Raw genomic sequence first — 443,629 nt, forward strand, 5'->3', positions numbered from 1 at the left:
GTACCAGCGAGGATGACAAACTCGGCGCCGTGGCGTGCGGCCATGCTGGCGGCGGCGCCGATGTCACCGAGGACGGGCGCGGGCAGGCCCGCCGCGTCGCGCGAGGGGACGCATGCCCCGACCACGTCGAAGCGTGCGGCGTCGGAGGACTTCATGCGCCGGACGAGCCTCGGCGACGGCGGCACCTGGTCCCGCCACGATCACCGGCGAACGCCACGCGCCGTGGCGTCGGCGTTCCTTGAGCCAACCCCGCCACGCCGCCCGATAGCCGAGGATGACGAGGGTGCCGACCGGGAGGGCGAGGAAGAGGTACACGCGGGAGATATCGAGCCCGGTGAAGAACCCGAAGAGCACCACCACCACGAAGGTGAGCCACGACGCGGTGCCGACCCGCTGGAACTCCTCCGACCCCTCGCCGAGCACCAGCGGGTCACGTGAGCGGGTCCAGCCGAGTTGGAAGACCCAGAGCGCGGCGATGGCGGCCGAGAGCCACAGGTACGGCGGCCCGGTGGGCCCCTCGACGGGAGCCGAGGGGTCCCAGCCGAACCGCACCGCGTGCGCTCCCGTCATCACTGCGGCGACGACGAAGATGTCGCTGAGTAGGAGCCACCTGGTGAGTGGCATGACGACGCGGCGGGCGGCCGAGCGGGTCAGCGCAGCGGCTGGAATGGTGGTCGACACGCGTGGATCCCCCATCTCACGTCACGACTCAGGCGATGACCGCGGTGGCGGCCCCCTACGGGCCAGGCCACCGCGGAGTGCGCAGGCTACGGCGCGAGTGGCGTCGAGTCCTGCCGAGCCTTGCGGCCCGCATAGACCACGGCACCGCCGCCCGCGGCGAGCAGGAGACCGACACCGACCAGCAACGGCATGTTGGTGAATCCGGTCTGGCTCAGGTCCTCCGCGTCAACAGCAACGGGGACCGCGGCACCGTCCACGACCGCGAGCGTCATGGAGTCGACCGCCTCACCATCCAGGTAGGTGGTGAGACTGAGCGTGCCGTCCGACTCGGGGACCGAGATGGAGAAGTCGGCACTGCCTCCGGAGACGGCCTTGGTGACGGTCGCCGTGGCGCCCGCGATTCCCACCTCGTCTCCGGTCGAGAAGGTCCCGGACATGCCTGCCTCTTGGCCGTCGGCGCCGGTGACCGAGCACGGGAAGGTGCCACCCGGCACCGCCCCGCTTACGTCGCATGTGGTGGGGTTGTCCCCACCGGTGTAGTCGTTATCGGCCAACGCGGCGGTCGGGACGAGCGTCACCGCACCTGTTGCCGCAACGACGAGCAGCGTTCTACGCATATTCATGGTTGCCCCCTCAGGAACCTCGAGTTGAATGCCCGTGATTCAGGACGATAGTCCCAAAGTGTGACATTTGTCACTCGCTCAGGAAAAGTTCTTCCGGATTGTTGGGCGCGGCGCCGAGACCGCCCCGTATGGACGGTGATAAGCGGGGCCTCGCGTCTGTCCATGCCAGCGGAGGGTGCGGTGGATCCAGTGGCCTGCCTCATCGACGCGCCGCCTGGTCGCGATGATGTGGCGCAGATCACACCTCGGCGACGTTCCCGCTGCCGGGAGCATCACGCTTTCCGCGCGAGACGGGGGTGTGAAATATGTCACTTTCGTCTCGCTTTGTCACATCAGTCACATCAGTCACACGTTCCCGTTGACAGTGTGAGAAATCTCACTAACGTCAAAAGCATGTCGAGGCGCTGAGGGGCGGCATCGAAGCCGCCAGCCCCGACCCCTGGGGAGGGAATCATGAGGCTGAGCACCCGCATCGGAGCGGCTGTCGCCGGACTCGCACTCGCGATCGTCGGCTGGGCTGCACCCGCTGCATACGCAGACAACGCCGGAGGCACCCGCACCGCCTCCTACTACGAGGACCTGTACGAGTCGAAGTATCCCGACCGCTCCTACTTCTGCCAGAAGTTCGAGCCCTCGGAGGGGTCGACCTACGGCACCCTCGTCGATGGCGGCAAGGCCATCTCGCTCAAGCCCTTCCAGTCGTCATGGGAAGGTGACCAGTGGGGCCTGCTCATGGTCAAGGGCGGTTCCGTCGAGGGCGGCGAGGCGATCTACGAGCCTCCCCAATGCCAACGAGGCGTACTACCCGCCTCTCAACAACGGTGGGAAGAAGCCAGACGTCTCCCACTGGATCGTGTGCGGCATGTCCGCCGGGTGGGACTACGACGTGACCTGTGAGGCGGTCGACGTGGACTACCCCAAGGGCATCTCGGGCATCGAGATCAACGTGCGCTTCCGCAACCTCGACACCAACGAGGAGAAGACGCTCACCTACAAGCCTGGCGGCACACTGCCCGACCCGGCGACGTTCACCTACGCCGACCACGCCGGCTGGCCCGGCTGGACGTATTACGCGGTCGAATGGGTCCAAGTGGACGGCAACAACTACCACTGGGACGACGGTGTGGAGTGTGGCGAGCCGGAGCCCGAGCCGGTGCTCGTGGACTACTGCGTCTGGGACGCGGACAAGCAGAAGGCCACCCACGTCACACTCGAAGAAGGCGCGACAGTGCCCGAGGGCCACATGCTGTGGACCGGCTATACCCGCGATGCCCAGCCTCCAGTCGGCTGTGTGCCCGACCCCGAGCCCGTCCTCGTGGACTACTGCGTCTGGGATGGCGATAGCGCCGAACACGTGACACTCGAAGAAGGCGAGGCCGTGCCAGCGGGCTACGTCCTGTGGCCGAACTACAACCCGCAGGCACCGGCACCCGAGGGTTGCGAGCCCCCGCCCGTCGTAGACCTGTGCCGCAACATCGAGGGCAACCAGGACCAGGCATGGCTCGATGAGGGCGGCTGGACCGTGTCCTCCGGCAAGTGCGAACGCACCGTCTACGTGTGCTGGGAGATGCCAAGCGACGGCATGGGCCTGACCGCGGCGAACTACCGTCTGCTGAGCGGCGGCGACAAGCAGCCCGTCATCAACAGCAAGGCGTTCCCGCAGGCATACCTCGCACAAGGCGACTCCTTCGACGATCTCGCCGCCAACGACTGCGGTGAGGAAACACCCGTCTGCGAGACCGACACGTGGCTTCACTCGACAAGTACACGGTCAAGTCGGAGGCCGCCTCCGACCGTCTCGACGCACTGCTCGACAGCGGCACGCTGACCTGGAAGGGCGGTCCGTCCGACTCTGAGTTCTACGTCGACCACCGCTTCATCCAGGCTCGACGGCGGCGACTGCCCCGAGCCCGCCAAAGTGCAGATCTGCAAGTTGGTGGGCGACACCTGGACCGGCGCCTGGATCCTTCAGTCCGAGCGGGACGCCGCCCCAGCCGGGACCTACCGCGCGTGGACGGGAGACCCCCAGGACTGCTTCGGCTTCTCGGGCGACGTGGACCTGTGCCACGCGGATGGCGACGGAGGCTACACCCTCATGACGGTGGGCTGGACCGCCGAATGGGACGGTTCGGCCTGGGTGTTCGACATCGAGGGCGACCACCAGGGCGACTCCGCCGACATCATCGACAAGATCGAGCGCTGGGAGGGCCCCTACCGCGCGGCGTACGACGGCCAGAACATCGGCCCCGACACCGATGGCTGGGCGGTGCTGCACGACAACCGTTGTGAGGATGTCGTGGGCGTCTGTGTCCAGGAGGAGGGCCAGAAGCACTGGGAGACCATCTGGGTCAGGGAGTCCGAGGCTGAGACCACGTACGCCGACAACCCGCGTCCGTCACACCACTCGTGCGAGACAGTGCGCGACAGCGTCGAGATCTGCCACGCACTGGGCGAGGGCCAGTATGAACTCCTGTCCCTGCCGTGGACGGTCATCGGCTCCACGATCACGGGCTTCGATCCCGAGGAGTTCGAGGAGTCTGGTCACGGCGCGCACACTGGCGACGTGATCCCCGGCTTTGCGATCACGGACGTCAACGACAACGTCCTGTACGAATTCGCGGGACTCAACACGGACCTCGGGCCGCTGATCGACATGTTCGGATGCGACCCCGTCGAAGGCACGGGATCGGCAACCTCATCGTCGTCCGAGATCTGCACCGCCCCCGGCGGAACCTACGGGTTCGACGTCACCGTCTCGTCTGAGCACGCAGCGGTGGTGTTCTCCCTGCAGCGCTCCAACGGCGACGGAACGTGGGAGGACCTCGGGCCTATCGGACAGGCGGTGGGCCGCGGCGAAACGGCGAACTTCACCGGCTTCGTCGACCGAGCCGGCGACTACCGGATCATCGGCACCGCGGCGCCTGCACCGCTGCTCGCGGTCACGTCCGTCGCACAAAGCGAGGGAGTCGAGGTGCTTCCCGCACCCCTCGACCTCTACACGGCGCTGTTCACCGTGACGTCGCCGAGCGACTGCGCCACCATCGACGGCACCGTTGTCACGGGGGTCTGCTCCGACGGCGTTCCGTTCCTCGACTACACCGTGGTCTTGGATGACCCGCAGGGCGAGGTCACCATTCCGGACGTGGCGACGCTCACCTTCGTCAACGACACCACGGCCGATGGTGGTTCCGACTATGTCTACGAGGTTCCCCTCGAGACCCCGGCGGGTGGTGGCACGTACACCGACCCGCAGGGTGAGGCGGGCATGGACACCATCACCTACTCCTACGCCGACGGCGTCCACACGTGGACCGGCCACGCGCTGTGGCCGGGAGGATCGGTGGATGCGACTGGGACCGCCACGGGCTGGCCGGGCTGGGAGCTCCAGGCGGACGGCACGTACATCGAAGTGACTCCCGAGAACTACGGGTGGACTCGCGACGCGGACGGCGTCGAGATCATGGTCGCGGTCAACCCCGAGACCACGGTTTCGGCGACCTACCCCGCAGCGAACCCCGAGTGCGACGGCCCGCCTCCCGTTGAGATCTGCGTGGCGACCGACGACGGTGGCTGGGAAGGCGGCGAGATCAGCGCCGCCGAGTACGCAGCCAACAAGGACTCCTACACCGTGTGGGACGAGGAAGCCGCCAACAACGGATGCCCCGAACCGCCGCAGGAAGCCACGCTCGAGGGCTCGGTGATCAGGCTCCGTTTGTGTGGCGGACTCCCCGTGGGTGCGCTACTCGCTGACGCTGACGGACCCGGACAACACCGCGGACTACGACCGCGATGACCCGACCCCGGTCACCATCACGTGGGTCCACCCGACCGATCCGTCCAAGAACTACACGGTCGACGTGGCACTCGGATCGGGCTACGTGCTGTGGCCCGGGGCCGCGGTGGAGCCCGCCGAAGGTTACACCGAGGACCAGATCGATCCCACCAACCCCGACACCTTCGTTCCGACCGACTGGCCGGGCTGGGGCGTCGACGAGAACGGCGACTGGTTCGAATACGACGACCCGGAGGTCGACTACGGCTGGACTCGTGATGGAGTGGAGGTGACGGCAGAGATCAACCCGACCTTCTCGGTATCGCTCACCTACCCGCCGCCCACCGCCACCTGCACGGCCGAGCCGCCGACCACCACGACTGTGGTGCTCGACGCCCCGCCGCCCACGGCGGCCAGGGTGGAGGACATCACCTACACCGGCTAAGTCCCCCCAACTCGTAGCCGGTGTCACCCAGGGCGCCCGCCCCGCGAACCTCAGCGTCGCGGGGCGGGCGTTCCGCTGTGTCTTCCCCTCCTACCGGTGAAATGGATCCCATTGGTTCGTGTAAGCGCTTAGGCGAGTCAAATGGATCCATTTGGCCGGTCGACGCCACAGAGTGTGTGGCAGCGCAGGCTGGGCGACCATTCAGATCAGGCGCTGGCCGGCTCGGCCGAACCCGTGATGGTCACGGGCGTGCCAAGCGGGATCCCCACCTCGGTGACCAGCTGCGTGATCACGTCGTTGGGTAGCCGGATGCAGCCAGACGAGACGTAACTGCCGATCGAGTCAGGGTCGTTGGTGCCGTGAATCCCGATGATCGGATCACCACCATTGAACTCGTCAAGCACGGGCTGATATCCCGAGAGCCCGTACGCGTACGGGCCGTACGGGCCGTCATCGGTCGGGGGCTGCAGCAGTTCGCGCACGTAATAGACGCCACCGGGCGTGGGCCGGTCATCGCGACCCACACCCACATCGCTGGTGAGCACCACCTCGGCCCCCTGATACACGGTGAGCGTGAAGTCGTCGAGAGAGACCTCGATACGGAAGGACGTGCTGCCCACCTCAACCGCGTCGGCCGGAACCCAGCCCGTGGAGCCATTCGGGACGATCGGTAGGTAGACCTCGATCCAGTCGCCCTCACGCTCCTTCACCAGGAAGACCAAGGGCGTCTGGTCGGGGGCCGTGAGCACGTCGGCGGCATGAATGGTGGTCGTCACGGTGCCGTCTGGGGCGTCATAGACGTCGATCTCGCCGTCGGGAGCGGTCGCGATCTCGCTGACGGGGTTCACGGTGGCCACCTCACCGCCGGGCGAGGGCGACACCGCAGGCGCACTCACGCTGGGCACGGCGCTGTCGCTCGGCGGTGCGGGCTCAGGGTCCGTGTCGCCCGCGCAGGAGGCGAGCACCACCGCGGACAGGCCCGCGAACATCAGCGCGGAAAGCTCGCGTCGCCACTGTCGCATGCCGTCTCCTCAGCGTGCGTCAGGCCCTCACCGACACACCTCTTCACCTTAGTGACGAATGTCACACTCGACTAGTCCCCGGGTGCGCGTGAGGAAGGGGTGCGCGCCGCCGGGTCGCAGTGGCCCCGACGCTAAAATGCGCTAGCAGTCCTGTCCCACGGCCCTTCCGCGCGGACGGCCCAGCAACCCGGAGGCGCAACGTGGCGACGAGCAAAGCGGACCAGGCGTACGGCATCCTTCGCTCACGCATCACCCGAGGCACCTACGGTGCGGGGCATCGGCTCGTGGTCGATCAGCCTGGTCCGCGAACACGCCATCTCCTCCGTGCCATGGCGCGAAGCCCTCAGGCGTCTGGAGGCCGAGGGGTGGGTGCAAATCGTTCCTAACGTGGGGGCGCTGGTGCGCGCGCATGACGCCGATGACTGGGAGCGATCGATGCACCTGCTGGCCAGGCTTGAGGGCCTTGGCACTGCACTGTCCTCGGCGCACCTCACCCCCGACGACCTCGATGAGGCGCGCGACCTCAACGCACGGATGCGCGCGGCACTCGAGACCTACGACGGTCCCGCCTACGGCGAGCCTGCATCGGCGCCTCCACGCCCACCTATGCTCCCGTAGCGGCGACGCGCGGCTCACCTCGCTGCTGGAACACGAGTGGATTCGCGCGGAGCCTCATCCGCAACTCGGCGTCGTTCCACGCCCCGGGCCGTGCGGTCGCGGTCTTGGAGGAGCATGACGCGCTGATCGACCTCATCGCGGCGGGCACGGACGCGGATGCCGTCGAGAGCGCCACGCGGGCACACATTCTCGGGACGCTCGAGGCGGTAATCGATCACGAGGCCGGCCAGACTGCGCCCTAGGAGTCACTGAGTGCGCATATAGGCGCGGAACCGTGCACTCAGCGACTCCCAGGGCGCCGGCGGCGATCGCCTAGAGTGGTGGCGCACGTTTTCCTGATGGACCGAGGAGGTCCCCACCGATGACCGGCCACGACGCCGTCCTCGCGGACCTCTCGTTGGAGATCTCCGCCGCCGACCTGCCCCGCGTGGCACAATCCACCTCTCGGCTACCTCGCGGCGCCCGCGTGCACGTGACGGCACTCGCGACCGAGTCCCCCGCGGACCGCGTCGCGACGGCGTCGGAACTCGTGACCCACGGCCTCACCCCGGTGCCTCACCTGGCCGCGCGACGGCTCACGACCGCAGATGAACTCGAGAGCACGGTCGCGGCCCTGGCCCACGCCACGGCACAGGAGTCGCTGTTCGTCATCGGCGGCGACCCGCGTACACCGGCAGGGCCCTACTCGAGCGCCCTCGAGGTCATCGAGTCGGGAGTCCTCGCGCGGCACGGCGTGCGGCAGGTCGGCATCGGCGCATACCCCGAGGGCCACCCGAACATCGCCACCGACGTGTTGTGGGAGGCGCTGGCCGCAAAGGCCGATGCGCTCGCCGCGCAAGGCATCTCCGGCTCGATCATCACACAGGTCTCGTTCGACGCCGATGCGGTGCTCGCCTGGATCGCCGCCGCCCGCGAGCGTGGCATCCACCTGCCGGTGCGCGTCGGTGTCCCCGGCCCGATGGGGGTGGCACGTCTCCTTGCCTTCGCGCGCAGGCTCGGCATGGGTTCAGCAGCGGTGCTCGCGCGCAAGTACGGCGCGCAGTTGGGCGGCATGCTCGGCTCGGCCGGGCCCGACGACCTGCTCGACGAGGTGCTCGCGGGCCTCACGCCCGGCCACGGCGACGTCAGCACCCACCTCTACACGTTCGGCGGCCTGGACGCGACGCTCGACTGGCTCGCGGCACGCTAGCCGCGCCTGGCATCGGCCACGGGACCGCGCTGGGCGGATGGATCCGCGGACGTCTGTCGTTGACACCGTCATGAACCGCGAGAGCATCCTGCTGGAGTCCGTTCCGACCGACTTGTTCGTTGGCGGCCGATGGCGCGGCGCGTCCGACGGCGGAACCCTCAACGTCGCGGACCCGGCGACGGGCACGACACTGTCGACCATTGCATCGGCCACCGCGGACGACGCACGCGCCGCCATGGATGCTGCGGCCGACGCCTTCCCCACCTGGTCCCGCACCCCTGCCAGACAGCGCGGCGAGATTCTGCGTCGCGCCTTCGACCTCCTCACGGAACGGGCGGACGACTTTGCGCTCCTCATGACCCTGGAGATGGGCAAGCCGCTCGCGGAGAGTCGCGGCGAGGTGAAGTACGGCGGCGAGTTCCTCCGATGGTTCTCCGAGGAAGCCGCCCGCATCCGAGGCGCCTACGGCGCCAACCCCGAGGGCACCGGGCGCACCATCGTGTCGCAGCACGCCGTGGGACCGTGTTACCTGATCACGCCGTGGAACTTCCCCCTCGCGATGGCCACCCGCAAAATCGCTCCAGCGCTCGCAGGCTGGGTGCACCGTCGTCATCAAGCCGGCCTCGCGCACCCCGCTCACCACGCTCGCCTTCGCCGCGTTGCTGGAGGAGGCCGGGGTGCCGGCGGGAGTCGTGAACGTGCTGACCACGGCATCGTCCGGTGAGGTATCCGAACCGATCCTCGCCGACCCACGCCTGCGCAAACTGTCGTTCACCGGCTCCACGTCCGTGGGCTCGTCACTCCTGGAGAAGGCAGCCGGCGGAGTGCTGCGGACGTCGATGGAACTGGGCGGCAACGCGCCCTTCGTGGTGTTTGACGACGCCTCGCTGGACGATGCCGTGGACGGCGCGATCGCGGCCAAGTTCCGCAACATCGGCCAGGCTTGCACGGCGGCCAACAGGTTCATCGTGCACTCATCTGTGGTGGAGGACTTCGCAGCGCGGGTGACAGCGCGGGTGCGAGAGATGAAGGTTGGGCGCGGCACGGAGGACGGAGTGAGCATCGGCCCCCTCATCGACGCGAACGCGGTCGACAAGGCTGCCGCCCTCGTCGCCGATGCCGTGAAACGGGGCGCCACGCTGCTGACGGGCGGCTCGCGCGTCGACGGGCCAGGCACGTTCTTCGAGCCAACCGTCCTGACGGAGGTGCCCGCGGACGCGGACCTCATGCGTGAGGAGATCTTCGGCCCCGTGCTCGCGATCACCACCTTTGACACGGAGGACGAAGGCGTGGCGCTGGCGAACCGCACTGAGTACGGCCTGGTGTCCTACGTCTACACGGACTCCTTGGCGCGCGGCCAGCGCATGATCGAGACGCTCGAGACGGGGATGATGGGCCTCAACGTCGGCGTCGTGTCGAACGCGTCGGCTCCGTTCGGCGGCTGGAAGATGTCCGGGCTGGGCCGCGAGGGCGGCGCCGAGGGCGTCCACGAGTATCTGGAGACCAAGTACACGATGACGGCGGACCCGTTCAGCGCGTGACCCGTGCACGTGCCTCCGCCCTCCCGCCCTTCCACCGGCCCAACCTTCCACCCTCCCAGCCGCCCGCCCGACAGTTTGAACCAGATCTGAGCCCGACACGCCGGGCCAGCCACGGCATCGGGCCTATGACACCGCGTGTCGCTGGCAAGAGTGGTTCAAAGTGAGGGCGCGGAGGCGGGTTCAGGCGGAGGCGGGTTCAGGCGGAGGCGGGTTCAGGCGGCGGCGTCGCCCTCGGGCAGGCCCGATGCCGGCAGCACGTCCGTCGCCGTCGGCGCCGGCCGCTGAAGCGGCGCGGGCGTTCCCCATTGGGGCTCGCCGTCAACGAAGGGAAGCACCTGCGCGCACGCCTGGCGGTTGGGCTCCCACAGCGGGTCGCCCACGATGGTCGTGTAGGTGCGAGCGTGGTAGACGAGCACGGTGTTGCCGTCGGCGTCCTCGGTGAACGAGTTGTGGCCCGGACCATAGATCCCCGCCGAGGGATCCGAGGTGAAGACGGGCTGAGGAGACTTCTCCCAGGACGCGGGGTCGAGCAGGTCTGCATCGGCCGATGCCGTGAGCAGGCCCATCGCGTACTCGATCCCCGTGCCGGAGGCCGAGTAGGTCAGGAAGATGCGACCGTCACGGACAAGCACGGATGCGCCCTCGTTGACCGAGAACACCTGGCACTCCCAGTCAAACTCGGGGCGGGTGAGGAGAACCGCGGGGGTGCCGAGCGTCCAGGGATTCTCCATGCGCGCGATGTACAGGTTGGAGTTGCCCTCGATCGCGAGGTCCTGCTGCGCCCACACCAGGTACTGCTCACCGCCGTGCACAAAGCCTGGTGGCGTCCAGCGCGAACGACTCCCAGCCGGTGTCGACCTGGCCGCGCTCGACCCAGGTGCCGGCGAGCGGGTTGGCATCCGTGCACTCGAGGCAGTAGACGCGGTGGTTGAAGGTCTCGGCGGTGCCAGGCTCGTCGGCACTCGGGGCGCCGTTGGGGGCCGCGGCGTAGTAGATGTACCAGGCGCCATTCACACGGTGGATCTCCGGGGCCCAGATGAGGTTCGACTGCGGGCCGGCCTCGTGCTTGGTCCAGATGGTCACCTCGTCGGCGGACTGCAGATCCTCGAGGGACGAGGCGCGACGGAGGACGATGCGGTCATACAGCGGGTACGAGCCCGTGAAGTAGTACTGGCCGTCCACGCGCAGCACGCACGGGTCGGCGCGCTGCAGCACGATGGGGCTGGGGATGCTGGTGTCGATCGTCATGCGGGCCTCAGTCTCACGGGTGGGCGCGCGGTCGAGATGGCCGGTAGCGCCTGCTTTCTAACGTTGTAAATCGTAGCGGACGCGAGCCAGGGGTCCAAGTGCCGCACATCCTGGACCAGGCGGTGAGTGCGGACTGGGCCTCGCTCTGGGCCTCGCTCTGCGTCTGCCCACCCTCACCGCCCACTGGGCGACACCCAGGTGCACGAGGACGCCCTCAAGGTCCACCAGAACGCCCACCTCACGGCGTGCGCCCTAGTGGACCGCCACGGCGCGCCCGCGCACGTTGGTGCACCCCAGTGGGCAATCCGGGTGCCGCGCCCGGCACGTCGCTCGCCATCGATGCGACCTACCGGGCACGGACGAGTGAGTACCTACGGTCGAACCCGTTCTCCAGCGCGTCGCGATCGACGATGCCCGCCGTCACAGTGCTGTCAGCAGGAACGAGCGCCGCGACCGCCGGGTCGAGGTCAAGGTCAAGTTCCTCGTCCTCGCCAGGCGCGCGCAGGCTCCTGTCGTCTCGCATGAGGAAGCTCGCGATGACGGTGACGGTGACGATCACACCGGTCATCACCAGGTAGGTGTTGGCGAATCCGATCGAGTCGTACGCCGCCCCGAACGGCAGCGAGAACGCCGCCACGCCGAGCGACTTGGCGACGCCGAAGCCCAGCATGTAGGCGGTCGCCGAGATTCGGACGTCAAACACCCTGGTGATGTACTTCATGACCGACACCAGCATGAGTGGCATCTCGATGGCGGCCAGCAGCCTCCACGCGATGAGCGCCTCGGTGGTCGTCACGAGCGCCGACCCCAGGACGCGCACCACGAGGATCGCGGCGAACATCTGCAGACCGCGCTTGGCGCCAATCTTGTTGATGAACCATGGCGCCACGAGCATCACGGCCGCCTCGCAGAAGATCTGGATGGTCACCACGTAGGAAAACAGCCTGCTCGGGGTTGCCATGCGAGACGTGCTGCGCGAAGTAGATCGAGTACTGCTGATCGAACACGTCGTAGAGCGCCGCGGTGCCAAACATCAGCACCACGAATCCGACGAAGCCTACGGTCCGTCACCAGCCGCTTGAGGGTCTCCTTGGTGATCGCGGTGCCGCGCGTGGCATCGGCCGATGCGGCGGCACCCTTGGCGGCATCGGGCACCTTGGCGACAAACAGCAAGGCGCCGAGCACGATGGCGCAGAACGAGGCCGCCCACCAGATGCTGTCGGGGTTGACGTTGGCCCACATCCAGCCGGAGACCAGGGTGATCGTTCCTCCGGCGATGGAGCCGAACAGGCGGGCGTGCCCGTACTCGAAGTGGTTGGCGCGGGATGCGCGCTCGTTGTAGGCCTCGACGACGGAGACGCCCGCGAGGAGCACGAGTGCCATGAACATGCCGCCGACCACTGCGGCGCCGGTCATGCTCCATTCCATGAGGGGCGGGAAGGCAAAGGCGAAGAACGGACCCACCATCGCACCGCACAACACCACAAACGAGAACAGGTGCTTCTTCAGTCCGAGGCGGTCTTGGAGGTAGCCGTAGAGGGGTTGCAGGCACAGCGCGGTGACGGCCATGACGGTGTTGATGAGGCCGATGTCACCGCCGTCCATTCCCTTGGCGTGGAACCACAGTCCATGGAACGAAAAGAAGATCTGCCAGATAGCGAAGTAGAAGAAGTACAGGCCGCCGTAGTTCCAGAACACGGCGCGCTTCAGCGACGAGCCGAGGGTCGATGACGATGGGGCGGTGGAGGCGGGCAATGAGGTCGGGACGCTCACGGGTGCCCTCCTTTCTTGCGAGGGCGCACAACGGGCGTCCGGAGTTCGGGGTGCCGGGCGCGAGACGGACCCGTGAGGGCGGCCCCGCGCGGGGGCGGGCCCTCCTTCGGGTCCGACATGTCATTCCACCATGCCATTGTGACCGGTCCCAACAAAGTGGCCTTGGTCCCACGTCGTGTCCGAAATGTGACTCAACCGCAACCCCACCGAAGCCGAAACCGCCCTGGCACGCGCGACCGCCATGTGACGATGGATGACCGCACGCGCATCGAGGCGCACCACGTCATGACACCCCAACGTAAGGACCTCGATGCCCCGCCTCCTCCTCACCTCCGTGATCGCCGCAGCACTGGCCTGCGCCGGTTGCGCGTCATCTGCGGACGTCACGATGGCCGCGGCAAGTACCGCCGCTGGCGACACCACGACGCTGAGCGCTGAGCGGTCGGGCACCTCCGCGACGGCCGATCCCGCCGTGCAGTTCTGGAGCACCGTCACCGCCGTCGAAGAGCAGATCGGGACGATCATCGCGGAGGACATCGGCCGCACGTTCCACGAGCGCATCGGCGGCCAGGACACGGCGGTTGCCCTCTCGACCGTGGCTGAGACCGAGTTGGGCTGGGCGCTGGACGAGCATTTCGCGGTACTGCCCGATGCCTCGGAAACCGAGGACATCCTGGTGCGCACGCTAAACAACCCGTCGATCCTTGGTGCGGAGTCCGACGTGGACGTGCGCAAGAACGCGTTCGTCCGTTACGGATCAGACGATGCCGGCGACTACGCCCGCGACATGTGCCGCACCCTCACCGACGGCTCGCGTGCGGAACTTGTCGCTGCGATCGCGGACGCCTCGGACACCTCGCGGACCGATCCAGGGTCACCCTCGACCGCGGGCGCCGCACTTGCCGTGGTGGTGTGCCCCGAGATGACGGACGAGTATCTCGCGGCACTAAACGAGCCTCGCCAGCACGGCCTAGCAAGCCTTACTCAGCAGCGCCTCCGGCGCCTATCTGGTGCCCCGCATCTCGACAAGTCGCTCTGCTCACCATGAACTTCCAGCCCGGCCGCGTGCCCGGTGTCCTCGACGATCACCTTTCCCGCCGCATCGGCCAGCCGCACATGGACGCGAGCGTCGAGCGTTTCTTCCACGCGACGGTGCATCTCGGTGCGAATGGGGGCATGGAGGAGCCCCCGCGCCGACGTTCGGCGACCAGTTCGAGGCTCTCACCCTGAGGTGAGGTGAGGCGCCATTTCACCTCGGCGTCGTCGATCTCGAGCATGGTGACCTGCGCGCCGGTGTAGGTCGCGAATCGGTGGAGACCCTCGGGCGTGCGCAGACCGACGATGAAGCCCCGGAAGCGGGTACGCCCCCACGGGACGATGGCGATCGATGCGGACAGGCTGAGGCCGAGCACGGAGAAATGGTTGCTCTGCATCCACACATACGCCGCGGGGAAGGCCCGACCCCAGTCCTTCTCGAGATAGCCGCGTCCGCCGGAGAAGTCCAGGTGGCGACCGCCGAGGGTGAGGGTCCCCGAGAGATCGTGGCCGAAGGAGAGCAGCCCGTGGTAACACTCCATGACAGGCACCCACGCGTAGCGGCCCATGACCCCGGGCGCAGTGGGGGTGACGGGCCAGGGATCGAGTGGGCTGGTGAAGTCCACCCGCCCCGCCAGGCCCGAGCCCTCGAGGCCCACATCGATGCCGCGTTCTCCGAAGCGGTTGCGGGCGATCGCGACATCAAAGCGGCGAGGGTCGGCGAGGAAGTCCTGTGCAGGAAAAGCCTCGTACCACGAGTCCCCTGTCACGCCGTCGAGCACCTGGACGAACGCCTCGTCGCTGCCTCCCTTTCCTCCGTTTCCTCCCAGAAAGATGCCCGGAATAACGGCGATTCTGGCGCTGAGGTCTGCGGAGACCAGCCTTGACGTACCAGCCCTCAAAGAACCCTCGTCCACCCTGGTAGTCGCCGTGGTAGCCAGCGGGGTGCCATGTCGAGGCAAGCGTTTTTACCGTGCGGACCACTGGGCGCGACACGGACCTCATGGCCGATTGCGCCGCCATAGAGACACTCGCGGACAGCCGGCGGCCGTCACCCATGGCTGTTAGCCGCGCAGTTCCGTCTGAGCCCGCGCGAGCCACCCGAGCGCGCGAATGCTCTCCCAGGTGCCGGCGCGCAGTCCCGAGGCCGCACCCGACGCCCGTTCAAGAAGCACCGCAGCATCGGGCGTGCCCTTGGCCGCGATGGCCAGCACGGCGAGCGCCTCGACGCTTTCCCACGTTCCTGCCTTGAGCCTGCTCCGCCGCGCTCACAGCGGATGCTCGAGTCAAGGCGCCAGGATCGTAACGCGTGTCCATGCTGACCTCCATGTGGGCACGATGCCCTGGACGCATCGTGGCATGGCAGGCATGCGCGGTGGAAGACCGCGAGCCCAGTTAGCATGCGACCATGACTCAGCGCGACCAGATTGACGAGGTCTCCACCGGCGGCGGGACCATCCGCCTCGGCCAGTTCCTCCAGGCTCGCGGGGCTTGTGGACTCGGGCGGCATCGCCAAGGAGCGAATCCGCGACGGCGAGGTCACCGTCAACGGCGAAGAAGACCTGCGCCGGGGACGCCGGCCCAGGTGGGCGACGTGGTCGCGTTCGGCGGACGGCGGGCGCGCGTCGTCGAGTAGCGCGCGAGGAGAGCGAACCGGCCCTAGCCGCCTTCCTCGGAGAGCGCCCAACTGTCCTCGAACAGGCGCCGCAGTTCCGCGTCATTGATGGGCCGAAGCCCCTCCACGACGGCCGCGACATCGTCCGCAGTTCCGGCACGAGTGGCCACCGGAGGAGCCGCGGTGCCGTCGTCGTCGCTCACGACCCGGTCCGCCTCCCCCGACGTGACGATGACGTATCCGAGACCCTCACGGCGGCTGTACCCCAGGCCGTCGAGGCGGTGCGCACCGTCCTCGTCGACGGCACAGGCGTCCGAACAGTCCGCGGCAGTCAACGTGTTGCTGCCGCGCTCGGGCTCCACGACGCCGGGATTGGGGTCCGCAATCATCCAACAGGCGAAGCGATCGGCGTTATCAGCCGAGGGGCTGTCAAGGGTCTGCCGCACCAGCACCACCCCGCCAGCGTCCGTGACGATGGCGGAGGAAGGCCCGCCGTAGGACGAGGCATACGCCAGGGTCGCCCCAGGCGCATCCGAGGACCAGTTGCCCGACTCCGCCTCGCGGTACCGAACCCAAGCCTCATCCTTCGTGGGCGCAACCGCATCGGGATTGACCTCCTCCGGTACGTCGAAGGCGGCGCTTGCCACGACAGCCATGGCGATCGCTGCCGCGATGCCTGCTGCCCGCATCGGCCATCCGCCGACGCACGCGCCCCACACGAGCGCTCCACCTGCGGCGGCTAACGGATAGACCAGGTCGATGCCTCCCGACGCCCACCACAGCATCGGGATCTCGCCGAAGTGCGCGGCCCCGCGGCAAGCATCACCGCCACCGCGCCGACAGCGAGAACACTCGCGCCGATGCGCGGCTTGCCCGTCAACACCACGCCCACCGCGCCGAGCAGCGCTGCAGCGCCCACGAGGGTACCCACGATCACGGCGAGCCCGAGGATTCCCCCGAACCCCCACAGGACGAGGCCGCCGGACGCCAGGGAGGCAGCACGCCACAGGATCACGAACGTCACCGTGACGGCCGCCGGCACGCGCCACCACTGCCGACGTGTCCGGTCCTCATGTCGCGGCTGCGCCTGCGCGGTCGTCGGCTCGGTCATCGCGTCCCCCCGGAGCACCGGCGACGCTCGCCCGCCGCTATCGCGAGCGTACCGAAGGCGATCGCGTTCTGGGAGTCACTGAGTGCCCGCTTTCGCGTCACACCGGGCACTCAGTGACTCCCAGGGCGCCAAGAGTCGTCCGCGAGACGACGAAGCCCCCGGCCACCTGACGGTGACCGGGGGCTTTCTCGAGCCGCCTAAGGGAATCGAACCCTTGACCTATTCATTACGAGTGAATCGCTCTGCCGACTGGTAAGGCGGCCAGCACCCGAGGGGTGCGAGTAGCCATGATAGCGGGTCAGCAGCGAGTTCCCGAATCCGGGAGTTCGCCGTCCACCATGAAGCCGTCGACGTTGTCCACGATGCAGGCGTTGGAACGCCCATACGCCGTGTGACCCTCGCCGTCGTAGGTCAGCAACGGGGCTCCCAACTGGTCCGCCATCGCCTCAGCCCACGCGTAGGGCGTGGCCGGGTCGTTAGTGGTGCCGACCACGACGATCTTGTCCGCGCCTCCGGCCGCGGCCTCGTCGAGACTCGTCACTGTCTCGGCATCCGACTCAGGCCAGCCGTCACAGCCGGTGCCCGAGGCGAACCACCAGCCGAACGTGGGAGAGACCTCCTCGGCCTCCACGGTGAAGTCCTCGATGTCCGCGAACGTGGTCGCCTCGCGGTCCGTCGAGTCGGCACAGTTGATGGCCGTAAAAGCCCACGTGGAGTTCGACGTATACGTATCGGTGGACGGGTCACGGTCGAAGTAGAAGTTCGCCAACTGGTACATGACGGCGCCCGTGCCGGTGGTCTCGATCTCCTCGAAGGCCTGCGTGAGGTACCCCCAGGAAGCCTCGTCGTACAGCGTGACGATGATCCCGTACAGCAGAAGATTGCGGTTGAGGTCGTGTGTCGACGCGGTGAAGAGCGGCTCCTCGAGCGCCATGTCCAGCAGCGCCGTCGTCTCCGCGAGCCCCTCCTCGACCGTGGATCCGAGCGGGCAGTCGCCCTGGTCGACGCACCAGGCGAGGTAGTTGCGGTACGAGTTCTCGAAGCCGCCCGCCTGGCCCAGCGTGAGGTCCTGATCCGTCAGCGTGAGGTCGAGGGCACCATCGAGCACCATGCGCCCCACGTTCTCGGGGAACAGTTCGGCGTAGGTGGCGCCCAACTGGGTGCCGTAGGAGAAGCCCATGTAGTGCAGTGCGTTATCGCCGAGCAGGCTCCGGAGGAGGTCCATGTCACGCGCCGCGCTGACGGTGTCGACCTCGGTGAGGAAGTCTCCCGTCGCCTGCTCGCATCCCGCGGCGAACGCTGCGGTGCGTTGCACCTCCGCGTCGACGTCTGCTTGGCTCTCGATGACCACATCGGCCATGTAGTAGTCGTCGATCGTGGAGTCAGCGCCACATGCCACGGGGGTCGACTCCCCCACGCCGCGCGGGTCGAAGCCCACCACGTCATAGGCATCCAGCAGGTCCGTGCCTGCAGAGGACACGAAGGCCTCGGTGTAGCCCAGGCCGGAGCCACCGGGGCCACCAGGGTTGATGAGCAGCGAGCCGATGCGCGCGTCCTGATCCGCGGCCGGGTACCGGTTGATCGCGAGGTCGACCGTCTCGCCCTCGGGCTCGTCCCAGTCGAGCGGCACCTGGATGGTGGCGCAGTCGAGATCGCCGCAGGTATTCCACTCAATCTGCTGGCCGTACACCCCGTCCCCCGTCGAGCCCGATGCCGTGGGCGAGCCACCATCGGAGGCACCATCGGAAGGGCTCACCTGGGTCTTGTCGGGAACGCACGCGGACAGCAACAGGACGCCCGCCGCGAGCAGTGCGGCGGCACGAAGAGGGAGGTCATGGCGGCCAGCCTACGCGGCGCCACCGACTTCGCTTAGGCCGCCGTGCGAGGACGCAGGGCGAGGGCCATGGCCTCCATGGTGAGCACCGGGGACACGTTGCCCGCCAGGCGCTTGCGCGCCTGCCCTAACGCGTCGAGGCACCGCAGGGAGTCCGCGAGCGCCGTCCGGTCGGCGAGCCTGCGACACGTGACCGCGGTGAGACTCATTGACTAGGGGCTGGTCCGCGCCTACCTGCAACACCACCACGTCGCGGTAGAGGCTCATCAGATCCAACAGCGCACGGTCGAGCACGTCCCGCTTGTGGCGCGTGGCGCGGCGCTTCTGGTCCTCCTCCAGTTGCTTCACCTGACTGCGCAGGGCCGGAGGCAGGCGTCCGCCATCATCGGCTCCGAGCGTGCGCAACAGGCTCGTTGCGTTCCGCCACGTCACGCTCCTCTGTCGCCGCCTTCGCGTCCTCCTCGGCCACGGCCACCAGATCCGCGGCGGCGAGGACCGCGTCGCCCACGCCCCTGATCTCCGTCGCCAAGGCCAGAATCTGCTCACGGCGCGCTCTGGCATCGGGGTCGCGGGCCAGGCGTCGCGCGACGCCGATGTGGCTCTGCGCCGCGTACGCGCACTCCCGCGCGAGCCCCGGCTCGATGCCGTCGCGGTCCACCAGCAGCCGTGCCACGTCCTCGGGGTCGGGCACGCGCAACCCCACATGGCGCGACCGCGACCGGATGGTGACCAGAACGTCGTTGGCCGATGGCGCACACAGCACCCACACCGTGCGCGCAGGCGGTTCCTCGATGGACTTGAGCAGCAGGTTGGTGGTGCGCTCGGCCATCCGGTCCGCGTCCTCGACGATCAGCACCCGCCAGCGGCCCTCGGACGGGCTGGTCTGGGCGGTGGCAACGAGGTCGCGCACCTCGTCGATGCCGATGACGACCTTCTCGGTTGCGAGCACCGTGACATCGGCGTGTGTGCCCGAAAGCGCCGTGGTGCACGCGCGGCAGGTTCCACAGCCCTGGTCGAGGCACTGGAGCGCGGCTGCGAAGGCGCGCGCCGCCACCGACCGCCCCGATCCCGGAGGCCCCGTCACCAGCCATGCATGCGTCATGGCCTCGGGCCGCTCGGCCGCCGCCTTCAGCGGCGCGATGGCGTCCTGCTGACCGACCAGGCTCGTCCCACACACTCATGGCGTTCCCCACGGCTCGATGCCCTGAGGCTCGGATGGCACCGGCGCCAACCCCGCCAAGGCGAGGGCCGATGCCGCGGCCGCCACCACATCGGCCGTCACCTCGGGGATGGAACGGGCTGCGTCGATCACCGCGTAGCGTCCCGGATCGAGGGCGGCGCGATCGAGGAAGGCCTGCCGAATCAGCGCGTGGTGCGCGGTCGTCTCCCGCTCGACGCGGTCAAGTTCGCGGTCGAGGCGCTGCGCGCGAGGCTCCATGTCGAGGACCACGGTGAGGTGCGGCAGGAGCCCCTCGGTGGCCCACCGCGAGATGTGCTCCACCTCGTCACCCAAACCCCGCGCACCGCCCTGGTACACCACCGACGAGTCGAGATAGCGGTCCTGAATCACGATGCCGCCCGCCTCCAGCGCGGGCCTCACCTTGGTCGCGATGTGGTGCGCCCGGTCTGCCGCGTACAGCAGCGCCTCCGCGCGCGGGGCCACGTGCCCGCCATGCATGATCGCCTGGCGCAACTCGACCCCAAGGTCAGTGCCGCCGGGCTCGCGCGTCACCGTCACCGTGCGGCCAGCGGCACGCAGATGCGCGGCAAGAAGGTCGATCTGCGTGGTCTTGCCCACGCCGTCGCCACCCTCAAACACCACGAAGAACCCGGTCATGCGGACCAACCTACCCGCGGCCTCAGACAGGTACGGACGGCGACCGAAACATCGGCCACAAAAAACTGCGGCGTGCCCCTTCCCCTGCCGATAGGTACAGGGAGAGACTGGTCACTGAGGGGTGACATGAGACGCGTGGCGATTCTTGTTGCGGCGATGATGGCATCGCCTTTGGTGGCGTGCTCACCGGAGCCGCCCACCGCCGTGTTCCTGGGCGACTCCGCCACCGCGACGGCGCCCACCGACGCCCCATCATGGGTCGACTCGGTATCCCAGGACCAAGGCTGGATCGAGGTCAACGCGGGCTGCGAGGGGTCGGGATACACCCAGCGTGGCGTCTGCATGGCGACCTATCGCGAGCAGTTGCCCGTCCTCGCAGCGGATGAGCCCGATGTGGTAGTCGTCTCGGGTGGCATCGACGACCTGGGCGCGACGCCGGGAGAGATTCGCGCGGCCGTGCGCGCCACGTACCTTGAGGCGCGCGAGACGTTCCCCGAGGCCACCATCTACGCCGTCACGGGCCTCGCGATTGGCACCGACGACGCCGTCGACGTGCTCGACAACGCCGTCGAAGAGGCGGCAGCATCCGTGGGCGCGATCTACGTGGACCTCGGCGAGGGTCTCGACGACACTCCTGGGCTCGTGAGCGCGGACGGCGACCTCACCGCCGCCGGCCACGCCGCCGTCGCGGAACTGACGACGAACGTGATCGGCGGCGAGTAGGCCTACCGCTCGTTCGGGTACACCACGCCAATCTGCGCACGGACCTCGTCCATGATGCGCATGATCTCCAAGGAGTGCTCCAGCGTGTGAAGCGGTGACTCCGTGAGGCCGGCGGCGACACCGCGGGCCACCTCGGCCGCCTCGAACTGGAAGCCGTTGGGAGCATCGCCGTCGTACGTCCAGCCTGGTGCCGTCCAGGCGGCGCACGGTGAAGCGCGTCGGGTTGTAGAAGGTGCCCTCGATCTCGATCGCGCCCTCCGTACCGCCAATGTGTGCCTGGCACGGCGTGCGACCGTTCATCGTGGTGGTCAGGCTCGCCTGTGCTCCCTCGTACTGGAAGACCATCGACACCTGACTGTCCACACCCGTCTCGGTGAGGTCGCCGACCGCGGTGATGGCGGTGGGGACGCCGAGAATGTCGTGCGCGAAGGCGATGGGGTAGACGCCGAGATCGAGCAGGGCACCACCCGCGAGGTCGGCGCGCGCCATACGCTCCACGTGGGCAATCGGCTGACCGTGATCGGCCTGGACCGAGATGACGCGGCCAATCTCGCCGCGAGCGATGGCGGCGCGCAGGGCGTACATGTGAGGCAGGTGACGCGCCCACATCGCCTCCATGACGAACACCCCTTGGCGCGGGCGGCGTCGACGATCTGCTGGGCCTGGGCCTCGTTCTGGGTGAACGCCTTCTCCACCAGCACGTGCTTGCCGGCGTTGATGGCGAGGATGGCGGGCTCGTGGTGGTTGTTGTGGGTGGTCGCCACGTAGACGATGTCGACGTCGGGGTCCGCGACGAGCTCCTCGTAGGACCCGTAGGCCTTGGCAATGCCCTTCTCGTCGGCGAACGCCTGGGCGCGTTCCTGGCTCGATGCGGCGGCCACGGCCACCACCTCGGACTGCGTCGCCTCGTTCACGGCGTCCGCAAGCCTTCCTGGCGATGCCGCCGGCTCCGAGGATTCCCCACTTGAAGGCGGGAGCGTGCATGGGGTGCGGGGCGGTGAAGGGCGTCGTTGCAGTCATGCCGCGAGCCTAGCCGCGCGGGTGGGTGGTCCCGCAAGGGGCAGGTGGCGCTTGGGTGCGCCTACTCGACGATCGTCACCTCTCCGGCGTCGATCCACGTGCTGAAGGTGCCGTCATCCCCGACGCCGTACTGGTCCATCGCCACCGGTGGAATCCCCTTCTGTGCGACTATCACGAGGCCGTAGTTGCCCGGGGTGAGCCTGAGAGATGTCGCTGCACTCGGAGTCGACGCCGGAGTACCACGCCGCCCGTGTCCCCGCCCCGACTCCTTCGACCTCGTCACCCGCGACGTCCTCAATCGCCAGCGACGCACTCACATTCGCCACCACCTCGCCGTCCCGGACGAACATCCACTGGTACACGGAGTTTGCGTACCACGCGTCTGCCGAGTAGTCGCCGTCCATGACCATGGGCGCACCGGATTCGAGGGCCGTCAACGTCACCTCCCCCGGCAGCGGCGGCATCGCGGGCTCGACGGGGACCACGAGCGGATCGACCGCCGAGTCAACCTCAGCCTCGCAGGTCTGTGCCAGCGCCAAGCCAGCCCCCGCCTCAGCGAGCGGCACACCGGCCGAAGCCACGAGGTCACGAGCGACTGCCGCGGAGGGAGGCGACGCTGTGAAGCCGGCGCGTTCCTCGCGCACCGTCGTCGTTTCGGCCTCGGTGACCGGCTGCACCTCCTGGACAGCGCCTCGGTCCACCAGCGCCGAGAACGTCACGGTCGTGCCCTCCAGTCCGAGCGCGTCGACGAAGGTCACGAGCGGCTGCCCGTCTTCGTCACGTACCTGGACGAGCGTGTGCACGGTCGCCTCGCCTGATGCCGGTGCCACCCACCCGTGCTCCAACTCGACCTCGGTCAGGCATGTCGAGTCGAGCAGCGACAAGGAAGCCGTGGCGGTCCGGTTCGCGACGTCATCGTACTGAGGCCACGTCTGCGCTATCGAAAAGCCCTCGGGCGCAAACACGTCCATGGACCACATCGTCGGCGTATTGACGAGCCGCCCATCGGACTCGAGCACCGCTACCGCGGTCACGCCGTAGGACGCGTCGCCGTCCCATGACACCCGGAACTGGGCGCCCACGTTGTGTTCCCCCAGTACCTCCGAGTCACCAGTGTCCTTGGCAGGCTCGGTCGAGTGTCCCGCCGGGCTCCGCGATCTGCCATCCCCCGACCTCGTCCTCGTCCACCAGGAGGTCGGCGGTCACCTCGATGCCCAGGTCACGCACCGACTCATCGGCGATCCACACGCCCTGCTCGTCCCACGGCACGTAAGGCGTGGTGACACCGACTCCCTGGGGAGAGCACAAGACCGTCGACCCGTCCTCGGGGACCGGGGCGACCGACCTGACGACAGCATCGTCCACTGTGGCCGGCTCCACCTGGCGCGGCGCGAAGATCCACGCGCCCATGCCGATGGCGCCGATGCCCACCACGGCGGCAGAGGCCTGAGCGCCCGTCCGGAGCAGCCGGCCTCGTCGGATGGCCGATGCGGTCGCCTCCACACGCGCGTCCTCACCAAGCACGGCGGCGACCGACTTGCTCGTCGAGGCAGTAGCGCGACGCAGCGCGTCTCCCATGTCCATCATCGCGCCCTCCCCTCGGTCACGGTGGCGTGTTCCGGTTCCTCGGTGCTGAGCCCCAGCAAGGGGGCGAGCCGAGTCCTGCCGTCCTGCAGGTACTTCTTCACGGTGCCCTGGGACAGCCTTCATCCGGTGGGCGATGTCGGCAACCGTCAGGTCGTCGTAATAGCGCAGTGCCACTGCGGTCCGCACCTGGCGGGGAAGGCTCTGCGAGCGCCCGCGCCACGTGATCGTGGCCAGCGAGTTCGGCACTCGAGTCGGGAAGGTGGGATGTGCGCACCATCGAGGGGATGAGCCTGCCCCAGGTCCGCTCGCGACGGACTCCGTCGATGTAGAGCGTCCGCATCGTGGCGCGGACATAGGCCTCAGCGGCGACCGGATCACGTAGCCGGCGGCGTTTGACAAAGGTCTTCACGATGGCGGCTTGCACCAGTTCTTCCGCGTCGTGCGGCGACCCGGTCAGCACCAGCCCATACGACGCGAGCCGTGCACCACCATCGCGAAGCACCTGAGCCACCAGGTCTGAGTCGTCAGCCACTTTTCCCCCTGTTCACATCTTAGAGACGGACAGGAGGCGCTCCGGGGTGGGGTCGTTCGCGACATCCGCACCACAGTTCTGCGTAGTCGCGCGGTCACCCACCCGCTTCCAGGCTCGCACCAGGGATCGCGACCGGCCTCGCCAACGAAACTGTGGTGCGGAGCGCGCCTACTCGCCCGCCAACTCGGGAATGGACGGGACGCCGCTGACCACCGTGACGTCGGTGAGCGTGGCGGTGCCCACCTCGTCACCGTCGGCACCCGAGTAGATCAGCCGGGCCTCGTAGTCGCCCGGCTCGATGAGATCGGGTGATCCGCAGTCCCACACCTGGCTCAGCGCCACGAACCACCCGGCGTCGTCGTACGGCAGGTCGTCCCGCTCGCTCCAGGTCGCATCGAACACCCACCGGTCCTCGCCCGCTGACAGCACTAGTCGCGCGGGCTCGCCGCCGAACTCCTCCACCGCGGGCCCTGCATCGGGGCCCAGCGGCGCCGGATAGCCTCCCACCAGGGCGTCGTCGCCGTACCCGTAGAGGCGTCCGGTCTCGATCTGGTCCGGGATCGGCGCGGCGGCACCCACGCCAGCCACATCGCCCAAGTTGTCACCTGCGGTCACCTCGGCGGCATCAAGCGTCGCGTCGCAGGCGAAGCCGCCGACCAGGGTGACCACCTCGACGCTCGCGAGGCCCTCGGGAATCTCGACCGGGTTGAGCCCCTGCGCACCCGTGTACTCGACATCGCCAGCGCTCACGACGATGGTAGCGAGAGCGTCCTGCAGCGAGGCCGACCACACCTGGATCACCAGTACCGGTTGATAGTGACCATCGAGCAAGAAACCAGGCTCCGTACCCTCGGGGCAGTCCCGTGGCAGGGGAGTCCAGAACTGAGTGGCCTCCACGTCACCGCCCGCACCGCCGCCCGCGGAACCCTCGGCAACACCGACGCCCACGACCTCTCCGGAGCGCAGGAGTAGCGGCACCGTCGTTGTCGTGATGCCGTCGCCGTCCTGCCAGCCCACCGCCGCCTCAAAGTAGGGCGCCTCGTACCCCACCCACACCGACTCGGGGTTGTCCACGACCGAGCCGTCATCGATCTGCATTCGCGACGCGGCCGACACCACCACCCCGGCTGAGAGCACCGACTCGTCATGCACGGTGACGCCCTCCTCGAGCCTCGACGTCGACGCCGCATGCGAGGTCACGGGGAACTCGCAGGTCGATGGGCACCTCCGCAGAGACACGCGCCGACGCATCGACCTCGTACTGGACGGCGCCCGAGATCGCCGGCGGCGAATAGGCTCGCGGCCGGCTCCACGTCCCGCGCGGATCCGCCCAGAGGCAGCCAAGCCCACAGCCCCACGGCGGCCACGCCGACCCCGGCGACCACCCCCGCACCTCCCAGCGCGCGCTGCCTGCGGCCACGCCGCACCCGCGCACCGAGGCTCTCGACCACGGACCCGGACACCAGTCGCTCGGCCGATCCGCCCGTCGCCTCGGCGCCTGCCCGCCCCAACTCGTCGTGAAGATTCATCGCCGTGCCTCCTTGTCCTGAGTCGTCGTCGACACCACCTCGGTGCGTTCGGGGTCCGCTCCGAGCACACCACCCATCCGCTCAAGCGCCTCAGAGAGATACCTCTTGACCGTCCCGGTCGCGAGCCGCATCTCATGCGCCACCTCCACCACAGGAAGATCGTCGAAGTACCGCAGCACCACCGCGGTACGTTGCCGCGGGCTGAGCGCGTCGAGTCCGCGGGCCACCGCATCGGCCACCGCCACGGCGTCCGCATGATCGGGCAGTTCGGTTCGCTCCACCAAGCCGGGCGCCACGCGTCGCCATCGCGACTCGCGGCGCATGCGGTCGAGGTGGAGGGTCCGCATCGCGGCGCGCACGTAGCCCTCCGCGGCGGCAGCATTCGCCAGCCGCCTGCGGCGCACGAACACCTTCACGATCGCGTCCTGCACCAGGTCCTCGCCCGCGTGCTGCGTACCCGTCAGCAGGTAGCCGTACGCAGCGAGCCTTCCACCGGCACGTGCCAGCAGTTCTCGCATCAGGTCATCGTCGGCGCTCACCGCTCCCCCTTCGTCGGCATATGAACGCCCGATGCGCGGATTCGGTTGGGGTCACTCCGTCAGGGTGACGTCGCCGACGTCGACCCACGACGCCACGTAGCCATAGAGGTTGCCCCCCACGGCGGTGTCCAGCACGTCGACGGGGTGCCCGCCGTACTCCGTGGCCATGAGCACCCGGTACGTCCCCGGATCAACGTCGGGAGCGGGGCCGCAGTCGACAGCCGTGTCCCGACTCACTCCCGCGGCGTCCGTGATCCAACCCGTATTGTCGTCGGTGGCGAAGTCGACGGTCGCCCCGAACACCGTGGCGACCTCGCCCGTGACTGTGTCCAGGAATACCATCTGAGCGCTCTGGGTCCAGTACGACCCTTCCTCAGGAAACTCGGCGTCCTCATCCGCGATGCCCCACTGCTCGTCTCCCACCACGACCTCGAGCGGGAGCTCGCCAGGAAAACCGAGGGGCTCGGCGTCGGTCCGTACCACGGTCAGTACGCCACCGCTGGCCCTGAGTGCCTCGGCGGTCGCGGCGCACGGGGCAAGCAGTCTGACCCCGGTCCCTACCTCGGTGAGCGGCTCACCCACCCGGGCCGTCTCGTCGCGCACCTTCGCCGCCAGCGACGCGTGCGGGACCTGCGGGATCGCGGCGGCAGCCTCCTCTTCGGCCGCCAGCAGGCTCCTCCGGCGTCAGCGGCGTCACTGTCGCCACCTTGCCCGCCTCCTCGTAGCCGGGGAACTCGACCGGGGTCTCGGCCCACCCGAGCGCATCCTGATTCGTCACGAGCGGCTCACCTGACTCGTCCCGCACCTGAACGAAGGTGTGCAACGAGGTGGGGATGTCGGGAGCCGAGTACGGCCACTCGCCGCTCGAGTCGAGCAAGATATCGAGGGAGCCCAGGCACATAGGGTCCAGGTACGACATGTGCGAGATCGAGGTACGGTCTGTCACGCGATCGTAGGCAGGCACCGCGCTGTAACCCATCCACTCCAACGTGCTCGTGTCGGTGAGGACCATGGGCCACCCCGAGATGTCGCTGACGAGCCGGTCTCCCGCCACCAGGTACCCGGCGGCGGAGACGTCGTACAGAGCGTCCCCGCGCCAACTGACGGTAATCACCACGGCCGTCATGGGCTCGTTCGCCCCAGGGACACCCTCGACCACGACCGCGCCGTCCGTGCGCACGTCGGTGAATTCCACCGAGTCGCCCACGGCGACCCGCACCACGCGCGCGTCCATCTCGATACCAAGGTCGCGTACATCCTCCGAAGCGATCGCCACGCCGGGGCCCGCGAGGGGCACGTGTGGGGTGGGCTCTAGCCCCATGTCGCACATGCCGCGCAACTGATCGTCCAGCCGCATGATGGCCGCGTCACCCACCACGCCATCGGCCGCCTGAATCAGGGGCATCGGTGGCGGTGGTCTGAGGGTAAGGAACGATGCGGCGACGGCCACCACCGCGATGCTCGCCGCACCGCCGCGCAGCCAGGACCGGCGTCGCCGCCCGACCCGCGCAGACCTAGCGTCGGCCTCCAGAGCGTCCGTGTCGCTGAGGAGCGCGAGGACCTCGGCCGCACGGCTGTGTCCCGCCTGCCGCATGGCGTCCTGAGCATCTCTCATCGCGAGCCCTGCCCCACCATCACACGCTCCACGTCATGCATGCTCACGCCGAGCGTGACGGCAAGGTGCTCGCGCCCGGCGGCCACGATGGTGTCGACGTCGTCTCGTGAGACACGCAGGAGCCGTGCGATGCGCCGCTCATCGAGATCCAGTCGGTAGCGCAGCACCAACGTCACCCGCTCGAGCGGCGGCAGCGTCGCCACCACGCGGTCCACGGCTGAGGGCTCGGACTCGGCCGATGCGTCAGTCACCCGAGCCGCGTCCGTCACCGACGCATCGGCGAGCGCGGGCCGTGGTGCCGGACGTTCGGGCGAGGCCGCCACGGCAGGCGAGCCGGGCAGGGGAGGTGAGGCAGGCGGCGCGAATGCCGGGTCCGCGGCGGCGACCACGTGCTCACCAGGTGGGGCGTAGGGGTTCACACCGCTCGCAAGGGCGGTGCCGGCAGATGCCTCGGCGACGTCCGGAGCGTGCGCCGTGTCGCCTTCTGCCGGGGCATGCGCGGCATCCGGGGCAGGCTGGTGCCGTATCGGCCGCGCTCAGTTCAGCGCAGGCCAGCCGCACCATCGCATGGCGCACCCGGGCCTGGAGACCCCTGCGAAGCCACCAGCCGCGCGCCACGGCACGGGCCACGGATGCACGGACCAGAGTCTCGGCACCGGCCACAGAGCCTGTGAGGGAGAACGCCAGGCTGGCAATCTCCTCGTCGCGGTACAACTCCGTGACCGCTTCGTCCACTGCTGACATGTGTCCCCCCTGGGCAGTCACCCTAGGGGAGAGCGTGACGGTCCGGCTAGCACCCCAGTGCGGCGCGTTGCGGACCGCGCACGCCTACTTCTTCTTGGGCGCAGCCTTCTTCGCGGGCGCCTTCTTGGCGGCAGGCTTGCGGGCCGCCGTGCGCTTCTTCGCGGGGCCCTTCGCACGCTTGTCGGCAATCAACTCGAACGCGCGCGCCTCATCCACGCCGTCCACGTCCTCGCCGCGAGGGATGGTCGCGTTCGTCTCGCCGTCCGTCACGTAGGGCCCAAACCGGCCGTCCTTGATGACCACGGGCTTGCCCGAGACGGGGTCGTTGCCGAACGCCTTCATGGGCGGTGCCGCGGTCCTGCCCCGGCCACGCTTGGGCTGCGCGTAGATGGCCAGCGCCTCCTCGAGCGTGATGTCGAGCAGCCTGCTGCTCCGACTCGATGGTGCGCGAGTCGGTGCCCTTCTTCAGGTACGGGCCGTAGCGGCCGTTCTGCGCGGTGATCTCCTCGCCGTCCTCGGCGACGCCCACCACGCGCGGCAGGCTCATGAGCCTTGAGCGCGTCCTCCAGGGACACAGTCTCGAGGTGCATGTCCTTGAACAGCGATGCCGTCTTGGGCTTGCCCTTGGCGTCCTCGGGGAGCACCTCGGTGACGTAGGGGCCGTAGCGGCCACCCTTGGCGACCACCTCGAAGCCGGACTCGGGATGCGTGCCGAGCGAGCGCTCGTCGCCCCCTGGTTCGCGAACAGTTCCTCGGCCTTGGCGACCGTCAGTTCGTCGGGAGCCAACTCCTCGGGGATGGAGGCGCGCTGCTGCTCGCCGTCCCTTTCCCGCTCGATGTATGCGCCATAGCGGCCGTTGCGCGCCGCGATGCCGTCACCGATCTCGAAGGTGTTGACGGCCTTCGCGTCAATCTCCCCCATGTTGTCGAGCAGGCTCACGCAGACCGTCCTGGGCCGCGCCGTCGCCACCGAAGTAGAACTCACGCAGCCAGTCCTTCATCGACCGCTCCCCCGCGGCGATCCGGTCAAGCCCGGCCTCCATGTCCGCGGTGAAGCCGTAGTCGACGAGCGACGGGAAGTGCTCCTCCAGCAGGCCCACGATCGAGAAGGCGAGCCACGTGGGCACCAGCGCGCGCTTGTCGATGCGCACGTAGCCACGGTTGATAATGACGTCCACGGTCGAGGCGTAGGTCGAGGGGCGCCCCGGCCTTGCGGTCCTCGAGGCTCCTTGATCATGGCGCCCTGGGTGTAGCGCGGCGGCGGGTTCGTGGCGTGCGTGAGCGCCTCGAGGTCCGATGCGTCGAGCGGGTCACCGCTGGCCACCTGCGGCAGGCGCGAGTCGCCGTCGGAGGGCTGCTTGCCGTCCTCGTCCTCGTAGCGGGCAACCTCGGTCGACTCGATGTACAGGGCACGGAAGCCGGGCGACGTCAGAATCGTGCCGGACTTCGTGAACTCGACGGCGTGACCGCCTGCGCTGGTGGCGCCCACGGTAATGGTCGAGGTGGTGCCCACGGCATCGGCCATCTGGGAGGCGAGCGTGCGCTTCCAGATCATCTCGTACATGCGGAACTCGTCGCCGCGCAGGCGGGTCCGGAGCGAGTCGGGGGTGCGGAACTTGTCGCCCGCGGGACGGATCGCCTCGTGCGCCTCCTGGGCGTTCGAGTCCTGCGACGCGTACACCCGAGCGGCGGGCGGCACCGCGTCAGGACCGAACAGGTCGATGGCCTGGCTGCGCGCCGCCTTGATCGCCTCACCCGAGAGCACGGGCGAGTCGGAACGCATATAGGTGATGTAACCCTGCTGGTACAGCGCCTGCGCCACACCCATGGCCTGACGAGCACCGAGGCCCAGCCTTGCGCGACGCCTCCTGGATCAGCGACGACGTAATGAACGGTGCGGCGGGACGCTTCTTGTAGGGCTTGGAGGCGACGTCCACCACGGAGAACGCGGCGTTCGCTAGCCCTGCGGCGATGGCTCCAGCCTCGCCTGCGGTGACGTGGTGAGCCTTGTCCGAGGTGAGCACACCGCGGTCGTCGAAGTCCTTGCCCGAGGCGACGCGTTTGCCGTCGACCTTGGACAGGCGCCCCACAAAGGCGACCCCGGCATCGGCCCCTCGGGTGGCCGTGAAACGGGCGGTCAGGTCCCAATACTCGGCGGACTGGAACGCCATGCGTTCCCGCTCCCGGTCCACGACGAGCCGCAGCGCCACCGACTGGACGCGGCCCGCGGAGGAACCCTGGCCCACCTTGCGACGCATCACGTCGGACATGTCCCAGCCGTACAGGCGGTCGAGGATGCGGCGCGTCTCCTGCGCCTCCACCATCTCCATGTCGATCTCGCGGGGCGCGGCCAGCGCGCGATCGATGCCCTCACGGGTGATCTCGTGGAAGGCGAGACGCTTCACGGGAACCTTGGGCTTGAGCACCTCGAGCAGGTGCCAGGCGATGGCCTCTCCCTCGCGGTCCTCATCAGTCGCGAGGTAGAGCCTCGTCGGCGTCCTTCAGCCTTCTTCTTGATGTCCGCGACGATCTTCTTGGAGCGCACCGACACCTGGTAGTACGGCTCGAATCCGTTGTCGACGTCCACGCCGTACTTACCGAACGGACCCTTCTTGACCTCCGCAGGCATCTCCTTCGGCTCGGGGATGTCGCGGATGTGACCCACAGACGACACGACCTCATAGTCGGAGCCGAGGTAGCCACCGATCGTGCCGGCCTTGGTGGGCGACTCGACGATGACGAGCCTTGTGGGCCATGGATTCCTGCCTTCGGTGGGTGCGGCGTCCTGACATGCCACCGAGATCCGGGGCGCTGGACGCTCACAGAATACATATGGGTGAACGGCTGTCTATCGGGACCTGCTCCCGCGGGGTCTGTCTCGTTCACCTTGCCGCCACCGGAGCGTGACACGATGGGGTCGTGAGTTACGAGAGTGTCGAGACCGTCATGCGTCGGGTGGCCGATGAGTTGATCCGCCCCCGCTTCCGCGCCCTCTCCGAGGGCGATATCGACACGAAGTCCGGTCCGCACGACCTGGTGACAATCGCCGACGTCGAGTCCGAGAAGGCCCTCACCCCCTGCTGCGCGAGATTGATGACATCGCCGTGGTGGGCGAGGAGGCAACCGAGCACGACCCCTCGCTGACCGACCTGCTCGCCACCGAGCCGGCCGCGTGGACCGTCGACCCAGTGGACGGCACGTGGAACTTCGCTCACGGCAAGGTCGACTACGCGGTGATGGTGGCGCGCGTGGTGGGCGGCGAGGCCGCCGACGGCTGGATTCTTCACCCCGAGACCGGTGACCTGTTCGGCGCACAGCGCGGTCAGGGTGCCTGGGTGGTGCGGGGGCCGATGCCGCCCGTGAGCCGCTCGCGCCTCTCACCGGGGCCGCACGGCCGCTGGCACAGCCTACGTGGCGTCGCGATCGCACGCTTCTTGCCGGATGGCCTTGCCGAGGAGTGGCCGGCCTTGGTGACGACGTAGCCGAGGTGCTCCCGCCGCGCATGTGCGCCGGCTGGGATTACTGGGACCTCGCGACGGGCGTCACCGACTTCCTGCTGTGGTCCCGCGCGAAGCCCTGGGACCACGCCCCGGGCGTGGCTGTGGCGCGTGAGCTCGGCTACGCGGCGCGTTACCTCGACGGCAGTGACTACCGCCCCGACCTTCCCGGTGCACCCTTCCTCGTGGCGCGCGAAGGCGAATGGCAGGCCGTCGCGGACAGCATCGCCGCGCACACCGAGGCCTCCGGCGGGGCCTGAGGATCCTGGGGCGAGGAGCCAGCCGCGAGCGGTGGCGCCGCCGCTCACCTATCTGACGGCGAAGCGCCCCAGGTCGGCTGGCTCCAGGACGGCGCCGATGCCGCGTCCCGCTAGCCTCGCCGCGTAGTCGGGGTTGGCGAGCGTCGCCTCCGCCTCCTGCAGCACCACGCGTGACACACCGCGGGCATCGAGGTGGTCGGCCAGGTCGAGGATCTCGTCGCGCGAATGAACGGTGGGGTCCACCGTGACCGTCACCTCGAACGGCACCCGGGCAGCCTGCACGTGCCGCAGCGATTGGAAGGCGGCCTCGCCCGCCATCGCGAGCCCGGTGATCCGCCCGTAGGACCCCGGCGACGCCTTGATATCAAGTGACACCCAGTTCACCAGCGGAAGCACCCGTTCGAGCCGCGCGGGGTACGCGCCGCCCGTGTGGAGCCCCACGGCGATTCCGAGCTCACGCATCAGCGCCATCGCGCGGCCGAGTGCTGGCTGGCGCGTCGGCTCCCCGCCCGTGAACACGACGCCGTCGAGCTCGCCGCGGCGCGCCGACACGCTCGCGACCACGTCCTCCCAGCGCCAGGCCGCCGCGGGGTCGTCGGACTGCATGGAAGGGTCGAAGCAGTAGGCGCAGCGCCACGGGCAGCCCTGGACGTAGACGACCGCGACGGTCCGGCCCGGCCAGTGACTCGTGGAGTTGGCCATGAAGCGGCCGATGCTCAGCGGCGTGGAGCCATGCCAGTCGGCGCGCATCAGCGTGGGTCCGCGGTCGCGTGCGCCAGGGTGCAGCGTGGGCCCTGGGAGCGCCGTAGCGTGCGGAACTGCCAAGTGTGCGGATAGTGCGGATAGTGCGGGCGCGGCGGGGTCCGGCATCGCATCCTCCTGACGGGATGAGCCGCGCGGGCGCGAGGCTTCTTCCAGTGTCAGGCGCGCGGAACCGTCGCCGCGGCGACGTTGGTCCCACCGATACCGTGAAAATCCTCACGTCGCTGGAGGTGGGCGCGCGTCGCCCGCACCGCAAGTTTGCGGGCCACCGGTCCCACGCGGCAGCGTCGCCGCACAGTTTCACCCTCAAGGGCGGCTGCCACGCCGGCAATTGTGGTGCGGAGGACGCCGCAGGCTCAGCGAATCAGGAACCCGTCCCTGACGAGCTCCCGGATCGCGGGCGCGAGTCCCGCGAGCATCGTCTCGGTGGGCACGTCGAGCAATACGGCGAGGGCACGGGCAATCTGCCCGGCGGTGAGTTCGCCGTCGCAGGCTCCCACGAGGCCTGCGAGCGCCGTGTCCGCCTTGATGGAGCGGCCGAGCGCGCCTCCCTGGCGCAACAGGAGGTGTTCGGGGTCGGCGAGCAGTGGCCGGCCATACGTCTCCTTGGTGACGTCCGGAGCCACCACCAGCGCCGTGTCAAGAAGTGCGGCGTCGTCCGTCACCGCGAGCCAGTCATGTGCGGCGAGGCTCGCGGCCAGGTGCGGGCCGAGCGGCGTCGGGAGCCTGCCCCTCGTGCTCCTCCAGCCTCTTCAGCGTGGGCGACCCGTGCATCGGCCGCCTGAGCAGGACCGCACCGAAGCCGATGGCCTCGATCCCTGCCGCGTCAAACGCCCGCAGGTACTGCTCGTAGGCGGCCCGGAAGCGGGCGGCGTCGCGCTCGGGGGTGATGCCGGCGTCACGCAACCAGGTCTCGGCGTACTCGGCTGCATCGAGGGCGTCGCGCTGAATGACCCAGGCGTCCAGCGGCACGGGGCTTTCCGAGAGCCACTGCTCGAGCCGCTCGGTCCAGGCGCCGCGAATCTCCCAGTTGCCCAGGAACTGCGCCACGCCACCGGGGTTGAGGTGAGCTCCCACCTCCCGCACCAGCGTCCCCACGACCTCGTCACCCTCGAGGCCACCGTCGCGGTACTCGAAGCGCGGGGCCCCGGGCGGGGTGATGACGAAGGGAGGGTTGGAGACGATGAGGTCGAAGGCCTCGCCCTCGACCGGCTCGAGAAGGCTTCCTTCTCGCAGGTCCCAGCGGGCGTCCGGGACGCTCAGCGCGTGGGTCAGTCTCGCGTAGGCGAGCGCACGCTGCGAAATGTCGGTCGCGACCACCTCGCCCGCGTGCAGCGAAGCGTGAAGCGCCTGAATCCCGCAGCCCGTCCCGAGGTCGAGCACGCGCCCCACCGGGGTGCGCAGGGTGATGGAGGCGAGCATCGTGGACGCACCGCCGACGCCGAGCACGTGGTCCTCGGCGACGGCGCGGCCCGTGAGCGCCTCGCGCGGGTCGGAGGCGACCCACCAGTCGGCCTGGGCGTCGCCGTTCGCCGCCGCGTGAGGGCTCAGGCTCGACGACGGACCGCGCGGAGTCGCCATCGATGTTCAGGAGGCCGATGCCCGCGGCGGCGTCCGCACCCAGGTGCGGCAGTGCGGCACTCACCTCGTCCCGGGTCAGGGTGTCGCCGAGGAGGAAGATCCGGCTGAGCAGCGCGGCGCGGTCGCCGCCAGCGTCACGCGCGGCCATGCGCGCGGGCGTGACCTGCTCGCGGTGTAGCGCGCGAGCCGCGCGGTCGCCCAGGAGGTCGTCGACAGCATCGACCGTCCAGCCTTCGAGGTCGGCCCGCAGGGAAGACGCCTGCGAATCGGTCACTGCGGGACGGTGATACTCATGCGGTCAGGCTAGACGCTTGGGCCGAGGGCTGACCCCGTCAGGAGAGCCCGGTAGAAGGCCACGCCGCGGCCAAGCGAGTCGATGGACACCTTCTCGTTGGGCCCGTGGATGGCCTCGCGCTGCGCCTTAACCATGAGCAGCGGCGAGAACCGGTACACGGCGGGGGCGATGCGCGCGACGTGGCGGGCGTCCGAGGCGGCCATCATCACGTACGGCACTGCCACGGCCTCGGGGTAGGAGACCCCCACGGCAGCGACCAGGGCGTCCCAGCGCTCGTCTCCCGCGGTGGGAGACACCGGGGACGGTTCCGTTGCCTCGATCACGTCGACCCGCACCCGCTCATCGCCGATGACGGAGACGAGATGCGTCACCGTTTCCTCCACCGAGGACCCGACGGCGATGCGGCAGTTCAGCGTCGCCTTGGCCCGCGTGGCGAGGACGTTCTGTGCGGGCGATCCCTCCAGCATCGTGATGGCTGCGGTGGTGCGCACCATCGCCGCGAGTTCGGGCCCCAGCCGCGGCATGACCGACGCCAGGGGTCCCCGCAGCGAGCGGGCCCGCCGCAGCAGCGGCTTCATGAGTCCCCGCAGGTGCGGAGCGAGTCCCTCGAACATCTCCACCGAAAGGTCGTGCAGCGACGAGGGGAAGGGCGAGGACTCGACGGCTACCAGCGCGCCCCCGAGGATTCCCGGCGCCGACTCACGCGGCGGGGTCGAGGCGTGTCCGCCCAGCGACTCCACGACCAACTCCAGTGTGACGATGCCCTTCTCCGAGGCGCCGATCACCGCCGCCGGGCCCTTGAGGCCGGGAAACGCATCGAGGGCGACGGCGCCGCCCTCGTCGAGCACCAGCCACGGCTCGATGCCGCGCTCCTCGAGCACGTTGACCGCCGCCACTGCGGATGCCCCGTGCTGCTCCTCGTCGGCACCAAAGAGCAGATAAAGGTCGCGCGCTGGCGTCCATCCCTCGCCGAGCAGACCCTCGAGGGCGTCGAGCAACACCACGAGCGCACCCTTGTCGTCGAGCGTGCCGCGGCCGTGAACGAAGCCGTCCGCGATGGCGCCGTCGAAGGGCGGGAACTCCCAGCCTTCGGCCTCCCAGTCGTCCGGAACCGGGACCACGTCTTGGTGGGCCATGAGGATCACGGGCCGCTCGGCGGTGGCGCCCTCGACGCGCAGCAGGAGCCCCGCCCTGCCGACGGTCTCGACGGTGGCGGTGGCGAAGACCTGCGGGTAGCACTCCTCGAGCGCGGCGCGGTGGCTCGCGAAGATCGCGGCCACCTCCGGGGTCAGCGGCGCGTCACCCGGCGGCACGACGGTGGGGATCCGCACCAAGGTCTGAAGATGCTGGGCGGCGGCGAGCCCGAACGGGTGCGCATCGGCGGCGGACGATGCTCGCTTGCGCCTCATGACTTGTCCTCCTGCTCGGCGGCGGCACTGGGGAGCGCGGCGTCGCTCGAAAGCGCCACCGCGTCGGGCACCGCGCTGGCCGCGGGGAGGCCGTCGCCTTCCGCGCGTGACGGGTCGTTGGCCTGGAAGGCCACCTTCGGGACCGTGAACAGCACCACCATGGCGACGATGGCCGTGACGCCGCAGATGGCCCAGACGGTCATGTAGCCCGAGAGCGATCCCGCCGTGGATTCCTCCCCCGACGCGGTGGCAGTCACGCCGGAGGCGAGCGCAATCGCGAACGCGGACGAGGCGAAGGATCCGCCGATGGTCTTGGTGGTGTTGGTCAGGCCCGTGGCGATCCCGGTGTGCTGGGCGGGCGCCGCCGCGGCGGCCGCCGCGGGAAGGGCTGCCACGAGCGCACCCGATCCGGCTCCTGCGACCATCATGCACGCGAGGACCTGGACGAAGTTGTGGTGCAGCGGGATCAGCGAGAGATAGCCGCCTGCCACCAGGGCCGATGCCCCAATGAGAACCAGGCGTGGCGTCCAGACCGTCGAGGCCTTCGAGAACACCGCGGCACCGATCAGGAGTGAGACCACGTAGGCGCCGATGAGATACGACGCATTCGCGGAGTCGAGACCGAGCCCGTACCCCACTTCCGCAGGGTCGGTGCGGGCGAACGTGGACAGCGGCCCCTGGGCGCCGAGGACCGAGACGCCGAAGAGCGCGGAGGTGAGGAACACCGGCCACGGCTCGGGGCGGCGCACCATCGAGATGTCGATGAGGGGGTCGTCGGAGCGCTGCTCGACCTTGATGAATAGCCACAGCAGCGCGGCACCGATGGCGACCATGGCCACCACCCACGCGTTGATGCCGTTGTAGCGCAGCAGCGACAGGCCGCCGGTGATCGCGAGCAGTGCGAGAGTCAGCACCATGGTGCCGCGGGTGTCGATCGAGCCGCCGCCGCGCACGCCGGGGTCGGGGACCTTGAAGATCACCACCACCAGCGCGATAGTGACAAGGACGGCGGGGACCAGCAGCGTCACCCACAGCGGTGCCATCACGCCGAGTTGACCGCCCGCGAGTGCACCGAGGATGGCGCCCGCCTGCAGCGCAACCACGATGATGCCCGCGCCGCGTCTGGTCAGTGCCGCACCGTTGGGCAGGTTGCGTGCCCGCGAGTGAATGATGGACACATTCATGGGCAGCCACACCACGTAGAAGCCCTGGATGGCCCACGCGATGAGGAACACGGGAAAACTCGTGGAGAACGCGAGGGCGTAGGACGCGAGCGCGGTCACGATCAGCGAGCCGATGAGCACCTTGCGGTGTCCGAACATGTCGCCCAGGCGCGCGAGCACCGGAAGCACGATGGCGCTCAGCAACAACTGAGTGGCCTCGAGCCAGTTGATGTCAGCGTCGTGAATCGCGAGTTTGTCAGCGATGTCGCTGAACAGCGGGGTGTAGAAGCCCTGGAGGACACCCGAGGAGGCTTCCACCACCACGAGCGCTCCCACGATTCCGCCCGCGAGCCTGGGTCCGTCTTGCCATCATGACGGGATCATCCCACCGCCGTGTGTCCGCAACGTGTCAGGCCGCGCCCACCTCGGCATCGGCCTCCTCCTCGATGCCTGCCGCATGCGCGCGTCGCGACGCCCGCGCCACGGCGGCCACGGCGATCAGCGCGGCGATGCCCGCGATGACCCAGCGCAGCCAGCCCGCGGTGTCACCGTAGGTCAGCATGACCACGGCGGGAGCGATGAGCAGCGCCACCAGGTTCATCACCTTGATGAGCGGGTTGATGGCGGGGCCTGCGGTGTCCTTGAACGGATCGCCGATGGTGTCGCCGATGACCGTCGCCTCGTGGGCGGGCGAGTTCTTACCGCCGTGGTGCCCGTCTTCGACGATCTTCTTGGCGTTGTCCCAACTACCGCCGGAGTTGGCGAGGAACACGGCCATCAGCACGCCGGTGCCGATCGCGCCGCCCAGGAATCCCGCGAGCGCTCCAGGGCCAAGCGCGAAGCCCACGAAGATGGGTGCCATGGCCGCCAGCAGACCCGGCGTGGCGAGTTCGCGCAGCGAGTCCCGCGTGCAGATGTCGACCACGCGCCCGTACTCGGGGCGCTGCTCACCGGTCATGATGCCGGGCATCTCCCGGAACTGGCGGCGCACCTCAAGCACAATCGCGCCTGCGGCCCGCGTGACGGCATCGATCGCGAGCCCCGCGAACAGGAACACCGTGGCTCCACCGATGATGACGCCCACCAGCGTGAGCGGGTGAATGATTGCGTAGGCGAAGTCCGCGACGGTCACGCCGGCATCGGCCAACGCATGGGTGACGGCCTCGCTGTACGAGCCGAACAGCGCGGTCGCGGCGAGGACCGCCGTCGCAATCGCGATGCCCTTCGTCACGGCCTTGGTGGTGTTACCGACCGCGTCGAGGTCGGTCAGAATCTGCGCCGCCTCGTCGCTGACCTCGCCGCTCATCTCCGCGATGCCCTGGGCGTTGTCGCTGACGGGCCCGAAGGTATCCATCGCCACGATGACACCGACTGTCGTCAGCAGCCCACAGCCCGCGAGCGCCACGAGGAACAACGCGAGTGCCACCGAGCCCCCTGCCACGAAGAACAGGATGACTACGGCGCCAGCGATGACGGTGGCCGTGTAGACGGCCGACTCGAGACCCACGCCGATGCCGGACAGCACTACCGTGGCGGCGCCGGTCCGCGAGGTCGCGGCCACGCGCCGGGTGGGCTTTGCGGCAACATCGGTGAAGAAGCCGGTGATCCGCAGGATCAGGCCCGCGAGGCCGATGCCCACGAAGACCGCGACCGTCGCCATGATCCGCGGGTCGCCGCTTTCGCCCTCGATCGAGGCGCCGGAGAACTCCGCGAAGGATCCCGGGAGGTACAGGAACGCGGCGATGGCGGACAGGACCGCGCCAATCGCTGCGGCCGTGTAGAAGCCACGGTTGATCGCGGCGAGGCCCGATTCGCCCTTGCGCACCTTGGTGATGAACACGCCGATCGCGGCCACCACCGCACCCACCGCCGTGACGATGAGGGGGAACACCAAGCCCTGCTCCCCCATCGCCGCCTTGCCGAGAATGAGGGCCGCCACCAGCGTGACCGCGTAGGACTCGAACAGGTCCGCCGCCATGCCCGCGCAGTCACCGACGTTGTCGCCCACGTTGTCCGCGATGGTTGCGGCGTTGCGCGGGTCGTCCTCGGGGATGTGCTGCTCAACCTTGCCCACCAGGTCGGCCCCCACATCGGCCGCCTTGGTGAAAATGCCGCCGCCCACGCGCATGAACATCGCGAGCAGCGCGGCACCGAAGCCGAACCCTTCCAGCACCGCGGCGGCGTCGCCGCGGAACAGCAGCACCACGGCCGAGGCCCCCACGAGCCCGAGCCCCACCACCGACATACCCACGGCACCGCCGGTCCTGAACGCGATTCGGGCGCCCTCGGCGCGTCCGTCCTCGCCGTTGGCGGCGGCCGCAACGCGCACATTGGCGCGCACCGCCAGCCACATCCCCATGTAGCCAATGGCCGCCGAGAAACCCGCCCCGAGCAGGAAGAACAACGACCGGCCGACCCTCACGCCCGCGTCGCCTGGCAACAAGAAGAGCAGGCAGAACACGATCGCGGCGAACAGCACGAGCGTGCGCATCTGGCGGCGGAGGTACGCGGACGCGCCCTCTTGGACCGCGCCGGCGATGTCGCGCATTTTTTCGGTGCCGTCCCCGGCCCGCAGCACCTGTTGACGCAGGACATACGAGAAAACCAGGGACACGACGGCAATGGCGGCGATGACCGCCACGATGGTGAGATTCGAGGTCCCCACCTCAACCTCAGTGCCTGTCAGGGTGCGCATACGTCCTCCTTGACGAAAGCCCACGGAGCCCACCACGCTGTGGACCCACCGGCTGTTTGTCACTCTAGGGGAAGGCGGTGACGGAGGTCGGGAAGCCGACCACAGCATCGGCCACCCCAACGTTTTACGGGGCATACGCGTCGATACTGCGAAGAACCGTGAAGAGGGCGGCGAGCGGAGGACCTGATGGCCCAGTGGCGGGACACCATGGAGCAGTTGGTGCGCGATCGTGAACGCGCCCTGCTGTCCTATGCGTACCTGGTGTGTGGCGACGCCGTCCAGGCGCAGGACCTTGTCCAGGATGCGCTGGTGCGCACCTTTTCTCGTGAGCGCCCCGGCCTCACGTCACTCAAGGCCGAGGGCTACGTGCGCCGCGCCATCACCTCGTCCTACGTGGACGGCTATCGACGCCAACAGCGCTGGCAAAGGGTGCAGCACCTCTTCAAGCCCGATGCGGTGGCGCCGGACCGATTCGGCCAGGTGGAGGCGGGGTCCGACGTGACCGATGCCTTGGCCACCCTGCCACCGCGGGTGAGGGCGTGCGTGGTGCTGAGGTTCTTCGACGACCTGACGGTGCCCCAGATCGGGCGTCACCGGCATCGCGCCGGGCACTGTGAAGCGCTACCTCAGCGATGGGCTGGGGCAGGGAGTTGGCCCTGGGGCCGCTCGAGGACGCGACCGTCGAGGACCGGCGAGCCGCCGATGAAAGGACAGGGCTGTGAGGCTGAACGATGCACTCAGGGGCGCCGCCGACCAGGCGCCCATCGATGGGGTGACGGTCTCGACCGCGGATGCCAGGCGGAGGGTGTCGCGGCGGCGTGCGCTGCGGCTGGGCTCCAACGGACTCGTGGGGGCGGGCGCCGTGGCGATCCTCGGCGTGGGCGCGCTGTCCCCGGTGTTCGCCGCCTCCGGGGCCTACGACTCGCTGGAGCCCGCCATGGCCTCCGGCGGGGCTCGTGAGGAGTTGGGCTCGATGGCGGACAGCGGCGGTGACATGGCCGGCTCCGCAGAGGGCTTCGCGGCCGATGGCATGCTCGCGTCGCCGTGGGCGTGCGGCAGCGAATTCTCTGCCGACGACCCCGCGTGGGCCTACGGCGACACCTCCGGAGTCACGTTCGAGGTGGGCGAGGCCGTGGCGTCCGACGGCGCCTACGAGATCGAGCGCAACCTCACCGCGAACCGCCCTGTGGATCTCCTTACCGGCGGCGACTACGTCATCACGTGGAACGGCATCATCGTGGGCTCGTATCTGGAGGCCGACCCGCTGGTCTACGGTCCCGCAGACGAGCCGTCCCTGCCCGAGGGTGCGGTGTACGAGCGCCTTGACCCCGCGACCGACTTCTCCTCGCTCCAGTCGTGGCAGATTGTCGAGCCGGTGAACTGCTGGGACGGCACCGCGCTGCCCGCGGGCGACTACGAGGTCCACCTGGCCCAGACGCTGGCGTATCCCGGTGACGCAGACGGCGATGTTCCTGCCAGCACCCCGACGCCCTCTGACGTCGCCACGGACGTGCCGAGCGAAGACTCGAGCACTACGGACAATGCGGATGCCGGCGCTCACGCAGGCATGGACGCCGAGATCTTCCGCGTCGCGGCGGAGCCCGTGACGTTCACGGTCGACGGCGAGCCCGTGGATGACCCGTTCGGTGCCTACCTCGGCGGCACGGAGCCCGAGCCGCTGCCCGAGCCGACGACTTCTGCGTCACCGGGCGAGCCCGAGCCGCTGCCGAGCGAGACCACCGAGCCGTCTCTTCCGGAGCCCCAGAAGCCGCTGACGGACGGGGCGTTGACGCCGGACATCGCGCAGCAACTGTTCGAGTCCTCCGCCGTCGACGGCGGCTGGGACATGGCCGCAGGCTCGCACCGGTGGCTGATGAGCAACGCGACGGGCCAGGCCTACTGGGGCTGCGCATGGGATGACACCGACGCCAAGTTCCCCGGCCGGAGCCTCCACCATGGATCTGCTCGACCTTGAGGTGACGGCGCCGTCCTCGCTGTCGGTGAGTTACGGCTTCGTGGTGGACGGCAACCCCGAGGTCACGTCGCGCGTCACCAACGTGTCCGCCTATGACATCGTCAACTTCTGGGGGCACCAGCCGCAGCCTGTACCTGGCGCGTGACGGCAAGATCGTGGCGGAGGCCTACCCCGAGACCACGGACCGTGCGAGTGAGTACGGGATCATGCGGGCCGAGGAACTGGCGGCCGACGGCGCCGACCTCCTCATCGCTCCCGACTCCGAGACGGGGCTGCTCGCCTCGGGCGACAGCGTGGGCGGCACGTACCTGTGGCGTGACGTGACCCGGTGCGACGGCCTGGGTGCGAACGTCGAGCCGGGCACGTACACCCTGGTGACGTCGACCAACCTGTACCTCTCGAGCCTACGACCTCACCGCGTACGAGGACACCGCCTACGAGGACACCGCGGGAGACGCGATCCTGCCCGAGGTGATGCCACTGGTGCCGGAGACGCCCGTGCTCGAGTCGGGTGTCGCTCGCTCCGACAGCGAGGCCGCGACGGACGCCGCGGTGGCGCCGGTGGACGAGTCCTGGGTGGACCTCACTCTGTGGAAGTCGCTGGGATCTGTGACGGTGCGGTGACACCTTCGGGAAACGCCCACACGCCCAACTCGTTGCCGCTGACGTCCATGAAGTGCAGACGGAAGCCACCGGGGAACTCGAAGATGTCACGGGTGAGCGTGCCACCGGCGGCGAGAATCGCCTCACGCGTGGAGAAGAGGTCGCGTGTGAACAGCACCACCAAAAGAGTGCCGCGGGCGACCTCTCCCACCTGGGTGAGGCCGCCGGCCTCGCGCCCGTCGGCCGTGACGATGCCCCGATAGCCGGGGCCGTACTCGGTGAAACGCCACCCGAGGGCGTCGCGGTAGAAGCGCTCTGCCGCGTCGATGTCGAGGGCAGGGATCTCGATGTAGTCGAAGGTGTGGTGGGAATGGATGGAGTCGCGGTCCGCCATGATCCGCATCGTGGCGGCGGCCTCCGCCACCGTCAATAACCGCGTGACGAAGCCGTCACCTCACCGCGCGTAGGCGGGACCCGCCGTGGCCGATGCCGAGGCCGCCGTGGGTCCCGCTCCCGCTGTCACGGTGACGGTCACCACGGCGCCGATGGCGCTGCACGAGGCCAGGCCGATGCCGTTGCGGCTCGCGGCCTCGCTCGCCTGAGCGCATCCCACGGCCTCGGCATCGCCGCCCTTGGCTTCCGCCTCGCGTGCGGCGAGTGCTCCCGCGAGAGCGGCGGCATCCGCCACGTGACGGGCGCGGGAGGCATCCACGAGTGCGCTGGCCACCCCGAGTCCGAGGGCGACGAGGGCGACCATCGCCACGAGCACCGCGACCATGACGACGGTGGCGGAGCCCGCGTCACGGGCGGGTCGTCTCCGCGCTGGCGGCGTCGTCACCGTTGCTCCTTCACTGTTGTTCCTTCACTGCTGCTCCTGCGCGACGGCGCTCGCCGTGACCGCGGGAAGCCAGGCGGGCCCGTCGAGGCTCGACGGTCGCCGTCACCCAGCCGCCGCCGGAACTGAAGCCGACCGTCGCATCGGCCGCCCGAGAGGCGACGACGGCGCGCGCCTCCTCGTGGCCGTCCACGGCTGCCTCCCGCGCCGCGACTCCGGCGAGGTCCGTGGCCGTGAGGTGGGTGAGAGCCCAGGTCAGGGTGGCCAACATGAGGGCGAGGACGAGCACGGCGGCCGGGATCACCAGGGCCATCTCGGCCGTGACGGAGCCCCGGTCGCCGTGCCCGCGGCTCATCCGAACGCCGACCGGATCACGCCGAGCAACAGGCTCGCGCACCTCGTCCGAACGGATGATGGCGATGAGCAGCCCCGCGAACGCCGCGGCGGCCACCGTGACGAGCGCGTACTCCGTGGTCGCCATGCCGTCGTCCTCGCGCAACATCTGTGCGATGCGCCTCATGGTCCTCCCTTCCGCGAGGGACCTTCCCTCGCGGGCTCCAGCCTCCGGCCGGCACGAGCCCGCCTGCGCGGGGGCCCACGATCCTGGGGAGGACGCGCCCTAGGACGCCTGGCCTGGGGACAACGCCGCTCACAGGACACCGCCGAGGTCCGCCGACGCGATGACGGCAGCGATCAGCGGCACCACCCCCACCACGATGAACGCAGGCAGCAGGCACAAGGTGAGCGGCAGCGCGAGCGTGACGGACAGTTCTGCCGCCGCACGCTGGGACTGGCGACGCTCCTCACGCAGTTCGGCGTCGATCGCGACCGCGAGGGCAGGCGCTGCCGAGGCGCCAGCAAGCCGAGCCGCACGAAGCGCACGCCTTACCGCCGCGGCGAGCGCGGAGGGCTTCTCCCGCGAGCCCTGTTCCCAGGCCTCGTCAAACGGAGCGCCGGCGGCGAGCCGTTCGCCCGCGATCCGCAGGCTCTCCCCATCACGTCCCACCGCCGCTCCCACACGCACGAGCGCACCCGCGACGTCCACGCCGGACGCGAGGACGGCATCGGTCAGGGCGAGCGTGATCGCTGTCGGGACCGCCTGCCGCGGAGGGTCGGCGCGTGCGAGAAGCGCACGGGTCCAGCGCCTTCCTATCCATGTGAGCACGGCGCCGATGGTCAGCAGCACCCAGCCCACCGGCTCCGTCGCCACGAGCCGGAGCGCGCCCGGATCGAGCAGGGCCGCCAGCCCCAGCCCAGCAAGCGGCAGCCAGGCAAGGACGCGCGCGCTCATGCGCGGTCCCGCGAGGGCCGCCTCACACGCATCGGCCGCCTCCCTCCGGGCGTGCACCACCACCAAGACACGGCGCAGCACACCCGCGAGCGGCATTCCCCCTCGCCCGCGAGGCGCACCGCCGCAGCGACCGCGTCGCCGAGGCCAGGGTCCTCGCGGAAGGCGGACGCCGCGGGGGCGCCGTCCGCGTCGACCTCCACCCCCGCCATGGCCCACGCGCGTTCGGGCGGCAGGCCGGCGTCGAGCATGGCCACCGCATCGGCGAGGGCGCGCGCGGGATCGTTGGCGACAGGCGCCGCTTGGCCCTCCGCGCTCGGGCCACGCCGCCGCCATCTACGCCACACGAAGACCCACCTCGATCTCGACGCCGAGCCGGGCCCCCAGGGCCTCCCACGCGGGCCCGGTGACCCACCTGCCCCGGTCCCACACGAGAGCGTCAACGGCGGTGAGGGAGGCATCGGCGGCCCGAGCGAGCGTGGCCACCCGTGTGACGCGCCGGGCATCACCGATCCGCTCCACGTGGACCACCGCATCGAACGCGATCGCCGCCTGCAACTCCACCGTGCGCTGGTCGAGTCCCGCGAGCGAGCCGAGCGCGACCAGGCGAGCGGGCGCATCGGCAGGCGAATTCGCATGCAAAGTCGCGAACCCTCCGCGGTGACCCGTATTGAACACGGAGAGCACCTCGCGGACCTCGGCTCCTCGGCACTCGCCGAGCACCACCCGGTCGGGCCGCATGCGCATCGCCTCCCGCACCAGGGTGGACAGCCCCACCGCCCCCGAGCCCTCGATATTGGCGCGCCGTTCCACGAGCCGCACCACATGCGGATGCGCGGGCGAGAGTTCCCCGCCTCCTCGATGATGAGAATTCTCTCGCCCGGATCGACGAGTGACAGGAGCGACGCCAGCAGGGTGGTCTTGCCGGAGCCCGTCGCGCCCGTGACCAGCACGGACAGGCGCCGCGCCACCATCGCGCGCAGCACCTGCCCGAGCGGGCCGGTCACCATTCCCGAGGCGACCAGGTCCTCCATGTCGAGCGCCCGCGCGCGCACCGATCTGAGCGAGATGGCAGCGCAGTCGGGGGCGAGGGGTGGCAGGACGGCATGCAGGCGGGTGCCGTCGGGCAGGCGCGCGTCCACCAAGGGAGCCGCGTCGTCAAGTCTGCGCCCGCCCGCCCCCGCCATCCTCACCGCGAGCGCACGGACAGCGTCGGCATCGGACAGGTCGACGGCCTCCCGCGCGAGGGCGCCACCGCTGTCGACCCAGGCATACCCGGGCTCTTGAACCAGTACATCGGTCACTCCGGGGCGCGCGAGCAGCGGCCCAAGCGGCCCCGCCCACGGCCGCTCGGCCTCCTCGTTGACTTCCATGCCGTGAGGCTGACACGGGCGCCGGAGGCGGCGCCCGCACGTGGCGACGGCGGTGGAGGACGGCCGATGCCGGGCAGACCTGGGGACGACGCACGGGCTCCGCGGCGCTCGCTCGGCGGCCCGGCCTGGCCCACGTCACAGCGTCCCGTTAGGCTGGTCCGATCAAGGAGGTGCCATGCCGCGCACGACCCGTCGCCCCTCGGCGGCGTTCTTCGATCTGGACAAGACGATCATTGCCACGAGTTCCTCGATGGCGTTCTCGCGGTCCTTCTACCAGGGAGGACTGATCACGAGGGCCGATGCGCTGCGCACCGCGTACGCGCAGTTCCTCTTCCTGGTGGGCGCGGCAGACGAACGCCAGACCAACCGGCTGCGCGACTCCCTGTCCGACCTCATCAAGGGGTGGGAGGTCGCCAAGGTCAAGCAGATCGTGAACGAGACCGTCCACGAGCACATCGATCCGGTGGTGTACGCCGAGGCCCTCGAACTGATCCAGCGCCATCACGCCAACGGCCGCGACGTGGTGATCGTCTCCGCCTCGGTGCGCGACATCGTCGAGCCCATCGCGCAGATCCTGGGAGCCGACCACGTCATCGCGTCGGAGCTCAAGGTCAAGAAGGGCTTCTACACCGGCGAGGTGAGCCTTCTACGCCTACGGCGAGGCCAAGGCCGATGCGATTCGCGCCCTCGCGGAGGAGCGCGGTTACGACCTGCGCCGCAGCCTACGCGTACTCCGATTCCATCACCGATGCCCCCATGCTCGATGCCGTCGGCCATGGCTTCACCGTCAACGCGGACCGCAACCTCCGCCGCGCTGCCATCCAGAACGGCTGGGGAAACCTGCGCTTCAAGCGGCCCGTGGAACTACGCGGCAAGCCCACGCCGCGCTCGACCGCCCTGGTCGTCGTGGCCGTTGCGGCGATCGCCGTGGGGCTCGCAATGCTGGGGCGTCGCAGCCGCCCGCGCGACGACGCCTGACGCCTGACGCATCGGCCCGCTGACGCCTCCGAAACGGTCCGCGCGCCCCTGACGGCGAGCGGACCTCGCGCGTGGTCAAGATCACCCCAACGTTTTGCACCGCTCGTACGTTGGGAAGGTCAAGAGCACAGGAACTTCACCGTGCGCCGGGCACCTGCCAGGGGTGGCGCGCGGGCGGGGAGAAAAGCGCCGAAAATCGGTGCGCGGCCACGTATCCTTGTGCCTCAACCCCACGATGGAGCAGCGGGCGCACGCATGCGCCGGGAGGAATGGGAGCCCCATGCATAAGGGCCTGATGGTCGTCGGCGCGATCGCGGTGGCGGGCGCGTCCGCAGCAGTGGGGTGGTACGGAGTCAAGTGGCTCGTCTCCTCCGATGGCGAGCCCGCTCCTGGCACCTCCGCCGTCGAGGCCTCGACCGTGTCGCTGTCCTACGACCTCGATGCCATCGAGTCCCAGGCGGCCGGCCTCTTCGAGCCCCCGCCTGCGGCGACACGTGGACCGGCGATGCCGCAGCGGCCAACGGCGTGAGCCCCGTGGTGGAGGTCGCGACGGCCGACGGTGCCGCGAGCGCCACCATGTCCTTCACGGTGGAGTCCTCGACCATCACCGCCTTCCTCGCCCAGCAGGGACAGGCTCATCGTCACCCGTGACGATGTGGTGGTCACGCCCGACTGGGGTAGTGAGTTTGTGCCGCAGGCTCTTCATGGCGACGTCCGAGGTACCTGCCGCGGGCAGCGGCTCGTACGACATCACCGGTGCGTCCCTGTGCGACGTCGCGGGCGAGCTCTCGGCCCTGTGGGATGACTTCGACTGGGACGGTGCCACTGACGAGGAGATCGCGGAACGCTACGAGGAGGTGGCCGCGTTCGAGGACGAGCACGCCACTCTCCCTGCTGGCGAGTACAAGGTCTACGCGTGGAGCCCCATCATCCAGGGGGAGCCCGCTGCGATCGCCCGCGCGCTGACCGAGGAGGGCCTCACGGACCTCTCGCTGCTGCAGTACACGGCGGGCTACTCCGGCATCGCCGATGACGAGCGCATCGCCCCGTACTGCGAGGAGTCGGAGACGCCCGATGGCGGCACCGAGAAGGCTCTGCGACGTTCCGCAGGACGTCCTGACCACAGTCCTTACGCGAGACGTGCCGGAGTCCTACGTGGTTGACGCCGCCCCGACGGTCGCGATTTCCGAGGCGTTCATTCACCGTCGAGTAGGCACGAGCGCCCTGGTAGTCACTGGGTGCCCGGTTTCCGCGGTTTCCGAGCACTCAACGACTCGCAGGAGCCAGCGTCACACGCTCTTGCGGCGGAACTCCGTGTGGCCGTGGGCGGCGCCGTTGTTGCGCATGCCGCCGGAGGACTCGGAGTGCGAGCCCGGGTGCTCGACCTGGCCGTCGTTGCCGACAGCGTTCGCCATCGCTGACTGAGGGTCACCGGCCTCGACGGCACTGGCGAAAGTCTCGGCCTCGTCCCCCTTGAGGGTCTTGACGAGCCTTGCCGTGGTGGAAGATCACCACCTCGCCTGTCGAGCGGGTGCGGTAGTCATATCCTTCAGCACTCATTTGGCCATCGTCACACGCTTAGGGCTTGAGCGCGCGGCGGAGGGCCGATGCCCGGCGTGGCGCGAGAACGTCAGGCCGGGTCTTCCTGCCCATCAGTCTCACGGGGCTCACCGTCACCGTGCGGCACGTCCTTACCGAGCGCATCGGTGTCCGTGGGGGGCGACGACGGGTCGTGGCGCTCGGCATCGCTGTCCACGGCCTTGTCGGTCAGGTCCTTGGCCTTGTCCTGGGTGGAATCGCTCATAGGTCCGATGCTCGCACCGCAGGGCCGGTCGCGCCACGCCAGTTCGCGGACCGCTGACGCGGGAATGCCCCGCACACACCCTCACTTTGAACCGGATCCGCCCGCGACACGCCGCGCGAGGCGCCCGCGGCGACACCCCCGCCCGGCGCGTCGCCGCGAATTTGGTTCAAAGTGGGGTCGGGGGAGGTGGTGACGGGGCGCAGCGAGAGGCCCCACGACACGGCATCAGGGGTTTTAGCAGGCATCCTTACAAACGTTTGGCGTAGGCGTGACCCGCGCCTACTCTGACGGCATGGTCAACGATGCCCAGACAAAGTCCCCTGCCCTCGAGAACCTGCACACCGAGAGCCGCTCCTTCCCCCCGTCGCTGGACTTCGCCTCGCAGGCGAACGCCCGCTCGGAGATGTACACGCGCGCAGCCGCGGACCGCCTGGGCTTTTGGCGCGACGAGGCTCAACGCCTCGCGTGGGACACGCCCTTCACCGAGACCCTCGACTGGTCCGACGCCCCCGTCGCCAGGTGGTTTGCCGACGGCACCCTGAACGCGTGCGACAACGCCGTGGACCGTCACGTACGCGAGGGCCGCGGCGATCGCGTCGCCTTCCACTTCGAGGGCGAGCCGGGCGACGCCCGCACACTGACCTATGCGGACATGCAGCGTGAGGTGTCGAAGGCTGCGAATGCCCTGGAGGGCATGGGCCTCACCAAGGGCGATCGGGTCGCCATCTACCTGCCCCAGATCCCCGAGGCAGTGATCTCGATGCTCGCGTGCGCACGCATCGGCGCCATCCACTCCGTGGTGTTCGGCGGCTTCTCCGCCGACTCGCTGCGCCAGCGCATCGACGACGCCGAGGCCAAGGCGGTGATCACGGCCGATGGCGGCAACCGCCGTGGCGCCCACCTCGCCCTCAAGCCGCTCGTCGACGCCGCCCTCGCCCCGAGCGAGGCCAACCCCACCGAGGCCGCCTCCGTGGAACACGTGCTAGTCGTGAAGCGCACCGGCCAGGACACTGCGTGGACCGAGGGACGCGACCTGTGGTGGCACGACGTGGTGGAGCCGGCATCGGCCACCCACACCCCCGTCATGGTGGAGGCCGAGCACCCGCTGTTCATCCTGTACACCTCGGGCACCACCGGAAAGCCGAAGGGGCTGTTCCACACCACCGGCGGCTACCTCACGGGCGCGGCGTACACGCATCGCGTGGTGTTCGACCTCAAGCCCGAGACGGACGTCTACTGGTGCTCGGCGGACGTGGGCTGGATCACCGGCCACAGCCTACATCGTCTACGGCCCGATGATTAACGGCGCCACCCAGGTGCTCTACGAGGGCGTGCCGAACGCGCCTCACGAGGGCCGCTGGTGGGAGATCATCGAGAAGTACAAGGTGTCAATCTTCTACACCGCCCCCACCGCCATCCGTACCTTCATGAAGTGGGGCGAGGCGATCCCCGCGAAGTTCGACCTGTCGAGCCTGCGCCTGCTGGGGTCGGTGGGCGAGCCCATCAACCCCGAGGCATGGATGTGGTTCCGTCGCGTCATCGGCGGCGACCGCTGCCCCATCGTCGACACGTGGTGGCAGACCGAAACCGGCTCCATCATGATCTCCCCGCTGCCGGGCGTGACGTCCACGAAGCCCGGCTCGGCGCAGGTGCCCCTGCCCGGCGTCAGCGCTGCCGTGGTGGACGACGACGCTCACGAGGTGGGGCCAGGGCGCGGCGGTTACCTGGTGCTGGACCAGCCGTGGCCGTCGATGCTGCGCGGCATCTGGGGTGACCGGGAGCGCTACGAGGACACGTACTGGAGCCGGTTTCGCGGCCTGTATTTCGCGGGAGACGGCGCCAAGCGCGATGCCGACGGGGACATCTGGCTCATGGGCCGCGTCGACGACGTGATGAACGTCTCCGGCCATCGGCTATCCACCACGGAGATCGAGCACGCGCTCGTGTCCCACCCGTGGGTGGCGGAGGCGGCCGTGGTGGGCGCCGCGGATGAGACTACGGGCCAGGCGGTCGTGGCGTTCGTGGTCGTGAAGTCCGATGGTGATGGCGCCCACGCCAGCGGCCACGAGGTCGCGGTCGCCCTGCGCGAGCAGGTGAAGAACCAGATCGGCGCGCTCGCGAAGCCGCGGACCATCCTGGTGGTCTCGGAGGTCCCGAAGACCCGCTCGGGCAAGATCATGCGTCGCCTGCTGCGCGACGTCGCCGAGCATCGGACGGTAGGCGACGTGACCACGCTCGCCGATTCCTCGGTGATGGACGCGATCCGCGACGGGTTGGAGACGGGCAAGGCCGATCAGGACTGACCCCTGATCACGCCCGGCCGATGCCGGCGCACCCCTTCGTGCGGAGGGTGCGCCGGCATCGGCGCTCGTGGGCCGGGACTTCGGTCGGGCTCGCACCGTGACGCGGCCCGTGTACGATGCTCCGAATACCCAGGCCGGACGCCGTCCGGCCTTTTGCTTTACCCCGAGAGAAAAGGAACGATGCCCCGTGTCCGAGGACGCGATGTGGATGACCCCGACGGCGCGCCAGCGCCTCCAAGACGAGCCTCGACGGTCTTGAGACCGCCTCCCGCGACGACGCGACCACGCGTGCACGCGTGGTCGAGCCTGCGTGACCTTCTCGCGAACGTGACGGTCAGCGAGATGCCCGATGACGGCCTCGTGGAGCCCGGAATGGCTGTGACCGTCACGTTCGACGACGACGGCTCGACCCTTGCCTTTGTGCTGGGCGACCGCACCATGCTTGCTGGAGACGCGGACATTGACCTGCCCGTCTACTCCCCCGCCTCGCCGCTGGGCACCGCCATCGCGGGCCTGTCTGTGGGCGACACTGCCGAGCCTCGCCGCACCCCAGGGCGCGCGCACCCTCACCATTACCCAGGCGCGACCCGTCGCCTGATCCCGCAGCCAGGGTCAGGCCCCGGCTCACACCCGGCGCCTCCCGGCTCACCACCGGAAAGGTTTGCCATGACCGACCTGCACCCCGAGCGAGCCCATCCTCGCCGAGGTCACCCACCGCAATCCCGCGGAGCCCGAGTTTCACCAGGCCGTCCACGAAGTTCTCGAGACGCTCGGCCCGGTGGTGAGCAAGCACCCCCAATACGCCGATGCCGAGGTGATCCGGCGCCTGTGCGAGCCGGAACGCCAGATCATCTTCCGGGTGCCGTGGGTGGACGATGCCGGCCAGATTCAGGTCAACCGTGGCTTCCGTGTGGAGTTCAGGCTCGGTCCTTGGCCCGTACAAGGGCGGCCTGCGCTTCCACCCGAGCGTCAGCCTCGGCACGGTGAAGTTCCTGGGGTTCGAACAGATCTTCAAGAACTCGCTCACCGGCATGCCGCTGGGTGGCGGCAAGGGCGGCTCTGACTTCAACCCGCGCGGCCGCTCGGACGCGGAGATCATGCGCTTCTGCCAGTCGTTCATGACGGAACTGCACCGGCACCTGGGCGAGTACACGGACGTGCCAGCCGGCGACATCGGCGTGGGCGGCCGCGAGCCTGGGCTACCTGTTTGGCCAGTACAAGCGCATCACGAACCGCTACGAGTCCGGCGTCCTGACCGGCAAGGGCCTGACCTGGGGCGGCTCGCAGGTGCGTACCGAGGCGACGGGCTTTGGTGCCGTGTACTTCGCGGACCGCATGCTGCGCAACGCGGGTCACGAGCCTGGAGGGCCAGCGCGTGGTGGTCTCGGGTTCGGGCAACGTCGCGATTCACGCCGTGCAGAAGGCGCAGGAGTTGGGCGCCGTGGTGGTTGCGGTGTCGGATTCCGATGGCTACGTGGTGCACGAGGGCGGGCTTGACCTCGGCGTTCTCAAGGACGTGAAGGCTCACCGAGCGGGAGCGGCTCGACGAGTACGCCCGTCGCACGGGTGCCCAGCACGTCTCGGGCGGGTCGGTCTGGGACGTGCCCGCGACGGTGGCGCTGCCGTGTGCCACGCAGAATGAGATCTCCGGCACTGCCGCGGCGACGATGGTGCGGCACGGCCTCATCGCCGTGGCGGAGGGCGCGAACATGCCGTCGACGCCCGAGGCGGTGGCGGTGTTCCGTGGCGCGGGAGTGTTGTTCGCGCCGGGCAAGGCCGCGAACGCCGGCGGCGTGGTCACCAGTTCGCTGGAGATGCAGCAGAACGCGTCGCGGGACTCGTGGACCTTCGAGCACACGGATGCACGACTGCGCGAGACGATGGCCACCATCCACGACACGTGCGTGGCGACGGCGGACGAGTACGACGCCCCCGGCGACTACGTGGTGGGCGCGAACATCGCGGGCTTCACCCGGGTGGCCGATGCGATGATCGCCTTCGGCGTCATCTAGGCATCGCAGGTGGGGGCCGCCTTCATGCCGATGGCGGCCCTCACCTCGTCAGTCCTCCGCGGCCACCCATTCGAACGCGGCGATGCCGTCGGCACCCCACTTGACCGCGAACAGCAGCGCGAAGACTCCGAGGCCCACGAAGACGGCCTGGGGCCAGCGGTCGCGGTAGCGGCGCAAGTACAGCGCGATCACCGCGGCGGTGGCGATCGCGAGTATCACCAGCCAGGCATTGATTCCCATGCGTGAGAGGGTAGTGCCGCCGCGGGCGGGAGCCGTGCAGGCGGGCCGGTGGCACACTGGCGGCGTGATCATCGAGATCGACGACCTCTCGCGCCCCGCGGTCCACGCCCTCCTCGCCGCACACCTCGCGGCCATGCACGCGGGGTCCCCCGCCTGCTCCGTCCACGCACTCCCCCTCGACGCGCTGCGCGACCCCGCGTGACGGTCTGGACCGCGTGGGACCAGGGCGAACTGCTCGGCATCGGCGCGCTGAAGGAACTAGATGCGGAGCACGGCGAGGTCAAGTCCATGCGCACGGCCGATGCGGCACTCGGCCGCGGCGTCGCCACCGCCATCCTGGGCGCGATTCTTGGGGCCGCGCGCACGCGCGGCTACGCCAGGGTGAGCCTCGAGACGGGCACCGACGCACCCTTCGCGCCGGCGCATCGGCTCTACGAGCGCCACGGTTTTGTGGACTGTGAGCCGTTCGCCGACTACCGCCCCGACCCCCTCAGCCGGTACCTGACGCTCGGGCTGTGAGCGGACCGCTGGCGAGCCTCAGCCCGAGGCGAGGCGGCCCGCGCGCAGGTCGAGCCATCGGTCGACCATGACCACCAGCCCCAGCGTGAAGACGCCCACACACGCGCCCGCGAGTACGTCTGAGAGGAAGTGGTAGCCCAGGTACATGCGGGTGAGGGCCACGGCACCGACGACCACGACGGCGGCCACCGCCCACCAGGCGAGGAGGCGGCGCGTGCGACGCCGTCGCCACAACAGGTAGCCGGTCACGAGCACCAGCGTGGCGGCTCCGGTGGTGTGCCCCGAGGGGAAGGAGAACGATTCCTCCAGGCCAGGCACCACCTGCACATCCTCGGGAGGGCGTGCACGCCCCACCACCAACTTCGCGGCCGAGGTCACGCCGGTCGCGACCAGCATGGCGCCTACGAGCAGGAGCGGGTCGCGCCAGCCGCGGGAGCGCCACCCCCACACGCCCGCGCCGATCGCCACCAGCACGGGCAGCACCACCGGCCCAAAGACCGTGGTGATCGCCGTCATCACGGTGGTCACCCACGCGGTCCGATGCTCGGCGAACCACTGGATCAGCGGCTCGTCGACCCCGGTGAACTTGTCCTGCTCGATGACCTCATCGAGGATCTGCACGAAGCCGAAAGCACCGGCGGCCGCGATCAGTAGCCCTGGCGCGAGCGCCCGCACCCAAGGCGGCAGGCGGTACCAGGCATCACGCATCGGTCCAGACTACGTGGCGACAGATGGCGTCGGACAGAGTCTGTCGGTCCGTCGCGCCCCAAGCACCGACGGCGACCTCCAGGCAGACGGTGGGTGAATTCGGGACCCAGGGCTGGTGACACGCGCGCGAGCCGTGCCACGATGGCCTCTATGTCCGACACCTCGCTCCCGTCCACCGCCACGTCCACGCCCCAGGATGTCGCCGTGAAGCCGGAGATGGAGGAGACGCGCACCGCCACGACCGTCGATCTTGAGGTGGCGGAGCCGGAGCCTGCGGACCTTCCCGACGACCGCTTCCTGGACCGCGAGCCTGTCGTGGCTGGCGTTCAACCAGCGTGTGCTCGAGTTGGCGGAGGACTCGGCCACGCCGCTGCTGGAGCGGGCCAGGTTCCTCGCGATCTTCGCGTCCAACCTCGACGAGTTCTTCATGGTCCGTGTGGCGGGCCTGAAGCGCCGTATCGCGGCCGGTTTCGCCCTTCCCAGCGCCACCGGCATGAGCGCCACGCGCCTCGTCGAGATCCTCACGGACCGCGCCCACCACCATGGACCGTCACGCCGCGGTCTTCGAGGAGCAGGTGCTGCCCGCCCTCAATGACCAGGGCATTCACATCGTGCGCTTCGACGAGCCTCGGGGCAGGTGAGCAGGACCGGCTGCGCAAATTGTTCCGCTCGGACATCTTCCCGGTGTTGACGCCGCTCGCGGTGGACCCCGCCCACCCATTCCCGTACATCTCGGGCCTGTCGCTGAACCTTGCGATTGAACTCCAGGACCCTGACACGGGCAAGAACCTGTTCGCGCGCGTGAAGATCCCCGAGACGCTGCCCCGCTTCCTCTCGGTCGACTCCGCCGGGCATGCGACCGCGGTCACCGACGCCACGACGCTCGACGACGAGCCGCGCTCGTTCGTTCCCCTCGAGGACGTCATCGCGGCGCAGGCTCGACTACCTGTTCCCCGGCATGGTCGTCACCGACCATCACGCGTTCCGCGTGACCCGCAACGAGGACGTGGAGGTCGAGGAGGACGACGCGGAGAACCTCCTGAAGGCGATGGAGAAGGAGCCTGCTGCGCAGGCGCTTTGGCCCCGCCGTCCGCCTCGAGGTCGCTCAGGACCTGCCCACGCACATTCACGACCTGTTGGTGCGTGAGGGGCATCACCGAGCGCGACGTGTTCCTCCTGCCCGAACCGCTGGACCTCACGGGCCTGCACGTCATCGCCGACCTTGACCGTCCGCGCCTGCAGTTCGAGGCGTTCCGTCCCACCACGCACCACCAGGCTCGCGCCGGTCGAGACTGCGGACGAGCAGAACATCTTCGAGGCGATCCGTCGCGGTGACGTGCTGCTGCACCACCCGTATGACTCGTTCTCGACGTCGGTGCAGGCGTTCCTCGCGCAGGCCGCGGTGGATCCCAAGGTGCTCGCGATCAAGCAGACGCTCTACCGCACGTCGGGCGACTCGCCCATCGTGGACTCCCTCATCGAGGCCGCCCGCAACGGCAAGCAGGTGGTGGCGCTCGTCGAGATCAAGGCGCGGTTCGACGAGCAGCAGAACATCTCGTGGGCTCGCAAGCCTGGAGAAGGCCGGCGTGCACGTGGTGTACGGCCTGGTGGGCCTCAAGACGCACTGCAAGGCTCTCGCTGGTGGTGCGCCAGGAGGACACGGGCCTGGTGCGCTACTGCCACGTGGGCACCGGCAACTATCACCCCAAGACGGCGCGCCTGTACGAGGACTACGGCCTGCTGACCAAGGACCCCGAGGTGGGCGCCGACCTCACCAAGCCTGTTCAACCAGCCTGTCCGGCTACGCACCCAAGGCTCGCTTCCGTCGCCTCATCGTGTCCCCCATCGGGGTGCGTGCCGGGCTCATCCAGCGCATCGACGCCCAGGCCGACCGCGCCCGCGCAGGCAAGGAAGCGTGGGTCAAGATCAAGGTCAACTCGGTGGTTGACGAGAAGACCATCGACGCGATGTACCGCGCGTCGCAGGCCGGCGTGAAGGTGGACCTGGTGGTGCGCGGCATCTGCGCGTTGCGCCCCGGCGTGCCCGGCCTCAGCGAGAACATCCGAGTGCGCTCGATCCTTGGTCGCTTCCTTGAGCACTCGCGCGTCTACGCGTTTGCGGGCGACGACGAGCCTGAGGTGTTCATCGGCTCGGCCGACCTCATGCACCGCAACCTGGACCGCCGCATCGAGGCCCTGATCACCATCGTGACTCCCTCCCAGAAGGAGTTCCTGCTGGAGAACATCGACCTCGCCATGTCCGACCAGGTCTCGGCGTGGGAGCTCGGCGAGGACGGCACCTACGTGCGCGAGGTGACCGATGCCGAGGGCAACCGTCTGCATGACCTGCAGGCCGCCTACATCCGCCGCCAGCCCAAGCGCAGGGCCAAGCGCAAGTGACAGGCCACCCTCCCGGCACCGTGATCGCGGCGGGCGCCTTGGTCTGGCGCGTCCGGGATGGGGAACTGCAGGTCATGGCGGTGCATCGGCCGCGCTACAACGACTGGTCATGGCCCAAGGGCAAGGCTCGACGAGGGCGAGACGCTTCCCGCCTGCGCCATCCGCGAGGTGGCCGAGGAGACGGGCAAGCAGGTGGTGCTTGGCCAGCCGCTGCCCACCCTGCGCTACCCCACCGGAGGCAAGACCAAGGTGGTGAAGTACTGGGCGGCGCAGGTCGCATCGGCCGGTGCCGCGGCGGCCGTCGCGGCACGGCCGCCGGTGAAGAGCGCCTCCAAGAACGAGATCGACAAGGTGCTGTGGCTCGGGGTGAACGAGGCGCGCGAGCGCATCACGTTTCCCGAGGACCTGCGCCCGCTCGAGGTCCTCGTGGACGCCTGGGAGAACGATCGCCTCCTGACGCGCGCCTTCGTCCTGGTCAGGCATGCGCGCGCCAAGCGTCGCAAGGCCTGGAAGGGGCCCGATGCACGCCGCCCCATCACGAAGCGCGGCACCTTGCGCGCGCACGAGTTGGTGTCGCTGTTTGCCGCCTTTGGCGCGCGACGCATCGACTCCTCTCCCGCGCGCCGATGCGTGGCGACGGTCGAGCCCTATGCCGCGGCATCGGGCATCGAGATCAAGACCCACGAGTCGCTCACCGAGCCCGGTCACGCCGAGGCGCCGCTCGCGACCGCTAAGACGTTCGTGGGGCTGCTCGGGAAGTCCGGATCTCGGGTGGTGTGTGCGCATCGGCCCACGCTGCCCACCATCATCGAGATGATGCGGGCGGCGACGCGGCCCTACACGCGCGGCGCGCTTCCCCGGAAGAACCCGTACCTGCCTGCCGGCGGCGTGCTGGTGGCACACGTGGTGGACACGGAGTCGGGCCCGCGCGTGACCGCGATCGAGACGCATCTGCTGCACGTCCACCCATAGCGCGGGCACATCGCGGCGGCGGCTCAATCCCGCGCTCCGTCCCGCGCTCGGAGACGCCGCGACGCGGCGGCACGAGGAAGAGTGGGAGAGGCGGACACCGGGGCGGGAGCGCCAGTCGGCGCGAAGGCCGCTCGAGGCGGCTGATGTTGGAGCCCGGGGCTACCGCGCCCCGATGTCCTGTTCCTACTCTACGTCTCCACGGGCGTCCGTGTTCCCGGCGGCGGGCATGCGGGCCTCAGTCGAGGCGTCCCTCGTTCCACATGGCTGCGCAGCGCTCGAGGTCCTCGCCCGTGCGCAGGAGTTGGGATGCGCGCAGCGCGGTCTGGTGGGCGCGTCGGTCGTGGTGGCCGTCGTCAGACTCGGCCTCGAAGGCGGCGCCCGTCGCCACCACGCGGCAGAACGCGCCCGCGCGCTGGAGCGCGACCGCGAGGTCACCGGAGAACACGCCGGAGAGGACCGAGTCGGCGAGCGTCTGGACCTCGCGCGGGCCGGGCGGGTCCTCGACGCCGGCGATGGCGTGACGGACGTGAGCGGCATTGACGCCGTGGTGATACGACCGAGCCACGGCATCGGCGTCGTGCTTGACCCATTCGCGCAGCATGTAGATGCGCCATAGGGCGCCCGGCAGCGTGTGCGCTCCGGCCTTCGACCACATCATGGCGACGGTGTCGATGCCTTCCTCGTCCACGAGTCGTACGAGGCGCTGGGTGAGTTCGGGGTCGCCCGATTCGCGCGCCTGCGACACCAGCGCGAGCGCGGTCTCGTGGGCGATGAGGCCGCGGTCGGCGGGGTCGATGTCCCCTTCAAGTTGGTCGGCCATCTCCATGTCGAGCATGGCCGGCTTGTGAAAGCGCGGGACCGCCAAGGTCAGGACTCCTCGGTGGGCGCCGCGGCGTCCTCGAAGGTCAGCGAGACGGAGTTGATGCAGAAGCGGTCGCCGGTAGGTGTCTGCGGCGCATCGGGGAACACGTGGCCCAGGTGGGACTCGCACGTGGCGCACCGCACCTCGGTGCGAATCATGCCGAGCGACGCGTCTTCGCTGAGCACCACGGCGTCGTTCTCCGCGGTGAAGAAGGACGGCCATCCGCAGTGGGAGTCGAACTTGGTGTCGGAGCGGAACAGGCTCGGCGCCGCAGGCACGGCATCGGTAGACGCCGTCACGCGTGTTGTCGAGGAGTTCGCCGGTCCAGGGGCGCTCCGTGCCTGCCTCTCGGAGTACCTGGTACTCCGCGTCGGACAGCTCTGCACGCCACTCGGCCTCGGACTTGGTGATCTTGGCAGTCATTGCGCTCTCCTTCTCAAGGGAAATGAAGGGAACCCGCCCCGGCGGGCGCTCCCGCGGGGCTCGCGCGTTGCGCGGGGCTCCCACAGGGTACGCGACCCTGGTCATCACGCGGCGCCCGGCCGGCTGAGGGGGATCGGCCGGGCGCCGCGCGAGTCTTTGACCTGAGTCGCCCATGCGGCTCGCGCCGTGACGGGTTCACCCAGTCAGACGCGCCCGCGGCGGTATTTGTTCCCGCTCGCCCCAGATTGGCGCTCGCGAGCGGCCGATGCCGTGGTCGCGAAGGCGGTCAGGTTCGCTTTGGTGGGGCCGCGAGTGTCGCACCGAAAGAATGTCGCAAAAAGAAACGTGTCGCGCACCTAAATCTGGCGGAGTGCACCACGAACCGCCAAAGTTGCTGGTAGATGGCGGCTAAGGGATACCTAATGTCAACAATGGAGTTTCGTAATTCATTTGGCGACATCATTAGATCTTTATTCAGAAATGTAGCGCAGTGCCATTTTTCGACGTAGCGTGGACACATCAGACCACTACGTCAGGAGTCACCATGGCCACCATGATCAGCCTTCCCATCGTCTCGTCCTGTTCGGTCGCGACGTGCGGCTTCAACCACGACGGCTGCCGCGCAGGCGCCATCAACGTCTCGGGCGACCACGCCCAGTGCTCCACGTTCGTCGCGACCGACGACAAGGGCGGCCACGCCGACCAGACCGGTGTGGGCGCCTGCATGCGCACCTCCTGCATCCACAACGAGGACATGGCCTGCACCGCGGAGGCCATCGAGGTGGGTGCATCCTTCGACACCGCCGACTGCCTCACGTTCGAGGCGCGCGCCTAACTCCAGCCTGCTGAGGGCGACAGGGCCCGGCCCACCTCGATGGTGGGGCCGGGCCCTGTCATGTCCTCGCCACCCCTGCGGGCGCCTCGCATCCAGGCGCCACCCGTGGCGGCACCGGCACCTCAGACCCGTGACACACTGACGCGCATGTCCCCCCGCCCCCGCCGTCGCATCGGCCCCGAGCAACGGCGCGACTTCTGGGCCGGCGCCAGGGCCATCGCGCCGCTCATGCCGGGCTCGGTGGTGTTCGGCCTCGCCGTGGGCGCCCTCATCAACCTGGCCGGCTGGCCCGCATGGATGGGCCCCTACGCCTCGGCCACCGTCTCCGCCGGCGCCAGCCAGATCGCCATCATCGATGCCCTGACCCAGGGCGCGCCCGCCGTCATCGCGATCCTCACCGCGCTCGTCATCAACGCGCGCCTCGCGCTGTACTCCGCGTCTCTCGCCCCCGTGTTCGCCGCCTTCCCCACCCGTTGGAAGCCTGGTGCTGTCCTACCTGATGACCGATCAGTCGGCGGCGGTGTCGGTGCTCACCCAGGACGCGTGGCCCGACCCGGTACGGCGCCGCTGGTTCATCCTGGGAGTCTCGGGTCCGTTCACCGGCGTGTGGATTCTCGGCACCGCGGCGGGGGCGATCCTCGGCCCCGTCATCCCGGCCGCGTGGCAAATCGGATTCATCGTGCCGCTGATGTTCATCGCGGTGCTCGTGCCTGCCCTGCGCACCCTTCCCGCGGTCGCCGCCACCGGCATCTCGATCGCCGTGGTGCTGCTGCTGAAGGACCTGCCGTACGGGCTGAACGTGCTCGCGGGTGCCATCGCGGGCATCGGCCTCGCGTCGTTCATCCCCGAACGACGCACCCCTCGGCGCAGGAGGCGGACGCATGATCACGGCCTTCGTAGTGTTCACCGTGGCAGCCGTCGGCACCTACCTCATCCGGCTGTCAGGCGTGTTCCTGCTGGGCGGCGACCGCGAGTTGCCGCCGCGCGTGCGCAAGGCGCTGTCGCTGGTGGCTCCGGCCGCGATGGGCGCGATCGTCGCCAACTCCCTGCTGCTGGACGAGGGCCAGTGGCGAGAGTTCGGCGCGTGGCACCTGGCCGCGATCGTCGCCGTCGGGGTGGCGCTATGGAAGCGCTCGATGGGCTGGACGCTCTCCGCGGGCGCCGTCGCGTTTGCGGCGCTGCTGCTCGCGGGCGTCTAGTGGAGTGACGCGTCCGCGGCGGTGCGGCGCACCCCGGTGAACGTCACCGTGAGGCCGCCATGCGTGGGCGAGCAGCAGAACGGTCCGGCCGCCGCTGCGGCTCCCTCCGGGAACGGCGCGACCCGAACCAGGCGCCACGGCTCGTCGTCGACTCGCGCACGGATGGTCACCGCGTCGCCCTCGCGCGATGCCCGCACGGTCACCTCGCGCCCCACCCACTCGGGAACCGGCGCGACGGACCAGTCCGACTTGCCCAGCGTCACCACGGCACCCACCTGCGGCAGGCCATCGGAGACCTCCACGCCCGCCTTGATCCACGTCTCGGCGTCGGCGCGCACCATCACGCCCGCCTGGTCAAACTGCTCGGCGTAGTCGAGCAGGAAGGACACCTCGACGGCCTCACCAAGGCCCAGCGGGGCAAGGAGAGCGTGAGCGCTGTCATGCACGAACCCATAGGACGTGTGCCGCCACGCATCGGACTGAGCCTGAGGCCGCACCGCCATGCGGTCGCCGTCGATGTCCCATGACTGCGGTTCGTGGTCCCATTCACCCTCGTACATTCCCCCAACCTACCCGCCGCGCGGGAGGGCGGGAACAGACGTAATCTGAGGCAGCATCGGCCCTAGCCACCGGAGGCACACATGCCCGAGTTCCTGCTGTCTGTCCTGCACGACTACGCGCACCTCGAGATGCCCGAGGGCGCCGAGCCGAGGCCATGTACGCCTCCGTGGGTGCCTTCAACGAGGAGCTCCAGGCGGCAGGCGGCTGGGTGTTCGCCGGCGGGCTCGAGGGTCCTGAGTCGGCGGCCGTCGTGGATGCCACCGGAGACACCGCCGTCATCACCGAGGGTTGCGCCAACCCGTCCGCGCCACAGATGGGCGGCATGTGGGTCATCGACGTCGCCGACCGTGAGGCCGCGCTCGACTGGGCACGCCGCGGCTCCCACGCGTGCGGGGCGCAGGTCGAGGTGCGCCCCTTCCAGGGCGTGTGACCGTCGCGGTCCGCCGTCCACGGGACCGAGGCCCGCGACTGCTAGCGTCGCGGCTATGAGTGCTCACCGCCCGCTCGACTCGGGGCCACCGCAGGCGCACGGGTCCATCAGCGAGGACACGGTGCGCGCGCTCCTCGCCGCCCAGCATCCGGACCTCGCCGGCCTGCCGCTCGGAGAGAGGTTCGACGGCTGGGACATGGCGGTGTTCCGCCTGGGTGACGACTACTCGGTGCGGCTCCCCCGCGTCGAGGCCGCCGTGGGTCCGCTCGAGACAGAGACGCGCCTGCTGGCGGAACTCGGGCCTGGGTGGGACTTCCCTCACCCCGAGGTGGTGCGCACGGGTGAGCCCGGCGAGGGCTACCCATGGCCGTGGCGGATCGTGAACTGGATGCCCGGCGACACCACCGACCTGCTGCCGTTGCCTGACGATGCCGGGGCGGCGCTCGGACGCGCCATCGCCGACCTCCACCAGATCGCGCCCGCCGATGCTCCGTACAACCCCGAGCAGTCGCTGCCGCTGTCCGAGCGGCAGGCCGACTACGACTACGCGCTCGCACGGCTGGCCGATGCCCGTGGCCCCTATGGAGAGCGGCTGCTCCTGGACGTGGTGGAGCGGATCTGGGCGGAGGCGCTGGCGGCGCCGGGACCCGGCGAGCCGGTCTGGTCCCACGCCGACCTGCACGGGTCGAACGTGCTGGCGATCGACGGCACCTTCGCGGGCATCATCGACTGGGGAAAGATGGCCGCCTGCGACCGCGCCGTCGACCTGGGCTTCCTGTACACGGTGCTGCCACAGGATGGGGTCATCACGGCGGTCAACACCTACCTGGAGATCACCGGCGTCGACGATGCCGGGCTCGAGGCTCGCCTGCACGGCGTCGCTCTGACAAAGGCCCTGCTGTGGGCCACCCTCGACAGGCCGCTCAACGTGGGCATGGCGTGGCGGGCGCTTGCGGAACTGGGCGCCAGCACGCCCGCGTAGGATGGCCCGCGGGCCTCTACCAGTTGGTAGAGCAGCGGACTTTTAATCCGTAGGTCGTGGGTTCGAGCCCCACGGGGCCCACTTCTTGACGCCACTCACGCTGTCGCTCCCACCGCGCACAGTGATCGCCTCTGCAAGCATTGCTCCATGGCCACGCCCGCATCACACGACGAGTACATCGCCGCCGCACCGGAGTCCTTCCGACCGGTCCTGACCCGACTGCGCACCGACCTGGCCGCCGCGCTGCCCGGCGCCGAAGAGATCGTCGCCTACGGCATGCCAGGATTCCGGCTCGCGGGCGGCACCGTCATCGGCTACGCAGCCTTCACCAAGCAGTGCGGGCTCTACCTTCCCGCAGACGCGATCACCGCGAACGCGGAGGCCATCAAGGCGGCGGGCCTCGCCCACACCAAGACCGGCGTGACTTTCACTGCTTCCCGCCCCCTCCCGAGTGACCTTCTCACCGCGCTCGTCGACGCGGCGCGGCGTGGGGACTCCGACTGACAGGGCGCTAGCGTGAGCGCGGGGATGCCGGGTACCGCGCCCGCACCCGCCTGAGGGGGCCACCGATGTATCAGACACGTTCGCTCATGGGGTCGGCCGACGCCGTCGCCGCCCATCTCGACGAGGTCATCACGCGAGGCAGCGTGTCCGCGACAGTCGAGAACCGAGACGAATTGGCCATCGGCGACGCGCGCCTGATCCTGCGCACCTACGAGCGGTACTCCATGACCGGCGGCAACCGCCTCACCCTCTCGGCGAGCATCCTTGCCGTGGGCAATCAGATGGAGGTGGCGCTGACCACCTCGGGCGGCAGCCAGGCGCTGTTCTGGAAGGTGAACACCTTCGGCGAGGAAGCCTTCATGACCCACGGGCTGCGCGCTCTGGACGCCTTCGCCACCCACCGGTAGCCACGCAGCGCTGGCGCCCGTCGTCGTCCGCACCACAATTGGCGCGCGGCCAACCACTCCGGCCCCGTACTCCCGTGGGACCGTCGCGACAGTCAAGAAAACTGTGGTGCGCGCGACGGCGCCACCGAGCCAGCATCACGCGGCGACATAGGATGACTGATCCCGCCTGACCCCAGGCCCATCCCCAGGAGCCCTCATGCCGAGCATCGCGATCGACGGAGTGACGCTGTCATTCCCGATCCTGCTGATCGCTCTCGGTGCCGTCGTCACCGCCGTCGTGGTTGCTCGCGGAGGCCGCAGCCGTCGCACTGCTCTGTGGGGCGGACTACTGCTGAGCCTTGCCCTGATCGGCCTGCTCACCCTCGCCTCCCTGGTGGGAGACGACTTCGATGGCGCCCAGGGCGTCAACCTGGTGCCCTTCCAGGAGATTCAGCGCGGGCTCGACTCACGCGGCTCCACGCCGTGGTTCAACCTCGTGGGCAACGTGCTGTTGTTCATCCCGTTCGGCGCGGCGGTTGCGAGCCTCGCGCGCTCCGGCTTCATCGGACGCGTCGTCTACGGCACCCTCCTGGGCGGCCTCCTGTCGACGGCGATCGAGCCTCACCCAGTATTGGGGCGGCCGCGTCGCGGACATCGACGACATCATCCTCAACACCGCGGGAGCGCTGCTCGGCGCACTCTTCGCCGCCACGGTCGCGGGCCTTGCCGCCTCGCACCGCCGCGCCACCCCCACCGCGCCGCCCGGCACGCAGGCGTAGCCTGACAGGTATGAGTAGCACCACCGCACAGACGGACCTCAACGGCTGGACGGACCCGCGCGAGCAGATTGAGTTCAGTGTGCTCATGGCCAATGGCCGGCTCGCCCCGCGATCCTTCGCGAACGAGGAGGAGGCGCGCGCCTGGGCCCGTCCCGAGGACGGCGACGAGGTGGTCTCCTTTAACTACGTGTGCGCCTGCGACCGCTAGCGCGACTCGATCTCCTGGCCGCGCGAGTTCCACTTGGAGCGCAGCACCCAGAACGCGATGGTGCCGACGAACAGGACGATGCCGATGAAAGCGAGCCACAGCGCAGCCTTGATGAGGAACCCGAGGATGCCGAGCGCGATCGCGGCAACAAGTAGGACAATGAGCAAGATCTTCATGGTTCGATCCTAAGCACCGAGCCTGCGCGGCGAGCCCCGCTCGGTCGATCTGGATCCAGTACTCGACGATCTTTCCGCCCTCGACGCGGTACACGGCCGAGGCGATCTCAGTGACCGGCCGCCGCGTGGGTTCGCGCCCCTCGGAGGAGTCCTGGTCGGTGCCCACCTGGGTCCAGCGCGCGTACACGCGGTCGCCGTCCGCCAGCAACTCGTCGAGACTGAACGAGAACCGGCCATACGCGTCAAGCATCTCGCCCACATGGTCGGTGTAGTTCGCGGGCGAGCGCTCGACCGTCATAGGAGCCTCCGACACCACCTGGTGCGCGAGCACCGTGGCCGCCATGTACTCAGCGGCCCGCTCGGGGTGAACGCCGGAGCGCACCTCAAGGAGGAACCGCCTGACAAGATCCTTCGCTGCGCTCACCCGACGAAGTGTGGCACGTCCGCCCATACTGGAAAGCGCAGATCCCCCGCGCGCACCCTCGACGAAGGAGACGACCATGGCCCACGGCGACATCACCCACATCGACATCCCGGTGTCCGATCTGGACCGCGCCAAGCACTTCTACGGCCTCCTGTTCGGTTGGCAGATCGCGGCTCCGCCCGGCTTCGAGGACTATCCGATGTGGCAGGCGCCCAACAAGATCAGCGGCGGCGGCCTCGCCCCCGCAGCGAGGACTTCAGCCAGCCGCGCAGTTACGTGGAGGTGGACTCGATCGAGGCCACGGTGTCGCTCGCCAAGAGCCAGGGCGCCACAGTCCTGATGGACAAGTCGCCCATCACCGAGACCAGGCTGGTGGGCCGTCATCGAGGACCCCGACGGCAACGTCATCGGCCTCTACGAAGGAACCACCGAGGTGGAGGGTGAAGCCGTCCAGTAGCCCCGCGGCGCGCATGTGGCGGTAACTGTGCACCGGCTCTCAGCGGACTCTCAGCATCACGCGATGTGATGGAGTCATGAACCTCACACGACCGCTCCGCATGACGGCGATCATCGCCGCGATGGGACTGGTCGCGGCCGTGGGCAGCGGCTCTACCGACGTTGCTGCCGCGGACCAAGGCTTGGCGGACGCCGCCCTTCCTTCCGGCGTCGCCACTACCGCCGTGCACCGCACGGATACGCAGACGGACGTGACCTCCGCGAGCGCATCCGGCACGACGGACCTCGCATCGGCCGCACTCACAGGCACGGCCGATGCCTCGGGAACCCCTCAGGGTCCCGCCGCAGGAATCTGGATGCCGCACCGCGCCGCCGCGTACCTCACCGACCCCCTCACGGTGACGACGCAGGCGAACGTGCGAGAGCGCGTGCGCACCTAGATCCGCGACGCGACGGCCGGGCCCGGATGGTACGGGCCCGGCCGTCGCGCTTCCCGCGCACGCGTGACGAAGTCCCGCCTGAGCGCCGATACCCTGGGCCTACCGCGATCGCCTGGAGGCCCGATGCCCGACACCCCTGTGCCCGCGGTCGCGACGACGGGACCGGCACGGGCGTCCCGCCTTGCCTGGATCATCATGTCCATCGCGGCCCTCGCCTACTTCATGGCGGTGGTGCACCGCACGTCGTTCGGCATCGCCGGCATCGAAGCCTCGGACCGCTTCGGGATCGAGGCCACGGCGCTGTCCGTGCTCGCGATGGTCCAGATCGCCGTCTACGCGTCCATGCAGGCTTCCCGCCGGCGCGCTCATCGACCGCCTGGGTTCGCGCACCGTCCTGGTCGCAGGGTCGCTCATCATGGCGGCAGGCCAGGTGCTCCTCGCCTTCGCGCCTGGCCTCGGCGGGGCCGTCGTGGCGCGCGTCCTCATCGGCGCGGGCGACGCCCCCATCTTCATTGCGGGCAACCACATCGCGGCCCGCTACTTCCCGCCGCGCCAGGTGCCGATCATCGTCCAGGGCCTCGGACTCATCGGCCAACTGGGCCAGATCGCCTCCGCCATCCCCGTCGCCTACCTCCTTCACGAGCAGGGCTGGTCCACCACCTTCGCCGTTCTCGGCGGCCTCGGCGTCGCGGTCGCGGCCGCCGCATTCTTCGGCATCCGCACGCCACCGACGGCCGATGCCTCCTCACCCTCCGCAGCGCCGTCGCCCGAGCCGCGGGTCTCGCTGCGCGAGGCCATCTGGCCCGCGGGCGTGCGCCTGGGCTTCTGGACGCACTGGCTGGGGCTCATCGGCCCCAACACGGTGGCTCTGCTGTGGGGAGTGCCGTTCCTGGTCCAGGGGCAGGGCCTCGAGCCGACCACCGCATCGGCCCTCCTGACGGTCATGGTGATCGCCAACATCGTCGCCGGACCCGTGTTGGGCGTCCTCACGGGACGGCACCCACTGCGTCGCTCGTGGCTCGCCCTCGCCATTGCAGTGGTGGCGGCGGTGACGTGGGCGAGCGTCCTGCTTCCTGACACCCCGCGGCCGATGTGGCGGCTCGTGGTCTGGATGGCCGTCACCGGAGCCTGCGGCCCGGCCTCGCTCATCGGCCTCGACTTCGCACGCACCCACGGCGTGCGGGGGCGTGCCGCCTCCGCCGTGGGCTTCGCGAACATCGGCGGATTCGCCGCGACCGTCGTCTCGGTGCTCCTGGTGGGAGCCACCCTGCAGGTCATCTCCCCCGCCGGCACCAGCGAGTACTCGCTCGACCACTACCGCGTGGCACTGTCCACGCTGGTCCTGCCGTGGACCATCGGCATCGTGGCGGTCATCCATGCGCGGCGCCGCACGCGACGCGAGATGGCCGCCGCCGGGGTGATCGTGCCGCCGCTGCGCGACGTGCTGGCGCGGCGCCGTGCGGGACGGCGGGCGTAGGTTGGGAGGTATGAGCATCCCCACCCACACCCTGAACGACGGCCACGCCATCCCCGCGATCGGGTTTGGCACCTACCCGATGAAGGAGCAGGAGTGCGTCGACGGCGTGCGCTCCGCTCTTGAGACGGGCTACCGCCTCATCGACTCCGCGGTGAACTACGGCAACGAGCCTTGAGGTGGGCCGCGGCATCCGCGAGTTCCTTGACGCCACCGGTACAGCCCGCGAGGACGTCACGGTGCAGACCAAGTTGCCGGGCCGCCACCACGACTTCGACGCCGCGGTCGCCTCCATCCAGGAGTCGTACGACCGCCTCCAGGTGGGCACCATCGACGTGGTCCTCATCCACTGGCCCAACCCCATCACCGGTAAGTACCGGGACGCGTGGAAGGGGCTGATCGAGGCGCGTGAGCGCGGACTGGTGCGCAGCATCGGCGTCTCCAACTTCACCGCGGAGCACCTTGATGCGATCGTGGGCGACACCGGCGTCACTCCGGTCATCAACCAGATCGAGCCTGCACCCGTACTTCAACCAGGAGGAGATGCGCGCCGTGCACTCCGAGCGCGGCATCCTCACGCAGTCGTGGAGCCCGCTGGGCAAGCGCCAGGCGCCCTACGCGGAACCCGCGGTGGCCGATGCCGCCGCGGCACACGCCGTCACCCCCGCCCAGGTGATCCTGCGCTGGCAGGTCCAGGCTCGGCAACGTGCCGCTTCCCAAGTCCGCGACGCCGTCGCGCCAGGCCGAGAACCTCGACGTGTTCGGGTTCGCGCTGACGGGCGAGGAGATGGCCGCGATCTCGGCGCTCACCAAGGCCGACGGCCGCCTGTTCGACGGCGACCCGAACACCCACGAGGAGATGTAGCGGGTCAGCCGCCCGCGGTGAACTCCAGGGTGCCGGAGTCGTCGCGGCTCAGCGTGCCCATCATGGCGGTGCCGTCCTGGTCGACCTCGGCGCTCCACTGGGCGCCGTCGTCGGTCCACACGCGCGTGAGCGTGCCTGCGGTGCCGGAGGCGGTGAGGTCGGCCTGCACGGTGGCGAGGCGCTCGCCGCCCAACGGGTCCCCGAGGTCCCAGGCCTCGTCCCCCGCGCCGGTGACGTGGATGATCTGCTGAGCGTCGTTGCCATAGTCGACGACGCCGGTGGGGTCGATGATCGTCGCGTTGTAGGAACCGGGGAAGGCGGGGAGCACCGCCACGCCATCCCGGACAGCGGCACCGCACTCGCCAGCCTCGGTCCCGGCGTCAACCAATTCGAGGCGCGCCACCGCTGGCTCCGAGAAGGCCGCCTCGATCGCGAAGGTCTCCGGAAGCACCACCGCCCACGTATCGCCGGTCCAGGTCAGGTCGAGAGTGGTCGACACCTCGCCGCCGGAGCGGTAGGTGACCTCGGCCGTGGCCCGGTCGCCGTCCTCGGTGACATCCTCGACCGCGGGGCCGACCACGCTGCCACCGGTACGGGTGTCCGATGCCATCCACGGGCACGTCGCGAAGGTCTCGGCGCCGTCCACGGTCCACGCCGCGGCGCCCGCGAAGTCGCCCTCGGCCAGCGCGTCGAGGAACCCCTGTGCGGCGGCCGTGGCGTCGCCGCCGCCCAGCGAGGCGTCGGGATCGGCGTCGCCACCCGTGCAGGCCGCCAGGGCGAGGGTGGCAAGCGCCGTCATTCCCACCGCGGCAGGGCGCATCAGGACACGCATCCTCCCGGCAGTTTGGCGGGCGTGGGCCAGGCCTCCGGGCGCTTCTCCAGGATGAGTCGTCATGGCTCACTCACCCTAGACGGAAGTGGCGGGACAGCGCAGAGATACCGGGCACGTCACCCGAACGTGAACGAGTACGCCTCGACTCCACTGGACACCTCGATGTCCAGGAGGTGCTGTCCATCGCCCACGTCCTCAGCGACCGCGTAGGACCGCGGGGTGCCCGACACCTCGATGACGCGCTCGTCACCGTCATCGAGGCGGACGGTCACCGTGCCCTCACCCGCGAGCACCATCCGCACCTGCGTGGCATGGAAGTCGAGCCGGAGGGCCGCGGACTCTTCGCCGGCCGGCGTCGCGTACTGCGTCTCCAGCCGCCAGGAGCCGGACAGCGCAAACGAGTCGTCCGGCTGTGCCTCGGGCAGCGTGTACGTTCCCTCCCCCGGTGCGTAGCGGTCGCCACCCCCGTAGTTGACGTCCTTCGACGTGCCGAGGAACGTCTCCCGTGTGGTCGAGCCGACGTCGGGCGTCACATCCTCCACATCAGTCTCTCCGGGCAGGTTCACGCTCGGGTCGGCATCGACCAACAGGCTCCCGGATCATCTTCTCGGTGTCGGCATAGTTGCCCTCCCCGAACGAGATGTGCCGCACGGTGCCGTCGGCATCGATGAGGTAGTGCGCAGGCCAATAGCGATTGCGGTAGTTGGTCCACGTGGCGAGGTCATTGTCGAGGGCGACGGGATACGTGATGCCGAAGTCCTCCGCGCCAGCACGCACGTTGGCCTCGTCCTTCTCGAAGGAGTACTCCGGGGAGTGGATGCCGATGACGTTGAGCCCCAGGTCACCGTAGGTCTCGTCCCACGCCACCGAGTGAGGGATGGAACGCTGGCAGTTGATGCAGGAGTACGCCCAGAAGTCGACGAGCACCACCTCCCCGCGCAGGTCCGCCAGGTCGATCCCCTGGTCGTCGGGGGTGTTGAACCACGCCTCGATGCCCTTGATCGACGGCGCCGTGCCACACGACTCGAGTTCGGAGGCGCCGTTGGTGCACTGGTCGAGGTCCTTGTTCTCGTCGTTCACCAGCCCGCCGAGTGCGAGGGCGTCCTGCGCGGCGTCGTTGTCGGTCAGTTGTTCCTGAATGCCCGCGGTGTAGTCCGGCAGGGCACGCTGCAACACGGCAGGGAGGTTGAAGGCAAGGCCCACCGCGAGGGCAATCATCGCGACGCCTGCAGCAATACGTAGCCCCCGCTCACGCCGCCGGAATGCCTTGACCCGTTCCGCAAGGCCCCGCCCCGCAAGTGCGAAGAACAGCAGCGGCACGGCCACGCCGATCGCGAACGAGACGGTGAGGGCCACGGTGCCTGCGCCGATGTTCCCGGTCGACCCGGCGACGATAATCGCCGCGAGGACGGGACCCGCACACGGAACAAAGACGGCTCCGAGGGCGAGGCCCACGCCGAAGCCGCCGCGGCTCTGGTCAACGCGACGGCGCGGCACAAACGCGAACGGGCGCTCGAGAAGGTGCTCGAAGCGCGGCACGATGAGGCCGATGCCGATGAGCACCAGCACTCCCATGGCGACCCACCGGATCACATCCTGGGGCAGGTGAAGCGCGCTGAGGATCAGCGAGCCCACCAGCGTCACGAGTGTGAAGGCGGTGACGAGTCCCGCGATGACGAGGTAGGGGCGCCAGCGAGACACCTCCGGCGTCGCCGGGGCAGCGGTCGCGACGGACGTGGCAGCGCCGGGAGTCGCACCCACACCACCCATCGTGCCGAGCGCGTCGTATCGCGGCACGCGTGCCGACTGCGCCCCACCCGTCAAGAAGATGACGGGCAGCACCGGAAGGATGCAGGGCGAGATGCCGGTGATGAGCCCACCGAGGAGGCCGATGATCACGAGTTCCATGGGAGGGGTTCGCTGCGGACGGCAACGCGGATGGGGCAGGCGTGGTCATCGGTGCCGAAACTGACCGCAGATCGGCCTTCGAAGAAAAAACTTCAGAAACTTCCCATCCGCCGGCCCGAGTGCGGCGAATGACTGGTGACGCCGTAGCCACGGCAGGCGTCCGCACCGCGGACGCTCTCATCAGGGCATTTCCGTGCCCGGAGACTGGAGGAATCATGCTCAACGGCACCAAGAAGTACTCCGCTGGACTCGCCCTCGCGGTGGCGGGTGTGTTCACCCTCGCCGCCTGTAGCACTGACGCGGACGAAGAGTCGATGGAGTCGACCGCACCCGCGATGTCCGAGGAGGCCATGCCTTCCGAGGAGGCCATGCCCGACGAGTCCGCGACCGACGACGCCACGGACGACGGCGCCATGGAGATGGACCCCGCCGCGAACCTGGTGGGCCCGGGCTGCGCGGCCTACGCCGAGGAGGTCCCCGACGGTGCGGGCTCCATCCAGGGCATGTCGCAGGACCCGGTCGCGGTCGCCGCGTCCAACAACCCGATGCTGACCACGCTGGTCGCAGCGGTGAGCGGCCAGGCTCAACCCCGACGTGGACCTCGTCGACACCCTCAACGGTGACGAGTTCACGGTCTTCGCGCCGGTCGATGATGCCTTTGCTCAGATCGACCAGGAGACCATCGACACTCTGTCGACCGATGCGGACCTGCTGACGCAGATCCTGACGTACCACGTGGTCCCCGGCCAGATCGAGCCCGCGGACATCGCCGGCACCCACACCACCGTCGAGGGAACCGACCTCGAGGTGACCGGTGAGGGCGACGAGCCATGGTGGACGGCGCCAACGTCATCTGCGGTGGCGTCCAGACCGCCAACGCCACCGTCTACCTCATCGATGGCGTGCTGATGCCGTAAGGCTCCTTCACAGACGGGCGGCCGTCGGGGCGGGGAATCCCGCGTCGGCGGCCGTTGCTGTGTCCTGGGGCGCCGTCGCCGGCTCCGCCGTCTAGTTGGCCCCGGACTCTCGCATCATCTGCCACATGCGCACGATCATGTCCTCGTCGAAGTCGGCGGGGACATCGGGCTCGTCGGCACGATGCTCGCCGTGGACCTCGCGGTGCAGGTCCTCCATGCGGTGGTCGAGCCTGCTCGGCGATCATCGCCGCATCGGACAGGCTCTCCGCCAGGTGGTCCGGCACGTCTCCGTCGAACTTGTAGTGAATCTTGTGCTCGAGCGACGCCCAGAAGTCCATCGCGATGGTGCGGATCTGGATCTCGACGACCACCGGGACGGCGCCGGTCGAGAGAAACACCGGAACCTCGACGATGGCGTGGATGGACTTGTAGCCGTTGGGCTTGGGGTTGGCGATGTAGTCCTTCACCTGGATGACGCGGACATCGTCCTGGCTGACCAGGGCCTCGAGCACGCGGTAGGTGTCGTCGATGAAGGCGCAGGTGATCCGCACGCCCGCGATGTCGGTGATGTGCTCGCGGATGGCGTCCACGCTGGGAGCGACGTTGCGGCGCACCATCTTGCGTACCAGACTCTCGGGGCTCTTGACGCGGCTGGTGACGTGTTCGATGGGGTTGTACCTGCGCAGATGCAGGAACTCCTCGCGCAGGATCGTGACCTTGGTGAGGATCTCGTCGACACCGAACTGGTGCTCCATCAGGAGCCGCGAGAGGTCGGCGCGCGTGCGGCGCGCGAACTCCATCACCTCGGGATCGGGCTGAGGCTCCACCCTGGCGGCGATCGCGCCTGCGCGCGGGAGGGTGAGGGGCGCGATCGTCGGTCAACGGAAGGTCGTCATGTGACACACGTGTGCAACGGTTACGGGGGCGTGCCGGTTCCGCGGTGGCGGCCGATGCCCCGGTTGACTTTACCTAGCACTGCTATGCATCATGGCGCTAGGTAAAAGGCAAGGAGCCGTCATGGACATTCCCAAGGACCTGGTGGCCGCGAGCGCGGCCCCCATGGTGCTCAGCATCCTCGCGGAGTCGGACTCGTACGGCTACGCGATCCTGGGCCGGGTGCGCGAGCCTGTCCGCGGGCGAGCTCGACTGGACGGAGGGGCTGCTCTACCCCTCCTCCACCGCCTCGAACGTCAGGGGCACATCGAGGCCACGTGGGGCTCCTCGGAGACCGGGCGCAGGCGCAAGTACTACGCCCTGACCGGCGAGGGACGCGAGGCGCTCGCCACGCACGTCAGCCAGTGGCGCACCGTCGCGGCGGCCCTCGAAAGCGCCTGGGGGCGCATGGACTTCGGCGGGCAGGTGAGCCTCGCATGAGCGACTCCCTGGAAACCCAGATCGACCTGTGGCGCGTCCACCTCGAACGCCGCGCGGGCATCGGCGCCGACGACGTTGACGAGCCTCGAGGACCACCTGCGCGGCCACCTCGACACCCTGATCGCCGCGGGGCTCAGCGACGACGAGGCCTTCCTCGTCGCCGTCAAGCGCCTGGGTAGCCAGCAGGAGATCGCTCGTGAATTCGCCCGCGAGAACTCGAAGCGGCTGTGGAAGCAACTCGTGCTCGGCGACGAGTCACCTGCTCGGGCCAGGACGGCGCGAGACAGCGTATGGGCGGCGATCGTGTTCGGCATCCTCGGCGGTCTCCTGGTCAGGCTTCCGGTGTGGCTCGCACCGGAGTCCGTCGACTCCGCCTACTTCCTGAATCTTGGCCCGCTGCTGTTCACCGCGGTGGTGGGGTACCTGCTGTGGCGTCACCGCCCTTCGACCGCCGTCACGGTCGCGGCGCTCGCGGGGCTTGCCGCCGTCACGGCGCTCGCGCACCTCTACCCCCTGTCGTCGGACGGCGACGCCTTCGTCACCACCGCGCTGCATCTTCCCGTGCTCGCATGGCTCACCGTCATGCTGGCCTACGCAGGCGACCGGTGGCGCACCACCGACGGCCGCATGGACGCCGTACGCTTCACCGGCGAGTACGTGATCTACCTGGTCCTGCTCGGCATCGGCGGCGGCATCCTCATGGCCATCGTGGGCCTCGCCTGCGGTGCCGCAGGCCTGGACCCCGAGGCATTCCTCGTCCAGTGGATGTTGCCGCTCGGCGCGGGCGGCGCGGCCGTGATCGCCGCATGGCTTGTGGAGGCCAAGCAATCGGTCATCGAGAACATGGCGCCCGTCCTGGCGAAGGTCTTCACGCCCCTGTTCGCGCTCGCCTTCGCCATCCTGCTCGTGGTCGTCCTGGCCTCAGGAGACCTCGCTGGCCTGGAGCGCGACCTCCTGCTGGTGTGCAACGCGATCCTGATCATCGCCATCGGCCTGGTGCTCTACAGCCTCACGGCCCGGGGGCCGATGCCTCACCCACGTGGTTCGACAGGCTCCAGGCTCGCGCTCGTGACTGGCGCCCTCGCGCTCGACGCGATCGCGCTCGTCAACGTCGCCATCCGCATTGGCGACGACGGCTGGACCCTCAACAGGGTGGTGATCCTGGGGCTGAACCTGCTCCTGCTCGCGAATCTCGCGGTCACGGCCTGGCTGCTGGTGCGAATCAACCGGGGTGCCCCCGGTGCGGCGTATCGCCTGGAGAGGTGGCAGACGGGGATGCTGCCCGCCTACGGCGCCTGGGCACTCGTCGTGATCGTGGCGCTGCCGCCCTTGCTGGGCGCCGTCGAGTAGCGGCGCCCGCGGCGTGGGGTGGGCGCGCATCGCCACCCACCCCACCGCGAGTGATCAGTCCTCGAAGAGCTCCCACCAGGCTTCTTCTTCGTCGTCGCGACCCCAATCGGAGAGCACTCCGGCACCCCGCTCGGCCGCGTACCCGCGCACGTCGGCGTCGGCTCCGCGGCTCGGTCGCGCACCGCGGCAAGGGCCGCGTCCGCACCAGCCGTGTCCTCGAGTTCGAACAGGACACCCGCGAGCCGCGCCTGAACCTCGACCCAGATGAAATCTTCCTCGAGACCCCTCGCCAGAGGCGCCGCGTCGGCGAGCACCCCGGCCGCCACCGCGTACTCGTCGATGAGGCGCAGCCAGTCGCTCACCCGCAGCAGGAACCGCAACTCCGGGTCACGGTCGTCGAGGCTCGCGCCGTGCGCCCGAGCGGCCTGCAACACCTCCCGCCACGCGGCATCGTCGGCATCCGCCATGCACTCGGCGCGAAGGTCCAGCAGCGCCAGCGTGAGGAACTGCTCGGGCTCACGCTCCAGCAGACTCTCCATGTAGACGAGCCCGGCAACGCCAAGTCCGCTTGATAGCGCCCGCACCAGAACTGCGCGGCCCGCAACGATGCTTCCGCTCCGGCGTGGACCGCACCGTCCTCCACGAACAGGCGCGCCGCGGCGGCATACTGCTCGCCCGCGCCCTGGTCACCGGACTCGGCCATGCACTGAGCGAGGAACACGCGGGTCTGGGCGAGCGATCCGGGCGAGGTCTGCGGCTGCGCGAGTTCGTGCTCCAGCACGGACTCCGCCAACTCCCTGGCACGATCGGCCTCGCCCGTCGCGAGAAGTGCCTGAGCGTAGTCCCAGCGCACCGCGAACGGCAGCGGCTCGCTTGTACCCCACAGGCCTGCGCCGTAGTCGAAGCGCGCGGCGGCACGCTCCGCGTCTCCCGCCACAATCGCGCACCGGCCGGACTCGAAGGCGGCGAAGGCCGCTGTCCCGCCGAATCCCGCGGCCGCGAACTCGGTGGCCGCACGGTCATGCTCCGCGCCTGCCCCCACCGGATCCTGCGCGGCTTCACGCACCTTGGCCCGCATCCCCGCCACCGACGCCGTGACGGCGCGTCCGGGAAGTGCCGCCTCGGCTGCAGCGAACACCGCGATGGCATCCTCGTGGGCACCGATACGACCGAGCAGCGTGCCTCGCGTCGCGAGAACCGCGTACCGTGCGAAGGCGGCGTCTTGGCCGATCTCCTCGTCGAGGCCCGCGACCGCATCGGGCGCGACGATCACATCTGCCTCATCGAGGCGCTCCATCGCCCACGCGAACGCCTCCTCCGTCATGCCCTCCTCGGAGCGCAACTGCAGGTCGATGCTCTCGCTCGCGGAGCGGACCAGCGCCCTGGCGCGGGTCGACGGCACCGCGTCGGCGTGTTCGGTCGCGGCCGCAGCCGGCTCGGCGGGGCCGGCCTCCGACGCGACGATCGCGGCGAGCCGCACGGTTGCCTCACCCAGAACGTTCGCCGACTCCATGTACGCCTCGTGGCTCGCCTCCACGGTGGCCATGTCGCCCATCGCTCCTGCGTGCTGAGCGCGGATGGCGGCGGCGCGCAGGCGCTGCACGGGGTGCGCATCGGCCGAGGCCAGCACGTGCGTCGCGGCCTCGATCGCGTCGATGCCCGCGTACGCCACGTTGGCGGCCACCGCCGCCGCGAACCACTCCTGCGTGGTCGTCGGAGCGGCGCGCCTGATCGAGACAGGAGCGAACACCTCCTGCGTCAGCGGCACCTCCCACGAGCGCTCTACGAGGGCTCGCGCGGCGGCGACCTCACGGGCGTACAGGTCGTTGCCGCCGCGCTCGTCGAAGCGCTGGGCGAGGCCATCGCCGAGAGCCCAGAGTTCGCGTCCAAGGTCGGCCACCGTGCGGGGCTCGTCAACGGCGGGTAGCACCGCGGCGAGCGCGGGATCGGCCGAGGCGCGAACCACGGCATCGGCCGAGCCGCCGCAGGCGACGTAGCGCTCCAGCACCACCGCGAAGGCGAGCGCGGCGGTAAAGTGAGCGCGCTCGTGAAGGGCGTCGTGCGCCAGCCAGCCGACGTGCCGCTCCACGAGGTCGAGGGCAAGGTCATGGTGACCCGTCAGCGAAGCGAACTGCGCCGCCAGCGCCATGTTCAGCAACTTGTCCGGCTCCGTGCGCGACGAGCGGCACACGAAGTCGAAGGCCTCGGCCGCATCCTCGAGGCGGCCGGACTCCAGCATCGCCACGAGCGTGCGCGCCAGCATGGTTTCCGGCTCGTGTGCGCAGACCTGGTGCTCACGCCACGCGGAGATCGCGATCTGCGCCGCCGCGGCGCCGTCGCGTCGCAGCAACTCGAGGTCAACGTAGCCCGCCGGGATGCACGCCTCGCACGAGGAGTAGTTGTCGCGCGGCAGGCTCTCGAGGTCCTCGCCGAGCCGCTCGGCGTCCGCGAGGTCACCCAGCGACGTCGCCGTCTCGAACCGGGCCGACGCCACCGCCGAGAGTCCAAGGCCCGCGTCACGGAACGTGGCCTCCATGTCGTTCAGCACGGCATCAATCTGGGTGCGGTCAAACGCGGGCGAACCCGTGAGGATGCCGGGCATCCACTTGTGCTGCCAGAAGAAGGCTCTGGGCGCGCGAGGCGTCTCCAGTCACCAGACTCGCATCGTCCTTGTACGCCGCCGCGCACCAGGCGAAGTTCGCGAGCGCCAGGTCCGCCACACCTCGCATGGCTCCCTCATCCGTGAGGCGCATGCGGGCGTCGAACTCGAGCCCCTTGTCCCCCGCTCCTGCGCGATAGCGACCACCTGAGCGGCGCGCTCGCGGTGTGCGGGCCCGTAGGGCATCAGCGTCAGTTCGTCGAGAAGATCGGCGGCTGCGGCGGTGTCAGTCATGCGGGGTCTCCTGGGGTGGTGAGGCCGACGCTCAGGGTGATGAGATCGTCGAGGGATTGGGTCATGAGCGCGCGGTCGCGCTCGGTCAAGGGACGGCGCCCGTCAAGCAGGGCCTGGACGTAGAGCAATCGGATGGCGCGCGCGGCCACCTCGCCGTCCGCGATCGCGGCGAGGTGCTGCACCACGGGGCTGGCCCAATTCAGACAGACCTGCGCCCTCGTAACGACCTCCCCGGTGCGCGACCGCACCTGGTCCACGCGGGCGCCGGCGGCGCGCAGCGTCGCGGCCCACGGGCCGCTCGCGATCTCGCTCGCACGCTGGAGGTCGGCGCGGGTCAGGACGTCCGCATCGGCCACATACAGCGAGGCAACCGAGGCATCGGGAAGCACCTTGACCACCGCGTCCACGTCCACCGACGCGAGCGCCGCGGTGGCCTTCGCCGCGAGCGCGTCGGTGCGCGGGACATCGTCCGCATGGGGTGCGGCGAGCTCGGCGAGGCGGGCCATCACGTCTGCGGGCCTCACCTCGAGGTCACTGTAGAGATGCTGGGCGGCGCGCAGCACCTCCTCGTGGTGCGTGTAGACGGCGTTGACCAGGATGCCGGGGGCACGCATGCCTGCCAGCATGCGGAACTCGTCGAGGCCCGAGGCGTAGCGCACGGGTTCGCCCGCAGACGCGATCGACTCGAGGGTGCGCTCCCCCGCCGTCGTCTCGAACGTGAGGAAGGGGCCGAGCACGCGAAGGAGCCTGCTCGTCGTCCACACAGGCGGCGCGAATGGCCTGGTCGTGGGCGCGCAGGAAGGCATCGAGGAGCGGACGGTTGGTGGTGGCGACGCGCTTGACCCAGGCGCGGAAGGCGGCCGCAATCCCGTCGCGAGTGGTGTCGACCGCGTCGTCCTTGACCAGTTGTTCGCGGCTCGCGGTGGGCGTGAGGTGATCCGAGGTCACCACCGGCAGCAGGAAGAACCCCCACTCCGGGACGATCGCCTGCTCGTCTGCGTTCAGCAACATGCGGCCCAGATACACGCGCGCTCCGCGGTGCCCACGCCCCGCGAGCGGCTTGGCAAGTACGTAGGCGACACCGGTGGTCCCGGTGGCGCGGATGGTCAGGTCGATGACATCGAGCGGCCGATGCCCCAGGAGGGTCTCGCCGTACGCGAGAGCGGCCTCGCGGTCGCCGCCGGGAAGGAAGGGCGGCGCCGTGGTCAGCGACGTGATCGGCCCGTCGTGGGCGCCGACCGACACGGGCAGCGGAAGGAACTCGCCGTACTCCGTGGCGAGCTCGCGCACGCGCCGTTCGCCCAGGAGCGCGATGCGCTCGGCGGACGGCGCGAGGGTGACGCGGGTGCCGATGTCGATGGCCTCGGTTTGGACATCGCTCAGGCTCCTCGACGGCGTAGGTGCCGTCGGCGCGCCCGGTCCACACCACGGCGCGGTGACCGGCCTTGTGGCTGAGGATGCGAATCTCATCGGCCACCATGAAGCAGGCTCAGCAGGCCGATGCCGAAATGGCCCAGATAGTCGCCGTGGGGCAGGTCGAGCATGTCGCGCTTGGAGCCTGCGGCCCACCGTCGCCAGCAGGTCCTCGATCTCCCCCGCGGCCAGGCCGATGCCGTCGTCGGCGAGCACGAAGGGCGCCTCAGCCGTGGCCGGATGGATGCGCACACCCCACGCGGGGTCGGGGTCTCCGCCCGCGGCGCGAGCCACGATGGCGTCGCGAGAGTTCTGCAGGAGGCTCCCGCAGATACACCTCGGGACCCGAATAAATGTGACGGCTGAGGAGGTCGATGACGCCCCTCAGGTCTACGCCGAACTGCGACACTGCGTGGTCTCCCCACCTCGGTCTGTGCTCTCAGCCGCGGATCAACCTAGCGCGGCCGTCTGACATCGTCCACCGGAGCATCGACACGCGAGTGAACGATCGTTGATCCTGGTAGATCAGGAATCCTGCTCGGCTTCCATCTGGGCCACGAACTCGCGCTTGGACGACTGCCAGCCGTCCTCGTTCATGCCGGTGCGCCAGTAGCCGGAGATCGAGACGTTCTCGCGCGGCACGCCCAGGACGTTGAAGAGGTGATGGCGCAGGGGCTTGATCATGTCCGCATTGCCATGCACAAAAGCCTCCACGTCCCCCGTTGGCAGGGCGGCGGTCTCGACCGCGTAGGTGAGCGCCTCGCCGTAGCCCATGCCGTGCTCGTCGCGGTGAATCCAGTGGACCGCAACATCATCGCTGAGGGTGAGGGGCTGGCGATCGGTGGCAGTGCCCACCTCGAGGAACACCTCGGCGCGCGCACCCGCGGGAAGCACGTCGAGGGCGGCCGCGACCGCAGGCAGCGCGGACTCGTCGCCCACGAGCAGGTGGAGGTCGGCACCCGCGCGGGGCGCCCAGCCGCCTCCCGGTCCCATGAAGGCGATCTCTTCGCCCGGCTGCGCCGTGGCTGCCCAGGGACCGGCGAGGCCCTCGTCGCCGTGGATGACGAAGTCGAGCGCCATCTCGCCCGTCTCGGCGTCGAACCATCGCACCGTGTAGGTGCGGGTCACGTCACCGAACTTGATCTTGATGTAGTGGTCGGTGAGCGGCAACGGTCCGATGTCCTTGAGGGCAGCGGATCCGACGATCACGCGCACCATCGAGGGGCTGAGCCGCTCGGTGCGCAGCACGGTGGCGGTACGGACAGGACGCGGGGGGCGATTTGGGGCATTCATCGCTCGTCAGTATATGTGCGCGCGGCGTTGCGTAAATAGCCTCGCGGAGACGCGCCGCCTAGCGGCGCGGAGCCACCAACGACTCGACCCTGACCGCGAGCGTCGTCTCGCGCGCACCAAGCGACGCCAAGTCATCCGCCGCCACATGATGCGCGTTGGGGCCCATCGCGAGCACGTCCCTCGCCGCATCGGCGGTCAGGGCGAGCGTGGCGACCACGTCCTCACTCACCGCCCGCTCGAGCCTGCGGGTACTGCGCCGCGAGGCGCTCAGACTTGCCCTCATGCACGTGCACACCGTCCACGGCCTCGACGAGCCTCACGCAGGTGTTGAGGCAGCGGCGTCACCACCACCAGCGCCCCGCCGGGCGCGAGGACCCGCATCACCTCGGACGGCACCCGAGGGCCAAAGACCGACAGCACGATGTCGACGGAGGCGTCGGCGAGCGGAAGGGTGCGCAGGGCGTCGCCGCCCACCGCCACGCAGCGCGGATGAGCCCGGGCCGCACGCTTGAGCGCCGGCGTGGCCAGGTCCATGGCGATCCCGTCCCAGCCAGGCAGGGCGTCAAGCGCCGCCGCCGCGTAGTACCCGGTGCCGCCGGCGAGGTCGAGCAGAAGCCCACGGCCGTCGCGCGCGACTTGAGCGACGGCCCTCGCCGCAGCATCGGCCACCGGGGCGTACCAACCGCCGGACTGCAACCGCTCGCGGGCGACCACCATCTCGGCGGTGTCGGCGTTCAGTGTCTTGCCGTGGCCCGCGCGGAGTGTGACGTAGCCCTGGCGCGCGCGATCGAACGTGTGCCCCGCCCCACAACGCAGGCCCGATGCCGTCTCGGCGACCGGCCCCGCACAGACGGGGCAGCGCAGCGCGGAGAGGATGCGCGCGGGCCAGGTCATGCACGCCCCGACTGAAGGCGGAGCCCGGACAGGATCAGTTCGAGCCCCGCGAGAAACTGCGCGCGGTCATCGTGAAGAAGGAACTGATCCCGCATGGCAAACAGGAACGGATACTCGGCAGCCTCGAGCCCCTCCCACGGCGGGGTTCCGCCGTCGGCGCGCTCGGCGTCCTGGCCGCGATCCGAGGCGACCCCAATCACGAACCCCATGACGGCCGTCACACCATCGAGCATCTGCGACGGCGTCAGGCTCCATGCGCATGAGTTGCTGGCCCACACGCTCGAAAAGGCGGAGACCGTTGGGTTGGACGTCCGTGTCGCGCAGAAAGAATGCGCCGAGCCACGGGCGGTCCACGATCTCCTCATAGAGCGTCACCGCGATCTCACGCAGCGCCGCGATCGCGTCACCGCTCCCGGCTGCGACAGCGTCGGTGCGGAGCAGGACTCCCTCCAGCACCTGATCGGCAGCGCGAGCCATGAGCCTCGTCCTTGCTGGAGACGTACCAGTAGATGCTTCCCACGCCACCGCCAAGGCGGGCCGCGAGCGCGCGAAACGTCAGCGCGTCCTCGCCAGACTCGTCGAGGATCGCCACAGATGCCGCCACGACGGCCTCGAGGGAGTGCGACGCGCGACGGCGGCGAGGCGCACGGGCACCTCGAGCGTCGGCGCCATGGGGCGCGGTTTCCATGCCCCCATCCCACCACAACTTGCGGTGTATCGAACGTCGTTCTATAGTTTCGAACGTTGTTCGAGAACCGAACGTCGTTCGATATGGAGGTCGCCATGACCACAGTCGCCGCCGCGCGCACCTACCCCTCACTGCGCGCCGCCTGGATTCCCCTCGCCGCGTTGTGCGCCGCCTTCTTTGTCGAGATGGTCGACAACACGCTGCTCACCATTGCGTTGCCCACCATCGGCCGTGACCTCGGGAGCGACACCACGCAGGCTCCAGTGGGTGACCGGCGCCTACTCGCTGACCTTCGGCGGCCTGCTCCTCACCGCGGGCGCCCTTGCGGATCGGCTCGGCAGGCGCCGCGTGCTCCTGTGGGGCCTCGCAGCCTTCGGCCTCATCAGCCTAGGAGTGCTCGCCGTACACACCACCGGCGACCTCATCGTCCTGCGCGCCTGCCTTGGGCTCGCCGCTGCGGCCATGGCGCCCATCACCAACTCCCTGGTGTTCCGGCTCTTTGACGACGAGGCACTCAAGCGCCGCGCCATGACGCTCATGATCACCGTGGGCATGAGCGGCTTCATCCTCGGCCCGCTGCTGGGCGGGACCCTCATCACTCATCTCGACTGGCGCTGGCTGCTCCTCATCAACGCGCCCATCGCGGTGATCGCGTGGCTCGGGGTGCGGGCGGGAGTTTCGCGCGACGACGCCGCGGGGCTCACGCAGGACCGCCTCGACGTGGTGGGCTCCGCCCTCAGCATCGCCGGCATCGGCCTGGCGTGCTACACCCTCACCAGCGGAGTCGACCACGGATGGGGAGCGCCCCTCACGGTGGCGTGCGCCCTCGGCGCGGTCGCCGCGGTCGTCGCCTTCATCCGGCACGAGCGCCGCACCGCAGAGCCGATGCTGGACCTCACCCTGTTCCGCTCCGGCACGTTCCGCGGCGCCACCATCGCTCAGATGGGCACCTCCATCGCCATGGCGGGCCTCATGTTTAGCCTCATCTTCCAGTTCCAGTACGCGTACGGCTGGAGCCCCTTGGTCGCGGGCCTTGCCAACCTGCCCCTCATCCTCACCATGCTGCTCGCGACGCCGCTGACGGAGGCGCTTGGGTCTCGCGTGGGCCACCGGCGCGCCACCCTGATCGGCGGCACCGTCCTCGCCGGGTCACTGCTCGGCATGGGCTGGGCGGTCAGCCATGGCTACCTCGCCGTCGCCCTCCTCATGGTCACCTTCACCTTCGGACTGCGCACCGTCATGACCATCTGCGCCGTCGCCCTCGTCGAGGCCATGCCCGCCAATCGCACGTCGCTCGGCACGGCCATGAATGACACGGCGCAGGAGGTGGGCACGAGCATCGGCACGGCCGTCACCGGAACACTGATCGCCGTCCTCGTAACCGTTTCGCTTCCCACCGGAACGTGGAGCCCCGCTCTCGTCGCCTCGTTCTTCCACGGGGAAGCCGTGACGTTCGTGGTGGTCGCGGTCGTGGCGGGAGTGCTCGCTATCGGAGGTGCGCTCGCGCTGACCGATTCGACGTCCGTCGACGAGCACGCCGAGCCGGCGTCAGCGACACTCTCCCAGTAGCGCATCGGCCGTCGCGGCCCACTGGGCGACCAGGTCGAAGCCCTCGGGGTCGCGCAGGTAATGCAACTGGAGGCCATCCATGGCGGCGAAAAGTCGCCGCGCGACGCCCTCCGCGTCCGGGCCGGAGAGCATCGAGGCGAGGCCGCTGGCGAGTCGGTCGGCGCGCTCGCGGAAGTAGTCGTGCCCCGGGTGCGTCGGGTCGAGCGCCTCGGCCTCGACGGCAGCGAACAGCGCCGCGGCGCGCGGCCGGGCGACGATGTTGGCGACCGTCGCGTCGAGGAGCAACCTGACCCGCTCGGGGGTCATCGCCTCCCAGTCGAGTCCGGCGTCGTCGCGCTCGTCGCGGCGCTGAACGAGCGCCACGAGCAGCGTGGGCATGTCGGGGAAGTAGTGCAGCACGCCCGGCGTCGACATGTCGCAGCGGCGGGCCAGCGCGGCCATGGTGAGGCCGCGATGCCCCTCGGCGTCCGTGATCGCCATGGCCGTGTCGAGGATGCGCGCACGACGCTCCGCGGGCGCGAGTCGGATCGCCATGCAGACCTCTTTCGCTGACGGGGACGGCCTTGTGAGCACCTTATCTAATTTGCTTAGATAGAGCGCAGGCATCGATGCCCTCGCATAAGGAGAAGCCATGACCGACCTCGCCCCCGGAGTCACCCAGCAGGCGCTCGACATCACCGCTCGCCTGACGCGCGCCGAGAAGATCCGCCTCACCTCAGGCCATGACTTCTGGCACTCCGAGTCACTCGAGCGCGAGGGGGTCACCTCGTTCATGCTCACCGATGGTCCACATGGGCTGCGCAAGCAGACCGGAGAAACGGACCATGTGGGCCTCAACTCGTCCGTGCCCGCCACCTGCTTCCCCACGGCATCGGCCCTGGGTGCCACCTGGGACGTCGCACTCCTGGAGGAGGTGGGCCACGCGCTCGGTCGCGAGTGCCGCGCCGAGGAGGTGGGGGTGCTCCTTGGCCCCGGTCTCAACATCAAGCGCCATCCCGCGGGCGGGCGCTCCTTCGAGTACTTCTCCGAGGATCCCCTCATCTCGGGCAAGGCCGCGGCCGCCCTGGTGCGCGGCATTCAGGCCGAGGGCGTGGGCGCATGTCTCAAGCACTTCGCCGCCAACAACCAGGAATCGAACCGCATGCGGGTCGACACCATCGTGGACGAACGCACCCTGCGCGAGATCTACCTCACCGGGTTCGAGATCGCCGTGACCGAGGCGCAGCCCTGGACGGTCATGTGCGCTTACAACCTCGTCAACGGCGTTCACGCGGGCGAGCACCGTGAACTCCTCACGACGATCCTGCGCGAGGAATGGGGTTTCGATGGCCTCGTCATGACCGACTGGATCGCGACCCACGACCGCCCGGCGGGCATCCGGGCCGGCCTTGACCTCGAGATGCCGTCAAGCCATGGCGCCTGGGACAAGTCCGTCGACACCGCCGTGGGGGCCGGCACCCTCGCGGGCCGCGACCTCGACATCGCCTGTGCGCGCGTCATCACCCTGGCATTGAAGGTCGCGGCGGAGCGCGCCTCACGGACGGCCGTCAACGTCGACACCGCGCACGACGAGCACCATGCCCTCGCGCGCCGCGTGGCCGCCGCCGGCGCCACCCTGCTCACCAACGACGGCACGCTCCCCCTTGCCCCCACCGGACGCCTCGCGCTCATCGGCGCCTTCGCCGAGACCCCCGGTTCCAGGGAGGCGGCTCTGCGCTCGTCAACCCCACCCGCCTCGACACCGTGCTCGCCACACTGACCGATCGCGTGGGAGCCGCCGGGGAAATCGCGTACGCGCCGGGGTACGACCCGGCCACCGGCGAGGCCACCGACGCTCAGGCTCGCCGAGGCCGTCGGCGCCGCCGAGGGAGCCGACGCCGTCATCCTCATGGTAGGCCTGCCGCTGTCCTACGAATCCGAGGGCTACGACCGCGACCACCTGCAGATCCCGCCCGCGCACACCCGCCTCATCCAGGCGCTCACCGCCCGCCACGCTCGCGTGGTCGTGGTCAACGTGGGAGGCGCACCCGTAGAAATGCCATGGGCCGATGCCCCCAACGCGATCCTCCAGGCCTACCTCGGCGGCCAGGCAGGCGGCGGTGCGATCACCGACATCCTCGTGGGCGACGTCGAACCGGGTGGGCGCCTGGCCGAGTCGTTCCCCGTCTCCGTCACCGACCTCGCGAGCCACGCGAACTTCGCGTCACACCCCACGCAGGTCCAGTACCGCGAGACTCAATACGTGGGCTACCGCTTCCACGACACCTTCCGCGTGCCCGCGCGCTTCCCGTTTGGTCACGGGCTGTCGTACACCTCCTTCGAGGTGGGAGCCGCGAAGATCACCGGCCGCGGCCACGACCGCAAGGTCACCGTCCCCGTGACCAACACCGGCGCGCGTGCAGGTTCCACCGTGATCCAGGTCTACGTGCACGACGTCGCCTCAACGCTGCACCGTCCCGAGCAGGAGTTGCGCGGCTTCGCGAAGCTCGAACTCGAGCCAGGACAGACGGCCGATGCCGTGGTCGCCCTTGGTGAACGCGCGTGGGCCGTGTGGGACACGGCCTCGCACGGCTGGGTGGTCGAGGCCGGAGAGTTCGAGGTGCGCGTGGGGCTGTCCTCGACCGACATCCGTGCGCGCGCCACGGTGCGCCTCACCACGGGCGGCGAGGTGACCGCGCGGGTGAACCCGGCATCGGCCATCGCGACCGACACCGAGTTCGCCACACTGCTGGGCCGCCCGCTTCCCGCACCGCGCCCCCTGTTCCCCTTCCACTACGACTCGACGATCGCCGACCTTTCCCAGACCGCGGGCGGTCGCGTGCTGGAGAAGGTGCTGATTGGGCAGGTGATGAAGGCGATGGGCGGTGACGAGAATGACACGGCGGAGACCCGCCAGATGATGGAGGCGTTCATGCGCCACATGCCGCTGCGCGCCCTCGCGATGTCCTCTGAGGGCAAGGTCTCCTTCGCCAACCTCGACCGCCTGCTCAAGGCTCCTCAACGCGACGGCGGTAAGGGCCCGTCGCAGATCTCGATGACCACTACGCGCGCGCCATGAATACGCCCGTGCGCGCCTGGCGCGTCGCTACCCCTGTCGCCATGCTCATCGCCATCGCGAGCCTGGTGGCTGACGGCATCCGCCACGGCGACTTCGTGTTCTGGAACTTCTTCGGCTACTTCACGATCCAGAGCAACATCATCGGCATCGTGGCACTCGCCGTCGCGCTGCGTTTCACCGGCCGCGAGCGCCCCACCTGGCTCGAATGGCTGCGGGTCAGCGCCGCCACCTACATGGTCATCGTGGTCGTGGTGTTCTGGTGGCTGCTGTACCCCACCATGAGCGGCGGGCCGTCGTGGGAGGACCTGGTGTTGCACCTCGCCTCCGGCGTCATCCTGGTCGCCGACTGGCTGCTGGAGGGACCGCGTGCGCGGCTCGCCCTTCGCCACCTCGGCGTGTGCATGATCTACCCGGCGGTGTGGCTGGCGGTCGTGTTGGTGCGCGGCGCCACGGACGGCTGGGTGCCCTACTTCTTCCTTGACCCGGACAACGGCTATGCGTCCGTGGCCGTCATGATCGTCATCATCGTGGGCGCGGGCCTCGGCATCTGCGCCGCTGTTACCAGAATGACGTCCTGGCGCGTCGTGACGGCATCACACGACGCGCGGGGGACGGTCGGCTAGTTTGGGCCTCAGGTAAGGAGGCCGCCGCATCGGCGCAACCCCCGCTGCGGCACCGAGCATGAGCGAGTCTGCAGCACAGGTGCCCGGAGACGTCGAGGGCCGCGCGCCCATGTCGCGCAAGGCGCTCGCCACCTGGGTGTTCTACCCCTCGGCGATCATCATTCTTGGCTTCGTGGTCTTCGCGATCATCGCACCGGGCGTCGCGGAGAACCTGTTCGACGCCATCCAGGACACGATCATCAACGCCTTCGGCTGGTACTACGTGCTGATCGCCGCGGTGTTCGTGGCGTTCGCGCTCGTCATCGGCTTCTCCCGTTTCGGCAACATCGTGCTCGGCAAGGACACCGACAAGCCGCAGTTCTCGATGTTCTCCTGGTTTGCGCTGCTGTTTGCCGCAGGTATGGGCATCGGCCTGGTGTTTTACGGAGTCTCCGAGCCGCTCACCCACTTCGCCACGCCGCGTCCCGGCGTGACCGGAACCTCCGAGCAGGCTCGCCCAGCAGGCGATGAGCCAGACCTTCCTCCACTGGGGCATCCACGCCTGGGCCATCTACATCGTGGTGGGCCTCGGCATCGCCTACGCGGTTCACCGCCGCGGGCGCCCCGTGTCCATTCGCTACGCGCTCGAGCCGCTCCTTGGCAAGCACATCAAGGGCGGCTGGGGCAACGCGATCGACGTCACAGCCGTGGTGGGCACGCTGTTCGGTGTCGCCACGTCGCTGGGCCTCGGTGTCCTGCAGATCTCCTCCGGTCTGGAGTCGGTCGGGATCGCGGAACCGTCGACCACCACACAGATCGTGCTGATCGTCATCATCACGATCATCACGATCTTTTCGCTTGTCACCGGACTCCAGCGCGGCATGAAGTGGCTGTCGAACATCAACCTCGCGCTCGCCCTGTTCCTCCTGATGTTCGTGCTGTTCGCCGGACCCACCGAGTTCCTCATGCGGGAGTTCGTCCAGGACATCGGCGCCTACATCCAGAACTTCATTGGCCTCGGCTTTAACGTCTCCGCCTTCCAGGGCGAGGCTGGCGAGCAGTGGCAGGCGGCCTGGACCACGTTCTACTGGGGCTGGTGGATCTCGTGGGCACCGTTCGTGGGCGTGTTCATTGCCCGCGTGTCCAAGGGCCGCACCGTGCGCGAGTTCATCTGGGGCGTGCTCCTGGTGCCGTCCCTCGTGACGTTCTTCTGGTTCGCCGTCATGGGCGGCACCGCGCTGTACGAGGAGCTCTACGCAGGCGGCGGGCTCGTGGGCCCCAACGGCGAGGTGGACCTCAACGGCTCCCTCTTCGCGATGCTCGACACCCTGCCGGGCGGCACGGTCCTGACCATCGGCGCCATGATCCTGATCGCGGTGTTCTTCGTCACCAGCTCCGACTCCGGATCCCTGGTGCTGTCGATGCTCACCACGGGCGGCGACGAGTCGCCCAAGCGGTGGATTCGCGTGTTCTGGGCCTGCACCACCGCGCTGGTCGCGATCGCGCTGCTGCTGTCCGGGGGCCTGTCCGCGCTCCAGACGGCCGCCATCATCACGGCCCTGCCGTTCTCGATCGTCATGATCGGCATCGCGATGTCCACGGTCAAGGCGTTCAGACGCGAGCACGCGCTGTATCTCGCCGCGAACCGCAGCGAGTTCATGGACCACATTCGCGACACCATCTCCGGCGAGTACGGCCTGGAGCCCACGGAGGCGGACATCGACATCGAAGCCTCACGCACTCCGTTGCCCAAGCCTACGTCGATGGTCGCTTGGTGCGCCCACGCCGAAGCGGCACAAGGCGGCCGATGCTGCCGTAGGCTGCTGGCGGCACTGCGGTGGCCACCGCATCGGCTCCCGTGACGGCGCGCGATGGTGCGGCGGACCTGGCCGCGGCGGCGCCCCCGGGTGCCGAGCCGCATCCCGGCGAGGCGGTGCTGCCGGGGTCCGGGACGGCGCCCACGGCGCAGTCGGCGCCTGCCTCGGCCACGACCGATGAGCCGGCCGAGGACGCGGAGCCCCCGGCGTTCGAGAAGCACCCGACGGATCAGATCATCATGCCGATCGATCACCTTCCGGAGGATCACGACAAGCAGTAAGTCTGCTGGCGGGACATGGGGGTCACTTTCCGACCGGAAGTGACCCCCATGTCCCGCTGCGATCCTCTCGGACGGCGCGCTAGGAGGCGAGCCCCGTGATCATCGCGACGAGCCTCGTTGTGAGTGGTGTCCGCGACGGCCTTGGTCCCCACCTGCGTGCCGCGCCTCAGCACGGTCACACGGTCGGCGATCCGGAAGACCTGCTCCATGTTGTGGCTCACGATGAGCACGGCGGCGCCGCGCTCCTTGAGGCGCAGAATGGTCTCTTCGACCTTGGCGGTCTCGGCGACTCCGAGGGCTGCGGTGGGCTCGTCCATCAGCACCAAGCCGCTCGCCCAGTGCGTTGCCCTGGCGATCGCGATTCCCTGACGCTGACCGCCGGACAGGTCCGAGAGCCTGCGCCTTGGCCGAGGGGATTCTGATGTCAAGGTCGTCCACAAGCGACTGAGTCTCGCGCGCCATCCGCGCCCGATCGAGCACCTTGAGCGGGCCGCGCGTCAGTTCGCGCCCCAGGAACAGGTTCATGTACACCGGCTGCAAGTCCACGAGCGCGAGGTCCTGGTAGACCACCTCGACGCCCTTGTCGCGCGCATCCGAGGGGTCGGAGAACTCGGCTCGCTCGCCGCTCAGCCAGATCTCCCCCTCGGTGGGCTGGTAGACCCCCGAGATGATCTTGACCAGCGTCGACTTGCCCGCGCCGTTGTCACCGACCAGCGCGACGATCTCGCCTGGCCCGACCTCGAGATCGAACCGCTGGATAGCGGTCACGGCGCCAAAGCGCTTGGAGATCCCCTCGAGTCGCAGAGGGCTGGTCACGGCGGGCGCGGCACTCATCGCGCACCCACCGCGAGGGCGTCGGCGACGGTGAGGGGAGCCGAGCCGTCGGCCGACCACACCCCTTCCACGCGCGGGGCTCCCGTGCCGATGCCGGACACGGCGGCCGTGAGGCCTCGCGTCACGAACACCTGCGGACGGAAGCCGAACACCACGGTGTCTCCAGACGCCACCGGCCCCTGGTCGGCGCGCAGGGTCGCGTAATAGTCGATGGCCGTCGGGGCTGGCATGTCGACGTCACGGAGCGTTGCAGCGTCAGGGTCGTCGCCGTCACCGACCACGAGGGCACGCGTGGGTACGTCGCCGAGCACGGGGTCTACGTACAGGCCGCCCCCGAAGACATAGGCATCTGATCCCCACAGGTGGGACACCTCGCTGACGTAGACGATCGCCGGGTCCTCGACCAAGTCGGTCACCACGTGAAGCGGCGTGGTGCCCGTGAGCCCGTGCCCGGGCTCGACCTGCGTGGCACCCGCTGCGGCAAGCGTGGCGAGAATCGACGTGGAGGTGGTGCCGGGGGCATTGAGCCTCGACGTGATCGCGGCCCGAGGCCAGCAGCGCCTCCTTGGCACGGGTGAGCGTCGCCAGATTGGGCGTGGAGACGGCGGCGCCGGCCGCGGCGTCGAACAGTGTCGCAGGAAAGCTCGTAATGCCGGCAAAGCGGACGCCGTCGATCGCGTCGATCTGGTCGGCGACCTCGACGATGCTGGCGGCATCGAACCCGCCCTCGTGTCCTCGATAGAAGCGATCGCCCTCCGCGTGAATGCGGGCGAGGACGGGCTGCTCACGGCCCGCCGCGACCGAGGCCGCTCCCGCCTCGCGGGCCTTCTCCAGCGAAAAGACGGTCCAGTAGGCAGGCTCGAGCGCGGCGGCGGCGGCCGCACTGTGGCGAGGGATCTGCACCAGGTGCCCGAGATGCCCCGTCGCAAGACCGCCCGCCCTCGCAGCGATCGCGCATTCGAGGTCCACACCGACGGCGTGCGTGATCCCGTGTCGTACGAGCGCCGCCGAGACGTCGGGGTTGCGGCCAATCTGCTTGGTCATCGCGAACGGCGTGAGCCCGTGGGCGGCAGCCTCAGCGACGCAGGCATCGGCATTGCGACCCACCGCATCGAGGTCGATGACGGAGGTATTGGGCGGAATGAGGCCCGCGCGGTGGAGGGCGACGGCGTCACGGATCAGTGCCGGATTCCGGCGACGGGTGAGTTCGAGGAACACGGGGGCCTCCTACTGGGACTTCCTGGCGCGCAGCGACAGGGAGACGGCGATGAGGATGATCGCGCCACGCACGATCATCTGCTGAGACACGGACAGGCCCGCAAGGATGAGGCCGTTGTTGATCATGGACATGAGCAGGGAACCCACGAGTGCGCCGGCGATGGAGGCCTTGCCTCCGGTGAGCGCTGTGCCGCCGACGATGACCGCGGCGAGCACCGTCATCAGGTCGGCCTCGCCGAGGGTGTAGCGGGCGCCTCCCAACCGACCGTCGTAGAGGATTCCCGCGAGCGCCGCGGTCATTCCTGACGCGATGAACACCGCCATCTTCACGCGGCCCACGCGGATGCCGGCGACCTGGGCGGCACGCTCGTTGTTCCCGACCGCGAGAACGTGCGCACCGAACCGCCGCTGGCGCACCACATGCCACCCCGCGAGTACCGCGGCCGCTGTCCACCACACGAGGATGGGGATGCCAAGAAGTGACCCCGAGCCGAACAGCCACACGAAGGTCGCATCGAGCACGGGCACCGACTGTAGGTCTGTGGTGGCGCGCGAGGCCAGCGACGAGCCCCATGCTCGCAAGTGTGACGAGGAACGAGGGCAGTCGCACCACCGTGACGAAGAATCCGTTCACGGCACCCACGGCGGCACCGATCGCCAGCCCCACGACCGCGCCCACCCACCACTGTCCGCTTGCTTCGAGCGCGACGGCCGCGCTGAGTGCTCCCAGCGCGACGGTGGAACCGATCGACAGGTCGATGGCGCCGATTCCGAGCACCAGCACAGCGCCGATGGCCATCACGGTGATGGGGGCGGACTGCACCACGATGTTGGACAGATTTGTCCAGGTGAGGAAGTACTCCCCCTGTGTCACGGCGAAAAACGCGAACACCAAGACGAAGCCGATGTAGACGACGCAGCGCGACCAGGGGAATGCCCGGACGCGCTGGGCGAGATCGGGGGACGCCTGTGCGTCCACAGTCGTGGAGGTCATGCGGGGACTCCTTGCGAGTGGGCGGCTTCAAGAGCGAGGCGAACGGCACCTACGAGGGGGGCGCGGTCGCCGAGGACCGACGTGAGGACGGGAACATGCGAATGGCCGATGCGGTCGAGCCAGGTCTGGACGCGAGGCAGGAGCTCGGGCCTCAGCCCGATGCCGCCTCCGAGGACAATCTGGCCGGGGTCGACCACGGCGATCACGGCCCCGAGGGCGGTAGCCACCCAGCGGGCATAGCCGTCGATCACAGCGGAGGCTCCCTGGTCTCCCCGCGCTGCCCGAGCGAACACTTCGCGGGTCGAGACCTCCAGCCCGGTGAGGTCCTCATAGCGATGCGAGATCGTCTCGCCTGCCACCATTTCCTCGAGCGCTCCCCGGCGATGGTTGTCCGGGTCGAGGGGGTCGGCGCCGAGCGGAAGGTAGCCGATCTCGCCGGCCGCGCCACGCGCGCCACGGATGAGCCGTCCGCCGAGGACCAGACCCATGCCGATTCCCGTGCCAAGAGAGACGAATGCGAAGTCCTTCCCCGCGGTGCCCGAATGGAGTTCGCCGAGTGCGGCGACGTTCACGTCGTTCTCCAGCACCACCGTGTGACCGAGTGCCGTCTCGAGCGCGCTCCGGACGTCGGTGCCGTCGAGGTGGGCGAGGTTCGGGGCGAGGGTGAAACCGTCCGCGCTCGCCACTCCCGCACCACCCACCGCGGTGGCGCGCACCGCCGGCGGGTCGACCCCGGCAGCGGTGGCGAGCCTGCCCAGGAGCGCGGCGAGCCTGACGGTCAAGCCTCGCCCCAGCATCGGCCGTGGGCGCCTCCGCGACGGCCAGCAAGGCACCGCTGGCGTCGCCGATGGCGCCGCGCACCTTGGTGCCACCAAGGTCGACTCCCATGACGAGCGGCAAGGCGGTCATCGCGCTCCCCCAGTTGCCAGCAGGCGTAGCGGGTTGTCACGTAGCAGCACATCGGCGGCCCCGGCGGGAAGGCCGAGCGACATGGCGAGCGGCAAGAAGACCTCGGGCAGGTAGGCGTAGCCCCACTGACCATGGGTGGCGGGGTTGAGGTACACCTCGGCGCCGGTGAGGTCATGGGCCAAGAGGATCTGTTCTCCATAGCCCCGGCGCCACAGGCTCGACAAGCATGCGTGCGCGCGACTCGTCCGAGCGGAAGTAGGCGCGCTTCATACGTTCGCCGTCGGCGGTCGGGGTCACCTGCGGCTCGAGGAAGAAATCCCAGTGCTGCTTGCCGATGGTGTCGAAGGCGACGCAGGCGCCGGTATCGAGCACCTGTGCAACGACGTCGACGTCTGGGTGAATATCCATGTGGCCGATGACGACACGGGCAAGGTCCACGCCTTCCTCGCGAAGCAGCATGGTCTGCTCGAGCGCCATAGTGCCGTGGGTGGTGTGGGTCATGAGGGCCACACCAGTGCGGACCTGGGCCCGCGCGGCGGCACGTAGGCACTTCTCCTCGTGCACGGTGATCTCATCGAGACCTGTCGCCTGCTCACCCAGCACTCCGGCGCGCACACCAGAGGCTCCGATGCCATGCTCAAGGTCCGCGGCGAGTCGTTCCGTCATGGTGTCGAGATCCGCCGCAACTGTCCATGCGGGGCTGAACGCCTCGAGGTAGACGGAGGTGCCAGCCACGAGGTGGAGACCACTGCGACGCGAGATCTCCGCCAACGCGGCGGTGTTATCTCCGCGCTCATCCCGACCCACCACTCCGTAGGGGCTGAGGTCGACGACGACCTCAATCCCGTGTCGGCGCAGAGGCGCGAGGGCGGCCGCGGCGACGGCGATCATCTCGTCGCCGGCTTCGGTGGGCCCGCCTGTGAGCCACGGTCCGGGGATGAGCGAGAGCGGGTGCTCGTGGATCATCACGCGTCCGAGCCCGGCCGTCTCGACGGGACCCAAGACTGTCTGCACGGTTGCCATGGTGCGGGATCTCCTTAGATGCGGGGGAGGGCGCGGGACGCCCTCCCCTTGGGTGGTGGTGTCAGCCTGCCTGGACACTCGCGGGGGGTTCGACGCCGTAATCGGCGAGCCAGCCCTCCGAGAGGTTGTCGGCGGTGACCTTCACGGGCGGCGAGGCGACCAGCGCGGGAGCCTCCTTGTCGAGCAATCCGTATGCTCCCGCAATGGCGAGACCACGGCCGATGTCGAGCGAGCCGTTACCGACGAGGCCGACGATGTTGCCGCCGGCCGCCATGTCGGCCGCGAGCGTGGTGTCGAGGTCGTTGGTGACGATCGCGACGTCGGTGCGTCCGGCAGCCTTGACTGCGGCGAGGACACCCTGGGCCGCGGTGGCCCACGGCACGTAGATTCCCGTGATGTCCGGGTTCTTCAGCAGCAGCGCTGCGGCAATCTCCTCGGTGCGGGCCTCATCCGTGAAGCCCTCCTCGGCCACGATCTCCAGGTCCGGATAGGAGTGGGCAAGCCAATCCTTGAAGGCCTGGTCGCGCTGGTTGGTGAACCAGAAGTCGGCATCGTGGAAGAGGTAGGCGACCTTGCCCTCACCGCCTACGGCGTCCCCCAGCAACTCGGCGTTCGCGCGACCTGCATCGGTGAGGGACTCCGTCACGATCGACACGAACTGGTCGCCTGCGCTGTATCCGGCCGGCGGCGTCGTCATGATGACGAGTTGCTTGCCCGCATCCACGATGGGCTGGAACGACTGCGCGGCCGAGGTCGGGTCGGCGGCGATACCGATCACAATGTCCGGATCCAGCGCCATGACGGACTCGACGTTGTTGGCCTGTGTTGCGGCGTCGAAGGCAGCCTCCGTGGACGCGACAACCTCGACGCCGAGTTCGGCGAGTTGGTCGGTAGCGCCCTTTTCCACGGCGTCGACGAACTCCGAGGACGTGTGCCACACGAAGGCTGCCGTGTAGCCGCCGTCCGCGATCGAGGCCGCCTCGTTTTCCGTCAGGGTGAGTTCCTCGAGCGTGCCGGGCACCTCGCCGTTGGGGCCTGCGAACTCGAGGCTGGGCTCATCCACAGACTGGGCGACTGATGACGAGTCGGCTCCGGATGACGACGACGCGCCCGCGGCGGGCTCTTCGGCATCGGTACTGCATCCGGCGACGGTCAGGGAAAGTGCGAGGGCGCCTGCGATCATGGCTCCTGCGCGGCGAACGGTGGGGTGCTGCATGGGGGACCTCGGATCTGGAAGGAGACGATGACGACGGTTGGCCCGTCGCGAGAGTTAGTTTGCGTTCACGATGCAATCAATGTCAATGGATCGATTGTCACGTTCTTGTAAACTCTCTCCAGGGCCATCGCGTCACAGTCCGCGCGGCACACCGGTTTTGTTTTCATGGAGTGCGTTTTCGGGAGGTCAGATGCGGGAGTCGACACGCGGCCAGATCCTCGCCGCCCTCTTGCGTCAGCGCCCGGCAAGTCGCAAGCAGTTAGCCAAGGCGACAGGCATCTCCCCCGCCACCGTGTCCCGCACCGTCGATCAGGCTCATCGCAGAGGACCTCGTGGTCGAGGGAGAATCCCTCGTCGAGGAGCGCCGCGGGCGCCGGCAGGTGCTGCTCGACATCGTCGCCGAGGACCGCCTCGCCCTCGGGATCGACCTCGGAGGGTCACGGACCCGCTGCGTCCTGGTGGACCTCACCGGGTCGCCGCTGGCGAGCATCGAGCAGTCGACCCCCGTCGACCTACCCGCGGTCGACCTTGCACGCTGGATCGCGGGCCTGGCCCGCCACAGCGCCGGTGAGCGCTGGGCGGCGGTCCGCGCCGTCGGCATCGGCCTACCTGGCGCCGTGAGCGAGAACCCTCGCACCGTCTCCAACGCCCCCAACCTGCCGCAGATCGAGGACCCGGCGTTCCTGCGCACGTGCGTGGAGGCCGTAGGCAGGCCGCTGGTGGTCGACAACGATGCGAACGATGCGCTGCTTGGCGAGCAACGCTTCGGCGCGGCGGCTGGCCACGCCAGCGCGGCAATGGTGACGCTGGGCGCAGGCCTCGGCGTGGGCCTCGCGGTCGACGGTCGCGTGGTGCGCGGACGGCGAGGGCTGGTGGGCGAGTTCGGCCAACTTCCGTTCGGGCCCGGCGGCGAGCGCCTCGAAACTCGCGTGACGGGCCCCGCTATTGCGGCACGCGGTCACGAGGCAGGGATCGACCTCGACGACCCTGCCGCGCTGTTCCGTCCCGGCGTATCCGCGCGGGCCGCTGTGATCCGCCGGGACTTCGACGACGCACTGGTGACCGCGCTCGCCGCCGTGGCGGTCGCCTGCGACCCTGACACGATCGTGCTGGGCGGCGGGATCGCGAAGTCCCTACGCGACGATCTCCCGATGTACCAGGAACGACTCACCGCCACGCTCCACGTCGCCCCCACCCTGGTACATACGGCGCTCGGTGACTTCGCCGGCGCAGCGGGGGCCGCGGTGGGCGCCCTCCACGTGGCCTACGGGGAACTCGACATCCCGGACGGCGAGCCTCGTCGACCTGCCCGCGGCAGGCTCCCTCACGCGCCAGGCGCTCGACGCGACGCAGTAGTCCTGCTGGCGGGACATGGGGGTCACTTTCCGACCGGAAGTGACTCCCATGTCCCGCTGCGGAGCGTCAGATCCCAGGCGCCGCCTACCGCGACGAGACCAGCCGCACGGGCTGCCCCGGCCGCACCTGAGCGGCGGCGGCAAGAGACGCACTGTCCAGCACGCCGATGACCGGATAGCCCCCGGTGGTCGGGTGATCCGCGAGGAAGATCACCGGCTTGCCCGACGGCGGAAGCCTGTACCGCGCCGGGGATCACACCCTCGCTTGGCAGTTCGCCGTCGCGGGCACGCTCCACCACTGCGCCGGTCAGCCGTAGTCCCACGCGGTTGGAGCGCTCCGAGGCCACGAAGGGCGTCTGCGCGAGGTCCCGCAACGCGTCCGGCGCCGCCCAGTCCCCCCGCGGCCCGGCGAGCATCCTGAGCGTCACCACGTCGCGCGGACCGGGCGGAGGCTCGGGTACGGCCGATGCGGCGAAGAGTTCCTGCCCCGGCGCTGCGGCGGGTCCCACGCCAAGGGTGTCCCCAGCGGCCAGGGGCGCGGGCCCGAGCCCCGAGAGCACGTCCGTGGAGCGCGAGCCCAACACCAGGGGCACATCGATCCCGCCGCGCACCGCGATGTAGGTGCGCGCTCCCGCCGTCGCCTCGCCCACGTCCAGGATCTGGCCCGGTGCGAGGCGCATCGGCCGACCCACCGGGGCGGGAACGTCACCCACAAAAACAGGGGCCGATGCCCCCGCCACTCCCACCACGAGGGGCACCCGGGCCCGAAGAACGGCACCGGTCAGCGTCGCCTCCAGCGCGGCGTCGCCCGGGGCGTTGCCCACCAGGGCGTTGGCCCGCCGGAGGGCACGGACGTCGGCGGCCCCCGACCGTGACACCCCCAGGTGCGCCAGCCCGGCCCGGCCGAGGTCCTGGACCGTGAGCAACGTGCCCGGGGCCACCACCTCGATCATGCGAGGAACCTCACCCGCGTACCGGGCACGAGCAGTGTGGGGGGCGTGCGCTCCACATCCCACAACGGTTCCCCGAACGCGGTGCCCACAATCTGCCAGCCCCCGGTGAGGAGCGCGGATACACGCCCGCGTAGGGTCCGGCGAGTCCCACCGAGCCTGCGGGCACACTCGTCCGGGGCTCCGCTCTGCGGGGCACCGCACGCCCGGGTGGCAGCCCGGTGAGGTAGGCGAAGCCGGGCGCAAAGCCGCAGAACGCCACCGTGAACTCGGTGGCGGCGATCAGGCCGACCGCCTGGTCGACGGTCACGGCCCAGCCCGCGGCAACATCGGCAAGATCGGGGCCGTCGAAGGCGACGGGGATCTCCACCCACGCCGCCTCGCTGTCGCCCAGGGCGGGCGGTTCCCACAGGGCCACGAGGTCCTCGAGTACGGCTCTGTCCACGCGCGAGAGCCCACTGACCAGCACCGTCGTGGCGGCAGGCACCACGTCGCGCGCGGCGATCTCTCCGGCATCGCGAGCGGCCGTCACGGCGGCCGCGAGCGCAGGCACATGGGCCGCGTCATCGAGCCTCGAGCAGGACGGCGGTGGCCCCCATGGGCAGGATCGTGACGCGGCTCACCGCGGCGCCGTCGCGAAGGGCGCCACCGTCACGCCTGCGTCCTCCAGGGCGGCGCGCACCCGCCTCGCCAGGTCCACGGCGCCAGGGGTGTCGCCGTGGACACACAGCGAACGTGCCGCGATGGCGAGGGGAGCACCATCGGCATCGGCCACCCCCTCACCGGTGGCGATCGCGACAGACCTGGCGACCACGGCGTCGGCGTCGGTCACCACCGCGCCGGTGACACTGCGCGGCACCAGTGTCGCCGAGGCGGTGTAGGCGCGGTCGGCGAAGGCCTCTTCGACGGCCTCGAGCCCGGCCTCGCGGGCACACTCGAGGAGCACCGACTCCGGCAGGCCGAGCACCGGGAGGCGTCCGCCGAGGATGGCTCCGGAGACGATGGCGCGTGCCTGCTCCTCGTCGTGGACGGCGCGGTTGTACAGGGCACCGTGTGGCTTCACGTAGGCGACGCGGGTGCCCGCCGCGCGTGCGAACACCTCCAGGGCGCCCACTTGGTACGCCACCTCCGCGGCGAGGCTCGTGGGCAGGGACGTCCATGGCGCGGCGGCCGAAGCCGGCAAGGTCGCGGTAGGACACCTGAGCGCCGATCACCACACCACGTTCGGCGGCAAGATCGCACACGCGACGCATGGTCGCCGGGTCACCCGCGTGAAAGCCGCAGGCCACGTTGGCGCTCGTGACCACGTCGAGCAGACCGGCATCGTCCGTCGCTCCCAGCGGCCAAAGCCCTCCCCCAGGTCCGCGTTCAGATCGATCTGCCACCCCATGGCCCCAACCTAGCGCCGCCGCCGTCCCGAGGGCTGGTTGATTCTGGTCGAATTTCGCGCAACGATGGTGCGAAATCCACCAGTCGGAGGCACACGGGCATGTCAGGACATCATCACGGGCCGTCCCAGCACGCCGGTGGGAAGCATCGCTGGCGCCTTGCGGTGTCTTTCGGGATGGTCGCGACCTTCTTCGTGGTGGAGCTCGTGGCCGCCCTCACCTCGGGCTCGCTCGCGCTGCTGACCGATGCCGGTCACATGGCCGCCGACGTGGTGGCGCTCGGAGCGGCACTGATCGCGACGCGCATGGCCACACGCCCTGATCGCACCGGGGAACGCACCTATGGCTCGTACCGTGCGGAGGTGTTCGCGTCGGGGATCGCGGTCCTCGTGATGCTCGCCGTCTCCGCCTACGTGGTGATCGAAGCGATCGGCCGGATCGGCGCCGAAGCAGAGGTGGCATCGGGAACGATGCTCGTGGTCGGCGCCATCGGGCTCGCGGTCAACGTGGTCTCGCTGATCCTGCTGCGCTCGGGCTCCAAGGAGTCGATCAACGTCAAGGGCGCCTACCTTGAGGTGATGGCCGATGCCCTCGGCTCGGTCGCAGTGATCGTGGCCGCTGTGCTCGTGGCCGCCACGGGTGCCGCGTGGTGGGACACGGTGGTCGCGCTGGGCATTGGCGTCTTCGTTGCCGTGCGAGCGGTGATGCTGGGCCGGGAAGTGATCCGGGTGCTCGCGCAGCACGCCCCACAGGACGTCTCGGCCGAGTGTGTGGCCAACGACCTGGCCGCGGTGCCGGGAGTGGCCGAGGTGCACGACCTACACGTGTGGACCCTCACCTCGGGCATGGACGTCGCCACCGCGCATCTGGTGACCCGCGAGGATGCCGATGGCCAGCGGGTCCTCGCCGAGGCGCGGGCCGTTCTCGTGTCGCACCACGGCCTCGCGCACGCGACACTCCAGGTGGAGAAGACGCGCTCGGAGGAGTGCCACGAGGCTGACTGGTGAGGCAGATCACACCACCAACCCCTGCTGAGGGCCCCATCTCGGACGATGGTCCCTGGTATTCAGGCAGTGCGCTCCTTACCGTAGAAGGAGATTCTCAACCGCACCTATCCCCGGGGGACCTGATGGACATGCTTGCGCCCACGCGCCCACGGCCTCTCGTCACGGCCATCACAGCGCCCGATCGCCTACCGACGGAGCGAGACATTCGCTTCGCTCGGACCCTCGCGTGCCACCTTCAGGACACCATCGCCGGCCTCATCTCTATTGTCCGCAACGCGCGCATCCATCACGAGGTGCGTGACCTTGCGCATCAACTGGGCCGGGTCCTGGCCTCGTACTCTTCCCCGCTCGTGGACCGGCTCCACCAGGCGGGGGCCGATGCCCGCGAGACTCAGTGGCTGCGGCCCTGGACCCTGCGCGACTGCCTGCAGTTGGGCGCCCCCTGCCCTGGCCGGACGGGACGCTGCGGACCGAGCGCACTCGCGTACTGGGACACGAATCTGCGGGATGCGCTCGCGCTGTGCCTCGAGCAGGCCACCGCGCGTCCCGGCGGCGAGGCGGGCCGGTTCGCCACGCGACTGTCACGTGAACTCGGACGCCAGTTGGACAGCGTCAGGAGCCTGCGCGCCAGGTTCTAGGCGTCAGGGACGCAACAGCAGGCACACCTCGACGGGCCCCTCGGGCCCCTGGTCGCCGAGCGTCGGCGGCGCCGGATACCACTCGTACCAGGCATCCCAGGTGTCGCCGTCGCCGCTGTCCCCCTCGGGCCCGATCTCGAGGGCGTACGCCACCCCCGCTCGTCTCCCCAGGACATCGTCCGTTCCGTCAAGGACCCGATGCTCGCGTACGGACCGTCCTGGCGGCCCACGACGTACATCCCTGCGGGGAGACGATCGGCCACATACGGTGTATCGACCCACGGCTGGTGGTCCACGACGAGGCCGATCTGCAGCGTGAACGGCGCGCTCATCATGACTCGCCCATACCGGAGTATCGAGGGCCCCGCCGGCGCGATGCCCTTGGCGGCCAGATAACTCTCGAGTTCCGCGAAGGCGGGCTCGACCCGCTCGGGCAACGTCTCCATGGTCACATCGACCGAGAGCCCCACATAGGCGATGGCAGGACGGGACTCGACGGCAAACTCAGGCATGGCCTCAACCTACGCCGGGGGCGCGCGACGCGCCTGGGGACTGCGGCATCGGCCGGGTCACACGTCCACGACGTGAGGACTGGTCCCGACGCTCGCCTCCCAGGCGCTCTTCTCGCGGCTCAGCAGCATGAGCGTGACGCCCCACAGGCCGAAGTCATCGACCAGGCCGACGATGGGAAAGACGAGTTCGGGGATGAGGTCGATGGGCGAGATCGTGTAGATCAGGGCGGCGATGCCCGTGAACCAGGTCATGCCGCCGATCTTGTGCTCGCCGCGGCGCACCGCCTGGAAGAACTTCCACCATGTCATGTCGCTCGCCTCCCCTGGCACCACCACAGCGGGCCGATGCCCCTGCCACCACGGTAACGCCGCGCACCCGCGCGGCGCTTCCCGCGTGGCCGGTGGTCTAGCGCTAGACGACCTCGCGCAGCAGGCCCGTGTGGACGTCGAAGACGAATCCGCGGACCTGGCCGGTCTCCACCAGGAACGGGCTGCGACGCACGCGCTCCATCGACTGGCGAAGGTCGGCGTCGAGGTCCTTGAAGGACTCGGGGCTCCAGGCCGGCTTGAGGCCGGTCTCGTCGAGCAACTGGTTGCGCAGGCTCGTCGTCGGTGAAGGTGAGGGCACCACAGTCGGTGTGGTGGATGAGGATGATCTCGCGCGTGCCGAGCCTTGCGCTGCGAGATGACGAGCGAGCGGATCATGTCATCGGTGATGACGCCGCCGGCGTTCCTCATGATGTGCGCGTCACCCACGTCGAGGCCGAGCATCGCGAACGTGTCGAGGCGGGAGTCCATGCAGGCGACTACGGCGAGCCTTGCGACGCGGGGGAAGCGGGCGATCGGCAACGTAGGCCTCGGCGTACTCGGCGTTGTTGGCGACGAGCTCGTCAGCGATAGGCATAGGAACCTCCAGGGGGACGTAGGGACCGGTGCATTCACCCTACCGGCGGGGTACGGTGGCCTTGGCCGAGGTCGTACCTCTCTGGGCGTTGTGTGCCGTTCCGGTGGAGTGCGACCTCGGTCTTCGCGCGTCCGGGACCCAGCCCCGGCATCGGCCGCACGCCATCCCATCCGCCTCTCGCCCCCGCCGCAAATGGCCGCATTTGCGGCTCTCCAGGGCACTTAGTGCCGCAAATGGCCCCATTAGCGGCCGGCGGGGAAGGGCATCCGGGCGGGGCATCCGGGCTGAGAGTCCGGCGGGGTCGAGCCCGGACACGACGACGGCCGCCCATCCCCCTCCGGGTGAGCGGCCGTCGAGCCTTGCAGCGCAGCGCTGCTAGCGAGCCCCCGCGCGGCGCTTGTTCCACACGTCGAAGGCGACCGCGAGGAGCAGCACCAAGCCCTTGACGATGTACTGCACGGACTGGTCGTAGCCCAACAGCCTGCATGCCGTTGGTCATGATCGCCATGATGAGACCACCGACGATGGCGCCGGTCACGCGGCCCACGCCACCGGTGACGGCAGCACCACCGATGAACGATGCCGCGATCGCGTCCAGCTCGAACATGTTGCCCGCGCCGGGCTGGGCACCGTTGGAGCGCGCCGAGAACAGCACGCCGGCCACACCGGCCAGCATGCCCATGTTGAGCATGATGCCGAAGTTGACCCACTTGACCTTGACGCCCGACAACGTCGCCGCCGTGAGGTTGCCACCGATGGCGTACACGTGGCGACCGAACACCGTGCGCGTCGTCACGACGGAGTACGCAATGACCAACACCGCCAGGATGATGAGCACGTTCGGAAGGCCGCGGTAGTTAGCGAGCCGCCAGGCGAACCACATGACGACTGCGGCAACCACCACGAGCCTGGTGATGAACAGCGGCGTGGCGGCGACGGCCTGCTTGTAGGCGATCGCAGCACGGCGCTTGCGGATCTCCATCACGACGTACCCGGCGACCGCGACGGCGAAGATCACCAGCGTGAAGACGTCGTAGCCGTTGCCACCCAGCAGACCGTTCTGGAATCCCGTCGCGATCCGCGCGTACTCGCCGGGAACCGGTGAGAGGGAGGTGTTGTCGAGGACCTCATAGGTCACGCCACGGAACAGCAGCATGCCCGCCAGAGTGGTGATGAACGCGGGGATTCCCACGAACGCCACCCAGAAGCCCTGCCACGCACCGACAGCGATACCCACACCGATGGCGGCGAGCACGCCCACCCACCACGGCTGGTCCTGCTTGATCATCAGCGTCGCGGCGACCGCGCCGGACACCGCCACCACGGAACCGACCGAGAGGTCGATGTGGCCGCCGATGATGACGATCACCATGCCGACCGCCAGCACCAGGATGTACGAGTACTGGAGGACGATGTTGGTGAGGTTGTTGGGGCTCAGCAGGCTTGCCATCGGTGAGGATGGCAAAGAGGGCGATGATGGCGACGAAGGCGATGTAGATACCGCTGGTGCGGACGTTGCGCGTCAGCAGGCTCGCGCACGTTGGCGATGCCGGTCATGAAAGGTTCTCCTCAGCGTCCGCGTCCGCGCGGGACGCCACGTCTCGTTCTTGGGTCATGAGGGTCATGAGGGCCTCGGGGGTCGCATCGGCCACGTCGAGGCAGCCGGTCATGCGCCCAAAGGCGAGGGTGTAGATGCGGTCGCACGTGCCCAGCAGTTCGGGCAGGCTCCGACGAGATGATCACGACCGCCTTGCCCTGGGCAGCCAGAGCGTTCACGATCGTGTAGATCTCGTACTTGGCGCCCACGTCGATGCCGCGGGTGGGCTCGTCAAGGATGAGCACATCGGCATCGGTGAACATCCACTTCGACAGCACTACCTTCTGCTGGTTGCCGCCGGAGAGGTTGCCCGCCAGTTGCAGCACCGACGGCGTCTTGATGTTCATCGACTCGCGGTATTTCTCCGCGACGGCGAGTTCCTCATTGCCGTTGACGAAGCCACCGCTCGAGAGCTTGCCGAGCGCCGCGGCCGAGATGTTGCGGCGGATGTCCTCGATGAGGTTGAGGCCGTACTTCTTACGGTCCTCCGTCGCGTACGCGATGCCGTGAGAGATCGCCTCGGCCACCGTCTTGGTGCGGATCGGTTGGCCGTTCTTGTAGATCTCACCGGAGATGTCGCGCCCGTACGTACCGCCGAAGATGCTCATCGCAAGCTCGGTGCGACCGGCGCCCATGAGGCCCGCGATGCCTACTACTTCACCCGCGCGGACGTTGAAGGCGGCGCCGTCGACAACCACGCGCCCTGGCTGAGTGGGGTGGTGAACCGTCCAGTTCTCGACCCGGAACAGTTCCTCGCCGATGCTGTGGTCCACCCGCTCGGGGTAGCGGTGCTCCAGGTCACGTCCCACCATGCCGCGGATGATGCGGTCCTGAGTGGACTCGGGCTCGGTCATGTCGATGGTCTCGATGGTGCGGCCGTCGCGGATGACGGTGGTCGTGTCCGCGATCTCCTCGATCTCACCGAGCCTTGTGGGAGATCATGATCGAGGTGATGCCACGCTCCTTGAGGTCGCGCAGCAACTGCAGCAGGTGCTCGGAGTCCGAGTCGTTGAGCGCCGCCGTGGGCTCATCGAGGATCAGCAACCGGACGTCCTTCGACAGTGCCTTCGCGATCTCGATGAGCCTGCTGCTTGCCGACGCCGAGCCGACCGACCGGGGTCACAGGGTTCTCATGCAGACCTACCTGCGCCATGAGTTCCGCTGCCTGCTGGTTGGCCCGGTTCCAGTCGATGAGTCCGAGCCGGTTCTTGGTCTCGTTTCCCAGGAAGATGTTCTCGGCCACCGTGAGGTGGGGCACCAAGGCCAGTTCCTGGTGAATGATGACGATGCCGGCGGCCTCCGAGTCGTTGATGGACCCGAACTGCGCCTCCTCGCCGTCGTAGACGATCTCGCCGGTGTAGGTGCCGTGCGGGTAGACCCCCGAGAGCACCTTCATGAGCGTGGACTTGCCTGCGCCGTTCTCGCCGCAGATGGCGTGGATCTCTCCCTCGCTGACGTGGAGTTCCACGTCGGAGAGCGCCTTCACGCCGGGGAATTCTTTGGAGATGCCGCGCATCTCCAGGATGTTGCCTGCCATCGTTCCTCTCCAAAGGATGACGGGGTTGCCCTGCGGCGCCGACTCCGCGTGGAGCCGGCGCCGCAGGGCGTGATCCGGGGTGCTACCAATTACTCGGCAACGCCCGAGGCGACCTCCTCGGCCGTCCAGTAGCCCGAGTCAACGAGCAGTGCCTCGATGTTGTCCGCGTAGACGATGTCCGACTCGAGGAGGTACGACGGCACCACCTTCACGCCGTTGTCGTAGTCCTCGGTGTTGTTCGCCTCGGGCTCGGTGCCCTCGAGGTAGGCCTCGGTGGCCGTGATGGCCTGGGCGGCGAGCCTTGCGGGTGTCCTTGAAGATCGTCGCGAACTGAACGTCGTCGGCGATGAGCCTTCACGGAGGCGATCTCGGCGTCCTGACCGGAGACGATCGGGAAGCCGTCGGCCGTGGTGCCGGAGTAACCGTTGTTCTGCAGCGCGGTGATGATGCCTCGCGACAGGCCGTCGTACGGCGAGAGCACACCGTTGACCGTCAGGTCGGTACCCACGTAGGTGGAGGTCAGGATGTCCTCCATGCGCTTCTGGGCGGTCTCCTGCTGCCAGCGCAGGATGGCGGCCTGGTCGAAGTCGGTCTGGCCCGAGGGAACCGTGAGGACGCCCGAGTCGATGAACGGCTGGAGCGTGTCCATGGCGCCGTTCCAGAAGAACGTGGCGTTGTTGTCGTCGGGCGAACCGGCGAAGAGCCTCCACGTTGAAGGGGCCGGCTTCGCCAGTCTCCGCGCCGTCCTTGTCGAGGACGCCGAGGCCCACGAGCAGGGAGGTCGCCTGCTGGACGCCCACCTGGTAGTTGTCGAAGGTGACGTAGAAGTCGACGTTCTCCGAGTCACGGATCAGGCGGTCGTAGGCGATGACGGGGATGCCCGCCGCGGCAGCCGCGTCCAGCCTGCGAGGCCAGCGCGGTGCCGTCGATCGCCGCGATGATCAGCGCCTCGGCGCCGTTGGTGATCATCTGGTCGATCTGCTGCGACTGGGTGGGGATGTCGTCGTTCGCGAACTGCAGGCTCCACCTCGTAGCCAGCGTCGATGAGGCCCTGCTCGACGGCGTCACCGTCGGCGATCCAGCGCTCCGAGGTCTGGGTGGGCATCGAGACGCCCACCAGGCCGCCCTCGGCGGGTGCAGCGGACTCGCTCGAGTCGGTCGAACCGGTGGCTCCGGTGGTGGGCTCCTCTTCGGTGCCAGCGCCGGAACCGGCGCACGCCGCGAGGCTGAACGCCATGGCGGCGCCTGCAGCGGCGGCAAAATACTTCTTTGCCTTCATGAGATCTCCTCCTTGAGATTCGACCGCGCTCCGTCGCGCGGCCGTCGTGCAGGAGTCAGTATGTTCACGTTCACACCGGCGCGTCAATTTGCGTTCGGTCACGATTCCGTGATTTTTGGCACCGCATCGAAACGTGCAGGAATCGCGGGCCTAGCAGGCAACACGGTCATTATCAGGACTGGGACCGGTCACAGCAGTGACGCGACGGCCGCCAAAGGTCCTAGATCCGTGGCGGCGCGGTCGTGTATCGCACCACCAACTCGGGCTCGAGGGTCTGCGCGGAAGGCGCCTCGGCCCTGCCCAGCCGCGCGGCAAGCAGGTCCACCGCGAGCCTGGCCCACCGCCGCGAAATCCTGACGCACGGTGGTCAGTGGCGGCACCGAATGCCGCGCCTCGGACGTGTCGTCGAAGCCCACCAGGGACATGTCGCCGGGAACCGAGACCCCGTTCTCCGTGAGGTAGTGCAGCAGACCAAAGGCCATCTGATCGTTGCCGCAGAACACCGCGGTGGCGTCGGCCTCCAACACGACCGCAGCCTCGAACCCCGAGTCCGCGGTCCAGTCGCCCTCGATGATCGGCAGGGTAGCCAGCCCGCGCTCGGCCATGATCTGACTGTAGGTGTCGGCGCGCAGACGGGCCTCGGTATACGACTGCGGCCCCGCGACGTGCTGAATCCTGGTGTGCCCCAGGTCGAGCAGGTGCTCCATCGCCAGGCGGGCACCAGCCACCTGGTCGATCGACGCGCTCTGGCCCGCGGGGCTTCCGCCGGTGAGCAGGTGCACCACCGGGATCCCGGGGTCCGCCGCGGACACCGCGTCGATGATCTCGCGGTGCTGTGCCGCGAGCGCGAGCGCGTCGATGCCGCGTCCCAGGAGGAACTCCAGGGCGGCCCGCACCGCTCCCGGCGAGGGCTCCGTACTGGTCATGATGGTGTGGAGCCCCACGGCACGAGCGGAACGCTCGATCGCGTGAAGGGTGGACAGCGGGCCGATGTCCGGGACCACGGGGCCGATCATCCCGATGGTCTGAGTCTGGCCCGTGACGAGCGCGCGGGCGGCGAGGTTGCGGCGATAGCCGAGGCTCCTCGATCGCGGCCTGCACGCGCTCGCGCGTCTCAGGGCGGATGCCCTCGAAGTCGTTGAGCACTCGCGAGACGGTCTGGTGAGACACGCCCGCGAGCGCGGCAACGTCATGCATACTCGGTCCGCGTGCGCCTCGTGCCACCTGTGCCTCCTTGCGGGCCACTGTAGCGCCGCGCCCAACGGCGATAGGGTGAACGTTCACGCTAGGTCGCTGACGCGGCGTCGGTCTAGGACCGTCGACCGTGGCGGCGACGGTGCCCGATGCTAGGCTGGGACCGGTCCCAGTCGAGCCCCGAGCACCCCTGGCACACACGCATGAAACGATGGGTTGCGGCGCAGCAGCAGGCGGCGCCCACCCGCACGAGGGTCGGCCGAAGGCCGACGAGAACTGGAGTCATCGATGACCGACATCCGCGCCGCCTTCGAGGCCGCCTACGGACGCCCCGCCGACGGCGTGTGGTCGTCCCCCGGACGCGTGAATCTCATCGGCGAACACACCGACTACAACAACGGCTTCGTGCTGCCGTTCGGCATCGACCGCCGCACCTGGGCGGCTGTGGCCGTCCGCGACGACCGCGAGATCCACCTCCGGTCCACCTTCGCCGACGGCGAGGTCGTGGGCGACCTCGACGCCCTCACCCTCGACAGCATGTCGGGCTGGTCCGCCTACGTCCTCGGCGTCGCCTGGGCCATGGCCGATGCAGGCATCGACCTGTCCGGCGCACGCGGCCTCGACGTCCTGATCGACTCGGACGTCCCCGTGGGCGCTGGCCTCGGCTCGTCGGCCGCCCTCGAGTGCGCCGCAGGCGCCGCGTTTAACGAGCCTGTGGGGCCTGGGACTGGGCAAGATTGAGCTCGCCCGCTTTGGCCGCGTGGCCGAGAACAAGGCCGTGGGCGCGCCCACCGGGCTGCTCGACCAGGCCGCCTCGATGCTGGCCGAGGACGACCACGTGGTGTTCCTCGACTGCGACACCGAGGAGGCCCGTCCCGTGGCGCTGCACCTGCGCGACAAGAACCTGGGCATCCTCGTCATCAACTCGAACGTCGACCACGAGCACGCCACCGGCGGCTACGGCGACCGTTTCGCCTCGTGCGCCAAGGGTGCCGAGGTCCTCGGCGTCACCACGCTGCGCGAGATCGGCGCGGACGACCTCCCCCGCGCCAAGGAACTCCTTGACGACGAAACCTACCGCCGCGTGCGCCACGTCGTGACCGAGAACCAGCGCGTGCTCGACACCGTTGCCACGCTCGGCGAGGCGGGCCCCACCGCGATCGGCGCCCTCATGGACGCGTCGCAGGCCTCCATGCGCGACGACTTCGAGATCACCGTGCCGGAGATCGACCTCGCGTGCGACACCGCCGTCAAGGCCGGCGCCATCGGCGCACGCATGACGGGCGGCGGTTTCGGCGGCTCCTCGATCGCGCTCGTGCCGCTCGACAAGGCCGACGCCATCGCCGATGCCGTGCGCGGCGCCCTCGCCGCCGCGGGAATGCGCGAGGCGACCATCTTCCAGGTGACGCCCTCCCAGGGCGCGCGCCGCGACCACTGACCCCACGGCATCGGCCGCGTCCGATGCCCCCACAAGACAGAGGTAGAGACATGAGCCTGGATGGTCACCGGCGGCGCCGGATACATCGGGTCGCACGTGGTGCGCGCCCTCACCGACGGCGGTATCGACGCCGTGGTGCTTGACGACCTCTCGAGCGGCTTCGAGTCCTTCATCCCCGAGGGCGTGCCGTTTGTGAAGGCGTCGATCCTCGAGACCGAGAAGGTCCGCGCGGCGCTCGTCGAGCACGGCGTGCAGGGGGTCATCCACTGCGCCGGCTACAAGTACGCGGGCGAGTCGGTGAAGCTGCCGATCCACACGTATCGCCAGAACGTCGAGGGCACCGCCTGCCTTCTCGAGGCGATGGCCGATGCGGGCGTCACCCAGGCTCGTGTTCTCCTCGTCCGCTGGCGTCTACGGCACCCCGGACGTCGAGGTCGTCAACGAGACCACCCGCACCACGCCGGAGTCGCCCTACGGCGAGTCCAAGGCTCATCGGCGAGTGGCTCATCCGCGACCAGGTGAAGGCGACCGCCGAGTCCGACGCTCCGCTGCGCGCCACCTCCCTGCGCTACTTCAACGTCGTCGGCTCCGGCACCCCCGAGGTGTACGACGCCTCGCCGCACAACCTCTTCCCCAAGGTGATCCGCGCCATCAAGGCCGGCCAGGCGCCGCTGATCTTCGGCGACGACTACGACACCCCCGACGGCACCTGCGTGCGCGACTACGTGCACGTCCAGGACCTCGCACACTCGCACGTGGCAGCCGCTCGCATGCTGGACGCAGGCCGCCCGCTCGCGCCCGTGTACAACCTGGGCTCGGGTGACGGCACGTCGGTGCGGGAGATCGTCGGCTCGCTCCTGGAGGCCGCAGGCAGCGGCCTGGAGCCGGTCGTGAAGGACCGCCGCCCCGGTGACCCCGCCCGCATCGTCGCCCGCGGCGAGCCTGGCGGCGGATGACATCGAGTGGAAGATGGCGCACACCATCGAGGAGATGGCCTCCTCCGCGTGGGAGGCAACGCCCGACGAGGCGTAACCCCATGCGCACGAAGGTCCCGGACACCCTGAGGTGTCCGGGACCTTCGTGCGTCGGCAGCGACCGAGGGTGAGCGCTACGGCTGCTCGATCACCGCATCGGCCTGGAACTCGACCAGGTACTTGGGGTCTGCGAGGCGCGAGACCTCGACGATGGTGGCCGCGGGGCGAATGTCCTGGAAGACCTCGCGGTGTGCCGCGGCGATCTTCTCCATGTCGCGGATGTCCGTGACGAACGCGACGGTGCGCACCACGTCACCGAGTTGCGCGCCAGCCTCCGCAAGGGTGCGGCCGATGGTGTGGAGCGCGTCGAGCGCCTGGGCATAGGCATCGGGCACCACCGCGTCGGCACGGGCACAGGTGCCGGACACGCTGACGTGGTTGCCCACGCGCACCGCGCGCGAGTAGCCATACATGTCCTCGAAGGGGCCGCCTGAAGAGAAGGTCTGTCTCATGGGCACAACCTAACGCGCGTCAGCCCCAACCGAGGGCATGAAGGCGCTCATCGTCGATACCGAAGTGATGCGCAATCTCGTGGACCACCGTGATGGCGACCTCCTCGCGCACGTGATCCGCGTCCTCGCAATAGCGCAGGGTGGGCCCGCGATAGATAAAGATCCTGTCGGGCAGGTCCACCATGCCCCACTCCGAGCCGCGCTCGGTGAGCGCGACGCCGTCGTACAGGCCCAGGAGGTCCTTGTCGTCCCCCTCGGGCTCGTCCTCGATGAGAATCACCACGTTGTCCACGAGGTTCAACAGATCCTCCGGAATCGCGTCGATCGCATCGTCAACGGCCGACTCAAACTCCTCGGGACTCATCTCCACCATGGCGCCCATTGTGGCCCACGTCCTCAGCACTGCTCGGATACCCCTAGAATGGTCACGTCCACGGGGACGCTTTGGCGGCCTCAAGGACGGCGCCCTCATCGTCTAGCGGCCTAGGACGCCGCCCTTTCACGGCGGTAGCACGGGTTCGAATCCCGTTGGGGGTACAACGTAGGTCCAAAAGTGGTCTACACTATTCCTCGGCCCTCCTCACGGAGAGTCGAAACAGCAAGGCCCTGTAGCGCAGTTGGTTAGCGCGCCGCCCTGTCACGGCGGAGGTCGCGGGTTCAAGTCCCGTCAGGGTCGCGGTGCGACTGCCCCTTCTCATGGAGGGGCTTTCGCGCAAGCAAGGGGTTCACCCCGCGCGACCAGGCTCTGTAGGCTCAGTTGGTAGAGCGTTCGACTGAAAATCGAAAGGTCACCGGATCGACGCCGGTCGGAGCCACCACAGCAAGGCCCTCGGGAAACCGGGGGCCTTTCGCTTTGCCCTGGCGTCGCGGCGGGTGTAAGCGCGAGCATGCGTCAACGAAGCGTTTGCGCTGGCAGGGCAGGAGACGGTTCACTAGGAGGAACGTCGTCTTCAAGGAGATCCCATGGCCAGCCTCGGCAAGACCGTCCTCAACACCCTGCTCGGAGCGATCGCCGGTCAGTGGATCGCGACGATCCGCGCCGAGAGCGAGGTCATCAAGGTCGAGCTCAAGGTCAAGGGCCGCCAGCCTGGGCATCGGCATCGGCCTCATGGCCGCCGCGGCCGCGCTCGGCTTCTTCCTGTTCTTCGTGCTGATTGTCGCCGCCATCGCCGGCCTGTCCGTGGTGTGGCCCGTGTGGCTGTCCGCACTCGTGGTCGCCGGCGGCATGCTGCTGATCATGCTGATCTTCATTGGCATCGGTGCCCGCAAGATCAAGAAGAACAAGGACCTCTACCCCGCCGCCTCGATCGAGCGCATCAAGAACTCGATCCTCTAAGCGGCGCGGCCCTACGTGGCCGAGCCCTTGAGTTCCTGCATCACCTCGGGCCGCGGCCGTGGCTTGCGCTGAGCGAGCCACACGCCACCGAACACCACCACGGCGCCCGCGACCTCGTACCAGGCGAGCCTCCTCGCCCAGCACGACGATGCCCAAGAACGTGGCGACCACGGGCACCACATACGTCACCGATGCCGCCGTGGTGGCGCCTGCAGCCTTCACGATCTTCCAGAACCACACGTACGCGAACGACGTCCCCGTCACTCCGAGCGCAAAAATCGCCCACAGCGAGACGGAATCGAGCGCGAGTGCTCCCGGAGCGGGCGAGGGCGCTGCGAGCGCGAACGGCGCCAGCATGAGCGCGGAGACCGTGATCTGCATGCAGGACAGCGCCGTGGGTGAGTCCTGGACTCGGCTCAGCATGACTCGCGACAGCGTGGAGCCGATGCCGTAGCACGCCGTGGCGCCCAGCATCAGTCCCGCTCCCAGCACTGGGAAGTCGTCGACGTTCCACGCGCCCAGCAGGATCGCGATGCCCATGGCGCCGATGACGAGGCCCAACAACTGGGCTCGCGTCACCCTCTCGGCGGGGATGAGGAGCGCCACGAACAGCGCCGTCCACAGCGGCGTCGTGGCGTTGAGCAGACTCGCGAGGATGGAGGAGATGTGCTGCTGGGCGGCCGGGATCAGCACTAGCGGGATGCCGGACATGAACGCCGCCACCGCGGTGATCGCCCCCACCTTGCGCCACGTGAGGCGCGGGACCGCTCGGGTCACCAGCACCAGGACAATGAGCGTGAGGGCCCCGAAGAACACGCGGCCGAACGCCACCTGGGTGGGCGCGAAGGCCCGCAACCCTACGGAGATGAACAGGAAGGCTCGCGCCCCACGCCGCGGAGACGCCAAGGAAGTACGGCAGCCACGCGCGCAGCGGCGCGTCGGTGACGCTCACAAGGCCTTCTCGATCAGGCGTGCGGATGGCGTCGCATCGGACACTTTCACTCCCTCGTGGCGCAACAAGGCGGCCTTGTTCTCGATCCCGCCGAACCCATAGGACCCGAGCCTGCCTCCGGCCTGGACCACGCGATGACACGGCACGAACAGCGCGATCGAGTTCGATGCGCACGCCGTGCCGACCGCGCGGGACGCTCGCGGCCTTCCCGCCATCTCCGCCAGGCTCGCCGTACGAGACGGCGCGACCACCGGGCACGGTGCGCATCTGCGCCCACACCTCTTGGAAGAACGGTCCCCCATCCTGCTCGACCGGCACCGTCATGAGTGCGGTGTCGTCGCCGTCGAGCCAGGCCGTCACGGCATCGGCCACATGGGCGAGTTCGCCCTCCACCCAGTCGCGCCGCCCCACGGCTGTGCCGACCTGGCGCGCCACCTGGGCGAGCGGGCGAAAGCCCGCCGCGCGCACCACACCGTCGTCGGGGCTCGCGATCACGCCAAAGCCCCCGAAAGGGGTGGCATAGGACTGCGCGATGAGGGGACTACTCATGCGGGCAAGGCTACGCCCGGCCGCCACCATCTGCGGCCGAGCGTTTGCCCCGGTAACGCGCCGGTTCAGGCGTCCTGTTGCTGCGCCTTCAGGAGCAGCGCGTGAACCTCGGCCTCGCGGAAGCGGCGGTGACCCCCCAGCGTGCGGATCGAGGACAACTTGCCCACCTTTGCCCACCGCGTGACCGTCTTGGGGTCAACACGGAAGATCGCGGCCACCTCGGCCGGGGTGAGCAACTTCTCCTGGTCCTTGACCATGTCTGCCATCATTCGGATTCCCTCAGTCTCGATTGATCAGCGAGGGTCCCCTCGTCGGGACCCTTGTGCACCGTGAGAGGGCGCACGTTCTCGATTATGACGACGTTTTGGGCAAGAAGTACGTTTTTTGGTGCGGGCGATTCAGATCATGCTCGACGACGCGGGAGGTCGGGAGTCGCAATCACGCCCCCGCGCGTTGTAAAGTTCTACTCAGCACTCATCACGCAGGGCCCGCGAAAGCCGCGCGCCCGCGACGAGCGGAAGGGGCGGCGACATGGGGCGCGGCCGTCAGAAGGCTAAGGACGCGAAGATTGCGCGTCACTCAAGTACTCGAACCATGGCAGCGACATTCGCGACCTCGAGCGAGAGCCTGTGGGCCACTCCGCCGAGGAGCCCGATGAGACCGACGACAAGTACGACCGCTGGGCGGACGACGACGAGCGCTAGGCGCTCGCTCCGTCACACCTCCTGAACACCCGCTGAGCGCACTGGCCTTCGGGTCGGTGCGCTTTCGGCGTCTACCGGTGCGTCCTACGAGTCACTGAGTGTCCGGTTTCGCGCGAAGGCGAGCACTGGACGACCCGTAGGAGATGCGGGACCTACGCCCGGTACGCGCCGCTCAGGTACACCGCACCGCCGTCGACGCCCTTGGCGCCGCGGATGGTGTCGGGAGAGGCGATGCGGCCGTCGTCCTCGGTGATATCACCCAGCACCCACGCGTCCACGCCCGCGACGCGCGAGGCCGCCATGAGCGCCTCGGCATCCTCGGGGGCCACCACGGCGACCATGCCGACGCCCATGTTCAGCGTCGACTCGAGGTCGTTCCACGGCACGTTGCCTGCGGCCTGCACCACGGAGAACACGGCGGGCAGATCCCACGCATCGCGCGCCACATTGGCGGCGAGGCCCTGAGGAAGAACGCGGGCCACATTCGCGGCGAGGCCGCCGCCGGTGACATGCGAGAAGGCGCGCAGGCCGGGCACGGAGGCCGCGAGCGAGACGCACAGCCTGCGAGTAGATGCGGGTGGGCTCGAGGAGCTCCTCGCCCACGGTGCGGCCCAGGTCGTCGAGGTGGGTCTCGAGCCTGCCAGCCGGCGTGAGAGACCACGCGGCGCACCAGGGAGTAGCCGTTCGAGTGCAGGCCGGACGAGGCCATGGCGACCACCACGTCGCCGGTGCGGACGCGCTCGGCGCCCAGCACATCGGCCGCCTCGACGACGCCGACGGCGGCGCCAGCCACGTCGTAATCGTCCTCGTCCATGACGCCCGGGTGCTCGGCGGTCTCGCCGCCCACGAGCGCCACGCCCGCGATCTCGCAACCCTCCGCGATGCCGCGGACGATGTCGGCGATGCGCTCGGGCACCACCTTGCCGCAGGCGATGTAGTCGGTCATGACGAGCGGCTTGGCGCCGCACACCACGATGTCATCCACCACCATCGCGACCAGGTCCTGGCCGATGGTGTGGTGCACATCGAGCGCACGCGCGATCACGATCTTGGTGCCCACGCCGTCGGTCGACGAGGCGAGCAGCGGGCGGTCGTACGCCTTGAGCGCGGACGCGTCGAAGAGACCCGCGAAGGCGCCCACCCCGCCGAGCACCTCGGGGCCATGCGTGCGAGCCACTGCGGACTTCATCGGCTCGACGGCCTTGTCGCCCGCCTCGGTGTCGACGCCGGCGCCGGCGTAGGTGATGGGCTCGGTCACGAAGAGACCTCCACGGCCTGGTTGAGGAGCAGGTGACGGGCGTTCACGGGCGGCTCGATGGGGTACTCGCCGGTGAAGCAGGCGGTGCAGAGGCGTTCGCGCGGCTGTTCGGTGGCCGCAATCATGCCCTCGACGGAGATGTAGCCCAGGGAGTCAGCGCCCAGGTGCTCACGGACCTCGTCGACGGAGTACTCGACGGCGATGAGTTCGTCGCGGGTCGCGAAGTCGATGCCGTAGAAGCACGGCCACTCGATGGGCGGCGACGAGATCCGCAGGTGGACCTCGGCGGCGCCGGCTTCGCGCAGCATCGCGACCACGGCGCGTTGGGTGTTGCCGCGCACGATCGAGTCGTCCACCACCACGAGGCGCTTGCCCTCGATCTGCTCGCGCAGCGGGTTGAGCCTTGAGGCGGATGCCGAGCCTGGCGCAGCGTCTGGGAGGGCTGGATGAAGGTACGTCCCACGTAGGCGTTCTTCACGAGGCCCAGCCCGAACGGGATCCCGGACTCCTGGGCGTAGCCCACGGCCGCAGGGGTGCCTGACTCGGGGGTCGGCATCACCATGTCGGCGTCCACGGGGTACTCGCGCGCCAACTGGCGGCCCATCTCGAGGCGGCTGGCGTGGACCGAGCGACCCGCGATCTTGGTGTCGGGGCGAGCGAGGTACACGTACTCGAAGACGCAACCCTTGGGGGCGGCATCGGCGAACCGCTGCGAGTGCACGCCGTCGGCGTTGATGGTGAGGAACTCGCCGGGCTCGACCTCGCGCTCCTGAACGGCGCCCACGATGTCGAGCGCGGCCGTCTCGGAGGCGACCACCCAGCCGCCCGACGGCATCTTGCCCAGCACCAGCGGGCGCACGCCCTGGGGGTCGCGCGCCGCGTACAGCGTGTTCTCATCCATGAAGACCAGGGAGAACGCGCCCTCCACATGGGGCAGCAGTTCCAGTGCGGTCTCGGTGATGGTGTCGTGGCGATCCCAGCCCAACAGGGCGGTGAGGATCATCGTGTCGGTCGAGCCGCCCGCGTGCATCTCCGCACGGCGCTCGACGCCCAGGCGATCCTCGACAAGTTCAAGGAGCCGATGCGTGTTGGTCAGGTTGCCGTTGTGCCCCAGCGCGACGGTGCCGTTCTTGGTGGGGCCAAGGGTGGGCTGGGCGTTGGCCCAGGTGGACGCGCCGGCGGTCGAGTAGCGCGCGTGACCGACGGCCATGTGGCCGGTCAGCGCCTCGAGCGCGGCCTCGTCAAACACTTGCGAGACGAGGCCCATGTCCTTGTAGACCAGGATCTTGTCGCCGTCCGAGGTGGCGATGCCAGCGGACTCCTGGCCGCGGTGCTGCAGCGCGTAGAGGCCGAAGTAGGTGAGCCTTCGCCACCTCCTCGCCGGGAGCGTAGACACCGAAGACGCCACAGGCGTCCTGCGGCCCCTTTTCGCCGGGAAGCAGGTCGTGAGAGAGTCGGCCATCGCCGCGGGCCATCAGCAGTCCTCCTGGGGGCGGGAGATCACCGGATAAGTGTCCCACATGGCCAATGCGCCCCTGCCCCGCTCAGGAGCCGCTGGCGTCGCCGTCGGAGGCACGAGACGCCTCGGCCTCCTTCATGGCTTTGAGCTCACGAGGCGTGCCCCGGTCCTGCATCACAGCGATCACGCCGCCGATGACGACGCCGAGGACCGCGAAGCCGCTCGCCACGAGCAGCGCGACGGTGCCGCGGCCCACTCCCGTCGAGTTGGGCAGCAGGAACCCGCACAGCAGGCCCGCGACGACGCCGATGATCGCGCCGGTCGCGATGAACGGCGCAAACTTGGGCGCACGCCGCACGGATGCAGGAATGACCTGGCGGTCCGCGGCATCAAAGTCGGCCGGCGCGGCCTGCTCGTCAGGCTCGGGGGAAGGCTGCTGCTCGCTCACGCGGACCAGTGTAGGCGTCGCCGGCTGCAGGGCCGATGCCGGGGTGAGGGCCGTACGGCGCCCCGCCCCGGCATCGGCCGCATGTCAGCCCTTGGTCGAGCCCGCCAGGAGGCCGCGCACGAAGTAGCGCTGCAGCGAGAAGAACACGATGAGCGGAATGATCATCGAGATGAATGCCGCGGGCGGCACCAGGTACGCGTACTGGCCGTAGTCACCCGCGAGGTTCGAGATCGGGTACGTCAGCGGGTACGTGTTGGCGGAGCCGAAGACCGCGGACACCAGCAGGTCGTTCCACACCCACAGGAACTGGAAGATCGCGAGCGATGCGACCGCCGGCAGCGACAGCGGGATGATGATCCGGAAGAACATCTGCGTGTGGCTCGCGCCGTCGACTCGGGCCGCCTCCAGCACTTCGCGCGGGATGTGCGCCACGAAGTTATGGAGCAGGAACACCGACAGCGGCAGGGCGAAGATGGTGTGAGCGATCCACACCCCGGAGAACTCCCCCGCCAGTCCCAGGTTCTCGGGGCCGAGGATGCGCAGCAGCGGGATGAGGGCCGCCTGCAGCGGCACCACCTGGAGCGCGAAGATGAGCACGAACAGGAAGTTCGAGCCCTTGAACGGGATCCACGCGAACGCGTACGCGGCCATGAGGCCCAGCACCACGGGGAACACCACGGCGGGCACGGTGACCACGATCGAGTTGAAGACGTACTCGAGCAGCGGCGGTGCCGTCGAGTTGTCTCCAAACGAGTCGAACAGCACCTGGTTGAAGTTCGCGAACGTGAGACCACCGTCGGCCATGACCGTCCACCAGGCGTCGGTGCGATACCGGTCGCCAGGAATGAGCGATGTCATGAACAGCGCGACCGTGGGGATGGTCCACACCACCGCGATGATGATCGCGGCGGCGGTGGCCCACGGGCTGGACAGCCGCTCCTTGGCCTTGGCGGCGCGGTCGGGCTTGGGCGCGGGGTCAACGACCGCGGGCTCGAGTGACTCGGTGGCGCTCATCAGTGGGTCTCCTTCACCTTGTTGAGCGATCGCACGTTGTAGATGACGACCGGGATGACGAAGATGAACAGGATCACGGCGAGCGCCGCACCGAGCGCCTCACGGCCCTCCACGAAGGCTCAGCACGTACATGCGGTTGGCGACCACGTCCGTGGAATCACGGCCCTGGGTGACCGTGCGGACAATGTCGTAAACCTTGAGCGCCATGATCGTGATCGTGGTGAGGACCACCACAATCGTGGAGCGGATCGACGGCATGGTGATCTTCCAGAACTGCTGCCACGCGTTGGCGCCGTCGAGAGACGCCGCCTCGTTCATCTCCGGCGGGACACCCTTGATGGCTGCCGAGAGAATCACCATCGCGAAACCGGTCTGAATCCACACCAGGATGACGATGAGCCAGAAGGTGTTCCACGGGTTGTCGCGCAGGAAGTTGTAGGGGTCCATGCCGAACAGGCTCGCGCAGGGCGTTCAGCATTCCCGTCTGCTCGCCCACCTGGTTGTAGTCGTACATGATGTTGCCCCAGATGACCGAGGCACCCACCAGCGAGATCGCCATGGGCATGAACACCAGCGACTTCAGCACCTTCTCGCCCTTGGCCTTGTCGATGAAGACGGCATAGGCGAGACCGAAGCCGGTCGAGAGCAGCGGCACCAGGATCATCCACACGAACGTGTTGAGGATGGTGCGCAGCGTGCCGGGATCGGTGAACGCGAAGCGATAGTTATCGAGCCCCACGAAGGACATCGCGGTGGTGTAGATGCCCGTGTCGGGATCCGGCTCCTGGCTGATCTCGTTGAACGACAGCCATGCGGTGTCGATCGCGGGGTACACGAGGCCAATGCCCAGCAGGATGAGCACGGGGGCGACCAGCACCACCAGTTGCACCCTGTCGCGGGCCCTGCCCTTGATGAGATCCGCACCAAACATGATCAGCGCCACGATCGCGATGAACGCCACGATCGCGACGGCACCGAACAGCAGGTTCTTTCCCTGGTCCGCCCAGAAGTCCGCGCCCAGGTCGGCAGCGGGCACCCTCAGCCCCGCCGCCAGCAGTTCCGTCGACCCCATCGTCGACTCCTTCCGTCAAGTGGACGAGCCCGGTGGGGCCCCGCGATGCGCGAGGCCCCACCGGGCAGGTCAGCGTGGACTTACGGCCAGGCGTTGTCGATGTCCGTGAGCACCGTGTCGAGCGCGGTACCTCCCACGAAATCGTTCATGCCCGTCCAGAAGGCGGACGAGCCGACCTCGGCAGGCATGAGGTCAGAGGCGTCGAAGCGGAACGTGGTGTCCTCTCCCTGCAGGATCTCGATCGACGCCTGTCCAATGGGGCTGGACGCGTTGGCGGGGTCGAGGCCCTTGTTGGCGGAGATCACGCCGCCGATGGAGACGCGCTCGTTGGCCCACGTGTCCGAGGACAGGAAGGTCTGGAGCGCCTGGGTCTCCTCCTTGTCGTTGAACGCGGCGACGAACTCGCCACCACCGGTGACGGCGGCACCGTCATCGGCGTTCACGTTCGGAGTGAGGAAGGCCCAGATGTCGCCGTCCTCGGCAACCGTGGTGCCCTCGGGCCACTGGGCCTCGTAGAACGATGCCTGGTGGTGCAGCGAGCAGTTGCCCTCGAGGATCTGGAGTCCGGCCTCCTGGAAGGCCGTGTCCACGATCGATGCCGCGTCACCAAGACCACCGTTGATGAAGTCGGGGTTGGTGGCGATCTCACCGAACGACTCGAAAGCCGCCTTGATCTCGGGGTCCGAGAACTTCACGTCACCAGCGACCCACTGGTCGTAGACCTCGGGACCCTGCTGGCGTAGGACCAGGTCCTCGATCCAGTCGGTGCCCGGCCAACCGGTGGCGGTGCCGGACTCGAAGCCGATGCACCAGGGCTTGTAGGCGTCACCGGAGCCGCCGTTGTCCGCCATGGTCTGGGTGAGCGTCATGAGCCTCGTCCCAGGTGGTGGGGACCTCGTAGCCGTTCTCGGAGAACTCGGTGGGCGAGTACCAGACCCAACCCTTGACCGATGCCATGAGCGGCGCCGCGTAGAACGTGGTGCCCACGGTGCCGTAGTTCTTCCAGTCCTCGGACCAGAACTCGTCAACGTTGGCGGAGACCGATTCGGGGGCCGCGACCACGGCGCCGGTGCCGACCACGCGCTGAAGCAGACCGGGCTGCGGGATGATCGCGAGGTCGGGCGGGTTGCCGCCCTCGACGCGGACGTTGATCTCGGTCTCGAACTCGTCCGAGCCGTTGTAGGTCACATCGATGCCGGTGCACTCCTCGAACGTCGCGAGCGACTCGGTGAGCCTGCTCGGCCTCCACGCCCGAGATGGTGCCGTAGAGCCTCGACGGCCGAGCCGTCGAACGTGCCATACGTGGCGTAGTCCTCACAACCAGCGACCACCTCGCCGCCATCGGTGGACCCACCTGCGGTACCGCTGGTCTCCGGGTCGCTGTCGGACGAACAGCCCGCCAGCACGAGCCCCGAGGCCGCGACGGCGGCGAGCGGGGCAATAAAACGTCGCTTCATGGGAAGCACCCTCCTCCTCATTGAGTGGGCTTCGGCATCGCGTGCGACAACACCGAAGCGGCGTTCACGAAACGAGTTACTCTGCTCCTTCGCAAGCGCTTGCATGCCACATTAGGGGCGCGGACGGTGTCCTGCCAAGAGGCAAGCGGTAAGTCACCGAATCGTGACTTTCCTCACGGCCGATGCCCCGGTCGGTTGGCGTTGGTCCTGGTCACTCGGCGATGAGCGGCAGGAGAGCCGACAGGTCCGAGCGCTCGCCCGACGCGTCGACGTCGCCCACGGCCACCGCATCGGCCCACGCGAGGCGGCCCGTCGCCAGGGCGAGCCACACCTCGGACGTCATCTCCACCACGGCCGGCGGGGTGCCACGGCGATGCACGGGGCCCTCGATGCACTGCGTGGCGCCGAACGGCGGCACCCGCACCTCGAGCGAGTTGCCCGGCGCCCGCGAGGCCAACTCTTCGAGCGTGAAGCGCACGGCCGTGGCGAGGGTGGCGCGGTCGATGGCGGGGGCCGCGTCACGGGCCGTCGCGGCCTCCGGGGCGTGCAGGTCGGGCTCCCTGGCGGAGCCCCGCCAGGCGTGGACGGCGGCACGGCCCGCATCGATGTCGATCCGGCGGCGGGGCGTCCTGGGAGCGGGCATGCTTCCTAGCGTGTCACAGCGCTGGGGCTACTGGAGCAGCGCGAGATGGGCCTCGCGGTCCAGCAACACCACCGTGGGGATGTCGTCGGCGTCGACCGTCACGGTGACGCGAGCCTCGCCGGGCTCGGTTCCCTCGACCGGCTCGAGGAACACCATCGATTCGATGGTCTCGTAGGCGACCAGCAGTTCGGCGGGCACGCGTCCGTCCGTCACCTGAGGTGGGTAGACGAACGTGACCTCGGTGGCGTCCTCCGCAACGTCCACAAAGGCGGGCCCGGTCAGCATCGAGGGGACATCCACCCACCCCACGTGGCCGTTGTCCGGTCCGCCGCGGGTCTGAGGTACGGCCTTGGCGTCCACGTCGGCGGTGATGCTGACCTCGTCCTCGCCGCCGTCGTAGATGAGCACCTGCCCGTCGAGCGTCGCCGGGCCAGGGTTGTCGGTGTCCACCGGGTCGGTTCCAGCCGCCACCTCGGCGCCGTCGTCGATACCGTCACCGTCCGTGTCCGGGGACGTGGGGTCGGTGCCGAGTTCCACCTCCTCGAGGTAGCCCAGGCCGTCGTTGTCCAGGTCGCTCTCGGTGTCCGGCACGCCGTCATAGGTGGCGGAAAGGGCGGGGTCCGTGAATGACAGCATGACCTCATCGAAGTCGGTGAGCCCGTCACCGTCCGTGTCCGGGGACGTGGGGTCGGTGCCAAGGTCGCGCTCGAGATCGTCGGCGATGCCATCCCCGTCGGAGTCGATCACGTCGGCTCCGGCGCCGGGTCCCTGCGCATGGAGCTCGATGACCGCTGGAAGTGGAGACGGGACCGCGCTACCCTCGGGCGTCGCCACGACAGAGGCCTCCACCGGCGCGGCGGGGGCCGACGGCTCACCTGCACTGTCCACGGGCGCGGCACAGGCGGCGAGGACAAGTACCCCCGTCATGGCACACGTCATCACCCTCAGCATGGTTCCCCCTCGTCGGCGCCAAGCGGCGCCTGCGACGAAATCTAGGGAGCGGCCTGCCCGCGGTCAAGGGTCGGCGCTTACTCCGACGTGTTGCTGGAAGCGTCCCCCGCCTGAAGGGCGCTCAACACGTAGTGCGCCTCGCGCGGCTCCGTCGCATTCACCGAATAGCCGGGCACCGGGTTCTCGCCCCACGTGAATCCCACCCCGGCCTGCGCGGCGTCGATCGCGAGGTGGGTGGCGCCATCGCGCTCGACCTCGTGCTGGTGACGGGCGGCAGAAATCGCGTCATCCGTGGCGGGCAATGCCGCCGCCTCGACGGACTGGCCGAGCGCGGTCACCAGCAGCCCCGCGCCGTCGGCGTCCGTCACCGCGAACCATCGGACGTCGGTGTGGTTGCCGTCCGCCTGCGGCACCACGTGCGCGAACAGGGAGTCGTCGACGGTCGAACTCCAGCGTCCCAGGGCGGTGCCCTCGGTGCGGTCACGGTACGAGGCGCCTGGGCCGTCGCCGAACCAGGTCAGCGTGGCGAGGTCGCCGGGCAAAGTCAGCGCGGTGCCGACGGCCGGAATCTCGCGGGTCTGCTCCGACCCGGCATAGGCCATCGCGACCTCGATGGTGCCGTCCGCGCGCACCGTCGTCGTCATCCGGGCACCGGGCTTGCCTGCGACGCTCAGGGTGTACGCGGTGTCGATCACCACGGTCGCATCGTCTGGCCGCGTGACCTCGACCGCGTCGGGCTCCTCACCGCGTCGTGCCAGGTGTAGGCGCCGTCGGCCAGCCCGTTCATCAGGTCGTTCTGGGTAGGCGCGCGCCAGAAGTCGGGGCCGATGCCGCCCTGGACCACCAAGACTCCGTCGAGCACCGCCGAGGTCACCGCGCCGGCCGCCTCGTCGATCTCCACGCTGACGCGCTCGCCCGTCACGGTGAGGGTTCCGCCGGCGCTTGCCACGTCGAGCACACCGTCAGCCGCGGACGTCGCGGGAGTCGCCGCGACCGGCACCCCGGCGTCCCGCAGGACCGCCTGCTGCGAGGCAACCAGGTGGCCGGCCTCGGCCCACGTGGTGTCCTCCGCGAGCGCTACTGCAAGCGTGAGCGCGACGGTGGTACCGGCATCGGCGCTCGCCACCGAGGTTGCCTCGGCAGGAAGCGCCAGCGTGCCGCACTCCCCCGCCGCGAGGTCCCAGTCGAGGCCGCCGGAGGCCACGACCGCGCCATCCACCTCGCGCGTCCAGGTCACCGCGTACTCGTCCAGGTCGGTGACAAGGTTCTCGTTGCAGACGCCAACCGCGCCGAGCGCGGCATCGGCCACATCCATCTCGAACGGGGCATACACGGCGGCGACGGCCGCAGGCTCGGCTGCGCCACGCGGTCGGGATTGACCAGGCCGTTGAGCGAAAAGCCGCCGTCGGTAGCGCCATCGCCCCAGTCGCCGCCGTACGAGAGGTAGGTGTCGACATCGGCCGTCTCCCCCAGCGGCAACGCGGCAAAGCCGCCGTCCAGCGGCACCCTGATCGCCTGGTCGGCCCAGTCCCAGATGAAGCCGCCCTGCATCTCCGGGTTCGAATCGATCGCGTCCCAGTACTCGGTCATCCCAGCCACGGCGTTACCCATGACCATCTGATACTCAGTCATGATCCAGGGGCGACCGGTGGTCTGCTCAGCGCGCTCGCGCACGTCGCTCACGGACGGGTAGAAGACGCCATCGATGTCCGCCACCGAGGAGTCGTCCTGGTAATGCACCAGACGCGTGGGGTCGGCGTCGCGCAGCCAGTCGGCGGCATCCTGGAACACCTGCCCGCTACCCGCCTCGTTGCCGAGCGACCACCACAGCACCGAGGCGTGGTTCTTGTCGCGCTCGTACATGCTGGTGACGCGATCGAGGACCGCCGCAGACCACGCAGGAGAGTCACCGGGGAACGGGCGCTGATCGTGGCTCTCGACGTTCGCCTCGTCCATGACGTACAGGCCGATCTCGTCGGCGAGGGCGTACAGCAGTGGGTGCGCGGGGTAGTGGGAGGTGCGCACGGCGGTGATGTTGGCGCGCTTCATCGCGGTGAGATCGGCGCGCATGATCTCCTCCGTCATGGCCTGCCCCACGTCCGGGTGCATCTCCCCTCGGTTGACGCCCTTGATGTCCAGCGGGCGGCCGTTGAGCGTCATGACGCCGTCGACGATCGCGAACTCGCGGATGCCCACGCGCGTGCCCAGCGTCTCCGTCACGGTGCCGTCTGCGTCGGCGAGTTCGTAGACCAGGGAGTACAGCGACGGGGTCTCCGCGGTCCACAGGCTCGGGGAGCGGACCTCGAGCACGCCGGTCGGGGTTGCGCCGCTCGTGGTGGTCGACACAACCTCGACCCCGTCGGGGTCGTACAGCGTCGCCGTCAGAGTCGCGCCGGCGGCCGATGCCCCCGCCACCTCGGCGGCGAACGTCACGGTGGCGGTGGCGCCGCCGTCGGCCACCTCCGTGGTCACCGTGTGATCGTCGAGGTACGTGGAGGGGGTGGAGTAGAGCTCGACGTCGCGGAAGATGCCCGAGAGGTCAATCTGGTCCTGGTTCTCGAGCCACGAGCCGTCCGACCAGCGGTGCACGCGCACCGCCACCACGTTGGCGCCGGGCACCACCGCGTCCGTGACGTCGAACTCGGCCGGCGCGTACTGTCCTCGCTGTAGCCCACCTCGACGCCGTTGACCCACACGGTGAACGCCGACTTGACCCCCTGGAAGGCGAGGACCGTGCGGCGGCCGTCCCAGGCATCGGGCACCTGAACCTCGCGCCGGTAAGAGCCGATCGAGGCGCCGTCGACGGGGATCTGGGGCGGGTCGATGCGTTCCTCACCCTGCCAGGGGTGCGCCTCGTTGAGGTAGACGATGTCGCCATCGGACGCGTTGCCGTACCCGTCGAGCCTGCCACTGATGCGGCACCTCCACGGTGCCCCAATCGCTCGTGTCGACGGACGGCTCCCAGAAGTCCGCGGGAGCGTCCTCAAGGCTCGGCGACCAGGTGAAGTCCCAGGTGCCGTTGAGCGACAGGAGCCAAGGCGAATCGGAATCGTCGGCCGCCAGCGCGGCCTCGAGCCCCGACTGCGGCACCGTCCGCGCCGTCGCAGCGAGGCGGTGGACCTCAAACGTGCCCGGATCGGCGTCCCACGGTCCCGCGGAACGGCCCGACCATGCGAGCACGAGGGCCACGGCCGCAACGGCGGCCGCAGCGGCTCCCCACAGCGCGGCCCGGCGCCGTCGCAGCGGACGCGCCGGATCGGTCACGGTGGAGACTTAGGCGAAGCGGGACGGAATGGTCTCCGACCAGGCCGAACGCAGGCTCCTCGAGCGGCAGGTCGAACTGACCCTGGACCTCCAGCGACGCCTCCGGCACCGAGTAGCCGATGCGCACGGCGGGGACGCCGCGGGCCTCCAGCATCGCAGTGAAGCGGGGCTCGTCCTCGCGGATCACGCCCACGAGCACCCGGCCCTGCGTCTCCGAGAACAGCGCCTGCGCGGCGGACACGCCATCGCGCTCGCACAGGCTCGTCGAGCACGATGCGCGCACCCACGCCGTAGCGCAGCGACGCCTGGGCCAGCGCGGCGGCGAGGCCACCCTCGCCGATCTCGCGAGCCGCGTCGGCCAGGCCATCACGGGACGAGGCGACCATGACCTCGGCCAACGTCTTCTCCGCGGCGATGTCCACCGCGGGGGCCGCGCCACCAAGGTGACCGTTCAGGCTCCGCGAAGCGCGAGCCATCGAGGTCGGCCCCGGTGGTGCCCAGCACGTAGAGGATGAGGCCGTCCTGGCGCCAGCCGGACGGGGTGACGCGGTCCACGTCGTCGAGGATGCCGAGCATGCCGACGATGGCCGTGGGGTTGATCGACGAGTCGATGCGGCCGGGCTCACCGGTGCCGTTGTAGAGCGACACGTTGCCGCCCGTGACGGGCACGCCGAGATCCTGGCACACGTCCGCGAGGCCGCGGATGGCCTCCACGAACTGCCACATCGCATCGGGGTCCTCGGGCGAGCCGAAGTTCAGGCCGTCGGTGATGGCGGTGGGCGTCGCGCCCGCGATGGCGACCGCGCGGTAGGCAGCGACCACGGACTGGCGGGCACCGTCGTAAGGGTTGAGCCTTCGTGTAGCGGTCGTTCGAGCGCGTGGCGATCGCGACGCCGCGGCCGGTTTCTTCATCGACGCGCACCACGCCGACGGTGTCGGGACGGGCCGAGGCCGTGTTGCCCTGCACGTAGCGGTCGTACTGGTTCGTGATCCAGGAGCGGTCCGCGAGGTTGGGGCTCGCCATAAGGTCGACGACCGCCTTGCGGAGGTCGTCGCCGGTGGCCGGGAGCTCGGCCGCAAAGGCATCGGCCTGCAGTGCGTCCATCCACGCGGGGCGAGCGTACGGACGGTCGTAGGTGGGGCCCTCGTGGGCGACGGTGCGCGGGTCAACGTCGACGATGCGCTGGCCGTGGTGGTCGATGGTGAGGCGGCCCGAGTCGTTGACCTCGCCGACCACGGAGGACTCGACGTCCCACTTCGCGGTGATGGCCATGAACTCATCGAGCTTCTCGGGCGTGACGACCGCCATCATGCGCTCCTGCGACTCCGACATGAGGATCTCGCCCGCGTTCAGGGTGGGGTCACGCAGCAGGACGTCGTCGAGCCACACGTGCATGCCACCCGAGCCGTTGGAGGCGAGCCTCGCTCGTGGCGCAGGAAATACCGGCGGCACCGAGGTCCTGGATGCCCTGGACCACGTCGGCGTGGAACAGTTCGAGGCAGCACTCGATGAGGACCTTCTCCATGAAGGGGTCGCCCACCTGGACCGACGGGCGCTTGGCGGGGACGCCGTCCTCGAAGGTCTCGGAGGCAAGGATCGAGGCTCCGCCGATGCCGTCGCCGCCCGTACGGGCGCCGAACAGGACCACCTTGTTGCCCACGCCCTCGGCGGACGCGAGGTGGATGTCCTCGTGCTTCATCTTGCCCACGCACAGGGCGTTGACCAGCGGGTTGCCCTGGAAGGCTCTTGTCGAACAGCGAGCCGCCACCGATGTTGGGCAGGCCCAGCGAGTTGCCGTAGCCACCGACGCCGCCCACGACTCCGTGCACCACGCGTGCCGTGTCGGGGTGGTCGATGTCGCCGAAACGCAGGCTCGTCCATGCCTGCGATCGGGCGCGCACCCATCGCGAGGATGTCGCGCACGATGCCGCCCACGCCCGTCGCGGCACCCTGGTAGGGCTCCACGTAGGACGGGTGGTTGTGGGACTCGACCTTGAAGGTGACGGCCCAGCCGTCGCCGATGTCCACCACGCCAGCGTTCTCGCCCATGCCGACCATGAGGCGTTCTTTCATCTCCGGCGTGGTCTTCTCGCCGAACTGCTTGAGATGAATCTTGGACGACTTGTACGAGCAGTGCTCGGACCACATCACGGAGTACATCGCGAGGCTCCGCGGCGGTGGGACGGCGGCCAAGAAGGCCGACGATCTGCTGGTACTCGTCGGGCTTGAGGCCCAACTCCGCGAACGGCATCTCCTGGTCCGGGGTGGCCGCGGCGTTGTCCACGGTGTCGAGGTGCTGGTCACGAGCGTCGGTCATGTCATCCCTTAGGGCGGCGCGGTCGGATACGGGTCAAGAGTACCGGCGGCCGGGCGCACGCAGGGCCGATGCTGGGGCGAGGGGCTGCGGCTCAGCGACGTGCGACGGAGCGCGCCTCGGCGAGGAGGTCGGCGTGCGTGGCGCCGTGCGCCTCCAGGTGCAGCAATTCGGTGCCCTCCCACTCGATGCGGGCCACGCCGGGGAGGCCCGCCACGCGTTCGGCGAGGTCTCCTGGGACCGCGCCGCGGTCCACCCACAGCACGTGCGTGAAGCCATCGCGGCGTGAGGTGCCGCAGTCCAGGAGTCCGGCGTCGTCGATGGGCACCGGCGGCCACTCGCCGACCACACCGCGCCCCGGTAGCGACGACGGCGCCTTGGCGACGGCAGGCTCGAAGGCCGCGGTGTCGCCGAAGTCGTCCGCGAGACGCGAGAGTGCCTCGAGGCGCCTGTCTCCATCGCCGGATGCCATAACGGCACTATCGGCACTTTCCCAGGGATTCGCAAGAGCCTGCGCGAGAACGAGGAGTTCATCGGCGGTCGCGAAGGGAGCGACCACGTACAAGCGGTCGGTTCCTACGGCGACGGCCTTCTCGACGCCGTCGGCGGCCTCGAGCATGCGGGGGAAGGTCGCCGGCAGCGAGGTGAGGTCACCGGTCAGGAGGTGAGTGAACCCTGGCTCGTTCGCGGGCCCGCACGTCGCGAAGGCCTCGTGCGATGCGTGCCGCGCGTCGGCAGGGGCCTCAGGCTCGTCAGGGATCCAGGCCGGGCTCTGCGGGTGGAACATCATCACTACTTCCTTCGTGTCCGCTCCCCTCACCGGTATCAACGCATGGACGGCCGTCGATGTGCCCGCGCGGCCTAGGGTGGGGCCATGGTGTGGCTCCTCACGGGCGCTTTGCTGGCAGCGCTGCTCGGCCTCGCGTTGGTGGCGGTACGCCTTCAGGCGGCGCGCCGCCACGCCTACCGGCTCGAGCGCCAACTGGTGCGGGACACGGAGGCCGAGCGTGCGCTCGCCGCCGCGGACGAGCGCGCCCGCATCGCCCGCGAGATGCATGACGTGGTGGCACATACGCTGTCCGTGGTGGTGGCGCAGGCCGACGGCGGCCGTTTCGCCGCCCGCACCGACCCCGCCAAGGCTGCCCACACACTCGAGACGATCGCCGACGTGTCCCGCGCTGCCCTGACGGAGATGCGTGCCCTGCTGGGTCTGTTGCGCATCGGAGACGAGGACGCGGCGCTCGGCCCGCAGCCCAGCATCGACGACATCCCTGCCCTGGTGGCTGCCACGCGCGACGGCGGCCTGGACTGCTCGTTTGTGACGACGGGGGCTCCCCGCACGCTGCCGATCGGCGCGGGCCTGGCGCTGTACCGGATCGCGCAGGAGGGCCTCACGAACGTGTTGAAGCACGGTGGTCCCGCCGCGAAGGCGTTCGTGCAACTCACCTGGGAGGCCGACGCCGTCACCCTCATCGTGTCCGACGACGGCCGCGGCGCTGGCGCCCGCGACGACGGCGACGGCCAAGGCCTCGCCGGCATGCGGGAGCGTGCGACCGTGTTCGGCGGCACCCTCAGCGCCGGGCCGCGCGCCGGTGGCGGGTTCGTGGTGAAGGCGAGGCTGCCGCTGACCTCTCGCGAGGCATCGGCCATACTTGCGCCATGACTGACTCCCCCGAGCGCGAGGTGCTCACCTGGCAGGGCTATGGCGACGCGTCGCGCGAACTCGCGCAGATGGTCGTCGATGACGGCTACGAACCCGACGTGGTGGTCGCCATCGCGCGCGGCGGCCTCCCCGTGGGCGGCGCGCTCTCGTACGCGCTGGGCACCAAGGGCGTGGGCACGCTCAACGTCGAGTTCTACACGGGCGTCGACGAGCGTCTCCCCGAGCCTGTGGTGCTGCCTCCTCTGCTCGACACCGACGCGATGCAGGGCCTGAAGGTGCTCGTCGCCGATGACGTGGCGGACACGGGCGAGACGCTTGCCCTCGTGAAGCGGCTCATGGAGGCTCACGCCGCCGAGGTCCGCACCGTGGTCCTCTACGCGAAGTCACGCTCCGTCATCGACCCGGATTACGTGTGGAAGCGCACGGACCTGTGGATCACGTTCCCCTGGTCTGCGCTGCCGCCCGTGACCCCCGGCAAGGCGCACCCGGAGCCTCGGCATCCAGGCATGATCCGCGTCGCCCTGGTCGACGACCAGCAGCCTCATCCGTGCCGGATTCCGCATGGTGGTCGAGTCCCAGGACGACATGGAAGTAGTGGCCGAGGCGGGCGATGGTGCGGCTGCCGTGGCCGCGCTCTCCGCTCTTGAGCCACCCGCCGACGTCGTCCTCATGGATGTCCGCATGCCGGGGATGGATGGCATCGAGGCGTGCTCCCGGGTTGCGGACGCGTCATGCACCCGCGTCGTCATGCTCACCACATTCGATCTCGACGAGTACGTGGTCGCCGCGATCAAGGCGGGAGCCAGTGGATTCCTGCTCAAGGACGCGCCGCCCGAGGACCTGCTCGCCGCGATCCGTACCGTGCACGCGGGCGACGCCGTTATCGCGCCCTCGTCGACCAAGCGGCTCCTGGCGACCGTCGCCGCCTCGGTGCCCGACCCGGGCGAGCCCGCCGCGGCATCGGCCGTCGACAGCCTCACCGACCGCGAGCGCGAGGTGCTGGTACTCATGGCGCGTGGCCGGTCGAACGCCGAGATCTGCGCGGAACTGTTCCTCGCGGAGCCCACGGTCAAGACCCATGTGGGGCGCGTGCTCGCCAAGTTGGGCGCGCGCGACCGTGTGCAGGCCGTGGTGACCGCCTACGAGGTCGGCCTGGTCCGGGCCGGCTCCTAGTCGCTAGGAACGTCAGCGCTCATTTTGGGCACCGACGAGCTCCTGTAGGAACGTCAGCGCTCTTTCGGCGTCGAAAGGTGCGCGCCCGCGCCCATCGCTCCGTCATACCTGGGTATGACGCGAATCGATGCCCCGGGCTGACGCGAGCGCACGCCCCGTCCGCGTAGCGTGACCGCCATGGGGGATGCAACGACGCCCGTCGCGCTGACGGCACGAGGGCTCACGAAGACGTATGGGGCCGGCGAGGGTGCCGTCACCGCCGTCGATCATGTCGACCTCGACATTCCCGGAGGCGTGCTCACCGCCGTGATGGGGCCGAGCGGCTCCGGCAAGACCACGCTGGTGCATCTGCTGGCCGGACTTGACCGGCCCGACAGCGGCGAGGTGTGGGTCGGCGACGACGAACTCACCGGGTTGTCAGACAAAAAACTTGCCCAGGTACGCGGCCGCGTGGTCGGCTTCGTGTTCCAGGGCTTCAACCTCATCCAGACCATGAGCGGGCGCGACAACATCGTGCTTCCGCTGAGGCTGAACCGGCTCCCGCAGGACGAGGCATGGCTTGCCACCCTCGTCGAGATGCTGGGGATCGAGCGCGAACTCGACCGGCGGCCCTATGAGATGTCGGGTGGTCAGCAGCAGCGGGTTGCCATCGCCCGCGCGCTGATCACCCGGCCGCGCGTGGTGCTCGCAGACGAGCCCACCGGCAACCTCGACACCCACGCGAGCGCGCAGATCCTCTCGCACCTGAGGACGTCGTGCCGCGAACTGGGGCAGTCCGTGGTGATGGTGACCCACGATCCCACCGCTGCGTCCTACGCGGGCCGCGTGCTGCTGTTCGCGAACGGCCGGGTCGAGGGCCACATCACGGACCCCACGCCGGAGTCGGTGCTGGCTGGGTTGGACGCGCTGGCCGGGGTCGAACGTTGAGGTGGGTACCGCCGGTCATCATCCTGGTCGCCACCCTGCTCATGACGGCGGCGGGGCCGCCACTGTGGGTGGTCTGGGACAGCGGCATCGATGACGGCATCTACTCCATCTTCTGGTCGTACCTGGCTGTCATTCTGTACGCGCCGTTCCTCATCGCGCTGATGGGAGGTACCGCCGCCGCATTCCGAGGCATGTGGATCTCGACGCGGCGGACGGACCTCGCCGCGGAGCTCGCGCTCGGAAGCACCCGCAGGCAGCTTGTCAGGGCGCACGTGCGCGCGGGAGCGCGCGAAGGCCTTGCCGCCACGGGCATCGGCCTTGGCCTGGGGGCCGTCGTCGCGCAACTGGGGGAAGGGTTCGGCCCCGGATACTGGGATGCCAACGCGCTGTGGCTGTGGCTCACGGTGTTCGCCGTGGGAGCGATCTCCCTGGTAGGCGCCTACACGCTCGTGGCCTCGTGGGCCACCCGAGGATCGGTGGCGCACGTCGCATCGGGGGCACCGCTGCCCCGAGCCGAGGCGCGACGCGGGAGGCGGCGCACGCTCACCAAGGTCGCCGTGTGGTGCGTCGCGCTCGCTGTGGCAGCCGGCGTCGCACTGTGGGCCGTGGGCGGCGACACGGACCTCGAGGTGTCTGGCTGGCGTATGGCCGTGACGTGGGTCGCGTCGTCAGTTCTGTTCGCGCTCCTCTACCTCGCCGTCCCGGGTGTGCTCGCGTATGGCGGCGCGCGGCTCGGCATCGTCTCGGCACGCGGACTCAGTCGTGCGGTCGCGGCCGGTGCACAGCCGGGCGGCGCCCGCGCCTTGGCGCACGATGCCCTCTCGCGCCCCACGCCGATGCGCACCGCCGCGATGCTGACGGTGGTGGTCGTGATGGGCTTCTCCACGGCAATGACCGTGCTCTCGTCCGGCACGTGGGGGCGCGACGCGGTGGCCTCGGATTTGTCGCCACACGCCACGGTCTCGAGCGTGCGGCTCGACACCCTGGCCTGGGCGGATGGCCTCCAGACGCCCGGGTGGGCCGCCTCGCTACCCGGCGACCTCATCGCTGATCTTCGCAGCGACGAACGCCTCACCGTCCTCAGCGCCGGGGTCCTCACTACTGACCCACGCGAGGTCCCCATCGACGCCGAGTCTTCGGAGACTGAGACGCATCAGGACGTGCTCCTCGCCGTGCACGGCTCGGCCATCAGCGCACTGCAGCCCGATGCTCGGGTGGCTCTGGGCATGGGTCCGGCCACCGAGTGGGAGTCGTGGACGGTGGGCAGCGTCGGCGCCTTTGCGGCCGATGATTCCTACGTGCAGATGGACGGCGAGCGGCGCGAGACCACGATGTACGGGTCCACCGGACCGTGGTCGGGAGTCGACCGGGACTGGGCGGAATCGACCTGGGGCGCCGCTCCCACCGCGGCGCTCCTGCTGTATCCCGCAGGGGACGTGCCGGTCAGCGACGTCCTCGCCGACTACGACCTCGCCGCGGTCGAGACCGTCACGTTCAACCCTGACGACCTTGCGGTGTACTCGCAGAGCCTTGCGCAGACGGCTCTCGTGACGGGCTGCTTCCTCCTGGTCGCCATCGCCATGGTGATCGCGCTCGCATGGTCGTCACAGCGCCTGCGCGCCAAGGACCACGCGACACTCCTCGCGCTTGGGGCAACACCCGGAGCCTTGAGGGGCGCGACCGCTCTCGAGGCGGGCATCGGTGTGCTGACGGCCGGTGCCGCGGGGGTCGTGGGAGGCGCCGCGGTGGGAGTTCTCCTCGACGCCTTCTTCGGCACGGCTCCTCACGGCGCTGGCGAGGTGTTGGCCGCGGTGGGCTTCACTCTCTCGGTGGTGCCGTGGGGCATGCTCGCGGCGCTCGTGGTGGGCGCGGCCGCGCTCGCGGCCATCGGCGCCAGCGTCATCCGCATTCGACTCGACAGGCTCAGCCCCGCGGCCCAATTGGTGGAGGCGCAGAAGGCGGGTCTGCCGTGATCACCGGGCCGATGCGCTGGGCGGCAGGCGTGGTCCTCGCCCTGGGTGCAGGGTTTGGGGCGTGGATGGCCGGCCCCGTGTGGGCCCCGCTGGGGACCTTTGACGACGGCACGGGGCCGGCATGGCTTCCGTGGCTGATGGCGCTGTTCTTCTATGGCATTCCCGGGCTCGTGATCGTCGGCATCCTTGCGACGTTGTTCCTGCGCCTGGGGTTGGTGAGCGCGCGCGATGGTCTGGCAACACGGATGGCGCTCGGCGCGACGCGGCGCGACATCCTGCGCACCGCTGCGGTCGCGAGCGCCCGTGACGGGGCAATCGCCGCAGCGGTGGGTGTCCCCGTGGGGCTTGCACTCGCGCAGGCCGCCTCTGATTTCTCGCCGATGTCCTCCCAAGAACTCCCGGGCGACCCCTCGCTCCAGTGGGGAGCCGTGGCGTGGGCTGTCGCCGTGTTCGCCGGGTTCGCGGCACTCGCAGGGCTATGTGGCGTCCTGGCGTACGCGGCGCTCACCAAGGGCGCGCCCGATGCGATGGCGCGCGCCGTCGCAGGCGATACCGACGTGGCCGCGCCGTCACTGCCACCGCGGGCATGGCACCGCGTTGCACGCGCGGTGCCGGTCGTCGCGAGTGTCCTTGGCTTCGCGCTCGTCATTCTCAACCGGACGGTGCCGCTCGACGCGTGGGCGTCGGAGAATCTCGAATCGCCCGGTGACCTCGTGTGGGCGAAGAACATAGGCCTGATGGTTGCCGCCGTGGCGGCGGTCTGGTGTGCCTTTCGCCTGCTGAGGTGGGCCTCCGAGCGAGCGGTGAGGACGGCATCGGCCGTTCTGGGCCGTGGCGACACCACCGGCGGACGGGCGTTTGCCGCGGACGGCCTCGCGCGCCCCTCGGCGACGCGGCGGCGCGTCCTCACGGTGACGGCGATCGTCGCCACCCTGTGGGCGTGGAGTTGGGGCGCAAGTGGCGCCTCAGAGGCAGACATCGATGCTGCGCTCAGCGTGGATGCCGTCGCCATCGTGACCTCCGTGGACCCGTGGGCGGAGTCGGGACTTCCCACGGGGCTCAGCCGCATCGGCCTCGACCAGGACGTGATCGCCACCCTCGCGGATGATCCTCGCCTACGCGTGATCCCCGCGCGGGTCCTAGTCGGCGCTCCACAGACGGTGACGCTCAGTGACGGGACCCGCGACCTCGGCGAGGTGGCGACAGCGGAACTGGTGTTGGCGGTGGACCAGGCCGATGCCGACGCCGTCGCGCCCCACGCGTACCGCACCATGGGGCTCGCTTCCGGAGTCCTGCTCGGCGGCCGCGACGAGGAATACCTGCCCGGGGAGGATTTCGTTCCACGAGCCCCCACCGGCGTGGGGACCATCACCACGTGGGCGGGCCACACTCCCGTCTTCGGGTTGGACTCTGAGGCTCCCATCACGACTGTCGACGGCGAGTGGGCGCGCGACATCTGGGGCGAGGCCCCCGTCTCGGCGCTCGTGGTGCTGAGCGCCGGGGCCCCCGACCAGGAGTTCGGCATGCCGTCGCCGGACGTGATCGCGGCGATCGACGCCGCCGTCCCCGACGGACGGGGGTTCGTCCTCTCGACCGCCACTGACAGCGGATGGCTGGTCCTGCCGAGCCATGGGTTCGCCGTCGTTCTTGGGGGCATCGGCGCCGCCGTGGTGGTGTTGTTGGCCGCCGGCGTGGCACACGCATCGGCCACAAGTCGACGACGCGACCTGGCGACTTTCGCCGCGCTCGGGGCGACCCCGCGGTCTCTGCGTGCCGCGCCCAGGTGGGAGGCGGTCGTGACTGTCGGCTCTGCGGCAGGGGTAGGGACGCTCCTGGGGGTGGGGTTGGCGCTGGCATTCAGCAACCCTTTCCTGCTCGCTCCGGGCGCTCCGTTCGACGCGGGCGAGATCGGCTGGCACCTGGCGCACGGGCTGACGACTGTCCCGTGGCTGGTCGTCATCGGCGGGTGCGTGGTCGCGGTCACGGCGGCTGCCCTCGTCGCCGGATGGGCGGGTCGCTCCATGGCGACGGGCACGCCGGTGGATGAGTTGCGCGAAGCGCAGAGGGAGGGGGCACGATGATCGGCACGCTGCTGCGGGAACAGCTTCGGGCGCAGCGCGGGGCGCTCGTGTGGATGACGGTGCTCATCGCGGGCGCAGCAGGGTTTGCCGCCTATGCGTGGACGGCGAACCTCACCGACGAGGCGCTCGCGCAGCAGGCGGCGGTACTGCAGGGCCATGGGGACTTCGCGGGTACAGCAGCCGTGGTCGAGGACCACAGCAACGACCTGATCGCTTCCGACTGGGGCACGCCCATGACGCGTGATGAGATCGCGGACTTCGTGGCGCAAGCGAACGCAGAGGGTGCCCGGTTGGTAGGCTTCCGAACGCGCGGACTCCGTGCGGATCGCACCCCTTGTTGACACCGACCAGGCCTACGGCGTGGCCGACGTGCGGACATACGCGGGCGCCGTCCCGTGGGATGTGGGACTCTCCGAGGGTGCAGCGCCCGGCGACGGCGAGATCGCGATTCCCTCCACGGTCGCATCCGCCTGGGGAGTCGGCATCGGCGACCTCGTCGAGGTGGGCTACTCGGTGTGGCACGACGACGACACGTATGAGGAGGTCGGCGCGGGCACCCGCGAGATCTCGGGGCTCGTTGTCGATGCCGTCGGCTGGAACGAGGAATGGGCGCGGGACGCGACCACCGCCCTCGCCACCGACGATCCGGTCCTCGCCGCAAGCGTCGCAGCACAAACCGTGTACGGGTGGGAGGGCTACTCGTTCCCCCAGGTGGAGTTCACGTGGGAGACCTCCACCGTCACGACCGAAGCGTGGTTCCCCTTCCCCCACCCGCGATGGTCTCTGGGCGACTCACAGGCCGGCCCCGCCATCATGCTTGCCGCCGTTCTCGCTCTCGGCACCGTCGTGGCCGCGGTCGCTGTTGGGCGTAGCCAGGCGGAGCGTCGTGCACGCTGGACTGCCACCGCACGGGCACTCGGCGCGTCTCGCTCTTCGATCGCGGTCGCGACCCTCGGCGAGGGCGCAGTCGTCGGTCTCACAGGCGGCCTTGCCGGGCTCGGGGTCGGGCTCGGCGTCGCGTCGGTGAATCTCGACAGGGTGCTGAGTTCACACACCGCACCGCCCGATGTGTCGCTGATCGTTCCTCCGGCCACCCTTATTACGGCACTCGTCGGGGGCCTCGCGCTCGGCCTCGTCGTCACCGCGATTCCTGCTGCGCTCGCCGCCAGGGTGAGCCCCGCATCGGCACTGAAGGATGCGGCCGCTGTCGACGAGGCGGAACTCACACGGCACGTCCGCGTGTGGCCCGTCGTGGCGTTCACCGTGACGGCGTATAGCGCCGCGATCGTGTTGATGGCACTCGACGACGGACGAGGTTCATGGTGGCCTGGCTTGTGCGGTGCAGCCGCGGCCGTCGCAGGCTTCGCGTGCATGATCGAGGCGTCCCGCCGAACGGCTGCGGCACTTGGGCGCTGGCTCTCGCGACGGGGCGCCCCCTCAGCGGTGCGCGCAGGGCTCGACCTCCTCGCGCACCCTCGCCAAGCGGCTTCGCTGCTGCTGGTGCAACTCCTCACCACAGGCGTGCTCGTCGCCATCACGGCCACGATGTCTGGACCGGGTTCCGCGGATTTCGGGTGGTCTGCGTACGCGACATCGGACGTCACATGGTCGACTCTTGTTGATGTCGCCGGGTGGTGGCTTGTGGCCGCTCCGGTTTCATGGCGAACGGCATTGGCGGTGATGGTGGCGCTGCAGGTCCTCGCGGGCGCGATCATCGCGGGCAGTAGAGGGCTCGCCTCGGGCGAGGAAGCCACCACTCGCGCTCTCGGCATTGACGCACGCGACGCGCAACGCGCGGAGTTCCTTCGCACCGCACTCCCCCAGTGCCTCGGCGTGGTCGCAGGCGCCGTGATGGCATTCTCCGCGACCCTCCCCATCGTCCTGATCCGCACCTCGCAGGAAGATTGGCCACTTTTCCCCGACCCCTCCACGAGCGCGCTCTATACGGTGCTGCTGGTGGGCTTGGGACTCGTCGTGATCGCCGCGGGCGCCGCACTGGCCTGGGCCGTGCGCGCCGCCGGGGAGCGCACGCACCGTCGGCCGGCCCCCGCTCAGCAGTCCCGATGAGCGCTGGCGTTCCTGCGGGAGCCCCCGCACGCCAGAAATGAGGGCTGACGTTCCTAGGGCGGGGGTGGGTAGGGTGGCGCGCATGACCGGATACGCAGGCGACCTCACTCCCACCGAGGCCTGGGAGTTGCTCACCAGCAACCCCGACGCCCGCCTCGTCGACGTCCGCACCGAGGCCGAGTGGCGCTTTGTGGGCCTGCCCGACACGTCCGCGACCGGCAAGGACCCCATCCTCGTCGAGTGGGCCTCGTACCCCGCCATGCAGCGCAACGAGGCCTTCGTGGACCAACTCCTCGCCGCGGGACTCACGCCTGGCTCGGACGCACCCGTGGTGTTCCTGTGCCGCTCGGGCCAGCGCAGCATCGGCGGTGCCACCGCCGCCACGGCCGCCGGAATCGGCCCTACCTACAACATCCTCGACGGCTTCGAGGGCGCCACCGACGCCGTGGGCCACCGCGGCGCACAGGGCTGGAAAGCGGAAGGTCTGCCCTGGCACCAGGGCTAATGGCCGATGCCACGGCGGGCTTCACCCGTCCGTCACCTCGCGTTCAGGATCCCTTTTCCTGACCCCCATAGATTCCCCTCGTCCGTAGACACCCACATCCCTACGAGGGGAACCACGCATGCCTTCAGTGAAGAGGGGTGCCGCGTACGCGGTCACCGCCACTCTCGCCGTCGCGCCACTCGCGGTCGCGACACCGGCACTCGCCGCACCGTCCGCCACCGAGGACGCGCTCGTCATCAACGAGGTGCAGTCCAGCGCGCCCACCACCGAGTTCGGCGGCCAGGACTGGATTGAGATCGCCAACCCGTCGGGCGACGCCATTGACGCCTCCGGCGTCGTCATGTCCGATGCCGACGCTGACCACGCCTACGTCCTGCCCGAGGGCACCGAGATCGCGGCCGGCGGCTACCTCGTCGTCACCGAGACGGAGTTCGGGTTCGGCCTGGGCAAGGGCGACTCGGTGCGGCTATTCGCGGCCGGCACCGTCATCACCGACGGCGTGATCGACGCGGCGGCGCAGCCGTTCGACGCGACCACGTGGGCAGCGGGTCAGCACACCAACGCCGCGGGCGCCTCCTGGGGACGCCTGCCCGACGGCACCGGCGCCTTCGCCTCCACCGCCGTCTCGACTCCCGGCACCGCGAACCTCGCCGAGGTCCCCCCGGCGACCGTCGAGGACTCGGTAGTCGTTAACGAGGTCCAGTCGGCCGCGCCCGACACGGAACTGAATGGCCAGGACTGGATCGAGCTCGCCTCGACTGCGGACGAGGCTCTGGACCTCGGCGGCGTCGTCGTGTCCGATGCCGACGCCGACCACGCCTACGTGATCCCCGAAGGCACCGAGATCGCGGCCGGAGGCCACCTGGTCATCACCGGCGATGTCTTTGGCTTCGGCCTCGGCAAGGGCGACTCCGTGCGCCTCTTCTCCGCCGGCACCACCATCACAGAGGGCGTCATCGACGCGGCCGCCGAGCCCTTCGACTCGACCACGTGGCCCGATGGACAGCACACCGTGCCTTCGTGGGGCCGCTGCTCCGATGCGACCGGCGACTTCCGCATGACGGGTGCCACCACTCCTGGCGCCGTCAACGACTGTACCGGCGACGTCGAGGTGCCTGTCGAGGAGCCCGCCGAGTACTCGGGTGCCCTCACCATCAACGAGGTGGAGTCCAACGGCGACGACACCGACTGGGTCGAGGTCATGAACCTCACCGACGCGGACATCGACATCTCCGGTTGGGCCATCAAGGATGACGGCGATGCACGCACCGACGTGGTGCCCGCCGGATCGGTGGTCCCCGCCGGTGGCCTGCTGGTCATCGATCAGGAGTCGGCGACGTACCCCGAGGGCTTCACGTTCGGCCTCGGCGACGGAGACATGTTCCGCCTGTATGACGCGCAGGGAAACCTGGCGGCGAAGTACACGTGGCCCGGCCACGCCCTCGTCTCGTGGGCGCGCTGCCCCGATGGCACCGGCGACTGGCGCGACTCGACCGCCTCGACCAAGGGCGAGCCGAACGAGTGCTCGACGCCGCTGAGGATCAACGAGGTGTCCTCGCAGGGCACCGACTTCGCCGAGATCATCAACATCGGCGCCACCGATGTGGACGCCTCGGGACTCATCGTCAAGGACTCCGATGACGGCCACGTCTTCACCATTCCCGCAGGCACCGTGCTCGCGCCGGGCGCGCTGGTGGCGTTCGACAACCTGGGCTACGGCTTGGGCAGCGGCGACGCCGTGCGCCTTTTCGAGGCCGACGGCACCACGCTGATCGACTCCTACGAGTGGGCCGAGCACGGCACCCCCGGCTGGGGCCGCTGCCCCGATGGCCGGGGAGACTGGGCGGCCACCGCATCGGCCACCCCTGGTGACCTCAACGACTGCGATGGCTTTGTCCGCGCCGAGGCGTGGCCCGGCGGCGCATCCGTGAGCGTTCTCGACGGCGAGGACTGGTTCTCGGGAGACATGTCCGGCATCGACTACGACACCGCGACGGGCTCGCTGTGGGCCGTCCAGAACGGCGACGGTCTGCTGTACCGACTCACGGCCGATGCCGAGGGCACCTGGTCACTTGCCGACGGCTACGCGTCGGGTCGCGTCCTCGCCTACCCGGGCGGCGAGTCCGGCGTGGTCGACGCCGAGGGCGTGACGGTTCGCGAGGGCGAGCCCGGCGTCGTCTACGTGTCCACCGAGCGCAACAACGACGCCGGCTCCGTGAGCCGTCCGTCGGTGCTGCGCTACGAGGTCACCGGTTCGGGCGCGCTGGTGGCGACCGACGAGTGGAACCTTGCGCAGGCTCGCACCGCTGGCGAACCTGTCCGCCAATGGTGGCCTCGAGGGCATCACTTACCTGCCCGCACTCGACGCCTTCGCGGTGGGCGTGGAGAGCACGGCTTCGGTGTACATCGTGACGTTGGACGCGAACAGTGAGGTGACGCTGCTCGACACCTTGTCCACCGAAGCGGCGGGCTTCTCGCTCGTGGCCGACGTGCAGTGGGACGCCGAGCGTGACCAGGCTCTGGGTGGTTTGCGACGAGGCGTGCGACGGCCGCATCGCGGTCTACGAGCAGGTGGACGGCGCGTGGGAGATGACCTCCCTGTACGAGCGTCCCGCTGGCATGGGCAACCTCGCCAACGAGGGCTTCGCGATCGCGCCGTCGACGACGGCCGTGAACGGCACCGTCGCCACGTTCTACGTCGACGATGCCGACACCGATGGGTTCTCGCTGCGTTCGGGCACGCTGCCCGCGGTGTCGGTGGACCCGGTTGACCCCGTCGATCCGGTTGACCCGGTGGACCCGGTTGACCCGGTTGACCCGGGCGATGGCGACGGCGGTACCGACCAGCCTGGGGACACCGACGGCGGTGACACGGACGGCAACACGGAGCAGCCTGGCGATACCGGTGGCGACACCACGATCACGGACCTGGGCTGCACGGTCGAGGCACCGGCATCGGCCGCTCCCGGCGACGCGATCACCGTGGTGATCGACCGCGACTGCGCCGGGGCCGACGTCGACTCGGTCGAGGTGTGGATGCACTCCGAGCCCACCTTCCTCGGCACCTTCGCGGTCGCCGCGGACGGCTCCGTGGACATCGAGGTCCCCTCCTCGATCCCGGCGGGCGAGCACACGATCATCGTGCGCCTGGCCGATGGCACCATCGTCGGTACCGCCGCCATCACCGTGGCAGCCGACGGCTCGGCCTCGCTCTCGGGCACCGGCCCGGCCGATGCCGCCGCGCTCACCTGGGCGGCGCTCGCGCTCGCACTCGGCGGAGCCGTCGTCCTCGGCGCCCGCCGCCGCGTGCGCTGACGCCCATCCGGCCACAACCCGGGTGAGCCACCCGCTCACCGCTTGACCCGCAGGGGCGGGGATCCCACCGGATCCCCGCCCCTGCGGCGTGTGGCGACCACGGCATCGGCCGCCTGCCATGACCAGGCGCGGCCACGCATCGGCCCTCGCTAATGTGGACCCATGGACACTCCGAATCTCAGCCCCGAGACCCTTGCCCTTCACACCGGCATTCACCGCTCCGAGGCCAACGAGATGTCGGAGGGCATGTACCTGACCCAGGGGTATGCCTACGAGTCCGCGGAGCAGGCGCGCGATGCGTTCGCAGGCGCCATCGACATCTACATGTACTCGCGGTACGCGAACCCCACCGTGACGGCCTTCGAGGAGCGCCTCGCCGCCATCGAGGGTGCCGAGCGATGTTTCGCGACCTCGACCGGCATGTCCGCGGTGTTCGTGGCGCTCGGCTCGATCCTCGGCTCCGGCGACCGGCTCGTGGCGGCAAAGGCGCTCTTCGGGTCCACCCTCCAGACCTTCACCAACTTCTTCGAGAAGTGGGGCATCCAGATCGACTACGTCGACGGCAATGACGCCGACGCGTGGGAGACCGCACTCGCAACCCCTGCCAAGGTGGTCTTCATCGAGTCGCCCACCAACCCGATGCAGGACGTCCTCGACATCCCGTTCATCGCCGAGAAGGCTCACGCGGCCGGCGCCATGCTGATCGTCGACAACGTCTTCGCGACGCCGCTGGGCCAGAAGCCGCTCGAGCTCGGCGCCGATGCCGTGGTGTACTCCGCGACCAAGCACATCGACGGCCAGGGCCGCGTGCTCGGTGGCGCCATCCTGGGGTCCGACGAGTACGTCTACGGGCCCGTGCGCCAGATGGTCCGCAACATGGGCGCGACCATCTCGCCGTTCAACGCGTGGGTGCTGCTCAAGGGTCTGGAGACGCTCGGTGTGCGGGTGCGTGCCCAGGCGGCCGCGGCCCTCGACCTTGCGTCGTGGATGGAGCAGCACCCCAAGATCGACTCGCTCCGCTACCCCCTGCTGCCCTCGCACCCGCACTACGAGCGGGCCGTGAAGCAGATGACGCTCGGGGGACGCTCGTGACCGTCGACCTGTTTGTGGGCGAGGGCGTGGACCGCGCGGGCGCCGAGGCGCAGGCCGCCGCGTTCCGCTTCATGAACGGGCTGAAGGCTGTTCACCATCTCGAACAACCTGGGTGACGCGAAGTCGATCTCGACCCATCCCGCGACGTCGACGCACAACAAGTTGTCGGTGGAGGAGCGGGCCGCCGTGGACATCTACGAGACGACCGTGCGTTTGTCGATCGGCCTCGAGAACGTCGAGGACCTGCGCAGGGATCTGGATCAGGCGCTGTCTCTGGTCTAATGCGGTGGTCTGACTTGGTGGTCTAGTTCGCTGGTTCGCTTCGTCCCCAGGCCGGGGTGGGGCGGGGCGCTGTCCCCAGGAAGTGCTGGTTTACCAGGAATGTCAGTGGTAGCCGGCATGCTGGTGTCATGACCTTTTCCACGTCCGCGCTTGCCGCCAGCGTTGCCGCTGCCGGCATCTTTGAGGGCGCGGACCTGGCCTCAACACCGGCGGCTCAACTGGTGGAAGTCAAGGACGTCGTGGCACGCATTCGACGCATGGCCGATGCGTTGTTGATGGAAGTGGCAGGCGAGATCGCCCGACGCTCGACCAAGGACGACGGACCACATGGATTGGCCCGCTCACGCGGGTTTGTCTCACCGAGCCGGCTCCTGGCCGATGCGTTGGGAAGCCCGAGGCCGAGGCTCACCGCCTGTTGACGGTTACCCAGGCGACACAGCCCACGCTGGACAGTGACCGTTCGGGCGGCGCGGCTGGCGATGGTGCGGGCGGTGACGGCGCTGCTGGTGATGGTGTGGTGGGTGCGGGGCCGAGGTTTCCTGTGATCGCGTCCGCGGTGCGCGGCGGCGACCTCTCGATCGACATCGCCGCAGTACTCACGCGCTCACTGGAGCGGATCTCGGCCGTGGCCCCGGACGCGGTGGCCGATCTCGAGGCCCGCATGGTCGCCAAGGCCGCGACCTTGTCACTCGCCGACGTGCGCCGCATGGTCGCCGCCCATGAAGCAAAGCATCGTCCGTTAGAGGTGAAGGAACGCGACGAGAAGGCGTTTGAGAACCGTTACGTACAAATCAAGGACGAGGCCGACGGATCCGTCGCGATCCACGCCCGCCTCGACGTCGCCACCGCCGCCCCCATCGTGACCGTCCTCAAAGCCGCCGTGAAGAAAGTCATGCAATCCCGACGCGACCACACCACAGGCCACAGCACGGCCGACGGTCCGGGCGTGGTGGATAGTTCGGGCGTGGATGAGCGCACCCCGGGCCAGATCCATGCCGACGCCCTGTCCGCGATCGCCCGCCACGCCCTGGGCTGTGAGTCGGTACCCACCGGGGTGACGACCACCATCGTGGTGCGCGTCAACCAAGCCGACCTCAACACCGGCACAGGCTGCGCAAGCGTGGACGGCATCGACTCCTTCATCCCCATCTCCACCGCCCAACACATGGGCGTCGACGCCGAAATCCAGCCCCTGATCTTCGGCGAGGGCATCCTGCCTCTTGGTCGCGGCCCGAAACGTCGCCTGTTCACCGACGACCAAAAACTTGCCCTCCTGGAACGCGACGGAGGCTGCGCCTGGTGCCGCGCCCCACCCTCGTACTGCGAAGCCCACCACATCCGCTGGTGGCAACACGGCGGCAAAACCACCCTCGACAACGGCGTCATGCTCTGCGTGTCCTGCCACCACCGCATCCACACCCACCACTGGACCATCACCGTGCGCAACCAACACGTCTGGTTCACCCCACCAGTCACCATCGACCCCACCCGCACCCCACGCATCGGCGGCAAACCCCACTACCAACTCGACAGTTAGAGCAGCACCCCAGAGAGAGCCCGTCCGCACACCGAGCACGAGTCGGCGGCCATCGGCGCGCGTCACGTTTGCACCGTTTTCGCATGCTACGTTCCGAGCCATGACCGCTCCCGCGCCCCCGGCAGCGGTTCCGGCATGCCGCTGTCGATCCGAATCATCGGACGCAGGCTCCGCCCCAGGCGCCCTCTTCGTGATCGCAGTCGCGGCCGCCTTCGTCGTCGGCCTCCCCTTCCTCGCCCGCACCGTCGCACCCACCGACCCCCCGGTCGCCGCCGAGGCGACCACCGTCACCATCGGCACCCCCACCGACGGCACCGTCACCATCACCGCCGCCGGCGACTGGATTCAGGACACCACCACCGACGCCTACGTCGAGTTCACCAACGCCGGCGCCGTCCTCTCCATCGCCGCACCCCAGCCCGTCGCCGCCACCGGCACCCCCGAGCAGGTGATCCAGGGCACCATCGCCTCCCTTGCCGCGGACGTCTCCGCCGCCTGGGTCGCCTCCGACCCCATCGAGATCTCCACCGACAACGGCGACCCCGGCCTCTGCGTCACCGGCACCACCGTCACCGACATCGCGATGACCTGCGCCATCCAGCACCACGACGAAGTCTCGACCCTCACCGCCACCGCCTCCACGCAGGTCTGGCCCTCTCTCCAGCCCAGCGTCGACGCCATCCTGCGCTCCATCACCTTCACGGACCCGGCCCCATGACCACCGCCGAGCCGCCCCCCACCACTGTCGCGATCGCGACCCTGCGTAGACCCCTCCCCCGCACCGCAACCTTCGTCGACGTCCGCTCCCTCGTCTTCTGGGCAGGGGCCGCCGTCACCCTCTACGGACTCGTCACCTGGCTTCCCCTCGTCGCCGCGAGCCTCCGCATCCAGCCCGCCACCGGAGTCCTGTCCGGCATCGTCTGGCTTCTCTACGGATGCGCCTTCCTCCTGGTCCTGTACCGGATGGAGCTCTTCGAGCGCCGCTCCCCCATGACCGTCGCCGGCGCCCTCGCATGGGGCGCCTTCGCCGCCCCGGGCCTCGCTGCCGTATCTGCGCCCGCCATGCACGACCTGGTCGCCGCCGTCCTTCCCGTCGACGAGGCCTGGATCTCCTCCTTCGCCGCCCCACTCGTCGAGGAGCCCCTCAAGTGGCTCGGCATCGTCGCCCTCGCCCTCATCCCCGGCGCCCGCCTCCGCTCGGCAGCCGACGGCCTCTTCTACGGCGCCGTAGTCGGCCTGGGATTCCAGGTCTCCGAGAGCCTTCATGTACTCCGCCGTCCTCGGCTCCGACGGCACCGCCGCGACGGTCTGGGCGATGCTCATCCTGCGCGGCGTCATCGGCGGCCTCTGGAACCACCCGACCTTCTCGGCCATGTCAGGCGCAGGCGTCGGCTACTTCTTCAACGCCTCCGCGGCACCCTGGCGGCGCTGGGGTGTCCTCCTCGGCACCCTCGCCCTCGCCATCGTGGTGCACGGCTTCTTCAACACCCCCATCGTCAACGCCAACGCCTTCGTCTCCTCCATCATCAAGGGCGTCCCGGTGCTCCTGCTGTTCCTGTGGGTGCTGCGCTGGGCTCACCTGCGCGAGCGCCGTACCTTCGCCGGGCTCGCCGCCGACGTAGTGCCCGATGACCTCGTCAGCCCCGCCGACTTCCGACTCCTCGCCACGCGACGCGTGCGCCAGGGCTGCGCCGCGAAGCCACCAGGCGAGCCGGACGCGAGGCCGCCCGCACCCTGAAGTACCTCCAGGGCGCACAGTTGAGCCTGCTCACCGCCACCCACGAGGACGGCTGGGATACGCCCCGCACCATCGAGCCTGTCCGAGGACGTCCGCACCATCCAGGCCGACCTGCGCGCCCTCTACGCAGCGGCCGGAGTGGTCAACGGCCCCGGCCTCACCCCCGAGCCGGCTCCGGTGTCCTCGCGTCGCATCCGCGTCCAGCGTTGGGCGGAGACCACCCGCGGTCGCCTCGAAACCGAGGGCGCGCGCCAGATGGTCCGCGACGCGGCTACCGGCGCGACCGAGAAGGTCGCCACCGGCGCCATCCGCATCGTCAGGCGGCGGCCCGTCGCCCAGGCGCCGGCCCTACCCCCGGGACATCTCGACGATCAGGCACCCGTCACCGAGACGCTCACGCTCCGCAGGCCACTGGAAAATGCGCCCGCGGCTACACCCGTCGTGGCGCCGGCGAGCGACCCGCAGCGCACCCACGACCCTCGGCGCACCCACGAGCCGCAGCGCGCCGACGACGCAGGGGACCCGCCCGCGAGCCTAAGCCCGGTGCAACTAGGCCCGCGAGCGGTAGCCCGCGAAGGACCGCAGCCGCAGCGAGTTGCCCACCACAAACAGCGACGATCCGCCCATCGCGGCCGCCGCGATCATCGGGTTGAGGATGCCAAGCGCCGCCAGCGGAATGGCCGCCGTGTTGTAGGCGAACGCCCAGAAGAGGTTGCCCCGAATCGTGCCGAGCGTGCGCCGGGACAGCGCGATCGCATCGGCCGCCGCACGGAGGTCACCCGAGACAATGGTGAGGTCCGATGCCTCCCGCGCCACGTCGGTACCGGTACCGACCGCGAGCCCCAGGTCCGCCTGGGCGAGCGCGGGCGCGTCGTTCACGCCGTCGCCCACCATCGCTACCCTTGCGCCGCCCTCCTGGAGCGACCGAATCGTCTCGGCCTTGTCGCCTGGCAGCACCTCGGCGATCACCCGGGTGATCCCCACCTGGTCGGCGACCGCCTGAGCCGCCCGCGCGTTGTCGCCCGTGAGCAGCACCACGTCGAGCCCCAGGCTCGCGGAAGGCTCGAATCGCCTCCGCGCTCGTGGCCTTGACGGTGTCGGACACCGTCAGCACTGCCTCCGCCACGGGCTGTTCGGTGCCGCGGCCCGCGAACACCGCAGTCTCGCCGCGTGCCTCGGCCGCCGACGCGAACGCCTCGACCTCGTCGGGCACACTCGAGAACAGGCGACGCGACCCGACCCACACCTCGGCGTTGCCGCCATCGGCCCCCGCGCCTTGAACAGTCGCGACCACGCCGTGGCCCGCGACCGAACGGAAGCCCTTGACGCGCGGCAGGGCGCGCGACCCGGCCTCGGCATCGGCATCGGCCACCCTGGCCTCGTGAATGGCACGTGCGATGGGGTGCTCCGAGCGACCCTCGACCGCGGCGGCCGCGTCAAGCAGGCCTGCGGCGGCCTGAGCAACGGCCCCCGGCACGTCCGCGTCGACGAGCGTCATGCGCGCCTCCGTCACGGTGCCCGTCTTGTCGAGCACGATAGTGGTGACGTCGCGCGTGTCTTCCAGCGCCTCGGGGCCGCGTACGAGGACGCCGAGCCTGGGCGCCGCGACCCGTGCCCACCATGATCGCGAGCGGCGTCGCGAGGCCAAGCGCGCACGGGCAGGCGATGATCAGCACCGCCACCGCGGCGGTGAACGCGGCGTTGGCGTCACCCGTCGCGAGCAGCCACACCACCAGGGTGAGCGCGGACACCGCGATCACGACCGGGACAAAGACGCGAGAGATGCGGTCCGCGAGGCGCTGAACACGCGCACGACCGGACTGCGCCTCGTCGACCATGCGGGCAATCTGCGAGAGCATCGTCTCCGCGCCCACCCGCGTCGCCTCGACGGTGAGCGCCCCGTCGGTCGCGATGGTGCCGCCCACGACCTCCGCGCCCTCGGCGGCTCGCACGGGCACCGACTCGCCGGTCACGAGCGAGGCGTCGATGGACGCCTCTCCCTCGATCACACGCCCGTCGGTCGCGATGGTCTCGCCGGGGCGCACCACAAAGCGCATGCCCACCTCGAGCGCGTCGCGCGGGATCTCGGTGCCGTCCTCGAGGCGCGCCGTCGACGACTGCCGCTTGGACAGCGCCCTGATGGCGTCTCCGGCTCGCGCCGTGGAGCGGACCTCCATCCACTTGCCCAGCAGGATGAGCGCCACGATCACTGCGCCCGTCTCGTAGTAGACGTGACCGCCGTCAAACCCCCAAACAGCCCGCTCACCAGGACGACCGTCGACCAGGTCCACGCCGCGACGGTGCCCAGCGTGACGAGGGTGTCCATGTTGGTCGCGCCGTGGCGAGCGGAGGCGACCGTCGAACGATGGAACGGTAGCGCCGACCACCAGATCACGGGCGTCGCGAGGACCGCGACGACCCACTCCCAGCCGTTGAACTGCAACGCGTGCACCATGGACAGCAGCACCGTGGGCACCGCGAGGACCGCGGCGACCAGGAAGCGGCGCTTGTAGTCGGCGATGCGCGCGGCGTCCGCGCTCATGTGGGCCGCGTGCTCTGCGGCGTGGGCATCGCCACCGTGCTCGTGGTGAATCTCCGGCACGGAGTAACCGAGCCCGGCGACGGTGTCGCGCATCGCGGCGCGCAGGTCGTCATCGGTGACCGAGCCGTCGGGCCGTACCGTAGCGCGGCGGGTCGCATAGTTCACCACGGCGTCCTCGACTCCGGGGAGTCGGGACAGCCCGCCCTGGATGGTGGCGGCGCAACTCGAGCACGTCATCCCCTCGACGGGGAGCGTGACGGCGTCGCGGGCCACGGGGATAGCCATGGCGGACCCCTTAGGAAACGACGCGGTAGCCGACGCCCTCGACGGCCTCATCGAGCGCGAACTCGAGGTCGTCGGCGGGCACGGTGCCGTCGGGCGTGACGCGGGTGAGGCCGGACTCGTGGTCCACCTCCACGGCGGCGACGCCGTCAAGCGCGCCGATGGCGCCCCGCACCTTGTTCGCGCAGCCGTTGCAGGTCATGCCCTCGACGGTGATGTCGATGATCGGGGATGCGGTGCTCATGGTGGTGCTCCTTCCGGGGCCGCGTAGGCCCTCTGTGTGAACGTCTGGCACCACCGTAAACCTTCCAGTCGAGTGGAAGGTCAAGCGCTCAGGCTGCCACCGCATCGGCCGCGTCAACGGCCGCCAGAATCGCCTCCACCTGCTGCTTCGCATCTCCGAACAGCATCTCCGCGTTCTCCTTAAAGAACAGAGGGTTCTGCACGCCCGCGTAGCCGGTGGCCATCGAACGCTTGAACACCACCACGGAACCCGCCTCCCACACGTGGAGCACCGGCATGCCGGCGATGGGCGAGCCCGGGTCGTCGAGCGCCGCGGGGTTCACCGTGTCGTTCGCACCGATGACGAGCACCACATCCGTGGACGCGAAGTCGTCGTTGATCTCGTCGAGCTCGAGCACGATGTCGTAGGGCACCCGCGCCTCCGCGAGCAGCACGTTCATGTGGCCGGGCAGACGCCCCGCGACCGGGTGCACCGCGAAGCGCACCTCCACGCCGCGATCCCGCAGGCGCTGCACCAACTGCGCCACCGGGTACTGGGCCTTCGCCACCGCCATCCCGTAGCCGGGAGCGATGACCACGGAACGCGCGGACGCGAGCCGCTCCGCCACGTCCTCCGCGGACGTCGCACGGTGCTCGCCCGTCACCTCGGCCGCCCCCGACGATGCCGCGGGAGCCTCACCACCGAAGCCGCCAAGGATGACCGACAGGAACTTGCGGTTCATGGCCTTGCACATGAGGTAGGACAGGATCGCACCCGAGGCACCCACCAGCGCGCCGGTGACGATGAGGAGATCGTTGCCCAGCATGAAGCCCGCCGCGGCCGCGGCCCATCCCGAGTACGAGTTGAGCATCGACACCACCACGGGCATGTCGCCGCCGCCGATGGCCGCCACGAGGTGCCAGCCCACCGCGAGCGCGATGACCGTCATGAGCGCCAGGGGCCAGATGGACGGCGCCGCGAGGAACCAGGCCAGGAGTCCGCCGCAGGCCACGAGCGCGCCAAGGTTGAGGGCGTGGCGTCCGGGCAGCGTCAGCGGCGCACCAGAGATGCGCGCCGAGAGCCTTCAGGTAGGCGACGATGGACCCGGTGAAGGTCACCGCACCGATCAGCACGCCGAGGAACACCTCGATGAGGTGCATCGCGTCGTGGCCTTCGGTGAGGTACGAGTTGAAGCCGATCAGCACGGCAGCCGCGCCCACGAACGAGTGCAGCAGTGCGATGAGTTCCGGCATCTGAGTCATCTCGACCGTGCGTGCCCGCCAGGTCCCGACGGCCGCGCCGATCGCGAGGACCGCCACGATGAGGCCAAGCGTCACGCCCCACGGACGCTGCGACGTGTCGAGCGCGAGCGCGATGGTCGCGACGATGGCGATGCCCATGCCCGCCATGCCCAGCAGGTTGCCGCGCCTCGCGGTCTCCTGCTTGGACAGGCCCGCAAGCGACAGAATGAACAGGATGGCCGCGGCCAGGTACGCGACGGCGGACAGCGATGCGATCGTCATGTCAGGCCCCCTTCGAGAACATGCCGAGCATGCGGTAGGTGACCAGGAAGCCACCGAAGACGTTGATGGATGCGATGGCGGCCGCGAGGAACGCGAGCGTGGTCACCACGGGATCCGTGGACCCTAACTGCAGCAGGGCGCCGATGAGGATGATCCCGCTGATCGCGTTGGTCTGGCTCATCAGCGGCGTGTGAAGCGAGTGGCTCACGTTGCTGATGACGTAGTAGCCGATGACGACTGCGAGCGCGAACACCGTGAACGCAGCGAGGAACGCCGCGTCGGCAAAGGCCAGGGCGAGGGCGAGCGCGACGGCCGAGGCGAGCATCGGCCAGGAGCGCTTCTTTGGCTCAGGCTTCGCCTGCGCCTCACTGGCGGCCGATGCCGTGGCCGGGGTCTCGGCCCGCTCCGCCGGAGTAGCGGCACTCGGCGCGGCAGACACCGTGATGGGCGGCGGAGGCCACAGGAGATCGCTGGCATGGGACGTCGTCATGCCTCGCACCACGTCATCCTCGAGGTCGAGGACCAGCGCGCCGTCCTTGGCGGGCGTCATGAGCTTCAGCAGGTTGACGATGTTGGTGCCGAGCAGGCTGCGACGTATGGCGCGGCATGCGGCCCGGCAGGTCGGTGTAGCCGATGACCGTGACGCCGCCGTCGGTCACGATGCTCTCGCCGGGGACGGTGGCCTCGCAGTTCCCTCCGCCCGAGGCGGCGAGGTCCACGATGACCGAACCGGCGCGCATGGCGGCCACGGTGGCGGCGGTCAGGGTGGTGGGGGCGGCGCCGCGGACCAGCGCGGTGGTGATGACCACGTCGGCGTTGGCCGCCTCACGCGCGTAGAGGTCCATCGCGGCGGCCTGCTGGGCCTGCGTCAGCGGGCTCGCATAGCCATCGGGCGACACCTCCTGCTGAGCCTCGGGGGCGTTCACAAAGGTGGCGCCCATGGACTCGATCTGCTCGGCGGCCTCTGGCCTGACGTCGAAGGCACGCACCTGCGCTCCGAGCGCCACGGCCGCGCCGATGGCGGCCAGTCCCGCCACGCCGCCGCCGATGATGAACACCGTCGCCGGGGCGGTCTTGCCCGCGGCGGTGACCTGGCCCGCGAACATGCCGCCGTACGCCTCCGCGGCCTCGATGACGGCGCGGTAGCCGGAGACGTTGGACTTGGTGGACAGCACGTCGAGTGCCTGGGCGCGGGACAGGCGCGGCACGGCGTCGAGGGCGAGGGCCGTGACGCCCGCGGCGCGGAGGTCCTCGAGGAGGTCGGGGTTCGCGTGCGGCGCGAGGGGGCGATCAGGGTCGCGCCCTCGGAGAGCAGGCCAATGTCGGCGGGGCTGGGCGCCTCGACGGCGGTCACCACGTCTCCCGACCACGCCTCCTCGCGCGTCCCGATGACGGCGCCCGCGGCCTCGTAGGCCGCATCGGCAAAGGTCGCGCGCTCGCCCGCGCCGGCCTCGACCGTGACCTCGTAGCCGAGCGATGAGCCTTGGCGACGGTCTTGGGAGTCGCGGCGACGAGTCGCTGCTGCGGCGGGGCCGCGGGGACTGAGATGCGCATGCGGGGCGCCTCCTGGGTGCCTGGACGGTCGATCTTCACCATGAGGCTACGGCGGCGCGCCGCCGAACGCGCGGGACGAGAGTCCCGACTGCGGCCCTGGTAGATGCCGGGGTGGGCGGCGGCATCGGCCCTAGTGGGAGCCGACCACCTGGCAGCGGTGAGGGTCGGTGCAGTCGGCGGGGTTGAGGATGTCGGCGCGCGCACGCAGGGCAAGGAGCTCGGCCCGCGCGGCCTCGAGGGACGCAATCTGCGCATCGATGTCGCTGAGATGCCTGTCCAGGAGAGCGCGCGTGTGTTCGCAGGTGCCGTGGCCAGCGGCCTTCATGTCGAGGATCTGGCCGGACTCCTTGAGGCTGAGGCCGGCGGCCTGGGCGTCACGGACGAACGTGAGGCGCTCGAGTGCATCGGCCCCGTAGTCGCGGTAGCCGGAGGCGGTGCGGCCGGGGTCGGGCAGCAGGCCGATGGACTCGTAGTAGCGCACCGTCTTCGCGGTGACTCCCACGTGGGACGCAAGTTCGGAGATCCTCATGCCCTCCACGCTACGTCAACCTTCCACCTCACTGGAACCGTCAAATGGATCCATTTGGGTCGTCTAAGGCCTTAGGCGAACCAAATGGATCCATTTGACGGAATAAGGGGTGGGGGTAGCGTCGGGGCATGACTCGCACCGCACCCCGACGCCTCGGCCTCCTGGGAGGCATCACCTGGCACTCCTCGATCGAGTTCGAGCGCTTGCTGAACGAGGGCGTCAACGCCCGCCTGGGAGGATCGAGCGCCGCCGACCTGGTGGTGCGGTCCTACAACTTCCAGCAGATCGCCGATGCCCAGGCGGCAGGCGACTGGGACGGCCTTGGCGCCACCTTCGCCGCCGATGCCCGCGCCCTTGAGGCTGCCGGCGCCGAGGCGATCCTCATCTGCGCCAACACCATGCACAAGGTCGCCCCCGCCGTCGCCGGCGGCATCGGCATTCCGCTCGTCCACATGCTTGACGCGACCGCCGACGCGATCGAGGCGGCAGGCCTCGACACCGTGGCCCTTCTCGGTACCGGCTACACGATGCGCGACCCGTTCTACCGCGACCACATGGCGGCGCGCGGTATCACCACCATCGTGCCCGCCGAGCCCGAGCCTGACCGAGGTCCACGACCTCATCTACGGCTCCCTCGCTCGCGGCGTGGTCCCCGACGGTGCACGCGCCTGGATCCGTGGCGTCTATGACCGGCTCCGGGAGCGCGGCGCCCAGGGCGTCATCTCCGGCTGCACCGAAATCCCCATGGTGCTGACGGCCGCGGACGTCGACGAGCCCTACTTCGACTCCATGGGCCTCCACGTCGAGGCCGCCCTGGAGTTCGCACTGCGCGACTGACATGGCTCTGCCCCCGGGAACCTCCAGAGTCCCGGGGGCAGAGCCATGTGCGAGAGGGTGAGGCTGGATCAGCCCTCGGTGAGCGGGCCGAGCGTCGGGTCGTTGGCGTAGACCTCGGCGGCGTTCTCCTGGGTCACGATCTTCGGCTCCAGCAGGAACGCGGGCACCACCTTGACGCCGTTGTCGTACTGCTCGGTGTCGTTGATCGGGATGTCGCCGCACTCCTGCAGCGCCACCACGGACGCGATCGTCTGCGCGACGAGCCTCGCGGGTGTCCTTGTAGATCGTCGAGTACTGCTCGCCGGCGACGATCGACTTCACGGACTCCACCTCGGAGTCCTGACCGGTGATGACAGGGGTGTCGAGCCCTGCCTGCGACACCGACGTCAGCGCCGCACGGGCAAGCGTGTCGTTGGGCGACAGGACGCCGTCCAACTCGGTGCCGTCCGAGTAGTAGCCGGAGACGATGGTGTCCATGCGCTTCTGAGCGTTCTCCGCCTTCCAGCCGGCCGTCGCCGCCTGTTCGAACGTGGTCTGCCCGGACGTGACCACCAGGTTGCCGCCGTCGATCTCAGGCTGCAGGCTTGCTCATCGCGCCCTCGAAGAACGGGATGGAGTTGGCGTCATCCGAGGAGCCGGCAATGAGGCTCGATGTTGTACGGAGCCTCACCCTTGCGCTCGCCGAGGCCCTGCAGCAGCGCCTCACCCTGCAGGCTCGCCCACCCGGAAGTTGTCGAACGCGATGTACGCGTCAACCGCATCCGTGTTCTTCACGAGACGGTCGTAGGCGATGACGGTGGCGCCCTGGTCCTTGGCGGTCTCGAGCCTGGCTGCCCAGCCTGCGATCCGTCGACGGCACCCACGACGACCACCTGAGCGTCCTGCTCCACCATCGCGAGGATCTGGTTCTGCTGCTCGGTAACTCCGGCGTTGGCGAACTGGACGATGGGGCTGAACCCAGCCTCGGTGAGTCCGTCGTTGAACAGGCTGCTCCGCGAGCACCCAGTTCTCGGACGTCTTCTGCGGGAGAGCGACGCCGATGGTCGCGCCCTCGTCGATGCACGTGCCGCCCTCGGCGGAAGCCGTGCTCTCAGTGCTGGCGGTCGCGGAGGAGGTCGACTCCTCGTCGCCGGACCGCTCGGACGAACAGCCGGCCAGCGCGAACGCCCCGACCGCGGCGAACGCCACGATTCCCTTCAGTGACCTGCTCATGTGTTTTCTACCTTTCCTCTTCCGCATTCCCCATTGGATGCGAAGTCTGTGTGATGTCGTCGACCACTGGCGGCGCCTCGGTCGCGGTGGACGTGGCCGATGCCGGCAGGGTTGCCGTGGAACCGGTCTCGTGAGCGCCGATGGTGCTGGCGGCGGCGGAGCCGCCCGCCGGGGCGACCACGGGTTCGTGTGAGCCGAGGCGGCTGTTCTGGAAGGCTCGTCCCATCGCGCCGATGAGCGACGGGCGCCCCTGGGTCTTGTTATAGACGTCGAACGCGACGGCGGCGAGCAGCACGAGTCCCTTGATGATCTGGGTCATGTCCGAGCCGACGCCCATGAGTTGCAGCCCGTTGTTGAGCGTCGCCATCACCAGGCCACCGATGATGGAGCCGGTGACAGTGCCGATGCCGCCCGAGACGGCCGCACCGCCGATGAAGACGGCCGCGATTGCGTCGAGTTCCCACAGGCTGGCCGTCGAAGGGTCCGGAGGCGGTCGAGCGGCCGATGAAGATCATGCCCGCGAGCGCCGCGAGTACCGACATGTTCGCCATCACCAGGAAGTACGTCTTCCTGGTCGAGACACCGGACAGCGCGGCCGCGGCCCGGTTTCCACCGACGGCATAGATGTGGCGGCCGAACTTCGTGCGCTGCGTGATGACGTGGTAGATGATCACGAGCACCACGAGGATGACGCCAGGAACCGGGAAGGACGTGCCTTCGCGGCCGGTACCGAACAGGTAAGTCATGTACGCGATGACGGCGAGCAGGAGCGCGACGCGCACCGTGGCGATGGTCACGGAGTCGGGCTCGAGGCCCACCTTGACCGCGCGCTGGCGCTTGCGCAGTTCGTGCCAGATGACAAACACGCCAGCCGCGATACCGAGCAACAGCGTCGAGTTGTTGAACCCCGTATTGGGACCCCATTCGGGAAGATATCCGCCGCCCATGACCTGGAACTCCTCGGGGACGGGCACCGAGTTGGAGTCACCGATGTACTGGTTGAGGCCGCGGAAGATCATCATGCCCGCGAGGGTGGTGATGAAGCCTGGGATTCCCACGTACGCGACCCAGTACCCCTGCCAGGCGCCGATCGCGGCACCGACGGCGAGGCCGAGGAGCAGGCCCACCCACCAGGGGATGCCCCAGTCACGTAGCGCGAGGGCGACGATGATGCCGGTGACGGCCGCGACCGATCCGACCGAGAGGTCGATGTGGCCCACGACGATGACCATCACCATGCCGATCGCGAGGATCAGCACGTAGGAGTTGCCATTAACGAGATTCATCATGTTCGACGGCGTGAGGACTTTGCCCCCGGTCGCGATCTGGAAGTACATGACGAGCACGACCAGCGCGAACAGCATGGAGAACTGCCGCAGGTCCCCTCCGAAGAGTTGTCTGAGTGACTGCATTGTCGCTTTCCCTCTCGTGGGTTTCTCGCCGCTTAGGCGGCGGACGTGGTGGTGGTCATGAGGCGCATGAGCGTCTCTTGGTCTGTGGAGGCGGCCGGCAGGTCACCCGTGATGCGCCCCTCGCACACCGTGTAGATGCGGTCGCACATGCCCAGGAGTTCGGGCAGGCTCGGAGGAGATGACGATGACGCAGCGGCCAGCATCGGCGAGCCGGTTGATGATCGTGTAGATCTCGTACTTGGCTCCCACGTCGATGCCGCGGGTGGGCTCGTCGAGGATGAGCACCTCCGGCTCGGTGAAGAGCCACTTACCGAGGACGACCTTCTGCTGGTTGCCGCCCGAGAGGGTGGCGACGCCGCGGTTGACGTCCGGGGTCTTGACGCGCAGGTCGGTGCGGTAGCGCTCGGCGGCGCGGAACTCCGCGAGGCTCGTCGATGAGCAGGCGCGGGATGACGCGATCGAGGTCCGCGGCGACGATGGTGTCGCGGATCGAGTCGAGCAGGTTGAGCCCGAGGGTCTTGCGGTCCTCCGGGACGTACGCGAGGCCGTGCTCGATGGCCTTCTCGACGGTGGTGAGGTGGACCTCCTTGCCGCCGATGCGCACCGTGCCCGAGCGGTAGGTGCCGAACGAGCGTCCGAAGATGGACCGCGCGAGTTCCGTGCGACCCGCGCCCATGACGCCGGCGAAGCCGACGATCTCTCCGCGGCGCACGTGGAAGGACGATGCCTTGGACAGGAGGCGTCCGGGGATCGCGGGGTCCTCCACGGTCCACCCCTCGACCTCGAAGTACACCTCGCCGGGGCGGGGCTCGCGGGACGGGTAGCGCGCCTCGAGAGAGCGACCCACCATGCCGCGGATGATGCGGTCCTCGTCGAGCGGTTCGTCCTGAACGTCGAGCCGTTCGATGGACTTGCCGTCGCGGATGATGGTGACGGCGTCCGCGATGGCCTCGATCTCGTTGAGTTTGTGGCTGATCATGATCGATGTCAGGCCCTTGCCGCGCAGTCCTCGCAGCAGGTCGAGCAGGTTCTCCGAGTCGGATTCGTTGAGCGCGGAGGTGGGCTCGTCGAGGATGAGGAGGCGGACGTCCTTGGACAGCGCCTTGGCGATCTCCACAAGCTGCTGCTGACCGACGCCGAGGCTCTTGACCGGGGTGCGCGGGTCAACCTCGAGCCCCACCCTGGCGAGCAGGCTCGATGGTCCGCAGGCGCGCCTGGTCCCAGTCGATGAGGCCGCGGTGCGAGATCTCGTTACCCAGGAAGATGTTCTCGATGACCGAGAGCTCGGGGATCAGCGCGAGGCTCCTGGTGGATGATGACGATGCCGGAGCCCTCGGACGCCTTCAGGTCCTTGAACTCCACGACCTCGCCGTCGAGCACGATGTCGCCCTCGTAGGTGCCGTGCGGGTAGACGCCGGAGAGCACCTTCATGAGGGTCGATTTCCCGGCGCCGTTCTCGCCGCAGATCGCATGGATCTCACCGGCGCGGACCTTGAGGTCGACCCGATCGAGGGCCTTGACGCCGGGGAACTCCTTGGTGATCTGCCGCATCTCGAGCCTTGACGTGCGACGTGGCCACAGCCGTCCTCCACTTCGTTGTGTGTCGCCATGAAGCGGAGCACCACCCGGTGGAGCGGTCGCCGTCCTTGGCGCTTTCGACGCTAGAGCCGATCGCGGCTTGTCGTCAAGCCTCAAACTCAATGTTGCCAATTCGTGACCGAAGGCTCAGAAACGGCCGCGCGGACACCGACCAAAGACCCAGGACGCGGCGAGATCGGCGCGCAAACCCACGCATCGGCCGCGAAAAAGCCTGAATTCAACCGCCGAGTCGCTCGCGCTTGGGTTCTTTTTGCAAACTCAAGGGGACTACCGCCGCACGCCCGCCACTCGCTACTATCCACGCATGGCGACGACGCGTGATGGCTCCGGTTCGCAGTCCTCGCTGCGCCGCGCCAACACCGAACGCATCGTGGACGTGGTCCGCCAGTTCGGCTCCCTCACCCAGGTGGAGTTGGCACAGGCCACCGGGCTGTCTCCCGCGACGGTCTCCACCATCGTCAAGGACCTCCAGGCCGAGGGCGTGGTCGAGACCCGGCACACCATCCGCTCCGGCAGGCGGGCGCAACTCGTCACCCTCGCGCACCGCGCGGGACTCCTCGTGGGCGTGGTGGTGGGCGAGCGTTCCCTGAGGATCGCGATCGCCGATTCCGGCTACGACATCCTGACGCGCCAGGACCTTCCGCTGCCTGCCGACCACCGGCACGACACCACCTTGGATCGCGCCGCCCTGCTCATCGCCGACCTGGTGGAGTCGCTCGGCTCGACGCTCGACGAGGTGTTGGCCATCGGCATCGCCGTCCCGGCGCCCGTCGATCCGGCCACCGGGTCCGTTCCGGTCTCCGGGATTCTCCGAGGCTGGGAGGACCTCCCCATCGCCGAGGTCCTTGGCCGTCGCCTTGGCGCCCCCGCGGTGGTGGGCAACGATGCGGACCTCGGCGCACTCGGAGAGCCTCCGGTTCGGAGCGGGCCGGGGACACGAGAGCCTCCTGTACGTGCGCGCCTCCTACGGAGTCGGCGCGGGCATCATCCTTGGCGGGCAGGTCCACCACGGGCACCTGGGCACGGCGGGCGAGATTGGCCACATGCTGCTCGACAGCCAGGGAGCCATCTGCCGCTGCGGGAGCCGCGGCTGCCTCAACACGGTCTGCGGGGCTCAGGCGCTCATCGACTCGCTTCGCCATTCGCGCGGCCCCGTCACCCTCACCGACGTCCTCGACCTCGCCATCGAGGGGGATCTCGGCTGCCAGCGGGTCCTCTACGACGCGGGCACGGCCATCGGCACCGTCGCCGCGAACACCGCTCTCGCCCTCAACCCGGAGGCTCATTATCGTGGGCGGAGAGTTGTCGCGAGCGGGCTCCCTCCTGCTCGACCCGATGCGGGACGCCATCCGCCAGCGCGTCCCACTGCTCCAGCCCATTCCGCTCGAACTCGTCCCCGCCGAGGCTCGGAGACGAGGCTGAGGTGCGCGGCGCCTTCGCCCTGGCCTCCGCACACGCACACGTCACCACGGGAGAGAGGGTCGCATGACAGCCTCACCTGACCTCACACCTACCGCCGGGCGCGGCGAGCCACTGCTGCGCCTGCGCGGCATCTCCAAGTTCTTTGGCGCCGTGCAGGCACTCACCGACGTGAACCTCACCGTCGACACGCATCAGGTGGTGGCGCTCGTGGGTGACAACGCCGCGGGCAAGTCGACGCTGGCTCGCGTGGTGGCGGGCGTCCATATGCCCGATGCGGGCACCATCGAGTTGGGCGGCGTCCCCGCCCCGCCGCTGACGAGCGCCGTCGCACGCAACCTCGGCATCGCGACCGTGTTCCAGGACCTCGCCCTGTCCCCCAACCTCGACGTCACGGCGAACATCTTCATGGGCCAGGAGGTGCGCCGCCGCGGCCTGCTCGACGAGGACTACATGGAGGGCAAGGCCCGCGAGTTCCTCCAGATGCTCAACTCGCGCATCCCCTCGCCGCGCACGCCCCTGGGCACCCTTTCGGCGGGACAACGCCAATGCGTCGCGATCGCGCGCACGCTCGTGGGCAACCCTCGCCTCATCGTGCTCGACGAGCCCACCTCGTCGCTGTCCATCTCCCAGACGGCCGAGGTGCTCAATCACATCGCGAGCCTCAGGTCGCTGGGGCTCGGCGTCATCTTCATCAGTCACTCGCTGACGGACATCAGGGCCGTGGCTGACCGCATCGAGGTGCTGCGCCACGGCCACAACAACGGCGCTTCGATGCAGTCGAGACCGCCTACGAGGACGTGGTGGCCGCCATCACCGGAGCGCCGACGCCCTCGCGTCGTCAGCGCTGACCTCCCGCGGCGCTTCTGCGGCGCTGCTGCCCCGCTGACATCGCGCCTCTGCGGCGCATCGCCAACCGTCACAAACCTCGCAAACCGGCATCTACCAGGAGAGAAAGTTCTCACTTTCGGTAGCGATGCCCTTCCCAGACGCGGGTCAGGCGATCTAGCCTGGACCTCCACCCGGGGCTCGATGGCTCGACCGTCCCGGCTGACGAGGGGCGGCTGAGGGGCCGGATGAGCCAGGAGGCAATCCTGGGCGACGCGTCGATGCGCCCAGGTCAGCGGCAGAGCGACGCGTGCCACGCGCACGGCGACGCCTGCCACGAGCGCGTGCGGATTGCCGCCGCCCGCCTCGTCGCCTACGACACCCCGGAACGCACTCCCGTCCAGCGGGCCAGGATGCTTCACCGCATGGGCCTGACGGGCATCGTCTGGGACTGGCGCGAGGAGCACACGCTCGCGCTTCACGAGGAACTCGACGTGCTGGCCGCCCACGACATCGAGGTGAGGGGCCTGTGGTGCCCCCTGCCTCTTCCCGCCACGGACGCGCACCTGGGCGAGATCGACCCGCACGTGCGCGTCCACCTCGACGAGATGACGCGCCGGGGCCTCACCCCCGACCTGTGGACCTGCGTCGAGTTCGGCGACGAGGGCCGGCCGGAGCGGCTGGGGACCTGGGTGCATCGGGCCCGCGTCATCAGGGTCGCGGACCACCTGGAGCCGCTCACGCGGCGTGCGGCCGATGCTGGGATGAGGGTGGCGCTCACGAACCACCTGGGGTGGTTCGGTGAGCCGGAGCACCAGATCGAGGTGATCCACGAACTCGCTGGACGTGGGCTCACCAACGTGGGCCTGGCCTATCAGATGCAGCACGGCCACACCCATGTGGATCGGTTCGACGCCCTCATGGAGACGATGGCGCCGCACCTCCTGGCGCTCGCGCTGTCCGGCATCGACGCCGATGGCGTGGACACCGGGCGCAAGATCCTGCCGTGGGGAGCGGGACGCCTCGACAGGCGCCTCGCGCACGCCGTGATGCGCTCAGGTTGGCACGGACAGCCTGGCTGTGCAGGGGCACTCGGCGGACGATGCCCGCGACCGCCTGCTGGACTCGATCGAAGGCATCGAATGGATGATCGACCGATGGCAGGGCATCCGGCACGCGCGCCCCATTCCGCGCATCGCCACCCCTGCATGGCCCCAGCCCGCGGGTGCCGCCACTCCCTACATGGGCACGGCGCCGCTCGGGAAGCATGCGAGGCGCGCGCTGGTCGCCACCGGGGAGATCGCTCCGACGCTCACGCGCGTGCGCACCTCTCCCCCGGTCGCACCGCCCGCCCCCCTGCCGCCCCGGGACTCGTCGCCGCTGCCCCCACCGCCGTCCGAGGAGGCCGCAAACACCTCGCCGGCCACCCCCGTCCCGTCGCCTCCCGCGCCTCGCCATCCCGAGCGACGCCAGCCCGAGCGCGCGGCGGTGCTGGGAGGCGCGTTCGGGGCGCTTGCCGCGATGCGTTCCGCGCGCTCGTGGATCACGGTCGATACGCCTGTGACAGGCATGCCCCTGGCAGGCATGCCCCTGGCGGCCTCACGCATCGCCGCCGACTTCCCCCTGGCGGGGCTGCACTCCGAGCCCGCCGCCCCCGCATACGCACCCGAGACGCCATCGGCCGCGGTGGACGAGTCCGACGCCGCACCCGCGCCGCTGCCGCTGCGCATCGCCAAGCGGGACGTCTCCGCGGACGCCCCCGACCCATACACGGGCGCCCTCCACGCGCTCCTGACACACCTCGAACGCGTCGGCTTTCGCGGCGCGCCCAGGAGCCTTTGGCTGGGATGCCGAGGGACGTCACCTCGTCGAGTGGGTCGGAGGCGTGCGGGCCGACCACCCCGATGCCCCCGCGTCCGCGCTCGACCCCGTGCGCATCGGCCGCTTCCTACGTGAACTGCACGACGCCCTCGCCTCCTTCGTGCCCCCACCGGACGCCATGTGGTTCGACGGGCTTCCCGGGCCGGGAGGGAACATCGTGATCCACCAGGACATCGCGCCCTCGAACCTGGTGGTCACCGATGACGGCAGGCTCGTGGCGATCGACTGGGACGCGGCGGCACCGGGCAGCCGCTTGTGGGATCTCGCCCACGCCGTCCACGCCTTCGCGCCCTTGCACGGCGCGGGCTTCGACGTGGTCACCTCGGCGATCAGGATGCGCGACCTCGTCGACGGCTACGGGCTCACCGCCGCCGAGCGGGAACGGCTCATCCCCCTGTTGGGGCTGCGCTCGGAGCGCATGTACGAGTACCTCGACTCGATGCGCGCCACGGGCCAGTCACCGTGGATCGAGCCTGTGGGACATGGGCGTGGGCACCGTGTGGGAGCGTGACGCGGAGTGGATCCGCGCGAACACCCTGCACTGGCGTACGGCGCTGCTCAGTTAAGAGTCAGCGCAGGCGCCCGCAGCGCGTCACTGCCAGTCGGCCGCCCCCATGACCTCGGCAGCCACCTCGAGCCGGTCGCGGCCCTCGGTGGTCACCACGGCATCGTCCAGCCGAAGGTCGTCAAGGATGCCCTCGAGTTCCACGGTGCGCGCGAGGGCCATGTCCCGCCAGTAGCCCTCGGGCTCGCGCTCGGTCAGGCGCGCCAGGCGCGTGGCCTCCGACGCGGTCACCCGTACCACCGCGACGGAGGCGAGGCCCGCATCGGCCGCCGAGAGTGCCGCCGCGTAGCGGGCGCGATCATCGCCGTCCTCAACTACGCGAGGCAGCACCACGAACCCGTAGCCGCTCTCGCGCCACAGCGGCGCGAGGGCCGCGAGCGAGGCGAACATGAGGCGCTGGTGGTGCGGATCGGTGGGGTCGGCGGGGGTTGCCTGGCACAGGTAGTCGCCGTCGACGAACACGGAGCGGGCGCCGCGCTCGGCCAGCAGGTCGTGCACCGCGGCCGCCGTGGTGGTCTTGCCCGCGCCCATCGTGCCGTTCAGGACCAGCACCCGCGTGGGCAGGTCCTTCGCGTAGCAGACCGATTCGGGCTCGTCGGCGTACTCGCCGTAGTTGGTCATGCGCCGGTAGCCCAGACGCTCGTAGAGCGCCATGGCCTCGGGCTGACGCAGTCCGGTCTCGAGGATGAGCCTCGTGGCACCCGCGCGCCTGCCTGCCTCCTCCGCGACCCGCATGATCACCTTCGAGTGGCCACGGCCGCGATGCGTGGGCTCGACCCACAGGCGCTTGAGCTCGAGATCTCCCGGCCGCGTGCCCTCGTACGGTGACCAGCGGGCCACGAGCGTCGCCACGGGAACGCCGTCGTCGTCCCCCACCCAGGAGCCTACGAGCGTGGGGAAGGTGGTCTCCAGGCTCGAGTTCGGGGTCCTCGTAGCGCTCGGCGAGGTCGCGCTCCTGCGCCTTCCACAGGCGGTGAGCGGCGGCATCGTCCGGCTCCACCTCGCGGACAGTGAGGGTGGCCGATGCCGTGGCCGGGTTCTCGCCGGGGGTCGCGGGCGCCTCCGGGTTGGCGGGGACCTCGTGGGCGGCGCTCACAGCCCCTGCCCCGCGTCCCACAGGCGCTCGGTGCGGCCGGCGAGCATGGCGTCGAGGCCCGTCGCCTGGGCGTCCGTCAGCGCGGCGACGTAGTCGACGATGCCCCGTCCGGCCGCGCGGCGGCGCAGTTCCGTCTCGTCGACGGTCGGGAGCAGTTGAGGCTCTTCGTGAAGCACGCGCATGTAGTCCTCGGTGGCCATGTCGACCAGGTCCAGCAGGCGGCGCGGGGCTCGCCTGGCGTCGTAGGGATCGTCCAGCCAGTCCGCGAAGCCGTCGACCAAGCGCTCGATGAGGCTGGCCTGTCCGCGCTGGTAGACGGCCAGGTCGGGCCGGTCAAGGATGAAGCGCTCGTGGAGGAACTTGAGGACAGCGACCTCGTGCCATGCGGTCGCGTCGAGCATGACGTGTCCCGAGCGGTGGGCGGGGTCGCGGTGCACCTCCACCGAGGACTGGAGGTGGCGAATCCAGTCAGTCGTGAAGGAGGCGAGGGAGCGGTCGGCGGCGAGCGAGCCGTCGAACGGCACGGTCAGCAGCCCCTCCACCACCTCGTCGGTGACCTTGGCCACGGCCGCGTCGAACGCATCGGCATTGGCGATCCAAGGATCGCGCTCGGACAGGCGCCTCCAGAGCAGTTCGAGCGAGTGACCGGGCGAGCGGTTCGTGTCGCGCAGCGTCGCCGTGTCGAGCGTGCGCAGGTCCGCAAGGTCGCGGCGCCACTCGCGGAACTCGCCCGCGATCGTCGCCTGGTTGAGCAGACCGGCACGGTAGAAGTCGTCGAGGTCGTGAAGGGAGTACGCGATGTCGTCGGCGATGTCCATGACGGAGCATTCGAGCGTCTGCTGCCCCTGCGCGATGCGCGGGTAGGCGCTCAGCGCATCCCTGGCATCGTCCACATCCACCACGTACATCGAGAACTTGTGGCTGGCGGCGCCCCTGCGCTCGCCGCCCTCGCCGCGCAGCCAGGGGTACTTCAGCACCGCGGCGCGCACCGCACGGGTGAGGTTGAGACCCACGCCTTGGGTATCGTGCTCGTCGAGGCGAGTGAGGATGCGGAAGGTCTGGGCGTTGCCCTCGAACCCCTCGCGCAGGCGGAAGCGGTCGCGCGCGAGGCGATCCAGCGCCCGCTCGCCCAGGTGGCCAAACGGCGGATGGCCCACGTCGTGTGCGCTCGCCGCGGCCTGCACCACCACGGGATCACAGCCGCCCAGGCTCTTCGACCAGGGCGCCCACCGGCCCGCTATCGCGGTGGAGGTGCATCGCGATGGCGCGCGCCACGGCCGCGACCTTGACCGAGTGCGTGAGGCGGTTGTGCACCGCGAGGCCCGCGCCGGTCTGGGAGATCACCTGCGTGACGGCGGACAGACGTGAGAAGTAGGGCGAGAAGCGGATGCGCTCGATGTCGACGCGGTAGTCGGGGCGGGTCTCGGCGCGCTGGAACTCATCGAGGTCCTCGGGCTCACGGCGGCTCACGCGGGGATCGGCGGCGGTCATGCGCTCCATCCTCGCGCATCTTCGCTACGGTGAGGTGAGCCCCAGCACTCGGAGGTGCGGGCCGGATCGGGGGATCGGACGATGCACGAGCGCGGACTCTCCACGCGTCAGTTGTGGTGGACCATGCGGCCCGAAGGATGGTGGCGCGCGGCCATCATGGCGGTCGGTTGCCTCAGCGTGGCGTGGCTCATCGTCCTCTTCGTGACGCTCGACAGCCCTCCACCATGGCTGCAGGACCTAGTCAAGCCCCTGGTGATGCTGACCGGAGCGGTCATCGTCGCCTGGCTGGCGGCGTCATGGCGCGAGGCCAAACGCCGGACCACGTCTTCCTGATGCCGGCCGCCACAGGCTCCCGCGTCCCCTCGTCAGGCCACGACGCCGGCACGTCGCCTGCTCACGATCGCCTCGACAGCGAGCGCGAGGAACACCCCGCGGAACCCGCTGCGCCGACCCCGAGCACCAGGCCGATGCCGCGGGCCGTCGGGTGGCCGTCAGCCGCGAGGTGCGCGGACAGGATCGCCGCCGAAATCGCCGAGCCGAACGAGCCGCCCACCGTGCGCAGCACCTGATTGAAGCTCACGGCGCTGCCGAGTTCTTCGGTGGCGACCGAGCGGGCAATGAGCCCCGGCATCGCGGCGTACGTGGTGCCGATGCCCACGCCGAACACGAACATTCCGATGAGCACCTCCCACAGCGAGTCGTGGGCAATGAACAACAGCACCGTCGACAGGGTGACCACGGACGCGCCGATGGGCAGCAATGCCGCCATGGAGGTCCTGCGCGCGATGACGTGGACCAGGCGGTTGGCGCCGAAGCGCCCGCCGAGAGCGGGGCCATCACGAAGCCCGCCCAGAACACCGGGAGCGACAGCCCATAGCCGGTCTCGCTCGGCGCCTGTGCCACGAGGCTCACCACCGATAGCCCCAGGTACATCGCCGTTCCGAGGCCGATGGCCGTGGCATTGGCGAGCAGGACGTCGCCGCTGCGCAGCACGCGCAGATTGATGAGCGGGTGGGCCTGACGCAACTCGATCACCACCCAGATGGCGAGCACCACGACGGCCGCCCCCAGCAGCACGAGGGTGCGCGCTGACGCCCAGCCCCACGAAGGCCCCTCACTGACCCCGAGCAGCAGGGCGCCGAGGCCCGTCGCGAGCAGCGCCGCACCCTGGGTGTCGAAGCGGTGGCGGGCGGCCTGGGCATCGGGCCCCTGTGGCACTGCCCTCGCGACCACGAGCATTGCGCTGACCACAAAGAGAGCCGCAAACCAGAAGGCGAGGCGGTAGGACAGGTCGCCTGCAATGATGCCGGTGAGCGGATAGCCGATGCCGATGCCTGTCGCGACCGTCACGGACAGGCTCGAGATGCCACGGCCCACGCGGTCGGCGGGGAGGTAGCGGCGGGCCAGGGCGATCGTGATGGGCACGATGCCGTAGGTGAGGCCCTGCAGCGCGCGGCCCACCAGGAACACCGAGAACGTGGTCGCGAGCGCCGCGATGACGGAGCCGATGAGGATGATGGCGAGCGACCCGACAAGCAGGCGCTTCTTGTGCGGGCCGTCGCTGAGGCGTCCCATCACGGGAGTCGCAACGGCACCGACCAGGAGGTTCACGGTCAGCATCCACTGCGCGGTACTGACGGAGACATCGAACTCGCGCGAGACGGTCGGCACCAGCAGCATGCCGAGCGAACTCACGATCGCGGTCGAGAGCGCGGCGTAGACGAGGACCGGGAGCAGTCGGGGCTCGCGGGCGTGGGTCATCCAGGGGATCCCTTCGGGGACGGACACGGGCTCCTTGTCACTGTACCTCTGTTTTGTCAGTCAATGACATAAACGTCGGTCACGCTAGGCTGGACGCATGAGCGAGCAGGCCGAGACCTTCCGCGAGCGCAAGCGGCGCATGGTGCAGGCGGACCTGGTGGCCGTCGCCAAGGAGCCTCTTTGTGAGCGACGGCTACGAGGCGACCACCGTCGAACAGATCGCCGCGGGCGTCGGCATGTCGGAGCGGACCTTCTTCCGCTACTTCCCGTCCAAGGAGGCGCTGGTCCTGGGACGCTACGAGGACCTTGCCGCGTCACTGAGCGCGGCACTGGCGGCGCGCCCCGCGGACGAGGCGGCGTGGGTCTCGCTGCGTCGCACCTTCGACGACCTCGTCACCGAGTCCGATGCCGAGGCCGAGGCGGGCCGCACGCGCGGCATGCGCGCCGTCGTCGAGTCCACCGACGCCCTGCGCGCCGGCTACCTGGCCCGCATGGAGCGCGTGCGCGAGTCCGTCGCCGAGGTGCTGGCGGAGCGCCTGGCATCGCCCGCCACCGCATCGGCCGATGCCCCTGGCCTTCATCCCGCGACCGCACCCGCCGTGGTGGGCGCCGCATTCTCCTGCCTGTCCGTGGCCTACTCCGCCGTCACCCGTGACGGCGGTTCCTCGCGGCCGCGCTCGACGCGGCGATGGGCGCGGTGGCGAGTGCCGCATCGGCCGGAATCACGGACGGCGCGCGCACGTTGCCTCACTCGTGATCAACGTCGGCTTCCTCGCCTTCGGCTGGTTCTCCGCTGCACCCGGCTCGCGGGTGCGCACCGCATCGGACCTCATGCAGGACACCATCGCACTCGCCGAGGCGGCCGAGGATGCAGGCATGGACGGCGCGTGGATTCGCATCCACCACTTCGAGCAGAACACCTCCTCGCCGTTCCCGTTGCTCGCCGCCATGGGCGCGCGGACCCAGCGCGTCGAGCCTCGGGACAGGCGTCATCAACATGCGCTACGAGAACCCGCTGTACATGGCGGAGGCCGCCGCGACCGCGGACCTCATCGCTGGCGGGCGGCTTCAGGCTGGGCGTCTCGCGCGGCTCACCCGAGCCTGCGGCCGATGGCCCCGGCGAGTTCGGGTACCCGCTGCCGGTCGGGATGAGTCCCGCCGACGACGCCGCGGAGCGCATCGCGCGGTTCCGGCGCGCCATCTCGGGCGAGGGTCTGGCGCTGCCGGGACCGCGCGCACACGTGCGGGCGGGCGAGCGTCTGCCGATTCAGCCCCACTCCCCGGCCTCGCGGACCGCATCTGGTACGGCGCAGGCGGCGAGGAGTCCGCGCGGCGGGTGGGAACGCTCGGCATGAACCTCATGTCCTCAACGCTCGTCGAGGGAGGCTCGGGCGAGCCGCTCGGCGTGATCCAGTCACGCCAGATCGACGCGTACCGGGAGGCATGGGCCGAGGCCGGGCATCCCGGAACCCCGCGCGTGTCCATCTCGCGTTCCATCATGCCGATCATCGACGACACCACCGCCGCCTACTTCGGCACCACCATGGAGCGCGACCGCATGGGCGCCAACCGCGACCAGGTGGGCCAGATCGACAACTTCGTCGCGACCTTCGGCAAGACCTACGTGGGCGACCTCGACAAGATCGAGGCCGAGCCTACGCAAGGACGAGGCTGTCCAGTCGGCCGACACGGTCCTCGTGACGATCCCCAATCAACTGGGAGCCGACTTCAACCGCACCACGTTCGACGCCTTCACCGAACTGCGGTCGCGCCTGGCCGGGGCTCATACGGGACCCGCGCCGGCATCGGCCATCCGTCACTAGGGCCGGGCCTCGAGCGATAGCGGCTACCGCTCGACGCGGTAGCGCAGTAGCACAGTTCCGCCGTCGAAGGCCCGATGCTCGACGAGGGTCAGGCGCTCGTGCCTGCCGTCGTGGGCAAAGTACGGAACGCCCCCACCCGCGACGGCCGGGTTGACGAGCACCTGGTACTCGTCGATGAGGTCGAGCGCCGCGATCTGGTGAGCGAGGTCCGCGCCGCCGATGGCGAGGTCACCGTCGCCTGGCAGGCTCTTGAGACGTGCGATCTCGGTCGCGAGGTCCTCGGTGGCGAGCGTGGCGGCGCCCGTGACCTCGGTCAGCGTGCGGGAGAACACGAGTTTGGGCAGGGCGTTCCAGAGATCGGCCCACTCGCGCTCGGCGGCGTCGAAGCTCGCGGCGTTGGCGGGATCCTCCCAGTACGTCATGGTCTCGTACAGGCGTCTGCCCATGAGGTGTACGGCGATGCTTCCCAGGCTCCTCGATGTGGAAGCGGAACTGATCGGGGCTCGGCTCCGACCAGTCGAAGCGCCATCGGCGTCGACGATGTACCCATCCGCCGACATGCCCATCTGATAGGTGACCCGATGCATCGGTCCCGTCCCTTCATCGCGGCGCGGCGCGCTGGCGAGTAAGCGCCACCACTGCCGAGCGTATGTCGGATGCCGGTGGCATGCTGAGCGAAGACCTGCGCCACCGCTACGGAAGGAGCACCATGTCTCGCGTCCGCGTGGACCTCAACATCTCGCTCGACGGCTTCGCCACCACCACCGATCAGACTCCGGAGAACCCCTTCGGAGACGACTGGGGGCGGCTGACCGGCGACTACGTGGCGACGCGCACCTTTCGCGAGCGGGTCCTGGGGATGTCCGATGGCTCCGGCACCACCGGCGTGGATGACACCTACGCGGCGGGCTACTTCGAGGACGTGCGGGCGGAGATCATGGGGGCCGCGATGTTCGGCCTGCACCTGCACGGCGACGACCCCGACTGGCGCGGCTGGTGGGGCGAGGAGCCTCCGTTCCGCTGCCCCGTATTCGTCCTGACGCACTCCGAGCGCGAGCCCATCGCGTTCGCCAATGGCACGCGGTTCGAGTTCGTGTCGATGGCGCCGCGCGAGGCGCTCAAGGCCGCGCGGGCGGTGGCCACGGGAGGCGACGTGCGCATCGGCGGCGGGCCCACCACGGTGCGCGACTTCCTGCGCGAAGGGCTCGTCGACTCGCTTCATGTGGCCGTGGTGCCCATCCTGCTGGGGCGCGGCGTGCGACTGTGGGACGACCTGCGCGGGCTCGAGGCGGGCTACCGGGTGACGGCTGAGGCCGCTGAAAGTGGCGTCACGCACCTCACGTTCGAGCGCGAGGATGGCAGGTAGCGGCGGCGTGACCTCCGTCATCGCGTTCGCCGACGCCACACTCGCGGCTCGCGCCGCACTCGGCGACGTGTTCCGTCGCGCCTCGGAGGACTCACCTGCGGGCGCGCTGTGGGGGGATGCGGCCTCGGAGGCGGCGGTGTACCTAGACCCTTATGTGGAGCACGAGCCCGAATCGCTCCTGCTCGCCCTGGTCGACGACCGCGTGGTCGGCTACCTCGCCGGTTCCCTGGGCCCGGCATCTTTTCCTTCGGAGAGCGCGCTCATCGACGCGGCGATCCGCGAGCATCGGCTCATGCGGCGCCGAGACACGCGACGGTTCTTTATCCGCGCGCTTCGCGACTCCGCGGCTGCCGCGGTGCGCCGTCGTCCCACGGCGCGCGCCCTGGAGGACCCTCGCTGGCCGGCACACCTCCACATCGACCTCGTGCCGGAGGCCCGCGGGAGGGGCGTCGGGGATGCCCTCATGCGGGCGTGGGCGGCACGGCTCGAAGAAGCCGGAGTGGGCTGCTACCTACAGACGCAGGTGGAGAACGCCCGCGCCCGCCGGTTCTTTGCACGTCACGGCTACGTCGAGTTCGGACCCCCGGCCCTCATCCCAGGGCTCAGAGTGGATGGCGCAGTGTCGTGGCAGGTGACGATGGTGAACCCGGCACCCCGGGCGTGACGGTCGGACTCTAGTTCGCCGGGAACAGCAGGCTCGAAGCGCTCGCAGATGATCGGCATGTCCGACTCGAAGCCGCGCGGGCTCTCGGAGTGCTCGCGCCAGTACCGTTCGTGCGAGGCACGCCAGTAGGAGAGGGTCTGGTCGCCCTCCCCCTCGGAATGAGCGTGCTCCGCGGTGACCTCGTTAAACGGAACGACATCGATAGCGGTGGTCCTCAGGAGCGCGTGCGGCTCTCCGGCACCATCGAGAATGATGCTGAAGTCGCCGACGGCCGGGATGGGGTCGCCTGTGTGCTCGTAGTCCCACAGGGACGACGCCGTCCCGGTCTTGGTGCCCGCCAGGACCAGGGCGAGTAGTGCGTCCGCGTGCTCGGCGGTGGCCCCGAAGGCCCAGACCTCCGGCATCGGCTCGGGGAGCGAGGGGTCCTCGGCACGGCGTGCCGCCCAGAACTCGGCGACGGCGGGAGTGACGGGATCGCTCAGGCTCATGCGAGTAGGTCCTCTCCGTAGTGCAACACCGTGGGGAAGGGATCGTAGAAGCGGTGCAGGAGGCGCTTCCACTCCTGGTAGTCCTCGGACCCGCGGAAGCCCACTTCGTGAGCGTCGACGTCGGTCCAGGTCACGGTCAGCAGGTAGGTGCTGGGGTGCTCGACTCCTCGGCGCAGGGTGTGACCCAGGTAGCCGGTCTGGCGGGCGATGATCTCGGAGGCCTCACGAAACGCTGCCTCGAACTCGTCCTCGAGCCCGGGGCGCACCGGCAGCACGACCGACTCAACAATCCCCTGCCCCACGTCAATTGGATCCATTTGACGGAAAGGGGGGTGGGTTAGGCGGAGGCGAGGAGGGCGTTCAGGGCCGAGGTGAAGAAGCCCAGCCCGTCCGTGCCACCGCGACCGGCCTCACGCGAGTCGGGGCCGAAGCCCGCCTCGACGGCGTGCTCGGGGTGAGGCATGAGGCCCACCACGTTGCCGCGCGCGTTGGTCACGCCCGCGATGTCGCGGCGCGAGCCGTTGGGGTTCACGCCCACGTAGCGGAACGCGACGCGGCCCTCGGCCTCGAGGCTCGTCGAGCGTGTGCTCGTCGGCGACGTACTGGCCGTCCTGGTTCTTCAGCGGGATCGTGATTTCCTCGCCCGCCTCGTACGCATTGGTCCACGCGGTGTCGTTGTTCTCGACGCGCAGGACCTGGTCGCGGCACACGAAGTGCAGGTGGTCGTTCTTGATCATCGACCCGGGCAGCAGGTGGACCTCGGTCAGCACCTGGAAGCCGTTGCAGATGCCGAGCACCGGCATGCCGCCGTTCGCAGCGTCCACGACGCGCTCCATGATGGGCGAGAAGCGCGAGATGGCGCCGGCGCGCAGGTAGTCGCCGTAGGAGAAGCCGCCAGGAAGCACCACGGCGTCGACGTCCTGCAGCGAGGAGTCGGCGTGGAAAAGGTTGACGGACTCGGCGCCGGCCAGGCGCACCGCGCGGGCAGCGTCCCGGTCGTCGAGCGTGCCGGGGAACGTGACGACGCCGATGCGGGCCATCAGGCCACAACCTCCACGGCCACGACGTCCTCGATGACGGGGTTGGACAGCATGGTCTCGGCGGCCTCGCGGGCCTTGCCGAGCAGGCTCCTCCGTCACCTCGCCATCGACGGTCAGGCTCGAACCGCTTGCCCTGGCGGACGGCCGCAAAACCGTCAAAACCCAGGCGCGGGAGGGCGTTGCCGACGGCCTTACCCTGAGGGTCGAGGATCTCGGGCTTGGGCATCACGTGAACGACGATGGTGGCCATGGGCGTGAGTCTACCGGCACGCACGCGCCCGCACGGGCGCGCCTGTGTCACCCGCGTTTAGCACGCCCACCGATACTGGATCTCGGTGTCTGTGAGCCAGGTGTCGAGGTCCCCGAAGGCCGATGCCCAATGCGCCAACCCACCCTCGTAGACTGTGAGGACGCCCTTGTCTTGCCCCGGTTCCGGCGCCGCCACCGCGGGCAGCACCCTGACCGCGGCATCGGCGGTCAGGACAGCATCGGCCATCCCCACCCGCCCCGAGACGGCCTCCCACACGCCCGATGTCCCCGCACCCTCCGCGTCCGCGCCGTCCAGGTCCGGATCGGAGGCTGGGGAAGACGGCCGCGTTGGTGGGAGTGAACGGATACCAGGTGGTGCCCTCGTACGTGAGCGGCTCGTTGTCACATGCCGGGTAGTAGGTGAGGTTGGCGTCCTGCGCGATCGCTTCACCGGGTTCCCCCATGTCGAAGCGGCCGTCGGAGGTCACGAGCGGCTCCTCGGCAGCCGTCGACCCCCTGGCGCACACGCCGACAGCACCACGGCAAGCGTCACGAGCGCCACCACATAGGCCCCCGCCAGCGGCAGCGTCACCGCCGCCACAGCCCCCAGTGCCGCGCGGAATCTCTCCTGCATCGTCGCCATGACCTTTCAACGCACCCCGACGGCGAAACGTTGGGTCACCGGCCGCGGATACGCTTGCCGCCATGGATACGTGGGTGGTGGCTGCGACGACGCCCGACATCGTCGAATCCGCCCTCGGCACCCTCCGCACCGTCCTGGAGTACATCGGCACCCTGGCGTTTGCCATCTCGGGTGCCGTAGCGGCGGGCCGCAAACGGATGGACCTGGTGGGAGCGATCGTCCTCGCGTGCATCGTCGCCGTGGGCGGCGGAACCATGCGTGACCTGATGCTTGACCAGCCGGTCTTCTGGATGGAGAGCCCGTCGTACCTGCTGGTCGCCGCGGCGACCGGCCTGGTGGTCGCGATCCTCGCCCGCTGGCACCCGCCGGACCGGCTCGACCGCTACCGCATCGTCCAGTTGTCGGACACCGCTGGCCTCGCCGTCTTCGTGGTGGTCGGCACCGGCATCGCACTCGACGCGGGCGCCTCGGCCGTGGTGGCCGCCGTCATGGGCGTCGTCACCGGCGTGGGCGGCGGCGTGATCCGCGACATGCTCGCCAATGACGTGCCCGACGTGTTCCGCAACGGCCAGTTCTACGCGACGGCCGCGCTCGCAGGCGCCTCCGTGTATGCACTGCTGCTGTGGATGGACGTGCCGCGCCTGGTGGCGTTCTGGGTGCCGATCGCGGTGGTGCTCGCCGTGCGGCTCGGATCGCTGAAGTTTGGCTGGGGTGTGCCGACCATCGGCGGTAAGCGCGTCGACCTCGACTGGCACGAGACTCACCCGGACGACGACGCGCGCTAAGCCACCGCATCGGCCGGGGCGTATGTCATCCGGCCGATGCGCGCGCCGCCTTAGTGCCTGGCGAGCCTGTCGTACGCCTCGAGGTAGCGCTGCCTGGTGCGCTCGACCACGTCCGCGGGAAGCGCGGGCGGCGGGGCATCGGACGCCTTGTCCCAGCCCGACTCGTCCGACGTGAGCCAGTCGCGCACAAACTGCTTGTCGAAGCCTGGGCTGGGCGCGGCCGGGCTCCCACTCGTCGGCGGGCCAGAAGCGGCTCGAATCGGGGGTGAGCACCTCGTCGGCCAGCAGGATGGCGCCGTCGCCGTCGCGACCAAACTCGAACTTGGTGTCCGCGAGGATCACGCCTCGCGCGGCGGCGAGCCTCGTGGGCGCGCGAGTAGACCGCGAGCGTCAGGTCGCGCAGCGCGGTGGCGTCCTCGAGGCCGATGCGCTCGACCACCTGCTCGAAGGCGATGTTCTCGTCGTGCTCACCCACCTCGGCCTTGGCCGCGGGCGTGAAGATGGGCTCCGGCAGGCGGGAGCCGTCCACCAGTCCCTCGGGAAGCGGGATGCCGCACACGGTGCCAGACTCGCGGTACTCGGCGAGGCCCGAACCGGTGAGGTAGCCGCGGGCCACGCACTCGATAGGGAACATGTCGAGGCGCTTGCACACCATGGCGCGGCCCTCGACCTCGGCGGGCACGGGGGCCTCGACGGTGTGGTTCGCCACGATGGGCGCCACCTGGTCGAACCACCACAGGCTCAGTCCCGTCAGGACGCCGCCCTTGCCGGGGATCTCAGTGGGCAGCACCCAGTCGTAGGCGCTGATGCGGTCGGAGGCGACCACCAGCACCACGTCGCCGCGCGGGTGCGGCTCGGTGGGCTCGTAGAGGTCGCGAATCTTGCCGGAATAGACGTGGCGCCAGCCCGGGAGCTCGGGCGCGGTGGGAGGCGTGACGTGGCCGGGCATCAGGCGGCTCCGCCGGGGATGGCACCGGTAGGGGTGCGGCCTTCGGAGGCGGCGAGCGCGATGTCGCTACGGTGGTGGGATCCCTCGAGACCGATGCGACCGAGAGCCTCGTACGCCACCTCCCTGGCGGCGGCGAGGGTCGCGCCGCGGCCGACCACGGACAGGACGCGGCCGCCTGCGGAGACCACCTCGCCTGCGTCGTTGAAGGCGGTGCCGGCGTGGAGCACGTGCGCTCCTCGACAGCCTCGGCCTCGTCGATGCCGGTGATGACGTCACCCGAGCGGGCTGACTCCGGGTAGCCGTGCGACGCGAGCACCACGGTGACCGACGCATCGTCCGACCACTCGAGGTCGGGAAGCTCGTGAAGGCGACCCTCGGCCGCGGCGAGCAGGACTGACGCGAGCGGGGTCTCGAGGCGGCTGAGCACCGACTGGGTCTCGGGGTCGCCGAAACGGGCGTTGAACTCCACCACGCGCACGCCGCGCGAGGTCAGAGCAAGGCCGCAGTACAGGACGCCCACGAACGGGGTGCCGCGGCGGCCCATCTCGTCGACCGTGGGCTGGGCGACGGTGCGCACGACCTCGTCGACGAGTCCCTCGGGCGCCCACGGCAGCGGCGTGTACGCACCCATGCCGCCGGTGTTGAGGCCCGCGTCACCGTCGTAGGCGCGCTTGAAGTCCTGGGCGGGCTGGAGCGGCTTGACGGTGCGGCCGTCGCAGATGCAGAACAGGGAGACCTCGGGTCCGTCGAGGAATTCCTCGATCACGACGGTGCCGCCGGCGTCCAAGATGGCGGCGCCGTGCGTGGTGGCCTCGGTCAGGTCGGTGGTGACCACCACTCCCTTGCCCGCCGCGAGGCCGTCGTCCTTCACCACGTAGGGGGCGCCGAACTCGGCGAGCGCCGCGGCAAGGCTGGCGGCGTCGCGGCACACGCGCGGGGCGGCGGTGGGAACCTGGGCGGCCTCCATGACCTCCTTGGCGAACGCCTTGGAGCCCTCAAGCATCGCGGCGGCACCCGAGGGGCCGAACACCGGGATGCCGATCTCCCGCACCGCATCGGCCACACCCGCCACCAGCGGAGCCTCGGGTCCCACGATGACGAGGTCGGCCTTCACGTTGGCCGCGAGGGCGGCGACGGAGGCGCCGTCGTTCTGGTCCACGGTGTGCAGGGTCGCCAGGCGGCCGATGCCGGGGTTGCCGTTGGCGGCGTGCAGGCTCGGTCACGGCCGGGTCGAGGTGGAGGGAGCGGGCGAGAGCGTGCTCGCGCGCACCATTGCCGACGAGGAGGATCTTCACGCAGGCGAGTCTAGCGAGACGGCGCCACTGCCTCCTGCGAGTCGTTGAGTGCGCAGATCCGGACGAATCCGCGCACTCAACGACTCCTGGCGTGCAGGGCAGCGGCGTTACGCGCCGCGGACGTGCAGCAGGTCGTGGTTGACGATGATCTCTTCGCGGCCGGGGCCCACGCCAATGGCGGAGATCCGGCAGTTCGAGATCTTCTCAAGCGCCATGACGTAATCCTGCGCCGTCTGGGGCAGGTCGGAGAAATCACGGGCGCCCGAGATGTCCTCTGTCCAGCCCGGCAGGTACTCGTACACCGGCGTCGCAGCGGCGAAGGCGGCCTGGTCCTGCGGCAGGCTCCTCGTAGCGGACGCCGTCGACGTCGTACGCGACGCACACGGGGATCTGGTCGAGCCCGGTGAGGACGTCGAGCCTTGGTCAGCACCAGGTCGGTGAGGCCGTTGATGCGCGCCGCGTAGCGGGCGATGACCGCGTCGTACCAGCCACAACGGCGGCGACGACCGGTGGTGGTGCCGTACTCGTGACCCACCTCCGCGAGGAAGTCGCCCATCTCGTCGAACAGGCTCGGTGGGCATCGGCCCCTCGCCCACGCGGGTGGTGTACGCCTTGACGATGCCGATGACCGAGTCGATGCGGGTGGGGCCCACGCCGGAACCGGTGGAGGCGCCGCCGGCGGTCGCGGACGAGGAGGTCACGAACGGGTAGGTGCCGTGGTCCACGTCGAGCATGGTGGCCTGGCCGCCCTCGAAGAGGACCGTCTCACCGCGGTCGAGCGCCTGGTTCAGCACCAGCGACGTGTCCGTCACCATCGGCTCGAGGCGGTCGCGGTACTGGAGCAGGCTCGTCGGCGACCTCGTCGACCGTGATGGCACGCCGGTTGTAGACCTTCACCAGCAGGTGGTTCTTCTGCTCAAGAGAGCCCTCGATCTTGTCGCGCAGGAGCCTGCTCATCGAACAGATCGCCCATGCGCAGGCCGAGGCGGTTGATCTTGTCGGCGTAGGCGGGGCCGATGCCGCGGCCCGTGGTGCCGATCTTGCGCTTGCCGAGGAAGCGCTCCGTGACGTTGTCGAGCGTGCGCGCGTACGGCGCGATGATGTGCGCCGCGTTCGAGATCAGCAGCTTGGACGGGTCGACGCCACGCTCGATGAGCGCGTCAATCTCCCCGAACAGCACCGAGATGTCGACCACGACACCGTTACCGATCACGGGCGTCACACCCGGCGTCAGGATTCCCGACGGCAGCAGGTGCAGCGCGAACTTTTGGTCACCGATCACGACGGTGTGACCGGCGTTGTTGCCCCCGTTGAACTTCACCACATAGTCGACGCGGCTTCCCAGCACGTCGGTGGCCTTGCCCTTGCCCTCGTCGCCCCACTGGGCTCCGACGATCACCACTCCGGGCATCGTTCCCTCTCCCCTCACCCCGGTACATGCCGGGGCTTGGGCCCGGGCCGATGCGCGCATCGGCCCGGACGTACGCGAGCCCCGACCAGTCAGTCCGACCGATCGGGGCTCGCGCCTGCCGAATTTCGGACTTAGATCTTCTTGCCGGCCGAACCGAGCCTGCTGGCAGGCCTCGACAACGCGAGCGGCCATGCCGGCCTCGGCGAGCCTTGCCCCAGGCGCGCGGGTCGTAGGCCTTCTTGTTGCCCCACTCGCCGTCGACCTTGAGGACGCCGTCGTAGTTCTTCATCATGTGGTCGACGACCGGACGCGTGTACGCGTACTGGGTGTCGGTGTCGATGTTCATCTTGATGACACCGTGCGAGACGGCCGTGGCGATCTCCTCGGCGGTCGAGCCGGAACCACCGTGGAACACGAGGTCAAACGGCTTGTCCTTGCCGAACTTGGCGGCGGCGGCGGACTGGATGTCACCGAGGATCTCGGGACGCAGGCTTCACGGCGCCGGGCTTGTACGCACCGTGCACGTTGCCGAAGGTCATGGCGGTCAGGTAGCGGCCGCGCTCGCCGAGGCCGAGGCGCTCGATGGTGGCGATGCCGTCCTCGGGGGTCGAGTAGAGCCTTGTCGTTGACCTCGGCCGAGTGGCCGTCCTCCTCGCCGCCCACGACGCCGATCTCGATCTCGAGGATCGTGTCAGCGGCCTGCGACAGCTCGAGCAGGCTCCTCGGCGATGGCGAGGTTCTCCTCCATGGGCACGGACGAGCCGTCCCACATGTGCGAGTTGAAGATCGGGCCCTTGCCTGCGGCGATGGACTCGGCCTCCAGGCTTCAGCAGCGGCTTGAGCCACTCCTCGAGGTAGACCTTGTGGCAGTGGTCGGTGTGCAGCGCGATGGTGACGCCGTACTTCTCGGCGACGACGCGGGCGTAGGCCGCGAGCGCGAGCGAACCGACGACCGCGTCCTTGATGGTGGAGCCGGAGGCGTACTGGCCACCGCCCACCGAAACCTGAATGATGCCGTCGGACTCGGCCTCAGCGAAGCCCTGGATGGCGGCGGTGACGGACGACGACGACGTGATGTTGATCGCGGGGAACGCGTAGCCGCCGGCCTTGGCGGCGTCGAGCATCGCGGCGTACGACTCGGTGGTGGCGATTGCCATGGGTAACTCCTGAACTTGTGCGGATGGAACCGTCGTCCATTCTGTCAGATGTCCAGGGGTGCGTCATGGGGCCGTAGGTCCCCTGATCAGGCAGGAACGGTCAGAATGTGTCCCGCGGCGGCGGTACCGAGGGTCACCGTCCGCCCTTCGAGGTCGAGGCTCGACGATCCCTGCCGAGTCCTTGCGGGCCGTGACGGTGAGCACCGCGCCGATGTCGAGCGCCACGTCGCTGAGGTGGCGCAGCAGGTCGGGGTCGTCGTCCCACACGCGGGCCACGCGCACGCGCACCCCCTCGGCGACGGCGTCAAGAGCCGTGTGCTGCTCGGTGGGCAGGGTGCCGTCGGCGGCGGGGATGGGGTCGCCGTGCGGGTCGTGCGTGGGCTGGCCGAGCCGCTCCGCGAGGCGTTCGACGAAGTCGTCCGACACGGCGTGCTCGAGCACCTCGGCCTCGTCGTGAACCTCGTCCCAGTCGTAGCCCAGGTATTCGACGAGGAAGGTTTCGATGAGCCGATGCTTGCGCACCGTGGCCAGCGCAATCGCGCGTCCCTCATCGGTGAGTTCCACGGACCCGTACCGCTCGTGGGTGACGAGGCCGCGTTGGGTGAGCCTTGCGCACCAGTTCCGAGACGGACGAAGGCGACAACGACAGACGGTTCGCAAGGACCGTCACGGTGACGGCTGCATCGGACCATTCGGTGGCGTTGTAGATCGCCTTGAGATAGTCCTCAGTCACGTTCGCGTCGGCCATGATCCTCCTCGGGTTACGCGGGCACCACCTCGCGACGGCGCATGACGCGGCGCATGAGGCCGTGGCGGGGACTCAGCAGGTAGACGAGCCCGAACACGACGCCCTGCACCACCACGACCATCCCGCCCGAGGATGCATCGAGCCAGTAGGCGAGGTAGATGCCCGCCACCGAGCATAGTGACGACATCACGGGCGCGATGATGAGCATCCGCGAGAACCGGTCCGTCAGGAGGTGCGCGGTGGCGCCGGGAATGATCAGCAGCGCGACCACGAGTACCACGCCGACCACTTGCAAGCCCACCACGGCCACGGTGGCCAGGACGGCAAGCAGGAGCGCGCCAAGGCGGCGCGGCGACAGGCCGATGGCGCGAGCGTGCATCGGATCGAAGGCATAGAGCGTGAGGTCGCGCCGCTTCACCAGCAACACCGCGAGTGCGATCGCCGCGAGGATGCCGATCTGCACCAGGTCGCCGGTGGACACGCCAAGGATGTTGCCGAACAGGATGTGCGACAGGTCCACCTGGCTGGGCACCACCGACACGAGCACCAGGCCCAACGCGAAAAGGGTGGTGAAGACGATGCCGATCGCGGCATCCTCCTTGACCCTGCTGGTGCCGCTGACGGTGCCGATCAACGACACCGCGATGAAGCCAAAGATGAGGGCGCCGATCGCGAACGGCCAGCCCACCACGTACGCGAGGACGATGCCGGGGAGGACCGCGTGGGATACCGCGTCACCCATGAGGGACCAGCCGATCAGCACGAGCCAGCAGGACAGGATGGCGCTCACCACGGCCGCGATGACCGTGACCACGAGCGCGCGCACCATGAAGTCGTACTGCAGCGGCTCCAGGAGGATCTCGACGATGGTCATGCCGCACCGCCCGCGACGTCAACGCCGAAGGCGCGCACCAGGTTGGCGGGCGCCATCGCCTCGCTGACGGGACCGTGGAACAGGATGCGGCGCAGCAGCAGCGCCGCGTCATCCGCGAGCGCGGGGAGAGCGTGGAGGTCGTGCGTCGAGACCAGGACGGCACGTCCGTCTGCGGCAGGCTCCCGCAGTAGCGTCACGATGGTGGCCTCGGATCGTTTGTCGACGCCTGCGAAGGGTTCGTCGAGGAGCAGGAGGGAGGCCTCCTGCGCGATGGCGCGGGCGACGAAGGCGCGCTTGCGTTGGCCACCGGAGAGCCTGTCCGATCTGGCGGTCGGCGAGATCGGTGAGATCGACCCGTGCGAGCGCCTCGTCCACGGCGGCACGGTCTCGCGCCGTGGCGCGGCGAGTGAACCCCATCCGGCCGTAGCGACCCATGGTGACCACGTCCCTCACGGACACCGGGAAGTCGCGGTCGATGTCCTCGCTCTGCGGCACATACGCAACGCGGGAGGCGGCCCTCGCGGCAGCGGGGTCGCCGCCATGCACAGTGACCCCGCCCGCGTTGGCCTTGACCGCCCCCATGACCGCCTTGAACAGGGTCGACTTGCCCGAGCCGTTCATGCCGATGAGGCCCGTGACGCGGCCGGACTCGACCGTGAGCGAGCAGCCGTCGAGCGCGGTCACGTCGCCGTAGCGGACGTGGAGGCCGCGGATGTCGAGGGCGGGAGCGGTCACGAGGCGGCCCCCGTGAGCCCTGTGGCGATGGTCTCTGCGTCGTGGCGGATGAGGTCGAGGTAGGTGGGCACGGGGCCATCGGCCTCGGACAACGAGTCGACGTACAGCGTTCCTCCGTAGGTGGCGCCCGTGGCCTCCACCACCTGCTGCATCGCCTTGTCCGAGACGGTCGATTCACAGAACACGGCAGGCACCGAGCGCTCCTCGACCTCCTCGATCGCGGCGGCGACCTGCTGAGGCGTCGCCTGCTGCTCGGCGTTGACGGGCCAGATGTAGACCTCGTCGAGGCCGGCGTCGCGCGCCAGGTAGGAGAAGGCTCCCTCGCAGGTCACCAGCACGCGCTGCTCCTCAGGGACCTGTTCGAGGTCGGCCTCGAGTTCCTCGCCGACAGCGCGCAGTTCGTCCTGGTAGGCGGCGCCTCGCTGTGCGTAGTCGGCGGCGTTGTCGGGGTCGAGGCTCGGCGAAGGCATCGATCATGGCGCCCACGTAGGCCTGCGCCACGTCGGGGCTCATCCAGGCGTGAGGATTGGGCTGGCCCGCGTACGCGTCCGCCGCGATGTCGATGGCTTCGATGCCGTCCGAGACCACCACGTGGGGCGCGTCGATGGACTCGACGAACTGGGCGAACCACGCCTCGAGGCCCAGGCCGTTGTCGAGGATGAGATCGGCCTCGGATGCCCGCGCGATGTCACCGGGCGTGGGTTCGTAGCCGTGGATCTCGGCGCCCGCCTTGGTGATCGACTCGACGCGCAGGTCGTCACCTGCGACGTTGCTGGCCATGTCCGCAAGGACCGTGAAGGTGGTGAGCACCAAGGGTCGATCGTCATCGCTCGCGGCGCTCTCGGTTCCGGACTCGCCCGCGCAGGCCGCGAGCGCCACGCCCATCACACCCATGGTCACGGCGGTCAGAAGTCGAGTTTTCGGCATGCCGAAAACTCTAAGCCATGGCGGTGTCGTCCGCCAGCCCCTGGGCCCTACGACGCGAGGCCTTAGCCCGCGTGACCCGCGGCGATGTCGCCGTGCTGCGCCACCCAGGCGTGCATCGCGATGGCCGCCGCCGCACCCGCGTTGATCGAGCGAGTGGAGCCGTACTGCGCGATGGCGAGCGTCGCATCGGCCGCCTGCCTCACCGCGTCGGTGAGCCCCACCGACTCCTGGCCAAACACCAGGACACACTCGCGCGGCAGGGAGTACGTCTCGAGGGGCACCGAACCGGGAAGGTTATCGATGCCGATGACCGCGAGACCCTCGGAGCGCGCCCAGGCCACGAAGCCCTCGACCGTGGGGTGATGGGTGACGTGCTGATAGCGGTCGGTCACCATCGCGCCGCGACGGTTCCAGCGGCGGTTGCCGACGATGTGGACACCGCGGGCCGCGAAGGCGTTGGCGGTGCGCACCACCGACCCGATGTTGAGGTCGTGCTGCCAGTTCTCGATCGCCACGTGGAAGGGGTGGCGCAGCGCGTCGAGGTCCGCGACGATCGCCTCGTGCCGCCAATACCGGTAGCGGTCCACCACGTTGCGGCGGTCGCCTTCACGCAGCAGGCTCCGGATCAAAATGGTCTCCTGCCGGCCAGGCGGCCTCGCCGCCGGGCCACGGGCCCACCCCGTGCGCGGGAGCCTCGTCATCGCCCGGTCGGGTTGCCGGGGTCGCGTCGCTCACACCAGATCCACGGTGAGGGCCGCCGCCGCCGCACGCGCACGCTCGCGGGCCTGACCCACGCTTGCTCCCCGCACCACGGTCGCAGCCACCCGGCGCCGTCCCTCGACACGAGGCTTGCCGAACAGCCGCAGGTCCGCCTCCGGCACCGCGAGCGCCTCATCGACGCCGCCGAACACCGGCACGCCGGACCCCTCCGCGAGCACGGCGCACGAGGCGGCGGGCACCGCCTCGACCTCGTCCGGCAGGCCGATGCCGAGGATGGCTCGTGCGTGCAGCGCGAACTCGCTCAGTCGCTGGGACGCCAGGGTCACCAGGCCCGTGTCGTGCGGGCGCGGCGAGACCTCGTTGAAGATCACCTCGTCGCCACGGATGAACAGGCTCCACACCGAAGACCCCGTAGCCGCCGAGCGCCTCGGTGACCGCTCCGGCGACCTGTCGCGCGCGCCGCACCGCGGCCTCCGGCATCGGGTGGGGCTGCCACGACTCGCGATAGTCACCGTCGATCTGGATGTGCCCCACCGGGTCCAAGAAGGTCGTGCCACCCGCGTGACGCACGGTCAACTGCGTGATCTCGTAGTCGAAGTCCACGAATGCCTCGACGATGAGCCGCGTCGATACGGCACGGGCACCCTGTGCCGCATAGTCCCAGGCACGAGCCGCATCGGCCGCATCGCGCACCACCGACTGACCCTTGCCCGACGACGACATCACGGGCTTCACCACGCAGGGGGTGCCAAGGCTCCCCGATGGCGGCCTCCAGGCTCGGCGAGCGAGTCCACAAAGCGGTACGGAGACGTGAGGAGCCCCAACTCCTCGGCCGCCAGGCGGCGGATACCCTCACGGTCCATCGTGAGACGGGTCGCGCGCGCCGTGGGGATGACGGTCGCCGTTCCCGCCGCCTCCACCTCCAGGAGCACCTCGGTCGCCAGCGCCTCGATCTCCGGCACGATGAGGTGTGGGCGGACCTCCGCGATGACGCCGCGCAGCGCGTCGGCATCCAGCATGTCCAGCACGCGCGAGGCGTGAGCGACCTGCATGGCGGGGGCATCGGCGTAGCGATCCGCGGCGACCACCTCGGCGCCGAGGCGCATCAACTCGATCGCCACCTCCTTGCCGAGCTCACCCGAACCCAGCAGCAGGACGCGAGTGGCGTGAGACGTGAGGGGTGTGCCGAGCGAGACGGTCATGCGCCCATCCTCCCAGCCGACACCCGGGACACGCGCCTACAGTGTCTCCGTGACGCCCACCACCCTCGCCGGGACCCTCGCCGCCGCCGTGCCCACCCTCGGGCCCGACTGGCTCGACCCAGAAACGATGATCGAGTCCTTCATTGGCCGCTGGGGAGTGTGGGCACTGGCGGCCGTGTGCGTGGTCGTCATCATCGAGACCGGCCTGTTGTTCCCCATCCTGCCGGGCGACTCCCTGCTCTTCACCGTGGGGCTGTTCGTGGGCACCGGCGCGCTGAGCGTGCCCTTATGGGCGGCCTGCCTGGTGCTGTTCCTCGCGGCCTTCGTGGGCGACCAACTCGGCTACTACATCGGCCACAGGGCCGGGCCCGCGATCTTCCGCCGGCCCGATTCGCGCTGGTTCAAGCAGGAACACATCGCCAAGACGCACGCATTCTTCGAGCGCTACGGCGGCCGCGCACTGGTGCTAGGCCGGTTCGTGCCGTTCGTGCGCACCTACATCCCGGTCGCCGCGGGCATCGGCCGCATGCCGTACTCACACTTCGTGCGCTACAACGCCATCGGCGCGCTCGCCTGGGGCGTCGGCATCACGCTGCTGGGCTACTGGCTGGGCAACGTCACCGTGATCCGGGAAAACCTCGAACTCGCGGCGATCGTCATCGTCGGCATCTCGGTGCTGCCCATCGTGATCGAGTTCGTCAAGCACCGCCTCGAGGCTCGCGCCGCCAAGTAACCGGCGGCCCGCCGGAGTCGGTGAGCCGGATCAGGCGAGGTCGAGGTCCTCGAGGCCGAACAGCGACAGGTAGGGCAGACCCTGGGCCTCGATCTTCTCGCGCGCACCCGTGTCACGGTCCACGATGACGGCCACCGCGGCCACGGTCGCACCCGCCTCACGGATCGCCTCCACCGCCGTCAGCACGGAGCCTCCGGTCGTCGACGTGTCCTCGACGGCGATGACGGTGCGGCCCGCGATGTCCGGACCCTCGATGCGGCGCTGCAGGCCGTGCGCCTTGTTCTCCTTGCGCACCACAAAGGCGTCGAGGTCGAGGCCACGGCTCGCGGCGGCGTGAAGGAGGAGGTCGCCACGGGGTCGGCGCCGAGCGTCAGGCCGCCCACGGCGTCAACGTCGGCGGGACCGAAGCCGTTGACCTCAAGGTGGTCGAGCAGCACGTGACCCACGAGCGGCGCGGCGCGGTGGTGAAGGGTGATGCGGCGCAGGTCGACGTAGTAGTCGGCCTCCTTGCCCGAGGCCAGCGTGATGCGGCCGTGCACGACCGCCAGGCTCCTTGATGAGGTCACGCAACTGCTCGCGCGGGGTGCCAGAAATCGAGGTGCCGGTCGTCATGGCGCACATCCTACCGACCCCTCCCCACCGTCAAATGGATCCATTTGGCTCGCCTAAGGCCGTAGATGAGGGGAAATCAACCGCACCGGTGCGGTGACGGCTCGGTCAAGGCGGCCGATGCCGTGTCCGGGTCAGCGCGAGCGCATCGACCTCATGCGGCGCGTCAGCGCGGAGGGCGTCACCCGCATCAGCGTGCCCGCCACCGCGTACTTCGCGGACGGGGTCACCACCACCGCCTTGCGCCGCACGGCCGCGAGCGCCGACTCCACCACCTGCTCGGCGCTGAGCCATGCGACCTCGGGGAACTCGTCACGCATATGCGCCAGTTCGGGAGCATCGTGGAAGTGGGTGCGGACCAGCCCGGGGAGCACCACCGTGGCGGTCACGCCGGTGCCAGCCAGCCTGCGAGGCGAGCGCCTCCGTGAAGTCACGCACCCAGCGCTTGTGCGCGGCATAGGTGGTGTTGGCCAGGTGTGACGCGACCGACGAGATGTTGAGGATGGCGCCATGGCCACGTGCGGCCATCGCCTTCGCCGCGACCTGGGACAGTCGCAGGGTCGCGGTCACGAGGACGTCCAGGGCGGCCTTCTCCTGCTCCCACGTGGTGTCGAGCACCTCGGCGCCCAGGCCGTAGCCGGCGTTGTTGACCAGCAGACTGATGGGGCGGTCGGGGTCGGCGACGCGCTGCGCGACCGTCTCAAGTCCCTCGGGCGTGGACAGGTCTGCCGCGATCACCTCGACCTGCACCCCCGCGGCGCCCCTGATGGTGTCCGCGATCTCGCTCATCGCGTCACGGTCGCGGGCGACCAGCACCACGTCGTGCTTCGCGGTGGCGAGCCTGCCAGGCGAACTCCTCGCCCAGGCCCCGGGACGCTCCGGTGATCAATGCGGTAGCCATGCGGGCCAGCCTAAGCGCCACCGGCATCGGCCGCCTTCACCGGGCCGCCTCCGCACCGGTGCGGTGGATTTCCCCTCATCTACGGCCTTAGGCAAGCCAAATGGATCCATTTGACGGGATAGCGTGGGCGCATGCGCCTTGCCACCTGGAACGTGAACTCCGTCCGCGCCCGCGTTGAGCGCGTCGTCGAATGGCTCGAGAGGTCGGGCACCGACGTGCTCGCCATGCAGGAAATCAAGTGCAAGCCCGAACAGTTCCCGCGCGAGGCCTTCGAGGCGGCGGGGTATGAACTCGCTATCCACGGCCTGAACCAGTGGAACGGCGTGGCGATCGCCTCCCGCGTGGGACTCGAAGACGTCGCCACGTCCTTCGCGGGCCAGCCTGGCTTCGCCAAGACCGGCGACCCCGTGGTCGAGGCGCGCGCCATCGGCGCGGTGGCCGGCGGCGTGCGCGTGTGGAGCCTGTACGTGCCGAACGGGCGCGGGCTCGCCGACCCGCACTACGCCTACAAGCCTGGCCTTCCTCGAGAACCTGCGCGAGGCCGCGCGAGCCTGGGCCGATGAGCCCACCGCGCTCGTGGGCGACTTCAACGTCGCGCCGCTGCCCACGGACATCTGGTCCGAGTCCGACTCGGAGGCCGAGACGCACGTGACCCCCGAGTCCCGTGCCGCCCTCGCCTCGCTCGCCGATGCCGGGTACGAGGAGCCTCAGCCGACGGTTCGTGCCGGACGAGAACAAGTACACCTTCTGGGACTACAAGGCCCTGCGCTTCCCCAAGAACGAGGGCATGCGCATCGACTTCATCTGGGGATCGCAGGCGCTCGCCGCGCGCGCCACCGCCCTGGAGATTCAGCGCGATGAGCGCAAGGGCAAGGGCGCCTCGGACCACGTGCCCGTGGTCCTCGACATCGCGGACCTCGCGTGAGCAACGAGTTCGCGCCCCCGCCACTGCCGGGCGAGTCGTCCGGCGCGCCACAGGCCTCTGGCGGCTCGCTCTCGCGGGCCGATGCCCCACCGCCTGCCGCAGCCCAACCCACGTCCGCTCCGCAGCCGAAGCGCGCCCCGCACCGTGGGAACCGCAAGCGCCGCGGCGCCGCAGACGCCGGCGTGGCCCCGTGGGTCCGCTGGTCTCTCATCGTCGGAGCGAGCGCCATCGTACTGGGACTTGCGTGGTCGCTAGCGCTGATGGTGGCCGACACCCGGGCCGCACCCGCGGACCCCGACGCGACCGGCGAGATGCCCGCGATGCGCGTGGTCGAGGGCATGTGCCTCAAGACCGTCGGAGACGATGGCACCGTCGCCGACCCCACCGTGGTCGACTGCGCCGAGCCGCACCGCGGTGAGGTCATCGCCACCTTCGCGATTCCGCTCGAGGTGTACCCGGGTGACGAGGACGTCGTTGAGCGCGCCCTCGAGATCTGCGGCGACCGCATCGGGCGCACGGGTGACAATGACTGGGTGGCCTGGGTGCCGTCCGAAGACTCGTGGGTCCGTGGCGATCGCACCGTGGCATGCATCGCCACCTCAGATGAGGACGTGCGCGACTCGGTGGTGCCGGGCGACGGCATCACCGGCGAGGACGCGTAGCGAGAGCTCTCGACGAGCGTCGACTGCGACTACAGCGCCGCGCTGGTGCGCGTGGAGATGGCGCTGTGAACCGCGGGGTCACCCACGGACGCCAGCCACTCGAGCAGGTTGGCAGGCGTCGAGGGGTTGCCCGCGACCGTGGCGCGCATGTCCGGGTGGGCGTACGCGATGCGGGCCAGTTCCTGCGGGCTTGCGGTCGGGTCGGCGGCGCGCATACGCAGCATGCGGTCGGACGGTGAACCGGGGGTCACCGCCGCAACCGGGATGACCGAGGCACGGCGGACGGGTGCGGAGGACGAGCGCTGAGACGGCGCAGACGTTTCACCGCGCGCACTCACCACGGCGTCGCGGATGAGGACCCCGAGGATGACGAGCGGCACCAGCGGCGCGAGCCACAGGAATGGCGGGTAGACCACGGAGTCGATACTCGCCAACACGACGGCTGCCGCGAGGAAGACGATGGCACCGACGGAGAAGGTGAGGCGGGAGCGGGCTGTCAGCGTCACGCGCCGATGCACGCTGGCTGTCACCACTGCTGCGAACAACACCCCCGTTGCGAGCAGCACATACTCCTCACCAGACCAATACATGCGCCCTCCCCCAATTCTCGAGCGCGTACCCGTCGGCACCACCGCGTCCCCTGGATACGGTGTGGGGGGCGGCCTGCGATGGCATCAGGCCGCCCCACCACTCGAAGCATCGCAGTGCCCCCGAACCCCGTAAAGCCCACATTTGTGTGGGCAACACCTTGGTGGGCAGCGGGAGACCTCCGCGACCCGCGCTATCGTGACCGCAGGCAAAAGGAGGTGCACCGTGACGTCCATGCGGCGGATCGCACTCGTGGAGGACCACGCGTTGATCTCCCTGGGGTTTCGCGACCTCGTGGCGGGCATCGAGGACGTCACCCTGGTGGCATCGGTCGTGTCGGTGGACGCTCTTGCCGCGGACATTGAGCTCGACATGGTGGTGCTCGACCTGCGTCTCGCGGATGGTTCCACCCCCACGGGCAATGTCACGACCCTGCGCGAGCGCGGCTGGCACGTCCTGATCTACACCGGCGCTGAAGACCGCCATCTCATCCAGTCCGCGGCGCGCGCAGGCGCGCTCGGTCTGGTGCGCAAGTCGGCACCTCCTGAGGAACTCGTGGACGCCATCCGTACCGCCGCCACGGGCGGCGAGGTGTTCTCCACCGAATGGGCCGCCGCGATCGACGCCGCGGCCGACCTCGCCGACGCGGGCCTCAGCGAACGTGAGGCAGAGGTACTGCAGATGTACGCCGCAGGCGAGACGGCCCAGTCGGTCGCCCACCACCTCGGCATCTCCCGCGCCACCGTCTCCGACTACGTCATCCGCATTCGCCGCAAGTACTCCCAGGTGGGCCGTCCCGCCGCGTCCCGCGTGGACCTGTACCGCCGCGCCCGCGAGGACGGCATCCTCGAATGACGACGGTGCTCGAGCACACGGCTCGCGACCGCGTCCAGCGGGTCCTGTACTTCGCCAGCGGCATCGGCGGCATCGTCTTTGGCCTCCTGATGACCACGGGCAACAGCGGCATCGTGGCCGCCCGTGGTCAGGTGGAGGAGTGGTACTGGTGGCTGTCCATCGTCGTGGTGGTGCTCATTCCCATCACGTTCGTGGGCACGGCCTTCCGCCTGCCGATGCGGGCGCTCCACACGGTCGCGTTCGTGTGCGTGGGCGGTTTCCTGGTGATCCAGGTGCTGTGGCTGCCCGCCATGACCGGCGAGGTTCTCGCGGCTCAAGGCACCCCGTGGCTCCAAGGCATCAACGCGATGCCGTCCACGCTCGTGGGAATCGCCTGGACGTCATCGGCCGTCTGGATCCTGCCGCTGTCCCAACTGGTGCTGGTGCCGCTGATCCAGGCTCAACGTGTCCGACACCACCACCTGGGCGGCCGTCCTCGACGGCTGCGGCGCGCTGATCTTCTGCTCCATCCTCACGGCCATGACCCTGGCCGTGGTGGGCGCGGCGCGAGGAGAGGACCGCGCCGCGCTCGAGGCGAGGACTCTCGCGTCCATTGAGTCCGCTCGCCGCACGCGTGAACGCGAGGTCACCCGCATCAACGCCATCGTCCACGACGACGTGATGTCGGTCCTGCTCACCGCGTCGCGCGAGAACGCGCCGCGCGAGCCGACCATGAGCGCAGGCGACGCTCTCGCGTCCATCGCGGCTCTCGCCACCCCGGAACACGAACGCGACGGCGGCTACTCCGCCGCCGAGGTGGTGGCAGCCCTGCGCGCGGTGCCCGCCGACCTTGGCGTGGACGCCCACGTCGACTACTCCTTCGGCACGTGCCCCCCGGTTCCCGGCGATGCCGTCGCGGCGCTGTCGGAGGCGCTCGGCGAGGCGGTCCGCAACGCGGCACGTCACGCCGGCGACGAGGCCCGCCTCTCGGTGTCCATCAGCGCCGACCACCGTGGCGTCGACATCCTGGTCGCGGACCGCGGAGTGGGGTTTGATCCCGAGGCTGTCGATCCCCTCCGACTGGGAATCCGCGTCTCCATCAGGGACCGCATGTCGACGGTCGATGGCGGCCGTGGCGCCGTTTACTCGCGTCCGGGCCGCGGCACCACCGTTCAGGCTCGGGTGGGACGTCCCATGAGCATCCCCACCAACCTCGCCGAAGGCTCTGCGACCTCGGGCGGGCGCCTCCTGCCGATGAACAGGCCTGGGAGGCGAAGGTCATCGTCGGCCTGTTCATCGTCACCAACGCACTGTTTGCGGTGGGCACCTCGAGCGTCGCCGACCGGCCGTGGCAGACGTATCTCGCCGTGCTGGTCGCGGGCTACGGCGCGATGGTCATCGTGAAGACCGCGCCGTTCCCGTTCCCGCGACGCGACACCTGGGTGGTCCTCGCCACCGTCGCCGTCTCGTCAGCCCTCGTCTTTGGGGCGGTCACGGACACAGGCACCCTGGGCCGCGCCACCTGGCACCTGGGCTCCAACACCTGGCTGCTGTTCTTCCTCGCGCTGAGGGGCCGTCCCCTGGCCGCATGGGTCGGCATGGCGATCATGGTGGGCGAAAGCGCCGTCTGGGGCGTCCTGACGGGCAGGGGCGCGCTGTCCGCCGTCATGATGTCCAACAGCCACATCGGCATCCTGATCGTCGCCACCCTGTTTGCGCGCCAGGCTCAGCGCCACTGCGGACCGCATCGCCGCGCTACGGGAGCGCGCCGTGGCATCGGCCGCGGAGACGGCGGCGGCCGATGCGGGCCTGGAGATCCGGCGCACCCGGGCCGCGGAACTGGCGACGCTGGCGGTGCCGCTGCTGGAGCGCATTCGCAGGGGCGGCCCCTTCGCCGACGACGAGCGGGCCGAGTTTGCGCGGGCCGAGGCGCGCCTGCGCGACGGTGTGCGCGGCCGTTCCCTCGCCCTACCCGAGGTGGTCGAGGCGGTCGAGGCCGCCCGCATGCGTGGCGTGCAGGTGACCATCCTCGATGACCGCGGAGCGCCCATCGACGACGGCGAGGCGCTGGGACGGATGGTCCAGGCCATCGTCGAAGTCCTCGCGGCCGCCTGTACGGGCTCCGTCACCGTGCGGCTGCTTCCCGCGGGGCGCGACACTGCGCTCAGCCTGCGGCGTGCCACGGATGACGAGGTGGAGCGGCTGTCGCTTGGACAGGACGGCTACCCCCTCACCACCCCTCCCACTGGTTGAATTTGGTCACTTAGCGGCCCTTCGTTGACCGAAATCAACCAGTCGCGCAGTGACGTGGGGAGCGGCGTGGAGTGAGAAGCGCGGCGTCCTGAACGCACCGCGGGGCGGCACCCGCGTATGCAGGTGCCGCCCCGACGGCGTGGTGGGCGTGCCTTACTTGGCGAGCGCCTTGGCCTTGATGGCCTCGTACTCCTCGGCCGTGATGGCGCCGGAGTCGAGCAGGCTCCTTGGCAGCCTTGATCTCGCTGGCGGGACCGGCCTCGCTCATGAGTCCCTTGGTGTACTCCACCTGGGCAGCGCGGACCGAGGCCGCCTGCTCCACGTCGCGACGGGCCATGCCCTTGCCGCGCGCGATCAGGTAGATCAGGATGCCGAGGAACGGGAAGATCAGGACCGCGATGAGCCACAGCGTCTTGCTGAAGCCACCGAGGTTGCTGTCACGGAAGATGTCCACGATCACGCGGAACAGCACCATGAAGAACGCCACGAGGACGAAGATCCAGAGGCTGAAGAACAGCAGGTCGAGGAAAGACTTGAAGAACTCCATCGGAGGCTCCTTTGACAAAGAAGGGGACGGTCCCGTGCGGTACGGGTACGGGCTCACCCTAGTGGACCGGCGGTCGAGTTGTCTCCGGTCTGAGAAAGGCGAGGGTCAGCGCTCTCCGGAGGTGCCAGTGGGGCCCGTCGCCTCACGGTGACGGGCCCCACCGAGCGGGTTAGTCGAGAGGCGACCAGGGGCCATGCGCAGCCCCAGGCTCCTGTCCCCGCGTCCACCACTTGGCGGTGAACCGCTCACCGTCGTGGATCACCACATCGCCGGCGGTGAAGATGCGGCTGGCGGTCCATACCGCCGTCCCGTCTCCGGCGGTGCGGATCTCCTGCCACGGCCCGTACGTGTCGCCGGGCTGCTGACCCCGGGTCCACCACGTCGCGAGCCATCGCGCGCCGTCGGCGACAACTTCGTCGCCGGCGCCGTAGGTGGCCGATGCGTCCCACGCCTTGCGTACGGTCACGGCGACGGTCGCGTCGACCGCGTCGACGGCCGCGCTGAGCAGAGAGGCGTCGGCGCTGATCGTGACCGTGACGTCGGCATCGACGGAGGTGTCGAGCCCCTCCACCGCGAACTCGTCAGCGGTCAGGGCGCGGGTGCTGCCATCGGCGAACGTGCCGGTGACGGTCCACGCGATGTCCGTGGCGTCGGAGCCTACGGCGACCACCAGTGCTGCGGGCTCGACCTCGAGCGTCACGAGGGCCGGGACCAGAGCCTCCAGCGCATCGGCCAGCGCGGCCGCGGCCGCATCCACCTCAGCCTGCGTGGCCGTGCGTGCAAGGACTGCCTGCGCATCCGCGAGCGCCTCGGACAGGGCACCCCAGCCCGCTGCCGTGACGTCGGCCTCACCGATCTCCTCGGCTGCGGCCACCGACTCCTCGAGCGCGGCGGTGTCCACGTGCTGACGGCGCAGCGAGAGAGCGTCCGCCTTGAGGTAGACGCCGCCATCGCCCACGGCTCGCACCGCGAAGCGCGTCGCGCCCTCTGGCAGCACCACCTGGCCGAGCGACTGAGCCGCCCAACCCGAGGTGACGGGGATGTCGAACACGTGGTCCACGCCATCGGCCCCGGTGACGACCACCTGGGCGGCCGTGAGGGCGGCGGCACGGTCGGCCGTCAGCGCGACCTCGTACACCCCGGCCGGGACCTCGACGTCCTGGTGGACGTCTCCAGCGAACGCCTGCGCGGCGCCGAGGCGCAGCCCGAACCGGGTGCCGTCGGCGCCCGGCGAGACGTTGGACACGAATGCCGTGGTCGACGAGGACGCCTCCGTGGACTGGGTCCATCCGGTGAGGGTCGTCACCGAGATGCGGTCGGCGGCGAAGTCGGGGTTCAGCACGTAGTTGTTCGAGAACCCGACCTCCCACTCGCCGGTAGTGGCGTTGAGGTTCCAGTCGCTTAGCGAGTTGAACCAGACGTCCTCGCCGGTGCCGCTCAGCGGCACCCACTGGTTGTAGCCGAGCCCGTTGTAGGCGAAGTCCGCCCAGCGGTCACCCGCGTAGATGACGGTGTCCTGCTCGGTGCCCTTGACGGTCACGAAGAAGCCGCTCTGGGTGACGTGCGAGTAGTCCATCTCCGTGCCCGGGAGCACGTACATGCCCGAGTAGGCACCCTGGATGTCATCACTGAGCGAGCGGACGATGTACGTCTGGGAGGTGTTCCAGCCGTGCAGGTCGGAGCTCGCAATGTAGTAGCGGCCATCGAGCCTTGAACATGGCGTTGCCCTCGCGGCCCGCGCCCGCGAAGACCTGTGTCGCAGTCTCGACGGAAAGCGAGTCCTCGTCGCTGATCTGCGCGACGTAGGTGCGCGAGCGGCCGCTGCGGTACGAGAACACCAGGTAGTCGCTGCCGTCGTCGTCGGTGAAGACGGTCTGGTCACCGGTGCCCTGGTTGTATCCCGAGCCGTTGTTGTACACGCCGGGGATGTGCGTCTGCAGGTTCGCGTACTCGAAGTCGTCGGTGGGCGAGTCGCCGCTGAGGAACAGCACGCCGGCGTTGGTGACGCGGGCGGGGTCGGCGTTCTCGAACTGGGTCAGCAGCACGTACTTGCCGGTGTTCTCGTTGTAGACCACGCCCAGGCGGCCAATCCAGACCGAGTCGGCGAGCGTCTGCATGTCCGAGAAGTACGAGCCGTTGACGTCCTTCGACTCCGGGATGTGCACCGCGGTGTCGGTGGTCGCGATCTCGTTTTCGAAGGTCCAGTTGACGAGGTCGGTCGAGGAGTAGGCGGTGATGGACTCGAAGGTCGCGTCGTAGGTCTTGGTGGGGTTGTCGTAGTACGCCTGCGCGCCGGTGTACTTCACGCCGTACCAGTAGTAGCGGTCGCCGAAGCGGAAGATGCCACCACCCTGCGAGAAGATCGGGTTGCCATCCGTGTCGTGCCAGAACTGGTTGTTGGTGATCGCCTCGAGGTCTCCCGTGGACACGGTCGCCAGCGCGGCGGCGGCATCCTGCAGGGCATTCTTGGCATTGACGACGGCCGATGCCGTGGCGGCCCGGTCCTCGACCACGCCGGTGGCGGCGGTCAGGGCGGCGGCGAAGGGCTCCCAGGTGGCGGCGGAGTAGTCGCTCGGCACGTGGTTCGCGTATCGCGTGAGGAGGTCGGCGAGACCCGAGACCTGGACGCGGGCGGTGGCCGCGGCGTCGAGGGCGGTGCGCGCGTCCACGAGCGCGGTATCCGTGGCGGCCGCATCGGCGAAGGCGTCCTGGGCGGTGGCAAGGGCGGCCGCGAAGGGGGCCCATGAGTCGGCGGCGTAGTCGGCTGCCTCGTCACTGGCGTAGCGGTCGATGGTGTCGCCAAGGCGTCCGCGCTCGTCGGCCTGCACGGTCGACGTGATCTCGACGCTCGCGTGGTTGATCCAGCCCACGGTGACTACGCGCAGGACGTGGTCGCCTGGCGTCAGGCCCTCGCGGCGGAAGATCTCGATGGTGTTGGTGCGGGCGCCGTTGTAGTTGGCGGTGCCCACGCGGACATCGTCGATGTAGACCTCGGCCGTGCCGTTGGTGGTGGAGCGGCGGCCGTACATCACGATGGACTCGCCGGTGAAGGCGACCTCGAACTGGGCTCCCGCGTTGCCCCAGGTGTGCGTGCTGTTGGAGTCCCAGGTCCCCTCGTACCAGGTCTTGAAGGGAGTACCGCGGGTCGCGGTGGTGTCGTTGTAGTTCACGGTGGTCGTGGTGGTCTCGGCGGCGGTGGCCGAGACGGGGGCGACGGCGACGAGGACCGCGGCGAGCAGTGTGGCCGCCACGGCCTTCCATCGCATCGCCCGGGATGCGTTCACAGTGGTCAAGGTGATCTCCGTCGTTGCAGTCGTCCTCGTGGTACAGCGCTGTACCAAAACCGAACATAGTGCCCTCGCGGCACCGCCGCAAGAGGCAGCGTCAGCGCGTGGTGCCGCGCTCGACCAGTTGCGACCTTGCCCGGAGGTCCACGGGCTCGCTCGCGTCCTGGTCGATGCGCGCGGCCAGGCGGTCGAGCGCGGTGGGCACGATCCACTCGAGCCGTGAGTCCATGGTGGTCAGCGGCGGCGACAGGAACGCGGACTCCTCGATGTCGTCGAAGCCGATCACCTGGACGTCTTCGGGCACCCGGAAGCCCGCCTCTCGCAGCGCCGAGATCGCGCCGATGGCCAATCCATCGTTGAGGCAGACCATGGCGTCGAAGGGAACGCCTGCGGCGATCACCGCCTGCGCTCCCCGGAAGCCCGACCCGATGGTCCAGTCGTAGCCCGTCACACCGACCAGGCGCGGATCGATGCGGCGGCCGGTCTCGACGGATGCGGCATGGATGCCCCGCAGTCGCATCTCGGCATTGCCCTCGTTTGCCCCGGCAATCTCCTCAGGATCGAACGGCACGTGCGCGCCCACCACGGCGAGCGCGGTCGCTCCGCGCGAGTACAGGAAGCGAGCCGCGGCGTGACCGTCGGCAACGTCATCGGTCGCCACCTTGTCGGCACGCCCATGGGTGGTCCTGGTGCCGAGGCAGACGAGCGGATAGTCCACGTCGAAGGCGGACGGCTCGAGCGTCTCATGCTCCGCGAGCGACAGGAGCAGTCCGTCGTTGAGGTTCGCGTTGAACTGGGCGAGGTAGCGACGCGAGGCGCCAGCCTCGTGTTCGGGATAGGTGGTGACGTGCACGCCGAGGTCGTGCTGACGCGCCGCCTCCACCACCGCCTCGGCAAGGCTCGGCCAGGTAGGCGGGCCGCAGGGACGGAACGGCGAGAGCGATGGTGCCGGTACGGCCGCGGGTGAGGCTGCGGGCCGCCGCGTGCACCTTGTAGCCGAGTTCTTCGACCACCGCCTCGACGCGCGCCCTGGTGGCCGCGGACATGCGTCCCGTGCCGTTGACGGCGTTGGAGGCGGTCTTCAGGGAGACCCCGGCACGCGCCGCCACCTCGGCCAGCGTTACGCCGCGTCGCCTCGCCGTCATCGCTCCCCCTCGTGAGTCATCGCCCGACTCTAGCGCCAGCATCGGCCGCCAAGGAGAACGCGAAAGGCCCCCGCCAACCGGCGGGGGCCTTTCGATAAAGCGCGCCCGGAGGGATTCGAACCCCCAACCTTCTGATCCGTAGTCAGATGCTCTATCCGTTGAGCCTACGGGCGCACGGTCCGCGAGGACCGAGACACAACTATACAGGTTCGGGCGGCGGTCGATGACCACTGCGCCCGATCCATGCGTCGTCGCGGGGCGGAGACGGTGGGATTCGAACCCACGGATGGGTTTACCCCATCACATCCTTAGCAGGGATGCACTTTCGGCCACTCAGTCACGTCTCCTGTGTAGCGGGTACAGGGTACCGGTCACGGGAGCCTCGGAGCAAAGCGGCTCCCCGGCGGCCGCGACCGGCACCCTCGCCGCTCAGCAGCAGCCGGTTCCGCAGCAGCCTCCGCCGTCGCAGCATGTGGTCGAGTCGCCCATCTCCCTCACCTCCTTTCGATATATGTCACATCGGGATACTGGCGCGGAGATATGACATATGTCAAATGATGTGGCAGGGTGGCGTCATGCCCGCTGCCCTGCCCGCCGTCGACGCCTCCCAGCCCCTGTGCTGTGCACCGCTAGGAGATGCGGCTTTCGCCCCACAGGACGACGCCGTGGCTGTCGCCGCCCGGCTGCGGGCCATGGCGGACGCGAACCGCGTCCGCATCCTCCAAGCGCTCGCCTGCTGCGAGGGCCACGAGATGACCACCACCGACGTCGCAGCGATGCTTGAGGTCTCCCCCGCCACCGCGAATCACCACCTGCGCCAACTCGAGGGCGCAGGCTTGCTGATGGCCCGTCGTGATGGCGCCAAGGTGCTGTACGGGCTGCGTCTCGAGAGCGTGCGCGCGGTGGCACGCGTGCTACAGATCGCGTGCGGCGCCTCCTGCGACTGCTGTTAACGCACAGGCAGCCACGCGGCGCGGGAGCGGAGAGTGTGGGATTCGAACCCACGGAGACGCTTAAACGCCTCAACGGTTTTCAAGACCGTCACCTTCGGCCGCTCGGTCAACTCTCCTTTGCCGGATCAGGCTCCGGCGGTGCCATTGTGCCAGCCCGGCAGCATGCCGGGCGTCACGACCTTCAGTTCATACAGTTCCGCCGCCTGCGCGAGTTCCGCATCGTAGGTGGCGATGGTGTCGATCGCGGGGTGCGCCACGGCGGCACCAAGGTGCAGGGCCGCGAAGGGCTTCAGCACCGCGGCCGCGTGCGTTGACACGCCCACGTTCTTGTCCGAGAAGCGGATGGACGGGATGCGCGCGCGCACCTGCTCGACCACCTCAAACGCCTGGTTCTTCTCGGCGCGCGGGAACAGGCTCGGCCGCCTGGCGCAGGCTCGGTGTACCCCAACTGCGTGGTGGTCACCTCGCCCAGCCGCGGCAGAATCCACGCCGTGAACTCGTCGAAGTACTTCACGCCGGGCAGGAAGCGCACCAGCGCGGAGCCGTCGACGTAGATCACGTTCGCAAGGATAGCCCGGCAGAGGTCAGCCGATGCGCGCGCGCCATTGCGCACGCATCGGCCGTCTGTGTCAGCCCTTCTTGAGTGGCGCATGGCGAGCTGGACCACTGCGATCAGCGCCTGCTTGGTCGCGGCCTTCTCGCGTGCATCGGTGTACATGACGGGGATCTCGGGCGGGATGCCGAGCGCCTCGCGCACGTCCTCGAGCGTGTGGCGGGCCACACCGTCGAAGCAGTTGACGCACACGACGAACGGGATACCCCGGCCCTCGAAGTAGTCCACAGCCGGGAAGCACTGGTCAAGACGCTCGGTGTCCACCAGAACCACGGCACCGATCGCGCCGCGCACCAGGTCGTCCCACATGAAGAGAAAGCGGTCCTGGCCAGGCGTGCCGAACAGGTAGAGCCACAGCGACCCAGGCAGCGCGATGCGGCCAAAGTCCATGGCCACCGTCGTGGTGGTCTTGCGGTCGGTGACGCCACCCGCGTCGTCGACGCCGATGGACTTCTCCGTCATCGCCGCCTCGGTGTTGAGGGGGTCGATGTCCGAGATCGAGCCGATGAAGGTCGTCTTGCCGACGGCGAAGCCACCGGCGATGACGATCTTGACGACCGTAGGGGCGACGTGGACGGGGGCGGTCGCGACCGCCGCGTCAGAGGGCTGCGATGCCATCAAGGACACTCTCCAGAAGGCTCAGGGAAATGCCGCCGTCCGCGTCATGCGTGGACGTGTCATCGGCGGTTCCACCGGTGTGGATGATCAGGTGGTTCTCGGTTGCCAGGTCGGTGACGAGGACTCGCACCACCCCCAGCGGCAGCCGTGTGTGGGCGGACAACTCTGCGACCGACTGGTACTGCCCGGTCGACAGTTGCAGGATGGTGCGCTTCTCGGGCGTCAGCCCGCGCACCGCCTCCACGTCAGAGCCTGGACTCGACAAGCGCCTCCATGGGGAGGTCCTTGCTCGCAGCGCTGACGCGACCGCCCGTGACGGCGTACGGACGGACCGTGTAGGCCTCGTCGTCGTCATGCACGTCGCTGTGGGTCATGGGAGCTCACATCCTTCAGACGCGGGTGTGTCCGTCAGTCGGCAGGTTCTGACGCATCTCGGTGATGAGCCTGCGGCGTCAGGGCGTTCTCGGTACGCGACACGAGGAGAGTCATCTCGTAACCCACGAGGCCCACGTCACACGTCGAGTCCGCGGCGACCGCGAGCACCGAGCCGTTCGAGACGCTCATGAGGAACAGGAACAGGCTCGTCCATCTCGATGATGGACTGACGGACCTCGCCGGCCTGCAGGCGGCGCGCGGCGCCACGCGTCAGGCTCGCCATGCCCGAGACCACGGCCGCAAGCGTGTCGCCACCCGTGCGGTCAAGGTTCTTCGACATGGCCATGAGCAGGCCGTCAGCGCTCACGACGAGCGTGTGACGGGTGCCGGGGACCGTCTGGACGAAGTTGTCCAGCAGCCATCCGAAATTGGTTGCTTCAGCGCTGAGCTCGGGCAACTGTCCTCCTTGATATAGCGCTCCAGGTGCGGAGACATTCATTGATGCGGGCGTCGTCATGATCAGTCCTGTCCCCCGTGTACTTCTTCCTCGATCTGCGTGGCACGGTCGAAGTCGGCCGCGTCCTGCCGCGCACGCTGGGTGCCAGAGTAGAAGGAGCCTAAAGCGCTGGCGCACGGCGTCGGCGTCACGCTCGGCGGGAGTCACGGCGACTTCCTCCTCGAGCGGCTTCACTTCCACCGGCGGAGCGTCGGACTGGCGGCGCTTCTGCAGGCCCGCGCGAGTCTTTTCGATCTTGGGGCGCTCGGCCGCGAGCGAGCGAGGCTCGGAGAAGACGGCCGATGCCATATCGGTGCCGCCGTCCGCCTCGTCGGGCCGGATGATGGGCTGGTAGGTGGTCGCCGACTCGGGCGCAGCCGCCTGCAACGCGCTCTGCCCCGCGGCCTCCCAGCCGTGAGCCTGGGCGAGCCTGCTCGGGGGTGAACGCGGCCTGGGCGGGCGTTCCCTGCGGCTCGAACGACTGCGGAGTCGGCTCGAAGGACTGAGGGGCCGGTTCGAAGGACTGCGGAGCCGGCTCGAACGACTGAGGCGCCTGGTACGGCTCACCCGCGGGTTCGAAGGACGGTGCTGCGGGCTCAGGCTCGAACGACTGTGCCGCGGGCGAGAACATCGACGGACGGCTCGGTGCCACAGGCTCAACGCTCGCCTGCGGCGCTTCCGCCTGAGGAGCCTCCGCCACGGGCGCGGGCTCAAACGCTGCCGGCGTGGGCTCGAATGCCGCGGGTGCAGGCTCGAACGCTGCCGGCGTGGGCTCAAACGCCGCGGCCGATGCGGCGGCAGGCGCCTGGGCAGGCGCAGACGGCGTCAGCGGTGCCGCGAGCACCGACGACGGATCTGCGACCGGCGCGAACGCGGTCGGCGCGGACGGAGCGTACGGCGCGGGTGCCTCATCGACGGCGTCCTTACGGCCCCCGCGGCCGAACAGGCGCGAGAAGAAGCCCGGACGGTGGTCTTCCTCGACCGCGCTCTGGATGAGGTCGTCGAGCCGAGGCGACGTCGACGCAGGTGCGGGAACGTCGTCAAGCGCCACCGAGTCGACGCCAGCAAACGGCGTCGCCGCCGAGGGGATCTCTGCGCCAACCGGTGCCGCGTAGGGCTCCTGTGCGTACTGGTCCTGAGTCGCATCCTGGGGTGCCTGAGCATCGAACGGCGTCTGGCCGTACGCGGGCTCGACAGTCGAGGGCGCAGGCGTCGCCGCGACACGGGCCCACGCCGGGGTCACACCATCGAACTCGCTCGCCGCCTGCTCCTGCGGGGCGTCCCACGTGAATGGGGCGTCCTCGACGACGGGGGCGTCCTGCGGCTGCTCGGCGACGGCGTCGGCCTGCCAGACCGGCTGCTCGTCGACGACGGGCGCCTCCTCCTCAAGGGAGAAAGCAGGCACCGCGGCCGGGGTGTCCTCGGGCTCGGGCGCCGCGGAGGCGCTCCACTCGTGCGAGGCAGGCTGCTCGTCCTCATCGGGCTCGAACGCGAAGGTCGGGATGGGCGCGAAGGGCTCGTCCTGGGCCAGCGTGTTGTCCTGCGCGTGTGCGTCGTCCACCAGCCACGGCAGCGGCGGCAACGCCGCGGGCTGCTCGGGCGCGGTCTCGTCCACCGGCTGCGCGAAGGGATCTGCCGTGGGCTCGGTCGCCTCGTCCACCGGGGCGACCTGCTCGTCCGCGATCACCGGGATCTGGCCCGTGGTGGCGGGATCGAACTTAGGCAGACGGAAGCCGCTCACACCGGCAGCCTCATCGGGCTCAAGCGCGAACGTGGGGATGGGCTCGGGCTCCGGGGCAACCTCGACGGCCGGTGCCACCTCGGGCTCGACGGCGGACGGCTGCGAGATCTCCTCGTCGGAGCGCACGCGGTCGCGAGCCCCAAAGAACGCCGCGGCACCCAGTGCACCCGCACCAGCCGCCGTCGCGCGCCACGGGTGCGCGTCGTCCTCAGGCTCGGCAGGGGCATCGGCCGCCGGGACCTCAGCGACATCGCCCTCGTGGAGGTCACCCTCAAGGGACGGCACCGTGAACGCGTCCGCGGGGGCATCGGTCGTCGGCGTCTCGGCAACCTCGTTCGCCTCCGATGCCGCCTGCTCGGTCTCACGACGCGAGCGGAAGCCACGGAACATCGAGGCACGCTCGTCGGCAGACTGCGGGGCCACCTCGCTGGGCGCCACGGTAGGCGTGAAGCCACCACCGGCCTCAGCGTCAAGGGCGGACAGCCTGCTCCTCCGTGGCGCGTGCAGGCAGACCCACGACCGGGATCACACCGGGCAGGCCCGCATCCTCGGTAGGCGTCTGGGGGGCACGGCGGCGGCGGGTGGGCAGACCCACGGCGCTGACGCCGTCGGTGAGGCCCTCAACGTCGGCCTCCTCCACAGCGGGAGCCGCCGCAGCATCGGCCGCAATGAGGGCATCGATGGAGTTCGGGTCAGCCGCCACGGGCACCGGGTCGGCCGCCCTGGCGGGAAGCGACTCGCCACGGGTCGGCAGGTCGCCACCACGGGCAGGCAGGTCACCCGCTCGGGCGGGAAGCGCGCCGCCGTCGCGTCCGGCAAGGCTTGCGCCTTCCTGCAACGCGGCGGGCATGTAGGCGGGACCGGGCGCAATGTCGCGACCAGACGTGGGGGCAAGCGTGGGCGCAGGGGTCTCGACGACCTCGTCCACCGCCATCGACACACCACGAGCGGCGGGAGCCACCGGCTCCACGGGAGCGCCCTCGGCACCGGCGAACAACGCGGCGGGAAGGAAGACGGTCGCGACGGTGCCGCGGCCCTCCTCCGAGCGCACCTCCACCTGCGCGCCGATACGGCGGGCAATACGGCCGACCACGAACAGGCCCAGTCGCTGCTCACCGAGGATCTCCGAGGCGGCGGTAGAGCCCACGCGGGCGTTCGCCTCCGCGACCTCCTTGACGGTCATGCCGATGCCGTGGTCCTCGATCTCGACCACGAAGCCCGCCTCGGTGGCGGCGGTGCGGACCGCGACGCGCGTGCCGGGGTCGGAGAACACCGTGGCGTTCTCGAGGATCTCCGCGAACAGGTGCGCGGCGGTCAGTGCGGTGTGGCCAAGCATCGACGGGTCGACGTCCAGGTCAAGATCGACGCGCTCGTACAGTTCGATCTCGGAGGACGCGGTACGGATCACGTCGGACAGCGGCATCGGGCGACGCAGGCGGCGACCGGTGTCGATACCTGCGAGCACCAGGAGGGACTCCGAGTTACGACGCATTCGCGTCGCGAGGTGGTCGAGGGCGAAGAGCCTGGTGAGCGTGTCCGGGTCGTCCTCGGTGCGCTCCATGTCGTCAATGGACGACAGGCGGCGGTTGAGGAGAACCTGGTCGCGACGTGCGACGTTGACGAACATCTCGGAGATGGAGCCACGCAGCGCGGCCTGCTCGGCGGCGATGGACAGGGTTGCCGCGTTGACGCCGTTGAACGCCTCGGCGAGCCTGGCCGACCTCGTCCTTGGACTCCACGGGGATCTGCACCTCGGACACGTCGACGTCCTCGCCGGGCAGCGCGACTCGCTCCACGAGTCGCGGCAGGCTCCTCACGGACGGCGGTAGCCGTGGTGGTCAGACGGCGAAGCGGGCCGATGATGCGGCGCGCGATCACGAGCGCGATGATGACCGAGACGATAACGATCGCGATGGCGGCAAGTCCGGTCAGGATCGCCTGGGCGAGGGCGGCCTGGGTGTCGCTCGACGCATCGGACGTCACGGTGTCCCACATCGCGTCGCGCAGCGGTTCGTAGGCGGCAACCTCGGTGTCGACCTCGGTGGTCCAACCCGAGTCCTGCTCACCCACGAGCGACGAGTCGAGGCCGGTCAGCACCTGGGTCCTGACGGTCTGGAAGGACGAGGCCGTGTCGTCAACCACACCGGCCGAGGCACCGAAGGGGGCACGACCTCCGCACCCGAAACGGCCGCGGAGGAGTCCTGCGCCTCCTCGAGCGAGATGTCGGTACGCGCTGTCATGGTTCGCGCGGTGGCGGCCTCACCGGGGAGGAACGCACCCTGGCGGACCAGGCGGTCGATGACGACCTCCTCGTAGCGCATGTTCTCGATCAGAGCGTCGAGGTCACCGTAGGCCTGGATGCTCGTCACAAGGTCACGGTCGGACATGGCGACCGAGACGTCGTCCGCGGCCGAGACGATGGTGTCGATCAGCGAGCCTATACCCGTTGATCATGGCCGTCACGTTCATGGTCGCGGACTGCACGCCCGCACGGACGGTCGGGAGGCTACCCACGGCCTCCTGGCCGGACAGCAGCGCCTCCACGGCTCGGGCGTTGACTTCGTTGCTTGCCAGGCGCTCAGAGGAGCCCAGCAGTCCCTCGACGCCTGCATCGACGCGGCCCCAGGCCGCCTCGAGGGGCTCCTGGTAGGCCTGCGGCTCGGTGAACAGAGCCGTTGCGGACTCGGACTCGAAGTTCAGGCGGAAGGCTCAGCGCAGCGAGCGGGATGTCGAGGTCGGTGCCGGCGGGGAGGTCTGCCCTGACGCTGTCGAGGCTCCTCGACGGCCGCCGCGTACGAGGCCTGCATGGCTTCGATATCCGAGGTCTCGGGGAAGACCACCCAGCCGCCGTCCTCACCGGGGGCGGCAATCTGAACGGCGCGCGCGTCTTCCATGTAACCGGAGGAGGTACGCCCGATGGCCGCGTTGACATCGGCCATGAAGGCCTCGCCGTCGACCGAGGAGGTCTCGTCCGTGTCGCTGGACTCATCCGTGGTGTCGTCGGTGGCGTCATCGGCCGTCGCGTCGGGGTTGTCGATGACTCCGGCGGCAACCTCAAGGTTGGTGATCGCGGTGTCCGTGAAGCCGTACGACTCCTCGAGCTTGTCCTCGCCATCCTGAATGGTGTGGGAGAACTGCTCCGAGAGGAGGCGCTCCTGCTGGAGGTCAGCCTGGAGGTCGCGCGCCTGGCCGAGGGTCTCGATGAGGTCCTCGGAGTTCTGCGCGGCGGTGAAGGTCTGTGCAGCGGACGCGGTAATAAACGCGGCAGCCAGCACGAGCACCAGGATGGGCACTGCGACTACCGCGAGGATCTTCCCGCGAATACCAAGCCTCTGGAGCATTAACCCTCTCCCTCACGAGCCGCCGCCCGGACCACGGGAATCTCGCCGTGGACCGCATTGCGCGCGGACCTCATCGTTATCGGCGGCGTCGCCTCAAACCTTGAAGCCCACGTGGCTCATTGCAGATTGAGACGCTATATGGTGGCCGTTATGACGCGAAACTTCGGGCGATTCGTGTGATCTTTTCCACACCATCGGCCCCCGGGGGCCCGAAGTTCTCACGCTTGCGCAGGGCCCCGATCCCGCCGTCGCAGACCGTGACCTCCTGATCAGAGTGGCCGCCGCGGGTGTCAATCGCGCCGACGCCCTCCAACGCCAGGGACATTATCCTCCGCCGCCGGGCGCCCCCGCACACCCCGGCCTCGAGGTCTCGGGCACCGTGGTCGCACGGGGTGCGGCAGTCTCGCGCTGGCAGGTGGGAGACGAGGTGGTCGCGCTGCTCGCAGGCGGCGGCTACGCGGACCTCGTCGCCGTCCACGAGTCGCTGGTGCTGCCCGTGCCCGAGGGGTGGGCCTCGTCGACGCAGGCGGCCTCATGGAGGCGGCCTGCACCGTGTGGTCCAACTTTCAGGCGGCCGATGCGCACGCGGGCCAGACGCTGCTGGTGCACGGCGGCTCGGGTGGAGTGGGTTCGCTCGCCATCCAGGTGGGCGTCGCCATGGGGATGCGGGTCTTCGCCACGGCCGGCGGCCCCACGAGGGCGGCACGCTGCGAGGACCTGGGCGCCACACGCGGCATCGACCACCGCACCGAGGACTTCGTCGAGATCGTGCGCGAGGCGGGAGGAGCGGACGTGATCCTCGATGTGATCGGCGCCGCCTACCTCGAGCGCAACCTCCGGGCGCTGCGCACCGAAGGCACCCTCGTCGTCATCGGCATGCAGGGCGGCACGAGGGCCGAGATCAACCTCGGCGCGGTGCTCGCGCGCCGCCTCCGGGTGATTGGCACCACCCTGCGCTCACGGCCGCTCGAGGACAAGGCCGCGATCGTGGCCGGGGTGGGGCGCGACATCTGGCCGCTCGTGCCGCACGCCGTGCGGCCCCTCACCCACGAGACCTATCCGCTCGCCGAGGCCGCCGAGGCGCATCGGGCACTTGAAAGCGGCGACGTGTTCGGAAAGGTGCTGCTCCTGCCCTGAGCCCCGCGAGGCTCAGTCGAGATTGCCTGCGGCAAGCGAGGCCGCGAGCGCCGGGGACACCGGCAGGCGGGGCAGGAGGGTCGCCTGAAGGGCGTGGTAGACGTCCACCTTGCCGGGCCACACAGTGCCGCTGACTGAGAGGTCCGGCGCCGGCTCGTGCCACCACGAGCCCTGCACAGTGTCGAGGTGGTGAGCGCCTGCGAAGTCCCACCACCGCTCGTAGTCGGCCGCGTATTCGGGCTTGCGGGTGGCGCGCCACAGTGCGGCGGCCACGCCGATGGCCTCGGCGATCACCCAGTGCATGCGCTCGCGCACCACGGGCTTGCCTTCCCAGTCGACGGTGTAAATGAACCCGGCCTCACCATCGACGTGCCAGCCCTCGCGGATGGCCGCGGCGTACAGGCTCGGCGGCGTCCTCGCGCATCCACGCGGGCGGCTCGAGCCCCGACTGCTGAAGCGATGTCGCCACCTGCAGCGTGAGGCGCGCCCACTCGAGCCAGTGCCCGATGGTCGCGCCGTACGGACGGAAGGGGTGCGCGGGCTCGTCCTCGTGATAATCGAGCAGCGGCTGCCACTCGGCATCGAAGTGTTCAGGCAGACGCCACTCCTGCTCGCGGGCAAAGACGTGCACGGCACGCTCAACGATCCGAGCCGCACGCTGCAGGAGTGATTTGTCGCCCGTCACGTCCGATGCCGCGAGGTACGCCTCGACGGTGTGCATGTTCGCGTTGATGCCGCGGTAGTCCTCGACGTCGGACCAGTCACGGGCGAAGGCCTCGCGGCTCATCCCTGCTTCCTCGTCCCAGAACCGCTCGGCGTGAATCGCGAGCGCCTCGTCGAGCAGGTCCTGCGCCTCGGGCCGTCCCGCGGCGACCGCGGAGGAAGCGGCGAGGATCACGAACGCGTGACCGTAGGCCTCCTTCGCAGTGTTCGTGGGGCCATCGGCACCCACGGCGGCGAACCAACCGCCGTGCTCGGCGTCACGGAGCCGTCCCGTGAGCGCGTCGAGACCGTGATCCACGAGCGGTCCCGCACCGGGGACACCCATCAGCGAGGCCAGCGCGAAGCAGTGCGTCATCCTGCAGGTGACCCATACTCGACGTCGGCATCCGCATCGAGCGCACCATCGGCGCCGAGCATGCCGAAACCGCCATCTTGATGTTGCGACGCGCGCGCAAAGTCGATGAGACGCAAGGACTCCGCCTCGAGCCAACGGTGGTGAGACGGTGAGGTCAACCAAGCCATGGCGTCAGCGTAGCGATGCGGGGCCCGGTGCTACAGGACGGCGAGCCGGTCCGGGTCGATCATGCGTTCCAGGACGGCAAGGATGCCGTCCTCCTGCACGGAGCCGACCACTTCATCGGCCGCGTCCCTGACCTGCTGAGGCGCGGTACCCATGGCCGCAGAACGTCCGGCCCAGCGCAGCATCTCGATGTCGTTGTTGCCGTCACCGACGGCCACCGTGTGGTCGGGGTAGACGCCCAACTGCTGACGCAGGTGCTCGAGCGCCGACGCCTTCGAGACGTTCGGAGGGGTGAGGTCGAGCCACGCGTCGAAGCCGACGGCGTAGGTCACGTCCGAGAGGCCGATGCGGTGCACCAGGTCGTCGAAATGGCTCACGTCCGCGCCGGGGGCGCGAATGACGACGCGGGTTGCCTCACCCGCGGCCAACTCCTCCGGGTCCTCAACTACCCGCTGACGCCCCACAAGGCTCACCCATGGGGAACTCCTGGCTGACGCGGAAGCCGACGCCCAGATCCTCCACGGCCACGACCGCATCGGGCATCTCCCTGCGCACCAACTCCAGTGCGGCACGCGGGTCAAAGGTGACGGTCTCGACGATGTCGTAGCCCCCGGCGTCGCGGGGTTCAGGCGAATGGTGACGGCGCCGTTGGAACACACGGCCCAGCCGCGTCGGATGCCCAGGGTTTCCGCGACGGGCAGGGTGCCAAGGATGTTGCGGCCCGTCGCGAGGATCACATGGTTGCGGCACATGCGCACCTGCTCGACGGCGCGGATCACGGCCGGAGAGATGTCGCCGCCCCAGTGCATGAGGGTGCCGTCGATGTCGAGTCCGACCATCCCCCACGCGTCATTCTCCAGCGGCGGTCGCATGTCCTCGGGGGCCGGCGTCATGCCACGAGCCTACGACAGCGTGACGCCCTCTCCGGCCCCCGTCCCGCTCTCACCCCGGCCGCCCGTCTGCACACCCCTGCCGCCGCACATGGCCGCATTTGCGACACTTCGAGCGCCCTGGTGCCGCGAAACGGGCCACCAGGACAGTGGCGAACCTCTTTAGGCGACCGGCTGCAGGTACTCGACCCCACCCAGGTACGGGCGCAGGATCGCGGGAACGTAAACCGAGCCATCGGCCTGCTGGTGGTTCTCCAGCAGCGCCACAAGCCAGCGGGTGGTGCCGATGGTGCCGTTGATGGTCGCCACGGCCGTGGTCCCCTTCTCCACACGCTCGCGAATGTTCAGACGACGCGCCTGGTACGTAGTGCAGTTCGAGGTCGACGTGACCTCCATCCACCGCTCCTGGCTCGGCAGCCACGCCTCACAGTCGAACTTGCGCGCCGCACTCGAGCCGAGGTCGCCCGCCGCCGTGTCGATGACGCGGTACGGCAACTCGAGGGCCGTCAGCATCTCCTCCTCGATGGACAGGAACCGCTCGTGCTCGGCGGCCGCATCCTCCGCGTGGGCGTACGAGAACATCTCGACCTTGTGGAACTGGTGGACGCGAATGATGCCGCGGGTATCGCGGCCCGCCGACCCCGCCTCGCGGCGGTAGCAGGCGCTCCAGCCGGCGTATCGCTTGGGGCCATCGGTCAGGTCGATGATCTCGTCGGCGTGATACCCCGCGAGCGCCACCTCGGACGTGCCCACCAGGTACATGTCATCGCGCTCGAGGTAGTAGATCTCCTCCGCGTGCTTGCCGAGGAAGCCCGTGCCGGCCATCGTCTCGGGACGCACCAGCGTGGGCGTGATCGTCGGCGAGAAGCCGCGCTCGTAGGCCAGGTTCATCGCGGCATTGAGGATCGCGAGGCTCGAGGCGCGCACCAATGCCCGTGAGGAAATAGAAGCGGGCTCCCGACACCTTCGCGCCACGCTCCATGTCGATCGCCTTGAGACCCTCGCCGATCGCCAGGTGGTCCTTCACCTCAATGCCCTCGGCGGCGAAGTCACGCGGAGTTCCCTCGTGGCGCAGCACCGTGAAGTCGTCCTCGCCGCCCGACGGCACTCCGGGCTCGGGGATGTTGCCAAGCGACCGGGCGAGGCTCCACTGCCCGCGCGGCCGCGGCATCGGCCGTCGCCTGTGCCTCCTTGACCGCCGCGGCAAGGTCCTTGGTACGGGCGAGAAGCGCCTGCTTCTCCTCACCCTGCGCCTGGGCCACCAGGCTTGCCGAGGCCCTTCTGCTCGGCGCGCTTGGCCTCGAAGTCGGCGAGCGCGGCACGATGCTGGGCGTCCGCCTCAAGCACCTCGTCCACGATCGCGGGGTCGTCTCCGCGCGATCGCTGGCTGGCCTTCACGACGTCGGGGTCGGTGCGCAGCAACTTGAGGTCGATCATGATCCGGAGTCTAACGGGGCACTCTCGCTAGGCTCTGACCATGGTGTGGGTGATCGTGCTGTCCGTGGTGGCGCTGCTGCTCGCCATCGTCGCGCTCACCTTGACGGTGACGATCGCCAGGCATCTGGGTCGACGTGACCCGCTCGCGGTGCCCCGATTCTGGCGGCGCACCCTGCGGATCACGCCCGCGGTGCCCGGCCCGGCAGGCGGCGCGCTCACCGGCGACGCCGAGCGCCGCGCGCAGGTGGCGTTCGTGGTCAACCCGACCAAGGACGGCACTGCCGAGTTGCGTGAGCGTGCCATGCGGGCGTGCGCCATCCGCTACCTGCCCGAGCCGATGTGGCTCCACACCACCGAGGCCGATCCCGGCACCGGGCAGGCGCGCGACGCCATCGAGGCGGGGGCCGATGTGGTGGTCGCCGTGGGCGGAGACGGCACCGTGCGTGCGGTGGCCGAGGCGCTCGCGGGCGAAGACGTCGCGATGGGCATCATTCCGCTCGGCACCGGCAATCTCTTCGCACGCAACCTCGATCTCCCGCTCACGGACATGGGTGCGCTGCTGCGCACAGTCCTGGAGGGCGCCGAGGCGCGCGTAGACGTGGGCTGGCTCGACGTGGAGCGCGCGTTCCCCGGGCACGGAGACGACGGCTCGCACCTCTTCCTGGTGATGGCTGGTGCAGGCATCGACGCGGAGATGGTCGCCGGGGCGGACCCCGTGCTGAAGAAGCGCCTGGGGTGGCTGGCGTACTTCTTTGCCGCCGTGGAGCACCTGGGCGACAAGCGCATCAAGGCCACCGTGGCGGTCGACGACGGTGAGGGAGTCGAGACCGAGATGCGAACCGTGCTCCTCGCGAACGCGGGCAAGGCTGCCCGGCGGGCTCCAGGCTCATCCCAGACGCGTCGGTGTCCGACGGCGAACTCGACATCGCCACGCTCGATGCGCGCGGCGGGCTCGTGGGCTGGACCGAACTGTTCGGCTCGGTGGTGGCCCAGGGCGCCGGCATCAAGCAGACGGAACTGCTGCGCACGTGGCGCACCTCGCGCATCGACCATCGTCGCGGCCGGTCGGTGACCATCGAGATGGAGAACCCCCAGCGGGTCCAGGTCGACGGCGAGTCCCTGGGTCGCGCACAGCGCATCCACGGCCGCATCCAGCCCGGAGCGCTCCTGATCCGCGTACCGGTCGGCACCCACCCCTAATCCGTCAAATGGATCCATTTGGTGCGTCTAAGGCCCCAAATGAGACAAAATCCACCGCGAGGGATCGCAGCCACCGGCAGTTATCCACAACTTGACCGGTCGTCCGGCCACCGCATCGGCCATGCGCCTACCGTGGCGAGCCATGACCCGACGTCGCTCCGCACCCGCCGTCGGCGCCCTCAGCGCGGCCCTCCATCATTCGGGACGCCCGTGGCCCCGCGCCGAGGCTCGAGGCGCAATGGAGCCGCCGCACCCTGAATGAGGCCATCCGACTCGGGTTCGCAATTCGCCTCGCGCCCGGCATTTACACCCACCGCGAGCACGCCACGGATCTGGGTCAACGCCTCGAAGCGGTGGCGCAATGGATGGCGCCACACGGTCTCATCACTGGCCGCGCCGCCCTTCACCTGTGGGGCTGGACCGAGGCCAACGCGACCCGGGTCGACGTAGCGCTCCCCCGCGACGTGCGACTCGCGCGACCGCATTACGTCGACGTCCTCCGCACAGACCAGGTTTGGATGGTCGATGCCGTCGCCAGCATCCCCGTCACCTCACCTGAGGACTCGCTCGTCGTGGCATGGCGCACCGCCGCCCCGTCGCGCCGGCGCGGTCTCATGCTCGATGCTCTCCGTGACGCACCCGTGGATCGTGGGCGGCTACGAAGTCGAATCGACGCACACGGCAGACTGCCTCATCGAGGCTCAGATGCTGGACCTGCTCGCGCTCAGTGGCAGCGGTGCGACCACGGTGCTCGAGCACATCGCTGCGACGGAGGTCTTCGTGGGGCAGGAGTGGCGCGAGTGGGAGCGGCAGGGCGAGGTGCGGGTGGCGAACGGTGTCACCTTGCATCCCGACATGCTCCATCGAGGAGCACGAGTAGCAATCGAACTCGATGGCGCGCGCTATCACTCGGATGATGCACAACGGCGGCGTGATCTCCAGCGCGACGCACTTCTGGTGGCGGCCGGGTACGCGGTGATCCGGTTCACGTGGGAGGACATCACGCGCCGCCCGGCGTGGTGCCGCGACCGCGCACTGGCGGCGGTCGCTTCACGCACCGAGAATCTCTAGCGTCCCTGCGGTGCGTTTTGTCTCATCTAGCGGCTTAGGCGCACCAAATGGATCCATTTGACGGTTAGAGGAGTGACTGGACCCAGGAGTGGGCTCGGGTGAAGGCCTCGTCGGTGTTGTCGACCTCGACGGGGGTCACCGCGCGGTCTGCGGCAGGGTACGAGCCGAGGAACCGCACCACCGGGCACGTGCGCTTGAGGCCCACGAGCGCCTCCGCGACCCTCGCCTCCGCCACGTGTCCCAGGGCGTCGATGGAGAACGAGTACTCGCCGGGACGGTCGCCGATGGGCCGCGATTCGATGCGCGACAGGTTGACGCCGCGCACCGCGAACTGCTCAAGCATGCGCAGGAGCGCGCCTGCGTCATCGCCAGGCAGGTGCACCACGAGGGTGGTCTTATCCGCACCGGTCGGCTCGCCTGCCGGCTGGGGACGCCCCACCTTGACGAACCGCGTGGCGGCATTGGTGTTGTCGGCGACCCGGTCGGCGAGCACGGTCAGGCCGAGCGCGGCGCCCGTGCCTGGCGGGGCCAGCGCGGCTTCGAATCCGAGCGATGCGGCCGGGCGCGAGGCATCGGCCAGCGTGACTGCGGCCGCGGCGTTGGAGGTGGCGCTCACGAACTCGGCGCGAGGAAGGGTGGCATTCGCCCAGCGCCGCACCTGCGCCCAGGCGTGGGAGTGCGCGCTCACCGCAGTGATGTCGGCGAGCCTCGGTGCCCTCACGCACCAGCAGGCTCAAAGGCGATGGGCAGCACCGTCTCACCGAGGATGATGAGAGGCTCGCCGCTGGCGAGGGTGTCGAGCGTCGCGGTGACGCCTCCCTCGACCGTGTTCTCGATGGCGGCGACCGCGTAGTCAACCTCTCCCGAGCGGACCGCGCCGAGTGCGGTGAGCACGTCGACACAGGGCACATACTCGGCCTCGTCCGGCGAGACGAGCGTGCGCAGCGCGGCCTCGGTGAAGGTGCCGGCCGGTCCCAGATAGGCGTAGCGGGGCGGCTCGGTCACTCGTCCTCCTCCGGTTCGCCACGGCCCGGAATGCGGGAGCCGATGGCGGCTTGTGTCGATGACAACGCGCCACGCATGCGGCGCGCGCTGATCGCCATCACCACATCACGGTAGCGGGACACGCGGGCACGGCCGGTGCCGAGCGAGCCGGAGCGCGGCACGTCGCCGAGGTCGCACTGCACCTCGGTGACCGTCAGGCCCGCGTGGAGCACGTCGAGCGTCATCGCGACCTCAAGCCCCGCTCCACGGGCCAGCGGCATGGCCGCCTCGAGCGCGTCACGGGTGAGGCAGCGCACGGGCCCGAGAGGCTCCTCTGGCGTCCATCCAGACGCCTTCTCGACGGCGACTCGAGCGATCTTGGTGCTGGGGCCCTCGACGCGCGCGCGGCCATCGGCCCTCGCCACCACCAGGTCGGCCACGTGTTCGGTGACGGCCGCCACCAGCGGAGCGGCGCCGACGGCGTAGTGGCCGACGATGCCGGGCAGCAGCAGGATGGCGCGCGGCTCCCGCCCCGGCTCATCGCGCATCGCGATGACCGATGCGCCCGTCTCGACCGATGCGGTGCGGCCGCGCGGGTGGGAATGCCTGACCACCACCGCGCCTGCCTTGCGGGCAAGTTCCTGAGTGTTGTCCGTGGAGCCGTCGTCCACCACGAGCACCAGGTCGACGCCGGGGATCGCGAGGGCGGCACGGACGGTGGCCGCGATGCGGCGCGCGCAGTCGTGCGCGACGATCAGCGCGGCGGCGACGTGCAGGTCATCCTCGGGGACGGTGGCGCGGCGCGCTCGCGTGATGCGCGGCCGCACGTGACGCACGGTCGGTTCGTGGGACGCGCCCTGGCGACGGGCCGATGCACCTGTCGCCTTCCGGGCACGCGTAGGCGTGCCGTCGGTGCCGTCTTCGGCCGACGGCGACGGGGACGACGCACGCGCTGGAACCACGACTCCAAGCCTAGTGCGCCCACCAGGTGCCTTGGTGAACTCTTGAGGAGATTGTGAGGAATCCCTAACTCAACTCTCAGGGACCTTCGCCGTTGCCGCAGGGGCGGTTGCGGTGGAAGAGTAAGACCCATGCATGAGCGCGCAGGAACTCCCGCCCAGCCCCAGGACCTCATCGACGTCGACGCCCTCCTCGGCGCCTACTACGACCTCGTCCCCGATCCCGCGAACCCGGAGCAGCAGGTGGTCTTCGGCACGTCCGGCCACCGCGGCAGGCTCTCTCGATACGGCGTTCAACGAGGCCCACATCGTGGCGACCACCGCCGCGATCGTCGAGTACCGCAAGGCGCAGGGCACCGATGGCCCGCTCTTCCTCGGCATCGATACGCACGCGCTCTCGGGCCCTGCCGCGGAGACCGCGATCGAGGTGCTGGCCGCCGCCGAGGTGGACGTGCGCGTCGACGCCCGCGGCAAGTTCACGCCCACCCCGTCGGTGAGCCGCGCGATCCTCGTTGCCAACGGCGCAGCGAGCCCTCAGGGTCTGCGCACCTCGGGCCCGGGCCTCGCCGACGGCATCGTGGTGACCCCGTCGCACAACCCCCGCGTGACGGCGGCTTCAAGTACAACCCTCCGCACGGTGGCCCCGCCGACTCGGACGCGACAGGCTGGATCGCTCGCCGCGCGAACGAGATCATGGCCGGCGGCGGCTGGAAGCACGTCAAGCGCATCCCCTACGAGCGCGCACGCAAGGCCGCGAACGTGTCCGGCTACGACTTCATGGCTGCCTACGTGGCGGAGCCTGCCCGCGGTCATCAACCTTGATGCGATCCGTGATGGCGGCGTGCGCATCGGCGCCGACCCGCTCGGCGGCGCCGCCGTCGACTACTGGGGCGCCATCGGCGAGGAGCACCGGCTCGACCTCACCGTGGTCAACCCGAACGTGGACCCCACGTGGCGCTTCATGACGCTCGACTGGGACGGCAAGATCCGCATGGACTGCAGTTCGCCGTCGGCCATGGCGAGCCTGCGTCACCTGATGGAGGGCGGCGACGCTCCGTACGACATCGCCACGGGTAACGACGCTGACTCCGACCGCCACGGCATCGTCACCCGCGACGGCGGCCTCATGAACCCCAACCACTACCTCGCGGCCGCGATCTCGTACCTGTACGGCGGCGCGCGTCCGCAGTGGCCCGGCGCGGCACGCATCGGCAAGACGCTCGTGTCCTCGAGCCTCATCGACCGCGTGGGACGCAAGCTCGGCCGCCCGGTCGAGGAGGTCCCGGTCGGGTTCAAGTGGTTCGTCCCGGGGCTGCTGAGCGGGGAGGTGGGCTTTGGCGGCGAGGAGTCCGCGGGAGCCTCGTTCCTGACCCGCGAGGGCAAGGTGTGGACCACCGACAAGGATGGCCTGCTGCTGTGCCTGCTGGCGTCGGAGATCACGGGCGCCACCGGCACCACCCCGTCGCAGATCCACGCGGGCCTCACCTCCGAGCCTCGGCGAGAGCCTGGTACGCCCGCGTCGACGCCGCCGCCACCAAGGCGGAGAAGGCGACGCTCGCGAAGCTCTCCCCGAGCAGGTGCGCGCCACGGAACTCGCTGGCCAGGAGATCACGGCCAAGGCTCACGAAGGCGCCGGGCAACGGTGCCGCCATCGGCGGCCTGAAGGTCACGACGGCCGATGCCTGGTTTGCCGCCCGCCCGTCCGGCACCGAGGACGTCTACAAGATCTACGCCGAGTCGTTTGTCTCGGAGGACCACCTCGCCGAGGTCCAGGAGGCGGCGAAGGCGCTAGTTTCGGAGGCTCTCGACGAGTAGCGGCCGATGCGCGGGGTCGCCGCGCGCGCGAGGAGGCCCCTACCCGGTCACCCGGGTGGGGGCCTCCTCGCATCTGGCGGGGTGCGGGAGCGTCAACGCCTGCGGCGGCTCACGATCGCGATGGCCACGCCCGCGCCCAGCAGGAGGACCGCGGCAATCACCAGTGGCCACCCGTCGAAGCCGGTCACGGGCAGTTGGCCGTCGTCGCCGTCGGTCTCGGTATCCGGCAGAGCGCCGTCATCGGCATCAAACAGGTTGTAGGCCGTCACCGTCACGGTCTGATCTGCGCCGATGGTGACGGCCGCCTGGTCGTCGGAGTCGCCGGCGGGCGTGAGTCGCGTGGCATCCGCGCCTCCCGTGTCGGTTTCCGTCACGACGCAGTCCGAGCCGGCCGCGATGCCATCGAGTTGCGTCTCAAGCGGGGCATCGCCCCCCAGGGTGACGGTCGCGTCCCACGTGGTGACCGGGTCGCCGAGTCCGCGGTCCCAGGTACACAGGACGCTGAAGACAAAGGGGCCGCCACCGCGGGCGTCGGCGCCATCGCCGCCGACGTTCTTGACCAGCGCCAGCGAGCCCACCGCGAACGTGTTGGTGACGAGCACCGCGTTGGTGACGCCTCCGGTGAGCGCGATCTCGGCCGCCGTCCCCTCGCCTGTCGTCGGACCCGCATCGGCCGTGGTGACCGTGACGGACGTCGACGAGGCGGCCCCGTCGACGATCTCCGTGACCGTGCATGTGGAGGTCGCGATGAGTCCATTGAGCGTGACGGTCTCGCCGTCGTCGAGCGTGACGATCATCGGCATCCCATCGATGAGCGGTGCGTACTCGTCCGCGTACACGTCACGCTCGTTCCCCGCCGAGTCAACGTAGACACAACTGACCGCAACGACATAGGGCCCGAGATCGAGCACGTTCCCGTCCGCGTCGACGACGGCCGGGTCGACTTTCTTCGTGATGGCGAGCGACGCGAACGGCTCGAAGTGGTTGGTAACGGTCACCGCTGCGGACGCGGCGGCGCCCGAGACGACCTCCACGGTGGCGGACGTATCTCCCGGCTCACCCGGCGTGAAGAGCACGTCGTCGGCACCCGCAGCGTCGGTCTCGGTCACGGTGCAATCCGAGGGCGCGAGGATGCCGGTGAGGGTCGTGGTGAGGGGGAGGCTTCCGCCTAGTGTCACGTCGGCCTCATAGGTGTCGACACCGAACGCGTCGGAGGCGCAGACCACGTGAAGGGTGAAGGGGCCGTCACCGCGTTCGTCGACGCCGTCTCCCGTCAACGCCTTCGTGAGCACCAGGTCACCGGTCGCGAACGCATTGATGAACGTCACATGGTTGGTGGTGCCCCCGAGGATGCCGCCAGGCGTCAGGACGATCTCGGTCGAGGTACCTGCAACTGGTCCCGTCGTGCCGGTCGCGTTCTCGGCCTCGACCGTCGTCGATTCGGCTCCGGCAGCATCGGTCTCGGTGACCGTACAGGTCGTGCCTGTCGGGAGGTCCTCCAGGACCCAGACGTCACCGTCTGAGAGTTCGGCCTCCATGGGGGTGTCCGCGTCGTATCCGGCCGCGTAGACAACGCGGTCGTAGACGGTGCCGGCCGCGCCGTCGGGGTCGTACACGCAAGTCACCGCGACTGGGAACGGCCCGACGTCGGGGATCCCTCCCGCACCATCGGTGAGCACCGTGTCGTCAACGATCTTGGTCACGTCGAGGTCGACGAGCGCCTCAAAGGTGTTCGTCGCGGTGACCGTGACGGCGTCGTCATCGGTGCCGGTCACCGTCACGACTGCGGTGGTGGGGTCGGCGCCATTGGCGGGCGAGAGCGCCCACTGATCGGCACCGCCACGCCCCTCGGCCGGTTCGGTGACGGTGCATTCGGAGCCGATGATGATCTCGTCGAGCGTCACAGGTGTGCCGGGCGTGACTTCCACGGGACCGTCGTAGGTCACCACATCGTCTTCGCCGTCACGCTCGTAGACGCAGACGACGTCGAGGACAAAGGTGTCGCCCTCGTGGGCGGCAGCGTCAGGGCCGTCGACTTCCTTGACGAGCGTGAGCTCGCCCGAGGCGTACTGATTCACCACCAGCACGTCGTTCGATGTCGCGGGCGGCGTTTCGCCCTGAGGGTCGTCGGGCGTCAGCACGAAGATGTCGGTGACCACCAGGCCGTCCTCGGGATCGCCCGTACGCGTGCCGTCAGGGGTCCCGGTGCCTTCGCCGTCGGTGTCCCACGCGACCCCGACCCGATCCGCGTCCGCGGGGTCGAGCTCTCCGGCGATGCACTCGGTGCCTGCTGGCAGTCCTTCGAGCACTACCGAATCCTCATGACGCATATCGGGCACCGCCATGATGCTCATCAGGGGAGCGCCCACGACCGCGTAGTCGTCCGTGTTCGTCGCGAAGACCACCTCGCCTTGGTAACGGCAGAGGGCACCAAGGGTGAAGGGACCCGCGGCGCTCGGGTCTGCCGAGGAGCCGGTCCCGTCACCGATGACCTCCTTCGTCAGACGGAGCGAGGCAACGGGGTAATCATTCCTGATGGAGATCTCGACCGGCTCATCGACAGTCCCGTCCGGGATGCTCACCGTCTCGGGGCTCACGGAAGACGTCCACTGGCCGAAGTCACCTTCCTCGAGCGTGCACTCGGCGCCATAGGGCAGGTTGTCGATCTGCACGGGGGCGTCGCCCGGAGCGACCGTGTAGGTCTCGTTGAAGACCTCTTCGCCGAGCGACGTGCACACCACCGTGACGTCGAACTCGTCGGGAGCGTAGGACGAGGCCGCACCCGAGACCTCCTTCGAGAACTCCAGGCCGCCGGTGACGAGCGCGACTCCTGCCACATTGCCTTCCGTCGCGAGGATGGTGGCGCCGGTCTCGGTGGTGCCCGAGGTCGCGACCGTGTTCCAGGCGATGGGGTCCGCCGATGCGGTCGCGGGGTCGGTGAGCGACGGCGCGGTCGCGGGCGTCGTCGATTCCACGTCGAGCACGACGATCTCGCCAGGTTCGATCGGATTGTCGTCGGGCATCGACGCGATGTACATGATGCCGTTCAGCGCCGCGGGGTCACCGGAGTAGTCATCCACGGGCACCCACGCGCCGTCACAGTCACCCGTGTGCGAGATCACCTCGGTACAGGGCTCCGCATCGGTGGTGACGAAGACGTCGATCACCACTCCACTGGGGCCCTCACCACCGGCGTACGAGTCCACCAGCACCGGCTTCCACAGCGAGCCGCGGCTCACCGCTGGGTTAAGCGCCGTGCCATCGCCGACGTCGGGGATGCGGTCCACGGCAATGAGTTCGGTCAGACCCACGTTGCCCGTATTGCGCAGCACGAGTCGCCAGGTCTCGAGGTCGCCGGGAGCGGTGCGCGGCACGCAGGGGCTGGTCCAGAAACCCTCGGAGTAGCCAGGACCGTTGACCGTACAGGTGGCCGCAGGGTTCGAGGCGTTGAACGCACCAAAGGTGTAGTCGGGGCTATCGACGCCACCCGCACGCACGAACTTGCCTGACCGTATGGCGCCACCCTCTGCCACCGAGTTGGTCGCGTCGCCTGAGCATGCGTCAAGAACCTCTGCGGCGTCCGGATCGAATGGGCCTTCGCCGCAGTAATCGAACGGTCGATCACCGGTGACGGACGCCGTGTTGGTGAAGAACTCGGAGGGGTCGTAGCCCGCTCGGACGTACATCTGCACCGTCACGGTGTATGTCTCGCCGACGCCGAGCGCCGTCCCGTCAGGGAACGCGAAGGAGATGGTCTCCGCACCCTCAAGCGACGGATCCGGGGTGACGGTGATCTGCGCCTCGTCCTCTGGCAGCGAGGTCCAGCCGGCGGGCAGAGGGTCCCCGCCCGACGAGTCGAGGGTGAATCCGTACGGGCTGCCGCCGGTCAGATACGGGGTGGTGTCGATCTCAAGAATCGGGCCGTCGGCGTCGACCGGCAGGGTGTCAGTGAAGACGGGGTTGTAGATCGGCGTATCCCCCGTGTTGGTGAATGACAGGGAGAAGGTCGTGGGCGCACCAAGGCTCAGCGGCTCGCCACCGTCCGGCGTCTTCACGACCTCCGCCGCCGTCACGGAATGCTCGTACGTCACGGTCGCGTCCGCGTCTTCCGAGACGTTGTTGATGCCGTCGAGGATGGATCCGTCGTCACCGAGGAGCGCACGAATCGCACCCTGGGCCGTGTTCTCCGTGACTCCCGCGTTGTCCTCGCCGGGAGCGGCCTGATTTCCCGCCAGATTGGTCGGCACCGGCTCCCCTGCGGGGGTCAGTAGGGTTTCGCGCCGCTGCACGATGATCGGGATCTCCTGCACCGGATTCCAGGGGTCCTCCCAGGCGGCAAACGACTGGAAGGTGAAGATCAGGCCGATGACACTGGCAGGGTCGTCGGGGCCCACAGCGGGATCGGTCCCGGTCACCTCGGAGACGTCCGAAACGATGCCCGATCCCGTGAGGTCACCCGAATAGTCCGCGGCATTGCTGTCATCGACAGTGCGCACGCACCCTCCGGCAATGTCCCCATCCATCGCTCCCGACAGCGCGGGCCCGGTGCACCACTGCATCGTCATCCGGTCGATCGGCGGAGCCAGAGCGAACGACTCGTCGATCCCGACGAATTCGTACGCATTCCAGAAGGTGGGGTCGAGATCACTGATCTGCATGAGGACGGGCCGAGCGCCTCCCGTGGGTGTGACGGTGAGGTTCATCAGGAATTGGTCCCGCGCCCCGTCGACGGTTTCGAGTTGTGAATAGTCATCGCTCTCGTTGGCGCCGTCGAGATCGGAGAACGTCTTGTCGATCTCGACGCTGATGTCGTAACCCACGAGGCTCGACCTCGGCGGAGGCCTCTTGCGAGGGTGGCGTCGGGTCCACCGCGGGGTTGCGCGCCGCGTCATCCACGGTGCCGGTGGAGGAGTTTTGTACCGGAACACGGAGTTCCTCAGGGTCTCCGACGAACTCGCCGTGCTCCACGAGGTAGGCCTCGTCGATCACCTCGCCTCGGAAGCGGTCAGTCTGGCGCAGTTGAAGGCTGACCCGGATGCCGCCGGTGGCATTGGGGACGATGCCAGCGGTGGTCGGGTCGCCCGCGCCGCCCAGGGCCTCGCCATCACGCCCGTGGAAGACAAGAGTGAATCCGACGACGTCTGCCATCTGCGCCTGCGTCCACGCCGTGGGGTCTCCGTCGGCGTCGGAAGAGAGGGCCGCGGCCCCGGCCTCGTCGTAGAGCGTCAGCGTGTACCCGTCTGCACCCGTGGGCAGGGCGATGCTGTCGATCGACTCGATGTCGAAGACATCGGACATCACCACGGTGTCGACCGTGGGTCGGCTCAGCGTGGCGCGGTCGACGATGGTGAGGCTCGTCGGCGTAGACGATGGACGAGTTGTTCGTGACGCGCAGGTCGATCGCAGTGTGCGGATAGTTAACTGGCAGCGTCCCGGCAGGCGGGATACCGACCGGAGACCCGTCCCAGGTCTTGGTCGTCGCCACGTCGAGGTCGATGTCCTCGATGACGATGTTGGTGTTGTCCCCGACCGTCTGGGAACCTACGTCGAACTGCGATGTTGCGGACGCGGCGTTGTTGACGACGCCCGCCCCGTCGCCGTTGTAGACGTCGAGTCCGTCGACCGCCTCAAGATCGGGCAGCGCGCTGCGGCGCCAGTCACGTACCTGGTACGTGAGGTCAAGGGTGCGCCCGGACTCCTCGTCGGAGCGTGCGACGCCCGAGCCAGCCGGGGGAACGGGATCCTCACCCACCGGGGCAACGCCGCCCCGCGAGCCGGGGTCGCCTTCGATGTAGACGACCTGCACTCCCACGGTGGTGGCGCGCTGCTCGGCGGTGAGGGTAATCGCGGGCATCGAGCCCACACAGGTTCCATCGATCGTCCCGTCCAAGGTGCCACACGGCCCGATGGCGGTCCACGTGTTGCCGTCAGAGATCAGCACCGCGTCGATCGCGTCGTACTGCATCATCGGATCCGTCGACCCGTCAATGGGCCCGATCTGCACCAGGTCGAAGGTGTCGTAGAGCGAGTCCGCGAGCGCCGTCGCATCCCCGGGCGGTGTGCCGGACTCGTCCTGGAGGGTGAGCGCACGAACGTTCGACACCCCGCCTGTCGACCATGCCAGTCGCGCCGTCGTGGTCTGGTGCGAGCGTGCGGGAATCGACGGATCCTCCGAACCGTCGGGGTTCACGAAGGTCTTCTCCATCGTGGGCCCATCGCCGTCGTCTTCCGGTTCGAGCACGTCGACGTCTGCGCAGGCGGGGTCCGCGTTGCCGGAAGCCACGGCGCCGGATTCGGCCGATGCCGTGGTGCAGTTCGTGAACACGGCCGCCTCGCCGGCTTCCCACGCCGCGGTGTCTGCGCCGTCAGGGTCAAACTCCATGACGATGTTCGGCTGGAACGTCGTACCAGGTGGGAAACCGTCGCCTGCACCGTCGTAGTCGTAGACAAACTGAAGGCCCTGGATGTCCTCGGGGGACACCCCCGCACTTGCGAGGTCGTACGTCAGGGGCGAGTCACCATTGTCGAACGGCCCGGCGAGGTACACCCACGCCGTGCCATCCCAGTACTGGAGCGTCAGCGTCGTGTCCGGGGGATGTTGACGTCGACGATCTGGGTGGGGTGGAAGGCATCCCAGAAGGGGTCGGGTGGGTTGACGGGGTCGGTGATCACGATCTGGTCAGCGGGCACCGTCGAGTACGGGTCATCCGTGTTGCCGTCGATCGGTTGACCCGCGGTTCCGCCGGAGAGTTGCATCACAATCCACTCGCCGGGGAAGCCCTCGATGGTGCTGGGCGCGATCGACTTCGTGGTGAGGGCATCGAGGTGCTCGTCATACGTGTAGAGCGAGTCATCAGCCTCGGCGCTGTCGGTGACTCCTTCGGGCGTCGTGCCTGTCACCGTCACGTCGTTGACGATCTGTGACTGCTGGGCCGGGTCATCGGGATCTGTGCCGATGATCACCGGGATCGTCGCGGGATCGCCACCGGCGGCGATGCCGCTCGCGTCGTCATCCGTGAATGTGACGGTGAAACTAAGGACGGTGGAGCCGTCATCGGGCAGTACCGGGATGGCGCCGTCGGCGAAGTCGACGGGGCCGAAGGTTCCTGCGCTCGTCGTGTACGTGATCGACGCGGAGTCCGCGCCTGCCGGGTAACCGATACCGGAGTCAAAGCCCTCAAAGGTCATCGCCTCATCGAACTGGCCTGTGCCGGGCTCGGTCACCGTCAGTGAGGCCACATCCAGGTCGCCTTGCACGCCCGCGGTGATGGTCGCGGTCGAGGTGTCACCATGGACCACCCAGTCGTCCCCGAACTCCTTGTCCGCGGTCACGGTCGGGATGTTGGGGGTGATCGAGTAGTCGTCGTTGGCCGTGACCGTCTCGGTCTCTCCGTCGCGACCCACCTCGGAGGACACGGTGTTATCGACCACCACGACGTCGGTGAGCCTCGCCGGGGTCGCGTTGAGTCAGCCCCACCTGAATCTGCGCGCCCTCGCCGTCCTCGATGAGTGCCCCGTCGTCGTCGAGGAAGGACACTTGAAGTCCCACCACTTCATCGAGGTCCACACCCGACAGGTCGACGACGTATGGCAGAGACACGTCCGCAAGGTCGGCGACGGAGATCTCCTCCAAACCGCCGCCGGTGTCGACAGAGATCACGACCTGATCGGCTCCAGCAGGCACCGAGGTGATGGTCAGCGAGTCAAGCGCGAGGTAGGCGAATGTGGTGCTGCCGGAACCGGGTGCAGGCTCGGAGACGGCAAGTGATTCCACTCCGGTCCCGGACTGGTTCGACGCATCGATGGTGACAAGTGTGGGTTCCCCATCGGCCGCGACCGCCTCATCGGGGTCAAAGGTCTTCGACACCTCGGTGTCGAGTTCAAGGGGCACGTCAATCTGCACCGTGTGGTCGTCACTGACGGTCGCGGTGTCCGGATTGTCTGCCGAGAACTCCGCAGTGTTCACAATGTCGTCGGCGTTGTAGTCGTAGTTGACGTCCTCGGGGACAACCACGGGAACCGTGATGGTCGCTGTGGTACCGCCGAGCATTCCACTCCCGGGGTCGGTCGGGTCGAGGAACGTGGTCACGAAGTCCACCGAGAACGAGTTCCCGTCGGTAGACACCGTCGCGGTGTTGCCATCCGAGACGACCGCCGGATTTCCCGCAGGCTCGAGTGGAGCGGGGATCGTGTCCGTGACGCTTGCGTTGTAGCACCCCGAGTTCGGTACGAGGTACGAGCATTGGATGGTGATGACGTAGTTGAACGGCTCGCCTGGCACCAGCGGGAGGTCGTCGCCGGAGGGCCCGCTCTTCTCGATCGACAACGTGGCGGGCTGCACTGCCGCGCTCGCCGTGGTTCCCAGTGCGACAATCCCCGTCGACGCGAGCAATGCCACCAAGACCGCCGTCAGCGCCTTGCCTGGTTGCCACCGAAACACTGAACGCATCAGCCCCCACCCACTTCGCCATTAGTGCACCTTCGCACTTCCCGCCCAATGGTGCGGATTCTACGCCACCGTCGAGCGCGAAACCTTGGAGCCTCTATGCCGCGCCGTGCCTGGTATTCCTCAGCGTGACACACATGTCGACCCCCTCGCCACGTGACGTGCGGCGCCTAGGATATCGACATGCCCCGCCAGCCCCGCCGCGACGCCGTCGCGAACCGTGAGCGCCTCATCGACGCGGCCTTCGAACTGCTCGCCGAACGCGATGCCGACCTCACGGTGAGGGAGGCTCGCGCTCGCCACGGGCCACGGCATCGGCACGGCGTACCGCCATTTCCCCACGCACGATGACCTCATCAGAGCGCTCTACGACCGGGCGGTGGCACGCATGGGCCAGAGCATCGCGAGCGTCCCCGAGGGTGGCAGCGCCTGGGACAGGATCGCTGGGCTCTTGGAGTCGATCACCTTCACCTTTGCGGACTTCCCCGCACTGCGCACGGTCATGCGTCGCATGTACGACGTCGACCCCGATTACCGTCCCGCGGGCGCGCTAACGGGAGCGGTGGAGCACCTCATCGCGGCCGCGGTCGCCGAGGGCTCCATGCGGCCCGGTATCCGCGGTGGCGACCTCACGCTGACCGCATTCGCCCTCTCGGGTGTGGTGGGAAGGCCCACCGAGCCGGAACGCGAGATGTTGCGCCGCCAACTGAGCCTTGTTCTCGAGGGCATGCGGGCCGAGAACGCCGGGCGCCCCGTGCCCGATGCCGCCATGAATGACGTGGAGTTCCACGTCTTCGTGCATCGTTCGAAGGCGCCCACTCGCCTCGATAGCGACGCCCGCGGCACCTAGCCCTAGACCGCCGCAGGGTCCTGTGGGAACCTTGCCGCCATGAGGACTGCCGCCCGTTCCCTTGCTGTCGCGCTCGTGAGCGCCCTGGTGCTCTCGGGATGCATCCGAGTCGACATGAACATCACCCTCAATGAGGACGACACCGTCAGCGGTGACATGGTGATGGCCGTGCAGGAGGGTGCGGGTGAGCCTGCTGGGCGTGAGCGACGACGACCTCATCGAGCAGATGTTCGGCGATGTCGAGACCAGCTTCCCCGGCGGCACCATCACGGACTACGCGGAGGATGACTTCATCGGCAAGTCCGTCACGTTCGAGGACCAGCCGTTCAGCGACCTCGACTTCGACACCGACGAACTCTCGATCACGCGTGAGGGCGACGAGTATGTGGTGGAAGGCGCCCTGTCCGCAGGCGAGGAGGCAGCGGGCCTTGGCGAGTTGCCCGAGGACGCGAGCATGACCCTCACGCTGACGTTCCCCGGCGAGGTCACGGACACCAACGGCACCGTTGACGACTCCGGCCGCACGGTGACCTGGGACCTCATCTCGGGCCCCGAGACCATCGAGGCTCGCGGTGGCGCCACCGCGGGCGGCTCGTTCCCGCTGTGGATTGTGCTCGTCGTGGGCCTCGCACTCGGCGTGGGCGCTGGCGTGGTCCTCGTGCTCGTGACCCGTCGTAAGAACAGCCTCGCTCAGGGCGACGCACCCGCTGGTGCCCCGGCGGCAGAGTCCGCGCCAGGCACCTCCCCCGCGGCCGATGCCCCGGCACCCTTCGCTCCCGACGCACCACTACCGACGCCTCAGGCAGACGACGTAGCGGCGCCCGAAGGCGACGCACCGGTCGCCGAGGCTCCCGTCGCCGACGCCGCTCGCGCGGCCGACGCACCTGTCGCCGACGCACCCGTCGACGACGCGACCTCCGCCGAGGGCGAGGATCGCCCCGAGTCACGGTGACTTACGCGCGGCGCTCGGCCGCCCTGGCGGTCGCCGTCGCGGCGGCGACGCTCCTGACGAGTTGCGTGCGCGCCACGGTCGACACGACCATCGGCGAGGACGACACCTTCAGCCAGCACACCGTGGCCGCCTACTCGGACTCGGTAGCAAGTCAAATCACTGACTATCTTGGCGCCGACGTGGACTCCCTCATCTCGGGGATCGAGTCCAACGACGAGTTCGTGGCCTTCCAGGCCGCTCACCCCGGGCAGGTCGAGATCGCCGACTACGACGACGGCGAGCCTCGCGGGCGTCGAACTGACCCTCACCGACATCCCTCTCGACGAGTTCGCTGCGGCGTCCACCCAGGCCCTGGCCAGCATCGACGCGAGCGCAAGCCTCACCCGTGAGGACGACCAGTACATCCTCACGGTGACGCGCTCGGCAGACGCCGACCTCTCGTCGCTCGCCATGGGTGGCGTCAACCTCGAACTCGCGGAGGCGGCCGTGGACGTGGGTGCGACCTTCACCTTCCCCGGCCTGGTGACGGAGGCCTCCGCGGGCGACATCGACGGTCACACGGTGACCCTGGGGCTCGCGGACCTCGCGACCACGCCCGAGATCCGCATCGTGGCGGACGCGGCGCCAGCCATCGACTGGGGTCCCATCCTCCTCGTGGGCGGCATCGCTCTCTCGCTCATCGCGATCGTGGGCGGCGCCGCGTGGCTCATCGTGGACGACCGACGGCGCGCTCGTCGCACGTCACTGCCGGCTCCCACGACCACCGCGGCGCCGTCCGGACCAGGCATGCTCGGAGACGCCGACCCCGAGCGGTGAGAACATGGGGTGTGCTCGCCCCCTATCGTTCGATCCTCTCGCGGCCCGGCGCCGCGGCCTTTGCCTTCTCAGGGCTGCTGTCTCGCGTCCCCATGTCGATGTTCAACATCTCGTTCATCCTCATGGTGCAGATCGAGTACGACAGTACGAGATGGCGGGCAGGGTCGCCGCGATCGGCATCCTGTGTTGGGCGCTGCAGACCGTTCCCACCAGCCGGCTCGCGGATCGCATCGGCCAACGCGCCGCCATGATTCCGTTGGCGTCGCTCCACGTCGTCGGCGCGGCCGTCGGTGTGTGGGCCGCGGTGAACGGCGAGCCCGAGTGGGTGCTGTGGGTGGCTGTCATCCTCGCCTCGTTCCAGGGCCCGCTCGGCTCGCTGACTCGCGCACGCTGGTCGCACATGCTGCGTTCCGATGAGGACATCCACACCGCCTTCGCACTGGAGGGGGCGCTCGACGAGGTGTTGTTCATCGCGGGCCCGGCGCTCGCCACCATCCTCGCGACCACCGTGTGGCCGGGGGCGGGCATCGTGGTCTCGACCACCGCCATGATCCTTGGCCTCACCGTGTTGCTGTCCCTGCGCGCCACCGAGCCGCCGCCGCGCAAGGGCTCCGGCACCTCGAGCCTCGGGCTCAAGGTGCCGCCCTCGATCATCGCCGTCACGTTTGTCGCACTCGGCATCGGCACCATGTTCGGGGCGCTCGACATCTCCTTCGTCGCTTTCGCGGAGGAGGCGGGCCACAAGGGCTGGTCTGGCCTCGTGCTCGGCGTCGTCGCCTTCGGATCATTCACGGGCGGCCTGCTGTACGGCACCAGGCACTGGCGCACGCCGCTGTGGAAGCGCCTCATCATCGGCTGTGCGCTCCTCACCGGCGGCATGATCGTCCTCGCGTTCTCCGTCAACCTCGTGATGCTCGCGGGCGTCGGGTTCTTCGCTGGCGTCGCCATCGCACCCACGCTGACCAACTGCGACACCGTGGTGCAGCGAGTCGTGTCGCGTAGCCACATCACCGAGGGCATGGGGTGGATCCGCATCGGCCAAGGCGTCGGTGTCGCCTTTGGCGCCTGGGCGGGCGGCTGGCTCGTGGACCACCTCGACGCCCAGGCCGGCCTCGCGCTGGCCGCCGGTGCCGCCATCGCAATGCTGGGCCTGGCCCTCATCACCGCGCCGGTCATCCGCAAGGGAACCGAGCGGGCCGATGCGGCCCAGGAGGACGACGCACCCCCTCGTCTCTCCACGGAGCCGACGACTGGATCGACGCCCCGCCCGTGCCGCCGAACGCCTAGCCTCGGCACGGGCGCCACGGCCCCGGCCGGGAGGTGTGAACGGCTTCACACGGCGTTTTTCCCGGGCCGGGACTTTGTGCCCAATGCCAGGGCCGATGCGGGCCATAGTCTCGTATCAGTCGTCAGGTGACACCGCAGTCACTGAACACAATGTGGCTCAGGCGACCATCCGGGGACTAGGTCGCCTGAGCCCACTTCTTCCGGCGATCGGCGCCTCCCGCCCCTCCCCCGAGGCGCCGATCCCGGATCACCTTCCTCCCCGCCCCACGTACCCTCAAGTCATGAGCGTGTACGTCACCAACGCGGTCCTCACCATGGTCGCCACCGCGCTGCTGATCCCTCTCGCGATGCTCCCCATCCTCGGTCACACGGTGCGCTACTACGGGCGCCTGCGTGGATGGCCGATGATCGCGGCCCTCGGGTTGCTGGCGTCAGCGACGGCGCTCGCGGCCTTCACCATCTTCCCGTTGCCAGATGACCTCGAGGCGTGGTGCGCCGCCGATGTCCAGTGGCAGGCTCGATCCGGGCGCGAGCATCGGCCAGATTGGCGACATCTACGGAGCCGGAGGCCTGCGCGCGCTCGCTGGTTCGTTCACGTTCTGGCAGTTCGCCGCGAACATCGCCCTGTTCATGCCGTTCGGCTTCTTCCTGCATCAGGCGAGCCGCTGGCCGGGCATTGCCGTGGTCGCGGTCGGCGCCTCGGCCTCGATGCTGATCGAACTGTCGCAGGGCACGGGGTTCTTTGGGGTGTTCCCGTGCCCGTATCGGATCTTCGACGTCGACGACCTCATCGCCAACACCGCCGGCGTGGTGTTCGGCCTGGTCGCCTCGTACATCGCGATCGGACTCCTGCCGTTCACACGGCCCCCGCGCCTTCCCGATCTTGCGCCTCCCGGCCGCATCCGGCGTGCGGTGGCCGTGATGGCCGACCTCGGCATCGGCCTCGCGGCGGTGACTGCGATCCAGGGTGTGGGGGTGGTATTCGAGGCGCTGTCCGATGGCCATACGACGCCGCAGCCTGCCGACCTCACGCCCACCCTCAACACGTGGGTGGGGGCCGCGGTCGCCCTCGTGCTCGGCGTGGTGGTGCCGCTGGTGCGCGCGGACCGTGCGACGCTCGGCCAGGCCGTCATGAACATCGCGCCCGTGCGCACGGCCCAGCACACGACCGCGCCTGCGCCGTGGGCCGTGGGGGTCCGCGCTGTGATCAGGTTCGTGCCCTGGATCCTCTCGCCCACCCTGCTGGGGCCGGTGGCGGCGATGATCGAACTCGCGTGCACGTTCCTCACCCGCGAACGCCAGTCCGTGGCCGGGCTCGCCTCGCTGACCCGCACCCGCTCGGTGCCGTCCATCCGTGCCGATCGGGCGCGCGGAGACGCTCCCACCGTGGTGATGGAGCCGCTGACGTAGGCGGTAGCCTCGCGCCATGACCGCGCGCATCGCCATCGTCACCACCGTCGACCTCGCCGTCCCCGATGCCGACGAGGAACTGCTTCTCCCGCACCTGCCCGAGGCGGAGTTGGTCGCCTGGGACAACCCCGAGGTCGACTGGGCGTCGTACGAGGTCGCCATCCTGCGGTCCACCTGGAACTACACCGAGCGCCTGCCCGAGTTCCTTGAATGGGCGAGCCGCATCTCCGGAGTCACCCGGTTGGTGAATCCCCTCGAGACCGTGGTGTGGAACACCGACAAGCGCTACCTCGACGACCTCGCCGCACGCGGTCTTCCCGTGGTCCCCACCACCTTCGTCGAGCCGGGAGAAACGGCCGATGCCGCCCTGCTCACCGGCTCGGTGGTGGTCAAGCCGTCCGTGGGCGCGGGTTCCGCAGGGGCCGCGCTGTTCCACGACGACGAGGCGGCCGCGGCCGCCCACCTTGCCTCGCTGCACGCCGATGGCCGAGTCGCCATGATTCAGCCGTACCTGTCGCAGGTGGATGAAGTGGGCGAGACCGCCCTGATCTACCTGGGCGGGAAGTTCTCGCATGCTGCCCGCAAGGCCGCGATCCTGTCGCGCGGCATGAGCCTGGTCCACGGGGCTGTACGCGGACGAGAAGATCGCGCCGTGTGACGCGACGGAGGCGGAGCGGGCGCTCGCGGACCGCGTGGTCGCCACCCTCCCCGAGGGTCTCGCGTACGCCAGGGTTGACCTGCTGCCCACCGACGACGGCCCCGTGGTGCTCGAGCTCGAGCCGACCGAGCCGAGCCTGTTCCTCGGGACCGAGCCGGACGCACCCGCCCGCGCGGCCCGCACATTCCGCGCGCTGCTGGGCTGACGTCCCGGCCGCCGCCGCTAGCGCTTCTGGGCCGGCTGTCCGGTGAACAGGTCCAGGAGGTACTCGGTGCCGCCGCAGTCGGCGACGATGCGGTCTCCCTCGAACGTTCCCTGACGCGGGCCGTCGAGGGGCTCACAGCCGGGGGTCGGCGCGTCAAAGGGCACCTCGACCGCGGAGTCATCGGCAAGGTTGTGGGTGATCCAGATCTCGTCCTCGACCTTGTCCGTGGTGGGGTCACGATAAGACCCGTGATAGACCACGCGCATCCCTTCGAGATCGATCCACGCCTCAAGCCCGTCGCCCGACCCAAACTGCTGGGAGGAGGCGCGCGCGATGCGCTCGTCAATCAGCGACGCGACGAAGGCGTCTCCGTCCCACCAGAACACTCCCGTGGAGTAGCCGCCCTCGTCGTAGGCGCCCCAGAGTTCGAGGCCGTCGGGCTGCTCGCCGATGACCTCGACGTTGCCCACGCCTCCGTCGACCTTGTTCGCGGCGGGCACCGCACCGTTGTCCCAGTTCTCGATGGCCTCGCCCGTCGGCATCACGAGTTGCGTGACCTGGGCAAGCCCCGGGCGCCCGCCACGGCGCATCCACGCCGTATCGGTCTGCGCATCCCAGTCGACCACCGTCATCCGGTAGTCGTTGCGCAACTCGTCGGTGACGAGGAACAGGCTCGCCGGTGGGCGCCACCAGCACGAGCGATTGGCGCTCGGCAAGCGACTGCTCGCCGTCGCCTTCGCCCTCACGGATCACCGTGAGCCTTCCATGAGTCGTCGTTGACTTCCCACACCCAGTCGGCGATCTCGTGCATGGCCGGACGCTCGGAGTCCTCGCGGTCGTCCTCGACCATCGGCGTGAGCTCGTATTCAGTCCCCTGCAGCCACTCGGGGCGCGCATCACCTTGCTCGCCGTCGCCGTCGGCACTGGCGGAGGATTCGACGCCGGGCGTCGCATCGGGCAAGAAGCCGTACTGGCCCAGAAGCCAGTAGGCGCCGTAGGCGGCACCCGCGAGGATCACCACCGTCAGGATCGCTCCTACAGGAACTCTGCCCGCGTCATCTCCCCACCGCATGCCAGGCAGACTATGCCGACCCATCCACGCCTTCGGGGCGGCGCACCGTGCCCCGCGTGGGCTGTCGGCAACTCCACACGCACTTGCGCGGCGCGCCCCGGTCCGATTGAGTGGCCCCTATGTCCGACCCCGCCGCCGACACCGCGCTGCCCGACCCGCTCACCACCCTCACGCTCGCACAGGCTGCGCGAGCGCACCAGCGCGAAGTGGCGTCGCTACGACGCCGACGTGCTGCCCCTGTGGGTGGCGGAGATGGATGTGGAGCCTCGCCGCACCGATCAAGGAGGCCTTGGAGCGCGCCGTCGCCACGGGAGACCTGGGGTACGCGTCCGGCACCGCCTACACGGAGGCCCTGGCTGGCTTCGCCTCGCGACGCTGGGGCTGGGACGTCTCTCCCGGCCAGATGACGACGGTGGCCGATGTCATCACCGGCTACACCGACATCCTGTGCCTGCTGACGGAGCCGGGCGAACAGATTGTGGTCAACCCGCCCGTCTATCCGCCGTTCTACTCGTACCTGAAGGCGGCGGGACGCCGTATCGCGGAGGCACCGCTGACCGAGGACCTTCGTTTGGACCTCGGCACTCTTGAGGAGGCGTTCGCGTCCGCCACCGCAGGCGGCCACTCCGCCGCCTACCTGCTGTGCAACCCGCACAACCCCGGCGGTACGGCGCACACCCGCGAGGAGCCTGGAGCAGGTCGCCGCGCTTGCCGAGCGTTACGGCGTCCGGGTGGTGGCCGACGAGATTCATGCGCCGCTGTTCTACGCGGGCGAGACCTTTGTGCCGTACCTGTCCGTGGCGGGCGGCGAGCGGGGATTCTCCGTCATGGCGGCGTCCAAGGCATGGAATCTTGCAGGCATCCCCGCCGCGATCGTCATCGGCGGCACCAAGGCCCAGGATGACCTCGCCCGGTACGGCAACTCGGCCCACCACGGCCCCACGCACTTCGGCACCCTCGCGCAGACGGCGGCCTACGAGCACGGCGAGCCGTGGCTCGATGCCCTGCTGCCGAGCCTTGACCGCAACCGCCACCTCCTGGCGACGCTCGTCGAGGAGCACCTGCCCGGTGCGGTGTACCGCCTTCCCGCCGCGACCTACCTCACGTGGATCGACTGCCGGGGCCTCGAACTCGACGTCGACCCCTCGGCGTACTTCCTGGAGCACGCGCGCGTAGCCCTCAACTCGGGGCCCACGTTCGGCACGGGCGGCGCGGGGCATGTGCGCGTCAACATCGCCACGCATCCCGACATCCTCACCGAAGCCGTGCGCCGCATGGGCGCGTCGACTCATCGAGGCTGAGCGGCGCGGTCAGTCCGTCGGGGCGCCAGGCGCGTTCCACACCAGCGTGTAGCGCCACAGCAGTTTCTTCGAGAACTCGCTGCCCGGCATCAACCGTGCCGAGGTGTCGCGCACGTCGACATACGTCTGCGGAGTGGGCCAGACGCAGGGTGACCCGTGGTCCCAGTAGCCCTTGAAGAGCCTTGTGAGCCTTGTCGACCACCGAGGCGGCCATCTCCCTGGGCACGTCCACAAGTCCCGCTTTGGCGAGCCCCACCACGAGGACCACGCCGCCGGGAGCGACCAGGCTCCTTCAGCCGCGAGAGGCCCTCGGTGAGGTCCATGTGGTGCAGGGACGCCACGGCCAGGACCACGTCGTAGGGTCCGGCGGGAAGAGCGTCCGTGAGGGCATCGCCCTCCAGATAGGTGATCGAGTCCTCACCCTGCGCGCGTGCCCTGCGGATCGAGTCGGCGTGCTCGTCGATGGCGGTGACGGCCAGGCCGCGTTCGGCGAGGCGCCTCGCCATGAACCCCTCGCCACATCCCACGTCGACGGCGGTGCGGGCACCCTCGGGGATGGCCGCGAGGACCGCCTCGCCGTAGTAGATGTTGTAGTTGAAGCGCTTGGCGTCCGGCCTGTCGTCATCGCTCATGGCCCTATGGTGACAGGCTCCGGCAGGCCGATGCGTCAGGGCGTGCGAGAATGCGCCGGTGAGCATGGGGACGGGCATGAGGCTGGCGCGCGCCTTCGTGGCGGCGTCCGTCGCCACCGGCGTCGCGCTGGGTTCCCACGTGGCCGGCGGCGGGTCGGCGCCCGGCCCTGCCGGGGTGGCGGTGCCGCTGGCGCTGTCATTCGCGGTGTGCGTCCAACTCGCCGGACGCGCCGCCTCCGGGTGGCGCATTGCGCTCGGAGTTGCGGTCAGCCAGGCGTTGTTCCACGTCCTGTTTGTCATGGGCGGCGGCACGGTGACCATGGACGCGGGCGCGCACGCGCATCACCTCGCGGCGGGCAGCCTCACGGTGGCCGATGCCTCCCACGCCGCGCACGGCGGCGCCCCCATGACGCTCGCCCACGTGGTCGCGGCCATCGTGACGACGGCCGCGCTGTGGCGCCTGGACGCCGCGCTCGCTAGCGCGGGCCGCGCCATTGGGCATCTGCTGTCCCGTCTCGCAACCCCCATCTCCCTCACGGCCCCTCACGCCCCGCGCCGCGCGGCGTCGCCGGCGTCTCCCGCGGGCGACCCCTTGCCACTCGTGTTGGCGAGCGGGCTCGGCCTGCGCGGCCCTCCACTCAGGTGACCTGACCGCCGGCTGCTGCCGGCCGCATCGGCCCGCCGTCATGGCCCGCCGATCCTTCACCGTTTCCCCGGGGCGGTACGCCCCTGCCTGACTGGAGCACCTTCATGACCACTGTCCGTACCCCCGCGCGCCTTACCGCGCTTGCCGCGATCGCGGCCCTGTCCCTCGCCGCCTGCGCCTCCGACTCCAACGCCGAGACCTCGGCCGATGCCGCGACCAGCGGCGAGATCACCATCACCGACCCGTGGGTCAAGACGGCCGAGTCGGGCATGACCGCCGCCTTCGGAACCCTCGTCAACGGGACGGACGAGGCCGTGACTCTTGTCGCCGCCGAGACGCCCGCCTCCTCGATGAACGAGTTGCACGAGACGTTGTCCGACGCCTCCGGTGGCATGTCCATGAGCGAGAAGGAGGGCGGCTTCGAGATCGCGGCGGGCGAGAGCCTTGTCCTCGAGCCAGGCGGCAACCACATCATGCTCATGGACGTCGCCGAGCCGATCGAGGCCGGTGACGAGGTGGAGTTCACCCTGACCTTCGCCGATGACTCCACCTTCGAGTTCACCGCCGACGCCAAGGACTACACGGGCGCCCAGGAGTCCTACGCGCCCGAGCACGACATGGACATGGAGATGGACATGGACGCGAGCCCCGAGGCGACCGCAGACGAGCACGCGGGCCACGATCACTGATGTCTCGCGACGCGACTGAACCCGGTCGCGGCCTCAGCCGGCGGGGGTTCCTCTTTGGAGGAGCCGCCGCCGGCGCGGGCGCGGCCGTCGCGCTCGGCGTGGACAGGGCGCTGGCGTCCGAACCCCGGGCGACGCTCGACGCGACGGGCCTCAACGGCGCACGCACGGTGGACTTCCACGGCGCCCACCAGGCGGGCATCGCCACGCCCATTGCGTCCCACGCGACCTACGTGGCTCTGGACCTGCACGGCGACACCGACAGGGATGCGCTGCGCCGCATGATGCGGGTACTGAGCGACGATGCGGCACGCCTCATGGCGGGCACCGGAGCCCTGGCGGACACCGAACCGGAGCTCGCGACCGTGCCAGCGGCACTCACCGTGACGTTCGGCTTCGGCCCCGAGGCGGTGCGCCGCGGCGGTGGCGACGCGGCGGCGCCCGCGTGGCTCGGACCGTTACCGGCGTTCGACATCGATGCCCTTGAGGACCGGTGGTCCGGAGGCGACGTGTTGCTCCTGGTGAGCGCGGACGATGCCGTGACCGTCGCCCACGCGGTGCGCATGCTGCTCAAGGATTCGCGGTCGTTCGCCTCCGTGCGGTGGCGCCAGGACGGCTTCCGGCGGGCGTACGGCTCCGAGGTATCCGGCACCACCATGCGCAACCTGTTCGGCCAGGTGGACGGCACCACCAACCCTGAGCCGGGCACCTCCGCGTTCGACGACGTGGTGTGGACGAGCGACCCCGGCTGGCTCGCGGGCGGAACCTCGCTGGTGCTGCGGCGCATCCGGCTCGATCTTGACGTCTGGGACGAGGTGGACCCCGTGGCCCGCTCCTTCGCCGTGGGCCGCCGCATCTCCGATGGTGCGCCGCTGACCGGGACGCGGGAGGCGGACGAGCCCAACTTCGAGGCCACCACCGCCGCGGGCAATACGGTCATCTCGCCCGTGGCGCACATCGCGCGCTCGCGGCCCGTCGACCCACGGGAGGTGATCTTCCGGCGCGGGTACAACTACGACGTCCCGCCCACGGGCGACGCCGTCAGCGAGTCCGGCCTGCTGTTCGCGTCCTTTCAGGCCGACGTCGACGCCCAGTTCACGCCCATCCAGCGCCGCCTCGCCGAGGGCGACCTGCTCAACACCTGGACCACCCCCATCGGCTCCGCGGTGTTTGCCATCCCGCCCGGCTGCCAGGCGGGCGGGTACGTCGGACAGACGCTGCTGGACTGACCGGGCACGGTCACGGCGCGGTCACGGGTAAGTCACGGACTCGCCGCGACGCTTGCCGTGACCGTGCACAGCGGCGCTACCGTGGGACGCATGACCATGATGGCGACCCCCATGGCGGAGGTCGAGGTCGACGACTCGCTGGTGCGCGCGTTGCTCGCGGACCAACACCCCGACCTCGCCTCAGAGCCCCTCGGCGCGCGCGTCGAGGGCTGGGACAACACTACGTATCGGCTCGGCGCCGCCCTCGCCGTGCGCTTGCCGCGCCGCGCCGTCGGCGCCCAGATCGCGGCCACGGAACTCGACTGGCTTCCCCTCATCGGCGCCCACTGGACCTTCCCCGCCCCGGTGCCACGCCGCGTCGGCGATCCGGGAAGGGGCTACCCGTGGCGCTGGTCCGTGGTGCCGTGGATCGACGGCACCGACGTCTACGACGCTCCGCTCAGCGTCGAGGGTGCCCGCGACCTTGGTCGCGCCCTCGCGCAGGTCCACCAACCCGCTCCGGCCGATGCCCCACTCAACCCGCACCGCTCACTCGGCCTCGCAGACAAGGCCGAGGTGTTCGGCGACAGGCTCGCCACCGCAGAGGCGAACGGACTCGTGTCCGACGCCCCACGCCTGCGCGCCATGTACGGCGCGGCGATGGGCGAGGCCGAGGCTGGCCCCACCACGTGGTGTCACCTCGACGTTCATGGGCGCAACGTCCTCAGCCGCAAGGGCAGGCTCGCAGGCATCGTCGACTGGGGTGACGCCGCCGCAGGCTCGCCCGCCACCGACCTCGGCCAGGCCGCGATGCTGGTGGGTCCGCTCGATGTGGGTCCGATGCTCGACGCGTACCTCGGCTCCTGCCACACGGAGGTCGCGGCCTTCGTGGGCTCCGCGGCCGGACGCCGTCGCATCCGGGCCGAGGCGGCCCACTATGCCCTGACCCTCGCCTGCATGGAGGACGACCCCTACCGCAGCGCCGGCCGCGAGGCCCTCACCTATCTGCGTCAGCACCCGCGCTGAGAGTCAGGAGTCCACGGCGCGAGCGATCACCCTGGCACGGCGTGCAGCGCGCCGCAGGCGAGCCTCGCGGGCATCCGGCGCCGTCGTGAGCAGGTCCACCACCGCCTGCTCAAGCGTCGCCTGAATCGCGGCATCCCTGGCCCCGGGGGCGAGTTCCTCGCCGTGCCCTCCCAGGGCGTCCACGACCGGCTCGATGGTCACGCCGTCCTCCCAGAGATCCACCACGCGCGGGTCCACATACGAGGCGCGCGCCACAGCGGGAGTGTTCCCCAACTGCTCCGCCACCTGCCGCATGACAGAGGCGACCACGCGCTTGCGAGCGCTCACCGAAAGGTCTTCCGAAGCATCGGCCATTCCCAACGCCTGTGCGGCGATCACCGTGCCGTGCCACGTGCGAAAGTCCTTCGCGGTGGCGTCCGGCTGCACCACCATCTGGATGTACCCGTTGATGTCGTCGCTCGTGAGATCGCGCCACTGCACCGGGCTGGTGGACACGCGGTACGCCAGGAGCCTCGTCGCCACCCCCGGAACGTCGCTTGAGCGTCGCCACGGCCGAGGCGACCTCCGGATCGCGGACCACCACGTGGCGGTCCTTGCCTGACTTCGCGACGTAGTCGAACGTCACCTCGTCGCCGCTGACGCGCGCATGCTCGCACCGCACCGTCGCCAAACCGTACGAGCCATTGTCGGCCGCGTAGCCCGCTCCTCCGATGCGGAACAGGCCGCGGTCCAGCAGCCGAAAGGCCACACCGAGCACGTGTTCGCGGGAAAGGTCGCCACGCGTCGCATCGGCATCCGCGACCGCGCGTGCGGCGGGCAGGCCCGCGGCGACGGCGAGGACCCGCGCATGCTTGGCGCGATCCCGGCGCTCACGCCACGCGGGGTGGTACAGGTATTGCCGCCGTCCCGCCTCATCCGTTCCGAGCGCTTGCAGGTGACCCTGCGGGTCCGGGCAGATCCACACGTCGACCCAGGCAGGCGGAATCGCGAGCCCAGCGATCCGGTCCCGCTCGACGGCATCGCGCACCGTGGCCCCCTCGGGATCCCGGTATGTCCAGCCGGAGCCGGAGCGTCGGCGGGTGATCCCCGGCTCGGCGGGGCGGGATCGACGCAAGCGGGCCATGGACCGACGGTAGGCCGATGCCGTGGCGCTGTCGCGCGCAGCGCCGGCCGCGAGGCGCTGACGTACCTGCGTCAGCACCCGCGCTGACGCGAGGCGAGGCTCGATTGAGACCGTCGGCTCGCGCGCCGCGCCCGGCGGGGGACTAGCGTGGGCCCATGGACGCCGCGTTTACCCCCTGGAGACGGAACGCCTGACGCTGAGGTCGATGACGCTCGACGACGCGGAGGACATGGCCGAACGCCGATCGGACACCACCACCGCCCAGTACCAGGCATGGAAGGCCCCGTACTCGGTTGAGCGAGCGCGCGACCTCATCACCGAACTTCTCACGCGCCCCGGCCCCACTCCCGGAAACTGGTACCAGGCTCGCGGTGGAACGCAAACGCGACGGCAAGGTGCTGGGCGACGTGGCGCTGTTCCTGTCTGGCAACGGTCGCACCGCGGAGGTGGGGTTCACGCTCCACCCCTGGGCGCGCGGTCACCACTACGCCACCGAAGCCACCGCGCGGCTCGTGGACTACGCCGTCTTCGACCTGGGCGTCCACCGCATCGAGGCCTCCACCCATCCCCACAACATCGCCTCGGTCCGGGTCCTTGAACGCATCGGCTTCCTCGCCGAGGGCATCCGCCGGGAGGCGTACTGGGTGGAAGACGAGGTCTCCGACGACGCGATCTACGGGCTCCTCGCCCGCGAATGGATGTCCCGGAGGGACCAGGACTGATGCCTGCTCCTCGCCACCTCTCGGCCCCACGAGGTTGACGCCATGCCCACGTACGCCAACACGGAGCCGCTGTACATCCCCGATGAGATGGTTCAGGCACTCATCAACGACCAGTTCCCCGATCTCGCCTCGTACGAGTGGGCCGCCGGTACACGCTTGAGGACCACTTCGCGATTCGCATCGGCGACGACTACGGCGCGATCTTCTCGCGCCTGCCCGGTTACGACGCACTCTTCGCCCGCGTCACCGACCTGATCGCGCCCCATGCGGCCGGATGGAGCTTTCCCAGTTCCCACCCCATCAGGACCGGGCGCCCCGGCCACGGGTACGAGTGGCACTGGAACATCGTGCCGTGGATCTCCGCCTCCACGGCGGGCTTCGTCCCGCTGCACCTGCCTGCCGCCCGTGCCGTGGGAAGCGCGCTGCGCGAGGTTCACCAGGTAGCCCCACCGGGCAGCCCCATCAATCCGCGATCGGGCGTGGGACTCGAGGCGTGGAGAGGCGAATTCGAGGAAATGCTCGCGTTCGCCGTCGCGCACGGGGCGCCGGAGAACCGCGAACTCGACGCGGATGCCACGCGCGCCATCTTCGAGCGCGGCTGCGCCGCCCCCATCGACGTCGATCCGGCATGGACGCACGGCAGACTCGAACCGCGCGCCATCATGTCGGATCAAGGAGCGTTCGCAGGCCTGCTCCTGTGGTCCAACTTCGGCGCCGGAGACATCGCGCAGGACATCGGCTTTGTGGGCACCGTCCTCGGTGCCGACATGCGCGAGGACTTCTTCTCCACCTACGGCGACATCTCGGATGCCACGGTTGCCCGCGCCCTCGCCTACCTCGTGTACGCGGCACTGCGCTACATCGAGGTGGACGACCCATTCCTGCTGCGCATGGCGTGGGAGCGCCTCATCGAACTCGGCGTGGTCCACGAGGCCTGATGCGCTCGCTGAGATGCACTCCCGGCGTGGCAGACTGACCGGCATGGACATCTACGAGACCCCGCTGCCAGGCATCGGCGTCCGCTACGAGTTCCAGGCCGATAGTGGCGACCACGTGGGAGTCGTGGTGCGTCGCGACGGCAAACGCGACTTCGCCCTCTACGACCGCGAGGATCCCGACGCGTGCCGGGGCACGGTCGAACTGTCCGAATCCGACTCCGCCGCCCTGGTGGAACTGCTGGGCGGCACGTCCATCACGTCCCGCCTAGACAAGGCTCCGCCACCAGATTGACGGCCTCGCGATCGAGTGGGTGACGATGCCCGCCGGCGGCGGCCTCACGGGACGCACCATCGCCGATGGCCGCATCCGCACCACCACGTCCGCCTCCATCGTCGCGGTGATCCGCGGCGAGGACGGCAACCCGGGACCGGGACCGGACTTCCTCCTTCAGGCCGGCGACACCGTCCTCGTCATGGGCTCGGACGCCGCCGTCCGTCAGGCCACCGCCATCCTCGTCGGCTGAGCCACCATGCTGCTCCTGCCGCTCGAGGTCCTGCCCGAGCCGGAGATCAGCCACTCGGGGTCCGTCCTCATCGAGCCTCGGCATCATCCTGCTGGTGCTCGCGGGCCTTGGCCGCCTTGCCGCCCGCATCGGCATCCCCTCCATCCCGCTGTACCTGCTGGCGGGCGTGCTGATGGGCGACGGTGGACTCATCCCCGTCTCGGCTGGCGAGGAGTTCCTCGAGGTGGGTGCCGAGATCGGCGTGGTCCTGCTGCTGCTCCTGTTGGGGCTCGAATACTCGCCGCAGGATCTGCGCAACGGGCTCAGATCCAACTGGGTTGCGGGACTCATGGACGGACTCGCCAACGGTGTGCCCGGCTTCGTGGTGGGCCTGATGCTGGGATGGTCGCCCACCGCGTCGCTGCTGCTGGCGGGCGTCACCTACATCTCGTCGTCCGGCATCATCGCGCGCCTGCTCGACGACTTTGATCGCGTCGCCAACCGCGAGACCCCCGTGCTCCTGTCGCTACTGGTGATGGAGGACCTGGTGATGGCGGTGTTCCTGCCCATCACCGGCGTGCTGCTGGTGGGCGCCACGCTCGCGCAGGGAGCCCTGGCGGCGGGGATCGCGCTGGGCCTGGTGTTCCTCGCTTTCGTGGTGTCGCTGCGGTTCTCCGACCGCATCTCGCGCCTGGTGCATTCGCACTCGCGCGAGCCTGTTGCTGCTGACGGTGCTGGGGCTCACGTTCCTGGTCGCCGGGCTCGCCGACGCGGTGCAGGTCTCCGCGGCCGTGGGTGCCTTCCTTCTTGGCCTCACCCTCTCGGGTCAGGTGGCCGACGACGTTCGTGGGCTCCTGCCTCCCCTGCGCGACGTGTTCGGCGGCCTGTTCTTTGTGTTCTTCGGGCTCTCGATCGACCCGCGCGACCTCATTCCCGTGCTGCTGCCGGCGCTCGCGCTGGCGGCCATCACGGCCGTCACCAAGATCGGCACGGGCGTCTTCGCCGCCAGGCGCAACGGCATCGGCCCCAAGGGCCAGTGGCGTACGGGGCTGTCCATGATCCCGCGCGGCGAGTTCTCCATCGTCATCGCGGGGCTCGGCGTCGCGGCGGGCATCGAACCCATGCTCGGACCGTTCTCCGCCGCCTACGTCCTGATCCTCGCGGTGGCGGGGTCACTCGCCATGCGGTTCGCGGACCGCATTCCATCGCCGCTGAGCGTGCAGTCCGGTGGTGCGCCGGTCGCCAGTCGAGTGGTGTCGAGGCCCCCGCGGCAGTGACCTCACGAGCGTGGTCGTGGCGGCCCGCTCGGCGTGGCACGATGGGCCTTGTCGGCATCAGGTGCGGCCGATGCGCCGGCTACGTCGCGCAGGTGGCGTAGCACGTGGCGGGCATCCCGCCACCGGTCCCCACCCAGGCCACGCAGGTCCCCTGCCGCCTTGCTCAAGGACTCCCCGAGTCTCACTAGGTGGTCCCGTGGCTCCCTTCCTTTCCGCCCTCGTCGCGCGCGCACGCGCGGCCCTGCGCCGTGACCGGCCGGCGGCCCCGTCGGGTCCCATGCTCATTGAGCACGTGGGGGAACTGACCGATGCCGACGTGGCCGAGGTGCGTGCCGTGGTCGACGAGGCGGCACGGCAGTTGAGGGACGGCGACGCGGCCGCCTAGCGTCCTGCGAGTCGCTGAGTGCCCGGTTCTTGGCGAAACCGCGCACTCAGTGACTCCCAGCGCGCAGGTGGCGAGCACAATGGGGGCGTGATCCGACCCGCCACGCTTGCCGATGCCGACCGCATCGCCGCCATCTACAACCCGTACGTCACCGACACCGTCATCACGTTTGAGACGGAGACCGTGACGGCGAAGGACATCGCCGCGCGGATGAAGAGCGTGTGGGACAAGGACCTCCCGTACCTCGTCATCGAGCAGGAGGGGCGCGTGGTGGGGTTTGCCTACGCGGCGCCGTACCGCCCCAAGGCCGCGTACCTCCACAGCGTGGAAACCACCATCTACCTGGATGGAGAGGCCGGCGGAAAGGGCCTTGGCGGGCGGCTGTACCGCGCGCTGATCGTCGCGATGCGGGCCTCGCACGCGCACACCGCGATCTCCCTGATCGCGCTTCCCAACGAGGCGTCGGTCGCCCTGCACCACGCCACCGGCTGGCGCGAGGTGGGCGTGCTGACGGAGGCCGGCCAGAAGCCTGGGCCGCTGGATCGACGTGGGTTACTTCCAGGCTCGACGTCTCCTGACTGACCCCCTTCTCCTAGCATCGCCTCTTGCGTGGCGCATGTGACTTAGGTCACGATGGGGTGTCGCGGCGGCCGCTGAGGGAGTGCCGCCGGGCAATCGAGGGAGACGAGTGATGGGGGACCGCCGCGCACGCGCGACCGCTGAGGCGGGCATGACGTTGCCCGAGCTCCTCGTGGTCATGGCGATTGTAGGAATCCTCGTCGCCGTGGCGCTGCCCATCTTCTTCAACCAGCAGGCGAAGGCCTACGACTCGGCCGTGCAGTCTGACCTGTCGACGGTCGCGATCGCGGTGCGTCAGCACGTGGACGAGTCAAGCGCCCTGCCGGTGATCGCCGCTGCCGGTGACGGGTACACGCTCGACGGAGACGCGCTGGCCACCTCGCCGGGCGTGGTGCTGAGCACCATCAGCGGCGATGCCACGAACTACTGCTTCTCCGCCACACACCCGAATGGTCGCACCGCGAGTGCGGTCGGCTACCGCTACTCCGCGGTGAACGGCATCGAGGAAGGTTCCTGCCCCTAGCCGTCGGCTCGCGGCTCATAGGACTCGCGCAGCACCGTGATCGGTGACCCGATGGCCCTCACCCCCCACACGCGTCCGGTGAAGCCCCCGGCAACCTCCGTGGAGAGGTAGCGCCCATCCAGGCGCGCGAGCCTCGCGTAGGCTCGCCTGCCGCCGCGCCGGTTGCGCCGCCGGGCACTCCACCGGGCTCACTGGTGCCGCCGGCGCCATCCGCGGCCACGCTGAGCACGATGTCGTCGGGGCCGCCGTGGCGCGCCTGGACAGCCGCGAGGCCGAGCACCACGGGGGCGCCGGCGTGAGCGGTGCGCGCCACCTCGTGCTCCACATCGCCGATGCGGGCCACTGCAACCACCTCAGTGGCACCCGCTCGCACCGCGTACCAGTGGCGGTGGTCGAGGTGGAGGCGTAGCTCGGCGACCCCGTCGCCCGGGTCCACTGTGACCGTGGCTGCCCAGCGCTCGTCGAGGCAGCGCCGGGCCAGCAGCGCCAGTCCGTCATCCTCGCTCGGGGCGAGCGCGAATCCGTCGGCGCCTGGCGTGACGAAAGTGTCGAGCCGTGCGCCTGGCGACACCCAGTGAAGGTCCAGCGGCGCACCGGGGTCCAGGCGCATCGTGCTCGGGAAGGGCGGCACCGCGAAGGCGTCCTCCACCACCGTGGGCCACCCGTCCTCCCAGACGATGCCCGCGAGGAACGTCTCACGGCCGTTCACGTGCCAGTGCGGGGTGCCGCCACGGGCCCGTACTCCCAGGTAGACCATGGCCCACGAGCCATCGGGGCGCTCGACCAAGTCGGCGTGACCGGTGTTCTGGACGGGCAGCGACGTGGAGCGGTGAGTGAGGAGTGGGTTGTGCGGCGCGCCGGCGAAGGGCCCACGCGGCGAGTCCGAGCGCGCCACGGCGACGGTGTGGCCGCGCTCGGTGCCGCCCTCGGCGATCACGAGGTACCAGTGCTCGCCTCGCCGAAACACGTGAGGGGCCTCGGGGTGCGCGAGTCCGGTGCCCGACCACAGGGGACGGGGCTCCTCCAGGACCGCTCCGGTGGCGGGTTCGACCTCGGCCTGCATGATCGCCGACCGCCCCTCGTGCGTGCCGCTCCACGTGATGAGGCATCGCCCCTCGTCATCCCAAGCGATGTCGGGGTCGATTCCGGTGAGCCCCTCGAGCCGCACGGGCGCCGACCACGGCCCCGCCGCATCGTCCGCGGTCACGAGCACCTGGCCGTCACCCATGCCGACCGTGGTGGTGATCATCCAGAACCGGCCGTCGTGGTGACGCAGCGTGGGCGCGTAGACGCCGAGGCTCGGCGCGAACGCCCCCGCGGGAAACTGCTCGGCCCTGCCCAGCGCGTGCCCCACCAGAGCCCAGGTCACCAGGTCGTCGCTGACCCACACGGGCACCGCGGGCGAGTACTCGAAGGATGAATGCGCCAGGTAGTAGCGCTCCCCCACGCGGCAGATGCTGGGGTCCGGATGGAAGCCGGGGACCACCGGCCTGACGGCGGACGATGCGGTGGCGGGCATAGCGGCGGTGCTCGGCTCGGTCACGGTTTCCTCTCGAGGTGGGGCCACGGCGGCGGTGCCTGGCTCGCATCGATGGTGTCACGGCATCGGCCGTTTGTCGATGCGCTTCGACGCGAGTCGAAAAGGGCCCGGCTCCCCCGCAGGAGGAACCGGGCCCTGAGCGCGACGAGGCCGTTACGCGGAGCGCACCGCCTCGGTCGCGGCGAGCATGTGCTGAAGCGACGCGATGGTCTCGTCGTAGCCACGGGTCTTCAAGCCGCAGTCAGGGTTGACCCACAACTGCTTGCCCGGGACCGACGCCTTGGCCAGCGCGAGCAACTCGGTGACCTCCTCGGTCGAGGGCACGCGGGGCGAGTGGATGTCCCACACGCCGGGGCCAATCTGCCGCTCGTAGCCGTGGTTCTTGATCGCCGGGAGGACCTCCATGCGCGAACGTGCCGCCTCGATCGAGGTGACGTCCGCATTGAGGCCATCGATGGCGTCGATGATTTCGCCGAACTCCGAGTAGCACAGGTGGGTGTGCAGGCGGGTGTCATCCTTGGCGCCCGACGTGGCGAGGCGGAAGGAGTTCACCGACCAGTCGAGGTACGCGGCCTGGTCGGCCTTTTTCAGCGGCAGCAGTTCGCGTAGTGCAGGCTCGTCCACCTGGATGATGCCGATGCCCGCGGCCTCCAGGTCGGCGATCTCCTCACGCAGGGCGAGCGCCACCTGGTTGGCTGTGACGCCGAGCGGCTGGTCGTCACGCACAAACGACCACGCGAGGATGGTGACCGGGCCGGTCAGCATGCCCTTCATCGGCTTCGCGGTCAGCGACTGGGCGTACTCGGCCCACCGCACCGTCATCGCCTCGGGCCGCGTCACGTCTCCCCACAGGATCGAGGGGCGCGTGCAGCGCGAACCGTAGGACTGGACCCAGCCATTGACGGTGACGTCGAAGCCGTCCAGCAGGCTCCGCGAAGTACTGCACCATGTCGTTGCGCTCGGCCTCACCGTGCACCAGCACGTCCAGGCCGAGGTCCTCCTGCAGCCTTCACCACGGAGGCGATCTCATCCTTCATCGCCTGCTCGTAGTCGGCGTCGGAGAGGTTGCCCTTGGCCCACGCGGCGCGCGCCTTGCGGATCTGCGGCGTCTGCGGGAAGGACCCGATGGTGGTGGTCGCGAGCTCGGGGAGGCCGTAGCGGGCATCTTGAGCCGCCGCCCGGATCGCATACGGCGCGCGGTGGAAGTCGGTAGGCGTGACGGCCGCGAGCGCATCGCGCACCTCGGCACGGTTCGTGCCAGGGTGAGCGGCACGGGCGGCGAGGGCGTCGCGGGCCGCGGCGAGCGCATCGGCCACCGCCTCTTCACCCTCGGCGCGAGCGGTCGCGAGCGTGACCACCTCGGCCACCTTCTCGTCGGCAAAGGCGAGCCACGAGAGCAGTTCCTCACCCAGGTGCTCCTCGCCCGCGAGGGTGTGGGGCACGTGGAAAAGCGACGTGGACGAGGACACGGCGACGGTGGCGCCGAGCGCGGCCACGGCATCGGCCTTGCGCAGCGCGGCGTCGAGGTCGGTGCGCCAGATGTTGTGGCCATCCACGACGCCAGCGACCACCGTGACACCGGTGAGGTCGACGTCACCGGGGATCGAACCACGGACCAGGTCGATGCCGATGGCGTCCACGCCGGCGTCCTTGAGGACGGGCAGCGCGTCGCCGAGCGAGTTGTACGGCGCGGCCACGAACAGCGCGGGGCGCTCCGTGGCGGCGACGAGCGCCTCGTACGCCTTGGCGGCGTTGGCGAGAACCTCGACGCGGTCGGCGTCGATGTCTGCCACCAGCACGGGCTCATCGATCTGCACCCAGGTGGCGCCGGCGGCCTTGAAGGCGGCGAGCAGGCTCCACGTACACGGGCAGCAGGTCGTCGAGGCGGTCGATGGGGCGGTAGTCGTCCCCGGCCTCATCCGAAGCCTTGGCCAAGTACAGGAACGTCAGCGGGCCCGTGATGACGGGGCGCGTGAGGTAACCGGCGTTCTTGGCCTCCACGAACTCGTCCACCCAGCGGGTGCTGGACAGCGCGAACGCGGTCTCGGGACCAATCTCGGGAACCAGGTAGTGGTAGTTCGAGTCGAACCACTTGGTCATCTCGAGCGGGGCGTCGTCACCCTTGCCTCGCGCGATGGTGGAGTATCCGGCGAGGTCGACGGAGCCATCGGCGCCACGCAGGCCCGCGAAACGGGTGGGGATCGCGCCGAACGTCACCGCGGCGTCGAGCACGTGGTCGTAGAACGAGAAGTTCGACGGGATCGACGCGTTGTCCTTGGCCAGTCCGAGCGCTGCGAGGCGCTCAAGGTTGGCGGCGCGCAGGGCGGCGGCGGCGGACTCGAGGTCCTCGGCGGTCGTGGCGCCCTTCCAGAAGGACTCGATCGCCTTCTTGAGTTCACGCATTCGGCCGATGCGGGGGTAACCCAGGATGGTGCCGCCAGGGAAGGCGGTGGGAGCGGACGGAGCAACAGCACTATCTGACATGGGGAGATTCCTCATGGACTTGGTGCGCGGCGGGCTCGCCATTGCGCTTGGTCGACGCATCTTTGGCGCCGAGCGTGCACTTCCGACTCTACTGGATCGACACCACGCGGCTAGGGACTTTGGAATCACGCGACGGCCCGCGGGGTTGTGTAAGGCCAGGGACGGTGCGTCCGAGACTCGATGCGAGGATGGAGCCATGGCAGAAGAGGTCACCAAGAAGCAGGTCACGCTCACCCGCGAAGCGGAGGGCGTTTACGTCGCCCGCAACCCCGCCGGCGCCGAGTACCGGTTTGGCTACAACGTCGACGGTGCGCTCAGCGCCGTCGAGCTCCTCATGGTCGCGATCGCGGGCTGCTCCGCGACCGATCTCGACATGATGACGTCGCGCCGCGCGGAGCCCACGCGCTTTGACGTGACCGCCACCGCGGACAAGGTGGGCGGCTCGACCCCAGCGATCCTGCGGGACATCGACGTGGCGTTCGACGTGGCGTTCCCCGAGGGACCCGACGGCGACAAGGCACGCGCCCGAGTGGCCGCGGCCCTGAAGTCCGCCGAGGAGCGCACCTGCACCGTGTCACGCACCGTGGTGCACGGCGCGGACGTCACCCTGCGCGAGGTCTAGCCCGTCACTGCGCCCTGCGAGTCGTTCAGTGCACGGTTTCGCACGATTCCGGGCACCGAACGACTCGCAGGAGGCGCTGCCCGCTACGGTGGCGCCATGAGGCGGACGGCCGCGGTCGCGGCAACAGGTGCGGTGATGATCGGGGTCGCGGCGGCGGCGCTGACCTACCCCTGGGGTTCGACGGACGTCCCGCTGCCCGAGGCCACGGCGGAGCCGGTGGAGGTGGTCGCCTCCTACGTCGCCGCTCTCGACGCCCACGACTGCGACACCGCCGTCGCCCTGGCCGCGCCGAGCTTCGCGGAGACGGCCCGCGACTGGTGCCGGAAGGTGGCCGGCCTCGGGAACCTCGAGATCGGCGTGTCGCTCGACGAGGATCCCGCCTGGTCGGGGCTTTCGGCGGACACCGAGGTGGTCAGCGTGACCGTGGACTTCGACCTCGACTGGCGCCTGTTCCGCTCGGATGTGTCGATGCCCGAGGGAGCCACCACCTGGGGATACCGCCTCGCCCGCGCCTCCGTCGACGAGCCGTGGCGCATTGTCGACAACGGCGTGGGCTAGAAACCCCGGCGGGCGAGTGCTCGAGCCGTAGGCGCCGATCATGGGGCACTAGGCGCCAACTAAGCGACGCGGCCACGCAGCGGGAGCCTGTCGACCAACTCCACCGCGGCATCGTGCCGGTTAAAGGTGATGACATGGATGCCGGGCGCCCCGGCGTCCAGCAGGTCCTGCGCGAGGCGCGTGGCGTGCTGCACGCCTGTGGCGCGCGCCTCGTCATCCGTGGCCGCGGCATCGAGTGCGGCGACCAGGACGTCGGGCGTCGGCACGTCGGTGATCTGCGACGCGCGCCGCGCTCGCTGGGCGGAGACGAGCGGCATCACCTCGGGAATGATCGGCATCGTCACACCCTGCGCCCGTGCCTCCTCGACCAGTCCCGTGTAGTGGGCCACCTCGTAGAACACCTGGGTGATCGCGAAGTCGGCGCCCGCTTCTTGCTTGGCGCGCAGCACGTCGATGGCGGTCTGGCGGAACCGCTCCACCGCGTGCTGGGCGGGGAAGGCGGCCACGCCCACGCTGAGGCCGTCGATCCCGTGGGCCTGGGCGGTCTCGCGCAGGAACGCGACCAGATCCGAGGCGTACAGCAGGCCGTCGGGATGCGGACGCCAGTCGGCCTGGCCCTTGGGCGGGTCACCCCGCAGGGCCAGGAAGTCCTTCACCCCGTCCTCGAGGTAGCCCTCGATGACCGTGCGCAACTCGGCGCAGGACTGGTCAACACAGGTGAGGTGGGCGAGCGCCGGCACGCGGTGCTCGCGCGCCACGCGTTGCACCACGGAACGCGAGGCACCCTGAGTGGAACCCGAGGCGCCGTAGGTGATGGAGATGAAATCGGGCTGCGTTTCGACGATCGCGCGCATGGTGCGGCCCAACATCTCCTCGGCAGCGGAGCCTGCGAGGAGGAAGAGCCGAAGGCGAGCGTCGGCTCCGGGTCGCGAAGGCGTTCACGGATCGTCATAGCGTCCGCCACGATATCCGCGTAAGGTCCCGGTTCGCCAGACCCGCGGTCAGGATCGGCAACCTCGCGCCGTCCCCAGGCCCTCCGTTGGTCACGCCGCTTCCCCACCACCGCACGGACATGGTGTCGATGTCACCGGGCCAGGCCACACTTGACCCATGACCGCCACCACCGCCACACCCCTGCGTTGCTTCGGCAATGGAGACCCGCTGTACGAGGCCTATCACGACCACGAGTGGGCGGTGCCGGTGCACGGCGACGCCGCGCTCCTGGAGCGCATCGTGCTCGAGGGCGCGCAGTCCGGCCTCTCGTGGGTCACCATCCTGCGCAAGCGTGAGGGCTACCGCGCCGCCTTCGCGGGTTTTGAGCCCCACGCCGTCGCGGCGTTCGGCGAGGAGGACGTCGCGCGACTCATGGAGGACACCGGGATCGTCCGCAACCGCCGCAAGATCGAGTCCGCCATCGTCAACGCGCGAGCGGTGGTGGCGTTGCAGGACGCGGGAGAGAGCCTGGACACGCTCTTCTGGTCCTTTGCGCCGGAGGCTCCCCGGCCGTCCCGGCGACCTGGGGCGACGTCCCCGCGTCCACCCCCGAGTCAGTGGCTCTTGCCAAGGAACTCAAGCGCCGTGGCTTTGTGTTCGTGGGGCCCACCACCATGTACGCGGCCATGCAGGCCTGCGGTCTCGTCAACGATCACGTGGAGGGGTGCATCGTCCGCGCGTGACCGCGCGGACCTGACCACGCGGGCCCCAAGCCAGGGCGGGCCGCTCAGCAGTAGGCGCGACGGTGCCGCGCGGTCGCGTCCTCGAGGAGCGCATCCACAATGCGTTTGTCGGCGGGCAGCCAGGCCACATCACGCCAGCCGCCCGGCTCCAGCACCCGCAACAGGTCGTGGTCCTCGAGCGGGCGAGGCTCCACGCGCGCGCCATCGGCGCCGGGCTTGATGGTCGCCCACCACACCCGCATCACGAGCCGCTCCACATCGGCGTCGCCGGGGCGGAGCATCCACACCGGGGTGTCCCCGCACTGGTCCTCGATGCCGTGGGCCTCGTCGGGCCCCGGAACCTCGTCACCAATCTCGATCTCGACGCCCAGTTCCTCGCGCAACTCGCGCCGCAGGGCCTGCTCCGCGGTCTCGCCGCGCTCCACCTTGCCGCCGGGGAACTCCCACAGGCCAGCCAGAGCGCTCGGCGCAGTGCGCCGTGCCGCGAGCAGGGTGCGGGGAGTCTCGAGATCGTCGGTGATGGCCGCCGCGACCACGAGCCGGGTGCGTACTCCCACGGTCTACTCGGTCTTCTCGCCGTACGCGTCGGCGTCCAAAAGGTCCTCGTTCGCCTCAGCAAGGCTCGACCTTGAAGATCCAGCCGTCACCATACGTGTCGCTGTTGACCAGGTCCGGGGCCGCCTCGAGCCGCCCGTTGACCTCCACCACCGTGCCGGTGACGGGCGAGTACAGGCTCACTCACGGCCTTGGTGGACTCGAGTTCGCCGCAGACGTCGCCGGCGCGGACCTCGTCGCCGACCGTCGGGGGCTCCACGTACACCACATCGCCGAGCGCCTCGGCGGCGTACTCGGTGATACCCACCGTGACCGTGGCACCGGGCGAGACGTCGCCGCGCACCCACTCGTGCTCCTCGGAGTAGAGCAGCCCGTCAGGAATCTCCGCCATGATCCACCTCTCCCACGGCCTTCGCCGTCACTGTCACACCGGTTGGCGTCGGCCGAGCACTAACCCTGCCGCTTGTAGAACGGTAGCGCGACCACCCGCATCGGCTCACGCCTCCCTCGTACATCCACCGCAAGCGCGGCGCCAGGCTCCGCAAAAGCAGGCGGCACGTAGGCCATCGCGATGGGCTTGCCGAGTGTGGGAGACGGCATGCCCGAGGTGACCACGCCCACCACGGTGCCGTCGGCATCGGTCACGTCGTAGCCGGCGCGCGGGGACCGTCGCCCCTCGCCCACGAGGCCCACGAGCACCCGCGACGGCGACTCTCCGGCCGCCGCGGCGAGCGCCTCGCGCCCCACGAACTCAGGCTCGCTCCACGGACACGGCACGCGGGTCCACCTGGTCGCTGATGCCCGCGCCTGGCTTGGCGGCACCGGGCTGGGTCGACGACAGCACGGTCGCGGGGCCGTCGAACGAGACGACGCGGCCAAGACCCACCTCAAACGGGGAGGTGCTGGCGCTCAGTTCCTGACCGTACAGGGGCATGCCGGCCTCCAGGCGAAGCGAGTCGCGCGCCGCGAGGCCGCACGGCACCAGGCCCGCGGCGACGCCGTGGGCGAGAGCGGAATGCCAGACGTCGCTGGCGACGTCCGCGCCCACAAACAGTTCGAAGCCGTCCTCGCCCGTGTAGCCGGTCCTGGCCACGAAGGCATGGTGGCCGCCCTCCAGCAGGATGTTGGCCGCCGAGTAGTACTTGAGCGTGGCGGGCTCGGTCTCGCCGAGCGCACACATCGACGCCACGATGGCCGCCGACGCGGGCCCCTGAACGGCGATCAGCGCAAGGGTCTCGGTCTCGTCCGTGACGATGGCGTCAAAGCCGGCGGCGGTGAAGCGCTCCTGGAGTTCGGCCGCAACCGCCACCCGGTTGGAGGCGTTGGCCACCACCATGAAGTGGTCCCAATCGCGCCGGTACACGACCAGGTCGTCGAGGATGCCACCGCGCTCGTCGCACAGCATGGTGTACTTCGCGGCCCACAGGCGCATGCGGCTCATGTGGCCCACCAGCGCATAGTCCAGGGCCGCCGCCGCATCGGGGCCGGTGACCATGAGTTCGCCCATGTGGGACAGGTCGAACAGCCCGGCGGCGGTGCGGACGGCCGTGTGTTCGGCGACGTCGCCCGAGTAGCGCACCGGCATGTCCCAGCCTGCGAACTCGGTCATGGTGGCGCCGAGCGCCAGGTGCTCCTCGTGGAGCGGGGAGCGCAGGGCGGGCGATGCGTGCGTGGTCACGCCCTCAACCTACGCGATGGTGCCCGGCGGCTCCGCCATGCGCGGCGCGGTCAGGAGCCACTGACGAGCGTCACGGCCACGACGATCACGGCCGTGAGCAGCGCGGCGCCGGCGGCGGCGAGCACCACGCCGATCACGAGTCGACCCCGACGCTCGCGGGCGCGGCGTGCGGCGACCTCGGTGGGGCTGAGCACGTGGGCCGCGGCGTCGGTGCTGGGGGCCGATGCGGCCCCGAGCGGCGCAGGCGGCTCCACCTCGGGCGTGGCGCGGGGCGTGTAGATGTCGCCGACGTCGCCGAAGGCGCCCTGGCGAGGCGCCTCGCCCAGCGGGGCGCCCGGGGGCAGCGCGGCCTCCGAGGGGCGGCGTGGGCGTTGGGAGACCACACGGGTGCGGTCGTCGTTGTCCGGCGCGGGCGCCACGCTGCCGCGTGACGCGGACAGCACCGTGGCGTCGTCGTCCGCGACCGGAGGTGCCGGCACTGCGTTGCCCGCCGCCCGACGGCGGATCACCATCCTGGTCGCGTCGTCGAGGTCCTCAGGGCTGCGACGCGTGCTGAGGCGCGTCGCATCGTCCACCTCCTCGACAGGCGCGCGGCGAGTAGTCAGCCGGGTCGCGTCATCGACGTCGTCCGCAGCGGTGCGGCGGCTTGCGAGCCGCGTCGCATCGTCGTCGGCGGACTCATCCTCGGGTACATCGGTGGAACGCACGTCACGGCGCATGCTCAGCCGCGTCGCGTCCTCGTCCGATGCACCGTCTGGCTCGGTGGTCATTCCGCACTCTCGCGGCGCTGGGAGACGTCGGTGGTGTCGTCGTCAAAGTCCACGGGCCACATGGGCCACGGGTCCGGCAGGGCGTCGTCCGGCGTGGAGGTCGCGGCCGCGTGGGCGACCACCACCGTGACGTTGTCACCCGTGCCGTGACGCAGCGCGGCCTCGACGAGCCGCTCGGCGGCATCGGCATCGGTGTCCGCAAGCCCCGCGACGGAGCCGATGAGTTCCGACGGCACCACGCCCGTGAGGCCATCGCTCGCGATGACGAGCCGAGACGAGGGCACCACGGGCACCAGCCAGGCATCGAACCCCTCGACACCGTCGCCGATGGCCCGCGTGATGATGTTCCTGTCGGGATGGTGAGCGGCCTGCTCTGCGGTGATCCGGCCCGCGTCGACCAACTGCTGCACATGCGAGTGGTCCACGGTGATCTGGTGCAGATGGGTGCCATCGAGCCTGATAGGTCCTGGAGTCGCCCACGTTGATGACCATCCACCAGGGCTGACCCTCATGCTCGACCGCGATGGCGCCCGTCAGCGTGGTGCCGGAATCGGCCCCCGCACGCTGACCCACCTCGATCACGCTCTGCTGCGCGGTGGCGACCGCGGAGGTCACATCCGCCGGCGTCACGCTGGAGCGCGTCGCGAGGTCGCGGAACGCCTCGATGGCGGCCGCGCTGGCGGCGGCACCGCCCACGTGTCCCCCCATGCCATCGGCGACGATGTGCACCGCGCCCGCGGACAGGTAGGCGTCCTCATTGCGTGCGCGCGGTCCGGTGTCCGTCGCGCCGGCACCGGAACTCCAGTGGGCAGCGCTCATCCGTCCTCCCCGCGCACCAGCCGCACCTCGAGGTCACCGAGGATCAGCGTTCCCGTGATCTCGATGCTCTGCGCCGCGCCGGCCTCGGTCTCGACTCCATCGGCGCCGCGCACGAACGTGCCGTTGGTCGATCCCATGTCGGTGACGTACCAGGTTGTCGTTACGGGGTTCGAGGCGCGCGTGAACCTTGGACATGGTGCGCGTGGCGTCGGCGATGCCGATGCGGTCGGCAGCGGCGCTCGCGGTGGCGCGGCCGATGATCACGGCCGATTCGGGAAGGTCGTAGGTGTCGGTGCCGACCTTGAGGCGCCACACCGTCCGTCGACGCGTCGCGATGACCGTGCGGTCGTCCGCGTCTGCCTCGGCGGCGTCGGGCGCTTCGACGGGTGCAGGCGGCACGGGGGCGAGGACGGCGGTGGTGATGAGCGCGTCATTCGCTGCCTCGACGCGGGGCAGCGGCGTCGGCGCGGCCGCGGGGGCGGGCGTCTCCTCGCCTGCGGACTGGGGGGCCGATGCCTGCGCCTGGCGGCGTGCCTCCACCAGCCAGTCCGGCTCAGCGGCGTCGTCCACGGGACCTGCGCCGTACGGCGAGACCGATGCGGTGACCGCCGGGGGCTCCGTGGCCCGCTCGGGTGCGGCATCGACGGCGGCCTGAGACTCGCCCTCGGCGTCTGCCGCGGTGCGGCGCGCGGTGAGGTACGGCGAGAGCGCAAACGTGTCCGCGGGCGGTTCCCCTGCTTCCACCGGCTCTGCCGCGGGCTCTGCCGCCGCTGCGTCGGTGACCGCGAGTTCCGGCTCTGCCGCCGCTGCTGCGTCGGTGACTGCGAGTTCCGGCTCGGGCGCGGTCTCCGGCTCCGGCACGGGCACCACCGGGGCGGCGGCTGCGTCAGGTTCCGGCTCGCCAACAACGGGCTGCGGCTCCTCGGCCACGGGGGCCACGTCGGCGGCCGCCACGAGCGGGATGGCGGCCGACGCCGCCTCGAGGTTGGGGGCGGACAGCGTCGGCACATCGTCGGCCGACGGTGCCGAGAGGGGCCGCAGATCTGCCGGCGGCGCGGCGGGCTCCGGCGGGGCGAAGGGCGAGACACGCACCGGCACCTCGGGCTCGGGCGGGGTGACGGAGGCCCAGGTGGGACGCGGCATGACCGCGTCCTCGGGGGCGGGCGGTTCGGCCGTGCCCGCGGCCCAGCCGGGGGCAAGGAGCCGATGAACGCCTGCGTATCGTTGGGCGCCGCCACGGACTCGGGGGCATCGGCGGCCGTGTCGAAGGCTCGCGGCTCTTCCACCGCTGGTTCGGTCGCAGCGGGCTCCGCAGCGCCAAACTCACCGGTGGCCGGCGCGGGCACCTCGGGGACCGGCTCCGACCACGGAAGGGCAAGACCGGCCGGCTCGGACTCGGGCCGCGGCTCCGCGACCGGTGCGGACGGTGCCGAGGGTGTCCGGGTGCCGTCGTCGGTAATGACGGCGGCCCACGAGCCGGTGACGGGGGCGGGTTCCGCGGGCGCCTCAGGAGCGGACGCCTCGGGAGCGGACGCCTCGGGCCCTGCGGGAGCAGGCGCCTGAGGCGCAGGTGCGTCGGGGACGAAAGGCTCGGGTACCTCCGATGCGGATGCCGCGACAGGCGGCGCATACGGAGAGGGCGCCTGGGCCGCCCGCTGCTCGGGCGTCGCCCAGCCCGATGCTGCGGGCGCCGCGTCCGGCCCCGTCGCAAAGGACGAGGCGTCGACGGCGCTGGAACGGATGGGCGCATCGGACGGCGCGGAGGCGCGGCGCGCGGCATCGTCGGTGCGGCCGCCCATGTTGTACGGGCCCCAGCCCATGACCGATGCCCAGATGGGCGGCGAGACGGCGGCGACCCAGGCCAGGGCAGCGGGGGCACGCAGCCGCAATTCGATGGTGCCCGAGCCGTAGATCCACAGCACCCAGCCAGCGAGCGAGCCGAGCACGTTCACGGCGGAACCGACCACGAGGGCGAGCCTTGCCCACGCGGGGGCCGCATCCACCTGGTCCACGTAGACCCCGAGACCCACCACCGCGGCGACGGCACCCGCGAGGGCGATGCCGCGTGCGAGGCCCACCGCGAGGCGCGACATCCGCGCCGCCTGGGCGGCAGCCATCCAGCGCAGCACCGGCACGAATGCCTGCCACGACGGCAGGCCTACCTTGCGCAGCACCGCGCCGAGCGCGAGTCCCATCCACACCAGATCGATGATCAGGGCGATCACGAGGGGAGCGAAATACAGCGGGCCGATCACCAACATCGAGTTCATCCTCGACTGCCATCCTTCCTGCCCCGGCGAGATGCCGTGCGTGAGCGACTGCCTCGGCGGGCGGTCGCCCCAGTGTGGTCGCTGCGCCACTGCGGACGCGCCGTTGACTGCGGCGTGGCGGCATCCGCGCTCGATGAGCCGGTCGCGTGCCACAACGAGCGTAGCGACAACCGCATGCGGAGCCGGCGCCACCATCCACGAGTCGTCAACCAGTGGCGACGGTCCTCCTCGACCAGGTCCCAGAACCGCGCCGCATCGGCCGGGTCGGTGCCCTGCCCCGAGAACGTGGCACGGTCGGTCATGGTCGCAAGCGCGGCACCGTGCGGGGTGGCGTACGCTGCGGCGACCTCGGAACGCGTGGCCAGCGGCATGGCATCGAGCCCGGCGTCCGCGGCGAGATCGAGGTATTCATCCCAGCCGCCATGCACGGCATCGGCCGGAGCACGGCCCTTGCGGCGGCGGCGCCTGACGATCTTCCACACCACGATGGCGACGATGGGGCCGATGAGCACCAGCAGCGCGAGCAGGCTTGCGCCCACGATCTTCGCGACAGGCAGCCACCAGGCCTCGGCCTCGGGCTCCGTGATCTCCGGCGGCTCGGAGTCGTCCGACGTGCCACGCTGCGTGGCGGGCGGCACGATCGCCTCGGCATTCTCGGGGTCAAGGGGCGACGCGAACTCGGGGTCACGCTGCGACGTGATGTCCGGAGCCACGGGGTTCGCGTGCTGAGGCGTAACATCGATCGCCACCCACGCGCCCGAGGACCCCTGGACCTCAACCCAGGCCGACATGTTGCCGCCGCGGCACTCGCCACCGTCGCAGACCGCCGCAACGTCCTGGTCCTCCGTGGCAAGGCGCGCGCCCAGCACCACTCGTGACGGGTAGCCCATGGTGGAGGCGATGAGCGCGACCGCGGTGGCGAACTGTTCGTCGTCGCCCGCGGCCGCGACCAGTTCGGCGTCGCTCGCACCGTCGCCCACCTCGGCCGCGCGCTCGTTCAGCGCGGTGAAGAGGCGGTCGATGCGGTCATACGAGTGGCCGGCTGCCGAGGACACAAAGGTGTATTCGCCGAGTTCCTGCTCCCAGCGCGCGGCCGCCTCATCGTTCTGAAGGGCGTGGCTGAGGTACCCGCGATCACGCAGGCGCTGCACGAGCCTGCGCAAGGCCCTCGCCGTCGCGCGAGACCTCCTGAGCCGCCACCCAGTCGCGCAGCGAGTCCGGGATGAGCGAGGCCTGGACCGAGCCGGTGCCGGGAGGGGCACCAAGGTCAGAGGCCGTGAGGTCGTCATTGACGTAGCCGGTGGTCGAGTAGGTGTCGCCCGTGGCGACTCCCGACTGCAGGGCCATGACCCCGGCATCGGCCTCCGGCAGGTAATAGAAACTGTCCACGAGCCGAGCGCGGCGCGCGCCGCCAAACGTGACGGACCCCAACTCCCCCACCATCGGCACCCACACGCCGCCGCCCGAGGCGATGGCGACGGTGGCGCTGACCTCCTCGGCACCATCCGGGCCAGGGAGCGATGAGGGAACGCGCTGGAAGCGGGCGGGGGACTGCCCCTCGGGCGCCTGAGCGCTGTACGCATTGCCATCGAAGTACGGCAAGGACGCGACGCGGACCCGATCCGAGGCGCCCTCCGTGATGGTCACGGTGAACAGGACGTTGTCGTACGCCTCATCGCCGAAGTACTCGCGGAACGATGCCAGCGGAGTCACGGTGGAGTCAATGGTGAGCCTGCGGCTCGATGGCGCTGCGGGCCACCTCGCGCGGCGTGGATGCGGCCAGCGGCCCCGCTACCAGCACGGCCACGCAGATCGCGGCGATCAGCATCGCTCCACCCGCGGCGACCTCGGCAAGCAGCCGATGCCGCGGCGCCTTGGCGAGGTGTACGCCGCCGGCGGCTCGGGTCACCGAGATGGCACGGCCACGCTGATACGACGCACGCCACAGGAACCACGTCAGCATCACGAGGAACAGGGCAAGCCCCACCACGAACTCGCGGCTCAGGAAGGTGCCAAGCGGGGCCCACGCCAAGGCATCGGCCCGCGCCGCCGGCCCAATGATGATGGCGATAGCCTCGACGACTCCGAGCGTGACCGCCGCAAGCGCCCAGCGGCGCGCGGAACCCAGGGCCCACCAGACGGCGAGCAGCGTGCCGGTCAGGAGCAGCGCGAAGACGGGCACGATGGTGGCGCGGTACTCGCCAAGCGGCAACGGAAGGGTGACGATGTCCTTCCAGCCGAGCACCGGTCCCCTCACCAGTTCGATGAAGGCCTGGAGGGCGCCATCGACGCCACTCGTTGCTCCGGGTACCACCAGGGTGATGCCGCCCACGACGTAGACCCCGGCCGCGAGCGCGGCGGCACGTCCGCCACCCCAGCCCAGCCGGTCGCACAGCACGCCGATGGCCACGGCGGCGCCGATCGCCAACGCGGCCGATGCCAGGTAGCGGCTCGACTCGTAGACCGGGTACAGGGTCCACGCCACGACCGCGGCGCCCGCGGCCATGAACAGGACGTTGAGCAGGACGAACGTGAGCGTCGTCGTGGGCTTGACGCTGGCCCTGCGGGTGCGGGCCATCACGCGGCACCTCGGGCGAGCAACTGGCGAAGGTCGTCGAGGATGCCGAGGCTCAGCAGGCGGGTGTGGCCCACCGCATGGAGGCCGGGCTCCGCCTGGGGTCGCACACCACGGCGGCCACGCCCACATCGCCGGGGAAGGCGAGGGCCGCCGAGGCGATGTCGGCGAGGGTTGCGTGCGAGCCCGTCACGAGGAACGCGAGCGACGTGTCCTGGGTGACCTCCACGAGCATGCGTGTCAGGGTGGGCATCGACACCACCTGCAGGCTGGCCTCGACACCGGAGAGGTCGTCGAGCAGGCGGCGGGGGTGGCGACCGCGAGCCTGTTCGAGGGAGCGCACCGACGTGCGGGCGAACTCGGGAACCTCGCCGGAGACCACCACCTGCACGTCCCGGCCGTCGCGGATAGCGCGCACGGCGAGCGATCCGGCGGCGGAGACGGCCATCTCGAACTCTTGGTCGTCGGCGTAGTTGGCCTCGTCGAGGTCCAGGACGATCGACAGCGTGGACCGCCGGGTCTCCTCGAACTGGCGCACCATGAGCGTGCCGGTCTTCGCGGTCGACTTCCAGTGGATCTGGCGCTGCGCGTCACCACGGGCGTACTCGCGCACCGCGTGGAAGGAGATGTCCTCGTTGGTGAGGCTGCGGGTGGAGCGCCCCTCGAGGTCGCGCACAAAGCCCTGCGACGTACTGGGCACCGCGATGGTGACGGGATGGATGTACAGCGTCTGGACATCGGCCCAGTGGAACGTGCGCTGGAGCAGGCGCATGGGGTCTGAGCGCACCGTGGTGGCGGGGCCCACGTCGATGATGCCGCGCCGTGCGGCGGGAATCACCACGGGTTCGGTGTGTTCGTGGCCGCGCCGCAGCAGCGGCACGTGGAAGTCGATCAGCCCCTCGCCCACCGGCACGTCCACCCGCCCCGGCAGCGCCACGCGAGCGTTGGGGTTGCGCACCACGATCTCCGCGGCGGCATCGTGACCCGCGACCACCGATTCGTGGAGGAGCCGGAAGTCCACCTCGTAGGGCTCACGGCCCAGGAGGAACGGCAGGGCGATGAGGAGGAGGACGAAGCCCACGGCGGCGCCGATGAGGAACTCCGCCCAGCCGAAGGCGAGGCCCACAATCAGGCCCGCCACGGTCCATGCGAACACGGCCCAGCCGGCGGCGGTGGTGACGGATCGCACCGTCGCCCATGCGGCCGTGCTCCACCGCGTCACCGTCCGTGCGACTCGCAGCGCCCACAGTCCCAGCGCTACCCACCGACCGTGCACCTCGTCCGCCACCTGGGTGTGCGTCCGCGTGGTGGCGCGCGTGTGCCCCGTACGGGTGTGTTCCGTACGGGTGCGCGTGTGGGTGTCGCCGCGACGACGCCGGGTCGAGGTCGCCATCCGTTAGCGGAGGTCCTGCTGGCTCGGGGGCGCGGTGTCGAGGAGGATCTGGCCGATAACCGCGGTGGCGGTCACGCCGTCGAACTCCGCCTCGGGGTCGAGGATGAGGCGGTGTGCGAGGACGGGCTCGGCGAGCGTCTTCACGTCATCGGGGGTGACGTAGGTGCGGCCGTGGCCGAGCGCCCAGGCGCGGCAGCCACGCGCGAGCGCGAGCGCGCCACGCACCGAGACGCCGAGGCGCACCTGAGTGGCCGAACGCGTCGCATCGACGATGCGGGCGATGTAGTCGAGGATCAGCGGGCTGGTGTGGGCCTGGCTCGCCAGCGCACTCATGGCCGCGATGGTCTGGAGCTCTGCGATCTGCGGCACCGTGACCTTCGCGGGACGGCCCGCGTCGAGGATCTGCAACGTGGCACCGTGGTCGGGGTAGCCCAGCGACGTACGCATCATGAAGCGGTCGAGCCTGAGCCTCGGGCAGCGGGTATGTTCCCGCCTGCTCCACGGGGTTCTGGGTGGCGACCACCATGAAGGGCGAGCCTGCCGAGCGGGTGACGCCGTCGACCGTGACGGAGCCCTCCTCCATGACCTCCAGCAGCGCCGACTGCGTCTTGGGCGACGCGCGGTTGATCTCATCCGCGAGCACCACGTTGGCAAACACGGGGCCTGCGTGGAACTCGAAGGAGCCCTTGGACTGGTCGAACACCGTGATGCCGGTGACGTCGCCGGGAAGCAGGTCGGGCGTGAACTGGATACGCGTGTTGGTGCCCTTGATGGTCTGCGCGAGTGCGCGGGCGAGCGACGTCTTTCCCGTTCCCGGCACGTCTTCGAGCAGCAGGTGACCCTGCGACACCATCGCGGTGAAGGCCAGTTCCACCACGTGACGCTTGCCCAGCACGGCACGCTCGACGTTGTCGGTGAGCGCCGCGAACGTGGCGGTGAACCACTCGGACTGCTCGTCGGTGACGGTCATGCTTGCTCCTTCGGTGTGCGGATCAGGGGGACGGCCGATGCCGTGGTCAAGGGCTCGGGCTCGGTGACGGGGTCACGCTGGGCTCGGGTTCCGGCTCAGGTTCGGTCGCAGAGTTATCGCGGCTCAACGCCCGCGGCGAGAAGGTCTCGATGCCCGCGAGGGCACCCTGGAAGTCGACCGTGACCTTCACCCGGTCGATGTCCCACTGAACGTCGGTCGGCTGGCCCCATCGATCACGCCACTCGTACGACACGGTGTAGTCGCCGCCCTGAGCCGCAACCGACATGTTCACGTGCCGGTCCGAGTCGGTGACGGTGCACGCCGTGATGCTCACGCTCGTGGGGTAGGCACGCTGGTCGCTGACCGGTCCAACGGTCGACGTGTTGTCGGAGCACGACGCGCCCGAGCCTAGGAACGTCGGGCAGTATCGCGCGGTGACCGTGGGCCGGCTGCCGAACGCGTTCTCGAGGGAGAAGTTCGTGGTCGCACCGGCGCCATTCACGACGTAGCGGAGTTCGAACCCTGCCGGGGCCCTGTCCACCTCTGGACCCCACCATCGGGTCTCACAGGAGAACGCGTTGAAGCCTGTCCGGCACGTGTCGCCAACGTCATATCCCTTGGTGACGCGGGGCGCACCCGGGTCCCTGTACGCGTAGACGTCGTCCACGGCGATGGTGGCCGTGCCGTAGGCGGTGTCCTTCCAGCGGCTCTCCGCGCACACGGTGAAGTCGATCAGGGTGTTGGAGTCCACGCCGACGGTGATGCTCACGGAGCCGCCGCTGGCCGTGGTGTTGGGGGTGCAGCGGCTGTTGTTGGGCGCGACTCCCACGAGCGTGGTGCTACCGGCGCCCGCGCTCGCCACGTCGACCGAGAAGGTGACCTTGTCACCGGCATCGTTCGCGTCCCACGACGCGTTCGAGATCTTGGGGCCACCCACGCCGTTCGCGGTGATCGCGACGCTCTCGCCCTGTGCGCTGGAGGTGCCCACGGGCGGCAGTTCAAACCGGGTGACGGGGGTGATGACCACGCGGGTGGGCTCGTTGGAGCCGACGCTCAGGCCCGCGACGGACACCGTGCCGCGGCCGTTGACCGAGACGGTCTTGCTCTCGCCACCCTCGGCAACGATGTTCACCGCCTGAGTGGAGTCGTCGACGATGCTCATCGAGACATCCACCTTGCCGCCCGCGTCGCCTGCCTGCGACGGCTTCCAGGTGACCTTGGTCGGCTTCGCGGGGGCGCGTACGACCAGGCCGTGGTTTGGACGGACTTCGCGGACGTGCCGACCTCGTTGACGGCGACCACCGCGTAGGTGCCCTTGTCTCCATTGGTGAGACCGGTGATCTGCGAGCACACGCCCTTGGCGGTGCAGGTGGCGACCTCGGCGCCGTCGCGCGTCACGCGGAAACCCGTGATCGCCGGGTACGACTTCGCGGCCGCTCCTGGGCTCACGGCGAGGGTGACGGTGCGGTCGCCGTAGGCGGTCTGCGACACCGAACCGGGCGCGCCGGGGTAGCCCTGAAGGTCGACGCTGACGCGGCCCAGGCGGTCGCCCGAGGAGAGCCTGCCCTGCGCATCGCGCACTACAAAGGTCGCGTCGCACGCGGCGCCGGCGGCATCGGACCCCCACGAGGCCCGCACGGCGGTCTCGGACGAAACCTCGAACGAGACACCCTTGCAGGTGCCCTCCGAACTGACCGACACGAGCTCGAGCGGGGTATCAGGCAGCGGGTTGACCTCGCCGGAGGCGCCGATGACCGTGATCTCGCACGAACTTCCCGAGGCCTGCGAGCACTGCTTGACCGCATTGCCACCCTTGGGCAACTGCGACGGTGCCGGACCCACCTTAAGCGCGAGCGTCACCGGGGGTGTATCGGGATCAGACGTGAGGGCCACCGTCACGGTATCGACAGCGCCAGGAATCGACGCGTCCTGCGCCGCCACCGTCAAGGTGGTGCCGGAGCGCTCGACCGTGAACTGTTCGCCCTGGTACGTCGCCTCGATGTCGACCTCGCGACCCACGGCACCATCGGGCCACGACACCATGCCCGCCAGTTCGAAGGTGGCGGACTTGCCCGGCGCCACCTCGAGCGAGGCGCCGGTGAGGATGGGCTGCGGGGCCACGGGGATGATGACGATCGGCACCGGCAGCAGCGTCGACTCGTCCTGACCCTCGACCGTGACGGGGATCTGGCAGGTGTCCGAGTACGGCTCGCCGGTGCCTGCGGTGTACCGCAACTGGGTGCCGGAGACCAGGGTGCAGGTGGCCTCGGCGCGCGCGCCCGACGTGGTGACGCCGTCGCCGTCGATCGTGAAGGCGGTGCCGGCGGGAAGCGCGATCAGGCGGGCAAGGTCGAAGTCGACGCTCTCACCCTCGTTGACCGTCGGCGGCTCGAAGTTTTCCTTGAGCGCCACCCGGAGATCCTCAGCGCCCGGCACTCGCAGGAAGCCATAGGAGACGACCTGCTCGCCAGCGAAGGCGGTGCCCGTGACCTGGAACGGGATCAGCCGCGCCTCCTGGGGAAGCGGTCCGGAGATGGTCCACCCGTCGACGGTGAGGTCCGTGGGCTCACCCCACAGCGACAGCGTGAGGGCACCGGCGTCGCCACCACCCCAGGCGACCTTGTCGGTCAGCACGTCGACGCCCGTCTCAAACGTGTCGCGGGTATCCGACGTCAGCACCGTGTCGGCGACGATCGGTACCGTGGCGATGGGCTCGCGCACGGCCTTCACGATGATGCGGCCGATGGCCGTGGAGCCGGAGTCGTTCGCCACCGTGTACGTGTAGGCGAGGGTGCCGGGCTCGGTGCCCACCTCGAGCGTGACGCGCTGGTCGTCGACGTCGATGATGTGGTCGGTCAGGCTCGCAAACTCCGCCGAGTCCGGATCGGCATCGGCCACCACCTGCTGCACCGTGAGGTTGCCGCCACCGAGGTCCACGTCGTTGGCGGTGGGCGTGATGATGACGCGCCGGTCCTCGCCCACCTGCGCCTGGACATAGTCGGTGTAGGTCACGGGGCGCGGGTCGAGCCTGGGAAGCCAGGACGCCGATGTTCGCGGTGGCGACGGCCGTGGCACCGCGCGCGTCGATGACCGAGTACGTGAACGATGCCTGCCCGGAGTAGCCGGCGGGCGCGGTGTACACCAGCGACAGCCCGTCCGAGGAGACACGTGCGGCGCCGTTCTCGGGCTGGGACTCGATGCGCCGCAGCGCCACCGCGTCACCATCGGGGTCGATGCCTGTGCCCTCAAACGGCAGGCGGACCTCCTCGCCCGCCGCCACGCGCCCGCGCAACGCCAACGGAGTGGGCGCCGCGTTCGTCTCCGAGTCGAGCACCGTCACCACCACTCGGGCGGTGTCGGCCTGCGTGGGGTATCCCAGGATGTACGCGCCGTACTCAATGATGTACTCGCCCGGTTCATCGGGCGCGAGGTACCGCACCACGTTGCCTGCGGGGAACGCCAGGCCGCCGCCCTCGGACAGCGACACCGACGCCGGGTCCAGCGCGATCACGTTTCCTGCGGGGCCGATGTCGTTAGCCAGCACCGGGATGTCTGCCTGCGTGCCGACGCGCACGGTCAGGGAGTCGTCGACCGCCAGCGGCGTACTGGGCACGTCCGTGCCGAGCAAGATGACCGTGACCTCACCCTGCACCGTGCCCTCCGGGCGTCCGGTGCCGTCCGAGACGGTGTAATCCACGGTGCCGAGGGTGCCGGGCTGACCGTCACCCGTGTCACCCGACAGCCTCAGCGCCGAGTGACCCACCGCATCGGCCGCGAGGCGCGCGCCGTCTGCCGGAGTGGTCACGAGGTCGCTCAGGAGCAGCACCGAGCCGGCGGGATTCGTCACGGCCGCGAGCACGTCCACCGTGACGTCTTCGCTGGCACGCACAAACGCCGTCAGCGGCGTCGTGGTCAGGGTGGCGTCCTCCTCGGCGAGGACGTCGATGCGTGCCACGCCGCGGGCATCGGCCACGCCGTCCGAGACGGTGAAGTCCACGAGGTAGGCGCCGGGCTCCTTGGCCGCAAAGGTAAAGCCCACCACGCCCTGCGCGGTCTCGATCGCCGCATCGTCGTCGGGGCCGAGCGACGCCTCCGTCACCGTGAGTGGTCCGCGCGCGCCCGTGACGTGGTCGTCCACCTCAACCGTGGTGGTGACCCCCGCGGACACCGTGACGGCCATGTCCCCCACGGTGAGATCGGGGTCGCCCACCACCGAGATCGACAGGTCCTTCTCGGCGGTCTCGCCGTGGGCGTCGGCGACCGTCACGTTGATCGGGATGGCCCCTGTCTCCGTGGACGAGGCATCGGTGTGCTGGAAGACCAGGCGGCCCTCTGGAGAGGCCGCGACGGCTCCCAGGTCCGATGCGGTGGTGCCTGATACCAGGTAGATCGGGTCACCCTCGGGGTCCACCCAGCCCGTGAGGACGTCCGTGGTCACGGTGCCACCGGGGTTCACCTGAGGCGTGGGCCAATCCACCTGACAGTTCTCGACGCCACACCACACGGGAGGAGAGTTCTCACTCGGGTCCTTCACGGTCACCGTGACGGTGGCCGGCTCGGACATTAAGCCGTCGTCCGTGGTGCCATCGGTGATGGCATAGGTAAACGTGGCGCTGCCGGTCGCATCGGCGGCAACGTCGATGACGAGCGCCTGGGCGTCGTCGGCCACCGCGACCGTGCCGAAGTTCGGGTCGAGTCCCGCGAGCGACGCGGGATCGATGGTGAGCACATCGGCATTCGCATCGTGGTCGTTCAGCAGCACCGGAAGCGCCACCTTGCGACCGGCTCGCACACCGAGCGCATCGTCCTCTGCCACGGGCGCACGCGGATCGGTGACCTCGGTCGCTACCTCGCGGTCGTCATCGGCCGCCTGGACATCGTCGTCGGGGTCCCACTCCTGCGACGAGGACACCAGCGCGCCGGAGGGAACGCTCCACACCCAGCCCGAGCGCGCCTCGTTGAGGATCATGCGCGACCCGTTGGACCGCAGTTGCGGCGCGCGACGGTCGCCGAGTGTCAGACCGTCGTAGTCGAGGGTGGTGGCGGTGGCGCCGCTCACCCACATGGTGCCCGGGCCTTCTCCTGCGGGCAGCCACGCGGTCACCACGCCCGCGCCAGAAGGCTGCTCCACGGGGCGCGCGGGTTCGCCGAGCGACACATCCGTCGAGCCCTGCACGCGGGTAGCGGCGGAGCCATCCAGGGCCACGCTCACCGCTCCAAACTCATCGGCGATCACGACCTCGGTCGACGACGACCCCGACTCCTGAAGCAGTGCGCCCTCGACCGCAGGCGTCGCCACGGGCTCCGCGAGGTCCTGGACCCACAGTCGGCCGGTCTCCGCGTCGAGCAGCACCCACAGGTCACCCAGCCACGCGAGCCTGCATGTCGTCCGATGCAGGGCCATCGGGCAGGGAGGTGGTCGCGACCACCTCACCCGTCACGGCATCGGCCGTCATCACCGAGCGGCGCTCGCCCGAATACGCGGCCACCCGTCCGTCCTCCGCCACCGCGAGGGCATCGGCCTGGAACTGAGGACGTTCTTCGCCCTCGGCGACCTCGGCCTGGGCGAACGGATCGAGTTCGCGGGGATCGACGGCCGAGCCATCGGATGCCAGACCCGCGTAGACCGCACCGTCCTCGGTGAGATACCCCACCACGTCGCCGGCGCTCACGAGCATCTCGGTCCCTACTGGCGTCGACTGCGTCGCCTCGGGAGTCGACGGGTCGATGTCGTGCGGCATCGCCGTGTCGAGCGTCGTGACGGACCCGAGGTTGTCGGAGTACACCAGGAGGGTCGAATCGACCTGCACCAGATCGGTGGGTGACGACACGCTCTTGACGGTGTCGACCTCCGCGACCGCCGTGTTGATCCGGGCGAAGCGCTGACCCGTGGACGTCTGCAGGGCCCACACCGCGGCGTTGTCGGCCTCGACCTCACGCTCATCGAATCCGGGAGCGAGGAAGGCTCCGCCTCCGACAAGCAGGATCAGGCCGCCCAAGCCGATGCGCCGCACTCGCCGCCACCGCGCCGCCGTCGCCCGGCCAAGGCCGGCCTCGACCGACCCCGCGGGCGCACCCTGACGCGCGCCGTTCACGCTTCCCCCACGGCACGCTAGACGCCCCCGAGCAGGAAGAACGCCGTGGCCGCCGCCGCGATCACCGCGGCGCCGCCGATGAGCGCACCCACCGCGATCCTGCGGCCAAGGCGACCCGCCTGACGCTCGTGCCTGGTGCTGGTGCCGATGCGTGAATGCGAGTCACCGTCCCGGCGCAACCGCTGCGACTGCACGGGGACCGTAGAACGCACCAGGTGGCGCGGCTCCTCACCCGCGGGCTCAGGGCTCGCATCGCGCCACTCATCCGATGGCACGTCAAGCGGCGTCGGAGCCATCCCCCACTCGGCCTGCACCTGCTGGAGCGCCTGCGCGAAAGCCAGCGCGCTGGGGTAACGGTCGCCGGGCAGGCGACGCATGCCGCCCTCCAGCACTCGCTGCAGCGAGTCGGGGATGTCCGCGCGGTCGATGCGCGTGTACTTAGCCCTCATGATGCGCTTCGCGAGTTCGGCGTCATCACGGCGGGTACCAGGGACGTCGAACGGGCTGTGCTGAGCGAGCAGCGTGTACACGGTGGCCGCGAGCGCCCACACCTCGGTCGCCACGGTGCCCGAGGTACGCCGGTCGATCACCTCGGGGGCGGACCACGGCGGGGACATCGCGATCACGTCCTCCTCGCCCTTGTCGAGCGCGGAGGCGACACCAAAGTCGGACAGCACGGGGTGACCGAACGAGGTGACGAGGATGTTGGAGGGCTTGATGTCACGGTGCAGCAGTCCCGCACGGTGCGACGTCTCGATGGCGCAGGCGATGCGCACGCCGATGGTGAGCACCTCCTCCACCGGCATCCGCTCGTGGCGGTACCGGTTGGTCAGCGAAGCGGGGCAGTACTCGGAGACCAGGTAGGGGCGACCGTCCGGCGCCACGCCTGCGTGGTAGACCGTCAGGATGCTGGGGTGCGAGCCGAGACGGGCCATGACATCGGCCTCGGACGCGAGCGCCCGCGCGGCCTGCGCGTCCTCGATGCGGCTGAGCAGCACCTTGACCGCGACGTGACGGCGAGGCATATCCTGCTGGAAGAGAAAGACGTCGGCGAAGCCGCCCGAACCCAGGGGACGCACGTAGGTGTATCCGGGCAGCACAGGGGGCTGGAGTGTCTGACGACGGGCCACGACTCCCCTCCCCGCTCGTACTCGTGCCATCGAGACGCGGCCGGGAGGCCGCGGGAACGGGGCAACTCTAACCGAATCGAGACGAGCCGCCACCCTCCGCCCCTGGTGTGTGACGACCTACACATGCCGGACACATCGGACGCGCAAAGTACTCGCGGCCCTGGCATCGGGCATGTCCGTGGCCCGTGAGCCGACTCACGTACAGTGCCGTTGATCGCCGTCGACAGGGAGGCCACCATGCCCTCGCTCCACCGCCGCCCCTCGGGCGCCTCTGACCCGACCTCCGCCCCGGAGGCACCCATCGTCACCTGGGAGATCGAGGACGGGCGCATCGTCCGGCGCGAAGGCGCCCTGCCGTCCATCGCCGAGGAGGCCGCGCGCCACGGCCTACTCCTGCATCTCCTCGCAGCGCCGTCACGCGAGCAGATCCAAGCACTGGCCGAATCCTGGAGCCTCCACCCGCTGCTCGAAGAGGACCTGGTGAAGGCTCACCAGCGGCCCAAGCTCGAGCGCTACGGGGACGTCCTGTTCGTGGTTGCGCGCTCGGCTCTCTATGTCGACGATCGCGAGGAGGTGGAACTCGCCGAGTTCCATGTGCTGGCGCGGCCAGGTGAGGTGGTGCTGCTGTGCCAGGACGGCCGATGGATCGACGGCAGGCCAGCGGTGGCGTTCACCGAGGCGCTGGTGGAGCGCGAGCCCGAGCGGCTCGAGATCCTCGACGACGCCTCCTTGTTGCGCTGGGGCGCGGAGGCCGTGGTCTACCGACTGCTCGACGCCATCGTGGACGGCTTCCGACCCGTGCTCGAGGGACTGACCACGGACCGCGAAGAGATCGAGCGGCAGGTCTTTACCGGTGACCCGAGTGTCGCGGAACGCATCTACCGACTCAGCCGGGAGGTCATCGACGTCCAGCAGGCGGTTTCCTCGCTGGTGGAGGTCCTGGAGTCACTCCGAGGCGGGTTCGAGCGCCACGCGGTGAACGAGGAGCCTGCAGGCCTACCTCCAGGACGTCTCCGACCACCTCACCCGGGCCGAGTCCCGCGTCACCGCACTGCGCGACGCGCTCGCACAGATCCTGTCCGTGAACGCCACGCTCGTGGGGCAGCGACAGAACTCCGCGATGCAGAAGATCTCCGGCTGGGCCGCCATCGGACTGGCACCCACCCTGGTGGCCGGCATCTACGGGATGAACTTCGACTCCATGCCGGAACTGCACTGGGCCTTCGGCTATCCGCTCGCGCTATGCCTCATGGTGGGACTGTCCGCGACGCTCTACGCGGTGTTCAAGAAGCACAAGTGGATGTAGCGGTCCGTGCTGTGCGCCCTAGTAGTCACTGAGTGCGCAGTTTCGGGCGAAAGCGAGCACTCAACGACTCGCAGGGCGCAGGCGGCGTAGCGTCGCGGCGAGAAGATCGCGACACTCGGGTCCGCGTTCGACGATGTCCCTCCATCCGAACCGCAACACCGTGAAGCCGGCGGCGACCAGCGCGTTCTGACGAGCGCGGTCCGTCTCGCGTGCGCCACGAGTCGAGTGGTAGCGGTCGCCGTCGAGTTCGACGGCCACCATCGCTGCCCGATGCACCATGTCGACCACCACGCGTCGCCCGGACAGGTCGAGCGCCACCTGCCACTCCATGTCCCGAAACGCCGGGCCCCGAAACGTCTCATGCTTGGCCCGCACCTCCAGTGGCGAAGTCGCGCCGGTCGCGAACCAGCCGAGTACGCGCTCAAGATCCCGTCGCCCCGCCACCCGCGGCGCGACCTCGAGCTCCCGAGCGACGTCACGCCAGGTACACACGCGGGCCCACAACGCCTCCCACAGCATGTCGCGCCTCGCGTGCGCGGGTGTAGACCTCCATGCATCGACCACGGCCCGACCCGGCGTCACCGTGCCAACACCCTGTGCAAAGGCACGAACGGCAGGGACCCCACTCTGCCGCACCGTGATCCACATGGGCGGATGCAGCGTGTCTCCAGGGGCCGAGAGCAGGCTCGAAGGTTGCGGGACACGGAAGCGTAGGGGTGTGGAGGTGCAAGGCAGCCGCTCCGGTGAGGACCGCGCGTGGCGCCCAGAGTGCGATCGCTCGCGCGGTGGCGAGGGGAGCACCGACGTGCGCGCGCCCCACGTAGACACCTGGAAGAAGTCGCGTCACCTCCTCGCGCGCCACCGCGCGGTCAAGGTGACGCCGTGACCAGCGGGTCAGAATCTCCGGGCGACTGAACGCCTCCGGCGATTGGCTCAGCACCGAGGCGAGTGACGCCTCGGGTGCGACGGGAAGGGAGGTGAGGTGGCGCATCGGCCCAGTGCACTCGCAACTGCCGCCACGACCACGCTCATGCCACCGCGCTGTGGAACGGCGCGGGCGGCACGCCGCCCTGTGCACCAAGCGAACTCCCGTCGCGCCGCGCCCTAGGAGTCACTGGGCGCACGGTTTCGGGCGAAAGCGAGCACTCAACGACTCGCAGGGCGCTAGGTTGGGCGCGGGGACGTCGGGGGGACGGCTCCATCTGGGGGTTCCGATGCCGATGGTCACTTCTCTTCGCACGGCCGGCTTCGCGGCACTTGCCCTCGGCCTTGCCGGATGCTCCGCGAACGGAGGTTCACTCGAGTTGGCGGCCGACGATGTGGCACTGTGCGCTCCCCGCACCAGCGAAGGCACCACGTACATCGGGATGCCGCTCGACAACACAGGCGATGACCCCGTGACCCTTACCGGCGTGGACTGGTCGGGCGACATGGTCGAGCACGTCGAGTTCCTGGTGGACCTCGAGGCCGAGCAGCACGACCAGATGGTGGGGACGATGGCGTGGCCCACCGATGACCCGTGGGGTCACGAGGACGAGGTTTTGGCTCGCGCCATCCCGGTCGAGGGAGCGGTCATTCCGGCAGGGGTCACGGCGGACCTCCTGATCGCCATCAGCCCCGCGTCGGAAACGGATGATGCCGTCGTCGAGGAGACACGCGTGTCGTATGTCGAAGGACTTGGCTACACCGCAACAAGTCGCATGACGATGACCATCAGCGCCGAGACGGGGTGCGCCGCGCCCTAGTAGTCACTGAGTGCGCAGTTTCGGGCGAAAGCGAGCACTCAACGACTCGCAGGGCGCAGGGTTCTAGTACTCCTCCAGCGGCGGGCAGGAGCAGACCAGGTTGCGGTCGCCGTGCGCATTGTCGATGCGAGCCACCGGCGCCCAGTACTTGTCGCGGCGCAGGCCAGGCACGGGGAACGCCGCCTGCTCGCGGGTGTAGGCGCGGTCCCAGGAGTCGGACACCACGGCATCGGCCGTGTGAGGCGCGTGACGCAGCGCCGAGTCCTCCGCGGCGATGTCGCCGCGCGCCACGGCGGCGATCTCCTCACGGATGACCAGCATCGCCTCGATGAACCTGTCGATCTCCGTGAGGTCCTCGGACTCGGTGGGCTCCACCATCAGCGTGCCAGCCACCGGGAAGGACATGGTCGGCGCGTGAAAACCAAAGTCGATGAGGCGCTTGGCGATGTCCTCGGCCGTGATGCCGCTCGTCTTGGTCAGCGGGCGAATGTCGAGGATGCACTCGTGCGCCACCAGCCCGCCGGGACCCCGGTACAGGACTGGGAAGGCATCCTGCAGCCGGGCGGCGATGTAGTTGGCGGACAGCACCGCGACGCGGGTCGCACGGCCAAGCCCCTCGTGCCCCATCAGCGCGATGTAGGCCCAGGTAATCGGCAGGATTCCGGCCGATCCAAACGGCGCAGCGGACACGGGCGCGCCCTGGCGGCGCAACTCGGCGGGACGCTGAATCGTCTGACGCAGCGCCGGCAGGAACGGCACCAGGTGCTCGGCGACCGCGACGGGACCCACACCGGGCCCGCCGCCGCCGTGCGGGATACAGAACGTCTTGTGCAGGTTGAGGTGCGACACGTCGCCGCCGAAGTGGCCGGGCTTGGCGAGCCCCACCAGAGCATTGAGGTTGGCGCCGTCGATGTAGACCTGGCCGCCGGCATCGTGCACCGCACCGCAGACCTCACCCACGTGCTCCTCATACACGCCGTGCGTGGACGGGTAGGTGATCATCATCGCGGCGATGCGACCCTCGTGGGCCGCGATCTTGGCGTGCAGATCGTCGAGGGAGATCTCGCCGTTCTCGGCCGTGGCGACCACCACGACCTTGAGTCCTGCGAGGACCGCGGAGGCGGCGTTGGTGCCGTGGGCCGATGCCGGGATGAGGCAGATATCCCGCTCGGCATCGCCGTTGGCGACGTGGAAGGAGCGGATGGCGAGCAGTCCCGCGTACTCGCCCTGCGCACCCGAGTTGGGCTGGACCGAGACGGCGGCGTAGCCGGTGATGTCCGCGAGCCAACCCTCGAGCCTGGGCGATCATGTCGCGGTAGCCCTCGGTCTGGTCGGACGGCGCGAACGGGTGGATGCGCGCGAAGCCGGGCCAGGAGATGGGCGCCATCTCGACGGCGGCGTTGAGCCTTCATGGTGCACGAGCCGAGCGGGATCATGGTGCGATCGAGCGCGAGGTCGCGATCCGCGAGGCGACGCATGTACCTCATCAGCGACGTCTCGGAGCGGTACTCGTGGAAGATGCGGTGCTCGAGGTACTCGCTGGTGCGGCGCAGCGAGCGGGGGATCGCGACGCGCGGCGCCGTGTACACCGCGTGGCGTTTGACCGCGGTGACGGCCTCCACGAGCGAGTCGATGATGTCGAGGCTCGTCACCTCGTCACACGCCATGGCCACGTGATCGCCGTCGACGCGACGCAGGTTGATGCCCTTCGCGGCGGCGCGGGCGATGACCGAGTCGGCACCGCCGGGCACCTTCGCCACCACGGTGTCGAAGAAGTGCTCGTGAAGGATCTCTACGCCTGCCGCGCTCAGCGCATCGGCCAACGTCACGGCCGTGGCGTGCACCTGCTGGGCGATGGCACGCAGCCCGTCGGGGCCGTGGTGGATCGCGTAGAAGGCTCGCGATCACGGCGAGCAACGCCTGCGCGGTGCAGATGTTGGAGGTGGCCTTGTCGCGGCGGATGTGCTGCTCGCGGGTCTGCAGGGCGAGGCGGTAGGCGGTGCGGCCCTCGGCGTCGACGCTGACCCCCACGAGGCGGCCGGGGAGCCGACGCTCGAGGCCGTCGCGCACGGAGATGAACGCGGCGTGCGGGCCGCCAAAGAACAAGGGGACACCGAAGCGCTGCGCGGAACCCACCGCGATGTCTGCCCCCATCTCGCCGGGGGCGTGATCATGGTCAGGCTCAGCAGGTCCGCGGCGACGGTCACGAGGCCGCCGGCGGCGTGCGCGGCCGCGATGACGTCCTGCACCTCACGGAGCACGCCGGTGACACCGGGCTGCTGCAGCACCAGGCCCACCAGGTCATCGGGCGCAGACCAGTCCGAGGCGATCTCCTGCACCTCGACGCGCAGGCCGATGGCCTCGGCGTGCGCCTCGACCACCGCGAGCGTCTGGGGCAGGCATTCCGCATCGAGAACGATGACGCCCTCGTCGCGCCCCTTCACGGCGCGGCGCATGAGCAGCACGGCCTCGGCCACCGCGGTCGCCTCGTCCAGCAGCGACGCACCCGCGACGGGCAGCGCCGTGAGGTCCGAGACCATGGTCTGGAAGTTCAGCATCGCCTCGAGACGGCCCTGCGAGATCTCCGCCTGGTACGGCGTGTAAGCGGTATACCAGGCAGGATTCTCCAGCACATTGCGGCGGATCACCGCGGGCGTGATGGTGTCGAAGTAGCCCTGGCCGATCATCTGAATGTGCACCTGGTTGCGCTGCGCGAAGGCCTGAAGCGCGTTGAGGGTGTCGTTCTCGCTGAGCGGGTCGGGCAGGACCAGCACGTCGTCCTGACGGATCGAGGCAGGCACCGCGGCCTCCACGAGGTCCTCAAGGGTGTTCAGCCCCACCGCCCGCAGCATCGTGTCGACGGCGTCGTCCTGAGGTCCGATGTGGCGGTCAGCGAAGGTGGTCACGGGGCCATTGTGGCCCATCGGGCCTGCTGAGGACAGAAGTCCACGCGGCGTGGGCAACCACCGGCCCGTATGCCAGGATGAGGTCCACACCAGGTGGGAGGCGCACGATGGAGACGCTGCTCGGGGCCGTGCTCGGCGTCATGACGGGCATCGGCGTGGCGAGCATGCACCCCTCCATTGATCCCGGCCGTCTCCTCGCCGCCGTGGTGGGCGCCGTGGGCGGCTGGCTCGGCGCCGTGTGGTGGGGGCCGATGCTCGCGCGCCACCTCGCCGACCACTCCTTCGCCGGTGCCGCCGTGGGCGGCGCCATCGGTGGTGCGGCGCTCGCCCTCGTGGGCGGCATCGCCCTCGCGCTCTGGCGCCACAGCCAGCGCGACTGACGGCCGCGGCGTGGCTCGCTCACTAGGCTGTGGCGCGTGAAGCTCGTCGTCCAGGTGCCCTGCCTCAATGAGGAGGGCTCGCTCGCCACCGTCCTCGGATCGATCCCGTCGCGCATCGACGGCATCGACGAGATCGAGGTCATCGTGATCGACGACGGCTCGACGGATGCCACCGCACGCATCGCCGCCGAGAACGGTGCCCACGTGATCCGCCATACCCGCACCATGGGCCTGGCCCAGTCGTTCCGCGACGGCGTCGAGGCGGCGCTCAGCCGCGGTGCGGACATCGTGGTGAACACCGATGGCGACAACCAGTACCCCCAGGAGCGCATCGGCGACCTGGTCGCCCCCATCTTGGCGGGCCGGGCCGAGATCGTCATCGGCGACCGCCAGACCCACCAGATCGCCCACTTCTCGCCGTTCAAGAAGCGCATGCAACGCTTTGGCTCATGGGTGGTCAACAAGGCGGCAGGCACCCAGTTGCCCGATGCCGCCTCCGGGTTCCGCGCCTACTCGCGGTACGCCCTGTACAAGGCTGAACGTCCTCACACGCTTCGGTACACGATGGAGACCATCATCCAGGCGGGCGAGAAGCGCCTCGCCATCACGTCGGTGCCCATCGACACCAACCCCAAGACGCGGGAGTCCCGCCTGTTCGCCAACATGGGCGAACACATGTGGCGCTCTGCTCAGGCGATTCTGCGCTCGTCCGTCATGTATCGCCCGTGGCCGCTGTTCGCCTCGCTTGCAGGCGTCCTCGGCATCGTGGGCCTCATCCCGTTCGTGCGGTACGCGATCCTGGTCGCGCTCGGCAACCAGGGCAACCACCTGCAGTCGCTCATCCTGGGCACCACGCTGCTGGTCGCCGCCGCCCTGTCGGTCGCGCTCGGGGTCATCTCCGACCTCCTGAAGTCGAACCGCATCCTCAGCGAGCAGGCGCTCGAACGCGTCAAGGAACAGCAGCACGGCCCCGCGCCATCGGCGGCCGACCGTGCGGCATCGGCCGCCTGAACAGGACCTGCGTCCCCACGCGCGATGTGTCAGCGGCGTTAATTTTGGGAGGAACGGACCCCACCCGAGTCCCCCGAGCCGTAGGTTGAAGCCGTGACCGACACCACCCCCACCATCGCCGTCCGCGACCGTGACGCCGCCGCCTTCGCGCGTGAGTTCATGCAGCAGGCTCACCTTCACGCAGGGCGTGTCCCTCGAAGGCGCGTCACTCAACGACAAGTACCAGGCGCTCGCCCGCACCGTCCGTGCGTACCTGACCACGGACTGGCTGTCGACCATCGAGTCGCAGCGTGCGGAAGGCACCAAGCACGTCGCGTACCTCTCCGCGGAGTTCCTCCTGGGCCGCCAGGCTCGACAACAACCTGCTCGCGGCGGACCTCGGCGGCATCGCCCGCGAGGCGATGGAAACGCTAGGCCTCAGCATCGACGAGCCTGCGCGAGATGGAGGTCGAACCCGGCCTCGGCAACGGCGGTCTTGGCCGCCTCGCCGCCTGCTTCATTGACTCGATGGCCACCGAGGACATCCCGTCCATCGGCTACGGCATCCGCTACGACTACGGCATCTTCAAGCAGACCTTCGTCGACGGCCACCAGGTCGAGGAGGCGGACAACTGGCTGCACCTGGGCTCTCCCTGGGAGATGCCGCACCCCGAGAACGCCGTCGAGGTGGGCTTCGGCGGCCACGTCGCCACGTGGACCGATGACGCAGGCCGCGAGCACCGCCGCTGGGAGCCCGAGTGGAACGTGGTGGGCGTGCCCTACACGTACATGGTTCCCGGCTACCGCAACGGCCGCGTCAACACGCTCCGCCTGTGGAGCGCCAAGGCGACGCAGGCCTTCGACCTGAAGATCTTCAACTCCGGCGACTTCGAGGACGCGGTGCGCGCCCAGACGCGCGCCGAAACCATCTCGCAGGTGCTGTACCCCGAGGACTCGACCCCCAGGGCAAGGAACTGCGCCTTCAGCAGCAGTACTTCTTTGTGGCGTGCTCGCTGCGCGACTACCTGGACCGCGTGCTGGCCGATGGCGCGGACCTGGCGACGCTGCCGGATCGCATCACCTTCCAGGCTCAACGACACCCACCCCGTCATCGCGGTGCCCGAGCTCCTGCGCATCCTCGTCGACGAGCGGGGCTTCGACTGGGCCGATGCCTGGGCCATCACCCAGAAGGTGTTCGCCTACACGTGTCACACGCTGCTGCCCGAGGCGCTCGAGGTGTGGCCGGTGGAGCTCCTGGGCCGTCTCCTGCCGCGTCACCTCGAGATCATCTACCGAATCAACGAGGAGTTCCTCGCGCAGGTGCGGGAGACCTTCCCCCACGAGCCGCTGCGCGAGCGCCACATGTCGATCATCGCGGAGGAGCCCGTGCGCGCCGTCCGCATGGCGTTCCTCGCGACCGTCGCGGGCTTCAAGGTCAACGGCGTGGCCGCCCTGCACTCCGAGCCTGCTCGCGGACAAGGTCCTCACCGACTTCGCCGACATGTGGCCCGAGAAGTTCACGAACGTCACCAACGGCGTCACGCCGCGCCGCTTTGTGAGGCTCGCGAACCCGTCACTGTCGGCACTCATCACCGAGGCTATCGGCGAAGGTTGGGTCGCGGACCTCGACCGTCTGCGCGGCCTTGAGCCGCTCGCGAACGACCCCGCTTTCCGCGAGCGCTTCCGCGAGATCAAGCGCAGCAACCGTGCTCGGTTTGCCGACGTGCTCGCCGCTCGCGACGGCATCGAGATCTCGCCCGACGCGATGGTCGATGCGATGGTCAAGCGCCTTCACGAGTACAAACGCCAGTCGCTCGCCTGCTGCACATCGTGTCGCTGTACGAGCGGATCACCACGGGTCGCCTCGCGTTGGCCGATGTCACGCCGCGCACCTTCGTGTTCGGCGCCAAGGCCGCGCCCGGCTACGTGCGCGCCAAGGAGACCATCGCGCTCATCAACCACGTGGGCGCCACCATCAACGCCGATGCGTCCCTCGAGGGCCGCCTCAAGGTCGCCTTCCCCGCCAACTACAACGTGACGCTCGCCGAGAAGGCTCATCCCGGCATCGGACCTGTCCGAGCAGATCTCGCTGGCGGGCAAGGAGGCGTCCGGAACCGGCAACATGAAGTTCGCGCTCAACGGTGCCCTCACCATCGGCACGGACGACGGCGCTAACGTCGAGATCCGCGAGCTCGTGGGCGACGACAACTTCTTCCTGTTCGGCATGGCCGAGCCCGAGGTTGCCGCGCTCGCGACCGCCGGATACTCGCCGGAGAAGTACTACGAGGAGGACGAGGACCTGCACCGCGCCCTCAACCTGCTGATGTCCGGCAAGGCTCACCGGCGGCGAGCGCGGGTCCTTCGTGGCGTCCGTGTGCGCGTCGCTCATCGAGCGTGACCGCTTCATGGCGCTGGCGGACTTCCGGTCCTACGTGGACGCGCAGGACCGGGTCGAGGCCGCCTACCGCGACGAGGACGCGTGGACGCGTTCCGCGATCCTCAACGTGGCACGCACCGGCTTCTTCAGGCTCGGACCGCTCGATGCGGGACTACCTGGCCCGCATCTGGGGCGCGTAGCCCCTCCGCTTTCCGTCAAATGGATCCATGTGGTTCGCTTCAGGCGCTAACAGAGGGGAAATCCACCACGTCGGCCGTCCCACATGTGGGATGGCCGACGCCGCCATCAGTGCTCGTGCCATGGTGGCACCGTGATGCGGGGAGGCGGACTAGCGCTGGAGCCAGGTGGTGGCGGATAAGCCTCGCGGTCATCGTCGCCGCATGGGCAATCGCCGGCTGCTCGGGACCCGCGCCGGGTGCGAAGACCGCGGTCGCGCGGCTCGGCTCACTCGACATCGTGCAATCCGCACCACCCGAGGGAACGCTGGTCGCCCAAGCCGACGACCTGCGCAACGACGACAGCCGGATCGGCCGCCATCCCAGTGTTGCCAGCGTGTAGGTCACGCCAGCGACGAGGAGGATCTCTACGTGGTTGTCCAGATCTATCCGTGATCGGATCCCCACGCCAGGGGCTGAGCCCCTTCGCGCCCTGTCGCCAGGACGCACGGCCGTGAACCATTGGCGCACCGCCTCTTTGACAACGCCGATGTCGTGGCAAGGAATGCATCGGCCGTCGCCGGGCGTTGACGTGGACCTGTGACGGCCCCGCCGTCGCTCGAGACACCCGACGGAAGGAGATCGCCATGACCGCACTGGTTATTACGACGAACTACGGAGTCGAACAGGACGAGCCTGCTGCAGCCGCTCGCCGCGCTGAAGGCGGCGGGAGTCCCCGTCACCGTCGCGGCAAGCAAGGCTGAGCCCATCCAGACGCTGGTGGGCGACAAGGACCCGGGCGAGACGCTCGAGCCGAATCTCACCCTCGACGAGGTGGACCCCGAGGGCTACGACGTCCTGGTCATCCCTGGTGGGACCATCAATGCTGACGCGCTCCGACTCGACAAGTCAGCCGTCTCACTAGTTTCGGTCTTCGCGAGCGCGGGGAAGACGGTCGCCGCGATCTGTCACGGCCCGTGGCTCCTCGCGGAGGCCGATGTGGCGCGCGGCAAGACCGCTACGTCCTACCCCTCCCTCTCGACCGACCTACGCAACGCGGGAGCGACCTGGGTCGACGAGGAGCCTCAAGACGTGCGAGGCCAACGGGTGGACGCTGCTGACGTCGCGCACGCCTGACGACCTCGACGCCTTCTCGACCGCCGTCGTCGAGGCAGGCTCGCTGACCTCAGCCCAGCCTACCGCGGTGGGTGATGGTTCACCTTAGCGCTGGGCCGAGCCACATGGATCCATGTGACGGTTAGTAGCCGCGGAGGCGTTCGATCTGACGCCTGTCCTTCTTGGTCGGGCGGCCCGCACCGCGATCACGCACACCGATCGCGGCGGGCTGCTCGGCGCGCGGCAGAGGCGGCGGGCTCTGATCCTCGAAGGCCTCGGCCGCGACCGCCGCGCCCACGCGCTTCACGAGAAGCGTGCGCACGACCGCGATTCGCTCGCGATCGCCGCCCTTGACGACCACGCGGTCCCCCACGCGCACCGTGGTCGCGGGCTTGGCGCGCTCACCGTTGACGCGCACATGGCCTGCCTTACACGCCGCGGTGGCCTGCGACCGCGTCTTGGTCAGCCGCACGGCCCACACCCAGGCATCTACCCTCGCAGTGTCCCGTTCCACGCCACCAGGCTAGGGCCGAGCGGCCTAGGCTGGGTCCCATGGTCGCCCTTGAGATCGTCGGCTGGATCGGTTCGATCCTCATCGTGCTGTCTCTCACGCAGGCTCGCGTGTGGCGTTTTCGCTGGATGAACCTCATCGGTTCGGTCATCGCCACGGGCTACAACACCTTGATCGGGGCGTGGCCGTTCGTCTTTATGAACGCGGCCATCGTGGTCATCAATATTTATTGGCTGGTGCGGCTCACGCGGGAGCGCCACGACTCGGCGGTGTATCGCGTCCTCGCCGTCGACGCCGACAACGCCTTCCTCCGTCATCTTCTGGCGGTCCACGCCACTGACATCGCCACCCACGCCCCGACGTTCGATGTTGACGCCGATGCCGGCACGGCCGCCGGCGGCACGCGCCACACGTTCCTGGTGGTGCGCGGCGACGAGGCGGTGGGCGTGGTCGCCGTCACCGATGAGGGCGACGGCCTGGGGCGCGTGGACCTCGACTGGGTGAAGGAACGCTTCCGCGATTTCACGCCCGGCGAGTTCGTGTACCGCGAGTCGGGCGCCTTGGCCGATGCCGGCTTCAGCGCCCTTGAGGTGGTGCCGCGCGAGGGTGAGGACGAGGGCTACCTGCGGCGCGTCGGCTTCACGATGGCGGCCGACCGCTGGGTACGCCCCGTCAACGCGTAGCCGCCCGTCCTGCGCGGCCGTCTCGCGGTGCGAGACTGGACGCGTGACCGAGTCCTTCCACTTCGCCTCCGACAACTACGCGTCCGTCCATCCCGAGGTCTTCGCCGCCATGCATGCGGCAGACGGCGGGCACGACGTCGCCTATGGGGCCGACGCCACCACGGCAGCCTTCGATGAGGCCATCGCCGCGACCTTCGGCGACGGCGCGGTGGGCTTCCCCGTGTTCAACGGCACGGGGGCGAACGTGGTCTCGCTGATGGCGCTCAGCCCGCGCTGGGGCGGCGTGGTCGCCTCGGAGCACGCGCACATTCACAACGACGAGAACGGCGCCCCGGAGCGCGTGGGCGGGCTCAAGATCCTGGAACTTCCTGCCCCCGACGGCCGCATCGACGTCGCGAGCCTCGACCGCTACGCGGGTGACCTGGGCGACGAGCACCGGGCGCAGCCTCTGGTGCTGTCGCTGACGCAAGCCACCGAGGTGGGAACGGTCTATAGCCCCGAGGACCTGCGCGTGGCGGTGGAGCGCGCGCACCAGGCTCGGGATGCGAGTGCACGTGGACGGTGCGCGCCTCGCCAACGCCGCGGCGGCGCTCGGCGTGGGCCTGAAGGAGGCGGCGGGCGGCGCGGACGTGCTGTCCTTCGGCGGCACCAAGAACGGCGCCATGCTGGGCGAGGCGGTCGTCATCCTCGCCGACGACCTGCGCGATTCCCTCGGCCATGACCTGCCCTACCTGCGCAAGCAGACCATGCAGGCTCGGCTCCAAGATGCGTTACGTGTCCGCTCAGGCTTCACGCGCTCCTGACCGCGACCGATGCTCACGGCACGCCGCTGTGGCAGCGCAACGCCGCGCACGCGAACGCCATGGCCACCTACCTGCGCGAGGAATTGGAGCCGCTGGCCGCGGGCGCGGGCCTCACGTTCACGCAGGCCACCGAGGCCAACGCGGTGTTCGTCGAGATGCCGCGCACGCTGGCCGCTCGCCTGCGCGAGACCTACCGCTTCTACGACTGGAAGCCCGGCTCGACGCCCGAGGCCACCGAGGTGCGCCTCATGTGCTCGTGGGACACACCCGTCGAGGCCGTGGATGGGCTCGTGGCGCTCGTCGACGAGGCCGCGAGCGCCTGATGGCCGCGCTGTGCCCGTGCGGCTCGGGCATCGGCTTCGCTGAATGCTGCCGTCCCGTGCTGCGGGGCGAACGCGAGGCGGCGACCGCCGAGGCTCTGATGCGCTCGCGGTACACGGCCTTTGTGCGCCGGGACGAGGCGTACCTGCTGCGGACGTGGGCCGCGCAGACGCGGCCGGCCGGCGTGGAGACCGACGGCGTCACCTGGCACGGGCTGGAGATCGTCGGGTCCACCGACGGACAACCGGCCGATGCCTCAGGCACCGTCACGTTTGTGGCGCACTTTTCGGACGGTGCGGGTATCCAGGCGCTGCGCGAGCACAGCCGTTTCGCGCGAGAAGAGGGCCGCTGGGTGTACGTCGACGGGGACCATCAGTAGGTCGTTGGACCCTCAGGCGGGGCGATTGCGCAAAGTCCGCACAGATTCCTGCCCGGATGGACCCTCCGCGGTTCACTTTCCGTTCACCGATCCGTCACAATAGTGGGCGTGACTGAGCCGCTTCTCCTGGCCGTCGTCGTCGCGACCGCTCTGGCCTTCGACTTCACTAATGGATTCCACGACACCGGTAACGCGATGGCGACATCGATCGCCACCCGCGCCCTGAAGCCCAAGGCGGCGGTGATCCTTTCCGCCTCCCTGAACATGGCTGGCGCGTTCCTGTCTCTGACCGTAGCCGCCACGATCGCCACGGGCATCGTGGACTCGGGCGTCGTCACGCTCGCCGTGGTGCTCGCTGGCCTCGCGGGCGGCATCGTGTGGAACCTGATCACCTGGCTGTTCGGCCTGCCATCCTCGTCCTCCCACGCCCTCATCGGCGGTGTGGTGGGTGCGGTGCTCGCGGCCGCTGGCACCGAGGGTGTCCTCTGGTCCGGCCTCACCTCGAAGGTGCTGATCCCCGCGCTCGTGGCCCCCGTGGTCGCCATCCTGGTGGGCACCATCGCCACGTGGCTCGTGGCCCGCATCACGCGTGACGTGCCGCAGGACACCAACGACAAGGCGTTCCGCTGGGGCCAGATCGGCTCCGCCTCGCTCGTCTCCCTCGCCCACGGCACCAACGACGCCCAGAAGTCGATGGGCATCATCCTGCTCGCGCTGATCGCTGGCGGTGCGGTGCCCGCCGATTCGGGTGTCCCGTTCTGGGTCATCGTGTCCTGTGCGCTGGCGATGGCGCTGGGAACGTACATGGGCGGCTGGCGCGTGATTCGCACGCTGGGCAAGGGCCTGGTGGAGCTCGAGTCGCGTCAGGGCATGGCCGCCGAAACCTCGTCCGCCGCCGTCATTCTTCTGTCGAGCCACTTCGGCTACTCGCTCTCGACCACGCACGTGGCCACCGGCTCGATCCTTGGTTCGGGCGTGGGCATGAAGGGCGCCTCGGTGCGCTGGTCCGTGGCGGGCCGCATGTTCGCCGCGTGGCTCATCACGGTGCCGTCGGCGGCCATCGTGGGAGCAGTCTTCTACTGGATCGACACCGTCATCGGCGGCGTCGCCGGCTCGTACACGGTGTTCGGCCTGCTGATCGTGATCGCGTTCCTCATCTACCTGTGGTCGCGTCGCAAGCCCATCAACTCCAAGAACGTCAACGACAACCTGGGACCCCGCACAGGACTCCGAGGCGTACATCGCCGAGTCCGTCTCCGTGCACCGTCCCGAGGTGATGAAGGTCAAGCGCAAGCGCCTGAAAAAGGCGCAGAAGCGCCTCCGCCTCCAGCAGCGGGCGGAGGAGGACCGGATCGCGAGCGAGGCTCTCGCGGCGGAGGACCCCGCACAGGTGACTATTCGTGACATCAGCGCCGGCCAGAAGGAGCAGTCATGACTCAATTCGTCGAGTGGGACGCCCTCGCTAACATCCTCGTCTTCGGCATCCTGGTGGGTGCCGGCCTTCCCACCCTGTTCGCGGTGGGCGTCCGTCTGCTGGCGGGTCATGGTGCGGCCGATGCCGAGGGTCACGTCTCGCGTCCCCGCCTGGTGGGTGCCTACGTGTGCTTCGGCCTCGTGGTGCTCGCCATCCTTGGCGCCGTCGCCTACATCGCGGCAGGCGGCCACTAAGCCTTCACGCCTGACACAGAGCGACCCCGCAGCCACCATCGGGCTGCGGGGTCGCTCTGTATCTCAGGGAGGAGGCGTGGGCGCCGGCCCCGGGGGAATCCACAAGACCCGGGGACGGCGCCTCACATTTACTGACCGATGGCCGCGTTGGCCTCGGACGTGAACTGGGCCGCGGCATCGGCCGCACCCAGGGTGTCGAACAGCACCTGCTCGTTGATGCGCCCGGTGATCTCGGGAACGTCGGCGGCGCCGTTGGGCGGGGCGGGAGGACCGTCCACGATCTCGTCCTCGATGTCCGCGAGGAACTCGGCGGCCTGCTGGTCCAGCGGGTCGAGTTCCGCGGCGACGGCCTCGCGTACATCGGTGTTGGCGGCGAGGCCGCGGTCGGAGAGCATGAGCGCGCCGGCCTCGGGGTCGTTGAGGAGGAAGTCCACGAGCCTTGGCGGCCTCCTCGGGGTGCTCGGTGGTCTCGGACACCGAGTAGAACATGGCCGGCTTGAAGTACAGGCCAGTGCGGTCGAACTCGCTCTCACCCGGAGGACGCAGCAGCACCAGGTCACGGCCCGCGGCCGAGGAGATGGCGCTTGGCTGGTTGGTCCACCAGAAGCCCATGGCGCCGGAGTTGGTGCCCAGCAGCGACTGCTCGGGGCCACCCTCCGCGATCTCGACGGAACGCGAGCCATCGGGCATGGCGCCCGACTCGCGCAGGTCGATGAGGTCCTGCCACCACGCCTCGAGGGTGGCGTCGCTGTAGCCCAGCGTGCCGTCCTCGGCGTACAGGGACTCACCGTGCTGGCGGGCGTAGATGTTGAAGCCTGCCTCGTTGCCGCCGTAGTCCTGGACGCCGTACATGCCGTCGCCAAGAGCGTCGGAGATCTCCTTGCTGATGGACTTGAAGTCCTCCCAGGTCCAGGTCTCGTCGTCGGGCATCTCGACCCCGGCGTCCTCGAACATCTGGGGGTCGGCCACGATCGTGTAGGCGTTGATGCCGGTGGCGATGCCCGCCAGGCTTGCCGTCGATGGTGCCGCCGGCCAGCACGGTCTCGTCGATCTTCGACGTGTCGATGTCGAGTGCCGACATGTCCGCCACCACGCCACGGTTCGCGTAGTCGGTGAGGTAGCGCTCCTCCTGGGTCATGACGTCGGGGGTGTCGCCGCCGGCGACGGTGGTCGCGAGCTTGTCCCAGTAGCCGCCCCAGTCGGTGTAGTCGGGGACAACCGTGATGCCGGGGTTCTTCTCCTCGAAGAGGTCGATGACCTCCTGGGTGAGGGTGTGGCGGTCGTCGGAACCCCACCACGAGAAGCGGATCTCGACGTTGCCGTCGCCACCGTCGGCGGCGGCCGACGAGGTGCCGTCAGCGGTGGGTTCGTCATCGGCAGGGGCGGCGCCGCTGTCGCCGTTGCAGGCGGCCAGCGCAAGCACGCCCGCCCCCAGGACGGCGCTCGTGCGCCATGCGAGCCCGGTGCGGCTCGCCCACGTGGTGGAACTGGTCATCGTTCTTTCTCCTTCGCTTCGAACGTCGTTGTTCTGCGGTCGGGGAGCCCCGGCCAGTGGAGGTCCTGCGCTACTTGATTCCCGTCGTGGCAATGCCCTTGACGAGGTACTTCTGGCCGAACAGGAAGACCAGGAAGATGGGGACGAGCGACACGATCGACATCGCGAACAGCGAGCCCCAGGAGGCTCTCGGAGGTCGCGTCGATGAACGTGCGCAGGGCGACAGGCACGGTGTACATGTCCGGCCTGGTGAGGAAGATGAGCCTGGCTGAAGAAGTCGTTCCACGTCCAGATGAACGTGAAGATCGCCGTGGTGGCGAGGGCGGGAAGCGACAGCGGCAGCATGATGCGGAAGTAGATGCGGAAGTGCCCGCAGCCGTCCAGCCGGGCCGCCTCGTCGAGCTCTCGCGGGATGCCGCGGAAGAACTGCACCATCAGGAAGATGAAGAAGGCGTCCGTGGCCAGCAGTTTGGGGACGATGAGCGGCAGGAACGTGTTGATCCAGGCGAGCCGGAGAACAGGATGTACTGCGGCACGATGATCACGTGGATGGGCAGCATGATCGACATCAACATGATGGCGAACCACAAGTTGCGGCCCCTGAACTCGAGGCGCGCGAAGGCGTAGGCCGCCATCGAGCAGGACACGAGGTTTCCCACGAGTGAGCCCAGCACGATGATCGACGAGTTGATCAAGTAGTGGCTGAACGGGTGGAGCAGAGCGTTCCAGCCGTCCGAGTAGTTGGACCACGTGAACTCGGTGGGGATGAGGCCGGTGTCGCGGAAGATCAACGCGTCCGGCTTGAACGAGCTCGCCACCATCCACAGCAGCGGGTAGAGCATGACCAGGCCGAACGCGATCAGTGCCACGTGCTTGGCCACGGAGCGCGTCCGCGAGCGCCAGTACGAGGGCTTGGCCTCGGGTTCGGGGTACTGCTCCGAGAGTTCCACCACGGTGGGGGCGGGGGAGGGCGCGTGGGCGCGCACGGTGTCAGTCATTGTAGAAAACCCAATACTTCGAGACGAGGAAGTTGACGGCCGTCATGCCCGCCACGATCGCGAGCAGGAGCCACGCCATCGCCGAGGCGTATCCCATGTCGAGCGACGCGAAGCCCTTTTGATAGAGGTACAGCGTGTAGAACATGGTCGAGTCCGCCGGGCCGCCGGTACCGCCGCTGACGACGTAGGCCTGCGTGAAGGTCTGGAACGCGTTGATGAGCCTGCAGCACCAGGTTGAAGAAGATGATGGGCGTCAGCAGCGGGATGGTCACCGAGCGGAACTGGCGCCACTTGCTCGCCCCGTCGATGGAGGCGGCCTCGTAGTACATCTGGGGGATCTGGCGAAGCCCGGCGAGGAAGATGATCATGGGCGCGCCGAACGTCCAGATGTTGAGGATCATCAGGGTGCCGAGCGCGTAGTCGGGGTGGGAGACCCAGCCCTGACCTTCGACGCCGAACCATCCGAGGACGGCGTTGACCAGGCCATCGGCGCCGAACACCTGGCGCCACAGCAGCGCGATGGCGACCGAGCCGCCCAGGAGCGAGGGCAGGTAGTAGACGGAGCGGTAGATCGCGAGGCCCCTGAGCCCCCTGTCGAGCACCAGCGCGAGCGCGAGCGCGGCGGCGAGCCTGCAGCGGCACGGAGATGAGCACGTAGGTGAAGGTGACCTTGAGCGCGTTGATGAGGCGCGGGTCCTCGAACATGCGGGTGTAGTTGTCGAGGCCAATCCAGTTGGGCGCCTGCAGCAGGCTGTAGTCCGTGAAGGACAGGTAGGCCGATGCCGCCATGGGGCCGGCCGTGATGAGCACGAGGCCGATGAACCAGGGGCCGAGGAAGAAGATGGCGGCCTTGCCGTCACCCTTGTGGAGGGCGGACGGCTTGCGCTTAGGCTCCCTTGCGGCCCTTGCGGACGGCGCTTAGGCTCGGAGACGACGGACACGCGTCACCCCCTGGCACTGCGACGCCACCGTGGCGTCGGCTCTGGTGGATCACCATGGAACCCTCCGGATCATCGTTGATCTCGCCGGCTTCACACGACTCACGTCATCGTGAAACCGCTTTCCGAAAGTGAACCTACCACACGAGAAACCGGTTGCCCATGGTGTACCGTCGCCGTAGTGCAACACCATCTCCCGCCACGGCGGCCGCTCAACGAGGAGCGGCACTCCCGCCGGGACAACGTCTGGAGGGGCAATGCCCAAGGTCACCAGCCGGCCAGCAGCCGCGACGATCGCTGACGTCGCCGAGGCCGCAGGTGTGTCGCGTGCGACCGTGTCGCGGGTGATGAACGGCCGTTCGACCGTGGGCGAGACCATCACGGCCCGCGTGAAGGCCGTGGCCGAGGAACTCCAGTACCGCCCGTCCAACGTGGCCAGGTCCCTGTCGTTGGGGCGCACCGAGACCGTCGCCCTGGTGGTACCCGACCTGGCCAACCCCATGTTCCAGCACGTCCTCAGTGGCATCACCGACGCCGCCGCGGCCCACGGCTACCGGGTGCTGGTGGCGGACACGGCGGAGAAGCCCGAGGACGAGGCCGAGATTGCCCTGGACGCCCGGCTGCGCTGCGACGCCCTCGTGATGGTCTCGCCTCGCATGCCGCAGGACCAGCTCGCGGCCCTCATCCGCCAGGCGAGCCCCATGGTGCTGGTCAACCGCGAGAGCCCCGACCCCGCGGTGCCGAGCGTCACCGTCAACTACCGCACCGGCATGGCCGCGGTCCTCACCCACCTGGTGAGCCTCGGCCACCGCAGGGTGGTCTACCTCGCTGGCCCGCCCGCAAGGCTTCTCCGACGCCCACCGCCGCGACGGACTGCGCGAGGTCCAGGCCGCACACCCCGACCTCGAGATCGTCGACATCGCCGCCGGGGCGACCGTCGCCGCGGGCTACGGGGCACTCGAAGCCGTCCTCGCCGCGCGTGCCACGGCTGTGGTGGCCTTCAACGACCTCGTGGCGTTCGGCCTGCTGGCCGCCCTCAACCAGGCCGGAGTGGCCGTTCCCAAGGACATGTCCGTCACCGGCTTCGACGACATCGAACTCGCGCAGTACTCGACGCCGTCCCTCACCACCGCCGCCGTCCCGCAGGCTCGAACTCGGCAGGCACGCATGGCAGGAGCCTTCACGCAGTGATCGAGAATCAGTCCGGCCGCACCTCCCCCACACGCGCTTTGAGCCTCGGCTCGAGGTACGCGCCAGTTCCGGCCCGGTGCCACGCAGCGTCGCCGAGGGCGGCCTCGCCCCCACGCCCGCGCCTCCGGCACCCCAGCCGGCCGATGCCGTAGGTGAGTCGGCTGCGGCCCTCGCCGCCGCATCGGCCACGCCCTCTGCCCCCGTGTGGCGGCGTGACGGCGACGCGGTGGTGCTGGAACTCGCGGGTGAACGGCTCGCGCGCTACGAGGACGGGTCGCGCCTGCCGCAGGTCCACGCGCAGCGCCCCTACCTGCACCCGGTACACACCCTCGCCGGGACCGTGCTCACGGATGCCGCCCCGGTGGACCACCGCCACCACTACGGCGTCTCGCTCGCCGTGCCTGACGTCAACGGCACCAGCCACTGGGGTGGCCGCACCTACGTCAGGGACGTGGGGCCCACGCTCCTGAAGAACCACGGAAGGCAGGCGTCGACCGGCCCGCTGGTGGGGGACGCCGACCCTCACGTGCTGCACGATGCGGTGCGCTGGTTCGACCACCACGGCGCGCCCCAGGTCGAGGAATCGCGGCGCCTGAGCGCCCACGTGCTCGCGTCCGGCGAGGCATGGGCGCTGTCCTGGCGCAGCGTGCTGCGCGCCGACCACGGTGCGGTGACCATCGGCTCTCCGGCGACCAACGGCCGCGCCGGCGCGGGTTACGGCGGGTGGTTCTGGCGCCTGCCTGCCGCCGCATCGGCCCTGGTGCTGAGCGCGTCGGGCGAGGGCGAGGAGGCGGCGCACGAGTCGCGCTCGCCGTGGCTTGCGTTCGTGCAGGAGCACGAGGGCGCCACCACCAGGCGGCTGGCGGTGCAGCATGGCCAACCGCGCCCGTGGTTTGTGCGCGCCTCCGAGTATCCCGGCGCGGGACCGTCGCTCGCATGGGACGCTCCGCTGGAGATCCCGCCGGGCGGCACGGTCGAGGTCGGCCTCACCACGGTGCTGCTGGACCGGGCAGTGGATGCCGAGGAGGCTGCGGCGCTCGCCGCCGACGCCGCGGACCTCCGGTGACAGGCGCCACGCCCGTCGCGGTCGCCCTCGTAGGTATCCATGGGCATGGCGGCTCGCACCTCAGGCGCATCCGCGACCTTGAGGCCACCGGCGCCGTACGCCTGTGCGCCCTGGTAGACCCGCGTCCGCTCGAGGCGGCGGCCGCGCCCGCCACCGGTGGTCCGAGTGGCCCGCGCCATGGGTCCGATGCCTCGGGCACCGGTGCGCCATGGTTCCCTACGCTCGGCGACCTCCTCTCGGCACCCGAACCCGAGGTACGGCCGGACATCGTCGTGCTGTCCACACCCATCCCGACCCACCTGCCGCTGGCCTCAACGGCGATGCGGGCCGGGGTCGACGTGCTGCTGGAGAAGCCGACCGCCGCGTCACTGGCGGAGCACACCGCACTCGTGGCGGTGGCGGAGGAAACCGGGCGCCGGTGCCAGGTGGGCTTCCAGACGTTCGGCTCGCATGCGCTGGCGGCGATCGAGCGGATGATCGCGGCAGGCGAGATCGGCGACGTCACGGGGGTGGGCGCGGTCGGCACCTGGGTGCGCACCGCCGGCTACTGGGCGCGGGCGCCGTGGGCCGGAAGGCGCACCCTCGACGGGCGTGACGTCGTGGACGGCGTCGTCACCAACCCCCTCGCCCACGCCGTCGCCACGGGGCTCAGAATCGCTGGCGCCACCCACAGTGCCGACGTCGCGGACGTCATGGTGGACCTGTACCGGGCCAACCCCATCGAGGCGGATGACACCTCGGCCGTCGCGGTGGTCACCTCGGACGGGACCCGCTGTGGGTTCGGACTCACGCTGTGCGCCCCCGAGCGCACGCCCGCCACCATCACCGTGTACGGGACGCGAGGACGCATCGAGCCTGCAGTACGAGCACGATACGGTGCGGCTCGTGACCCCCACCGTTGACCTCTCCAAGCAGTACGCGCGCGACGACCTGCTTGCCGACCTCATCGCCGCCCGCCGCGACCCCTCGCGGCCGCTCGCGTGCGATGTCCGCGACACGGGTGCGTTCATGCGTGTCATGGAGGCGGTGCGCACGGCAAACGACCCGCGCCCCATCGGCGAGGCTCACGTGACCTGGGCCGGCGAGGGCGACGACCGCCACCCGGTGGTGCATGACATCGGCGCGTGGTGCGCGCGGGTCTCCGCCGAGCAGCGAACCTTCGCCGAGCTCGGGGCTCCCTGGACCCACGCGTGAGCGATGTCCTGCTCGCCATCGCCACGATGGCGGCGGTGGTCGCGGGCGGCTGGTTCATCCAGGCGCGCGGCATCCTGCCCGCGGGAAGCCGCGAGATGCTCGCGACCGTGTCCTTCTCGATCGCGGGGCCGTGCCTGCTGCTCGCGACCGTCGCCAAGGCGGATCTCGCCACGCTCGCCTCGGCGGGCGCGGCGGTCACCTGGGGGACCACACTGGCGCTGGCGGCTGTACTCGCCGTGGTGGCTCGCTGGGGGCTGAGGCTGCCCGCGGGCCGGGCCACCATCACGGCGCTTTCGGGCTCGTACATCAACGCGGGCAACCTGGGCCTGCCGCTCGCGGTGTACCTGTTCGGCGACGCGCTGGCGGTGGTGCCCACGATGCTGCTGCAGTTGCTCGTCATGGCTCCGATCGCGTTCGGGGTGCTGGGGCGCGCCGCCGATGCACACCCGGTCGCCACCGTACGCACCGTCACCCAGGACGGGGACGCGCCCGTACGGCGCAGCGCCTTCGCATCGGCCGTCCTCAATCCCCTGACCCTCGCCACCTTGGCGGGGCTCGTCCTCGCGCTGCTGCCGTGGAGCGTGCCGGAGGCGGCCCTGGCTCCGTTCGACCTGGTGGGCGCCGCCGCGCCGCCGCTGGCGCTGCTCACCCTTGGCATGTCGCTCTCCTCAGACGTGAGGCTGGCCGATGCCGCGGCAGGCACCCGCACGTCGCTCGCGGGGCCGATGCTGCTGACCGTGGCCGCGCGCGCGGTGATCCACCCCCTGCTGACGTGGGGCGTGGGGCTCGCGGTGGGGCTCGACGACGCGGCGCTGGCCGTGGTGGTGTCCATGGCGGCCCTCCCCACGGCGCAGAACGTGGTCGTGTACGCGAACCGCTACCGCTGCGCGGTGGATGTGGCCTCGCGAGCGTGCGTCCTGACCACGGCGCTGTCCGGCCCGGTGTTGATCGCGGTATCGGCGCTGGTCTAAGCGGGAGGCAACGTCGCGCGGGACTTGGCAGAGACCAGACCCGTGACCTACGTCCCTTTTACTCTTTCTTTTGCGTCGGCAGACTCACGCCAAGCCGTGATCCCTGCCGAAAAGAGGCCGCCATGCTCGACCAGATCGCCCTGGACCCCGAGGTCCGCGCCGCGCTCGACGCCGCCCCATCCGTCATCGTCCCTGGTACCCGCGAGGAGCTCTACACGCTGTCGCTGGGCCCTGAGGGTGGCCCCACGTTCTCCGTGGACTACGACGTGGACGGCGATGTCATCACGGAGGCCACCGTCACGCGCTGCCGCAATGGCATGGCCGTCAACTACCCCGAGGACTACATGCGCAGGCGAGATCCCCAGTGCATGGTGATCGCGGACGACCGTCCCACGGACAAGACGCGCTTTGCCGACCGCTTTGGCCGCAGGCTTCGACTCCACGCGGGCGGACACCCTCGCGTGGCTCGCGCAGCAGGACCTGGTGGTGGTGCCCTTCAAGGCGGGTGGCCTCACGTATGGCTCGCCGTCGCTCGCCATCGTCCCGGTCAACGCGGCATTCTTCGCGACCGCTCTCGTTGACCTTCAGGGCTGGGTCACGCTCGACGAGCCTGGGGGAGTTCACGCCCCGCTCGATCCTGTACGTGGCGCCGCCGTTCCGCCACAGCCACTTCGACGGCAAGCAGGTGGTGGTGCACGACCGCTCCGAGACGCTGCACGAGATCTTCGCCTACAACCTGTACCCGGGGCCCAGCGCCAAGAAGGGCGTGTTCTCAGTGCTGCTCGACATTGGCGAGCAGGAGGGGTGGATCACCGCCCACGCCTCGTCCGTGCGCGTCACGACTCCGTACGACAACGAGACGGTCGTCATGCACGAGGGCGCGTCGGGCGGCGGCAAGTCCGAGATGTGCCAGGACCTTCGCCGCGAGGACGACGGCCGCATCCTGCTGGGCACCAACGTGGTGACGGACGAGCCCTACCTCATCACGTTGTCCGAGACCTCGGACCTGTCACCCGTGACCGATGACATGACCCTGTGCCATCGAGACATCCAGGACGGTTCGGGGCGCCTCGTGGTGGCCGATGCCGAGGACGGCTGGTTTGTGCGCGTCGACGGCATGAAGACGTACGGCGAGGACCCGCACTTCGAGCGTGCGGTGATCCATCCCGACACCCCACTCGTGTTCTTCAACATCGACGGCGTTCCCGACGCCACGGTGCTGCCGTGGGAGCACACGCTGGATTCGAACGGGAAGCCTTGCCCCAACCCGCGCGTGGTGATCCCCCGCCGCATGATCGAGGACGTCATCGACGAGCCTCAGCCCGTCGACGTGCGCACCTTCGGGGTCCGTATGCCCGCATGTACCAGGGACAACCCTACGTATGGCGTGATGGGCATGACCCACTTTGTGCCACCGGCCATCGCCTGGCTGTGGAGGCTCATCGCGCCCCGTGGCGACAAGAACCCGTCGATCGGCGAGGCGGCCGATGCGGTGAAGACCCTCGAGCACGGAGGCATGGTCTCCGAGGGGGTCGGCTCGTACTGGCCGTTCGCCACGGGCACCCAGGTCGCGGCAGCCAACCTGCTGCTGCAGCAGATCGTCGCCTCCGACCGCACCCGGTACGTCCTCACGCCCAACCAGCACATCGGCGCCTACAAAGTGGGGTTCTCCGGCGAGTGGCTCACGCGCGAATGGCTAGCCCGCAAGGGTGGCGGCCGCATGCGCGCCGACCAATTGGCCCCCGCGCGCTGCGCGCTGTTCGGGTACGCCCCCACGGATGTGTCGCTCGACGGCCAGCCCGTCAGGCGCACGCTGCTGAGGCCCGAGACGCAGTCGCAGGTGGGCATCGAGGCCTACGACGCGGGCTGCGCCATCCTCACGGGCTTCTTCAAGGCCGAGCCTGCGCAAGTTCCTGAGCGATGACCTTGACCCGCTGGGCCGCCAGATCATCGAGGTGTGTCTGCGCGACGGTTCCATCGAGGACTACGAGGGGCTAACGCCGATGTACCTCTAGGACCGTCTCCTACGAGTCGCTGAGTGCCCGGTTTCCGCCGAAACCGGGCACTCAGCGACTCCCAGGGCGCTCGCTACGGAGTGACGGTGTAGGACGTGGGCGCCGTGGCAATGCCAAACAGGAAGAGCGTCCATGGCACCGCGGCCGCCGTCACGAGCAGGCGCGTGGACAGGGGAGTGCGGGGCCTCCGCCACACGAGGGCGATGCCAGGCACCACGCCGCACACCATGCCCACCGCCACCAGTGTCCAGGCTTTGACTCCATGGCCGCCGCCGGCGACCTACGCTTCCCTGCACCGTCATCATCGCGATCCTTCGCTCGTTCGGATGACGTCCCCATCGGCACGGACTCGCCGACGATGAGGCGCCTGGCTGGAGTGTCCTCAGGTCTCTTCGGTGGTGCGGCCCCCTCGACCAGGAACTCGATGACGCGCCTGTCGACCTCGACGCGAATGGCCTCGGCGTAGCGCTCGGCCCAATGATCATCCTCGTACAGCAGCCGCATCGCCGCCTCCCGAGCGGCATCCCACGTGTGAGTGCGACGGATGGTCGCCATCGACGGCAGCCACCGCCGCCCCTTCGCCCAGACCTGATAGAGGACGTGCGAATGCGACATCTGCTCAACGACGAACTGTGCGACGGCGCGCGCGATGGCGTCCTCCGACCATGCGCCAGCGCGGCGGGTCGCGGACGAGTCGTTGTGGATTCCCGCCGCCACGAGGGCGTTGTCCCAGGCTCCCGAAGGTGCGCACGATCTCCGACGATGACGGCAGGTTCTCGCGCGACTTCGTCACGAACGCGCTGTACGTGGCCTCGGTCAGGGCACGGGGCGTGGCGTGAGCGGCGGCGTGGAGGGCGCTCAGCAGCCGGCGCGATGCCCGGGGCGACAGGTCCGTGCGGCGCTGCGCCGTGGGGAGGAGCAGGAGGCCCACGAGTCGCGCGCCCAGGAGGGTCCGCGCCTGGTCCTCCGTGGTGCCCGTCCTGCGCGCGAGCGCCGTGAGGTCGAGCGTGGGGTCGCTCGCGAGTTCCGCTTCGGCGTTGCGGAGCCACTGCACTGGGTCAAGCCCGACGTCCGCCATTACCCCATTGTGGGCGCATCGCCGCGGCATCGGCAAGCGTGAAGTGAGGGCCGCCACACCACTCGCGCACCGAACTACCTGCGCCGATGCTCGACGGCCCGGTGCACGGCGTCCGCCCGGCGCGCGCCTACACGATGCGGCGGATGGCCGTCGGTGTCTCGTACACGTCTGCCCGCACCACGGACTGCTTGCTCCACGATGCGTGGATCATCTCGCCGTCGCCGGCATAGATGCCGATGTGCGTGCCCCCGTCGAACACCAGTAGGTCACCCGGCTGCGCCTCCGCCAGTGACGAGACGGCGGTGCCGATGGTCGCCTGGTCACGCGCCACCCGTGGCACGTCCGTGACTCCCAGCGCGGAGAGCGACAGTTGCACGAGGCCGGAACAGTCGAGGCCGCCCTCGTCGAGCGTTTCACCGCCGAGGACATAGGGGGTGCCGACATACTGCGATGCGGCCTGCACCAGTGCCTCACCCCTGGAGCCTCGCCTCGGGCGTGGACGGGGACTGCGCAAGCGGCATGATCGCCTGGCTCAACACGGTCGCGAAGTCGACAGACTGCGTTGAGGCCGTCAGCGAGGCCACGGTCATCGCCGGCTGGACCGATGCCGTGGCGGCCACCGCCGAGGGCGTGGGCGTGAGCCCCTGAGACAGCGTCTGGATCTCGGCGATGCGGGACTGGAGGCTCAGTGGGAGGATCACGGCGCTCACCGTCCTGTTCATCGGGTCGAGGAACACTCGTGACGTTCACATCACGGCAGGGGTCTCTTCCTTATCGGCACGGGAGCGCCTCCCGTGAGGGTTGCGGGCATCGGCGTCGAAGGCACCAGAGAACAGCGAAGGCCCCCGGTTTCCCGGGGGACTTCTTCACGTGGGTAGTTCGGCAAATTCATGTACCTGGGGTGATGCGGCGTGGTCGCTGTCCATTTCCCACGGCGGGCTGAGCGATTTCCCACGGGTTCCCCACACTAGCCGGGCAGGCGCGTCACGTGGCGCTTGCGACCTGCAGGCACCATTGCGCCCAAGCCGAACCACGCCGAATCCCCCGCCTCTGCGCATCGGCCCTGCTAAGTTGACGTCCAGGCCGTCTCTTCCGTTGGGCGCGCCGGGGGATAGCCAGGGGATACACGGGTGAGTGACATCAACGTCGAGACACAAGCGCCCACGGGGGCACGTTGGGTGCGCGCCGCGCTTCAGGTGAATCCATACGACTACCAAGGGAACCCATCGCCAGCCAACAGTCACCTAGACGAAGCCTCATACAACTCTGCGCTCCTCGACGAATGCGGTGCGCTGGGCATCTCGCTTCTCGCCGTCACAGATCACTGGAGCGCCTCGTCCGCTGCAGGGCTCGTTGCCGCAGCCACGGCACGAGATATCGTTGCCCTCCCCGGTTTCGAGGCAATCACCTCTGAGGGCGTGCATCTGCTCGTCATCTTTGAAGCAGGAACCAAGATCGAGGACATCACGGTTGCGATGGGAGTATGCGGCATGCCGCAGGACGATCCCCATGGGGTGGCTGACAAGCCCTATAGCGAGATCGTTACTTCAATGGGCGAACGTGGCGCGCTAGTGATTCCAGCGCACGTAAACGTCTCCAACTCGGGCCTCCTGCATCGCGCGGTGGGTGCACCTCTGCAGCGAATGATCACCCACAAAGAAATCCATGCGCTCGGAGTCACGCCTGGGATGCCTCCTGCGAAGGACCAGGAAAACATCCTGGCAAACAAGTCTCCGTACGAGCGGGAACACCCGCTGATTGCGATACATGCAGACGACATCATGCACCCCGACACCTTGTCGACGGAGGGCGCCACCACATGGTTCAAGATGTCGGAACCGTCGCTCGCCGGGCTCAAGCACGCATTGCGAACACCGGAGACACGAGTAAGTGTGACGGACCCTTCGAGCAGATCGAGGGTGCTGTTGCGTGAGATCTCTTGGACCGGCGGGTTCCTCGATGGTCAGAAGGTTCCGCTTGCCGAAGACCTGACTACAGTCATCGGTGGGCGTGGAACCGGCAAGTCCACGCTTGTCGAGAGCATTCGTTATGTTCTTGGGATCGCTCCGATCGGGTCAGCCGCGCAGAAGGATCACTCCGACGTCATCAAGAATGTGGTCCAGACGGCAACGAGAATATCTCTAGCGGTAGACGTATTTTCGCCGGAGCCGGGTCGGTTCACCATCGAACGGACCGTGCCAGATCCCCCAATCGTTAGGGACGCCGCCGGAACGGCAACTAGCCAAATGCCACGAGACATCGTGGGCTCCCTCGAGATCTTCGGCCAACACGAGCCTGGCTGAACTCGCGCAGGACAAGACGCGTATGGCAGAAATGGTCGGGCGCGTCGCAGGTGAACCCAAGGCGGTCAAGGAGCGCCCTGCCATCCTCAGGAAGCCTACGTGAAAATCGTGAGGGACTCGCAAGGGTCGAGCGCCACCAGTCAGACCTTGAGGCCGAACTTGAGGAAGTGCCTCGCCTCGAAGAGCGCGCACAGAAGTTTGCTGACAGCGAAGTCGGCAGCCGGCTTGAGGAGAACGCGACACTCAAGTCTGAAGAAGGGGTGTTCGCAGAGGCGAGGGATCGGCTCGACCACTGTGACACTGTCATCGCCGACGCCGACTTCGCTGCCATAGAGCGGCTCACCGTCGAGATTCCTGGCATTGCTGGAAGTAGCCGTGAAGACCTGCTGAAGCCAGTGACCGAAGCGCTAGACAAGGCTGCAGCCGACCTACTCGCGGCGTTGGACAGTATTGACTCCGCCCTGACGACTGCACGCCAGACCACGGACACCGCGGCCGCAACCTGGAACGAGGCTGTCAAGCCCGATCGAGAGTCGACAAACGAGGTGTTTAGGACACTCATTGAAGAGGGGCACAGGCCCGACGAGTACCTCGCGACCAAGGCCCGACTCGACACGCTGACGAAGCGCGCCGAGCACAAGAAGACACTCAGCAAGAAGCAAGAGAAGCCTACTCACCGAGCGCAGAGATCTCCTCAAGGGGCTTGCAGACAATGACAACGCCGTAGCGGAGGAGTTGAAGGACGCTATCAAGAGAGCCAACGGGGCTACTACGAAGGCCGTAGTGGTCAAGCCTGTTGCTAACCCCGATCGAGCCGCGCTGGCTGAGGTCGTCATGCGGCACTTCAAGGGTCAGCGCAACCAAGTGATTGCGGCGATCGAAGACGCTAGGCTTCTCTACCCGTGCCTTCGTGGATGCTGCTAGGGCAGGCGAATCTGAGATCGCGAAGTACGGCATCACGGGCGCTCAGCAGAGAAAACTTCTCGCTCTGGGCAAACCCCTCTTCCGCGAACTGGAGGAGATATCTGTGGGCCTCGCGGTGGAAGTCCAACTCAACATCGCACCAAAAGGGATGGGCGCCGATCTACGCAAGGCGAGGACCTCTCCAAGGGCCAACGTGCGACAGCGTTACTGCTCCTGTTGCTCGGAGCGTCGGAGAGTCCTCTCGTCATTGACCAACCCGAAGACGATCTGGACAACAGATTCGTCTATTCGGGCGTCGTGGCGCGCCTTCGCGAGCAAGGGAACGCGCCAGATCATCGCCAGTACCCATAACGCCAATGTACCTGTGCTCGGCGACGCCGAGCCTGGTCGTGACGTTGGAAGGCAACGGCGACAGGGGCTGGGTCGTACCTAACGGGATTGGCTCGCTCGACCGACCGTCGGTTAGGAGCATCGCAGAGGACCTACTTGAAGGAGGGCGCGAAGCGTTCAGCGCTCGCCAACATCTCTACGGGTTCTAGTTGCGATTCCCGACGACGCCCCTTGAGTCCGGTGTTCTCACGTCACCCCACGTCAGGCTCTGCATGAGAACGGAACGCACGCGTGGGGCTTGGCCTCAAGGGCAACCTTCCAGTGAGGGCAAATCTTCTAAGTTCAGACATCAGCCAAACTGGGGCAGCCCCCAATTGCACAAAGTTGGGCGTTAACGCACTGAAGAATGCAACATGCTCGCGCGACTACTCCCATACGAAAATGAAGCCAAGACGAGCGCCCACCGCCCGCAGTTGCCGTCCGCTCGTGAACGTCCTGGTGTCGCGGCCCTTTTCAGCGGGACGATGACTCAATCAGGCCGGTCCCGATTTCCAAGTTCAGCCATTCCGGGCGTTGGGCAAGCGCTGAGCCACTATTGGAGGCAGCAAGGGCCAGTGACTGGCGAGCGTCTCGATTGCAATCTCTCGAAATCCGAGGCGCGGCGCGACTACGGTTTGGCCACCTCGAGAGATCAGGCTACGCGCGCGGCGTCCATCTGTCACGAGTAAGAGGGGATAGCCATGCCGAGCTCCTGCGCGAATCGCTTCGGGGGCCGATCTCGACAGGTGTACGAAGATCCGTGACATCGGGCGTAGCCCCTCACGCGCATCGAAGATGCGGGCTGCGCCTGAGGTCGAAGTTGCGTGGAAGGCTCTCGGAGGGGAACCGGCGAACGCAATCTTCGCGTCATCCAGAGTCACCGTTCGCGAGTGGCCGTACCTGGCCCTCACAAGTCCATCGCGGAATTCGAACCGGGGGTCTGACAGCGTTGACGCAACAATCGCAACTTCTCGTTCGGTGACCCCGTTCGCGATTGCACAAGCCAGATCAGCGACTGAAGCCCACCCCTCCCCGTCGACGTTCACCATCTCGCCATGACGTAGGTGGTACGCCATCGACCTGCTGACCCTTATGCGACGGTGGTCACTGATCGCCAACTCCTCTGACTTCAGGTCCGACAAGCCCCTCGTACGCCGCCACGCAGTCAGTACGCGTCTTGCCCAATCACTTAACGTCGCTTGCTGAACGTTGTCCGCAAGCCCTTCGAGCGTTGCCTGCGCGTGAGCCTGGTCATCGCTGCTCGCGTTGTCGAGCGTGAGGCGACGCAGTGCTCTCGCTGCCACCGCTGCCTGATAACTCACCCAAAGTGCCGTGATGTCGGCTACGTTTTGCTGGCCAAGCCCGGCGAGGTATGCATCGAAGATCTCCCTGCGACGCCGCCAGTCGCCTGGCGCGAGCAGCGGAGCGTCGTCGGTGACCTGCGCTAACTCGTAGCCGGCCGGCCTTGACCCTATTGCTTCGAGATCGAGCGCGAGGACACATCCGTCACTTGTCAGCACCCAGTTGTCGAGGTGGGCGTCACGACGTCGTACTGGCTTTACGCCCGAGACGAGACTCCACCATTGTTCGAACGCCTCTATGTGCGAACGTTCGCCGATGGCACGTAGCCATCGCCCCACTTCCCGCTCTTTGAGCCCGCGCCTAACACCTTCTGGGCTCGCGCTCTCCACGCGATTCATGAGCGCGAGGAACGCCGCTATGCGCTTGAGCAGGGCGTCCGCGCGCTGCACGCTCTCGCGTTCCACGACGATTCTCGCCGAGTTGCCGGGCACGTAGCGCCTCAGACAACGCCGATTGCCGTCGCCTACGTCCAACTCTGCGAGGTGCTCGGGGAGCGCGAACTCACCCCCAGCATTGGCCTCGTCAATCGCTTGACGCAGGTCCTTGAGCCGCGCCGCCTCACGCTCGACCCCCTCCGCTCGCATTACCTTGATAGTGAAGTTCTCAGTCACTAGGCCGTAATAATCAGCGACCGTCGTGACGTCACTCCGCCCGCCAAGTCGCGTGACCGAGAGATCGGGACTATCGACTGAACGCAAGCCGGCGAGGTCATGAGACCTCGGGCATCACCGCTCCGAACCTTCGAGGCGACATCGCTGTCCGGATCAGGACAGCCTTCCGGCAAAGAGACGGGTCCAGATATCTCGACGTCCTGTGCTAGAAGTAAGAGTGGGGTTGGCGAGGCGCTCTCCACGCCAGCCAGCGCAATCAGTTCGCCCACGATGCGCGAGCGGGATATCGAGTCGCCGTCCAGTCGTGCGAGCAAGAGTCCGTCACGTGCGCCGAGGAACACAGACCGATCGTCCCTAAGGCCCGGGCTAAGGCTCACTACCTCTGCGGAGGTCCACTGCCGTGCGCAGTTGCTCCACTTGCGTTTCAGCGCTTGAGAGTGTGAGAAGGTCTGCGCAAACGCCCCGGGCTAGCAGATCCCCCGCCAGCGCTCGATCGTTGATTCGTGCGGCCATCGCCGCGGCTAGCGTCTTCAAGAGCGTTGAGGGCGGGTCAAGGCGCGCTCCAAAGGGGAGCCTGAGGCCAAGAATCGAATCTCCATCCAGGATCTCAGGACCGACTCTGCAAGCTTCGATCAACACGTCTAGCAACAACGCTCGCACCGCGTCGTCAGAGTCGGGGCTGTTTCGAAGGGCGTTTTGCAGAAACGTAGCCGCTTGCTCGATTGCCGCCTGGCGAGCCCTGGGCCTAGCGACCGACGCGAGTCTCAAATAGGCATCGCACGATGCCAGTTGTGCAGCGGGCGTGCACTCGTAGTCGTGCTTTGACATGTACGCGGTAGCGGACCGAACCTGAGACAGGAGCGCCGCAGGGTCACGCTCAATGTCGAAGCGGAGCACCGCAGCCTCAATTAAGTAGGGAACCGCAGAGGCCGGGTCGTTGCCCTGCTTTAACGATTCCGTGAGCGTGTAAATCGCCTCGGAAACCTCTGATGGACTTGCAGTTGAGAACCTGGCTGCGAGAACAGTGGCGACACCAAGCCGACCAGTGAACTCCTTCCGGCGCGCGGCGGAGGTAAGGTCGCTGTGGCCGACGACATCACGCAAGTACCCGCGCGCGACCGCCAGCGCACGCACGAACAGCACAGGGCGCCGCCAATTGATCTCGCGCGCATAGTCATAGAGCGCGAGCGCGGCCCGTTCACGGATTGTGTGCAGAGTCTTGAGGTACGACATATTGGGTGGCAAGGCCTCCGAGATGTCGGCCGCGCCTGCAGCGAAAAGCGCCTCAAAGTGGAGAGCCTCAGCAACTGAGAGGTCGGCGCCAAGCGCCGCCTTCCATTCGCGAACTAGGTCGGTCACTAGGGGCGCAGACTCAAGCAGCGAAGCGAATCGAACATCGCCTGAGCCAGAGGACGAGAGGCGCGACTGCAACGATCGAGTCGGAGCGATGGCGAGGCTACGCAGAAGCGCTTCTATGGCTTCCGTCGACTCCGGGTCGAGTCGCACCCGCGGCAAACTGTGGAGTCGGGCAACATCGGCGGGAGTCGGTACTGGCACGAGTCCCCCTGTCCAACCACGCACGTAAACTGCCTCTACGGCGCATCGCCGCGTCCTGATCGAACTCTAGACCCAAGCCCGAGTATGCCCCGAGATTGGTCGACCGGGGCTGTCGGGCCGCGAGGGCCAAGGGTTGGGCATCGTGATCAGCCTCCATCGTGATGGATGCTGTCTCCCGACCATCAGGTCACGTGGCGAGTCGTCGTGAGCGGCGCGTAACCGCCTGGCACGCTGAGCCTCGTGAGCAAGCGCGACGACCCGGTGAATGGGGAGTTCGTGCTGCACGAGGTCTCGCCAGAGTCTCCCCTCTTCGAGCAAACTGTCGCACTTGCGGATTCGAATCGCGAGTTCCTGGGAATCATGAGCCGTGTGGCTTGGCGAGACTATGCGGCACGTCGCGGGCTCATCGCCGCGACTGCCAGCACCCCAGGCGGTGGCGAGCGCGTGGTTGGACTCGTTTCCTTTCGCCGCGGGAAACATCGCGCTGCGCTGGCTCACCTCGCGGTAGCCAACGAGGCCCGCGATCGCGGGCTCGCGCGGTTACTCGTTGGTGAGGTCGCAAGGCGCACGGAGGACCTATCGGGGGTCCTGGTGCGTTGTCGGCGGGACTTTCCCGCGCGCGAACTCTGGCCCAAGCTCGACTTCGTGCCTCGGGGCGAGCAGCCGGGCCGCGGCAAGGAGCCGCACATCATTACATGGTGGTGGCTCGATCATGGACATCCCGACCTATTCGCATTGGATGAAACCTCCGCATCCGGCGTCCCTGTTGTGCTCGATGCGAATGTGTTTATCGATCTCTATAGCGACGATGCAAATGCGGACGCTCTACTTACTCAATCGGCGTTGGACGAAGCCCAGGAGAGCGGAGCGGTCCTCATGGTGACCCCCGAACTCCCTCGTGAGCCTTGACCGTTACCCAGAGGCCGCGGAGCGGAAGCGCCTCATACAAAGAGCACAAGGTGTCCCGCTCGTGCATCCGCCTCGGGACGCTCTCGATGCGGCACGTGAGGTAATTCGCTCCAAAGCCGAGCGGGCTCCTGGCAGAGCGCAGGATCAGTCTGACGCTGCTCACCTGGCGTATGCGTCGGCGGCTGGCGCCGGATACCTGGTCACGCGCGATGTTCGTGCACAGCGCCGCCTGGGCCGAGCCGCGTCAGCCCTAGGAGTAAAGATCTTGAGTCCTCTCCAGGCTCGCGGCAGAGCTCACACCGGACGGCAGTGACGCACGGTACTGGCCATCTGTGGCTCACGGGCAATCATTCGAGGTAATCGACGACCTGGCTCCGGCCGTGTCGATCCTCAAACGCCTCAACGCAGACTACGTCGGCGAGAAGCAGCGCGAGCCTTGCGCGTCGACTTGAGCCTGCTCATGTTGGCCGGGGCCCGTGGCCACGCGTGGGCGCTCAGCGATTCAGCGGGCGGGCCACTCGCCGGCCTCGCACTCACGCGTGCAGGCAACGAGGTCACGGTGCACCTGGCGCGTGTCTCCCAAGGACCTCTACAGGATGTTCTCGCCCGGTACATCGTCCAGTACCTTGGCGCGGCGACCGCCATCGACGAGCACACGCTGGTCAGGGTCATCGATCCGCATCTCCCGCCCGCCGTACACGACTCTCTCGCCTCGGCAGGCTTTGAACAAGCGGCGGGCATATATGTCGCACCACGGCTCCGAGGTCTCCTTTCAGCGACCGATGCCGCCCACGCGCTCTGCGAGTTATCCGGCAATGCGCTGGATGGTTCAAAGGTCCTTCGGCGCGTCGATCAGATCTCGCGCGACGGGGCTTCACCGACAGAGTTCTTGGCGCTAGAAGCGGCGTGCGCTCCACTAACGCTGGCAGAGCCCTCGATACCCGTATGGTCCGTACCGATCAGGCCCCAGTATGCGTGGGAACTTTTGGGCGTCGGCGAGAGCCTCTTCACGCGCAAGGATTCGCTCGGCATCTCGGTCGAACACGTCTACTACACAGGCGCGACGGCGCTGCCACCCGCTGGTTCTCGCGTGCTTTGGTACGTCAGCGGCGAGAACACGCCCGCCTACGTCGCTCAGAGCGTGGTAGCCGCGTCCGGCCGCGTCCCGTGGAAAGAGGCATTTCGCTCGAACCGCAGGCTCGGCATCTACACCCGCGACGAGGTGCGCAAGGCTGCGTCACCGTCTGGCAAGGTTGGGTACATCACCTTCGGGCGCACTCGTCCCCTTCCACGAGCGGTTGCGCTTGACCGTGCAAACGTTATGGCGTCAGACCTAGGGACGAAGATGATGTTGCGAAGCCCATGGCAGTTGCCCGCAGCGTTAGCCACAGAACTGATGGAGGTGGCGTTTGAACTCAAACAGTAGCCAGATCATGTTGCTGTCGATTCGGCCTCGGTACGTCGAGCGGATCCTTGCTGGCGACAAGACCGTCGAACTGCGTCGAACGAAGCCGCTGGTGGACGTGGGCCAGCCCATCGCGATTTACTCCACTCTGCCCGCAGGTGCCATCGTCGCGACCGCGAGAGTGGCTCGGGTAGAGCAACGCGCCAAGCAAGAACTGTGGGAAGCACGGAGACGGACACTCGGGGTATCGAAAGACGAGTTCAACTCGTACTTCGCCGGAAGATCACACGCCGTAGGCGTTCATCTTGACTTGGTTGCGCCGCTGGAAGCACCTGTTTCACTCTCACAGATGCGAGTCCTGGGAGTGCCCAATCCCCCGCAGCAGTGGATGTTCCTCAGATCCAGCGACTGGGGCCGGCGCCTAAATCTGGCGGAACCGGCAGCCGCCTGAACGAGCGGCTCTGCCGAACCGATCGGTGACAGTGCGAACTAACCCGCGTTCGGCTCAGCCCGCGAGCGAGCACAAAGGCAGGGTAAGACCGATCACACGACGACCCGCCCCTGCCGTGTGATCAGGATGTCGACGACGGCGTCGTACAGCGTCCAGCACTTGGCGCTGGCGACTTGGGTGCCGTAGCCGAGGACTCGGCCGTGCATGATGCCGTGTCGGCTCATGACGCACTCGGTTGTCGTCTCGTTCACGCCCCGCTTGTAGAGCGCGTGAAGGACACGTAGCGAACACGCCATTCCGACCAGGGTGGTGGGCTCGATCATGTCGATCATTCGTCGATCACTGCCGGTGAAGAAGAGTTTGCCTTCTTGCGAATCGGCGACAAGACCTTCGATCGTGTTGAGGATCAGCGGGATTGCCGCGTCGTAGTTCCCGTCAAGGTGGAGAGCCCGAGCCTTGCGGACTAGTTCCCAGCGCTTGCCACCGATGGTTCCGAGGTGAGTCTCGCCGTAGAGCGCCTTGTACACATACTTCATGCGATTGATCGGCCGGTCGATCCAGGTCCCGTCGATCGCCGCTGCGAGTACAACGTCGGCGGCTTCACCGGACTGGTCGAGCGCCTCTAGGGCATCCTTCTGTGTCGGCACACCGATGTTCGTCACGCCCCATCCGCGAGGAGTGAAGTGCTCGAAGGAACGAGCGGCCGTCTCGTGCAGGTCGCGCATCTGCGCCACTGCAGCAACCATCTGCTTGCCTTCACGACGAAACAAGGGGATGGAGGCGATGAATGCGCTGTGCTCGTCCCATAGTCCGATGTTGTCCTTGGGATCGAGCGCGAGCGCGACCTGCTTGAAAATTTCGGGGTCTATCCCTGACCTGGCCACCTGTTTCTTCCCTCCATCGATGTCGACCAAGAGATACACCCTTGTACCGACACCCGCGCCGCCAGCGCCGCGCAGCCCCCACATACCTTTAGGACTAATCACGTCGCCACGCACACTCCAATCGTCGGGTCTGCACCGCTCCGGAGCCGCTTATGATCTGGCTCGCCCGCTTGCGTGAACGCGCCCACCGCACGGTCCCGTCGTTGCTGGAGAACTCTCAACTGATCGCATAGCCTTTCCAGGCGCCTTGGCAGAAACACTGCGGTCTGCCGTGCGCGTGACCGCATCCGCGATTAGGCGCCTTGATCGGGCCGGTCGGGCACGGAAGGCGCGGAGGACTAGCGACACCTACGCCGGGCGCCGGATCAGGTGAGTGTTGCTTGATGGACGAGGAAGTTATCAATGTTGCGTTTGGAGATCATCACCTTGACGGCCCTTGCAGGCTCCGTCGGGTTGGCGTCCTTGGTTGAAGGCTCCGAGCACGACGTGGAAGTTGGCGGCGTTAACTTCCAGAATCAGCATGCGGCTGAACCGCACGGCTGATTTGAAGCGCGAGGAGTACGACTTCTCGTTGTACTCGCCGCGTCCGACGTGGCCGGCGATGCGGCGCCAGATGTTCCACTCCACCACTGGGAGGTCTTCTTCGTCCTTGCTTCGCCACGTCTCATGCTCGTAGATGACGTACCAGAATCGGCCAAACTCCTCGATACACGCGCGGAGGTCGGCGGCGTCGTTTCCTGGCGATTCTCGCGACGTGATGGTGGAGGCCTTGAGGTCGCCGTAGTACGTAATCTTCCCCCGGTTCTTGAAAACTAGGTCGTAATCAAGGTCGCCTTGGCGTTTGGCCTTCTGGAACTCGATGAGGCGGCTCGCACCATTGCGGCGGAGGTACTCGTCGAATCGGTACTCAAGGTAGAAGCCGGCCCACTCACCTTGCATCGCGTCGGGCCAGCGCGCGGTGTGCATTTCCTGCACGGCTTCAAGTGCCTCGAGTCTGTCACCCGTGAGGAACTCGGCGTTGAAGTCATCGAACACATCCACATAGGTTGTGCTGGCCCACACGACCGGCCAAATACGCGGCGAAGAGGTCGGAGCGAATGCTTGTGGTGATTGCCGTGACTATCGATACGTGAGAACAGGCCCAGCGTCTGCGCCTGAAAGAGGTCGTTGGTGGCTATGTGCGCAGCAGAGTTGTTCGCCTTCCTGCGGACGTATGTGCTGGGTTCGAAGTCCACAAAGATCGTGACATCGTCGTAGTGGTAGATGCCCACGAACCGTGGCTCAAGGCCCTGGGTGATGGCTTCGTCATGAACGCTGACCCAAGTTCTTGGTATCTGGATCCGCTTCTTGAACTCGGGCCACGGGTTGCCTAGATGAGTCACCTGGGCGAAGAGGAGGACCTGGTTGCGGAAACGGACCGTGCGCGTGTCGGCAAACCGCTCAGCCCGGGCGTGCGGCAACGCATCCAACAGCAAGTCGACCTTCGCTGTTGGGCTCAGTGTCGTATCGACGTCGCCGGTCAGTGTGCCGTCACGAAGCACCTGGTCCACCACCACTTTGCCCATGCCGACTTCTTACCAGATCGGGTATCCGTTGCGGACGGGACCGTGGTGTTCGTCACTCCAACCTGCGTGGCCATGGCCGCGCCTTCGAGCAAGGACGTCCTATCGTCTGGAGCGATATCGGAGAGCCCGTTCGCCACTGTCAGTGGTGGGACGTAGGCTTTCCCCATGCTCGATGAATCAGCCTCGGACGCCATCACCTTCGCGGACCTCTTCGCCGGCGTCGGTGGCTTCGCCGCCGCACTCTCTGCGATGGGTGCCGAGCACGTGTACGCGGTCGAAATCGACAAGCACGCCGCCGCCGTCTACGAGGCGAACTGGCAGCACCCCGCACTCGGGGACGTCACGAAGGACGCCAACGACGACGGTGTGACGGTGCCGCCGCACGACATCATCACCGGCGGATTTCCCTGCCAACCGTTCTCGAAGTCTGGTGCCCAGAGGGGCATGGACGAGGTCCGCGGCACGCTCTTCTGGAACATCGAGAAGATCGTTCGGGAACGCAAGCCCACACTGATCTGCCTCGAAAACGTCCGCAATCTCGCCGGCCCACGTCACAAGCACGAGTGGCAAGTGATCATCGAGCACCTACGCAACGCCGGCTATCAGGTTGCCGAGCAAAGCGCCGTCTTCTCTCCGCACCTCATCGCACCTGAGTTCGGCGGGTCGCCGCAAGTGCGCGAGCGCGTCTTCATTACCGCCACGCTCGTGCCCGAGGGCATGGTCATGGACCCCGACCCCGAGCCGGTCGCGCTTCCCGAGCACGTACTGATGCGCCGCGAATGGAATCTCGTTGAAGACCTGCCGATGGACAGGGCCGGCGTCGTTCCGGGCACTGAGATCTCCGCAGACGAGCGCTCCTGGATTGATCACTGGGAGCAAATGGTCGTCTTTATGCGAGCGTGGCGCGCAGAGCAGGCACGGGTCACAGGAGAGCCCTTGCGCCGGTTGCCCGGCCACCCAGTCTGGGCTGACGCCTGGGTCGCAACGAAGGCCGCGCGTGAAGGTTTGCTGGACGGTGCGCCGGCCTGGAAGGCCGACTTCCTGCGCAAGAATTTTGACCTGTACGACAGCCTGCGCGAGTTCCTCGGCGCGAAGGCCATCAACACTTGGCTGCGTGAGGTGCGCGAGTTCCCTGAGTCCCGCCGCAAACTCGAGTGGCAGGCGCAGGATGCCGTGTCGATGTGGGACTGCGTGATCTCACTGCGTCCTTCAGGGCTGCGAGTGAAGCGGCCGACGCACCTGCCTGCGCTGGTCGCGATCACACAGACGCCGATCATCGGCCCCATCCGCCGCAAGTTGTCCGCGCGCGAGGCGGCACGGCTGCAGGGCCTGCCGGACAACTTCACGTTCGTAGATCAGCGAGACGCGCTGACTTACAAGCAAATGGGAAATGGCGTCAATGTGGGCGTTGTGAACCAGGTGCTCAAGGCACACTGCGAGCGAGACAAGCGACTGCTACTCGCGACCGATCGGGGACGCGCAATCTATGCCATGGTCGCAGACGCGTCAGACGCCCCAAGGGATAGCGTGAGATCGTGGCTCGAGAGCCATGCACGCGCCTCGGTGTCATAGAACAGCGCCACGTGAAGGGCTCCGTGGCCGTGTGAGCGCGGATCTCGCTAGACCGCCACGCGACTGGCGTAGGCAGGGCCTGGCAGGATGTCAGAGAGCGCCCTCCCAGACTTAACCGGACTGCCAGGGGCAGTCCAGTAGTAGTCACGCGGGTTCGGCGCCGCGCCTGAGACGATTCGGTGCGCATTGGCTCCCTCGAGCCAACCATCGGACAGCCCCTTCAATTGGGACTTCATCCACGTACCCCGCCATGCCCTGTACCTCGGGGGCAGCACGAGTTCCCGCGACCAGGCATAGAACGTCTTGATCGCGCCAAGGATGAGCCCCGCTTGCCCGAACCCGTTGGCGTCGCTCAGGTCGACAGCATCGTCCAAATGCTCCCTAATCGGCATTCGCCACTGATGGTTGACCCATCCTCTCCGGACACCTGAGTGCTGTTGAAGCCAGGCCTCGGCTTCCCGAACACTCGCCCTGACATCCGAGACATCGCCATGTGCAAGTGGAGACATCAGACTCCCCGGCATGTGCTGGGTGGCCCACCTGATGCAGTTGTCACGGAATCTTCCGTTCACGGACTGAAAGCCTCCGTCTGGCATCCACGCGAGACCTGTTCCTACTCCACGGCCATTGTCGAGGCGAGCCGAAGCCGGATCACGGTTGAGCACCCACCACGCCCATTGGAAGGTGCCGAACGGGTACTTGTTCGCATAGTCGCCGACCTGCGCGTGTCCGGCTATGACACTTGGGTTGACACTGGCGCGGAGCGTGCCGACGGCGCGCAAGTCCGAGCGGCGCTGCGCCGGAACGTGCTGGGACAACACCCGGGCTCCCGGCCACAACATCTCGGCGTCAACCCACACCACCGAGGTGAGGTCAAGGGGTGGCTCAATGTCGGCATCGAGCCAGAGAGTCGCTTTGTCGTAGAAACCCATGATCGGCCAGCCGAAGTGGTCATGGAGCAGTGCAGCAGTGAGGAGCCCGTCGATGTCAGTATCGACGATCTGCCCGGTCACGTCCGCTTCCCAGGACCTCAATCGTCTATTCGCCTCGAACCACAGTCGCTCCGCCTCGATTACCACCTGAGATAGATCGTCCCGCGGAAGGTGGAAGTAAGGAACTCGCTCCGTGAGCCCGTAGCGAAGACATACCTAACGAGCCCACCTCAAACGCAGCAATCCGCACGCGACACCGGAAAACAGCGAAGGCCCCCGGTTTCCCGGGGGCCTTCTTCACGTGCGCGAGGGGGAGTTGAACCCCCACGCCCTTTCGGGCACACGGACCTGAACCGTGCGCGTCTGCCTATTCCGCCACTCGCGCGTGCCGGGCAACTCTAGCACGCTGGCACATCAGGCTTCGACCACCTTGCGACCGTCGCTCAGGCGGTTCGAGCCTCCCAGGTGAAGGCTCCGACCTTGCCGCGGAGGTCGCCCGCCAACGAGTTCAGGTGGCCCACCGATGTCTCCACAGCGCCGAGCGCGTCGGTGCCCTGCGTGGTGGCGTCCGCGACGGCGGCGATTAGCGCGGCGATGTCGCCCGTGCCGGACGCAGCCTCAGCAACCCCACGACTCATCTCACCCGTGGTCGCGGTCTGCTCCTCCACCGCCGACGCAATCATCATCTGGAAATCATTGATCTGCTTCACAATCAAGGAAATCTCCTCAATCGCCTCCACAGCACCACCGGTATCAGCCTGAATCGCCGCAACCCTGCGAGCCACCTCCTCGGTAGCCTTCGCCGTCTCCTGCGCCAAATCCTTGACCTCACCAGCCACCACAGCGAAGCCCTTACCGGCCTCACCAGCACGAGCCGCCTCAATCGTCGCGTTCAACGCCAACAGGTTCGTCTGCTCAGCAATCCCCGTGATCACCTTGATCACATCGCCGATCTCCTGACTGGACTGGCCGAGCCTCGGCCACCTTGGCATTGGCCGCATCGGCGACAGCGGTGGCGTGGGCCGCCACTCGCGCGGCCTCGTTGGCGCTGTGCGAGATCTCCTTGATCGAGGCACCCATCTGCTCCGCACCAGACGCCACCGCCTGCACCGAACGGTCCACCTCGCCGGCGCTTGCGGCCGCCTGGGTGGCGCGGGAATCGGACAGGGCCGATGCGGCTCCCACCTCGGCGCTCGCCGCCGTGAGGTCGCGGGCCGCCTCGGCCACGGTCCCCGCCGACTCGGCAATCCCGCCCACGAGCGTCCTGAGCGAGGCCGCGGTCACGGTCAGCGCCGTGGACATGTCGCCCAGTTCATCGCGAGACGTCACCTGCGCATCGACGGTGAGGTCGCCATCGGCGAGGCCCGAGATCGCGTGCGTCAGGCTGCGTGCGGCCTTGGTGATGCGCCAGGCAAGCACCAGACCCACCCCCACGGTGCCCACCACCGCGGCCACCAGCACACCGGTGATGAGGGTGCGCGTCGCAGAGGCCTCTGCCTCCGCATCGGCCAGCGCGGCGGTGCTGCGCGCGCCGAACTGCTCGAGCACCGCGATCTGCCCGGCGGACATCTGATCCACCTGGTAGAGCGCCAGAAGTGAGACGCCGATGACGATCGCGACCCCCACGCTGAAGGCGGCGAGGATCTGTACGGTCAGCGACACCCGGGGACGACGACGCCCCGCGGGGACAGGGTGAGGCATGGTGATGGAGTCCTTTCGGAAAGCGGGCGCCCCCGACCATCACGGCACCGGGAAGCGGCACCGGTGACTAGTAGGTGAAGATCGCGACGCTGGTGCGCAGGCGTGCGGACAGTTCGGCCAGCGCGGCGACGCTGGCGCCGATCTGGTCCAGTACCTCCGTGGACTCTGCGGAGGACTGCGCCACCGAGGCGATGGTCACGGCGATGGATGCAGAGCCATCGGCCGCCTCGGACACGCCGCGGGACATTTCGCCCGTCGTGGCCGTCTGCTCCTCCACCGCCGAGGCGATGGTGGTCTGGAAGTCGGAGATCTGACGGACGATCTCGGCAATTTCGCCGATGGCCTCGACGGCTCCGCCCGTGTCCTCCTGAATCGCGGCGACGCGTCGCGCGACCTCCTCGGTCGCACGGGCCGTCTCCTGCGCCAGGTCCTTGACCTCGCCCGCGACGACCGCGAACCCCTTGCCCGCCTCGCCCGCGCGGGCGGCCTCGATGGTGGCGTTGAGCGCGAGCAGGTTGGTCTGCTGCGCGATGCCCGTGATGACCTTGATCACGTCACCGATCTGCTCGCTGGAGACGCCAAGCCTGCCCACCGACTCGCTGGCGGCATTGGCGACGATGGTCGCGGTGCCGGCTACCTTCGCGGCCTCGTTCGCGTTGTGGGAGATCTCCTTGATGGAGGCCCCCATCTGTTCGGTGCCCGAGGCGACGGCCTGGACGCTGCTGTTGACCTCGTCGGCCGCGGCGGCCACCACGGCGGCCTGGGATGTCGTCTCCTGGGAGCCTTCGAGGACCTGCGCGTTCGCGGCGGCGAGTTGCTCCGCGGCGGCGGCGACGGACTGTGCCGATGCCACGACATCGGCCATGGTCTCCCTCAGCGCCGCCTGCGCGCTGGCAAGCGACTGGCCCATGTCGCCCATCTCGTCGCCGGGCTTCACCTGCGCCTCCGCGGTGAGGTCTCCTCGGCGAGGGCCTCGATCGCCACCTGAAGGCTCCTGGCGCTCGAGGTGATGCGGCGCGCCAGCAGCAGTCCCACGGCGAGGGCGACGGCCACGCCCACCGCCAACAGGCACATGACGACGATGACGGCGTCGCGCCCGCGCTGCTGTTCCGCGAGGGCCTCCCGCTCGAGTTCGGCGTCGACAAGGCTCGGTGAGCGCTCCGGCCGTGTCGATCATCTCCAGTTCAAGCATCTGCACACGGTTGAGCCTGGGACACATCCGCGGTGGTGCCGTCGGAGCGGGAGGCATAGGCGGCCTCCTGGGCGTCCGCGTACTCGTCCCACAGGGCCCTCGCATCGGCCGCACCGTCGAAAGCGCGGCCGTAGGTCGCGGCGAACCGCTCCTCGAACGCCATGAACGCTGCATCGAGGAGCGCGATGTTCTGCTCCTGCACGCGCCGCCTGAGGCCACGCTCCTGTGCCGACATGGTGCCCAGGCGCGACCCCTGGACGCGGACCGTGGTGAGGGCGTCCTGCACGTCCACCACGCTGGAGTAGACGCTGGCGACGTCATGGACCGCGTGATACGACGTGGCCCCGCTATCTCGCAACGCGACCGAGGCGACGATCCCTGCTCCGCCAAGGAGCACAATCACTGCGGTGAACCCGACGAGAATGCGGGCACGCAGCCCCCATCGCCGTCGCTGAAGGGTGATGCCGGCATCCGTGCCGTCCATGGCGAGCCTCCATCTCGGGGACATTCTGTCGAGGGGACTTGGTTTCCCATCGGCCATGGGCCCGCAAAGGTGAGGAGTTCTGCCAGGGACGTTGCCCGTCGCACGCGCCGAGGCCGGCCGGGAGCAACGCTCCTGGCCGGCCGCGGTTCGCGCTAGTACTTGAAGATTTCGACGCTGGTGCGCACTTGGACGACAACTCCGCGAGGCTCGTTCACGGAAGCCCCGATCTGATCGAGGACCTGAGCAGAATCCGCAGCCGACTGCGCCACCGACGAGATATTCGAGGCAATATCACCCGAACCCGACGCAGCCTCAGCGACCCCACGACTCATCTCACCCGTGGTCGCGGTCTGCTCCTCCACCGCCGACGCAATCGTCATCTGGAAATCATTGATCTGCTTCACAATCAAGGAAATCTCCTCAATCGCCTCCACAGCACCACCGGTATCAGCCTGAATCGCCGCAACCCTGCGAGCCACCTCCTCGGTAGCCTTCGCCGTCTCCTGCGCCAAATCCTTGACCTCACCAGCCACCACCGCGAAGCCCTTACCGGCCTCACCAGCACGAGCCGCCTCAATCGTCGCGTTCAACGCCAACAGGTTCGTCTGCTCAGCAATACCCGTGATCACCTTGATCACATTGCCAATCTCCTGACTCGACGCACCCAACTTCGAGACCTGCTCGTTGGTGGACTCCGCCACATCCGTGGCATGCGCAGCAACCCTGGCCGCCTCATTCGCGTTATGCGAAATCTCCTTAATCGAGGCACCCATCTGCTCAGCACCAGACGCCACCGCCTGCACCGACCGATTCACCTCATCAGCAGCATTCGCGACCACACCAGCCTGAGCCGACGTCTCCTGCGAACCCGCAGCCACCTGAGCATTCGCAGCCGACAACTCCTCCGCCGCAGCAGCAACAGTCTGCGCAGACGACACCACCTCAGCCATCGTCTCCCGGAGCGCCCCCTGCGCCGACGACAACGACCGAGCCATATCCCCCATCTCATCGTTCGACCGCACCCGCGCCTCAGCCGTCAAATCACCCTCAGCAAGACGCTCAAGGGCGTTGCTGACCTCGGAGGCCGAGTGCTTCATGCGACGCGTCAGCCATGTGCCAAGTCCCAGGGCAACCACCACTGCCACGACCTGGAGAATCACGAGCAGCGTCCGGACCTTGGAGTTCAGAGCATCGGTGCCCTCAACCTCAGTCATCACCTTCGACGACACCTGGTCGGTCAAGAGACTGACGGCCGAGACAAGATCCGTTCCGAGTTGACGGCGCTCGTCAGCGGGGACGGGCTCACCGACATACTCAGGGTCGAAGTACGAGGCCTGCGCCTCCTTGTAAGCCACCCAGATGTCGGCACCCCCGCATCGTCCGTAGGCTCGGAGCCGAACGACTCCGCGAAGACCTGTGAGAACTCTGCGTACTCCGCCTCGAAGGTCGCGTAGAGCCTCCTGCTGGTTGGCCCACGCGGCAGGCGGCTCCTCGGGGGTGAGGGTATTCATCCTCAGCCCCTCGGTACGCACGGACCACAGCGCGTTCGTGAGCCTCCGCGACGGCCTTGTCGGCGTTGTACAGATCGGTCATGCTGCCGACATCACTCGCATGCTGAGAGTTGAGCCTGCGTCACCGCGGTCATGCCTACCGCGATGAGGAGCGCAACGACGGCGCCGAACGCGACGCTGATCTGTGCGGTGAGGGTGAAACGGGGACGCTTGCGCGGCTCCTTGACGATGTCCATGACTCTCCTGTGAGTGCTCATTGAGGGGACGCCGATGCCGCCGACGGTTGCGTTTCCGGCGGCACCGGACGGCATTAGTACTTGAAGATTTCGACGCTGGTGCGCAACTTGACGACAACTCCGCGAGCTCGTTCACGGAAGCCCCGATCTGATCGAGGACCTGAGCAGAATCCGCAGCCGACTGCGCCACCGACGAGATATTCGAGGCAATATCACCCGAACCCGACGCAGCCTCAGCGACCCCACGACTCATCTCACCCGTGGTCGCGGTCTGCTCCTCCACCGCCGACGCAATCGTCATCTGGAAATCATTGATCTGCTTCACAATCAAGGAAATCTCCTCAATCGCCTCCACAGCACCACCGGTATCAGCCTGAATCGCCGCAACCCTGCGAGCCACCTCCTCGGTAGCCTTCGCCGTCTCCTGCGCCAAATCCTTGACCTCACCAGCCACCACCGCGAAGCCCTTACCGGCCTCACCAGCACGAGCCGCCTCAATCGTCGCGTTCAACGCCAACAGGTTCGTCTGCTCAGCAATACCCGTGATCACCTTGATCACATTGCCAATCTCCTGACTCGACGCACCCAACTTCGAGACCTGCTCGTTGGTGGACTCCGCCACATCCGTGGCATGCGCAGCAACCCTGGCCGCCTCATTCGCGTTATGCGAAATCTCCTTAATCGAGGCACCCATCTGCTCAGCACCAGACGCCACCGCCTGCACCGACCGATTCACCTCATCAGCAGCATTCGCGACCACACCAGCCTGAGCCGACGTCTCCTGCGAACCCGCAGCCACCTGAGCATTCGCAGCCGACAACTCCTCCGCCGCAGCAGCAACAGTCTGCGCAGACGACACCACCTCAGCCATCGTCTCCCGGAGCGCCCCCTGCGCCGACGACAACGACCGAGCCATATCCCCCAACTCGTCGTTGCTCTTCACATGAGCTTCGACGGTGAGGTCTCCCTCGGCCAGCGCTTCGATGGACTGGCTGACGGCTCGGGCAGACGCCTTGATGCGGCGCACGACGAGGAGCGCCACGGCACCGGCAATGACGACTCCCGCGATCACGAGTGCGATCACCACCGTCGTGGTCGTCGCGGAGCGCTGGGCGGCCGCGTCCTCGCGTGCAGCGAGGTCTGCGTCCACGCCCTCGGTCAATGCCGCGACGCTGTCGACGAGGTTGGTGCCGGCCTCACGCGTTGTCCCCTCGCGCACCGCCTTGAGGGTGTCGAGATCGTCGGCGAGCGCTGCGGGCAGGAAGTCAGCCAGCATGGCGTCTCGATAGGCGGCCCACTGGGACTCGACGGCGGCGAGTTCGTCCGGCACGTCGCCGAAGGTTTCGGTATAGGTCTCAGCGAAGGCTGCGAGAGAAGCCTCGAATGTCGCGTAGTCGCCCTCGAGCTTTTCCTGCTGCTCCGGACGGTCGGCGACGGGATAGGACGCGACCGTTCCGGCTGCCTGCCGGGCCTTCCACAGGTCGTTCTGAAGCGCCAGCACCGCGGCGCTCATCTGCGACTGATCACCGACGAGCTCCTCCGTGCTGGCTTCTCCCGCGCGCAACTGCACGGTGGCGAGGCTGCCCGCCATGGCAAGCGCCACGAGCGCCACACCGACAGCGGTGAAGATCTGCGCCGAGAGGTTGATGCGTAGCCGGCGCTTAGCGCCATCGGCCGTGGTGATGGTGTCCATGACTCTCCTGTGAGTGCTCATTGAGGGGACGCCGATGCCGCCGACGGTTGCGTTTCCGGCGGCACCGGACGGCATTAGTACTTGAAGATTTCGACGCTGGTGCGCACTGGACGACAACTCCGCGAGCCTCGTTCACGGAAGCCCCGATCTGATCGAGGACCTGAGCAGAATCCGCAGCCGACTGCGCCACCGACGAGATATTCGAGGCAATATCACCCGAACCCGACGCAGCCTCAGCGACCCCACGACTCATCTCACCCGTGGTCGCGGTCTGCTCCTCCACCGCCGACGCAATCGTCATCTGGAAATCATTGATCTGCTTCACAATCAAGGAAATCTCCTCAATCGCCTCCACAGCACCACCGGTATCAGCCTGAATCGCCGCAACCCTGCGAGCCACCTCCTCGGTAGCCTTCGCCGTCTCCTGCGCCAAATCCTTGACCTCACCAGCCACCACCGCGAAGCCCTTACCGGCCTCACCAGCACGAGCCGCCTCAATCGTCGCGTTCAACGCCAACAGGTTCGTCTGCTCAGCAATACCCGTGATCACCTTGATCACATTGCCAATCTCCTGACTCGACGCACCCAACTTCGAGACCTGCTCGTTGGTGGACTCCGCCACATCCGTGGCATGCGCAGCAACCCTGGCCGCCTCATTCGCGTTATGCGAAATCTCCTTAATCGAGGCACCCATCTGCTCAGCACCAGACGCCACCGCCTGCACCGACCGATTCACCTCATCAGCAGCATTCGCGACCACACCAGCCTGAGCCGACGTCTCCTGCGAACCCGCAGCCACCTGAGCATTCGCAGCCGACAACTCCTCCGCCGCAGCAGCAACAGTCTGCGCAGACGACACCACCTCAGCCATCGTCTCCCTCAGCGCCCCCTGCGCCGACGACAACGACCGAGCCATATCCCCCATCTCATCGTTCGACCGCACCCGCGCCTCAGCCGTCAAATCACCCTCAGCAAGACGCTCAAGGGAGGCCTTGATGACACCTGCGGAGCGGACGATCTTGCGAGACACGAAGATGCCCAGTCCCACGGCGACGATGACGGCGATCACCATGACGACGGTGAGCCACTGCTGGACGGTCGCGGTGGAGGACTCGGTGGCCTGCACGTCCTCCTGGACGCTTTCGCCGATGAGGGTCGCGAGCGCGTTGACGCGCGCCACGAGGTCGTTGCCCACGGCCGTGCGCTCCTCGGCGGGGACGGGCTCGCCCACGAAGGTGGGCTCGTACAGCGACATCTGGTTCTGCTTGTACTGCTCCCACACGGCGTAGTCCGCCTCGTAGTTGGGCAGCGAGGTGTCGAACTTGCTCTCAAAGAGCCTCGGAGAACTCCGCCAGTTCGTCTTCGAAGGTGACGTAGCGCGCCTGGAGCCTCGACCCAGGCATCGGGGATCTCCTCGTCCGTGAGCGCGCGCATCGCGATGCCCTGCGAGCGAACCTGCCACAGGGCGTCCTGCGGCTCCTGGACCGCCACTCGGAGTCGTAGATGGTGGTCATGAGGGCCAGGTCCTGCTCGCCCTGCTGGGACAGCCGCACGATCGCGACCACTCCCACGGAGACGAGGATGGCGACGACCGCAAGGAATGCGGCCATGATCTGCGCCATCAGGGGGAAACGACGGGTCGCGCGGGGACGCGGCTGGTCGAGGGTGTCCATGATTCTCCGATCCGAGGGGGAGCACGGCACCGCGCCAGGGGAGAGGCGGTGCCGTGCCGCCGCTCCCATCGGTTACGCGGGGACACGTGTAAGGCATCCGATGGCGTTTCTCACACTTCTCATCGGGGCCGTCGCGCTGCCGATGGGTAGGGGAACGCCACGACCAGGAGGACGGCATGGACGGCATCAGTGCGATCCAGCAACGGATCGGAGAAATCTCCGCGACCATCGCGTCACTGCAGCCCACCACTCAGGCCACGTCGTCTGTGACGTCCACGGCGTCGCTCACGGGTCTGTTCAGTACTGGCGCCACGACGGCCACGGCGACGGATGCAGGCTCGTTCTCGGCGGCGCTGGCGAGCGCACTTTCTGGCGCCACCACGGTGACGACCCTTGACACGACCATGACCGCCGACGGGATCCCCGCGGCGCTGGCGTCCTACGGCAACGGCCTCATCCCCGAGTCGGCGCTGGCCACCATTCCCGGCTCGTCCGAGCGGATGTGGGCCCCCGCGGCTGAGGCCGCCGGCAGGATGATCGGCGACGCGGCCGCCGCCGGCGTCACCATCGGCGTGACCGATGGCTATCGCGACTACGACTCGCAGGTGCAGGTTGCCGCGGAGAAGGGCCTGTATCGCAAGGGTGGCCTGGCAGCGGTTCCCGGCACGAGCCAGCACGGCTGGGGCCTTGCCGTGGACCTTCGGCTCGATGCGACGGCGCAGGCCTGGATGCGTGAGCACGCGGGCGCGTACGGATTCACCGAGGCCGTGGCCCGCGAGCCGTGGCACTGGGAGTACGCGCCTCCCACGTCCTGACCGCGCGAGGCGGTCAGGACTGAGGGGTCACTCAGAAGCGCACGACGATGGAGATGCGGCCCGAGCCGTAGCCCTGAATCGTCAGGGCACCGTCGAGCCGGTTCGCCTGCTGAAGCGCAAGCTCCGAGACCTCTGCCGGAAGGGTCTCGCGCGGCGAGAACGCCTCCCGCAGGCGCAGGTGCGGCGAGTCCGGCTTGTTCAGCAGCGACGCCGCCACGTTGAGGATCTCCACGGCGTTCTCGTACTGCACCGGCGTCACGAGCGACGACTCGACCGCCTGTTCGGCGATGGCCTGCGGCAGCAGCCCGATGGCGGCGCCGGCACGCGCGGTCAGCGGCACGTCGGCGAGGGCAAGGGCCAGCACGTTGCCGAGGTCGTCGACATACGTCGCCACGGTCGCTCCGTCGAGGGGGTCAACGCGCTTGGCGTTGCCGTCCCACTCGACCTCGCGGCCCAGCATTCCCTCGAAGAGTTCACGGACCTCGAACGCCGTGGGAACGGCGGTGGATCGCAGGTCGCCGCTCATGCGATGAACGGGTCGATGGTCTCGCGGAACGTGTCCGCGGTGAACGGCTTGGCGATGAGGAACAGCGCACCAGCGGCCGCCGCCTGCTCACGCATCTGCGGCGAACCCTCCGAGGTGACAAACGCGAACGGCGTCTCGTCCCCTTCGGCCCTCATGGTGCGCAGCAGTTCGATTCCCGTCATCTCCGGCATGTTCCAGTCGGACAGGACGAAGTCGGGGCGCGTGGCCCTCACCCGCTCGAGCGCATCGGCGCCGTGCTCGGCCTCCTCGATGTCCCACCAGTCGTAGCCCGCCTGGCGCAGAGTACGGATCACGATCTGCCGCATCACGCGGCTGTCGTCAGCAACGATGACCTTCATGGTGGCCACCCCTCTCTCTTATGGTCGTCCCGCGGAACCGGCATGTTCGGGCAGGTTCCACAGCGTGAGCGTGAGTGGTGCACCTCTCCAGGTGAACCAGGTCTCGCTGATGAGCGGCGCACCGCCACAGTCGGGAGCGGCATCGGCCACCTGGGGGAGGGACAACGCACCGCCCCCATGCACCAGCGACTTGATGTTTCCGCCGATGACGTTGACGACCTCGCCAGCCGCATCGGCGAAGTCGGCGTCCCCAATGGGAGCGTCGTCGGGCAGGGCGAGCAGGGCACGCGTGAGCATGTCGCCCGTGGAGCGGCCGACGGCGACGAGCACCCGGGTGACCGTCTCGCCGTGAACGTCAACCCAGGTAAACCGGGCGTCGACGAGCGGCGCCATCTCGCCATAGCCGGGGACGAGCACACCGTGCTCGCCGTCGACCATGGTCGCGAAGAAGTCCTGCGCGATCGCCTCAATGGCCTCGCCATCCACCGTGGGAAGCGAGCCCGCCACGGCGCTCATGCCTGCACCGCCGGGTCCAGCAGGCCAAGGAGCCTCGAGCCTTGTCGAGCATGATCTCGGGCGTGAACGGCTTGATGACGTACTCGTGGGCACCCGCCGCGAGCGCGCGCACAATCTGATCGTGCTCACCCTCGGTGGTCACCATCATCAGCGTGATGTCTCGCCACTCCTGGCGCTTGCGCGCCTCGACCACAAACTCGAAGCCGGTCATCACCGGCATGTTCCAGTCGATGCAGCACAGGACCACATCGGGGTGTGCCTCGAGCCTGATCGAGGGCCTCACGGCCGTCACCAGCCTCGACGGTGTCGAAACCCGCACCGTTCAGGATGCCGGAGACGATCCTGCGCATCACCCGTGAGTCGTCAATGACCAGTGCCTTCATGCAGCCTTCGCCTCCTTGAGCCGGTACACGCTTCCTCCTGCCGCCTCGACGCGTTCCCACGCGTCGTCGATTCCGATAGTCGTCTCCGCCGCGCCAAGGAAGAGGGTGCCGCCGGGCGCAAGGACCGAGCGGACACGGCGCAGCACATCGCGCTTGGTCGCCACATCGAAGTAGATGAGGACGTTGCGCAGGAACACCACGTCATACGGCCCGCCCACGGGCGGCGCGTCGAGCAGGTTGTGCTTCCTGAACGTCACCTGCTGGCGCAGCCGGGGCGCGATCTCGAAGGTGGGTCCGCTGCGCTGGAAATACTTGACGAGCGTGGCGGCCGGGAGGCCGCGGTTCACCTCGAGTTGGGTGTACTGGCCGGCTCGCGCGCGCTCCACGACGCGGTCGGACAGGTCCGTGCCGACGATGCTGAGGGTCAGGGCAGGGAAGTCGTCGGCGACCGTGATGGCGACCGAGTAGGCCTCCTGGCCGGTGGAGCATGCGGCGGACCACACCTTGACGTGACGCCGGCCCTTGGCGATCAGATCGGGCAACACGGAGCCCTTGAGTGCCGTGAAGGGTGCGCGGTCGCGGAACCAGGACGTCTCGTTGGTGGTGAGCGCGTCGACCACCGCGTCGTGATGCGCCACGTTGGTGCGCAGGCCGCGAATGTACGAGTCGACATCGGCCGAGCCCGCAGACCTCGCGAGGGGAGCAAGGCGGCTCTCGACCAGGTACTCCTTGCCCGACTCGAGCCTGGATGGCACTGCGGTTGCGCACCAAGGTGGCAACGAACTCGAACGTGTCGGCGGCGAGAGTCATGACTGTGCCTCCCTCAGCGGCGGGCGGACCGCCATAGCGGTCGCCACCGCATCGCCGATGGCGGGAAGCGGCAGGATCTGGTGCGCGAGTCCCGCCGTGGCGACAGCCCCGGGGATGCCCCACACCACGGACGACGCCTCGTCCTGCGCGATCATGCGGCCGCCTGCGGCCACCAGATCACGGGCGCCCTCGCGGCCGTCGTGGCCCATGCCCGTCAGGACCACACCGAGCAGGTCACCGCCGAACACCTTGACGGAGGAGCGGAACAGCACGTCGATTGCGGGACGGCAGAAGTTGACCTGTTCGCCCTGGTGGAGCGTAGTGCGCACGGCTCCGCCCCGGTCGACGATCTCCATGTGGAAGTCGCCGGGGGCGATGTAGAACGTGCCGGGCTCGAGGCGATCGCCCTCGCGGGCCTCGACCACCGTGGACGGACCGAGCCGATCCAGACGCGCGGCCGCCTGGGCCGTGAACAACGGCGGCATGTGCTGCACCACGAGCGCGGGCACCGGCAGTTTCGCGGGAAGGGACTTGATGAGCGTCGACAGTGCCTCGGGGCCTCCCGTGGACGAGCCGATGACCAGGGCGCGGGGGCGCCGCACGGGTCCGCGGGCCTGCGCGGGGCGGACGCCGAGTCCACGCAGCGGACGCACGGCACACAGCGCCTTGATCTTGGGCACCAACTGCGAGGTGATCACCGCGATCGCCTCGGTCGGGTCCGCCACCTTCGTGGGCTTCGTGACGTAGTCCGTCGCACCCGACGCCAACGCATCGAGCGTCGACGAGGCGCCGTGGGACGTCAGGGTGGAGAACATGACGATGGGGGTGCGCACACCCTTCGCGCGCAGCGCCCGCACCGTCTCGATGCCGTCCATCACTGGCATCTCGATGTCCATGGTGATGAGGTCCGGCTTGAGGGCCTCGACCTTGGTCAGCGCGATGGAGCCGTTCTGCGCGACGCCCACGACCTCGATCGCGGGGTCCGAGGCGAGCGCGTCGGAGACGATCCTCCTGACGACGACGGAATCGTCGACGACGAGGACGCGCACCCGCGCCGTCATACGCGAGTCGCCAGGGATACGTCGAGCGGGAGCAGCAGGTCGTCATCGAGCGCGTAGACGCCGGCGACGAGGTCGCGCAGGCTCCGCCTCGAGCGTGGGCGGTACGGGCCCAAGGCGATCGGTGTCGACGTCCATGACGTCGCCCACCTGGTCCACGAGCAGCGAGATGGGTTCGCCATCGACGTTGACGACCATCATCATCGGCGAGTCCTCGGGACCGAACGGGGTGCGGCCAAGTCGAGCCCTGAGGTCCACGAGCAGCACCACCTGGCCGCGCAGGTTCACCAGGCCGGCGACGGTCTGCGGGGCGTGCGGAACGATGGTGTGCTGGTCAAGGCGGAGAGCCTCCTGGACGAGTGCCACGTCGATGCCGAAGAGCCGGCCGTCGAGGCGGAAGGTCGCGAGCCTGGTACTGCATGTCAGCGCTCCGATCCTGCGGCGACGAGCTCGGGCTCGGCCGCGTCGTAGAAGGCGGGGTCCGCGGCGGAGACCGCTGCGGGGAGGTCAAGAAGCTCGGTCACGCGTCCCTTGACGACGATGGAGCCGAGGAGGCCGTGGCCGGTCACCTCGGAGCGGCCCTCGACGGAGGCATCCACGATGTCCACGACCTCGGTCGCGACGAGGGCCACCGCCCGCTCGCCCCTGGCGCACACCACCACGGCGAGCCTCGTCGGCGTCGGGACGCGCCGAGCCCAGCAGCCATGCCAGGTCCACGACGGGGGTGATGCGACCGCGGTACTGCATGACGGTCGCGCCGCCCACCTGTTCGAGGATGTCCGCGGGGAAACGCTCGAGGCGGGTCACGGCATCGAGCGGCATCGCGAGTTGGCGGTCATCGCCCACGGCGACCACGAGCATCTGCTCCGTGTCGGTGTCCACCGGAGGCGCGGCCTGCGCGTCCGGCAGCGACTCCTGGAGTTCGAGGGTCCTGCGTGCCACCGCGGGCACGTCGAGGATCAGCGTGACGGTGCCATCACCCAGCAGCGTGGCTCCGGCATAGATGCCGATGTCCTTGATCGCCGCGGCGATGGGCTTGGCCACGATCTCCTCGGTGTTGCGCACCCGGTCGACCAGGAGACCGAAGCGACCGCCATCGGCCTGCATGACGGCGACCACCGCGCCCACCATCGAGTCGCGCGGTGTCCTTCCGAGCACGTCGCGCAGGTCCACCAGCGGCAGCAACTGGCCGCGCAGGCGGTACACGGGCGCCTTGCCCACGTGGTCGACGCCCGACTGGTCGTCGTCGATCGCGAGCAGTTCGAGCAGGTTGACCTGGGGGATCGCGTAGATGGCTCCGTCGCACTCCACCGTCAGGGCGGGCATGATCGCGAGGGTGAGCGGGATCCGCAGGCGCCACGTGGTGCCGATGCCGGGGGTCGACTGCACGTCGACCACGCCGCCGATGCCGTCGATCTTGGTCTTGACTACGTCCATGCCGACGCCGCGGCCGGAGACGTTGGTGACCTTCTCGGCGGTCGAGAAGCCGGGGAGGAACAGCATCTGAAGGATGTCCTGGGCGCCCAGCCTGCGCGACCTGGGCCTCGGTGCGCAGGCCCCGTTCGACGGCCTTGCGGGCCACCATGTCGGGGTCGATACCCTTGCCGTCGTCGGCCACCTCGATGACCACCTGGCCACCCTGGTGGTAGGCACGCAGCGTCAGGTTGCCCTGCTCGGCCTTGCCCGCGGCGCGACGGTCTGCGGGGGCCTCGATGCCGTGGTCGATGGCGTTGCGAATGAGGTGCGTCAGCGGGTCCTTGATGGCCTCAAGGACGGAGCGATCGAGTTCCGTGTCCTTGCCCACCATGGTGAGCCTGAACCTTGCGGCCCACGGCGGAGGAGACGTCGCGGACCATGCGCGGCACCTTGGACCACACGTGGTCGATGGGCTGCATGCGCGTCTTCATCACGCCCTGCTGGAGTTCCGTCGCGATCAGCGACAGGCGCTGCGAGGCGCGCACCAGGTTGGGGTCGTCCATGTCGCCCGCAAGGCTCGTCATGGCGTTGCGCGCGAGGACCAGTTCACCCACGTGGCGCATGAGGGCGTCGAGCACGTCGACGTCCACGCGGATGGAGGACTCCGCTGCGGAGCGCACCGGCATCTCGTCGGGCGCGTCCGCCTCCGCGGGAGCCTCGGATGCGGCGGGGGCCTCAGGGGCCGCGTCGGCCGGCGCGGGCGCTTGAGCTTTCGCCGCCGTCTTCGGTGCCGCGGGCAACACGGGCTTCACGGCGCGCTTCGGCGCCGCGGCGACAGGCGCCGCAGCCGGCTCCGCCTCAGGGTCCGATGCCTCGGTGACGTCGGCGAGATCGGTGGCTTCGGCGGCCTCGTCGGAGGCCGAGGGTGCGGGATCCACGCCGTCGAGGACCGCCTGGATGGCGTCGATCACTGCCTGCGTGGGGTGCTCGCCCTCCACACCGGTCGACTCGACGGTCTCGAGGATGCGACGCACGGTGTCCACCATCCGCAGCAGCACGTCGGTGGTCGCGGTCGTCATGGTCCGCTTGCCGTCACGCAGTTCCGCGAGCAGGTTCTCGCCCACATGGGTGAGGCCCTCGAGCGTCGAGAAGCCGAGGAAGCCGCTGGTGCCCTTGATGGTGTGAATGGTGCGGAACACCGAGCCGAGCAGTGCGCGAGAGTCGGTGGCGGTCTCCAGGTCTACGAGGTCCCGGTCCAGGCGGTCCAGGTTCTCGTAGGCTCTCCACCACGAATTCGCGGACGATCTCGTCCATCGCGTCCATCGTTGTCTCTCCCGGTCCGTTCCGCACGGGACAAGCCACCGTGTCGGGCACCCCATCGGCAGGGAGTACCCGGTGATGAACAGTTCGGGAGAGGTGTGCGGCGCGGAGGGGTCAGGCGGCGGGCGGCGCAGGCGGCCTGATGGCGGCGAGAACCGCGGCGGCCTCGTCATCTACGGCGGCCGCTTCGACGTTCTCGTCCTTCACGGCCTCGAGAATCTCGGCGCGCGACACCTTGACGTGCCGTGGCGCGTCGATGCCGAGCCGGACGCCATCGGAGCGGACATCGATCACGGTGAGGACGATGTCATCCCCGATCACGAGGCGTTCTCCGATGCGGCGAGACAAGACGAGCATGAGACGAGGCTATCCGGTCTCGCGGGCCCTGGTCGATGCGCACATCACGGCAAGGCTCAGTCGTTCCGCGATCAGAGCGACCCACGCCATCGGTGAGGCGGGCACTCCGTCGATCCACGCGACCGGCAGACCTGCTCCCAGCGCGGCGGCCGGCGCGTGGCTGTGTGCGGCGCCCACGAGCGCGATGGCGTCAATGACCCCCACGCCGCCAAGGTGACGCACTCGCTCGTCTCGGTCCCGCTCCGCGAGGCCCGCATCGGTCACGGCCCACACGTGATCCGCGTCCATCGCGTCCACCAGGCCGGCTGTGACGGCTCCAGCCTTGGCGCCCGCGGCGGTCCCGACGGCGACAATCACGGGCCTGCCGTCCGCCGCGGCGGCCTCTGCGCGCTCACGGAGGCGGGAGGCGGCGGCCTCGGAGGTGATGCGGCGCCCGTGCCCGGGGATCGCGGGCGAGGTGCCCGCGAGGACGATGTCCGCCAGAGGGGTGCGCGACCAGGCGGCCACCTGGAACGCCACCTGCAGTACCTCAGAGGGATCTCCGACGAGCGCGATGATGGCGCCCGGCTCGAGGCGAGGTGTGGCTCCGGCGCCGAGCCTCGCCATGAGCGCGGTCCACGGCACGGTCTCGTCGAGCCGAGCGGCGTCGATCACGCGGTCGGGAAGTCCTGCGCGCAGCAGCATCCCCGCCGTGGGGCCCACGGGGGGTGCGTCGTCGACGGCCGGAGCCGACCACGGCCCCACCACGATGCCCGTCTCACGGGTCGCGGACAGCGTCACCGACGCGCCCGCACGGCGAGCGTCAGCGCTGCGAAGTGCCTGGGAGAGGGGCTCCTCCATCACGGCGGGTGCGTGGGATGCGACAGAAGCGCCGGAGGCGACCGGAGAGCCCGAAGGCTCCACGAGCGTCCCCGTCAGCGGTCAGCGACCTCGCCTGGACTGCCGCGGCGGCACGCGCCGCCGTCAGCACCGAGGCAGCGCCCGCGTGGTGCGCGGCCTTGGCGGCCTGGGGCGGCGTCGCCACGCTCGGCGCCACAGGCGACGTAGGCGCCACGGGCGAGGTGGGAGCCACCGAGGGGAACTGCGCCGCCACGAAGCCCCTGCCGCGGCCGGCGCCACGGGCCTCAGCCAACTGCGCCGCAAACGACTCCGAGGCATCGGCCCCCAGCAGTTCTCGACGCGCAGCGGCGACGTCGGCGTCCTCACTCGCCACCGCCGCCGCGATCACCGCGGCCTCGGGTGCCGCATCGGGCACCTCGACCGTCACCGCGTAGGACTCGCGGCTGAAGAACCCCAGGACCCCACCGGAGCGCACCCGCTCCGACTGGACCACCTCGACGCCGGTGCCCAGTTCGCGCCGTGCCTGCGCGACCAGTGCTGCCGGGTCAGGACCCTCAAGAAGCAATCGCTGCGCCATCGCTCACCACCCCTACTGCCTCGATGGGGACTCCCGCCCCCGTGACCTCTGAATACGACAACACAGCAACCTCCGGCAGCGACCCCACCAGGAGACGTCGCAGCGCGGGCCGCAGGGCGGGGGCGCACGCGATGACCGCGTCATGCCCCGCACGTTCCACCGCACCAAGCCGGGCATGTGCGGACGCCACCAGACCCTCAAGACGCTGCGGATCGATCGCCAACTGCGAGCCTCCCTCGCCCGGACGGCGCGACTCGACGAGCCTGCTGCTCGAGCACCGGCTCAAGGGTGACCACCCTCAGGACTCCGTCGCGGACGTACGGTGCCGCAACCGCCGGACCCAGCGCCGTACGTGCGGCCTCGACGAGTCCCTCGGGCTCCGTGGAGGTCTTCGCACGCAACGACAGCCCCTCGAAGATGCGCGAGAGGTCACGGATCGAGACCCGCTCCTCCAGCAGTCCCTGCAAGGCCCGCTGCACCTCGCCGAGCGACAGCACCGTGGGCACCAGGCTCGTCGACCACGGCGTGATTGACCTGCTTGACGCCGTCGACGAGCATGCGTACGTCCTCGCGGCTCAGCAGGCGCGGGGCGTGCGCGGTGATGATGGACCCCAGGTGCGTCACGAGCACGGAGGCCCGGTCCACCACCGTGGCACCCGCCAGTTCCGCCTGCGGCTTGAGCCTGCGCGGGAATCCACTTGCCAGGAAGCCCAAACACCGGCTCGTTCACCGGCTCGCCCGTGAGCGCATCGAGCCTGTCGCCCAGCGCGAGCACGCGGCCGGCGGGGGCGATGCCGCGACCGACCTCGACGCCCGCGATCTTGACCACGTAGGTGGACCGCGGCAGTTCCACGGAGTCCCGGGTGCGCACGGGCGGCACCACGATGCCAAGGTCGAGGGCAATCTTCCTGCGCAGGCCCCGCACCCTGGCGAGCAGGTCGTTCTCGGTACCGGCACCCACCAGGTCGACCAAATCGGGCGAGAGCCTGGATCTCGAGAGCGTGGACCCTCATCTGCTCGAGGAGTGCCTCGGGAGAGTCCGGGGCGGGACCGGAAGCGGCGGCCGCGGCTCCCGGCGTCGCCGTCGCCTCGGCCTCCGCGGCGTCGCTCTTGGGAGCGCGCTGGCCCGCGATGAGCAGCGCGGCCCCGATGAGCACGAACGGCGCCTTGGGCAGGCCAGGGACGAGGGCGAGGGCACAGGACGCGCCTCCGGCGATCAGCAGCGCGGTCCGCGACTGCGTGGCCTGCGCCCCCGCGGCGGTTCCCATGTCGGCGGAGGCGGTGGCGCGCGTGACGATCAGACCGGTGGACACCGACATGAGGAGAGCCGGGATCTGGGTGACAAGGCCGTCACCGATGGTCAGCAGCGAGAAGTGCTCGATCGCCTCACCGGCGGTCATCCCCATCTGCATCATGCCCACCGCGAAGCCTCCGAGGAGGTTCACCACCGTGATGATGATGCCGGCGATCGCGTCGCCCTTGACGAACTTGGAGCCACCGTCCATGGCGCCGTAGAAGTCGGCCTCCGCTGCGACATCGGCCCGTCGCTGTCGCGCCGTGTCCTCATCGATGAGGCCCGCATTGAGGTCCGCGTCGATGGCCATCTGCTTGCCGGGCATCGCGTCGAGCGTGAAGCGGGCGCCGACCTCGGCGACGCGCCCCGCTCCGTTGGTGATAACCGCGAACTGGATGACCACCAGGATCAGGAAGATCACGAGGCCGATGACCAGCGAACCTCCCACCACAATCTCACCGAACGCGCCGATGACCTGGCCCGCGTAGCCGTCGCGCAGCACCAGGCGCGTGGAGGCGACGTTGAGCCCCAGGCGGAACAGGGTCAGCACCAGCAGCAGCGACGGGAACACCGAGAAATCCAGGGGCCGCTTGACGTACATCGACGTCAGCAGCACCACCAACGACATCGCGATGTTGATGACGATGAGGACGTCGAGGAACGCGGCGGGCAGCGGCACCACCAGCAGCAGGACGATGCCTACGACGCCGAGCGGAACACCGAGGGCGGTGAGGTTCTTGGTCATGGGCGGATCTCCTGCGAGTGACGTTCCGGGGACAGCGTGAGGGTCATAGCGACACGTCCTCCTTCTGAGGGTCACGGTGCACGCCCACGGCGGCGCCGCGACGCTTGAGCGACATGACGAAGGCGAGCACGCGGGCGACGGCCGCGTACAGGTGGGGAGGGATCTCCTGGCCGAGTTCGCAGGCGCCGTGCAGCGCGCGCGCGAGCGGCACGTCCTCGACCATCGGCACGCGATGTTCGGCGGCGCGTTCGCGGATCTTGGCTGCCACGTGGCCCGCGCCCTTCGCAACCACCGTGGGCGCGCCTGTACCGGGCTCGTAGCGCAGCGCCACGGCCACGTGGGTGGGGTTGACCATGACCACATCGGCCTGGGCGATCTCGGCCATCATGCGGTTACGGCTCATCGCGATCTGGCGGGCGCGCACCTGGCCCTTGATCCACGGGTCACCCTCAGTCTGCTTGTGCTCGTCCTTGACTTCCTTCATGGACATGCGGGTCTGCTTGCGGTTGCGTCGCATCACCACCAGCACGTCGAATCCGGCGAGGACGAGGCCCGCGATCACGGCGATCTGCACCAGGGACACGGCGCCGCTGACGGCCTGCTCGATGATCGCGTCGAGCGAGTGGGCGCCGGAGCCGATCAACTGCGGGATGGCTCCCTGCACCACCACGTACAGAACCGTGCCGATCGCGGCAGCCTTCAACGCCGCCTTGATGCCGTTCCACCAGGCCTGGCCGCCAAAGACGCGCTTCAGCCCCTGCTTGGGGTTGAACTGCTTGAACGACGGCTTGAGACGCTTGGGGGCAAAGCGGATGCCTCCCTGCGCCGCGGCCGTGGCGACTGCGGCGAGCACCACGGCGGCGAACAGCGGCAGCATGGTGCTCACGATGCTGCCGAGCCCCGCCTCGAGCGCCGCGAGCGCGAGCGCGGGATCGGCGGTGCTCGCCACCGTCTCGATGGCCCCGGTCTGCTCGCTCGCGGCCTCACGGGCGTTGCTCACCACCATCGGCAGGGTGATCGCGGCGGCGCCCACCACCACCCACGCGGAGAAGTCCTGCGAGCGCTGCAGCGAACCGTCGCGCCGCAGCCTGCTTCATGCGCTTCGGAGTGGCCTTCTCTGACTTGGTCTCGCTCGACGACTCGCTCACAGCCCACCCCCGTCATCGCTCCGAAGGCGCGGTCGGTCAGGGCGGCAATGACCTGCGGCAGGGCGAGGAAGGCCACCGAGCCGAGCACCAGAGTGATGAGGATCTTCAGGGGGAAGCCGAGCGCGAAGGCGTTGAGCGCGGGGGCGACCCTCGTGAGGAGGCCAAGACCCACATCGGCCAGGAACAGGACCACCAGAAGCGGGCCAGCGATCTGCAGCGCCGAGACCATCAGCCCCGTGAGCCCGCTCGTCATCAGCGAGGCAAGCCCGTCGAGGTCGAGGCCCATTCCGAGCGGCACCACCTCAAAGGACCGCACCACGCCACCGATGACGACCTGGTAGGCGTCCGATGCAAAGAGGAGCGCGAGCGCAGCCATGTAGTAGAACTTCGAGAACACCGAGCCCTGCGAGCCGGACACCGGGTCAAACGCCTGGGCCAGGCTCGAAGCCGCCGAAGAGGTCGATGAGCGAACCGGCCGTCTGCACCGCCGCAAACACGAGGCGGACGATGAAGCCCAGGGCAAGCCCGATGACCGCCTGGAGTACGAGGGCCGCGAAGAACATCGGCCCACTGGAGGCGAGCATCGCGCCGGGAAGCCTGCATCGCGGCGGCCTCCACCCGCGGCCCCGCGGCGACCGCGATGCCCAGGCCAAGCGCCACCTTGACCGGGCCGGGGAACGAACTCAGGTGGAACGGAGGAGACACCACCAGGAAGGCGACCAGTCGCACGCCCGCGAGCATGGTGGTCTCCACGAGCGCGAGGTCGAACGTGAGGCCCATGTCAGCCGCCCAGCAGCGAGGGGATGCGCTCGAAGATGGTCTGCGTGAAGGTCACGGCCTCCTGAATCATCCAGTGACCGGAGATCAGGAGCGCGACGGACACGGCAATGGCCTTGGGCACGAACGACAGCGTCACCTCTTGGATCTGCGTCACCGACTGGAACAGCGAGATCGCGAAGCCGACCACGAGCGCGGTCACGAGCATGGGGGCGGAGAGCCTTCGCGGCAAGCATCAGCGCGTCGAGTCCGATGTCCAGGACCCCTTCGGTGCCCATTAGCCGTAACTCCCGATCAGCGCGGTGACGATCAGGCCCCAGCCGTCAACGAGGACAAAGAGCAACAGCCTGAACGGCAGCGACACCATGACGGGCGGGAGCATCATCATGCCCATCGACATCAGGACGCCGGAGACGACCAGGTCAATCACCAGGAACGGCACAAAGATGACGAAGCCGATGATGAATGCCGCCCGCAGGCTCGGAGAGCATGAACGCGGGCATGAGCGTGGTCATCGGGACATCGGCGGGGGTCGCCGGGTTGTCCATGCCTGCCGCACGCGTCATCAGCGCGATGTCCGATTCACGGGTGAGCGACAGCATGAACTCGCGCAGCGGCACGATGCCGACGCCGAGTGCCTCCTGGAAGGTCAGGTCTCCTGAGAGGTACGGCTGCACACCGATCTCGTTCACGTCCGAGAGCACCGGAGCCATGATGAACAGCGACAGGAACAGCGCGAGGCCCGCCAGCACCTGGGTGGGCGGGGTCGAGTTCAACCCCAGCGCGTTGCGGGTGAGGGCCAGCACCACGAAGACCTTGGTGAAGCCTGGTCGTCATCAGCATCAGCGACGGCGCCACCGACAGCAGCGTGATGGCGATCAGCACCACGATCGACGTGGAGGGCCCCTCGTTGACGCCGTAGATGTCGACCGAGACACCGCCTTCGACGGCGGGCGGCGACGGTGCGACGGGTGGCTCAGGGTCGACCGTCGCGAACGACGGTACGGCGGCCGAGACGAGCAGGATGGCCGTCACGGCAAGGATCACCGTGGCCATGCGCACCATGCGCGCACGGCTCCCGGTGGAGGCGGGGGTCATGACCGACGAGTGGTCCGTTCTTGAACCGCCACCACCGCCTTGCGCCACGTGTCAGGCGCAAGGATCGATCCTTCGAGGGGTGAGCGGAACCGTGAGGAGTCGGCCATCCGGGCCGGCATCGTACGGACAGGGTCGGTGGGGAAGGCCGCGACGGTGGTCGCGACATCCGAGGCAGGCACGGTGGCCTCCTCGTGGAAGGCGGGGTCGATACGGGTGACGCTTGCGGCGGGCTCCTCGACGGGAGCGTCGCCTGCGTCGTGCACCAGGCGCACCTCCTGATCCGAGTAGCCGACCACCAGCCGGCGACCCGAGACCTCGATGAGCGCGACGCCCGTGCGGCGGCCGAGGTGCTGGCGGGAGATCACTGACAGCGGCGCATCCTGACGGCGTCCGGCCATGCCGATCTGCACCTTGCGCGACACCCACCACAGCAGTGCAAGCACTGCGGCGAGGGACAGCGCAACGCGCAGAATCAGGAGCACCGTGTCCATGTCAGCGCGTGGTCTCCGCGGACACGATCTCGGTGACGCGGATGCCGTAGTCCTCGTCGACGACCACGATCTCGCCGCGGGCGACGAGGCGACCGTTGACCATCACATCGGCGGGAGCACCCGCAGCACGGTCGAGCCTCGAGCACCGTGCCGGGGACCAGGTCGAGGACCTGGCGCATCGGGAGGCGGGTCCTGCCGATCTCGGCGGTCAGCACCAGTTCCACGTCCTGAAGGACGCGCATCCTGGCGCGGGCCTCATCATCGGTGAGGACCGCCGGCGCGGCCTGAGTGGTCTCCGCGACGCGGGCGCGCACGCCGAGCCACGCCTGGGTCACGCCCTCGGCGTCCCGCAGCGCAAAGACGTCCATATCAGGGTCAGCGAAGGCGTCACCGAGCGGGGCCGGAGCCGAGACATCGAGCACGCCGGGGCCCACCACCGCAGCCGCGGCCTCGAGCGCAGGAGTGAGCAGGTCGGCCGTGGTCACGCCGGGTCCGGCACCCTCAAGCGCGGCGGCGGTGGACTCGCCAGCGACCACCACAAAGTCGGTGCCCACGGCACCCACGTGGTGAGCGGTGACGGCCAGCACCGAGGCATCGGGGCCCTCGGCAGGGTCGTAGGGAGACGCGCTGAGCGGCGTGGGCGTGGGCAGGTGGGAGGCGAGCTCCGATGCCACCAGGCTCGAAGGGGCGGCGATGGTCATGACTCCTCCTCGGTGGAGACGACGAGACAGGCGGCGCGCGTGCCGTGAGCACCGATCGCCGCATGGGCCAAGACAACGTCGCCGACGGCAACGTCCAGGGGTCGGGAAGCGGGGTGTCCCAGGGGGATCACGTCGCCCACCTGAAGCGAGGCGATGGCGGCGGCGCTCATGGAGCGACCCGTGAAGCGCGCGCTCACCTGCAGCGGCACATCGTGAATGCGGTCGGTGAGCATCGCGACAGCCGCGTCGTGCTCCCGCTGCTCCTCGTCGGTGCGCACCGTCTGCTCGTCGGTGGACCGCATGGCGGCGAGCATCGGCTCCGCGACCAGCATGAGGGTCGCCGATCCGACCACGTCACCGATCGACAGCGCGAACGTGGCGACGATCACCTGTTCGGAGGCCGCGATCGCCTGCATGAAGCTGGGGCTGTACTTCACGCCGCGCAGAGAGAACGTCATGGGCGCGACGGACGCGAGGCCGTAGGCCAGGTCTCCGCACGCGTACTCGAGCAGGTCGCCCAGCAGCCTTCCACTCGATTGCGGTGAGTTCGCGGAAGGGCATCTCGAGATCGGTCGCCGGGCCGCCGAGGAGGCAGTCCACCAGCGTCATCGTCAGCCCAGTGGGCAGGCTGGAGCACGGCGGGTGAGCGACTGGGCTCGACGTGGAGCACCACGGCCGTCGTCGAGGACGGCAGCGCCTCGATGTACGCGTTGTACGTGGTGAGCGCCACGCCGTCGAGTTCGACGGTGGTGAGTGCGCCCGTGCGCGAGCCAGCAGGGTGCCCCACTGGCGCGCGAAGTTCTGCAGCGCGACCTCAAGGGCGCGGGCATGCTCGCGCGTCAGCGTGGTCGGCTGGCGGAAGTCGTATGCCTCGGGCACGCCAGTTCCACGTCGACGGCGGTGCGGCGAAGGGTCGGTCACGCCCGCCCTATCGACGCGTGTGGCCGGACGGTGAGAGTTTCTGCTTGGTGTTCCTCTCAGCGGCGCAGGGCCGGTCCTCCTACTGGGTGACGAAGTCGGTGTAGTAGACCCCCATCACGTCACCGTGATACAGGTCGCCGAGAGTCTCTGCCAAGGTCGCCTTGAGCTCGTCGCGGACCTCCGGATCGGCGAGTTCCGAGGTGGTGCGGCCCGAGAACAGCGCGATCGCCGCATCGAGCGCTTGCGCCGTGTCGACGTCCCCGTGTCCATCAGCCGTGAGTTGAAGGCCAAGGCCAAGACGCAGGTAGTGGCCGCCCTCAAGGTTGACGGAGATCGAGTCGACCACCTGCACGGCGCCTGCCTCCACCTGCTCCTCGGCCGCCGCCTCGCCGGACTCGTCGCCGCTGGCGGCGCCGGGTCCCATGAGGAACCAGTACGCGCCGGCCACCGCTGCCAGGATGGCGGCGCCGATCAGTACGGACAGCATCCGCTTGCGGCCACCTCCCGACGGCTCGGGCTCGGGCGCTGCCGGCTGCGGAGCGGCCGATGGCCGGGCCCCGATCTTGGTCTGGGGCGCCATCACGCGGGGCTCGCTCATGTGGGGTCTCCTTCGTTCTGGGCCGAGCGCGCCGCGCTCGCCCGCAGGTCATCAAGGGTGATCGAGCCGTTCTGAACGGCCTCGGCGATCTCGGGAAGGAGCGCGCGCACCTCGTCGGACACGTCGGGCACGACCACCACGTCAACCCTGCGGTTGGCGGCGAGCGCGTCGGCGCCGGTGCCATCGGCGGCCGGGCGAGCATCGCCGTAGCCGGTGGCGCCGATGGAGGCGGGGTCGATGCCTCCCGACTCGACCATGCGTCGCAACACCTGGGTGGAGCGGGCGCTGGACAGTTCCCAGTTGGTCGCGTAGTTGCTCGAGGGCAGCGAGTTGGCGTGACCCTCGATGGACAGGCTGCGCGGCTGGTCGCGCAGCGGACCGGAGAGGTCGTCGATCAGCAGCGTGGCAAGGTCGGTGAGGCTCGCATCGTCCGCCCCAAAGAACACCTGCGGGCCAATGAGCCCCACCACGAGTCCGCGCTCGTCGATGCGGAACTGGACGTACATCTCGAGCCCGTCCTGCTCGAGGCGAGCCGCGATCTGTTCGCGAATCTCCTCCAAGGACGCGTACTCCTCGATGGCGTCCTCGTAGGCCGTGGTGCCCTCCTCGCCCACGGATCCGAGGTCGCCCTCCGCCCCGCTGGCGACGGCAGTGAAATCCGGCGCGATCGCGAAGGACTCCACGCCGTCAAGCGCGCCGAGCGTGCCCTGGGTGACGTTGACGGAGTCGTTGCCGAAACCCGCGGCGAGCGACTGGCGCAGGCTCCTCGAACTTGGCCTGATCCACGGTGGACATCGCGTACAGCACGATGAACAGCGCCACGAGCACCGTCATCATGTCGGCATAGGACACGGCCCACCGTTCGTGGTTCTCGTGCTCCTCCGCGTGGTCGCCGCGGCGCCGCTTGCTGCTCACGCCGCTTCCTTGGCGGATTCCTCTTCACCCGCAAGCGAGCGGAGCCGCTGTCCCACCACGCGCGGGCTGGAGCCCGCCTGGACCGCGAGCAGGCCCTCCATCACCATCTCCATCTGGGCGCATTCGATTTCGCTGACGCGCTTCACGCGCGCGGCGATGGGCAGCCAGATGAGGTTGGCGGAGAGCAGGCCCCACAGGGTCGCGACGAAGGCCGCGGCGATCATGTGGCCGAGGCTGGAAGGATCGGCGAGGTTCTCGAGGACGTGGACCAGCGAGACCACGGTGCCGATGATGCCGATGGTGGGCGCAAAGCCACCCATGTCGGTGAAGAGTTTCGCGATGACCTTGTCGCGGGCCCTGCGGGCGTCGATGCGCGCTTCGAGGGTCTCGCGCAGGTCCTCGGGGTCCATGCCGTCGATGGCGGACTGCAGGCCATCACGCAGGAATGGGTCGTCGATGTCGCGAGCGGCGTCCTCGAGCGCAAGCAGGCCCTCGCGGCGGGCACGGTCGGTCAGCGACACGAGCAGGCTCGACGGTCGCCGTGGTGTCGGGACGCTTGAAGGCGAGGTAGCCGGGCAGGGCACGGAAGGCCCGCAGGAAGTCGGGAAGCATCGTGGTCGCGAGACCGGCACCGATGGTGCCGCCGATCACGAGCATCATCGGCGCGGGCAGCATCACCGACATGGGCGACGAGCCCTCGAGGATGATCGCTGTCAGCACCGCGCCAAGAGCGAGCACGATGCCGATCGGGGTGGCGAAGTCCATCAGTCAGCCTCCGGTGTGACCTGACGAGAGTGGAGCGAGGGAAGTCCGATGACGGTGGCGAGTGCCGTGTCATCATCCGTACCCGCGATATCGATCGCCTGGGCGACGATGGACGACCGGTGCATGAGGACGATGGCGTTGAGCCTCGTCCAGCGATTCGGCCACGATCGCCTTGGTGCCGTCGATGAGCGTGATCACGGTGTCGGGCGTCGCGTCGGCGCGCACGATCATGTCGGGGTTCACGGAGAAACGATCCCCGTGGAATCGCGTGAGGGTGATCACGTTGAGGCCCATCCTTGGCTGTAACGACGGACCCATCCGTGGGCCCGGTGTGGTCTACCGTTCGGCCACGGCGGCCAGAATGTGAGGCTTCCGGCCCGTCCGTCGCGGTCAGTTCACCGCGACGGACGGCACGGGTTAGCGCTTGAGGTTGACGAGCCTCCTGCAGCACCTCGTCGGACGTGGTGATGACGCGCGAGTTCGCCTGGAAGCCACGCTGCGCGACGATGAGGTTGGTGAACTCCGCGGAGAGGTCAACGTTGGACATCTCGAGCGAGCCGCCTGCAAGGCTGCCGCGGCCACCGGTGCCGGCGGCACCCACCTGCGCGTCACCGGAGTTGACGGTGGGCGCGTACAGCGACGAGCCGTTCTTTTCGAGACCCGTGGGGTTGGCGAAGCTCGCGAGGGCGACACGGCCGATGGCCTGCTTGAGACCGTTCGAGAACGAACCCATCAGGGTGCCGTCGGCGTTGATGGCGAACGACTGCAGGGTGCCCGCGCTGCGGCCGTCCTGCGCCGACGCCGCGGCGGTCTCGAGGCCGGCGAAGCCCGTCAGCGCGGTCAGGTCGACCGTGATGGGCTGCGTGCCTGCCGCGGCGTCTCCGGGGAACGCTCCGAACGTCAGGGTGTCGATCGCGCCCTCGGTCGTGAAGGTGATCGAGCCGGTCTGCGTCGAGGTGGTGCCCGCGATGGTGCCGGAGATGTCCCAGCCGGTCGCGGTGCGGGTGAAGGCGAGGTTCAGTGCGTGCGTGCCGCCGGCGCCGTCGTACACGTCGATCTGGCGGTTGAGGATGGTGCCCACCTCGGCGTCGGCGGGAAGGTTGCCCTCGTAGGTGGCGGAGGTGGACGCGGAGGCGCCCATGAGGGTGGCGACGGGCAGACGCAGACCCTGGAGCGGTCCGTTGACGTCGACGTTGCCCGCAGCATCGGCGCCCCAGCCCTGCACCAGGCCGCCGTCGGGGGTGACGAGCCGACCGAGCGCGTCAAAGGTGAACGCGCCGGCACGCGAGTAGAGCCTGCTCGCCACCCTTGTTGACCACGAAGAAGCCGTCGCCGGAGATCATCATGTCGGTGGCGCGGTTGGTCAGGCGGGCGGCGCCCTGCTGGAAGTTCGTGGTGATGCCCGCGACGGACACGCCGAGGCCCACCTGTGCGGGGTTGGTGCCTCCCACGCCCGCCTGGGGCGCTCCCGCGTTGTTGAGGACCTGGGACAGGGTGTCCTGGAACTGCACCTGCGAGGCCTTGAAGCCCGCGGTGTTGACGTTGGAGATGTTGTTGCCGGTGACGTCGAGCATGGTCTGGTGAGCACGCAGACCCGAGATGCCGGAGAAGAGGGAACGAAGCATGGTGGTGGTCCTTAGGTCGAGGTGGCGAGGTCAGCCGGCGAACGGCGCGGTGGACATGATGCGATCGAGGGCGATGGACTCGTCCCCGACGGCGATGGTGGGGACGGCGTCGGCGAAGGACGCGGAGGAGGCGACGCCGGTGACCAGCGTTCCCTCGCTATCGGTGTACGAGACCTGCTGGCCCACGAGCCCCATGGCGGCCACGCGCATGCTGAGCGCGAACTGCTCCTGGGAGATCTGAGAGAGCCTCCGTGAGCCTTCTCCATGGAGGCGAGCCTGAGTCTGCTGCGACATCATCTCGGTGGTGTCCATGGGGCTTGAGGGGTCCTGGTTGCGTAGCCTGCGCGACGAGCAGGGCCATGAAGACCTCGGAGTCCATCTCCTGCTTGGGAGCCGAGGCGGTGGTGGTGCCGGACATCAGGGTGGAGGTCGCGGCGGTGGGATCGATCGTCATAGGGGCTCCCGTCAGAGGATGAGGTCGATGCCGGTCGCGCCTGGCGCGCCGACGGGTGAGGAGGAGTGGACGCCTTCCGGCTGGGCCGCGACGGACCCGCCCACCGCGGCGCCGGAGCCGCGGGTGGCGCCACGCTCGGGGGCACCGTCACGCTGACCGGAGCCGGTGCCGAGGTCGAGCCTGCGCCTGCATTCCGGTGGCGGCGAGGTCACGTCGCAGGTCGGGAAGGGCGGCACGCAAGGCGTCCTTGCCGGCATCCGTGGGGCTGATGAGCCTGCACCTGCGCCCCGTCGGCGGTGATGTGCGCCACCACCTTGACGGGTCCGAAGTGCTCGGGATCCACCGTCACGGTGATCACGTGCTCGCCGAGCGGCAGTTCCTTGAGCCTGCGTGAGGTGGGGCGTGATCTGTGACGGCAGGGGCACCGCTGGCGCAGGTGCCGCGGTCGCCTGGGGTGCCGCCACGGTCGTCGTGGCCTGAGTCGGCGAGACCACGACTGCCGGCACCGGCGTGGCCTCGGTTGCGACGCGCGCGGGGGCGGTGGGAGCCGCGGGGGCCGGAACATCAGCGTCGGCCGATGGCGCTGGTGCGGCCTCCGCGGCCTGCGGGGCTGCGGTGACAGCCTGTGCCGGTCCCGCCGCGAGCCTCGGCCTTGGCGGACGGGGCTACCGGATTCGCCACGGCGGCCGATGGTGTCGCGGGTTCGAGCCTGCGGGATCGCCGATGCGGCGGCCTGCGACGTAGTCGAGGCGGCGGCCTGGGGGGCGGTGGTCTCGAACCCCGTTCCGGTGGCGCGGGGGGCGGCCGGGGGTACGGCGACCTCACCAGCATCGGCCATCGCGGCGTCGGCCTGGGCGGCGGGGGTCTCGGTGTCGACCGTCTGGCCCGCGACGGCGGCGGCATCGGTCGGCACGGCGGCGAGCGTCGCGGCCATGGGAGGGGTGATTGCCGGCGTCACGGGTGACGGCGTGGGCGGAGCGGCGGGCGCCACTTCGCCTGCGACTGCACCATCGGGCGTCCCCTGACCGGCGTCGTCGGCAACCGGACCCTCGGCCTGAGGACCGGCGGCCGGCTTCGCGGCGTCGGCGTCGCGCACGGGACCGCGGTCACGCGACGCGGCGTCGAAGTGCCGTGCGAAGTCGCCCCCTGACGCGGGTTTCTTGGCGCTTGCCTGCGGCGTGGGAGCCGCGGGCGCGGCCAGTGGCGTGACGGTCATGAGTGGCCCTTCGATCGGCGCGACGCGGCCTCGTCGAGCGCGCGCTGTTCCTCGCGCAGGTCATCGGCGGCCACACGGGCGAGGTGCCTGTCGTGGAGGCGCTCGACGGCCTCCTTGTCGCGGCGGGCGAGTTCCCAGCCGTGAGTGGCCTCGCGGGCGGCATCTCCTGCCTCGGTGGCACCGAGCGCGAGGTCCACGAGGCGAGCCGATGCCGCGGCTCGGGCGGCCACGGCGAGCCTGCCAGGTGGAACGCAGGCTGACATCGGCGACCTGGCGGCTGGGCTCGGGCGCAAAGTGGAGCTCGGCGAGACCCTGGCGCCCCTGGTCAAGGCGGCGCACCGCGGCCTGGTGTACGCCGTTGGCGGTGGCCAGGCGCGCGGCGGCGGTCTCCTCCTGCAACGTGCGGGTCCGCAGGAGTCCATCAAGCGGGAAACGGCGGTTCACAGTCGTCCCTCCAACTGGTCGATGAGCAGGGCAAGGGAGTTCCACGCGGCGTCAGCGGGTGTCGAGTCGTCGACCCGCTGCGTCAGGAAGGCGTCGATCGCGGCACGGTGCGTGACGGCGGCGTCCACGAGAGGATCCGAACCTGCCGCGTACGCACCCACGTCGATGAGGTCCCGCGCGCGCCGATGCGCGGCGAGAACCTGGCGCAGCCGCTGGGCACCGGCGCGCTGATCGGGGCCCGTCACCTGTCCCGCGACTCGGGAAAGCGAGGCGAGCGCGTCGATGGCTGGGTAGTGGCCGGCCACCGCGAGGTCACGGGTGAGGACGAGGTGACCGTCGAGGATGGACCTGGCGGCGTCAGCGATCGGTTCGTTGTGATCGTCACCGTCGACCAGCACCGTGTAGAAGCCCGTCACGGATCCCGTGGGTCCCGTGCCTGCCCGCTCCAGGAGCCTCGCCAGCACCGAGAAAGTCGAGGGCGGATAGCCGCGGGTCGCAGGCGGCTCACCGGCGGACAGTCCGATCTCACGCTGCGCCATGGCCACGCGAGTCAGCGAGTCCATCATGAGGACCGCGTGGCTGCCGCGAGCGCGGAAGCCCTCGGCAATGCGGGTCGCCACCATCGCGGCCCGCAGGCGCGTCATCGCGGGCTCGTCGGACGTCGCCACGACGACGACGGACCGCGCGAGTCCCTCGGGCCCCAGGTCATCCTCGAGGAACTCGCGGACCTCGCGTCCACGCTCGCCGATCAGCGCGATGACGCTGACCTCGGCGTCGGTGCCCCTCGCCATCATCGATAGAAGCGTCGACTTTCCCACTCCCGAGCCCGCGAAGAGACCCATGCGCTGGCCCCTACCCACGGGCGTGAGCGTGTCGATGACGCGCACTCCGGTGGACAGGGGCGTGTCGATCCGCGCCCGCTCGAGCGCGTGCGGCGGAGCGGAGTCGAGAGGAAGCATGTCGACCTGACCCCACGGGCCCTTGCCGTCGAGCGGGCGTCCGAGGCCGTCGAGCACCCTGCCGAGCAGTCCCGGTCCCGTCGGGACGCGCAGGGGTCCTCCGGTCGGCGTCACCGCGAGTCCCGCGCGCAGCCCGTGCGGGGTGGCGAGCGGCATGCATCGCAGCGCCCGTGGTGCCACGGCCACGACCTCCACCAGCGTGTCGCCCTCTGGCATCGCGACGCTCAGCACGTCGCCCACGGCCGCGGGAAGGCCGCGCACCTCAAGGGAAAGGCCAAGGACGTCGGTCACGATGCCCGTGCGCTGGGGTCGCGCAGCCGCCATGGCGCGCGCGTAGCGGGAGCCAAGGGGGTGCGTGACGGAGGCGGGCGCGAGCATCGCCTGTCCTCGAGCGCCTGACGTGCCCGCGCCAGTGCGGCGCGCACGGACGCGTCGATGGTGCCCGTCTCGTGCACCGTCACGCAGTCGCCGGGAGACAGGGCCGCATCGGCCTCCAGGTCTACGCCGTCGGGAAGCCTCAGCACCCCGTCGTCGACGAGGCGAGAGATCTCGGCGTAGTCGGTGGGAGCCACCTTGACGCTTGAGGGCGCCACGTCGCCCGGCACGGCCAGGGCACGGGCGAGGGCGTCACGGGCCGTCTCGGGTCCGGGCGTGAGTTCACGCGTGAGGATCGCCTCCGCGAGGTCGACGCCTGCCTTCTCCAGCAGGCGCTCGGCGGACGCGACCACGGGCAAGGCCCTCTCGCGCCACTGGAGCGTGGCGGCCGCGAGCGCGGTGACGGCGGCGCCGATGCGCTCGTCGCGCATCCGCTCGCGGCGTGCGTGGTCGCGTTCGTGAGCCTCGGCTTGCTGGCGGGCGGCCTCGGCGGCCGCTTTCGCTCCGGCCGTCCAGCCCGCGGCATAGCCGGCCGCCTGGGAGGCGGTCGACGGCTGCGCGGCGCCTCGTCCGAGCGTGGCCGGGACGAACGGTGCGACCGTGTCAGGCGACATACTCGTCCTCGGAGTCGCGGCTGATCATGATCTCGCCGCTCTCCTCGAGTCCACGGATCACCTGGACCACGCGCGAGCGAGCCTCCTCGACCATCGAGATCCTGACCTTGCCCAGCAGGTCGATCTCCTCGACAAGCGCCTCCTGGGCGCGCGCCGACATGTTCCGCAGAATCTTGTCGCGCACCGCGTCGTCGGCGCCCTTGAGTGCCGTCGCGAGCGTCGATGCCTCGACGCCCCGCAGCACCAGCCTGGATGGCCCTGTCCTCGAGCAGGGTGATGTCGGAGAACACGAACATCATCTGGCGGATCTGGTCCGCGAGTTCGGGGTCCTGCTCCGCAAGGCCCTCGAGGATCATCTTCTCCGTGGCGGCATCGGCCCTGTTGATGATCTCGACGAGTGGCTCGACGCCACCCACCGAACTCATCTCGTGGGAGGTGATGAGGTTGGTGGCCTTGCGCTTGAGCTCCTCGGCGACGAGTTCCACGACATCGGGCGATGCGCTCTCCATGAGCGCGATGCGGCGCGCCACGATCGCCTGCACGTCCGGCGCAAAGCCGGCCATGATGGCCGAGGCGTGCTCGGGGCGCAGGTGGGCGAGGACCAGCGCGATGGTCTGGGGGTGCTCCCCGCTCAGCAGCGTCACCACCTGACGGGCGTCCGCGTGGCGAAGGAACTCGAAAGGCTGCACCTGGACGCGGCTGGCGAGGCGGTCGAGGATCTCCGCCGCCTTTTCCGGGCCAAGCGTCGCCTCGAGGAGCCTGCTGAGCGTAGGCATAGCCTCCGTGCGCTGCGAGCCCACGGCTGGCGGCGCGCTGGAACTCGCCCAGCACCTCCTGAACCGTGTCATCGTCCACCGACGCGAGCCTGCGTGATCTCCGCGGTGACCTGGTCGATCTCGGTCTCGCTCAGTTCCGCCATGACGCGCGAGGCGGACTCGCGGCCCATCTGGATGAGGACAAGGGCCGCCTTCTGCGTGCCCGTGAGAACCGCGCTCATGACTGCCTCCCTGCGCCGATCCAGCCACGCAGGACGTCCGCCACCTCGGCGGGCTGTTGCGAGGCAAACTCGGCAATCTCCAGGCGGATGGCCTCCGCAACGGTGTCCATCGTGGGAACCGGAGCAGCGTCGAGGGCGAGAGCCTCCTCCGTGTCGGCCACGATGCTGGCCTGCTCGAGCAGTGCGGCGGTGCGGGCGTCAAGCGCGGCCTGGGCGCGCGCCTCCAGGCTCCTCGACGGCCTCGAGGCTCAGGCTCCATCGACGGCTCTTCGCGACGCCGCCTCGAGCGGACAAGGATCACGATGAAGGCGATTAGGAGGACCAGCGCGATGGCGCTCCACTTGGCGATGTCCGCCCACATGCTGCGCGATGCGGCCGCCTGCTCGGCGGCACTCGCCTCTTCGAGGGCGGCCTGTGCGGCATCGGCCGCCGACGTGTCAAGGCTCATGGCCGAGACGGACACCACGTCGCCGCGTTCCTCGTCGACGCCAGCGGCGGCGGCGACCATGGCCTGCAGGTCCGCCATGTCGATGGCCTGGGCCGCGGTCTCGTTGGCGACCACGGACACGGATTGCCTCTCGACCGCGCCGGTTGCGGCCTCGACGTTCTCGGTGACCTTGTCCACGGCGTTGTTGGTGACGGTCTCTTCCTTGCGGTACTCGCCGGTGCCGCCATCGTCGGTGGGCACCGCGATGTTGTCGGGCCCGAGCACGCCTGCCTCGGTGCCACCCGCTCCGCCGGTGTACTCCTCGAGGGTGCTGGACTCGGACAGCGGCAAGGCGTCGGGGTCGGACGTGAAGGACTCGGTGGTGGTCTGCGACTTGTCGAAGTTCAGTTCCGCGGAGACGGACACCACGGCGTTGCCGGGGCCCACCACGCGGTCGAGCATGGCCTGGATGTTGGAGGCGGTGCGCTGTTCGTAGTCCGCGGTCTGACCCGAGTTCTCGACGGCGCTCGCCTCAGAACCCACGGCGGAGAGCACCACGCCGTTGGAGTCGATGACTGCGACATCCTCGGTCCGCATCCCCTCAACGGACGCGGAGACGAGGTGCACGATGGACTGGATGTTGGAGGTGCCAAGCGAGGTGGACGGCTCGGTCTGGATAAAGACCGACGCGGTGGGCTCCTCCACCTGGGAGACAAAGACGGTCTCCTCCGGCAGGGCGAGCCTTCACGGACGCCGATGCGACGCCCTCCATCTCGCCGATGGTCTTGGCGAGCTCGCCCTCGAGCGCCCGCTGGTAGGTGACCTGCTGCTGGAACTCCGAGGAGGTGATCGACATGTCGTCGAGCAGCGCGTAGCCCGCCTCGGAGCCCGCGGGAAGGCCAGCGCCCGCGACGGTGAGGCGAGTGTCATACAACTGAGCCTGCGGAACCATGATGGTGCCGCCGCCCGCGGTGAGCTCGTAAGGAACTCCGGCGGAGTTGAGCCTGCTCGACGATGGCCGCCGCGTCGTCGGGGCCAAGATTGGTGAACAGCGGCGCCATGGCGGGCTTGCTCATCCATTGCACGAGCGCGATGACACCCACGACGAGCATCGCCGCCAGCAGCGCGGCGAAGACGCGCTGCGCCACCGACATCCGCTCCACCTGCGCCTTGAGTCGGTCCAGGACGGACGCGATCTGCTGGGGCATTAGGCCTGCATCCGCATGATCTCGGAGAACGCGTCGACGGCGCGGTTGCGCACGGCCGCCGTGAGTTCAAGCGCGACGGCTGCCTCGGTGGCGGCGATCGTGTAGTCGTGGACGTTGTCGAGTTCGCCGGTCACGGCCTTGACGGCGAGGTCGGCGCTCGTGGACTGCATGCCCTGGAGGCCGTCGACGGCGTTACCGAGCGACTGGGCGAAGGCCGTGCCATCGGTCGCCGTGGAGGCAACGTCGGTGGCGGCGGTCGTGGGCGCGACGGACCACAGGCCCGCGGCGGAGATCGGCGTGATGGACATCAGTTCCTCCCGATGGTGAGCGCGGTGGAGTACATGTCACGCGCTCGGTCGATCACGCCGGCGTTGGCCTGGTAGCCACGCTGCGCCATGATCAGTTGGGTCATCTGGCTCGACATGTCGATGTCGGGGTAGCGCACGTAGCCGTCCTCGTCCGCGAGCGCGTGGGTGGGTTCGTAGACGAGCCGACCCTCGGCGGAGCCGTAGACGGCGCCCGCGACGTGGACGCCGCCGTCCGCACCGCCGTCGGTGGCGTTGGCCTGAGCGACGATGTAGCGCGCCCTGAACGCCTCTTCATCCGTGGAACGCACCGTGTTGATGTTGGCGAGGTTGTCCGCCACGGCATCGAGCCACTTGCGGTGGACGCCGAGCCCCGTGCCGGCGATGCCGATCGCTCCAAACGTGGTCATCAGGCGGTCCTCATCGCGGTTCGCAGGGACGTGAAGGTGCCCTCGACGGCGCGGGTCGCCGCCTGGTAGCGCAGGCTCGTGTCGGTGTTGGAGACCACCTCAGTGTCGAGGTTCACGTTGTTGCCGTCCTCGCGCGTGGGCTCCAAGGAGATGCCGATGCTCGGCTCCACCACCCCGCTGCCGTTGCGCACGGCCTGGGCAAGGCTGTCCTCGAACGACACCCGTCGGCCTTGATAGCCGGGGGTCTGCACGTTCGCGATGTTCTGGGCGATCACCTGCTGACGCAGGGACAGGGCATCCAGGGCAGTCGACATCGCCGAGAAGCTCACAGATCCGAACACGGGGGCAGCACCCTTCATCACATGGGGGGTGGCCGATCCGTGGCCGAGGCGTCGAGCGATCCGTGCTCGCGGTGCCTATCGGCCCTCGTCCCATGGTGGTGAGGAGTCGCGCAGGGATTTCTCCTGGCGTTTGCCGCAGGGGGTGGCTAGACGCTCTGGTCCAGGTAAACGGCGGGCCGATGCGTGGGGCTGTGCCAGCGACCCAGCGCGCGGTCCTCGCGCCTCGCGTGAGAGGCGCGCTCCTCCAGCGCGACGATGAGCGCTTCCTGGCGGCGCGCGAGTGCCGTCGCGCGCGGCACGAGGTGCGCGGGCAGCGCATCGTGCATCTCCGGCGGAATCCACGGCGCGAGGTCGAGGGCGCCATCGGCATCGTCCTTGAGCGCCTGCTCGGCACGGTCCGCATCCTGCTCGCCTTCGCGAGCATGGCGCCCCACAGCGACTCGACGTTCATCAGGCCACTCCGAGATCGCCGAAGGCCCTGGCGGGCTCGGCCTGGGCGACCTGCGCGGCGGCGGTGCGCCACGCGTCATACAGCGGCTCGACGATGCCGCGGCAGGCGGAGACCTTGGCCACGTCGCCTTCGACGTTCGCCTCCACGAGGGTGCGGGCGAGGTAGCCGTAGAGGTCGAGCATCTGCGCGGCGCCATCCCAGACGGAGGCGTCGAGCGTCGCGCTGAGTTCCGCCACGATGTCCTGGGCGTGGATCAGTTCACGGTGAGCGAGGTCACGGCGATTCTCCCCCAGCGCCACCTCGGCACGCTCGAGGTCCCGGACCAGACGCTCGTACATCATGAGGAGCAGCGTCGCGGGGGCGGCAGTGGCGACCGCGTCATCGAGGTAGCGGTTTCGCGCGGCGTCGTACGAGTACACGGTCAACGCTCCTAGGCTCGAGCTCGTGGACAGCGAGGCGAGCCTGGCTCGTCAGCCACGTGGACTGCGCCTGGAGGTTGGATAGCGCCACCTCGAGGTTCGAGTAGGTGGTCTGGAGAGTGGCGCGCCGCATCTCGAGACGCACATCCCACTTCGCGATCTGGTCCGCGAAGTTGGTGACCAGCGACTCCTGGCTCGCGATCTTCTTGGTCAGCGTGCCGTCGTAGGGGTCAGCCGCCGCCGTCGCGGCGGTCTCGACGCGGGCCGCCGGCCTTTGGACAAAGGCCGCGGTGCCTTCGGGGTCATCGGCGAGCGCCTTCGAGAACACGGCCTCGTCGAATGTCACCGAGCCGTCCCTGCCCAAGACGAAGCCGACCGTCGAGGGCGAGATGCCGTCGATGGGATAGGCTCGCCGCGTCCACCAGGGCGGAGCGCAGGGAACGCACGGCGGAGTCGCCGCTGAGGAGGCCGCCCGAGACGGAGGTCGTGCCGTCGGAGTTGGTGACCGTGGTGGTCGCGGTGCGGGAGTCGATGTCTGACAGCACCACGCCGAGCGCGCCGACCAGGCCGCTCGCGAGCCTTGGCGACCGAGGTCGAGTCAGGGGCCACGGTGATGGTGACGGGCGCATCGGCCGAGGTGACAGCGGCGATCGTGACGTCGACGCCCGTCATGAGGCCGGAGAAAGTGTTGGACGACTGGGAGAAGGACTGCGCGTGCGGCGTGCCCTTCCACAGGGTGATCGTGGCATCGGCAGCCGTGACGGCGACGCTCGTGTCGAGCCGAGTCGCGGTGCCGCCCGTGACGGCGGCGGCATCGCCTGCATAGAGCCTCGACGGCGCCATCGGTGCCGGTCTCCGTGCTCGTGATCTGGAGCCGGTACTGAGGCGTGTCGCCTCCGGCCACACGCACCACGGTGGCGGTGGCGCCGAGCGATCCGCCATTGATAGCCGCGGCAAGGTCATCGAGGAGTTCGATGCCGCCGTGACGGACGCGGTGGTGCCATCCGCCTTGCGGACGGTCAGCACCGGGGGCGTGTCCGAGACGAGGGCGCTGCCATCGGTCACCGCCGCGGAGAGCGACACCTGACGAGTGGCGACGGCGTCGACGGAGAACGTGACGGAGCCGGCGGCGGCATCCGATGTGGTGGTCGCCGTCGCGGCGGTGCCGGACGAGGTCGCCTTGTACACGTTCCACGAGCCTCGGAGTCGCGGCGCTTGCGGCGGCCTCGGCGAGGGACTTGACCTTGGTGTTGATGGCCTGCAGCGCCGTCACGACGTTCTGCGTGGTGGTCTGCTTGCTCTTCAGCAACGTCTGCGGCGCCGCCTCGATCTGCATGAGCTGCGTGATGATCGCGGTGGTGTCGAGTCCCGAGGCAAGACCATCGATCCCCAAGGTAGCCATGTGCGCGCTCCAGTCAGTGCCCCGCGGGGCTCAACGTCGAGAAGAAGTGAAATGAGGAAGGGCAGGGCCGCCCCGCCCAGGTGCGTGGGCGGGGCGGCCTGACCTACTAGCGCAGGAGCGAGAGGACGCCCTGGGGGATCTGGTTCGCCTGCGCGAGCATCGCGGTACCGGCCTGCGACAGGATCTGCGCACGGGTGAACGAGACCATCTCGGACGCCATGTCGGTGTCGCGGATGCGCGACTCGGAGGCCGAAAGGTTCTCGATCGCCACGTTCACGTTCTTGATCGTGTGCTCGAAGCGGTTCTGCACGGCACCGAGCCTCGGCACGCGCGGTCGAGACCGTCTCGATCTGGGTGTCGATCAGGTTGATGGCAGCCTGAGCGCCACCGGCCGACGTGAAGTCAAGGCCACCGGTGATCGCGGTGGCCGTGCCCACACCGGTACCTGCCGCAGCAGCGGTAGCAGCGGTACCACCGGTGACGGTGCCGCCGGTCTTGGACGTCACCACCAGGCTCGTTGTCGGCGTTGACCGACGCGGCGAAGGTGTTGGCGAAGTCGGCATCGGCGTTGAGCGCCGTGGCCACGTCGCTCACCGTGTTGTAGGTGCCTGCCGCGCCAAGCGTCACCGACACGTCGGTGGTGCCGTTGGTGAACGCCATGGCGCCGGTCACGGCGGTGGGGGTGAGCACCTCGAACGAAGCACCGGCGTTGCCGAGGTTCGTCGCGATGGCCGCCACGTTGACCGAACCAAGGTTCACGTCGATCTGCGAGTTGGTGTTGCCGTCGGCGCCCACCTGGAACTTCAGCGTGCCTGCCGAGCCGTCGAGCAGGCTTGGTGCCGTTGAAGTTGGTGGACTCCGCGATGCGGGTGAGCTCGGAGGTGAGGCTCGTGACCTCGGTGGCGATGTTGGCGCGAGCCTTGTCGTTGTTCGAGTCGTTCGCGGCCTGAACGCCAAGGTCACGCATGCGCTGCAGGATGGCGTGGACCTCGGTGAGCGCACCTTCAGCGGTCTGAACGACCGAGATGCCGTCCTGCGCGTTACGGGCGGCGACCTTGAGGCCACCGACCTGCGAGCGCAGACCCTCAGAGATTGCGAGACCGGCAGCGTCGTCGGCCGCACGGTTGATGCGGAAGCCGCTCGAGAGCCTTCTCGAGGGACTTGCTGAGGTCGTTCTGGGTGTTGGACAGGTTGCGGTACGAGTTGACCGCAGCGATGTTCTGGTTAATCGAGAGGCTCATGGTGGTTCCGTCCTTGAGTCGGTGAGGGCCAATGGCCCTTGGCTCCCATCCGTGGGTGCCGCATCCCCCATCGGACGCGCGACCCGGGTGTTAAGGACTTCCCCAGAGGTGTTAGACCGCTCGACTCTCCCGCGTGGCGTACGCGAGCGCGTCCATGGCTGGCGCCAGGGCCGCGGCGCCGCGCGCCTCAGCGATGCGCGCCGCGATCGACACCTGGTACTGCTGACGCCGCCGCACGGCCACGCCGGCGGTGGTGTCGAGCACCGGGGCCGCATCGGACTCGAGATTCGCGTCGAGTCCCTCGCGCAGCAACGCGAGAGCCTCGGTACGGAGCCTGGCTGATGCGCGAGCGCGTCACTCCCATCTCCTCCGCGAGGTCCACGACCGGCTTCTCGTGCAAGAACAGGCTGCTCGATGACGTGGCGGAGCTTCTCGGGCAGCGCCGTGACCGCAGTCGACAGGTACTCCAGCATCTCGCCGCCGAGGACGGCATCGAGAGGTCCGGTCGCGGTGTCGGTCACCATGTCGGCCACCGCGCCCTCGTAGGCGTCCATCGACAGTACGCGGGCATGGTGGTCCACCTTGGCGGAGGCGACCTCCGCTTCGGAGATGCCCAGGGTCCTGGCGATCTCGGTGCCGGATGGCTGGCGGCCCAACTGGCCCGTGAGCGTCTCGGTGACGTCGGCCACGTCGCGGCTACGGCGGCGTGCGCCACGGGGCACCCAGTCCATGGACCGCAGGCTCGTCGACGAGAGCACCGCGGATGCGTAGCGACGCGTAGCGCGCGAACGGCACACCCTTGGATGCGTCGAACGCCTCAGCGGCACGCACGAGCGCCAAGGCGCCGGCCGATGCGAGCTCGGCACGCGAGACATGCGCGGGGACGCGCGCCGACATCTCGTTCACGCTGTAGCCCACCAATGGCAGGTGCTCTTCGATCAGTTGATCCCTTACACGACGCCCCTCAGCGTCTTCCCTCAGGTTCATGAGGATGATTATTGAGTGAGCGGAAATCCGACCGACGGTCACTTACGCCGACGGATGTCACAAGTGCGTCACCGCTGGACCCATCACATCTCTGGATCACGGCGACAGCAGGGCATTTTGTGCGTGCTTCCCCCATATGTGCGGTGTTTACGCAAACATTGGCTAAATCCATCTCAAAACGGAGAACGACCAGTGTCGACAATGTCACATTCCCGAAATGCCTGGCCGTCGAAAGCATTCGAGAGTCCACGATGTGCCGAGCGCTAAACTTCCTTGACGCTCGACCGATGGTTCTTCTGTCAACCCACGGCACCCCGGCACCTGGGCTCCACCAGGGCCGTTCGCCGTTCGCAATCGAAGGAGCAGCCCATGGATGAGCCTGTCCACGTCACTGTGGAACGAGCGGGAGCCTCCTTGAGACGTTGCTGTTCAAGTTGGAAGAACAGGAACTCGTCGTCGCACACGGGCGCACCCGCTGGGTGGGACGCGCCTCCCGCGAAGTGGAAGTAGTCCTCGAACGCATGCGTACCGCCGAGATCGGCCGCGCCATGCACGCGGAGGCGGCCGCCACCGCGCTCGGGCTGAGCGCCGATGCCTCGCTGAAGGACATCGCGGGCGCGTCCCCCGCACCGTGGGACGACCTCATGCACGCGCACCACGCAGCGCTTTCCGAGCTCACCGCTCAGATCGCCTCGCTCGGGGTGAGCAACCACCAGCCTCCTTTCGCAGGCCCTGCAGTCGACCCAGCAGGCGCTGCTGGGCGTCGACACCGATGGCGGCACCTATGACACCACGGGTGCGGCAAGCAAGGCTGGCGACAAAGCCTTCCTGATCGATGAGGACATCTAGACGATGAGCAGGCTTTTCCGGACTCTCCACGGCGTACTCGTCGCTCGTCGCGCAGCGACAGGCGCTTGAGGTCAGCGCGCAGAACGTCGCGAACGCCAACACCGTGGGCTACACGCGCCAGCGCGCCGACCTTCAGTCCCTGTCGACGGCGAGCACCACCGCGCTGTTCTCGACGTCGTCCGGCACCGGCAACGGCGTCTCCGTGGTGGGGTTCGCCCGTCTCTCTGACCAGTTCCTCGACGCACGCATGCGCACCCAGACGGGACAGGCCGCGCACACCGATGCGCTCGCCACGACCCTCTCCCGCCTCGAGACGGTCCTCACCGAACCCAGCGACACCGGCGTGGCCGCCACCTTGCAGGAGTTCTGGGACGCGTGGCAGGACGTCTCGAACGCACCCGACTCCACGGCGGCACGGACGGCGCTGCTGGGCACCAGCCGTGGCCTGGTGACGCAGATCGGCGACACCTACCGCTCGCTCGAGTCCCAGTGGGACCAGGCGCGAGCCGAGGCGACCGCTCTCGTCACCGAGGTGAACTCGGCTGCCAAGGGCATCGCGGAGCTCAACGCCCAGATCCGCTCCGTGCTCGCGTCCGGCGGTTCCGCCAACGAACTCATGGACCAGCGCGATCTCCTCGCGACCGAACTCGCCGCCACCGTGGGCGCCACGGTGCGTCCGCAGACCGATGGCACGCTCACGGTGATGGTGGCAGGCAACCCGCTGGTGCAGGGAGACAAGGCCACCGCGGTCCAGATCTCCGGCTCGCACGCCATGGCGGGCGCCATTGCCGAGCCCGCCCCCAGCGCCGATGCTGTGGCCCTCTCGTGGGCCGATGGCACCCCGCTGGTGCTCACCGACGGGGCGCTCGCTGGCGTGGTCACCTCGCTGCAGGGCTCCTCGCTCGGCGGCTCCATCGCGCACGCCGTCGATCAGGTCAACGCCCTCGCGGAGCACGTCGCCTCGTCCGTCAACGCGGTGCACGCCGCGGGCACCACGCTCGCCGCTCCGCCCTCGGACACCGGCGTGGACTTCTTCTCGTTCACCCCCGGCGTGGCGTCGGCGCTCGGCCTGACGGTCGCCATCACCGATCCCGACCACGTGGCCGCAGGCAACGGCGTGGGCGGCGCGCTCGACGGCTCGGTCGCGGACGCCATTTCGCAAATTGGCGCCACGGCGACGGGCCCCGACGCGACGTGGCGCGCGTTCATCGTCGACCTCGGCGTGACCTCTGCCTCGGCCAAGCGCAGCGCGCAGGTGGCCGAGAGCGCACGGGCCACCGCCGCATCGCTTCACCTCTCGAACGCCTCGGTCGACGTCGACGAGGAGATGACCAACATGCTTGCGTACCAGCGTGCCTACGAGGGCGCCGCCAGGGTCATGACCGCGATCGACGAGATGCTCGACACCCTCATCAACCGCACCGGAGTGGTAGGAAGGTAAGGCCATGATCTCCCGCGTCACCCAACAGACTGTCCGCACCTCCACGCTCGCCAATCTTCAGGGGAACCTGCGCACGATGGCCGACCTCCAGGCGCGCCTGTCCTCGGGCAAGAACATCTCCAAGGCGTCCGACGACCCAAGCGCGACCGGCCGCACCATGAGCCTGCGCGCGGACTACGCCGCCGCCACCCAGGCCAAGCGCAACGCGGACGACGGCGTCACGTGGCTGTCGCAGACCGACACTCGCTGCAGACCACCCTGTCGGTGCTTCGCCGTGCACGCGACCTCACCGTGCAGGGCGCCAACAGCGGAGTCGTGAACGGCGTGTCGGCCGAGGCGATCGCCACGGAGCCTCGAGGGACTGCGGGACACGCTGCTGGACGTCGCGAACACCACGCTGAACGGCCGCCAGATCTTCGCCGGCACCTCGGCGGGAGGCACCACGTTCACGGACGCCAGCGGCACCCCGCCCTACGCCTGGCAAGGCACGGCGGCCGGAAGCGTCGACCGTCGCATCGGCGCCGACGCGACCGTGAGGGTCGACACCAACGGCGAGCAGGTGTTCGGCGAGGGCGACGAGTCCGTCTTCGCTCTCCTCGACTCGATCGCGGCGGATCTGCGCAACGGCGTTCCCGTCTCGACGCGGCTGAACGAGATCGACGACCGGATGAACACCATGCTCGCCGCGGCCACCGATGTCGGTGTCCGCATGAAGCAGGTCACGGACGTGCAGTCCAGCCTCGCGTTGCGGCTCCAGGACCTCTCCTCCGCCATCTCCGGCATCGAGGACATCGACCTCGCCCAGACCGTCATGGAGCCTGCAGATGCAGGAAGTCGCCTACCAGGGCGCCCTCGGCGCCACGGCCCGCGTGCTGCAGCCGAGTCTCATGGACTTCCTGCGATGAGCGTCATGGTGGCGCTCGACGGCGCCCAGCACTCGGTCTGCCAGGCTTCCCGACGACGTCACGTTCGTCACGCCGCCGCCGGGATTGGGCGCGCACGTGGACTTCCACGTCACTGCGCTCGACGACCAGGGCTTCATGGTGACGCTGCGCGCCGCGGAGGACCCCCAGTTGCGCCTCTTTGCCGTCTCCCCGGCCGTTCTTTCCCGACTACGCACCCACCTTGTCCGACGAGCAGCGCGAGAGCATCGGCGTGGAGGATCTCGCCGATGCCCTGGTGCTCACCGTCGTGACGCGCACGGCACAGGGCGAGTTCTCCGCCAACCTGCTCGCGCCCATCGTGGTCAACCTACGTTCCGGTGCCGCGGTCCAGGCCGTGCTTGACGAGGACTGGCCACTGCGAGCACCGCTCGGAAGCCAACCGTCGGCGTGACGGCACGGGACCCGCAGTCCCCGAGGGGATCGCGGTGGCCCTATACGATTCCAGGTATGGGAGTCCTGGATCGCTTCGAGAAGCGCGTCGAGAACGCCGTGCAGGGAGCCTTCGCGCGGACCTTCAAGTCCGGCGTCAAGCCTGTCGAGATCGCCTCGGCCGTGCGGCGTGAGTGCGATGCGCGTGCCGCCGCCGTCGACCGCAACCGTACGGTCGCGCCAAATGAGTATGCGATCGCGCTCAGCGCGACGGATCACGAGGCCATCTCCCAGTGGGGCGATGAGGCGCTCGCGCACGAGATCGAAGAGGCGCTGCGCGACCACGCGCGTCACCAGCGCTACTCGTTCGTGGGCGCGGTGAAGGTCGAGTTCGAGGAGGACGAGTCGCTCGCGACCGGCCGCCTCGCCGTCACCAGTCGGTCCACCCGCGGACCGGTAGCGCCCGCCACCGAGCGCGACGACCGCTCGCGCTACCCCCTCATCGACATCGACGGCCAGCGCTATCACCTCACCGGCGAGATGACCGTGATCGGACGCGGGTCGGAATCGGACATCGTGCTGGACGACACGGGCGTGTCACGCCAGCACTGCCGCTTCGAGATCACCGAGCACGGCACGATCCTCACGGATTTGGGCTCCACCAATGGCACCATGGTCGAGGACCAGCGCGTCAGCGAGGTCACGTTGCTCGACGGCAACGCGATCACGGTAGGCCGCACCACCATCATGTACTGGGACGCGGTCCCTGCCGAAGAGGACAGTTGATTCGATGAGCGAGATCTCGATCACCCTCCTGCGCTTCGGGTTCCTCATCCTGCTGTGGGCCCTGGTGCTGGCGGCGATCGGAGTACTGCGCGCGGACCTGTACGGCACGCGCGTGACCTCGCGCGGCCGTGGCCGCAACGCTCGCCCCAAGCCCGATGCCCGCACCAACAAGGTGGCGGCACCCTCGCGCGCGGGGACGGGTGTGCGCGCGGGTGCGGTCTCGGCGACCAAGAGGCTCCGCGGGTCACCTCGCCGTCACGTCCGGCCCCCTCAAGGGCACCGTGATCCCGTTGGGTTCGGCGCCCATCCTCATCGGCCGTTCACCCACCTGCACCCTCGTCATCGATGACGACTACTGCTCCGCCAAGCACTGCCGGATCTTCCCCGAAGGCGACCAGTGGCGGGTGGAGGACCTGGGTTCGACCAACGGCACATACCTCGACAACCAGCGCGTCGGTGACCCGATGCCATTCAAGCGAGGCGACCACCTGCGCCTGGGCGCGACCACGCTCGAGCCGAGGAGCCTGAGCGTGTTCCTTTCCCTCCACTTCGCCGCGCGCTCCGACGTGGGGCTGGTGCGCGCCAACAACCAGGACTCCGCCTTCGCCGGTCCCCACCTGCTGGTGGTCGCCGACGGTATGGGCGGCGCCGCGGGAGGCGACATCGCATCCTCGATCGCGGTGGGGCGCCTGGCGGCGCTCGACGGCGAGTCTCACGGCCCCGACGAGGCCCTCGACGAACTCAAGGACGCCATCGCGCAGGCGCACGCCGAGATTGTCCAGCGCGCAGCGAACGACCCAGAGCTCTCGGGCCTTGGCACCACGGTGACGGCCCTCCTGCGCGCTGGCTCCACGCTGTCGATGGCGCACATCGGCGACTCGCGCGCCTACCTGCTGCGCGACGGCGCGCTCGACCAGGTCACCACCGACCACAACTTTGTGCAGCACCTGGTGGACACCGGTCGCCTCAGTGCGGCCGATGCCGAGAACCACCCCAAGCGGTCGATGCTGCTGCGCGTCCTCGGCGATGTCGATGCGGACGTTCCCGTGGACATCTCGGTGCGCGAGACGCGCCCAGGCGACCGCTGGATGCTGTGCTCCGACGGCCTGTCCGGCGTCGTGAGCCGCGACACGATCGCGCAGACCCTTGCCGACGTCTCCGACCCCGGCGACTGCGCCGACGCCCTCGTGGGGCTTGCCCTCGCGGCAGGCGCGCCCGACAACGTGACGTGCATCGTCGCGGACGTAGTCGACATCGATGCGCAAGCGGACGGCATCGGCCCGTCCTCCACGTCGCAGATCGTGGGTGCCGCCGCCACGGACCGCCACCGACCCACCGCTGGCGGCTCCTCCGCCGCCGGGCGCGCCGCACGGCTCCAGCAGCAGTCGGCCCGCGTCGAGGACGATGACGATGACGCCCGCAGGCTCCGGCACCTGGGCAAAGGTCAAGCCATGGGTGCTGCCACTGATCGCGCTGCTGGTGGTCGCTGGCGCCGCGTGGGGCGCGTACCGCTGGACCCAGACGCAGTACTACGTGGGCTCCGACGGTATCGATGTCGCCATTTACCAGGGAATTCCGCAGGATCTGCCGTTCATTCAGTTGGAGACGTTGATCGAGGACACGGGCATCCCCGTCGCCACCCTCGAGCCGTACCAGCAGCAACGCATCGAGGACACGATCCGTGCGGGCAGCCTCGAGGAGGCGCGCGAGATCGTGGAGTCCCTCACGGTCGACATCCCCGAGCCGACGCCCGAGCCGACGCCGGAGCCCACGTCCAGCCCGTCCGCGAGCGCCTCCACGGCGGCCCCCAGCCCCGAGGCGTCCGCCTCCGGGAGGGACGGCTAGGTGGCGACCGTCGCAGAGGTCACGGTCCGCTCGGGCCGCACGCGCGAGCCTGGCTCTGCTGGGCCTGGCGTGGGTGATCATCGTGCTCGCGATCGCCCAGGTCGACTATCACGCTGACTTCCTCGACATCCCCACCATGGCGGCCTACGGCGCCGGGATCGCGGTGCTCATGCTCGCGGCGCATGTCACGCTGAGGCGCGTCGCGCCTCACGCGGACCCCGTGCTGCTGCCCGCCGTGTTCACCCTCAACGGCGTCGGCATCGCCGAGATTCGCCGCATCGACTACGCCGAGGACACGTCGTTCGGCACGCAGCAGATGATCTGGGCGGTGCTCGGCGTCGCGGTGATGATCGGTGTCCTGCTGGTGCTCCGCGACCACCGCAAGGCTTCGCCGCTACACGTACACCGCGGGCATCGTGGGCCTGGTGCTGTACCTGCTGCCGCTGGTGCCGGGCCTTGGCATCACGGTCAACGGCGCACGCATCTGGATCTCGATCGGCGGCAACTCGCTGCAGCCGGGCGAGTTCGCCAAAATCGCCCTCGTCATCTTCTTCGCCGGCTACCTGGTGACCAACCGCGACACCCTCGCCCTGGCGGGCCCCAAGGTGCTGGGACTGCGCTTCCCGCGCGTGCGCGACATGGGCCCGCTGCTCATCGTGTGGGCGGCCGCGATGCTGATCATGGTCTACGAGCGTGACCTGGGCGCCTCGCTGCTGTTCTTCTCCATCTTCCTCGGCATGCTCTACGTCGCCACGCAGCGCTTCAGCCTGGGTCGCCATCGGCATGAGCCTCTTCTTTGTGGGTGGTGCCTTCGCGGCCCTCACCGTGCCGCACGTGCGCGGCCGCTTCAACGCCTGGCTCAATGCCCTTGACGCCGAGGTCTACTCGTCGGGCACGTCGGAGCAGGCTGGTGCGTGGCCTGTTCGGCATGGCGTCGGGAGGCCTGTTCGGCACGGGGCTGGGCCAGGGGCGGCCCGATCTGGTGCCGTATGCCGAGTCCGACTTCATCATCGCTTCGCTCGGCGAGGAGTTGGGCCTCACGGGCCTCATGGCCATCCTCACGCTCTACATCATCGTGGTGCAGCGCGCGTTTAGGACGTCCATCGGGGTCCGCGACGGCTTCGGCAAGCCTGCTTGCGGCGGGCCTGGGGACCTCGATCGCGATGCAGGTGTTCATCGTGGTCGGCGGCGTCACGCGCGTCATCCCCCTCACGGGGCTCACGGCACCCTTCCTCGCCTACGGAGGCTCCTCCCTGCTCGCCAACTGGCTCGTCATTGCCCTACTCCTGCGCGTCTCCGATCAGGCGCGCAGGTCGACGGAGGCGGTGAGCGCATGAACGAGCCCGCACGTCGCCTGTCCGTGGTGGTCCTCATCCTGTTCCTTGCTCTCATGGCGGCGGCCTCGTGGATTCAGGTCGTCAACGAGGAGACGCTCAGCCAGGATCCACGCAACGTCCGCACCCTGTACCGCGAGTACGGCAACTTCCGCGGCCCGCTCGTGGTCGATGGCGAGTCCGTGGTGTGGTCCGCTCCGTCCGACGACTCCTTCAATTACCAGCGCACTTACGCCGACGGCCCGCTGTACGCCTCGGCCACCGGCTTCTACTCGATCGTGTACGGGCGCTCCGGGCTGGAGCAGACCGAGAACGAGCCTGCTCAACGGTTCCGCGGACGCGTTGTTCTGGACGCGCCTTGGCAACCTGTTCTCCGGCGAGCAGCAGCAGGGTGCATCGGTCGAGCCTCACCCTGAAGTCGAGCCTGCAGCAGGTGGCCGCAGAGGAGTTGGGCGACGAGGTGGGCGCCGTGGTCGCTCTCGACCCGCAGACGGGCGCCATCCTCGCGATGGTGACCAGCCCCACCTACGACCCGGCGGACCTTGCCGGCCACGACTCGTCCGTGGTGAACCAGAACTACCAGTCGCTCCTGGCGCAGGAGAACGGTCCGCTGATCAACCGCGCTATCGCCGGTGACACCTACCCGCCGGGTTCCACGTTCAAGGCTCATCGACGCTGCGGCAGCCCTGGAGGCCGGATACACGCCGGAGACGGAGCCTGTACGCGCCCGACGAGCTCGCGCTGCCGGACACGTCCAAGACCATCGGCAACTATGGCGGCGAATCGTGCGGCGACGGCCAGTCCACCACGCTGGCCGATGCGCTGCGCACCAGCCTGCAACACGGCGTTTGCCGACCTGGGCATGGGGCTCGGATGGTCGGTCATCGAGCGCAAGGCCGAGGAGTTCGGCTTCACCGACAAGATCGACATCCCGCTGTCGGTCACAGCCTCGCGCCTTCCGTCCGATCCGGACGATGCTCAGACCGCCATGAGCGCCATCGGGCAGTACGACGTCCGCTCGACGCCGCTCCAGATGGCCATGGTGGCCGCCGCCATCGCGAACGACGGCACCCTCATGACGCCGTACCTCGTGGACACCGTGCGCGCCCCCGACCTCAAGGTGATCGACGTCACCGAGCCGGAGGTCTACAAGGAGCCCATGACCACCGAGGACGCCAACACCCTCACCGACATGATGGTCGACGTGGTGGACTCGGGCACGGGAACCGCGGCACGCATCAGCGGCGTTGAGGTGGCAGGCAAGACCGGTACCGCAGAGACCGGCGTCGAGGGCGCCGCGCCCCACGCGTGGTTCGTGTCCTTCGCCCCGGCCAATGACCCGGTGATTGCCGTGGCCGTGGTGGTGGAGAACGGTGGCTCGCTGGGTTCGGAGGCGACCGGAGGTAAGGTCGCCGCCCCCATCGCCAAGGCCGTCATGGAGGAGGCGATCCGCCTGGACGAGGAGGGTGACCTGTGACGCTTCACGCCGGCACCACCCTGGGCGGACGCTATGTCCTGCGCTCCCTGCTCGCCGTCGGCGGCATGGGCGAGGTCTGGCGCGGCGTCGACACGGAACTTGACCGTCCTGTGGCGATCAAGGTGCTCAAGGAGCATGCCGCCGCCAACGAGACCTTCCTCAAGCGCTTCCGCAACGAGGCCCGCAACGCCGCGGGCCTGCTCCACGACAACATCGCGCAGGTCTACGACTACGGCGACCACGACGACACGGCCTACCTGGTGATGGAACTGGTCGAGGGGAGTCCCTCGCGACCATTCTCGAGCGGGAGCGCACGCTGTCCGAGCGCCGCCTGGCGCGCATCATGATCGAGACATGCCGGGGTCTCGCCGTGGCCCACGCCGCGGGCGTCATGCATCGCGACATCAAGCCTGGCAACCTGCTGGTGCGCGAGGGCGACCGCGTCAAGATCACCGACTTCGGCGTCTCGCGCTCGATGGATCAGACCACGCTGACGCAGACCGGCATGGTGATGGGTACCGCGCAATACCTCGCGCCCGAGATGGCGCTCGGCAAGCCCGCGACGGCGCAGTCCGACCTCTACGCGCTCGGCATCATTGCGTACGAGGCGGTCAACGGAAAACGACCCTTCACCGCACCCGCGGCCGTCGACATCGCGATCGCGCACGTCAACGAGGCGGTGCCGGCACTTCCCTCGACCGTGTCGCCCGGCCTCGCGAAACTCATCATGGACCTGCTGGAGAAGAGCCCCCGGAAACGGCCCAAGGACGCCCGCGACCTCATCGAACGCATCGGCCGCCTCGACCTGGCCGCAGACGGCTCGACCCCGGCATCGGACGCACCCAGCGTTCCCAGCCCCGCCGAGGCGAGCCGCAGCCGTTCGGGCGCTACCTCGCGTGCCATGCCCCCTCGATCGCCCCTCGCTCCTACCGACCCCGACCCGACGCCCCCCGGAGGCGGTGACACTCGTGATGCGTGTTCGCCGAGACCTGGAACAATGACCCACGACACGACGCACGACGTGGAAGACTGAAGGACACCATGAACGACGACGCGAAGATTCTCGGCGGACGCTATGAGATCGGCGACCTCATTGGTCGCGGTGGCATGGCCGAGGTCCACATTGGGTACGACACCCGGCTGGGCCGCACCGTCGCCATCAAGATCCTGCGCGCCGACCTCGCGCGCGACCCGTCCTTCCAGACGCGGTTCCGCCGCGAGGCCCAGGCGGCCGCGGGACTGAACCACCCGTCGATTGTTGCCGTGTACGACACGGGCGAGGACCACACCTCGGGTGCCGACGGCAACCCGCAGGCTGTCCCGTACATCGTCATGGAGTACGTCGAGGGTCACACCGTGCGCGACATCCTCAAGGGTGACGTGGCCGCGCCCATCGACGAGGCCGTGGAGATCGCCACGGGCGTGCTCACCGCGCTCGACTACGCGCACCACGCGGGCCTCGTCCACCGCGACATCAAGCCCGCGAACGTGATGTTGACCCCCACCGGAGCGGTCAAGGTCATGGACTTCGGCATCGCGCGTGCGCTGGCCGATGCGGGCAACACCATGACGCAGACGCAGGCCGTCGTGGGCACCGCGCAGTACCTGTCACCCGAGCAGGCGCGCGGCGAGACGGTCGACGCCCGTTCGGACCTTTACTCCGCAGGCTGCCTGCTGTTCGAGTTGCTGACCGGCCGTCCGCCGTTCATCGGCGACTCGCCCGTCTCCGTCGCCTACCAGCACGTCCGCGAGGAGGCGCCCGCGCCGTCGGCCTTCGCCTCCGACGTGCCGCAGGCGCTTGACCAGGTGGTGCTGCGCGCGCTCGCCAAGAATCGTGACCAGCGCTACGCGACCGCTCAGGAGTTCCTGGGTGACCTGCGCGCCGTCATGGGTGGCGGCACCGTCAGCGCCGCCACGGGTGCCGTGGGCCTCGGCTCCGCCGCCTTCGGCGCTGGCGCGGCGGGAGTCGCTGCCGCCGGGCTCGCCGCCGGTTCCGCCGAGGACATCGCCGAGCAGCCCACGCAGGCCATGCCGGTCACCCCTGGTGGTCCCGAGACGGACGCGACCGAGGTCATGGCGCAGCCCGCGAACCAGTGGGACGCCGTCATGGGTGGCGCCCCGGCATCGGTGCCGCCGCCACAGTCCGGCGCGGTCGCCACGGTGACGGGTGAGACCGACATCGCCGACGAGGACGAGGCTCGCCGCAAGAAGATCCTGTGGTGGTCGCTGGGCGGCGCAGCGCTGCTCGCGGTCATCCTGGTGGTCTGGATGATCCTCTCCGGCGGCGGAGACGACGCTCCCACCACCGAATCGGTCACCATCCCCGATGTGTCCGGCCAGGAGGCCGCTGCCGCGCAGGCCCGGCTCGAGGAGCCTGGGTCTCGAGGTGGAGGTCAAGAACGAGGCCAGCAGCGACGTCGACGAGGGCCTGGTCACCCGCACGGATCCCGAGGCGGGCAAGACCGTTGAGGTGCCGATCGAGGGCGAGGCCCTCGCCCTCGCGGCGGGCGCCGCTTTCGAGGCGACCACGGCCCCCGAGGTACCGGTCGTTACGCTGTGGGTATCTTCCGGCCCCGATGCCGTGGAGGTGCCGTCCGTGCGCGCCAAGACCCAGGAGGACGCGCGCCTCGCGATCGAAGACGCGGGCCTGAAGGTGGGCTCCGTCGAGATCCAGGACGATCCTGAGCCTTGAGGCTGACCGTGTCATCGAGACGGATCCCGCCGCGGGAGAGTCCGTCCCTGCCGGCACGTCGGTGACCCTGTACGTCGCCTCGGGCCAGGTGGAGCTCCCCGACCTCGAAGGCATGACCGAGGACGAGGCACGCGCCGCCGTCCAGGAGGTGGGCCTCATCCCGTCCGTCACCGAGGTCGAGGACGAGGACGCCGAGGAGGGCACCGTCGTCGGTCAGAGCCCCAGCGCCGGCAAGGTGGACCAGGGCTCCACGGTGACCATCGAGGTCGCCACCGCCCCGTCCACCGTCGCGGTCCCGGACGTCACCGGCAAGTCGCAGTCGGACGCCGAGCGGGAGCTCGGCACCTCTGGCCTCGCGTACACCTATGGCGAGTCGCAGTACTCGGACAACATCCCGCAGGGCGCTGTGATCTCGCAGAACCCCAACCCGGGCACGCAGGTCGCCCCCGACACCACGGTCACCCTGGTGCTCTCGGATGGCCCGGAGCCGGAGCCCGACCCCACGGACACGCCGGACGTCGACGTCTCGATCCCGCCCGGCGAGTAGCCCGATGATCGGGTCCTCGCCCATGGGCCCGCCGGTGCGCGGTGTCACGGAATATCCCGTGAGACCGCGGGGTTGGAGGTCGCACCATGACTGACGTCGCTGCCCCGAGGACACTGCAGTCCACCATCGATGCGCTCTTGCCGCGCGTCCATGCCCACCTGGACGCCTACGTCGTTCACGCGCGCGACGCTATGCCTGTCGCCGCGCCGGACTACTCGCGGCTGTGGGATCACCTGGGCGCTCAGTTCGTCGGCGGCAAGAACCTGCGGCCCGCGCTGACGATCGCCGGATACCTAGGTCTCGGTGGTGACGATCCCGATGCCGTGATCCCCGTGGCGGCCGCCATGGAGATGCTCCACACGGCGATGCTGGTGCACGACGACATCCTCGATCGCGATGAGGTGCGCCGCGGCAGACCCAACATCGCGGGGCTGCGGCGCGCCGAACTCGAGGGTCTGGGCCTGCCCGCCGCGACCGTTGACACCCAGGTGCAGGCCGCGGCCCTCCTGGGAGGCGACCTCGCCCTGTCGAGCGCCTACGACCTCATCGTGCGCTCCACGCTCCCTGCCCACCATCGCATCGCGTGCCTCGACCTGGTCACGCGGGCCATCCGTTCCACCATCGCGGGTGAGCCTGCTCGACGTTTACGGTGACATCGACCCTCTGGAGCGGGCAGACCCTCTGTTGGTCTCCGCCCTCAAGACGGCCTGGTATTCGTGCGTGGTACCGCTGCTTGCGGGAGCCCGGCTCGCGGGCGGCGACCCGACCATGCTGGCGCACCTCGAACGCCTGGGCCTGGCCCTGGGTGTCTCGTTCCAGATCATCGACGACGACCTCGGCGTCTTCGGCGACCCCGCCGTCACAGGGAAGTCGCGCCTGAGCGACCTGCGGTCGGGCAAGCGCACCGAGATGATGCGGCTCGCATGGGAGAAGGCCGATGCCGCGCAGCGGTCCACACTCGAGGCGCACCTGGGCGATCCCACCTTGGGCGAGGAGGGGGCGGCCGCGGTGCGCGCCATCCTGGTGGACACCGGCGCCCGCGATGCCGCGCTGCGGACCGCACGGGTGCGTGCGCGCGCGGCGTCCCGCATCGCTGCCGAGCGCATCCCCGCCCCGCTCAGTGGACACCTCGTCGCGCTGATCGACGGTCTCCTGGGGCGTGCCTCGTGAGGGGCAAAGGAGCCGCAGGGCACCACGACGACGACACGTCGCTTGCGTTGTTCGATAAGGCGGCCGCCGCGGCCTCCGCGCAGGTGATCGCGCACTACTCCACCAGTTTTGGGCTGGGAGCGCGGCTCCTGCCGCGACAGATGCGCGGACACATCGCCAACATCTACGCCATGGTGCGCGTCGCCGACGAGATCGTGGACACCTACCGAGGAGACGACGCCGCCGAGGTGCTGGACCGCTTCGAAGCAGAGGTGCATCGTGCCATGTCCGGCCGGTTCTCCGCAGACGTGGTCGCCCACGCGTTCGGTGCCACCGCTGCGAGCGTGGGGATCTCCCGCGCCATGGTGGATCCGTTCTTCGCCTCCATGCGCATGGATCTCACGGTGGCGGATCATGATGAGGCCTCGTTCGCGGCGTACGTGTACGGCTCCGCCGAGGTCATCGGGGAAATGTGCCTCGCCGTCTTCATAAACGCCGGGGGTGGCCCGGCACCGCTGGACCCCGAGCTCGCGGCCGGCGCGAGGCGGCTGGGCGCGGCCTACCAAAAGGTCAACTTCCTGCGCGACCTCGGTGCCGATGCCGAGACGCGCGGCCGCTCCTACTTCCCCGGCATCGATACGGCCAGGCTCACGGACGCCCAGGTTGCCACGCTGGTCGACGACTGTCGCGCGGACATCGCCGCGGCGCGCGCCACCGTCGACGGACTGCCGCGACGCGCACGCACCTCCGTCGCCACCACCGCCGACATCTACGAGGACCTGCTCGACCGCATCGCGGCAACCCCCGCATCGGCCCTTGCTGGCAGGCGCGTGCGCGTGCCCGGCCTGACCAAGGCGCGCCACGCGCTGCGCAACCTCGCGGGCCGCACCAGCGTTCAGGCGGTGCCGTGAGCGACGGCATCGTCGTCATCGGCGGCGGCGTCGCGGGGCTGGCCACGGCGGCACTGCTGGCCCGCGGCGGTGCGAGGGTGACCCTTCTGGAACGCCACGACACCGTGGGTGGACGCGCGGGCCGGCTCGAGGTGGACGGCTTCACCTTCGACACGGGGCCGTCCTGGTACCTCATGGAGGACGCGTTCGCGCACTACTTCACGCTGTTGGGGCGCGACGTCAAGGCCGAGCTCGACCTGGTGGACCTCAACCCCCGGTACCGCGTGTACTTCGAGGAGGCACCCGGTGCGGGCGGCGCCCTCGACGTCACGGCGGACCCCGCAGCCAACTGGGCGGCCTTCGATGCGCTGAGCCCCGGTGACGGCGATGCGATGCGTCGCTACGCCCATGCCGCCGGCGACCGCTATCGGCTCGCGCTCGATCGCTTTCTCTACACGACCTTCGAGCGGCCGGACAGGTCGCTCGACGCGGCCACGCTTCGCCGACTGCCCGAACTCGCGGGGCTGCTGACGCGATCGCTGGGCTCCTCGATCTCCTCCCAGGTGCGCGACCCTCGCCTGCGCCAGGTGCTCGGATTCCATGCCGTGTTCCTGGGCTCCGCGCCCGATCGCCTCCCCAGTCTGTTCTCGCTCATGAGCCACCTCGACCTCATCGAGGGCGTGCGCTACCCCCGCGGCGGCCTCTACGCGGTCGTGGAGGCGCTGCGCGCCGCCGCAGAGGCCGAGGGGGTCACGATCCGCACCGGCGCACGCGTCACGCGGATCGTGGTCGAGCGTGGCCGAGCCACAGGGGTCCAGGCTCGACACCGGTGAGGTGGTGGCGGCCGATGCCGTGGTCTCCGGCGCAGACATGCATCACACCGAGACCGCGCTGCTGTCACCCGAGCACCAGTCGCGCCCCGAACGGACCTGGCGACGCAAGCGACCCGGCGTCAGCGCGCTCATGGTCCTCGCCGGGGTGGAGGGCGAGCCTTCCCGAACTCGCCCACCACACGCTCGCGTTCACCCGCGACTGGGACGCGAACTTCCGCGCCATCATGGACGACCTCACGGTGCCACATCCGGCATCGATCTACGTCTCACGCACCTCCGCCACCGACCCCTCGACGGCGCCCGATGGCCACGAGAACCTGGCGATGCTGGTGCCCTTCCCCGCGGACCCGGCCCTCGGCGCCACGGCCGCCTCACGCGCCGCCCTCGACCAGCACATCGCGCGGTACCTGGACCAGGTGGGACGCTGGGCGGGCATCGACCGGCTCCGCGAACGCACCTCCGTCAAGAAGGTCCTGACCCCGCACCATTTCGCGACCGAACTGGGCGCCTGGCGAGGAGGCGCGCTGGGGCTCGAGCACTCGCTCGCTCAGTCGGCGATGTTCCGGCCATCGAACGTGTCCGCGAAGGTCCCCAACCTGCTGTTCGCGGGATCCTCGACGGCGCCCGGCATCGGCGTGCCCATCTGCCTCATCTCGGCGGAGTTGGTCGCCAAGCGGCTGCTCGGCGACACCGGCGCCTCACCGTTGCCCGCTCCGTTGCCCGCCGGCTATCTGGCACGCTCCAAGCGGGCCGATGGACTTGGCGCCCTGGCGCGCTCGCTCGCCACAGGGGAGGCGCCGTGACGCACTGGCTGTACCTGAGCGCGCTGCTCATCAGCATCGGCGGCCTGGCCACCCTGGACTGGCGGTACCGGGTCGCCCTGTTCGCCGAGCCGCGTCGCACCGTCCTGACGCTCCTGATCGCGGTGGCGTTCTTCCTGGCCTGGGACCTCGTGGGCACCGGCCTTGGCATCTTCTTCATCGGCGCCGGCCCCTACCAGTCGGGGATTCTGATCGCGCCAGAGGTACCGCTGGAGGAGGTCTTCTTCCTCACCCTCCTGACGTATCAGACGCTGCTGCTGTGGCGGGCCTTCGCGCGCAGGCGGGAGGCGGCATGACGTACGTGATCCTTTCCGTCGCCGTGTTGGCCCTCCTGGCGGTGGCGTGCCTTCCCGTGCTGAGGCGACTGCCGCATCGGCCGCTTGTCCTGACCGGCCTCGTGCTCCTCGCGCTCACCGTGGTGTTCGACAACATCATCGTGGGGCTCGAGATCGTCGCATACGACGAGGACCTCATCTCCGGCGTCACGATGCCCATCGCTCCCCTCGAGGACCTCGCCTACGCGATCGGTGCCGTCCTCCTGGTACCCACGCTGTGGGAGTCGCTCGGCGGGCGCACTGCCTCCGCAACGGAGGCGCCATGATCGGCGCCCTCGTGCGGGCCTCGCGCCCCATCGCCTGGATCAACACCGCCTACCCGTTCGCCGCGGGATACCTCATGGCCACGCGCGACGTCGATGCGGTGTTCATCGTGGGCACGCTGTTCTTCCTGGTGCCGTACAACCTGCTGATGTACGGCATCAACGACGTCTTCGACTACGAATCCGACCTCGCCAACCCCCGCAAGGGCGGCATCGAGGGAGACGTGGTGCGAGACCGCGGCGAGGCTCGCCGCGTGCACCGCGCCATCCTGATCGCGTGCGCGGTCACCGTGGTGCCCTTCATGGCATGGCTGCTCGTGGCCGGCGACGCCTGGGCGGCGTTCACCCTGGTTCTCGTGGTGTTCGGCGTGATCGCCTACTCCGCCCCGGGATTGCGCTTCAAGGAGCGGCCCTTCCTCGACTCGCTCACCTCGGCGCTGCATTTTGCTGGACCTCTGCTGTACGCGCTGGTGCTGGCCGACGTGCCCCTGACCGGCGCCAACGTCTGGCCCGTCTGGGTAGCGTTCATCCTGTGGGGGATGGCCAGCCATGCCTTCGGAGCCGTGCAGGACGTGAACGCCGACCGCGCGGGCGGCATCGGTTCCGTGGCGACCGTGATCGGTGCGCGCGCCACGGTGCGGCTTGCCGTCGTGCTGTACCTGGCGGCATCGGCCCTGCTCCTGGCGCTGCCGTGGCCCGGCATCCTCGCCGCGGCCCTACCTCTCGCGTACGCCGCGTCCACGGCGCGCTTTTGGGCCATCACGGACGCGACCTGCGAGGAGGCCAACCGCGGCTGGCGCACGTTCCTGTGGCTGAACCAGCCCGTGGGCTTCCTCGTGACGATCCTGCTGATCGTCCAGTGGAACGGCTGGGCTTAGAGCCTGCGCCCCGGCCCGCGCCCGCGGTGCTTCTTGTGCACGGCCTGACGCGTTACCCCGAGGTCCACGGCGATTTGCTCCCACGTGAGGCCGTCGTTGCGAGCGCGGCGCACCGCGGCCGCCTCGTCGCGCTCAATCTGGGCTCGCTGACGCCGAACTTCTTGAAGTGCGGCACGGACGCCATCGGGGTCCCGTTCCTCGGCCATCGTCACCATCACACCCGCCCTCTCGCCTTGTCAACATAGGTTGACAACGTCAACACTAGTTGACAGATGGGGGCTCCGGAGAGCGTTTCGCCGAGGGCGGAGGGCTAGCGGCGCACCAGCGGCGACAGGCCAGCGGAGCGTGCCTCGGCATCGGGCAGTCCACAGACCTCAAGCCAGTTGGCGAGCAGGCGGTGTCCGCCCTCCGTCAGCACCGACTCAGGGTGGAACTGCACGCCGTGAAGCGGCAGGTCGCGATGCTTCAGGCCCATGATGATCCCGTTGTCGGTGCGCGCGGTGACCTCCAGCACGTCGGGAACGGTGTCCTCCTCGACGGCAAGCGAGTGATACCTGGTCGCCGTGAACGGCGAGGGCAGCCCCACCAGCACGGACTCGCCGCGGTGCGAGACCTGCGACGTCTTGCCGTGCATGAGCTCGGGCGCGTGACTCACGACGCCGCCGTAGACCTCCGCGAGCGCCTGGTGCCCCAGGCAGATGCCGAGCATCGGCGTCCCCGTGCGCGCGCAGTCGCGGATCACATCGTTGGAGCCGCCCGCCTCGGCCGGCGTGCCGGGGCCCGGGGACACCAGGACGCCGTCGTACTCCTCGAGCGGACCCGCGTCGGGCACCGCGTCGTTGCGCACCACGACCGTCTCGGCGCCCATCTGACGCAGGTAGCCCACGATCGTGTAGACGAACGAGTCGTAGTTGTCGATCACCAAAATGCGGGTCATGGCGCCTCCTCGATGGTGGGGTCCTGGATGGGCAGGCTGGGTCGAGACCCAGGGAAAGACCCATTCGAACAGGACCATGACGATCGCTGCGATCACCACGATCAGCAACAGGATCTTGAGCCACGCCGCACCGGGCATGCGGCTCCACAGCCAAGTCGAGATCATGAGGGCACCTCCAGGAGTTCCGCGGGAACACCATGGCCCGTGGGGGCCCAGTAGTCGAGTTCGCCGTAAACAACCCAGCGCTCGGCGGCCGAGTACTCGGGGTGGCACGTGGTGAGCGTGATGAAGCGGCCCGTGGCACCCGCGGACGGGTCGTTCGGCGTGGGGGCGATGACCTCCACCGCCGAGGGGTCCACGATCTCCCAGTCCGTGACGTGATAGACGGCCCAGATGTCGGCGGTCTGGATCACCAGGTAGTCGCCCTTCTGCAGGCTCATCCACCCTGTTGAACGGCTTACCGTAGGTGGTCCGGTGACCCGAGAGCGCGAAGTTGCCCGTCTCGCCAGGCAGTGCGGTGTCCGGGTAGTGGCCGATGCCGAGGGGGTCCAGGACGTCGCGGCGGGTGTCGCCTTCGGAGATGGGACGGACATAGTCGTCGCCCCAGCGAGGCACCATCATGGTCGCGAAGGTCTCCGTGTACGCCGGGTACTCCATGGCGGGCGGGTCCTCGTCCGTCACCTTGAGGTCGTCGGGGATGGTGTCGGTGGTGGAGGCGGCGATGTCGCCGCCCACCACATCAGCGTCCGCCCACGCGAGTTCTTCCACAATCTCGCGCTGGGCGCGGTCACCCTGGACGTCGGTGTAGAAGAACCACACCACGTACAGGCCCAGGAGCACGCCGGCGAGGATCAGGAGTTCGCCCACCACTCCGAGGACGGTGATGCCACGACGGGGCTTCACGTGCGCGGGCGGGTGGTCCGCGGTCTCGACGTCAGCGGGTGTGCTCATGGTGGCTCCAGCGTACGGGACAAGGCAGGCGCTTCAGAAGGGTCGGCGGACGCGCTCTGGACGGCCTCGTGAGCGTGTCCACGTCCCCTGGGTACGCTAGGGGCAGCACCGCCCGGCAAGGTCGGGCCCGAACGACAACGGAGAACTAGCGTGGCCGTCTCGAAGAAGCGCGACAAGAACGTCTACAAGGCGCCGAAGAACCTCGGCAAGACCGAGTCGGGGAACCCCAAGTGGCTCGTCCCGACGGCAGTGACGCTGCTCGTGCTGGGCCCCGCGTGGATCGTCGTGTACTACATCACCCGCGCCAACTACCCGCTGCCGATCGGCGACTGGAACCTCGTGGTGGGCTTCGCGTTCATGGCGGCGTCCATGGCGCTCTTCACGCGCTGGAAGTAGGAACTACACCCGTGTAGTTCTCCCCAGTTGGGGACAACGGTGGGGATAACTACACGGGTGTTATTCACATATCCCCAGCGTTATCCCCAGTTTTCCCCCGTTCTTCTCCGCTGATCCACGGTTTATCCACAACGTTGTGGGGCGGATGTGACAGGTGTGACACCTGTGACAAAAGTCGAGGGGTGTGCTGTGGATAACTTTCCGCGTTGTCCACCACTCCCCAGGGTGTGGGGATCGCGTCTCGCGCGCTCGGTGCCTGTGGAGAAGTCGCCCACGCGAGGCTGCTCGGCGCGACGCTCGCCGCCCCGGGGGTGCGCCTGTGTGCCGCCAGGGACCCGATGGCGAAGGCTCAGCGGGCGCGGTCCAGCGGGCGCGACTCAGGAGGGCGCGATCGAGCGGGCGCGACTCAGGAGGGCGCGCCCGTGCGTCCCGGGCGCACGTGGCGCCGGGACAGCGTTGCCTAGCGCCCAGCGCGCGCGGCAGCCTCGCGCTTATCGACGCCGCGGAACATCAGGAGCATCGTCGCCGCGCCGATGACTGCGCCGCCCAGGTGGCCCTGCCACGACAGGCCAGAGAAGATCCCCAGCCCTGGCACAAACTCCGCCAGGAGCGGGCCGCCGATGAAGATCGCGGCGATCACGAGGACCTGGGTGTACGGCAGTCGCAGCCTCTTGAGCACGATGCCGTAGGCAGCGATGAGGCCAAAGATCGCGCCCGAGGCGCCGCCGTGCACGCCGCTGCTCGCAAGCAGCACCACGCCGAGCGACGCGCCGATCTGCGATGCCGCATACAAGCCAAGGAAGCGCCAGCGGCCCAGGGCAGGCTCCAATGCCTGACCCAGCCTGCCACAGCGCGAGCATGTTCATGCCGATGTGCCACAGTCCGAAGTGCACGAACCCTTCGGTGATCCACCGGTACGGCTCGGTGCCCAAGCCGAAGAACTGATCGGTGACTCCGGGCACAAGGCCCCAATTGAGGTACCACTGCTGCGTTCCGATGACGGCCGTGCCGTACAAGAACGCCAGCACGTTCAGCCCGATGAGCACGTACGTCACGAGCGGGGGCCGGCCGTCATCGTGAACCCCAGACGCGACCGGACGGGCCGGGCCTGGGCCTTCGCCTCATTGAGGCAGTCGACGCAGAGAACCCCCACGGGCGCGGGGCGCTGACACTCGGGGCATGCCGGCCGCTCGCACCGCTGGCACCTCACATAGGAGACGCGGTCGGGGTGACGAGGGCAGGTCGGCGCGCCTGCGCCCGCGGGGGTGGTCACTCGCTTACTCGGAGATGGTCACCGAGGTGATGATGATGTCCTCACGGGGACGGTCGCGGCCATCCGTCGCGGTCGTGGCGATCTTGTCGACCACGGCCTTCGACTCGTCGTCGGCGACCTCGCCGAAGATGGTGTGGCCCTGGTTCAGGTGAGGCGTCGCACCGACGGTGATGAAGAACTGCGAGCCGTTGGTGCCGCCGGGCTGACCGGTGATCGGGTTGAGGCGCTTACCCGCGTTCGCCATGGCCAGGAGGTAGGGGCGGTCGAACTGGTTGTTCGGGTGGATCTCGTCGTCGAAGGTGAAGCCGGGGCCGCCGGTGCCGGTGCCGAGCGGGCATCCGCCCTGGATCATGAAGCCCTCGATGACACGGTGGAAGGCGATGCCGTTGTAGAACGGCTCGTTGCTCTTCTCGCCGGTCGCGGGGTGCGTCCACTCCTTCTCGCCGGTGGCGAGTCCCACGAAGTTCTTGACGGTGGCGGGGGCGTCGTTCGGCATCAGGTTGATGCGGATGTCGCCAGCGGTGGTTTCAATGGTTGCGATCATGCGGAACATTCTTCCACGGCTCTCGCGTTGACAGTGGGTAGATGCCAAGATGAGAGACCAGGAAACCCTGAGACCGTACGGAGGCAGCACAGTGGGACGCAAGAAGCACCAAGCCAAGGACGTGGACAAGTACAGGGCTCAGGCCGAGGAGGCCGCCGCCAAGGCGAAGATCGCCGCTGACCAGGCCACCGCATCGGCCAAGGCTGCCGCCAAGCGCGCCCAGGAGTGGGCTGGCCCTCAGGTCAAGAAGGCGCAGGAGTGGGCGGGCCCGCAGGTAGGCAAGGCCGTCGCGTGGGGTGCCCCCAAGGCGGAGAAGGCGTATCACGCCGGCGCCCGCAAGGCCTCGCCGTACGTGCGCCGCGCGGGCGGCAAGGCCACCGAGTGGACGGACATCGCCCACGCCGCCATCGTGGGTGCCGCGATTCCCGCTGTGATCAGCGCCGTCGAGGCCGCCGCTGTGGAACCCAAGAAGAAGAGCGGCGGTTTCGGCAAGCCTGCTGATCGCTGGCGCCCTCGTCGCCGCAGGCACCGCGGCGCTCGTGGTGTGGGCCCGTCGTGACCCGGGCCGCGACGAGTGGGCCGGTGAGGACGACGAGTGGCAGTTCGACACCGACGGTGACATGAAGCAGCAGCGCGCGACAACGTCAACAAGGCAGTGGACCAGGTGACGGCCGCCGCGAAGAAGGGTGCCGATGCGGCCAGCGCCGCAGGCAAGGACGCCCTGGACAAGGCCGCCCCCACCATCGACAAGGTGAAGTCTCAGGCCGAGGACGCGCTCGACAAGGTCGCGGGCCAGGCTCAGGACACGATCGAGAAGGTGAAGTCCACCGCGACCACCGAGGCGGAGAAGGTCAAGAACGGAGTGGAGGAGGCACGCTCACGCGCCACCAACGCGGCCGTCGACGCCATCGACGATGCCGAGGACGTGTGGGAGGACGAGGGCCTCACGGACGAGACCCCCACCGCGAGCGACACCAAGAAGAAGAAGTAGTTCAGGCTCTCCGTCTCAGGGGTTCGGCGCCACGCCGGGCCCCTGATTCACGTCCGGGGCGCTACGCCCCAGCCGCGCCGACCCACTCCACGCGGCGATCGCGACACCCACGATGATCAGGACATCGCCCACGGAGAACGTGTTGGCGAGCGGCAACGGCTCCGGCCACGCGAACACATCGCCCAGCCACGGCAGCACCGCGTCGTCCACTACCGCCGAGTTCGCAAAGTCGGATCCGGGGTCGATCCCTGCGGCCTCCACCGCTCCCGCGCGAGCCGGCAGCACGCCTCCGTTGAGGGCGATGGTGAGCCCGTTGGACAACGCGCCCGCGCCCACCACGAGCGCTCCCGGCACGGCACGGTTGAGCCACAGGAACGCCAGCGCCGCGACATACGTGAGGATGTGAAGCACAGGGGCAGCACCATGCAGCGCGTCGAACTCGATGATCACGATCTGGGCCGCGAGCGCTCCCCAAATCAGCACGGGCCACCGCCAACGGCGCAGCAAAAGCGTGGCGGGCCAGCGGCCCGCCACGAGGGGAGAGGCGACGGCGAGAACGCCGAGGGCGAGGATCAACATTCAGGTCACCCTCACGCGCCGTTGCCGGGCAGGCTTCACGGCGTCACGCCGCAGGCGCTCGTCGATCTGATCGGCGGGCATGGGCCTGCCCAGGTGGTGGCCCTGGCCAATGACGTCGCCGAACACCAGCAGGTCAAGGGCCGTGGCCTCATCCTCGATACCCTCCGCGACCACCCGCAGGCCCAGGGCGAGGGCAAGGCTCGATGGTGGAACGCACAATGATCCGGTCATGATCGACCGAACGGATGTGCGTCACGAACGACCGGTCCACCTTGAGTTCGTCGATCTCCAGGCGGCGCAAATAGGCCAGGGAGGCATTGCCCGTGCCGTAGTCGTCGATCGCGACCTCCACGCCCAGCGCCCGAAGGCCCCTGATGACGATGTCGGCACGCACCGCATCGGCGAGAATGCCGGTCTCGGTGACCTCCAAGACCAGGGCGCCCGCGGGAACGCGATGGCGACCCAGGGCATCGGCCACCTGGGCCGTGAGCGCCAGGTCGGAGAGGTGGCGGGCGGAGAGGTTCACCGAGACCCGGATCTCGTAACCCTGCTCGCGCCAGTGTGCAAGGTCGCGCAGCGCGCGGTCGAGGACGAACGCAGTGATGGAGAACACCAGGCCGGAGTTCTCGGCCAGCGGGATGAAGGCGTCGGGCGGCACCACCCCGCGCTGCGGGTGATGCCAGCGCACCAGCGCCTCGACGGCCACCACCGTGCGGTCGGCAAGCCTCGCCTGCGGTTGGTAGACCACGCGCAGTTGGTCGTCGGTGATCGCCGCGCGCAGATCGGCAAGCAACTGCAGCCGCTCAAGGGTGTTGACGTCGAACTCCTGGGAGTACAGCGAGATCCGGTCGCGCTCGACCTTCGCGTGATACAGCGCTATATCAGCGTGCTTCATCAGCGTCTCGACGTCCGCGCCATGCATGGGCGCCACGGCGACGCCCGCGCTGGCGCGCACGAGGAGTTCGAGCGAGTCCACCTGAATGGGGTCCTCGAGCGCCCCCAGCAGGTCATACGCGACCTGCCGCGCGGCGGCCAACCCGCCCGTCACGACCACCGCAAACTCGTCACCGCCGAGGCGGTGCACGGTAGCGCCAGGCGGCGCCGCCCCCACCAACCGGCCGGCCACCTGACGAAGGATCGTGTCGCCCACGGGGTGCCCGAGCGTGTCGTTGAAGTCCTTGAAGTGGTCGAGGTCGAGCAGCACCAGACCGGGCCCGGACGCGCCCTCGGACCGAGAATCGGCCAGCGCACGCCCCAGGCTCGTGGTCCGCCTGGCTGCGGTTGCCCAGGCCCGTCAGCGCATCGTGCGTCGCGTCGTGCGCATGCCGGGCGGCCGATGCCGCGAAGAGATGCGCGGCAACGACCGGCCCGGCGAGAAGAAGAATGACGCCCACTCCCTCGTTCGCGATCGCGGCGGCGATGCCGCCCACGCTCAGCAGGACCAGGTGGGTGACGATCGAGTGGCGGGCGTCATGACGCATGACCTCGCCCAGCGGCGCATTCATGGCGAGCGCCACGACTCCAGCGACCAGCAACCAGTTCACGCCCACCATGACGACGCCGCCCGCGAGCAACGCGGGAAGCGGGGGGGGGCGTATCGAGCGGGGCGTGGAGCGTGAAGCCGTCCGTCAGGGCGAGATACACGAGGCCGCCCGCGAGCACGCTGAGGGCGTACTGGGCGGTGTTGAACAGCGACTTGGTGGGGGACCTGCGCTGCAGGATGTCGTCGGTGAGGCTCGCGATCACCTGGACGGCGACCGCGACGCCGATGCCTGCGACAGCGATCAGGGCCAGGATGAACGGCGCCGAGGTGGACAGGGTGCGTGGCTCAGCGTCGCCGAGGACCAGGCGGATGGGCTTCACCTCGCCAGCGATGGCGGCCAAAGCAAGGAACGCACACGGCCACCACAGCGGCGAGGCACCCGCGTCTCCCCACGGCGTCAGGAGCAGGGTGGCGGCGACGCCCAGAACCCCCGCGACGCTGACGAGGGTGACGTATATCGACAGCGACGAGGGCGATGAGCGCCTCACAGAGCGCCCACCGCCCCCGCCGGAGGTCGTGCTTAGTTCCACTTGTAGCCGGCGCCGACAATCACGGCAACGGCGACGATGGTGCTAGCGCTGGCCGTCGCGCGGACGACCTTGCTGTTGTTGAGAAGGTTCCACTTCTTCATAGGTGACTCCCCTGGACTTAACGGAACGATGTGCGTAGCAGGAGGCCACCCATGACGAACCCCGGGGCCCGGCCAAGACCGGGTCTCGCGGTCGTGCCATCGTCCACGGAGGTGACGGTCGCCGATTGACGACCGCACTCCATCCTCCCCCATCGACGGCCCGAAGGGAAGGGAAGTTTCGTCACTGCAGGGCATGCACCAGGCGTTTCACGGAGGCCGCGGCCACGTAGGTGGGAGCGGCTGGTGCCTCCTGAACATCCGAGACCACGGTGCCGCCGTAGGGGTCGGTGGCGGTCAGGTACCAGCCGTCGCCCGCATGGCCTCCGTCCCACGCAGCGCTCACGGTGTCACCCGCGGGCACCTGCGAAAAGTCCGCGATGCTCGCGCCCTCGAGCGCGTCGACGCGCAGGCTCGTCGCTGACGAGCCGATGCGGTTCCGCGCGAATGCCCGCGCGCGCATAGGGGATGGTGAACTCCTGATGTTCGTCGTCAAGCACCCGATGCACGGCGTCGTAGTCGCCCAGGTAGTCGGAGTAGGTGCGCACCTGGATGGTCTGGCTGTCGTTGTCGAAATGCAGGAGCCTCAGGTAGCCCTCGCCGCCGTTGGGCAGGTCCTGGTAGTCGAACAGCATCGACGTGACGGTGCGATCATCGACCCCGTCGCCGTCATCATCGAACGAATCCAGGCGCGTATAGGCGTCGTGATAGTGACCCGAAAGCACGAACTTCACGTTGGGGTTGGTGGCCACCACCTCGTCGTGAATCCGCTGCGGCAGCGGGCCGAGGCCGCCGGTGGTGAGCATGTACTCGTGCAGATTCACGAACGCGATGCGCTCGGGGTACGCCGCGAGGACGTCGTTCATCCACGCGATCTGGTCGTCACCCGCGCCCCACCCCATGTACACGAACAGGAAGTCGATGCCGCCGGCGCTGACCAGGTCGTAGTGCCCGCGGTTGTCGAGGTGGTCGCCGCCCCACCAGGGGTTGTCCTCGTAGCGCTCGGCACCGAACCACTGCGAGAACTGCGTGTAGTCGTTGGTCGTCTGGTTGACGTCATGGTTGCCCGCGAGCAGGCCGTAGGGCAGTCCCGCGTCGTCGAGGTCGCCGTACGTGGGGTCGGCCCGCAACCATTGCTCCTGCTGGCCCGACCAGTCGACCACGTCTCCCGTGTGGACCAGGTACTGGAGGTTGAGGTCGTCGCGCTGCGCGAGCAGGTAGTCGTGGATCGACGTCTGGCGGTCGTAGATGTCCGCCTGGGCGTTGTAGTACTGGGTGTCGGACTCCCACGCGAGGGTGAAGTCGTACTCGGAGCGCGGGGTGTCGTCGGCGTGGTGCTGTTCGGCGACGTCCTCGCGCGGGGAGAGGTCGGGGCCCGCCCAGCCGATGCCGTGTTGCACCACAGCGGTGAGGGTGCCGTCGCGGGCCAGCGAGGCGTCGACCACGGCCTCGAGGGTGACGGTGTCATCGGCCGATGCGGTGGTGACAGTATCGACGGCTGTCCAGGTCTCGGCGTCCTCGTCGAGGACGCTGAGGGTCAGCCGCGCGTCCGCATCGGCGCTGCCGGTCCACACGAGCCGCACCTGGGCGGAGCCCTCGGGGACGTCGGCCTCCAGGAGGACGTAGGGCAGCGCATCCGCGCCCTCGGTGGTGACAGCAGCATCGTCGCTCGCCGCGAGCGCGCGCAGCGTCGTCGCGTCCGCCGCGGTGCCGCCGGAGCGGTCGGTGGCGGCGGCATCGGCCACGGAGCCCGTCGTCACGGCGACGTCCTCACCAAGCACAAGCCTGCTGGCCCCGTGCGAAGGCGACGTCGAGCGGGTCGGCCGAGGCGTCGTCGACGGTGGCGCTCAGCAGGAGGCCGTCTCCGGAGGTGACGGTGCGGGTGGTGGCGACCGTGGGGTCTTCACGCGGAATGGTGAACGGCACGGACGCGGTGGAGACGTTGCCCACCCGGTCCGTGGCGGTGATGGTCGCGACGTGATCGCCGGGGGTGTCGGTCAGGGACGACAACGCGTGGGGGAGGCGAATGCTGCGGCCGTCGAGCGACGCGGCGACCTCGGCCACCCCGGCGCCGGGGTCGTCGGCGGCGACGTCCAACTCGGTGTCGCCGCGCACCTGGGCGTCCGCCGCGAGCGTGGGGTCAAGCACCGGTGCGGTGTTGTCGACGCGGAGGTCGAGGCTTGCTGTGTGGTCGCCGTCGGTCGCGGTGAAGGTGTGATCGCCGTCGGCGGCGGCGGTGGTGTCCCAGGTGTAGCCGAGCGCGGTGAAGGCATCATCGGGGACGTCGAAGGTGACCTCGAGATAGTTCAGCGCGCCGGGGTTGTCGCCCACGTCGATCCACTCGGTCGCGTCGGTGATCTCGCGGGGGCGCAGGATGCGGCCGTCGGGCAGGCCGAGCCGCACGTTGCGCGCCATGAAGTCGTCGTTGACCTCGTCGGGGTCGATCTCCGGGGCGGCCTTGGTGCCCGAGTAGATGCGGGCCACGACCGGCTCGCCGGGATTAACCGCGTCGAGGGGCAGCGGCGTCTCGACGGTCTCCGTGGTGCCGAGGAATCCCTCGTCGAAGACCTCCAGCACGTCACCGTCGACGATGACGCCGTGACGGAAGTACGGGTCCGTCAGCGTGGCGTCGAAGGCCAGGATGGGCTCGAATTCGAGTTCTGGCTCGCCGTCCACCTCCACGCCGTCGATGGCGAGGGTGTGGGTCGCGGGGTAGGCGTCGCCTCCGGCGACGAGGCGCTGAGTTCCGGCGACGTAGGCGCCGTTGGCCCTGGTCAGCGGCGGCGCGACGAGGGGCTCGACCAGGTCAGCGCCGAGCGGCTGAGCGTTGTGTCCGCCGCCGATGCGCAAGGCCTCGGGTTCGCGTGCACGTGTCACGGTGGTCTCGGGTCCGTGGAGCACTTGGCTGCCCGCCGTCACCGTGAAGCGGTAGGTGAAGGCTCTCGCGGCCCACGGTGTCCGCGCCGGAGAGGTGGAAGCGGAACTTGCCGATCTCATCCTTGGTGAGGCTGTGGCGCACCGGCGCGGTGTCGCGGTTGTTCCACACCTCGATCTCGACGCTGTGGAGCAGTCCGTCGTCGTTGGCCCATGCCTCCAGGTCGAGCGTGGTGCCGGGCGTGAACTGGGTGGGCGACTCATCGCGGAGCCGGGGCTCGCGGCCCTGAGGTGCCGTGGCGATCAGCGCCGCGTCGGCGTGCGTAGCGGCCACGCCTGGGCTGGGGGCGGCCAGCCCCTCGCGGGCGTTGATGCCACCGGCGTCCTCGGTGGGGGCGTACTGCACTCCCGCGAGGTGTGCGGCATCGGCGTTGCCGTCCTCGTTGTAATAGGCCCGCGCCGCCTGGATGCCGGAGTCCGTGAGGATCTCGAAACCGCGCATCACGGAGTTCGACAGGCCACTGGCGTCCACCATGCCGAGCGTCTCGCCCTCGACCAGCGCCGTGCCGTAGGCGGCGTTGAAGTCCGCCACCGAGAGGCCGCGCGTCGCCTCGGATCGGATCCACAGCACGAGCGTGGCTCCGGGCGCGAGGACGATGTCCTGCGTGGTGGTGGGCCATTCGACGGTCGAGATGGGGTTCAGGTCCGCAAGCGGGTAGACGTACCTGATGCGGAAGTCGTCCCACGCGAGCGCGCCGTCGGAGGCGTTGCGCACTTCGACGTACTCGAACGCGTCCGTGCCATCGTAGTTGGGAGAGTTCGCCACGATCTCGCTGATCTGGAGCACGGGGTCGTAGCGCTCCGGTTCCGGTGGCGGCCACACCACCGTGGGCAGGGGCGCGGCCGATGCGGCGGTCGCGGCTGCCCCCTCGGTCGCCTGGGCCTGTGGCCCTGCGAGGGTGACGGCCGCCACGAGGGAGGCCACGGCGAGTCGGCGAAGAGTGACGCTCACGGTCGAGAGTCAACCCACGCGACACCCACGCGGCAATCAGATCCGGCCCTTTGCGTCGAAGGTTCACCGGGGCGTCACGGGACCGTCATGTCCATCGCCGATGCGTCATCTGCGGTGGGGCGCGGCGCTAGGGTCGTTGCTGTGGAGAGCCTTAGATCCCTGCGACCTCGCGCCATCGTCACCGCGGGTGTCGCACTGCTCGCCCTGACGGGCTGCATGGGCGAGGCCGAGAGCCCGGCCCCGAGCCCCGCGATCACGGTGACCCGCACTGCCACTCCGTCGCCATCGGCCACCGAGCCGGCCGAGGCCGCACCCTTCGCCGCCCCGGGTTCCACGGTGGCGGGCGGGGATGACCTGGTCCTGCCCGCCCTCGCACAGGACGCCGCCGGCACGCAGACCGAGGTGGCCATCGCCTTCACGCTCGGTGACGTCGAGACGGGCGAGATCGACGACCTCGCGGGCGTCCTCACCGATGCCGAGGTCGACGAGCCTGTGGTACCAATACCCGGTGTTCGTGCACTACACGGCGACCGTCAGCGGGCCGCAGGTGCCCGCAGATTTCACCATCACCGAACCCGCCTCCGTGACCGGCACCACCACCACGGGCGGCGAGGCGTCCGCCCCTGAGGGCGAGGGCGCACCGTCGACGTGCACGCCCGTGGACGTGGCGGCGTTGTCGGCGGACGGCACCGCCGAGGGCTGCTGGACGCTGCTGGTGAGGTACGACGCCGAACTCACCGGCGTGCGCTACTCGGGAACGTTCCAGGGCACGGCCGCCGACTACATGACCGCGCCGGTGACCTGGGAAGTGCAGTAGCCGCCGATCGCGCGGAGTCCCTAGGCGGCGATGGCCGATCGCAGCGCCAGCACCACCACGAGCGCAGCACCCACGCCCGCCGTCCACCGTCTCGCGGTGGGGGTCAGCAGCCGTGACCGGAAGCCCGCACCCACGGCGGCAAGCACCACCTGCCACACCGCCGACCCCAACAGCACGCCCGCCACGAACGCGGCGCGTGACGCCCCCGACGCGTGAGCCCCGAGCGCCGGACCCGCGGCCAGCGCGGCGAAGTAGATCACCGTGGTGGGGTTGGCGAGCGTGAGTCCCAACACCATCGCGTACGAGCGCAGCGGCGAAGCCGCGCGAGCATCCGGGGGTGCCGCGACTACAGACGCGTCTCCTCGCGACCACACGGGACGTGCGAGCACGACGGCGACCACCATGAGCACCACGGCCGCCGCCCAGTGCAATGCGGTGGCGTGCTCAGCGATCGCGGGCCCCACCGCGGCGCCCACGGTCACCGCCAGGGTGGCGTAGGCGGCATCGGCCGTGGCGGTGCCAAGGCCGGCCGCGGCGCCGGAGACGAATCCGTGTTCCACGGCGCGCTGAATGATGAGGACGCCGATGGCTCCCAGGGGGATCGCGACCGCGAGGCCCGCGATGATGCCCTCGAGCAACGCGTGCATCAGGAGGGCGTTCGCTTGGCCGTCATGGCGGCCAGCGTAGTGGTGGAGCCTAGGGGACTCGAACCCCTAACCCCCTGCTTGCAAAGCAGGTGCGCTACCAATTGCGCCAAGGCCCCTGGTGAATCTCGCGAAGCGGGATTCTGCGGTGTTCACCTTGCGGTGCTCCCACCGTGGTGGGCCCAGGAGGACTTGAACCTCCGACCTCTTCGTTATCAGCGAAGCGCTCTAACCGCCTGGTATGGGCCCTTTCGCGGCGACTGCCGCGGCGACCAACCATACCCCACGGGCGCCCGCTTCTCCAAAACGGGCAACGGGCCCCGGGGACAGGTGGCGCGGTGGTTAGTCGTCCGTGAGGGTCACGTAGACGCCGCCCACCACGGAGGAGACGGCGTTGTAGAGGAAGGCGCCGATGGCGCTCAGTGCGGTGAGCAGCACCACGTTGACGACCGAGATCAGCACCGCCGCGCTCATCCACTTGTTGAGCCTGGAAGAACTGCATGAGGTTGAGGTCCTGGGGCTCGGTGAAGAGCCTGGCCGATCCACTCGTTGGCAAGGACAAAGAGGCCCTGGCCATCGAGCACGTGCCACACCACATACGTGGCGACCACCGTCATGATGCCGACGGCCACGGACAGCAGGAAGCCGATCTTGAGGACCGACCACGGATCGATGCGCGAGACCAGCACGCGGGCACGGCGCGGCGCTCCCTTGCCGGCGAGAGACGCCATGTCGTCACCCTCGGTGAGCGAGCGCTTGGCGCGACCGCCATACTGCTTGAGCTTCTCGACGCCGGTTCCGAGCACCGCGGTCACGCCGCCCTCGGCGGGCGCCGACGGCTGCTCACCAGTGGGCGTCTCGTCTGCGGTGGTGCGCGGCTTCGCGGTGGGCAGCGCCTGCGTGGCGGCCGGCACCGACGGCGCGGGCACCTGCTGCGTGGGCGCGGTGGCCTGCACGCCGGACACCGGCGCGAACGAGCGCTGAGCCGCGGCGGGCTGCGCCGCCGTGGGCTGAGCACCGGACACGGGCTGCTGGCCCGAGACCGGCTGCTGGCCAGTGGTGGGGCGCAGGGACGCGCGCGTGGGGGTCTGGCCCGTGGTCGGGGCTCCACCGGAGACGGGGACGTCACCCGTGGTGGGCTGGAAGCCCTGCGGGGTGAAGGTCTGGCCGGATCGGGTGGCGCGGTCGTCCGCGGTCATGAAAACTCCTCGTCGAGCCGCGCCAGGCGCGCGGCATCAAGGCTCCAGGGTACTTCAGCGCGCTCTCAGGCTGAAGTAGCCCGACACGCCGATGGCCGAGCCCCGCAAGGGGACCCGGCCATCGGCGACGCTCACGCGTCGGGTGAAGAGATCGGGAGGCCACCATCAAGCCTCCCGATACGGGGTGGGCTAGACGCTCACGGGCTCCGTGCCGGTGCCGGGCTCGCCAGCCTCGACGGGCGCCTCGCCGGTGAGGTTGGCGCGCAGGCTGGGCGCCAAGGTTCGCGTCGACGTTGGTCCAGTACTGGATGGCCCGCTCGCGGATCCCGTCGGACTTCACGGCACCGACGTGACCCGTGATCTGGTCCAGGATGTGCGCCTTCTGCTGGTCGTTGAAGACGTCGCGGTACAGGCTGCCCGCCTGGCCAAAGTCGTCGTCCTCCGCGTGCAGTGTCGCGGCGGCGCGCACCATCGCACCGTCGGACTCCCAGTTTCCGGCGTCACCGGCACGCTCGGCGTCGGCGTGCGCGCCACCCTTGCTGTTGGGCGCGTACACCGGCGTGGAGGCCGAGGAGAAGGAGTAACGCATCGCGCCATCCTTCGAGTACGAGTGGCCGTTGGCATCGGCCGCGTGGGGCGCGTTGACGGGGAGGTCGGCGTGGTTGGTGCCCACGCGGTAGCGGTGAGCGTCCGCGTAGGAGAAGATGCGCGCCATCAGCATCTTGTCGGGCGAGGCGCCGATGCCGGGGACAAAGTTCGAGGGCGCGAAGGTGGCCTGCTCGATCTGCGCGAAGTAGTTCTCGGGGTTCTTGTTGAGGCTCCATGACACCCACGGGGATGAGCGGGTAGTCGGCGTGCGGCCACACCTTGGTGAGGTCGAACGGGTTGAAGCGGTACGTCTTGGCGTCCTCGTAGGGCATCACCTGGACGTGGAGGTCCCACTTGGGGAAGTCTCCGGCCTCGATGTGCTCGTAGAGGTCACGGATGTGGTGGTCGGCGTCCGAGCCCGCGAGCCTGGCCCGCCTCCTCGATCGAGAGGCCGTGCACGCCCTGCTGGCTCTTGAAGTGGTACTTGACCCAGAAGCGCTCGCCTTCGGCGTTCGTCCACTGGTAGGTGTGCGAGCCGTAGCCCTGCATCTCGCGCCACGAGCGGGGAGGCCGCGCTCGCCCATCAGCCAGGTGACCTGGTGTGCGGACTCGGGCTGGAGGGTCCAGAAGTCCCACTGCATGTCGTTGTCGCGCAGGTGCGAGCCGGGGAGGCGCTTCTGCGAACGGATGAAGTCGGGGAACTTGATGCCGTCACGGATGAAGAAGACGGGGGTGTTGTTGCCCACGAGGTCGTAGTTGCCCTCGGTGGTGTAGAACTTCAGCGCGAAGCCGCGGGGGTCGCGCCACGTGTCGGGCGAGCCGTTCTCACCTGCGACCGACGAGAAGCGCGCGAGCATCTCGGTCTGGACGCCGTCCTGGAACAGCGCCGCGCGGGTGTACTTGGCGATCTCGGGGTTGGTGGTGGTGAAGGTACCGAAGGCACCGCCGCCCTTGGCGTGGACCACTCGCTCCGGCACGCGCTCACGGTTGAACTGGGCCGCCTTCTCGACCAGGTAGTGATCGGTCAGCGCGGTGACACCGTCGTTGCCGACGGTCTGCGAGTGCTGGTCCGATGCGACGGGCGCTCCGGAGTTGGTGGTGGTGAACTTGTCGCTCACGGCATTCTCCTTAGGGTCGTGGGTTCACAGGGCCGATGCCGCCGGCTCGGCCTGGGTGACCTTGCAGGCTGAGCAGATGCCCCAGAAGGTGACTTCGGCCTCGGTGAGGTCGAAGCCGCTGGTCGTGCTCGGCGTCAGGCAGGGCGCGTGCCCCGTGACGCAGTCGACGTCGGCGACGGCACCGCACCGCTGGCACACGATGTGGTGGTGGTTGTCGCCTACGCGAAGTTCGAAGAGTCCCGGCTGCCCCGCGGGCTCGATCCGGCGTGCGATGCCTGCCTCGGTGAGGTCGTTCAGCACGTTGTGGACGGCCTGGCGTGAGGTGTGGGGGAGGTGCATCGAGACGGCGGTGAGGACCGCGTCGACGCCGGAGTGGGGGTGGTCGGCAAGGGCCGCGATGACGGCGATGCGGCTGTCCGTCACGCGCAGGCCAGCACCGCGCAGCAGCGCGATGGGCTCGACGGTGGCGGTGGTCTCCATGCTCACCATGGTGACAGGTTGTTTTGACTCTGTCAAAAGAGGGGGCGGTACTGCGAACGCGCTATGCCCACTGACCGCGAGAGATCAGGACCTCCTTGAGAAGGTCCGCGCGGTCCGAGACGATGCCGTCCACGCCCATGTCGAGCAACTTCTCCATGTGATCCACCCGGTTCACCGTCCAGATGTAGACCTGCTTGCCCGCGGCGTGAGCCTTCTCGACGTGGCCGGGAAAGATGATCGGGATGTTCTTCTGGCGCCACGGGATTTGAAGCGCGTCCACGTCTCCCAGCGTCTTGGCGGTGTCTGCCCCGAAGAAACTACCCACCCACCAGGCGACGGCCTCGCGCTGCGCCGCCGGTCGCGCCACGGGGCGGCTCAGCAGGCGAGGGTCTCGCGCCTGCGCTCGACGCTGAACGATCCGAGGCACACGCGGTCGTGCGCCTTGGTGCGTTCGATGGCCTTGGCTACCGGCACGATGCCCGAGTCGCCCTTGACGTCGATGTTCACTTTGACGTCCGGCCAGGTGCCGAGCACGTCCTCGAGCGCCGGAACGGGTTCGAGGCCCCCGATGCGCGCCGCCTTCACCGACGACCACTGCCGTTCGTCCACGCGACCCGTCGCATCGGTGGTGCGGTCGAGCGTCTCGTCGTGGAGCGCGACCGCCACCCCATCGGCCGTGCCGTGGGCATCGGTCTCGAGGTAGCCAAAGCCCAGATCCACCGCCGCCTGGAACGCCTTCATCGAGTTTTCGAGGCCGTCCAGCGAGAAGCCACGGTGTGCCAGCGCCGCGGGACGCCCGCCGTTGTCGAAGTACGGGTGGCTCATTCCAGCACCTTATCCACGAACACCCTCACCGCGTCGAGGTAGCGCTCGCGAGGTTCGTCCGCACTGAGCGCCAGGTCGTGGATCGACCCGGGCACCACGAGTCGCTCCACGTCGCTGCCGAGTCCGGCCGCCACCCGCTCGATGGCCGCGACATCCACCACGGTGTCCTGGCTTCCGTGGCGCGGATTATCGAGCCGGTCAGGCCCGGTGGAGTCCGCGGAGGCGACGAGCACGGGCACGCGGATCCCGAGCCCTCCCGCCACCCTGGTGCGAGCCGCAAGCGTGGCGGCGAGCCAGCCCGCCGTGGCCCCCACTCCCTCCGGTCGCTTCCAGGCCGTGTCGAAGACCCAACCGCGATCGCGCAACCCCGTCGTGTAAGGCGACGGCGCTGGCACCACCACCCGCCGCGGCTGGAAACGCGCCAACGTGGGGACGATCCTCATGGCGGCCGCCTGCCACGCCGACAGCGGCAAACCGAAGAGCGGACCATCGAGGATCAGACCGGCAAGGGCCGGGTCGGGGCGGTCGTGCGCCCAGATCGTGGCGGCCAGGCCCCCGTCGAGTGCGCGTGCACCACGAGGGGCAGGCTGCCGAGCCCTCGCGCGGCAGCATCGGCTACGGCCGCTGCCGCGGCATGGGCGATGTCCTCACCCAACTCGTCGATATGGCCGATGTGGTGCGCCTGGTTGCCGTCGCGCAACGAACGGCCGGCGCGGCGCATGTCCACGGCGTAGACCGCACAGCCGGACTGAGCCATCGCATCGGCCAGATGCGTGGCGAAAAAGTAGTCGTTGTAGCCGTGGACGATGAGCGCGACCCCCGCACCCGCTCCGGCACGGCGGTGCGGCGCACGAGTGTCCTGGTCAGCGGCCCATCGTCCTGACCGGGCCCCGCGGCCGGCGCGCCGAGGTCGGCCGCCTCGTAGCCGTCGAGGAGGTCGGGGGCCCACGTCAGCGTGCTCATGGTCCGAGCCTATCCGCGGGACCCGCCGCGTGGCCGTCACCCACGATTCACCTGGCAACGGCACACTTGGCGCATGAGCGACCACGACGCCGTGCTGCCCGCCACCGCGGATGCCCCCGGCCATCCCGATGCCGACACGGTTCCCCGCAAGCAGGTGTGGGCGTGGGCGCTGTGGGACTGGGCCACCCAGCCCTTCAACTCCGTCATCATCACCTTCGTCTTCACGGCGCTGTACCTGACCTCGGACAAGCTTCATCGATCCTGCGGTGGTGGAGCTCGGCAAGGACGACCCGACCTACAAGGCCGCGAGCGCCGCACTCGACGCCAACCTGGGGTGGGGCATCACGGCCGCGGGCATCCTGGTGGCGCTCCTCGCTCCGGTGCTCGGACAGCGGGCCGATGCCTCGGGTCGCCGCAAGTCGTGGCTGGGCTGGATGACGCTCCTGTTGGTGGCCTGCGTGGGAGGCCTGTACTTCGTCGAGGCGACGCCCGACGCCTTCTGGCTGGGCGCGGGCCTCATCGCCGTCGGCTCGATCGTGGCCGAGATCGCCAACGTGAACTACTACGCGATGATGACCCAGGTCTCGACCCCGTCCACCATGGGGCGCGTCTCCGGCCTCGGCTGGGGCTTGGGCTACATGGGCGGCATCGTGGCCCTGGTCGTGGTGGTGCTGCTCGACACCTTTGACTGGTTCGGCATGGACACCTCGAACGGTATGGCCTACCGGCTCATCGCCGTGGGCTGCGCCGTCTGGACGCTCATCTTCGCGTGGCCGCTGTTCGCCTACGTGCCCGAGACCAAGGTGCGCCGCCGGCCCACCGTCGCCTGCTGCGCGGCTATGCCGTCCTCGTCGCGGACCTGCGCCGCCTGTGGCATGAGGCGCGCTCGACGCTGTGGTTCGTCCTGGCATCGGCCGTGTACCGCGACGGCCTCGCCGGCGTCTTCACGTTCGGCGCGATCATCGCCGCCAAGGCCTTCGGCTTCTCCGACCAGCAGGTCATCATCTTCGGCATCGCCGCCAACCTTGTCGCCGGTGTGTCGACGGTGATCGCCGGCCGGCTCGATGACCGCTGGGGTCCGCGCCGCGTGATCGTGCTGTCGCTCGGCGTCATCGTGGGTGCGGGGCTCGTGATCGTGGCCCTGCACTCGGTCGGGGCCGTCGTGTTCTGGGTGTGCGGCCTGCTGCTGTCCGGAATGGTGGGGCCCGCGCAGTCCGCCTCGCGATCGCTGCTCGCGCGGGTCTCGCCCGAGGGGCGCGAGGCGGAGATGTTCGGCCTGTACGCCACCACGGGGCGGGCGGCATCGTTCATGGCGCCCGCGATGTGGTCGCTGTCGATCACCGTCTTCGGGGCCACCATCTGGGGAACGCTCGGTGTCATCGCGGTGGTGGCGATCGGCCTCGCGCTGCTGCTCCTCATGAAGACCCCGCAGCCCGGCCGCGCCTGAGCCCTGGCCTCAGCACCAGCCCCCACACACCCAGCACCACTCCCCCCAGCACCTCGCCCGGCCCCGCCCACCCGGCCGCGCGCCAGTGGACGGTGAGGGCGCTCCCGTGCACTCGGGTGCCTCCTGGTGGGCAATGAGGGTGCCCAGACATGCGTCGAGGCCCCGGAGCACGCTTGCTCCGGGGCCTCGATCGCTGTCGCGTTAGGACTCGTCGGTCGCGGGCGTCTCCGCGGCGGCGGGGGTCTCGGCGGACGGAGCCTCGGCGGCGTCCTCCTCGGCCTCGACCTCCTCCTCGACCTTCCGCTCCACGTTGCGGGCGATGCCGATGACCTTGTCACCCTTGCCGGGCTTGGCGAAGATGACGCCCATCGTGTTGCGGCCCTTGGCAGGAACCTCCGCCACGTTGGACCGGACCACCTTGCCGGACTCCATGATCACGAGCACCTCGTCGGTCTCGTCCACCAGCAACGCGCCCACCAGATCGCCGCGCTCGTCGGTGAGCCTTGCCCACCTTCACGCCGAGGCCACCACGGTGCTTGGCATCCCAGGCCGATGCCGCGGTGCGCTTGGCGTAGCCAAGCTCGGTCACCACGAACGAGAACGGACCATCGGTGACCGCGTTCTCCGGGCCGTCGACCTCGGAGCCGTCCACCTCGGGGGCGTCGTCATCGTCGGTGCCTTCGGGGACATCGGACCCGATCACGTCGAGAGCGAGCAGGCTCGTCGTCGTCCCGGAAGCTCATGCCCTTCACGCCCGAGGTGGCACGGCCGGTGGCGCGAATCTCCTCGTCGGTGGCGTGGAAGCGCACCGACTGACCCTTGCGGGACACCAGCATCAGGTCATCCTCGGGGCCGGCAAGGCGAGCCGAGACGAGTTCGTCGGGACGCAGTTCGCCGTCCTCACCCTCCACATCGCGCAGGTTGATCGCGATGAGGCCGCCGGAGCGGTTCGAGTCGTAGGCCGAAAGGTCGGTCTTCTTCACCAGGCCGCGCTTGGTGGCGAGCACCAGGTACGGCTTGTCCTCGTAGGACGCGATGTCGAGAACCTGAGCGATTTCCTCACCCGGCTGGAACGCGAGCAGGTTGGCGACGTGCTGACCCTTTGAGTCACGGCCTCCCTCGGGAAGGCTCGTAGCCCTTGGCGCGGTACACGCGACCAAAGTTGGTGAAGAACAGCAGCCAGCGGTGGGTGGTGGTGACGAAGAAGTGCTCCACCATGTCGTCGCTGCGCAGAGTCGCGCCGCGCACACCCTTGCCGCCACGCTTCTGCGCCCGGTACTGGTCCGAACGGGTGCGCTTGGCATAGCCGCCGCGGGTGATCGTGACGACGACCTCCTCCTCGGCGATGAGGTCCTCGATGTCCACCGAGCCGTCGAAGGGCGAGATCTCCGTGCGGCGCTCATCACCGAACTTGCGGACAATCTCGTCGAGTTCCTCGGACACGATGGTGCGCTGACGCACCTCGGACGCAAGGATCGCCTTGAGGTCCTCGATCTCCGCCATGAGCCTTGGCGTAGTCCTCTTCGATCTTCTGACGCTCCAGGGCCGCGAGGCGACGCAGGCGGAGGTTGAGGATCGCGTTGGCCTGAACCTCGTCGACGTCGAGCAGTTCCATGAGGCCCTGACGCGCCTCGTCCGCGGACGGCGAGCGACGGATCAGCGCGATGACCTCGTCGAGCCTGGTCGAGCGCCTTCACGTAGCCGCGCAGGATGTGGGCCTCGCGTTCGGCCTCGCGCAGACGGTACGCGGTGCGTCGCTGGATGACCTCGATCTGGTGGGTGATCCAGTGGCGCACGAACGAGTCGAGCGGGAGGGTGCGCGGCACGCCGTCGACCAGGGCGACCATGTTGGCGCCGAAGGTCTCCTGCAACTGCGTGTGCTTGTAGAGGTTGTTGAGCACCACCTTCGCCACAGCGTCGCGCTTGAGCACGATCACGAGGCGCTGGCCGGTGCGGCCCGAGGTCTCGTCACGAATGTCCGCGATGCCGGATACCTTGCCGTCCTTCACCAGTTCGGCGATCTTCAGCGCAAGGTTGTCCGGGTTCACCTGGTACGGCAGCGCCGTGACCACGAGGCACTGGCGGCCCTGGATCTCCTCGACGTTGACGACGGCACGCATCGTGATGGAGCCACGTCCCGTGCGGTACGCCTCGTCGATGCCCTTGCGGCCAAGGATGAGCGCGCCGGTGGGGAAGTCGGGTCCCTGGATGCGCTGGATCAGCGCCTCGAGGAGTTCCTCGCGCGAGGCCGTCGGGTGCTCGAGCGACCACTGGACACCAGCGGCAACCTCGCGCAGGTTGTGCGGCGGGATGTTGGTCGCCATACCGACAGCGATACCGGCCGAGCCGTTGACGAGGAGGTTCGGGAAGCGCGCGGGGAGCACCTTGGGCTCCTGCGTCTTGCCGTCATAGTTGTCCTGGAAATCGACGGTTTCCTTGTCGATGTCGCGGACCATCTCCATGGCGATGGGCGCCATGCGAGCCTCGGTGTAACGGTGCGCGGCGGCCGGGTCGTTACCGGGGGAACCGAAGTTGCCCTGGCCCGCGGCGAGGGGGTAGCGCAGGGACCAGTCCTGCACCATGCGGACGAGGGTGTCGTAGACAGCCGAGTCACCGTGCGGGTGGTAGTTACCCATCACCTCGCCGATGATGCGGGTGCACTTGGAGAACGAGCGGTCGGGACGGTAGCCGCCGTCGTACATCGCGTACACGACGCGACGGTGGACGGGCTTCAGTCCGTCACGGACATCGGGCAGTGCGCGCCCGACGATGACGGACATGGCGTAGTCGAGGTACGACTGCTGCATCTCCACATTGAGATCGACCTGGTCGATCCGGCCGTGGTTGTGGACCTCAGATGTCAAGGAACCTCACGTCCTTCGCGTTGCGCTGGATGAAGTTACGGCGCGACTCGACGTCGTCGCCCATCAGGATGGAGAACGTCTCGTCGGCAAGCGCCGCATCGTCCATGGTGACCTGGAGAAGGGTGCGGGTCTCGGGGTCCATCGTGGTTTCCCACAGGCTCCGAGTAGTCCATCTCACCCAGACCCTTGTAGCGCTGGATGCCGCTCTCCTTGGGGATCTTCTTGCCGTTGGCGAGGCCGTCCTTGAGGACGGCGTCGCGCTCACGGTCGGTGAAGACGTAGTCGTGGTCGGCGTTGGACCACTTGATCTTGTACAGCGGCGGCTGGGCGAGGTACACGTAGCCGGCCTCGATGAGGGGACGCATGTAGCGGAACAGCACCGTCAGCAGCAGGGTGCGGATGTGCTGGCCGTCGACATCGGCATCGGCCATCAGCACGATCTTGTGATAGCGCGCCTTGTCGAGGTCGAACTCGTCGCCGATGCCGGAACCGAAGGCCGTGAACAGCGCCTGGATCTCGGCGTTGCCGAGTGCGCGGTCGAGTCGTGCGCGCTCCACGTTGAGGACCTTTCCGCGCAGCGGCAGGATCGCCTGCGTGGCGGGGTTGCGGCCGCGGACGGCCGAGCCGCCTGCGGAGTCACCCTCGACCAGGAAGATCTCGGAGATCGACGGGTCCTTCGAGGAGCAGTCACGCAGGCTTGCCGGGCATGCCGCCCGACTCGAGCAGGCCCTTGCGGCGCGTGGCCTCGCGAGCCTTGCGGGCGGCCATGCGCGCCTGCGATGCCTGGAGGGCCTTGCGGATGATCTCCTTGGCCTCGTTGGGGTGGGCGTCGAACCAGTCGGCCATACGCTCACCGACCATGCGCTGCACGAAGGTCTTCGCCTCGGTGTTGCCCAGGCTTGGTCTTGGTCTGGCCCTCGAACTGGGGCTCGCCCAGGCGACCGAGATGACGCAGGTGAGGCCTTCGCGGACGTCGTCACCCGTGAGGTTGTCGTCCTTGTCCTTGAGCAGGCCCTTCTCCCGCGCGTAGCGGTTGACCAGCGAGGTCAGCGCGGCACGGAAGCCCTCTTCGTGGGTGCCGCCCTCGGTGGTGGCGATCGTGTTGGCGTAGGTGAAGACCGACTCGGAGTAGGCGGTGGTCCACTGCATCGCCATCTCGAGCGAGATCGACTTCTCGGTGTCCTCGGCCTCGATGTCGATCACGTCGGCGTGCACCAGTTCGGCCTTCTTGGCGTCGTTGAGGTGCGAGACGTAGTCGATGAGGCCACCGTCGTACTTGTAGATGACGGTGCGGGACGTGGGGGCGTCCTCGTCTCCTTCGGCCTCGACATCGTCCGATGCGGTGACGTGCTCGGGGCGCTCGTCCGTCACCTGGATGGACAGGCCCTTGTTGAGGAACGCCATCTGCTGGAAGCGTGCGCGCAGCGTCTCGAAGTCGTACTCGGTGGTCTCGAAGATCTCCGGGTCTGCCCAGAACGTCTGCTGCGTTCCGGTCTCCTCCGTGTCTTCACCCTTCACGAGTGTGCCCTGCGGCTTGCCGCCGTCGGCGAAGGACTGACGCCAGACGCTGCCCTGACGGCGCACCTCGGTCTCGACCTTGTAGGCTCAGGGCGTTCACGACGGAGATACCGACACCGTGGAGACCACCGGAGACTGCGTAGCCACCGCCGCCGAACTTTCCACCGGCGTGGAGGATGGTCATGACGACCTCGACCGTGGGCTTGCCCTCGGTGGGGTGGATGTCCACGGGGATGCCGCGACCGTTGTCGGTGACCTTCACCCCGCCGTCTGCCAGGAGCGTCACAGTGATAGTGTCGCAATAGCCCGCAAGGGCCTCATCGACGGAGTTGTCGACCACCTCGTAGACAAGGTGGTGCAGGCCGCGCTCTCCTGTGGAGCCGATGTACATACCCGGGCGCTTGCGGACGGCCTCGAGGCCCTCCAGCACGGTGATGTTTTCGGCTCCGTAGGCAGGCTGAGCGGGCGTCGCGTCGTTCTCGGCCACAGATTTTCGCCTTTCACGGGACTCACGCGGGCTGAGACAGCACGCGATGTACTCCGTGTCATTCTAGCGCGTTCTAGGGCCGGTCCATGAGCGCACACGGCCGTTTGTGGAGGAGTTGTCGGCCAGCGAAATTCACGGCGGGCCGATGCTGAGGCCTCCAGGACGCACGTGAGCGCCACTTGACATAAGGCTGAGGCGGTCAGGCCTCGGGCAGCATCTCCTCCAGCCACGGCACCGCGCCAGGAGGCGGGGTCTCGCCGAGCATCATCGCCGCGAGCGGCGGGCGCCAGGCGAGAGAACGATCCAGGATTCCCGGCGCGAGCCTGCTCCGTGCGTTCGCGATACACCGCGAGCCTGACGCGCCAAGAGGGGCCGCGCCACATCCCGGTGCTCGGCGGGGACCCAGTGGATCTGCGCCTCGAGGAGCAACAGGGTGCGCGCCACGTCCGCCGCCGCGTCGCCTCGAGTGCCGTTGTTCCAGTCGATGATCGTTGCCGCACCGTCCCACAGGATGTTGCGGGGGTGGAGGTCAAGATGACATAACGCGTCGCCGTCCGGAAGCTCGGAGAGCGCCCCCAGCACACGGATCTTTACGTCGCTCGGCAGAGGAGCATGGTCGATGCCGTGGCTGACATAATCCTTGGCGGTCAGCATCAGGGCCGGCGCCACGACCCGCCGGACCAGATCCTGTGCGTCCGCCAAAATCTGACCGGTTTCCTCCGGACCGAGGCTCACCACGGCATCGGCCAACTCGACGCCGTCCACATAAGACATGACGAGCGCCGGCGGCTCCGCCTCAAGCCGGGCCTCGACAAGACGCGGCACCCGCAGCCCTGCGTCGCCCGCCACCGCCAGCGCTCGGGCTTCGAGTTCGACGATCACCGCTGGCATGCCGGGCAGCAGTTCCTTCACGACCGTCCCCGCCGCGCCGGCTCTCACCACCGCAGTCGCGCCGCGGGCGATCTCGGTGCCTTCGACAGGCAGGGTCATCCGTAGGTATCCCGCGGACCACGGCCCGGCACCCGGCGCATGCCCCGCGACCATGAACGCGCCATGGGTCCCAGCACCTTGAGTTCGCGCACGATGTCCCTGCCGAACTCCTCATTGATGCGGTGACGGATCTGACCATTCATGATCTGGAGCCTGGGTGGCCCACGCCGTCGACGACGCCTTCACTGTGAGGATGCCCTCGTCAAAGGTCAGCGGCTCGCAGTGGTCGGCGATCTGGTCGCCCACGATGTCGCGCCAGCGGCCCATGACGCCGGACACCTCGATCTGCTCGGTCCACCCCATGCGTCGCAGCAGCGCCTCGACCGCATCGGACATCGGCTGCGGGTCGCGGCCCGGAGTGAACGGCTGCGAGTCGCGACGCTTTTCCTCCTGCTTGCGCCGGGCAGCGGCGGGGAGGTCCGGTACGCCCCCGCTGCCGGGCCGATGCTCGCGCCCGTTCCATCGCCTCGCGGGCGAGATCCGCACCGCTGGCCCTGGGGGCGGTGGGCTCTGGCGCGGCCGATGCGGGATTCTCGTCAGGCATCGGCCGTCACCTCGCCGGTGATGACCCTGAGTACCTCGCCGCGGAGCGCATCGGGCACGTCTTCTGCGACCGCCGCGGTGATCAGCACCTGCGACGCATCGGCGAGCCGATTCGCTAGCGCGGTGCGGCGGCCGGAGTCGAGTTCGGCGAACACGTCATCGAGGATGAGTACGGGTTCACCGTCGTCGCCCGCGTCGGGTCCGTCATCCGCGGTGAGTAGATCGTAGGAGCCCAGTCGCAAGGCGAGCGCGCACGACCAACTCTCGCCGTGACTCGCGTAGCCCTTCGCGGGCAGGCTGCCGAGAGCGATGTCGAGGTCATCGCGGTGGGGACCTGCGAGCGTGACTCCGCGTTCGATCTCCTTGGGGCGCACCTCGCGAAGCCGTTCGAGGAGACGCTCGCCGATCGCGGCCGCGTCGGCATCGGGTGCGAGTGGCTCGGGGGAATCGAGGGACGTGGCGTAGCCGACCTTGCAGTCGCCGCCGTCGGGTGCGACCGCCGCGTAGGCTGACTTGACATAAGGCGCGAGCGATCCGATCGCCGCACGGCGGGCGGCGACGATCCGCCCACCCAACTCGGCGAGCCTTCTCATCCCAGATGTCCAGCATCGTGAGGTCACCGCGAGCATTCTTCGCGGTCTTGAGCATGCTGGATCGTTGCCGCAACACGCGGTCATAGTCGGACAACTCGCCAGCGAGCCGAGGATGCAACGCGACGATCAGGCTCATCCATGAACTGACGTCTGCCCGCCGGATCGCCCTTCACCAGCGACAAGTCCTCCGGCGCGAACACCACGGTGCGCAGCGTGCCGAGCAGGTCACGCGGCTTGGCGGCCGCCCTACCGATGCGCGCAGTGTTCGCCTTGCCGGTGTTGAGCGTGACCTCAAGTGCGAGCGAACGGCCAGCCTTCTCCACTCGCGCGCGGACCACTGCCCGCTCGGCACCCTGACGAAGGAGGGGAGCATCGGACGCGACGCGATGCGACGAGAGGGTCGAGAGGTACCTCACCGCCTCGACCACATTGGTCTTGCCCTGCCCGTTGCGACCGACGAGCGTGGTCACGCGGGGGCCGAACTCGATGTCGACCTCCCCGTAACTGCGGAAGTCGATCAGGCTCAGATGCGTGACACGCATCGTGGGCTCACGACTGGATGCGGATGGGCACCAGCAGGTAGCGGAACTCGGTCGCGAGATCGCCGCCCGGCTCCGAGAGGCCGACGAACTCGACCGGCTTGGTCTCCTGCGTGAAGCCCAGGCGCACGTACTCGGTGCCGAGCGCGCCCAGGCCGTCGAGAAGGTACGCCGGGTTGAATGCAACGGTGATCGCATCGCCGTCGAGCGTGCACTCGAGTGCCTCGGATGCCTGCGCGTCATCGGTCTGACCGGCGTCGAGCGTGACCTCGCCCTCGGCAAACGCCAAGCGGACGGCCGAGTTGCGCTCCGCCACGAGGGACACACGACGGGTGGCCTCGATGAGGTCGGTCGTCTTGACCACGGCCTTGACCGGAGTGTCGTCAGGGAACAGGCGACGCACCTGCGGGTAGTCGCCATCCATCAGCAGCGAGGTGGTGACGAGACCGCCGGCCTCGAAACCGATGAGGTCGACTCCCTGCCCGGAGGCTCAGCGCGACGGTGACATCGCCGGCTCCCAGAGCCTTCGCCGTGTCGGACAGGGTCTTCGCACGTACAAGAGCCACGGACGAGAGGTCCGACTTCGACGGCTTCCAGTCGAGTTCGCGCAGCGCGAGGCGGTAGCGGTCGGTGGCGAGCAGCGAAATGTGCGAGCCGTCGATCTCCATGCGCACACCCGTGAGGATGGGAAGAGTCTCGTCGCGAGAGGCAGCCGAGGACACCTGGCTGACCGCCTGCTGCAGGCTGGGCACCGTCGATGGTGCCGGACTGCTCGGGAAGTTCGGGCAGCGACGGGTACTGATCCACGGGCATCGTCGCGAGGGTGAAGCGCGACGCGCCACAGGTCACGGAGACCTTGGAGCCCTCGAGGGTGAACTCGACCGGCTTGTGAGGCAGAGCGTTGGCGATCTCACGAAGAAGACGACCGGACACCAGCACCTCGCCAGCCTGCTCGACATCGGCCGCGAACTCGCCACGGGCGGAGACCTCGTAGTCGAAGGCGGCCAGACGCACGGTGCCAGTGGTGTCCGCATCGATACGCACGCCCGCGAGCACGGGAACCGGGGGCGAGCCGGCACGGCACGCGAGGTCCAGGCGACGGCGTCGGCCAACACGTCACGGTCGACGGTGAACTTCATGGGATCTCCTTCAAGTCTGGCGCACAGACTACGCCACGCCGGTGACGTGACAAGTGTGGATGGGCGAAGCGGGGGCGGACGGGCGGTCGGGTCAATGAAGGCCAGGTTGTGAAAAGTGGAATGACAAGAAGAGAGTCGTAGTCATAGGCATCGTGGAAACTGGGGAGAACCACAAAAATCCCTGGCAGTCGATCGATTCTTGTCGTGAGTAGCCTGGGGACGAATCACAGGATGATGTGGTTCGAGCCGTGGATGGAGCCGGCGAGCCTCACAAGACTTGTCATTCTGTCCACATCTGCGTCCCAAGGGCTCTCCGTGTAGTTTCCACGACTACTCACAGGTTTTTCCACATGTGTGAAAGACGCAGCAATCGTGTCGTGATGGGCGTGTCGCGGGCGTGTCGCGCGGCCGTGTCGGCCTCCCCGAGGCGCTTTCCAAGGTAAGGCGCGACTCTTGCGACAGATGTGATACGCATCGGCCGGATGGTCGTCACAGACACCGCAGGCGTCACGGCATACCTTGGAAGTCGCCAACGCGGGGGCGGTGGGCATGGGCGATGCCACGGCTGAGTTTCTGGCCGATGCATCAGCCCCGTCGCGGCTTTAGGCGCGTGACTGCTGCTTGATGCGCGCGTGAATCTCGTTGACCTGGTTGTACATCTGGCGACGCTGCGCGATCTGGTCCTCGACCTTCTTGACCGCGTACATCACCGTGGTGTGGTCCTTGCCACCGAAGTGCTCACCGATCTTCGGTAGAGACAGATCGGTGAGTGACGGCACAGATACATGGCGATCTGTCGCGCTGTCACGTAGACGCGCGACCGCGACGTGCCCGTGAGGCTCGTCCATCGAGATACCGAAGTAATCCGCGGTGGTGCCGATGATCGACGACGCGGTGATCTCCGAGTCGTCGTCGGAGATGAGGTCCTTGAGAACCACCTGCGCGAGGCTCAGGTCAACGGGCTGCTTGTTGAGCGCCGCAAAAGCCGTGACGCGGATGAGGGCACCCTCGAGCTCGCGGATATTGCTCGTGATGTTCGAGCCGATGTACTCGAGCACATCGCCGGGCGCCGCCACGTCATCGGCCGCGGCCTTCTTACGAAGGATGGCGATACGCGTCTCAAGGTCTGGCGGCTGCACGTCGGTCATGAGGCCCCACTCGAAGCGGGTCCGCATCCGTTCCTCGATGCCATCGAGGTGACGCGGGCTCACATCGGACGTGATGACCACGTGCTTGCCCGCGTTGTGCAGCGCGTTAAAGGTGTGGAAGAACTCCTCGAGCGTCTGCTCCTTGCCCTGCAGGAACTGGATGTCGTCGATGAGCAGGACGTCGACCTCGCGGTAGGTGCGCTTGAACGTCAGCGACCGGTCGTCACGGATCGAGTTGATGAAGTCGTTGGTGAACTCCTCGGAGTTCACGTAGCGCACGCGGGTCTGCGGCTTGAGGTGGCGCGTGTAGTGGCCGATGGCGTGAAGCAGGTGCGTCTTGCCAAGCCCCGAGTCACCGTAAATGAAGAGAGGGTTGTACGTCTTGCCCGGCGACTCGGCCACGGCGAGCGCCGCGGCGTGAGCAAAGCGGTTCGAGGAACCGATGACGAAAGTGTCGAACGTGTAGCGAGGGTTGAGGTGCGGATCCTCGACCGTGGGGGCGGGCGGCTCCTCGCGTACCGCGGCCGCGCGCGGCGCGGACTCGGGAGCCTCGTCTTCCTCGACGGCCGATGCCGGAGGCTCGACCGAGGCGTCGACCGTCACCGCGATGCGGACCTCGCGGCCGAGTGACTCGGACAGCGCACGCGTGATCGGCTCACGCAGGGTTCCCTCGACATAGTTCTTGGTGAAATCCTGGGCGACCGCGAGGAACACGTTGTCCTCGACGACGGCGAGTGGCTTGATGAGCCGGATGAACGAGCGGTTCTGGTGAGAGGCCTTCACCCTCGTTCAGGCGCAGGCACGCGCGGGCCCACAGGGTGTCGATGCCCTCATTCGCATCGGCGTCCTGATCCGCGGCCATCGGCCCTCCTCGCAGCGTTGTCCACATGTCTGTGCACAGGGGTTGAGAGGCCGTCACGCGTTCGTTACCCAGGGCACGGCGTGTCGCTCCGCGCGGAGCGACCTCGTGTGGGGGAGCCTATCTTGTTCAAGGCTTGCGACCAATGTGGGGTCGTGGATTTGACCTGCCTCACGCGGGCGCGTAACGTGAGTGCGCTGATTTGACCATCTTTACAACAACTGTCATGGAGTGACCCGTGAGCAAGCGGACCTACCAGCCGAACAACCGCAAGCGCGCTAAGACGCACGGCTTCCGCCTGCGCATGCGCACCCGTGCCGGACGCTCGATCCTCGCATCGCGTCGTCGCAAGGGCCGCGGCAAGCTTTCGGCGTAAGCGGTGCTGCCGGCCGGCTCCCGCATGTCGGCGTCGACGGATTTTCAGTCCGTCATGCGTCGCGGTGCGAAGAGCGGCCGGGCCACCGTCGTCGTTTACCTGAAGCAAACCGGCAATGCTGAGAGCATCGCCGGTTTCGCTGTATCCAGGGCCGTGGGAGGTGCCGTGATTCGTAACCGAGTCAAGCGGCGTCTGCGCGCCATCATGGCGGAAGCGTTGCCGGGTCTTCCCGTGGGCTCCGCTGTGGTGATTCGTGCGCTTCCCCGCAGCGCCGATGTTGATTATGTCAAGTTGCGTGGCGATGTGACCGAGGCGATTGCCACGGCGCAGCGCAAGGCGGCACTGGCATGAGCACACGGACGTGGTGGGCGAACGTTCGCGCCGTGCCCGCCTGGACCCTCGGCGGAGTGATTCGGCTCTATCAGGCGACCATCTCGCCGCTGACCGGCCCCACGTGCAAGTACTACCCGAGCCTGTTCACACTACGGACTCACCGCAGTGCGCCGCCACGGTGCGCTGCGCGGTGGAACTTTGGCAGCGTGGCGGGTGCTGCGATGCAACCCCTGGAGTGACGGAGGCGTGGACGACGTCCCGCTGAAGGGCGAGCCCCTGTTCCGACGCACCACCACGACGTCTGCGGAGGCACCAGCCCCCGTGCATGCAACCTAAGGACTGCAGTTGAGCCTTCCTCGATACGATCCTCTGGCCGCTCGAATGGGTGGTCGCCAACATCATGGTGATCTGGCACTGGCTGTTCACCGCCATCGGCATGGATACCGCGTCCGGCTGGACCTGGGGCCTGTCGATCGTGGGCCTCGTGGTCACGATCCGTATCGCCCTGATCCCGCTCTTCGTGAAGCAGATCAAGGCCTCGCGTGCGATGCAGATGATCGCTCCCGAGTTGCGGGCCGTGCAGGCCAAGTACAAGAACAAGAAGGATCAGGCGTCCCGCGAGGCCATGAGCCGCGAGACGATGGAGCCTACGCCAAGCACAAGACGAACCCGTTCTCGTCTTGCCTCCCGATGCTGATCCAGGCGCCCATCTTCTTCGCCCTGTTCCGCGTGCTGAACTACCGCATCGAGGGCGTCTCCGAGGCTCGTCCGATCGGCATGCTGACCGCGGAACTCGCGGCGCAGGCGCACGACGCCACCATCTTTGGCGCGCAGGCTCTCCGACACGTTCACCACTGCGGACTCGGCCGCGACCCGCTGGGTGTCCGCCATCCTCATCGTCATGATGGTCGCGACCACGTTCACCACTCAGCGTCAGGCGACCCAGAAGAACATGCCCGCCTCGGCCCTCGAGGGCCCCATGGCGAACCAGCAGAAGATCCTGATGTACGCGCTGCCGTTCATCTTCGTGATCACCGGCCCCAACTTCCCCGTGGGTGTGCTGATCTACTGGACCACCACCAACCTGTGGACCATGGGCCAGCAGTTCTACGTGATCCGCAATAACCCGACGCCCGGCTCCGAGGCCGAGCGTCAGGCTCAAGGCCCGCAAGGAAGCGAGGGCCAAGAAGAAGGGGCTCGTCATCGACGGGACCTCCGAGGACGTCACGACGGCCACGCTCGAGGCGCCCGTGAACCGTCAGCGTCAGCAGCCCAAGAAGGGCGGCTCGCGTTCGCAGCGTAAGAAGAAGCCCGGCACGGGTACGAGCACCGGCTCCCCGTCCGATGCCACCGACTCAGCCGACGCCGATGGCGTTGGCACCGACAAGAAGGACAACGATGACTGACGAGACCAAGACGAGCAGGCTCGTGTCCGAGGGCGATATCGCCGCGGACTTCCTCGAGGAGCCTGCTCGACATCCTCGACATGGACGGCGACATTGACATCTCCGTCGAGGCTGGCCGCGCCAAAGTTGCCGTCGTGGCCGAGGGACCCACGCAGGATCTCAAGCGACTCGTGGGGCCTGACGGCGAGGTGCTCGACGCGCTTCAGGATCTTGCTCGCCTGGCCGTCCAGTCCGAGACCGGCGAACTGTCGCGCCTCATGCTGGACATTGCCGACTTCCGTGCGGGACGCCGTGAGCGCCTGGCAGAGCAGGCTCGTGAGGTCATCGAGCGCGTCAAGGAAAGTGGACTGCGCGAGAGTCTTCCGCCCATGAACGCTTTTGAGCGCAAGGTAGTGCACGACGTCGTTCTCGGGGCCGGCCTCGCGTCGGAGTCCGAGGGTGAGGACCCGCACCGCTACGTCGTGGTCCTTCCTGCGGCCTGACACTGTTTCACGTGAAACATCGTGGGGTAGGTAGATGAGTACCGGAGAGCGGCCCGACACAGAGGTGCCGGCGGAGGCTGCGCACACTCGCCAACGACCCCCTCCACGGCGACGATCGCCTCAGGGAGTACTTCGGCGACTCCTATCCGCGCGTCCTGGCCTTCGCCGAGGCTCTTGGCTGTCCAGGGAGTGCTGCGTGGTCTGATCGGTCCGCGCGAGTGACTCGCATCTGGGAGCGCCACATCCTGAACTCCGCCGCGGTCGTTCCCTTCTTGGGGGAGGGAACCATCGTGGACGTGGGCTCGGGTGCGGGGCTGCCCGGCATCGTGGTCGCCGCGATGCTGCCCGAGCGTCAGGTCGTTCTCGTGGAGCCGATGGAGCGCAGAACCACGTGGCTCTTCGAGGCCGCCGAGCGCTGTGGCATCGACAACGCCATCGTGGTGCGCGGTCGCGCCGAAGAGGTCCGCGAATCCGTAGAGGCCGACGTCATCACCGCGCGTGCGGTGGCCTCGATCGACAAGGCTCGTCAAGTGGTGCGCGCCCTTGCTCAGCCCCACCGGAACCATGGCGCTCCTCAAGGGACGGTCCGCTCCGCTGGAGATTGAGAGCGCGAAGTACGTGCTGCGACGCGCTGGCCTCGTGGGCGAGGTTCACGACGCGCACACGCTCGATGGCGTGGATCCCACGACCGTGGTCACCCTGACGAGGGCGGCGCACTGACCTGTCAATGTTTCACGTGAAACATCGGGTGGCGGCGCGTGCGAGTGCGAGTCGCATCCCCGTATCGCGGCGATGCCCTGATCAAGGCGACGAGGGCGAGCGACGGGTCGCACACTACGGATGTCGAGGCGCCGCCGTGTCTCAAGGCAAGGCAGTCATGTCTATCGAGCGTCAGGGATCCCCTCGGCCACCCGAAGCACCGGAGGGCCACGAGGTGTGCGTCGGGCCGCGAACGCCTAGCGAGGATGCGCGCGACATGACTAGGTACGTAGCGACCCTGGGTGGGTCTCCACGTCGCGATGTTTCACGTGAAACATCGGAGTGTGCGCGCGTGCTCGCGCAGGCTAAGAGAGCCTCCTCCCGGTGCCCGCGCTGGCGGGAGCAACAGGCGCCTGCCCCGTTCAGTTTCCCCAGTGTTATCCCCATACGGTTCGTGCGTGAAATGGACGATACGCACAGGTTTATCCACAGGACCGATGCGTGCGACCACGGGCCACTCAGAAGGCCGAGAGCGTCTGCGGGTGCACCGTGTTCCGCGTCGGAGATGGCTCCCCAGCGGGTCGCGAAAGAGGGTAGAGTCGTGACTCTGACATCGGCGCGGAGCGCCAGTGTTTCACGTGAAACAACCGCCCCTCGGAAGGAGAGTGCGTGAGCAACGACGACCTGCATTCATCGCTATCGGCGGTGGTGGACGGTCCCGAGGCAGGCGATGTTTCACGTGAAACAACGGACGCGTTCTCGGCCTTCGACGAGGGAGACGACAGCCCTCTCGCCCGGGAGATGATCGAGACCGAGCGACGACGCCGTGAGCTCTCGGAGGCTGATTTCCCGCATCCTGCACGCACTCGCATCTTCGCCGTGACCAACCAGAAGGGTGGGGTCGGAAAGACGACCACCTCGGTCAACGTTGCGGCGGCGCTCGCCAACAAGGGTGCAAATGTACTCGTGATCGACGCGGATCCGCAGGGCAACGCGTCCACGGCGCTTGGCGTGGAGCATCGTGCGGGTACGCCGAGCATCTATGACGTGCTCCTTGACGATGTGCCCATGGCGCGCGTCGCTCAGCAGTGCCCCGATATCCCCACGTTGTGGTGCGTCCCCGCCACCATCGACCTCGCGGGTGCGGATATCGAGCCTTGTCTCTGTGGTGCGCCGTGAGTATCGCCTCCATGACGCGCTGGAGCGTCTCATGCAGGGGCCGGGTAAGGGCCTGGACTACGTCTTCATCGACTGCCCACCCAGCCTTGGACTCTTGACGCTGAACGCGATGGTGATCGCGCAGGAGATGCTGATCCCCATCCAGTGTGAGTACTACGCGCTCGAGGGCCTGACGCAGGCTCATCAAGACGGTCGAGATGGTGCGCAAGCATCTCAACCCCCAGGCTCAGCCTGTCGACGATCGTGCTGACGATGTATGACGCCCGTACCAACTTGGCACGCGAGGTCGCTCACGAGGTGCGCTCGCACTTCCCTCAGCAGACGCTGGAACAGACCGTGCCACGTTCGGTTCGCGTCTCGGAGGCACCGAGCTTCGGCCGCACCGTCATCAGTCACGACCCGCATTCGAGCGGCGCAGTCGCCTACATGGCTGTGGCCAAGGAAATTGCCGAGCGAGGCCGGCGCCAGGAAGAGGAGAGTGGTGAGGCATGAGCGGAGCACGCCGTGGACTTGGTCGTGGCCTGGGGGCACTGATCCCCGAGCAGCCGCCGACGGATGGCCCCGCCAAGGAGCGTCCGCACGACGTCTTCTTCACGTCAAGCACGCCCGAGAAGGCCTCTGGAGCCACCGCATCGGCTCAGGAAGGCCTCGTGCCCGTTCCCGGAGCAACCTTCGCGCACATCGACCCGCAGGAGGTGACTCCTAACCCTCGCCAGCCGCGCGCCGTCTTTGATGAGGAGGCGCTTGCTGAACTGGTCGGTTCCATCAAGGAGATCGGCGTCCTCCAGCCCATCGTGGTGCGCCGCAAGTCCGAGGGTGGCTACGAGCCTCATCATGGGTGAGCGGCGCCTCCGCGCTTCCAAGGAAGGCGGCATCGATGCCATCCCCGCGATCGTGCGTGACACGGATGACGTCGACATGTTGCGTGACGCTCTCGTGGAGAACCTCCACCGCAGCCAGGCTCAACCCCTTGGAGGAGGCTGCGGCATATCAGCAGGCTGCTCGAGGACTTTGGTATCACCCACGAGCAGGCTTGCGGAGAAGATCTCGCGGTCACGTCCCCAGATCTCGAACACCCTTCGTCTGCTGAAGCCTGCCGCCGCTCGTGCAGCGCCGTGTCGCCGCAGGCGTCCTCAGTGCTGGACACGCCCGCGCGCTTCTGCGCCTCGAGGACCCGGCGGCCATGGAGGCCCTTGCCCAGAGGATTGTGGCCGAGGGACTGTCCGTGCGTGCCACCGAGGAAGCGGTGACCGTGGGCGTCGAGGCCCCTCAGCCTCGCCGCGGCGTGGTGCGAGCCGGCGGTCGTACGGCGGCTTTGGATGACTTGGCGTCGCGCCTAGGTGATCGGTTTGAGACTCGCGTCAAGGTGGCTCTGGGGAAGTCCAAGGGACGCATCACCATCGAGTTCGCGACGGTGGACGACCTCAACCGCATCATTCACGAGGCTCTCGCCGGAGGATCCCGGCGTGCTCGCCGCCGCGGCCAGCGACCCCAGCGACCAGAAGTAATCCCTGGTAGATGACCTATCCTCGGTCGTACGCGAGGCGTGCGACCGAGGCGTAAACCTCGCCGAGTGATCGGCCGGAGGCCTCCACGGCCTGCGGTAGCAGGGACGTTTCGGTCAGGCCCGGCGTCACATTGACGTCGATGACCTGCGCCTTGCCCTGCTCATCCAGAATGATGTCGACGCGGGAGAGGTCACGCAGGCCCAAGTTCCGGTGCACCGCGAGGGCGGCGTCGGCGACGGTCGTGGCGTCTTCGGAGGAGAGTCGCGCCGGCGCGAAGTACTCGACCCGGCCAGGGTTGTAGCGTGCGTCGTAGTCGTATGCTCCTCGGCCTGGATCTCCACCGCGGGAAGGGCCTCGGCGTCGTCGCCGGTGCCAAGCACCGACACCGCCACCTCCACACCGGTCACGGCGGCCTCGATCAACGCCGTGTCGCCGTACGCGAAGCAGTGAACCAGCGCGCGGCTGAGGCTCGTCGCGTTCGGTGACGAGGGTGACGCCCAGCGCAGACCCACCGCGCGCGGGCTTGACCACTACGGGCAGCCCCATCCGGTCCTGAATCGCGGAAATCACATGCTCGGCCCCCACCTCGCGGAACAGGGACTGGGGGAGCGTCACATACTCCGGCGTCGCGATGCCGTCACGGGCGAAGATAGCCTTGGCGACCGACTTCACCCACGCGACGCGGGCCTCACGTGCCCGGGTTCCCACGTAGGGCACACCCAGCAGGCTCGAGGAGACCCTGAAGCGAGCCATCCTCGCCCGAGGCACCGTGGAGCATCGGCCAGACGACCACGTCCTCGCGAGAACGCAAAGCCGGAATCAAGTTGGAGTCGACGTCATGCAAAGAAACCTTGAGTCCGGCGTCGCGCAGGCTCCTCCTGGACCCTCCGTCCCGACCGCATCGATACGTCGCGTTCGTGGGAGAGGCCACCGGCCAGCACCATGACGTCCATCAGTGTTCCTTCTCTCTCGTAGTCGAACTCAGGCCAGGTCGGGCGAGGGGAAATCGACCGAGTCCCCCGCAGGCTCGCCAACGGTGCCGAAGATGCGCACCGTCTCCATCTCCGCATCGATGACGGTGGCGAGGCGCCGCACCCCTTCGCGGATGCGCTCGGGAGTGGGATAACAGAACGACAGTCGCATGTAGTTGCGGCCCTGGCCATCGGCGTAGAAGGCGGTACCCGCCACATAGGCCACGCGGGCCGTGACGGCGCGCGGAAGCATGGACTTCGCGTCGAGCCCCTCGGGGAGCCTTGACCCACACATAGAAGCCGCCGTCGGGCACGTTCCACGATGCCTCGGGAATGTGCTCCTCGAGCGCTGAGATCATCGCGTCCCTGCGCTCCCGGTACTGCTCGCGGAACTTCTTGATCTGGCCCTGCCAGTCAAAGTGCTCCAGGTAAGACCGAATCGCCAGCCTGGGAGGCGTTCGACGGAGAAAGAATCGCCGCCTCGGAGGCGAGCACCAGCTTCTCACGTACCGCGTGAGGTGCCACCGCCCAGCCCACCCGATAGCCAGGAGCAAAGGTCTTCGAGAAAGACCCCAGGTAAATGACGCCTTCCTCGCTCATTGACCGCATCGCGGGCATCGGCTCGCGGTCAAAGCCAAGGAGCCCATACGGGTTGTCCTCAAGGATGAGGACGCGATGGCGCGCGCAGATCTCCACCACCTGGGGCCGGCGCTCAAGCGAGAGCGTCACGCCACCGGGATTGTGGAAGTTCGGCACCGTGTAGAGGAACTTCACGCGCTTGCCCGCGGCGGCGAGCGCGGTCAGAGTGCGGTCCAGGTCCTCGGGGATGAGGCCGTCCTCGTCCATCGGCACGTGCACCACGTCCGCCTCGTGCGCGCGGAACACACCGAGCGCGCCCACGTAGGACGGCGCCTCAGCCACGACCACGTCACCGGGGTCGAGGAAAATGGTCGAGACCAGGTCGAGGGCCTGCTGAGAACCCGTGGTGACCACCACATCGTCCGGGTGGGCGGAAATCTGCTCGAGCGCCATGACCTGGGTGATCTGCTCGCGCAGACCCTCGTCGCCCTGCCCAGAGCCGTACTGCAGCGCGACCTCGCCCTGCTCGACGATGAGGCGCTGCGTCATGGCGCCAATCTCCTCGAGCGGGAGGCCGCCGATGTAGGGCATGCCGCCGGCGAGCGAGACCACCTCGGGTCGGCTCGCGACGGAGAAGAGAGCTCGGATCTCGGACGCGCGCATGCGGTGTGCGCGTGCGGCGTAGGAATCGAACCAGGGGTCGAGTCGCGTGCCGTGGCTATCCGAGGTGCTCATATGCGTCAGTCTCCCACGTCGCAAGGGTGCCGGAACGCGTGAAGCCGGGGCCTACTGGCCCCGGCTTCACGGCTGAAGAAGGGGAGGTTTAGGCCAGTGCCTCGTCGAAGAGTTCGGCAAGGGCAGGCTTGGGACGGGCGCCCACGACCGACTTCACCACTTCGCCGTCCTTGAAGAACGCCATCGTGGGGATCGAGGTGACGCCGTAGGCCATCGCCAGCGACGGGTTCGCGTCGGTGTCGACCTTGACCACCTTGAGGCGGCCGGCATACTCGGCGGCGAGGCTCGTCAAGGAGCGGTGCCACGGCGCGGCACGGTCCGCACCAGGCGGCCCAGAAGTCCACCACCACGGGCACGGAGGAATCGAGCACCTCCTCCTTGAACGAGTCCTCGGAGGCGGCCACGGGCTCGGAGGGGAGTGCGGCGGCGGGCGACTCCGCGTCGGCCTCGCTATCGGCAACCTCGGCGGCCGCGGCGCCAGCCGCATCGGCCAGCGAGTCCAGGTAGTGCTGGGCGTCGAGCGCGGCGGAGCAGCCGGAGCCCGCGGCCGTGATGGCCTGGCGGTAGCGGTTGTCCACGAGGTCGCCGCAGGCGAAGACGCCGTCGACGTTGGTAGCGGTGGTGCGGCCCACCACCTGCACGTAGCCGTCGGCGTCGGTGTCGATGACGCCGGTCACGAGCCCGAGCGCGGGATGTGGCCGATCGCGACGAACATGCCGGTGGCGGGGATGGTCGAATCGGCGCCCGTCACGCGGTCGCGCACGTGGATGCCGGCAAGGCTTCTCATCGCCATCGAGACCGGTGATCTCGGCGTTCCACACGAACTCGATCTTGGGGTCGTTCTTGGCGCGGTCGGCCATGATCTTCGAGGCGCGCAGGCTCATCGCGGCGGTGGATGACGGTGACCTTGCGGGCGAAGCGGGTGAGGAACGTGGCCTCCTCCATCGCGGAGTCTCCGCCGCCGATGACCACCACGTCCTGATCGCGGAAGAAGAACCCGTCGCAGGTGGCGCACCATGAGACGCCCTTGCCGGACAGGCGCTTCTCGTCTTCGAGGCCGAGGCTCGCGGTACGCGGAGCCGGTGGCGAGGATGATCGCCTTTGCGCTGAACTCCTGGCCGAGGCCCGTCTTGACGGTCTTGATGGGCCCCTCGAGGCTCAGGCTCGGTCACGTCATCGAACAGAATCTCCGCGCCGAAGCGTTCGGCCTGCCCCTGCAGCGTCTCCATCAACTCGGGGCCCTGGATGCCCTCCACGAAGCCGGGGAAGTTCTCGACCTCGGTGGTGTTCATGAGCGCACCGCCAGCCGTGATCGAACCGGCGACGACCAGGGCTCGAGCCCGGCGCGCGCGGCGTAGATGGCGGCGGTGTATCCGGCGGGGCCGGAACCGACGATGATCAGGTTGCGAGTTTCGCTCACGGTGTGTCCTTCATGAGGGGGCTATCTGCGGGCCCGGGGCCCGGCTTGGTAACAGATCGTAGAGGCCGCTTGTTCCGCGTCACAACGCGCGTCCGATGCGACCGGTCACTCGTCGTCGGAGGGTGACGGCAGCGGTTCGGGCGAGTAGGTGAACTCCGGGTAGGAGTGCTGGGGGTGCCGGGGTTGTAGTCGTCAGGTTCGGTGATGGTGGTGAGTTGGCTGAACGCGACGATGCCGATGACGATCACGGCGGCGACGGTCACGCCCAGCACCAGCGGCCCTGCATTGAACGGCGCCGGCCGGTTGGCCCGCTCGCGCGCGCGTTCGAGCGCCGCGGTGATGGGCTCCGAGCGGGGCCACCAGCGGTGCAGGCGCTCCAGCAACAGTTGCCAGACCGACCCGGCGCGCCGAGCATCCTGCTGCGCGACGATCGCCTCGAGCGCGGCGATGGGCTCCTGCTTCGCGTCAGGGATGCGCTGAGCCGCCGTGTCCGTGGCCGGTTCGGGCGCAAGGGTGGACAAGTCCACGTCGTCGGCGAGAACCCTCTGCGCCTCCGCCTCATCTGCGGCGGCCGATGCGGCAAGCACGGTCTCCTCACCCACCACCGGCATTTCGGTGGGTTCCGTGGCTGGCTCGGGTGCGGGCTCGTCTGTCGACGCCGCCGGCTCGGCGGCGTCCGGGGCGTCCGGTGAGGGGGCCGATGCGGGCTCGGGGCTGGGAGCCGACGAGCCGAGATCCGGCGTGAGGCCGTTGCCCGCATCGCGGTGACGTGGAGTCGCGGCGGCGCGCAGGGCCCGGGCATCGGCGGGGCCGAGTGCGCGGGAGAGGGCGGCAAGACTCTCGGGCCCTTCACCGGCGATGACACCGAGCCACAGGGAGGTGCCTGCGGAACCGAGCCCCTCGGGAACATCGGCCGCGGCGAGATCGTCGACGGGGCCACCCGAGACGGCCTCCGCGTACAAGCGGGCCAGGGCCGCCGCATCGGCCTCCTGGGAGGCGACGGCATCGCCGTCGGTCAGCGCGTCGTCGATGCCAAGGCCGGTGACGAGCACGCGGCCGGCGGGCGTGACCGTGAGCGCCGCGGCTCGGAGGTGGCCGTGGTGGATGCCATCGGCGGCCGCGACCTCAAGAGCACGCGCCGCCTCGCCCACGAGGGTGGCGGCGGCGGACGGTGCGAGGGCTCCCTCGGCGAGCAGGCTGGCGCCGTTGGTGCCCCGAGGGCGCTCCGTGACGATGTAGGTGGTCTTGCTGTCGCCGTCGATGTGGACGCCCGACGACAGGACGCGCGGGAAGCGGGCATCGCGCACCTTGGCGGTGAGGGCGGCGACGCGGCGAGCCTCGTCGGCGTGGGGTCCGCTCAGCGCATCGAGGGTGACGCGCTGCGCCAGCCTGGTGTCCTCGGCAACCCACCGCTCGACACCGGCGATGTCGTGGGGAACGGGGTGGAGGAGTGTGAAGCGTCGACCGATGGTCGTGCCCGCATGCACCGTGCCATGCCCCCTTTCGACCCGATGGCCCGACAGTGAACCCTCATCTTACGTGGGTTCGCGGCCCCGTTTCCTGGCCGCGCGGAGGGCCGGTCAGATCGCCTAGCGGCGGCCGGGGAGTCGTCGCATGAGGGGTCCGGCGACGGCATCGAGTTCGCGCACCCTGAGTGCCTTGAGCACCGCGCCGTAGACGGCGAGCATGACGATGCCCGCGCCGGCGGTGCAGGCACCGGCGATGAAGAAGCCCGACCATCCCCGCAGCGTGGCGACGTCGGGGGCGGCCTTGAGGGCGAGCCATCCGATGACGCCTGCGGCGAGCGCTCCGACCACGGCCTTCGCATGCACGGTGAGGACGCGGCGGCCGTCGAGCCCGCCAAGGCGGCGGCGTAGGCCCCGGCACGCAGCAGCATGCCGGTGTAGTTGGACACTGCGAGGCCGAGGCCCACGCCGACCGTCCACCAGCGCGCGTCGGCGAACGCCATGACGGCGTACGCGGTGCCCACCCAGGCGATCGACATGGGGATCTGCATGACAAAGATGGCGCGGGCGTCCTCGAGCGCGAAGTACAGGCGCTTGAAGAGCACGGTCGCACCGAGCGGCACCAGTCCCAACGTCATGGCGATCATCACGGCGGAGACCGACTGCACCTCCGCGAGGGTGGCGGTCGGAAGCGCCACGCGCACCAGGTACTGCGACACCACGATCATCGCGACGGTGGCGAAAACGGTGAAGACGCCCGCCGATCTCAGGCCCTGCGAGAGATCCGAGCGCAGGCCAGCGGTATCGCGGGCGGCCGCATGCCTTGCCATCGCGGTGTACATCGCCGTCACGAGCGAGATCGTCACGAGCGAGTGGGGCACTATGTACAGCGAGAGCGCCTGGAAGTACGCGGCGTTTCCGGCGATGGTGGGATCGATGCTGCCGTCGGGGAGCACCTGAGCCTGCGCCGCGACGCGGGTCACGAAGGTCACGCCCACCTGCTCGAGGACCACGGCGGCCAGCGACCAGGCGGCGATGGTGCCGATGCCGGACAGGCTCGCCCTTGGGGCCCCGCCACTGCCAGCGCCAGTGGTAGCCGCCGCGTACGAGCGGCACCAGCAAGATCAGCGCCTGTGCCGCGATGCCGAGCGTGGCGACGCCCGCGAGCAGGGCAATCCGTCCGGGGGTCCACACCGTGAGGTCGTCGGCCCCGGTGATGTACTGGCCGAACACACCGAGATAGATCAGCAGCCCGGTGATGGAGACGACGTTGTTGAGCACCGGGGCCCACATGAAGGGGCCGAACTGTTCGCGGGCGTTGAGTACCTGTCCGAGCAGCGTGTAGAGGCAGTAGAAGAACAGGCGCGGAATGCACCAGTACGAGAATGCCGTGGCGAGCGCGAGGAGTTCCGGCGGCCAATCGTGCGTGTAGAGGTTGACCCACACCTGCGCCATGATCGTCGCAATGACGGTGACGACGAGTGAGATCACCGTGCCGATGGTGAGGATGCGGTCCACGGTCCGCTTGCCGTCGGGGCGGCTGAAGGCGCGCACGATCTGTGGCACGAGCACCGCGTTGAGGACTCCCGCCGCGAGGATCGCGAACATGGCGTTGGGGAGGCGGTTGGCGATGTCGTAGGCGTTGGCTGCTGCGGCATTGACGCCGATGGCGGCCACCAGCAGCGCATTCCGGATGAGGCCAAGCGCGCGGGAGACCGCCGTGCCCGAGGCCATCACCGCGGTGTTGCGCGTGATGGAGCGGCGGCGCCGCCCGCCGAGCGTCATGCCGTCCTCGGACGGCGCAGCGCCGTCTCCGGATCCCGCGGGCTCACCCGGGTTGGGGGACTGCTCAGACATCGTCGCGAGCCTTGCCGTCCGATGCCTCAGGGGTGTCCGACGCGTCGGCGGCATCGTCATCGGCCGCATCAGCGTCGGTGGCGCCTTCTGCGTCTGCGGCGTCCGCTGCCTCAGCCTCTGCGGCGTCCGCTGCCTCAGCCTCCGCGATGAGGTCGTCGACGTCGGTGAGCGGCTCCGCCGGAGTGGGCAATGGGCCAAGGCGAGTGTCGGTGCGGCCGCGACGAATGGTGCGAATGACGCCCGCGACCATCAGGAGCACCAGCAAGGCGGTGAAGATCGCGGCGCCTGCGGTGCCCCAGTCCGCGCGCACGCGGATGTCGAAGGTCTGCAACGGGGCAAGCCTGGTCGCCCTCGGCGGTCTCGAGCCCCACCACCACCGTGACGTTGGCGGTCGACACCGCGGACACGGGCACGAGAGCGGTGGCTTCCTGGCCACCCCTGACGGTGATCTCGGGGGAGTCCTCCACCACCAGGTTGGGAGAGTTGCTCACCAGGCGCACGGTCACCGTGACGTCCTTGTCGAGCGAGTTGACGACCGTGATGGGGATGTCACCCGAATCCGCCAGAAGGTTCAGATCGGAGCCCTCCGCAATCGCCACTCCCATGAGCGTGGCCTCCGCGCCTTCGAGCGCTGTGGCAAGTGACGACTCGCGCAACGCCTGAGCGTTCCTCCCTGCGGCCCGAACGCCGGCGACCAGGCCCGCACCCCACTCCTGCACGGCGGCGGCGGGGTTGTCGGTGACGGACGCGAGCGTGGTGAGGCTCGACAGGCGGCTGGTGAGGGTCGCGACGTCGTCGGCAGGCAGATCATTCTCGGTGTCCCGGGTGCCGGGGAGGTCCACGCTGGTGTCCAGATCAGCGGCCGATGCCGCCAGGTCCGCCATGGACACCGGAGTCACCCACGGGGAACCCAGGAGGGTCTCGACGAGCCGCGCGCCTGCGGGGGTCACCGCGCCGTCGGCGTCGAGCGTCACGAGCGCCGCGCCGCCTTCCGTGAGGGCCGATGCCGCCACGAGGGCGCCGTCGACCGCAGGGTTGGTGGCGCCGCCCGCGACGATCTCGGACAGCACCGGGTCGGGGCTGACGATGGGAAGGTCGGAACCCTCGGCGAGCGTCAGCGACGACCCGAGGTCCTCGACGCCCACCGTGTCGCGGCTGGCGAGCGCCGCGATGGCTCCGGCGTCTTGCGCGAGCGCGAGCGTCTCGTCGTCAAGGACCTGCACCGGGGCGATGAGCGGCATCTTGCCGGTGCTGAGGATCGACGAGCCGCTGGGCTCCGTGACCGCGAGGTCGAGGATGCTGGCACCGTCCCCGTGTGCCAGCGAGGTGAGGTCAGGGTCGCCGGAAGGAAGGCGCACCACCTCTCGTTCCAGGAGGTCGTTGTCGAACACGAGCGCGTTGGTGAGTGCGGTCGGATCGGTCGCTACGGCGACCCCGTCCAGCGCCGTTGCGTCGAGGGTCGCGGCCACGTCCTCGGCGGTGCCGTCGGCCACGGCCAACACCGCCACGTCCAGGTTCGGGACCTCGGAGTCGACCCAGGTGGTGACAGCCGCCCCCACCTCAACCGAACCCTCGGGCGTCTCCAAGGCAAGCGAAATGCCATAGACGCCCCAGGCATCGGCCGGAAGGTCAAGCGCCTCGTCATCGGCGGAGATGCTCATCACCTTCGCGCCGCCCGCCGCGAGGGTCTCACCCACGGGGGCCTCCTCGGCGTCCTCCGTGGAGTCCGTTGTCGCGTCCTCCTCGGCGGGCTCCTCCTCGGGAGTGAGGGCTACCTCGCGCGCATCGACTCCGGTGGGGTCTTCGAGGAAGGCGGCGACCGCATCGGTGCTGGTCAGCGGCTCACGGGTCAGCGACATCGACAGTTGAACGCCCTCGATAGGCTCCGAGCCGCTGTTACGCACGGTCACCGACGCGTTCAGGCTCGTGGCCTGGCTCGAGCACCGCCGGGCCCACCGTGCGTAGTTCGCCGGCAAGGCCATCGGGCGCCGCGACGGCGGCGTGAGAGGGCACGAGGGTGGCGGCGACGCCGGCCATGATGGCGGCGGCCGCGCCCCAAGCGGCGCGCATCACGATCCGTTCGCGAGCAGGTCGACGGCCACCTGGGCCATCTTGCGCTCGTTCGGGAAGGCCAGGCGTCGGCACAGGTCGTTGACGGCGATCCACTCGGCCACCTCGGCCTCCTGATCGGGGTCGTTCTCCGTCGTGATGATTCCGCCCTTGGCCTCAAGAAGATAGTGGTGGACCACCTTGTGCACGCGGCGGTCGTCGCCCGTGAACCAGTAGTCGATGACACCGATGGGGCGGATGATCTCCGCCGTGATGCCCGTCTCCTCGGCAACCTCGCGGATCGCCGCCTCCTCGGGCGTCTCCTCGCCCTCAATGTGGCCCTTCGGGAGGCACCACTCCAGGCTTTCCGGCCCGGTTTCGGCGGCCGATGCACGCGGCAAACGCCACGCCATCGATGATCTTGAGTGCGATGCCGCCGGCCGAGGTCTCGTTCGACACCGGCAACTGAGCGGCCCGCTGTGCCGCACTCTCGCGCCGGCGCCGCAGCGCCGAACCGCCAGGAGGCGGCGGCGCCGGGAACGGACGCGGGACGGGCGGACGAGGCATGCGCCAACTCTAACGAGCCGCGCCGCCGCGCTGGCGCACCGCGCCCCGGCGGCGGGCCACCGCGGCTGCCACCCCCGACGGCCGCCGCGGTGTGCCACGTGATCTGGGACGATAGGGACCGTGACCGCCCCCGAACGACCCTCCCTTGACGTGCTGCGCCAGCGCGCCGGACTGCTGTGGGACGCGCTTCCCCCGAGATCCTTGACCTCGCGGCACGATTCGAGGCCGCGGGGCATGAGATCGCGCTGGTCGGCGGGCCCGTGCGCGACGCCTTCCTCGGTCGTTCCAGGCTCGGACATGGACCTCACCACCTCCGCGCGCCCCGACGACACCGAGGCAATCCTCAAGACCTGGACCCGCACCACCTGGGACGTGGGACGCGACTTCGGCACCATCGGCGGACGCAAGGGTGACCTCATGGTCGAGGTCACCACCTACCGGGCAGACGAGTACGACGGCGAGACCCGCAAGCCCGTCGTCGCCTTCGGCGACTCGCTCGAAGGCGACCTCGCGCGCCGCGACTTCACCATCAACGCGATGGCCGTGAGGCTGCCGTCCAAGGAACTCGTCGACCTCCACGGCGGCCTCGAGGACCTCGCAGGCGGACTCCTGCGTACCCCCATTGAGCCGGACGTTTCCTTCGCCGACGACCCGCTGCGCATGATGCGCGCCGCCCGCTTCGCCGCGCAGGCTCGGCCTCGAGATCGAGCCCGCAACCTTCGCCGCGATGCACCGCCTCGCCGAGCGCATCTCCATCGTGTCGGCCGAGCGGGTGCGGGACGAACTCAGCAAGCTGCTGGTCGCATCGGACCCCCGCCTTGGCCTGGCAGCGCTCACCGACTCCGGCATCGCCGACCACGTCCTGCCCGAGCTTCCCGCGTTGCGGCTCGAGGTGGACGAACACCACCATCACAAGGACGTCTACGAGCACACCCTCACGGTGGTGGACCAAGCCATCGCGCTCGAGACGGGACCCGAGGGCACCGTCCCCGGCCCCGACCTGACCCTCCGCCTCGCGGCGCTGCTGCACGACATCGGCAAGCCGCCCACCAAGCGCAACGAGCCCGGCGGCGGAGTCTCGTTCCACCACCACGAGGTGGTCGGCGCCAAGATGACACGCAAGCGCCTCAAGGAACTGCGCTTCGACAAGGACACCGTGAAGGCGGTGACCCACCTGGTCGAGATGCACCTGCGCTTCCACGGCTACGCCGACGCCCGCTGGTCCGATTCCGCGGTGCGCCGCTACGTCACCGATGCAGGCGATCAGTTGGAACGGCTGCACCGGCTCACGCGCGCCGACGTCACCACGCGCAATCGCCGCAAGGCCGAACGGTTGTCGTTCGCGTACGACGACCTCGAGCACCGCATCGCCGAGGCTCAGGGAGCAGGAGGAGATCGATTCCATCCGGCCCGACCTCGACGGCAACCAGATTCAGGCGATCCTTGGCATCGGGCCCGGCCGCGAGATCGGCATGGCGTACAAGCATCTGCTGGAACTGCGCATGGAGCACGGCCCGCTAGGTGAAGAGCGCGCGACGGAACTGCTCAAGGAGTGGTGGGCCGCGCGGTAACCCGGCGCACCCTCGCCTCACTCCTGCCGCAAATGCGGACATTTGCGGCACCTCGTGTGTCCCCGTGCCGGATACTGGGCCACCAGGGCGCATGCGGGCTATCGGTCCCTTAGCGTGGCACCATGCTGAGTCCCGTCCTGGTTTTCGTCGTCGCGATTCCCGCGCTCGCCGGGCTCGCCGCCGCGGTGTGTCTGATCCTGGTGGAACGCGGCGGAGTGCGGGCCGATGCCGTGGTGCGGCGCTACCCGCTCGCGCTCGTCACCTGGCTCATCGCCGGCCCGTTCCTGGCGGCGACCCTCTTCGGCGGTCTCGTGCTCATGCCCATGGCCGCGGCCTCCGCCGATCTCGTGTCGTTCTCGCTCGTCGCGGGCCTCGTGGCGGCATTGTGTGTCGCGGTCATCGTCTTGGGCCACAAGATGAGCCGCGGGCGGAGCAGGCGCCCATGGCTCCTTCTCTCGATCGCGTCGCCCGGCATCGTCGTGGTTCTCTATGGCTTCGTTTTGGCGGTGACGGCCACCATGGCGCTCGAGAGCCTCGCCCTGCTCCTCGTGGCGGCCGGCTCCATCGCGAACGGGATCCTCGCCGTGCGCGTGCACGCGGTAGCGACGGCTCGTTCCCCGCAGGCTCAGACGTCGATTGACGCCGCCTGACGCGGCGCGCGGGCCCACACCAACGCCACCAGCACGTAAGCCCCCGCCACGCAGGCCATGAGCGGCGCCGAGTAGCCGTCGTCGGGCAGCGTGAATCCCGCGATGACCGCCGCCCCCACGAACGCGACGTTGTACGCCATGTCGTAGAGCGTGAATGCGCGGCCTCGGTACCGGTCATCGGTGTCGCGTTGAACGATGGTGTCGACCGCGATCTTGGCTCCCTGCACCCCGAACGACACGATGACGGCCGCCGCGAGGAGCGCCCAGGCCGCATCGGACAACGCCAGCAATACCTGGCCCGATGCGCCGACGCCGAGGCACACCAGGATCCAACTGTGGCGGGAGAAGCGGTCGCCCAGAAGCGGAGTGAGCACCGCGGCGAGGCCGAACCCCGCGGCTGCGACGGCGACCACGACTGAGAACGCGCCAAGGGCCTGCTCCGGGTGATCGGGATCACCGAGCACATGCCGCGAAATGAGGATCGACGCGACGAACATCAGCCCGTACAGCAGGCGCTGAGCCGCCATGACCCCCAGCGCATGCCACGGCGTCACCCGCGCATGGAGGTAGCGCACGCCCTCGGCGAGGCTCGCCGGCGAGGGCGCGCAGGCGAGCACCGAGCTCTCCCGCCTCCCACGGCTGCGCCGGCCCCAGGTCTCGGTGGCCGATGCGCGTGGCGGCCACCGACGCGGCACCGAACCCCACGCACGCGCCGAGCAGGGCGGCCGAGGCGATGCCGGCATCGGACGCCTCTGGTGCCAAAAAGGTGACGATGCCGCCGATGGCGCCTCCGAAGGCCGCGGCGATGGTTCCCAGCGTGGGGAGGACGGCGTTGGCGGTGAGAAGGCTCGTGGGGCGCGACCACGCGCGGGAGGCCGGCGGTGAGCGACGCCAGGAGGAAGCGATTCACCGAGAGCGCGAGCAGCGCCAACGCGTACAGCGTCCAGCGCGGGCCGTCGACCGCGAGCATCGCGAGAATCCCTGCGACGAGCGCCACCCGCACCACGTTGCCCACCACGAGGATGCGCTGACGCTGCCACCTGTCGATGAGGGGGCCCACGAACGGACCCACGATGGTGAAGGGCGCGAGGAGGACGGCAAACCCTGTGGCGATCGCTTCGGGGGAGGCGGCGGTGGTGGGGTCGAAGAAGAACGCGGCGGCGATGCCCACCTGGAACATGCCGTCGCCGCCTTGCGACAACACGCGCTGGTAGGTCAGCCGCCGGAAGCCGCGCGAGTGCCACAGCGCAGCAACGTCGGAGGCCAGTGACACGCCGCCAGCCTAGGGGTGTCGTCGCCACAGCGGTGGGCACTAGGTTGAGTGCGACACGATGCGAAGGGGATGTCATGGGTTTCGGCGAGGCCATCAAGAAGTGCCTGGGGTCGTACGCGACGTTTGAGGGTCGCGCGCGACGCCGCGAGTTCTGGTGGTTCTACCTGTTCATCAACCTGGTGCAGTTCGTCGCGATGATCGTTTGCTACGTGCTGATCTTTGCGGCGCTGGCGCCCATGTTCAGCCAGGTCGATGCGAACGGCGTGCTGCCGGACGATGCCTATCAGGACGTCTGGTGGTGGCTGATCGCGGTCGCGGGCGTGCTGGCGATCGGCATCGGGGTGGCGCTGTGGATTCCGTTCCTGGCCGTGTCCGCGCGGCGTCTTCACGACATGGGTCAGACCGGTCACTGGCTGTGGCTGAACCTGGCGAGCCTCGGCATCGTGCCGATCATCATGGCGTTCTTCGACTCGCAGCCCCACGACAACAGGTGGGGGCCCGACCCGAAGGCCTCCGAGCGGGTTCAGGCGTGGGCGCCGCAGTATCCCGCCGCGCAGGGCCAGGCGCAGGCGCAGGGCCAGCCCGGCCAGCCGGTGCAGCAGGCTCAGCCGATGCAGCAGACCCAGCCGGGCGAGCAGCCTCCCACCCCAGGCGCCTGGGGCTGAGTTTTCGTAGGCGTACACCGGGATCCGGCTCCCGGAGTTGATGCGCACCTATTCCCCGATCTCGCGGTGCGCGAACGGGGCGTGCGAAGCCGCATGAATCGCGGCATGGTGGGGTGATGACCACTCCACAGCGCATCGCCATCGTGGGCGGCCACGGCAAGGTCGCCCGCCTCCTCGTCCCGATTCTGGTGGGCCGCGGCCGCGAGGTCGTGCCGCTCGCCCGCTCCGAGGATCACCTCATCGCACTTGCCCGCATGGGTGCCTCGCCACGGCGTCTCGACATCGAGAGTGCCTCGGTCGACGTCTTTGCTGAGGCCTTTGAGGGCTGCGATGCGGTGGTGTTTGCCGCCGGCGGCGGTCCCGATGGCAACATCGAGCGCAAGAGGACGGTCGATCTCGAGGGATCGACCAAGTCGATCGCCGCCGCCAAGGCCGCCGGGATCACTCGATTCGTCCAGGTCAGCGCCATCGGAGTCGACCAACCGCTCCCGGCGGAGACGGAGCCGGTCTGGAAGGCGTACGTGGAGGCCAAGCGAGATGCCGACGCGGCGCTGCGGGGCTCGGGCCTCGACTGGACCATCGTCCGGCCGGGAGGCCTGACCGATGAACCGCCCACCGGCCTGGTGCGCCTTGCCGAGGAGGTCGAGCGTGCCCAGGTGACGCGCGCCGACGTCGCCCACGTGCTGGCGGACTGCCTGGATTCTCAGGCGAGCATCGGCCATCAGTGGGAGCTCGTAGGCGGCGACGTGCCTATTGCCCAGGCGCTCAGCGCCGCGACCGAGAGCCTAAGCCCGCCGTCGCATCGGCCGCTTCCCGCGGTTGATTTTGTCTCATCTGACGCCTTAGACGAGTCAAATGGATCCATTTGACGGAAAAGGGGTGAGGGCGCGGACGGACACCTGACCCCGGACACGACGAGGCCCGGATCACCCCCACACTGGGTGATCCGGGCCTCGCGTCGTGCATGGGCCGTGTCGAGGCGGCCCGTTCGGGGACTCCTTAGCGCTCAACCTCGCCGGCGATGAAGGCCTCGAGCCTGGGCACGGCCCTTGCCGTCCTCCATCTGGACCGGCGGCGACTTCATGAAGTAGGTCGCGGCGGAGAGGATGGGGCCGCCGATGCCGCGGTCCTTGGCGATCTTCGCGGCGCGCACGGCGTCGATGATGATGCCGGCCGAGTTGGGGGAGTCCCACACCTCGAGCTTGTACTCGAGGTTCAGGGGAACCTCACCGAAGGCCGAGCCCTCGAGGCGCACGTACGCCCACTTGCGGTCGTCGAGCCAGGCGACGTAGTCCGAGGGGCCAATGTGCACGTCGCGGCCGTCCTTGATGCCACCGAGGGGGCCGGACAGGTTCGAGGTGACGGCCTGGGTCTTCGAGACCTTCTTGGACTCCAGGCGCTCGCGCTCGAGCATGTTCTTGAAGTCCATGTTGCCGCCGACGTTCAGGTGGTACGTGCGGTCGAGGCGCACACCGCGGTCCTCGAACAGGCTTCGCCATGACGCGGTGCGTGATGGTGGCGCCGACCTGCGACTTGATGTCGTCGCCGACGATCGGGACGCCGGCAGCCTCGAACTTGGCCGCCCACTCGGGGTCGGAGGCGATGAAGACGGGCAGGGCGTTGACGAAGGCCACGCCGGCGTCGATGGCGCACTGGGCGTAGTACTTCGCGGCCTCTTCGGAGCCCACGGGGAGGTAGCAGACGAGGACGTCGGCCTCGGTGTCCTTGAGGACCTGGACCACGTCAACGGGGGCCTCGTCCGACTCGACGATGGTCTGGCGGTAGTACTTGCCAAGGCCGTCGAGGGTGACGCCGCGCTGGACCTGAATGTCGGTCTTGGGGACGTCGCAGATCTTGATGGTGTTGTTCTCGGAGGCGAGGGTGGCCTCGACGAGGCTCCTTGCCGACCTTGAGCGAGTCGACGTCGAAGGCCGCCACGAACTCGATGTCCGAGACGTGGTAGTCACCGAACTGGACGTGCATGAGGCCCGGGACGGTCTCGTCGGCGGGGGTGTCCTTGTAGAACTCGACGCCCTGGATGAGCGACGTCGCGCAGTTGCCCACGCCGACGATCGCGACACGCAGTGAAGCCATGCTTGATCTCTCCTTAGTTGTCACCCGCGGATGCGGTGTGTGGGTTCTCTCCGCGGGATGCGGAACGTTCGTTTTCGATGAGGCTTGTCGAGCCACTCGACCTCGCGCTCGACGCGCTCGAGTCCGTGCCGTTGAAGGCTCCGCCGTGTAGGCGTCGTGGCGCTCACGCACGCGCGCAAGCCCCTCCGAGATTTCCTCGAGCCTTCTCGGACAGTCGGGAGCGCCTGCCCTCGAGGATTCGCAGGCGCGTCGCGGAGTCGGTGCGCGTGAACAGCGAGAAGCGCACGTCAAAGGTTTCGTCGTCCCACGCCGATGCCGTGGAGGAGGCGAGCTCGGCGTGCAGCCGTGCCTTGCCTGCGTCGGTGAGGCGGTAGGCGATGCGGGAGCGCTTGGAGCCGGTGGAGCGGGCGTCGTTGTCGGCGTCGCCGATGATCTCGCCGGACGCGACCATGCGCTTGAGGCACGGGTACAGCGATCCGTAGGCGAGGGCCCTGAAGGGGCCGAGTTCGCCGCCGAGGCGCTTGCGGATCTGGTAGCCGTGGAGCGGCTGCTCGGCGAGCATGCCGAGGATGGCGAGCGACAAGACGTCGGTCTTGGCCATGCGCTTCTCCTCGGTTCAGGGGGCCGATGCCCGGGCCGGTGAGGCCAGCCGGGCACGGTGACGCGGTGGTGCCGCGGCCATTCACCATAGCACCGCGTTGTATCGTGACGATACATCGCACCGCGGTGTTTCTGGGGGCCAAGTGAGACGAATCGGTGCCCTTGAGCGTTGGATGCCATGAACCGCACCCGCCGCACCGGGTGCGTCCCCGCCGCGCCAGGCGCCCACCATGGGGCCTGCCTACTCCTTAGGGTTGACTCCGTGACCGACTCCTCGAAGAACCCCGAGCGCCGTTCGACGCGCGCCGCCACGGGCACGCAGCCCCAGCGGGCGACCACCGGCGTGCAGCGCACCGCCTCCGGCAAGCCCGCCAACGGCACTCCGCCGTGGAACTCGACGGGGGTGCACGCCACCACCAAGTCGTCCGCGGCCAAGGGAGCGAAGGCGTCCACGAAGTCCGGCGGGGGCAAGGGTGGTTCTGGGGGCGGCAAGAAGGGCGACCCCCAGGAGCCCCTGGGCTGGAAGGGCTGGCTCAAGCGCATCAGCCTGTGGATCCTGCTGGCGATCCTCGCGGTCACCATCATCGGCATCGTCGCTCTGGTGATCGTCTACATGCGCATCGAGGTCCCGGAGCCCGATGACTTCGCTCAGGCGCAGTCGTCCGTCTTCTACTACGCCGATGGCGAGACCGAGCCTGGGCAGGCTCGGCGTCGCCGACCGCGAGTCCGTGTCGATCTCTACGCTTCCCGACTATGTGGGCCAGGCTTTCGTGGCGGCCGAGGACCGCACGTTCTACACGAACCCCGGCATCAACATCCCCGGCATGGTGAAGGCGCTGTGGGACACCGTGGTGCTGGATCAGCCCCGCGGTGGATCCTCCATCACCCAGCAGTACGTGGAGCGCTACTACGTGGGCGAGACCACCACGTCGATCCAGGGCAAGATCAAGGAGACGCTGCTCGCGGTCAAGATTGACCAGGAGCAGACCAAGGACGAGGTCCTGGAGAACTACCTCAACACCATCTACCTTGGGCGCGGCGCCTACGGCATCGAGGCCGCCTCCCGCGAGTACTACGACAAGCACGCCGCCGACCTCACGCTGTCCGAGGCGGCGATGCTCGCGGGGATCGTCCCCGCACCCAGCGCGTGGGACCCCAAGGAGAACCACGACAAGGCCGAGCAGCGCTGGAACTACGTGCTTGACGGCATGGTCGACGCTGACTTCATCTCGCAGACCGACCGTGACGCGGTCACCGAGTTCCCCGAGCCCATCGAGTACTCCAACCAGGACGTGTTCGCTGGCCCGGAGGGCTACATTCTCTCGACCGCCCTCGACGAGGTCGAGGCGGAGACCGGCATCTCGCGCGACGAGATCGAGTCTCAGGGCTACCGGGTGACGACCACGATCATTCCTGCGCACCAGGAATCAACCGAGGCCGCCGTCGCGGAGATGCCCGATGACCACGCCGAGAACCTGGAGGCAGCCGCGGTCACGATCGACGCGACCACGGGTGCCATCACCTCGATGTACGGCGGTGCCGACTACCTCGAACGCCAGCGCAATGCCGTCACCCAGGACGTCGCCCAGGCAGGCTCCACCTTCAAGCCCTTCGCCCTGGTCTCCGCGCTGGAGCAGGGCATCGGCCTGGAGAGCCGCTACCTCGCCAACAACGAGATGGAGTTCGACGGCTTCGACCAGCCCGTGCGCAACTTCGGCGGTAGGAGCCTACGGCTACGTGGACCTCATCGAGGCGACGCAGGACTCGATCAACACGGCCTACGTGGGCCTGAACGAGGACGTGACGCCGCAGGCGACCATGGAGACCGCGATCCGGGCTGGCCTTCCCGAGGACACGCTGGGCCTCGAGGCGAACCTCTCGAACGTGCTCGGCACGGCGTCGCCGCACACCCTCGACATGGCCACCGCGTACGCGACGTTCGCGACCGGAGGCGTGAAGCACGACTCGTACATCATCGCGAGCGTGACCGACAAGGACGGCGAGACCGTCTACAAGCCGAATACCGAAGGTGAGCGCGTCTTCAGCGAGGACGTCATGGCGGACACCACCTACGCGATGCAGCAGGTGGTCCTCTACGGTTCCGGCTACACCGCGAACCAGGCTGGACCGACCCATCGCGGGCAAGACCGGAACGTCGAACGACAACCGCTCCGCATGGTTCGTGGCGTTCACCCCGCAGATCGTGGGCGCGGTGGCGCTGTACCAGGTGGGCGAGGACGGATCCGTGGAGGAGATCGACCCGTTCGGCGGCTACACCCAGATCACCGGCTCCACCGTTCCCGCGGACGTGTGGACCGCGATGATGGGCCCCATCCTCGAGGACTACGACGTGGTCGAGTTCCCCGAGCGGGCCGATGTGGGCGAGACCAAGAACGCCTGGACCCCTGCGCCCGATCCCGAGCCCAGCGCCACCCCGTCGGCGACCCCGTCGCAGACCACCGAGGCGCCTGAACCCGAGCCGACCGAGACCAGCAAGGAGCCGGAGCCGGAGGAGACCACCAAGACTCCGAAGCCGGAGGAGACCACCGAGACTCCCGACCCCGAGGAGACCACGGAGGAGCCGGACCCCGACGACTCGACCGAGGCGCCGGATCCTGACGAGCCCGATGCGGGAGCCACCGTCGCGCCCAAGGTTCCCTAGGCGCGGACCGGCCTAGCGTCGGGCTCGGCCTGGCCTAGCGCGCGGCGCGGACCGCGGCCTCGGCCTGCGCCCGTTCCGCGCGCTGCGTGGAGCGCGGATACCAGGTCCGATACTTCTTCACCTGGTTGAGTGGTGCGCCGCCACGTACGCCCAGCGGCGGGGCTGGCGCTCGCGCCGGTTCCACAGCGGGTTCGAGATGGCCTTCGCGCGGGTCACGCGACGCACCGCGGCCTTCACGTCGTCATCGAGGAGGTAGCGGCGCAGCAACGTGCGCGGCACCACCGTGAACAGGTGCTCGCGCGTGGCGGGGTCGCCGTCCTGGACCGCGTCTGTGCCAAGGATCCAGTCGCGCACATACGCCACGGCAGGGTTGAAGCCCGAACCGGTCACGTAGTAGTTGGAGCGCGACAGGCGCGGGTTGAGCTCGAACAGCACGGTCTCACCGGTGCGCGGGTCCAGGCTTCATGTCGAAGCTTCCCGCACCCACCCAGCCGATGCCTTCCAGCATCCGCTCCAGGCCGGCGACCGTCGCATCGGCCGTGGTGGTGAGGACCACCGAAGAGTTGCCGAGCGTACTCGGGGTGTGTTCCTGCAGCAGCACATGCCCGAACACCGTGCGGCGGGCGCGTCCGGCGCGGTCCAGGTAGGTGTTGGTGATGCGCAGCGCGGAGTCATCGCCGGGGATGAGGTCCTGGATGATGAAGGTGTCGCGGTAGCCCGCCGCGTGGACCTTGGTCAGGAGGTCCGTGAGCGCCTCGGGAGTGTCCACGGTGTGGACCTTCTCCTTCCCGGCGAACTCGACGTGGTGATACGCGGCCGTCGAGCCTGCCTTGGCGATCACGGGGAAGCGGAGGTCGCCGGTATCCACCTCGACGCCGGCGGCAAGGTCCGCCACCACGGTGTGGGGATGTGCCAGGCCGTACTCGCGGCACAGGTCCTCGAAGCCGTGCTTGGAGGTGACGAGGTCGAGGAGCTCGACGCCCACATATGGCACCACGATCGCCGGCTCAAGGTCGGCTCGACGCTCCACGAGAATGCGCACCAGCCAGTCGGCGCTCGCGATCGCGATCACGTCCGCCCCGGGGTGCGCGGCGGCGATGCCCTGGAGGGCGGCGACGCAGGCATCGGGCTCATCCATGTCCGGGTGGACGGCGTTGACGACGATGTCCGAGTCCCTGACCACGCCGTTGAGGGTGGTCGACATGAGGATCGAGCGCACGCCGTAGGCCTCGTGGAAGGCCCGGGCCAGCGAATAGCCGCCGATGTCGCCGCCAAGGATGACGGGCACCAGGGTGCGGCCGGCGATCTCGTGCGCGTAGGGGGCCGATGCGTCTGCGGTCACGTCAGAATCCCGTCTCCGTGGGGTGGGGGTAGTACTGGCGGTACTTCATCGCGAGCCGGGCGTCGAGGGCCGCCACGTACAGGCGGCGCTTCAGCGACGCATCCTTGCGGTAGCGCAGCGGGTGGAAGACGCCGTGGCGCTTGCGTGCGGCGTCGACCTTGGCGCGCAGGTCCGGGTCAAGCAGGTAGCGACGCAGCAGCCACCACGGCACCACCGAGTACAGCACCTCGCCGCCGGGCATCGCGGGCAGCGAGGCGTCGCCCGCGGGGTTGGCGGCGGCAAAGTGCTCGGGCAGGAGGTCGCGGGCCACGGCGTCGACGACGTTGACGCCGGAGGAGGTCACGTAGTGGTTGTTGCGGCCGATGCGCGGGTTCATCTCGAAGAACACGTTCTCGCCCGTGCCCGAGTGGACCTTGTAGTCGAAGTTCGCGAAGCCGTAATAGTCGGCGGCGTGAAGGAACCGCGTCGCGGCGGCAAACGCGTCCTCGTCCACTCCCGTGAGGATGGCGGCCGGGATGCCCATGGTTCCGGGCGTGTGCTCCTCGAGCAAGACCTGGCCACCGGCCATCAACGTCACCTGCCCCGCACGGTCGCGGTACGCGGTGAGGGAGCGCATGTGGGTCTCGTCACCGGGGACGAACTCCTGCACCAGGAACTCGCTCGGGTACTGCGCCGCCTCAAGGTGTGCGAGGACCTCGGTGAGCTCGGCCTCCGACTCGAAGTGGTGGATCTTGCTCTTGCCGGGGAAGGCGACCTCGAACCAGTCGGCGCTCGCCGAGGGCTTGCCAATGAGCGGATACTCCAGCCCACGCTCGGCGATGGCGGCGACAACGTCGCCGCTGGCGACCACGGCATCGGCCGTCTGTCCGGCGAACACCACGGAAAGGCTGCGGGGCGTGCGCACGCCGACGCCCTCGCACACCTCGGCGAACGCGTGCTTCGAGGAGACCTTGTCGAACGTCGCGAGGTCGCAGAACGGCAGGTTCCAGCGCGGATCGATCTCGTCGCGATGCTGCGCGAGGGTGCGCACATGCCAGTCGAGGTTGGTCATGAGGACCAGGCTCGTGATCGGGGTGGTCCGCGGCGACCTCGTTGAGGCGGCGCACGATGGTCTCGGGGGTGTGGATATCGGGCTCCAGCACCCAGGGTGCCAGCGTCGAGTGACGGAAGAACGTCGTCACCACCTTGGCGATGACCATGACGTCCCAGCCGTACTTGTCGCGGGCGGCGCGCTGGAATGCGTAGGTGCCGATGTCCCCGCCGAGCGTGACGAGCAGGACGGGCTTGGTGCTCACGTGGGGTGCCTCCTCAGGTCCGGCGACCAGTCTACGAGCGCCCACCCCCGACAGTTTGAACCAATCCGCGGCGCGCCACGCCGTTGCGGACGGCCGATGCGGCGGCTGGCACGGCGTGTCGGCCGCCACTTCGGTTCAAAGTGAGGGGTGGGACGTGCGCCTGGCGCGTGCGGGGCCACCCGGGGTATCCTTGAGGGCCGTCAACGCGCGCTCCACCTGGTGTGCACGCTGCACGGCAGCATCAACCCTCCTGCCATGGAACGTCCATGGCCGCTTAAGTCCAGAGGAGGTGGGTTACACGATGCGTAGTTACGAAATGATGGTCATCCTCGATCCCGAGGTGGATGAGCGCACGGTCGCACCGTCGCTCGAGAAGTACCTGAACGTGGTCACGACCGACAAGGGCACCGTCGACAACGTCGACGTGTGGGGTCGTCGTCGCCTGGCCTACCCGATCAAGAAGAAGAACGACGGCATCTACGTCGTCATCAACTTCACCGCGGAGTCCGCGACGGCCAAGGAGCCTGGACCGCCAGGCTCGGCCTGAACGAGACCATCCTCCGCACCAAGCCTGCTGCGTCCCGACGCCAAGTAGCACCGATCCCGACCGCAACCAATTTCTTAGACGAGACCTAGGGGAATACACATGGCAGGCGAGACTCCGATCACCATCGTGGGCAATCTGACCGGCGACCCGGAACTGCGTTTCATCCAGTCCGGCGCTGCTGTTGCCAACTTCACGGTGGCGTCCACCCCCGCACGTTCGACCGTCAGTCGAACGAGTGGAAGGACGGGGACACCCTGTTCATGCGTTGCTCCCTGTGGCGCGAGGCCGCGGAGAACGTGGCCGAGTCGCTCACCAAGGGCATGCGGGTCATCGTGACCGGCCGCCTGGTGCAGCGCTCGTTTGAGTCCAACGGTGAGAAGCGCTCGGTTGTCGAGCCTGCAGGTCGACGAGGTCGGCCCCTCGCTGCGTTACGCCACCGCCAAGGTGAACCGTACGCAGCGTCAGGGTGGCGGCAACGGCGGCGGCGGCTTTGGCGGCGGTGGCTTCGGTGGCGGTTCGGCTCCGGCTGGCGGCTCGAGCAACGACCCGTGGGCCTCGGCCCCGGCGTCCGACGAGCCCCCGTTCTAAACACTTCATTTCCACATTCAGGAGCATCAAGAATGGCTAAGCACGACATCCGCAAGCCGCGGAAGAAGGTGAACCCGCTCAAGGCGGCCAAGGTCGACAAGATCGACTACAAGGACACCGCCCTGCTGCGTAAGTTCATCTCGGACCGCGGAAAGATCCGCTCGCGTCGCGTGACCGGCGTGTCCGTCCAGGAGCAGCGCGAGATCGCGCGCGCGATCAAGGTCGCACGCGAGATGGCCCTTCTCCCCTACGCCGGCTCCGGCCGCTGATCGGGGGCAAGAAGATGGCCAAGGCTCATCCTGACCCACGAGGTCGCAGGCCTCGGCATCGCCGGTGACGTCGTTGACGTCAAGGACGGCTACGCACGCAACTACCTGGTTCCCCGCAAGTGGCCACCCCGTGGTCCGCCGGTGCGGAGAAGCAGATCGAGGCGATGCGTAAGGCTCGTCGCGCGAAGGAGATCGCGTCCGTCGAGGAGGCCCAGGCCGCCCGCGACTCGCTCCAGTCTTCGCCGGTCAAGGTCGCCGTGACCGCGGGTAAGAACGGTCGCCTCTTCGGCGCCGTCACCCCCGCGGACATCGCCGACGCGATCGGTGAGCGCGCGAAGGTCGACAAGCGTCGCGTGCACATCGGCCAGCCCATCAAGGCGCTGGGCGAGTACGCGGTGCAGATCTCGCTGCATGACGACATCTCCGCGACCGTCACCGTTCAGGTGGTGGCCGCCAAGTAAGGCGTCCGAGCAGTCCTCGAAGGCCCGGTTCCGCAGTTGCGGGGCCGGGCCTTCGTGCGTCCCATGGCGTGCGCGACGCCTGTGGACAACGGCCGATGCGACACGCCGAAATCCGACACGCCGAGGACTTTTCGGGCAGATCTTTCCACAGCCTGAGGATGATTAAAGTCCCTGGTAACAGCGTCTGGCGGGGAGTTTTCCGGCCGCTTTCCACAACTGTCTCCACAGTCGTTCCTAGGAGTTCTACACAGGTCATCCACGGTCCGTCGGAAGTTGTCCACCGCTCGGCCACCACTTCTCCACCGCGGTGCCCGATGCCGGTTTGTTTTGCGCGGCCGCGGCACCTATCTTGACGGGGCGGACTCGCGCGTGAGGCGCGATGTCAGTGGGGCGCGGCATCGTGGTGGGTGAGCCACCACGCCGGTCCGCGACGCACAGGTGAAGGGCGGAATGCATGTCGATCGATGAGCCGAGTCGGGCTACGATCCCGAGCCGCGCACCTACGAGCGCCTGCCTCCTCAGAATCTCGAGGCCGAGCAGTCGGTCATCGGCTCCATGCTGTTGTCCAAGGACGCGATGGCTGACGTCATCGAGTCCATCAGGGCCGACGACTTCTACAAGCCCGCGCACGAGAAGATCTTCGATGTCGCGGTGAAGCTCTACAACGGCGGCGATCCCGTGGACGCATTGACCGTGGGCGCTGAGCCTGCAGCGCACCGGTGAGCCTGTCCCGCATCGGCGGCGCCGAGTATCTCCACACCCTTATCGCGATGGTGCCCTCCGCGGCATCGGCCGGCTACTACGCGAAGGCTGGTGCGCGAGCAGTCCATCCTGCGCCGCCTGGTCGAGGCGGGTACCCGCATTGCCGCGATGGGCTACGACGGCGACGGCGCGGAGATCGACCTCGTGGTCGACGGCGCCCAGGCCGAGATCTTCGCCGTCACAGAGCGCCGCAACTCGGCTGACTACCTCGCCATCGGCGACATCATGGAGGCCACGCTCGAGCAGATCGATGCCGCCTCCGCGCACGACGGCTCGATGCGCGGCATCCCCACGGGCTTCAAGCAGGCTCGACGACCTCACGGGTGGTTTGCAGGGCGGCCAGATGGTCGTCATCGCGGCGCGTCCGGCGATCGGTAAGTCCACCCTTGGCCTCGACATCGCCCGTGCAGCATCCATCAGGAACAACAAGGCCTCCGTCATCTTCTCGCTGGAAATGAGCCGCGAGGAGATCACTAAGCGCATGCTCGCCGCTGAGGCGAGCGTGAAGCGACCAGGCTGACCAAGGGGCCGATGGGCCCGAACGACTGGGAGCGACTCGCGCAGACGGCCGCCCAGATCGCCAAGGCGCCGCTGTTCATCGATGACTCGCCCAACATGACGCTCATGGAGATCCGCGCCAAGTGCCGTCGCCTCAAGCAGCAGCACGACCTCAAGCCTGGTGGTGCTGGACTACCTGCAACTGATGAGCTCGGGTCGCAAGGTCGAGTCCCGTCAGCAGGAGGTCTCCGAGTTCTCGCGTGCGCTGAAGCCTACTGGCGAAGGAGATTGACGTTCCCGTCATCGCCATCTCGCAGGTGAACCGTGGCTCGGAGCAGCGTGGAGACAAGAAGCCCATGCTGTCCGACATGCGTGAGTCGGGCGCCATCGAGCAGGACGCGGACATCGTGATCCTGCTGCACCGCGAGGATGCTTACGACCGTGACAACAGGCCCGGCGAGGCCGACTTCATCGTCGCCAAGCACCGTGCCGGTCCCACCGACTCGATCGCCGTCGCGTTCAAGAAGGACTACGCGCACTTCGCGGACATGGCCCAGGACATGTAGCGCTATCCCCACCTCCGCACTGGTCGATTTTGGTCATCAAGAGGCCCTTGATTGACCAGAATCCACCAGTCCGGGGAGTGCGGGATGGGGGTGGGCGTCAGACGCCCACGCGGGGAGGCGCGGTCGACTCCCGTCGCACCAACGCGGTAGGCACCGTGACGTCGGGAATCTCCGCGGAGCGCGGCTGGCCGATCTGGTCCACTACCAGGCGGAACAGGCTCGTTGCCGATGGCCGTGAAGTGCTGTTTGACGGTGGTCAGCGGAGGCTGGGTGAAGCGGCTGAGTGACACGTCGTCGAAGCCGATGACGGAGACGTCGTCGGGCACGTGGCGGCCGGCCTCGTGCAGCGCGGCGAGGACGCCAAACGCCGTCTCGTCGTTGGCGCACGCGATGGCGGTCACGGAGGGGTCCGAGGCCAACGCGGTGCCACCCGCGAAGCCCGAGTCGGCGGTCCAGTCCCCCACGTACGGTTCCGGGACCTCGGCGCCCGCCTGCACCAGGGCCGTATGCCAGCCGGCGCGCCGCAGGCGCGCAGGCTCAGAGTCCGCGGGCCCCGCCACGTAGTGCACGGTTCGATGCCCCAACTCGAGCAGATGCTCGACCGCCATGCGCTGACTTCCGAGTTCGTCGGACACCACACACGGGTAGACCCCGTGGACGCGAGAGTCGCTCACGGCGACCGGCATGCCCGGTGGCAGCGCCAACTGCTCCGTGGAGTGGCCCTCGGAGCGGATGATGATGAGCCCGTCGACGGTCTGGTGGCGCAGGCGGTTCGCGGCAGGGGTCCAGCCGTCGTGCGCGGCGTCCTCGACCGTCACCAGTGTGACGCCGTAGCCCTCGGCCTGTGCGGCGCGCAGGACGGCGTCGGTGATCATGGATTCGCCGGTGCGGTCAAAGCGATGAGCCAGAAGGCCGATGCTTCCGAATCTGCCGTCGCGCAGCGCGCGAGCCGCGTGGTTCGGCGAGTATCCGAGCCTGTTCCATGGCGCGCAGCACCCGATCCCGGGTCTCTGGGCGGACGGCGTCGGACCCGGTCGAGACCCTGGACACGGTCTGGGCGGACACCTCAGCAAGCCGGGCCACGTCCCTGATGGACGGCCCCCTGGTGTGCCCGCCGCGAGCATCATTGCGCGGCATGCGGCGAGTGTAGGGGTAACAAGCCGAGAATGTCATGTTGACGTTCCCATTCGCACCCGGAGATGCCATCCGGCCGCCAGATCCCGTTACCTGATCGTGATGAACATGGTGGTTCCACTTGCCCGGATGACTTGCTATGTTAACGAGAACAACCCCGGGGAGGGGCTCGTCACTACGGTCGAAGTGGACCGCGGACGACCGGCTCCACGCCAGGGGAGTTCATATCCGGTGGGCGTTCGACGTGGTTCGCCCGGTATCCGGCGCGACCCGAATCGAAGGGTGGTCAACGATGACCAAGTTCCGTAACGGCGTAGTGATGGTGGCAGCCGCCACCCTCGCCTTCAGCCTCTCCGCCTGCTCCAGGCTCCGACGACTCGACCGACACCCCCAGCGGCGAGGCAGCGAGCGGCGACAACACCCTCACCGTCTGGGCCTGGGACCCTGCCTTTAACATCTTCGCGATGGAAGAGGCCGAGAAGGTCTACCAGCAGGAGCACCCCGACTTTGAGCCTTGAGATCCAGGAAGTCACCTGGGAGGACCTCCAGCCTCGCCTCACCACGCTCGCTCAGTCGCAGGAGTTCGAGGAGCTCCCCGACATCTTCCTGATGCAGAACAACGCCTTCCAGAAGAACGCGATCAACTACCCCGACCTCTTCACGGACATCACCGACTCGGGTATCGCTTTCGACGAGTTCCCTGAGGGCGTGACGGCCTACTCGACCCTCGACGGCGCCAACTACGGTGTGCCGTTCGATGCCGGGACCGCGGTCAGCGCGCTGCGCACCGACATCCTGGAGGAGGCCGGCCTCACGGTCGACGACTTCACGGACATCACCTGGGATCAGTACATCGAGCCTCGGCAAGCAGGTCCTGGAGGCCACGGGCAAGCCCATGCTGTCCGGCATCGCGGGCGAGCCCGACACCATCCTGATGATGCTGCAGTCCGCCGGCCAGAGCCTGTTCGACGACGAGGGCAACCCCACCATCACCGACAACGCGGCGCTTGCCGACGCTATCGACATCTACTCCCAGATGGTCGAGGCCGGTATCTACCTCGAGGTCAACTCGTGGGACGAGTACATCGGCTCGCTGGTCAACGGCAACGTGGCGGGCACCATCAACGGTATTTGGATCTCGGGCTCGCTGCAGACCGCCGAGGACCAGTCGGGCAAGTGGAACATGACCAACCTGCCCATCGTCGACGGCATCGATGGAGCCACGCACTACTCTGCCAACGGCGGCTCGTCGTGGGCCGTGAGCTCCAACGCCAACGTGGAGCCTCGCGACGGACTTCCTCGCCTCGACCTTCGCCGGTTCGACCGAGCCTGTACGACACGATCCTCCCCGCCTCCGGCGCGGTGGCGAACTGGCTGCCTGCTGGTGACTCGGACGTCTACGCCGAGCCCCAGGAGTTCTTCGGTGGACAGCCCATCTACGCCGACGTGATCTCGTTCGGCGCCGAGGTTCCCGCGAACAACACGGGCGCCTACTACTACGAGGCTCGCGACGCCGTCGGCGTGGCGATCACTCAGATCATGGGTGGCACCGACGCCGCCTCTGCCCTCGGTGAGGCGCAGAGCACCGTCGAGTTCGCGATGAACTAACCCCATCTCGAACAGGGAGGGGGCCGGACGCCCGGCCCCCTCCCGCACCTCCCAGGGAGATACCTGTGTCAACGATGACCCCCGTGGCGCTCGAGAAGCGCCCCAAGCGCAACAAGCGCGGTACCGGAGCCAGGCGCGACATGTCGCCGGCCGCCCGCCGCCGCAGCCTCACCGGATGGGCCTTCCTCATCCCGGCCGCCGCCCTCATCGGCATCATGATGTTCTGGCCGATGTTTCAGGCGCTGCTCCTGTCCTTCCAGACGGGACGCGGTTCCGCCCTCGATTGGGCCGACCCGCTGCTGTTCAACTACGAGCGCATGCTCAACGACGACATCTTCCGCCTGACCCTCACGAACACCCTGCTGTACCTCGTGATTCAGGTGCCGATCATGTTGATCTCGGCGCTCGTCCTGGCGAACATCCTCAACAACCCCCGCCTGCGCTGGAAGGGCTTCTGGCGCACCGCGATCTTTGTGCCCGCCGCCATCTCGCTGGTCTCGTACTCGCTGGTGTTCCGCACCATCTTCGCGACAGACGGCCTCGTGAACGACATGCTGCTGGCGGTCCATCTCATCGATAGCCCCATCAACTGGCTCGGCAACACTGACACCGCCCGTCTGGTGATCATTCTTGGTCTGCTGTGGCGTTGGACCGGCTTCAACGTCATCTTCTATCTGGCCGCGCTGCAGAACATCGACCCGACCACCCTTGAGGCGGCGAAGATGGACGGCGCCGGCCCCATCCGGACCTTCTTCTCGGTGACGATTCCGCAGATGAAGCCGATGATCCTGCTCACCGTCATCATGTCGACCAACGGCACCATCCAGATGTTCGATGAGTCGTACAACCTGACCCGAGGCGGGCCCGCCAACACCACGATGACGATGTCGCACTACTTGTTCGACGTCTCATTCCAGAACAACCCCAACTTCGGCTACGGCGCCGCACTGTCCTACGTGATCCTCATCATCGTGGCCGTGCTCGCCGCCATCCAGATGAAGGTCGGTGACAAGCGTGACTGACGTGGCAACGAAGCTCGAGAAGTCGCCCACGCGCACCACTGCGCGATGGCGCGGTGTCCCCAAGTACGTGTTCCTGTCGATCGTGGCGCTGCTCTCGATCGGCCCGCTGTACTTCATGGTGGTCTCCGCGACCAACACCACCCAGGACGTCTTGGCCTCCAAGATGATCCCCGGTGGGAACCTCATCGCGAACTGGCAGTCACTGACCGAGTTCCAGGACGTCGGCTCCGCCATGTACCACTCGGTGCTCAACGCGGTCGTCACGACGGTGCTTGCGCTCGTGGTCTGTTCCATCGCCGGCTACGGCTTCGAGGTCTACCACTCGCCCAACAAGGACCGCCTCATGTGGGTCCTGATGCTCGCGATGATGATTCCGTTCGCGGCGACGATGATTCCCCTGTTCCAGGCTTGTTCGCTGACGCGGGACTCATCAACTCGACCTGGGCCGTGGTGCTCCCCGCGATTGCGACGCCGCTGCTGATCCTGCTGTTCCGGCAGTCGGCACGCAGGCTTCCCGCACGAGATCATCGAGGCGGCGCGTCTCGATGGGCTGAAGGAGGTGGCGATCTTCTTCAGGATGTTCGTCCCCACCATGAAGCCCACCTATGCGGCCGCGGCGGTTATCACCTTCATGACCGCGTGGAACAACTTCCTGTGGCCCAAGGTCATCCTGGTGAACCCGGATTACCAGACGATGCCGATGCTCATCTCGAACTTCACGGGTGGCTACGTCGTGGACTACGGCGCCCTCATGCTCGCGGTGCTCATCACGTCGCTGCCGACCATCATTATCTTCTTCGTCCTGCAGCGTTCGTTCGTCGCAGGCTTCACTGGAGTCGTCAAGTGACTTTCGACATCACCCGCATCACCGACCCCGAGTACGTTCACGACAACCGGCGCGTCGCCCACAGCGACCACCGCTGGTTCGCTTCCGCCGACGAGGCGGCTGCGGGCGTGAGCTCGTTCGAGCAGAGCCTGAACGGCCTGTGGAAGGTGCACCACGCCAAGAACCCCTCGATGATCATCGACGGCTGGGAACAGTCCACCTGTGACGTCGAGGGCTGGGACGACATCCCGGTGCCGGCGCATCTCCAGATGCACGGTTACGACCGGCCTCAGTACGCCAACGTCCAGTACCCCTGGGACGGCTCCGAGGACCTCGAGCCGGGCCAGGTGCCCACCCTGTTCAACCCCGTCGCCGCCTACGTGCGGCCCTTCACGCTGGACAAGCCGCTTGCCGAGGGCGAGCGACTGTCCGTGACCTTCCACGGCGTAGAGAGCGCCGTGGCGGTCTGGCTGAACGGCGCGTACGTGGGTTGGGCGACGGACTCGTTCACGCCCAGCGAGTTCGACCTGACCGAGCACCTGGTGGACGGCGAAAACCGCCTCGCGGTGCAGGTGTTCCGCTGGACCGCCGCGTCGTGGCTCGAGGACCAGGACTTCTTCCGGTTCCACGGGATCTTCCGCGACGTCACGCTGTACCGCCGGCCCACGGTTCACGCCGAGGACCTGCGCCTGGAGACCACGGTCGCCGCGGATCGCACGAGCGCGACCGTCGCGCTCGCGGTGAAGGTGGAGGGCTGCGGTGAGGGCGTGGGCAGCGTGCGTGCCCGCCTTGGGGATGGCACGGAGCCTTGCCGCCGATGCCGAGGGTCGCCTGAGCGTGACCGTCGCCGACCCGCACCTGTGGAGCGCGGAGGACCCGTATCTGTACGACCTCACGGTCGAGGTGCTGGACGCCGCGGGCACGGTCGTCGAGGTCATCCCGCAGCGGGTGGGCCTGCGCCAGGTCGTCATCGAGGACGCGCAGATCAAGGTCAACGGCGAGCGGGTGGTGTTCTACGGCACCAACCGTCACGAGTTCGGCCCCCGCGGCCGTGTGGTCACCCGCGAGGAGATCGCCGAGGACCTGCGGATCATGAAGCGCGCCAACATCAACGCGGTGCGCACCAGCCACTACCCCAACCAGACGGCCTTCTACGAGCCTGTGTGACGAGATCGGCCTGTACGTCATCGACGAGATGAACCTTGAGACCCACGGCATGTGGGACAAGGTGGCGTACGGCGAACTCACCATCGAGGAGGCGCTGCCCGGCGACCGTCCCGAGTGGCGTGCCGCACTGCTTGACCGTGCCGCCTCCATGTTCGAGCGCGACAAGAACCACGCGAGCATCGTGATCTGGTCGCTCGGTAACGAGTCCTTCGGTGGCTCCGTGCTGCTCGAGGTGGGCGACTGGTTCAGGGCCACGGACCCCTCGCGTCCCGTGCATTACGAGGGCGTTCACTGGGACCCGCGGTACCCCGAGACCACGGACATCACCAGCCAGATGTACACGTTCGCCGCCGATGTCGAGGCGCACCTTCGCGAGCACAGGGACAAGCCGTTCCTGCTGTGCGAGTTCGCGCACTCGATGGGCAACTCGTTTGGCGCGGTCGACAAGTACATGGACCTCACCGAGTCGGACCCCCTGTTCCAGGGCGGTTTCATCTGGGACTTCGTGGACCAGACGCTGCCGATCACGGACCGCTACGGCGTCGAGTTCCTTGGCTACGGAGGCGACCACGGCGAGGCGCCGCATGACGCGGAGTTCTCCGCCAACGGCATTGTGTTCGCGGATCGCACCACCACCCCCGCCTACCAGGAGGTGCGCTACCTCTACCAGCCGCTGCGCACCACCATCGGCACGGACTCGTTCGAGGTGCGTAGCCGTCGCCTGTTCACCGGAACCGGCGACGTCGAGGCCATCGTGACCCTGTCCCGTGAGGGCGTCGCGGTGCGCGAGGAGCGCGTCGAGATCGACGTTCCCGCAGGCGAGACCCGCTCATACCCGCTGCCGTTCACGGTGCCCGCCTCCGGCGAGCACACCGTGGACGTCTCGTACCGCCTCGTGCGTTCTACCTCGTGGGCCGCGGCCGGCTACGAGATTGGCTGGGAGCAGGCCGTGGTGGGGACGGCCGATGCCGTGGTCACCACCGCATCGGCCCCTCGGGTGGTGGAGTCGACGCACAACGTTGGCGTCCACGGACCGCACTTCTCGGTGCTGTTCTCGCGACTGCACGGCGGGCTGGTCTCCTACCGCTACGGACGCACCGCCGACGGTGGCCACGAGCTGCTGCGGGACATGCCGCAGCCGAGCTTCTGGCACGCGCCGACCTCGAATGAGCGGGGTTGGGGCATGCCGTTCCGTGACGGTCAGTGGCTGCTCGCCAGCCGGTACCGCAAGCGTCGTGAGGGCCACGAGAAGCCCACGGTGACGCGCCACGACGACTCGGTGTCGATCGCGTACTTCTATGACCTGCCCACCGTCCCGGTGAGCGAGGTGGACGTCACGTACCGCGTGTTCGGCGACGGCCGCGTGGAGGTCACGGTGGATCTGCGTCCCGGTGACGGTCTTCCTGACGCTCCCGAGATGGGCTTCCAGATCGAGGTTGACGCCGACCTACGCCGTCTCACCTGGTACGGCGAGGGTCCGCACGAGTCCTACGTGGACCGTCGGGGCGGCGCACGCCTGGGGCGTTGGCAGTCCGATGTGCGTGACCAGGCTCACGCCATATGTGCGTCCGCAGGAGTCCGGCAGCCACACCGGCGTACGGTGGGCCGAGGTGATGAGCGATGCGGGCCTTGGGCTGCGGCTCGACAGCGTGGGCGGCATGGAGCCTGTCCGCGCTGCCGTGGACGCCATACGAGGTCGAGAATGCCCGGCACCCGAATGAGCCGCCGCCCATTCACCGCACGGTGCTGCGTCCCGCGCTCATGAGGCGCGGGTCCGGCGGCGACCAGTCGTGGGGAGCCATGACGCATCCGGAGTACCGGGTGCCGACCGGCGCCCTGACGTTTACCTTCGGATTCCAGGGAGTGCTCCGCTGAGTCACACCACCTCACCTCACGGCGCCGTCCACTCGGACGGCGCCGTGAGGCTGTCCGCGCCAGGCGCCGAGTTCGTCCTTGACCTCTCCGGCGGCTATCCCGTGGTGCTTCACTGGGGCGCCCCTCTCGGTGACGTGTCTGTCGCTGACCTGAGGACGCTTGCCGCGGCGCCCGTGCCGGGCGCCGACCTCGACGAGTTCATTGACCCTGGACTGCTGCGCGAGAACGCGCGCGGGTTCACGGGCCGCCCCGCCTTGCGCGGGCACCGCGGGCGCCAGGATTTTTCGCCGCTGTTCGCCGTCGAGTCGGTCGAGATCTATCGCGAGGAGTGCAGGGTACGGTTGGCCGATGCCGCCGCCGGGCTTGAGCCTTCACCTCACCCTGAGCCTCATCGAGGACGGCATCCTCTTCATCGATCAGGCGCTGTTCAACACCGGCGACGACGCCTACAGCCTCGACGAGGCTCTCGGCCTGGCTGCCCGTCCCTGACCGCGCCACCGAGACGCTGGACTTCTCGGGCCGCTGGCTCCTGGAGCGGCAGCCGCAGCGCCTGCCCTTCGCCCCCGGGCTTCGCCTGCGCGAGGGGCGTGAGGGGCGGTCGGGACACGACTACACGATCGTGCAGTGCGCGCTCACTCCCGAGACCACCACGGAGCGTGGCGAGGTGTGGGCCCTCAGCGTCCTCTGGAGCGGCGGCATTCGGCACCTGGCCGAACGCGACGTGCGCGGTCGCGGCGCCCTGGGTGTCGGAGAACTGCTCGAGCCGGGCGAGGTGGAGTTGGTGTCCGGGCAGGCGTATACGGCACCCACCGTCGCCGCGTTCTATTCGTCTGAGGGTCTCGACGGGCTCTCGGCCGCATCGCACGCGTGGCTCCGCAGTGGACGCAACGTGCCTCCCCGGCCCCTCACCCTCAACGTGTGGGAGGCAGTGTACTTCGACCACGACCTCGACACGCTGACGCGGCTCGCGGACCGTGCCGCCGCGGTGGGCGTCGAGCGCTTTGTGCTCGACGACGGTTGGTTCGGCTCGCGTCGTGACGACACCAGCGGGCTGGGCGACTGGACGGTGTCGGCTGAGGCGTGGCCCACGGGGCTCGCGCCGCTGGCGGACCACGTGCACGGCCTCGGCATGCAGTTCGGGCTGTGGTTCGAGGGCGAGATGGTGAACCCCGACTCCGACCTCTACCGCGCGCACCCCGACTGGATCCTTCAGGTTCCGGGCAGACTGCCACCCCTGGCACGCCAGCAGTGGGTGCTGAATCTGGTGCTTCTCGAGGCCTTCCAACACGTGTTGGAGTCCGTGAGCGCGCTCGTGGCCGAGCACAGCATCGACTATCTCAAGTGGGACCACAACCGGTTCCTCACCGATGCGGCGTTTGCCGGCATGCCCGCCGCGCGCGAGCAGACGCTCGCGATCTACCGCCTGTTCGATGAGTTGAAGGCCCGCCACCCCGGCCTCGAGATCGAGTCCTGCGCCTCGGGCGGTGGCCGCGTGGACCTCGGCATGGTGTTCCACGCGGACCGCTTCTGGACCTCGGATCAGAACGACCCCCTGGAGCGCCAGCAGATCCAGCGGTGGACGTCGCTCGTCATCCCGCCGGAGATGCTGGGTAGCCACATCGGCCCCACCACCTCCCACACCACGGGTCGCACCCACGGCATTCAGTTGCGGGCCGTCACGGCTCTGTTTGGTCACGCCGGCATCGAGTGGAACCTGCTGGAGGCGACGGAAGCCGAGTTGGAGGCGCTGACGGCCTGGACCGCCTTCTATCGGGAGCATCGGGCATTGCTCCATGGCGGCCGCGTGGTGCGGGTCGAGCATCCCGACCCCGGCGCCGTGGTGCATGGCGTGGTGGCGCACGATGCCTCGAAGGCCCTGTTCTCCTACGTGCAGGTCACGCCTGCGCCGGGCACCTCACCCGCGGCGTTCCGCCTTCCGGGGCTCGATCCCGCGGCGCGGTATCGGGTGCGCGCACACGAGTTCGCCCCCGCCGAGGCCATCCAGAAGGTCGCGCCCGGATGGATGGACGGCGTGGAGGCGACCGGCGCCACGCTGGACCGGGTGGGACTGAGGCCGCCGATCCTGCGCCCCGAGCAGGCGCTGCTCGTCGTCGTCGAACGGCTCTAGCCCGCGCATCGGCCGCGCGCCAACCCGCGCTTCGCGCCGCCCCGCCCATCCCTGACTGGTTGATTTTGGTCAAGTAAGGCCTCTTGATTGACCAAAATCAACCAGTCATGAGCGCAGAACGATAACCGTTATCATTCTCTGGTACGGTGGTGACAGAGGCGACCGCTGACGCGAGCCTCAGGTCACATCCACGACTTCACTAGAGAGGCCGGCCACGCGCCGGATTCACCATGACTGACACCGCTTTGAAGCGCCCCGCCCTCGCCGCGGGTGCCGGCATGCTCCTGCTCGCCCTCGCCGGCTGCGCGACCGATGCCGCCGACGAGACCTCGCCGACCGCGTCGGCCACGGCCGAGGCGACCGCCGATGCTCACGATGACCACGATCATGACCACGAGGCGAAGGAGGCTGCGGCCACCGAGAACGCCGCCAAGACGCCGCGCCTCGTCGCGACCTACGACGGCGGCATCGTGGTGCTCGACGCCTCGACCCTCGAGACCGTCTCGGACATCGAGCCTCGCGGGCTTCAACCGCGTGAACTCCGCGGGGGACGGCCGCCACGTGTCGGTCTCCACCACCGGGGGCTTCCAGATCCTCGACGCCGGCACCTGGTCGCAGGCGCACGGCGACCACTCGCACTACTTCACCGCCGAGCCCGCGCTCAGCGACCTGGTGATCGAGGCGACCACCCCCGGCCACGTCGTGAACCACGACGGCTACACGGCGTTCTTCGACGACGGCACCGGCCACGTCACCGTCGTCGACTCCGCCGAGTGGGAGCACATGGTCGAGGAGGGTCACCTCGACCTCGTCCGTGAGTACACCACCGAGGCCGCGCACCACGGAGTTGCCGTGGCGACCGAGGCCGGCGAACTGCTGGTCACGATCGGCACCGAGGAGTCGCGTTCCGGAGCCATGCTGCTCGACGCGAACGACGAGGTCATCGTCTCCACCGAGGAGTGCCCCGGCGTCCACGGCGAGACCGCCTTCACGAACGCCTCCGACGAAGAGCTCATCATGGTCGGCTGTGAGGACGGCGCCGTCGTGTTCCACGGCGACCACGTCCACAAGGCTCGACGGCGGCGCCGAGTACGCCCGCTCCGGCAACCTGTTCTCGGCCGAGGGTTCCGACGTGGTCCTCGCCGACTACAAGACCGACCCCGAGGGCACCCTCACCCAGGTCGCGGTCATGAACACCGCCGACGAGACCATCACCCCCGTCGACCCGTTCGATGGCTCGGGCGCCCAGTACACCTTCCGCGGCCTGGCCCGTGGTGACGACGGCGAGCTCCTGGTCCTCGGCACCGATGGCACCCTGCGTGTCCTCGACGAGTCCGGTGCACTCCAGACCACCATCGACGTCATCGACGCGTGGGACGTTCCCGAGGAGTGGCAGGCACCTCAGCCGGCCGTCATCGCCCTTGACGGCATGGCGTACGTGACCGAGCCCGCCACCGGCGAGATCCACATCGTCGACTACGTCGGCGGTGAGGTCTGGAAGTCGGCCGAGGTCGGCTTCACCATGAACGAGATCGTGGGTGTGACGGGCTAACCCGTCACGTTGCACTGCAGCGCGGCCGTCGCCCCTCAGGGGTGGCGGCCGCGTCGCGTTTCCGCGCTCCTCAGGGTGAAGGCGGCCGATGCCGTGGCCCCCGGTTCGAGCGCCATCAGGTCGACGCCCGAGTTGAGCGCATCGGGCGGGCAGGTCATGGGCTCCACGGCGACGCTGGCACGGCGATCGAGCCCCTCGGCTGCATCGGCCGTATAAATCTGAATCCAGCGGTATCCGGCGTCGACCTCGACCTCCACTGCCGTGCTGCCCTCGAGCCGCGCGACCGCGAACCCGTCCTCGTCGCGCGCGAGGTCTCCGAAGGTGTGGTTGAGCGCGAGGCCGCGCAGCGGACGCCCGGTGCGGCAGTCGAGGCCCGGACCCACGGGGCCGATGCCCCGGGGCAGCAGCCGCTCGGGCGTCACCGACATCACGGTGGCGGCGGGCACGGTGAGTGTCCACGCGTCGGCGGCGCCCGCATCGGAGCCGGTCGCGTCCGCCGGCGGCCCGGCAACGAGATACGGGTGCACGCCCCAGCCGAGCGGAGCCGCCTCGTCGCCGAGGTTGGTTGCCGTCACCGTGTGCGTGATGCCGCGCTCGGTGACGGTGACGGTGACGGTGAGGTCCACGCGCCAGGGATAGCCGGCATCGTCCCCTAGGACGGTGCCGAGCGTGACCGCGACGGGCGACGCGAGCCGCCACTGCCAGGTGCGGTCGGCGACGCGGCCGTGCAAGGCGGTGCGCCGGTCCTCCTCGTCGATCCCCACGTTGAAGGCGTGACCGCGCCAGGTGAAGCGGCCGTCGGCGAGCCTTCCCGGCCACGGCGCGAGGAGCGCACCGCGGTAGTCGCCGGGCCAGGCGAGGCCGGGCGTCACCACCGTGATGAGCGGCTCTCCCAGGAATGATGCTCCCGCGAGCGTGGCGCCGAGCGAGGACACCACGGCCGTGTAGCCGTGGGCCTCGAGCGTCCGCGTGTCCGCGTCAGGACCGGGCATCCGTCTCCTCACGCACAAACAGCAACAGGTCGGGAAGGCTGGTGGCGAAGTAATCCGTCACCCCATCCTCACGCACCGGCGCCGGAGGTGCATAGCGGGGACGAGTTTCGCCAAGGCTGCGCGGCGGGTCGACCGTGCCGCGTCCCAGCGCCGCGTTGGCGGCGTCCCACGCGCCGAGCGCGCGTCCCTCCCCGCCTTCCCACGGGTGGAAGGGACGGGTCTCGAGGATCTCGAGCGCGTCCGCCGCGCGGCCGGCGGTCGTGAGCAGGCTCGACGTACTCGATGGTGAGGTCGTCGCGGGTGAGGACCAGGTCACGCAGCGGCTGGAGGAGGGCAAGGCGGGCCGATGCCTCGTGGCCCAACCGTGCCGCCAACTGATCGCGCTCGTACAGGAGGCGCGCGTCGCCGGGTGCGGCGGCGACGGCCTGCTCATAGCGCTGCCATGCAAGGCTCGTCGTCGTGAGTCACGCAGTACGCCGCGAAGCCGGCATTGCGCAGCACGAGCGGATCCTCCATGCCCAGCGCGACGGCCTCTTCCCACAGCGTCGCCGCCTGCCGGTGCCTGCCCGCGCCGTACAGCAGCATGCCCAGCAGCACCCGCGCCGGTGCGTCGGCGGGATCGGCGTCGAGGGCGGCAGCGAGGGCGTCGAGGGCGTCGAGCCCCGAGGGGAAGCACAGCCTCCTCTCGGCGGCGCGGGCCGCCGCGCGCCGCGCGCCGGCCTCCTCGACGCGTCCCCCGCGGTCCAGCAGCCAGGCAGCCTAGGTAGTGAGCGACCGGGCCGACGGTCCCGGCGCCCGAGGGGCCGGTGGCCACCGCGGTGTCGAGCACGGCGAGGGCGCCGTCAAGGTCGCCCGCTTTGCCCAGGTCGAGCGCCACATCGACGAGCGTGCCGGGGTCGGCATCGACGGGCCTGCCCGCGAGCGTGCGCAGCGTCGCGTCGAGGCGGTC

457 protein-coding genes, 11 tRNA genes and 125 pseudogenes (2 of these 593 cut by a window edge) are annotated in these 443,629 nt (G+C 68.9%); 236 read left to right on the plus strand and 357 right to left on the minus strand.

The window, feature by feature from the left end; genetic code table 11:
• The 3 genes and pseudogenes from QQK48_RS19400 to QQK48_RS06145 form a co-directional block, all read right to left on the minus strand.
• Positions 1-155: pseudogene (locus QQK48_RS19400) on the minus strand (sugar transferase) (its annotated part extends 433 nt beyond the left edge of the window); the annotation flags it as partial.
• Positions 64-681 carry a hypothetical protein gene (locus QQK48_RS06140; protein ID WP_284327826.1) on the minus strand — a complete coding sequence of 206 codons (618 nt, stop codon included), beginning with the start codon at positions 679-681 and terminating at the stop codon, positions 64-66. The gene QQK48_RS06140 and the pseudogene QQK48_RS19400, both read right to left, overlap by 92 nt.
• 86 nt (positions 682-767) lie before the next feature.
• Positions 768-1,304, minus strand: a complete 537-nt coding sequence (locus QQK48_RS06145) for a hypothetical protein (protein WP_284327827.1) — start codon at positions 1,302-1,304, stop codon at positions 768-770.
• Between the two features lie 453 nt (positions 1,305-1,757).
• Here QQK48_RS06145 and QQK48_RS06150 point away from each other — a divergent pair, with 453 nt between their 5' ends.
• From QQK48_RS06150 to QQK48_RS06165, 4 genes are all read left to right on the plus strand, one after another.
• Positions 1,758-2,201 (plus strand): hypothetical protein, encoded by a 444-nt coding sequence (locus tag QQK48_RS06150; protein ID WP_284327828.1) that lies wholly within the window; start codon positions 1,758-1,760, stop codon positions 2,199-2,201.
• Positions 2,191-3,132 (plus strand): hypothetical protein, encoded by a 942-nt coding sequence (locus QQK48_RS06155; protein ID WP_284327829.1) that lies wholly within the window; start codon positions 2,191-2,193, stop codon positions 3,130-3,132. The genes QQK48_RS06150 and QQK48_RS06155 overlap by 11 nt, the downstream gene beginning before the upstream one ends.
• 90 nt (positions 3,133-3,222) lie before the next feature.
• Positions 3,223-5,097: a hypothetical protein gene (locus tag QQK48_RS06160; protein WP_284327830.1), complete on the plus strand. Its 1,875-nt coding sequence runs from the start codon at positions 3,223-3,225 to the stop codon at positions 5,095-5,097.
• Positions 5,039-5,521 carry a hypothetical protein gene (locus QQK48_RS06165; RefSeq protein WP_284327831.1) on the plus strand — a complete coding sequence of 161 codons (483 nt, stop codon included), beginning with the start codon at positions 5,039-5,041 and terminating at the stop codon, positions 5,519-5,521. Before QQK48_RS06160 ends, QQK48_RS06165 begins: the two co-directional genes overlap by 59 nt.
• 206 nt (positions 5,522-5,727) lie before the next feature.
• On the opposite strand, the gene QQK48_RS06170 is transcribed toward QQK48_RS06165, so the two are convergent.
• Complete coding sequence (locus QQK48_RS06170) at positions 5,728-6,543, minus strand: L,D-transpeptidase (RefSeq protein ID WP_284327832.1); 816 nt, start codon at positions 6,541-6,543, stop codon at positions 5,728-5,730.
• A gap of 267 nt (positions 6,544-6,810) precedes the next feature.
• On the opposite strand from QQK48_RS06170, the gene QQK48_RS06175 reads away from it, so the two are divergent.
• From QQK48_RS06175 to QQK48_RS06190, 4 genes and pseudogenes are all read left to right on the plus strand, one after another.
• Positions 6,811-7,161, plus strand: a complete 351-nt coding sequence (locus tag QQK48_RS06175) for a GntR family transcriptional regulator (RefSeq protein ID WP_284327833.1) — start codon at positions 6,811-6,813, stop codon at positions 7,159-7,161.
• A gap of 104 nt (positions 7,162-7,265) precedes the next feature.
• A complete protein-coding gene (locus QQK48_RS06180) occupies positions 7,266-7,403 on the plus strand; it encodes a hypothetical protein (protein ID WP_284327834.1) in 138 nt (45 codons plus the stop codon).
• A 119-nt stretch (positions 7,404-7,522) separates the two neighbouring features.
• Positions 7,523-8,350 (plus strand): methylenetetrahydrofolate reductase, encoded by an 828-nt coding sequence (locus QQK48_RS06185; RefSeq protein ID WP_284327835.1) that lies wholly within the window; start codon positions 7,523-7,525, stop codon positions 8,348-8,350.
• Positions 8,351-8,420: 70 nt separating this feature from the next.
• Positions 8,421-9,891 (plus strand): annotated as a pseudogene (locus tag QQK48_RS06190) (NAD-dependent succinate-semialdehyde dehydrogenase).
• Positions 9,892-10,103: 212 nt separating this feature from the next.
• Here the strand turns inward: QQK48_RS06190 and QQK48_RS06195 are convergent.
• The 4 genes from QQK48_RS06195 to QQK48_RS06210 form a co-directional block, all read right to left on the minus strand.
• The gene (locus tag QQK48_RS06195; RefSeq protein WP_284327836.1) at positions 10,104-10,703 is read right to left on the minus strand and encodes a glycoside hydrolase family 43 protein; all 600 of its coding nucleotides are present in this window, start codon (positions 10,701-10,703) and stop codon (positions 10,104-10,106) included.
• The gene (locus QQK48_RS06200) at positions 10,690-11,139 is read right to left on the minus strand and encodes a family 43 glycosylhydrolase (RefSeq protein WP_284327837.1); all 450 of its coding nucleotides are present in this window, start codon (positions 11,137-11,139) and stop codon (positions 10,690-10,692) included. The genes QQK48_RS06195 and QQK48_RS06200 overlap by 14 nt, the downstream gene beginning before the upstream one ends.
• Positions 11,140-11,485: 346 nt before the next feature.
• Positions 11,486-12,100, minus strand: coding sequence for an MFS transporter (locus tag QQK48_RS06205; RefSeq protein ID WP_284327838.1), 615 nt, complete (start codon positions 12,098-12,100; stop codon positions 11,486-11,488).
• On the minus strand, positions 12,064-12,912 hold the full coding sequence (locus tag QQK48_RS06210) for an MFS transporter (protein WP_284327839.1): 849 nt from the start codon (positions 12,910-12,912) through the stop codon (positions 12,064-12,066). Before QQK48_RS06210 ends, QQK48_RS06205 begins: the two co-directional genes overlap by 37 nt.
• A 310-nt stretch (positions 12,913-13,222) precedes the next feature.
• Between QQK48_RS06210 and QQK48_RS06215 the strand changes: the two genes are divergently transcribed.
• Complete coding sequence (locus QQK48_RS06215; protein ID WP_284327840.1) at positions 13,223-13,960, plus strand: hypothetical protein; 738 nt, start codon at positions 13,223-13,225, stop codon at positions 13,958-13,960.
• A gap of 37 nt (positions 13,961-13,997) precedes the next feature.
• Here the strand turns inward: QQK48_RS06215 and QQK48_RS06220 are convergent, their stop codons facing one another.
• Positions 13,998-14,849 carry a tocopherol cyclase family protein gene (locus QQK48_RS06220; protein ID WP_284327841.1) on the minus strand — a complete coding sequence of 284 codons (852 nt, stop codon included), beginning with the start codon at positions 14,847-14,849 and terminating at the stop codon, positions 13,998-14,000.
• 162 nt (positions 14,850-15,011) lie between these two features.
• Positions 15,012-15,161: a hypothetical protein gene (locus QQK48_RS06225; protein ID WP_284327842.1), complete on the minus strand. Its 150-nt coding sequence runs from the start codon at positions 15,159-15,161 to the stop codon at positions 15,012-15,014.
• A 279-nt stretch (positions 15,162-15,440) separates the two neighbouring features.
• Here QQK48_RS06225 and QQK48_RS19405 point away from each other — a divergent pair, with 279 nt between their 5' ends.
• Complete coding sequence (locus QQK48_RS19405; protein WP_348523498.1) at positions 15,441-15,671, plus strand: RNA-binding S4 domain-containing protein; 231 nt, start codon at positions 15,441-15,443, stop codon at positions 15,669-15,671.
• Here the strand turns inward: QQK48_RS19405 and QQK48_RS06235 are convergent.
• From QQK48_RS06235 to tmk, 7 genes are all read right to left on the minus strand, one after another.
• Entirely contained in the window at positions 15,607-16,347 is a 741-nt protein-coding gene (locus QQK48_RS06235; protein WP_284327843.1) for a hypothetical protein, read from the minus strand. The two genes, QQK48_RS19405 and QQK48_RS06235, sit on opposite strands and share 65 nt — an antisense overlap.
• The gene (locus QQK48_RS06240; protein ID WP_284327844.1) at positions 16,302-16,673 is read right to left on the minus strand and encodes a hypothetical protein; all 372 of its coding nucleotides are present in this window, start codon (positions 16,671-16,673) and stop codon (positions 16,302-16,304) included. Before QQK48_RS06240 ends, QQK48_RS06235 begins: the two co-directional genes overlap by 46 nt.
• 191 nt (positions 16,674-16,864) lie before the next feature.
• Positions 16,865-16,935 (minus strand) — tRNA-Thr (locus QQK48_RS06245).
• Between the two features lie 36 nt (positions 16,936-16,971).
• A complete protein-coding gene (locus QQK48_RS06250) occupies positions 16,972-18,429 on the minus strand; it encodes an alpha/beta hydrolase (protein WP_284327845.1) in 1,458 nt (485 codons plus the stop codon).
• Between the two features lie 113 nt (positions 18,430-18,542).
• Positions 18,543-18,716, minus strand: a complete 174-nt coding sequence (locus tag QQK48_RS19410; protein ID WP_348523499.1) for a hypothetical protein — start codon at positions 18,714-18,716, stop codon at positions 18,543-18,545.
• A gap of 173 nt (positions 18,717-18,889) precedes the next feature.
• The gene (locus QQK48_RS06255; RefSeq protein ID WP_348523500.1) at positions 18,890-19,684 is read right to left on the minus strand and encodes a DNA polymerase III subunit delta'; all 795 of its coding nucleotides are present in this window, start codon (positions 19,682-19,684) and stop codon (positions 18,890-18,892) included.
• Positions 19,685-20,344 carry a dTMP kinase gene (gene tmk, locus QQK48_RS06260; protein ID WP_284327846.1) on the minus strand — a complete coding sequence of 220 codons (660 nt, stop codon included), beginning with the start codon at positions 20,342-20,344 and terminating at the stop codon, positions 19,685-19,687.
• Positions 20,345-20,479: 135 nt separating this feature from the next.
• On the opposite strand from tmk, the gene QQK48_RS06265 reads away from it, so the two are divergent.
• A complete protein-coding gene (locus tag QQK48_RS06265; RefSeq protein ID WP_284327847.1) occupies positions 20,480-21,067 on the plus strand; it encodes an SGNH/GDSL hydrolase family protein in 588 nt (195 codons plus the stop codon).
• A 2-nt stretch (positions 21,068-21,069) separates the two neighbouring features.
• Here QQK48_RS06265 and QQK48_RS06270 read toward each other — a convergent pair whose 3' ends face one another.
• The 14 genes and pseudogenes from QQK48_RS06270 to topA all read right to left on the minus strand — a co-directional run bounded on the left by QQK48_RS06270 (position 21,070) and on the right by topA (position 31,430).
• Positions 21,070-21,336 (minus strand): hypothetical protein, encoded by a 267-nt coding sequence (locus QQK48_RS06270; RefSeq protein ID WP_284327848.1) that lies wholly within the window; start codon positions 21,334-21,336, stop codon positions 21,070-21,072.
• Positions 21,293-21,685 (minus strand): annotated as a pseudogene (locus QQK48_RS19415) (Gfo/Idh/MocA family protein); the annotation flags it as partial. The pseudogene QQK48_RS19415 and the gene QQK48_RS06270, both read right to left, overlap by 44 nt.
• Before the next feature lie 65 nt (positions 21,686-21,750).
• Positions 21,751-21,981, minus strand: a pseudogene (locus tag QQK48_RS19420) (Gfo/Idh/MocA family protein); the annotation flags it as partial.
• 219 nt (positions 21,982-22,200) lie between these two features.
• A complete protein-coding gene (locus tag QQK48_RS06280; protein WP_284327850.1) occupies positions 22,201-23,169 on the minus strand; it encodes a hypothetical protein in 969 nt (322 codons plus the stop codon).
• Positions 23,170-23,194: 25 nt separating this feature from the next.
• Entirely contained in the window at positions 23,195-23,674 is a 480-nt protein-coding gene (locus QQK48_RS06285) for a hypothetical protein (protein WP_284327851.1), read from the minus strand.
• A 97-nt stretch (positions 23,675-23,771) separates the two neighbouring features.
• Entirely contained in the window at positions 23,772-24,206 is a 435-nt protein-coding gene (locus QQK48_RS06290; RefSeq protein ID WP_284327852.1) for a sigma factor, read from the minus strand.
• A 168-nt stretch (positions 24,207-24,374) separates the two neighbouring features.
• Positions 24,375-25,406: a hypothetical protein gene (locus QQK48_RS06295; protein ID WP_284327853.1), complete on the minus strand. Its 1,032-nt coding sequence runs from the start codon at positions 25,404-25,406 to the stop codon at positions 24,375-24,377.
• Complete coding sequence (locus QQK48_RS06300) at positions 25,403-25,735, minus strand: hypothetical protein (protein WP_284327854.1); 333 nt, start codon at positions 25,733-25,735, stop codon at positions 25,403-25,405. The genes QQK48_RS06295 and QQK48_RS06300 overlap by 4 nt, the downstream gene beginning before the upstream one ends.
• On the minus strand, positions 25,732-26,274 hold the full coding sequence (locus QQK48_RS06305) for a sigma-70 family RNA polymerase sigma factor (RefSeq protein ID WP_284327855.1): 543 nt from the start codon (positions 26,272-26,274) through the stop codon (positions 25,732-25,734). Before QQK48_RS06305 ends, QQK48_RS06300 begins: the two co-directional genes overlap by 4 nt.
• Positions 26,275-26,325: 51 nt before the next feature.
• Positions 26,326-26,877 carry a hypothetical protein gene (locus QQK48_RS06310; protein WP_284327856.1) on the minus strand — a complete coding sequence of 184 codons (552 nt, stop codon included), beginning with the start codon at positions 26,875-26,877 and terminating at the stop codon, positions 26,326-26,328.
• Positions 26,849-27,868 (minus strand): hypothetical protein, encoded by a 1,020-nt coding sequence (locus QQK48_RS06315; protein WP_284327857.1) that lies wholly within the window; start codon positions 27,866-27,868, stop codon positions 26,849-26,851. Before QQK48_RS06315 ends, QQK48_RS06310 begins: the two co-directional genes overlap by 29 nt.
• Positions 27,869-27,885: 17 nt before the next feature.
• Positions 27,886-28,308, minus strand: a complete 423-nt coding sequence (locus tag QQK48_RS06320) for a sigma factor-like helix-turn-helix DNA-binding protein (RefSeq protein WP_284327858.1) — start codon at positions 28,306-28,308, stop codon at positions 27,886-27,888.
• Entirely contained in the window at positions 28,283-28,633 is a 351-nt protein-coding gene (locus QQK48_RS06325) for a hypothetical protein (protein WP_284327859.1), read from the minus strand. The genes QQK48_RS06320 and QQK48_RS06325 overlap by 26 nt, the downstream gene beginning before the upstream one ends.
• A gap of 84 nt (positions 28,634-28,717) precedes the next feature.
• Positions 28,718-31,430, minus strand: a pseudogene (gene topA / locus QQK48_RS06330) (type I DNA topoisomerase).
• A 292-nt stretch (positions 31,431-31,722) separates the two neighbouring features.
• On the opposite strand from topA, the gene QQK48_RS06335 reads away from it, so the two are divergent.
• Complete coding sequence (locus QQK48_RS06335; protein WP_348523767.1) at positions 31,723-32,115, plus strand: inositol monophosphatase family protein; 393 nt, start codon at positions 31,723-31,725, stop codon at positions 32,113-32,115.
• A 5-nt stretch (positions 32,116-32,120) separates the two neighbouring features.
• Entirely contained in the window at positions 32,121-32,390 is a 270-nt protein-coding gene (locus QQK48_RS06340; RefSeq protein ID WP_284327860.1) for an inositol monophosphatase family protein, read from the plus strand.
• A 48-nt stretch (positions 32,391-32,438) separates the two neighbouring features.
• On the opposite strand, the gene QQK48_RS06345 is transcribed toward QQK48_RS06340, so the two are convergent.
• From QQK48_RS06345 to QQK48_RS06365, 7 genes and pseudogenes are all read right to left on the minus strand, one after another.
• Positions 32,439-33,260, minus strand: a complete 822-nt coding sequence (locus QQK48_RS06345) for an anaerobic ribonucleoside-triphosphate reductase activating protein (RefSeq protein ID WP_284327861.1) — start codon at positions 33,258-33,260, stop codon at positions 32,439-32,441.
• Positions 33,261-33,508: 248 nt separating this feature from the next.
• Entirely contained in the window at positions 33,509-33,817 is a 309-nt protein-coding gene (locus QQK48_RS19425) for a hypothetical protein (RefSeq protein WP_348523501.1), read from the minus strand.
• Positions 33,818-33,827: 10 nt separating this feature from the next.
• Positions 33,828-34,733 (minus strand): methyltransferase, encoded by a 906-nt coding sequence (locus QQK48_RS19430; RefSeq protein WP_348523502.1) that lies wholly within the window; start codon positions 34,731-34,733, stop codon positions 33,828-33,830.
• 43 nt (positions 34,734-34,776) lie between these two features.
• Positions 34,777-35,007, minus strand: a pseudogene (locus tag QQK48_RS21355) (DUF7059 domain-containing protein); the annotation flags it as partial.
• Between the two features lie 29 nt (positions 35,008-35,036).
• Positions 35,037-36,437, minus strand: coding sequence for a M20/M25/M40 family metallo-hydrolase (locus QQK48_RS06355; protein WP_284327862.1), 1,401 nt, complete (start codon positions 36,435-36,437; stop codon positions 35,037-35,039).
• Entirely contained in the window at positions 36,434-37,936 is a 1,503-nt protein-coding gene (locus QQK48_RS06360) for an MFS transporter (RefSeq protein ID WP_284327863.1), read from the minus strand. Before QQK48_RS06360 ends, QQK48_RS06355 begins: the two co-directional genes overlap by 4 nt.
• A gap of 73 nt (positions 37,937-38,009) precedes the next feature.
• Complete coding sequence (locus QQK48_RS06365; protein WP_284327864.1) at positions 38,010-40,295, minus strand: sodium-translocating pyrophosphatase; 2,286 nt, start codon at positions 40,293-40,295, stop codon at positions 38,010-38,012.
• Between the two features lie 186 nt (positions 40,296-40,481).
• Here QQK48_RS06365 and QQK48_RS06370 point away from each other — a divergent pair, with 186 nt between their 5' ends.
• The 3 genes from QQK48_RS06370 to QQK48_RS06380 are packed head-to-tail and all read left to right on the plus strand — an operon-like array spanning position 40,482 to position 42,415.
• The gene (locus QQK48_RS06370) at positions 40,482-41,255 is read left to right on the plus strand and encodes a sigma factor (protein WP_284327865.1); all 774 of its coding nucleotides are present in this window, start codon (positions 40,482-40,484) and stop codon (positions 41,253-41,255) included.
• Positions 41,143-42,270 (plus strand): hypothetical protein, encoded by a 1,128-nt coding sequence (locus QQK48_RS06375; protein WP_284327866.1) that lies wholly within the window; start codon positions 41,143-41,145, stop codon positions 42,268-42,270. The genes QQK48_RS06370 and QQK48_RS06375 overlap by 113 nt, the downstream gene beginning before the upstream one ends.
• On the plus strand, positions 42,251-42,415 hold the full coding sequence (locus tag QQK48_RS06380; protein ID WP_284327867.1) for a hypothetical protein: 165 nt from the start codon (positions 42,251-42,253) through the stop codon (positions 42,413-42,415). The genes QQK48_RS06375 and QQK48_RS06380 overlap by 20 nt, the downstream gene beginning before the upstream one ends.
• A 289-nt stretch (positions 42,416-42,704) precedes the next feature.
• Here the strand turns inward: QQK48_RS06380 and QQK48_RS06385 are convergent, their stop codons facing one another.
• From QQK48_RS06385 to QQK48_RS19440, 8 genes and pseudogenes are all read right to left on the minus strand, one after another.
• The gene (locus tag QQK48_RS06385; protein WP_284327868.1) at positions 42,705-42,857 is read right to left on the minus strand and encodes a hypothetical protein; all 153 of its coding nucleotides are present in this window, start codon (positions 42,855-42,857) and stop codon (positions 42,705-42,707) included.
• Positions 42,854-43,297 carry a VOC family protein gene (locus tag QQK48_RS06390; protein ID WP_284327869.1) on the minus strand — a complete coding sequence of 148 codons (444 nt, stop codon included), beginning with the start codon at positions 43,295-43,297 and terminating at the stop codon, positions 42,854-42,856. The genes QQK48_RS06385 and QQK48_RS06390 overlap by 4 nt, the downstream gene beginning before the upstream one ends.
• A 30-nt stretch (positions 43,298-43,327) precedes the next feature.
• Entirely contained in the window at positions 43,328-43,711 is a 384-nt protein-coding gene (locus QQK48_RS06395; protein WP_284327870.1) for a pilus assembly protein TadG-related protein, read from the minus strand.
• Positions 43,712-43,721: 10 nt separating this feature from the next.
• Positions 43,722-44,228 carry a DUF4244 domain-containing protein gene (locus tag QQK48_RS06400; protein WP_284327871.1) on the minus strand — a complete coding sequence of 169 codons (507 nt, stop codon included), beginning with the start codon at positions 44,226-44,228 and terminating at the stop codon, positions 43,722-43,724.
• A 129-nt stretch (positions 44,229-44,357) separates the two neighbouring features.
• A complete protein-coding gene (locus QQK48_RS06405; RefSeq protein WP_284327873.1) occupies positions 44,358-44,999 on the minus strand; it encodes a type II secretion system F family protein in 642 nt (213 codons plus the stop codon).
• The gene (locus QQK48_RS06410) at positions 44,996-45,343 is read right to left on the minus strand and encodes a hypothetical protein (protein WP_284327874.1); all 348 of its coding nucleotides are present in this window, start codon (positions 45,341-45,343) and stop codon (positions 44,996-44,998) included. The genes QQK48_RS06405 and QQK48_RS06410 overlap by 4 nt, the downstream gene beginning before the upstream one ends.
• Positions 45,333-45,809, minus strand: coding sequence for an ATPase, T2SS/T4P/T4SS family (locus QQK48_RS19435; RefSeq protein WP_348523503.1), 477 nt, complete (start codon positions 45,807-45,809; stop codon positions 45,333-45,335). Before QQK48_RS19435 ends, QQK48_RS06410 begins: the two co-directional genes overlap by 11 nt.
• A 101-nt stretch (positions 45,810-45,910) precedes the next feature.
• Positions 45,911-46,369: pseudogene (locus QQK48_RS19440) on the minus strand (ATPase, T2SS/T4P/T4SS family); the annotation flags it as partial.
• Positions 46,370-46,544: 175 nt separating this feature from the next.
• Between QQK48_RS19440 and QQK48_RS06420 the strand changes: the two are divergent.
• The 3 genes from QQK48_RS06420 to QQK48_RS06430 all read left to right on the plus strand — a co-directional run bounded on the left by QQK48_RS06420 (position 46,545) and on the right by QQK48_RS06430 (position 48,510).
• Positions 46,545-47,354 (plus strand): HAD family hydrolase, encoded by an 810-nt coding sequence (locus QQK48_RS06420; RefSeq protein ID WP_348523504.1) that lies wholly within the window; start codon positions 46,545-46,547, stop codon positions 47,352-47,354.
• Positions 47,355-47,627: 273 nt separating this feature from the next.
• Positions 47,628-47,876, plus strand: a complete 249-nt coding sequence (locus tag QQK48_RS06425; RefSeq protein WP_284327875.1) for a hypothetical protein — start codon at positions 47,628-47,630, stop codon at positions 47,874-47,876.
• Between the two features lie 175 nt (positions 47,877-48,051).
• Positions 48,052-48,510, plus strand: a complete 459-nt coding sequence (locus QQK48_RS06430) for a hypothetical protein (RefSeq protein ID WP_284327876.1) — start codon at positions 48,052-48,054, stop codon at positions 48,508-48,510.
• 126 nt (positions 48,511-48,636) lie between these two features.
• Here QQK48_RS06430 and QQK48_RS06435 read toward each other — a convergent pair whose 3' ends face one another.
• The 3 genes from QQK48_RS06435 to QQK48_RS06445 form a co-directional block, all read right to left on the minus strand.
• Positions 48,637-48,762 (minus strand): hypothetical protein, encoded by a 126-nt coding sequence (locus tag QQK48_RS06435; protein ID WP_284327877.1) that lies wholly within the window; start codon positions 48,760-48,762, stop codon positions 48,637-48,639.
• Positions 48,763-48,775: 13 nt separating this feature from the next.
• Positions 48,776-48,907: a hypothetical protein gene (locus QQK48_RS06440; RefSeq protein WP_284327878.1), complete on the minus strand. Its 132-nt coding sequence runs from the start codon at positions 48,905-48,907 to the stop codon at positions 48,776-48,778.
• A gap of 70 nt (positions 48,908-48,977) precedes the next feature.
• Entirely contained in the window at positions 48,978-49,151 is a 174-nt protein-coding gene (locus QQK48_RS06445; protein WP_284327879.1) for a hypothetical protein, read from the minus strand.
• 292 nt (positions 49,152-49,443) lie between these two features.
• On the opposite strand from QQK48_RS06445, the pseudogene acs reads away from it, so the two are divergent.
• From acs to gdhA, 3 pseudogenes are all read left to right on the plus strand, one after another.
• A pseudogene (gene acs, locus QQK48_RS06450) lies at positions 49,444-51,454 on the plus strand (acetate--CoA ligase).
• Positions 51,455-51,796: 342 nt separating this feature from the next.
• Positions 51,797-51,985: pseudogene (locus tag QQK48_RS06455) on the plus strand (GreA/GreB family elongation factor); the annotation flags it as partial.
• Positions 51,986-52,148: 163 nt separating this feature from the next.
• Positions 52,149-53,466 (plus strand): annotated as a pseudogene (gdhA, locus tag QQK48_RS06460) (NADP-specific glutamate dehydrogenase).
• Positions 53,467-53,514: 48 nt separating this feature from the next.
• Here gdhA and QQK48_RS06465 read toward each other — a convergent pair.
• Entirely contained in the window at positions 53,515-53,706 is a 192-nt protein-coding gene (locus tag QQK48_RS06465; RefSeq protein WP_284327880.1) for a hypothetical protein, read from the minus strand.
• On the opposite strand from QQK48_RS06465, the gene QQK48_RS21360 reads away from it, so the two are divergent.
• Both QQK48_RS21360 and QQK48_RS06470 read left to right on the plus strand, forming a co-directional pair.
• The gene (locus QQK48_RS21360; RefSeq protein ID WP_431308298.1) at positions 53,705-53,908 is read left to right on the plus strand and encodes a hypothetical protein; all 204 of its coding nucleotides are present in this window, start codon (positions 53,705-53,707) and stop codon (positions 53,906-53,908) included. The two genes, QQK48_RS06465 and QQK48_RS21360, sit on opposite strands and share 2 nt — an antisense overlap.
• Entirely contained in the window at positions 53,905-54,225 is a 321-nt protein-coding gene (locus QQK48_RS06470) for a GNAT family N-acetyltransferase (protein ID WP_431308299.1), read from the plus strand. The genes QQK48_RS21360 and QQK48_RS06470 overlap by 4 nt, the downstream gene beginning before the upstream one ends.
• A gap of 18 nt (positions 54,226-54,243) precedes the next feature.
• Here QQK48_RS06470 and QQK48_RS06475 read toward each other — a convergent pair whose 3' ends face one another.
• Positions 54,244-54,933 (minus strand): phosphatase PAP2 family protein, encoded by a 690-nt coding sequence (locus tag QQK48_RS06475; RefSeq protein WP_284327881.1) that lies wholly within the window; start codon positions 54,931-54,933, stop codon positions 54,244-54,246.
• Between the two features lie 216 nt (positions 54,934-55,149).
• Between QQK48_RS06475 and QQK48_RS06480 the strand changes: the two are divergent.
• Together QQK48_RS06480 and QQK48_RS06485 are read left to right on the plus strand one after the other, a co-directional pair.
• A pseudogene (locus QQK48_RS06480) lies at positions 55,150-57,332 on the plus strand (RNA degradosome polyphosphate kinase).
• A 57-nt stretch (positions 57,333-57,389) separates the two neighbouring features.
• Positions 57,390-58,304: a histidine phosphatase family protein gene (locus QQK48_RS06485; RefSeq protein WP_284327882.1), complete on the plus strand. Its 915-nt coding sequence runs from the start codon at positions 57,390-57,392 to the stop codon at positions 58,302-58,304.
• Between the two features lie 235 nt (positions 58,305-58,539).
• Here the strand turns inward: QQK48_RS06485 and QQK48_RS06490 are convergent, their stop codons facing one another.
• Together QQK48_RS06490 and msrB are read right to left on the minus strand one after the other, a co-directional pair.
• Positions 58,540-59,139, minus strand: a complete 600-nt coding sequence (locus QQK48_RS06490) for a hypothetical protein (protein ID WP_284327883.1) — start codon at positions 59,137-59,139, stop codon at positions 58,540-58,542.
• Between the two features lie 32 nt (positions 59,140-59,171).
• Positions 59,172-59,589, minus strand: a pseudogene (msrB, locus tag QQK48_RS06495) (peptide-methionine (R)-S-oxide reductase MsrB).
• A 544-nt stretch (positions 59,590-60,133) separates the two neighbouring features.
• Here msrB and QQK48_RS06500 point away from each other — a divergent pair.
• The 3 genes from QQK48_RS06500 to QQK48_RS06510 all read left to right on the plus strand — a co-directional run bounded on the left by QQK48_RS06500 (position 60,134) and on the right by QQK48_RS06510 (position 61,623).
• On the plus strand, positions 60,134-60,424 hold the full coding sequence (locus tag QQK48_RS06500; RefSeq protein WP_284327885.1) for a DUF1540 domain-containing protein: 291 nt from the start codon (positions 60,134-60,136) through the stop codon (positions 60,422-60,424).
• A 147-nt stretch (positions 60,425-60,571) separates the two neighbouring features.
• A complete protein-coding gene (locus tag QQK48_RS06505; protein WP_284327886.1) occupies positions 60,572-61,309 on the plus strand; it encodes an AzlC family ABC transporter permease in 738 nt (245 codons plus the stop codon).
• A complete protein-coding gene (locus QQK48_RS06510; protein ID WP_284327887.1) occupies positions 61,306-61,623 on the plus strand; it encodes an AzlD domain-containing protein in 318 nt (105 codons plus the stop codon). Before QQK48_RS06505 ends, QQK48_RS06510 begins: the two co-directional genes overlap by 4 nt.
• Here QQK48_RS06510 and QQK48_RS06515 read toward each other — a convergent pair.
• Positions 61,620-62,183, minus strand: a complete 564-nt coding sequence (locus QQK48_RS06515; RefSeq protein WP_284327888.1) for a DUF1349 domain-containing protein — start codon at positions 62,181-62,183, stop codon at positions 61,620-61,622. The two genes, QQK48_RS06510 and QQK48_RS06515, sit on opposite strands and share 4 nt — an antisense overlap.
• A 140-nt stretch (positions 62,184-62,323) precedes the next feature.
• On the opposite strand from QQK48_RS06515, the pseudogene QQK48_RS06520 reads away from it, so the two are divergent.
• The 7 genes and pseudogenes from QQK48_RS06520 to QQK48_RS06550 all read left to right on the plus strand — a co-directional run.
• Positions 62,324-62,614 (plus strand): annotated as a pseudogene (locus QQK48_RS06520) (YciI family protein); the annotation flags it as partial.
• A gap of 55 nt (positions 62,615-62,669) precedes the next feature.
• Positions 62,670-63,596 carry a phosphotransferase gene (locus QQK48_RS06525; RefSeq protein ID WP_284327889.1) on the plus strand — a complete coding sequence of 309 codons (927 nt, stop codon included), beginning with the start codon at positions 62,670-62,672 and terminating at the stop codon, positions 63,594-63,596.
• 10 nt (positions 63,597-63,606) lie between these two features.
• A tRNA-Lys gene (locus tag QQK48_RS06530) sits at positions 63,607-63,677 on the plus strand.
• Positions 63,678-63,743: 66 nt separating this feature from the next.
• Entirely contained in the window at positions 63,744-64,100 is a 357-nt protein-coding gene (locus QQK48_RS06535) for an iron chaperone (RefSeq protein ID WP_284327890.1), read from the plus strand.
• A 65-nt stretch (positions 64,101-64,165) separates the two neighbouring features.
• A complete protein-coding gene (locus QQK48_RS06540) occupies positions 64,166-64,507 on the plus strand; it encodes a DUF6054 family protein (protein WP_284327891.1) in 342 nt (113 codons plus the stop codon).
• A gap of 196 nt (positions 64,508-64,703) precedes the next feature.
• The gene (locus tag QQK48_RS06545) at positions 64,704-65,270 is read left to right on the plus strand and encodes a VanZ family protein (RefSeq protein WP_284327892.1); all 567 of its coding nucleotides are present in this window, start codon (positions 64,704-64,706) and stop codon (positions 65,268-65,270) included.
• Between the two features lie 5 nt (positions 65,271-65,275).
• Positions 65,276-65,473 carry a hypothetical protein gene (locus QQK48_RS06550; RefSeq protein WP_284327893.1) on the plus strand — a complete coding sequence of 66 codons (198 nt, stop codon included), beginning with the start codon at positions 65,276-65,278 and terminating at the stop codon, positions 65,471-65,473.
• Here QQK48_RS06550 and QQK48_RS06555 read toward each other — a convergent pair.
• Positions 65,470-65,649, minus strand: coding sequence for a hypothetical protein (locus QQK48_RS06555; RefSeq protein WP_284327894.1), 180 nt, complete (start codon positions 65,647-65,649; stop codon positions 65,470-65,472). The genes QQK48_RS06550 and QQK48_RS06555 overlap by 4 nt on opposite strands.
• 82 nt (positions 65,650-65,731) lie before the next feature.
• Positions 65,732-66,181: pseudogene (locus tag QQK48_RS21365) on the minus strand (ester cyclase); the annotation flags it as partial.
• Between QQK48_RS21365 and QQK48_RS06560 the strand changes: the two are divergent.
• From QQK48_RS06560 to QQK48_RS06575, 4 genes and pseudogenes are all read left to right on the plus strand, one after another.
• A pseudogene (locus tag QQK48_RS06560) lies at positions 66,150-66,530 on the plus strand (VOC family protein). The pseudogenes QQK48_RS21365 and QQK48_RS06560 overlap by 32 nt on opposite strands.
• A 76-nt stretch (positions 66,531-66,606) precedes the next feature.
• Positions 66,607-66,969: a hypothetical protein gene (locus tag QQK48_RS06565; protein ID WP_284327895.1), complete on the plus strand. Its 363-nt coding sequence runs from the start codon at positions 66,607-66,609 to the stop codon at positions 66,967-66,969.
• 181 nt (positions 66,970-67,150) lie between these two features.
• Positions 67,151-68,446, plus strand: a complete 1,296-nt coding sequence (locus tag QQK48_RS06570) for an MFS transporter (protein ID WP_284327896.1) — start codon at positions 67,151-67,153, stop codon at positions 68,444-68,446.
• 10 nt (positions 68,447-68,456) lie between these two features.
• A pseudogene (locus QQK48_RS06575) lies at positions 68,457-69,308 on the plus strand (aldo/keto reductase).
• 4 nt (positions 69,309-69,312) lie between these two features.
• Here the strand turns inward: QQK48_RS06575 and QQK48_RS06580 are convergent.
• From QQK48_RS06580 to QQK48_RS06590, 3 genes are all read right to left on the minus strand, one after another.
• Entirely contained in the window at positions 69,313-70,128 is an 816-nt protein-coding gene (locus QQK48_RS06580; protein ID WP_284327897.1) for a hypothetical protein, read from the minus strand.
• Between the two features lie 128 nt (positions 70,129-70,256).
• Positions 70,257-70,706, minus strand: coding sequence for a hypothetical protein (locus QQK48_RS06585; protein WP_284327898.1), 450 nt, complete (start codon positions 70,704-70,706; stop codon positions 70,257-70,259).
• On the minus strand, positions 70,684-72,048 hold the full coding sequence (locus QQK48_RS06590; protein WP_284327899.1) for a cytochrome c biogenesis protein/redoxin: 1,365 nt from the start codon (positions 72,046-72,048) through the stop codon (positions 70,684-70,686). The genes QQK48_RS06585 and QQK48_RS06590 overlap by 23 nt, the downstream gene beginning before the upstream one ends.
• 215 nt (positions 72,049-72,263) lie before the next feature.
• On the opposite strand from QQK48_RS06590, the pseudogene QQK48_RS06595 reads away from it, so the two are divergent.
• Positions 72,264-72,965 (plus strand): annotated as a pseudogene (locus QQK48_RS06595) (fasciclin domain-containing protein).
• Here QQK48_RS06595 and QQK48_RS06600 read toward each other — a convergent pair.
• Positions 72,935-73,792: a GTP pyrophosphokinase gene (locus QQK48_RS06600; protein WP_431308300.1), complete on the minus strand. Its 858-nt coding sequence runs from the start codon at positions 73,790-73,792 to the stop codon at positions 72,935-72,937. The pseudogene QQK48_RS06595 and the gene QQK48_RS06600 overlap by 31 nt on opposite strands.
• A gap of 190 nt (positions 73,793-73,982) precedes the next feature.
• Between QQK48_RS06600 and QQK48_RS06605 the strand changes: the two genes are divergently transcribed.
• Positions 73,983-74,339 (plus strand): PadR family transcriptional regulator, encoded by a 357-nt coding sequence (locus QQK48_RS06605; RefSeq protein ID WP_284327900.1) that lies wholly within the window; start codon positions 73,983-73,985, stop codon positions 74,337-74,339.
• Between the two features lie 75 nt (positions 74,340-74,414).
• Positions 74,415-75,689, plus strand: a complete 1,275-nt coding sequence (locus tag QQK48_RS06610) for a permease prefix domain 1-containing protein (RefSeq protein WP_284327901.1) — start codon at positions 74,415-74,417, stop codon at positions 75,687-75,689.
• On the opposite strand, the gene QQK48_RS06615 is transcribed toward QQK48_RS06610, so the two are convergent.
• The 10 genes from QQK48_RS06615 to QQK48_RS06660 form a co-directional block, all read right to left on the minus strand.
• Positions 75,626-76,051: a hypothetical protein gene (locus tag QQK48_RS06615; RefSeq protein ID WP_284327902.1), complete on the minus strand. Its 426-nt coding sequence runs from the start codon at positions 76,049-76,051 to the stop codon at positions 75,626-75,628. The genes QQK48_RS06610 and QQK48_RS06615 overlap by 64 nt on opposite strands.
• Complete coding sequence (locus QQK48_RS06620) at positions 76,048-78,291, minus strand: hypothetical protein (RefSeq protein WP_284327903.1); 2,244 nt, start codon at positions 78,289-78,291, stop codon at positions 76,048-76,050. The genes QQK48_RS06615 and QQK48_RS06620 overlap by 4 nt, the downstream gene beginning before the upstream one ends.
• Positions 78,257-78,442 (minus strand): hypothetical protein, encoded by a 186-nt coding sequence (locus tag QQK48_RS06625; RefSeq protein WP_284327904.1) that lies wholly within the window; start codon positions 78,440-78,442, stop codon positions 78,257-78,259. The genes QQK48_RS06620 and QQK48_RS06625 overlap by 35 nt, the downstream gene beginning before the upstream one ends.
• A 136-nt stretch (positions 78,443-78,578) precedes the next feature.
• On the minus strand, positions 78,579-79,208 hold the full coding sequence (locus QQK48_RS06630) for an HSP90 family protein (RefSeq protein ID WP_284327905.1): 630 nt from the start codon (positions 79,206-79,208) through the stop codon (positions 78,579-78,581).
• Entirely contained in the window at positions 79,114-80,289 is a 1,176-nt protein-coding gene (locus QQK48_RS06635) for an HSP90 family protein (protein ID WP_284327906.1), read from the minus strand. Before QQK48_RS06635 ends, QQK48_RS06630 begins: the two co-directional genes overlap by 95 nt.
• 231 nt (positions 80,290-80,520) lie before the next feature.
• Entirely contained in the window at positions 80,521-81,243 is a 723-nt protein-coding gene (locus QQK48_RS06640) for a siderophore-interacting protein (protein WP_284327907.1), read from the minus strand.
• 103 nt (positions 81,244-81,346) lie between these two features.
• The gene (locus QQK48_RS06645; RefSeq protein ID WP_284327908.1) at positions 81,347-81,517 is read right to left on the minus strand and encodes a hypothetical protein; all 171 of its coding nucleotides are present in this window, start codon (positions 81,515-81,517) and stop codon (positions 81,347-81,349) included.
• A 50-nt stretch (positions 81,518-81,567) separates the two neighbouring features.
• Entirely contained in the window at positions 81,568-82,182 is a 615-nt protein-coding gene (locus QQK48_RS06650) for a putative RNA methyltransferase (protein ID WP_284327909.1), read from the minus strand.
• On the minus strand, positions 82,179-82,460 hold the full coding sequence (locus QQK48_RS06655) for a TetR/AcrR family transcriptional regulator C-terminal domain-containing protein (RefSeq protein ID WP_284327910.1): 282 nt from the start codon (positions 82,458-82,460) through the stop codon (positions 82,179-82,181). The genes QQK48_RS06650 and QQK48_RS06655 overlap by 4 nt, the downstream gene beginning before the upstream one ends.
• 125 nt (positions 82,461-82,585) lie before the next feature.
• Positions 82,586-82,870 (minus strand): TetR/AcrR family transcriptional regulator, encoded by a 285-nt coding sequence (locus QQK48_RS06660; protein WP_284327911.1) that lies wholly within the window; start codon positions 82,868-82,870, stop codon positions 82,586-82,588.
• Between the two features lie 231 nt (positions 82,871-83,101).
• On the opposite strand from QQK48_RS06660, the gene QQK48_RS06665 reads away from it, so the two are divergent.
• The gene (locus QQK48_RS06665; RefSeq protein WP_348523505.1) at positions 83,102-84,439 is read left to right on the plus strand and encodes an MFS transporter; all 1,338 of its coding nucleotides are present in this window, start codon (positions 83,102-83,104) and stop codon (positions 84,437-84,439) included.
• On the opposite strand, the gene QQK48_RS06670 is transcribed toward QQK48_RS06665, so the two are convergent.
• Positions 84,419-84,973: a TetR/AcrR family transcriptional regulator gene (locus tag QQK48_RS06670; protein WP_284327913.1), complete on the minus strand. Its 555-nt coding sequence runs from the start codon at positions 84,971-84,973 to the stop codon at positions 84,419-84,421. The genes QQK48_RS06665 and QQK48_RS06670 overlap by 21 nt on opposite strands.
• A gap of 97 nt (positions 84,974-85,070) precedes the next feature.
• Between QQK48_RS06670 and QQK48_RS06675 the strand changes: the two genes are divergently transcribed.
• The 6 genes and pseudogenes from QQK48_RS06675 (at position 85,071) to QQK48_RS06695 (ending at position 90,197) form a co-directional block, all read left to right on the plus strand.
• Complete coding sequence (locus QQK48_RS06675) at positions 85,071-86,198, plus strand: glycoside hydrolase family 3 N-terminal domain-containing protein (RefSeq protein WP_284327914.1); 1,128 nt, start codon at positions 85,071-85,073, stop codon at positions 86,196-86,198.
• Between the two features lie 3 nt (positions 86,199-86,201).
• Positions 86,202-87,497 carry a glycoside hydrolase family 3 C-terminal domain-containing protein gene (locus QQK48_RS06680; RefSeq protein WP_284329326.1) on the plus strand — a complete coding sequence of 432 codons (1,296 nt, stop codon included), beginning with the start codon at positions 86,202-86,204 and terminating at the stop codon, positions 87,495-87,497.
• On the plus strand, positions 87,494-88,120 hold the full coding sequence (locus tag QQK48_RS06685) for a Pr6Pr family membrane protein (RefSeq protein WP_284327915.1): 627 nt from the start codon (positions 87,494-87,496) through the stop codon (positions 88,118-88,120). Before QQK48_RS06680 ends, QQK48_RS06685 begins: the two co-directional genes overlap by 4 nt.
• A 109-nt stretch (positions 88,121-88,229) precedes the next feature.
• Positions 88,230-88,547 (plus strand): annotated as a pseudogene (locus QQK48_RS19445) (BCCT family transporter); the annotation flags it as partial.
• A gap of 79 nt (positions 88,548-88,626) precedes the next feature.
• Complete coding sequence (locus tag QQK48_RS06690; protein ID WP_348523506.1) at positions 88,627-89,961, plus strand: BCCT family transporter; 1,335 nt, start codon at positions 88,627-88,629, stop codon at positions 89,959-89,961.
• Positions 89,937-90,197 (plus strand): hypothetical protein, encoded by a 261-nt coding sequence (locus QQK48_RS06695; protein ID WP_284327916.1) that lies wholly within the window; start codon positions 89,937-89,939, stop codon positions 90,195-90,197. Before QQK48_RS06690 ends, QQK48_RS06695 begins: the two co-directional genes overlap by 25 nt.
• On the opposite strand, the gene QQK48_RS21370 is transcribed toward QQK48_RS06695, so the two are convergent.
• The 10 genes and pseudogenes from QQK48_RS21370 to QQK48_RS06735 form a co-directional block, all read right to left on the minus strand.
• Positions 90,182-90,637 carry an ATP-binding cassette domain-containing protein gene (locus QQK48_RS21370; protein ID WP_431308402.1) on the minus strand — a complete coding sequence of 152 codons (456 nt, stop codon included), beginning with the start codon at positions 90,635-90,637 and terminating at the stop codon, positions 90,182-90,184. The genes QQK48_RS06695 and QQK48_RS21370 overlap by 16 nt on opposite strands.
• Before the next feature lie 55 nt (positions 90,638-90,692).
• Positions 90,693-91,031, minus strand: a pseudogene (locus QQK48_RS21375) (ATP-binding cassette domain-containing protein); the annotation flags it as partial.
• Entirely contained in the window at positions 91,028-91,402 is a 375-nt protein-coding gene (locus tag QQK48_RS06705) for a type III PLP-dependent enzyme domain-containing protein (RefSeq protein WP_348523507.1), read from the minus strand. The pseudogene QQK48_RS21375 and the gene QQK48_RS06705, both read right to left, overlap by 4 nt.
• Entirely contained in the window at positions 91,302-92,249 is a 948-nt protein-coding gene (locus QQK48_RS06710) for an alanine racemase (RefSeq protein ID WP_284327919.1), read from the minus strand. Before QQK48_RS06710 ends, QQK48_RS06705 begins: the two co-directional genes overlap by 101 nt.
• 9 nt (positions 92,250-92,258) lie before the next feature.
• Positions 92,259-92,777 (minus strand): ABC transporter permease, encoded by a 519-nt coding sequence (locus QQK48_RS06715; protein WP_284327920.1) that lies wholly within the window; start codon positions 92,775-92,777, stop codon positions 92,259-92,261.
• Positions 92,778-92,808: 31 nt separating this feature from the next.
• Positions 92,809-93,243, minus strand: a pseudogene (locus QQK48_RS21380) (ABC transporter permease subunit); the annotation flags it as partial.
• Positions 93,240-94,025 (minus strand): ROK family protein, encoded by a 786-nt coding sequence (locus QQK48_RS06720; RefSeq protein WP_284327921.1) that lies wholly within the window; start codon positions 94,023-94,025, stop codon positions 93,240-93,242. The gene QQK48_RS06720 and the pseudogene QQK48_RS21380, both read right to left, overlap by 4 nt.
• Positions 94,026-94,148: 123 nt before the next feature.
• Positions 94,149-94,334 (minus strand): hypothetical protein, encoded by a 186-nt coding sequence (locus QQK48_RS06725; RefSeq protein ID WP_284327922.1) that lies wholly within the window; start codon positions 94,332-94,334, stop codon positions 94,149-94,151.
• Positions 94,324-95,175 carry a phosphotriesterase family protein gene (locus QQK48_RS06730; protein WP_284327923.1) on the minus strand — a complete coding sequence of 284 codons (852 nt, stop codon included), beginning with the start codon at positions 95,173-95,175 and terminating at the stop codon, positions 94,324-94,326. The genes QQK48_RS06725 and QQK48_RS06730 overlap by 11 nt, the downstream gene beginning before the upstream one ends.
• Positions 95,176-95,236: 61 nt before the next feature.
• A complete protein-coding gene (locus QQK48_RS06735) occupies positions 95,237-96,391 on the minus strand; it encodes a substrate-binding domain-containing protein (RefSeq protein WP_284327924.1) in 1,155 nt (384 codons plus the stop codon).
• A gap of 190 nt (positions 96,392-96,581) precedes the next feature.
• Here QQK48_RS06735 and QQK48_RS21385 point away from each other — a divergent pair.
• Positions 96,582-96,707: pseudogene (locus tag QQK48_RS21385) on the plus strand (winged helix-turn-helix transcriptional regulator); the annotation flags it as partial.
• Positions 96,708-96,771: 64 nt separating this feature from the next.
• Entirely contained in the window at positions 96,772-97,917 is a 1,146-nt protein-coding gene (locus QQK48_RS06740) for an ROK family protein (RefSeq protein WP_348523768.1), read from the plus strand.
• On the opposite strand, the pseudogene QQK48_RS19450 reads toward QQK48_RS06740, so the two are convergent.
• The 4 genes and pseudogenes from QQK48_RS19450 to QQK48_RS06755 form a co-directional block, all read right to left on the minus strand.
• Positions 97,901-97,960 (minus strand): annotated as a pseudogene (locus QQK48_RS19450) (hypothetical protein); the annotation flags it as partial. The gene QQK48_RS06740 and the pseudogene QQK48_RS19450 sit on opposite strands and share 17 nt — an antisense overlap.
• A 64-nt stretch (positions 97,961-98,024) precedes the next feature.
• Positions 98,025-98,699 (minus strand): annotated as a pseudogene (locus tag QQK48_RS06745) (5-oxoprolinase subunit C family protein); the annotation flags it as partial.
• A gap of 10 nt (positions 98,700-98,709) precedes the next feature.
• Positions 98,710-99,249 carry a carboxyltransferase domain-containing protein gene (locus QQK48_RS06750; RefSeq protein WP_284327926.1) on the minus strand — a complete coding sequence of 180 codons (540 nt, stop codon included), beginning with the start codon at positions 99,247-99,249 and terminating at the stop codon, positions 98,710-98,712.
• Between the two features lie 66 nt (positions 99,250-99,315).
• Positions 99,316-100,086: pseudogene (locus QQK48_RS06755) on the minus strand (LamB/YcsF family protein).
• 99 nt (positions 100,087-100,185) lie between these two features.
• Here QQK48_RS06755 and QQK48_RS06760 point away from each other — a divergent pair.
• Both QQK48_RS06760 and QQK48_RS06765 read left to right on the plus strand, forming a co-directional pair.
• Positions 100,186-101,091, plus strand: a complete 906-nt coding sequence (locus tag QQK48_RS06760; protein ID WP_284327927.1) for a cation diffusion facilitator family transporter — start codon at positions 100,186-100,188, stop codon at positions 101,089-101,091.
• A 128-nt stretch (positions 101,092-101,219) separates the two neighbouring features.
• Positions 101,220-101,729, plus strand: coding sequence for a hypothetical protein (locus tag QQK48_RS06765; RefSeq protein WP_284327928.1), 510 nt, complete (start codon positions 101,220-101,222; stop codon positions 101,727-101,729).
• A 3-nt stretch (positions 101,730-101,732) separates the two neighbouring features.
• Here QQK48_RS06765 and QQK48_RS06770 read toward each other — a convergent pair whose 3' ends face one another.
• From QQK48_RS06770 to QQK48_RS21390, 9 genes and pseudogenes are all read right to left on the minus strand, one after another.
• The gene (locus tag QQK48_RS06770) at positions 101,733-101,882 is read right to left on the minus strand and encodes a hypothetical protein (RefSeq protein WP_284327929.1); all 150 of its coding nucleotides are present in this window, start codon (positions 101,880-101,882) and stop codon (positions 101,733-101,735) included.
• Between the two features lie 416 nt (positions 101,883-102,298).
• On the minus strand, positions 102,299-102,550 hold the full coding sequence (locus QQK48_RS06775; protein ID WP_284327930.1) for a YkvA family protein: 252 nt from the start codon (positions 102,548-102,550) through the stop codon (positions 102,299-102,301).
• Positions 102,551-102,653: 103 nt separating this feature from the next.
• Positions 102,654-102,830: a carbonic anhydrase gene (locus QQK48_RS06780; protein WP_284327931.1), complete on the minus strand. Its 177-nt coding sequence runs from the start codon at positions 102,828-102,830 to the stop codon at positions 102,654-102,656.
• Between the two features lie 159 nt (positions 102,831-102,989).
• Positions 102,990-103,145 (minus strand): hypothetical protein, encoded by a 156-nt coding sequence (locus QQK48_RS06785; protein ID WP_284327932.1) that lies wholly within the window; start codon positions 103,143-103,145, stop codon positions 102,990-102,992.
• 375 nt (positions 103,146-103,520) lie between these two features.
• Positions 103,521-104,702, minus strand: a pseudogene (mmsB, locus tag QQK48_RS06790) (multiple monosaccharide ABC transporter permease).
• Positions 104,699-106,279 (minus strand): annotated as a pseudogene (mmsA, locus tag QQK48_RS06795) (multiple monosaccharide ABC transporter ATP-binding protein). Before mmsA (QQK48_RS06795) ends, mmsB (QQK48_RS06790) begins: the two co-directional pseudogenes overlap by 4 nt.
• 89 nt (positions 106,280-106,368) lie before the next feature.
• Positions 106,369-107,558 (minus strand): annotated as a pseudogene (gene chvE, locus QQK48_RS06800) (multiple monosaccharide ABC transporter substrate-binding protein).
• Positions 107,559-107,746: 188 nt separating this feature from the next.
• On the minus strand, positions 107,747-108,574 hold the full coding sequence (locus QQK48_RS06805) for a substrate-binding domain-containing protein (protein ID WP_284327933.1): 828 nt from the start codon (positions 108,572-108,574) through the stop codon (positions 107,747-107,749).
• 76 nt (positions 108,575-108,650) lie between these two features.
• A pseudogene (locus QQK48_RS21390) lies at positions 108,651-108,755 on the minus strand (LacI family DNA-binding transcriptional regulator); the annotation flags it as partial.
• Positions 108,756-109,040: 285 nt separating this feature from the next.
• Here QQK48_RS21390 and galK point away from each other — a divergent pair.
• From galK to QQK48_RS06820, 3 genes and pseudogenes are all read left to right on the plus strand, one after another.
• Positions 109,041-110,190, plus strand: a pseudogene (gene galK / locus QQK48_RS21395) (galactokinase).
• 60 nt (positions 110,191-110,250) lie between these two features.
• A pseudogene (locus tag QQK48_RS06815) lies at positions 110,251-110,623 on the plus strand (NAD-dependent epimerase/dehydratase family protein); the annotation flags it as partial.
• Positions 110,595-111,146, plus strand: coding sequence for an NAD-dependent epimerase/dehydratase family protein (locus QQK48_RS06820; RefSeq protein WP_284329327.1), 552 nt, complete (start codon positions 110,595-110,597; stop codon positions 111,144-111,146). The pseudogene QQK48_RS06815 and the gene QQK48_RS06820, both read left to right, overlap by 29 nt.
• A gap of 152 nt (positions 111,147-111,298) precedes the next feature.
• On the opposite strand, the gene QQK48_RS06825 is transcribed toward QQK48_RS06820, so the two are convergent.
• The gene (locus QQK48_RS06825) at positions 111,299-111,676 is read right to left on the minus strand and encodes a RidA family protein (protein ID WP_284327934.1); all 378 of its coding nucleotides are present in this window, start codon (positions 111,674-111,676) and stop codon (positions 111,299-111,301) included.
• 19 nt (positions 111,677-111,695) lie between these two features.
• The gene (locus tag QQK48_RS06830; protein WP_284327935.1) at positions 111,696-112,049 is read right to left on the minus strand and encodes a metallopeptidase family protein; all 354 of its coding nucleotides are present in this window, start codon (positions 112,047-112,049) and stop codon (positions 111,696-111,698) included.
• A gap of 91 nt (positions 112,050-112,140) precedes the next feature.
• Between QQK48_RS06830 and QQK48_RS06835 the strand changes: the two genes are divergently transcribed.
• The 4 genes from QQK48_RS06835 (at position 112,141) to QQK48_RS21400 (ending at position 113,012) form a co-directional block, all read left to right on the plus strand.
• A tRNA-Glu gene (locus QQK48_RS06835) sits at positions 112,141-112,213 on the plus strand.
• A 65-nt stretch (positions 112,214-112,278) separates the two neighbouring features.
• Positions 112,279-112,352 (plus strand) — tRNA-Asp (locus QQK48_RS06840).
• Positions 112,353-112,417: 65 nt separating this feature from the next.
• Positions 112,418-112,494, plus strand: a tRNA-Phe gene (locus tag QQK48_RS06845).
• A 290-nt stretch (positions 112,495-112,784) separates the two neighbouring features.
• Positions 112,785-113,012: a phage holin family protein gene (locus QQK48_RS21400; protein WP_431308403.1), complete on the plus strand. Its 228-nt coding sequence runs from the start codon at positions 112,785-112,787 to the stop codon at positions 113,010-113,012.
• A gap of 135 nt (positions 113,013-113,147) precedes the next feature.
• Here the strand turns inward: QQK48_RS21400 and QQK48_RS06850 are convergent.
• The 23 genes and pseudogenes from QQK48_RS06850 to QQK48_RS21430 form a co-directional block, all read right to left on the minus strand.
• Positions 113,148-113,918: pseudogene (locus QQK48_RS06850) on the minus strand (DMT family transporter); the annotation flags it as partial.
• 42 nt (positions 113,919-113,960) lie between these two features.
• Positions 113,961-114,215, minus strand: coding sequence for a methylated-DNA--[protein]-cysteine S-methyltransferase (locus QQK48_RS06855; protein ID WP_284327937.1), 255 nt, complete (start codon positions 114,213-114,215; stop codon positions 113,961-113,963).
• Between the two features lie 363 nt (positions 114,216-114,578).
• Complete coding sequence (locus QQK48_RS06860; protein WP_284327938.1) at positions 114,579-114,779, minus strand: BldC family transcriptional regulator; 201 nt, start codon at positions 114,777-114,779, stop codon at positions 114,579-114,581.
• Positions 114,780-115,369: 590 nt separating this feature from the next.
• Positions 115,370-116,475 (minus strand): annotated as a pseudogene (purM, locus tag QQK48_RS06865) (phosphoribosylformylglycinamidine cyclo-ligase).
• A pseudogene (gene purF / locus QQK48_RS06870) lies at positions 116,472-117,950 on the minus strand (amidophosphoribosyltransferase). The pseudogenes purM and purF overlap by 4 nt, the downstream one beginning before the upstream one ends.
• A gap of 69 nt (positions 117,951-118,019) precedes the next feature.
• Complete coding sequence (locus QQK48_RS06875) at positions 118,020-118,382, minus strand: hypothetical protein (RefSeq protein ID WP_284327939.1); 363 nt, start codon at positions 118,380-118,382, stop codon at positions 118,020-118,022.
• A gap of 84 nt (positions 118,383-118,466) precedes the next feature.
• Positions 118,467-119,396: a carbohydrate ABC transporter permease gene (locus QQK48_RS06880; protein ID WP_284327940.1), complete on the minus strand. Its 930-nt coding sequence runs from the start codon at positions 119,394-119,396 to the stop codon at positions 118,467-118,469.
• A gap of 99 nt (positions 119,397-119,495) precedes the next feature.
• Positions 119,496-119,843, minus strand: coding sequence for a carbohydrate ABC transporter permease (locus QQK48_RS06885; RefSeq protein ID WP_284327941.1), 348 nt, complete (start codon positions 119,841-119,843; stop codon positions 119,496-119,498).
• A gap of 705 nt (positions 119,844-120,548) precedes the next feature.
• Positions 120,549-121,337: a hypothetical protein gene (locus QQK48_RS06890; protein ID WP_284327942.1), complete on the minus strand. Its 789-nt coding sequence runs from the start codon at positions 121,335-121,337 to the stop codon at positions 120,549-120,551.
• Complete coding sequence (locus QQK48_RS06895) at positions 121,294-121,656, minus strand: extracellular solute-binding protein (RefSeq protein ID WP_284327943.1); 363 nt, start codon at positions 121,654-121,656, stop codon at positions 121,294-121,296. Before QQK48_RS06895 ends, QQK48_RS06890 begins: the two co-directional genes overlap by 44 nt.
• Positions 121,653-121,925 (minus strand): hypothetical protein, encoded by a 273-nt coding sequence (locus tag QQK48_RS06900; RefSeq protein ID WP_284327944.1) that lies wholly within the window; start codon positions 121,923-121,925, stop codon positions 121,653-121,655. The genes QQK48_RS06895 and QQK48_RS06900 overlap by 4 nt, the downstream gene beginning before the upstream one ends.
• A gap of 211 nt (positions 121,926-122,136) precedes the next feature.
• Positions 122,137-122,568 (minus strand): sterol carrier family protein, encoded by a 432-nt coding sequence (locus QQK48_RS06905; RefSeq protein WP_284327945.1) that lies wholly within the window; start codon positions 122,566-122,568, stop codon positions 122,137-122,139.
• Positions 122,569-122,595: 27 nt separating this feature from the next.
• Positions 122,596-123,507 (minus strand): hypothetical protein, encoded by a 912-nt coding sequence (locus tag QQK48_RS06910; RefSeq protein WP_284327946.1) that lies wholly within the window; start codon positions 123,505-123,507, stop codon positions 122,596-122,598.
• A gap of 89 nt (positions 123,508-123,596) precedes the next feature.
• Complete coding sequence (locus QQK48_RS06915; protein WP_284327947.1) at positions 123,597-124,217, minus strand: beta-galactosidase small subunit; 621 nt, start codon at positions 124,215-124,217, stop codon at positions 123,597-123,599.
• Complete coding sequence (locus QQK48_RS06920; RefSeq protein ID WP_284327948.1) at positions 124,211-124,852, minus strand: DUF4981 domain-containing protein; 642 nt, start codon at positions 124,850-124,852, stop codon at positions 124,211-124,213. The genes QQK48_RS06915 and QQK48_RS06920 overlap by 7 nt, the downstream gene beginning before the upstream one ends.
• Positions 124,753-125,739: a glycoside hydrolase family 2 TIM barrel-domain containing protein gene (locus tag QQK48_RS06925; protein WP_431308404.1), complete on the minus strand. Its 987-nt coding sequence runs from the start codon at positions 125,737-125,739 to the stop codon at positions 124,753-124,755. The genes QQK48_RS06920 and QQK48_RS06925 overlap by 100 nt, the downstream gene beginning before the upstream one ends.
• A pseudogene (locus QQK48_RS21405) lies at positions 125,716-126,458 on the minus strand (sugar-binding domain-containing protein); the annotation flags it as partial. The gene QQK48_RS06925 and the pseudogene QQK48_RS21405, both read right to left, overlap by 24 nt.
• Positions 126,352-126,783, minus strand: a complete 432-nt coding sequence (locus tag QQK48_RS06930; protein ID WP_284327950.1) for a hypothetical protein — start codon at positions 126,781-126,783, stop codon at positions 126,352-126,354. The pseudogene QQK48_RS21405 and the gene QQK48_RS06930, both read right to left, overlap by 107 nt.
• Positions 126,784-126,925: 142 nt before the next feature.
• Positions 126,926-127,259 (minus strand): annotated as a pseudogene (locus QQK48_RS21410) (AIR synthase-related protein); the annotation flags it as partial.
• On the minus strand, positions 127,150-128,064 hold the full coding sequence (locus QQK48_RS21415; RefSeq protein WP_431308405.1) for an AIR synthase related protein: 915 nt from the start codon (positions 128,062-128,064) through the stop codon (positions 127,150-127,152). The gene QQK48_RS21415 and the pseudogene QQK48_RS21410, both read right to left, overlap by 110 nt.
• A pseudogene (locus QQK48_RS21420) lies at positions 128,039-128,179 on the minus strand (AIR synthase-related protein); the annotation flags it as partial. The pseudogene QQK48_RS21420 and the gene QQK48_RS21415, both read right to left, overlap by 26 nt.
• Complete coding sequence (locus QQK48_RS21425; RefSeq protein ID WP_431308406.1) at positions 128,145-128,483, minus strand: AIR synthase-related protein; 339 nt, start codon at positions 128,481-128,483, stop codon at positions 128,145-128,147. The pseudogene QQK48_RS21420 and the gene QQK48_RS21425, both read right to left, overlap by 35 nt.
• Positions 128,480-128,833, minus strand: a complete 354-nt coding sequence (locus tag QQK48_RS21430) for an AIR synthase related protein (RefSeq protein WP_431308301.1) — start codon at positions 128,831-128,833, stop codon at positions 128,480-128,482. Before QQK48_RS21430 ends, QQK48_RS21425 begins: the two co-directional genes overlap by 4 nt.
• Positions 128,834-128,897: 64 nt before the next feature.
• On the opposite strand from QQK48_RS21430, the gene QQK48_RS21435 reads away from it, so the two are divergent.
• Complete coding sequence (locus QQK48_RS21435; protein ID WP_431308302.1) at positions 128,898-129,113, plus strand: hypothetical protein; 216 nt, start codon at positions 128,898-128,900, stop codon at positions 129,111-129,113.
• A gap of 79 nt (positions 129,114-129,192) precedes the next feature.
• On the opposite strand, the gene QQK48_RS06940 is transcribed toward QQK48_RS21435, so the two are convergent.
• The gene (locus tag QQK48_RS06940) at positions 129,193-129,888 is read right to left on the minus strand and encodes a hypothetical protein (RefSeq protein WP_284327951.1); all 696 of its coding nucleotides are present in this window, start codon (positions 129,886-129,888) and stop codon (positions 129,193-129,195) included.
• Positions 129,889-129,972: 84 nt separating this feature from the next.
• Between QQK48_RS06940 and QQK48_RS06945 the strand changes: the two genes are divergently transcribed.
• The 17 genes and pseudogenes from QQK48_RS06945 (at position 129,973) to QQK48_RS21445 (ending at position 147,451) form a co-directional block, all read left to right on the plus strand.
• On the plus strand, positions 129,973-130,761 hold the full coding sequence (locus tag QQK48_RS06945; RefSeq protein ID WP_284327952.1) for a sensor histidine kinase: 789 nt from the start codon (positions 129,973-129,975) through the stop codon (positions 130,759-130,761).
• Positions 130,758-131,234, plus strand: a pseudogene (locus tag QQK48_RS06950) (phosphoribosyltransferase); the annotation flags it as partial. The gene QQK48_RS06945 and the pseudogene QQK48_RS06950, both read left to right, overlap by 4 nt.
• 33 nt (positions 131,235-131,267) lie before the next feature.
• Positions 131,268-131,934, plus strand: a pseudogene (locus tag QQK48_RS06955) (response regulator).
• Between the two features lie 177 nt (positions 131,935-132,111).
• Positions 132,112-132,861 carry an ABC transporter ATP-binding protein gene (locus QQK48_RS06960; RefSeq protein WP_284327953.1) on the plus strand — a complete coding sequence of 250 codons (750 nt, stop codon included), beginning with the start codon at positions 132,112-132,114 and terminating at the stop codon, positions 132,859-132,861.
• A complete protein-coding gene (locus QQK48_RS06965; RefSeq protein ID WP_284327954.1) occupies positions 132,858-134,834 on the plus strand; it encodes an FtsX-like permease family protein in 1,977 nt (658 codons plus the stop codon). Before QQK48_RS06960 ends, QQK48_RS06965 begins: the two co-directional genes overlap by 4 nt.
• The gene (locus tag QQK48_RS06970) at positions 134,831-136,915 is read left to right on the plus strand and encodes an FtsX-like permease family protein (protein WP_284327955.1); all 2,085 of its coding nucleotides are present in this window, start codon (positions 134,831-134,833) and stop codon (positions 136,913-136,915) included. Before QQK48_RS06965 ends, QQK48_RS06970 begins: the two co-directional genes overlap by 4 nt.
• On the plus strand, positions 136,912-137,256 hold the full coding sequence (locus tag QQK48_RS06975) for a hypothetical protein (RefSeq protein WP_284327956.1): 345 nt from the start codon (positions 136,912-136,914) through the stop codon (positions 137,254-137,256). The genes QQK48_RS06970 and QQK48_RS06975 overlap by 4 nt, the downstream gene beginning before the upstream one ends.
• A complete protein-coding gene (locus QQK48_RS06980) occupies positions 137,234-138,982 on the plus strand; it encodes an FtsX-like permease family protein (RefSeq protein WP_284327957.1) in 1,749 nt (582 codons plus the stop codon). Before QQK48_RS06975 ends, QQK48_RS06980 begins: the two co-directional genes overlap by 23 nt.
• An 82-nt stretch (positions 138,983-139,064) precedes the next feature.
• Positions 139,065-139,487 carry a rhodanese-like domain-containing protein gene (locus tag QQK48_RS06985; protein WP_284327958.1) on the plus strand — a complete coding sequence of 141 codons (423 nt, stop codon included), beginning with the start codon at positions 139,065-139,067 and terminating at the stop codon, positions 139,485-139,487.
• 118 nt (positions 139,488-139,605) lie between these two features.
• Positions 139,606-141,918 carry a lamin tail domain-containing protein gene (locus QQK48_RS06990; RefSeq protein ID WP_284327960.1) on the plus strand — a complete coding sequence of 771 codons (2,313 nt, stop codon included), beginning with the start codon at positions 139,606-139,608 and terminating at the stop codon, positions 141,916-141,918.
• 77 nt (positions 141,919-141,995) lie between these two features.
• On the plus strand, positions 141,996-142,802 hold the full coding sequence (locus tag QQK48_RS06995; protein ID WP_284327961.1) for a hypothetical protein: 807 nt from the start codon (positions 141,996-141,998) through the stop codon (positions 142,800-142,802).
• Positions 142,803-143,048: 246 nt separating this feature from the next.
• Positions 143,049-144,176, plus strand: a pseudogene (locus QQK48_RS07000) (aminotransferase class I/II-fold pyridoxal phosphate-dependent enzyme).
• A gap of 128 nt (positions 144,177-144,304) precedes the next feature.
• The gene (locus QQK48_RS07005; protein ID WP_284327962.1) at positions 144,305-144,595 is read left to right on the plus strand and encodes a hypothetical protein; all 291 of its coding nucleotides are present in this window, start codon (positions 144,305-144,307) and stop codon (positions 144,593-144,595) included.
• Positions 144,596-144,693: 98 nt separating this feature from the next.
• The gene (locus tag QQK48_RS07010) at positions 144,694-145,713 is read left to right on the plus strand and encodes an HNH endonuclease (protein WP_284329328.1); all 1,020 of its coding nucleotides are present in this window, start codon (positions 144,694-144,696) and stop codon (positions 145,711-145,713) included.
• A 100-nt stretch (positions 145,714-145,813) separates the two neighbouring features.
• Entirely contained in the window at positions 145,814-146,431 is a 618-nt protein-coding gene (locus tag QQK48_RS07015; protein WP_284327963.1) for a hypothetical protein, read from the plus strand.
• A 272-nt stretch (positions 146,432-146,703) separates the two neighbouring features.
• Positions 146,704-146,961 (plus strand): annotated as a pseudogene (locus QQK48_RS21440) (PrsW family glutamic-type intramembrane protease); the annotation flags it as partial.
• Between the two features lie 67 nt (positions 146,962-147,028).
• Positions 147,029-147,451 carry a PrsW family glutamic-type intramembrane protease gene (locus tag QQK48_RS21445; protein WP_431308303.1) on the plus strand — a complete coding sequence of 141 codons (423 nt, stop codon included), beginning with the start codon at positions 147,029-147,031 and terminating at the stop codon, positions 147,449-147,451.
• Between the two features lie 549 nt (positions 147,452-148,000).
• On the opposite strand, the pseudogene QQK48_RS21450 reads toward QQK48_RS21445, so the two are convergent.
• The 5 genes and pseudogenes from QQK48_RS21450 to QQK48_RS07045 form a co-directional block, all read right to left on the minus strand.
• Positions 148,001-150,278 (minus strand): annotated as a pseudogene (locus tag QQK48_RS21450) (heavy metal translocating P-type ATPase).
• A 10-nt stretch (positions 150,279-150,288) separates the two neighbouring features.
• Complete coding sequence (locus QQK48_RS07030) at positions 150,289-150,519, minus strand: heavy-metal-associated domain-containing protein (RefSeq protein WP_284327965.1); 231 nt, start codon at positions 150,517-150,519, stop codon at positions 150,289-150,291.
• Between the two features lie 88 nt (positions 150,520-150,607).
• Positions 150,608-152,021 (minus strand): annotated as a pseudogene (pntB, locus tag QQK48_RS07035) (Re/Si-specific NAD(P)(+) transhydrogenase subunit beta).
• A gap of 1 nt (position 152,022) precedes the next feature.
• Positions 152,023-153,575 (minus strand): annotated as a pseudogene (locus tag QQK48_RS07040) (Re/Si-specific NAD(P)(+) transhydrogenase subunit alpha).
• Positions 153,576-153,705: 130 nt separating this feature from the next.
• Positions 153,706-154,104, minus strand: coding sequence for a heavy metal-responsive transcriptional regulator (locus QQK48_RS07045; RefSeq protein ID WP_284327966.1), 399 nt, complete (start codon positions 154,102-154,104; stop codon positions 153,706-153,708).
• A gap of 128 nt (positions 154,105-154,232) precedes the next feature.
• Between QQK48_RS07045 and QQK48_RS07050 the strand changes: the two genes are divergently transcribed.
• Both QQK48_RS07050 and QQK48_RS07055 read left to right on the plus strand, forming a co-directional pair.
• Positions 154,233-154,793: an aspartate/glutamate racemase family protein gene (locus tag QQK48_RS07050; protein ID WP_284327967.1), complete on the plus strand. Its 561-nt coding sequence runs from the start codon at positions 154,233-154,235 to the stop codon at positions 154,791-154,793.
• Positions 154,750-154,941 carry an aspartate/glutamate racemase family protein gene (locus QQK48_RS07055; protein ID WP_284327968.1) on the plus strand — a complete coding sequence of 64 codons (192 nt, stop codon included), beginning with the start codon at positions 154,750-154,752 and terminating at the stop codon, positions 154,939-154,941. The genes QQK48_RS07050 and QQK48_RS07055 overlap by 44 nt, the downstream gene beginning before the upstream one ends.
• 68 nt (positions 154,942-155,009) lie before the next feature.
• On the opposite strand, the pseudogene QQK48_RS07060 reads toward QQK48_RS07055, so the two are convergent.
• The 3 pseudogenes from QQK48_RS07060 to mmsA (QQK48_RS07070) form a co-directional block, all read right to left on the minus strand.
• Positions 155,010-156,153: pseudogene (locus tag QQK48_RS07060) on the minus strand (substrate-binding domain-containing protein).
• Between the two features lie 7 nt (positions 156,154-156,160).
• Positions 156,161-157,565, minus strand: a pseudogene (mmsB, locus tag QQK48_RS07065) (multiple monosaccharide ABC transporter permease).
• Positions 157,566-157,597: 32 nt separating this feature from the next.
• Positions 157,598-159,116: pseudogene (gene mmsA, locus QQK48_RS07070) on the minus strand (multiple monosaccharide ABC transporter ATP-binding protein).
• 352 nt (positions 159,117-159,468) lie between these two features.
• On the opposite strand from mmsA (QQK48_RS07070), the pseudogene QQK48_RS07075 reads away from it, so the two are divergent.
• From QQK48_RS07075 to QQK48_RS07090, 4 genes and pseudogenes are all read left to right on the plus strand, one after another.
• Positions 159,469-160,666, plus strand: a pseudogene (locus QQK48_RS07075) (ROK family transcriptional regulator).
• Positions 160,650-161,651 (plus strand): ATP-binding cassette domain-containing protein, encoded by a 1,002-nt coding sequence (locus QQK48_RS07080; protein ID WP_348523513.1) that lies wholly within the window; start codon positions 160,650-160,652, stop codon positions 161,649-161,651. Before QQK48_RS07075 ends, QQK48_RS07080 begins: the two are co-directional and overlap by 17 nt.
• Positions 161,652-161,659: 8 nt before the next feature.
• Positions 161,660-163,453, plus strand: a complete 1,794-nt coding sequence (locus tag QQK48_RS07085) for a sugar phosphate isomerase/epimerase family protein (protein ID WP_284329464.1) — start codon at positions 161,660-161,662, stop codon at positions 163,451-163,453.
• Positions 163,342-163,803, plus strand: a complete 462-nt coding sequence (locus QQK48_RS07090; RefSeq protein ID WP_284329329.1) for a phosphotransferase — start codon at positions 163,342-163,344, stop codon at positions 163,801-163,803. The genes QQK48_RS07085 and QQK48_RS07090 overlap by 112 nt, the downstream gene beginning before the upstream one ends.
• Before the next feature lie 81 nt (positions 163,804-163,884).
• Here the strand turns inward: QQK48_RS07090 and QQK48_RS07095 are convergent, their stop codons facing one another.
• From QQK48_RS07095 to QQK48_RS07105, 3 genes are all read right to left on the minus strand, one after another.
• Entirely contained in the window at positions 163,885-164,844 is a 960-nt protein-coding gene (locus QQK48_RS07095) for a GNAT family N-acetyltransferase (RefSeq protein WP_284327970.1), read from the minus strand.
• 105 nt (positions 164,845-164,949) lie between these two features.
• The gene (locus QQK48_RS07100) at positions 164,950-166,143 is read right to left on the minus strand and encodes an HD domain-containing protein (protein ID WP_284327971.1); all 1,194 of its coding nucleotides are present in this window, start codon (positions 166,141-166,143) and stop codon (positions 164,950-164,952) included.
• Positions 166,144-166,147: 4 nt separating this feature from the next.
• Positions 166,148-166,444: a hypothetical protein gene (locus QQK48_RS07105; RefSeq protein ID WP_284327973.1), complete on the minus strand. Its 297-nt coding sequence runs from the start codon at positions 166,442-166,444 to the stop codon at positions 166,148-166,150.
• Positions 166,445-166,525: 81 nt separating this feature from the next.
• Here QQK48_RS07105 and QQK48_RS07110 point away from each other — a divergent pair, with 81 nt between their 5' ends.
• Positions 166,526-166,777 carry a hypothetical protein gene (locus QQK48_RS07110; RefSeq protein WP_284327974.1) on the plus strand — a complete coding sequence of 84 codons (252 nt, stop codon included), beginning with the start codon at positions 166,526-166,528 and terminating at the stop codon, positions 166,775-166,777.
• 61 nt (positions 166,778-166,838) lie between these two features.
• Here QQK48_RS07110 and QQK48_RS07115 read toward each other — a convergent pair whose 3' ends face one another.
• Together QQK48_RS07115 and QQK48_RS07120 are read right to left on the minus strand one after the other, a co-directional pair.
• A complete protein-coding gene (locus QQK48_RS07115; RefSeq protein WP_284327975.1) occupies positions 166,839-167,024 on the minus strand; it encodes a hypothetical protein in 186 nt (61 codons plus the stop codon).
• Positions 167,021-168,205 (minus strand): MFS transporter, encoded by a 1,185-nt coding sequence (locus QQK48_RS07120; protein WP_284327976.1) that lies wholly within the window; start codon positions 168,203-168,205, stop codon positions 167,021-167,023. Before QQK48_RS07120 ends, QQK48_RS07115 begins: the two co-directional genes overlap by 4 nt.
• A gap of 182 nt (positions 168,206-168,387) precedes the next feature.
• On the opposite strand from QQK48_RS07120, the pseudogene QQK48_RS07125 reads away from it, so the two are divergent.
• From QQK48_RS07125 to QQK48_RS07135, 3 genes and pseudogenes are all read left to right on the plus strand, one after another.
• Positions 168,388-168,483 (plus strand): annotated as a pseudogene (locus QQK48_RS07125) (TetR family transcriptional regulator); the annotation flags it as partial.
• Between the two features lie 553 nt (positions 168,484-169,036).
• Positions 169,037-169,117 (plus strand): annotated as a pseudogene (locus QQK48_RS07130) (LLM class flavin-dependent oxidoreductase); the annotation flags it as partial.
• Positions 169,118-169,226: 109 nt separating this feature from the next.
• Complete coding sequence (locus QQK48_RS07135) at positions 169,227-170,048, plus strand: LLM class oxidoreductase (RefSeq protein ID WP_284329330.1); 822 nt, start codon at positions 169,227-169,229, stop codon at positions 170,046-170,048.
• Positions 170,049-170,051: 3 nt separating this feature from the next.
• On the opposite strand, the gene QQK48_RS07140 is transcribed toward QQK48_RS07135, so the two are convergent.
• A complete protein-coding gene (locus QQK48_RS07140; protein ID WP_348523514.1) occupies positions 170,052-170,615 on the minus strand; it encodes a dihydrofolate reductase family protein in 564 nt (187 codons plus the stop codon).
• 122 nt (positions 170,616-170,737) lie between these two features.
• On the opposite strand from QQK48_RS07140, the gene QQK48_RS07145 reads away from it, so the two are divergent.
• On the plus strand, positions 170,738-171,394 hold the full coding sequence (locus QQK48_RS07145) for a dihydrofolate reductase family protein (protein WP_284327977.1): 657 nt from the start codon (positions 170,738-170,740) through the stop codon (positions 171,392-171,394).
• Entirely contained in the window at positions 171,384-172,058 is a 675-nt protein-coding gene (locus tag QQK48_RS07150) for a GNAT family N-acetyltransferase (RefSeq protein ID WP_284327978.1), read from the plus strand. The genes QQK48_RS07145 and QQK48_RS07150 overlap by 11 nt, the downstream gene beginning before the upstream one ends.
• Here the strand turns inward: QQK48_RS07150 and QQK48_RS07155 are convergent.
• The 6 genes and pseudogenes from QQK48_RS07155 to QQK48_RS07180 all read right to left on the minus strand — a co-directional run bounded on the left by QQK48_RS07155 (position 171,959) and on the right by QQK48_RS07180 (position 174,469).
• On the minus strand, positions 171,959-172,546 hold the full coding sequence (locus QQK48_RS07155; protein ID WP_348523515.1) for an ASCH domain-containing protein: 588 nt from the start codon (positions 172,544-172,546) through the stop codon (positions 171,959-171,961). The genes QQK48_RS07150 and QQK48_RS07155 overlap by 100 nt on opposite strands.
• Entirely contained in the window at positions 172,543-172,848 is a 306-nt protein-coding gene (locus QQK48_RS07160; protein ID WP_284327979.1) for an antibiotic biosynthesis monooxygenase family protein, read from the minus strand. Before QQK48_RS07160 ends, QQK48_RS07155 begins: the two co-directional genes overlap by 4 nt.
• 35 nt (positions 172,849-172,883) lie before the next feature.
• Positions 172,884-173,586: pseudogene (purQ, locus tag QQK48_RS07165) on the minus strand (phosphoribosylformylglycinamidine synthase subunit PurQ).
• A pseudogene (purS, locus tag QQK48_RS07170) lies at positions 173,586-173,836 on the minus strand (phosphoribosylformylglycinamidine synthase subunit PurS). Before purS ends, purQ begins: the two co-directional pseudogenes overlap by 1 nt.
• 57 nt (positions 173,837-173,893) lie before the next feature.
• Positions 173,894-174,112, minus strand: a complete 219-nt coding sequence (locus QQK48_RS07175) for a hypothetical protein (protein ID WP_284327980.1) — start codon at positions 174,110-174,112, stop codon at positions 173,894-173,896.
• Between the two features lie 207 nt (positions 174,113-174,319).
• Positions 174,320-174,469, minus strand: a complete 150-nt coding sequence (locus tag QQK48_RS07180; protein WP_284327981.1) for a hypothetical protein — start codon at positions 174,467-174,469, stop codon at positions 174,320-174,322.
• An 83-nt stretch (positions 174,470-174,552) separates the two neighbouring features.
• On the opposite strand from QQK48_RS07180, the gene QQK48_RS07185 reads away from it, so the two are divergent.
• A complete protein-coding gene (locus QQK48_RS07185) occupies positions 174,553-175,263 on the plus strand; it encodes a trimeric intracellular cation channel family protein (protein WP_284327982.1) in 711 nt (236 codons plus the stop codon).
• Between the two features lie 50 nt (positions 175,264-175,313).
• Here the strand turns inward: QQK48_RS07185 and QQK48_RS07190 are convergent.
• From QQK48_RS07190 to QQK48_RS07250, 14 genes and pseudogenes are all read right to left on the minus strand, one after another.
• Positions 175,314-176,212, minus strand: a pseudogene (locus QQK48_RS07190) (phosphoribosylaminoimidazolesuccinocarboxamide synthase).
• Positions 176,212-177,507 (minus strand): annotated as a pseudogene (purD, locus tag QQK48_RS07195) (phosphoribosylamine--glycine ligase). The pseudogenes QQK48_RS07190 and purD overlap by 1 nt, the downstream one beginning before the upstream one ends.
• 107 nt (positions 177,508-177,614) lie before the next feature.
• Positions 177,615-178,918 (minus strand): annotated as a pseudogene (locus tag QQK48_RS07200) (adenylosuccinate synthase).
• 131 nt (positions 178,919-179,049) lie between these two features.
• Positions 179,050-180,075, minus strand: a pseudogene (gene fbaA, locus QQK48_RS07205) (class II fructose-bisphosphate aldolase).
• Positions 180,076-180,138: 63 nt separating this feature from the next.
• Positions 180,139-180,639: a metal-dependent transcriptional regulator gene (locus tag QQK48_RS07210; RefSeq protein ID WP_284327983.1), complete on the minus strand. Its 501-nt coding sequence runs from the start codon at positions 180,637-180,639 to the stop codon at positions 180,139-180,141.
• Complete coding sequence (locus tag QQK48_RS07215; RefSeq protein ID WP_284327984.1) at positions 180,623-180,823, minus strand: helix-turn-helix domain-containing protein; 201 nt, start codon at positions 180,821-180,823, stop codon at positions 180,623-180,625. Before QQK48_RS07215 ends, QQK48_RS07210 begins: the two co-directional genes overlap by 17 nt.
• A gap of 13 nt (positions 180,824-180,836) precedes the next feature.
• Positions 180,837-181,697 (minus strand): metal ABC transporter permease, encoded by an 861-nt coding sequence (locus QQK48_RS07220; RefSeq protein ID WP_284327985.1) that lies wholly within the window; start codon positions 181,695-181,697, stop codon positions 180,837-180,839.
• Positions 181,694-182,432, minus strand: a pseudogene (locus QQK48_RS21455) (metal ABC transporter ATP-binding protein). Before QQK48_RS21455 ends, QQK48_RS07220 begins: the two are co-directional and overlap by 4 nt.
• Positions 182,429-183,359 (minus strand): annotated as a pseudogene (locus tag QQK48_RS07230) (metal ABC transporter substrate-binding protein). Before QQK48_RS07230 ends, QQK48_RS21455 begins: the two co-directional pseudogenes overlap by 4 nt.
• A 62-nt stretch (positions 183,360-183,421) precedes the next feature.
• A pseudogene (locus tag QQK48_RS07235) lies at positions 183,422-184,094 on the minus strand (TrmH family RNA methyltransferase).
• Positions 184,091-184,276 carry a hypothetical protein gene (locus tag QQK48_RS07240; RefSeq protein WP_284327986.1) on the minus strand — a complete coding sequence of 62 codons (186 nt, stop codon included), beginning with the start codon at positions 184,274-184,276 and terminating at the stop codon, positions 184,091-184,093. The pseudogene QQK48_RS07235 and the gene QQK48_RS07240 overlap by 4 nt, the downstream one beginning before the upstream one ends.
• Before the next feature lie 141 nt (positions 184,277-184,417).
• Positions 184,418-184,636, minus strand: a pseudogene (locus tag QQK48_RS21460) (hypothetical protein); the annotation flags it as partial.
• Positions 184,533-184,802 (minus strand): annotated as a pseudogene (locus tag QQK48_RS21465) (ATP-grasp domain-containing protein); the annotation flags it as partial. The pseudogenes QQK48_RS21465 and QQK48_RS21460, both read right to left, overlap by 104 nt.
• Before the next feature lie 8 nt (positions 184,803-184,810).
• Positions 184,811-185,281: a hypothetical protein gene (locus QQK48_RS07250; protein WP_284327987.1), complete on the minus strand. Its 471-nt coding sequence runs from the start codon at positions 185,279-185,281 to the stop codon at positions 184,811-184,813.
• A gap of 49 nt (positions 185,282-185,330) precedes the next feature.
• Here QQK48_RS07250 and QQK48_RS07255 point away from each other — a divergent pair, with 49 nt between their 5' ends.
• Positions 185,331-186,014: a DedA family protein gene (locus tag QQK48_RS07255; protein WP_284327988.1), complete on the plus strand. Its 684-nt coding sequence runs from the start codon at positions 185,331-185,333 to the stop codon at positions 186,012-186,014.
• 30 nt (positions 186,015-186,044) lie between these two features.
• Here QQK48_RS07255 and pyrE read toward each other — a convergent pair.
• The 3 genes and pseudogenes from pyrE to QQK48_RS07270 all read right to left on the minus strand — a co-directional run bounded on the left by pyrE (position 186,045) and on the right by QQK48_RS07270 (position 187,442).
• Positions 186,045-186,626 (minus strand): annotated as a pseudogene (gene pyrE / locus QQK48_RS07260) (orotate phosphoribosyltransferase).
• 131 nt (positions 186,627-186,757) lie between these two features.
• The gene (locus tag QQK48_RS07265) at positions 186,758-186,943 is read right to left on the minus strand and encodes a hypothetical protein (RefSeq protein ID WP_284327989.1); all 186 of its coding nucleotides are present in this window, start codon (positions 186,941-186,943) and stop codon (positions 186,758-186,760) included.
• The gene (locus tag QQK48_RS07270; RefSeq protein ID WP_284327990.1) at positions 186,936-187,442 is read right to left on the minus strand and encodes an SDR family NAD(P)-dependent oxidoreductase; all 507 of its coding nucleotides are present in this window, start codon (positions 187,440-187,442) and stop codon (positions 186,936-186,938) included. Before QQK48_RS07270 ends, QQK48_RS07265 begins: the two co-directional genes overlap by 8 nt.
• A 213-nt stretch (positions 187,443-187,655) precedes the next feature.
• Here QQK48_RS07270 and QQK48_RS07275 point away from each other — a divergent pair.
• A pseudogene (locus QQK48_RS07275) lies at positions 187,656-188,449 on the plus strand (exodeoxyribonuclease III).
• Positions 188,446-189,111 (plus strand): septum formation family protein, encoded by a 666-nt coding sequence (locus QQK48_RS07280; protein ID WP_284327991.1) that lies wholly within the window; start codon positions 188,446-188,448, stop codon positions 189,109-189,111. The pseudogene QQK48_RS07275 and the gene QQK48_RS07280 overlap by 4 nt, the downstream one beginning before the upstream one ends.
• Before the next feature lie 29 nt (positions 189,112-189,140).
• Here the strand turns inward: QQK48_RS07280 and QQK48_RS07285 are convergent, their stop codons facing one another.
• Positions 189,141-189,701 carry a variant leucine-rich repeat-containing protein gene (locus QQK48_RS07285; protein ID WP_284327992.1) on the minus strand — a complete coding sequence of 187 codons (561 nt, stop codon included), beginning with the start codon at positions 189,699-189,701 and terminating at the stop codon, positions 189,141-189,143.
• Positions 189,702-189,933: 232 nt separating this feature from the next.
• Here QQK48_RS07285 and QQK48_RS07290 point away from each other — a divergent pair, with 232 nt between their 5' ends.
• The 5 genes from QQK48_RS07290 (at position 189,934) to QQK48_RS07310 (ending at position 192,786) form a co-directional block, all read left to right on the plus strand.
• Positions 189,934-190,554 carry a response regulator transcription factor gene (locus QQK48_RS07290; RefSeq protein WP_284329333.1) on the plus strand — a complete coding sequence of 207 codons (621 nt, stop codon included), beginning with the start codon at positions 189,934-189,936 and terminating at the stop codon, positions 190,552-190,554.
• Positions 190,555-190,559: 5 nt separating this feature from the next.
• The gene (locus QQK48_RS07295; protein WP_284327993.1) at positions 190,560-191,150 is read left to right on the plus strand and encodes a hypothetical protein; all 591 of its coding nucleotides are present in this window, start codon (positions 190,560-190,562) and stop codon (positions 191,148-191,150) included.
• Positions 191,151-191,265: 115 nt separating this feature from the next.
• Positions 191,266-191,937 (plus strand): sensor histidine kinase, encoded by a 672-nt coding sequence (locus QQK48_RS07300; RefSeq protein WP_284329334.1) that lies wholly within the window; start codon positions 191,266-191,268, stop codon positions 191,935-191,937.
• Positions 191,853-192,569 carry a hypothetical protein gene (locus QQK48_RS07305; protein WP_284327994.1) on the plus strand — a complete coding sequence of 239 codons (717 nt, stop codon included), beginning with the start codon at positions 191,853-191,855 and terminating at the stop codon, positions 192,567-192,569. The genes QQK48_RS07300 and QQK48_RS07305 overlap by 85 nt, the downstream gene beginning before the upstream one ends.
• Complete coding sequence (locus tag QQK48_RS07310) at positions 192,538-192,786, plus strand: hypothetical protein (protein ID WP_284327995.1); 249 nt, start codon at positions 192,538-192,540, stop codon at positions 192,784-192,786. The genes QQK48_RS07305 and QQK48_RS07310 overlap by 32 nt, the downstream gene beginning before the upstream one ends.
• A 34-nt stretch (positions 192,787-192,820) precedes the next feature.
• Here the strand turns inward: QQK48_RS07310 and QQK48_RS21470 are convergent, their stop codons facing one another.
• From QQK48_RS21470 to QQK48_RS07350, 7 genes are all read right to left on the minus strand, one after another.
• A complete protein-coding gene (locus tag QQK48_RS21470) occupies positions 192,821-193,333 on the minus strand; it encodes a PLD nuclease N-terminal domain-containing protein (RefSeq protein ID WP_431308304.1) in 513 nt (170 codons plus the stop codon).
• 169 nt (positions 193,334-193,502) lie between these two features.
• On the minus strand, positions 193,503-194,933 hold the full coding sequence (locus QQK48_RS07325; RefSeq protein WP_284327996.1) for a carbohydrate-binding protein: 1,431 nt from the start codon (positions 194,931-194,933) through the stop codon (positions 193,503-193,505).
• Positions 194,934-194,958: 25 nt separating this feature from the next.
• Complete coding sequence (locus QQK48_RS07330) at positions 194,959-196,626, minus strand: hypothetical protein (protein ID WP_284327997.1); 1,668 nt, start codon at positions 196,624-196,626, stop codon at positions 194,959-194,961.
• 91 nt (positions 196,627-196,717) lie between these two features.
• Positions 196,718-197,473: a LacI family DNA-binding transcriptional regulator gene (locus tag QQK48_RS07335; protein ID WP_284327998.1), complete on the minus strand. Its 756-nt coding sequence runs from the start codon at positions 197,471-197,473 to the stop codon at positions 196,718-196,720.
• Positions 197,364-197,765, minus strand: a complete 402-nt coding sequence (locus tag QQK48_RS07340) for a LacI family DNA-binding transcriptional regulator (protein WP_284327999.1) — start codon at positions 197,763-197,765, stop codon at positions 197,364-197,366. The genes QQK48_RS07335 and QQK48_RS07340 overlap by 110 nt, the downstream gene beginning before the upstream one ends.
• Positions 197,766-197,865: 100 nt before the next feature.
• Positions 197,866-197,939, minus strand: a tRNA-Arg gene (locus tag QQK48_RS07345).
• An 85-nt stretch (positions 197,940-198,024) separates the two neighbouring features.
• Positions 198,025-198,112 (minus strand) — tRNA-Ser (locus QQK48_RS07350).
• 207 nt (positions 198,113-198,319) lie between these two features.
• Here QQK48_RS07350 and QQK48_RS07355 point away from each other — a divergent pair.
• Entirely contained in the window at positions 198,320-198,718 is a 399-nt protein-coding gene (locus tag QQK48_RS07355; RefSeq protein ID WP_284328000.1) for an ArsR/SmtB family transcription factor, read from the plus strand.
• 27 nt (positions 198,719-198,745) lie between these two features.
• Here the strand turns inward: QQK48_RS07355 and QQK48_RS07360 are convergent.
• From QQK48_RS07360 to QQK48_RS07400, 9 genes and pseudogenes are all read right to left on the minus strand, one after another.
• Positions 198,746-198,834 (minus strand) — tRNA-Ser (locus tag QQK48_RS07360).
• A 9-nt stretch (positions 198,835-198,843) separates the two neighbouring features.
• A complete protein-coding gene (locus QQK48_RS07365) occupies positions 198,844-199,035 on the minus strand; it encodes a PIN domain-containing protein (RefSeq protein WP_284328001.1) in 192 nt (63 codons plus the stop codon).
• A 317-nt stretch (positions 199,036-199,352) separates the two neighbouring features.
• Positions 199,353-199,949 (minus strand): annotated as a pseudogene (locus tag QQK48_RS07370) (GTP-binding protein); the annotation flags it as partial.
• Complete coding sequence (locus QQK48_RS07375) at positions 199,930-200,193, minus strand: DUF742 domain-containing protein (protein WP_348523516.1); 264 nt, start codon at positions 200,191-200,193, stop codon at positions 199,930-199,932. The gene QQK48_RS07375 and the pseudogene QQK48_RS07370, both read right to left, overlap by 20 nt.
• A gap of 1 nt (position 200,194) precedes the next feature.
• Positions 200,195-200,323: a hypothetical protein gene (locus QQK48_RS19505; RefSeq protein ID WP_348523517.1), complete on the minus strand. Its 129-nt coding sequence runs from the start codon at positions 200,321-200,323 to the stop codon at positions 200,195-200,197.
• A gap of 15 nt (positions 200,324-200,338) precedes the next feature.
• Positions 200,339-200,781: pseudogene (locus QQK48_RS07385) on the minus strand (roadblock/LC7 domain-containing protein).
• Between the two features lie 187 nt (positions 200,782-200,968).
• Positions 200,969-202,999, minus strand: a complete 2,031-nt coding sequence (locus QQK48_RS07390; RefSeq protein ID WP_284328004.1) for a hypothetical protein — start codon at positions 202,997-202,999, stop codon at positions 200,969-200,971.
• Positions 203,000-203,030: 31 nt separating this feature from the next.
• Positions 203,031-204,188 (minus strand): ATP-binding protein, encoded by a 1,158-nt coding sequence (locus QQK48_RS07395; protein WP_284328005.1) that lies wholly within the window; start codon positions 204,186-204,188, stop codon positions 203,031-203,033.
• Positions 204,127-204,378, minus strand: coding sequence for a hypothetical protein (locus QQK48_RS07400; RefSeq protein ID WP_284328006.1), 252 nt, complete (start codon positions 204,376-204,378; stop codon positions 204,127-204,129). The genes QQK48_RS07395 and QQK48_RS07400 overlap by 62 nt, the downstream gene beginning before the upstream one ends.
• Before the next feature lie 71 nt (positions 204,379-204,449).
• Here QQK48_RS07400 and QQK48_RS07405 point away from each other — a divergent pair, with 71 nt between their 5' ends.
• Entirely contained in the window at positions 204,450-204,578 is a 129-nt protein-coding gene (locus QQK48_RS07405) for a hypothetical protein (protein WP_284328007.1), read from the plus strand.
• 73 nt (positions 204,579-204,651) lie between these two features.
• Here the strand turns inward: QQK48_RS07405 and QQK48_RS07410 are convergent, their stop codons facing one another.
• Complete coding sequence (locus QQK48_RS07410) at positions 204,652-204,948, minus strand: hypothetical protein (RefSeq protein WP_284328008.1); 297 nt, start codon at positions 204,946-204,948, stop codon at positions 204,652-204,654.
• A 309-nt stretch (positions 204,949-205,257) separates the two neighbouring features.
• Complete coding sequence (locus tag QQK48_RS07415) at positions 205,258-205,902, minus strand: hypothetical protein (protein ID WP_284328009.1); 645 nt, start codon at positions 205,900-205,902, stop codon at positions 205,258-205,260.
• Between the two features lie 193 nt (positions 205,903-206,095).
• Between QQK48_RS07415 and QQK48_RS07420 the strand changes: the two are divergent.
• Positions 206,096-207,039 (plus strand): annotated as a pseudogene (locus QQK48_RS07420) (NAD(P)H-quinone oxidoreductase).
• A gap of 12 nt (positions 207,040-207,051) precedes the next feature.
• On the opposite strand, the gene QQK48_RS19515 reads toward QQK48_RS07420, so the two are convergent.
• The 5 genes and pseudogenes from QQK48_RS19515 to serS form a co-directional block, all read right to left on the minus strand.
• On the minus strand, positions 207,052-207,441 hold the full coding sequence (locus tag QQK48_RS19515) for an AGE family epimerase/isomerase (RefSeq protein WP_348523771.1): 390 nt from the start codon (positions 207,439-207,441) through the stop codon (positions 207,052-207,054).
• Entirely contained in the window at positions 207,398-208,117 is a 720-nt protein-coding gene (locus QQK48_RS19520; RefSeq protein WP_348523519.1) for an AGE family epimerase/isomerase, read from the minus strand. Before QQK48_RS19520 ends, QQK48_RS19515 begins: the two co-directional genes overlap by 44 nt.
• Positions 208,114-208,284, minus strand: coding sequence for a hypothetical protein (locus QQK48_RS19525; RefSeq protein WP_348523520.1), 171 nt, complete (start codon positions 208,282-208,284; stop codon positions 208,114-208,116). Before QQK48_RS19525 ends, QQK48_RS19520 begins: the two co-directional genes overlap by 4 nt.
• Positions 208,285-208,314: 30 nt before the next feature.
• Entirely contained in the window at positions 208,315-209,175 is an 861-nt protein-coding gene (locus QQK48_RS07430; protein WP_348523521.1) for an HAD family hydrolase, read from the minus strand.
• Between the two features lie 159 nt (positions 209,176-209,334).
• Positions 209,335-210,609, minus strand: a pseudogene (gene serS / locus QQK48_RS07435) (serine--tRNA ligase).
• Between the two features lie 301 nt (positions 210,610-210,910).
• Here serS and QQK48_RS07440 point away from each other — a divergent pair.
• The 3 genes and pseudogenes from QQK48_RS07440 to QQK48_RS07450 form a co-directional block, all read left to right on the plus strand.
• Positions 210,911-211,153 (plus strand): annotated as a pseudogene (locus QQK48_RS07440) (diacylglycerol/lipid kinase family protein); the annotation flags it as partial.
• 359 nt (positions 211,154-211,512) lie between these two features.
• A complete protein-coding gene (locus tag QQK48_RS07445; protein ID WP_284328011.1) occupies positions 211,513-211,809 on the plus strand; it encodes a diacylglycerol kinase family protein in 297 nt (98 codons plus the stop codon).
• 630 nt (positions 211,810-212,439) lie between these two features.
• On the plus strand, positions 212,440-212,880 hold the full coding sequence (locus tag QQK48_RS07450) for an endonuclease domain-containing protein (protein WP_284328012.1): 441 nt from the start codon (positions 212,440-212,442) through the stop codon (positions 212,878-212,880).
• Positions 212,881-212,944: 64 nt separating this feature from the next.
• On the opposite strand, the gene QQK48_RS07455 is transcribed toward QQK48_RS07450, so the two are convergent.
• The 3 genes from QQK48_RS07455 to QQK48_RS07460 are packed head-to-tail and all read right to left on the minus strand — an operon-like array spanning position 212,945 to position 214,700.
• Positions 212,945-213,568, minus strand: a complete 624-nt coding sequence (locus QQK48_RS07455) for a prephenate dehydratase (protein WP_348523522.1) — start codon at positions 213,566-213,568, stop codon at positions 212,945-212,947.
• A 29-nt stretch (positions 213,569-213,597) separates the two neighbouring features.
• Positions 213,598-213,885 (minus strand): prephenate dehydratase domain-containing protein, encoded by a 288-nt coding sequence (locus QQK48_RS19530; RefSeq protein WP_348523523.1) that lies wholly within the window; start codon positions 213,883-213,885, stop codon positions 213,598-213,600.
• Positions 213,882-214,700, minus strand: a complete 819-nt coding sequence (locus QQK48_RS07460; protein ID WP_284328013.1) for a glycosyltransferase — start codon at positions 214,698-214,700, stop codon at positions 213,882-213,884. Before QQK48_RS07460 ends, QQK48_RS19530 begins: the two co-directional genes overlap by 4 nt.
• 255 nt (positions 214,701-214,955) lie before the next feature.
• Here QQK48_RS07460 and pgm point away from each other — a divergent pair.
• Positions 214,956-216,638: pseudogene (pgm, locus tag QQK48_RS07465) on the plus strand (phosphoglucomutase (alpha-D-glucose-1,6-bisphosphate-dependent)).
• 92 nt (positions 216,639-216,730) lie between these two features.
• On the opposite strand, the gene QQK48_RS07470 reads toward pgm, so the two are convergent.
• From QQK48_RS07470 to QQK48_RS07490, 5 genes are read right to left on the minus strand one after another with little or no spacing between them, the layout of a single operon-like run.
• The gene (locus QQK48_RS07470; protein WP_284328014.1) at positions 216,731-221,458 is read right to left on the minus strand and encodes a DUF5979 domain-containing protein; all 4,728 of its coding nucleotides are present in this window, start codon (positions 221,456-221,458) and stop codon (positions 216,731-216,733) included.
• On the minus strand, positions 221,388-221,786 hold the full coding sequence (locus QQK48_RS07475) for a hypothetical protein (RefSeq protein WP_284328015.1): 399 nt from the start codon (positions 221,784-221,786) through the stop codon (positions 221,388-221,390). Before QQK48_RS07475 ends, QQK48_RS07470 begins: the two co-directional genes overlap by 71 nt.
• Positions 221,743-223,185: a hypothetical protein gene (locus QQK48_RS07480; protein WP_284328016.1), complete on the minus strand. Its 1,443-nt coding sequence runs from the start codon at positions 223,183-223,185 to the stop codon at positions 221,743-221,745. Before QQK48_RS07480 ends, QQK48_RS07475 begins: the two co-directional genes overlap by 44 nt.
• Before the next feature lie 29 nt (positions 223,186-223,214).
• Positions 223,215-224,072 (minus strand): hypothetical protein, encoded by an 858-nt coding sequence (locus QQK48_RS07485; RefSeq protein WP_284328018.1) that lies wholly within the window; start codon positions 224,070-224,072, stop codon positions 223,215-223,217.
• The gene (locus tag QQK48_RS07490; protein ID WP_284328019.1) at positions 224,059-225,087 is read right to left on the minus strand and encodes an isopeptide-forming domain-containing fimbrial protein; all 1,029 of its coding nucleotides are present in this window, start codon (positions 225,085-225,087) and stop codon (positions 224,059-224,061) included. Before QQK48_RS07490 ends, QQK48_RS07485 begins: the two co-directional genes overlap by 14 nt.
• 180 nt (positions 225,088-225,267) lie before the next feature.
• Here QQK48_RS07490 and QQK48_RS07495 point away from each other — a divergent pair, with 180 nt between their 5' ends.
• From QQK48_RS07495 to QQK48_RS07540, 10 genes are all read left to right on the plus strand, one after another.
• The gene (locus tag QQK48_RS07495; RefSeq protein ID WP_284328020.1) at positions 225,268-225,435 is read left to right on the plus strand and encodes a hypothetical protein; all 168 of its coding nucleotides are present in this window, start codon (positions 225,268-225,270) and stop codon (positions 225,433-225,435) included.
• Positions 225,436-225,463: 28 nt separating this feature from the next.
• On the plus strand, positions 225,464-225,934 hold the full coding sequence (locus QQK48_RS07500) for a hypothetical protein (protein WP_284328021.1): 471 nt from the start codon (positions 225,464-225,466) through the stop codon (positions 225,932-225,934).
• A gap of 39 nt (positions 225,935-225,973) precedes the next feature.
• Positions 225,974-226,222, plus strand: coding sequence for an LppM family (lipo)protein (locus QQK48_RS07505; protein WP_284328022.1), 249 nt, complete (start codon positions 225,974-225,976; stop codon positions 226,220-226,222).
• A complete protein-coding gene (locus QQK48_RS07510) occupies positions 226,134-226,886 on the plus strand; it encodes an LppM family (lipo)protein (RefSeq protein ID WP_284328023.1) in 753 nt (250 codons plus the stop codon). The genes QQK48_RS07505 and QQK48_RS07510 overlap by 89 nt, the downstream gene beginning before the upstream one ends.
• Complete coding sequence (locus QQK48_RS07515; protein ID WP_284328024.1) at positions 226,883-227,275, plus strand: hypothetical protein; 393 nt, start codon at positions 226,883-226,885, stop codon at positions 227,273-227,275. The genes QQK48_RS07510 and QQK48_RS07515 overlap by 4 nt, the downstream gene beginning before the upstream one ends.
• Entirely contained in the window at positions 227,199-227,702 is a 504-nt protein-coding gene (locus QQK48_RS07520) for an LppM family (lipo)protein (protein ID WP_431308407.1), read from the plus strand. Before QQK48_RS07515 ends, QQK48_RS07520 begins: the two co-directional genes overlap by 77 nt.
• 151 nt (positions 227,703-227,853) lie before the next feature.
• On the plus strand, positions 227,854-229,119 hold the full coding sequence (locus tag QQK48_RS07525) for an MFS transporter (protein ID WP_284328027.1): 1,266 nt from the start codon (positions 227,854-227,856) through the stop codon (positions 229,117-229,119).
• Between the two features lie 344 nt (positions 229,120-229,463).
• Positions 229,464-230,399: a VanZ family protein gene (locus tag QQK48_RS07530; RefSeq protein ID WP_284328028.1), complete on the plus strand. Its 936-nt coding sequence runs from the start codon at positions 229,464-229,466 to the stop codon at positions 230,397-230,399.
• Positions 230,400-230,415: 16 nt separating this feature from the next.
• A complete protein-coding gene (locus QQK48_RS07535) occupies positions 230,416-231,057 on the plus strand; it encodes an ATP-grasp domain-containing protein (protein ID WP_284328029.1) in 642 nt (213 codons plus the stop codon).
• A gap of 34 nt (positions 231,058-231,091) precedes the next feature.
• Complete coding sequence (locus QQK48_RS07540; RefSeq protein WP_284328030.1) at positions 231,092-231,262, plus strand: hypothetical protein; 171 nt, start codon at positions 231,092-231,094, stop codon at positions 231,260-231,262.
• 17 nt (positions 231,263-231,279) lie between these two features.
• Here the strand turns inward: QQK48_RS07540 and QQK48_RS07545 are convergent, their stop codons facing one another.
• Together QQK48_RS07545 and QQK48_RS07550 are read right to left on the minus strand one after the other, a co-directional pair.
• Complete coding sequence (locus tag QQK48_RS07545) at positions 231,280-231,978, minus strand: hypothetical protein (RefSeq protein WP_284328031.1); 699 nt, start codon at positions 231,976-231,978, stop codon at positions 231,280-231,282.
• Positions 231,979-232,004: 26 nt separating this feature from the next.
• On the minus strand, positions 232,005-232,358 hold the full coding sequence (locus QQK48_RS07550) for a hypothetical protein (protein ID WP_284329465.1): 354 nt from the start codon (positions 232,356-232,358) through the stop codon (positions 232,005-232,007).
• A 232-nt stretch (positions 232,359-232,590) separates the two neighbouring features.
• Between QQK48_RS07550 and QQK48_RS19535 the strand changes: the two are divergent.
• Positions 232,591-232,953 (plus strand): annotated as a pseudogene (locus QQK48_RS19535) (aminotransferase class I/II-fold pyridoxal phosphate-dependent enzyme); the annotation flags it as partial.
• A 115-nt stretch (positions 232,954-233,068) separates the two neighbouring features.
• Entirely contained in the window at positions 233,069-233,635 is a 567-nt protein-coding gene (locus QQK48_RS19540) for a beta C-S lyase family protein (protein WP_348523524.1), read from the plus strand.
• Between the two features lie 89 nt (positions 233,636-233,724).
• Here the strand turns inward: QQK48_RS19540 and QQK48_RS07560 are convergent, their stop codons facing one another.
• On the minus strand, positions 233,725-234,267 hold the full coding sequence (locus QQK48_RS07560; protein WP_284328032.1) for a class I SAM-dependent methyltransferase: 543 nt from the start codon (positions 234,265-234,267) through the stop codon (positions 233,725-233,727).
• A gap of 76 nt (positions 234,268-234,343) precedes the next feature.
• On the opposite strand from QQK48_RS07560, the gene QQK48_RS07565 reads away from it, so the two are divergent.
• From QQK48_RS07565 to QQK48_RS07580, 4 genes are all read left to right on the plus strand, one after another.
• Entirely contained in the window at positions 234,344-234,913 is a 570-nt protein-coding gene (locus tag QQK48_RS07565) for a hypothetical protein (protein WP_284328033.1), read from the plus strand.
• 104 nt (positions 234,914-235,017) lie between these two features.
• The gene (locus QQK48_RS07570; protein ID WP_284328034.1) at positions 235,018-235,602 is read left to right on the plus strand and encodes a copper chaperone PCu(A)C; all 585 of its coding nucleotides are present in this window, start codon (positions 235,018-235,020) and stop codon (positions 235,600-235,602) included.
• Positions 235,602-236,828 carry a Dyp-type peroxidase gene (locus QQK48_RS07575; protein ID WP_284328035.1) on the plus strand — a complete coding sequence of 409 codons (1,227 nt, stop codon included), beginning with the start codon at positions 235,602-235,604 and terminating at the stop codon, positions 236,826-236,828. The genes QQK48_RS07570 and QQK48_RS07575 overlap by 1 nt, the downstream gene beginning before the upstream one ends.
• A gap of 57 nt (positions 236,829-236,885) precedes the next feature.
• On the plus strand, positions 236,886-237,833 hold the full coding sequence (locus tag QQK48_RS07580; protein ID WP_284328036.1) for a phosphotransferase: 948 nt from the start codon (positions 236,886-236,888) through the stop codon (positions 237,831-237,833).
• A gap of 3 nt (positions 237,834-237,836) precedes the next feature.
• On the opposite strand, the gene QQK48_RS07585 is transcribed toward QQK48_RS07580, so the two are convergent.
• Together QQK48_RS07585 and QQK48_RS07590 are read right to left on the minus strand one after the other, a co-directional pair.
• A complete protein-coding gene (locus tag QQK48_RS07585) occupies positions 237,837-238,355 on the minus strand; it encodes a site-specific integrase (RefSeq protein WP_284328037.1) in 519 nt (172 codons plus the stop codon).
• 82 nt (positions 238,356-238,437) lie between these two features.
• Positions 238,438-238,956, minus strand: a pseudogene (locus QQK48_RS07590) (DNA topoisomerase IB); the annotation flags it as partial.
• 293 nt (positions 238,957-239,249) lie between these two features.
• Between QQK48_RS07590 and QQK48_RS07595 the strand changes: the two are divergent.
• The 8 genes and pseudogenes from QQK48_RS07595 (at position 239,250) to QQK48_RS07635 (ending at position 243,883) form a co-directional block, all read left to right on the plus strand.
• The gene (locus QQK48_RS07595; RefSeq protein WP_284328038.1) at positions 239,250-239,678 is read left to right on the plus strand and encodes a GNAT family N-acetyltransferase; all 429 of its coding nucleotides are present in this window, start codon (positions 239,250-239,252) and stop codon (positions 239,676-239,678) included.
• 137 nt (positions 239,679-239,815) lie between these two features.
• The gene (locus QQK48_RS07600; RefSeq protein WP_284328039.1) at positions 239,816-240,616 is read left to right on the plus strand and encodes a phosphotransferase; all 801 of its coding nucleotides are present in this window, start codon (positions 239,816-239,818) and stop codon (positions 240,614-240,616) included.
• Between the two features lie 13 nt (positions 240,617-240,629).
• The gene (locus QQK48_RS07605; RefSeq protein WP_284328040.1) at positions 240,630-240,908 is read left to right on the plus strand and encodes a cation:proton antiporter regulatory subunit; all 279 of its coding nucleotides are present in this window, start codon (positions 240,630-240,632) and stop codon (positions 240,906-240,908) included.
• A gap of 25 nt (positions 240,909-240,933) precedes the next feature.
• Positions 240,934-241,140 (plus strand): cation:proton antiporter regulatory subunit, encoded by a 207-nt coding sequence (locus QQK48_RS07610; RefSeq protein ID WP_284329336.1) that lies wholly within the window; start codon positions 240,934-240,936, stop codon positions 241,138-241,140.
• A gap of 94 nt (positions 241,141-241,234) precedes the next feature.
• Positions 241,235-242,396, plus strand: a pseudogene (locus QQK48_RS19545) (cation:proton antiporter).
• Positions 242,397-242,592: 196 nt separating this feature from the next.
• A complete protein-coding gene (locus tag QQK48_RS07625; RefSeq protein ID WP_284328041.1) occupies positions 242,593-242,781 on the plus strand; it encodes a hypothetical protein in 189 nt (62 codons plus the stop codon).
• Positions 242,782-242,868: 87 nt separating this feature from the next.
• A complete protein-coding gene (locus QQK48_RS07630) occupies positions 242,869-243,363 on the plus strand; it encodes a GNAT family N-acetyltransferase (protein WP_284328042.1) in 495 nt (164 codons plus the stop codon).
• A 148-nt stretch (positions 243,364-243,511) separates the two neighbouring features.
• Complete coding sequence (locus tag QQK48_RS07635; protein WP_284328043.1) at positions 243,512-243,883, plus strand: type IV pilin protein; 372 nt, start codon at positions 243,512-243,514, stop codon at positions 243,881-243,883.
• A gap of 58 nt (positions 243,884-243,941) precedes the next feature.
• Here the strand turns inward: QQK48_RS07635 and QQK48_RS07640 are convergent, their stop codons facing one another.
• Both QQK48_RS07640 and metE read right to left on the minus strand, forming a co-directional pair.
• A complete protein-coding gene (locus QQK48_RS07640; protein WP_284328044.1) occupies positions 243,942-245,426 on the minus strand; it encodes a glycoside hydrolase family 43 protein in 1,485 nt (494 codons plus the stop codon).
• A 150-nt stretch (positions 245,427-245,576) separates the two neighbouring features.
• Positions 245,577-247,907 (minus strand): annotated as a pseudogene (metE, locus tag QQK48_RS07645) (5-methyltetrahydropteroyltriglutamate--homocysteine S-methyltransferase).
• Between the two features lie 196 nt (positions 247,908-248,103).
• Between metE and QQK48_RS07650 the strand changes: the two are divergent.
• Together QQK48_RS07650 and QQK48_RS07655 are read left to right on the plus strand one after the other, a co-directional pair.
• Positions 248,104-248,529 (plus strand): OsmC family protein, encoded by a 426-nt coding sequence (locus tag QQK48_RS07650; protein WP_284328045.1) that lies wholly within the window; start codon positions 248,104-248,106, stop codon positions 248,527-248,529.
• A 96-nt stretch (positions 248,530-248,625) separates the two neighbouring features.
• A complete protein-coding gene (locus tag QQK48_RS07655) occupies positions 248,626-249,087 on the plus strand; it encodes a hypothetical protein (protein ID WP_284328046.1) in 462 nt (153 codons plus the stop codon).
• Between the two features lie 59 nt (positions 249,088-249,146).
• Here the strand turns inward: QQK48_RS07655 and QQK48_RS07660 are convergent, their stop codons facing one another.
• Positions 249,147-249,956, minus strand: a complete 810-nt coding sequence (locus tag QQK48_RS07660; protein WP_284328047.1) for a methylenetetrahydrofolate reductase — start codon at positions 249,954-249,956, stop codon at positions 249,147-249,149.
• 241 nt (positions 249,957-250,197) lie between these two features.
• On the opposite strand from QQK48_RS07660, the pseudogene QQK48_RS07665 reads away from it, so the two are divergent.
• Positions 250,198-250,763: pseudogene (locus QQK48_RS07665) on the plus strand (DNA-3-methyladenine glycosylase I).
• Between the two features lie 44 nt (positions 250,764-250,807).
• On the opposite strand, the gene QQK48_RS07670 reads toward QQK48_RS07665, so the two are convergent.
• From QQK48_RS07670 to QQK48_RS21490, 8 genes and pseudogenes are all read right to left on the minus strand, one after another.
• The gene (locus tag QQK48_RS07670) at positions 250,808-251,320 is read right to left on the minus strand and encodes a (deoxy)nucleoside triphosphate pyrophosphohydrolase (RefSeq protein WP_284328048.1); all 513 of its coding nucleotides are present in this window, start codon (positions 251,318-251,320) and stop codon (positions 250,808-250,810) included.
• Between the two features lie 55 nt (positions 251,321-251,375).
• Complete coding sequence (locus tag QQK48_RS21475) at positions 251,376-251,501, minus strand: glycine cleavage system protein H (protein ID WP_431308305.1); 126 nt, start codon at positions 251,499-251,501, stop codon at positions 251,376-251,378.
• 55 nt (positions 251,502-251,556) lie between these two features.
• Positions 251,557-251,709: pseudogene (locus tag QQK48_RS21480) on the minus strand (glycine cleavage system protein H); the annotation flags it as partial.
• A gap of 59 nt (positions 251,710-251,768) precedes the next feature.
• A complete protein-coding gene (locus QQK48_RS21485) occupies positions 251,769-252,095 on the minus strand; it encodes a glycine cleavage T C-terminal barrel domain-containing protein (RefSeq protein WP_431308306.1) in 327 nt (108 codons plus the stop codon).
• On the minus strand, positions 252,070-252,996 hold the full coding sequence (gene gcvT, locus QQK48_RS07680; RefSeq protein ID WP_431308307.1) for a glycine cleavage system aminomethyltransferase GcvT: 927 nt from the start codon (positions 252,994-252,996) through the stop codon (positions 252,070-252,072). Before gcvT ends, QQK48_RS21485 begins: the two co-directional genes overlap by 26 nt.
• Before the next feature lie 50 nt (positions 252,997-253,046).
• Positions 253,047-253,766, minus strand: coding sequence for a hypothetical protein (locus tag QQK48_RS07685; protein ID WP_284328049.1), 720 nt, complete (start codon positions 253,764-253,766; stop codon positions 253,047-253,049).
• Positions 253,763-254,191: a PP2C family protein-serine/threonine phosphatase gene (locus QQK48_RS07690; RefSeq protein ID WP_284328050.1), complete on the minus strand. Its 429-nt coding sequence runs from the start codon at positions 254,189-254,191 to the stop codon at positions 253,763-253,765. Before QQK48_RS07690 ends, QQK48_RS07685 begins: the two co-directional genes overlap by 4 nt.
• Positions 254,192-254,581: 390 nt before the next feature.
• Positions 254,582-254,722 (minus strand): hypothetical protein, encoded by a 141-nt coding sequence (locus tag QQK48_RS21490; protein ID WP_431308308.1) that lies wholly within the window; start codon positions 254,720-254,722, stop codon positions 254,582-254,584.
• 1,069 nt (positions 254,723-255,791) lie between these two features.
• On the opposite strand from QQK48_RS21490, the gene QQK48_RS07700 reads away from it, so the two are divergent.
• Positions 255,792-256,148, plus strand: coding sequence for a hypothetical protein (locus tag QQK48_RS07700; protein ID WP_284328052.1), 357 nt, complete (start codon positions 255,792-255,794; stop codon positions 256,146-256,148).
• 703 nt (positions 256,149-256,851) lie between these two features.
• Here the strand turns inward: QQK48_RS07700 and QQK48_RS07705 are convergent.
• The 9 genes and pseudogenes from QQK48_RS07705 to QQK48_RS07745 all read right to left on the minus strand — a co-directional run bounded on the left by QQK48_RS07705 (position 256,852) and on the right by QQK48_RS07745 (position 268,988).
• On the minus strand, positions 256,852-258,006 hold the full coding sequence (locus tag QQK48_RS07705; protein ID WP_284328053.1) for a transglutaminase domain-containing protein: 1,155 nt from the start codon (positions 258,004-258,006) through the stop codon (positions 256,852-256,854).
• A complete protein-coding gene (locus QQK48_RS07710) occupies positions 257,990-258,568 on the minus strand; it encodes a hypothetical protein (RefSeq protein ID WP_284328054.1) in 579 nt (192 codons plus the stop codon). The genes QQK48_RS07705 and QQK48_RS07710 overlap by 17 nt, the downstream gene beginning before the upstream one ends.
• Positions 258,569-258,575: 7 nt before the next feature.
• Positions 258,576-259,436 carry a hypothetical protein gene (locus tag QQK48_RS07715; RefSeq protein ID WP_284328055.1) on the minus strand — a complete coding sequence of 287 codons (861 nt, stop codon included), beginning with the start codon at positions 259,434-259,436 and terminating at the stop codon, positions 258,576-258,578.
• A gap of 49 nt (positions 259,437-259,485) precedes the next feature.
• Positions 259,486-260,823 (minus strand): DUF58 domain-containing protein, encoded by a 1,338-nt coding sequence (locus tag QQK48_RS07720; protein WP_284328056.1) that lies wholly within the window; start codon positions 260,821-260,823, stop codon positions 259,486-259,488.
• Positions 260,824-260,826: 3 nt separating this feature from the next.
• A pseudogene (locus QQK48_RS07725) lies at positions 260,827-261,793 on the minus strand (AAA family ATPase).
• A 46-nt stretch (positions 261,794-261,839) separates the two neighbouring features.
• Complete coding sequence (locus QQK48_RS07730) at positions 261,840-262,955, minus strand: hypothetical protein (protein ID WP_284328057.1); 1,116 nt, start codon at positions 262,953-262,955, stop codon at positions 261,840-261,842.
• A 1,485-nt stretch (positions 262,956-264,440) separates the two neighbouring features.
• Complete coding sequence (locus QQK48_RS07735; RefSeq protein WP_284328058.1) at positions 264,441-267,197, minus strand: Ig-like domain-containing protein; 2,757 nt, start codon at positions 267,195-267,197, stop codon at positions 264,441-264,443.
• Entirely contained in the window at positions 267,154-267,888 is a 735-nt protein-coding gene (locus QQK48_RS07740) for a hypothetical protein (protein WP_284328059.1), read from the minus strand. Before QQK48_RS07740 ends, QQK48_RS07735 begins: the two co-directional genes overlap by 44 nt.
• A 17-nt stretch (positions 267,889-267,905) precedes the next feature.
• Complete coding sequence (locus QQK48_RS07745) at positions 267,906-268,988, minus strand: serine/threonine-protein kinase (protein ID WP_284328060.1); 1,083 nt, start codon at positions 268,986-268,988, stop codon at positions 267,906-267,908.
• 267 nt (positions 268,989-269,255) lie between these two features.
• On the opposite strand from QQK48_RS07745, the gene QQK48_RS21495 reads away from it, so the two are divergent.
• On the plus strand, positions 269,256-270,356 hold the full coding sequence (locus tag QQK48_RS21495; RefSeq protein WP_431308309.1) for a CorA family divalent cation transporter: 1,101 nt from the start codon (positions 269,256-269,258) through the stop codon (positions 270,354-270,356).
• Positions 270,357-270,384: 28 nt separating this feature from the next.
• On the opposite strand, the gene QQK48_RS07760 is transcribed toward QQK48_RS21495, so the two are convergent.
• Positions 270,385-270,888 (minus strand): endonuclease domain-containing protein, encoded by a 504-nt coding sequence (locus tag QQK48_RS07760; protein ID WP_284328061.1) that lies wholly within the window; start codon positions 270,886-270,888, stop codon positions 270,385-270,387.
• 656 nt (positions 270,889-271,544) lie between these two features.
• Between QQK48_RS07760 and QQK48_RS07765 the strand changes: the two genes are divergently transcribed.
• On the plus strand, positions 271,545-272,069 hold the full coding sequence (locus QQK48_RS07765; RefSeq protein ID WP_284328062.1) for a hypothetical protein: 525 nt from the start codon (positions 271,545-271,547) through the stop codon (positions 272,067-272,069).
• Between the two features lie 63 nt (positions 272,070-272,132).
• Here QQK48_RS07765 and gcvP read toward each other — a convergent pair.
• A pseudogene (gene gcvP / locus QQK48_RS07770) lies at positions 272,133-274,993 on the minus strand (aminomethyl-transferring glycine dehydrogenase).
• Between the two features lie 89 nt (positions 274,994-275,082).
• Between gcvP and QQK48_RS07775 the strand changes: the two are divergent.
• The 4 genes and pseudogenes from QQK48_RS07775 (at position 275,083) to QQK48_RS07790 (ending at position 280,035) form a co-directional block, all read left to right on the plus strand.
• Positions 275,083-275,355: a hypothetical protein gene (locus QQK48_RS07775; protein ID WP_284328063.1), complete on the plus strand. Its 273-nt coding sequence runs from the start codon at positions 275,083-275,085 to the stop codon at positions 275,353-275,355.
• A 36-nt stretch (positions 275,356-275,391) separates the two neighbouring features.
• Positions 275,392-276,366, plus strand: a complete 975-nt coding sequence (locus QQK48_RS07780; protein WP_284328064.1) for a glycosyltransferase family 2 protein — start codon at positions 275,392-275,394, stop codon at positions 276,364-276,366.
• Between the two features lie 93 nt (positions 276,367-276,459).
• Positions 276,460-278,922, plus strand: a pseudogene (locus QQK48_RS07785) (glycogen/starch/alpha-glucan phosphorylase).
• 693 nt (positions 278,923-279,615) lie between these two features.
• Complete coding sequence (locus QQK48_RS07790) at positions 279,616-280,035, plus strand: DJ-1/PfpI family protein (RefSeq protein WP_348523773.1); 420 nt, start codon at positions 279,616-279,618, stop codon at positions 280,033-280,035.
• A gap of 121 nt (positions 280,036-280,156) precedes the next feature.
• Here the strand turns inward: QQK48_RS07790 and QQK48_RS07795 are convergent, their stop codons facing one another.
• Positions 280,157-280,528, minus strand: a complete 372-nt coding sequence (locus QQK48_RS07795) for an RNA-binding S4 domain-containing protein (protein ID WP_284328065.1) — start codon at positions 280,526-280,528, stop codon at positions 280,157-280,159.
• A gap of 38 nt (positions 280,529-280,566) precedes the next feature.
• Here QQK48_RS07795 and QQK48_RS07800 point away from each other — a divergent pair, with 38 nt between their 5' ends.
• The 7 genes and pseudogenes from QQK48_RS07800 to QQK48_RS07820 all read left to right on the plus strand — a co-directional run bounded on the left by QQK48_RS07800 (position 280,567) and on the right by QQK48_RS07820 (position 284,379).
• Positions 280,567-281,208 carry a hypothetical protein gene (locus QQK48_RS07800; protein ID WP_284328066.1) on the plus strand — a complete coding sequence of 214 codons (642 nt, stop codon included), beginning with the start codon at positions 280,567-280,569 and terminating at the stop codon, positions 281,206-281,208.
• Positions 281,209-281,317: 109 nt separating this feature from the next.
• Positions 281,318-281,680 (plus strand): annotated as a pseudogene (locus tag QQK48_RS21500) (beta-eliminating lyase-related protein); the annotation flags it as partial.
• Positions 281,681-281,750: 70 nt separating this feature from the next.
• Positions 281,751-282,011 (plus strand): beta-eliminating lyase-related protein, encoded by a 261-nt coding sequence (locus QQK48_RS19555; RefSeq protein WP_348523525.1) that lies wholly within the window; start codon positions 281,751-281,753, stop codon positions 282,009-282,011.
• Between the two features lie 59 nt (positions 282,012-282,070).
• Positions 282,071-282,334, plus strand: a complete 264-nt coding sequence (locus tag QQK48_RS19560) for a hypothetical protein (protein ID WP_348523526.1) — start codon at positions 282,071-282,073, stop codon at positions 282,332-282,334.
• Positions 282,334-282,711 carry a YchJ family protein gene (locus tag QQK48_RS07810; RefSeq protein WP_284328067.1) on the plus strand — a complete coding sequence of 126 codons (378 nt, stop codon included), beginning with the start codon at positions 282,334-282,336 and terminating at the stop codon, positions 282,709-282,711. Before QQK48_RS19560 ends, QQK48_RS07810 begins: the two co-directional genes overlap by 1 nt.
• A gap of 108 nt (positions 282,712-282,819) precedes the next feature.
• A complete protein-coding gene (locus QQK48_RS07815) occupies positions 282,820-284,115 on the plus strand; it encodes an inorganic phosphate transporter (RefSeq protein WP_284328068.1) in 1,296 nt (431 codons plus the stop codon).
• Between the two features lie 27 nt (positions 284,116-284,142).
• Positions 284,143-284,379, plus strand: a complete 237-nt coding sequence (locus tag QQK48_RS07820; protein ID WP_284328069.1) for a hypothetical protein — start codon at positions 284,143-284,145, stop codon at positions 284,377-284,379.
• A 63-nt stretch (positions 284,380-284,442) separates the two neighbouring features.
• Here QQK48_RS07820 and QQK48_RS19565 read toward each other — a convergent pair whose 3' ends face one another.
• The 4 genes and pseudogenes from QQK48_RS19565 to QQK48_RS07835 all read right to left on the minus strand — a co-directional run.
• Complete coding sequence (locus QQK48_RS19565) at positions 284,443-285,333, minus strand: ABC transporter substrate-binding protein (protein WP_348523774.1); 891 nt, start codon at positions 285,331-285,333, stop codon at positions 284,443-284,445.
• A 115-nt stretch (positions 285,334-285,448) separates the two neighbouring features.
• Positions 285,449-285,874, minus strand: a pseudogene (locus QQK48_RS19570) (ABC transporter substrate-binding protein); the annotation flags it as partial.
• A 70-nt stretch (positions 285,875-285,944) separates the two neighbouring features.
• Positions 285,945-286,872, minus strand: a pseudogene (locus QQK48_RS07830) (carbohydrate ABC transporter permease).
• Positions 286,865-287,739 (minus strand): annotated as a pseudogene (locus QQK48_RS07835) (carbohydrate ABC transporter permease); the annotation flags it as partial. The pseudogenes QQK48_RS07835 and QQK48_RS07830, both read right to left, overlap by 8 nt.
• A 328-nt stretch (positions 287,740-288,067) precedes the next feature.
• Here QQK48_RS07835 and QQK48_RS21505 point away from each other — a divergent pair.
• The 9 genes and pseudogenes from QQK48_RS21505 (at position 288,068) to QQK48_RS19575 (ending at position 294,247) form a co-directional block, all read left to right on the plus strand.
• The gene (locus QQK48_RS21505) at positions 288,068-289,153 is read left to right on the plus strand and encodes a LacI family DNA-binding transcriptional regulator (RefSeq protein ID WP_431308310.1); all 1,086 of its coding nucleotides are present in this window, start codon (positions 288,068-288,070) and stop codon (positions 289,151-289,153) included.
• Positions 289,078-290,067: a DUF6807 domain-containing protein gene (locus QQK48_RS07845; protein WP_284328071.1), complete on the plus strand. Its 990-nt coding sequence runs from the start codon at positions 289,078-289,080 to the stop codon at positions 290,065-290,067. The genes QQK48_RS21505 and QQK48_RS07845 overlap by 76 nt, the downstream gene beginning before the upstream one ends.
• A complete protein-coding gene (locus QQK48_RS07850; protein ID WP_284328072.1) occupies positions 290,064-290,969 on the plus strand; it encodes a Gfo/Idh/MocA family protein in 906 nt (301 codons plus the stop codon). The genes QQK48_RS07845 and QQK48_RS07850 overlap by 4 nt, the downstream gene beginning before the upstream one ends.
• A complete protein-coding gene (locus QQK48_RS07855; protein ID WP_284328073.1) occupies positions 290,953-291,261 on the plus strand; it encodes a hypothetical protein in 309 nt (102 codons plus the stop codon). Before QQK48_RS07850 ends, QQK48_RS07855 begins: the two co-directional genes overlap by 17 nt.
• Positions 291,258-292,232, plus strand: coding sequence for an AEC family transporter (locus QQK48_RS07860; protein ID WP_284328074.1), 975 nt, complete (start codon positions 291,258-291,260; stop codon positions 292,230-292,232). Before QQK48_RS07855 ends, QQK48_RS07860 begins: the two co-directional genes overlap by 4 nt.
• 122 nt (positions 292,233-292,354) lie before the next feature.
• Positions 292,355-292,645: pseudogene (locus QQK48_RS07865) on the plus strand (DUF4914 family protein); the annotation flags it as partial.
• Between the two features lie 73 nt (positions 292,646-292,718).
• Positions 292,719-292,781 (plus strand): annotated as a pseudogene (locus QQK48_RS07870) (hypothetical protein); the annotation flags it as partial.
• A 28-nt stretch (positions 292,782-292,809) separates the two neighbouring features.
• Positions 292,810-294,156: a DUF4914 family protein gene (locus tag QQK48_RS07875; protein WP_284328075.1), complete on the plus strand. Its 1,347-nt coding sequence runs from the start codon at positions 292,810-292,812 to the stop codon at positions 294,154-294,156.
• A 10-nt stretch (positions 294,157-294,166) separates the two neighbouring features.
• Positions 294,167-294,247, plus strand: coding sequence for a hypothetical protein (locus QQK48_RS19575; RefSeq protein ID WP_348523775.1), 81 nt, complete (start codon positions 294,167-294,169; stop codon positions 294,245-294,247).
• A 73-nt stretch (positions 294,248-294,320) separates the two neighbouring features.
• On the opposite strand, the gene QQK48_RS07880 is transcribed toward QQK48_RS19575, so the two are convergent.
• From QQK48_RS07880 to QQK48_RS07895, 4 genes are all read right to left on the minus strand, one after another.
• Positions 294,321-294,464 carry a hypothetical protein gene (locus QQK48_RS07880; RefSeq protein WP_284328076.1) on the minus strand — a complete coding sequence of 48 codons (144 nt, stop codon included), beginning with the start codon at positions 294,462-294,464 and terminating at the stop codon, positions 294,321-294,323.
• Between the two features lie 402 nt (positions 294,465-294,866).
• Positions 294,867-295,325: a hypothetical protein gene (locus tag QQK48_RS07885; protein ID WP_284328077.1), complete on the minus strand. Its 459-nt coding sequence runs from the start codon at positions 295,323-295,325 to the stop codon at positions 294,867-294,869.
• Positions 295,326-295,452: 127 nt separating this feature from the next.
• Positions 295,453-295,788 (minus strand): C40 family peptidase, encoded by a 336-nt coding sequence (locus QQK48_RS07890; protein ID WP_284328078.1) that lies wholly within the window; start codon positions 295,786-295,788, stop codon positions 295,453-295,455.
• 7 nt (positions 295,789-295,795) lie between these two features.
• Positions 295,796-296,035, minus strand: coding sequence for a hypothetical protein (locus QQK48_RS07895; RefSeq protein ID WP_284328079.1), 240 nt, complete (start codon positions 296,033-296,035; stop codon positions 295,796-295,798).
• Positions 296,036-296,455: 420 nt separating this feature from the next.
• On the opposite strand from QQK48_RS07895, the gene QQK48_RS07900 reads away from it, so the two are divergent.
• Positions 296,456-297,628, plus strand: a complete 1,173-nt coding sequence (locus tag QQK48_RS07900) for a coiled-coil domain-containing protein (protein WP_284328080.1) — start codon at positions 296,456-296,458, stop codon at positions 297,626-297,628.
• A 167-nt stretch (positions 297,629-297,795) separates the two neighbouring features.
• Positions 297,796-298,344 (plus strand): hypothetical protein, encoded by a 549-nt coding sequence (locus QQK48_RS07905; RefSeq protein ID WP_284328081.1) that lies wholly within the window; start codon positions 297,796-297,798, stop codon positions 298,342-298,344.
• A gap of 1,095 nt (positions 298,345-299,439) precedes the next feature.
• On the opposite strand, the gene QQK48_RS07910 is transcribed toward QQK48_RS07905, so the two are convergent.
• Positions 299,440-300,894 carry an RNA 2'-phosphotransferase gene (locus tag QQK48_RS07910; RefSeq protein ID WP_284328082.1) on the minus strand — a complete coding sequence of 485 codons (1,455 nt, stop codon included), beginning with the start codon at positions 300,892-300,894 and terminating at the stop codon, positions 299,440-299,442.
• Between the two features lie 366 nt (positions 300,895-301,260).
• The gene (locus QQK48_RS07915; protein ID WP_284328083.1) at positions 301,261-302,253 is read right to left on the minus strand and encodes a hypothetical protein; all 993 of its coding nucleotides are present in this window, start codon (positions 302,251-302,253) and stop codon (positions 301,261-301,263) included.
• A gap of 438 nt (positions 302,254-302,691) precedes the next feature.
• Between QQK48_RS07915 and QQK48_RS07920 the strand changes: the two genes are divergently transcribed.
• The 3 genes from QQK48_RS07920 to QQK48_RS07930 all read left to right on the plus strand — a co-directional run bounded on the left by QQK48_RS07920 (position 302,692) and on the right by QQK48_RS07930 (position 305,216).
• Positions 302,692-303,360, plus strand: a complete 669-nt coding sequence (locus QQK48_RS07920; protein ID WP_284328084.1) for a GNAT family N-acetyltransferase — start codon at positions 302,692-302,694, stop codon at positions 303,358-303,360.
• A 559-nt stretch (positions 303,361-303,919) separates the two neighbouring features.
• Complete coding sequence (locus QQK48_RS07925; protein WP_284328085.1) at positions 303,920-304,786, plus strand: hypothetical protein; 867 nt, start codon at positions 303,920-303,922, stop codon at positions 304,784-304,786.
• Complete coding sequence (locus tag QQK48_RS07930; protein ID WP_284328086.1) at positions 304,770-305,216, plus strand: ASCH domain-containing protein; 447 nt, start codon at positions 304,770-304,772, stop codon at positions 305,214-305,216. The genes QQK48_RS07925 and QQK48_RS07930 overlap by 17 nt, the downstream gene beginning before the upstream one ends.
• Positions 305,217-305,308: 92 nt before the next feature.
• Here the strand turns inward: QQK48_RS07930 and QQK48_RS07935 are convergent, their stop codons facing one another.
• From QQK48_RS07935 to QQK48_RS21510, 3 genes and pseudogenes are all read right to left on the minus strand, one after another.
• Complete coding sequence (locus QQK48_RS07935; protein ID WP_284328087.1) at positions 305,309-306,130, minus strand: hypothetical protein; 822 nt, start codon at positions 306,128-306,130, stop codon at positions 305,309-305,311.
• 369 nt (positions 306,131-306,499) lie between these two features.
• Complete coding sequence (locus QQK48_RS07940) at positions 306,500-307,141, minus strand: hypothetical protein (protein ID WP_284328088.1); 642 nt, start codon at positions 307,139-307,141, stop codon at positions 306,500-306,502.
• Between the two features lie 77 nt (positions 307,142-307,218).
• Positions 307,219-307,665 (minus strand): annotated as a pseudogene (locus QQK48_RS21510) (hypothetical protein); the annotation flags it as partial.
• A 165-nt stretch (positions 307,666-307,830) separates the two neighbouring features.
• Between QQK48_RS21510 and dcm the strand changes: the two are divergent.
• Complete coding sequence (gene dcm / locus QQK48_RS07945; RefSeq protein WP_284328089.1) at positions 307,831-309,237, plus strand: DNA (cytosine-5-)-methyltransferase; 1,407 nt, start codon at positions 307,831-307,833, stop codon at positions 309,235-309,237.
• Positions 309,238-309,284: 47 nt separating this feature from the next.
• Here dcm and QQK48_RS07950 read toward each other — a convergent pair whose 3' ends face one another.
• The 10 genes from QQK48_RS07950 to QQK48_RS07995 form a co-directional block, all read right to left on the minus strand.
• Positions 309,285-310,250, minus strand: a complete 966-nt coding sequence (locus tag QQK48_RS07950) for a hypothetical protein (protein WP_284328090.1) — start codon at positions 310,248-310,250, stop codon at positions 309,285-309,287.
• A 221-nt stretch (positions 310,251-310,471) separates the two neighbouring features.
• Positions 310,472-310,554: transfer RNA gene (locus QQK48_RS07955), tRNA-Leu, on the minus strand.
• 58 nt (positions 310,555-310,612) lie between these two features.
• Entirely contained in the window at positions 310,613-311,113 is a 501-nt protein-coding gene (locus QQK48_RS07960; protein WP_284328092.1) for a methyl-accepting chemotaxis protein, read from the minus strand.
• Positions 311,085-311,870, minus strand: a complete 786-nt coding sequence (locus QQK48_RS07965) for a HAMP domain-containing protein (RefSeq protein ID WP_284328093.1) — start codon at positions 311,868-311,870, stop codon at positions 311,085-311,087. The genes QQK48_RS07960 and QQK48_RS07965 overlap by 29 nt, the downstream gene beginning before the upstream one ends.
• A gap of 67 nt (positions 311,871-311,937) precedes the next feature.
• Positions 311,938-313,047, minus strand: coding sequence for a methyl-accepting chemotaxis protein (locus QQK48_RS21515; RefSeq protein ID WP_431308311.1), 1,110 nt, complete (start codon positions 313,045-313,047; stop codon positions 311,938-311,940).
• Between the two features lie 7 nt (positions 313,048-313,054).
• A complete protein-coding gene (locus QQK48_RS07975; protein WP_284328094.1) occupies positions 313,055-313,546 on the minus strand; it encodes a hypothetical protein in 492 nt (163 codons plus the stop codon).
• Positions 313,547-313,698: 152 nt separating this feature from the next.
• Positions 313,699-315,057 carry a methyl-accepting chemotaxis protein gene (locus QQK48_RS07980; protein ID WP_284328095.1) on the minus strand — a complete coding sequence of 453 codons (1,359 nt, stop codon included), beginning with the start codon at positions 315,055-315,057 and terminating at the stop codon, positions 313,699-313,701.
• Positions 315,058-315,135: 78 nt separating this feature from the next.
• On the minus strand, positions 315,136-316,986 hold the full coding sequence (locus QQK48_RS07985) for a methyl-accepting chemotaxis protein (RefSeq protein WP_284328096.1): 1,851 nt from the start codon (positions 316,984-316,986) through the stop codon (positions 315,136-315,138).
• The gene (locus tag QQK48_RS07990) at positions 316,955-318,268 is read right to left on the minus strand and encodes a methyl-accepting chemotaxis protein (protein ID WP_284328097.1); all 1,314 of its coding nucleotides are present in this window, start codon (positions 318,266-318,268) and stop codon (positions 316,955-316,957) included. The genes QQK48_RS07985 and QQK48_RS07990 overlap by 32 nt, the downstream gene beginning before the upstream one ends.
• Positions 318,269-318,314: 46 nt before the next feature.
• Positions 318,315-318,659 (minus strand): hypothetical protein, encoded by a 345-nt coding sequence (locus QQK48_RS07995; RefSeq protein ID WP_284328098.1) that lies wholly within the window; start codon positions 318,657-318,659, stop codon positions 318,315-318,317.
• A 176-nt stretch (positions 318,660-318,835) separates the two neighbouring features.
• Between QQK48_RS07995 and QQK48_RS08000 the strand changes: the two genes are divergently transcribed.
• Positions 318,836-319,474 carry a M15 family metallopeptidase gene (locus QQK48_RS08000; protein WP_284328099.1) on the plus strand — a complete coding sequence of 213 codons (639 nt, stop codon included), beginning with the start codon at positions 318,836-318,838 and terminating at the stop codon, positions 319,472-319,474.
• A gap of 31 nt (positions 319,475-319,505) precedes the next feature.
• Here the strand turns inward: QQK48_RS08000 and QQK48_RS08005 are convergent, their stop codons facing one another.
• The 52 genes and pseudogenes from QQK48_RS08005 to QQK48_RS08240 form a co-directional block, all read right to left on the minus strand.
• Positions 319,506-320,000, minus strand: coding sequence for a hypothetical protein (locus QQK48_RS08005; protein WP_284328100.1), 495 nt, complete (start codon positions 319,998-320,000; stop codon positions 319,506-319,508).
• Positions 319,997-320,359, minus strand: coding sequence for a response regulator (locus QQK48_RS08010; RefSeq protein WP_284328101.1), 363 nt, complete (start codon positions 320,357-320,359; stop codon positions 319,997-319,999). Before QQK48_RS08010 ends, QQK48_RS08005 begins: the two co-directional genes overlap by 4 nt.
• An 18-nt stretch (positions 320,360-320,377) precedes the next feature.
• Positions 320,378-320,875 (minus strand): chemotaxis protein CheX, encoded by a 498-nt coding sequence (locus QQK48_RS08015; protein WP_284328102.1) that lies wholly within the window; start codon positions 320,873-320,875, stop codon positions 320,378-320,380.
• Positions 320,826-321,158: a response regulator gene (locus tag QQK48_RS08020; RefSeq protein ID WP_348523527.1), complete on the minus strand. Its 333-nt coding sequence runs from the start codon at positions 321,156-321,158 to the stop codon at positions 320,826-320,828. Before QQK48_RS08020 ends, QQK48_RS08015 begins: the two co-directional genes overlap by 50 nt.
• 96 nt (positions 321,159-321,254) lie before the next feature.
• Positions 321,255-322,013, minus strand: a complete 759-nt coding sequence (locus QQK48_RS08025) for a CheR family methyltransferase (protein WP_284328103.1) — start codon at positions 322,011-322,013, stop codon at positions 321,255-321,257.
• Positions 322,014-322,064: 51 nt separating this feature from the next.
• The gene (locus QQK48_RS08030) at positions 322,065-323,117 is read right to left on the minus strand and encodes a protein-glutamate methylesterase/protein-glutamine glutaminase (protein ID WP_284328104.1); all 1,053 of its coding nucleotides are present in this window, start codon (positions 323,115-323,117) and stop codon (positions 322,065-322,067) included.
• A 54-nt stretch (positions 323,118-323,171) separates the two neighbouring features.
• Positions 323,172-323,492, minus strand: a complete 321-nt coding sequence (locus QQK48_RS08035) for a chemotaxis protein CheW (RefSeq protein ID WP_284328105.1) — start codon at positions 323,490-323,492, stop codon at positions 323,172-323,174.
• Between the two features lie 141 nt (positions 323,493-323,633).
• Positions 323,634-324,629, minus strand: a complete 996-nt coding sequence (locus tag QQK48_RS08040) for a chemotaxis protein CheW (protein ID WP_284328106.1) — start codon at positions 324,627-324,629, stop codon at positions 323,634-323,636.
• 127 nt (positions 324,630-324,756) lie between these two features.
• Positions 324,757-324,933: pseudogene (locus QQK48_RS08045) on the minus strand (hypothetical protein); the annotation flags it as partial.
• Positions 324,893-326,035 carry an Hpt domain-containing protein gene (locus QQK48_RS08050; RefSeq protein ID WP_348523528.1) on the minus strand — a complete coding sequence of 381 codons (1,143 nt, stop codon included), beginning with the start codon at positions 326,033-326,035 and terminating at the stop codon, positions 324,893-324,895. The pseudogene QQK48_RS08045 and the gene QQK48_RS08050, both read right to left, overlap by 41 nt.
• The gene (gene csrA / locus QQK48_RS08055; protein WP_284328108.1) at positions 325,977-326,219 is read right to left on the minus strand and encodes a carbon storage regulator CsrA; all 243 of its coding nucleotides are present in this window, start codon (positions 326,217-326,219) and stop codon (positions 325,977-325,979) included. Before csrA ends, QQK48_RS08050 begins: the two co-directional genes overlap by 59 nt.
• Positions 326,220-326,228: 9 nt before the next feature.
• A complete protein-coding gene (locus tag QQK48_RS08060; protein ID WP_284328109.1) occupies positions 326,229-327,059 on the minus strand; it encodes a hypothetical protein in 831 nt (276 codons plus the stop codon).
• Positions 327,022-327,636 (minus strand): hypothetical protein, encoded by a 615-nt coding sequence (locus tag QQK48_RS08065; protein ID WP_284328110.1) that lies wholly within the window; start codon positions 327,634-327,636, stop codon positions 327,022-327,024. Before QQK48_RS08065 ends, QQK48_RS08060 begins: the two co-directional genes overlap by 38 nt.
• A pseudogene (locus QQK48_RS08070) lies at positions 327,614-329,675 on the minus strand (flagellar biosynthesis protein FlhA). The gene QQK48_RS08065 and the pseudogene QQK48_RS08070 overlap by 23 nt, the downstream one beginning before the upstream one ends.
• A gap of 43 nt (positions 329,676-329,718) precedes the next feature.
• Positions 329,719-330,714 carry an EscU/YscU/HrcU family type III secretion system export apparatus switch protein gene (locus tag QQK48_RS08075; RefSeq protein WP_284328111.1) on the minus strand — a complete coding sequence of 332 codons (996 nt, stop codon included), beginning with the start codon at positions 330,712-330,714 and terminating at the stop codon, positions 329,719-329,721.
• The gene (locus QQK48_RS19580; protein ID WP_348523529.1) at positions 330,672-331,241 is read right to left on the minus strand and encodes a flagellar biosynthetic protein FliR; all 570 of its coding nucleotides are present in this window, start codon (positions 331,239-331,241) and stop codon (positions 330,672-330,674) included. Before QQK48_RS19580 ends, QQK48_RS08075 begins: the two co-directional genes overlap by 43 nt.
• Before the next feature lie 4 nt (positions 331,242-331,245).
• Complete coding sequence (locus tag QQK48_RS19585; RefSeq protein WP_348523530.1) at positions 331,246-331,407, minus strand: flagellar biosynthetic protein FliR; 162 nt, start codon at positions 331,405-331,407, stop codon at positions 331,246-331,248.
• A 197-nt stretch (positions 331,408-331,604) separates the two neighbouring features.
• Positions 331,605-331,878: pseudogene (gene fliQ / locus QQK48_RS08085) on the minus strand (flagellar biosynthesis protein FliQ).
• Positions 331,878-332,698: pseudogene (fliP, locus tag QQK48_RS08090) on the minus strand (flagellar type III secretion system pore protein FliP). The pseudogenes fliQ and fliP overlap by 1 nt, the downstream one beginning before the upstream one ends.
• A complete protein-coding gene (locus tag QQK48_RS08095) occupies positions 332,695-333,189 on the minus strand; it encodes a flagellar biosynthetic protein FliO (RefSeq protein ID WP_284328112.1) in 495 nt (164 codons plus the stop codon). Before QQK48_RS08095 ends, fliP begins: the two are co-directional and overlap by 4 nt.
• Entirely contained in the window at positions 333,171-333,890 is a 720-nt protein-coding gene (locus tag QQK48_RS08100; RefSeq protein WP_284328113.1) for a FliM/FliN family flagellar motor switch protein, read from the minus strand. The genes QQK48_RS08095 and QQK48_RS08100 overlap by 19 nt, the downstream gene beginning before the upstream one ends.
• On the minus strand, positions 333,887-334,348 hold the full coding sequence (locus tag QQK48_RS08105; protein WP_284328114.1) for a FliM/FliN family flagellar motor switch protein: 462 nt from the start codon (positions 334,346-334,348) through the stop codon (positions 333,887-333,889). Before QQK48_RS08105 ends, QQK48_RS08100 begins: the two co-directional genes overlap by 4 nt.
• Positions 334,345-334,677, minus strand: coding sequence for a hypothetical protein (locus tag QQK48_RS08110; RefSeq protein WP_284328115.1), 333 nt, complete (start codon positions 334,675-334,677; stop codon positions 334,345-334,347). Before QQK48_RS08110 ends, QQK48_RS08105 begins: the two co-directional genes overlap by 4 nt.
• 213 nt (positions 334,678-334,890) lie before the next feature.
• Positions 334,891-335,409 (minus strand): flagellar basal body-associated FliL family protein, encoded by a 519-nt coding sequence (locus tag QQK48_RS08115; protein WP_284328116.1) that lies wholly within the window; start codon positions 335,407-335,409, stop codon positions 334,891-334,893.
• Entirely contained in the window at positions 335,406-336,092 is a 687-nt protein-coding gene (locus QQK48_RS08120) for an OmpA/MotB family protein (RefSeq protein ID WP_348523531.1), read from the minus strand. Before QQK48_RS08120 ends, QQK48_RS08115 begins: the two co-directional genes overlap by 4 nt.
• Before the next feature lie 4 nt (positions 336,093-336,096).
• Entirely contained in the window at positions 336,097-336,324 is a 228-nt protein-coding gene (locus QQK48_RS19590; RefSeq protein WP_348523532.1) for a flagellar motor protein MotB, read from the minus strand.
• Positions 336,321-336,845 (minus strand): motility protein A, encoded by a 525-nt coding sequence (locus QQK48_RS08125; protein WP_284328117.1) that lies wholly within the window; start codon positions 336,843-336,845, stop codon positions 336,321-336,323. The genes QQK48_RS19590 and QQK48_RS08125 overlap by 4 nt, the downstream gene beginning before the upstream one ends.
• Positions 336,760-337,089, minus strand: a complete 330-nt coding sequence (locus tag QQK48_RS19595) for a motility-associated protein (protein WP_348523533.1) — start codon at positions 337,087-337,089, stop codon at positions 336,760-336,762. The genes QQK48_RS08125 and QQK48_RS19595 overlap by 86 nt, the downstream gene beginning before the upstream one ends.
• A gap of 72 nt (positions 337,090-337,161) precedes the next feature.
• Positions 337,162-337,371: a flagellar FlbD family protein gene (locus tag QQK48_RS19600; protein ID WP_431308312.1), complete on the minus strand. Its 210-nt coding sequence runs from the start codon at positions 337,369-337,371 to the stop codon at positions 337,162-337,164.
• 135 nt (positions 337,372-337,506) lie between these two features.
• Positions 337,507-338,714 (minus strand): annotated as a pseudogene (locus tag QQK48_RS08135) (flagellar hook protein FlgE).
• Between the two features lie 30 nt (positions 338,715-338,744).
• Positions 338,745-339,026, minus strand: coding sequence for a hypothetical protein (locus tag QQK48_RS08140; protein ID WP_284328118.1), 282 nt, complete (start codon positions 339,024-339,026; stop codon positions 338,745-338,747).
• A gap of 153 nt (positions 339,027-339,179) precedes the next feature.
• The gene (locus tag QQK48_RS08145; protein ID WP_284328119.1) at positions 339,180-339,380 is read right to left on the minus strand and encodes a hypothetical protein; all 201 of its coding nucleotides are present in this window, start codon (positions 339,378-339,380) and stop codon (positions 339,180-339,182) included.
• The gene (locus QQK48_RS08150) at positions 339,377-340,384 is read right to left on the minus strand and encodes a hypothetical protein (RefSeq protein ID WP_284328120.1); all 1,008 of its coding nucleotides are present in this window, start codon (positions 340,382-340,384) and stop codon (positions 339,377-339,379) included. The genes QQK48_RS08145 and QQK48_RS08150 overlap by 4 nt, the downstream gene beginning before the upstream one ends.
• The gene (locus QQK48_RS08155) at positions 340,381-340,614 is read right to left on the minus strand and encodes a flagellar export protein FliJ (protein ID WP_284328121.1); all 234 of its coding nucleotides are present in this window, start codon (positions 340,612-340,614) and stop codon (positions 340,381-340,383) included. Before QQK48_RS08155 ends, QQK48_RS08150 begins: the two co-directional genes overlap by 4 nt.
• A gap of 210 nt (positions 340,615-340,824) precedes the next feature.
• Entirely contained in the window at positions 340,825-342,165 is a 1,341-nt protein-coding gene (locus QQK48_RS08160; protein WP_284328122.1) for a FliI/YscN family ATPase, read from the minus strand.
• Entirely contained in the window at positions 342,075-342,776 is a 702-nt protein-coding gene (locus QQK48_RS08165) for a FliH/SctL family protein (protein WP_348523535.1), read from the minus strand. Before QQK48_RS08165 ends, QQK48_RS08160 begins: the two co-directional genes overlap by 91 nt.
• Positions 342,777-343,066: 290 nt before the next feature.
• Positions 343,067-344,905, minus strand: a pseudogene (locus tag QQK48_RS21520) (flagellar M-ring protein FliF C-terminal domain-containing protein); the annotation flags it as partial.
• The gene (locus QQK48_RS08180; RefSeq protein WP_488798418.1) at positions 344,802-345,239 is read right to left on the minus strand and encodes a hypothetical protein; all 438 of its coding nucleotides are present in this window, start codon (positions 345,237-345,239) and stop codon (positions 344,802-344,804) included. The pseudogene QQK48_RS21520 and the gene QQK48_RS08180, both read right to left, overlap by 104 nt.
• Positions 345,127-345,408, minus strand: a complete 282-nt coding sequence (locus QQK48_RS08185) for a hypothetical protein (protein ID WP_284328125.1) — start codon at positions 345,406-345,408, stop codon at positions 345,127-345,129. The genes QQK48_RS08180 and QQK48_RS08185 overlap by 113 nt, the downstream gene beginning before the upstream one ends.
• On the minus strand, positions 345,408-345,716 hold the full coding sequence (gene fliE, locus QQK48_RS08190) for a flagellar hook-basal body complex protein FliE (RefSeq protein ID WP_284328126.1): 309 nt from the start codon (positions 345,714-345,716) through the stop codon (positions 345,408-345,410). Before fliE ends, QQK48_RS08185 begins: the two co-directional genes overlap by 1 nt.
• Entirely contained in the window at positions 345,716-346,123 is a 408-nt protein-coding gene (gene flgC, locus QQK48_RS08195) for a flagellar basal body rod protein FlgC (protein ID WP_284328127.1), read from the minus strand. Before flgC ends, fliE begins: the two co-directional genes overlap by 1 nt.
• Entirely contained in the window at positions 346,123-346,437 is a 315-nt protein-coding gene (locus QQK48_RS08200) for a flagellar basal body rod protein FlgB (protein WP_431308313.1), read from the minus strand. The genes flgC and QQK48_RS08200 overlap by 1 nt, the downstream gene beginning before the upstream one ends.
• Before the next feature lie 173 nt (positions 346,438-346,610).
• A complete protein-coding gene (locus QQK48_RS08205; RefSeq protein WP_284328128.1) occupies positions 346,611-346,898 on the minus strand; it encodes a hypothetical protein in 288 nt (95 codons plus the stop codon).
• Positions 346,899-346,914: 16 nt separating this feature from the next.
• The gene (gene fliS / locus QQK48_RS08210) at positions 346,915-347,334 is read right to left on the minus strand and encodes a flagellar export chaperone FliS (protein WP_284329343.1); all 420 of its coding nucleotides are present in this window, start codon (positions 347,332-347,334) and stop codon (positions 346,915-346,917) included.
• The gene (gene fliD / locus QQK48_RS08215) at positions 347,294-347,680 is read right to left on the minus strand and encodes a flagellar filament capping protein FliD (protein ID WP_284328129.1); all 387 of its coding nucleotides are present in this window, start codon (positions 347,678-347,680) and stop codon (positions 347,294-347,296) included. Before fliD ends, fliS begins: the two co-directional genes overlap by 41 nt.
• Positions 347,637-347,882 carry a hypothetical protein gene (locus tag QQK48_RS08220; protein ID WP_284328130.1) on the minus strand — a complete coding sequence of 82 codons (246 nt, stop codon included), beginning with the start codon at positions 347,880-347,882 and terminating at the stop codon, positions 347,637-347,639. Before QQK48_RS08220 ends, fliD begins: the two co-directional genes overlap by 44 nt.
• A gap of 50 nt (positions 347,883-347,932) precedes the next feature.
• On the minus strand, positions 347,933-348,736 hold the full coding sequence (locus QQK48_RS08225) for a flagellar cap protein FliD N-terminal domain-containing protein (RefSeq protein WP_284328131.1): 804 nt from the start codon (positions 348,734-348,736) through the stop codon (positions 347,933-347,935).
• A gap of 106 nt (positions 348,737-348,842) precedes the next feature.
• Positions 348,843-349,227 (minus strand): annotated as a pseudogene (locus QQK48_RS19625) (flagellin); the annotation flags it as partial.
• A 223-nt stretch (positions 349,228-349,450) separates the two neighbouring features.
• Positions 349,451-349,977, minus strand: a pseudogene (locus QQK48_RS19635) (flagellin N-terminal helical domain-containing protein); the annotation flags it as partial.
• Positions 349,978-350,088: 111 nt separating this feature from the next.
• Complete coding sequence (locus tag QQK48_RS08235) at positions 350,089-350,289, minus strand: hypothetical protein (RefSeq protein ID WP_284328132.1); 201 nt, start codon at positions 350,287-350,289, stop codon at positions 350,089-350,091.
• A 242-nt stretch (positions 350,290-350,531) separates the two neighbouring features.
• A pseudogene (locus QQK48_RS21525) lies at positions 350,532-350,708 on the minus strand (sigma-70 family RNA polymerase sigma factor); the annotation flags it as partial.
• Positions 350,674-350,964 (minus strand): sigma-70 family RNA polymerase sigma factor, encoded by a 291-nt coding sequence (locus tag QQK48_RS08240; protein WP_284328133.1) that lies wholly within the window; start codon positions 350,962-350,964, stop codon positions 350,674-350,676. The pseudogene QQK48_RS21525 and the gene QQK48_RS08240, both read right to left, overlap by 35 nt.
• A 434-nt stretch (positions 350,965-351,398) precedes the next feature.
• Between QQK48_RS08240 and QQK48_RS08245 the strand changes: the two genes are divergently transcribed.
• The 25 genes and pseudogenes from QQK48_RS08245 to QQK48_RS08360 all read left to right on the plus strand — a co-directional run bounded on the left by QQK48_RS08245 (position 351,399) and on the right by QQK48_RS08360 (position 368,417).
• Positions 351,399-351,752 (plus strand): hypothetical protein, encoded by a 354-nt coding sequence (locus QQK48_RS08245; protein ID WP_284328134.1) that lies wholly within the window; start codon positions 351,399-351,401, stop codon positions 351,750-351,752.
• 92 nt (positions 351,753-351,844) lie between these two features.
• Positions 351,845-353,254, plus strand: a pseudogene (gene flgK / locus QQK48_RS08250) (flagellar hook-associated protein FlgK); the annotation flags it as partial.
• Between the two features lie 4 nt (positions 353,255-353,258).
• Positions 353,259-353,573 carry a flagellin N-terminal helical domain-containing protein gene (locus QQK48_RS08255; RefSeq protein WP_284328135.1) on the plus strand — a complete coding sequence of 105 codons (315 nt, stop codon included), beginning with the start codon at positions 353,259-353,261 and terminating at the stop codon, positions 353,571-353,573.
• 213 nt (positions 353,574-353,786) lie between these two features.
• On the plus strand, positions 353,787-354,449 hold the full coding sequence (locus QQK48_RS08260) for a flagellin family protein (protein WP_284328136.1): 663 nt from the start codon (positions 353,787-353,789) through the stop codon (positions 354,447-354,449).
• Positions 354,380-354,589 carry a flagellar assembly protein FliW gene (locus QQK48_RS08265; protein WP_284328137.1) on the plus strand — a complete coding sequence of 70 codons (210 nt, stop codon included), beginning with the start codon at positions 354,380-354,382 and terminating at the stop codon, positions 354,587-354,589. Before QQK48_RS08260 ends, QQK48_RS08265 begins: the two co-directional genes overlap by 70 nt.
• 56 nt (positions 354,590-354,645) lie before the next feature.
• Complete coding sequence (locus tag QQK48_RS08270; RefSeq protein WP_284328138.1) at positions 354,646-355,353, plus strand: FHA domain-containing protein; 708 nt, start codon at positions 354,646-354,648, stop codon at positions 355,351-355,353.
• 155 nt (positions 355,354-355,508) lie between these two features.
• Positions 355,509-357,275, plus strand: a complete 1,767-nt coding sequence (locus QQK48_RS08280; protein ID WP_431308408.1) for an FHA domain-containing protein FhaB/FipA — start codon at positions 355,509-355,511, stop codon at positions 357,273-357,275.
• A gap of 348 nt (positions 357,276-357,623) precedes the next feature.
• Complete coding sequence (locus QQK48_RS08285; RefSeq protein WP_284329344.1) at positions 357,624-358,070, plus strand: FtsW/RodA/SpoVE family cell cycle protein; 447 nt, start codon at positions 357,624-357,626, stop codon at positions 358,068-358,070.
• 56 nt (positions 358,071-358,126) lie between these two features.
• Positions 358,127-358,252: pseudogene (locus QQK48_RS08290) on the plus strand (FtsW/RodA/SpoVE family cell cycle protein); the annotation flags it as partial.
• A gap of 109 nt (positions 358,253-358,361) precedes the next feature.
• Positions 358,362-358,535 carry an FtsW/RodA/SpoVE family cell cycle protein gene (locus QQK48_RS08295; RefSeq protein WP_284329345.1) on the plus strand — a complete coding sequence of 58 codons (174 nt, stop codon included), beginning with the start codon at positions 358,362-358,364 and terminating at the stop codon, positions 358,533-358,535.
• A gap of 53 nt (positions 358,536-358,588) precedes the next feature.
• Complete coding sequence (locus QQK48_RS21530) at positions 358,589-358,948, plus strand: hypothetical protein (protein WP_431308409.1); 360 nt, start codon at positions 358,589-358,591, stop codon at positions 358,946-358,948.
• Positions 358,924-360,009 (plus strand): penicillin-binding transpeptidase domain-containing protein, encoded by a 1,086-nt coding sequence (locus QQK48_RS08300; RefSeq protein ID WP_348523538.1) that lies wholly within the window; start codon positions 358,924-358,926, stop codon positions 360,007-360,009. The genes QQK48_RS21530 and QQK48_RS08300 overlap by 25 nt, the downstream gene beginning before the upstream one ends.
• Positions 360,006-361,042, plus strand: a pseudogene (locus tag QQK48_RS08305) (serine/threonine-protein kinase). Before QQK48_RS08300 ends, QQK48_RS08305 begins: the two are co-directional and overlap by 4 nt.
• A gap of 8 nt (positions 361,043-361,050) precedes the next feature.
• Positions 361,051-362,340 (plus strand): annotated as a pseudogene (gene pknB, locus QQK48_RS08310) (Stk1 family PASTA domain-containing Ser/Thr kinase); the annotation flags it as partial.
• A pseudogene (locus QQK48_RS08315) lies at positions 362,336-362,431 on the plus strand (hypothetical protein); the annotation flags it as partial. The pseudogenes pknB and QQK48_RS08315, both read left to right, overlap by 5 nt.
• A gap of 48 nt (positions 362,432-362,479) precedes the next feature.
• Complete coding sequence (locus QQK48_RS08320) at positions 362,480-362,701, plus strand: PASTA domain-containing protein (RefSeq protein ID WP_284329466.1); 222 nt, start codon at positions 362,480-362,482, stop codon at positions 362,699-362,701.
• Complete coding sequence (locus QQK48_RS08325; protein ID WP_431308410.1) at positions 362,691-363,248, plus strand: PASTA domain-containing protein; 558 nt, start codon at positions 362,691-362,693, stop codon at positions 363,246-363,248. The genes QQK48_RS08320 and QQK48_RS08325 overlap by 11 nt, the downstream gene beginning before the upstream one ends.
• Before the next feature lie 86 nt (positions 363,249-363,334).
• On the plus strand, positions 363,335-363,901 hold the full coding sequence (locus QQK48_RS08330) for a polyprenyl synthetase family protein (protein WP_284328142.1): 567 nt from the start codon (positions 363,335-363,337) through the stop codon (positions 363,899-363,901).
• On the plus strand, positions 363,876-364,418 hold the full coding sequence (locus QQK48_RS08335) for a polyprenyl synthetase family protein (protein ID WP_284328143.1): 543 nt from the start codon (positions 363,876-363,878) through the stop codon (positions 364,416-364,418). Before QQK48_RS08330 ends, QQK48_RS08335 begins: the two co-directional genes overlap by 26 nt.
• Positions 364,415-365,308: a phytoene/squalene synthase family protein gene (locus QQK48_RS08340; RefSeq protein ID WP_284328144.1), complete on the plus strand. Its 894-nt coding sequence runs from the start codon at positions 364,415-364,417 to the stop codon at positions 365,306-365,308. Before QQK48_RS08335 ends, QQK48_RS08340 begins: the two co-directional genes overlap by 4 nt.
• Positions 365,305-366,120: a phytoene desaturase family protein gene (gene crtI / locus QQK48_RS19640; protein WP_348523539.1), complete on the plus strand. Its 816-nt coding sequence runs from the start codon at positions 365,305-365,307 to the stop codon at positions 366,118-366,120. The genes QQK48_RS08340 and crtI overlap by 4 nt, the downstream gene beginning before the upstream one ends.
• A gap of 224 nt (positions 366,121-366,344) precedes the next feature.
• Positions 366,345-366,923 carry an FAD-dependent oxidoreductase gene (locus QQK48_RS19645; RefSeq protein WP_348523540.1) on the plus strand — a complete coding sequence of 193 codons (579 nt, stop codon included), beginning with the start codon at positions 366,345-366,347 and terminating at the stop codon, positions 366,921-366,923.
• Positions 366,920-367,237, plus strand: coding sequence for a lycopene cyclase domain-containing protein (locus QQK48_RS08350; RefSeq protein ID WP_284328145.1), 318 nt, complete (start codon positions 366,920-366,922; stop codon positions 367,235-367,237). The genes QQK48_RS19645 and QQK48_RS08350 overlap by 4 nt, the downstream gene beginning before the upstream one ends.
• A complete protein-coding gene (locus QQK48_RS08355) occupies positions 367,234-367,542 on the plus strand; it encodes a lycopene cyclase domain-containing protein (protein ID WP_284328146.1) in 309 nt (102 codons plus the stop codon). The genes QQK48_RS08350 and QQK48_RS08355 overlap by 4 nt, the downstream gene beginning before the upstream one ends.
• Positions 367,539-368,417, plus strand: coding sequence for a prenyltransferase (locus QQK48_RS08360; protein ID WP_284328147.1), 879 nt, complete (start codon positions 367,539-367,541; stop codon positions 368,415-368,417). The genes QQK48_RS08355 and QQK48_RS08360 overlap by 4 nt, the downstream gene beginning before the upstream one ends.
• On the opposite strand, the gene QQK48_RS08365 is transcribed toward QQK48_RS08360, so the two are convergent.
• The 4 genes and pseudogenes from QQK48_RS08365 to QQK48_RS19650 form a co-directional block, all read right to left on the minus strand.
• Positions 368,414-368,623, minus strand: a complete 210-nt coding sequence (locus QQK48_RS08365) for a hypothetical protein (protein WP_284328148.1) — start codon at positions 368,621-368,623, stop codon at positions 368,414-368,416. The two genes, QQK48_RS08360 and QQK48_RS08365, sit on opposite strands and share 4 nt — an antisense overlap.
• 104 nt (positions 368,624-368,727) lie before the next feature.
• Positions 368,728-369,354 carry an aminodeoxychorismate/anthranilate synthase component II gene (locus tag QQK48_RS08370; RefSeq protein WP_284329346.1) on the minus strand — a complete coding sequence of 209 codons (627 nt, stop codon included), beginning with the start codon at positions 369,352-369,354 and terminating at the stop codon, positions 368,728-368,730.
• 161 nt (positions 369,355-369,515) lie between these two features.
• Positions 369,516-369,947: a sortase domain-containing protein gene (locus QQK48_RS21535; RefSeq protein ID WP_431308411.1), complete on the minus strand. Its 432-nt coding sequence runs from the start codon at positions 369,945-369,947 to the stop codon at positions 369,516-369,518.
• Positions 369,841-370,305 (minus strand): annotated as a pseudogene (locus QQK48_RS19650) (class E sortase); the annotation flags it as partial. The pseudogene QQK48_RS19650 and the gene QQK48_RS21535, both read right to left, overlap by 107 nt.
• Before the next feature lie 150 nt (positions 370,306-370,455).
• On the opposite strand from QQK48_RS19650, the gene QQK48_RS08380 reads away from it, so the two are divergent.
• The gene (locus QQK48_RS08380; RefSeq protein WP_284328149.1) at positions 370,456-370,701 is read left to right on the plus strand and encodes a cell division protein CrgA; all 246 of its coding nucleotides are present in this window, start codon (positions 370,456-370,458) and stop codon (positions 370,699-370,701) included.
• A 460-nt stretch (positions 370,702-371,161) separates the two neighbouring features.
• Here the strand turns inward: QQK48_RS08380 and QQK48_RS08385 are convergent, their stop codons facing one another.
• The 3 genes and pseudogenes from QQK48_RS08385 to QQK48_RS08390 all read right to left on the minus strand — a co-directional run bounded on the left by QQK48_RS08385 (position 371,162) and on the right by QQK48_RS08390 (position 372,518).
• Positions 371,162-371,530 carry a rhomboid family intramembrane serine protease gene (locus QQK48_RS08385; protein WP_284328150.1) on the minus strand — a complete coding sequence of 123 codons (369 nt, stop codon included), beginning with the start codon at positions 371,528-371,530 and terminating at the stop codon, positions 371,162-371,164.
• Positions 371,531-371,573: 43 nt separating this feature from the next.
• Positions 371,574-371,756 (minus strand): annotated as a pseudogene (locus tag QQK48_RS21540) (hypothetical protein); the annotation flags it as partial.
• Between the two features lie 222 nt (positions 371,757-371,978).
• A complete protein-coding gene (locus tag QQK48_RS08390) occupies positions 371,979-372,518 on the minus strand; it encodes a peptidylprolyl isomerase (protein WP_284328151.1) in 540 nt (179 codons plus the stop codon).
• A gap of 91 nt (positions 372,519-372,609) precedes the next feature.
• On the opposite strand from QQK48_RS08390, the gene QQK48_RS08395 reads away from it, so the two are divergent.
• From QQK48_RS08395 to QQK48_RS08405, 3 genes are read left to right on the plus strand one after another with little or no spacing between them, the layout of a single operon-like run.
• A complete protein-coding gene (locus tag QQK48_RS08395) occupies positions 372,610-373,077 on the plus strand; it encodes a hypothetical protein (RefSeq protein ID WP_284328152.1) in 468 nt (155 codons plus the stop codon).
• Positions 373,058-373,186: a hypothetical protein gene (locus tag QQK48_RS08400; RefSeq protein WP_284328153.1), complete on the plus strand. Its 129-nt coding sequence runs from the start codon at positions 373,058-373,060 to the stop codon at positions 373,184-373,186. Before QQK48_RS08395 ends, QQK48_RS08400 begins: the two co-directional genes overlap by 20 nt.
• Entirely contained in the window at positions 373,183-373,509 is a 327-nt protein-coding gene (locus QQK48_RS08405) for a hypothetical protein (RefSeq protein WP_284328155.1), read from the plus strand. The genes QQK48_RS08400 and QQK48_RS08405 overlap by 4 nt, the downstream gene beginning before the upstream one ends.
• Before the next feature lie 15 nt (positions 373,510-373,524).
• On the opposite strand, the gene QQK48_RS08410 is transcribed toward QQK48_RS08405, so the two are convergent.
• The 8 genes from QQK48_RS08410 to QQK48_RS08445 all read right to left on the minus strand — a co-directional run bounded on the left by QQK48_RS08410 (position 373,525) and on the right by QQK48_RS08445 (position 380,145).
• Positions 373,525-374,088: a DUF5317 domain-containing protein gene (locus QQK48_RS08410; protein ID WP_284328156.1), complete on the minus strand. Its 564-nt coding sequence runs from the start codon at positions 374,086-374,088 to the stop codon at positions 373,525-373,527.
• A complete protein-coding gene (locus tag QQK48_RS08415; RefSeq protein WP_284328157.1) occupies positions 374,089-374,262 on the minus strand; it encodes a hypothetical protein in 174 nt (57 codons plus the stop codon).
• A complete protein-coding gene (locus tag QQK48_RS08420; protein ID WP_284328158.1) occupies positions 374,237-375,292 on the minus strand; it encodes a putative bifunctional diguanylate cyclase/phosphodiesterase in 1,056 nt (351 codons plus the stop codon). Before QQK48_RS08420 ends, QQK48_RS08415 begins: the two co-directional genes overlap by 26 nt.
• A gap of 266 nt (positions 375,293-375,558) precedes the next feature.
• Positions 375,559-376,119 carry a hypothetical protein gene (locus tag QQK48_RS08425; RefSeq protein ID WP_284328159.1) on the minus strand — a complete coding sequence of 187 codons (561 nt, stop codon included), beginning with the start codon at positions 376,117-376,119 and terminating at the stop codon, positions 375,559-375,561.
• 324 nt (positions 376,120-376,443) lie between these two features.
• Entirely contained in the window at positions 376,444-376,623 is a 180-nt protein-coding gene (locus QQK48_RS08430; protein WP_284328160.1) for a hypothetical protein, read from the minus strand.
• Positions 376,610-378,019 (minus strand): metallophosphoesterase, encoded by a 1,410-nt coding sequence (locus QQK48_RS08435; RefSeq protein WP_284328161.1) that lies wholly within the window; start codon positions 378,017-378,019, stop codon positions 376,610-376,612. Before QQK48_RS08435 ends, QQK48_RS08430 begins: the two co-directional genes overlap by 14 nt.
• A 10-nt stretch (positions 378,020-378,029) precedes the next feature.
• Complete coding sequence (locus QQK48_RS08440; RefSeq protein WP_284328162.1) at positions 378,030-379,136, minus strand: hypothetical protein; 1,107 nt, start codon at positions 379,134-379,136, stop codon at positions 378,030-378,032.
• A complete protein-coding gene (locus QQK48_RS08445) occupies positions 379,066-380,145 on the minus strand; it encodes a lamin tail domain-containing protein (RefSeq protein ID WP_284328164.1) in 1,080 nt (359 codons plus the stop codon). The genes QQK48_RS08440 and QQK48_RS08445 overlap by 71 nt, the downstream gene beginning before the upstream one ends.
• 87 nt (positions 380,146-380,232) lie before the next feature.
• On the opposite strand from QQK48_RS08445, the gene QQK48_RS08450 reads away from it, so the two are divergent.
• Entirely contained in the window at positions 380,233-380,772 is a 540-nt protein-coding gene (locus tag QQK48_RS08450) for a hypothetical protein (RefSeq protein ID WP_284328165.1), read from the plus strand.
• Positions 380,729-380,962 (plus strand): hypothetical protein, encoded by a 234-nt coding sequence (locus QQK48_RS08455; protein ID WP_284328166.1) that lies wholly within the window; start codon positions 380,729-380,731, stop codon positions 380,960-380,962. Before QQK48_RS08450 ends, QQK48_RS08455 begins: the two co-directional genes overlap by 44 nt.
• Before the next feature lie 20 nt (positions 380,963-380,982).
• Here the strand turns inward: QQK48_RS08455 and QQK48_RS08460 are convergent, their stop codons facing one another.
• From QQK48_RS08460 to QQK48_RS08505, 13 genes and pseudogenes are all read right to left on the minus strand, one after another.
• Complete coding sequence (locus tag QQK48_RS08460) at positions 380,983-381,609, minus strand: LysE family transporter (protein WP_284328167.1); 627 nt, start codon at positions 381,607-381,609, stop codon at positions 380,983-380,985.
• Positions 381,610-381,649: 40 nt separating this feature from the next.
• Positions 381,650-381,725, minus strand: a tRNA-Ala gene (locus tag QQK48_RS08465).
• Positions 381,726-381,780: 55 nt separating this feature from the next.
• Positions 381,781-381,855: transfer RNA gene (locus QQK48_RS08470), tRNA-Ile, on the minus strand.
• A gap of 93 nt (positions 381,856-381,948) precedes the next feature.
• Entirely contained in the window at positions 381,949-382,080 is a 132-nt protein-coding gene (locus QQK48_RS08475) for a DUF3566 domain-containing protein (protein ID WP_284328168.1), read from the minus strand.
• Positions 382,077-382,805: a DUF3566 domain-containing protein gene (locus tag QQK48_RS08480; protein ID WP_284328169.1), complete on the minus strand. Its 729-nt coding sequence runs from the start codon at positions 382,803-382,805 to the stop codon at positions 382,077-382,079. Before QQK48_RS08480 ends, QQK48_RS08475 begins: the two co-directional genes overlap by 4 nt.
• Positions 382,732-383,394, minus strand: coding sequence for a catalase-related domain-containing protein (locus QQK48_RS21545; RefSeq protein WP_431308412.1), 663 nt, complete (start codon positions 383,392-383,394; stop codon positions 382,732-382,734). Before QQK48_RS21545 ends, QQK48_RS08480 begins: the two co-directional genes overlap by 74 nt.
• Before the next feature lie 6 nt (positions 383,395-383,400).
• Positions 383,401-383,634, minus strand: a pseudogene (locus tag QQK48_RS21550) (catalase); the annotation flags it as partial.
• A gap of 28 nt (positions 383,635-383,662) precedes the next feature.
• Positions 383,663-384,511: pseudogene (locus QQK48_RS21555) on the minus strand (catalase); the annotation flags it as partial.
• A gap of 24 nt (positions 384,512-384,535) precedes the next feature.
• On the minus strand, positions 384,536-385,000 hold the full coding sequence (locus QQK48_RS08490; protein ID WP_431308314.1) for a Fur family transcriptional regulator: 465 nt from the start codon (positions 384,998-385,000) through the stop codon (positions 384,536-384,538).
• A 52-nt stretch (positions 385,001-385,052) separates the two neighbouring features.
• Positions 385,053-385,358, minus strand: coding sequence for a glycerophosphodiester phosphodiesterase family protein (locus tag QQK48_RS19655; protein WP_348523541.1), 306 nt, complete (start codon positions 385,356-385,358; stop codon positions 385,053-385,055).
• An 8-nt stretch (positions 385,359-385,366) separates the two neighbouring features.
• Entirely contained in the window at positions 385,367-385,816 is a 450-nt protein-coding gene (locus tag QQK48_RS19660) for a glycerophosphodiester phosphodiesterase (RefSeq protein ID WP_348523542.1), read from the minus strand.
• The gene (locus QQK48_RS08500; RefSeq protein ID WP_284328171.1) at positions 385,813-386,259 is read right to left on the minus strand and encodes an alpha/beta fold hydrolase; all 447 of its coding nucleotides are present in this window, start codon (positions 386,257-386,259) and stop codon (positions 385,813-385,815) included. The genes QQK48_RS19660 and QQK48_RS08500 overlap by 4 nt, the downstream gene beginning before the upstream one ends.
• A 53-nt stretch (positions 386,260-386,312) precedes the next feature.
• Positions 386,313-386,819, minus strand: coding sequence for a serine aminopeptidase domain-containing protein (locus tag QQK48_RS08505; protein ID WP_284328172.1), 507 nt, complete (start codon positions 386,817-386,819; stop codon positions 386,313-386,315).
• Positions 386,820-387,113: 294 nt separating this feature from the next.
• Between QQK48_RS08505 and QQK48_RS08510 the strand changes: the two are divergent.
• Positions 387,114-388,226 (plus strand): annotated as a pseudogene (locus QQK48_RS08510) (MFS transporter); the annotation flags it as partial.
• 201 nt (positions 388,227-388,427) lie between these two features.
• On the opposite strand, the pseudogene gyrA reads toward QQK48_RS08510, so the two are convergent.
• From gyrA to dnaA, 12 genes and pseudogenes are all read right to left on the minus strand, one after another.
• Positions 388,428-391,033, minus strand: a pseudogene (gene gyrA, locus QQK48_RS08515) (DNA gyrase subunit A).
• Positions 391,034-391,079: 46 nt separating this feature from the next.
• Positions 391,080-391,232, minus strand: coding sequence for a hypothetical protein (locus tag QQK48_RS21560; RefSeq protein WP_431308315.1), 153 nt, complete (start codon positions 391,230-391,232; stop codon positions 391,080-391,082).
• 241 nt (positions 391,233-391,473) lie between these two features.
• Positions 391,474-391,785 (minus strand): annotated as a pseudogene (locus QQK48_RS21565) (toprim domain-containing protein); the annotation flags it as partial.
• Positions 391,778-392,461 carry a DNA topoisomerase subunit B gene (locus QQK48_RS21570; RefSeq protein WP_431308413.1) on the minus strand — a complete coding sequence of 228 codons (684 nt, stop codon included), beginning with the start codon at positions 392,459-392,461 and terminating at the stop codon, positions 391,778-391,780. The gene QQK48_RS21570 and the pseudogene QQK48_RS21565, both read right to left, overlap by 8 nt.
• Positions 392,444-393,095 (minus strand): annotated as a pseudogene (locus QQK48_RS21575) (ATP-binding protein); the annotation flags it as partial. The pseudogene QQK48_RS21575 and the gene QQK48_RS21570, both read right to left, overlap by 18 nt.
• A gap of 264 nt (positions 393,096-393,359) precedes the next feature.
• The gene (locus QQK48_RS08525) at positions 393,360-394,085 is read right to left on the minus strand and encodes a phosphotransferase family protein (protein ID WP_284328173.1); all 726 of its coding nucleotides are present in this window, start codon (positions 394,083-394,085) and stop codon (positions 393,360-393,362) included.
• Positions 394,082-394,228 (minus strand): DciA family protein, encoded by a 147-nt coding sequence (locus tag QQK48_RS08530; RefSeq protein WP_284328174.1) that lies wholly within the window; start codon positions 394,226-394,228, stop codon positions 394,082-394,084. Before QQK48_RS08530 ends, QQK48_RS08525 begins: the two co-directional genes overlap by 4 nt.
• Positions 394,197-394,571 carry a DciA family protein gene (locus tag QQK48_RS08535; RefSeq protein ID WP_284328175.1) on the minus strand — a complete coding sequence of 125 codons (375 nt, stop codon included), beginning with the start codon at positions 394,569-394,571 and terminating at the stop codon, positions 394,197-394,199. The genes QQK48_RS08530 and QQK48_RS08535 overlap by 32 nt, the downstream gene beginning before the upstream one ends.
• 50 nt (positions 394,572-394,621) lie before the next feature.
• The gene (locus QQK48_RS19665) at positions 394,622-395,221 is read right to left on the minus strand and encodes a DNA replication/repair protein RecF (protein WP_348523543.1); all 600 of its coding nucleotides are present in this window, start codon (positions 395,219-395,221) and stop codon (positions 394,622-394,624) included.
• A gap of 80 nt (positions 395,222-395,301) precedes the next feature.
• Complete coding sequence (locus tag QQK48_RS19670; protein ID WP_348523544.1) at positions 395,302-395,763, minus strand: AAA family ATPase; 462 nt, start codon at positions 395,761-395,763, stop codon at positions 395,302-395,304.
• A gap of 7 nt (positions 395,764-395,770) precedes the next feature.
• Positions 395,771-396,899, minus strand: a pseudogene (gene dnaN / locus QQK48_RS08545) (DNA polymerase III subunit beta).
• A gap of 602 nt (positions 396,900-397,501) precedes the next feature.
• Complete coding sequence (dnaA, locus tag QQK48_RS08550; protein WP_284328176.1) at positions 397,502-398,830, minus strand: chromosomal replication initiator protein DnaA; 1,329 nt, start codon at positions 398,828-398,830, stop codon at positions 397,502-397,504.
• 314 nt (positions 398,831-399,144) lie between these two features.
• Here dnaA and rpmH point away from each other — a divergent pair, with 314 nt between their 5' ends.
• The 15 genes and pseudogenes from rpmH to QQK48_RS21600 all read left to right on the plus strand — a co-directional run bounded on the left by rpmH (position 399,145) and on the right by QQK48_RS21600 (position 404,903).
• Positions 399,145-399,282: a 50S ribosomal protein L34 gene (gene rpmH / locus QQK48_RS08555; RefSeq protein ID WP_084079500.1), complete on the plus strand. Its 138-nt coding sequence runs from the start codon at positions 399,145-399,147 to the stop codon at positions 399,280-399,282.
• Between the two features lie 3 nt (positions 399,283-399,285).
• A complete protein-coding gene (rnpA, locus tag QQK48_RS08560; protein ID WP_284328177.1) occupies positions 399,286-399,633 on the plus strand; it encodes a ribonuclease P protein component in 348 nt (115 codons plus the stop codon).
• A 32-nt stretch (positions 399,634-399,665) separates the two neighbouring features.
• Positions 399,666-399,854, plus strand: a complete 189-nt coding sequence (gene yidD / locus QQK48_RS21580; RefSeq protein WP_431308445.1) for a membrane protein insertion efficiency factor YidD — start codon at positions 399,666-399,668, stop codon at positions 399,852-399,854.
• Positions 399,781-399,951: a membrane protein insertion efficiency factor YidD gene (gene yidD / locus QQK48_RS21585; RefSeq protein WP_431308316.1), complete on the plus strand. Its 171-nt coding sequence runs from the start codon at positions 399,781-399,783 to the stop codon at positions 399,949-399,951. The genes yidD (QQK48_RS21580) and yidD (QQK48_RS21585) overlap by 74 nt, the downstream gene beginning before the upstream one ends.
• 49 nt (positions 399,952-400,000) lie before the next feature.
• A complete protein-coding gene (locus tag QQK48_RS19675; RefSeq protein WP_348523545.1) occupies positions 400,001-400,312 on the plus strand; it encodes a YidC/Oxa1 family membrane protein insertase in 312 nt (103 codons plus the stop codon).
• Positions 400,306-400,371 (plus strand): annotated as a pseudogene (locus QQK48_RS22450) (hypothetical protein); the annotation flags it as partial. The gene QQK48_RS19675 and the pseudogene QQK48_RS22450, both read left to right, overlap by 7 nt.
• 67 nt (positions 400,372-400,438) lie before the next feature.
• Positions 400,439-400,918: a YidC/Oxa1 family membrane protein insertase gene (locus QQK48_RS19680; RefSeq protein ID WP_348523546.1), complete on the plus strand. Its 480-nt coding sequence runs from the start codon at positions 400,439-400,441 to the stop codon at positions 400,916-400,918.
• Positions 400,866-401,021 carry a hypothetical protein gene (locus QQK48_RS08575; RefSeq protein ID WP_284329467.1) on the plus strand — a complete coding sequence of 52 codons (156 nt, stop codon included), beginning with the start codon at positions 400,866-400,868 and terminating at the stop codon, positions 401,019-401,021. Before QQK48_RS19680 ends, QQK48_RS08575 begins: the two co-directional genes overlap by 53 nt.
• Before the next feature lie 80 nt (positions 401,022-401,101).
• Positions 401,102-401,503 carry a Jag family protein gene (locus tag QQK48_RS08580; protein ID WP_284328178.1) on the plus strand — a complete coding sequence of 134 codons (402 nt, stop codon included), beginning with the start codon at positions 401,102-401,104 and terminating at the stop codon, positions 401,501-401,503.
• A gap of 218 nt (positions 401,504-401,721) precedes the next feature.
• Positions 401,722-402,108 (plus strand): 16S rRNA (guanine(527)-N(7))-methyltransferase RsmG, encoded by a 387-nt coding sequence (locus QQK48_RS08585; protein WP_284328179.1) that lies wholly within the window; start codon positions 401,722-401,724, stop codon positions 402,106-402,108.
• Positions 402,068-402,223 carry a hypothetical protein gene (locus QQK48_RS08590; protein WP_284328180.1) on the plus strand — a complete coding sequence of 52 codons (156 nt, stop codon included), beginning with the start codon at positions 402,068-402,070 and terminating at the stop codon, positions 402,221-402,223. Before QQK48_RS08585 ends, QQK48_RS08590 begins: the two co-directional genes overlap by 41 nt.
• Before the next feature lie 780 nt (positions 402,224-403,003).
• A pseudogene (locus QQK48_RS08595) lies at positions 403,004-403,873 on the plus strand (ParA family protein).
• Positions 403,870-404,223 carry a ParB N-terminal domain-containing protein gene (locus tag QQK48_RS21590; protein ID WP_431308317.1) on the plus strand — a complete coding sequence of 118 codons (354 nt, stop codon included), beginning with the start codon at positions 403,870-403,872 and terminating at the stop codon, positions 404,221-404,223. Before QQK48_RS08595 ends, QQK48_RS21590 begins: the two are co-directional and overlap by 4 nt.
• Positions 404,216-404,413 (plus strand): annotated as a pseudogene (locus QQK48_RS21595) (ParB N-terminal domain-containing protein); the annotation flags it as partial. The gene QQK48_RS21590 and the pseudogene QQK48_RS21595, both read left to right, overlap by 8 nt.
• Positions 404,414-404,486: 73 nt before the next feature.
• Positions 404,487-404,903 carry a ParB/RepB/Spo0J family partition protein gene (locus QQK48_RS21600; RefSeq protein ID WP_431308318.1) on the plus strand — a complete coding sequence of 139 codons (417 nt, stop codon included), beginning with the start codon at positions 404,487-404,489 and terminating at the stop codon, positions 404,901-404,903.
• A 1-nt stretch (position 404,904) separates the two neighbouring features.
• Here QQK48_RS21600 and QQK48_RS08605 read toward each other — a convergent pair whose 3' ends face one another.
• The 13 genes and pseudogenes from QQK48_RS08605 to QQK48_RS08650 all read right to left on the minus strand — a co-directional run bounded on the left by QQK48_RS08605 (position 404,905) and on the right by QQK48_RS08650 (position 414,379).
• Entirely contained in the window at positions 404,905-405,642 is a 738-nt protein-coding gene (locus tag QQK48_RS08605) for a D-alanine--D-alanine ligase family protein (protein ID WP_348523547.1), read from the minus strand.
• Between the two features lie 228 nt (positions 405,643-405,870).
• Positions 405,871-407,174, minus strand: a pseudogene (locus QQK48_RS08610) (aminotransferase-like domain-containing protein).
• 88 nt (positions 407,175-407,262) lie between these two features.
• Positions 407,263-407,427, minus strand: a complete 165-nt coding sequence (locus QQK48_RS21605; RefSeq protein ID WP_431308414.1) for a thioredoxin family protein — start codon at positions 407,425-407,427, stop codon at positions 407,263-407,265.
• An 85-nt stretch (positions 407,428-407,512) separates the two neighbouring features.
• Positions 407,513-408,466: pseudogene (locus QQK48_RS21610) on the minus strand (NAD(P)/FAD-dependent oxidoreductase); the annotation flags it as partial.
• Positions 408,463-408,594: an FAD-binding protein gene (locus QQK48_RS19695; protein WP_348523548.1), complete on the minus strand. Its 132-nt coding sequence runs from the start codon at positions 408,592-408,594 to the stop codon at positions 408,463-408,465. The gene QQK48_RS19695 and the pseudogene QQK48_RS21610, both read right to left, overlap by 4 nt.
• Positions 408,591-410,081, minus strand: a complete 1,491-nt coding sequence (locus QQK48_RS08625) for a protein kinase family protein (protein WP_284328181.1) — start codon at positions 410,079-410,081, stop codon at positions 408,591-408,593. Before QQK48_RS08625 ends, QQK48_RS19695 begins: the two co-directional genes overlap by 4 nt.
• A gap of 464 nt (positions 410,082-410,545) precedes the next feature.
• Positions 410,546-411,073 (minus strand): annotated as a pseudogene (locus QQK48_RS21615) (lipid II flippase MurJ); the annotation flags it as partial.
• Positions 411,074-411,140: 67 nt separating this feature from the next.
• A pseudogene (gene murJ / locus QQK48_RS21620) lies at positions 411,141-411,986 on the minus strand (murein biosynthesis integral membrane protein MurJ); the annotation flags it as partial.
• Positions 411,910-412,107, minus strand: a complete 198-nt coding sequence (locus QQK48_RS08635) for a hypothetical protein (protein ID WP_284328183.1) — start codon at positions 412,105-412,107, stop codon at positions 411,910-411,912. The gene QQK48_RS08635 and the pseudogene murJ, both read right to left, overlap by 77 nt.
• 60 nt (positions 412,108-412,167) lie before the next feature.
• Positions 412,168-412,353, minus strand: a pseudogene (locus QQK48_RS21625) (hypothetical protein); the annotation flags it as partial.
• Positions 412,274-413,776, minus strand: a pseudogene (locus tag QQK48_RS08640) (DUF6049 family protein); the annotation flags it as partial. The pseudogenes QQK48_RS08640 and QQK48_RS21625, both read right to left, overlap by 80 nt.
• A gap of 37 nt (positions 413,777-413,813) precedes the next feature.
• Positions 413,814-413,990, minus strand: coding sequence for a hypothetical protein (locus tag QQK48_RS08645; RefSeq protein ID WP_284328185.1), 177 nt, complete (start codon positions 413,988-413,990; stop codon positions 413,814-413,816).
• Positions 413,987-414,379 (minus strand): NUDIX hydrolase, encoded by a 393-nt coding sequence (locus QQK48_RS08650; RefSeq protein WP_348523549.1) that lies wholly within the window; start codon positions 414,377-414,379, stop codon positions 413,987-413,989. Before QQK48_RS08650 ends, QQK48_RS08645 begins: the two co-directional genes overlap by 4 nt.
• 330 nt (positions 414,380-414,709) lie before the next feature.
• Here QQK48_RS08650 and QQK48_RS08655 point away from each other — a divergent pair.
• Positions 414,710-416,104 (plus strand): annotated as a pseudogene (locus tag QQK48_RS08655) (CCA tRNA nucleotidyltransferase).
• A gap of 122 nt (positions 416,105-416,226) precedes the next feature.
• On the plus strand, positions 416,227-416,754 hold the full coding sequence (locus QQK48_RS08660) for a hypothetical protein (protein ID WP_284328186.1): 528 nt from the start codon (positions 416,227-416,229) through the stop codon (positions 416,752-416,754).
• Here QQK48_RS08660 and QQK48_RS08665 read toward each other — a convergent pair.
• Together QQK48_RS08665 and QQK48_RS08670 are read right to left on the minus strand one after the other, a co-directional pair.
• Complete coding sequence (locus QQK48_RS08665) at positions 416,730-417,329, minus strand: MFS transporter (protein ID WP_284328187.1); 600 nt, start codon at positions 417,327-417,329, stop codon at positions 416,730-416,732. The two genes, QQK48_RS08660 and QQK48_RS08665, sit on opposite strands and share 25 nt — an antisense overlap.
• Complete coding sequence (locus tag QQK48_RS08670; protein WP_284328188.1) at positions 417,305-418,027, minus strand: MFS transporter; 723 nt, start codon at positions 418,025-418,027, stop codon at positions 417,305-417,307. The genes QQK48_RS08665 and QQK48_RS08670 overlap by 25 nt, the downstream gene beginning before the upstream one ends.
• 74 nt (positions 418,028-418,101) lie before the next feature.
• Here QQK48_RS08670 and QQK48_RS08675 point away from each other — a divergent pair, with 74 nt between their 5' ends.
• Positions 418,102-418,692 carry a DUF805 domain-containing protein gene (locus tag QQK48_RS08675; RefSeq protein ID WP_284328189.1) on the plus strand — a complete coding sequence of 197 codons (591 nt, stop codon included), beginning with the start codon at positions 418,102-418,104 and terminating at the stop codon, positions 418,690-418,692.
• 116 nt (positions 418,693-418,808) lie between these two features.
• A complete protein-coding gene (locus QQK48_RS08680) occupies positions 418,809-419,561 on the plus strand; it encodes an SDR family oxidoreductase (protein WP_284328190.1) in 753 nt (250 codons plus the stop codon).
• A 130-nt stretch (positions 419,562-419,691) separates the two neighbouring features.
• Here the strand turns inward: QQK48_RS08680 and QQK48_RS08685 are convergent.
• Positions 419,692-420,786: pseudogene (locus tag QQK48_RS08685) on the minus strand (inositol-3-phosphate synthase).
• Positions 420,787-420,949: 163 nt separating this feature from the next.
• Positions 420,950-421,387: a PadR family transcriptional regulator gene (locus tag QQK48_RS08690; RefSeq protein ID WP_284328191.1), complete on the minus strand. Its 438-nt coding sequence runs from the start codon at positions 421,385-421,387 to the stop codon at positions 420,950-420,952.
• A 679-nt stretch (positions 421,388-422,066) separates the two neighbouring features.
• Here QQK48_RS08690 and QQK48_RS08695 point away from each other — a divergent pair.
• The 3 genes and pseudogenes from QQK48_RS08695 to QQK48_RS08700 form a co-directional block, all read left to right on the plus strand.
• Positions 422,067-423,017: pseudogene (locus QQK48_RS08695) on the plus strand (transglycosylase domain-containing protein); the annotation flags it as partial.
• A pseudogene (locus QQK48_RS21630) lies at positions 422,950-423,444 on the plus strand (hypothetical protein); the annotation flags it as partial. The pseudogenes QQK48_RS08695 and QQK48_RS21630, both read left to right, overlap by 68 nt.
• A gap of 124 nt (positions 423,445-423,568) precedes the next feature.
• Positions 423,569-424,048, plus strand: coding sequence for a hypothetical protein (locus QQK48_RS08700; RefSeq protein ID WP_284328193.1), 480 nt, complete (start codon positions 423,569-423,571; stop codon positions 424,046-424,048).
• Positions 424,049-424,165: 117 nt separating this feature from the next.
• Here the strand turns inward: QQK48_RS08700 and QQK48_RS08705 are convergent, their stop codons facing one another.
• The 3 genes from QQK48_RS08705 to QQK48_RS08715 are packed head-to-tail and all read right to left on the minus strand — an operon-like array spanning position 424,166 to position 426,441.
• Entirely contained in the window at positions 424,166-424,483 is a 318-nt protein-coding gene (locus QQK48_RS08705) for a hypothetical protein (RefSeq protein ID WP_284328194.1), read from the minus strand.
• Positions 424,484-424,487: 4 nt separating this feature from the next.
• The gene (locus tag QQK48_RS08710; protein ID WP_284328195.1) at positions 424,488-425,390 is read right to left on the minus strand and encodes a carboxylate--amine ligase; all 903 of its coding nucleotides are present in this window, start codon (positions 425,388-425,390) and stop codon (positions 424,488-424,490) included.
• Position 425,391: 1 nt separating this feature from the next.
• Positions 425,392-426,441: a carboxylate--amine ligase gene (locus QQK48_RS08715; protein ID WP_284328196.1), complete on the minus strand. Its 1,050-nt coding sequence runs from the start codon at positions 426,439-426,441 to the stop codon at positions 425,392-425,394.
• A gap of 545 nt (positions 426,442-426,986) precedes the next feature.
• On the opposite strand from QQK48_RS08715, the pseudogene rpsF reads away from it, so the two are divergent.
• The 5 genes and pseudogenes from rpsF to dnaB all read left to right on the plus strand — a co-directional run bounded on the left by rpsF (position 426,987) and on the right by dnaB (position 430,376).
• Positions 426,987-427,321 (plus strand): annotated as a pseudogene (gene rpsF, locus QQK48_RS08720) (30S ribosomal protein S6).
• Positions 427,322-427,331: 10 nt separating this feature from the next.
• Positions 427,332-427,820, plus strand: a pseudogene (locus QQK48_RS08725) (single-stranded DNA-binding protein).
• Positions 427,821-427,852: 32 nt separating this feature from the next.
• A complete protein-coding gene (gene rpsR, locus QQK48_RS08730; protein WP_084079523.1) occupies positions 427,853-428,089 on the plus strand; it encodes a 30S ribosomal protein S18 in 237 nt (78 codons plus the stop codon).
• Positions 428,090-428,116: 27 nt separating this feature from the next.
• A pseudogene (gene rplI, locus QQK48_RS08735) lies at positions 428,117-428,550 on the plus strand (50S ribosomal protein L9).
• A gap of 510 nt (positions 428,551-429,060) precedes the next feature.
• A pseudogene (gene dnaB / locus QQK48_RS08740) lies at positions 429,061-430,376 on the plus strand (replicative DNA helicase).
• 2 nt (positions 430,377-430,378) lie between these two features.
• Here the strand turns inward: dnaB and QQK48_RS08745 are convergent.
• Both QQK48_RS08745 and QQK48_RS08750 read right to left on the minus strand, forming a co-directional pair.
• Entirely contained in the window at positions 430,379-431,251 is an 873-nt protein-coding gene (locus QQK48_RS08745) for a substrate-binding domain-containing protein (protein ID WP_284328197.1), read from the minus strand.
• 16 nt (positions 431,252-431,267) lie between these two features.
• Positions 431,268-431,582 (minus strand): LacI family DNA-binding transcriptional regulator, encoded by a 315-nt coding sequence (locus tag QQK48_RS08750; protein WP_348523550.1) that lies wholly within the window; start codon positions 431,580-431,582, stop codon positions 431,268-431,270.
• 220 nt (positions 431,583-431,802) lie between these two features.
• Between QQK48_RS08750 and QQK48_RS08755 the strand changes: the two genes are divergently transcribed.
• The 9 genes and pseudogenes from QQK48_RS08755 (at position 431,803) to QQK48_RS08800 (ending at position 438,008) form a co-directional block, all read left to right on the plus strand.
• Entirely contained in the window at positions 431,803-431,964 is a 162-nt protein-coding gene (locus QQK48_RS08755) for a hypothetical protein (protein ID WP_284328199.1), read from the plus strand.
• A gap of 53 nt (positions 431,965-432,017) precedes the next feature.
• Positions 432,018-432,284: pseudogene (locus QQK48_RS21635) on the plus strand (extracellular solute-binding protein); the annotation flags it as partial.
• 163 nt (positions 432,285-432,447) lie between these two features.
• Positions 432,448-432,960, plus strand: a complete 513-nt coding sequence (locus tag QQK48_RS21640) for an extracellular solute-binding protein (protein WP_431308415.1) — start codon at positions 432,448-432,450, stop codon at positions 432,958-432,960.
• Between the two features lie 241 nt (positions 432,961-433,201).
• Entirely contained in the window at positions 433,202-434,140 is a 939-nt protein-coding gene (locus tag QQK48_RS08765; RefSeq protein WP_284328201.1) for a carbohydrate ABC transporter permease, read from the plus strand.
• Positions 434,133-434,621: an ABC transporter permease family protein gene (locus QQK48_RS08770; RefSeq protein WP_284328202.1), complete on the plus strand. Its 489-nt coding sequence runs from the start codon at positions 434,133-434,135 to the stop codon at positions 434,619-434,621. The genes QQK48_RS08765 and QQK48_RS08770 overlap by 8 nt, the downstream gene beginning before the upstream one ends.
• 42 nt (positions 434,622-434,663) lie before the next feature.
• Positions 434,664-434,987, plus strand: coding sequence for an ABC transporter permease subunit (locus QQK48_RS08775; RefSeq protein ID WP_348523777.1), 324 nt, complete (start codon positions 434,664-434,666; stop codon positions 434,985-434,987).
• A complete protein-coding gene (locus QQK48_RS21645; RefSeq protein ID WP_431308319.1) occupies positions 434,984-436,165 on the plus strand; it encodes a sugar-binding domain-containing protein in 1,182 nt (393 codons plus the stop codon). The genes QQK48_RS08775 and QQK48_RS21645 overlap by 4 nt, the downstream gene beginning before the upstream one ends.
• The gene (locus QQK48_RS08790) at positions 436,162-437,898 is read left to right on the plus strand and encodes a glycoside hydrolase family 2 TIM barrel-domain containing protein (protein ID WP_431308320.1); all 1,737 of its coding nucleotides are present in this window, start codon (positions 436,162-436,164) and stop codon (positions 437,896-437,898) included. Before QQK48_RS21645 ends, QQK48_RS08790 begins: the two co-directional genes overlap by 4 nt.
• Entirely contained in the window at positions 437,808-438,008 is a 201-nt protein-coding gene (locus QQK48_RS08800) for a beta-galactosidase small subunit-related protein (protein WP_284329350.1), read from the plus strand. The genes QQK48_RS08790 and QQK48_RS08800 overlap by 91 nt, the downstream gene beginning before the upstream one ends.
• 11 nt (positions 438,009-438,019) lie before the next feature.
• Here QQK48_RS08800 and QQK48_RS08805 read toward each other — a convergent pair whose 3' ends face one another.
• Positions 438,020-438,274 (minus strand): hypothetical protein, encoded by a 255-nt coding sequence (locus QQK48_RS08805; protein WP_284328203.1) that lies wholly within the window; start codon positions 438,272-438,274, stop codon positions 438,020-438,022.
• Positions 438,275-438,356: 82 nt separating this feature from the next.
• On the opposite strand from QQK48_RS08805, the gene QQK48_RS08810 reads away from it, so the two are divergent.
• The 4 genes from QQK48_RS08810 to QQK48_RS08825 all read left to right on the plus strand — a co-directional run bounded on the left by QQK48_RS08810 (position 438,357) and on the right by QQK48_RS08825 (position 441,688).
• On the plus strand, positions 438,357-438,497 hold the full coding sequence (locus QQK48_RS08810) for a hypothetical protein (RefSeq protein ID WP_284328204.1): 141 nt from the start codon (positions 438,357-438,359) through the stop codon (positions 438,495-438,497).
• A 16-nt stretch (positions 438,498-438,513) separates the two neighbouring features.
• Positions 438,514-440,136 (plus strand): alpha-galactosidase, encoded by a 1,623-nt coding sequence (locus tag QQK48_RS08815; protein WP_284329351.1) that lies wholly within the window; start codon positions 438,514-438,516, stop codon positions 440,134-440,136.
• A gap of 672 nt (positions 440,137-440,808) precedes the next feature.
• A complete protein-coding gene (locus QQK48_RS08820; protein ID WP_284328205.1) occupies positions 440,809-441,414 on the plus strand; it encodes a hypothetical protein in 606 nt (201 codons plus the stop codon).
• The gene (locus QQK48_RS08825; RefSeq protein WP_284328206.1) at positions 441,326-441,688 is read left to right on the plus strand and encodes a hypothetical protein; all 363 of its coding nucleotides are present in this window, start codon (positions 441,326-441,328) and stop codon (positions 441,686-441,688) included. The genes QQK48_RS08820 and QQK48_RS08825 overlap by 89 nt, the downstream gene beginning before the upstream one ends.
• Before the next feature lie 35 nt (positions 441,689-441,723).
• On the opposite strand, the gene QQK48_RS08830 is transcribed toward QQK48_RS08825, so the two are convergent.
• Together QQK48_RS08830 and QQK48_RS08835 are read right to left on the minus strand one after the other, a co-directional pair.
• Entirely contained in the window at positions 441,724-442,680 is a 957-nt protein-coding gene (locus tag QQK48_RS08830; RefSeq protein ID WP_284328207.1) for an aldose epimerase family protein, read from the minus strand.
• A protein-coding gene (locus QQK48_RS08835; protein WP_284328208.1) for a hypothetical protein crosses the window boundary here: on the minus strand, positions 442,667-443,629 show its 3' portion. 63 nt of this gene lie beyond the right edge of the window; only the last 963 of its 1,026 coding nucleotides appear in the window; its start codon lies off the right edge, out of view; its stop codon occupies positions 442,667-442,669. The genes QQK48_RS08830 and QQK48_RS08835 overlap by 14 nt, the downstream gene beginning before the upstream one ends.

It is taken from the genome of Demequina litorisediminis (assembly GCF_030161615.1).
Classification (GTDB): Bacteria; Actinomycetota; Actinomycetes; order Actinomycetales; family Demequinaceae; genus Demequina; species Demequina litorisediminis.

What these genes read in the sequence shown, in the direction of transcription:
- QQK48_RS06145 (WP_284327827.1), bottom strand. Translation starts at nt 1,304, where the DNA reads ATGAATATGCGTAGAACGCTGCTCGTCGTTGCGGCAACAGGTGCGGTG.
- QQK48_RS06150 (WP_284327828.1), top strand. Translation starts at nt 1,758, where the DNA reads ATGAGGCTGAGCACCCGCATCGGAGCGGCTGTCGCCGGACTCGCACTC.
- QQK48_RS06170 (WP_284327832.1), bottom strand. Translation starts at nt 6,543, where the DNA reads ATGCGACAGTGGCGACGCGAGCTTTCCGCGCTGATGTTCGCGGGCCTG.
- QQK48_RS06185 (WP_284327835.1), top strand. Translation starts at nt 7,523, where the DNA reads ATGACCGGCCACGACGCCGTCCTCGCGGACCTCTCGTTGGAGATCTCC.
- QQK48_RS06200 (WP_284327837.1), bottom strand. Translation starts at nt 11,139, where the DNA reads ATGACGATCGACACCAGCATCCCCAGCCCCATCGTGCTGCAGCGCGCC.
- QQK48_RS06205 (WP_284327838.1), bottom strand. Translation starts at nt 12,100, where the DNA reads ATGGCAACCCCGAGCAGGCTGTTTTCCTACGTGGTGACCATCCAGATC.
- QQK48_RS06215 (WP_284327840.1), top strand. Translation starts at nt 13,223, where the DNA reads ATGCCCCGCCTCCTCCTCACCTCCGTGATCGCCGCAGCACTGGCCTGC.
- QQK48_RS06235 (WP_284327843.1), bottom strand. Translation starts at nt 16,347, where the DNA reads ATGCTGTGGTGGGCGTCGGGAGGCATCGACCTGGTCTATCCGTTAGCC.
- QQK48_RS06240 (WP_284327844.1), bottom strand. Translation starts at nt 16,673, where the DNA reads ATGACCGAGCCGACGACCGCGCAGGCGCAGCCGCGACATGAGGACCGG.
- QQK48_RS19410 (WP_348523499.1), bottom strand. Translation starts at nt 18,716, where the DNA reads ATGAGTCTCACCGCGGTCACGTGTCGCAGGCTCGCCGACCGGACGGCG.
- tmk (WP_284327846.1), bottom strand. Translation starts at nt 20,344, where the DNA reads ATGACCGGGTTCTTCGTGGTGTTTGAGGGTGGCGACGGCGTGGGCAAG.
- QQK48_RS06285 (WP_284327851.1), bottom strand. Translation starts at nt 23,674, where the DNA reads ATGATGGACATGGGAGACGCGCTGCGTCGCGCTACTGCCTCGACGAGC.
- QQK48_RS06300 (WP_284327854.1), bottom strand. Translation starts at nt 25,735, where the DNA reads ATGAATCTTCACGACGAGTTGGGGCGGGCAGGCGCCGAGGCGACGGGC.
- QQK48_RS06315 (WP_284327857.1), bottom strand. Translation starts at nt 27,868, where the DNA reads ATGCGGCAGGCGGGACACAGCCGTGCGGCCGAGGTCCTCGCGCTCCTC.
- QQK48_RS06325 (WP_284327859.1), bottom strand. Translation starts at nt 28,633, where the DNA reads ATGTCAGCAGTGGACGAAGCGGTCACGGAGTTGTACCGCGACGAGGAG.
- QQK48_RS06345 (WP_284327861.1), bottom strand. Translation starts at nt 33,260, where the DNA reads ATGCCGGACCCCGCCGCGCCCGCACTATCCGCACTATCCGCACACTTG.
- QQK48_RS19430 (WP_348523502.1), bottom strand. Translation starts at nt 34,733, where the DNA reads ATGGCGACTCCGCGCGGTCCGTCGTCGAGCCTGAGCCCTCACGCGGCG.
- QQK48_RS06355 (WP_284327862.1), bottom strand. Translation starts at nt 36,437, where the DNA reads ATGAGGCGCAAGCGAGCATCGTCCGCCGCCGATGCGCACCCGTTCGGG.
- QQK48_RS06365 (WP_284327864.1), bottom strand. Translation starts at nt 40,295, where the DNA reads ATGCGCACCCTGACAGGCACTGAGGTTGAGGTGGGGACCTCGAATCTC.
- QQK48_RS06370 (WP_284327865.1), top strand. Translation starts at nt 40,482, where the DNA reads ATGGCCCAGTGGCGGGACACCATGGAGCAGTTGGTGCGCGATCGTGAA.
- QQK48_RS06380 (WP_284327867.1), top strand. Translation starts at nt 42,251, where the DNA reads ATGGATCTGCTCGACCTTGAGGTGACGGCGCCGTCCTCGCTGTCGGTG.
- QQK48_RS06400 (WP_284327871.1), bottom strand. Translation starts at nt 44,228, where the DNA reads ATGAGGCGCATCGCACAGATGTTGCGCGAGGACGACGGCATGGCGACC.
- QQK48_RS06405 (WP_284327873.1), bottom strand. Translation starts at nt 44,999, where the DNA reads ATGAGCGCGCGCGTCCTTGCCTGGCTGCCGCTTGCTGGGCTGGGGCTG.
- QQK48_RS06420 (WP_348523504.1), top strand. Translation starts at nt 46,545, where the DNA reads ATGCCGCGCACGACCCGTCGCCCCTCGGCGGCGTTCTTCGATCTGGAC.
- QQK48_RS06425 (WP_284327875.1), top strand. Translation starts at nt 47,628, where the DNA reads ATGCATAAGGGCCTGATGGTCGTCGGCGCGATCGCGGTGGCGGGCGCG.
- QQK48_RS06430 (WP_284327876.1), top strand. Translation starts at nt 48,052, where the DNA reads ATGGCGACGTCCGAGGTACCTGCCGCGGGCAGCGGCTCGTACGACATC.
- QQK48_RS06435 (WP_284327877.1), bottom strand. Translation starts at nt 48,762, where the DNA reads ATGGCGAACGCTGTCGGCAACGACGGCCAGGTCGAGCACCCGGGCTCG.
- QQK48_RS06440 (WP_284327878.1), bottom strand. Translation starts at nt 48,907, where the DNA reads ATGAGTGCTGAAGGATATGACTACCGCACCCGCTCGACAGGCGAGGTG.
- QQK48_RS06445 (WP_284327879.1), bottom strand. Translation starts at nt 49,151, where the DNA reads ATGAGCGATTCCACCCAGGACAAGGCCAAGGACCTGACCGACAAGGCC.
- QQK48_RS21360 (WP_431308298.1), top strand. Translation starts at nt 53,705, where the DNA reads ATGCGTGAGAGGGTAGTGCCGCCGCGGGCGGGAGCCGTGCAGGCGGGC.
- QQK48_RS06465 (WP_284327880.1), bottom strand. Translation starts at nt 53,706, where the DNA reads ATGGGAATCAATGCCTGGCTGGTGATACTCGCGATCGCCACCGCCGCG.
- QQK48_RS06475 (WP_284327881.1), bottom strand. Translation starts at nt 54,933, where the DNA reads ATGCGTGATGCCTGGTACCGCCTGCCGCCTTGGGTGCGGGCGCTCGCG.
- QQK48_RS06485 (WP_284327882.1), top strand. Translation starts at nt 57,390, where the DNA reads ATGGGGAACTGCAGGTCATGGCGGTGCATCGGCCGCGCTACAACGACT.
- QQK48_RS06490 (WP_284327883.1), bottom strand. Translation starts at nt 59,139, where the DNA reads ATGCTCGACATGGAGATGGCCGACCAACTTGAAGGGGACATCGACCCC.
- QQK48_RS06500 (WP_284327885.1), top strand. Translation starts at nt 60,134, where the DNA reads ATGGCCACCATGATCAGCCTTCCCATCGTCTCGTCCTGTTCGGTCGCG.
- QQK48_RS06505 (WP_284327886.1), top strand. Translation starts at nt 60,572, where the DNA reads ATGTCCCCCCGCCCCCGCCGTCGCATCGGCCCCGAGCAACGGCGCGAC.
- QQK48_RS06510 (WP_284327887.1), top strand. Translation starts at nt 61,306, where the DNA reads ATGATCACGGCCTTCGTAGTGTTCACCGTGGCAGCCGTCGGCACCTAC.
- QQK48_RS06515 (WP_284327888.1), bottom strand. Translation starts at nt 62,183, where the DNA reads ATGTACGAGGGTGAATGGGACCACGAACCGCAGTCATGGGACATCGAC.
- QQK48_RS06525 (WP_284327889.1), top strand. Translation starts at nt 62,670, where the DNA reads ATGAGTGCTCACCGCCCGCTCGACTCGGGGCCACCGCAGGCGCACGGG.
- QQK48_RS06535 (WP_284327890.1), top strand. Translation starts at nt 63,744, where the DNA reads ATGGCCACGCCCGCATCACACGACGAGTACATCGCCGCCGCACCGGAG.
- QQK48_RS06540 (WP_284327891.1), top strand. Translation starts at nt 64,166, where the DNA reads ATGTATCAGACACGTTCGCTCATGGGGTCGGCCGACGCCGTCGCCGCC.
- QQK48_RS06545 (WP_284327892.1), top strand. Translation starts at nt 64,704, where the DNA reads ATGCCGAGCATCGCGATCGACGGAGTGACGCTGTCATTCCCGATCCTG.
- QQK48_RS06550 (WP_284327893.1), top strand. Translation starts at nt 65,276, where the DNA reads ATGAGTAGCACCACCGCACAGACGGACCTCAACGGCTGGACGGACCCG.
- QQK48_RS06555 (WP_284327894.1), bottom strand. Translation starts at nt 65,649, where the DNA reads ATGAAGATCTTGCTCATTGTCCTACTTGTTGCCGCGATCGCGCTCGGC.
- QQK48_RS06565 (WP_284327895.1), top strand. Translation starts at nt 66,607, where the DNA reads ATGAACCTCACACGACCGCTCCGCATGACGGCGATCATCGCCGCGATG.
- QQK48_RS06580 (WP_284327897.1), bottom strand. Translation starts at nt 70,128, where the DNA reads ATGCGCCCTGCCGCGGTGGGAATGACGGCGCTTGCCACCCTCGCCCTG.
- QQK48_RS06590 (WP_284327899.1), bottom strand. Translation starts at nt 72,048, where the DNA reads ATGGAACTCGTGATCATCGGCCTCCTCGGTGGGCTCATCACCGGCATC.
- QQK48_RS06605 (WP_284327900.1), top strand. Translation starts at nt 73,983, where the DNA reads ATGGACATTCCCAAGGACCTGGTGGCCGCGAGCGCGGCCCCCATGGTG.
- QQK48_RS06620 (WP_284327903.1), bottom strand. Translation starts at nt 78,291, where the DNA reads ATGCCCGGCATCCTCACGGGTTCGCCCGCGTTTGACCGCACCCAGATT.
- QQK48_RS06625 (WP_284327904.1), bottom strand. Translation starts at nt 78,442, where the DNA reads ATGCGCCTCACGGATGAGGGAGCCATGCGAGGTGTGGCGGACCTGGCG.
- QQK48_RS06630 (WP_284327905.1), bottom strand. Translation starts at nt 79,208, where the DNA reads ATGCTGGCAGGCATGCGTGCCCCCGGCATCCTGGTCAACGCCGTCTAC.
- QQK48_RS06650 (WP_284327909.1), bottom strand. Translation starts at nt 82,182, where the DNA reads ATGACCTGGCCCGCGCGCATCCTCTCCGCGCTGCGCTGCCCCGTCTGT.
- QQK48_RS06660 (WP_284327911.1), bottom strand. Translation starts at nt 82,870, where the DNA reads ATGGAAACCGCGCCCCATGGCGCCGACGCTCGAGGTGCCCGTGCGCCT.
- QQK48_RS06670 (WP_284327913.1), bottom strand. Translation starts at nt 84,973, where the DNA reads ATGGCGATCCGACTCGCGCCCGCGGAGCGTCGTGCGCGCATCCTCGAC.
- QQK48_RS06675 (WP_284327914.1), top strand. Translation starts at nt 85,071, where the DNA reads ATGACCGACCTCGCCCCCGGAGTCACCCAGCAGGCGCTCGACATCACC.
- QQK48_RS06685 (WP_284327915.1), top strand. Translation starts at nt 87,494, where the DNA reads ATGAATACGCCCGTGCGCGCCTGGCGCGTCGCTACCCCTGTCGCCATG.
- QQK48_RS06690 (WP_348523506.1), top strand. Translation starts at nt 88,627, where the DNA reads ATGAGCCAGACCTTCCTCCACTGGGGCATCCACGCCTGGGCCATCTAC.
- QQK48_RS06730 (WP_284327923.1), bottom strand. Translation starts at nt 95,175, where the DNA reads ATGGCAACCGTGCAGACAGTCTTGGGTCCCGTCGAGACGGCCGGGCTC.
- QQK48_RS06735 (WP_284327924.1), bottom strand. Translation starts at nt 96,391, where the DNA reads ATGCAGCACCCCACCGTTCGCCGCGCAGGAGCCATGATCGCAGGCGCC.
- QQK48_RS06760 (WP_284327927.1), top strand. Translation starts at nt 100,186, where the DNA reads ATGTCAGGACATCATCACGGGCCGTCCCAGCACGCCGGTGGGAAGCAT.
- QQK48_RS06765 (WP_284327928.1), top strand. Translation starts at nt 101,220, where the DNA reads ATGCTTGCGCCCACGCGCCCACGGCCTCTCGTCACGGCCATCACAGCG.
- QQK48_RS06775 (WP_284327930.1), bottom strand. Translation starts at nt 102,550, where the DNA reads ATGACATGGTGGAAGTTCTTCCAGGCGGTGCGCCGCGGCGAGCACAAG.
- QQK48_RS06785 (WP_284327932.1), bottom strand. Translation starts at nt 103,145, where the DNA reads ATGCCTATCGCTGACGAGCTCGTCGCCAACAACGCCGAGTACGCCGAG.
- QQK48_RS06805 (WP_284327933.1), bottom strand. Translation starts at nt 108,574, where the DNA reads ATGATCGGCCCCGTGGTCCCGGACATCGGCCCGCTGTCCACCCTTCAC.
- QQK48_RS06825 (WP_284327934.1), bottom strand. Translation starts at nt 111,676, where the DNA reads ATGAGACAGACCTTCTCTTCAGGCGGCCCCTTCGAGGACATGTATGGC.
- QQK48_RS06830 (WP_284327935.1), bottom strand. Translation starts at nt 112,049, where the DNA reads ATGGTGGAGATGAGTCCCGAGGAGTTTGAGTCGGCCGTTGACGATGCG.
- QQK48_RS21400 (WP_431308403.1), top strand. Translation starts at nt 112,785, where the DNA reads ATGGCCGCCGCGGCCGCGCTCGGCTTCTTCCTGTTCTTCGTGCTGATT.
- QQK48_RS06860 (WP_284327938.1), bottom strand. Translation starts at nt 114,779, where the DNA reads ATGGCAGACATGGTCAAGGACCAGGAGAAGTTGCTCACCCCGGCCGAG.
- QQK48_RS06880 (WP_284327940.1), bottom strand. Translation starts at nt 119,396, where the DNA reads ATGAGCGCCACCGAGTCACTCGAGCCCGCGGTCGTTGACCCCGCGCCC.
- QQK48_RS06885 (WP_284327941.1), bottom strand. Translation starts at nt 119,843, where the DNA reads ATGGACCCCTACAACTTCCTGCGCGACAACCCGTGGAACACCTTCTGG.
- QQK48_RS06890 (WP_284327942.1), bottom strand. Translation starts at nt 121,337, where the DNA reads ATGACGCTCACCCAGACCATGGCGGACAACGGCGGCTCCGGTGACGCC.
- QQK48_RS06900 (WP_284327944.1), bottom strand. Translation starts at nt 121,925, where the DNA reads ATGAAGCGACGTTTTATTGCCCCGCTCGCCGCCGTCGCGGCCTCGGGG.
- QQK48_RS06905 (WP_284327945.1), bottom strand. Translation starts at nt 122,568, where the DNA reads ATGCCCGCTCCCAGGACGCCCCGCCGCCGGATCGACATCGATGCGGGC.
- QQK48_RS06910 (WP_284327946.1), bottom strand. Translation starts at nt 123,507, where the DNA reads ATGACGTGTGCCATGACGGGGGTACTTGTCCTCGCCGCCTGTGCCGCG.
- QQK48_RS21415 (WP_431308405.1), bottom strand. Translation starts at nt 128,064, where the DNA reads ATGAGTTCATGGCCATCACCGCGAAGTGGGACGTCGAGTCCTCCGTGG.
- QQK48_RS21425 (WP_431308406.1), bottom strand. Translation starts at nt 128,483, where the DNA reads ATGAAGCACGAGGACATCCACCTCGCGTCCGCCGAGGGCGTGGGCAAC.
- QQK48_RS21430 (WP_431308301.1), bottom strand. Translation starts at nt 128,833, where the DNA reads ATGGGCGAGAACGCTGGCGTGGTGGACATCGGCGACGGCTGGGCCGTC.
- QQK48_RS06940 (WP_284327951.1), bottom strand. Translation starts at nt 129,888, where the DNA reads ATGATGTTCCACCCGCAGAGCCCGGCCTGGATCCCTGACGAGCCTGAG.
- QQK48_RS06945 (WP_284327952.1), top strand. Translation starts at nt 129,973, where the DNA reads ATGGTGTGGCTCCTCACGGGCGCTTTGCTGGCAGCGCTGCTCGGCCTC.
- QQK48_RS06960 (WP_284327953.1), top strand. Translation starts at nt 132,112, where the DNA reads ATGGGGGATGCAACGACGCCCGTCGCGCTGACGGCACGAGGGCTCACG.
- QQK48_RS06975 (WP_284327956.1), top strand. Translation starts at nt 136,912, where the DNA reads ATGATCGGCACGCTGCTGCGGGAACAGCTTCGGGCGCAGCGCGGGGCG.
- QQK48_RS06985 (WP_284327958.1), top strand. Translation starts at nt 139,065, where the DNA reads ATGACCGGATACGCAGGCGACCTCACTCCCACCGAGGCCTGGGAGTTG.
- QQK48_RS06990 (WP_284327960.1), top strand. Translation starts at nt 139,606, where the DNA reads ATGCCTTCAGTGAAGAGGGGTGCCGCGTACGCGGTCACCGCCACTCTC.
- QQK48_RS07005 (WP_284327962.1), top strand. Translation starts at nt 144,305, where the DNA reads ATGACCTTTTCCACGTCCGCGCTTGCCGCCAGCGTTGCCGCTGCCGGC.
- QQK48_RS07015 (WP_284327963.1), top strand. Translation starts at nt 145,814, where the DNA reads ATGACCGCTCCCGCGCCCCCGGCAGCGGTTCCGGCATGCCGCTGTCGA.
- QQK48_RS21445 (WP_431308303.1), top strand. Translation starts at nt 147,029, where the DNA reads ATGCTCATCCTGCGCGGCGTCATCGGCGGCCTCTGGAACCACCCGACC.
- QQK48_RS07030 (WP_284327965.1), bottom strand. Translation starts at nt 150,519, where the DNA reads ATGAGCACCGCATCCCCGATCATCGACATCACCGTCGAGGGCATGACC.
- QQK48_RS07045 (WP_284327966.1), bottom strand. Translation starts at nt 154,104, where the DNA reads ATGAGGATCTCCGAACTTGCGTCCCACGTGGGAGTCACCGCGAAGACG.
- QQK48_RS07050 (WP_284327967.1), top strand. Translation starts at nt 154,233, where the DNA reads ATGACTCGCACCGCACCCCGACGCCTCGGCCTCCTGGGAGGCATCACC.
- QQK48_RS07080 (WP_348523513.1), top strand. Translation starts at nt 160,650, where the DNA reads ATGACAGCCTCACCTGACCTCACACCTACCGCCGGGCGCGGCGAGCCA.
- QQK48_RS07085 (WP_284329464.1), top strand. Translation starts at nt 161,660, where the DNA reads ATGAGCCAGGAGGCAATCCTGGGCGACGCGTCGATGCGCCCAGGTCAG.
- QQK48_RS07095 (WP_284327970.1), bottom strand. Translation starts at nt 164,844, where the DNA reads ATGCCGCCGCTCACCGCCTGTGGAAGGCGCAGGAGCGCGACCTCGCCG.
- QQK48_RS07105 (WP_284327973.1), bottom strand. Translation starts at nt 166,444, where the DNA reads ATGACCGCCGCCGATCCCCGCGTGAGCCGCCGTGAGCCCGAGGACCTC.
- QQK48_RS07110 (WP_284327974.1), top strand. Translation starts at nt 166,526, where the DNA reads ATGCACGAGCGCGGACTCTCCACGCGTCAGTTGTGGTGGACCATGCGG.
- QQK48_RS07120 (WP_284327976.1), bottom strand. Translation starts at nt 168,205, where the DNA reads ATGACCCACGCCCGCGAGCCCCGACTGCTCCCGGTCCTCGTCTACGCC.
- QQK48_RS07135 (WP_284329330.1), top strand. Translation starts at nt 169,227, where the DNA reads ATGGCGGAGGCCGCCGCGACCGCGGACCTCATCGCTGGCGGGCGGCTT.
- QQK48_RS07140 (WP_348523514.1), bottom strand. Translation starts at nt 170,615, where the DNA reads ATGCATCGGGTCACCTATCAGATGGGCATGTCGGCGGATGGGTACATC.
- QQK48_RS07145 (WP_284327977.1), top strand. Translation starts at nt 170,738, where the DNA reads ATGTCTCGCGTCCGCGTGGACCTCAACATCTCGCTCGACGGCTTCGCC.
- QQK48_RS07150 (WP_284327978.1), top strand. Translation starts at nt 171,384, where the DNA reads ATGGCAGGTAGCGGCGGCGTGACCTCCGTCATCGCGTTCGCCGACGCC.
- QQK48_RS07155 (WP_348523515.1), bottom strand. Translation starts at nt 172,546, where the DNA reads ATGAGCCTGAGCGATCCCGTCACTCCCGCCGTCGCCGAGTTCTGGGCG.
- QQK48_RS07180 (WP_284327981.1), bottom strand. Translation starts at nt 174,469, where the DNA reads ATGCAGGAGAGATTCCGCGCGGCACTGGGGGCTGTGGCGGCGGTGACG.
- QQK48_RS07215 (WP_284327984.1), bottom strand. Translation starts at nt 180,823, where the DNA reads ATGGCCGACGCGAACGTGACTGAGGACTATCTCAAGGCGATCTACAAC.
- QQK48_RS07220 (WP_284327985.1), bottom strand. Translation starts at nt 181,697, where the DNA reads ATGACCATCGTCGAGATCCTCCTGGAGCCGCTGCAGTACGACTTCATG.
- QQK48_RS07250 (WP_284327987.1), bottom strand. Translation starts at nt 185,281, where the DNA reads ATGACCGTCTCGCTCGGCACACCCCTCACGTCTCACGCCACTCGCGTC.
- QQK48_RS07265 (WP_284327989.1), bottom strand. Translation starts at nt 186,943, where the DNA reads ATGCGTGACGAGTTCCCCGAGGTCGCATGGCTCAGCGCCGAGCAGGTG.
- QQK48_RS07285 (WP_284327992.1), bottom strand. Translation starts at nt 189,701, where the DNA reads ATGTATTGGTCTGGTGAGGAGTATGTGCTGCTCGCAACGGGGGTGTTG.
- QQK48_RS07290 (WP_284329333.1), top strand. Translation starts at nt 189,934, where the DNA reads ATGCGGCGGATCGCACTCGTGGAGGACCACGCGTTGATCTCCCTGGGG.
- QQK48_RS07300 (WP_284329334.1), top strand. Translation starts at nt 191,266, where the DNA reads ATGAGCGCAGGCGACGCTCTCGCGTCCATCGCGGCTCTCGCCACCCCG.
- QQK48_RS07310 (WP_284327995.1), top strand. Translation starts at nt 192,538, where the DNA reads ATGCGTGGCGTGCAGGTGACCATCCTCGATGACCGCGGAGCGCCCATC.
- QQK48_RS21470 (WP_431308304.1), bottom strand. Translation starts at nt 193,333, where the DNA reads ATGGAGTTCTTCAAGTCTTTCCTCGACCTGCTGTTCTTCAGCCTCTGG.
- QQK48_RS07325 (WP_284327996.1), bottom strand. Translation starts at nt 194,933, where the DNA reads ATGTACGTGCTCCCGGGCACGGAGATGGACTACTCGCACGTCACCCAG.
- QQK48_RS07340 (WP_284327999.1), bottom strand. Translation starts at nt 197,765, where the DNA reads ATGACGGCGAGGCGACGCGGCGTAACGCTGGCCGAGGTGGCGGCGCGT.
- QQK48_RS07355 (WP_284328000.1), top strand. Translation starts at nt 198,320, where the DNA reads ATGATGTGGCAGGGTGGCGTCATGCCCGCTGCCCTGCCCGCCGTCGAC.
- QQK48_RS19505 (WP_348523517.1), bottom strand. Translation starts at nt 200,323, where the DNA reads ATGACCCACAGCGACGTGCATGACGACGACGAGGCCTACACGGTCCGT.
- QQK48_RS07395 (WP_284328005.1), bottom strand. Translation starts at nt 204,188, where the DNA reads ATGTTCGTCAACGTCGCACGTCGCGACCAGGTTCTCCTCAACCGCCGC.
- QQK48_RS07405 (WP_284328007.1), top strand. Translation starts at nt 204,450, where the DNA reads ATGACCGAGACGATAACGATCGCGATGGCGGCAAGTCCGGTCAGGATC.
- QQK48_RS07410 (WP_284328008.1), bottom strand. Translation starts at nt 204,948, where the DNA reads ATGTCCGACCGTGACCTTGTGACGAGCATCCAGGCCTACGGTGACCTC.
- QQK48_RS07415 (WP_284328009.1), bottom strand. Translation starts at nt 205,902, where the DNA reads ATGCTCCAGAGGCTTGGTATTCGCGGGAAGATCCTCGCGGTAGTCGCA.
- QQK48_RS19520 (WP_348523519.1), bottom strand. Translation starts at nt 208,117, where the DNA reads ATGACGCACTGCTTCGCGCTGGCCTCGCTGATGGGTGTCCCCGGTGCG.
- QQK48_RS19525 (WP_348523520.1), bottom strand. Translation starts at nt 208,284, where the DNA reads ATGGCTTGGTTGACCTCACCGTCTCACCACCGTTGGCTCGAGGCGGAG.
- QQK48_RS07430 (WP_348523521.1), bottom strand. Translation starts at nt 209,175, where the DNA reads ATGACGCCGGCCCCCGAGGACATGCGACCGCCGCTGGAGAATGACGCG.
- QQK48_RS07475 (WP_284328015.1), bottom strand. Translation starts at nt 221,786, where the DNA reads ATGGCAGACGTCGTCGGATTCACTCTTGTCTTCCACGGGCGTGATGGC.
- QQK48_RS07490 (WP_284328019.1), bottom strand. Translation starts at nt 225,087, where the DNA reads ATGCGTTCAGTGTTTCGGTGGCAACCAGGCAAGGCGCTGACGGCGGTC.
- QQK48_RS07495 (WP_284328020.1), top strand. Translation starts at nt 225,268, where the DNA reads ATGCCCCGCCAGCCCCGCCGCGACGCCGTCGCGAACCGTGAGCGCCTC.
- QQK48_RS07505 (WP_284328022.1), top strand. Translation starts at nt 225,974, where the DNA reads ATGAGGACTGCCGCCCGTTCCCTTGCTGTCGCGCTCGTGAGCGCCCTG.
- QQK48_RS07525 (WP_284328027.1), top strand. Translation starts at nt 227,854, where the DNA reads ATGGCGGGCAGGGTCGCCGCGATCGGCATCCTGTGTTGGGCGCTGCAG.
- QQK48_RS07530 (WP_284328028.1), top strand. Translation starts at nt 229,464, where the DNA reads ATGACCTCGAGGCGTGGTGCGCCGCCGATGTCCAGTGGCAGGCTCGAT.
- QQK48_RS07535 (WP_284328029.1), top strand. Translation starts at nt 230,416, where the DNA reads ATGACCGCGCGCATCGCCATCGTCACCACCGTCGACCTCGCCGTCCCC.
- QQK48_RS07550 (WP_284329465.1), bottom strand. Translation starts at nt 232,358, where the DNA reads ATGGGTCGGCATAGTCTGCCTGGCATGCGGTGGGGAGATGACGCGGGC.
- QQK48_RS07560 (WP_284328032.1), bottom strand. Translation starts at nt 234,267, where the DNA reads ATGAGCGATGACGACAGGCCGGACGCCAAGCGCTTCAACTACAACATC.
- QQK48_RS07565 (WP_284328033.1), top strand. Translation starts at nt 234,344, where the DNA reads ATGAGGCTGGCGCGCGCCTTCGTGGCGGCGTCCGTCGCCACCGGCGTC.
- QQK48_RS07570 (WP_284328034.1), top strand. Translation starts at nt 235,018, where the DNA reads ATGACCACTGTCCGTACCCCCGCGCGCCTTACCGCGCTTGCCGCGATC.
- QQK48_RS07575 (WP_284328035.1), top strand. Translation starts at nt 235,602, where the DNA reads ATGTCTCGCGACGCGACTGAACCCGGTCGCGGCCTCAGCCGGCGGGGG.
- QQK48_RS07605 (WP_284328040.1), top strand. Translation starts at nt 240,630, where the DNA reads ATGCACTCCCGGCGTGGCAGACTGACCGGCATGGACATCTACGAGACC.
- QQK48_RS07610 (WP_284329336.1), top strand. Translation starts at nt 240,934, where the DNA reads ATGCCCGCCGGCGGCGGCCTCACGGGACGCACCATCGCCGATGGCCGC.
- QQK48_RS07635 (WP_284328043.1), top strand. Translation starts at nt 243,512, where the DNA reads ATGACGTTGCCCGAGCTCCTCGTGGTCATGGCGATTGTAGGAATCCTC.
- QQK48_RS07650 (WP_284328045.1), top strand. Translation starts at nt 248,104, where the DNA reads ATGGCAGAAGAGGTCACCAAGAAGCAGGTCACGCTCACCCGCGAAGCG.
- QQK48_RS07655 (WP_284328046.1), top strand. Translation starts at nt 248,626, where the DNA reads ATGAGGCGGACGGCCGCGGTCGCGGCAACAGGTGCGGTGATGATCGGG.
- QQK48_RS07660 (WP_284328047.1), bottom strand. Translation starts at nt 249,956, where the DNA reads ATGTTGGGCCGCACCATGCGCGCGATCGTCGAAACGCAGCCCGATTTC.
- QQK48_RS07685 (WP_284328049.1), bottom strand. Translation starts at nt 253,766, where the DNA reads ATGACCACCGAGCCAGACGGTGCATCGGACGAGGACGCGACGCGGCTG.
- QQK48_RS21490 (WP_431308308.1), bottom strand. Translation starts at nt 254,722, where the DNA reads ATGGGATCGACCAACGGCACGTTCGTGCGCGGCGCCGATGGAGTCGAG.
- QQK48_RS07700 (WP_284328052.1), top strand. Translation starts at nt 255,792, where the DNA reads ATGAACGCCTGCGTATCGTTGGGCGCCGCCACGGACTCGGGGGCATCG.
- QQK48_RS07720 (WP_284328056.1), bottom strand. Translation starts at nt 260,823, where the DNA reads ATGGCGACCTCGACCCGGCGTCGTCGCGGCGACACCCACACGCGCACC.
- QQK48_RS07730 (WP_284328057.1), bottom strand. Translation starts at nt 262,955, where the DNA reads ATGAGCATCGTCGACGACTCCACTCAGGCGGTGAACATCGTTGCCGAG.
- QQK48_RS07735 (WP_284328058.1), bottom strand. Translation starts at nt 267,197, where the DNA reads ATGGCCCTGCATCGGACGACATGCAGGCTCGCGTGGCTGGGTGACCTG.
- QQK48_RS21495 (WP_431308309.1), top strand. Translation starts at nt 269,256, where the DNA reads ATGCCCTCGCTCCACCGCCGCCCCTCGGGCGCCTCTGACCCGACCTCC.
- QQK48_RS07765 (WP_284328062.1), top strand. Translation starts at nt 271,545, where the DNA reads ATGGTCACTTCTCTTCGCACGGCCGGCTTCGCGGCACTTGCCCTCGGC.
- QQK48_RS07775 (WP_284328063.1), top strand. Translation starts at nt 275,083, where the DNA reads ATGGAGACGCTGCTCGGGGCCGTGCTCGGCGTCATGACGGGCATCGGC.
- QQK48_RS07800 (WP_284328066.1), top strand. Translation starts at nt 280,567, where the DNA reads ATGGTCGCCCTTGAGATCGTCGGCTGGATCGGTTCGATCCTCATCGTG.
- QQK48_RS19555 (WP_348523525.1), top strand. Translation starts at nt 281,751, where the DNA reads ATGCGAGTGCACGTGGACGGTGCGCGCCTCGCCAACGCCGCGGCGGCG.
- QQK48_RS19560 (WP_348523526.1), top strand. Translation starts at nt 282,071, where the DNA reads ATGGCCACCTACCTGCGCGAGGAATTGGAGCCGCTGGCCGCGGGCGCG.
- QQK48_RS07810 (WP_284328067.1), top strand. Translation starts at nt 282,334, where the DNA reads ATGGCCGCGCTGTGCCCGTGCGGCTCGGGCATCGGCTTCGCTGAATGC.
- QQK48_RS07820 (WP_284328069.1), top strand. Translation starts at nt 284,143, where the DNA reads ATGACTCAATTCGTCGAGTGGGACGCCCTCGCTAACATCCTCGTCTTC.
- QQK48_RS19565 (WP_348523774.1), bottom strand. Translation starts at nt 285,333, where the DNA reads ATGTTCGAGGACGCCGGGGTCGAGATGCCCGACGACGAGACCTGGACC.
- QQK48_RS21505 (WP_431308310.1), top strand. Translation starts at nt 288,068, where the DNA reads ATGCCCAAGGTCACCAGCCGGCCAGCAGCCGCGACGATCGCTGACGTC.
- QQK48_RS07885 (WP_284328077.1), bottom strand. Translation starts at nt 295,325, where the DNA reads ATGGCGGACGTCGGGCTTGACCCAGTGCAGTGGCTCCGCAACGCCGAA.
- dcm (WP_284328089.1), top strand. Translation starts at nt 307,831, where the DNA reads ATGCTCGATGAATCAGCCTCGGACGCCATCACCTTCGCGGACCTCTTC.
- QQK48_RS07965 (WP_284328093.1), bottom strand. Translation starts at nt 311,870, where the DNA reads ATGCCTCACCCTGTCCCCGCGGGGCGTCGTCGTCCCCGGGTGTCGCTG.
- QQK48_RS21515 (WP_431308311.1), bottom strand. Translation starts at nt 313,047, where the DNA reads ATGATCGACACGGCCGGAGCGCTCACCGAGCCTTGTCGACGCCGAACT.
- QQK48_RS07975 (WP_284328094.1), bottom strand. Translation starts at nt 313,546, where the DNA reads ATGGACGGCACGGATGCCGGCATCACCCTTCAGCGACGGCGATGGGGG.
- QQK48_RS07980 (WP_284328095.1), bottom strand. Translation starts at nt 315,057, where the DNA reads ATGAATACCCTCACCCCCGAGGAGCCGCCTGCCGCGTGGGCCAACCAG.
- QQK48_RS07985 (WP_284328096.1), bottom strand. Translation starts at nt 316,986, where the DNA reads ATGGACACCATCACCACGGCCGATGGCGCTAAGCGCCGGCTACGCATC.
- QQK48_RS07995 (WP_284328098.1), bottom strand. Translation starts at nt 318,659, where the DNA reads ATGGACACCCTCGACCAGCCGCGTCCCCGCGCGACCCGTCGTTTCCCC.
- QQK48_RS08000 (WP_284328099.1), top strand. Translation starts at nt 318,836, where the DNA reads ATGGACGGCATCAGTGCGATCCAGCAACGGATCGGAGAAATCTCCGCG.
- QQK48_RS08005 (WP_284328100.1), bottom strand. Translation starts at nt 320,000, where the DNA reads ATGAGCGGCGACCTGCGATCCACCGCCGTTCCCACGGCGTTCGAGGTC.
- QQK48_RS08010 (WP_284328101.1), bottom strand. Translation starts at nt 320,359, where the DNA reads ATGAAGGTCATCGTTGCTGACGACAGCCGCGTGATGCGGCAGATCGTG.
- QQK48_RS08015 (WP_284328102.1), bottom strand. Translation starts at nt 320,875, where the DNA reads ATGAGCGCCGTGGCGGGCTCGCTTCCCACGGTGGATGGCGAGGCCATT.
- QQK48_RS08040 (WP_284328106.1), bottom strand. Translation starts at nt 324,629, where the DNA reads ATGCTGTTCCTCCCCGGCTTCTCGACCGCCGAGAAGGTCACCAACGTC.
- QQK48_RS08050 (WP_348523528.1), bottom strand. Translation starts at nt 326,035, where the DNA reads ATGACGAGGCCGCCGCGGTTCTCGCCGCCATCAGGCCGCCTGCGCCGC.
- csrA (WP_284328108.1), bottom strand. Translation starts at nt 326,219, where the DNA reads ATGCTCGTCTTGTCTCGCCGCATCGGAGAACGCCTCGTGATCGGGGAT.
- QQK48_RS08060 (WP_284328109.1), bottom strand. Translation starts at nt 327,059, where the DNA reads ATGGAGGAGCCCCTCTCCCAGGCACTTCGCAGCGCTGACGCTCGCCGT.
- QQK48_RS08065 (WP_284328110.1), bottom strand. Translation starts at nt 327,636, where the DNA reads ATGGCGCAGCGATTGCTTCTTGAGGGTCCTGACCCGGCAGCACTGGTC.
- QQK48_RS19585 (WP_348523530.1), bottom strand. Translation starts at nt 331,407, where the DNA reads ATGCTCGCCTCCAGTGGGCCGATGTTCTTCGCGGCCCTCGTACTCCAG.
- QQK48_RS08095 (WP_284328112.1), bottom strand. Translation starts at nt 333,189, where the DNA reads ATGGACACGGTGCTCCTGATTCTGCGCGTTGCGCTGTCCCTCGCCGCA.
- QQK48_RS08100 (WP_284328113.1), bottom strand. Translation starts at nt 333,890, where the DNA reads ATGACCATCGCCGCCCCTTCGAGCCTGGTGGCATCGGAGCTCGCCTCC.
- QQK48_RS08105 (WP_284328114.1), bottom strand. Translation starts at nt 334,348, where the DNA reads ATGACGTTCTCTCTGCGCGGCGTGAAGTACAGCCCCAGCTTCATGCAG.
- QQK48_RS08115 (WP_284328116.1), bottom strand. Translation starts at nt 335,409, where the DNA reads ATGAGCGAGCCCCGCGTGATGGCGCCCCAGACCAAGATCGGGGCCCGG.
- QQK48_RS19595 (WP_348523533.1), bottom strand. Translation starts at nt 337,089, where the DNA reads ATGGACTTCGCCACCCCGATCGGCATCGTGCTCGCTCTTGGCGCGGTG.
- QQK48_RS08140 (WP_284328118.1), bottom strand. Translation starts at nt 339,026, where the DNA reads ATGGACACCACCGAGATGATGTCGCAGCAGACTCAGGCTCGCCTCCAT.
- QQK48_RS08150 (WP_284328120.1), bottom strand. Translation starts at nt 340,384, where the DNA reads ATGACCGTCACGCCACTGGCCGCGCCCGCGGCTCCCACGCCGCAGGCA.
- QQK48_RS08160 (WP_284328122.1), bottom strand. Translation starts at nt 342,165, where the DNA reads ATGCTCGCGCCCGCCTCCGTCACGCACCCCCTTGGCTCCCGCTACGCG.
- QQK48_RS08165 (WP_348523535.1), bottom strand. Translation starts at nt 342,776, where the DNA reads ATGTCGCCTGACACGGTCGCACCGTTCGTCCCGGCCACGCTCGGACGA.
- QQK48_RS08185 (WP_284328125.1), bottom strand. Translation starts at nt 345,408, where the DNA reads ATGCCCCAGCAGATCGCGTCCGTCCTGGACCGACTCAAGGCGCAGGTG.
- fliE (WP_284328126.1), bottom strand. Translation starts at nt 345,716, where the DNA reads ATGTCCATCACGCCGATCTCCGCCGCGGGCCTGTGGTCCGTCGCGCCC.
- flgC (WP_284328127.1), bottom strand. Translation starts at nt 346,123, where the DNA reads ATGACCACGTTTGGAGCGATCGGCATCGCCGGCACGGGGCTCGGCGTC.
- QQK48_RS08200 (WP_431308313.1), bottom strand. Translation starts at nt 346,437, where the DNA reads ATGTCGACTGCCCTGGATGCCCTGTCCCTGCGTCAGCAGGTGATCGCC.
- QQK48_RS08225 (WP_284328131.1), bottom strand. Translation starts at nt 348,736, where the DNA reads ATGGCTACCTTGGGGATCGATGGTCTTGCCTCGGGACTCGACACCACC.
- QQK48_RS08240 (WP_284328133.1), bottom strand. Translation starts at nt 350,964, where the DNA reads ATGAACCTGAGGGAAGACGCTGAGGGGCGTCGTGTAAGGGATCAACTG.
- QQK48_RS08255 (WP_284328135.1), top strand. Translation starts at nt 353,259, where the DNA reads ATGATCTCCCGCGTCACCCAACAGACTGTCCGCACCTCCACGCTCGCC.
- QQK48_RS08270 (WP_284328138.1), top strand. Translation starts at nt 354,646, where the DNA reads ATGGGAGTCCTGGATCGCTTCGAGAAGCGCGTCGAGAACGCCGTGCAG.
- QQK48_RS08280 (WP_431308408.1), top strand. Translation starts at nt 355,509, where the DNA reads ATGCCCGCACCAACAAGGTGGCGGCACCCTCGCGCGCGGGGACGGGTG.
- QQK48_RS08295 (WP_284329345.1), top strand. Translation starts at nt 358,362, where the DNA reads ATGCAGGTGTTCATCGTGGTCGGCGGCGTCACGCGCGTCATCCCCCTC.
- QQK48_RS21530 (WP_431308409.1), top strand. Translation starts at nt 358,589, where the DNA reads ATGGCGGCGGCCTCGTGGATTCAGGTCGTCAACGAGGAGACGCTCAGC.
- QQK48_RS08330 (WP_284328142.1), top strand. Translation starts at nt 363,335, where the DNA reads ATGACTGACGTCGCTGCCCCGAGGACACTGCAGTCCACCATCGATGCG.
- QQK48_RS19645 (WP_348523540.1), top strand. Translation starts at nt 366,345, where the DNA reads ATGGACGACCTCACGGTGCCACATCCGGCATCGATCTACGTCTCACGC.
- QQK48_RS08355 (WP_284328146.1), top strand. Translation starts at nt 367,234, where the DNA reads ATGACGTACGTGATCCTTTCCGTCGCCGTGTTGGCCCTCCTGGCGGTG.
- QQK48_RS08360 (WP_284328147.1), top strand. Translation starts at nt 367,539, where the DNA reads ATGATCGGCGCCCTCGTGCGGGCCTCGCGCCCCATCGCCTGGATCAAC.
- QQK48_RS08365 (WP_284328148.1), bottom strand. Translation starts at nt 368,623, where the DNA reads ATGGCCGAGGAACGGGACCCCGATGGCGTCCGTGCCGCACTTCAAGAA.
- QQK48_RS08370 (WP_284329346.1), bottom strand. Translation starts at nt 369,354, where the DNA reads ATGACCCGCATTTTGGTGATCGACAACTACGACTCGTTCGTCTACACG.
- QQK48_RS21535 (WP_431308411.1), bottom strand. Translation starts at nt 369,947, where the DNA reads ATGTCCGTCCCATCTCCGAAGGCGACACCCGCCGCGACGTCCTGGACC.
- QQK48_RS08390 (WP_284328151.1), bottom strand. Translation starts at nt 372,518, where the DNA reads ATGATCGCAACCATTGAAACCACCGCTGGCGACATCCGCATCAACCTG.
- QQK48_RS08410 (WP_284328156.1), bottom strand. Translation starts at nt 374,088, where the DNA reads ATGTTGATCCTCGCCCTCGGCGTTCTCGCCGTCGCCTCTCCCCTCGTG.
- QQK48_RS08450 (WP_284328165.1), top strand. Translation starts at nt 380,233, where the DNA reads ATGTCCATCGCCGATGCGTCATCTGCGGTGGGGCGCGGCGCTAGGGTC.
- QQK48_RS08460 (WP_284328167.1), bottom strand. Translation starts at nt 381,609, where the DNA reads ATGCACGCGTTGCTCGAGGGCATCATCGCGGGCCTCGCGGTCGCGATC.
- QQK48_RS08475 (WP_284328168.1), bottom strand. Translation starts at nt 382,080, where the DNA reads ATGAGCGCGGCGGTGCTGATCTCGGTCGTCAACGTGGTGCTGCTCACC.
- QQK48_RS08480 (WP_284328169.1), bottom strand. Translation starts at nt 382,805, where the DNA reads ATGACCGCGGACGACCGCGCCACCCGATCCGGCCAGACCTTCACCCCG.
- QQK48_RS21545 (WP_431308412.1), bottom strand. Translation starts at nt 383,394, where the DNA reads ATGCGTTACTCCTTCTCCTCGGCCTCCACGCCGGTGTACGCGCCCAAC.
- QQK48_RS08490 (WP_431308314.1), bottom strand. Translation starts at nt 385,000, where the DNA reads ATGGTGAGCATGGAGACCACCGCCACCGTCGAGCCCATCGCGCTGCTG.
- QQK48_RS19660 (WP_348523542.1), bottom strand. Translation starts at nt 385,816, where the DNA reads ATGAGCCACCCGTACTTCGACAACGGCGGGCGTCCCGCGGCGCTGGCA.
- QQK48_RS08500 (WP_284328171.1), bottom strand. Translation starts at nt 386,259, where the DNA reads ATGAGGATCGTCCCCACGTTGGCGCGTTTCCAGCCGCGGCGGGTGGTG.
- QQK48_RS21560 (WP_431308315.1), bottom strand. Translation starts at nt 391,232, where the DNA reads ATGGACCCCGAGACCCGCACCCTTCTCCAGGTCACCATGGACGATGCG.
- QQK48_RS08525 (WP_284328173.1), bottom strand. Translation starts at nt 394,085, where the DNA reads ATGACCCTGCCTGTCGAAGGCACCGAGATCGCCCGCGGCGCGACTGCG.
- QQK48_RS08530 (WP_284328174.1), bottom strand. Translation starts at nt 394,228, where the DNA reads ATGAATGGTCAGATCCGTCACCGCATCAATGAGGAGTTCGGCAGGGAC.
- QQK48_RS19665 (WP_348523543.1), bottom strand. Translation starts at nt 395,221, where the DNA reads ATGAGAAGGCTCGCCGAGTTGGGTGGGCGGATCGTCGCCGCCCGCCGT.
- QQK48_RS19670 (WP_348523544.1), bottom strand. Translation starts at nt 395,763, where the DNA reads ATGCGTGTCACGCATCTGAGCCTGATCGACTTCCGCAGTTACGGGGAG.
- QQK48_RS08580 (WP_284328178.1), top strand. Translation starts at nt 401,102, where the DNA reads ATGGACGGCGACATTGACATCTCCGTCGAGGCTGGCCGCGCCAAAGTT.
- QQK48_RS08590 (WP_284328180.1), top strand. Translation starts at nt 402,068, where the DNA reads ATGGCGCTCCTCAAGGGACGGTCCGCTCCGCTGGAGATTGAGAGCGCG.
- QQK48_RS21590 (WP_431308317.1), top strand. Translation starts at nt 403,870, where the DNA reads ATGAGCGGAGCACGCCGTGGACTTGGTCGTGGCCTGGGGGCACTGATC.
- QQK48_RS08605 (WP_348523547.1), bottom strand. Translation starts at nt 405,642, where the DNA reads ATGGCTCGCTTCAGGGTCTCCTCGAGCCTGCTGGGTGTGCCCTACGTG.
- QQK48_RS08650 (WP_348523549.1), bottom strand. Translation starts at nt 414,379, where the DNA reads ATGGCGTGGCGTTTGCCGCGTGCATCGGCCGCCGAAACCGGGCCGGAA.
- QQK48_RS08660 (WP_284328186.1), top strand. Translation starts at nt 416,227, where the DNA reads ATGCTGAGTCCCGTCCTGGTTTTCGTCGTCGCGATTCCCGCGCTCGCC.
- QQK48_RS08675 (WP_284328189.1), top strand. Translation starts at nt 418,102, where the DNA reads ATGGGTTTCGGCGAGGCCATCAAGAAGTGCCTGGGGTCGTACGCGACG.
- QQK48_RS08680 (WP_284328190.1), top strand. Translation starts at nt 418,809, where the DNA reads ATGACCACTCCACAGCGCATCGCCATCGTGGGCGGCCACGGCAAGGTC.
- QQK48_RS08690 (WP_284328191.1), bottom strand. Translation starts at nt 421,387, where the DNA reads ATGGCCAAGACCGACGTCTTGTCGCTCGCCATCCTCGGCATGCTCGCC.
- QQK48_RS08715 (WP_284328196.1), bottom strand. Translation starts at nt 426,441, where the DNA reads ATGACCAACCTCGACTGGCATGTGCGCACCCTCGCGCAGCATCGCGAC.
- rpsR (WP_084079523.1), top strand. Translation starts at nt 427,853, where the DNA reads ATGGCTAAGCACGACATCCGCAAGCCGCGGAAGAAGGTGAACCCGCTC.
- QQK48_RS08745 (WP_284328197.1), bottom strand. Translation starts at nt 431,251, where the DNA reads ATGATCACCGACGCCGTCCTGCGCGCCGCACAGGCCGAGGGCTACGGC.
- QQK48_RS08750 (WP_348523550.1), bottom strand. Translation starts at nt 431,582, where the DNA reads ATGGCATCTCCGGGTGCGAATGGGAACGTCAACATGACATTCTCGGCT.
- QQK48_RS08755 (WP_284328199.1), top strand. Translation starts at nt 431,803, where the DNA reads ATGACCAAGTTCCGTAACGGCGTAGTGATGGTGGCAGCCGCCACCCTC.
- QQK48_RS21640 (WP_431308415.1), top strand. Translation starts at nt 432,448, where the DNA reads ATGCTGCAGTCCGCCGGCCAGAGCCTGTTCGACGACGAGGGCAACCCC.
- QQK48_RS08790 (WP_431308320.1), top strand. Translation starts at nt 436,162, where the DNA reads ATGAACCTTGAGACCCACGGCATGTGGGACAAGGTGGCGTACGGCGAA.
- QQK48_RS08810 (WP_284328204.1), top strand. Translation starts at nt 438,357, where the DNA reads ATGCCGCCGCCGGGCTTGAGCCTTCACCTCACCCTGAGCCTCATCGAG.
- QQK48_RS08825 (WP_284328206.1), top strand. Translation starts at nt 441,326, where the DNA reads ATGAACACCGCCGACGAGACCATCACCCCCGTCGACCCGTTCGATGGC.
- QQK48_RS08830 (WP_284328207.1), bottom strand. Translation starts at nt 442,680, where the DNA reads ATGCCCGGTCCTGACGCGGACACGCGGACGCTCGAGGCCCACGGCTAC.